Genomic DNA, 461,373 nt, shown 5'->3' with positions numbered 1-461,373 from the left:
GCTTTTCCATCCTTATTCTTAATTGTTGCGTTTTCCATTTGCTGCTCAGTTAATGGTAACCCATCAAAAGATACTGGTATTGATAATTGGTTGTTTACAATATTCCCCTGAGGCATGCTTGGGATGGACATTGAAAATTGTTTATTTACATCATCTAATGTTAATCCGTTTTTCACTAGGTCTTTCATGCGGATAGTTAATACATATCCATCTTTTGCTCCCCCAATTACGGATACATCCGATACACCAGGAACAGATTTTAATTGTTTAACAATTTCCTGCGTAGCGGTCGAGCGAAGTGTTGTTTCATCTAATTTTGAACTTGTCACACTGTAAGTCAAAATTGGGAATGAGCTAGTTGTTAACCGTGTTACCGAAGGAGTGCTTGTTATGGTTGGTGGAAGATCTGCATTTGCCAATGCTTTATTCACTTGATCTTCCGCTTGTTTCATGTCTGTATCCATCGGAAAATACAAACTCATAAATAATCCACCGTCATAAGAAGTGGTTTCAACATTAGATAAACCATCCACAGATTTAACGGCACTTGCCAGACTATCAGTAACCTGTTGTTTCACTTGCGCTGCTTGATACCCAGGTACTCTCATACTAACTGAAAGGGTGGTATTGTTTATTCCAGGCAAATAATCTCGTTGCATCTGGTAAGCAGAAATACCCCCCCAAGCCAAAATAATAACAACACATACTATCATAAGAATGGCTCTTTGCATGGTTGCCTCTACTAATCTTCTCATTTTCGAGCATCCCCAATCACTTATTTAAAATAAACCCAATTGTCTTATCGTTCTCTGCAGCAAATTCAAGAATAATGCTCCTATCAGATTGGGCATGTTAAGTATATAAAATGCACTTGTACGTTCCCTTAATAAAAGATTAATAATCCATTAAAATGAAAAACAAATACAAAATTCGCTCCATAGTATTAGAAATAAAAGTAAAGGAATAGCGTATTTGCGCCAATTTTTATCGCAGATTAACGGGCAGTAAGACCCCCACTTCAAGGTTGCGAGAGAATTAAAGAAACCTAAGTGGGGGATCAACTGCCCGTAAAGGCCCATAAAAGGAACACAGACTAAAAGCGCCACATCGTGTGGCAACGTCTGCGTGACCCACTTCCTGTGGGCCGCAACTAACCATCAGTGGGGGATGAAAGCCGACTAAGAACGCCACGTCCTGTGGCAACGTCGGCACTAGCACGTCCTGTGCGTCGAAAAACCCCCACTGATGGAAGTTTCACTTTATTTAGAATCTTTAAGGATAGAAAGCGAATAAATAGAAATACTATTTAATTGCGGAGGGAAACGTTAGGGGGGAGCTGTCTTGTTTAATCGGATAGTAAAAGTTGTTCCTAATTTATTTACGATTGGAAATTTATTATGCGGTGTAATTTCAATTACCTTTAATATGAGTGGAGTTTTGGAAGTAGCCTCCATTTTTATTTTCTTATCAGCTGTTCTAGATCTTCTTGATGGAAGGATTGCGAGAAAATTAAAAGTGAACAGTGAATTTGGCGTAGAATTAGATTCCTTAGCTGATATTGTTAGTTTCGGAGTTGCTCCAGCACTTCTTTTTCATTCGATAGCATCCCCATCAATTTTAACTTCTTTAGCATTTATCCTTTTTCCAACGATGGGGGCATTAAGATTAGCGAAGTTTAGTGTTAAACCAACTATTGGGTATTTTAAAGGATTACCAATTCCAGCTGCTGGATTGTCATTAGCGGGTATGGGGTTTTTTTCATATAGTAATGCATGGATTACCTTAATTCTCGCACTCTTAATGGTAAGTCCAATTAGGGTTAAAAAACTATAATTATGATTGAAAAAGCTAGTGTACCCTTTGTAAAGGACATTTTAAAAGGGAATAGCTTTTTTATTTTATCCATAAACCTTTTGGTTATCTTAATAAATGATTAAGAATTCATTAAGATGAAAAATGTATTTATGCATTATGCTACATTGTTTTTATTACTAAAGTTGAAGAAGTTTTTCTATTATTAGTTTTTGTGAATAATGAGAAAAGTGTTCTATTGAAAATGGGGAAATTAAATAAAAAATACTTTCAGGCTAGTTAGAAGGGATGAGTTTGAAGTGAAGACACATATTCTTGTTATTGAGGATGAACAACAGATTGCTCGTGTCTTAAAAATGGAATTAGAATATGAGGGATATCAAGTATCAGTGGAGCATGACGGTAGAGAAGGATTATATAAAGCCATACAAAATGAAATGGACTTAATTTTATTGGATGTCATGTTGCCAGGATTAAGCGGAATTGAAGTGTTAAGAAGATTTAGAAAGGAAAATAGGGTTACTCCTGTGATTCTATTAACGGCTCGAAATACAACATTTGATAAAGTCGCTGGATTGGATCATGGAGCGAATGACTATGTAACAAAGCCTTTTGAAATTGAAGAATTATTAGCTCGAATTCGTGTGTGCCTTCGGAATCATCCTAAAAAGGGAATCAAAGTTGAAGAAAACGTATTAACCGTTGAGGATTTAATTATTAATACTGCCACAAGAGAAGTAAACAGAAATGGAAAATCAGTTGCCTTAACTCCTAAGGAATATGATTTACTTGTTTATTTAGTTATAAATAAAAATAAAGTGGTTACGAGAGAAAACATTATTACTAATGTTTGGGGATACGAGTATGAGGGTGAGACTAATGTAATTGATGTTTTTATTAGACATCTAAGAAAAAAAATTGATGAAGGTTTTCCTCTGCAATTGATTACCACCATTAGAGGGATTGGTTTTACCATAAGGGAGAAAACAGATGAAGATCACAACAAAAATTAATCTTTTAACAACTGCATGGATGATTTGCATATTAATACTTATTAACTTCGTGGTCTACTTCTTATTTATGAAAACAACTGTAAATATGGAAGAGGATATCCTATTTCAAAAAGCTTCGGATATATTAGAAGGCATTCATACAAATCAATCATCTAACGACACTGAGGGAATTTTTAAAAAATACTTATCGGAATATTCCTATATTCGTATCATGGAACCAGGAAATAAGATCCTTCACGAAGTAACGAATGATGAGTTACTTTCAAAAAAAATCAAAGGGAAATTTACGATAGAAAAACTGTCACAGACACATTTGATTTCTGCGGAACATGGGGAAGAGGAGGTATTGGTCGTTCATGTACCGATCTATAGTGGTAATAACGTTATAGGAAGTTTGGAAATTGGAGAACGATTACTAGGGCTGGAAACAAGAAAAGAAATTCTTCGGGGCATCCTAATATTCTGTACACTTTTAGCAGCTTTATTGTCCTTGTTAGGAGGAAAATGGTTAGCTAATATGATAATGAGACCGATCTCCAATATGATTAATACGATGGAGGAGATAGAAAAGAGTGGTGTTCCTAAGTCAATATCTATTCAAAATCGAACAAAAGACGAGCTCCAAACAATGGCTCTTACATTTAATCGGATGATTAATAGGCTCCAAGAAAACTTGGAGAAGCAATCACAGTTTGTTTCTGATGCATCACATGAATTAAAAACCCCATTAACAATCATTAAGAGCTATGCAAATTTTTTAAGAAGGCATGGATTAGATAATAAAGATATGGCGAACGAAGCAATTCAATCAATTCACTCAGAGGCAACAAGAATTCAAAAAATGACTGAAACTTTTTTAGAATTAGCTACTTTAGAGAAAGAAAATGTTTTAGAAATGAATGAAGTGAATTTAGTTAATCTTTGCAAGAGCATTCTTAAACAACTTAAAGATGTTTATAGAAGAGACATTACACTACAATTCAATGAATATCCAATTATCATAAAGGCTGATGAACTAAAGATAAAGCAAGTTATCGTTATTTTGCTTGATAATGCGATTAAGTATAGTAGTGACAGAATTGAAGTTTTTTTAGAGAAACATGAAAAACAAGCTATTATTCGTGTTATAGATTATGGTATAGGAATTCCACAGGGAGAAATAGAAAATACATTTGAGCGTTTTTACCGAGTAGACAAGGCGAGGAGCAGAGAAACAGGAGGCTCTGGTTTAGGACTTCATATTGCAAAAAGTATTATGAAATTGCACAAAGGAGAAATTAAAATTACAAGTAAAGAAGGGGTAGGTACAGAAGTAAGGTTATTCTTCCCTGTATAAAAAGCTGACGAGACCTCGTGCTAGAAATGAAATAATACAAATCTGTTTATTAGATTGTTTTTTATGGCTAATAGGCTCATATTTTAGCTGAATTATTTTCAGATGATACATAAGAAAGACTTATGGAAATGTATAGGAATTTTAAATTTTTATTATTATACAAATAAACTTAAAATTGGTTATAGAGGAGTTACATCGATCTGAAACAAGATTGGGTAAGCTTTAGATTTGGAGCTGACCAAATACATATAAGAAATGAAGGTTGAAACAGAATTTTTAGAATGGCAAAAATAATTAAACTTGATTTATCCCGCATTAACGGGCAGTAAGACCCCCACCTCAAGATTGAGAGAGAAGCGAGGAAGATAGGTGGGGGACAACTGCCCGTAAAAGCCCGTAAAATGAACACAGACTAAAAGCGCCACATCGTGTGGCAACGTCTGCGTGACCCACTTCCTGTGGGCCGCAACTAACCATCAGTGGGGGATGAAAAAAAACCCCACTTATGGAAGTTTCACTTTATTTGAATTGTAACTAACTGTTATATCAATGGTGGTGAATGTCCTTATGGTTGGTTTTAAAAATATATTGATTTCCTTCTTTTTATCTGAATTTGGTCGGTCGATGTACTTAGTATCAGTGACTTGGGCGTTATACCAATTAACGAATGAAGCACTCTATACAGGAGTATTAGTAGGACTTGGCTTTTTACCTGGGCTTGTTTTGAATTTATTTTTTGGTGTTATTGTTGATCGATTTAATCGAAAAAAGTTGTCGGTCTTAGCTAATCTCGTATGTACTTTTTCGATGCTGGTCTTACTGTTCTTTTTTACAATCGATAGAATCAATCCTTGGTTAATTATTGTTATTCACATGCTTTTGCAGGTCTCAGGTTCATTATTTCGTCCAGCCATACAAGCCTTTATTGCAGAGTCTTTTGAAAAAGAGCATTTGCCAAAAATATTCTCTCAATCATCGTCTGCTGCTATTATAGGAGGGCTAGTTGGAGCCTCTGTCGGAGGACTTATCATTAGCTTCATATCTGTATCGAGTTCTATGGCTATCGTGACTGGCAGCTTTGCAATCGCATCGATTTCATTATTTCTAGTTAAAAGTAAGGTAAAGGAAAAAAAGGGGGTAGGAAAAAGGAATTCAATTGTTAAGGACATGGCAGATGGGTTTATCTATATTAAAAATAATAAATTATTACTTGGTTTATTTATTATTATGTTGAATGGTCAGCTTGTCTTCCATACAAGCTTAGGTTTTTTATCAGTCTATACGGTTGAATATTTACTTCAATCCGCTGCTGTCTATGGCTTAATGGATGCAACTATTTCGCTAGGGGGAGTGGTTGCAGGATCTTTAGGAACATGGTGGTGGAGAAAAAGTAAAAATAAAATCGCTCTTTATTCACTGTTCATTGTATTAATTGGATTACTTTTTGTCGGTATTGCTCCTATATTACCTATTGCACTTTCAGGAATTTTCTTAATAGGACTGGGGACAACTTGGATTCGTGTTCTTCTTCAATCGGTACAACAAATAGCTACTGATTCAGAGTATCATGGAAGAATGGCAAGTTACCGTATGATAGGGAATCAGGGATCTGTTGTTATCAGTGCTCCGCTAATTGGTTGGATCGCTACTAATTTTGGTGCGAATTACATCTATCTAATCTTAATGATACCTATTAGTTTGTGTATTTTATACGCTATCTTCCATGCAAACCAGGAGCAATTCATGAAAATAACAAATAAAGCTGCATAAGTCTGACTGGCCGTGACTTTGTATCTCATTGCCCGTCAGGCTTTTTTGTATCTCCTCGGCCATTTATGTGGTATAACAAATCTTAAAGAGGGGGACCATCACATACATGGCTAAAATAAGATACGAAAATTACGATAATGTTAGTACTACTAAGAGTTTCGGTGATATGCTTCGCTGGTCAAAGGAAAGGCGAGCCAAAAAGAAGGACTTAACGGTTCAAATTCCTCAACATGATGCAAAGGAAATTAAGAGACTTTACGAAAATCGTTCCGAGCCTTCAATCACTTGGATTGGACATTCGACTTTTCTTATTCAGTTGAATGGTGTCAACATATTGACCGATCCTGTTTGGGCACAACGGATGGGATTTCAAAAACGAATGACAGAGCCTGGTATTCCTATCGATGAGTTGCCTAATATCGATGTAGTATTTATCTCGCATGGTCATTACGATCATCTTGATTTTGGCACGATTAAGAAGTTAAAAGGCAATCCAGTTTTTTATGTTCCGATTGGGTTGAAGTCAGCTTTTACAGAACGCGGATATCTAAATGTAACCGAGGCAAGCTGGTGGGATGAATTTAGTTTTGGTTCATTGAACATAATATTCGTTCCGGCACAACATTGGACAAAAAGAAGCTTAACAGATACAAACACCTCTCATTGGGGTGGCTGGGTACTTGTAGATAGAATGCTAGACCAACGTATTTATTTTGTAGGTGATACGGGATATTTCCGGGGATTTAAAGAGATTGGTGAAAAATTTGATCTTGATATTGTCTTAATGCCAATTGGTGCGTATGAACCTGAGTGGTTTATGAAAGACTCTCATATTAATCCAGAGGATGCGATCAAAGCATTTTTGGAATTGAAAGGAAAAACGTTTATACCGATGCATTATGGGGCTTACCGACTAGCTGATGATACTGGGCCAGAGGCACTTGAACGGATGTATAAAGAATGGGATAGGCTAGAGCTAACAAGAGAAGCATTAACCGTTTTAAAATTGGGTGAAACGTTGCGGTTAAAATAATGCCCCTTCATATTAGGGGTATTTTTGATTTGTGTGACTTGAACAAAAAAATGTTACCATTACCCAATAAACAAAAAGATCAGGAAAAATAAGAATCTCCTGATCTTTTTATTCTACATCATTAATACTTTAAAGTTTAATAAAACAACCTTCCCCATAACTTGAATTTTATTTTTATCTATAATTGTTATGGATCGGTTGGAATAAATCCTCTTCTGTTTTTCTCACTACTGAAAAATGGTCAACATTGTCATGACCATGTAGGATTTTGTTATGATGTTTTATAATTTGTTCAGCTGATAATGTTAAGCTACTAGTTGTTGAATGTCCATCTTCAACAAGTGTAACATCAAATCCACTTACGGTAGCAGCTCTTACAGCCGTATCAATGCAGTACTCTGTTTTGCATCCCATTATGATTAGATGTTCGATTTGGTTATCATGAAGTACCTCTAATAATGGTGTTCCATAGAATGAATTCGTCGCTTTTTTATTAAATATCTTGGCAGAAGTAGGTACTTTGATTTGTGGATGAATTTCAAATCCCTCTCCTTTACCCTCTGCAACATCTAGGTCTCGTATGAATAATATTAAGTGACCCATCTCCGTCGCTTTTTCTATTACTGTATTAATATTGTTGAGAAGATCATCTTTATTGAATACACATGGCTCACCATCTTTACCTTCAATCAGTTCTTGTTGTGCATCAATAATCAATAATGCTTGGTTCAATAAAAAAACTCCTTTACATTAAAATAAAATACCGTACCACCAACTACTTATTTTTATTTGCATAAAAACCGCCCCCTTTATCGCAGATTAACGGGCAGTAAGACCCCCACTTCAAGGATTCGCGTATGCAAAGAAGAGTAAGTGGGGGATCAACTGCCCGTAAATGCCCGACGACGGACACGATGTCCTAGTCAGGCGAAAGCCACAGGATGTGGCGTTTTGAGCGTGATTAGTTCAACTAACCATCAGTGGGGGATGAAGAAAAACCCCCACTGATGGAAGTTTCACTTTATATGTTTCTAATAAAAGGTATTCGCATTTGAATCATAAAGTCCTGCATGCAATAAATTATTTTGAGCATTTTTTCCGTTCCAGCTGAATCAGCGTTAGTACTATCATGAAATGAACCACTTTGGGCACGAAAATCACTTATTCGTTACCGCTAATCGGTTAAATGAACCACTTTGGGCACGAATATCCCTTATTCGTTACCGCTAATCTGTTAAAAAAGTGAGAGGAATTATATTTAAAGTTTCGGGTGTGTTTAGTGTAAGTGATCTCTTTATTAATCGAGAATCTATCACTTTCTGGGTCTATTTAACTTATAATTTTTTTTGACTCACTATTTTTTCTATAAAAAAAAAGCATAAATTGCGGCCTCAATAAACAAGTCTATTAAAAGATACTTAAAGCTAATTCTAAGAGAAGATCAATAAATTTTAGAACTCTTGCCAAGATGTTACTGTGCCATTATTAAAATACAAATAAATGGCGGCACCATCTAATATATCCCCATATATCCACTGTTCCATTGCGATATATTCTGAGTCATAGCTGTTTACATCGTTTGGGTACCCCCAAGATAATAATACTTGATCCTCAGTCATTCCTGTCTGTACTTTTTCATTTTTGATGAGATTCCATATCGTATCGGAAAATTTGTATGTTTTAAACGGATTTGTTGTTAAATAAATTTCATCAATATCCTTACCTACGTATGAATTTGTGAAATATTTTTCTCCGATTTTAATTTTGATATTTAGGGTGGTGAGCAAAGTGTCTTGTTCCTCGCTGATTAAAACAGCCTCTTGTAAATTTTTTAAGTCTACAGTTTCCCCATTATTGTTTGCAAAAAAATCAGGGTTTCTTAGCCAAATTCTTTCTTTTCCAACAAGTTCTTTCTTCTCTTTAGAAGGTGTTTGATAAGTGATAGATTTCGAGTCCTTTACAAATTGACTTGAACCTAGGCCATATAAGAGACCGTGAGTTTCATCAGTTTTTTTAGAATAGACTCCAAACTCTTCGCCCTTTTTTAGGGTGCGTACAGTGGTTAGTTTATTTTCTTTAGTATCAAGTTTATACAATGGAGTATCCTTATTGATTATTACTTTCCCTATATGTCCTTCCTTGAGAGTAATTTTCCCCCATTTAACAATTATTTTTTCCGCATGGGCACTTTCCGGTGGTGAAAATAAAGAGACGATCAAAAGTAGCACTGTCAATAAGCTAACAATCTTTTTCAAAATTGAACCCCCTAATATTTACATATAATAAAAATTTTACTATTAATATTTTAGTATTTCTATATGTAAATTTAGAGAAATTGAAAATTATTTGTATAAATAACAATGATATCAATAAAACATATTAATATTAGTTGGAGTGTAGAAAAGTCGTTTATGCCTTGGGATCTTGGGCGTAATTAAAACCGGCTAACTTCATACCCTTAATTGAATCAGTTTAGTATGTTGGGTCTTTGGAAAATGGAATCGACAAGGTGTTGTGGAAACTCTATAACTCTTTATAAGGAGAAGATAGAAAACAAGGGTTCACCTGCAGGGGCGGGTGGCCTTTCTTTAGCTCCGTCCTAAAATCAGAACGGGGTTATACGTGTTTGAGGTTTTAAAAACGAAATAACTTTTTTGTCGCTATACACATAAGAACGAATAACAGGTAATTTACAAAACATTAGCCTAATTTAAAAACGAGATTAATAAGTTGCTGATACACTATTGTTGGATTAATTAAAAAGGAGGAAACGGTTTATGGGAATGAAAAATGCAATAATAGGTTTATCGATCATTTGTATGATGATTCCAAGTTTTGTTGCACCTGCAGAGGCTTCGGGTTCTGCAACCCAGAAAGAACAGGATAGTATTGTAGCAGATTGGAAATTTTCACTAGAACATGTGAAAGCCGGATCAATTGAAAACGGGAATTTAATTATTGAAGATGCAAGTAAAAATGGGAATGATTTAGAGTTAGTGACGATTGGAGATAAATCATCACTAGAATTAGACAATATAATAAAGTGGTCTGAAGAAGATTATTATGATCAAGAAAATGTTGACAGCTTACAATTTGCTAATTATAAGAATGCTCCTGTAGGAAGATATTTCAAAACAATTAAAGATGCACCTATTAATACGGAACAATTTAAAAATGGATTTACAATAGAAGCTATTTTTAAATTACCAAGTAATTTCGATTATCGTTTACATAGCTGGATGGGAATGCTAACTAGACAAGGGCAGGCTGCTGACCTTGGCAAGATAGAAGGCGAGAAAGAAATACTTACTACATTATCTATATCTAACGCTCAAGAAGTCCAATGGACAAGCCATTCAACTAATCTAAACTATAATGTGACCAACTGGTCTCGTTCTTTAAATAGTGATGAATGGTACCATTTGGCGGTAGTTAATGACGGGCAAACGACGGCTTTAACGGTGAATAGTGTCAGCGATTACGGAAAATCAGAAGTAGTGAAAGGCATTGCATCTGTAGAAGGTAAAGGCTGGAACATTGGTGCTTCTGAGTGGGCAAATGAATTAGATTCACTTTTTGCAGGTAACATCCAAGAAATAAGAATTGCTAATGAGGCATTGAATGAAAAAGAATGGCTTATTCAAGATGCTCGTGATGAACAACAAGTTGAAGGAACAAACGATAAAATTCCATTCCTAACAGATAAAAATAATTATAATTTTCTTTTTGTTCCAGATACGCAGAAATACTCAAATCTCAATCCGGAGATTTTTAACAGCCAAATGAAATGGATTGCTAATAACAGCAAAAAGAATCAAATTGTAATGAACGCATTTGTCGGAGACATTGTTGATTGGGATACAGAAATACAATGGAAAAATTCTCTCGAAGCCATTTCCTATTTAGATAAAAAAGACACTCCCTATATGATAACTGCAGGGAATCATGATTATGCGAGTGGAGACCCTTTCTTAACATATTATGGACCAGAACGATTTAAGAATAAAGAGTACTATAAGGGAAGTTCTCCTTCTGGATATGGGTCTTATGCAATAGTTAAGGCAGGGAGCTACGAATATTTATTCTTAATGGTTGATATGAAAAACTTAGAAAAAGACTTGGATTGGTCAAAAAGTGTTTTGAATCAACATAAAAATAGTCCGACTATTATCGTTTCCCACGATATTATATATCCTGACTATGAAAATAATAAACCTATTGCCGAAGACTCGGATAAGGGCCGCCTGATTTGGGATGAACTTGTAAATGATCACAATCAAGTGTTTATGACAGTTAACGGACATTATACGGGTGCAGTTCACAGAGTTAAACAGAACGCTGCAGGAACCGATGTCATTCAAATGCTTATCGATTACCAGGGAAGTTACAGAGGAGGAAATGGCTGGCTCAGATTTGTGGAATTTGATGAAAAGAAAAACAAAATGTTTTTCCGTACTTACTCTCCATTTATAGATGAAATGTCAAACAAAGAAAGAACGTATGCTGATTTCAAATATTTAACAGATAAACAAAATCTATTTGAATTGGATTTCAATTTTAAACAGAGATTTAACATGAATTAATAAAAAAGATTAAACAGGTTCCACCAGCCTCACTCAGCATTTAATAAAATAGTCGATCGGGCGCAATCGTATTGCTGTACAAGGAGCAGTAGCTTTTTTACTAGGATTGAATGTAAATAATTAAGAAACCCAGCTAATCTTCTTATGTAAAGAAGGTAGCTGGGTTTTTAAAACCTGGATGTGCAAAATAACACTTATAATATACGCAAATTATCGGTCAAAGTAACAACCCGGAACCGTGCATAAGTCGCCACTCGGCGGGTTGGACGGAACTACTCCGTTACGGCATAGTTCACGCGGCCCAGCTCCGGAGCGCTAATAGTGCCCTGTTGGGATATCCAGTCCTGGAAGGCCCAGTAATCCATGTCGCTGCGAACAGGGTCGGTGCCGGACTTCAGCGCCGTGAAGCCGTCCATGCCAAGCGCAATTCGGGACGGAACGGCCACGCGATACGTGACGTTGTCTTTGACATCCTTACCGTTGACCTTCAGATCCGTCACTCGGATACCGTGCAAGAGCCATGGATCCAGCTCCACGTTCACGTTGCTGGAAACTGACAACGGAACATAGGTCTCCTTAGAGTTCTGGTCCAGTTGCCACTGCTGCTCAAAGAGCTCGCGAAGCTGCTTGCCCTTGACCGAAATGGTCACGATCGACGAAGCCGATCCCTGAACCGTCCAGCTTTCTCCAAACAGGATGGTTCCGTTGCTGTCGCTGGGATTCGATCCGGCTTTGTAGGTGAGCGGATTACGAACCTGGCGCGGGTGAGTAATCGCTAGATCAACAGTGCCTTTCTTCTGCTTGAGTCCCTGAGCAATGTCCAGGTAGGCGTCGGCAACCAAGTTCCCGATCTCGGACTCGCCGTCGGCATCCTTAGTGGCCGTGATGTCTTCCGCAATCGTTCCGAGGGGCTGAGCCCAACGCGCGCTGGCCACCGCATTCCAATGGTCGACCATGTGCGAAACGGTCGGGTCAGCAGGAACGTCGCGGGTCACCGGAATGTTCTTTGCCGTGATACTCGTCCGATCAATGTCGGCGTTGGCCGGGTCGATCTGAAAACGAATATCGCCGAAGGTCCTGCCATGATGGCCGGGAGTAATGACCGGTCGCGGATTGCCGTCAGGATCTTGCACAACACAGCTTGCCGCGGAGTGCCAGTGGCCTCCCACCACCACGTCAATAGCCGAGGAAGCCTGTGAGGCAAGACGTTTGAGCGGACCGCCGCTCACGGCGCACTCGTTGTACGTGCTGGAATTCCAGTCCCCCTCATGGGCGAGCAGAACAATGGCTTCGATGCCCTTACCCTTCAGGTCATCAGCCGCCCGGTTGACGGCTGGGAGCATGCTTCCCACCACCATCTGGTCAACCTGGTACGAAGAGAAAATCCGTTCCGAGTCCGGTGCGGTCACGCCGATGAACCCCACCTTGGACCGAGTTCCGTCTGCGCCCGTGACCTCGTGGACGTACGTGGATGGCAGCATGGATGCGGGGTTCTTCTGCGAGCCATTAGCCGGGTAAATGTTGCTGGAAATCACGGGGAAATTCATTCCCGCGAACGCTTCACCATTCGAGGTTTCGAAGCATGAGTCCACGCCAACCTCGCCGATGCACTTGCCCTCCATCATGTGAGACGTCAAAAAGTCCCATGAGATGTCCAGCTCGTGGTTCCCCGCGGAAGAAACATCGATACCTAGGTAGTTTAGGAACTCCACGGTGGGCTCGTCCCGGGAGAACATGGTCTGCCATGGCCATCCGGAGAAATTGTCGCCATTGGAGACGCGGATGGAGTTTTGTTGCCCTTCGGCAGCGTTGTTGAGGTGGGTGGACAGGTATGCGGCACCGCCCACTGTAAGGGTTTGGCCGTCTTGAGTTTTCAGAGCGGCGTCCGCACCGGTGGTCGGCGCGAGGTAGCCATGGAAATCCGTGATGGCGAGAATCTGAACGTCAATAGGTTCGGCCTCAATGATCGTCTGTGACTCATCCTGTTTCGATGATTGTGCCGGAGAGACCATACTAAGTATTAGTGACGTAATTAGAGACAAAGACAGTAAAAATTTCGATTTCATCCACAACACTCCTCCTCAAAAAATTTTTTTTTCACTATTAACCTAGCAATTCTTTTTTAAGGGATTGTGTTGATTTTGTGTGAACTTTGTAAATATAAGGGATATTGTGAAAAATAAGGAAATATACCCACTGGTTATATCGGAAACTTTATCCCGGTTTCTTTAGGCGATTAGGATGATTATTTCTTTCTGTATAAGCATATCCCTTCGCACAAAGCTTTCCCTTTGAATATGGGTGGTGGGTATCACCAGTTAAATGAACAAGTCGATTATTTTCCGTTTCTTGGACAAACTTGTTTAACCAGGTTTACTTTAAAGTCATTCATGTAGTTTAATCCTCCGTTATGTCACCAACGTATTTTGAAAGTTCATCATTTTGTCGTTGGAAGAATACGTCATTTTCTGATTGTTATAATAAAATATTATTTAATAATAGTTTATTATAGCTGGGAGGAGGAGTCTATCTATGACCTCTCAATGGATGTTTTACATTGATCTTAATAAATGTATTAATTGTAAAAGCTGTGAGATGGCCTGCAATGAATATAATGCCCTTAATGGAGTATATCGAAGAAAGGTGATCTCATATGATACAGAGTTATCTGAAACAAACGTTCACTTATCTATCTCCTGTAATCATTGCAGAAATCCAGTGTGTGTCTTGATTTGTCCGGAGAATAATTTTCAAAAGCGCCAAGATGGAATCGTTATACATAATTCAACGAATTGTAAATCGTGTAAAAGATGTATGAAGGCTTGTCCGTTTCATGCTCTGAAATTAAATCCAAAAACAAATAGGGCAGATAAATGCAATTTTTGTGTAGAACGAATTGATAAAGGCTTAAAGCCTGTCTGTATAGAAAACTGTCTTACAGGAGCCCTGAGTATGATAAAGGTAAATACAAATAATATTAAATCTTACACTCTTAATAACTTGAATATTCCCATTGTCAAATATACGAACCCTTCCATATTTATTTTTGAAAAACAAAAGGGACAGATTTTTTTACGAGAAGGATGCAATCCGATATGAAAAATTCTTTACAGGACTTATTAATCTATATTCCGTTGTCTCAACTAACTTATATTACGTCATTGCCAAAGGAGCTGGTTCATTATGAAACGATCCTTGATAACATACCTGGACAATTGCTTGAAAGACCAACATTAATAATCCTCAAAAATTATGACGAGTGGAAAAAGCTTAATGAAACGGAAATAACGATTCGATTGATTCAAGACCCGAATCTTATAGGAATGGTTCTATGTCATCCTGACCCTATCATTATTCAAGAAGAGGTATTTACTCATTTTCTAGAATGTCAGTTACCAATTATTCAAGTGCCTGACCACTCATTAATACACGTGTTTCAGCAAACAAATGAATTTCTATACCCATATAGTCAATTGAGTATCGAACTACAAGGTTTTATGGAAAAAGGATTTATTAGCTTAGCTTCGGAGTTGTCCAAGGGACTAAATACACCTTTACTATACTTTGATCAGAATGAACAGATACTATGGCAAACTGGGGAGAAAGAAGAATTGCAAGAGGCGAATCGATGGTTCAATATTCATCGCCGGAAACTGAAAAATGGGGAATATTCAAATTTGAATACGGATGTAGAGGGCTCCTTTCAAGTGTACACGATACAAATATCTGAATTTATGAATCATAGTTTATTAGCCTCCGCTCAATTATTAAGCTGGCAAAAAAGGATGGTCGATAAATTAGTAGGTTTAACGGCACTTTCGTTACAAACTCAAGGGATTTTTGAAGAGCAGCAAGAAATATTTAAAGAGCATTTTATTTACGACCTTCTTTTTCATAAATTTGAGTCAAAGAAGGTGATGATTAAACAAGGAAAAACATGGGGATGGAACTTGGAAAAGCCTCACCATTTACTAATATTAAATATTGAACTCTCGGATGAATTCATGACAAATATGAATTGGCTAGAGGAGATAATCTTATTTTTAGAGGCTGAAGCAGCTACTATGAAGGAAACGATCATTGTTTTTCCGTTTCAAGATCAAATCATCCTCTTACTCGAAGATGCAGAAGAACGGATCAACAGCGAGAGGAAAAACTATGTGGTAGAGACCATTAGCCATATAGAGAAATCACTATCTAGCAAATGGTCTAATATTCGATTTAAGATTGGCATTGGAAAATGGTATCAAGATACGATTAACTTAAATAAAAGCTATCAAGAAGCAAAACTAGCTTTACAATTTGGTCAAAGTTGGTTTGAAAATAATAAAAATATTTTTCATATAAATAATTTAGGGATTTTTCGTCTACTTATTCATATTCAGCACGAACTTCTTTATGATTTCAGTCTAGAGTACTTATCGACTTTAATTGAAGGAGATCGAGAAAATGGAACAGAGTATATAAAAACATTGCAGGCTTATATTCAGCACCAAGGGAAAATCAGTGAAGTATCTGAAACATTATACGTTCATCCGAATACGTTACGTAATCGTTTAAAAAAAATAGAAGACATAACGGGATTGCAGCTGCAAGATATAAATGATTTATTAATTTTAACCATTGCGGTAGGAATATACTCCTTTGTCCACACTTAATCAAATATTATAAGAAAACCTGGCTTAGAAAAATGATTCTAAGCTGTTTTTTTTGCCAGCAATTGAGAATAGTTAACTCCTAATATTTGAAATTAAGTTGGAATGAATCTAATCTTTCAAAAATCAGTCACCATCATTCCTAAACCCCATCAAAATAACTGTTACACAATCACAAAAGTAGCTATATAGGTATGTATGAATCCACACTCCATATTGTGCACATCTTTATTTAGAATGGAGTTAGAGGAGGAGATTCTCTTAGAAAGGTTCTATGAACCATGTTTTTTTTATTTTATTATGTGAAAAATTTCACATGAATTGGTTTAGGAGGGAAAAACTATCTTGCAATAGAAAGTGGTGACGCGGATGGAGCATTCAGAAAATAGTAATCTCATATCGATGATGAAGGACAGGAAGTCTCAATATGAATTCCTCTGTACAGCATTCAGCAATCCAATATTGAAAGAGGTACTGAACATATGGAAAGAGCAATTATCCTTTAAGTCTATCATTTCAGATGAGCACTTTCGTCTTTTCTTTTCAGAGTTATCTTCACAGAAAGTGGAAGAGATTTTTGAAAAGGAAAAGGAGAACTTTTTACGGTTATTTTTCGGACCTGAACATATTCCTGCTCCACCTTGGGAGTCTGTTTACCGAACGAGAGAAAGACTGCTTTTTGGAGAACCAACCCTTAAGATGAGAGAAAAACTAAAGATATTCAATCTCAATTATGAGGAGGAAAATAAAGAGCCTGAGGATCATATTTCTCTTGAATTAGAATTTATGAGTCATCTAATCGACAAATCACTAAAGTCTATAAACGAAGAGAATGAGAAAGAGTTTAGTAGGGCATTACATTATCAATTTCTGCTTTTAGATGATCATTTAGTTAAATGGGCAGAACCCTTTACAGAAGATATTCTTTCTTTTACTACTAGTGCCTTTTATAAGGGTTTAGCTCAATTCTTAAGAGAATTTATCAAGCAAGATTATCAATATATGAGCGGGATTAAGGAGGTATTAGGCAATGAGTGAGAATTTGTTCAAAAAGATTGCAAATCAAACAATGCCACGCAGAACATTTTTAAAATGGACCGGTGCAGCTACAGCTCCAACTATGTTAGGAGGAGTATATGCTACGAAAAAACTATCCGAAAATGTAAGCGCTGCCGAAAGTGTTGAAGAAGAGGTAGTCATTCCTACATGTGGAACATTGAACTGTGGGGGCCGTTGCTTAGTTAAAGCACACGTTAAAGATGGTACGATTGTTCGTATTTCAACAGATAATGCTAGCGAAGATTCTCTTAGCTGCCCTCAAATTCGTGCTTGCTTACGTGGCCGTAGTTATCGTCAATTCGTATATCATCCTGACCGCTTAAAATATCCAATGAAAAGGGTTGGTAAACGAGGTGAAGGGGAGTTTGAAAGAATAACTTGGGATGAAGCGATTGAAACCATTTATAAAGAAACAGAAAGAATTACAAAAAAATATGGTCGATCAGCCCTTTATAGTAATTATGGTTCCGGAAACTGGGGAGGAATCGCTAGTGGCCGTATGATGTTTAATAAATTAATGGGAATGACAGGCGGTTACCTTGGCTATTTCAACACCTATAGTACAGCTCAAACTTCAAATGCCACACCGTATACCTTTGGAACTGGAAATACTGGAAGCAGCTTGGATTCATTAGTGAATTCACAATTAATTATTTTATGGGGATTTAATCCAGCAGAAACGATTTTCGGATCACCAACTAATTTCTATTTACAGAAAGCAAAAGAGGCAGGGGCGAAAATTTATGTAGTGGATCCTCGTCAATCCGATTCCGCTGTTGCATTGGCAGATGAGTGGTTCCCGATTCGGCCTACAACTGATAATGCTTTGATGGATGCTATGACATATGTCATTCTTACGGAAAACTTACACAATAAGGAGTTTTTGGATAAGTTTTGTGTTGGCCATGATGAAAGCCATATGCCAGAAGGAGTTCCACAAGGTGAATCTCTTCAAAGTTATGTTTTAGGTGAAAAGGATGGAATTCCGAAAACTCCAGAATGGGCCGAAAAAATTTGTGGTTTACCGGCCAATAAAATTCGTCAGTTAGCTCGTGAGTACGCAACAGCTAAGCCTGCAGCGTTGATCCAAGGCTGGGGTCCTCAGCGCCACATGAATGGGGAGCAGATTGTTCGAGGCAGCACGGTTTTAGCATCATTAACAGGTAATATAGGCGTAAATGGAGGGTGGGCTTCTGGTGCAGGATATTTCGGACGAACAAGTGTGGCTGCTGTTCCGAATATACCAAACCCGCTAGGACTTTCAATTCCTTGTTTCCTTTGGACAGATGCTGTCACACGCGGAACGGAAATGTCAGCAGAGGATGGTGTGAAAGGGTTAAAAGAAGGTGCAACTTTACCTAATAACATTAAACTAATCTACAATATGGCAAGCAATGTTTTAATCAATCAACATGGGGATATCAATAAAACGAAGAAAATTCTAGAGGATGAAAACTTGGTTGAATTTATTGTTGTCAGTGATATTTTTATGACACCTTCAGCGAAGTTTGCTGACATTCTTCTGCCATCGAATACATTCTTTGAACGGTATGATGTTGCCGTACCGTGGACATATGGTGATTATGCTATTCTATCTCAAAAGGTAATTGATAACTTATATGAATCAAAGTCTGATTATGAATGGTTAACAATGTTAGCGAAAAAGATGGGCGTTGAGAAGGAATTTACGGAAGGAAAAACGGAAGAGGATTGGGCAAAATGGGTTGTTGAGGAAACACGTAAACAAGATCCATCTTTCCCGACTTGGGAGCAAATGAAAAAGCAAGGAATCCATAAATGGAAGTTTGATAAACCAACAATTGGATTTGAAGCTCAAATTAACGATCCTGCGAATAACCCATTCCTAACACCATCAGGAAAGATAGAAATTTTCTCTAAGCAGCTATGGGATATGGAAAAACATGAAGATATACCAGCTATTCCAAAACACATTGCTGTAAACGAGGGCCCAGAAAGCAGCTTAAGAGAAAAATATCCACTCCAATTAATCGGTTGGCATTACAAAAGGCGTTGCCACTCGACAATGGATAATAACCCTTGGATGGAAGAGGCCGGAAAACAAATTATGTGGATGAATCCAATTGATGCCAATAAGCGGAACATAAAGAATGGAGATCTTGCCAAAGTATTTAATGATAGGGGAATTGTTAAGATTCCGGTTGTCGTAACAAACCGGATTATTCCAGGTGTAATAGCCATCCCTCAAGGCGCTTGGCATACATCTGACAAAGATGGTGTGGATATAAGAGGAGCCATCAACACACTTACAACGCAAGAACCGTCACCGTTAGCAAAAGGGAATCCACAGCATACTAATTTAGCTGAAGTTGAAAAGGCATAAAAAGGAGGGGATAAAACATGGCAATACAGCTTGGTTTCTATATAGATCAATCTCGTTGTATAGGTTGTAAAGCATGTGTAATTGCTTGTAAAGACAAAAATGATAATGAGGTTGGTATAAATTTCAGACGTGTCTACCCATTCGAAAATGGGACATTTACTGTGAATAACAATGGCACTTTTATCAATAATGTTCAATCCTATTATCTATCCATCTCATGTAATCATTGTGATGATCCAGGGTGTGTAAAAGGATGTCCAACAGGAGCTATGTCTAAGCGAGATGAAGATGGAGTAGTCACAGTTGACCATGATAAATGTGTTGGCTGCAAATATTGCGAATGGAATTGTCCATATGGTGCTCCTCAATATAATGATGAATTAGGAAAGATGACGAAGTGTAATTTATGTATTGACCTATTGGAAAAAGGCGATAGACCTGCCTGTGAAGGGGCTTGTCCAGTGAGAGCAATCGAAGTTGGACCAATCGATGATCTGCGCAAGAAATATGGTGATGTTCATGAAGTAAAAGGAATGCCAAGTGCTTCTATTACAAATCCAAATATTATTATTACTCCACACAAACATGCTAACTAAAGGAGGGTTCAATCGTGAATGAATGGGCGTTATTAATATTTACTGTTTGTATGCAGGCTGCGATAGGCGGAACGATCATGCTTGCAATTTTCTATAAAAAGATTTCTGAGACTGGAGAAGAACAGACATTTCTTGTGATGAAGATGCCCCTCGTTGTTTTTGCTGGGCTATCTCTCGTTGGATTAGGTGCTTCCTTTGCTCACTTAGGAGCACCTGAAAATGCATTGAATGCAATTCGTCATTTAGGTTCTTCTTGGATGAGTCGTGAGATTTTAGCGACAGGACTCTTTATAGGGGCGATTAGTGTAACGACGGTTTTAGGTTTTGTTCAGAAAAAGGTCAATCTTTGGCTATTACTTATTGCTTCCATTATCGGTATCGTTGATATATTTTTCATGGGAGCCATTTATGCAAATTCGCTAGTGAGCGGTTGGAATTCTATTAACACCTACACTTCTTTTATTGGAACAGCTATCGTGTTAGGACCAGTATTAGCTGCCAGTTTGATCGTACCAATATTGCGCAAAAAGGAAAATCAAACATTAGCACAGCACTTTGTTAAGTATTCCTTCTCTATTTCAATTTTAGGAATAGCTGTCCAACTAGTTGGACTTGCATTATTTCCAACCGTTGTTCCAGAGGTAAACATGATAGCTGGAACAAATGCTATTGCCACTTTAGAAGGCTATCAAGGAACGGTAGCTCTTCGCTGGATTATTGAAGTGATCGGAGTGGGACTTCTAGGATATTTATCCATCTCAAAAAATAAGAAAGTATCTTTATCTTTTGCATATATCGCATTAGCAGCAATATTTTTGGCGGAAGGCATGAGTAGATATATGTTTTTTGTGTTAGGATCTTAGGTTCGTAAGAAGTAACTTCTGATGAGGAAAAAGGATTCGTTTCAAGGATTTTTTGGAACGAATCCTTTTTTGTTTAGAAAATTGCAGCTAGCTTAATTGGATGAAGTTTTATCAGTCATTTTTTAAAAATTTATTTGTTATATTTGCATTAGGAATGAATCTATTTTGATCAATCTTTTTTGAAGCAACTTAAAGAATATTATTTGTAAGGAGGATTTATTTGAGAACGGTATACGATTTTAATGTAAAAATGACGGATGGTAATGAAAAATCATTGAGGGATTATGAGGGAAAAACTCTGCTCATTGTGAATACAGCCAGCAAGTGCGGGTTTACTCCCCAGTTTGATGGACTGCAGAAACTTTACGAAAAATATTCAGTTCACGGTCTTGAGATCTTAGGTTTTCCTTGCGATCAATTTAAAAAACAGGAATTCGATCATATTGAGGAAACTTTACAGTTTTGCCAAAGCAATTATGGGGTTACCTTTCCGATTTTTGCTAAAATTGATGTAAATGGAGAAAACGCACATCCTTTGTATACCTATTTAAAAGAACAAAAGAGTGGTATTTTGTACAAAAATATAAAATGGAATTTCACAAAATTTCTCGTTGACCGAAATGGACTCGTGGTTGAACGATATTCACCAACAACTGAACCTAGAAAAATGGAAGATGATATAGTAAAAGTTTTGCATACTTAATACTAAAAAACGACTAACCTCATCCTCTAAGATGGCTTTGAAAGTAACGAGAACAAGGTCATTTATAATAAGGGTTGATGATACCATTTTATAAAAAAGATAACCTGAAATTGTGGGAAAAGAAATTTACTTATGTAATGGAAGTTCGTTCACAATGCTATAATGACAGCACACGAGGAGGGATATTTATGTTGCGATCAATTTCTCCCCCAAAAATGTCTGCGCAGTAGAATCTACTGTTTAGGCATTCAATAAAAGCTTGCTAATCCTCAATAGATTCTACTGTACATGTATGTACGACTATTTACATGTAGAAAGTGGGAATTAGAAGTGAGAGGAAAACGTGCTGCAAATCGATATGACATCACTTGCTTTACTCATAACATTGGCCTTTTCCATGCAGGTATTGGATTTTATCTTTTCTTTTTAGGAATGCGTAAACTAAAAGGACAAAGTATAGTTATTTTAAGCTATATTGACCCACTTGCTTCACTGGTGATCTCAATTATGATTATTGGTGAAAAAATGACGGACCTGCAAATTATTGGTGCGATTCTTTTGCTGGGTTCAACCTTTATGAGTGAAATGCACAAAACAAATACCATCTCATTTAAATAAAATAAAAAGGAGCTTTCCAAACGCTTTTAAGCTATTTGGAAGCTCCTTTTTGCCTTTTTTCTTTACATTATTTCAACATGCATGGCTACCGGTAAAGGTTTGTGAGAAAGGAACAATTCGATAATTTTTATGTTTTTTTCTTTATTCATTCTGATTTTGCCATGCAGATATGTAGTTGAAGGATGATTCTTTATTTGTATGTAAAAAAGTTGGTTATGGTAAAGATCCTGCTGTAGTAACTGGATAAAGTTTTCCGTTTAAAGTAAAGGAAACTCTGCCAGTCTCTTCTGAAACAACGAGGACAAGAGCATCGCTTTGCTCCGTCAAACCTAGTGCTGCGCGATGACGCGTGCCAAGTTTCTTTTCTCCTATAACTGCATGTGTGAGAGGAAGAACATTTGCTGCTGAAACGATATGATTATTACGAATCAGTACAGCACCATCATGGAGCGGGTTCCCAGGGTAAAAAATAGCCTCTAATAATGCAGGGGTTATAGTGGCTCCTATAGCCGTTCCTTTTTGGATGAAAGGGTCAAGGGGGTCACTGCGTTCCACCACAATCAATGCACCATGACGTCGATCGGACAGCCGCTGTACACAAATGGATAAATCTGCATATTTATCTGTAAAAGCTGATAAATAACAGTTTAAGTAAAAGGAAGCAGCGACTGATTCCATTTTAATGAATTTTTCCTTTATTTCCTCTAGTTTCCCTAAGAGACACTTGTTTTCGTTTCCTAGTATCTCCAAGCTTTGTTGGAGTTCATTAGTGATTTGCTGTATTTTTTCTGACAATAGCTGTTTCATTGGTGAAAAATCGCAATTTTTAGTAGCGTTCACAAGTCAACAACTCCTTCGTAAATTAGCATCTTGTTGGATAGTATAGGTTATTGACAAAAAAGAATACATGCTAAATTTGACTGTTCTAAATTTAAAAAAAGTTGTTGACTTTCTATAAATACTCAAATATAGTAATAACTAATTCTTGCAACAATCGAATAGCAATACATCACTTTCTTATCCAGAGAGATCGAGGGACAGGCCCTATGACATCTCGGCAGCAGGTTCATGACAAATGAACACTGTGCCAATTCCTGCAAATGCCTTAGGCATTTGGAAGATGAGAACGGAGATGGTTTCATAATGGAGCCCTCTTTTTTTCTTACGGATGAGAAAAGAAGAGGGCTTTTTTTCGTTCAAAAAAAAGGAAGGTAGATGGCTGCGACTTATTGTCTGCATAGAATCAATTTAGCACGAGGAGGACAATACATGATTGAGTTTAAACAAGCCGCTAAGACGTTCCGGCTCGGCAATCGGGAGGTGCAGGCGGTAAAGGAGGTATCACTATCTATTGCTCAAGGAGAAATTTTCGGAATTATTGGTTTTAGTGGCGCGGGAAAAAGTACATTACTTCGTCTTGTCAATATGCTTGAACAGCCAACTGCCGGATCAGTTCAGGTACAGGGGGTGGATATCGCTACCCTTTCCCAAAAAGATCTGAGGAAGCTGCGCCGTCGAATCGGTATGATCTTTCAAAATTTCAACTTGTTTACATCCCGTACAGTGGCAGGTAATGTGGCTTATCCTTTAAAGCTTGCAGGTACTCCGAAAAAGGAAATCAGTGAACGGGTAGAGGAACTTTTACGGTTTGTCGGCCTAAGCGATAAAGCAAATGATTACCCAGAGCAGCTTTCCGGAGGTCAAAAACAGCGTGTCGGAATTGCCCGTGCCCTTGCAACATCGCCCGATATTCTAATTTGTGATGAAGCAACGTCCGCCTTAGATCCGGACACAACAGGAGAAATTCTTCGTCTCTTAAAAAAAGTAAATAAAGAACTTGGTATCACGATTCTGCTAATTACGCATGAGATGCACGTCATCCAATCAATCTGCGACCGGGTAGCAGTCATGGAGGAAGGGGCAGTCATCGAAATGGGCTCTGTCTTTGATACATTTAGCAATCCACAGCATCCGACGACACAGCGGTTCATCCAATCTGTCCAGCAGGATCGTCCGTCTGATACGTTGTTAAAGGAATGGCGTGCAAAAGGAGGACAAAAGCTTTATCGGGTTATTTTTAAAGGAGAAGTGGCAAGTGATCCTATCCTCTCACATATCACGCAGAAGTTTGGCATTCATTTTAACATTGTGTACGGTTCAGTTCGCGAACTTCAGGAGAAATTCTTCGGAAATCTGTTAGTTTCATTTGAAGGGGATGCACAAGCAATCGAATTCGTGATTGCTGAACTGAAAAGCACGGTAGAGATTGAGGAGGTTGAAATTCATGAGAGTTGATTGGAATACATTTTGGCCAAGGATAGTGGAATCGACAGGTGAGACAATCCTTATGGTCATCGCAACACTCATCTTTGGCTCTATCTTAGGGATTAGCATTGGTTTACTACTTTATGTCACAAGAAAAGGAAACATCTTAGAAAACCAGTTGTTATTCCAAACATTAAACATTCTTATCAACATTATAAGGCCAATCCCATTCATTATTTTCCTTGTCGCCATTAGCCCATTAACCCGTGCGATTATCGGTACGACAATTGGAACTTGGGCAGCGATTTTCCCTATGACGATTGCCGCCTCGTTCGGAATTGCAAGGATTGTAGAAAATAATTTAATGAGCATCGACCCGGGTGTCGTTGAGGCAGCTAAAGCGATGGGAGCCAGTCCCTTTCAAATCATCTTTACGGTGCTGATTCCAGAAGCTCTTGGCCCGCTTATCCTTGGTTTGACGTTCGTCACCATCAGTTTGATCGACTTTTCAGCGATGGCTGGTACTGTTGGCGGAGGTGGACTCGGTCACGTGGCCATGACATATGGATATCAGCGGTTTGACGGCAGCGTGATGCTCGTTACGGTAGTCATACTAATCATTCTTGTTCAGTTCGCTCAATGGTTTGGAAATACATTATCAAGAAAAATCATGCGGCGTTAATAAAGATTTCGCAAGTAAACAAATTTTATATTAAAAAGGAGATCACCTCATGAAAAAAATCATCATCTTTTTATTAGCACTAACAGCAGTATGGGCACTAGCTGCTTGCAGCAAGGATACATCAGGAAAAGGTTCTGATACGGTTAAAGTGAAAATCGGTGTTACGGGCACGGACGGTGAAGTATGGCCGATACTAAAGAAAAAAGCAAAAGCTGAAGGCATTGAAATTGAACTTGTTGAGTTTTCTGATTACACTCTTCCAAACCAAGCATTAGCGGATGGGGATATTGACCTCAACTCCTTCCAGCATATTGCGTTCCTTAGCCAATTTACGAAAGAAAACAAAGTGGACTTAGTACCAATAGGGGCTACACTTATCGCACCGATGGGAATCTATTCAGAAAAACTGAAGGACATTAACGATATTGAAGACGGAGCACGTATCGCCATTCCAGACGATCCATCCAACCAAGCACGTGCATTAAAGCTGCTTGAATCCGCAGGGCTTATCAAGTTAGCTGACGATTTTGGATTGTTTGGTGATCCTTCAAAAATTGTTGAAAATCCGAAGAAACTGGATATTTTCCCGATCGTTGCACAGCAAACACCGCGCGTGCTTCCTGACGTGGCTGCATCAGTCATTAATAACGGTGTAGCTGGTCAAGCTGGATTCGATCCAGTCAATGACCCCATTTTCCTTGAAGACGGTAATGATAAAAACGCTTTGCCATATGTAAATGTCTTTGCTGCTCGTGCTGAAGATGTTAACAATGAAACTTTGCTCCGTATTGTTGAGCTATACCATGATGAAGATGTGAAAAAAGCTGTTGAAGCTGATACGAACGGCGGATCATCGATCGTCGATATTTCAAAAAAAGAACTGCTTGAAGTATATAAAGGCTTATAAGGAGGAGTTATAAATGAGTACAACATTATCTGGTATTGACTTAATTACAGAATCCATTGAGTCAAACAGTGAAAACTATATTGAAACAAGCCAGTCTATTCATGCAAATCCCGAAATTGGTAACCAGGAATACTTTGCGAGTAAACTACACATTTCACTTCTAATAAAGGAAGGTTTTGAAGTGACGACAGCTGTTGCAGGGCATGAAACATCCTTTTATGCAGTGAAGGACAGTGGGATACCAGGCCCAACTGTAGCGTTTCTTGCTGAATACGATGCACTGCCAGGGTTAGGTCATGCATGTGGTCATAACATTATTGGAACGACAAGCGTTGCCGCAGGGATAGCCCTTTCCGAAACACTTGCTGAAACAGGAGGGCGTGTCGTCGTTTTAGGGACACCTGCAGAGGAAGGCGGTCCGAATGGCAGTGCAAAAGGCAGCTTCGTCAAACATGGGTTCTTGAAGGATATTGATGCAGCCCTAATGATTCATCCATCAGGAAAAACGTCATTAACAAGTGAGACTCTTGCTGTTGATCCCCTAGATTTTCATTTTTACGGAAAAGCAGCGCATGCTTCAGGTTCACCAGAAAAGGGGGTCAATGCACTCGACGCGGTCATTCAGTTGTTTAATGGTATTAATGCCTTACGGCAGCAGCTTCCTTCCGATGTCCGGATTCACGGGATCATCACCCATGGAGGTGATGCCCCGAACATCATTCCAGATTATGCATCAGCGCGTTTCTTTATCCGCGCTGAAACCTGGAAGAGAACGGAAGAAGTATCAGCAAAAGTGCAGGCAATTGCTGAAGGAGCTGCACTTGCAGCTGGAGCGAAAGTCAAAATCGAACGTTTCCAAAATGAAGTGAAAGATTTTGTCTTAAATTCAGTTTTGGATGCAGTATTACATGAAGAATTAGAAGCAGTTGGCGAAATAGTTAAAACCGAGGAAGGGAGAGGAAAAGGTTCTACTGATGCAGGGAATATTAGTTATGTAGTCCCTACAGCCCACCCTTATATCAAAATTGGGCCAGATGATCTTATCGCCCATACAATCGAATTCAGAGAAGCAGCAAAATCTTCTCTTGGCAATGAAGCATTAATTAAAGGGGCAAAAGTACTCGCATCTACTGGTTATCGCCTATTAACGGACACTGATCTTTTAAATCGTGTAAAAGAGGATTTTGAAAGGGCATTGTCAATAAAACAATAGAGTGAAACTTCCATCAGTGGGGGTTTTCTTTCATCCCCCACTGATGGTTAGTTGAACCAATCGGGCTTTAACGGGCAGTTAATCCCCCACTTAAGTTTCTTTGATTCTCTCGCAACCTTGAAGTGGGGGTCTTACTGCCCGTTAATCTGCGATAAATGCATATGAAAATCCCGAAATTCCTATTGAGGAAATTCGGGATTTTTTTGCTTTTGTTTAGAAAATTACGTCTAACTTAATGGGATGAAATTGTAATTTATATATATCTTTTGTACTATGCAATCTAGTACAAAAGAATCTGTTAAATATAACGTTCGATGAACAGGCAAATAAAGAAATAAGCATTATACTAGTAGTGTAGCTTATTTAGGTAAGCGTACAGCCGGTTATTGGCTAGTGGGTATTTTTCCATTTTGCCAGTGCCGGTTTTTTGTTAGATAATAATAGATGATAGATTCTTTGGAATATTCGAAATAAAAGGAGGTGCCGTTTTGAAAAGGATAGACTCTATTACGATAAGGGAAAAAATTGTAAGTTTTTATCTTTATTCTATTTCTTTTCTTGGTATGTTTGCTGTTATCATTTCTATTTTTAAAAGTGAAATGCCTTCTGAAGTCATCATCCTGTTGTTGTTATCTGTGTTTATGGGAATTGTTGAGTATTTTCCTATCCGCATTGGGAGAGGAGGTGTTACACTCAGCCTTACGCTTATTTATCCAATGAATTGGGAGTTTGGGATACATATAACTGTTGTTGCTTGTGTATGTGTGATGGTGTTAACCCATTCCCTTCGCCGTTTACCAATGCAAAGAACGCTATTTAATTGTTCTCAATTTGCTCTAAGTATCATTTTAGCAGAATGGTTGTCCAACCAAAGTATTTCTTTTTTTATTACGGAAATGAATATGCCTGTTTTATATGAGGAATTAAGTAGCTTGCTTTTATTTACCGTATACTTTTGCCTTATTAACGCCATTTTTTACGATCTTCTAATGGTGATTCTTCCTCAGCCATATCCGCTCGAACAGTGGTACAAGAAAAATATTTTAGTATTTTTGAGTGGAAGCTTTTGTTTGTTCTACGCCTCTCTTATCTATATCTTAGAACACCGATACAGTGGGGAGATGAATAGAATTAATGTTCTGTTCTTCTTTTTCCCTCTTGTAGCAATCTGCATCATCAGCTCGTTCTTTCGGCAAATACGGATTGAAAAAGAACGATTATATAACCTATTTTCCATTACGACAGAGTTAAGTCAAGGGCTTTCTGCAGGAAACTTACATCAGATGAAAAAATCCCTTAAAGGGTTCTTGGGGATACAGGCTTATGCTTTATGGACAAAAGATGAAGGAAACTGGGTACTTCTGCTAAAGGATGGAAAAGTACATTCCGATCGTTTAGGTTCTTCTGAACTTCATCTGAATTTTGAAGAGATATCCCAAACCTTTGTTGTTTCTGATTGGAAAAAAGGTATGGCCCCGGGAGATGAAGTTTTTGAAGATGTCATACGTTCTCTTGTCTACCTGCCTCTTAAAGTAAATCATGAATTGGTAGGAATGTTTGTGGCAGGAAAAAGCAGGGGAGCGAGTTTTATTACCGAGGATATACAGTCCTTATCTACGTTTGCAAATCAATTGGGCAGCTTGCTTAAGACACGGTCACTCATCTCCGAACAGGAGAAACGAATCATTCTGGAAGAAAGAAATCGACTAGCACGTGAAATCCATGACGGAATTGCACAAGTATTAGCTGGGGTCATATTTCAGCTGGAATCAGCTCAGAAGCAGCACGCAGATCAATCAGGAAACATGCAGCAAGTGGTAGACAAAAGCATAAAAAAATTACGGAAGAGTTTAGGTGAAGTTCGCTATTCCATCTATGCTTTAAAGCCATATCCTACACAAAGGCTAGGACTAAAACAAGCGATTGCCAATAAAATTCAATCTATCAAACAAGAATATAATCTAGCGATTAAATATCATGAAAGAGGCCGTACTCGAACACTTAGTTGTACAAAAGAACGAGTTATTTTCGATACTTTACAGGAAAGCTTGCAGAATATTGTAAAGCATGCCAAAGCGGATGAAGTTGACATTCTCTTAAGCTATCAACGTGAACATGTGCTATTAAAGGTGAAAGACAATGGGGTTGGTTTTTCCCTTTTTGAATCCATGATTAAAACAAAACATGAGCCTCATTATGGCATTTTGCATATGAATGAACAAGCTGAAGAGCTGGGTGCGACCCTTCAGATTGATAGTTTACCAGGAAAAGGTACAGAAATTACATTGTTAATTCCAGATGCTGAAACAAGGGAGGGAGTATCATGATTAAAATATTATTAGTTGATGATCATACGGTCTTGCGTGATGGAATTCGGAGTATATTGGATCTCGAATCTGACATCCGAGTCGTAGGAGAAGCCGTTTCCGGGGATGAGGTATTGAAGAAAGTAGAAGAGTATCGACCTGATTGTATTTTGATGGACATCAATCTCCCTGGCAAAAATGGCATTGAGGTCACATCACTCGTGAAAAGTCAGTATCCGAATTGCCGTGTTCTCATTCTGACGATGTATGAACATGATGAATACTTGATGGAGGCGCTTTGGGCCGGTGCGGATGGCTATTTATTGAAAGATTCATCATCTGAACAAGTAGTAGCAGCCATTCGAATGATATCACAAGGAGAGTCTGTGATTCATCCTCGCATGACTAAAAAGTTGATAACCTATCATCACCAGCAAACGATATCAGAACCAAATGAAAAAATGCTGACAGAGCGTGAAAAAGAAATATTGTTTGAATTGGTCAAAGGCCATAGTAACAAAGAAATTGCTGAAACATTATATATCAGTGACAAGACCGTCAAAATTCACATCAACAAGATTTTCAAAAAGCTGAATGTAAAAAGCCGTTCACAGGCAGTCATTTTTGCCGTTCGAAATCAACTTGTGCCGTTTTCTTAAAGAACTATAGCTTGGGGTGCAAATTTAAGATTCATAATTTAAGACGAAAGAGGTGTCAGGAAACTTGGGAAATAAAGAAGTTAAATTGTCTGTTTATGCTTGGGAAAATTCAGAAAGTGTAAAGTTTATCATTACGTTACTAAATAATACTGATTCTGAAAAGATTTTTATCTTTAGAACTAGTCAAAAATACGAAATTCACGTGCTTAATCCAGAGGGTAAAGAAGTGTATCGATACTCTAAAAACAGATTTTTTTCACAAGCTATTGAATATGTAAATTTTGCTCCTGGTGAAGCCCGAAGATGGGAAGAAACTTGGGACTATAAATGTGATGGAAAACGTGTAGAGCCTGGTCAGTATATCGTGTTGGTAAACTTAGTTGGTAAAGCGGAAGGTGTAAAAACACCTATAGCAAAGGATATGTTTACCGTCTACTAAAAAAATATATACTGCATTTAGAAATATATAATCTATTTGGAATCTGTTTACCTCTTTTTTTAACAAAGGGGCCAGATGCGCCAGCAAACAGGAAACCTAAAGAAACCATTGGCAATAAAGGATTGGAATACTTCCTGAGCCTGGTTGGTTTTGAGCCAAAACAATAGAAGTAAAAAGGAGAGGAGCGCAAAGCGTTTCTCTCTTTTTCATCGTTAGGAAATTATAGATTTTCGCATTTGCTTTTCTAATTTGCTTGAACGGCAAGGAATAAGCCTTTAGTTTTATTAGTCTATAACCTTTAGCTCGAAAAATTACATCCTTTGTTTAATTTTCAGAAAAGTCGGAATAGAGGAAAATAAAATAGAATTATAGCTTCATATTGCAAGAACAAATAAGGGGGGATATATGTCTAAGGGTACTAAATATTCGGTGCAAGGCGTTTATTAATATTTTCTGTAGCAATAAGTTGGGAAAAGGAGAGTTATGATGGGGAAAAGCAGAAAGAAAAAAATCATTAACGTAATGGCTGCAGGCTTGACTACTGCAGTGCTTTTGGGAACAAGTTCGGTGGCTTCATTTGCTGATGATACCAACGCCGAAACGCCTACTATTCAGGTACCTCAGCCGAAGGAGAATTCCCGAGACGTCGATACGCACAAGATTACTCTTGTCACCGGTGACGTTGTCACGGTAGAAAAATATAGTGACGGAAATCTAGTGAGCACACTTGTACCTAGTGAGGATGGCACTCCAGTTTCATTTACTCAGAAAACTATTGATGGTGACACTTATTTGATTCCCGATGAAGCGACACCATTTCTGGCGGCTGGCCAAATGGATGAGGAATTGTTTAACATAACGAAATTGATTGAGTATGGCTACGATGACGATCATCAGTCAAGTATTCCTTTGATTGTCACAGAGGAATCTGGACAAGCTAATTTTTCTGTCAGCACTGCATTTGATGAAGCTGTGTCTACTGGGGCAACGAACAAAGTAGATCTTCCTAGTGTGAATGCCGTCGCAGTAAAAACGAATAAAAAACACGCCAAGAAATTCTGGGATGCTGTTGATGGAGAGGCAAATACAAAGCAAGCTCAGCCAGAGCCTGAGCTAACGGAAGGTATTAAAAAGATTTGGCTGGACAAACCAGTTCATGCTTTACTTGACAAAAGTGTTCCGCAGATTGGGGCGCCTGCTGCATGGGAAGCCGGATATGATGGTAAGGGCGTGAAAGTGGCTGTTTTGGACACAGGGATTGATCCAAATCATCCTGATTTTAAAGATTCTAACAATCAATATATCGTCAAAGAAGCAAAGAACTTTACAACGGATCCTGATTGGGTCGATCATCACGGGCATGGTACGCATGTTGCTTCGACGATCGCGGGATCTGGCGCCGCTTCCGGCGGGAAAAATAAGGGGGTAGCTCCAGCTGCAGAGCTTTTAGTCGGGAAGGTGCTTGATAATAATGGTGATGGTACTGAATCGGGAATCATCGCTGGTATGCAATGGGCTGTTCAGGAACAGGCTGATATTGTCAGTATGAGCATTGGTACGAATACACCGAGCGATGGCACGGATCCAATGAGTCAAGCTGTCAACAATTTGAGCGAAACTAGTGACACATTGTTTGTCATTGCTGCAGGAAATGCAGGATCAAGGAAGAGTACTTTAGGATCGCCAGGGGCGGCAGAAAAAGCATTGACGGTTGGGGCAGTTGATAAATCCCAAACTGAATTTTTAGCTGCCTTCTCAAGCCGCGGTCCGGTTATCAATAATTATAGAGTGAAACCGGAGATTACGGCACCAGGAGTAGGGATCATAGCGGCTCGTGCTGCTGGCACTAACATGGGTACCCCAATCGATGATAACTACACTTCGGCCAACGGTACATCAATGGCTACACCACATGTTGCTGGTGCTGCAGCCATTCTAAAACAAAGACACCCGGAATGGACGGGAGATCATATCAAGCAGGTTTTAGCTGGCACAGGTGTAATGAATATTCGCTATACACCATATCAGCAGGGTGGCGGACGTGTAGATGTTGTGAAAGCCTTGGATGCTAACGTCTTTAGCAGTCCTGCAGTCGTCAGTTTGGGACCTGCTATGGTAGATGATAAGCCGGTCGAAAAATCGTATAAATATGTTAACCCATCTGATCAGGATGTGACATTGAATCTTGCTTTGACAGCAAAAGGTGAAAATTTAGTAGAAGCGCCTGCTGAAATGTTCACACTGAATCAGTCAACGGTCACGGTGCCAGCACATGGTAGCAGTGAGGTAAAAGTGACATTTAATCCAGCACTTGGGAATGTTCAGGATTATAAAGTTGTGGTTAACGCTATTTCAAGTGACAACCAAACAATCAACACAACTATTGGTGCAACAAAGACTGAACCATTAGTTAGAGTAAATCTTCAAACGATTGACCGAAACGGAAAACAGACCTATGGTGAAATCATCGCGACCAACTTCGATACGGGGAAAATTACGCAGATTTACCCTACTATTGGTTCAGATACTACCCTCCTTTTGCAGCCAGGGCGTTATTCTGTGATGGGTACCATAAAAACGATTGACGAGACCGGAAGAACCCAGGACTATACCCTTGCTGGTGAGCCTATGGTGGAAGTGAAGTATAAGGAGGAAAAGACCATTACGCTGGATGCCCGATTAGGTAAGGAGGTAAAGATCTCGACGCCTAAGGAGTCTGAGCAGGGTGGATGGCATATCGGCTACCGCAGAGCTATGGGCAAAGGCACAGTTGACTACATGTTGGGAGCGAGTAGCGCTATTTGGGATCACGTTTATGCAGTGCCGACAGAGCCATTGAAGGCTGATGAAGGAACATTTTCGTTTGAATTCGACCAGCGCAGGTATGCCCCTGTCATCAAGGCATCTTATGACGGGTTAGGCGGATCAATCCCACTAGAACCGGTAGGCTTTGTACCTAGATTAGATGGCCCTAGAAACCTAAAAGCGGTAAACGTAGGTAAGGCATTACCGGAGGATCTAAGCGGCAAGGACATCAGTGGTAAGCTTGCGGTTGTCACCCGTGATGCAAATCAGACTACTGCCCAACAGATTAAGGCTTTGCATGCTGCAGGTGCAGAAGCGGTAGTCCTCGTTAACGACAGAACAGGAATATACGCTGCTAGCGTACTAAGAGCTGATAACATCGCCATCCCTGCCTATACACTTGGACAGGAAGATGGAACGGCACTTCTTAACCGAATCGCGAACGGCCCAACCTTAATCAACCTGAGGGGAATCGCTAACAGCCCGTACGTATACAACATCCAGTTGAGTTGGCCAGGTGTAATCCCTGCAGAAGTTGCTGAAGAAGTGACGGCAGAAAACTCTGCCGTGGTAATGAACCATTACCGTGGCACCAAAGGTAAATACGTTGGCGAGACGACATCGCCTATTCGCCCGGACGAGGTTATGGTAACTAATGTAGTGAGATGGATCGACACTCCACTAGATAGGGAAGAGTGGTACTCTACTGGTAGCAAGTTCCCGAGAATGGAGAAAATGAGATGGTTACAAACAGTTTATCCAGTCCTAACTAATATTGGCCAACACGTGAGTGATGCAATGTGGAACTATCTGCCGGGCGATAAACGTGAACAGACTTGGTTGGGTGCTGCAATCGGTCAGTCTCAGTCCATGAATGCGTACCGCGAGGGAGACAAATTTTTCATTCAAAATCATGAGTTTGGTGATAGTGAACCTACCCACTGGGGTGATTTCTACACAATGCCAGGTTATGATGTCTCGAAGGTTCGGATGTTTAAGGACGGAACCCTTATCAATGAAGGTGGTTGGTTCGCGAATTCAAACCCAATTGCTGTTAGCCCTGAAGCTGCGACTTACCGTGTTACGATGGACACACAGCAAACGATGTGGTCACCACTTTCTACAATGACAAGCATGGCTTGGACCTTCAAGTCCGCTCGACCAGCGAACGGGAAGGAAGACCTAGCATTATTGTGGCCGAGATATGACTTTAAGCTTGATGGGGAGAACAAGGCAAAAGGTGGGATCACCGACCATTTCGATCTATCATTCGTACTTCAATCCGGTGCTACTCCAGACATTCGTGGGGTTGAGGCTGAAGTATCCACTGACGATGGCAACACTTGGAGTACTGCAAAGGTGCAGAAAATCGAAGGTGGTCACTACACTGTGACAGTGAAAAATCCAGCATCCGGCTACGTGTCACTGCGCATCAAAGGATGGGATGCAAACGACAGCCAGATCGAACAAACCCTGATCAGGGCATACGCTGTGCGCTGACCTTCAAAATTCACATCAATAAGATTTTTAAAAAGCTGAATGTAAAAAGCCGTTCACAAGCAGTCATTTATCGCAGATTAACGGGCAGTAAGACCCCCACTTCAAGGATTCGCGTATACAAAGAAGAGTAAGTGGGGGATCAACTGCCCGTAAAGGCCCGTAAAATGAACACAGACTAAAAGCGCCACATCGTGTGGCAACGTCTGCGTGACCCACTTCCTGTGGGCCGCAACTAACCATCAGTAGGGGATGAAGAACCCCACTGATGGAAGTTTCACTTTATGCCGTTCGAAATCAACTTGTGCCATTTTCTTATAGAACTATCCTGTACCTTCATAAGGTGCGGATAGTTCTTTTGTTTTATGCTGGTATAGAACCAATAGCAGTAAAAGTTACAACCTTTGATTAATTTTTGGAAAGTTAAAAATACTAGATAATAAAGATAGAATCATAGTTTACTAGTTTCATTATTTTAAAAGATGAGGTGATTTGTGAATGAAAAAAAGAAAAATGAAAGCATGGAAAGTTATGACCACAGCCGCAATGACATCCTTATTATTTACATCACTTACCGTTTTTGCAGAAAGTGATGATATGCCAGCTGAGTCGCAAATGGTTGAAGAAATGGTGGAAGAAGGAGGACCATTATTTTTTGATACGGATAAGATCGAAACAGGTCAAGATGATTCACTTTATAAAGACGTAAAAAAAGAAGGTTTAGTTGAAGCACATAAACCGAATGATACTGTTCGTTTCATCGTTGAAGTTGAACAACCAACAGCAACTGACCTTTCTCCAAAAAACAAAAAATCTTTGTTTAAGGAAAAACAAGACAAAGTAATTGAAGATATTTCGAAGAAAAATAAGTCTAAATCAAATTCTCCTTCTAAAGTAAAACAACGCTTTTTCGAAAGTTTTAATGGTTTTAGTATAGAAACAGAGTTTCAAAATATAAAAGAAATCCAGTCTATTCCTGGGGTTGTGAATGTCCATATTGCTAGAACATTCCAGGAATCAATGGCTGCAAGTAAAGAATTAGTACAAGCTCAAAAAGTATGGGAACAATATGGCTATAAAGGTGAGGGATTAGTAGTAGCAGTCGTAGATTCAGGGATTGATTATACACATCAAGATATGACATTAACTGATAAAGCAAAGGCAAAAGAGAAATTAACTCAGAGTGGAATTAAAAGTAAATTGGATGAAACAGCTGTAAACGATGTTTGGTATTCCGATAAAGTCCCAACAGGCTATGATTGGGCTGACGATGATACTAATGTCATTCCTGCTGGAAATGGAAGTTCGCATGGTACACACGTTGCTGGAACAATTGGAGCAGACGGGGACGAAACGAATGGCGGAGTCGAGGGTATTGCACCAGGTGTTCAACTCTTAGCTGAGAAGGTGTTCTCCGATAAAGGTGGCGGAGCCTATGAGGATGATATTATTGCTGGAATAGAGCATGCAGTAACAATGGGTGCAGATGTGATAAACATGAGCTTAGGTTCTGATGCAGGCTTTGTAGGGGAAGAAAATGATCCGATACAAAAAGCTATTCGAGTTGCGACAGAACAAGGTACACTTGTTGTAGTAGCGGCTGGTAATTCCGCTTATAGTACTAAACATAATTTATTATTTCCATCTGCTTATAGTCCATACGCAGAAAATCCTGATATTGGAACAGTTAGTGAGCCATCTGTAGGTCCATACGCTTTATCAGTTGCTTCTTATGAAAATACACAAATGCATTTAAATACTTTATCAGAAACAAATGGTTTAAAGCTTCCTTTCCAAGATCAAACTCAATTTGGAAAGCCGAACTTTAAACTCTCAAATTTTTTAAATCCGAATGAAGAGTACGAGCTAGTATTTGTAGGCGAAGGTTCCAAGAATGCTGACTTTACTAGTAATGGTAAAAACGTAGCAGGGAAAATTGTCGTAGCAAAATTATTGAATCAATATACTTCTTATTCTTTTATTCAGTTTAACGCAGCAAAATTTGGAGCAAAAGCAGCAATCATCATACCACCAGATAGTATGGCTGATTATCCATATCTAAGATTGAGTGAATCTTCAATTCCAGCAGCTACAACGGGTAAGGCTCCAGGGCAAGAACTAATTAATAAACTAACGAATAATCAAATTGTAAAGATGAAATTAACAGGTGATACTTGGGTCGATAATGCAAACAAAAACACGATGTCCTATTTCTCATCCATTGGTTCACCACATACATTAGATTTTAAACCTGAGATTTCTGCTCCTGGTGGAAATATTTATTCGACTGTACCCGGAAATGATTATGAAATTATGAGCGGTACATCGATGGCAGCTCCTCATGTGGCAGGCGGTTCGGCATTGTTATTGCAGGCACTTTATCAAAAAGGCTTAACACATTCACAAGATACGGTATTAAAGGCAAAACTAGCTTTAATGAATACATCGAATATTGTGATGGATCCTAGAACAAATGGGGAAGTGCCATATTCTCCACGAGTACAAGGGTCAGGTTTAATGCAGATTCAAAATGCAATTAATACACCTGTTATTGTTACTAATAGAAACGCGCCTTTAGAACAAGCAGGATCAGTAGCATTAAAGGAAATTGGTCAAAATACAAGCTTTAAATTACAAATGGAAGCATTAGATGCCCCTAAAGCTAAAAATAATAGTGATAATATTGAATACAATGTTTATGTAGATGTCCTGAAAGATAAGACTGAAATGAAGGAATTTGATTTAGATAATGATGGGAAGCTAGATTCAAAAGAGTATTTAACATTAACAAGTGAACGTATTAATGATGCGACTGTCACTGTCAATGATACTATCGTAACTGACAAAAAAGGAGCATTAGTTAAAATCAAACCAGGTCAAACAAAAATGCTGACTGTTAACGTATCTTTACCAGATTCCTTAAAGAATAATAGTTTTGTAGAAGGATTTGTTCGTCTTGTACCAGTAGCGAAAGACCAGGATAAAGCAGTGCCACTAACTGTTCCTTATATGGGCTTCTATGGAAAATGGGATGAACCGCAAAATATTGATCTTCCAGCATGGGAAAAAGATGCATTTTTAGGTTATACCGCACTTTGGGATGGCACATCAGAACGTTATCCAAAGGGATATAATCCTACTACTGGCACATTTGATCTTAACAAAATTGCCATCTCGCCTAACTTCCATCTAATCGGTATTTATTCTTCCTTTACTGCTATACGTAATTTACAAAAAACAGAAATGTATATCGAAGATCAATCAGGAAATATCGTTAAATATTTAGGTGATTTCAGTGAATTTACAGGTAAGCCTTGGAAATTCAGAAAAAATATTATGTCATTTGGGGACACTTATTACAATGAACTTTACGCTTGGGATATGAAAGATGAGTCTGGACAATTTGTACCCGATGGAAATTATCAATATGTCATTAAAACGACATTAGACTATCCAGGAGCAAGACCACAAGAAGTTAAAATGCCTGTGAAAGTAGATTCCACACTGCCTAATGTTATAGACATTAAGGTAACCCCAGTAGATGGAAAATACGAAATATCCTGGAGTGGTACAGATAATGAAAATGGAAGTGGATATGCTGCTGCAATGGTTTGGGTTAATGGAAATTACTATACACCAGGAAATAAGACTACATTACTCTTAAACTACGAACCAAAAAGTATTGTTGTTGTTGGAGCGGATTACGCATATAATCACTCTTACAACGTTTGGGGAGATCAAGATCCAAAATATATGAGCGAATGGATGGTTCTTTCCAATTCAAGTGTATATCCGACAAAAAATATAAACCAAAACACTCCAGCAGAAATTGATTATTTTGCTCAAAACAGATCAGACTGGACGTTTAATGTAAAAGATATAAATGGAAATATAGTCGATATGTTTGAATTTAATAATGAAAAAGAAGTTCATACAGAATGGACACCTAAACCGGACCTTCCAAATGGAGATTACTTTATCTCAGCTGATGTAGTGTCAAAAGACGGCTTTAAAGTGACAACAACACCTAAAAAAGTAACGGTTCTTCATCAATAAACCGATTGCGGCCCAAGTGAGGATAATTCACTTGGGTTTTTTCATGCCTGGTGCATAGTGCCATTTCTATACGTATAAGATGAATGATTAAATAAAAAGTCGCGGAGTAGTACTTTTGTTTTATAGAGGTATAGAACCAATTGTTTTAATAATTAATCCTTTTGTTTAATATTCAGAAAGTTAAAGATACTAGATAATAAAGATAGAATCATAGTTTACTAGTTTCATTATTTTAAAAGATGAGGTGATATGTGAATGAAAAAAAGAAAAATGAAAGCATGGAAAGTCATGACCACAGCCGCGATGACTTCCTTATTATTTACATCACTTACCGTTTTTGCAGAAAGTGATGATATGTCAGCTGAGTCGCAAATGGTTGAAGAAATGGTGCAGGAAGGAGGACCAATATTTTTTGATAAGGATAAGATCGAAACAGGTCAAGATGATTCACTTTATAAAGATGTAAAAAAAGAAGGTTTGGCTGAAACATATAAACCGAATGAAACTGTTAGATTAATCGTAGAAGTTGAACAACCAACAGAAATGGAGCAAATAACCAAGAGTAAAAAAGCTTTTTATAAACAAAAGCAAAATAAAGTAATCGAACAAATCTCAAAAGAAAAAAATTCTAAATCAAATGATCCTATTAAAGTGAAGCATCGTTTTTTCGAAGGGTTTAACGGATTCAGTATAGAAACAGAGTTTCAAAATATAAAAGAAATCCAGTCTATTCCTGGGGTTGTGAATGTCCATATTGCTAGAACATTCCAGGAATCAATGGCTGCAAGTAAAGAATTAGTACAAGCTCAAAAAGTATGGGAACAATATGGTTATAAAGGTGAGGGATTACTTGTAGCGATTATCGATTCTGGGATTGATTATACGCATGAAGATATGACACTAACTGATCAAGCGAAGGAAAAGGAAAAATGGACTCAAGAAGGGATCCAAAGTAAATTTGCAGAAACAGATGTAAATGAAATTTGGTATTCCGATAAGGTACCAACAGGATATGATTGGGCAGACAATGATTCTAATGTCATTCCTGCTGGAAAAGGTAGCCCCCATGGGACACACGTGGCTGGAACAGTTGGAGCAAGTGGAGACGAAACAAAGGGTGGAGTCGAAGGTGTTGCACCAGGTGTTCAACTATTAGCGGAGAAAGTATTTTCAGATAATGGCGGTGGTGCCTATGAGGATGATATTATCGCAGGAATTGAGCATGCAGTTACTATGGGTGCAGATGTTATCAACATGAGTTTAGGTAATGATGCAGGTTATGTAGACGAAGAATTTGATCCTATTCAAAAAACCATTCGAGTTGCGACAGAACAAGGTACTCTTGTTGTAACGGCAGCCGGTAATTCAGACTATAGTACAAAAAATTATATAATTCCCTCTTCGTTAAGACCATATGCAGAAAATCCTGATATTGGAACAGTTGGTGCACCGGGTGTAAGTCCATATGCGATATCGGTTGCTTCCTATGAAAATACGAAACTTCATTTAAATGCATTGGCAGATGCAAGTGGTTTTTCGGTGCCGTTCAAAGACCAAACGCAATTTCCAGCATCGTATAATTTTAAAGTCTCTAAGGTTCTTTCACCAGATGTACCTTATGACTTGGTATATGTAGGGGAAGGAAAGAATGCAGCAGATTATCCTAAAGGAAAAACTGACTACATTGCAGTAGTTAAACTATTAAACTCATATAGTACTGTTTCATCCATTCAGTGGGAAGCTAAGCGTGCTGGAGCAAAGGCGATTATTATGATACCACCTGCAAATTGGTCAGATTATACTACGCTACCAGTAACGCCAACTGCAGCACCAACGGCGTCAACAAGTAAAGCTGTAGGTGAAGCATTATTAAGTAAAATGAGTAGTCTGCCAAACGGTCAATATTTAAGTATGAAATATACAGGAGATACTTTCGTTGACAACCCAGCGAAAGATAGTATGTCTAGTTTTTCATCGATGGGTACACCACATACACTAGATTTTAAACCAGAAATTTCGGCTCCTGGAGGAAATATTTATTCTACAATACCAGGTAATGATTATGAAGTGATGAGCGGTACATCGATGGCAGCACCTCATGTTGCAGGTGGTTCAGCTTTGTTACTTCAGGCGCTATATCAAAAAGGATTACCTCATTCAGAAGATACTGTTTTAAAAGCAAAACTAGCTTTAATGAATACGGCTAATGTTGAAAAGGATCCAAGAACAAATGGAGAAGTTCCATATTCACCACGTGTACAAGGGTCAGGGTTAATGCAAATTCAAAATGCCATTAATACACCAGTCATTGTAACAAGTAGAAATACGCCTTTAGAACAAGCTGGGGCGGTTGCTTTAAAAGAAATAGGTCAAAATACAAGTTTTAAATTGAATATGGAAGCATTTGACGCTCCAAAAGGTAAAAATAATAGTGATGATATTGAATACAAAGTTTATGTCGATGTATTAAAAGATAAGATAGAAATGAAGGAATTTGATTTAGATAGTGATGGGCAATTGGATTTAAAAGAGTATTTAACATTAACAAGTGAACGAATTGATGGTGCTAAGGTTACTGTAAATGATAAAACAGTTACAGAAACAGAAGGAGCATTAGTTAAAATCAAACCTGGCCAAACAAAAATGCTGACTGTTAATATATCATTACCAGATTCCTTAAATAAAAACAGTTTTGTAGAAGGGTTTGTTCGTCTCGTCCCGGTTGCTAAAGACCAGGATAAAGCAGTTCCTTTAACTATTCCTTATATGGGCTTCTATGGGAAATGGGATGAGCCACGAAATATCGATGCACCTGCATGGGAGAAGGATGCATTTGTAGGATATACAGCCCTTTGGGATGAGAATTCAGAAAGATATCCATTGGGATATAATCCATATACGGGAAGGTTTAGTCTTAATCATATTGCATTTTCGAAAAACTATATACTCGATGGTATTTATCCGTCCTTCCAAGCCTTACGTAATTTAGACAAGACCGAAATGTATATTGAAGATCAATCTGGAAATCTCGTAAAAAATTTAGGCGATTTTAGCGAATATACTGGTACTCCATGGAAATTTAGGAAAAATATCATGTCTTATGGGGATACAAAGTACGGCGGATATAAATGGGATATGAAAGACTCATCCGGACAATATGTACCTGATGGTGTTTATCAATATGTTATCAAAACAACATTAGATTATCCAATGGCAAAACCACAGATAGTCAAAATGCCAATTACGGTAGATTCCGTCGCTCCCACCGTTTCAGATATTAATGTAACGCCAAAGGACGGAAAATATGAAATTACTTTCAATGCCGAAGATAATGCTAGTGACTTTAATTCTGCTATTGTTTATGTAAATGGTCAATATAATGAAGTGCCGCTTGAAAAAAAATCTCTAACTGTCAATACAGAGCCGAAAGGTATGGTCATTTTAGCTATAGATTATGCAGGAAATATATCTTGGACTACGTGGGGAGATCAAAGCTATAATAAACAAAATATGGCCATTCAAACAATCGGTATTACTCCGACTGCTGGTCTTAACCAAAACAAGCCAGCAAGGATTTCTTCGTGGGCTTATAACAGAGTAGACTGGACGATAAATGTTAAAGATGCAAATGGAGAGATAGTTGATACGTTTGAAGTGAAAAATGAACATTCACTGAAAACACAATGGCTTCCTAACGCGGACCTTCCAAATGGAGATTACTTTATCTCAGTTGATGTAGTGTCAAAAGACGGCTTTAAAGTGACAACAACACCTAAAAAAGTAACGGTTCTCCAACAATAAACCGATTGCGGCCCAAGTGAGGATAATTCACTTGGGTTTTTTCATGCCCGGTGCATAGTGCCATTTCTATACGTATAAGATGAATGATTAATTAAAAAGTCGCGGAGTAGTACTTTTGTTTTATGGAGGTATAGAACTAAATGATAGTAACCAATACTTCCAAAGTTTAATATTCAGAAAAATAAAAATGTGAGATGATGTTAAGAGAATCATATTCTACTATTTTTAAATAGTTTCGAAGAGGAAAAAGTAAAAAGTGAAGGAGATGCAGTATGAAGAGTAGAAAAATCAACAAGATTCTTACAGGAACGCTAGCGGTTGGCATGTTATTATCTCAAAGCGCTCCATTTAACGTATTGGCGGAAAGCCCGTATGAGCTGAATCCAGTTGAGAATGCGGAAGAGATCCTGACGAGCCTGTCTGCGGAACAAAGAAAGGCATTAGAGCAATTGAATGCAAGTCCAAACTTTACGATTTCTCCGGATATTGATTTGAATAGCCCGGAATTAGTCAAAATCATTGTGGAATTCACTCAGGCGCCTGCAAAAATTGAAATGATGAAACAAGAAGCGAAAGGAAAAAAACTATCATCTACTGATGCGATAGAGAAAGTGGAAAAAGCTCATGAAGATTTTAAACAGCATGTGCAATCATTAAAAGCACAGAAAAGCTTAAGCAAATATAAAGTGGAAGACATAAATATTACTAGAGAGTATAGAAATGCCATCAACGGTGTAGCGATGACGTTACCTGGTGTGGCAGTGCAGGATTTGCTGGAATCAGGTGTAGTTAATCGTATTTTTAAAGATTACGAGGTAAAGGTGGAACCACCTGTAGAAACAGAAGAAGTCATTGATCCTCAAATGGCGGACAGTATTCCGCAAATTGGCGTGGACAAGCTTCATGCCGAGAACATTACCGGTAAGGGAATAAAAGTCGGTGTTCTTGATACTGGTATTGACTACAATCATCCAGACTTAAAAGATGCTTATAAAGGCGGATATGATTTTATCGATAACGATGCCGATCCGATGGAAACGACCTACGAGGATTGGATCAATGCTGGCAAGCCGGAATATCCTGGCTTAGTGTACTACACAAACCATGGGACACATGTCGCAGGGACGATTGCAGCCCAAAAGAAAAACAATGTTGATTATGCAGTGAAAGGGGTAGCACCTGAAGTAGATTTATATGCTTATAGAGTATTAGGACCTTGGGGAGGGGGAGAATCAGCGGGAATCCTTGCTGGAATCGATCAAGCGATTGAAGATGGCATGGATGTCATCAATATGTCGCTTGGGGCAAGAACGAACGATCCGTTATATGCTACTTCTGTCGCGGTAAATAACGCCATGCTATCAGGAGTTGTGGCAGTTGTTGCCGCAGGCAACAACGGGCCGAACGAAAAAACTCTTGGCTCCCCAGGAACAGCTGCACTCGGTATTTCAGTAGGGGCAAGCGATGTATCTATGACCATTCCTGCATTCAGCGGAAGCGCTTCCACCGAAACATTTGAAAACATCCAGCTTCTAGGAAAGGATTTTTCTGATAGGTTAGAAGATTTAGAAGGACAATCATTACCAATTGTATTTGCAGGACTTGGAAAAGCTGCAGATTTTGAAGGGAAAGATGTTAACGAAAAGCTAGTGTTGATTCAGCGCGGGGAAATCACGTTTGATGAAAAAATCAAAAACGCTAAAAACGCTGGAGCCAAAGCGGTGATCGTGTACAACAATGTCGACGGGCAAATACCTGCTTACTTGGGCGAGGGTGTCGGCTTAATCCCTTCTTTCCGTCTGTCAAAAGTGGATGGTGAGCGATTAGAAGGGCTGGGTGAAGGTTCTTTCACATTTGAAACGTTAAGTAACACAAAAACGGAAGGTGATCATTTAGCAGAATTCAGTTCGCGCGGACCGGTAAATGGAAATTATGATATTAAGCCGGATGTTGTCGCTCCAGGTGTGTCGATTTTCTCTACAGCACCGGAATATATCAATGATTCGCAAGATGGCATTCATTACGGTAATGCCTATGTACGCTTATCGGGCACGTCTATGGCTGCTCCTCACACAGCAGGTACAGCAGCATTAATTCTGCAGGAGCATCCGGAATACACTCCTTTTGATGTAAAAGCGGCACTCATGAATACATCGGACGATTTAAAAGAGGATTATTCTGTATACGAAGTGGGTGCAGGACGAATCGATGCTTATCAAGCGGTTCATACAGATACCTCCATTAAAGTATTGGACAAAACACAAAATGTAGAGAACGGAAATATTGTGGAAATTGCCGAACAAACAGGTTCTATTATGTTCGGCAGACATTTTAAGCAAGATGATAAACCAGTGGAAGCGAGCAAAAAAGTAGTTATTCAAAACAAAGGTAAGGAAGAAAAATCATTTAACGTGGAAGTGGAGTATCACGGCGAGCGTACAGGCATTCAAGATGCAGTGAAGAATGGAATACAAGTTGAGGTACCGGCATCTCTTACAGTGGCAAGCGGACAATCACAGGAACTGCAGCCGAAAATTACGATTCCTTCTAGTTCAGCGAAAGGCAGATATGAAGGATATATTCATGTAACGAATACGAACAATCCGTCCGAAACGTATCAAATTCCATTCGCTGTCATGGTGACAGAAAAGGGATTTGAATATATAAAAACAAATACACCATCTGTAACAAATACAACACCTTTTTGGCAAGGTTTAAGCACTACGGTTCACGGAATAACGAAGTTGAATAGCCCAATGAAAACAATCGATGTGCTTGTTAAGGACAGTAAAACAGGGAAAGCTGTAGGTTTTGTGGGAACAGCGAACACTAGTAAGTTGCTAACGGACAGAGAAACTTATCTTCCAGGAGCATTCAGCGGTACTGTCTATCCATTTACAAACGATCCTTCTAAGCCAATTGGCGATCTTCCTGTGAAGCTTCCAGCAGGCGATTACATACTGGAATTTATTGCGCACGATGAGGAAGGGAAATCATATGTTGCAGATAATCCGCTTATTGTGGACAATACAGCACCGGAAGTAAATATGGATAAAAAACCGGGAGTAATCGAGGTTAATGACTCCATGTTTACAGTAGAGGATGGACAAAAAGCGGTATGGCTGCATGGAACAGCTAAGGATGAGACAGTGGACGTATTACAATCCAAAGGCTTGAACGTTGACCAATCATCCAACAGCATGGGTTACTCTGCAAACTCTGCATTCATAAATGGGTACTTCCCAATCCAAGCGAATGGGGATGTAAAATTTGGAATAGAGGAAAGTGATATTGCAACAAAACCTCTAAAATTGACTTTGACTACGTCTGATATTGCAACGACATTTAATAAGCAAAACTATGTCTTCTTAAAAGAAGGCACGGAATATACGACTTCTAGTTATGATAAGAAAGACGTAAAAATTGACGATACAGTTACGATGACACTTAGTCTCAATAATGTGAAGCAGCTTGTATCCGGGGAATTCCAGGTGGAATTCAAGAACGATTTGTATAAGTTTGAGAATGTAAAACTGAACAATGCAGTAAATCAGTATGCAGAGGAAAAAGGCTTGGAAGTATCGCTGCAAGAACCTGTGGTGACAGAAGGAACTCTCACTAATACGGTGAAAGTCGGTGCATCTATGAAAGGGAATGGATTCAGCGGTATGGAAGGAGATATGCCTTTCCTTGATGTAACGTTCAAATTAGTAAGTGATGCATTTTACGATAATGTTACAAGTTTTAATGTACTACAGGCGTCTTATATGAAAGCGGAACAAACAGCAGCTACTGCTATTCCTTATTTCGGTACAGAAAGCTTTAACATCATTCCAACGCATTCGAGAGTAATGGGTGCCATCTTACCGGAAGCATTTTTGAGAAATGACGGTAGTTTGCTAAAAGGTGATTATACAAAAATTGGTGCCCAAGTATATGTGATGTCCCCAAAAGGTAAAAAATATCAGGGGACAATTAATAGTAGAGGGGAATACACGATTAAGGGTATCCCAGCTTCTACTGAAGCATACACAGTTGTTGTCGATGTTCCGGGACATCTCAAAGCGATGAAGAAATTCATTCCTGGATATTCTGTAAACGGTGAGATGCGAGGGCAACATTTTAGATTAGGTAGTAAAGGCCTTGCGGGGGACGTGAATGGTGACAGCATGATTGATATCCTTGATGTCCAAAGTATCGCGGAGGCATATGGTACGAATGATCCATCGATCGTTCCGCAAGATCTCAATCAAGACGGCGTGGTGAATGAAACCGATATTCGTTTCGTTGAGAAAAACTTCTTAACGAAGGGGCCGGATGCACCTGCTAAAAAGCAGTCAAAAGAATCACTAGGCAATGGGAAGAAAGATTTGGCATACTTCCTGCGTCTTGTCGGTCTAGAGCCGAAGCAATAATAAGGGATTTTGATCAAAAAGGGAGGAATGCGAAGCATTTCTCCCTTTTATATTTTCAAACATAAAGATTGTTTAATATTTATTTTGGTTTCTAGTTTAATAAAATCAACACTGGACAACATATAAAAAACATAATTAAAAAACCTTCTTCTGTCCTGAGAATTAGGCTAGGAAACTTCTTTCCTTTACAACTTGAGAATAAATAAGAAATGTAGGAGTGGGATTAGTGGCTAGAGATAAAGGTACAATTATTCATATTTTTTTACTGCTGATTGTTGCATCAGTTTTTATATGGTCAGTTATTCGGCCAGCAGGATACTTAATATGGACAATGGAAGTACTTCCAGCAGTTGTAGTACTAATCATTGCAATTTGTACTTATAATAAGTTTCGTCTTACCACGCTATCCTATGTCATTATTGCCATACTTTCGATTACGATGTTCATTGGCGGACATTATACCTACTCAAAGGTTCCTCTCTTCAATTGGATAAAAGATTATTTTGATCTAAATCGCAATCACTATGACAGGTTTGGGCATTTCTTGAAGGGATTAATTGCTATTGTGATAAGAGAAATTTTAATAAGGAAATCACCATTAGTAAAAGGCCCATGGTTAGTTGCAGTTGCATTAAGTTTTTCACTTTCCATTGGGGCCTTATATGAAATTATTGAATGGCTAGCTTCAAAAATAACGCAAGGCAAAAAAGCTTCTACAGAATTTTTAGGGACACAGGGTGATGTTTGGGATTCACAGTGGGATATGTCATTAACATTGATTGGTTCTATAATCGCACTCATCATCTTTTCAAAACTCCATAACAAGCTGATAGCCAACTTAAAAAATAGAAAACTCACTGAAAAAAATACTTCCAAATAGATTTTTACACAAAGATTTGAATGAAAGAGCTACACCCTTTTTTGTAATCAAAAAAGGGTGTAGCTCTTTTAAGTCCCATAATTTCTTCAAAATATTTACCCTTTTAAAGGTCAGTATTGATACTGCTATTTTGTCGTTGATTGGAGCGGAAGGCGCGAGATCCTCGAAAATGCATTCGCATTTCCTTCGTGCGTTGTTTATTCGGGGAAGATTATTCAACGTCCTGCGGGAAATGCGTGTCCAGGGGAGACCCCACAGGAGCGTTAGCGACGAGGAGGCTCCCTGACCGCCCGCGATCGCTAAGTGCCTGCAGCGGAAATCAACAGGGAAGTTTACATAGTTTAAGAAAAACACGATATAACAAGGCTACAAACCACTTTCTCAAGATGGCTTTGCGGCCTTTTTGGTCTGTTTTTGTGGATTTTTATGGTTGTTTTGAAAATAAAAGCTAATGAATTGGAAATTAATGCAGTGCTGATTTACAAAACCTTAATATTGGATTAATGCGGGATTAACAGTGTGGAATTATGATTAAAACGTAACAAACAGTAATGAATGTTAAAAAAACCACATCAATTGGAGGTACTTTTAATGAATTCCACATTTAAGAAAAAGGGTTACAAATCTATTCAAGCTATGATGTTAGGTTTAGGAGTAATAGGATTAACTGCTTGTGGTGCTAAAAAAGAGGAAGCTACTCCAGTTGTAAGTGATACAGAATCACTAAGCCTGGAACAAATCGAAACAAAAGCAAAAGAAGAGGGAGAAATTAATAGTGTTGGTATGCCTGATTCATGGGCTAACTGGGGTGAAACGTGGACAGAAGTTACAGATAAATACACATTGAAACACAGTGATACAGATTTATCCAGTGCTGAAGAGATTGCAAAAATGGAATCTGAAAAAGAAAATGCAACTGCTGATATTGGTGATGTAGGGATTGCCTTTGGTCCAATCGCGGAACAAAAAGAATTGACGATTCCTTATAAAACTTCCTATTGGGACGAGGTACCAGAATGGGCAAAAGATGACAACGGAGATTGGGTTGTTGGTTACCAAGGAACGATTGCATTCTTAACGAATAAAGAATTGGTAAAAAATCCGCCAAAATCATGGGATGACATCTTAAATGGAGATTACAAAGTAACAGTTGGAGATGTTCAACGTGGTGCACAGAACCAAATGGCCGTTCTTGCTGCTGCGATGGCATACGGCGGTGATGAATCAAATCTTCAGCCAGGAATTGACTTTTTTGCGAAGCTTGCTAAGCAAGGTCGTCTAAGCTTAACAGATGCTAAACCAGCTAACATCGAAAAAGGGGAAGTAGAAGTTGCTTTAGTATGGGACTTCAATGCCCTTGGTTACGCTGAACAAATTAATCGTGATCAATTTGATGTGTGCATTCCAAGTGAGGGTTCAGTAGTAAGTGGTTATGCAACAATTATTAACAAATATTCGAAACATCCTCATGCAGCGATGGCGACTAGAGAATATATTTTAAGTGATGAAGGACAAATTAACTTAGCTAAAGGATTTGCTCGTCCAATTCGTGATGTAGAGCTTCCAAAAGAAGTAGCTGAGAAAATGGTTCCAGAAGAACAGTACAAAAATGCAAAACCGATCGAAGACCCCAAAGCATGGGAAGAAACAGTGAAAACATTGCCACAGGTTTGGCAAGAAGAGGTGTTAGTAAATGTCAAATAATAAAGTAATCGCCATTGTTGTGGATGGAATGAGATACGATAAAGCATGCGAGGCTTTAGGATTTCTTCAGCATTTAGTTGAAACGAATCAGGCATCACTTTACAAGGTGAAGTCGGAGCTTCCTAGTCTTTCCCGCCCATTATATGAAGTGCTATTAACGGGTACACCGGCATCAGTGAATGGCATTACGTCCAATCAAGCGGTCCGACTATCTGCCGAGAAAAGTCTCTTTCATCTAACGAAAGAGAATGGTTTAAGAAACGCAACGTCATCGTATTTCTGGGTAAGTGAACTTTATAATCGAGCGCCTTTCCATTTCATTGAAGACCGTGAGCAAGAGGATCCATCCAAGCCAATTCAATACGGAAAATTTTATTGGGATGATGACTATCCAGACAGTCATGTGCTAATGGATGCAGAAGCTTTGCGCAGAAAGCATGACCCGCACTTTTTATATATCCATCCAATGGGTGTAGATGTAAAAGGTGAAGCGTTTGGATCGGAATCGAAAGAATATCGTGAACAAATCTTAAAAGTGGGAAGCTTATTGGCTCAGCTTCTACCAATTTGGATCAAAGAAGGCTATCATATTTTAATCACATCTGATCATGGTATGAGTGAAACTGGTAACCATGGTGGCATTACTAATGGTGAGCGTGATGTACCGCTCTTTATCATCAGTCCAAAAGTAGAGCCAGGCGTGTACAGTGAAGAAATTCCACAATTAGCTTTTGCACCACTCGTTTGTGAGCTATTAAATATTGCGCCTTCTAATAAAATGATTTCATATCAATTACCAGGTCTAAAACAGAGTATCTCTATTAATTAAGGCTTTCCCCCCTGTAGAAGGTTTTTATTGGAATTGGTTTAACAAATAGTTAAACCAATTCCATATATGTTAGAAAATAGAGGAGCGAGAAGTCTTGCGAAAAATAAAAAAACAAAAAATTTATTTATTTGCTCTTTTATTGCCATTTATTATTTTTGTTATAGGTTTTGAAATAGGACCATTAGTGGCAATGATTAAAAATAGTTTATATGCTGACGATGGAATCACAGTAACAATTAATCAATATCTCACCATATTTAAAAGTAAATTTTACTTATCAGGCATTAAAAATAGCCTTATCATTTCCTTAATTTCCGCTGTAGTCTCAGTGACTGTAGCAGTCATTGCCGCTTATTCTTTTACAAAGTTTTCGTCAAAAATACAAAATCGACTATTGATGATTGCCAATATGACTTCAAATTTTGAAGGAATTCCGCTTTCATTTTCATATATTATTCTACTTGGAAACAATGGGTTGTTTACGTTACTTTTTGCTAAGCTCGGTTGGGATTTGTTTGCCGATTTTAATTTATATTCCTGGACAGGACTCATTCTCGTATATGTTTATTTTCAAATTCCGCTTGCTGTTATGTTAATCTATCCTTCTTATCAAGGAATTAAGCAACAATGGAAAGATGCCTCCTCATTATTAGGAGGATCAAAAGCATCATTCTGGTTCCGAATCGGGATTCCAGTTCTTTTACCTAGTATTGTAGGGACATTCAGTATTTTGTTTGCTAATGCGATGGGAGCATACGCTACAGCCTATGCATTGGTCGGCAGTAACTATAATTTGATGTCATTGCAAATTGCTTCACTAGTAGCTAGTGACGTTACATTAAAGCCGCAATTAGGCAGTGCGTTGGGAGTTCTTCTAGCATCCACTATGATTCTGGCGATGTGGTTCAACGAGCGCATGATGCGTCGCATTAGGAGGGATTTACGATGAAATCTTCATTGACTTTTCATAAAGTGGTTGTTGGAATTCTAGTTTTATATTTATTAATTCCGCTTATCGGAACGTTTTTATTCTCGATTGCTGGTAAATGGGATCATACGATATTACCTGAGAATTATACAATGAAATGGTATATTGAATTATTTCAGGATGAGAGATTCTATGATGCCTTTAAACGAACGCTGTTCTTAATTGTCATGTCCGTAGGTCTAAGTGTTGTCATCATGCTTCCTACGATCTTTATCATCTCAGTCTATTTCAGTAAATGGGAAAGATTACTGCAGGCAGCAGCGATGCTTCCTTATGGAATTCCTCCTATTGTTGGAGCTGTTGGATTGATTAAATTATATTCAGATGGACCCATTCCGATTGCCGGCACACCTTGGATATTAATTGGTGCTTATTTCATTACGATTCTGCCATTTATGTATCAAGGTATTCGGAACAGTCTTCGCACGGTTAATGCGGTGCAGCTTGTGGATGCAGCTGAATTATTAGGTGCTACAAAATTCCAAGCATTTCGTACAGTGGTGTTTCCAAATATTATTTCTGGTATTTTAGTGTCTACTTTATTATCAGTTGCTCTCTTATTCAGTGAGTTTGCTTTGGCCAATTTACTTGTCGGGGGCCGTTTTGAAACCCTGCAAATCTATCTTTCTGACAAACTAAACAGCAGTGGTCATTTAACAAGCGCAATTGTTATTACTTATTATTCTGTGATTTTACTTTTAACGGGGACCGTATTAAAGCTGACATTTAGAAAGGATAAAGGTCCTATCATGTCAGGAAAAAAACAATTTCTATCATTTTTTAAAAAAATCTTCCGTCAAAAAAATACAGCATTAGAAGGTGAAAACTAATGAGCTATGTAACGATTGATCAAGTAACGAAAAGCTATGATAATCAAGTAGTTTTAGAAAACATTTCATTAACATTAAAAAAAGGAGAATTTGCTACACTCCTTGGACAAAGCGGTTGCGGAAAGAGTACATTATTACGCTCCATTGCGGGACTTGAAGGTGTTAATGTTGGAAGCATTTTAATTGATGGAAAAGATATTACTAATTTATCACCGCGTCAGCGTGAAGTCGGAATGGTGTTTCAGTCTTATGCCCTTTTTCCCAATATGAACGTTTTTGATAATATCGCCTACGGTCTTAAAATGAAGAAGGTAAAGAATATCAAATCTAGAGTTAATAAGATGATTGAACTGGTTGATTTAATTGGCAAAGAGGAATCTTACCCTCATCAATTATCCGGCGGACAACAACAAAGGGTTGCTCTTGCCCGTGCGCTTGTCATGGAGCCAAAAGTGCTGCTATTGGATGAACCTTTAAGCGCATTAGATGCAAAAATTAGAAAAAGCCTGCAAAAAGAATTGAAGAGAATACAGAAAGAATTAGATATTACAACGATTTTTGTTACTCATGATCAAGAAGAGGCCATGACGATGTCTGATCGAATTTTTGTCATGAATAAAGGAAAGGTTGTACAATCTGGTTCCCCATCCGAAATTTATACCACTCCAGCCAATACATTTGTTGCAAAGTTTATCGGCAATTACAATGTGTGTAGTATGGATGTGTTCCATAAACTTGTTCGAAGCTCAGAATTAAAAGGGGATGAAGTCGCTATTCGTCCCGAGGTTTTACAATTAGTTTCTCCAGGAGAAGATTGCCCGGATTTACAAGAAAACTGGGGAATCAAAGGAGTTATTAAAGATGTGACGATGACTGGGAATGTATTAAGATATGAAGTAGAAGCAGATGATTCATATCTCCATGTAGACTATCTTCACCACCGAGGATTAATGTTTGAACAAGGATCACGCGTTCAAATTATTGTACCGAAAAAAGAATGCATAGTTTTATAAATAAATAAATAAATAAAGCGCTTATGGGAGTAAAAAATGACTGTTTTGCCAGAAGAAAGAAAGAATGAAATTTTAAAAGAACTGAATAGAATGGGAAAAGTAAAAGTCATGGAATTGGTTGCCCAATTTCATGTTTCAGAGGAAACAATTCGACGTGACTTGATGATCTTAGAGGAAAAAGGACTTTTAAAAAGGGTTTACGGTGGAGCTATAAAATCTGTCTTTCAATTTGAAGAACCACCATTCACGCATCGTACTACTGTTAACCAAGAAGCAAAAGTGAAAATTGGGAAAAAAGCAGTAGAGCTTATTTCAAACGGTGATGTGATTATCATTGATGTAGGGACAACGATGCTCGAATTTGCGAAGTGTATTGAAAATAAAAAAGACATTACCATTATCACTAATTCCCTGCCGGTTTCTTCTGTGTTAACAGATTCATTAAATCAAAATAAGTTTACAGGTCAGGTTTTATTACTTGGTGGACAAATTGATCCGAAGCAGCAATCTATTAGCGGAAGTTTTACCGAACAACTGTTAGATCAATTTAATCCTGATAAAGCCTTCATTTCAGCAGGTGGAGTTTCTATTAAAAATGGTGTTAGTAATTATCATTTGCATGAATCATTAGTTTCACGGAAAATGGTCGAGGTATCAAAGCAAGTGATCATGCTAACGGATTACTCAAAAATGGGTGTTGATACGTTTTGTAAGGTTTGTCCTCTCGAAAAAGTCGATGTGATTGTTAGTGATCAACCATTTCCAGAGGAATGGAGATCTCATTCCAAATTAGAGGAAATCAATTGGATTGAAGCATAATCGATCCGAATTGGTACCAAAAAAGTGTGAAGAGAGAGTTCTCTCTTTTTTTCATTGGCCATGTTAATCTTCCCTGTTGATTTCCGCTGCAGGCACTTAGCGATCGCGGGCAGTCCGGGAGCCTCCTCGTCGCTATCGCTCCTGCGGGGTCTCCCTTTGACTCGCTTCTCCCGCAGGAGTCTCGCGCCTTCCGCTTCAATCAACAACAAAATAGTATTATCAACACAGAGCTTTAACACAGTCTTTTCATAAGTAAGCAAAAAATAATTAATAGATTGAAAGATAAAGGAGCTAAACACCATGGCGTTCATTGCAATTGATTTAGATGGAACATTATTAAACCACCAGAATGAGATAAGTGAAGAAAATATTAAAGCCATTAAATATGCCCAAGAAAAAGGGATCGAAGTGGTCATTTCAACAGGTAGGGCTCACTTTGATGTTCAAACAATTTGTGAGAAAGCTGGAATCTCTACATTTGTAATCGGTACAAATGGGTCAACGATTCATTCAAAGGATGGAAAGAAAGTTTCTTCTATTACAATAGCAAAAGAGCGTGTTGAAGAAATTGTAAAATGGCTCGATGATAGGAATTATTATTACGAAGTGTTTACGGATAAAGCCATTTATACGATTAAAAAGGGAAGAGAACAATTCCAAAATGAGATCAATCATCTTAAAAGCTTAGATTTAGATGAAGATATGAAAGAATTAGTGGATGTTGCGGAAAGACAATTTGATCAGTTTGGATACGTTTTAGTTGAAAACTATCATGATATTCTAAATCAAGAAGAAGAATTTTTTAATATTTTAACATGTTCATTTGATAAAAAGAAATTAGAGGAAGCATGGAACCAGTTCAAAGAGATTAATGAGTTGATGGTTGTTTCATCTGCTGATCACAATATTGAAATGACGAATAAAAATGCTTCAAAAGGATTAGCCCTTGAAAAATTAGCATTCTTAATGAATGGCTCCTTAGAACAAGCTATGGCTATAGGGGATAGCAATAATGATGTATCGATGCTTCAAAAAGTTCGATACAGTGTGGCAATGGGAAATGCAAATGATGATATAAAAGCTATTTGTACAATGACAACCCTGAGTAATGATAAAAATGGCGTAGCACATGCCATCTATAAATATATGGATAACTTAGCGGTTTCAAAATAAGGATGCGCTTTAGGACTTTTAACAAATCTTCCTAGTATTCTATCGATTAAATACAAAGAGAAGAAAAAGAAAGTCAACGTCGAGGGAGAACAACAGTATGGCTTGGATTTATATAATAATAGCAGGACTTTTAGAAATTGTCTGGGTGATCGGTCTTAAATACTCACACGGATTTACAAAATTGATACCTAGTATCATAACAATACTTATCATACTCTTTAGTTTCTATTTACTTTCAAAAGCCTTACATTCCATACCATTAGGAACTGGTTACGCTATTTTTACTGGTATAGGGACGGTTGGAACAGTTCTAGTTGGAATACTATTTTGGGAAGAATCCATTAATCCACAGAAGTTATTTTTTGTCACTCTAATATTATTTGGAATCATTGGGTTAAAAATTATTCCAGAAGAACCAAAAGAATTAATGGATATGATTCGAAACAGGTTTCACAAGGTTAGGGGATGATTGAATGTCATGGATTTTTCTTCTCATTGCCGGCATTGCCGAAGTTGGCAGTGTGATAAGTCTGAAACAAGCAGACGGATTTAAAAAATTACTCCCCACTATATCATGTGTCATTTTTGGAAGTTTAAGTTTTTATTTCCTTTCCTTGTCCTTAATTTCTCTTCCAGTAGGGACTGCCTATGCAATTTGGACCGGTATCGGTTCTGTTGGAAGTGTTTTAGCAGGAATGATCTTCTTTAAAGAACCAAGAAGTTTAATAAGAATCTTTCTGATTATGTGTATTGTTACAGGTGTTATTGGTATAAAAATGACAGCCTGATACAAATACATGAACAAGCGTTATCAGGAAAACAATCATGGGTCTCCTTGGTCCATGATTGTTTTTTTATAAGGCTCTTTTCGCATATATTGTTGCTTTTGCCATCAAAATTTGCCCGTTGATTTCCGCTGCGGTCACTTGCTTTCCGCGGGGAGAGACGTGAGCCTCCTCGGCGCTTGCGCCTGTGGGGTCTCACGCTTCCCTCCATTCCCGCAGGAGTCAAGTGCCCTCCGCTCCAATCAACTCAGATCGTTAAATGAAAATTGCATTAAAAACAACAAACTTTACGAAAAACACCTTTTATAAACTATAAAAAAGGTTCCGGCTTTTAAAGGCTGTCCTCAAGTCATTTTCCTCTACTTTTGGGACAGCCCTGTCTAACATCCCTCAATAATTTGCTAACTGCCACATCAATACTAGAATGTTTCTCCGTATTCAGCCATTTTTCCGGAATGATGAAATAGAAGCAGTTGTTACTTTTTAAATAAGAATAAATAATTTGTGCTTCATCGATTTCATCTTTGCTCACATCCGTGGATGGAATGGGAGCATGATTGTTGAAGTACGTGATAATATTTGTTTTTATTTTTTCAATTAGCTGTTCTTTGTTTTCGGTATCGAGTGAAAATTTCTGATGATAAAGGACGTTGGTCCGCTTAATGAGAAAAAGTTTAATCGTAGTTTCATTTAATTTTTCTATGATTACGAGATTATGATTTTTTTCTGTGAATTCAATCATCATTTCTTTATTTAAAAGAGCGGATACGGTTTGAATATGATCTCGATATTTAGAGGCAGCTTCAAATTCGAATTTTTCAGAAGCGGTTACCATCATTTGCTTCATATCTTCGAGAATCCTCTTATCATTGCCTTGAAGAAAAGCGATAAATTTGTCTATGATTTCATTGTATTGCTGTACGGCAGGCCCCCCAAGACACATGCCAAGACACAAGCCTAATGAATAATTCAAGCAAGCCGTATTCTTTCTTGTAGGATTACTGCAGCATAATTTAAAACATTCCTTTATCCCTTGGATCGCTCTTTCAACACGACTTTTGCTTGTAAATGGACCAAAATAAAGATTGCCGTCATGTTCAATAGGGTTATGAGCAATCTCAATCTGACGAAACTTTTTGTCCATTTTGATGACAATATAAGTAAAGGACTGTGGATTTTTCATGATTCTATTATATAGTGGCTTATGCTTCTTAATTAATTGACATTCCAGCAGAAAAGCATCGAATTCTGTATCTGTTAGGATATAGTCAAAATCCTTCAAATGCTTTTTAAGCTTATTCACCTTAGGAGAATGATTTTTCGAGTTTTGGAAATACGATTGAACGCGATTCTTTAATTTTTTTGCCTTCCCCACATAAATGATTTGACCATGGGAATCTTTCATAAGATAAACACCTGGCGATAAAGGCAGGTTCTTTACTTTTTCGGTTAATAAAATATGTTTTCATCCCTTTACTGGATATTATGTATCTAGTATTTTATCACGAGATTGAAAGAGCAGTTGTTTTTTTAGCGTGAAAAACGGTTGTTGAATTCAGTAAGGGTATTTCGACGTTGTATATTTAATAATAAATGCACTTGATACAATTAATATCTCTATGAAAAAGAAGGTTTTTTCCACCAGGTACAGAATGATATAAGATAAAAAAATATTTTGTCGGAGGTACCTTTATGGCTGCAAATCAAAGCATTTTAGAATGGACATTAGTTTCAGAATGTCCTATACCAAATGACGTCAATGAAATACTGGTAGAAGGAGAAGAAGCAATTGCTGCATATAAAACATTTCGTGATAGTGCTATTTTTACAAACAAGAGATTAATTGTAAGAGATGCACAAGGTTTATCAGGAAAAAAGGTTGAGATTTATTCTTTGCCTTATTCATCCATTAATATGTGGTCAACTGAGAATGCGGGTAGTTTTTTTGATGTTAATGCAGAGGTTGAATTATGGACGAGAGCAGGCCATATTAAAGTAAATATAAAAAAGGGTGTTGATGTTCGTAAGTTTGACAAATTAATTGCAAATGCTATTTTATGATGCAAGAAAAAATAACATTCTTAGTAACTTAATTAACATAAATATTGACTAGAAAAGTCATGCATGCTTTTTGTCAGCATCAATATTATTTTGATTTATAATAGGGATGAAACCTAATATTGTAATAATGAAAAAATCCGTACGCACATTCATCAATCTGTGCATACGGATTTTTTATTTTTCAACCTCTCACATTAGGAGCTTTTTTTAAATGAATTTTAACCTTTCCACTAACCTCTCTTTAACCTTCAAGGCTTAGGATTGATGATAGGAATGGAAAAAACCGTACAGGCCAAGAAAATTTATATAGGAAGTAGTGGAAAGAATGAAAACTAAAAAGAAGTTTAGATTTTGGAAGATTACTAGAAATATTTTATTGATGATAGCTGCAGTCCTCCTTGTTTGGATCGCTTTCCATCATGTTATGAGTAAATATGAACAAAAAAAGTACCCAGCACCAGGGCAATTAGTTGAAATAGATAATAAGAAAATGCATGTCTATACAAAAGGTGAAGGTGAGCATACGATTGTCTTATTACCGGGACTTGGTACTGCAGCACCTGTGTTGGATTTCGAGCCTCTAATGAATGAAATGGCAAAAAATAATAAGGTTGTCGTTGTAGAGCCTTTTGGATATGGTTGGAGTGACTCAACTGATAAGGAAAGAACCGTTGAAAACATAGTAGAAGAAATAAGAACGGCTTTGAAGAAATCAAACATTGAAGGGCCATACATATTAATGCCTCACTCTGTATCTGGCATATATAGCATGTATTATGCTAATAAATACCCAAATGAAATTGAAGCCATTATAGGGAATGATCTCACCCTGCCTCAAGCGGTGAAGTATTTTAATGAACCTGCGCCAACTTTGCCCAAATATATGAGCCTGCTTGCACCAACTGGAATGGCAAGATTGGTTTCATATATCAACCCAAGTGATGTCTTGCCTATAGCGGATAAAGGAACTTATTCTGATGAGAATATAAAGATGACGAAACACATTTCTGCTTGGAAAGGTATGAATAAAAATGTAGTGAATGAAGCAAGTGAAATGGAAAAAAACATAATGAAAACGAAAGACATGTCATTTTCTCCAGACTTGCCTGTCATGATCTTTGCTAAGGATATGAAAGATAAAGTAAGTGGAAATGGGAAAACCAATATTACTTTTTATCAATCGCAATTAAGTAATGTAACGACAAATAAACTCGTCACTTTAGAAGGACATCATTATCTCCATTGGACGCAGTATAAGGAAATGTCCAAAAAAGTTAATGAATTCATAGAAACTTTTGAGAGAGATTGATAGAATGTACTATCGAACTTTGGGGCAGAAAAACCTTAATCACTCGTGAAAAAACAATAATTAAATTGTTTTCGAATTGGCCTGATTGCGTTGTTATGGAGCTTCAATATATAAACGAATATATAAATAATATCCGCCCAAAAATGGGCGGATACTTGATCCAAACGCTTAATAATAATGGATTTCTATTCCTTTTTTATAGAACTCATGAGCTAAACGAACATTAGACACTGCTAATTGTGCATACGTAACTTTTTGGTCAGGGTTGAAGTTGTTTTTGTTAGCAGATAATAAATTTAATGAGTGTGCTAAGGCAACAAATCCAATGTTTTCAGGTTGTACATCTTTTGCATCTGCAAACTTAAGTTGATAGATGCCTTGATTTTTTGCTGCTTGGTCGAGTTGCAATGCGCGTATATACCAAACTGCTAATTCTTCTCTTGTAAGGTGTTCAGCTGGATTGAAAGTGTCTTTTTCTTTATCAAGAATACCTAGCGTTACTGCACGTTCGATCACTTGATATAAAGGATGCTCAGGAGGAATGTTTTTAAATGATTGACTTTTATTCTTTTGACCTGGGAAGCTGTCATGGATTCGAGTGAGTGACTTCGTAATCATTTCAATGGCGGCACCTTTTGTTATTTGTGCATCTGGATTGAATGTTTTCACATCCCCAATATCTAATATTCCAGCATTGATAAGATAATTTAGCTCTTCCTTTGCCGACGGATGTGAAATGACTTGACGATTCTTCTTAGTAACCACACTATTCCATTCGCCTTTGTTTGCATCTAAAAAGTTAAACGGATTCTTGTTGAATACTGGTGTATACACAAGACGATAGTGATCCTTATTTTGACCCGATCCTTCTTTAACATATTGAAGATTTAAGCTTAGTTGTTCAAAAAATTTAGCTGCTGCTTTCTCTTTTGGGATGACTTTGTCTGTAGACGGCCAGTTTTTAATATCTGAACGATTAACATTCAGACTGTTTAAAGAACCATCAGCATGAACACTAACAAAAATGTGATCACCATTTACGAGAATATTATTTTCTACTCTTGGAAAGATAAAATGATAAATCCCTCTTTCATCTTCAAAATTAGCTTCTCCTAACGGCATTGCATAGTTGTGAAGATAAGATGGTGAATACTGTTTTAAATACTTCACTGCTTGATCAAGAGCCTCTTTACTAGAAATCGTATGACTACCTTTTTTGTTTTCAAGTACGTCACGCTTGAGATCATTGTACTGAATGATATCGCCTGTATGTTTATCTAATTCCAAATTTGTCCCGCTTCCACCATTACGGTATTCGTACATATACTGAATGCTAATGATTTCTTGGCCATTGTGATTTTTTTCTTCATTAATTGATTCAATCCTTAACTTAATATCATTGGAATCAACCTTGAGCAATGTTTCGGCCAATGCCTTCGCTTCTTCTAGAGAAAAATTGGTTTTCTTTGGTCCGATCGGTTGAGCAGAAATGAGCTCAAGCTTTTTTTCCTTTGGAAGCTCGGCAGAAAAACCATTTGCGGTTTGCCATTCACCAGAAAGGGCATGTACACTTAGTACGTCACTTGTTGGGTGATAAACGAGATTCACATGTCTGTCACCTGTTTGATAATCAAAATCTATTTTATACTGTAAATCAATAGAGACATCTTCTTTAATCTTCGAAATAATCTTGTTTTCAGGCAAAGCCTTCGTTACATCATCAAATGATTGAGATCCCATATCCTTTGTACTGCGATTAAAATTACTGACCACTCCATTACCAAGCACTGTTATATGAATCCGTTGGTCTGAAATAGGTACTTTATTTTTTGTTTGAACGAAAGAAAATGGATAGCTGATGGGTTCTGTAAGTATTTGAGTACTTGGGAAGTAGTCGTAGAGGTCAAAATCTTGCAGTTGATATTCACCGCTGTTAGGGAAATTTTTCAGGAACTGTTTAGCCACTTCTTTCGCTTTTTCTTTTGTTACTTTTGCTGGAAATAAAGCATCTACAGCATTAGCTGGTTGATAATTAAAATTTTCAATCTCTAATTGATCACCAACAAAACTAACATATCCATATTCTTGTTTCCCGTTTACTTTTTTGTGAAAGTTTAAGTCATATCGAATCGTATCATCACCAGGAAAATGATGGCCGCTCCCCATATGGAAGTCACTATCATTTAAATAATTAAACTGGGGGAAAAATTCCCTGAATTTCTTTATAAGCTCATTTTTTGTAACAACCTTTTCTGCCTGTGCGATTTGTACGTTAGTATGATTCTTATTTACTAGTGATGTTGCGCTTACTCCTGGGGCTAGAATTCCAATGGACAATCCAGTAGACAATGTTAAAATTCCGAGTTTCCTCAAGTTTCTCAAAAATAACCCTCCTAATATATAGTTGCAATCCCAATTATATACTATATTATGAAAATTGTGGAATTAAAACTTAAATCTTGTTTTAGAACGGATAAATTGATTTCAATAGGGTTTAACTTTTATATTCTATTAGTTGGGTACATTTCTAGAACAACTATGGCTATTTTCTTTATTTTTAGAAGAAGTATTTGTATATTATGATAAAATCTAGTTATTGCAATGGATTTATTTATTTGGAAGCTGAAGAGGGATGGCGGCAAGATAACAGTATTTATTTTCAACAATTAATGTATGACGGAATCGGGGATGAATGGATGTCCATTAAAGAAATAACAGAAAAAATAATATTTCAATTTTCAATAATTTCCAATAAAGATCGTCCTTTTATAGTTGGAATAGATGGATTAAGCGGGGCAGGAAAAACGACATTAGTAAAAGAAATTAAACAAGAATTAAATAAGAATAACGTTGATACAGTCGTTTTCCATATTGATGATCACATTGTTGAAAGAAATAAACGATATGAAACAGGACACGAAGAATGGTATGAATTTTATTATTTGCAATGGGATGTTAATAACTTGACAACTGATTTTTTTGAAAGGCTACATAATCGCTGTCATAATATATCTTTATCTTTTTATGATAAATTTACTGATTCAACTTCAACGAAACAAATGACAGTAGCTGCTGACAGTATTGTTCTTATTGAGGGTGTATTTCTGCAAAGAAAAGAATGGAGAGGGTTCTACGATTTTACTATTTTTATTGATTGCCCTCGTGAATTGAGGTATGAAAGAGTCTTAAATCGTGATTCGTATATTGGGGATCTTCAAGATAGACTGAATAAGTATGAGCGAAGATACTGGCCGGGTGAACAACATTACTTGGATACAGAAAAACCAATTAGTAATGCAGATTTGGTATATGACGTATAACTCTGAATCAATTTATTTCAAAAAAACCATCATGGATCAAGAGTGATCCATGATGGTTTTTTTACCTACATTTGCGAGAGGAGTAACCTACTCCTTAGTTGGAACCTTTCAGCCCCCTTCAATACAGGTGGTTTCCGAGCTTCCGATTGATTCATTTAACTCCTTTAGTAACTCCGTGAGTATTTCCGGATGAATGGAATCTTGCAATAAAATCGTTGTAATTGGAACATTGTGTTTTTCAAATACTTTTCTTGTATTTTCCCAAGCTTCCAAAATGGATAGGGGAGACATGTTTGGTTGGATAACCATGCGAATTCCTCCAGTCAATATATGTACAATAATATTATATTAGCATTCTTTATCAATCACCTTAAATAAAAACTCTGCATCATTCCCTACTCCTAAGAGGAGGGAAGATCCTCTTTTATGCAGCCAAGGCAGCCCTAAAAAATAAAACCCCTTTTTATTAGTGATACCACGAGTATGAATAGGCTGTCCATTTTCATTTAATATTCCTTCGATTTGAATCCAGCTATAATCGGCTTTAAAGCCAGTAGCCCATATTATGTTTTGCACTTCAAGTTTTTGATTATTTTCAAATTCTACTTTCTTATCGGTAATTGTTATCGTTCTAGCGTGTAGGTGAACTTTACGTTCTTCAACTAAATGTTTTAGATCAAAGCCAAAAATGGGGTCTCCTAATTTTTGTATTCTTTTTCCAACGACTGATTGGTTCGTAGCTTTTAGAATTCCTACTTTGTCAAACCACCAAAAAGAGCTTTTTCCGAAAATGGTTAAAGGGAAATATCGAATTTTTTGACCCACTGAAAGGTGAACTTCTCGAGTTTCTGAAAGTTCAGCTGCAATTTGTGCCCCTGAGTTCCCGCCACCAACAATTAGGACATTACCAGGTTGTAATTGATTCGAATTTTTATATTCGGAAGAATGGATATGGTAAATATCAGAACTTGAATTCTTTGAAATGGTCGGAATAAATGGCGTATGAAAAGGACCAGAAGCAACGACCACTTGCTTTGAAAGAATCGTTCCTTTATTTGTGTAAATGCTATAAAAACCTTCTTCTTCTTTAATTTTATTAACATCGGTCTCAAGTTGTAAAGGCAAGCTGAAATGTTTTGCGTAGTTTTCAAGATAATTTGCAATCTCATCCTTCGTAGGAAATTCGTGACCATTTCCTTTCAGTGCTAATCCCGGCAATGAGCTGTAGGCTCTAGGTGTAAATAAAACTAAAGAATCGTATCGCTCTCTCCAAACTTCTCCGACTCTAGCTCTTTTATCAACTATGAGAAATTTATTTTGTTTTTGTGATTTGGATAACCAATATCCCATTGCTAAGCCAGCTTGACCAGCACCAATAATAACGACATCTAACATTTTAGAACACCCTTTTTTATTATTCAAATATTCATTTGATTGTTATTACCAATTATAAATGAATAAACTTTATTATTCAAACAAGTATTTGAATAAAGATTTTTTTCAGGTGCTTTCCGAAGCAAAAAGAGTACTTTAAAAAGATTACAGCCTTTTTTAATAAAGAAGGATGAAATTTGAAATTAAAACCAAAATAATAAGGACATTTTTACAATATTAAAAAGGAGCAGATTAAATGAAAAAACAGTTACTGAAGTTAGCGTTATGTTTAATGACTTTTGCTATAATTTTTTCACCATTATCAACAAATGCGCAAGCAAATGTACCTCAAGGACAGTGTATTAGCCCAGCTGCATGTAAGCTGAAGGGTGACTTAAGGAAGCTTTGGACGGACCATGTCATGTGGACAAGGCTTTATATTGTTGGTGCTTTAGCAGGTCTAGACGATAAAGAAAAAGTATTAGCGAGATTATTACAAAATCAGGAGGATATAGGGAATGCTATCAAGAGTTATTATGGAGAAGAAGCAGGCAATAAACTGACTGAGCTGTTAAAGCAGCATATCCTCTTAGCCGGAAAAGTAGTCGATGCGGCAAAAAGCGGTAACAAAGCTAATTTTGAAAAATTTAATAAAGAGTGGTATAAAAATGCTGATGATTTAGCAGATTTCCTTAGCAAAGCCAATCCAAATTGGTCGAAAGCAGATTTAAAGAGGTTGTTAGAAATGTATTTAGCTTTAATAACAGAGGATGTTACTGCAAGACTGGTAAAAGATTGGGATGCGAGTGTCGCTGCTTTAGACAAAGGGATAGATCATATCATCAAGATTGCAGATACACTATCAAAAGGGATCGTTAAACAATTCCCTAACAAATTTTAAAAAGTGACCAGTTATCGCAGATTAACGGGCAGTAAGACCCCCACTTCAAGGTTGAGAGAGAATTAAAGAAACCTAAGTGGGGGATCAACTGCCCGTAAAGGCCCGATTGGTTCAACTAACCATCAGTGGGGGATGAAAGAAAACCCCCACTGATGGAAGTTTCACTTTATGATCATATTTACTAAAGCAATAAATGAACACCGTTCTATTTCGAACGGTGTTTTGTGTGTTTTGATTCAGGAATTACACTATTATCAACTTGTTAAACTTAGAAAATATTTACTTTTCTTACTTTTTTTACTTACAAAACAATTAATATACTTACAAAACGAGCTCATTTATTTCCAAAAAAACTATTGGGTTAAAAAGTAAGTAGTATTGAATTAGGAAATAAATTATTAACAATTTCGGAATCGGGGGTGCAGCCTGTGATCAGATGATTCTTTTCTAAGGATCGGTCTATAGAAAATCTAATCGTTGCAGATTTTTTTCGGAATGTTTGTGATAAACTTCACAAATTGAAGCAACCTTTTTGAAGTATTTTCATTCGCTCTATTAGGAGGATAAACTATGACTCAAGCAGTAGCAGAATCAAAGTCAAAACCAAAACAATCAAAAAGTTCAAAGTCAGAAAAAGAAGTGAAAATAATTCCTTTATTGATCGTGCTAGCCATTGGTACGGCACTGTGGTTTATTAATGCCCCATCCGGGTTAGATGAAAAAGCATGGCATCTATTTGCTATCTTCGTTGCTACCATTGTTGGTTTAATTATAAAGCCATTGCCAATGGGGGGAGTTGCGATCTTGGCAATTACAGCGACTGTTCTTACAGGAACATTGGAATTACAGGACGCATTAAGTGGTTTTCAAAATACAACCATATGGTTAATTGTTATTGCCTTCTTTATTTCTAGAGGTTTTATAAAAACGGGCTTAGGAACTCGTGTAGCATATATTTTCGTGAAAAAATTTGGTAAAAAGACATTAGGATTATCGTATTCATTACTCGTAAGTGACCTTGTATTAGCACCAGCTATGCCAAGTAATACTGCTCGCGCTGGGGGAATCATATTTCCGATTATTAAATCGCTATCCAGTACATTTGGATCTTCCCCTGAAAATGGAACGGGAAGAAAGATGGGAGCATTCTTAACAAAAGTTGCTTTCCAAGGAGATATGATTACTTCTGCCATGTTTATGACAGCAATGGCTGCAAACCCTTTAGCTGTTTCCATTGCAGCGGATGTAGCAGGCGTTGATATTACTTGGACTGGATGGGCTGTCGCAGCTTTTGTTCCAGGGATAGTTAGCTTAATTATTATCCCATTAGTGATATATAAACTGTATCCACCTGAAATTAAAGAAACTCCTGGTGCGTCCCAAATGGCTACAAAAAAGCTTCAAGAAATGGGAGCACTGAAAAAATCCGAATGGTATATGATTGGTATCTTTTTCTTAATTCTTGCTTTATGGATTTTTGGAGAAAACATTGGAATTGGAGCTACAACAACGGCATTGATTGGTTTATCGGCATTGCTTTTAACAGAGGTATTAACGTGGAATGACATCAAAAAAGAAGAAGGAGCTTGGGATACGCTCATCTGGTTTGCTGCGCTAGTTATGATGGCAACCTACCTTAATGAATTAGGGATGATCCCATGGTTTAGTGCACAGATTGAAGGATTAGTAAGTGGCTGGTCTTGGATAGTTGCTTTAATCGTTCTAGCTCTAGTTTACTTCTATTCACACTATTTCTTTGCTAGTAATACTGCCCACGTAAGTGCGATGTATGGGGCATTTTTAGCAGTAGCAATCACTGCAGGAGCACCAGCGATGTTGGCTGCTTTACTTCTAGCATTTTTTAGTAATTTATTTGCTTGTACTACTCATTACGGATGTGGACCAGCCCCAGTATTTTTTGGATCGGGTTTTGTTTCACAAAATAAATGGTGGTCACTGGGATTAATCATTTCAATTATTCACATTTTAATTTGGGGCCTTGTCGGTGGAGTTTGGTGGAAAGTTCTCGGACTTTGGTAGAAGACTAGAGGAAAATACCTTGTAAAGGAAAGAGGATAATGACAAAATCGCGATGCTGTAATGCTAACTTAGTGAAGGGTGAATATGTTGATTCTTTTCATGGTAGCGATGATGGATATGAGTTAAAGATTCCTTGTTATATATGTGAAAAATGTAAAAAAGTCGAACATGAATTTCAAATTAAAACATCTAACGTTTACGAACCATTCGCTTCATAGAAATAATTTTAACGAGGAGGAATTACTTTGAGAAAAGTATCGGTGAATGAAATTATTAAATCTGTAAGAGAAATGTGCATAAGTGCTGCATGTGATCTTCCTGCAGATGTTGAGAAATTAATTAAGGATGCCGTAAAAGTAGAAGAGTCACATTTCGGTCGATACAGCTTAGAGAAGATTGTAAAGAACGTTGAGTTAGCAAGAAAAGAACATGCACCTATGTGCCAAGACACTGGAATTGTTGTCATATTTGCAGAGATAGGGCAAGAAGTCCAAATTATTGATGGTCATTTTGAAGATGCAATCAATGAAGGAGTAAGGCAGGGGTATGAAGAGGGTTATTTAAGAAAGTCTGTAGTTGAAGATCCTGTATTAAACCGTAAAAATACAGGAGATAATACACCAGCTGTTATTTACACAGAGATTGTTCCAGGGGACAAAATTAAAATTCAAGTCCTACCAAAAGGAGCAGGAAGCGAAAATATGGGTGCCCTAAAAATGCTTAAACCTGCAGAAGGACTAGAAGGAATTAAGGATTTCGTTATTAAATCAGTTACTCAGGCGGGAGGTAATCCTTGTCCACCAGTAATCGTCGGTGTTGGGATTGGAGGAACAATGGACAAGTGTGCATTGCTTGCAAAAAAAGCACTCGCTCGTTCGGCCGGTGAACCACATCCTAACCAAGAGTATGCTGCATTAGAGAAAGAACTATTAGAAAAGATTAATAAGCTTGGAATTGGACCACAAGGATTTGGAGGCAAAGTAACCGCATTAGCAGTTCACATTGAAACTTATCCAACGCATATTGCAACAATGCCAGTATCTGTGAATCTTAATTGCCATGCTGCCAGACATAAAGAGGTTGTACTTTAAGGAGGGAAGAAAATGTCAGAGATTAAAAAGCTAACCACTCCTTTAACGGAGGAGCAAATAAAAGGACTAAAAGCGGGAGATCAAGTTTCAATTACAGGTGTTATTTATACAGCCCGTGATGCAGCTCATAAAATAATGGTTGATGCAATTGCTCAAGGTGAGGATTTGCCCGTCAATCTTGAAAACCAGGTTATCTATTATGCTGGACCAACACCTGCGAAGCCTGGAAAAGTAATTGGATCCTGTGGGCCTACCACGAGTGGAAGAATGGATGCTTATTCGAAAGCAATGATCGAGCAAGGGCTTAAAGGAATGATCGGAAAAGGACCAAGAAGCAAAGAAGTCATTGAGGCTATGAAAGAGTATGGGGTTGTATATTTTGCTGCGATTGGTGGAGCGGCCGCCCTTATTGCCGATTCCGTAAAGGAAGCAGAGGTAATTGCCTTTCCTGAGCTAGGTCCAGAAGCAATTCGTCGGTTAAAGGTTGAGGATTACCCATGCATTGTAGCAATCGACAGTGAAGGAAATAATTTATACGAAATTGGAGTTCAACAATTTAAAGAAGAATAATACACCAATGGCTAGGAGGCATTTAACATGCTTAAATACGATGTTGTAGTAGTAGGGGCAGGCGGGGCTGGAATGATGGCTGCTCTTTACGCTAGTAAAGATCCAAGCTTAAAAGTAGCTGTCCTTAGTAAAATATTCCCAACCCGTTCTCATACAGGTGCAGCTCAAGGCGGAATTAATGCAGCGATGGGCTATCGTGACAATACGGATTCGGTTGAAAAGCATTTTCGGGACACAGTAAAGGGTAGCGATTTCCTTGCAGATCAAGATGCTGTCGAATTTTTCACCTCTCATATGCCGGAACTTATATCTGAGCTTGATTATATGGGTGTTCCGTTTTCTCGCGATGAAAATGGAAAAGTTGCGCAACGTCCATTCGGCGGTGCATCAAGTCCAAGAACTTGCTATTCAGCAGATAAAACAGGGCACGTCATTCTCCATGCCTTATATGAACAATGTTTAAAGAATAATGTTTGCTTTCACAATGACTGGTATTTACTATCACTAGCAGTTGATAATGGTCATTTCGAAGGGTTAGTTGCAATGGATATCCGTACAGGCGAAGTTCATGCGATCCAAGCTAAGGCAGTCGTTATTGCAACAGGTGGTTTTGGTCGTGTGTATTGGAGCAGAACAACCAATGCGATCAATATGACAGGAGATGGGACTGCAGCCTGCTTCGATATTGGGATTCCATTAAAGGATCCTGAATTCATTCAATACCATCCAACAGGCCTTGCCTCCACTGGTGTTCTCTTATCAGAAGCATGTCGAGGTGAAGGTGGATATTTAATTAATAAAGACGGCGAACGATTTATGTCACGCTATGCACCTGACAAAATGGAGCTCGGTCCACGTGATCTCGTTTCACGTTCAATTGAAACAGAAATTAAAGAGGGACGCGGCTTTGGTGATGGAATGGGTTCTTACGTATTAATGGATTTACGGCACTTAGGCGAGGAAAAAATTATGGAGCGTCTTCCGCAAGTTCGTGAACTAGCAATGGACTTTGAAGGTGTCGACCTCATTAAAGAGCCTGTACCAATCAGACCTAGTTGCCACTATACGATGGGTGGTATCCATGTAGTAGATTACAAAACATGTGCTACACCTATCGAAGGAATTCATGCAGCTGGCGAATGTTGTGCAGTATCCATTCACGGTGCTAACCGGTTAGGTGGTAACTCTGTTGCTGACGTCGTATTATTCGGTAAATATGCTGGTTTAGGTGCCCAGCAGTCAGCAAAAAAACGCTCGTTTTCATCTACATTAAAACTGGAGCAAGAGAAAAAAGAGTGGACTGAGAAATTCCATTCCATTCGCAAGAAAAAAACAGGCATCAAAATGTTTGAAATTCGCGACAAGATGGCTGAAGCAATGTGGAATAATGTTGGAATTTTCCGCACAGAAGAAGAAATGAAGCAAGCTTACCATACAATTGAAGAACTGCTCGAGCAATTCAAAGATGCTTATATTGGCGATCCTTCCGAGACCTACAATATGGCATTCATAAACTATGTGGAGATCGGCAATTTGTTAAAACTCGCAAAAGCAATAGCATTGGGGGCCATCAATCGAAAAGAGAGCCGTGGTTCTCATTCAAGAGGAGATTATCCAGCTAGAGATGATGAAAAATTCTTAAAGCATACACTAATTTATAACGAAGGAGAATATTATCGCCTAGATTATAGCCCGGTCACCATTACGAAATATCAACCGGAGGAGCGAAAATACTAATGAGAACGATACATTATAAAATCAAACGATTCGACGGGAACAGAGAATGGTATCAAGACTATCAATTACAATACGAAAAAGGCAAAACAATTCTATGGGCCTTAACAACAATACGTGAACAATTAGATCCAACCCTTGTTTTCACATCAGCTTGTCGCCATGCCATCTGTGGAAGTTGTGCAATTAAAGTCAATGGAAAATCATTTTTGACTTGTAAAACATCACTTGATGATGTCTTAGCGACCTTCCAAACTGATAATCTCGTATTTGAACCATTAAGTAATTTTGAGGTTATTAAAGACCTTGCTATTGCATGGGAGCCTAAGATGGAAAAAATGAAGCAGGTGAAACCATGGTTGATTCCATCAAGCGAAGGTAATGTTGAAAAAGGTTTTACACAGAGTGAGGATGCATTTCACAAAATTTCGTCTCCAACAGACTGTATTCTTTGTGGTGTATGTGCGTCGGAATGTAATCAGCTAGCTGTCAATGACGGAACTTTTTTAGAGCCCTTTATTTTAAATCGTGCTTATCGTTTTGCGGTAGATTCTAGAGACTGTGCTCCAAATGAGCATATTCTCCCAGCGTATGAAAATGAGCTTTGGAAATGCTTGCACTGTATGCAATGCATATCAAGTTGTCCAAAGGGAATACCATTAACCGATCAAATCGCCTTTTTAAGACAAGAATCCATCAAATTGGGGGAAACCAACAATCAAGGAGCAAAACATGCTTTTGCCTTCCATGATGACGTTCGGAATAAAGGTCGTTTAAATGAAACAATGCTTCCAATTAAGACGGACGGATTGATAAAAACAGCTACAACAAAAGTTCCTTTTGCTCTACGTATGATCAGAAAAGGAAAAATCAATCCATTCCATATGCCTAAAGCCGTTGAGGGTATTAGAGGAGTAAAAGAAATTTACAAGTATGCTGAGGAGGTCAAAAACTCATGAGATATGCATTTTTTCCAGGATGTACATTAGAATCAGCTGCTGAGGAACTCATGATTTCAACAATGAAGGTTGCGGAAGCATTAGGAATTGAATTAATCGAGCTAAAAGGTTGGACTTGCTGCGGAGCAAGCCATATTCAAGACGTAGATAATTTTTTGGCTACCTCCATCAATGCTCGTAATATCGCTTTAGGGGAGAAACTAGGTGTTTCAAAAATTCTCACGGTTTGTAATACATGTACATTAATGCTCCGTACTGCAAAGCTTAAGCTTGATAAAAACGAAAAGCTGCGTAATAAGGTGAACGATAGCTTAAAAGGCACTGGTATGCAATATAAAGGGAACGTTGAAATTACCCATTTACTATGGGCACTAATCGAAGATTATGGACTTGACCGCTTAAAGAAAAAAGTAAAGCGTCCACTAACAGGATTAAAGGTTGCTAATTTCTATGGCTGCCATATCATAATGCCACCGAAGATTATGGGTTTTGAGAATCACATGAACCCTCAATCAATGGAAATGGTTGCAGAAGTTTTAGGTGCTGAGAATGTAGAATTTGATCAAAGACTTGGATGTTGTGGCTTCCATGCGGTTTTCCCTGCTGAGAAAGAAGTTATGAATATGACTGGAATTAACTGTTTATCCCCAAAAGCAGCAGGCGCAGACTGTATTGTAACACCGTGTCCATTATGTCAAATGCAGTTAGATGCTTATCAGCCAGATGCACAGAAATCTTTCCGTGAAAATATAACTATGCCAATTCTACATTTGCCACAACTGATCGGTTTAGCTTTAGGCTTCTCTCCAGAAGAATTGGCTATACAAAGACATGTAGTAGATGCTATTCCAATGCTTAAGAATAGTTTAGTATTATCTTAGTAAAAGAGGTAATGGAAATGGAATACATTTATAGCAAAACGGCTAAATTGATCGGATTTATCGAAAATGATGTCATGTGGCTTCAAAATAAAGAGGAAGATTGGATTCATGACGAGTATAGGGAAAGCTATATCCACTATGGGACAATCTATGCTAATAAAAAATTCCATCCATTAGCGATTTCTATTACAGGGTATTTTCAAGATCACGATTCGAAAAAATGGATAAAAGTATCTAACGGAATTGTAAAAAAGAAGGAAGGTGAAGAAATCTATGAATGGGCAGACCATTTAGAAGATTTCTTCCATCTTCGGTTAAAGACAGGTAAATATAAGAAATTCAAATCGATACCAAAATACTAGATTTTGGTGTTGCCTTAAAATAATCAATTGCATTTCTAGAAATTATACTAAAAACCAATTTTAGCAGTGGATCGAAAAAACATCTTAGCTTCAGACATACTTGTCAATCTTACTTTACGTAAGATTGAGGAAATTATTAATATCTTGTGAAAGGTTCTTCTATTTTAGAAAGAACCTTCTTTTTTTATGCTATTATAATTTTACGTGAAATAAATCACAAAGTTTAAGTTGCTGTGTTGGGGGAGAAATATGAATATAAGACGTCCCAAATTAGTTAGTTTAATCGTTATTCTTGTATTTTTTGTTGTTGTCATATCTGTAGCATTTCAAGGTTTTCTTACTGAAAGGAGGGCATCGGCAACCATTAAGGAAAATCAGGAAGAAAATGCTTTTAATGTAGCAAGAATGGTCGCGAATAATCCTTTAATTATAGATGCACTATTAGATAAAGAAAAAGAGCCTTTTATTCAAGAATATACAACTGAGGTATTAAAATTAACAGGGGTAGATTTTATTACAGTCATGGATATGAACAGTATAAGAAAATCCCATCCCGATCCCGAAAAAATAGGAAAAAAATTTGTTGGTGGAGATGAAGAAGAAGTACTAAAGAACGGAAAGGAAAGTTCGTCTGTTTCTACAGGTACACTTGGAAAATCTCAGAGAGTTTTTACGCCAATTATAGATAAAAATAAAGGTCAAATAGGAGCCGTTGCAGTAGGAGTATCATTAGATGAAATAGAAGATGAGATTAGTAAAGGGCGTTCAGATATTGTTTTCGTGACTTATTTAAGTTTGTTATTTGGATTGACTGGAGCGGTTATTTTAGCGAATTATATTAAGAAGATATTATTTAACTTGGAGCCTGCTGAAATAGCAAAGATACTTCAAGAAAGAAACGCATTGTTAGAATCAATTCATGAAGGAATAATTGCCATTGATCATGATCAAAATATTTCAGTTCTAAATAAATCGGCTAGCAAGCTATTTAAAATTAAGGAAAATTCCGTGGGGAAAAAATTAGAAGAGATTATACCACTTTCTAATTTAAGTAAGGTACTTATTAATGAAGAATCAGAATTAAATGAAGAATTACATTTTAATGGATTAAATCTATATGTTAATAGAGTTCCTATTATTGTAAAAGGGAAAGTAGTAGGAGCAGTTGCTACTATCAGAGATCAAACGGAAATTCGACAATTAGCTGAACAATTGACAGATGTAAAGATGTATGCTGAGGCATTACGAGCACAGTCACATGAATTCATGAATCAACTCCACGTCATTCTAGGGATGATCCAATTAGGGTGTTATGATAAATTGAAAAATTACATCCAACATTTAGTAACATATAACGAAAAAGAGGTCATTTCAGTCGCAAAGAAAATCAAAGATGCTACATTAGCTGGATTTATTATGGGGAAAATTAGCTATGCTCATGAGAAAGGAATCCTGTTAAATTTTCATTGTGAAGAGACTATCTATGAAAACGAAAGTGGAGAATATACGTATTCATTAATAAAAATTGTAGGTAATTTAATAAGCAATGCTTTTGATGCTGTAAGTGAGAAAAACGAAAAGGTTGTAGACTTAATCTTTGATTATACAGATGAAACATTGTTAATAGAAGTCTCAGATAATGGTACTGGAATGTCCGAAATAAATAAGCAAAAAATCTTTGAGAAAGGGTTCTCAACTAAAGGAGTTGATAGAGGTTTAGGATTATATTTTGTAAAGAAAGAAATTGACGGTTTAAACGGAGAGTTAAATGTTGTTTCCGAAGAAGGCAATGGAACAAATTTTTATATTAAACTACCCTATATAAAAGCTCATAAATAGGTGGCTCAAGAATATTTTTTAAGCTGATTTTATAAAGAAAAAGTGCTTTAATTTTCGGCAAATATATGTTTGTTAACAAGAAAATTTGTTCGTATTTTTCTAACTGAGGTGATGAAAAATGATTAAAGTATTAATTGTAGAAGATGATCCGATGGTAGCAGAAATTAATAAGCTTTATTTAAAGGATATTCCCGGTTTTTATTTAATAGGAACAGCTTCTTCGGCGAAAGAAGCTATAACGATTATAGAGGAAAATGATATTGATCTGCTATTATTAGATATTTATATGTCTAGCGAAACAGGGATAGATCTATTAAAAAGTCTAAGAAGCAAAGATGTTTGTATCGATGTAATATTAATTACTGCAGCTTCAGATAACGAGACTATTCAAACAGCTTTTAGATATGGATCATTCGATTATCTAATAAAACCTTTTACATTTGATAGGTTTAAGCAAGGACTAGAGCAATATCGAGAACGCACTGAAACTTTAAAGCAACTTAATCAATTGAATCAGCTTGAAATAGATAGACAAGTGTTAAGAATAGATAATGATAAAGAACTGAAAGAATTTCCAAAAGGTTTAACAAAGGCTACATTAAAGCTTATATTTAAGGAAATTATCACTTATGATTGTAAGCCATTTGTAACAGAAGATATTGCCTTAAGTTTAGGAATATCAAGAGTATCAGTCAGGAAATATTTAAGATTTATAACTGATATGGGGATTTTGGAAGAAAATGAACAATATGGATCGATTGGACGACCTATTTTTCAATACCAAATATGCAAAGAAAAAGAAGCTCAAATTGATCATTTTTTCAAACAGGAAACATTCCTCAAATGAATAGTTATTTTTTCAGTTACAGATTTTGGTGATACCTTTCTTTGTTTATTTGGTTAGTATCCTAGTATTAACCAAAGGAATAGATATCTTTTTTTACTTAAGCAATAAATAAACACCGTTCTATTTTCGAACGGTGTTTTGTGTGTTTGAACCCCTATGACAAATCGACTTTAATGATCTTTGCATTTGGACGACGGTAACGAATGATAAGTGTGAATGTGTGTCATTAATGAAGTCGAAGGAAGCCACCAACCATGATTTTTCTTCGAAACTTAAAAAAAGTTGATTAATACTTAGTCTATTCTCATTAAAAATTAAAAGTATATCTTTCAGATGGCTTCTTTAAAAGAAACATCAAAATGATAATCATAGTAAAGGCTGTTAGAGCTAAGAAAGGAATGGTAATAAAGCCAAACCAATTAATATATTGTGCACTGCAAGGAACACCATTCACACAAGGCGTTATTTCGGCAAAACCAGGAACCTTTTGTACGAGATAATGATAAAATGAAATACACCAGCCGATAAACGCCAATGGCAGCACGAACTTCTTAACTGAAAAATCATTTTGGAATGTTCCAATCCCAAGTATTAGAGCTAAGGGATACATAAGAATTCTTTGATACCAGCAAAGCTCACATGGAATAAAACCCCGGATTTCACTAAAATAAAGACTTCCAAGTGTCGCTATTATTGAAACGATCCAAGCGATATATAAATATATTTGATTCCGATTTATCATTTGTCTTTACCTTTTAATGCGTCGTCTATAAGACTTTTTATCTTTTCATAATCAAACGGATCTTCGAGCATTGTACCGTTTACCATAATACTCGGAGTCAACTCAACCTTAAACTCTTCCACTAGCTTTGAGTCTTTATTTACTTCGTCAATCACTGATTGATCCTGCATATCTTTTTCTAACTGTTCTAAATTAATGCCAGGAATGGAACTTGCAATTTCATTAATTAAATCCATTGTTAGCCACAGAGCATCGTGGTCAGCATTTGTTGGCTGTGCTTTAAAAAGTTCTTTATTAAATGTCCAATAGCTTTCCGGACTTTGTTTATAGACTGCCTCTGCAGCTAAAGAGCCCAATTTTGATTCGTCACCATGAAAAAGTACGTGAACGAAGGAAATTTTGACGTCACCTTTATCAACATAGTCCTCCATTAACTGTGGAAAAAACGTCTCACTCCATGATTTACATGCAGGACATTTAAAATCTGCAAATTCCACAACTGTAACAGGAGCATCTGGATCTCCTAGTGTTGGCTGTCCCTCGATAGATGGCTGTTTATCATAGCTTATATCTTTATCTGTTTCCGAGCTTTTATTATTTAAAATGACAGCTGCAGACAGAGCTGCAAAAATAAGCACGGTAATAATCATTACTAATTTAAATGAAGAATTCTTTTTATTCGTCATTTCCTCTTCTCCCTCAAATTTTAATGCTTTTTTATCGATGAACGGGCTGGCTAACAAATGCGCCACATCCTCGAAAAAGAAAAACACTTTTTCTTTATACAGTTATCTCATTTCTTACTCTCCTGTTATTTTACAGTTTAATTTTATAAATTAAATGTTTATTCAAAAGAATATTTGAATATTTTTTGACAATTTAAAGTTTGTGGCATAAGCTAATATTATATATAATCAAATAATCTTTTGAATGAGGTGTGGAAATGAGTCAAAAGAATATAAATATAAATATAAACACGCATGACACATGCGAGACATTTTGTTTTGATGAAGAAAAGGTTAATCGTGTTCAAAAGAGAATAGAGGAAATAAGTGGAGTAGAGTTATTATTTAAAGCCTTGTCTGATTCTACTCGAATAAAAATTGCTTATGCCCTAACAATAGAGAGAGAATTATGTGTTTGTGACGTAGCGAATATAATCGGGTCTTCAACGGCAACAGCAAGCCATCATTTACGTTTATTACGTGATTTGGGCTTAGCCAAGCATCGAAAGGAAGGAAAGCTTGTCTTTTATTCCCTATCAGATGATCATGTTCATCAATTAGTATCGATCGCATTAATTCATTCTAAAGAAGGTGTAGGCAATGGAGAAGGCAATAGAAAATAATAAAGAAACATATCGATTACAAGGCCTTTCCTGTACCAACTGTGCAGCAAAATTCGAAAAGAATATTCGAGAGATACAAACAGTGAATGATGTTCAACTAAATTTTGGTGCATCAAAATTAACTGTCATTGGGGAAGCAACGATTGAACAACTAGAAGAAGCCGGAGCTTTTGATGGTATTAAAGTGCTGCCTGAGAATCAAAGAGTAAAAGAAGTAAAAATCCCTTTCTGGAAGAAAGCTGAAAATAAAAATACAATGGCTTCTCTTATTTTCCTAATCTTTGGATACACCTCCATGTATTCATTTGGAGAGGCACATCTGGCAACCATCTTTATCTTTGCCTTATCTATTTTAATTGGTGGTTTTGACCTATTTAAAGAGGGTTTGAAAAACCTTACGAAACTTCAATTTGATATGAAAACGCTTATGACGATCGCGATAATTGGAGCTGCAGTTATTGGCGAGTGGAGTGAAGGGGCCGTTGTTGTTTTCTTATTCGCAGTAAGCGAAGCCTTAGAAAGCTATTCAATGGATAAAGCGCGTGAATCTATTCGCTCTCTAATGGATATCGCTCCAAAAACTGCATTCATAAGACGTGGTCATCAAGAAATGGAATTGGATGTTGAAGACATAAAATTAGGTGATATTTTAATCATTAAACCAGGTGAAAAGCTGGCAATGGATGGAGAAGTCATTAAAGGGCAATCTTCTATCAATCAAGCAGCTATCACAGGTGAATCCATTCCTGTTTTAAAAACAGTTGGTGATGAAGTATTTGCAGGAACATTAAATGAAGAAGGTTCATTAGAAGTAAAAGTAACTAAGCTAGTTAAAGATACAACAATTTCAAAAATAATCCATTTAGTTGAAGAGGCACAGGCAGAACGTGCTCCTTCCCAAGCATTTGTTGATAAATTCGCGAAATACTATACTCCTGTTATTATTATGATCGCTTTATCAATTGCAGTTGTTCCGCCATTATTTATGGGTGGGGATTGGTCTGAATGGATTTATCGCGGCCTTGCTGTATTAGTTGTTGGATGTCCTTGTGCATTGGTCATTTCCACTCCTGTAGCTATTGTTACAGCGATTGGAAACGCAGCAAAAAAAGGTGTATTAATCAAAGGTGGAATTCATTTAGAAGAGGCTGGGCGATTAAAAGTTATTGCTTTTGATAAAACCGGGACATTAACAAAAGGAACCCCAGAAGTAACAGATATTAAAGTATTAAAAGGACAAGAAGCGAACGATTTATTAGGAATCGCTATGGCCATTGAGAAATTCTCACAGCATCCTTTAGCTTCAGCTATTATTCGAAAAGCTGAAGAAAAAGGGATTTCCTTAAATGATTATAAAGCGGAGGATTTCCAATCGATTACTGGTAAAGGGGCAAGAGCACTTGTAAACAATGAATTATATTATATTGGTAGTCCGAAGCTTTTTGAAGAAATGAGTCATCTTCCTTCTTCCGTTGAAGCGGAAATAAAAGCGTTGCAACTTCAAGGAAAAACCGTCATGTTAGTTGGCACAGACCAAGATATTATCGGGATGATTGCTGTTGCCGACCAAGTGCGAGATAGCAGTTCCAAAGTCATTCGAAAATTGCTTGAAATCGGAATACAAAAAACCATTATGTTGACTGGAGACAATCAAGCAACAGGTCAAGCAATTGCAAAACAGGTTGGATTAAGTGAGGTAAAGGCTGATTTATTGCCGCAAGATAAATTAGAAACCATAAAATCATTAAGAGAACAATATGGAAAAGTTGCCATGGTTGGAGATGGTGTTAATGATGCACCAGCATTAGCAACTGCAACAGTAGGGATCGCAATGGGTGGTGCTGGGACTGATACGGCGATTGAAACAGCTGACATTGCCTTAATGGCGGATGATTTAAATAAACTTCCTTATACAATCGAGTTAAGTCGCAGAGCATTAAGAATTATTAAGGAAAATATGACATTCGCTCTTGGACTCAAATTATTGGCATTAATCTTAATTATCCCAGGATGGCTAACATTATGGATGGCTATCTTTGCAGACATGGGAGCAACACTCATCGTGGTGTTTAATTCATTACGATTGTTGAGGGTTAAAGAATAAAAAAACATGGATGAATAGGAAATAACGAAAAGCAACTCAATTACTAAATGGGGTTGCTTTTTTGTTGAAATAGAAGTTATCACTTTATGTACAATTTCTGAATGAACAACCATTCATTTTATGCTATGATAGCAAAAAAGGGTGGGGGTGCTGAGATGTTGTTTCAAAAAAAGTTGGAGCGAGGTAATGTAGGAGACATTCATTATGCGAACGGTTCGATTCAGTTTCAGTCGGTGAAGCTAAATGTATATAGTTATGCAACAGATGGGATTGTAATTGATGCAGGCTCGAAATCATTAGCGAAACAGTTTCAAGCGTTTTTTGACGAGCAACAGATAGATGCACTGTATTGTACACATATTCACGAAGACCATACAGGTTGTGCGGCTTGGCTTCAGAATCAGCGCAATGTACCAGTCTATATACACAAAAAGTCGATTACAGAAGCACAAAAAAAGGGAAAGTATCCACTTTATAGACAGCTGTTTTGGGGTAAGCGACCACCTTTTCGCCCTTTGCCAGTGCCAGAAACGTTTCATTCGCGTACATATAATTGGAAGAGTATTTTTACACCAGGACATTCGGCAGATCATATTGCCTACTTGAATATGTCGACCGGCCAGCTATTCTCTGGTGATTTGTTCGTTCAGGTAAAAACAAAGGTCATAATGGATAGCGAATCCATTCCGCAAATTATTGAATCAATTGAGCATATCTTATCCTATGATTTTAAAGAAGTATTTTGTAATCACGCAGGATATATCAAGAACGGAAAAGAAAAGCTTCAGGAAAAGCTTGATTATTTGTATCATGTTACTGACGAAGTGAAGAAATTATTTCAACAAGGTATGTCAGTGCAGGAAATTCAGGAGCATTTTTTCCCGCGCAAGTACCAAATTACAACGTTTTCGTTAGGTCAATGGGACTCTAAGCATATTGTGACTTCGATTTTAGGATAGTAGATTGCATTGGTTTGACCGTGGACTTGGTCTTATTTTAGCTAATAAGAAAGTTTAAGTTTATTAACGTACTAAAGTAAAGTGTGAGTTCAATTAAATATCTGCTAATAAGATCGCATAAGAAAAACTAAGGCATTCGCCAAAAAGGACTTGGCGAATGCCGAGTTTTTCTAAATTATTTTTGCAGTTGTCATTGGCATTACTACATTTTCAAGTTAAAGGTAGATGTCAAAATGACAAAAGAATATTTTCCTCATGAAAACACTAGGATTGATATGGACAGTAAATAAGAATCTGAATATTGGTGCACTCCTCTTTTAATATTTCCTGATTAAAAGAGGATGTGCACTTTTTTTATACGTTAAGAAAGTATAAATTGCCAGCGCAGAAGATGATCCGACGTAGTTGCCAATTTTAGGAATTAAGTATAAGTGCAACTACGCCTCTGTCTTCGCCTTTCCAAGGCTCGCCAATCGGCGAGTTTTCTTTATTTACAATAATAAAGCGGTATTTATATCGGTTTTTAGGCAAAAATGGATAAAGCCGATAATGCAAATTGGTTTTTACGGACAATTATCACATGAATTCTGCATATTTTCTGCACTAATGTTTTGTATATTTTAGCTAATAGGAAAGTTTAAGCTAATTAACGTACTAAAGGTAGAGTGTGTTTTCAATTAAATATCTGCTTATAAGATCGCATAAGAAAAACTAAGGCATTCGCCAAAAAGGACTTGGCGAACGCCAAGTTTTTCTAATATGGAAAACTTTGAGGAGGAAAAGTATGAAAAAATGGTGGACTATACTCTTTGTGACTTTATTAGCTCTTGGACTTGTTGCATGTACATCTAATAAACCAGAACAAAAAAACGAAGAAATAACACAAAATGCTTCTAACGTGTTCAGTACTAAAAATGTAACAAGGCTTGATTCGAAAAATTTAATTGATGCAGCCGTTAGTGTTTCGAAAACGATTTGGCCAGCAACGCAAGATGATAATAAGCCAGGCACAGTATTACTTGTTCCTGCAGATAATTGGCAGTATGCTCTTGCTGCAACGGATTTAATTCACCATCCTAATAATGGACCTGTACTATTCTATGAAGATGGGGATATTCCAGAAGAAACAATGAAGGAATTGAAGAGATTATCTCCTGTAGGAAATGATGATGGAACTGAGGTCATGGTAATAGGAGATGCAGATCAAAAAATAATTGATTTGTTAAAAGATTATTCTATTGAGCAAATTACGGGAGATGATTCCGCAGAGTTTGCAAAAAATGTTGATTTAACATATGCAGAAGTAGCAGGAGATATCCCACAGAGTGTCATCATTGTTTCTTCTGAGGAAGAAGCAAAGTTGTATTCTTTACTAGCAGCGAATTGGATCGCTCACATGCCTGAGCCAGTTCTTTACGTAACGAAAGATAGTATTCCAGATGCGACAGTAGATGCTCTTAAGCTTAGAAATAATAGGGCAAATATTTATATTCTTGGACCTGATACAGCTGTTACCTCTGACATTGAAAATAAACTACAAGAGTTTGGTTCTGTAACAAGAATTCAGGGGAAGGATCCTGTAGAGACTTCTATCGCATTTGCAAAGTTTAAAGATGAAAAAACGAAATTTGGGTGGGGACTGACAGAACCAGGTTATGGATTAGAGTTCATATCTACAGAGAATGCTGAGTTTGCGATTGCGGGAGCACCTTTTGCCCACTTAGGAAAGCATGCACCACTAATTTGGCTAGATAAGGGTGAATTATCTGCCGAAACTCATGAGTTTTTAGCACAACTACAGCCTACATTTAAAGATGATCCAACAGTGGGTCCTTACAATCATGCTTTTATCCTTGGATCAAGTGATGCAATATCAATGAAAACACAGGGAATGATTGACCAAATGCTTGAAATTACCTCGGCCAGTGGAGGTGGGCATGGAGGTCATTGAGGGCTAAATTAGTATGATATTTTGAACTGGGCTTTCAATGAAGGCCTAGTTCTTATGGGGATAGATATAAATCAAACGCTAGATGGTACAAAAAATTGGACTCTTCTTGTTCAAGAAGGGAACGTTCAATAGGATATAATAATACTGGAATAAATAGATTCATATTCTAGTTATTGTTTCTTATAAAGCGGAGGTATGGGATGTATGATTTTTTCAGCCAAATTAGCAATTTATTAACTCAACCGTTGGTAAATATCGGGCTAAGTACAACAGGTCTTCCTATTCTATCTGCATTCGTATTAGGAATTGTCGGGGCATTGGCTCCATGCCAATTTACGGGGAATTTAGGTGCGATCACAGTATATGGAAATCAATCCATTCAACAAAAAATTGCTTGGAAAAGTGTTCTGTTCTTCACCTTTGGAAAAATAGCCGTTTTTTCTAGCTTAGGTATTTTAGTATGGTTATTAGGAAGCGAAGTTAAAAACTCTTTAATCTCTTATTTTCCTTGGATTAGAAGAATTGTCGGCCCGATGTTTATCTTTATTGGTCTTTTTATGATAGGTATTATAAAATTTCATAAATCTTTTTCTTTTGGCAGCATCCAAGAAAGATTGCAGCAAAAGGGAAATTTAGGTGCATTTTTTATGGGGGTAAGTTTTACACTAGGATTTTGTCCTACTATGTTTACTTTATTTTTTATGACGCTTATCCCCATGGCCGCTTCAGTAAGCTACGGTGCAGTTCTACCAATTATCTTTGCAATAGGGACCTCTTTGCCATTGATTATTGCCATTTTTTTAATATGGTATTTGGATCTAGGAGGATCATTAATCAAAAAGAAGGGGCGCAAGCTTGGCACAGTGGTTCAAAAACTAGCTGGCGGACTAATGATCATTTTAGGGATTCTCGATACGATAACTTACTGGAGTTTTTGATACTGGAATATATTCTAATCAATGAGTAAGTAGGTACTACAAGATTAATATTTTTTTCAAAAAACTAGGGACAGTAGAAATCCGCTGTTCCTAGTTTTTCTAATCTATTATTATTTTTTTCTTTTGTATTTTCTTTTTATTAGATAATAAGAGTTTGCAAGTATAAAAAGTAAAAGAATGACACCAAGCTGCAATTCGAGTTCCAATGACAGTAATTGGTTAGTAGAATATGCTTCTATAAATAGCGAGGGGATTTTACCTAAAGTACTAGCAATACTAAATGATAGCAGTTTCATTTTGCTGTAAGCTGCAGTTAGTGTAACAGCTCCAGAAGGAATGAAAGGTAAAATCCTGAGGGCAAGTACAAGTAACACAGCTTCTGCTCCAGCTGTATTTTTTAACTTTTGTAAAAGCTTAGACTCTGATTTTTTAAAGTTAGATGAAAGCTTTATTAATCCTTTTCTGTATAGAACAAAACTCACAATCGCACCAGCTGCTTCCCCAGTAATCGAAACCAATAGCCCAGCTTCAAATCCAAAAAAGACAATGTTTCCAGCTGTGATAAATGCACTAGGTAAAATACCAGATATAGCAACAATAATATTTAAAGTTAAACTAAGGAGAACAGCAAGAATTGGATTAGGTGGAAACCAGTTTAGTAAAATAGCTTCCATTCTTTATACCTTCCCAGCCCATTTATACCCTACACCCCACACAGTAACCAGATGTTCATCAGCAGGGAAACCTGCCTTTCTAAGCTTATCCCGTAAATTTCTAACATGGGAATCAATAGTGCGATCTTCTGTTGACACCCCGTACCCCCATATAGAAGTGATGAAGTGTTCTCTTGTAAAGACTTTATTGATATGATTTAAAAATAAATCCATCATCGCAAATTCCTTAGGTGTTAACGAGATTTCCTTTTTATTATATTGAAGGACAAAGGAATTTAAATCCAATACTAGACCTTGAAAGGCTACTCTGCCATTCTTGCTTTTGTTTCTTCGTAAAGTAGCTTCTATTCTTGCAAGCAATTCTTCTTCGTCAAAAGGCTTAGAAATATAATCATCTGCACCAATTTTTAATCCCTTCACAATATCAGGTTTCTCGCTCATCGCAGTAAGCATAATAATGGGGATATCCCAATGTTTTCTAATTTCACGACATGCTTCCCATCCGTCCATTTCTGGCATCATGATATCAAGTAAGACGAGGTCAGTTTGGTAAGATTCTAAATAAACAAGGGCATCTTCTGCTGAAGGGAATTTTATACATTTGTAACCTGCAGGAGTTAAATATAGTGATAGTAAATCAAGCATAAGTGGTTCGTCATCGACTAATAGTATTGTTTTCATTCGTTTTCTACCCCTTAAATATTAATGAAAACTCTGTACCTTTTCCTAACTCACTTTTAACAGTAATTTCGGCTTCGTGCTTATCAACGAGTTCTTTCACAATGGCAAGTCCAAGTCCGGTGCCTCCCAAAGATCTCGTTCGGGACTTATCTACACGATAAAATCGGTTAAAAATAAATGGAATATCGTCTTCAGGTATTCCTTTGCCAGTATCTTTTATGGTTATTTGAACAGATTGTTTGAGCTTTGTCACGCTTATTGCAGTTACTCCACCTTTGGATGAGTATTTCATTGAATTATCTAAAAGATTAAGGATGATTTGTTCTAATCTAGAAGGGTCTGCCTTAATAAAAACATTAGAAGGGCAGATAATCTCCAATCTCATTTTATTTTCCAAAAAAGCCGGGGAAAGTTTTCTTTCAATGGTTAACAGGAATTCATTTAGGTCTATTTGCTCCTTCTCGATGATAAAGGTATTCTTATCAATTTTCGCTAAATCAAATAAATCTTTAATGAGATCCGAAAGTCGATTGGTCTCTTCAAGAATAATATTTAAATATTTTTGCTGTTCATTAATAGGCAGATTTCGTTTTAGGACAATATCCGTATATCCTTTAATATAGGTTAATGGAGTTCTTAGTTCATGCGAAATGCTCGATAAGAATTCATTGCGTTCTTTCTTTAAATAATTTAGATCGTTTGCTAACAATTGGATCGATTTGGCTAGCTCTCCTAGCTCATCGTTTCCTCTTTTCGCCAGAGTAACATCAAAGTTTCCTTTGCTGATTTGGGAAGTGGCATCCTTCATTTTTATTAATGGTTTAGTAAGAGCTTTTGAAAGAAAGAAAATAATAATAACTGTTAAACTAACGGAAATCAATCCGGCAAGTAGAAAATGTTCATTCAAACGATCGATTAAAGCATGAACGGATTGTGTATCTTGGAACATATAAATATACCCTGCAACTTCTCCATTTTGTTCAACTGGACTAACAGTGGCAATAATGGGCTCTTCTCGCCAGTTTCCTTCTACAATTTTTCCTTCCCTTGGAATTTTAGAATTTGTCATTTTTAAGTACTTATAAAATTGGTCAACTTTGTCGGAAGAGTCTAGCACCTTTCCGTTCCGGTTTGTGATAACGACATCAGTGTTCGCTTCTGATTCCATAAGGGTAATATGAGCGATGGTGTTAGCATCAAAATGTTTTTCAAGAATGGCTCTGTGGGAATTCCCTCTTGCTTGTAATGCAGACAGCTCTTCTTCCACTCTTGAATCAACCATTGCGGAGTGCAGAAAGAAAAACATGAACGTTTCTAAGGAAAATATTATTAAAAAAAACAGTGTACCAATCTTTATGGAAAGTTTATTCAATTTTAATCACCTGTGTAAATTGGATGTCTTCATTTTACGTCATTTTTCAAAAACATCATATTAAATAAAATTGTAGAAAGTATGGATAAATGAGAAGAGAATCTAGGATTTAAGTCACTTTTTACAAAAAAGATAAAAATATCTCGAATCCGAGATATTTATCTTGATTTCTCTTCAATTGAGTAGTAAAGTGATATTAAGGTTAACGATGGGGAGGGAAGTGAAATGCGCAATAATACGTTGGGGTCATTAATCTGGTTACGTTTAATGCGTTTTACGAACCATAGTAACCAGCTGTCGAATGATTTTTTAAAGCGCTTTGATTTAACTACAGCACAATTTGATGTACTCGTGCAAATTCATGTATATCAGCCACTCACGCAGATGGAATTAGCTGAAAAAGTAACGGTCACGCAAGGTGGCATTTCTCGTATGCTCGTTCGGCTTGAGAAAGAAGACTATATTGTACGGAAGCAAGATTGGAAAACGAAAACAATTAGCTTAACGGAAAAGGGTGAAGAGATATTACAAGAGGCTTTGCCAGCTCAACTAGCGTTTCAAACGTCATTTTTTAATGATGTATTAAATGAAGAAGAAACAAAAACATTGTACACGCTGATAACTCGTGTACATAAACATAGCCTAAAAAAAGAATTACCGCTTGAGTAATTTTTTTTTACATCATCACTTGATTAATCAAGTTAAAAATAGGGAGGATTCATAATGTATAAAATTCCTGGACATCATCATATTTCAATGATTACAAAAAATGCTCAAATAAATAATCAATTTTATCAAAAAGTATTAGGTTTGAGGCGAGTAAAAAAGACTGTTAACCAAGATAACCCTTCTATGTATCACCTGTTTTACGGAGATTTAACGGGGAGTGCAGGGACAGAGCTATCTTTCTTTGAAATGCCGATGGCGGGAAGAACGATTCGTGGCACAAATGCCATTACTCAAATTGGTTTGCTTGTTCCATCATTTGAAAGTCTGGAATATTGGAAAAAGCGTTTTGAGCAATTCGATGTTAAGCATGGAGAAATCACTACGTATGCTGGCCGGGCTGCACTTCCATTTGAGGATACGGAAGGGCTGCGCCTTGTTTTACTTAATAATAATGGCGAAGAGACACCCGCATACTGGTCGGCATGGGAAGATTCCAGCGTCGATCTGGAGCAACGTATTTTAGGAATGGGGACTGTGGAGATTACTGTACGTTATTTGAATCGAACGGCAAGAACTTTAAGGGATATGCTTGGCTATGAAGAAGTGGCTCGTTCAGATCAAGAGGCTATCTATCAGTCTGTTGCCGGTCAAGCATTTGGTGAAATTGTAGTGAAGGAGCAGGTGGGACCGAGTGAAAAGCCAGGTCGAGGAAGCATTCATCATTTGGCGATTCGTGTGAAGAACGAGGAAGAGCTCGTGTTTTGGGACGAAGTGGTGAAAGAACAAGGCTTCCAATCAACAGGCGTTGTCGATCGCTTTTATTTCAAAAGCTTATATTTCCGTGATTCGAATGGAATTTTATTTGAAATGGCGACAGATGGACCTGGATTTACGGTTGATTCAACGGTTGAAGCATTAGGAAAAAAATTAGATTTACCGCCATTTTTAGAAGATAAACGTGCAGAAATTGAAGCAGGATTAAAACCAATTGATTAAAAGGGGTGGATGACAATGGAACAATATCGCATTGATCCAAATAAAGGACTCGAATTCGGTTTATATTCGATTGGTGATCATATACTAAATCCATTTACAGGAAGTCGTATTAGCGCCGAACAGCGTATTCATGAATTAATCGAAGCAAGTAAGCTTGCAGATGAGGCAGGACTAGACGTATTTGCTGTCGGAGAAAGTCATCAAACGCATTTTACAACCCAAGCACATACGGTCATTTTAGGGGCAATTGCACAAGCAACGAAAAATATTAAAATTGCCAGTTCGGCAACGGTGTTAAGTACGTCAGACCCCGTTCGTGTGTATGAAGATTTTGCGACATTAGATTTAATTTCAAGAGGTCGAGCTGAAATTGTTGCTGGGCGCGGCTCACGAATTGGGGCATATAGCTTGCTTGGCTATGATGTCCGTGATTATGAGGAATTATTTGAAGAAAAAATGGAACTTCTAATGAAGTTAAATAACGAGAATAGAATAACGTGGGAAGGAAAATTTCGTGCGCCACTGGAAAATGCCTATATTCTTCCACAGCCCCCAAATGGCCATATGCCGATTTGGCGTGCTGTAGGTGGCCCACCGGCAAGTGCCATTAAAGCAGGCGATGCAGGTGTACCGATGATGCTGACGACGCTTGGTGGTCCAGCCATTAATTTTAAAATTTCTGTAGATGCGTATCGTGAGGCATTAGAGCGAAGTGGCTTTGACTCAAGCAAACTGCCAATTGCTACAACGAGTCTATTCTACACAGCGGAAAATTCACAGGATGCACTGAGTGAATACTACCCACACATCAATACAGGCATGCGGGCTTTAAGAGGCGGAGGTTATCCAAAGCAACAATTTGAAGAAGCAATTGACTATCGTGATGCGTTAATGGTTGGCAGCCCCCAGCAAATCATTGAAAAAATGCTCTATCAATATGAATTATACGGTCAACAAAGATTTATGGCCCAAATTGACTTTGGTGGCGTACCATTCGATAAAATTGCGAAAAATATTGAACTGATTGCAACAGATATCCTGCCAGCAATCAAGAAACATACAGCAAAAAAATAAGAAAAAGATTCTATGGAGAGTCATCAAACAGGAGTGAAAACCATTGACAGAATTTAAAGCATTAATAAAAGAAAGAAGGTCAGCAAGTAATTTTTTGCCTGATCATCCTATATCAAAAGAAGAATTAAACAAAATATTTGAAATGGTAAAGTTTGCACCGTCCGCTTTTAACCTGCAGCATGCAAATTATCTAGTTGTTACAGATAATGAAGATAAAGAAAAGTTAAGAGCAGCAGCATATGGTCAATATAAAGTATTTTCATCCTCTGCCGTCATAATCGTAACAGGAGATAAATTAGCCTATAAAGACGCGGCAAGAATAAATGAAGGTTTACTCATGTTAGGAATTCTTAATAAACAAGAATATGATCATGAGGTTGAAGATACAACTTCATTATATATAAACAGAGGTGAAATATTTCAAAGAGATGAGGCCATCCGAAATGCTTCCCTCTCTGCGATGATGTTCATGCTGGCTGCAAAGGATAAGGGATGGGATACTTGTCCGATGATTGGATTTGATTCAGAAGCCGTTAAGGATGTTTTAAATATAAGTGATGAGCAAGAAGTTGTTATGATGATAACGATTGGGAAAGAAAAGGTTTCAAGCAGAAGACCTAGGGGATATCGTAAACCAGTTGATGAATTTGTCACTTATATTGATTAACGAGTTTGATTTTCTCATTCAAAAGTTGTAGACGTTTATCATCCCATTTTAGTAACAGTCTTCCTCCGACCTCCCGATGTTACCGTTGCTTTCTTTTTCTAAAATAAAAGTAAGAAAAATAAAGAAAGCGAGAGATTCATATGAACAAAAAAGCGGTTGTCATGATTACTGGAGCATCAAAAGGTCTTGGAAGAGCATTGACATTGGCATTTGCAAAACAAGGGATGCGGCTTGCCATTTGTGCAAGAGGGGAAGGACTGTTGCGTGAGGTAGAACAAGAAGCACGGGAGCTCGGCGCTGAAGTCATCGCAGTAAGTGCTGATAGTACTGACGTAAAGGATGTTAATCGTTTCGTATCGATTGTAGAAGAAGCATTTGGAAGCATAGATGTCCTAATTAATAATGCATCAATATTTGGACCGGGGCCAACGCTGCTGGCTGATTATCCGGATCATGAATTTTCTGAAGTGCTTCGGGTGAATGTGTTGAATCCTTTCCTTGTCACGAAGCGTGTATTACCAGGCATGTTAACACGTAATAAAGGGAGAATCCTTAATGTAACATCGGAAGCAGGAAAAACAGGATTTGCCGAATGGGGAGCGTATGGTATCTCTAAGTTTGCAGTAGAAGGCTTAACACAAACATGGGCTGATGAATTGCAAGATACAGGTGTTAGTATGGGGATGGTGGATCCAGGTGAAATGAATACGGAGATGCATGAGATTGCGGTTCCGGATTGTGATTATGAGCTTGGTGACCCGAATGAGGTTGCAAAAGTATTTGTTCACCTTGCGTTAGATGAAATGATGGAAGTGAATGGGAAGCGGTTTGAAGCACAGACCTTTTTACAAGAGAAGAGGGATGTTCTATGACGGCAACGGTTCATTCCTTCCAAGTACCTGAATATTTAAATGCGAGTGTCCCTGCAGAATATAGAGGGATACAGCGGGATCATGTGCGATTAATGACACTCGATACTGTTACTGGTGACAGCTCCCACCATTATTTTTATCAGCTCGATTCTTGTTTGCGTAAGGGAGACTTGCTTGTACTAAATAATAGTCGAACTCTTCCAGCAGTGTTAAAAGGAAAACAAGGAAAGCAAACGATAGAAATTCGGTTATCCCGAAAAGTTTCTGATGCGGATTGGGAAGCACTTATTGTTGGTGGAGTCGTGACTGTAGGAGAAATAATAAATTTACCTGGAGATTTAACAGCGACGATTACAGGGCTAGGAACAGAGGCACCTTTGATCATTCTCTCCTTTTCAAAGAGCGGATTAGATTTATACGATGCGATTTATCGATTCGGGGAGCCGCTGCACTATGAATATATTGAAACACCTTGGCCGTTAGAAATGTATCAAACAGTCTATGCTTCTGTCCCAGGCTCCGTGGAAATGCCTTCTGCTGGAAGAGCTTTTTCCTGGAAGCTTCTCAATAAGTTGAAGCAAAGTGGTGTGAACATCGCTTATCTTCAGCTTCATGCAGGCTTAAGCTATTACGGAAACGACCGTTGGCCTAATCCAAGTAAGCATTTTGAGCAATTTTGCGTTCCAGAAGAAACAGCAGAACTAGTAAACAAAACGAAAAAAAATGGCGGACGTGTCATTGCAGTAGGAACGACAGTTGTTCGGGCGCTTGAAACGGCTGTCAATGCCACTGGAAATGTTGAAGCACAGAAAGGAATTACAAGTCTTTATATTCAAAAAGGATACCCGCTGAAAGCGGTCGATGGACTTATTACAGGTTTCCATGAACCGGAAGCCAGTCATCTGGATCTGCTGACAGCCTATATAGATAAAGATTTTTTAATGCGGGCATACAGAGAGGCATTAACTGCTGGTTATCTATGGCATGAGTTTGGCGATATGAATTTGATTTTGCCGCTGGATGAGAAAAAATGAAATGGCATCATGCAGGTATTCAGGTTCGAAATTTAGAGGATTCCATCCAGTTTTATAAAAGGATGTTTGATTTTACAATTGAGCAATATCTTACATTACCCGGTGAGAAAATCGCATTTCTGAAAAAAGAAGATATTAGAATCGAATTAATTGAAGCAGAGGAAAGTCTAGTGCCGTTTAGTTCTATACACATTTCGTGGCAAGTGGAAGGATTAGAAATTTGGATGAACAAGCTGAGAAGTAAGGGACTCTATCCATTAGAAGGGCCTATCAAGCTGGAAAATGGCTGGGTTACCGTATTTTATGAGGGGCTTGATCACGAGGTAATCGAATTGATTCAGGAAGAAGGAAAAGGATTTTGCAATACCGTTTAAGGAAGCTACTATATAAACAAAGAGTGAGGGGAGAAAAAATTAAAATTTTTCTTCCTCGCTTTTATTTTTGGGCTAATTGTATAGGTATTCCTAAGATTGATTCCTGTTTCATGGACTATGAGACTATTCTTTGAAGGTAAATCTATTTTTTTGTATAATATGGAGCCATAGGTATTGATTCAGTGGTTTAATAGAAGTAGTAACTTGTATAGGAATGATTGAGAGGCTAAAGATGCCTCAAAGGATCAAATGTTAAACTATTAACAGTATGGTAAAGTCAGAAAAATGGAGAGAGACAATTGAAAAAATACAAAACTTTATTATTTGATATAGATGATACACTGTTGGATTTCGGTGAGGCAGAAAGATTAGCGTTAAGATTACTTTTCGAGGAGCACAGTTTTCCCTTAACCCCTGAAATCGAAGAGCGGTATAAAAAAATTAATCAGGGTCTATGGAGATCCTTTGAAGAAGGAAAACTAAATCGTGATGAGGTTGTAAACACACGCTTTTCTATTTTATTTAAGGAATATGGAAAAGAGGTGGATGGGGCAGTCCTAGATAGAAATTATCGTACCTACTTGGAACAAGGGCATCAGCTTATAAGTGGAGCCTATGAATTAATAACAGACTTGCATAACCATTATGACTTATATATTGTGACAAATGGTGTATCAAAGACTCAGGATAAGCGTCTGCGTGATTCAGGATTATATCCGTTTTTTAAGGATATTTTTGTTTCAGAGGACACCGGTTACCAAAAGCCAATGAAGGAATTTTTTGATTATGTCTTTGCAAGAATTTCTAATTTTGATGTGGAACAAACATTAATTATTGGGGATTCCTTCAGTGCGGATATTAAAGGTGGTCATCAAGCTGGTATAGACACATGTTGGTTTAACCCAGAAATGAAGCCCAATCACACAGACATTATTCCAACCTATCAGATTCAAAAATTAGAGGAGCTTTATCGCATTTTATCAGGAAAAGAAAATAGAGTTGGCATCTGTAATTAAATGTGAATGAAGCAATATTAACTTTGATAAGATGGGCTAAATGTGTTCAGAAAGAAATTAGTTATTATGATAGTAAGCTATCTGAAGTTTGCTAGCACTGAAAAGGGTGAATGATATCTAATTCACCCTTTTAATATTATTTACCTATTAGTCGGCCGTTCTAGCGTTAATATTTCATCTTCAAGTGAAGAAAATTGCTGTTCCACAACATGTTTGACATCTAAGACAGCAGCGTTATAGAAATGTGGAGCAAGTGACTCCTTAACGAACTCTAATACTCTTTCTGCAGCAAATTCAGTTATTTCTTCATCCCTTTCTTGCGAAAAGAAATATTGAATGTCTGATATCATTAATTGATGCTGCTCTTTGGTAAGTTTTAAAAACATAGTGAACACTCCTTCAAGAAATTTATTACTGTAACTATACATGTGGAATTTAGAAAATTACAGGCTATTTTTTCTTGAAATAGTATGTACATGTGTATTGGTCCTATAACAATCGGGTGCATTCACTATGAATGCACCTCGACTATCAGCATAAAGATTTGTTTTAGTCGTTTATACTTTTTTTCAAATTAAGAATTGCTTGTAAATGAATTCCTTCGTGAAAAATAGTGCGAATTAATACTTGTTCAATGGTATGCATCCCCATTTCAGTTGGAGCAAACTCCTCTTCTAATCGTTCACCGTATTTCTTTTTTATTTGAGATGGTTGTTTTTGCAGTAAGCTCTTTAGCTCTTCTAATGAAGGTGTCTCAGGGGTAAAGTTAGCTGGAGAGGTTCCAAACCCAAACCAAGAATGAAATTGTTCAGGTACATCTGCCTTTTCTTTCGTAACTGCTTGGATCCATAAATTTTGGTCCAGATAAATATGGCCCAGGTTCCAACGGATATTATTATTGAAATCCTTTGGAACTATTTCTGCATCCTCTTCTGAAACATTCTCTAATACATGTAGAATCTCGCTTCGATAGCTCTCTAACTGAGTAAATAATACTTCATGACGTTGTTTCATAGTATTCTCTCCTTTTTATTTGTTAGAAATGTATTCTTCTATAAAAACCGTTTTTCCTGCTAAAAATATAGAAAATAAGCAAAATACGAAAATAAAAGGCCCTTCCGAAATTGAATGGAGGGCCTTTGGGTATCTATGAAGTATATGCCTATTATTTGTGTAGTTCTCTTAATTTTGCTTTGGATGGTGTTTTATAATCCACATAGCCTTTGAGATTCGTTATGTAATAGTCCCCTCCAAGGCCATATTGTCCGCCGTGTTTAATATCGTATCTATACACACGATATTGCTCACCAGGCTTTAAAACTCTAACAAATTGCAGTTTATCACCTTGACGTTTCCAAAGGTTAATCGGTTTTGAAATGGATACTTTACCGATCTGACCTTTTTTCATTAATAGGCCATCCCAGTATACTTTCGGTGTTGGCTTTTGTACATCTGGGTTAGTCTCTTCTGGTTTATTGCCTTCTTCGGGCTTAGAATTAATGCTGCCAGTTTTCACCCATTTGGCAATGTCTGAAATGAATTGTTGTGAGACATTGCTAGGTGTCATATACTCTGTTTGTCCATTTGGCTGGCCAGGGAAGTCTGCCAGCATATGATACATATCTGGATATACTTTATACTCTACGTTGTCTCTTTGTTTAAGCTCTGTTTTCCAGCTGTCAAGCTCTGAAGCTGGCACTTGAATATCTTTGCCACCTTGTAAAAGTAGCGTCGGTACAGTCTGCTCCTTAGCAAGCTCAGTTGGAACATAGTCACGGATATCAAACCACCAGTAAGGATTTCCTATTTTGAATACAGCAGGCAGATTTTCTTTTGAATATTTAGGATCATTAAGCAAAGCTAATGACTCTTTCAAAGGTGCAAATTGTTCCATCATTGCTTCTATTTGCTCTTTAGGCATATTCATTTTCTCGGCTCTTTCAACTGCTTGGTCCAATTGCCATAGCAGTAAATCTTGAAACTTCCCTGCTGGTCCTGCTGCTCCGATAACACCTTTAATATCTTGTTTCTTATCATTATTGATTATAAGTGGAAGAGCAAAAGCACCTTGGCTGTGTCCTAGAACAAAGATATTTTTAGAATCGATTTCTGGCAGTGATTTTAATTTTTCCACAGCTAGATTTGCATCGAGTACTGTTTCCTCTTGAATGGAAAACATAGGCTTCAAACTGGATTTGATCGGATGAACTTTTGTTCTTTTATCATAACGAAGAACAGCTATACCCTCATTGGCAAGTCCAACAGCGATATCACGGAAAGGCTTTATCGAGTACATCGTTTCATCCATGTCATGAGCACCAGAACCATGAACGAGTACAACGACAGGAAACGGGCCATTCCCCTTTGGAATTGTTAGTACTCCAGGCAGGGAGAACTCTCCTTCGCCGATGGTTACTTGTTTTTCAGTATAGTTTTCTGGGTGATTGTAAGATGGATTTAAGAAGCTGTTGGGTTGATAGATCATATCAGTATAAAACTCATCTACCTTCCCTTCACTATTAAAAAGGATAACAAGCTCAAAAGGACCTTTTTCAGCCGTCATAGAGAACGTAGCTTTCGTGTGTACCCCATCATTCTTTAAATCTTTGAACTTTGTTTCTGTGATTTTCCCGTATAAGTTTAATAGGTTTGTCCAATAGCTGTTTAAAAGGTCTTTGGATAATACGGATTGAAGGTTTTTACTTAATTGCTGATAGGCCGCATCCCAGTTGTTTACTCTAGCAATCTCAACAAACTCTTTCGCTCTTTTTTCATAATCAATTTCTTTGATAGTTTCTTCAGCAGAAACACGATGTTCGCCTAAAGAAAAACTGCTTACTACACCAGTTAATCCAAGGGAGCTTGCTAACACTAATGAACTAATTGTTTTTGCTACTTTTTTTCCCATTTCATTCTCCTCCTGCTTAGGAGCCAAAAAGACTCCATCTTAATGTTCTAATAGTTATACGAATAAAAAAGGGAAATAGTTCAAATTTTTATAGAAAAATTAAACTTTTTTTAAAATATATGGATGAAACTAGCAGTTCAACGATATTTTTTTTCAATAAAGTATGATCCTGTGTAAATAAAACATTACTTATTTTGGCCACCAGATTAATACTTCTTATCGTTATATAATTAGAAGAATTTTTTTTACAAATAAAAGAAATGCGTAGCTGAAGTTGTTCTCCTAAAGAGGTTTTTTAGTAGAAAGTATATAATGTGTTAAATAAGGATATAAAGGAAAAATCATTATACCGAAAGAGAGTTGTTATAGTATGGACACTCAAGTCATTACAAAATTAAAAATACTTAAGCCAGCTAATGAGGTCTTTGAAGCCATAGTAGACCCTGAAAAAATGGCTAATTATTGGTTTTCATCGGGAACTGCAAGAGTGGAACAAGGTAAGAAAATTATTTGGAGATATGATGAATACAATGCAGAAGTGGTAATAAATGTTTTAGAAGTTGAGAAAAATAGGAAAATCGTTTTTTCTTGGGGGAAAGAGGGTCAAGAAACGGTTGTTACAATTGAACTAAAAGATTTGGATCATACGAGTACCATTATTGAAGTAAATGAATCTGGTTTGAAAGAAGATGACCCCGAAATAGTAAGCAAAATGATAGGACAAAAAGAAGGCTGGGTCTATATGTTAACTTGTTTAAAAGGGTATTTGGAAAATGGCATAAATATTCTAAGAGCCTCATTAATTCATTAATTATATAGCATTATGTTATAAAAAAACCGATTGTCCTTAGGGAGAAAATCGGTTTTTTATTATTTCAGAAAGAAAATCTTCTATTTTAAATACTATTGAAAATTAATTCATATAAACAATGGATAGGTTAAAATAGGGAGAAATAGCACAAATTATCAAAAAAATCTATTGTTCGAACGATATAATTTGAGTATATCAGAGGTGTTGGATAGTGGATTACTTTGAGAGAATACAAAACTCAATTGATTTCATCGAAAATAATCTTCAAGCTGAATGAATATTCATAACATTTCCTCAGAATCATGTTTTTCCGCATTTCATTTTCAGCGGCTTTTTCAAGCGATTACAGGGTTTTCTGTTCAAGAGTATATTAGGAATAGAAGACTGTCTGAGGCTGCGGTTTTACTTAAAGAGACAAGAATGAACATATTAGAAATAGCAATTTCTTATCAATATGGGTCGCAAGAAGCGTTTACTCGTGCATTTACAAATCGTTATGGTATGACTCCGGCTAGATATCGAAGGGGAGAAACGAAGGTAAGCTATCAAAACAAAATGAACTTTTTAGATTATAAGAATAAGATGGAGGGAGATTTGATGATAAACAGGCCTGAAATCATTCAATTAAACAAGATATATATAATTGGTTATGAGTACGAAACGAACTTAAATAATGAGAAGTATTTCGAGGAAATTCCGGGTTTATATTTTGATTTTGGAAGAAATGAATATTATTTAAGGATTCCTAAGAAAATAGCACCTAATATATCATACGGGATCTCTACTAACTTTCATGATGATGGCCGTTTCTCGTTCATTGTTGGAGAAGCAGTACAAGAATTTACTGCAGAATTAGAAAATGGTTTTGTTCATGTTGAAATTCCAGAGGGTAAATATGCTGAATTCAAAATCAACGGTCCAGCTGATTTAGTTCAGAACACAAGAAGATACATCTATGGAACATGGCTGCCAAATTCAAACTATGAAAGAAGAGAGGGACCAGATTTTGAGGTCACGGATGTCTTAAATTCCTCATTTCCAAATGAAATGAAAATGAGGATTTACATACCTATTAAGGAATAAAGGAGAATAACATGAATATTGATCAGGTATTTGCAGCTTTCCCAGTATTGGAGTCTGAAAGTTTAGTATTAAAGAAAATGGAAGAGGCCCACATACAGGAATTATATACGATCTACAGCAATGACAAAGTATTTGAATATTGTGGGATCATTCCAAAAAACAACTTGCAAACGGTAAGTAAAATGATTGGTCATTTTGAAAGGGATTATCATAAGAAAAGCCGAATCAAGTGGGGCATTTTTCAAAAGACTGAAGTGAATAAATTGGTTGGAATTATTGAATTAATGGACTTTAACCAAAAAGTGAACATGGTTACTTTAGGATACTATTTAGCAGAAGACAATTGGGGTAAGGGCATAGCGTCAGAATCTGTTCGTATGGTAGTCAAATTTTTATTTGAAGAAGTGAATATGAATAGAATTCAAGCAGAGGTAATGCCAGCAAATGAGATTTCCAAAAAAGTTCTTTTGAAAAATGGTTTTATGAAGGAAGGATTGCTAAGACAAGCGACGATTTGGTCTGGAAAAGGAGTCGTTGATTTAGAAATATATAGCATACTAAAAGAGGATTATATGAATTGTAATTTTTAATACATATGGATATTTCCATATAATAAGAAAACACTCACGAATTCCTGGCAATCATGTTAGCGTCACTCAACATAACAGGAGGGTTCGTAAGTGTTTTCCATTTCACTAAGATAGTTATTTTCTACATGTTGAAAAAATACATCAGAATAGCGTTGTCCCACGACTGGAGAACAAGGAAATATGTGATTCACCAGTGTTAAACAAACTTAGTCATCCTTCTTCAGTTTTACTGAGGGTAGTTGAAGAAGGAGCTACATTAGATTGGGAACCAATCTAGCTAAATTAATTCTTGGATCGTGTGGTAATCACAGACAGTGGTGAAGAGACATAAAGTGAAACTTCAATCAGTGGGGGTTTTCCTCATCCCCTACTGATTGTTAGTTGAACTTATCGGGCCTTTACGGGCAGTTGATCCCCCACTTACTCTTCTTTGTTTTACTCGAATCATTGAAGTGGGGGTCTTACTACCCGTTAATCTGCGATAAATATAAACTTTTAACTAGCCATTTTAATCGTCCTGTCAGATTCTTTCTTTGATTTGGCTACAATCAAACCAATAAGAAATCCGATAAGACCTGTGGTGATCCAGCCAGCGCCATTTTCAAATAAAGGAATGAAACCGAAGATGTTATTAATGGTTTCCGGTGCAATAATGCCGTCCTTTAAAGCATCAAGAATGGCAACAAATCCCACACCAATCATTGTTCCAATATAAACCGATTGATGACCTTTAAACAAATTATTTGTAAATATTAAAACGATTAAAGCAATGGCCAAAGGATAGAGTAAAAGCAAAATAGGAGATGCTAATGTTAGAATTTTGTTGAGACCAAAGTTTGTAATGATTAAGCTTAAAATGGAAAAGAGAATTAACCACTTTTTATAAGAAATGGAAGGGACAATTCTTTCGAAATATTCGGATACAGCTGCTAAGCAGGCAACATTTGTTGTGATTCCTGTTAAGAATATAATGGTCCCGATGATATAGATTCCGATCTGCCCGAATAGAACTTTGGAGCTTTGTGCTAACACTTCTCCTCCATTTTCCTTAAACCCAATGGCGTCGACACTTGAAGCACCAATCCATGCCATTGAGGTTTGCAGCCCTACCAAGCCGATAATGGTCACGATTCCTGCTTTAATAAATAGCTTTGATACTTCCTTTTCAGACTTTATTCCTAAGGAACTGATCGATTTAATGAAAATTCCTCCAAATACAAACGCGGCAAGAACGTCCATCGTGTAGTAACCTTGTACAAACCCTTTCAAAAAAGCGTCAACGCTTTGAATATACTCTCCTTGAGGCTGTCCAATACTTCCCATTGGTGTAAAAATTGATTTTCCAATTAGCAATAATAATAATATTGCGAATATAGGGGTGATTATTTTTCCAAGCCGATCGACAAATTTTGTTGTATTCCATGAAAGCAGGATCGTTAGAACGATAAATATAGCGGAGAAAATAAACAAATAAAGACTGCCATTTGATTTCGCTTCAATTAACGGATGTATGGCAATTTCATATACGACAGAAGTTGTTCTCGGGATTACATAAATCGGCCCAAGCGCTAAGAATAGTAAAATTGAGAATATGGTAGCGAACAAGGGGTGAACTCTTCCTGAAAGTTTTTCAACTGTTCCTCCTCCGCGTGTTAAAGCTATGATAGCTAGTAAAACTAAACCTACACCTGTAATTAAAAATCCACCCATGGCAATCCAAGTATTTGTTCCTGCCTGTTGGCCTACCATCGGAGCGAATATAACGTTACCAGCGCCTAAGAACATAGCAAAGAGCATGAGACCAATTGCAATCACTTGCGAAAATGATACTTTCTTTTCCATTTATTCTCCTCCTTAAGATGCAAATCGAGGATGACTTTTAATAAAGAGGGATGGATATTCACCATCCGCACTATTATAAATATTATAGTAGTATTATAACATTTCAGTCATCTTAGTTTTTACACTATTCATTTTTTGCTTAATCTTCCTAATATAAAGGCTCCAGCTCCAAGTCCAATGAGTGTATTTGTTTTTTTAGAAAACATTTGTTTGGCAACGAGATTGAGATTTTGTGGACGTTCAGCTAATCGGCGCATGAAATAGCCATACCAATCATTTCCGAATGGGACATATGTGCAGAAATTATAGCCTTCTTTGGCAAGCTTAAGCTGCAAATCTTTTCTAAATCCATACAGCATTTGGAATTCAAATTTTTCTTGCGGAATATTACTCTTTTTCGCAAAATTTTTCACATGATCAATGACATGGTGGTCATGGGTTGCGATTGATGTGAATTTCCCGTTTAACAAGTGATATTCAATTAACTTGATGTAGTTTCGGTCAATATCTTGTTTGTCTTGATAGGCTAAGTTTTCAGGCTCCTTATAAGCACCTTTTACGATTCTTAAGCGATAGTTTTCATATTTTTTTATAATTTCTTCAGATTGATAGAAGTATGCTTGAATAACTGTGCCGAGATTATCATATTCTTTCGAAAGCTCATCAATAATATCAAAAGATGGCTGAAGATGACCGTAATCCTCCATGTCAAAGTTAATAAAAATATTATACTCGTATGCTTTTGCAACGATTTCCCTTAAGTTCTCCAAACAGAAGCCATATTCAATATCCAAGCCGAGCTGGGTAGGCTTCAAGGAAATATGGGCATCCAAATTATTTTTATGAATGGCCTCAATTACGCCAAGAATTTGATTCTTAGCCTCTGTTGCTTCCTTTTTTTCAAAAACAAATTCACCTAGGTTATCGATTGTTGCCGAAATGCCATTTTCATTTAACTTTTTGACGCTTTCGACCATTTCTTCTATATTTGTTCCGGCAACAACAGATTGTGCGCCAAGTTTTAAGCCCCATCTTTTAGCCCCGCTATTAAGAGCTTTATTTTGTGATAGCATCATAAAAAAGTCTCTCGTTAAACCCAAAGTAATTACCTCCATTTTTTGCTCTTTCTACTGCAGCGACAAGCACTTTTCCAATTTATTTATTTGGTTAAATTATTTTAATAGAAATCCTTCTGCATATGGATCTGTCTCGTCTAATAAGAACTTATGAACACCTGTTACCCATGCAGATCCTGTGATTTTTGGGATGATGGCTTTAATTCCTTTTACGTTTGTAAAATCAACGACTTCACCTTTAAACTGAGATCCAATGATGCTTTCTTGAATAATTTGCTCATTTAGTTCAAGCTTCAAGGTTGATAGTTTTGCGCATGTTCCTGTTCCGCAAGGGGATCTATCGATTTGGCCATCTCCAAAAACAACGGTATTTTTATAATGATTTTCATCTAGCTGAAGACTGAATTCAACAAGGTCAATGGTCGTTATTTCCGGAATTTCGGGATGCTCGATAACCAATTGTTCATTGGCTGCTTTCCTGATGGCTATGCCAATTGCCGCAATTTGATCTTGTTCATCAATGTCTAACTTAAGATTGAATTGTTCAGCATCCACTATGGCGAAAAAACTTCCCCCAAACGCAATATCCATCTTAATTGCCCCTAAATCCTCTACTAAAACGCTTACATCCTTTTTAAATAAAAACGCTGGAACATTAATAAAGGAAACTTCCTTCACCTTATCGTTTTCATATGCAACATGGCATTCAACAATTCCGGAAGGTGTATCAAGGAATACCTTGTCCTTTTTAGCGATGAGGCCATTATTTATGGCAACTGTGACAGAGGCAATCGTACCATGACCACACATGTTCAGATAACCGCCGCTATCCATAAATAGGACACCGAGATCACAATTAGGATTACAAGGCGGTGTTAATATGGCACCGAACATATTTAAATGACCTCTTGGTTCATGCATAAGAAGTTTACGAATATGGTCCAATTCGGATTCTAAATATTGTTTCTTCTGCATCATTGTATTCCCTTGAACGTTCGGAAGACCGTCAACAATAATTCTGGCTGCCTCTCCCATCGTATGGGCATCAATTGTTTGAATATAATTTTCCAAAGTTAACATCATATTTGCAACCTCCTGATGATATTAATAGTGACTATGCAGTTAATGTGCAAATTTTATGCCAACTCGAATAATTAGGGATAATCCTAACATTGCAAACGATTTCTAGTCCTTGTACAATAGGGAGTGTTCATTATATTTACACTTTTGTAAATACACCTTTACATTTACAGTAGTGACAGCGGGAGGTGCAAGGAATGAATGATTTGTCATTGGATCATTCCTTTAATTATTTAAATGCTTTAATGGAAACAAGTTCTGATGCTATAACAATTATTAATGCATTAGGGGAAGTGCAATATTGGAGTGCACAGGCTGAGCAAATTTATGGAGTCCCGCTTAAAGATATTAAGCAGAAGAAAATAAGCAAGTTTTTTAAAATAGAAGATTTGAAAATACTCGAGATATTAGAAACAAAGAAAGCCGTTTCGAACGTGTATCATCAGCCAAGACCAGATATGCATGTTTTGATTAGTTCCTCTCCCATTTTTGATGATAAGGGGAATTTAATAGGAGCCATCTCGATCGACCAAGACATAACAAATATTGTGAAATTAAATGAGAAGTTAACTTTAACGACAACCCAATTACAAAAAATAAAGCAACAGTATCATTTGCATGAACAAATAGGTCCATTATCGGAAATTAAAGGGCATAGTGATGCTTTACAAAATGCAAAGGGCTTAGCTATAAAAGTTGCGAAAACGGATGCTACGGTTTTAATTCAAGGTGAAAGTGGAGTAGGGAAAGAACTATTTGCTCAAGGAATCCATGAAGCCAGCCTAAGAAAGAATCAGCCTTTTATTCCGATTAACTGCGGCGCTATTCCTGATGCTCTTTTTGAAAGTGAGTTTTTTGGCTATGAAAAAGGATCTTTTACTGGTGCAGATAAGGAAGGGAAAGCGGGAAAAGTGGAGATGGCAGACGGTGGTACTTTATTTTTAGATGAAATTGGTATGCTTCCACTTGATATGCAAGTGAAATTATTAAGGGTTCTCCAGGAAAGAGAAGTTTGTCGCATTGGCGGAAATACCTCGGTAAAAGTGAATATTAGAATCGTTGCAGCGACGAATAGCGATTTGGAAGAAATGGTCAAACAGGGGACATTCCGAGAAGATTTATATTATCGTTTAAATGTTGTTACATTGAAAATTCCCCCTCTTAGAGAGAGAATTGATGATATTCCGGAATTGGTCAAAAATTTCGCTCAAGAATTTGCTGTCAAATACCAAAAGGAGCTTCCAACGCTTATGAATAGTGCAATGGAAGTGTTTATGAGCTATAAATGGCCAGGAAATATAAGAGAACTAAGAAATGTTGTGGAGAGAATGATCATCTTTATTGATAAATCTGCAATTAATGCAGAAGATGTCATTAATATATTTCCTAGTATTAAACAGGAAAAAATGAACAAGGAAGGATTAGCCCTCGAGAAAGCAACGTTGGAAAAGGATAGAATTATAGAAGCCCTTCACGAAACATATGGAAATAAAAGCGCTGCAGCCAAAAAATTAGGTATTTCCAGGGTAAGCCTCTACAATAAAATAAAACAATTTGATATTAAAGTTTGAAAGTTTTTAATGCTAGAAAAAGAGGATGAGCGTTTAAAATCTCATCCTCTTATTAAATTTGTTTGGAACTAGTTTTGCTTATTCTAAAAAACTGTTAAATTGCAAGTAACTTTTTAGATCCAAGTCCTTCTTACGCTCTCCACTTAAAAAACTTCGCACCAACAGCAAATGTTGCGATCCCCCATAATACAAGTACGCCGATATTAACCCAAAAGCTCGAGTTCATGATCCCAATGCCATACACCATACTATCTCGAATCCCGTTAGCAAAGTAAGTGAGCGGGGAAATGACGGCAATGGGTTTTATATAGCTAGGGAGCATAGATAACTCGAAAAAGATGCCGCTTAAGAACATCATGAGTAAGCTGAAAATATTGGCTAACCCCATATAACCGTCCATTGATTTCGTAAAAGCCGAAATCATAAAGCCGAAAGCAGAGAAGGTAATCGTTCCGACTATAAATACGATTAGAAAAGAAAGAATATTTAAATGTAAGGAAGCTTTAAAAAAGAAGACGCCAATGAATGTGAGGATGATAATTTGAATGATCGAGAGTATGAGGCGAACTAAAGTCTGGCTTAGTCCAAATGTACCCATCGAGATGGGTGTCAGCATTAATCGTTTTAAAAGACCATTTCTGCGCATTTCAATCATACCAACCATCCCAAATAACCCTGCTTGCCCGATGGATAAAGCAATCATCCCGGTGAAAAGGAAATCCACATATTTCAGCTTATCACTTCCAGATGAAATATATTTTGTCTGCAAAGTAAGCTGAGGACTTACATTTGCAATTTGATAGTTCACTTCTTGAAGAACACCGTTAAGAATACCGCCCATTGCTTGATTCAGTATGGAATTTTCTTTTTCTTTATTTAATAGTAGCTCTACACCCTTTGCGTCAAGACTAGTTGGAAGAACAATTGCTGCATCAATCTTTTTTTCTTTTAGCCACTCCGCTGCCTCTGCACGGCTAACGGTCGAATCCTTTTCCCACGTAAGTACTGGTATTTGTTTCAATACTAATTGTATTCTGGATGCAAGTTCATTCGGTTCTTCCATAACTGTTACAATATGAGCCTCAAAGGTAGATTCGCCGTCATTGGATCCACCGAAAATAGTCAGGAAAATAACCATAAGTAAAATGGGAAAAGCGATGGACCAGCCCCATACTGCTTTTTCGCGGAAAGTTGATTTGAAATTCGCCTCAAAGAGCTTACGAAACTGTTTCATTTGTTTAGTCCCTCCACTCTTTCCCTGTAAATGTAATAAAAACATCCTCAAGGCTTAAATCTTTAATCCCAATTTGCTGAACGAGGATTTGATTCTCTGTCGTATATTTAAAAAGATGATAGAGTGATTCTTCTGGGCTTGCTGTTGAAAAAATGAGCTTGTTTTGATCTGTATGCACTTTTGTTACCCCAGGATACGCTTTAACCATCAGAACCATTTTCTGGGCGTCTTTCATACTAGAAGGAAAAGTCAGGTGAATTTCACGTTCTTTTGCTAAAAGCTGTATTAAGTTCTGCGGAGTATCTAAGGCAATGATTTTGCCTTGGTCAACAATACAAACACGATCACTTAACTTTTCGGCTTCTTCCATATAATGCGTTGTTAAAATGGTCGTTTTTCCTAAGCCTTTTAGTTTGAGGATAATATCCCATATGTTTCTGCGTGCTTGCGGGTCTAGTCCTGTTGTCGGTTCATCTAGGAATAGAATATCAGGATCATTGACTAGTGCGATTCCAATCGCCAGCCGCTGCCTTTGCCCGCCAGATAAGGTTTTGACAAATTTTTTTCGATGGTCGGTTAAATTAATAAATTCCAAAACCTCATCGATGGAGCGTGAACGTTCATAGAGCCCTGCAAACACATCTAAACTTTCGTATACGTTAAGTAGGTCAAACAAGGCACTCGTCTGCGGCTGGACACCGATGATTTGCTTAATGCGCGTCGAATCGCCTTTCCAGTTCATTCCCTTCAGTTGGATTTCTCCGCTATCTGGTTTTTGCAGCCCCTCAATCATTTCCAGAGTTGTTGTTTTCCCGGCACCATTAGGACCAATAATCGTAAATATTTCACCAGCTTCTACGGAAAAGCTAATTGAATCCACAGCCACTACCGATTGAAACGACTTTCGAAGCTCCTTTACTTCCAAAATGGGCAATTCAATCCCCCCTTTAATGATCAAAAAAATCATACACAGGTTAATTGTATTCTTTTGGAAAATGGAATTATTCCCTTTTAAGTAACTATTTTTGCATTGGCCTTCTTGATATTTCTTTTGGTAGGGTTCGTTTTTGTTAAGGATATATTTCTCTTTTTTATATTCAAAAAATTAAGACAACCAATAAAAAGTTGGCATAAAATTTGCATTTACTACTTATATAAGAACGAAACTATAATTTTTAGGAGGAACTAAAACATGATAAAAGATGTGAATGTTATTCAAGAATTAATGGACTTAGATAAGAAACATTTTCTGCATCCGACCTCTCCTATTAAACAACAGCAAGATCATGGACCAACCTTTATTTTTACAGAAGGAAAAGGGGTCATGCTGAAAGACATGGCGGGAAATACAGTAATTGATGGGATGTCTTCTCTGTGGAATGTGAATGTAGGGCATGGAAGAGAGGAATTGGGGAAAGTGGCAATGGAACAAATGTCAAAGCTCGCTTTCTCATCCTGCTTTGCTACCTATAGCAATGAGCCTGCTATTCGATTGGCAGCAAAACTTGCCCAAATTGCCCCTGGGGATTTAAGTGCCACATTCTTTACTTCTGGTGGTTCAGAAGCAAATGATACAGCCTATAAATTAGCGCGCCATTATTGGATATTAAAAGGGCAGCCGAATAGAAGAAAGATTATTTCGCGAACAAAGTCCTATCATGGAGTTGCCATGGGATCGACGAGTGCTACCGGTTTGAAGCCTTTTCGTGACTTTATCAACTCTTTTGATCCAGATTTCTGCTATGCAGACCACTTTTCAACTCAGGATTTACGTGAAGTTATTGAATCAGAGGGTCCGGAAACGGTTGCTGCCTTTATTGCAGAGCCAGTACAAGGAGCAGGTGGGCTTCATGTAGCACCGGAAAACTATTTTAAGGAAGTTAGAAGCATTTGTGATGAGTATGGCATTTTATTTATCACGGATGAAGTGATAACAGGGTTTGGCCGAACTGGAAAATATTTTGGAATTGAACATTATGGTGTGACACCAGATATGATGTGCTTTGCAAAGGGAGTAACTAGTGGGTACGCACAATTAGGAGGAGTAATGCTTTCGGAAAAAATTCATCAAGATTTTACTGAGCTTTCGACAGGCACTCTTTTGCATGGCTATACGTACAGCGGACACCCAATGGCTTGCGCAGTTGCGTTAAAAAATATTGAAATTATTGAACGGGAAAATTTGATAGAAAATGCTGAAATAATGGGAAGCGGAATGCTTAAAGGGTTCAGGTGGATTCAAGGCGAGCGGCAGATCGTAGGCAAGGTAAAAGGTCTAGGTTTAATGGGTGGAATTGAAATTGTAAAAGACCGAAAGACAAATGAGAGGTTTCAAACACCTGTAGCTCCTATCATTGTAACGGAAGCGGCTAAGCGAGGACTTATTTGCAGGTCGGTCGTTTTCGATAATCAAGATACTGTTGTATTTTCACCGCCTTTAATCATTAACAAGGAAGAAATGGAAAGAATGATTGATATCCTTCATGATACTATTGCTGCAGTAGAAGCCGAAGTATTAATATAACTGCTTTTTAAACTAGCCAAAATAATAGAAGTTTCGTATGTTAGAAGAATATAATAATGTAGTAAACAATAATAGCAATTAAAGTTAAAGGAGAGACCACAGATGAAGAAGAAATTATTCATTAATGGAGAATGGGTGGAGGCAAGTAAGTATGCACCTCTTAGCTCTCCTTACAGTGGAAAGGTTATAGCAGAGATACCAACATCAACCGTTGAAGAGGTTGATATGGGGCTTGCGGCTGCTTTTCAGGCGAGAAAAACAATGGCTGATATGCCAAGCCATCAACGTGCTCAAATTTTAGAAAAAGTGGCTTCCCTATTAGAAAAGCGGGCAGATGAAGCCGCTGAGATTATTGCCACAGAGGCAGCCAAACCGATTTCAGCCGCACGAGCGGAGGTTGCTCGAACGGTTCAGACATATAAATTCGCTGCAGAGGAAGCGAAACGAATTCATGGAGAAACGATACCGCTTGATGCAGCACCAGGCGGGGAAGGAAGAATTGCTTACACAGTTCGTGAACCAATTGGCGTGATTGGAGCGATCACCCCTTTTAATTTTCCAATGAATTTAGTTGCTCACAAAGTTGGGCCAGCCATTGCGTCAGGTAATTCCGTTATCTTAAAACCAGCAGGCCAAACACCGATATCGGCTTTGTTTATTGCGGAATTATTTCAAGAAGCGGGGCTGCCAGCAGGAGCTTTAAATGTCGTAACAGGAAGCGGTGCGCTAATTGGAGAAAAGCTTGTGAAGGATGATCGAGTAAAAAAGATTTCTTTTACCGGCAGTCCTGAGGTGGGTATCGGAATCCGAAATAAAGCTGGATTAAAGCGTGTTACGCTGGAGCTCGGATCGAATGCAGCGGTTATTATTGATAAGGATACAAATATTGATAAAATCATTTCGCGCTGTGTTTCAGGTGCCTTTGGTTTTCAAGGTCAAGTTTGTATCTCCTTGCAGCGAGTTTATGTCCATGAAGAACAATATGAAGCATTTGTTGAAAAATTTGTTACAGCCACGAAGCAGCTGAAGATCGGTGATCCGCTTGATTCGCAGACGGATGTTTCAGCTTTAATTACGCCAAAGGATGTAGAACGCACCCTTGACTGGATTGAGGAAGCAAAGCAGCAGGGCGCAAAAGTTGCAGTGGGAGGAACAGCGGAAGGCAATATTTTATTACCTACCGTTCTATTAGAAGCAGATTCGTGCTTAAAGGTTTCTTGCCAGGAAGTTTTTGCCCCAATTGTGTTGATTAATAAAGTGAAATCTGTAGACGAGGCAATTGAGCTTGTGAATGATTCCCGATACGGGCTTCAGGCTGGTATTTATACGGATAATGTTCATACCGCCTTAACTGCTGCAGAACAATTGCATGTAGGTGGGGTCATGATTAATGATATTCCTACCTTCCGTGTGGATCATATGCCTTACGGTGGAGTTAAAGAAAGTGGAGTCGGCAGAGAAGGCATTAAGTATGCGATTGAAGAAATGACAGAACTGAAATTAGTTGTGTTTAATAGAAATTAATTAAAAATGACTGCAATATCTCTTTTAAATAAAGGATGTTGCAGTCTTTTTTTCAATTTTTATGGCTACTTCCATAGATATCGGTCAGATTTTAAAATTTTTCGGATACTTTTTTAGTTATATCGGTCACTTTTTAAGATATATCGGTCAGTTAAGTACTTATCCGCTACTTTTGAATAGATATCCGCAAGTTTCCTAATATATCCGCTACTTTTCCAATATATCCGCCACTTCCGAATAGATATCCGCAACTAAATTATTTTTCAGAAAAAAATCCTTCATACACTTTCAATAATGAAACATAAACTTTCAATTTTGAAAGATATTAATGCTTTTATAATGCCACACCAACTAATAATCTGAAAAATCAATAAATATAAAACTGGCATGGAAATTGCAATATTAATAGTTCGAGGGACATGAAGTCCTAGTCGGGCGAATGCCATAGAATGTGGTGTTCATGAGCGCGATAAATACTTATAGTGAGGTGAAGTCCGTTGGCCCGTTATGAATATGGCGGTGACGAGTTTATTTTTGTTGAACTATCTGAGGCAATGAGCCTGGAAACGAATTTTCAGGCAATGGCCATTACAAAGACTTTAAGAGAGGAAAAGCTACCTGGAATACTGGATATTTGCCCCTCAAATGCTTCCTATATGATTCGTTTTAATCCAGATATCATTCACCCTGACGAATTAATTTCAAAATTGAAAGAACTTGAACAAGAGGTGTCCTTAGAGAATTTTGAAATTACAGCCCGTGCAGTTGATGTTCCGATTTTATTCGAAGATCCTTGGACGCATGAAGCGTTGATGCGTTTTAGAGACCGACATCAGGACCCAACAGCGACAGATCTTGAATATGTGGCCCGTACTAACGGCTTTCCATCAAAAGAAGAGCTAATCAAAGCCATTACGGATAGTCCTTATCTCGTCTCAATGATTGGTTTTGTTCCGGGTTTGCCATGGTGCTATCAAATGGTTCCGAATGAGCAGCAAATCGAAGCGCCGAAATATGTTCGTCCTCGAACGTATACGCCTGAGAGAGCATTTGGATTTGGAGGTGCATTTGCTGTTATTTACCCGGTACAAGGTGCAGGGGGGTATCAATTGTTTGGCACTGCAGCAGCACCGATTTTTGAAAAAGAACAGCGTTTGCATGATTTCAAAGAATCGATGACCTTCCCTAGACAAGGGGATGTTTTCAGATATCGAAGCATTTCGATGGAAGAATACGAGGAAATTCGAAGAGAAGTTGAAAATGGAGATTTCCGTTATTTAACAAAGGAAATAACCTTTAAACCGCAAGAGGTACTTGAAAATCCAAAAGCATTTTCAGATTCCGTGCTAAGGAGGCTGTACGCATGATTAAAGTGATTAATCCTGGGCTTCAAACAACTGTTCAAGATCACGGCAGAATTGGTCATTATGAAGTGGGAATGCCTCCATCCGGTGCAATGGATAAATATTCTTACCTGGCAAGTAATTTACTCGTTGGAAACAAGGATCATGCTGCCGTTCTCGAGATCACCTATATGGGACCAGTCTTAGAATTTCAACAAGATGTAAACGTTGCCATTACGGGAGGAGAGATGCCGCCAAAAATCAATGGTCAGTCAGTTCCTATGTGGGAGACACTAGCGGTCAAGGCTGGCGATGTACTGTCATTTGATTTTATTAAACAAGGAGCTCGTGTATATTTAGCCGTTTCTGGCGGGATTGATGTACCGCTGATCATGGAATCACGGTCTACCTACACATTGTGTGGCATTGGTGGCTTTGAAGGACGTGCTCTTCAAGCAGGAGATGAATTGAAAATCGGCGGAGAAAACGAATCAGAGATAGCCGTTGGAACCCGTATTAGTGATGAACTCATTCCGACGTTTTCAAAAACAAATGAGATCCGTGTTGTTTTAGGATTGTGCAGTTATCGTTTAACGGAAGAGAGTAAGGAACGCTTTTTCTCTATTGACTGGACAGTTACTCCAGAAGCGAACCGGGTTGGTTATCGTTTTAAAGGAGAACGCTTGAATTTTGTTGAGCGAGAACAGCCATTTGGAGCAGGCAGCAATCCATCAAATGTTGTTGACCTAGGCTATCCAATTGGGTCCATCCAGGTACCAGATGGCGTCGAACCGATTGCTTTGTTAAACGATGCGGTGACAGGCGGAGGGTATGCGACGATTTGTACCATTATTAGTACGGACTTAGATAAGATGGCCCAAATCAAAACGAATGAAAAGGTTCGGTTTGTGGCTGTGAATATTCACAAAGCTCTTGAGATACGAAAAGAATATCAAGGCAAAATCAATCAAATGAAGCAGCAAGTTTTAGGACATAAAGGAGGAGTAAAAAATGGCTGAGCAAAAAACAGTGCTAACCCCTATTCCAGGAGTATTTTACCGTAAACCAGCTCCTGATAAGGATGTATATGTAAAAGAAGGAGATTCGGTTAAGGCAGGAGACGTAATTGCCCTAGTGGAAGTGATGAAAAATTTTTATGAAATTAAAGCGGAAACAGAGGGAGTCCTTGCACAATTCTTTGTTGAGGACGAAGACCTTCTCGATGCAGGTCAGGAAATAGCTGTCATCATCGAACAGTAAACATATTTGTGGAAGCTGTGATAATGAATATGGCTGAAGGATGCCATAACAGCATTTTGATGTAACAAAGCCTTTGTGATGAGGAGGATAAAGGGAAGATGAGCTATTTTCGAAAGGTGCTAATTGCAAACAGAGGAGAAATTGCGAGGAGAATCATTCGCACCTGCAAAAAGCTTGGTATCGATACAGTCGCTGTTTATTCTGAAGCTGATGCTGAGGCGCCACATGTTAGTGAGGCAACTGAGGCCGTTTGCATCGGTCCAGCTCAAGCGAAAAAGAGCTATCTTAATGTAGAAAAAGTCATTCAGGTAGCAAAGAAAACAAATGCCGATGCCATTCATCCTGGGTATGGCTTCTTATCTGAAAACCCAGAATTTGTACGCCGTTGTGAAGAAGAGAATATTGTCTTCATCGGTCCTTCTGCAGAAACAATACGCCTAATGGGCAGCAAGCTTGAGGCTCGTGTTCAAATGCAAAAAGCAGGTGTGAAGGTAGTACCGGGTACAGATAGAAGCCTTGATTCTGTAGAGGAAGCAGTACTGGTTGCGAATGAGCTTGGCTACCCGTTGATGCTAAAAGCAAGTGCTGGCGGTGGCGGTATCGGAATGCAGCTTGTTCATGATCAAGAAGAGTTAATAAAGGTATTTGATGGGACGAAGCAAAAAGCGAATTCATTTTTTAATGATGGCACTGTTTTTTTAGAAAAATGGATTTTGAATCCCCGCCATATTGAAGTGCAAATCGTCGCGGATACTTATGGAAATGTTTTGCATCTGTTTGAAAGAGAATGTTCAGTGCAACGCCGAAATCAAAAGGTGATTGAGGAAAGCCCATCGCCATTTTTGGATGATGCCCTGAGAAAAGAGCTGTTGGAAGCCGCCGTTCGTGGTGTAGAGCAAATCAATTATACGAATGTAGGAACAATGGAATTTATTTTTGATGAAAACAAAAATTTCTATTTCCTTGAAATGAACACCCGTCTGCAAGTTGAACATCCAGTAACGGAAGAAATAACAGGGCTGGACTTAGTTGAATGGCAGCTGAAGATTGCTGCTAAAAAACCATTAGCTGTTACACAGGAAGAGATCAATCAAACAGGTCACGCGATTGAATGCAGACTTTATGCGGAAGATCCTTATACGTTCTTCCCAAGTCCAGGGGTCATTTCCAGTTTGGAATTGCCAGAAAATGAGGCAAGATTTGACTTTGGCTACATAAACGGCAGTGCGGTTACCCCTTTTTATGACCCGATGATTGGAAAAATTATTGTTCACGGCATATCTCGTGATCATGCTCTTGCAAAAATGCAAAAAGTGCTTGAAGAGATTGATATACATGGAGTGAAAACAAATCTGCTGCTTCTCAAAAAAATAATGAGAAACGATCAGTTTATGGATGGCAGCTATACGACTGCATTTCTGGAGAAAAATAAAGGTCAATTAGTTAAAGAATAAAGTATAACTTTTTCTAGTTTGAGAAATGTCTAGCGCCAGGCGCCATCGGCTCACGGGTCTAAGCCAATCCGTCACGAAGGTTAAAGAACAACCTTCATGCCGGCTCGTCTTATGCTTGAGGTCAACAGGATGTGGGTCATGCAGGCGTTGCCACAGGACAAGGAAAGCTGCGACAGCGACACATCGCAAGACCAAGAGCTCTGCTTTTGGGAGGACGTGGCGTATTTAGCCTGCGTTCCTATATTATCAAGGCGCCTTGCGCTTTTCTAATGAGGTGACACGATGTTTAAAGTTGATTTGAACTGTGATATGGGTGAAAGCTTCGGCCTTTATGAATTGGGCAATGATGAAGAGATGATGAAGTATATTACTTCGGCTAATATTGCATGTGGCTTCCATGCTGGAGATCCGCATGTCATGAGAAAGACGGTGGAGCTTGCTAAGAAATATGATGTAGGAATTGGCGCTCATCCGGGATTTCCCGATCTATTGGGTTTTGGCCGTCGTTATATGACTTGTACGCCATCCGAAATTAAAGATTATGTTATGTATCAAGTAGGTGCATTAAGAGAGTTCTGTTCTGCAGAAAATGTTCGAATTCAGCATTGTAAACCGCACGGAGCCTTATTTATGAAAGCAGCGGAAGATAAAGCATTAGCTCGGGCGATATTAGAAACAATTCATGCGATTGACCCGAAAATGATAATCTTTGCTCTTAACCAGTCTGAGGTAATGGAAGAAGCGATAAAAATGGGAGTGCCAGTTGCTAAAGAAGCCTATGCAGACCGAGAGCATACAGAAAATGGATCTATTGTACTGACGAGGAAAGGTACACAAATCACTGATTATGAAGCGATGGCGCAGAGAGTTGTCCGAATGGTCAAAGAAGAAAGAGTCATCACTTACGATGGAAAAGATGTTTCCATTAAAGCAGAAACCATATGCATTCACGGGGACACACCAGGTGCTCCTATTTTGGCCAAAAAAATCGTAGAAGCTTTAAAAGAGGGCGGCGTCGAGATTGTTTCGATTAAAAGTATGATTTAGTCCTTTCTTACACGTTAAGAAAGTATAAATTGCCAGCGCAGAAAATGATTCGACGTAGTTGCCGATTTTAGGAATTAAGTACGACGGACAGGATGTCCTAGTCGGGAGAATGCCACAGGATAAGGAAAGCTTCGTCAGAGATACATCGCACGACCAAAAGAGAAGCTTTTGGGAGGAAGTGGCATATATGAGCGCGATAAGTGCAAATACGCCTCTGTCTTCGCCTTTTCAAGGCTCGCCAATCGGCGAGTTTTCTTTAAAAAGGAGTGTAGTCATGTCTAAAATGTATCCTATTCATGATCAATTTGCACGGCCGCTTCGGGATTTGCGAATATCGGTAACAGATCGATGTAATTTTAGATGCCAATATTGCATGCCGGAGGAGATTTTTGGACGAGATCATGTTTTTTTACCGAAGCAGCAATTGTTAAACTTTGAAGAAATCGAGCGATTAGCATCAATCTTTACACAACTTGGGGTTAAGAAGCTTCGAATTACAGGCGGAGAGCCCTTAATGAGAAATGACTTACCTCGACTCATCTCTCTTCTATTGTCTTTAAAAGGAATCGAAGATATTTCTTTGACTACAAATGGGGTGCTGCTTAAAGGGTATGCCAAGAAGTTAAAGGATGCAGGTCTTAAGAGGATTAATGTTAGCCTCGATACGTTAGATGATGCCATATTCAATAAGTTGAACAGCCGAGTGTACAAGGTGAAAGATGTGTTAGAGGGGATTGAAGCTGCGGCTTCCGTCGGGATGAAAGTAAAAGTAAACATGGTCGTTCAAAGAGGAATTAATGACCATGATATCATTCCTATGGCTCAACACTTTCGCGGAACTGGCCATGTTTTGCGCTTCATTGAATTTATGGATGTAGGTAATTGCAATGGATGGGATTTAAAAAAGGTTGTTTCAAAAGAGGAAATGATCAAGTTAATCCATGAACAAATGCCACTCGAACCAATAGTTCCTAATTACTTTGGGGAGGTAGCTTCGCGTTATCGATACAAAGGAACAGACGAAGAAATAGGTGTGATCTCTTCTGTGACCGATTCTTTTTGCAGTTCATGTACAAGAGCGCGGTTATCAGCGGATGGTCAACTGTATTTATGCCTATTTGCAACGAAAGGATTTGACCTACGAGAGTTATTACGTTCAGAAGCTAGCGATACTCAAATCAGAGATAGAATAATAGAGATTTGGAAAGGCCGTTATGATCGATATTCTGATGAACGGTTATTACAAACGAATCAAGCGAATCGTAAAAAAATTGAAATGTCGTATATCGGAGGTTAATGCTTCAAATAGCCGAAGCGTTACGAACAAAGTTTGTGATTAATTATTTGAATATTATGATTATGAGAAAAGAATATGAATCAAAACTGTTTTTAAGGAGTGATCGCTTTGAAAATTGAGCATTCATACACTTTCAAGAGTATCCCAAGAGAAGTGTTATGGAGAACTATTCAAGATAAGGAGGTGTTGAAAAGAACATTACCAGGCTGTAAGTCATTTGTTGAAGTGGAGGACAATGTTTTTGAATCGGAGCTAGGTATTAGTATTGGTCCAGTTAAGGGAGTATTTATAGGCGATGTCCGCCAGGTAGATAGGAAGGAGCCTGAGTTTTACCGTCTGCTTGTTACTGGTAAGGGCAAGCCGGGTGAGATTGATGCTGACGCGGAAATGGTTCTATTGGAAACAGAGGAGGGAACCATTCTTCAATGTCTGGCAGATGTGAAGTTAACAGGAATCCTAGCTTCTGTTGGACAGCGAGTTATGAGTGGGGTAGCGAAAGTGGTTATTGGTCAATTTTTTAAAGAGATTGATAAAGAGGCGAAGCAACTGGTCTAGCATAATCAGATATTGATTGGGAGGTGCAGGAGATGGCAATTGAAAATGTAAATGTAAAGGTGAAAATCAACGGAAAAGAAAGATGCGCGAAAGTAGAACCGCGAACGCTGCTTGCGCACTATATTCGTGATGATCTTGGTTTGACAGGAACACATATAGGCTGTGATACGAGCCAGTGTGGCGCATGTTCAGTGATGGTGGATGGTGAAGTGGTGAAATCCTGTACGGTGCTAGCCGTACAAGCGGATGGATCAGAAATTACTACAGTAGAGGGACTTGGGGATGTGAATAATTTGCACCCAATCCAGCAAGGTTTTTGGGAGAAGCACGGATTACAATGCGGCTACTGTACGCCTGGTGTCATGATGGCGATGGTTGGTCTGTTGAAGCAAAACCCAAATCCGAGTGACGAGGAAATTCGCGAAGGACTTGAAGGTGTCATTTGCCGCTGCACAGGCTATCAATTTATTGTGGAAGCTGTCAAACATGCTGCACAGATAATGAGAGAAACGGAAGTTCAATTAGTAGGGGAGGAGCGCTGATCATGACAAAGGTTGTAGGTGCTCGACTGAAGCGAAAAGAAGATCCAAAGCTCATAACAGGTAACGGTTATTTTTCAGATGACATACAATTACCGGGAATGTTGCATGCCGCTATTTTGCGAAGCCCTCATGCTCACGCCATGATTAAGAGCATCAATGTGGAAGAAGCCTTAAAGGCACCAGGAGTTGTCGCGATTTATACTGGAAAAGATTTAGAAGGAAAAATTGGCCCTGTTCCTTCATCATGGCTTGTCCCGGGATGCAATCTGAAAGAAGCCCCGCAATATCCATTGGCGATTGATCGGGTGCGATATGTTGGAGACGGTGTCGCACTTGTCATAGCGGAAGGGCGTTATGCTGTTCGCGACGCAATGTATTTAATTGATGTGGAATACGAAACTCTTTCTCCAGCTGTAGGGCAGAAACAATCCATGCAAAATGATGCACCTCTTGTTCATGATGATATAGAGAATAATATCGCCTTCCATTGGAAAGCTGGAGAAATACCTGAAGAGGTTTGTGAGAATGCAGAAGTAGCTATTCGACAAAGCTTCTATATTCAGCGAGTAGCTCCGAGCCCCATTGAAACACGTGCGGCAATTGGTCAGTACAATCCTGGAAGCGGGGAATTAACACTTTGGTGTACGTCCCAAAATCCTCATATTCATCGCATGGTTTTATCCGGAGTACTCGAGATCTCCGAAGCAAAATTACGCGTGATTGCGCCAGATATGGGTGGTGGTTTTGGAGGGAAAATTGGTGTATATCCTGATGAAGCACTTGTTGGCTATGCAGCTCGTGATTTAGGTCGTCCTGTGAAATGGATTGAAGAAAGAATCGAACACTTTACGGCTTCAAACTATGGACGAGATGAAGTCCTTGACGTGGAGCTATTTGGAAAAAGGGACGGAACCCTAAGTGCGATTCGTGTCAAAAATACACATAATGTTGGTGCGTATTTATCCACAATGGGACCAGGGGTGTCAACCATTGATTTTGGTTTAATGGTAACAGGATGTTATAAAATCCCTTATGCTTCATGCGAAACATTTGGTGTATATACAAATACAACACCAACTGATGCTTATCGTGGGGCAGGAAAGCCGGAAGCAACATATCAGATTGAACGGGCAATCGATTTGTTCGCAAAAGAAATCGGGATGGACCCTCTTGAGCTTAGAAGGAAAAACTTTGTACAAAAAGAAGAGTTTCCTTTTACAAATGCACAAGGCCTATTATATGACAGCGGTGATTATGAAAAACCGCTAACAAAGGCTTTAGAAATGTTTGATTATAACAAATTCCGGGAAACACAGAAGGAATTACGCAAGCAAGGAAAATTAATTGGAATTGGATTCTCTACTTATGTTGAGTTATGCGGTTTTGGCCCCTCAAAGGTGGCTGGTGCAATCGGATTCCAAGGGGGAGTTTGGGAAAACGCAACTGTTCGTGTCCATCCGTCTGGAAAAGTAACTGTTTATTCAGGAACATCTCCACATGGCCAAGGACATGCCACAACCTTTGGTCAAGTCGTTGCAGAAAAACTAGGCATACCTATGGATGACATTGAACTCGTCTTTGGAGATACAAAGGCAATTTCTATGGGGTGGGGGACATATGGTTCCCGTTCAGTAGCTGTAGGGGGGACTGCAGTTTCCATTGCGACTGACCGTGTCATCGAAAAAGCAAAGAAAATTGCCGCTCATGAGCTTGAAGCGCCAGTAGAAGATTTAATATTTGAAAAAGGTATCTTTTCAGTGAAAGGTGCTCCAGGATTTGAACGAACTTTTCAGGAAATCGCAAAATCGGCAAACATGGCTTGGAATTTACCAGAGGGTCTGGAACCATCACTTGAAGCGCAGTCCTTTTTCGATCCAGAAAACTTTGTTTATCCGTTTGGTACACATATTGCGGTTGTTGAAGTTGATAAAGAAACAGGACAAATTGAAATCAAACGCTATATCGCCGTTGATGATGTTGGGCGAGTCATCAATCCATTGACAGCTGAAGGGCAGGTTCATGGTGGTATTGCTCAAGGGATTGGTCAGGCACTTTGGGAGGGAACGGTGTATAACGAAGATGGACAGCTTTTAACAGGTACCTTTATGGATTATGCAATGCCTAAGGCACGTTTCTTCCCGGAAATCGAAACAGCCTTTACAGAAACTCTGTCCCCGGTTAATCCACTTGGTGCAAAAGGTATAGGAGAAACAGGAACGACTGCATCGACTCCTGCGATCATGAATGCAGTCATGGATGCGTTAGAACCATATGGGATTAAAGATATTGAAATGCCGTTGACACCTGAAAAAGTGTGGCGTGCGATTTCTGAAAGTGAGGGCAAGTGAATTGATACCTTCTAAATTTGATTATGTTCGCGTAAATTCAATTGATGAGGCAATCCAACAAATGAAGCAATTTAACGGCGAAGGAAAGCTGATTGCCGGGGGACATAGCCTAGTACCACTATTGAAATTTAGATTATCGGAGCCGGGAGCATTGATTGATATTAGCCGTATCTCAGAGCTTAAAGGCGTGCGCAAGGAAGGGGACCGCATTGTCATTGGTGCTTTGACTACCCATTTCCAAATTGCGAATGATCCGATCGTGAAAGAATACATTCCGGTATTATCCGAAACTGTGCGTCAAATTGGTGATTTGCAGGTGCGAAATCGAGGCACGATTGGCGGAAATATTGCCCATGCTGATCCGGCTGCCGATTTGCCTGCTGCTGCCTTCGTCCTTGATGCTGAAATAGCTATTCATGGAGAAGACGGACCGGAAATGATGAATATTGATAGTTTCATTGTGGGGCCGCTCATTACAATGCTGCCTGAAAACAGTGTATTAACAAGTATCTCTTTTGCCATTCCGCCAGCTCATACGAAGGCAGAATATCTCAAATTCTCCCATCCAGCATCAGGTTACCCAGTAATTGGCGTTGCTGTTGTTGCAGGCGTTGGAGAAAATGATGTCATTGATTACATTCGAATCGCCATTACGGGTGTTGGAAATGTTGCGTATCGGGCAACTTCTGTAGAAGAGAAACTTTTAGGCCAAACATTGTCACAAACCTTGTTAAAAGAAGCTGCCCAATTAGCAGCTGAAGAAGGCGACATGGCAAGTGATCTATTCACTTCTGAGGATTATAGAAGAAACCTGTGTAAGGTTTATACAGAACGTGCATTAAAGAAAGTATTTTTAAAAAGATAAGAAAGTATAACTTTTCCCGAGTTAGAGAAATGTCTAGCTCCAGCGCCTACCCCCTCGAGGTCATAAGCCATTCCGCCAAGAAGGTTAAAGAACAACCTTCCTGTCGGCCCGTCTTATGTTTGTCAGGGGTGAGCACTAAGGAAAGCTCCTTAGAATAATCATCGCAGGAACAATCTGGTTTTTGATTGTTCCGAAGGCGCTTGCGCTTTTCTTGTTGATAGATGAATAGAATAGGGGCGCATCTTCTATAAGAACGCCCCTTTTTAGTTGGACAAAATAGATTCATAGGAGGTATTGATATGTATGAAAATGAATTAATTATTGAAGCGATTGACCGGACACGAAAATCAGGCCGAAAATCTGCACTAGCAACGGTTGTCAGTGTTGGTGGTTCAGCTTATCGACGAGAAGGGGCGAAAATGCTTGTTGATGAGGAAGACAACATGATTGGGATGATTTCAGGTGGCTGTCTAGAGTCAGATGTCGCTGAAGTGGCAAAATCTGTAATAAAGTCTGGTACCCCTATATTAAAAACGTATGATCTGGATGAAGATCTTGTATGGGGGCTTGGGCTTGGCTGTCCCGGTACGGTGAAAATTTACATTGAACCTGTCGAACCTGAAGCAATTTAAGACAAAAAAATAAATAAATGGAGGGATACAATGTTAGAGCTATCACCGTTTGAAGCGTGGTTAAGGAGTTTCAAAGAAGAGGAAGAGTGTGTTCTCGCGACGATACTGCCAATAAATCAAATACAGACTGAAAAGGAACCAGGACGTCTCTTTATTTCTAAAGGAAATATAATCATAGGTGATCTGGGTGATGATGAAATCAACCTGCGTGTGAAAGAAATAGCCTTAAGAAAATTAAATGAAACAAATCCGAAGTCAGAAACACGTACATTCACGCTTCCGGGTGGAATAGAGATTCATGTGTTCATTGATGTATACATTCCTCCTTCTGAACTAATGATTTTTGGGGCTGGCCATGATGCGATGCCAGTGGCAAAATATGCGGTTTCTTTAGGCTTTAAAACTACAGTCGTTGACCAGAGAGAGTTTTATAATAGTGAGGAACGCTTCCCATCTACAAATAGGCTCATTGCTAAAACGAGTGAATTTCAGGAAAAAGTTAAAATTGGCCAGAGAACATATATCGTTGTTATGAATCACCATATTGAGAGGGATCAGGAAACATTGAAATTTGTTTTACGGTCGCCATCGCCATATATCGGTGTTCTTGGTCCGCGCTCTAGGCGTGTTCGCATGCTTAAGGCGCTGGAAGAGGATGGTATCTATTTTGAGAAAGAGGAGCTCGAAAGAATGTACAGCCCGATTGGTCTCGATATTGGTGCTGTTTCACCTGAAGAAATCGCTCTAAGTATTTTAGCGGAAGTCGTTGCGAAAAAGAATGGCTATACAGGCGGATTTTTACAAGACTCTAAATATATTCATAAATCACCGGAGACAAAAGAGCTGGTATGAAAGGAAATAGGATGAGTTCATCAATTTGTGCTATTATTCTTGCGGCTGGTACATCTACAAGAATGGGGCAGCCAAAGCAATTACTATTATTAAAGGAACGGCCACTATTAGAGCATGTGATTCGTGTTGCAGCCTCTGTGGATTTTTCCGAAATTATAACTGTAATCGGCTGTGAAGCAGTCAATATACAGAAAGCGATAACAATAGATGATCCTCGCTTTCGCTGGGTTGTGAATGAAGATTATTTACTTGGGCAAAGTTCCTCTTTAAAAACAGGTATCTCAAACATTGGGAAGCAGCATGCGGGTATTATGGTTTTTCTTGGTGATCTGCCTTTTATTGCGAAAAATACTGTTCAATCCATTTATCAGATAGGTGCCGATATGCTCTTGGAAGGTGAGAAGAGCTTCATTGTTCAACCTGAGTATAAAGGGACACCAGGACATCCTGTTTTTTTTGGACAATTTGATAGAAATCTATTTATGCAGCTGAAGGGTGATCGTGGTGCTAAGGCAATTATGAATCATTTTTCACATCGCAAACTTGTTTCTGTGGAGGATGAAGGTATCGTATTGGATATTGATACTCAGGGAGACTATAAGAAGATAAAAAATCTGAATAAATAGAAATATCTATATTTTCCGATTAATAGGTTCCTATTTGCTACTAGAATAAGTATAATTGGTTCATATGAGGCTTGTTTTTATCAGGAGGGGTCGGATAGGTTGATCATTTGGAAAGATATTTTGCAACCGATTTCAGTCTTTGTTGATATACATAGTTCAATTGGAGATGTCATTCATCATTTCTCTGTACAAAATGTGGATATTATCTTTGTAAAGGATAAGGGGGCTCTAATTGGTTATTGTACAATGGAGCTTCTATTAAATCAAATCGCTCAAACCTCAGATTTAACCCAACGGATTAGCTATAAAAATGATATTTTAAAAGTGCCGCAATTTTCTCCTGTGGAATTTTACCATAATGTTTCATTAATAATTGGAGTAGATGCTAATGAAGAAATTATTGGCTATACGACCATTGATCAGGCAAGACATAATATCAGTGAGCTAAGGCTAAAGGATATCAATCTGCTTTTACACGGTGCTGGTGTAGGGATTGTTCGGACAAATATCGATTACCAAATTGAATTTATTAATGAGACGGCAGAAAATATTTTAGGCATCCCCAGTTCATTTTTATTATTTCGAAACTATAAAACACTTTTAACGAGTGATAAAAATCTGGATAAGGTTATGGATGGAGAAACGCTTGTAAGTATCAACTCTTCGATTAACTTTAAACAAATCAGTGGAAACTTCTATCCTTTAAAAGTCGATGGAAATATAACAGGACTTGTCCATGTTTTTTTCTCAAGAGAAGTTTTCGAAGAGGCCGTACAAGAGTTAGATTTTGTTCGTAATTTGAATTCAGATTTACAAGCTGTATATGCTTCTTCCCAGGAACAAATACTTGTGATCGATGATAGTGGAAAAATCATCCGTGTAGCAGGAATGTTTCTAAGGGACTTTTGGAAAGTGGACAAGCCTGAGAAAATCATCGGGAAAAATATTGATGAATTTTCAAAAAGAAACATTTTTCAGCCGAATGTTTTTGAATTGTGCCAGAAGCAAAGAAAAAAAGTTACTGCAATTCAGGATTCCGTTGGAAACTGTAGAATATGGTCAGTTGCGACCCCGGTTTATCACGAAGGGAGATTAGAAAAAGTAGTTGTCCTTTCTAGGGATATTACGCCTGAAAGTACCTCACTCCCCATTCAATCTGGAGAAGGAACAGGTCAATCACTACATAACCGTAATGAAATAAATAATAAAGAAAAACGACTTGTTTATCGTTCGAAAAAAATAGAACAATTAGTCACAGAGATCAAACGAGTGGCTCAATTTAATTCAACCGTTTTACTCGAAGGCGAATCAGGTGTCGGAAAAGAAGTATTCGCCCAAAAAATCCATACAGCAAGCCCCCGAAGCAAACAGCCATTTGTCAGAATTAACTGCGGTGCGATTCCTGAAAACCTAATCGAAAGTGAATTGTTCGGATATGAGAAAGGTTCTTTTACGGGAGCAGACAAAAATGGGAAAGCGGGTTTATTCGAGATTGCTAATAACGGTACGCTATTTCTTGATGAAATTGGCGAGCTGCCTTTAAATATGCAAGTAAAGCTATTACGCGTGCTGCAGGAGAGAGAAGTGACGCGGATAGGTGGGATACGACCAATATCGATCAATGTCCGGATTATTACGGCAACGAACAAAGATTTACAAGAAATGGTCAATCAAGGGGAGTTTAGGGAGGATTTATACTATCGATTATACGTCATTCCATTTCGTATTCCTTCCTTACGGGAACGGAAAGAAGACATCCTGCCTTTATCCATTTATTTTTTGGAGCAATTCAATCAAATGTATGATATCAAAAAAAGTTTTACCCCAGAAGCCATTGAAGTATTAGAAACATATGCGTGGCCGGGAAATGTAAGGGAACTCCAAAATATAGTAGAGCGATTGATTCTGCTGACCGAGGGAGAATGGATTCAGCGGGAGCATGCATTGAAATATCTATACGGTGAAGTGCAAAAAAAGAAAAAACAACTATTTGTTTTAGAACTGATGCCGCTGAAAGAAGCTGTAGAAGAATTAGAAACTCAGCTAATAGAACGAGGAATGCAAAAATATCGAACGGCCGATAAATTATCAAAAGTATTAGGAGTTAGTCCTGCTACGATCAGCAGACGGATAAAAAAGCTGAAATAATAAGGGGGGCACTTAATGTTTAATTTGCCTGAAACTCACTTTAATTTCGGCGGAGATGAATATATTTATGCTGAAATATCCCGTGATATGAGAATTGAAAGTAATTTTAAAGCACTGGCTGTTACGGATGAGCTGAGAAAAAGGGAAATACCCGGAATTATTGATATTGTTTCATCCAATTCATCCTATTTAGTTCGCTATAATCCGGACATCATCTCAGCAAGAGATCTACTAGACTATTTAAAAGAAATAGATTTAACCAAAAGCGATCCAACAAAGTTACATTTTTCTGTTCGAATAGTAGAGATTCCAGCATGGTACGATGATCCGGTATCGAAAGAATTTTCCTACCGCTTCAAGAATAGACACCCCTCACCAGACTTATCGGACTTTGAGTTTGTCATGAAGGTAAATGGATTTACAGACAAGGAAGCATTTATTAAATGTCATTCAGAGACTCCTTATTTAATTACGATGGTTGGTTTTTTGCCGGGAACGGCTTGGCATTTTCCACTCGGATTACAGCCAAACGAAATCATCCAAGCCCCAAAATATAATAGTCCTCGAACGGAAACACCGGAAAGAGGGATTGGCTTAGGTGGGGCATTCAATGTCATTTACCCAGTAAATGGGCCAGGAAGCTATCAGCTTATAGGCCGGTCTGCTATTCCTGTTGTCGATCAAAACAACCAATTAGAGGCCTTAAAAGAGACTTCTTTTTTAGCTAGACCGGGAGATATTTGGAAATATCGCCCTATAAATGAATCCCAATATAATAAGATTTCAAGTGAAGTAAAAACCGGAAAGTATCGATATAAAATGAAAGAAATTGATCTATCACCACTTGAATATGCCGAAAAAGGCAAACAATATGTCCGAGAGTTAATGGGGGATTTTTAATGATCGAAGTGAAGGATCCGGGGTTATGGACAACAGTTCAAGATATGGGACGAGTGGGAAAGTATCATCTGGGCATTCCTCCATCGGGAGCAGCTGATAAATACTCCTTTTTAATCGGAAACCTTCTTGTCGGAAACCCAGTAGAATTTGCAGCACTTGAAATGACGTTAATAGGCGGAGAGTTTGAGTTTCATAAAAACTTAATCATCGCTTTAACAGGTGCACCAATGGAGGCTTACTTAAATCATCAACCTTTATCCTTATGGGAAACACATTATGTGAAAGAAGGAGATATATTAACAATAAAAGCTTGTCCAATAGGGGTGAAAAGCTATCTATGTATTTCTGGAGGAGTAAATGTCCCGGATGTATTAGGCAGTAAATCGACCTATGAATTAAGTCAAATTGGAGGCTTTTGCGGCAGAAAATTAATTGCAGGAGACAGGATACCAATTAACGAACCATTACCAGGCGCTTCAAAGCAGATTGGTAAATTCACCCCATTGGAATTTGTCCCATCCTTTCATCATTTTCAAGAGTTACGTGTCATGATGGGGATGACAGGTTATTTAATGAATGATCATGCTCTAAAAACCTTCCTCAATTCAGAATGGTCGGTATCGCATGAATCCAATCGAGTTGCTTATCGTTATAAGGGTCCAAAGGTGTCCTTTACGGAGCAGCATCCACCATTCGGTGCAGGAAATAGTTTTTCCAATGTTGTTGATATTGCTTATCCCATTGGCTCTGTTTTGTTTACAAACGAAGAAGAACTCATTGTGCTGCAAAATGATGCAACAACGGGCGGGGGGTTTATTACGATTGGTACCGTCATTAGCCAGGATTTAGATCTAATCGCCCAATCAAGACCATTATCGAAATGCCGTTTCATCGCAGTAACCATTGATCAAGCCATGCAAGCTCGAGCTGAAAGAACAAAAAAGCTGGATGCATTGGTTCATTTGATAAAGTGAAACTTCAATCAGTGGGGGCTTTCCTCATCCCCCACTGATTGTTAGTTGAACTTATCGGGCCTTTACGGGCAGTTGATCCCCCACTTACTCTTCTTTGTTTTACTCGAATCATTGAAGTGGGGGACTTACTGCCCGTTAATCTGCGATAAAAAGATAGGATAAGCAAGGAAGGATTTTATTTCGCTTATTCTATCTCCTTTATACCCACATTTCAAAGTTGTCAGCCATCATTTAATATCAAATTCCACTTTTAATTTAATGTATAGATTGTAGTTTCCTAAGAATTAATTTCTTGAGATTGTGAGATCGAGTTTATGCTCTAAAAAGAAATGTATAAAAGTGTTAAATTGTCTACTTTTTCACCATTATATCCATACTGTAGATGAGGTGGAATTAATGACAATTATACGTCTTGGGTATGTTGCTATGAGCATGGGACTAAAAAGTGCATCCCCATCTAAAACAATGACATTTGCCCAGTTTCAGAAAATAGGGAATCGTGAAGCTGCTATTCAAAAACTGGAAAGTATTACGCTAATAAATTTACAAAATACTCTCAGGCATCTAAAGCATAATGCTGCTTCAGAAATTCATTTTTATCGTTTAACCTCGCGTCTTATTCCTTTAGCAACCCATGAGGTACTTAAAGATTGGGACTATTTATCGCCGCTGCAAGGATCGCTCCGAACAATTGGGGATTTTGCAAAGAGATACAAGATGAGAATTGATTTTCATCCAGATCACTTTGTTCTGATTAACTCAAAGGAAAAACATATCTTAATAAATTCTTTAAATACGTTAAAGCTGCATTATTTATTACTAAAGGGAATGGGGATTGACTCAACTCATCGTTGTGTTATGCATGTGGGCGGCAATTATAAGGAGACTGAAAAATCACTTGAACGTTTTATTGATAATTGGATGGAGGTCCCAAAATCTATTCAAAAAATGATTATGCTTGAAAACGACGATACTTCTTTTACACTTGAAAATACGTTATTTTTATGCGAAAAACTGGGGATACCGCTTGTTTTTGACTATCACCATCACCTTGCCCATCATCAAAATATAAATTGGGAAACAAACTGGGATCGGGTTGTGCACACATGGAGGGATTCTCCACTTCCTATAAAAATGCACATATCTAGTCCAAAAAGCGAGACTTCGTTTCGTTACCATTCAGATTTTATTGACTCTGGAATGTTTTTTAAGTTCCTAAAAGAAATTAAGGGCAGTGTTACGCAAATTGACTGTATGATTGAGGCCAAAAGAAAGGATGAAGCACTGTTCAAATTAATGGATGAAATCAAGACAAGAACGGATGTTGAAATCATTGATGGCTCTTCCTTTCATTTGAAGTAAATGAAAGGAAAGCCTTTTTGCTGGTTAAAAAGTGTCTGCTTTACTGATTTTAAAGTAAGCTCTTGAGATTCTCCGTGTTTATTTAGGATACGGATTATTTCTGGATGTATTTCTAGAAATATATAGTTGGGGTCTTCAGGACCGACGAACCAGCTATTAAAGGATTCATCCCAAAGTTGTTTTTTCAATTCCTGAGAAGTATTCATTTGGCAGGTTCCAGCAATTTCAACATAGGAATCGGACTTTCCTTGTCCTTCATAGCCTAAAAGGACTGAAACAAATGGATTTTTCTCTATATCATCAATTTTCTCAGTATCCATTTTCGTTGGCGAATACAAGATTAAATCATTATTATAAAACGTCATATATCGTGAGTGAGGTTTATTATTTTCAACCGTTGAAAGGACGCCTGTTCTATGATTAGAAATAATCTTAATCGCTTCAGATTTTAAATTTTGATTACTCATGGCTTGCTCCTTTTTAAATAATTTATCGTTCTTTTCCATTTGTTTTTGTAATTAAACAGTCCTAAGCAAAACGGACGAAAATCTTTAAGATTTCGTCCAGAAAGTTATATATAAAAGAATCAAATTCTTACTGCTTTAATTGATTTAATTCCTGAATGCAATCTTGAACAAGTGTAACTGCTTGGCTCATAGCAGCCCCACCGCCAAAAGCTGAAGTCACCCCAACAGCTTCTAGTATTTCTTGCTCACTGCATCCTTGATCAAGACATCCCTTAATATGATACATGATGCAATATTCATCTTGAGCATGAAGACTAATGCCAAGAGCAATAAGTTGTTTTTCCTTTTGGGTTAAGGCCCCATCTTTAAAGCATTCCTCAGTAAAAGAATGATACCTATCTACTAATTCCGGCATTTTTTCAGCGAACATTCCAAGTCCTTCTTTATACCTTAATATTGCCGTTTCGGTAGTGTTTCTTGAATCAAATTGCATGTGTCGTTCAACTCCTCTTTTCAATTTGTTAAGCACATCAAAGATTATTATGAGTAAAATTCAACAACTTAAACGAATTATTTTTATATCTGGATTTAATAATTTCGTTTAAGCTTTTACCATAAACAAGTAAACATATTTTAAGGAATGGAAGGAAAAATTTAAAAAGGAGTTTGTTTACTCTAGTCTACTTTATGTAAGAAAAGGTGATGGAATGGAGCTAAATAACGAAAGCGGAACTTATAAAGCTGGAGATATTGTATATGTTTTTTACCGAAACCCGCACACGCAAAATGTAGCCAATATACAGGAAGCAGCAATTGTAAATGATCCTGAGAATAGAGATCAGTTAGCAGTGTTTCTATATGAAACTTATTATCCGCTTTCAAATGAAATGGCTGTTTATTCTACAGAAGAAGAGGCGGAAGAAGCTTATCATTATTATTTTGGGAATACTTCAGAGGGGCTGTTAGAATGAATCATCCATTTATGCCAAAGCTCGTTTATTTTGAACCAAAAGCATTGGATTATCCATTAGGAAGAGAGCTTAAAGAGAAATTTGAAAAGATGGATGTTGAAATTCACTATACCACTTCCCATAATCAAGTAAGAAATCTTCCAGGAGAAAATGATTTTCAAAGGTATAGAGTTGCCAAGTCTACTTTAGTAGTTGGAGTTAGAAAGACGTTAAAATTTGATACCTCAAAGCCCTCAGCAGAGTATGCTATTCCGTTTGCAACGGGGTGTATGGGTCATTGTCATTATTGTTATTTACAAACAACGATGGGAAGTAAACCGTATATTCGAACATATGTAAATGTGGATGAAATACTAGATGCAGCTGACAGATACATGGAGGAACGTGCTCCTGAACTGACAAGGTTTGAAGCATCTTGTACATCAGATATTGTTGGAATTGATCACATAACCCATTCATTAAAAAGAGCTATTGAACATTTTGGAGAGTCAAAGTATGGAAAGTTAAGGTTTGTCACTAAATTTCATCATGTTGATCACTTACTTGATGCGAAACATAATGGGAAAACAAGATTTCGATTTAGTGTAAACGCTGATTATGTCATTAAGAACTTTGAGCCAGGGACTTCCCCTTTGGAGAAGAGAATTGAGGCAGCAGGTAAAGTGGCGAGAGCGGGTTATCCACTTGGTTTTATTGTAGCCCCGATCTATCTTCACGAAGGGTGGGAGGATGGATATTATCAAATGTTTGAACGTTTAGATGCGGAATTGCCGCCAGAAGCTAAAAAGGATTTAACCTTTGAATTTATCCAACATCGTTTTACAAAGCCTGCTAAGAAAGTGATTGAAAAAAACTACCCTATGACGAAACTAGAATTAGATGAACAAAAAAGAAGGTATAAATGGGGAAAGTATGGAATTGGGAAATACATCTACCAAAAAGAGGAAGAGGAGGATTTGAAAAAGCATTTATTTACCTATATGGAAAAATTCTTTCCAAGCGCTAAATTAGAATATTTCACATAGAAGATACACTTAAGGTGATTCCAAAACATAAATTTGCAATTACATAAATAGCCATGTCATTAAATATTTTCAGTTATATTGATAACACCTATAATAGTGCTTATAAGGATATTGTCTTAAAACATTGATTAAAAAACCCCTTTACATACTGTACGGGGGTATGATATAAATTAATTAAAGGGGGAAGCCAAATGGTATCCGAACTGAATAATGATTCTCTAGAATTCGAAGAAGAAAGCTGCTGCTCAACTCTAAGTGAGAGAAAAGCTCATCATTCTGATAAGGTAAAGAAAAATCTTGTGACAAGATTAAACCGAATTGAAGGCCAAATTCGCGGGATTAAAGGTTTAATTGAAAGAGACACTTATTGTGATGATGTCATTACACAAATTTCGGCTACTCAATCCGCCTTGAACAGTGTAGCAAAGATATTGTTAGAAGGACATTTAAAGGGTTGTGTTGTTGATCGTCTTCAAGAAGGGGATATGGAAGTTTTAGATGAAGTATTAATTACTATACAAAAATTGATGAAAAAATAAGGGAGTTGTTCAATAATGGAAAAAGTAACATTACATGTAGCTGGAATGTCTTGCGGACATTGTGTGAAAGCGGTTGAAGACAGTGTTGGAGAATTAGCTGGAATTGAAAGTGTTAAAGTTCATTTAGACAGCGGAACTGTTGATGTTGAATATATTTCAAACGAAGTGTCTTTAGACAAAATTAAGGAAACAATTGATGATCAAGGCTATGATGTAAAATAGTAATTTGGAAAAAAATACGTGCTAGCAATAGCACGTTCTATTTTTAAAAAAAATATACCCACCATAGGTATAGGGGGATGAGGGAATGAGTGGGAAAATGCAAGAAATGCATGAAAGCCAGTTTCAAGTTACTGGGATGACATGTGCCGCATGTGCCACACGTATTGAAAAAGGTCTAAATAAAATGGATGGCGTTCTTGAAGCAAACGTCAATTTGGCTCTAGAAAAAGCAACTGTAAAGTTTGATGGAGCAACAATGGGTCCAGCCGATATCCAGAATAAAATTAAAGCGCTTGGCTATGATGTCATAACAGAAAAAACAGAATTAGCTCTCACTGGCATGACATGTGCCGCATGTGCGACTAGAATCGAAAAAGGGCTTAATAAAATGGATGGGGTTCTACAGGCAACAGTCAACCTTGCCCTTGAAAAAGCATCAATCGAGTACAATCCAGCGGTTGTTTCAACAAAGGATATGATACAAAAGATTGAAAAATTAGGCTATGGAGCAACTGTCAAAACGGAAGACAATGAAAAAGAAACGGTTGACCAACGGATGAAGGAAATCGAAACCCAGCAGGGAAAGTTTATCTTTTCAGCGATTCTTTCCATCCCGCTGCTTTGGGCAATGGCAGGTCATTTCAGCTTCACTTCTTTTTTATACGTGCCTGATGCGTTTATGAACCCATGGGTACAAATGGCTCTGGCAACACCCGTACAATTTTATATAGGGAAACAGTTTTATGTAGGGGCTTATAAAGCGCTAAGAAATAAAAGTGCAAATATGGATGTTCTCGTTGCATTAGGAACCTCTGCCGCTTATTTTTACAGTGTCTATTTAGCTATTGGAACAATAGGAAATCATGGTCACCCAGTGGGCCTATACTTCGAAACAAGTGCGGTCCTTATCACATTAATTATTTTAGGGAAATTGTTTGAAGCTAAAGCAAAAGGGCGTTCTTCTGAAGCAATCAAGAAATTGATGGGTTTACAAGCGAAGACAGCCCTCGTTATTCGAGAAGATCAAGAATTAGAAATTCTTTTAGAAGAAGTTGTGGCAGGGGATGTTATTTTAGTAAAACCGGGTGAAAAAATTCCGGTCGACGGTGAGATTTTAGAGGGGCAGTCAGCACTCGATGAATCGATGATCACAGGAGAAAGTGTTCCGATTGATAAGACGGTTGGCGATGCAGTTATTGGTGCCACGATTAATAAAAATGGTTTTATAAAAATGAAAGCCACAAAAGTAGGAAAAGATACGGCTCTTGCCCAAATTATTAAAGTGGTTGAAGATGCTCAAGGCTCAAAAGCCCCAATTCAACGTTTGGCTGATACAATTTCAGGTGTTTTTGTTCCGATCGTTGTTGGAATTGCAGTCATTACATTTTTGATTTGGTACTTTGTTGTTGCCCCTGGGGATTTTGCTGAGGCACTTGAAAAATTAATTGCTGTTCTTGTTATCGCATGTCCATGTGCTCTTGGGCTAGCAACTCCCACTTCCATCATGGCAGGTTCAGGCCGTGCCGCTGAATATGGGATTCTTTTTAAAGGTGGAGAGCATCTGGAAATGACTCACCGAATTAAAACAGTCATTCTAGATAAAACAGGAACGATTACAAACGGAGATCCTGTATTGACCGATGTCATCACAGAAATGGGTGAAACAGAATTTCTTACATTCGTTGGTTCAGCTGAGAAGCAGTCTGAACATCCACTTGCCCAAGCAATTGTGAATGGGATTAAAGAAAAGCAGATTGATCTAAAGGAAGTTAAAGACTTTGAGGCCATCCCTGGCTATGGCATTAAAGCAATCGTCGATGATACGGAAATTCTGATTGGTACTCGCCGTTTGTTGAAAAAATTCAGCATAGAAATTGATCATGCTTTAGAAAAGATGATTGCTCTTGAGAAGCAAGGAAAGACAGCCATGTTAACAGCCATAAATGGTGAATATGCAGGGATCGTAGCGGTTGCCGATACCATAAAGGAAACATCTGCTACAGCCATTAGCCGTTTAAAAGATATGGGCCTTGATGTCATTATGATAACTGGTGATAATGAACAAACAGCAAAAGCAATTGCTTCCCAAGCTGGAATTGACCATGTCATTGCAGAAGTGCTGCCTGAGGGGAAAGCAGAGGAAGTGAAGAAGCTGCAGCAACAAGGCAAGAAAGTAGCAATGGTCGGTGATGGTATTAATGATGCTCCAGCATTAGCGATTGCAGATATCGGGATGGCCATTGGCACAGGAACCGATGTCGCAATGGAAGCAGCAGACATTACGTTAATCCGTGGAGATTTAAACAGCATTGCTGATGCCATTTTTATGAGTAAAAAAACGATTCGAAATATAAGACAAAACCTTTTCTGGGCATTAGCTTATAATGCGCTAGGAATTCCAATCGCTGCATTTGGTTTTCTTGCTCCTTGGCTTGCTGGTGCGGCAATGGCGTTCAGTTCGGTGTCAGTTGTTCTTAATGCGCTTCGACTTCAGCGTGTAAAATTATAGGAGGAGATGCTGGATATGAAAAAATGGGCGCTTTCAGCTGCTGTTTATTTGGTTGTTGTAGTGGGAATATACTATGTGGTTATGTAAAGGTTTTAAACAAATAAACATTTTAAAGATACATTGATTTATGTGCTTTTTACTTGCATTCTACATATCTATAATTGATATGTAGAATGCATTAATAATATATGAAAATATATATTGAAAGCAGACATGAGACCAATCATAGCTGCTTTTTTTAAATTGAGTTGTCGTGAAAATGGTTTATGATTATCTGTTCATTAAAATTAATATTTCTACGCTTCTAAGGTATGGCTCTTGGATATATCCATCTCATAGTAATCTCTTTAATACGGTGTTACAGGACGTTATAGGCTATCTAATTTTACATTCAGATCACAAGATTTAAGTAATCCACCTAATAATAATTTAATTCCAATAAGAACAATATCAACTATATTTTCAACTTCAATCATTACAAGATTAGCTGAATAATGGCCACTACTATTAAATAAATATTTCATACTCATTTCCTTTTTGGAAAAAATTACTATGTTGTATCATGAAGTTTAATTTCTATTTTATGAACTTTTATGATTTTTATAATCCTTTATTTTCAAAACAACCCTAGACTGACTATTATCAATGAACATTGCTGGTTCTACACCACAAATCATAGCCAACATTTTTGGTGTTAAATATAAGTTATATTGCTCAGCAATATTAAAAGGAATTTCATGTCCTTTTAATATACCTTCATCTATTAGTAATTCTAAAGATTGTTTAAAAGCTATTGGAACAGTTACCTTTGTCTCAAAATCAAATGGTTCTGGATTTTTCCACTTACGATAATGCATTTGCTTATATAGTTTAACTTCTTGATCTGCATTGATAATTTTTAAATCCCTAGCTCGTTTAATCATGGCAGCCATTGAAACATTCCATTTTCTTTTCAAATTATAGTAAGTGTCGATTTCATCTACAATTTTGCTTGATAGCTCTGCACCAAAAGATTCTTTAGGCATTAAGAAAATAGATGCTAATTTATTCGCCTCATCTTCCATCATCTTATATTCATCTTTATCTAGCTCTTGTGGATTAATATTTTGATGTAGTACCCAATGAGCCATTTCATGTGCGATACTGAATTGTTGTCGGTAAAAAGAACTTCTTTCACCAGTTCCAGTTACAATTACAAAATAATCATTATGTTCACCATTATTTTTTTCAATCCTATTCATACTACTAAAAGCATCGACCTTGCTTTCAGAATAATCCATTGAAATAACAGTAAATCCCATTAATTCAACTACTTCAACAATATCATGAATTGGCCCATCATTTAAACCTACATATTCTCTCATTTTTTTAGCAATCAAATCATATTCTTCATAGTTTTCATAATTTGCTCTATCCTCTAGTATTGGAAACTCAATATATTGTTCTAGAAAATCCCGAACAATAACAGAATATTTCAATGCTATAGATGCAGGATCTTTTGACTTTTGGGTAGCTGTTAATCTCGAACGAAAAAAAGTTCCCTCACTTTTTAATTTGAAAATATCTTTTGTATAAAAAAACTCTCGAGGATATCCTAAAATATTCGGTAACTGCAATGATTTTTCAAAACTTGGTTCACCATTTCCATTTTCATATTTTGAAATCATTTGTTTAGAGACATTTAACTTCTCGGCTAACTCGGTAATCGTTAACTTATTATAAAGTCTCGCTTCCTTTAGTCGTTGTCCATTAAATATCTTATTCATACTACTATCTCCAAACTATCTATTATTTTTCAAGCGCACAATTTGTTTCTTTTTTGATTCTCTTTCTGTGCGACTTTCTTCTTGATCTGCCACAACATCATCTGAATTAAGAACAAATCTATAATCATTTTTAATTAGTGATGTTAAATCTTTAGTCCAAACAATTTCATTTTTGGTGTTAAATACTAAGGCCTCTGCAGTGCTCGTAATTGTTTTATTAAATGCAATGACTATTACCTTACTAGGTGGATTTTCCATCATTTTCACTACTTCTCTTGCATGCATCTGTAAAGTCTCAATATCTTTACATTTATTAGAACAATTATCTCCTAAATTTAATGAAATTTGCCCTTCCACAGGTACTAAATCATCAAGATTTTCATTAAAGAGGTTCAGTAGATTTAAGTAATGATTATCTTTCCCATTACGAATGATTGAACGTAAGTTTTTAGAACTAAAGAATACATAGATTTCATTATTAGGCCCAATTAAATATACTGCTTGCCAAAGGTTTCCACGTTCTAATTTTGAATAGCCTAAATTATATTTCATAGCAATTTTTACGATTGTATTATAACGATAATCCCATTGATATGTGTGACGACTATTCTCTACTCCATTTCCAGATTCATTATTAATCGCAATTAAATACTGCTCACGTGATTCTGGATCATTTAAAACTAACGCATTAACAACTTCGCCAAGAATTGAATCATTTAAACTTATCATACTAAACCTCCTATTCTTAAATATTATTTTAGATTTATTTTTAAAAAAGTCAACTAAAATAGTAAAAAGATACAGAATTTAAATATAATTTTAAAGTCTGTATCTTTTTTATAAATCTTTCTCTTTTATCTTTTAATCTATATGAAATTCCATTTTTTAATTGGGTGAAATTCTCCACTACAATTGCCTGAGCTTTTTTTATATACAGTTAAACTTTAACCAAACGTCGCTTCTCTCTATAGCTGACGTAACTCTATTTATACTCTATAGCTGATATATTAATATTTTCTTAATCACTTTACAGCCGTATATCAGGTATTATTATATTGTAAGGCTTCTGAAATTACTCCAATTAGGTAAGGACCATTATAGTATTAAATATTATTATCTAACTCTTCATTTTCATTTTGTTCATTCGCCTGAGTAAGTATAATCCGACTTTCGACTATTTGTGATAATCTAAGCTCTTTAAGAAGTTCATTAATATGCTCAAGTTTCGAAATAGTAGTATACTCTTTAAATGAACTTTTAAACGCAAATAGCAGTATGATAAGCCCAATTGTCATAATAGTTAAGGTAAGAAATTCAATGTTATCTAGATTTTTTATAAGAAATGTAATGAATAAAGGCAATACTACTGTAATCAATCCTAGATAAATATTTTTCTTAGCTTGTTCTAGCCTTTGAATTTTTTCTAACTTTTCTTTAATTAGACTTTCTACTAAAGTATTTTCATTTTCTATAAGAAGATTAATATTCGATTTATGTAAAACCGATTGACAAAAACGTTGCATTCTTTCATTATCTAAATTTTCGACACTTCCATATAAATTTTCGACAAGCTTGAAATGAAATAAAGAACTAATTCCTACCGTTACTATAAACAAACAAAGCGTTAATAAAGCATATCCATCTTTTTGCGCATGCATAAAATACCAACCCAAAAGGGCTTCAAGTAAAATGAGAATTAATATTCCATATAATTTTTTATTAATTCTAAGAGACTCCATAATTTGTTTATGTGGATCGTACACTTCTGCATGGCACTTTAATATTTTGGTAACTGTGTTCATTTTTTATATTCTCCTTTCATTTAATAACTTTATATACGATAAAAAAGAACGAATGTTTCTTTTTTTGCAAAAAAAAATAATAATCTAGAGGGATCGTTTTTGTAGGTGCACCAAAAAGTACATTAGTCGATGGTCGTGTTCAAATTTGTCTGCTTCATGAAATATATATAGGGAAAAAGAAGAAGTTGAATCTGGTAATAAAAAATGACTCTTTAAAAGAATTTAGTGGTTTAAAAGGGAGTGGATATAGTAGTCTATAAGGAGTCTTAAGTGAAAAATTAATTAATAAGGTTTTGAACAATTTGGAGATAACTTCCTTATTAAAGTCCAATGATATAGAATTATTTATCACTTCGCTCAATTGTAACATCAGGTGACTTTTCATTGTATGAAAAGCTATTTACAGCATTTTAATGAAATATTTGATCATTCAATTTAGAAGCATCTCTTTTAGTGTTTCCAATCGTTTTTTAGCGATTAATATCAACTTTGTACTTTCAAAAAAATGGTCTCAAAATAGATTATGTGAGTATTGGGACAAAAAACGGATTATAATATTGTCAGCATATCTCAACAAACTTTTAATAATAAAGAATTTAAACGATTGGAGTCCTAATGATTATTGACATGATTGTAAAAAAATAGCATACTAAAATTGTTTACATAGGTTTACTAGGTAGGTGTATGCATGTTTAATCGAGAGCTATTGAAAGGAAGCACGTCTTTGCTGCTGCTTCAACTTTTGGAAGAGCGTCCGATGTATGGTTATGAGCTTGTAAAAGTAATGGAAGAAAGAAGCGATAAAACGTTACAAGTTAAAGAAGGTACATTATATCCAGCACTTCATAAACTCGAACAGCAAGGATATATTGAAGCATACTGGAAACCGCAAGAAAAAGGTCCAGATCGCAAGTATTATAAAATTACTTCAGAAGGCGTAAAAATGTTGCAGCATAAAACAAAAGAATGGAATCTATTTGTAAAAATGATGGATCAAATGTTGGGTAAACAATCATGATTAAAGCGAAAAAACAATATTTAGATGAAATTACCCGATTGCTTAGAAATCACCCAGATCATGAAAATATTATAGCTGAACTGTCCATGCATATTGATGAGATGATGGCTGATCTTGAAGAAAAAGAAGTATCTGAATTTGAAGCTATCCCAATAATCATGAGCCAACTAGGTACTCCTCGTCAAATAGCAAAGGAATTTAAGGGTGTCTCAACTAGAACGCCTGGAATTGTTCAAAATGCCTTTATTCTAATAAACTCCTTATTTTTCTTCGCAGGATTATTCCTTGTTTTAGGATCTCAAGTATGGAATATTGCATTTTTACAAACCATTTGGCAGGTATTATCACAGCTTAACTGGCTAATTTTAGGATGCTATACTGGCTTTTGGGCTTGGATGGGCTATGAATATGGGAAAGAATTTGGAGTTCGCGGCAAGGTATTTTTAGCTGGAACAATCAAGATTGCCATTATACCTAATTTGTTATTGATGATATTTACCCTTTTTGGGACTCTTCCATCAGAATGGTTTCATTCAATCTTAAGCTCTTCCTTTATATTAGGTTGTCTTCTAGCGACCGCGCTTTTCTTTCCAATTAGTAAAATGGGGTACTATATTGGAAAACACAAAGCCTTCTAGTAAGGCTGTCTTTTTTAAATATATACATAGAATTACTATGTATTATTAATTATATTAGATAAAGGAGAATAATGAATGACCTTTTTAATGCTATTTGGATTTCTTTTTGTGATTTTTCTCTTGCTAAATAAACAACGGCTTGTCCGTTTGGTTGGAACAAATAATAGATTGGTGCAGAGGTTATCAAACTTAAAATGGTTTCAAAATGAATGGAGTAGCGGCATCTTTTTATTTTTCCTAAATGCTTTATTATTTGCTCTCGCTATTGGAGCCATTTATGTTTTAGGCTTACTAAATATTCCGTATCTACATATATTTATCATGCTTTTGGCAGCATTATTAAGCATCTATTTGTGGATTGTTATTCATAATTCAGGATCTAAGGGCAAAAAGGAGCAATTGATCATGGGTTCAATCGGCAGCAGTTTTTATTTACTTCTTCTGCTTGTGTGCATTTATTTGATTATGACTCTTGAGCCTAGTACACCTGAGCATGATACATTTATGGCATTCATTGGTTTAATTTTTGCTTCGTTTATTTCCTTTATTGCCATGTCAGCGTGTTTCTATATAACTGGTTTTTCAAAGAATCAAATCAATGGGAAAAGATAAAAAACACTGTTACAAACACGAAATGTATGTCATAAATGATCCAAATTATGCAGTGATAGTTAAATGCTGTATAAAATAAAATGTATCCATATTTTGCTACGGTAATGCTCGTGGTAGTAGTGATGAGCATATGTCTATCCTTTATTTAGATTCCATATTTTGGATCATGTTTCACAATATTACATCTGTTAACCTACTAATAAATCATTATCTGAGGCAATAGGAGGCTAACAACCATGAAAAAATGGAAGAAACTATTAATTGTGTCTACTCTATCATTTTCAATTTTTGGATTTACTTCTCGATCTGAAGCAGCAGCGAACACTCATTTTGTACATAATGGGGAAACCTACTGGAATATTGGTAAAAAATACGGGGTTTCAGTCCTAGAGTTAATGAAAGAAAATAATAGGTCTAGTGAAATGCTATATCCTGGGGAAAAGCTCCTTATCCCAACTACGAAAATATCAGAAGCGGATAAAGATTTAATGGCTCGTCTTGTACATGCTGAAGCGAAGGGAGAGCCTTACGCAGGAAAAGTGGCTGTCGCAACAGTAATTTTAAATAGAGTTGACAGTGCAGACTTTCCAAATACAGTGAAAGACGTTATTTATGAAAAAGTTAGCGGTCATTACGCATTTGAACCAGTTCAAAATGGAACGATCAATCAACCTGCGGACAATGCTTCAAAAAAAGCTGTAGTAGAAGCACTAGCGTTTAGAGGGCAAGGAAAAGGCTCCTTATATTTTTATAATCCTAAGACGTCAACAAGTGATTGGATTTTTTCAACACAAACGACCATAACTATTGGTAATCATAGATTTGCAAAATAAGACTTATTACAGAAACACCAATCACATCTTTGTAGAATAATCATTAAAGTAGGCGTTCCTTCAAAAGGTAACGCCTACTTTTTTTGAATTAAATTCTAATTACAAAATAATTCTTTTTAACTTACTTGAAATTATTGCTTGTATTGTGGTTCTTCTTGTTCAACTTCCTGAAGTCGTGTATTTAGTTGGTCAACAATAAGTTGAGTTTGTTGAGATGTACTTTGATATAGTTGCTTTGCCTGTTGATTGTCAGTGTCAAGCGCAAAACCCTCCAAGCTTGCTTGTGCACTTTTTAACCCTGAAATCGTTTGTTTTAAGTTTGTAATGACTGTCATTTAAGACTCCTCCTCATTAATTGGCTTAACAAGATATAGGATGTTGAAAAGTGAATAGAAACATGCAACCAATTTTTGTTATAGAAAAAGTATTATTGTTTCCAATCTGTTCTTAAATGCTAGTTAATATACCAAATGACAATCTGGTTGTTCATTTTCCAGCCTTCTATATTCAGTGTAATTTTTCCACAAATAATTTTTCACACTCCGATAAAAATAATCCTATAGGCAATTTCGACAAAAAACTTTTAACAGAATCAAAAAAAAGCTGTCAAGAAATGATCAGCTTTTCTTAAATTATTGATGCTTTATTATGGGCAACTGCCAATGAAAGCTCGTGTAAAGTAATTTCAGGCCTGCTCCCAACACGGATATTAATACCCGTTTGGCCAAGGCCCTCATTAATATAGAAAGGTTTTCCATCCTGCATATGGAATCCTTTAATAATATTCATTCTTGCAAGCTTTCCCATTTTTGCAAGGTGATACGCTTTTGGATAACAGATTTGTCCACCATGGAAATGGCCAGCAAGCAAATAATCAAAATGATACTTTTTCATATGCAGAACAATATTAGGGTCATGGGTTAATACTAGGTTTGTTCCCGGTTTAATTCCATCGTAAGAAGTCTCAAGATTGCTTCGATTTGTGCTAAAGTCATCGATACCGATAATATTAACGGGATTTCCATTAACATGGATCACTTCATTTTTATTTTGTAGAACCTTGCAGTTATATCGTTCAATTGTATCTGTTAAACATTTTAAGTTTTGATCACGTAGAACATAGTCATGATTGCCAAGAACGGCATACATTCCATATTTTGAATTTAATTGATTCAGTACCTTTAAATATGGAACGAGCTTTGGAATCGTACGTTTACGGTCAAGAAAATCTCCCGTAATCGCAATTAAATCGATAGCTTCTTCTTTCAGCTTTTCATAAAGCTCATTAGGGGAGATAGATATATGTTCAAGATGCAAATCTGAAAGTTGCAGAATATTTAATTTCGGACCATGTCCGTTAATTTTAATTTTATTTATGACGATATCCTTCGTGTTTGTGAAGGCTTTTTTTATTAAAAAATACAAAAGTATGATTAACGCTGTAAATAAGAATATTTTCAAAGTTATCACTCCTTTCATATTAAAAATTATACATGAATTACTTTTCCTTTTTTACAAGTAATAGATGGTATGAGTCCCATGGGTGAATATTCCTAAGAGTCAGGTCTAAAAACAAATCAAGGGTTTTGGGAGAGATGCCATATGAAAAAGAAAGTCCTGTTTTTACCTTTTTTACAAATTCCATCTGGCCATCATCAGGCTGCAAATGCATTACTGGAAGGAATTCTACAAATTAACCCAAATATAAAATGTGATACGGTCGATATTCTTGCATATAGTTATGGGAAAATGGAGTCAATCGTTTCGAAGATTTATTTGAATTGGATCCATTCATACCCCAGTTTATATAATTTTATCTACCGAAACTCAGTCTACAGAAATAGAGAAAAAAATAAGCGGTATTGGACGTATGAATTATTATTTCTTTCTTTTATGAAAAAGCTAATTAAGGAAAAACAGCCGGATCTAATTGTATGCACTCATGCTTTACCAGCTTATATGTTAAATTACTTGAAAGCGAAAAAAGAACTAAGAGTTCCGGTCATGAATGTGTACACAGATTATTTTATCCATCGTTTTTGGGGAGTGGAGCATATTGACTTTCATTTTGTATCATCACAGCCTATGAAAGAGTTTTTGAATAAAAAGGGAGTAAGTGACGATCAGATATTTATGACAGGAATCCCGATACATCCGAAAATTAAAAAGGAGAAATATACAAAAGGAGCTTCAATACAGTCCAAACTTTCTGTTTTAATTTCTGGAGGAAATCTAGGGGTTGGTGCAATCGAGGAATTAGTTCAACAAATCAATGGGGCAGAACCTTGTAAACAAATTCAGTTTTATATACTATGCGGGAAAAATAAGAAATTATTTGAAAAGATTAATGGCCTGCAAAAAAGCTTTCTTATTCCGTTTTCGTATATAGATTGCAGGGAGAAAATGAATGAACTATATGATCAAATCGATGGCATTATAACGAAGCCAGGTGGAGTGACAATAAGCGAAAGCCTTTTTAAACGAAAGCCGATTTTTATCTTTAACGCTTTGCCTGGTCAAGAAGAAATTAACCTTCAGCAGCTAACAGAAATGGGTTTGGTTTATCACCTAAATAAGCAGGAAGTTCAGAGGCAAGTACTAGCCATTCTCCAAGATCAAAATGAAATGAAACAATATCAAATGAAAGTAGAGAGCTTTCACTCTAAAATTCAATCGAAAGAACCATCTGAAATAATAGCGAATCTGTTAAGTACATAAAGTGTATGTATATTACTAAAAGTCCTTATTTTTGCCACTTTACAAAATCCACTAAGTTTTTATTATCAGGTACTAACACCAATTGATATAATGGAAAGCAAGAAGAAATCTAAAGCGACTATACAGATATTTGAAATGGAGGCTTCAATTTGTTCGATACTCAAAAAATAAAAGAAATTATAAGACATCGCTACCCTTTTCTTTTAGTAGATAGGATTCTGGAATTAGAAGAGGGGAAAAGTGCAGTTGGTATAAAAAATGTGACAGCAAATGAAGGTTTTTTTAATGGGCACTTCCCCGATTACCCAGTTATGCCAGGAGTACTAATTGTAGAGGCATTAGCTCAAGTAAGTGCAGTGGTGATGTTAACAAAAGAAGGAAATCAAGGGAGACTAGGGCTTTTAGCAGGCATTGATAAATGTCGTTTTAAACGTCAAGTAAAACCTGGAGACCAACTCCGTCTCGCGGTAGAAATCACTCGTTTAAAAGGACCTGTTGGGAAAGGGAAAGGTATTGCTACTGTTGATGGAGAATTAGTTTGTGAGACAGAACTAATTTTTGCATTTGGTGATTAAGATTCAAAAAAAGGAAGATGAAATCGATATTAATTGTTTTATTATTTTTGTCGAGAACTAATAGTATGATAATAAAATCTATCAAAGTATAATGAAATTTACAAAGGAACAAAATATTAATATTGCCTGTCTTAGCAGAAAGGGAGATGAGAAAATGATTAATAAAGTTGGTCAAATTATGCTCTATGTAAATAACCAAGATGAGACAGTGAAGTTTTGGACAGAAAAGTTTGGTTTTATTGTAGTTTCTGAAGTAGATACTGGCCAAGGAATGAGATGGATTGAAATTGCTCCAACAAAGGATGCAGAAACAAGTATTGTTCTCCACAATAAGGAATTAATTGCTAAGATGTCTCCTGAATTAAATCTTGGTACACCGTCGTTAATGTTTTACTCAGAAAACCTCGATGAATTATATAAAGATTTCACAGATAAAAATATTAAAGTCGGGGAAATTGTCAATATGCCTTCTGGCAGAGTATTTAACTTTGCTGATAATGAGGAAAATTACTTTGCCGTTATGGAAAAAAAATGATCTAAAAATGAAACACCAAAACGACATAATAAACTAGTCGTTTTGGTGTTTTAAGTTTTATTGGGTTTTTATCTTGACACTTAGTGTACGATGTAACTATAATGATTACATCAGGAGGCGAAGGCATATGAAAATCAGCAGCCGGTTTACTGTAGCTGTCCATATTTTATCTCTCGTAAACTTTGAAAAGAGTACACTTTGTACGTCTGAATGGATTGCGGGGAGCGTGAATACAAATCCGGTCGTTATTCGGCGAGTGATGGGTATGCTTAAAAAAGCAGGATTAATTCAAGTTCGCAGAGGAACAGGCGGAGCTGAGATTCAAAAACCTTTAAATGAAATTACCCTTCTTGATGTATATCATGCAGTCGAGGTTGTTGAAGAAGGCGAGTTATTCCAATTCCATGACCACCCAAATCCTAGCTGTCCTGTCGGAGCTAACATTCAATCCGTGCTAGAATTGATTTTAATGAAAGCTCAAGAGGCTATGGAATTAGTACTTAAAGAAGTAACGATGGAGGACATCGTCACGTTTTTAAATAAAAAAATTGGATAAAGCATCTAATTTTTTTTATTTTTGTTGTAATTGTAACTGTTACAATTACAATGGGTGAAAATAAGGAAGTAAAAATGTATGTCATCTCATCATGCCGTGAAAATAAAAACTAGGAGGTTTTTTAAATGAAAATAGGAGTAATCGGAGCAACAGGAAAAGCAGGTAGCTTTATTTTAAAAGAAGCTTTGGATAGAGGTCATGAAGTTACAGGTATTGTGAGAAATGCTTCAAAAGTAACGGATACAACTGTATCTGTTCTTGAAAAAGATGTGTTAGAATTAAAGGCAGAAGATTTAAAACAATTTGATACAGTAGTCAATGCTTTTGGTGCAGCTCCGGGAAAAGAGGATCTTCATGTGGAAGTTGGAAGAACTTTAATTGAAGCTCTAAAGGGTGCTCCTGAAACAAGATTATTCGTCGTCGGAGGAGCGGGAAGCCTATTTGTTGATGAAGGCAAAACAACTCGTTTAATAGATACGCCAGAATTCCCTAAAGAGTATTTTGCAACAGCATTTAATCAAGGTAAAAACCTGCAGGACCTTCAAAAAACGACTGAAATTAAGTGGACCTTCCTTAGCCCAGCGGCCTTCTTTAACCCAGAAGGAAAAAGAACGGGGGCGTATCAAAAAGGAAAAAACAACCTCATTGTAAATGCTAAGGGTAATAGCTATGTTAGCTATGCGGATTATGCTATTGCTGTAGTTGACGAAATTGAAAATTCGAAGCACATTAACGAGCGCTTTACAGTCGTATCTGAGGCAGAGTAATACAAAATAGTGAGGGCGATTATGAAAATAAAAACCTTAATCATTTTAGCTGTCGTCATGCTTATGTTATCAGCATGCGGACCAAAAAAAATCGATGAATCCATTACATTGTTGGACCATAATAACAATGAAGTAACATTCCCACAAGATAAGCCTGTATTATTCTTTTTTATTACAACATACACCTGAGGCACCTGCCACCAGCAACTAGTTGAGTTGCATAGCAAGCTTCAAAAGTTAGATGGCCTGGATATGGAAATGTATGTGATTAGCGGTGATCAACCGGAAGAACAGAAACAATTATACAAAGAACTTGAGGATTTTTTCGGAAAGAGTCTTCCATTTGTCTCTGATCCGGAACTAGAATTAATTGATCAAATAGGAATGAAAAATGGCGATGTCGCCTATAGAGGCTATGCCATTCTTGATTCAAATGGCCAAGTTGTTTTAAAGAAGGTTAATGATAATTGGGGAGTAGAACTAGATAAAACGGTAGAAGACATAAAAAAAGCATATGAAGAAATTCAGAAGTAATAAAAAATCGGGCTAATCCTTCTAATAGGAAGAAGGATTAGCCCGATTTTTTTTGTATGAAATGTTCTTCCTTCAACACAACCCTCTCAAAATAATCATACCGCCTACTTAATACATGTTGACACATCATATTATACGACATATAATATGATCAAAACCAATACTATACGCTATATAATATAGGTGGAAGTATAATACGTATATTAGGAGGTGTAGCTATGTCATTTCAGCTTGGAGCCGCTCTACTTGATGCATGTGTTCTTGCTATATTAGCGAAGGAGGATGCTTACGGATATTCCCTTACTCAGCAAGTACGCGAGGTTATGGATATTTCAGAATCGACACTTTACCCTGTCCTGCGCAGATTGCAAAAGGGAGAGTACTTAACAACCTATGATCAGCCCTTTCAAGGAAGAAACCGGAGATATTATCGAATTACCGAAAGCGGTCGTGCCAAGTATGAAGAACTGCTTGAAGAATGGTTGGAGTATAAACAAAAAATTGATTCAGTCCTATTAGGGGGAATAAATCGTGAGTAAAGAAGAGTATTTAAAGGAGCTTCGGCAAAAACTTAAAAAATTGCCGAATGATGAAGTAGACGCAGCCTTAGATTTTTACGGTGAATACTTCGATGAAGCGGGAGAAGAAAATACAGAACAGATAATAAAAAAATTAGGTTCTCCCTCTCTTGTTGCATCACAAATTTTAGCCGAATATGCTGTAAAAGGATTGGACAACGAAGCAAGTACAACGAAAAAAGGCTTTTCGGCTATTTGGTTTATCATACTTGCCATATTAGCTTCACCTATTGCCCTGCCATTGCTTATTCTTATTATCAGCCTAGTATTTGCTTTAGTTCTCATGTTTGGAGCATTTATTTTTACTTTCTTTACAGTCATTTTTGCCTTAGTCTTTTCAGGCATTATCAGTGCAATAGCTGGGTTCGCTGTTATCACACAGCATTGGCAAACTTCCCTTTTCTTCATAGGAATTGGACTAACCGCTTCTGGAATAGGGATTCTCCTATTCTCTCCGCTTGTACTTGTCACAAAGAGTGCAAGCTTAAGCTTAGCTAAATGGCTGAAAAGGCTTTTTGACAAAATAACGCGCGGACGTAAGGAGGAGAAATAAATGAAATCATCTAGAAAAATAATCACAATTATTGCCAGCTGCATGATTGTGATAGGTATCCTTCTTGCGGTGATCGGCTTATCAGCAGGGGCTAGGTTTTCCATTACGAATACGCTGGATGGTTTTAAGGTCTTAGGGCCTGAAGATAGAAAAATAGAGGAATTTCCTTTATCTGCATTTACAAATATTAAGGGTGATCTCACAGATGCAGATATCGAAATCATTCCCTCTAATGAATACAAATTAAAAATTGAAAGACAGAAGAGTACGAAGATTACACACGAAGTAGAAAATGACACGCTTGTGCTCGAAGATAATGATTCAAAGTCCAGTCCGAAACTATTTTTGAATTTAACCTTTTCATCCATCCCGGAAACAGTTATCAAGATTTATGTTCCAAAAGAGACTAAATTCTCAGATGTCTCTTTAGTAAACAAATTTGGTGATACTCGATTAGATGGAGTGATAACGGATAAATTGAAAATCGACTCGAACGATGGAGATATTGTCCTCAATGATGTTCAAGCCAATGAACTAAATATCGAAAATGGATTTGGCGATATTACAAGCAGCAAAGTGACAACTAAGGTTTTAAACATTGATATGAACGATGGCGATGCGATATTTGATACGATAAACGCAGCTTCAACCGTCTTAAATAATAAGTTTGGCGATATAACCTTCCGAAATTTCACTAGCGAGGGACTCACAATGAAAAGCAATGATGGGGATATCGAAATACAAGGTATGCTTTTAGGAAATTCCACGATTCATTCAAGCTTTGGCGATGTTAATCTTAAGCTATTAAATAAGAAGTCCGATCTAAGCTACAATATTCGAAATAAGTTTGGTGATATTACAGTAAATGATAACCAATTTGAAACAAAAGCTACGAATACGACAAATTCTCAGAATAAGCTAGACATCACTTCGAATGATGGCGATGTTGACGTTACCTTTTAAATAGTTCAAAATCCGAGTCACTTTATTGATGACTCGGATTTTTTTTAGAAATCTGCTCTACCGGACATATTATCAATAGCTGCTTTATTTAAAATGACCGGGGGGAAGGAGTAAATGGATTTTTTTCACAGTCAGGAATCGCTTACAGCCATGCAATGGATCTTAAGAGCCTTAGTTGCTTACTTCTTCTTGATTATCGTTGTAAAAGTTATGGGACAACGATCCATTTCCCAATTAAGTTTACTTGATTTTGCCATCGCTTTAGTCATTGGGAACCTAATTGCCCACCCTTTATCAGATGAACAATTAGGTCTTAAAGGGTCTATGATTACAATGAGCGTGCTTGTTATTTTATATGCTTCAAGTGTTTTTATCACATTAAAGTCAATAAAATTAAGAAGAATTGTTCTTCCTGAGCCTTTCCCATTAATTCGAAATGGGCAAATCATGTCTAGAAGTTTGACCAAAGCCAGAATCTCAGTTGACGATTTATTATCAGCTGCAAGAAAAGAAAAAATAGATGATATCAAAAAAATTTCACTAGCGCTATGGGAACCTGATGGAACCATATCGTTTTTCATGAGTCCTGCCTTTCAAACTATAACTCGAAGTGATTTGAATATCATCTCTGAACCATTTGATTTCCCAAAAACGGTTGTTAGAGAAGGAAGAGTTGATCAAAATGTATTGAAGCAAATAGGCAAGGAGGAGAATTGGCTTTTGTCCACATTAAAAACAAACCATAATGCTGAAATAAGTAATGTTATATTGGCAACTGTGGATAGTAACAATCAATTAAATCTTTTTTTATACAAATAGGCGTCTCTGAGCTAGATAAAGTGAAACTTCCATCAGTGGGGGTTTTTCGACGCACAGGACGTGCTAGTGCCGACGTTGCCACAGGACGTGGCGTTCTTAGTCGGCTTTCATCCCCCACTGATGGTTAGTTGGCGGCCCACAGGAAGTGGGTCACGCAGACGTTGCCACACGATGTGGCGCTTTTAGTCTGTGTTCATTTTACTGCCCGTTAATGCGGGATAAATGTCTACCTACAAGGGATGCTATAACAGCGTATACATTTTCCCTTTAATTTGTATCTTTTTGGGGAGACCCTCCTCGAGCGGACTCTTTAAAAAAGTATTAGAGAGTTATTATTTTGTAGATTTAGATTAGTAATTTCCTAGATGTAATATAATTATGTTTGACAATTAATAAACAAAAATATAATATGTTTGTAATAATCCAAACAAACAAATGGAGTGACTATATAATGAAGCTGTCAGAGCTTTTTTGGAGTGCTTCCTTAGAGGAGCTGAAACGCGGGTATATTCAAGATGAGAATTCTCATATGTGCCTGCTATGCGGAAAGCAAATAGAAAAAGGGATTGTCTATCAAGAAGAAGGTGTTTTTTATGAGTCAGAAAAGTATATGCGACTTCATATTGAAATTACCCATCAATCTGTTTTTTCTTACTTAATTGATCTTGATAAAAAGCTTACAGGCCTTACGGATCATCAGAATCGTCTTCTCCGCCTTTTTTACGAAGGGAAAAGTGATGTAGATATTCAAGAGGAAATGGGAATCGGGAGTGCTTCCACGATTCGAAATCATCGCTTTGTTCTAAAAGAAAAAGAGCGCCAAGCTAAGTTGTTTTTGACAATGATGGAGCTTTTGAAGGAGAAGGATCAGCATGCTCCCACCTTTATTGATATTCATAAAACAGCAAGGATGGTCGATGACCGCTACAATGTGACAGAGGAAGAAAACGAGGAATTATTGTTAAAGTATTTTCCTGATGGGACGAATGGGCAATTGAACACTTTTCCTCTAAAGCAAAAGCATAAGCTGATTGTCCTTCGAGCCATTGCTGATCATTTTGAAGATGGCAGAATCTACACCGAAAAGGAAATGAATCAGATTTTAAAAGAATCGTATCATGACTATGTATTGCTGAGACGATATTTGATTGAATATGGATTTTTAGATCGAAAGCCTGACGGGAGTCAATATTGGCTGAAAAAATAATAAAAGAAAGCAGGTAGAATCATGGATAGAAAAAAAGAACTAAAGCAGCTTTATAAAGAAACGGAAGTGGAAGCTGGCGTCTATCAGATAAAAAACACACAAAATGGAAAATTATTTGTTGGAAGTACGAGAAATACAAGGACATTAAAAGGAAAAAAATTTAGCTTAGAGATGGGTACAGATACAAATAAAAGGCTTCAGGAGGAATGGAACCAATTTGGAAAGGATGCCTTTGTCTTTGAGATTCTAGAAGTGCTGAAAAAGAAAAAAGAAGGCTTTTTTGATGAGAAACGTGAGCTGAAGAAGCTGGAAGAGAAGTGGTTGAATCAGCTGCAGCCTTATGGAGAGCGCGGATATAATTAGGAAAAGTCCCGCTAAAAGGAGAGATAAAACTTGGAATCTACACAAAATAAAGCGAATGAATTTACGAGTTCACTGGGGAAGGGAGGAAGTCAATCGCATGTATTACGACCGATGCTTCTATTTTTAATTCCTCTGCTCCTCAGTAATATTCTGCAATCAATTGGTCAGCTTTTTGGAATGGTCATTGTTGGACGATGGCTTGGTGTAAATGAACTAGCTGCTATTTCGGCATTTTTCCCTTTATTTTTTCTACTAATCTCTTTTGCAATCGGAATTGGATCTGGAAGTTCAATATTAATAGGTCAAGCATTCGGGGCAAGAAATGAAGAGCGGTTAAAGGCAGTTGTGGGGACAACACTGACATTCACTTTTTTACTGGGTATTTTATTGGCAGTGATTGGTGGAATTTTCACGATGGATATCCTTCGCTTAATTGGGACACCTGATAACATTATTGAAGTAAGTGCTCACTACGCTAGAATTTTGTTCTGGTCCTTGCCAGTTTTGTTTTTGTACTCTGTATACACGACTTTTATGCGTGGGACAGGTGATTCAAAAACACCTTTTTATTTTCTTATTGTCAGTACTGTGCTCAACTTAGCTTTTTTACCTCCATTAGTCTTTGGATGGATAGGATTGCCAAAACTCGGTGTCTATGGTGCTGCATATGCATCCATACTCTCGACATTCTTAACATTTATTATCATGATAGTTTACTTGCATAAAGTAAAGCATCCGCTTCAGTTGGATGCGTCGATTCGTCAGTACCTTCGGATGGATAGAGGGTTGCTAAAATTGCTGCTCCGTCTTGGGATTCCAGCGAGTATTAGCATGATTCTTCTTTCGCTATCAGAAATTGCGGTTATTTCATTTGTAAATCGGTATGGTTCTGATGCGACGGCAGCATATGGGGTCGTTAATCAAGTAGCAAGCTATGTGCAAATGCCAGCAATTAGTCTAAGTATTGCTGTCTCTGTCTTTGCTGCACAATCTATTGGTGCCAATCAGCTTGATCGGTTAAAGCAAGTAATAAAGACAGGTGTTTTTCTTAACTATGTTATTAGTGGAATCTTAATTATTGTCATCTATATCTTTTCGAAAAATATATTAGGCTTGTTTATTACAAGTAAGGATACGATTAATATTGCCCAAAGCTTATTAATGATTACGCTTTGGAGCTACTTAATTATTGGGCATTCGTATATCCTAACATCTACTATGCGTGCAAGCGGAACGGTCTTATGGCCAACTATTTTAAGCATTATACCCATCTGGCTTGTTGAAGTACCAGTGGCATACTTGCTTTCAACCTACACAACTCTTGGAATAAAAGGGATATGGATCGGCTACCCTGCTGCCTTTATCGTGACCCTAGCTTTACAATACTCGTATTATCGATGGTCATGGAAGAAGAAGCGGATTGTAAGTCTTATTTAATAATAAGGTTGTGTTAAAGCTCAGTGTTGATAATGCAAATTTGTTGTGATCGGATCGGAAAGCAAGTGCCTGCAGCGGAAATTAACCAGGAAGTTTAACATATTCAATAATAAAAATATCCTCCCTTATTTTGAGAGATTTGAAGAGGGAGGGTTTTTTATTTTTTATTTATTGGGGTAGCACCAACAAAACGCGAATTTCGTACGCTAAGCAACATTTCATAAAGAAAAAGCCGATTTCCTGTACGCTAAGGGAGTAATCGGCTTCTTATTGTTAAGTCATCTGTAGTGGTCGTAGAGAGTCTAATGGTGCAATTTCTTTTTTATTAAATCGGTATTCTCCTAGAAAGTTAATGTGTTCCCATCCTAATGGAGAAATATGTCTTAATAATTCTTCATCAAATTGTTCTTTTTTCTTCAAAACGTTTATTGCTTCACTTAAATAAACAGTATTCCACACACTAATTGTATTAATTAAGAGGTTTACTGCACTACTTCTTTGAAGTTGATCTTGTAGCGCTCTTTCTCGGAATTCACCATGTTTCCCAAAGAAAATAGCTCGAGCAAGTGCATTCATGGCTTCTCCTTTATTCAATCCTCGTTGAATACGTCTACGCATTGTTTTATCTGAAAGATAATCTAAAATGAAAATTGTTTTCTCAATTCTTCCTATTTCTCTTAGTGCCTTGGCTACTTTATTTTGATGGGTATAAGACCCTAAATTCTCCATAATCAATGCACTCAATACTTTACCTTCTCGAATAGAATGAGCTAGCCGTAAAACATCATCATTTCAATAGCTCTTTCAACACTTCTAATTTACATTCTTTAATGTGTATTTCTCTATTGATTTGTTCTTTTTCCCATTTTTCCGTAATCAATCTATGCATGTTAAGAGCGATGATATTCACGTTCACAACTATTGCAAATTAAATCTTCACATATTTAATTTATCTACATTTGCATTCCATATTTCGATAACGGCTGAAACATTCAGAATTTATAATATTTACATATTAGTCACTACGAAATGTGAGGAGGTAAAAAATGAATAATTTCAAATTTATAATATTAATACTCTTAACAACATTTTTAATGGGCTCTTCTTTTGCTGTAGGTAAAATAGGTTTGTCTTATTCATCCCCGTTGTTATTAGCAGCATTGCGTTTCATACTTGCCGGATTCATAATGGCAGCAATCGTTATCATGTTAAAAAGACCTCACCCAACATCTAAAGGACAGTGGATAAAGATGTTTATTATTGGTACTTTCCAAACAGCTGGTGTTATGGGGGGGATTTTCTTGAGTTTACGAACCATTACAGCTAGTGAATCCTCAATTCTTACATTTTCTAATCCTTTACTTGTTGTTGTATTCAGCACCATCTTTTTACAAGCACGCTATAAACTTTATCAATGGATTGGTGTTCTTTTAGGGTTAGTAGGGGTAGTTATTACAATGGGAGCACAAATTGAATTTAATATTGGCATTCTTTTTGGAATTCTTTCAGCTGTTTTTTGGGCAATTTCAACATTATTAGTTAAAAAATGGGGAACGTCTTTCGATACTTGGGTTCTATCCGCTTATCAGATGTTTTTTGGTGGATTACTACTTTTACTTGCTAGCTTTATTCTTGAAAAGCCGTACTTCATTTTGAATGTTAATTCATTGTTCATTTTATTATGGTTAAGTATTATGTCTTCTATTGTTCAATTTGCTGTCTGGTATTACCTTCTACAAAAGGGGGATCCAGGAAAAACAAGTGCTTTTCTGTTTTTGGCACCTTTCTTCGGTGTATTATCTGGTTGGTTATTATTAGGGGAGAAGTTATATCCTTCAATTATAATTGGTGGCTTGTTTATTATTAGTGGTATCTATCTTGTAAATAGAAATTTTCAACAGAAAAATAATCTAGTTAAAAATACTTTACATATAAATAAATCAGTCTAAGCGTGAAATAAAAATTGACTGAAGGAGGTTTATCGCAGATTAACGGGCAGTAAGACCCCCCACTTCAAGGTTGCGAGAGAATTAAAGAAACCTAAGTGGGGGATGAAAAAACCCCCACTGATGGAAGTTTCACTTTATATAGGAAATATAACAACAATCCAATTGATCCTAAGGATTCAGGTGGGAATCTAAAATTTTTTAATTATGATAATTGGAAATATTACGGAATTTATTAAAATCGCCCTTTATTTTCCTATAAGAAACTTTTTAAATCTCTTTTTAGAATTTTTATAAAAAACAACGTTAGGTGTTGGTTTAAAACAAAGTTTGATTAGGAAAGTGTTACGAACGTTGATTTTGTAATAGAATAAGCCCTTTTATTTTGAAAAAAGATTAATCAAAATAAGAGGCTACGTTTTTCTATATAATTCATTTTAACAACAAAGTTTGATTACAATTGTAATCTAAGCTAACAAGAAAGATGCTTTCTTTATAAGAATAATATAGCTACCGGATTGTTGACTAGATACCTAGCAAAAAACTATCATTATCAACGCATAATCAAAAAGTAAATTTAGCGAAAAGGGAATAAAGATGTAAAGACACTTTAAACCACTTAATCCGTCTTTCTCTTATATAAATATGGTAATAATGAAATTACCCCAAGGATAGCTAAACAAGATCCAATCCACAGCGGAGATACAAAACCATATCCTTTACTGATTCCAAGACCACCTAGTGACGAACCAATAACAATACCCAGCGTAATAAAAGAACTATGAACGGTATTTATCATTGTTCCATTACCAGCTGTTTTCATTACCCTCGCAACCATAGCCGGATTCAATGCTACACCAGTTAAACCAATAAAAATCGTAGAAATAACCGCAATGTATCTATTCTCTGCACCTAAAGCAAATAAAGACAACGCTACGATTAATATAATTAATCCACCCATAAGTATTTTCATTGTAAATTTATCAGCGAACTTGCCAATTATTATATTCCCAATTACCGTCGCACTACCATAGAGAGCAAGTAAATATGGAATACTTGCGCTTGAAAAGCCTGTAACGTTTGTAAAGATAGGAGTGAAATAACTAAATGCTGCAAACGTACCTCCAATAATAAACATACTTGTTACGTACGCTGCCCAAAGATGAAAATTTTTAAATCGCTGAAGTTCGTCTTTCCAATTTAATTGCTCTTTATTTGAAGATGATGGTAACAACCATTGGATCATTATTCCTGATACTAGAACAAGAACAGAAACAGCCCCAAAGCTAATACGCCAGCCATAATATTGCGAAATAAAGGTTGTTATAGGTAATCCTAAGACAGTTGCAATCATTAAACCTGCAAGTACAATTGATGCAGCTTTTCCCCTTGAATCAGAGTGAACCAATGCTGCAGAAAAGGAAATCGCAACTCCAAAAGCAGAAGCTGAAGCGATACCAGTTATAATACGTGAAATCATCATAATATCATAGTTCCAAGCAATAGCTCCGAGTGATTGACCAATTAAAAATATAAACATTAAAAACAATAATGCTTGTTTACTGCGCACTCGTAGGAGAGTGAGAGTTGCGGTCACAAGGGGACCTCCTATGACCATTGCTCCTGCATAAGCTGTAATTAAATACCCAATAGACGATATAGAAACCTGAAATACAAAAGCAAGTTCGTTCATCATACCTGCAACCATAAATTCTGATGTAGTCATACAAAAGATTGCTAAAGCTAATAAATAAATAATCGATGGCATAAAAACACTCCTTATCATTATTGTAATGATTGGTACAAAAATAGTGCGAAAAAAGAGCGCACTAAGCGCCAAAAATGGACTCCATTGTTCCTTTGATAACCTGTTCAGCTAACATCTGATTTTGCATCGATACATTAAGAACACGGAATCCGTAATAACTGCTTAAAAACAGACTAGCTAATTCTTCAGCTGATTGATTCTTTGAAATTTCACCTGTTTGCAATCCTTCCTCCATCACAGTTTCAATAGCTTGTTTAAGAAGCTCAACATGTTTTGTGAAAATTTCTTGTACCATTAAATCGTTTTTAGCACGTTCTATACTGGCATTAATCAATAAACATCCTTTTTGATCAATATTCTCAAAGTCTTCTTTCAATGCCCATTCAAAAAAATTACTTAATCGTTCTTTAACTGGAATTGGAGTATCTAACAATTTCCTTTGTTCCCTAATCCCAATTTCATGGTAGCGTTCTAATACTTGTTTATACAGTTCATGTTTACTACCGAAAGTATTGTATAAACTTCCTTTTCCAAGTCCTGTATCACTGCATAAATTTTGTGTAGAACACCCCTCATATCCTCTTATCCAAAATGTTTTCATTGCAACATCTACAATTGAGGAATAATTAAACTCTCTGGGTCTGCCACGATTATTCAATCTTATTCTCCTCTCATTTTAAGATAACATTAGTAGAATACACCTTTTGTACCGACTGGTCAATAAAGGCGTTTTATTGTTTCTTTTAAATAAAATTTGATTATTTTAGATTACGAAGAATTAAAAATAGCCCCTTATTCAAATGTAAGTGTTATTTGAATTTAAAATTTTATCCCGCATTAACGGGCAGTAAGACCCCCACTTCAAGATTGAGAGAGAAGCGAGGAAGATAGGTGGGGGACAACTGCCCGTAAAAGCCCATAAAATGAACACAGACTAAAAGCGCCACATCGTGTGGCAACGTCTGCGTGACCCACTTCCTGTGGGCCGCAACTAACCATCAGTGGGGGATGAAAAAACCCCCCACTGATGGAAGTTTCACTTTATATATTTATGTTGAAATGTTGTTTAAAACCTACTTTTCCTTTATCTGTGACTTTTACAGCTCGAATAGATGGAACTTGAACTATCCAACTTAAATCAAAAAAGCGTTTCATCAGCTCATTTCCTAAAGCACCGGCAAGATGATGATGACGCTCACTCCAGTCTAAACATGCATGAGAAAATGATCGTCGCTTTCTTTTTAATTGATCTAAATCAATGCCGAAATCAGTAAAGAACTGTTCTCCTTTAGGTGTTACTACAAAGTTTCTTTCTTCTTTTTCCAAATAACCAGTATTCAACATTGATTCGGTTAAGCCGACTCCTAATTTTCCTGCTAAGTGGTCATAGCAAGTTCTAGCTTCTCGAAGCAATTTTACTTGACTAGATTGTTTTAACGAACGCACTTCAGGAGGTGGAGAAATCGCAAGAAAAGATTCTAAAATGCGTGCAACTTCTTCATTAGCTAGCTGATAATAGCGATGGCGTCCTTGTTTATCAACGTTAACAAGGCTAGCTTCTATTAATTTAGAAAGATGAAAACTGGCTGTTTGAGGTGTTATTGCAGCCATATAAGCTAATTCACTGGCTGTATGAAACCGGCCATCCATTAAACTTATTAGAATTGTTGCCCGTGACTTTTCTCCAAGGAGAAAGGCGATTTCCGCCACATGTGGATTTATACTCATTTTCGTCAACCTTTCTGCATTCCATATTTCGATTATATTTGAAGTGTTTGTCGCTTACAATGATTTATGACAACTCAAGGAGGTAACACAATGAAGACCTATTATGTAGCTATATTTACTTCTCAAAGAACAGAGCACAATTCAGAAAGATATGAAAGTATGTCAGACAACTTGGTAGAACTAGTAAAAACACAACCTGGATTTATTAGGATTGAGAGCGTAAGAAATAGCGAAGGTTATGGTGTTACAATTTCTTATTGGGAATCTTTAGAAGCAATTCAAAAATGGAAAGCTAATACGACGCATCAAGTAGCACAACAAAAAGGAAAAGAAATGTGGTACAGCCAATATAACATGCAGATTTGTAAGGTGGTAAGAGAGTATTCTTTTAAAGGAATTGACCTGAGTTAGTAATTCACCTAAAGGTAACTTGCGTTTAAGGGAGCTTGTAATTAAGCGACCTTTTTTGCCCTAACAGCACATTTGTACAAACAGTGGAATAGAAAAATAATTAAACTTATTTATAAAAACTAAACTTAAATCTGCTAGGTAAGAATCCATTTTGATCAAACCTTTTCAAAATGGATTCTTTTTATTTGCCCCAGAATGAGTTTTTGCGGAATACTTTTGATTAAGCTTTATTCCAAAGCTACAACAAGAAATCGGCTTTTTCTTTATGAAATGTTGCTTAGCGTACGAAATTCGCGTTTTGTTGGTGCTACCCCTTATTCGTCATTACATACAAATGTGTATTTTTACTTGAAAATTAATTTTGAACATATTAAAATATTAATAATTATTAGGAAATGGAGGTGGGGAAGTGATGAGTCAAGCTGTTTTAATGCGCGGATTTTGGATGGAATTCATTTACATTTACCGTGCGATTTTTGCTGGATTCGCTGTTAACGGGATAAGTATGCCCTTTTTTAGCAATTTCATAGCAAAAATCAAGCAGTGAACTCATCTCTAACCCACATTTTATATGTACGGATTTAGGAGGGCTTTTCATGCTCTCCTATTTTATTGGACAATAATGTGATTGCTATTTGCAGTGGAAGTAAACACCCAATCCGCTGAAATCTGCGTCATAATTATTCATTCGTGCAAGCCATGGGAAGAAGTGTCTTCCTATGGCTTTTTTTAATTTAGGCAGTGTTAAAGCTTAATGTTGATATTTACACTTGTTGATTGTAGCGGAAGGCGCGAGACTCCTGCGGGAAATGCGTGTCCAGGGGAGACCCCGCAGGAGCGTTAGCGACGAGGAGGCTTCCCCGACCGCCCGCGGAAAGCGAGTGCCTGCAGCGGAAATCAACAACAACGTTTAACAGAGCCCTATTTTAAAAAAATTGAATTAGTCATGTTGATAAACAAGGAGGAAAAAATAATGATCGCATGCAGCGTTAATCATATTGGAAAAATGTACGGTGGAAACTTAATTTTTGAAAATATCTCATTTGAAATTCATGAGAAGGATCGTGTTGGTTTGGTCGGTCGAAATGGCGGCGGGAAAACGACTTTGTTTCGATTATTGGCGGGAGCTGAAGAGCCGGACGCTGGGCAGGTTCATTGGAAGAAGGGAACGGAAATCGGGTATCTTGCCCAAATTCCAAACTATTCAAATGAAATCACGACAAAATTGGTATTACAAACAGCGTTCTCAAGCCTTTTAGAAATGGATAAAAAAATGAAGCAATTAGAAGAAGAAATGGGAAGTGAGCAGGATTCCGATCAGCTTCAAATATTGATTGAACAGTATGGGGATTTTCAAGATCAATTTGCTATAAAAGGTGGGTATGAAATAGAGGCTAATATCGAAAGGATTGTGAATGGGCTGCAAATTAGTGATTTACTTGAAAAGCCATTTGGCAAGTTGAGCGGCGGAGAAAAGACAAAGGTAGGTTTAGCTCTTATTTTATTGAAGAACCCTGACTTTTTATTATTAGACGAGCCGACCAATCATTTGGATTTAATGGCCGTTGAATGGCTTGGGGGATTTCTGAAAGATTATAATGGTACGGTTGTTGTTGTTTCTCATGATCGCTACTTTTTAGACGAGGTCGTTAATAAAATATACGATTTAGAGGACGGAGAAATTCAATGCTATCAAACGAACTTTACAGGATTTGTGAAGGAAAAAGAAGAAAGATTGCTTCGTGAGTTTCAGGCTTATGAAGAACAGCAAAAGAAAATTAAAAAAATGAAAGAAGCGATCAAGCGCCTCAGAGAATGGGCGAATCGCGCAAATCCACCGAATGAAGGACTGCACAAACGAGCACGGAACATGGAAAGAGCGTTGGAAAGAATGGAAGAACTAAGCCGACCCAATTTGAATCGCAAGAAAATGGGACTAGAAATGGAATCAACTGATCGCAGCGGTAAGGATGTTGCCCTCTTAAAGGGAGTCTCTATGGCTTTTGGTGATCAGCATTTATTCCATTCTGTTAACATGCATGTTACGTATCAGCAGCGTGTTGCGATCGTCGGGGAGAATGGTTCAGGCAAGTCGACACTGTTAAAAATCCTTCTTCAGCAAATCAGAGCCAATGAGGGAGAAGTAAGGCTAGGGAGCAATGTGAAAATCGGCTACCTTTCCCAGCATATTTTTTCAGATGCTAAAGAAGAAACAGTTATTGAAGCTTTTCGGAATGAAGTGAAGGTAACGGAAGGAGAAGCTAGACATATTTTGGCAAGGTTTTTATTTTACGGCTATATGGTTTTCCGAAAGGTTTCGCAGCTTAGCGGGGGAGAGCGAATGCGGCTTCGCCTGGCTCAGCTCATGCATCAGGATATGAACCTATTAATTTTAGATGAACCAACGAATCATTTGGATATTGAATCAAGGGAAGTGCTGGAGGAAGTACTTGAGGATTATAATGGCACCATTATTGCTGTTTCCCATGATCGCTATTTCCTAAATCGACTATTCGAAAAAATCTATTGGATTGACTCGAAGCAAGTTCACTCCTTTGATGGAAATTACGATTGGGCAAAAGGAAGGATGCAGCAGATTCAGCAGAGAAAATTACCACCACAATCTGTTGAAAAAGTGAAGGCCAAAGTCCTGATAAAAGAGGGTAAAGATAGACCAAAGCTTGATTTGGTACAGTTAGAAACCAGGATAGCAGAGGTTGAATCGAATTTATTCTCCATTGAGAATCGGCTTAACGAGCAACAAGATTTGCAAGAATTGCAGAAGCTATACCACGAAAAAGAAAAATTGGAAGCGGAGCGTGAGGAGCTTTATCACCAGCTAGAGGTATTGACTGAATAAGTGGATTCACTTATTTCGACGATAATGCTGATGAAACTAAGGAACATTACCTAAACCGGACTTACTTATAAGGAGCAGGTCCGGTTTTTTACTCGGCTTTGTTAATAAACCTTGTTGATTTATGCTGAACGATAATCGTTACCGTAAACGAGAAGAAAGAAGGAAAGCGGTCACAGTGAGAGCCTAAAAAGTGGATTTCATCATATGACACCTGTCATAAAAAACTGCTGATAAGTGTGAATTCCGGTCGTTTATTTCCAACGCTAGAATAAAGGTATCTCATATGGAAAGGGAATGGATATTCTATGAAAGGAAACAACGATCGAATTCGCTTGCTTGATATTTTAAGAGGATTTGCCGTCTTAGGGACACTTGGTACAAATATTTGGATATTTGCTCACTTAGGAGATCTGTCATATATCTTCACTTATGATCATTATGCGTGGTGGGAGTCGTTTCAAGATTTCGTCAGGATTTTTGTATTATTCTTAGTGAATGGAAAGCTGCTTGGTTTATTAACAATCATGTTTGGAGTGGGGCTCGAATTAAAATATCAGCAGGCTCTAAGAAAAGGGAATGCTTGGCCAGGGGTTTATTTATGGACTTCCTTTATCTTAATGATGGAAGGCTTTATTCATTTCACCCTAGTCATGGAATACGATATATTAATGAGCTACGGGGTAACGGCGATCATTGTTTCCTTTATTGTAAAAGGCGGAGATCGCGTTATTGCAAGAGCGATGAAGATTATTGGCGGACTTCACGGCGGATTTATGCTCTTGCTTTTAGTGCTAGGAATTGTTCTTGGCTTCTCAGGTGCGAATCTATCATTAGGCGATATGAAAGATGTTGCATTACTTTATCAAAATGGAAGCTGGATTGAGCAGGTACAATATCGTTTATTCAATTTTGTACTATTGCGGACAGAAGTCATTTTTGTAATCCCTATGAATATATTTCTCTTTTTGCTTGGTGTTCGACTCATGAGATCGGGAGTTTTTTCTCCAGATGAAAACGGTAAGAAACAGCGGGAAAAATTGTTTAAATTAGGTTTATTTGTAGGTATTCCATTAAACTTGCTAATTTTTGTGCCAGGGGGCATTTTTGATTTTCCTGTCCGCTACCTATTTGCACCAATATTATCTTTAGGTTATTTAGCATTTATTGCTAAAATAGTAGAGAGAACTCAAAAGTTTTGGCTTTGGAGCAAGCTTGAGAATGTTGGAAAGATGTCACTCAGCTGTTATGTGTTTCAAAATTTTATCTCAACCATCATTTTTTATGGCTGGGGTTTCGGACTTGGCGGCAAAGTAGATTCTGTGATGATTGTTCTTATTTGGTTATCCATTAGTGCATTCCAGATCGTTTTTGCGAATTTTTGGCTGAAGCATTATCAGTTCGGTCCAATGGAAACAGCAAGGAGATATACTTCGAGATTAGTAGGGAATAAATAATGATCTGGAAGTAAGAAAAGCGCAAGAGCTTTTGGAATACTTTCTTTTGAAAAAGGGGTTCATCGTGATGCTAAAAAAGCTTTATCCAACTGATCAGATTCAAAAATATTTGCTGATCGATGTGATTGCTGTTGTTTTCTTAATTTATAAAGTTAGCATTACAGACGGAGTGATCGAGCTTCCATGGCTGCTTCTATTAGTTGTTTTGTATTTACTTTGTTTCTACGTCTGCTTATGGCATAGGGATTGGCGGCTTCCGGCTGCCAGTTTCGTTGGCTGTATAGTTCTCGTGCTATTAGCTGTTTATGTAGATAAATGGATTATACTATACGGCTTTATTTTCGCTGATTTACTGGGAAGAGCAAGGCGGAAGGTATATATCGCGTTTGGGATAATAGGAATTGCAGCAATGCATGTTTTAGTCAGCTTGATAACGGAAGGGAGTCCGTTCTCGTTCGCTAAAACGCTTCATTTTCCTTTTATGATTGTACAAATGTTAGTGCCAATCGTTATTTTTATAAAAGAAAAGGCAAATGTTCTTCAAGAAGAACTTGATATGGCAAACGGTCAGCTCATTTTAGAGAAGGAGAGACAGCGTATTGCCAGGGATTTACATGATACACTCGGGCAAACATTAACCATGATAAAACTGAAAAGCGAGTTAACGAAGAGGTTAATTGAAAAAGATGCAAACAAGGCAATGCAGGAGTTAGATGATATATTAAATACTTCACGCTTTGCGTTAAAACAAGTACGGGAGCTCGTATCAGATATGAAATTTGTCTCACTTGAAGAAGAAATCGAACAATCACAAAAAATTTTACAAACAGCTGGGATTGTGATGATTCATAAGAAGCAGGAGCAGATGCCGTTATTATCGAATGTATCTGAAACAATGCTGGCACTCTCTGTTCGTGAGGCCATAACGAATATTGTTAAGCATAGTAATGCCAAGTGTTGTACCCTTACACAATTTGATGAAAACGGCCTCTACTATATTCAAGTTACGGATGACGGAAATGGGCAAGTAAGGGAAGGACATGGAAATGGGATACAATCCATGAAGGAGCGGATGGAAATGCTTCAAGGGGAGGCTGAAGTTAATGGAAATCCTCAAAGTGGCAGTACGATCACGTTAAGGGCTCCAATTCATTTAAATGGGAGGAGAAAGCTAAGTGATTAGAGTTATGATTGCTGAAGATCAGAAAATGCTTCGTGGGGCACTGACTTCATTATTAAAGTTGGAAGACGATATTGAAGTCGTTGCGGAAGCAGTAGACGGTCAAGCAGCATGGGAAGCCATAGAGAAGTATCAGCCAGATGTGTGTCTATTAGATATTGAAATTCCTTTTATGTCAGGACTTGAAATAGCAGAGAAGCTTAAACAAGTTAAGAATTCGACGACAAAGGTAATCATTGTTACGACATTTGCTCGCCCAGGGTATTTGCAAAAAGCAATTGACGCGAAAGTAGATGGCTATTTATTAAAAGATGAGCCGATTGATTTTTTAATTGAGGCTATTCGAAAAGTAACAAAGGGTGAACGTGTACTAAGTACGGATTTAGCGGCAGCTCTATTCTTAAAAGAAGAAAATCCATTAACAGAGCGGGAAATGGAAGTACTCCGTCTTGCAAAGGAAGGGATGACGACGAGAGAAATTGTTAAAGCGTTGTTTCTAACAGATGGTACTGTAAGAAACTATTTGTCTTCTGCCATCCAAAAGCTAGAGGTTACGACGAGACAGCAAGCAATTGAGAAGGCGAGAAATAAAGGATGGATTTAAAAATAAGCTGTGCAAAATGTTTATTTGACATATAATGGGAATCTAAGTGACTTTTGTTTCCACCTTTTTCGCGAATATCTTTAAATTTGGAATCTAACGAAGCTTTGTTTCCGCTTTCCACGATTTTTTTAAAAAAGTGGAAACTAAGCCGCTCTTGTTTCCATTTTTTCCGCGGATATCTTTAAATGTGGAAACTAACCAAGCTTTGTTTCCACTTTTCCACGATTTTTTTAAAAAATGGGAAACTAAGCCGCTCTTGTTTCCATTTTTACTGCGAATATCTTTAAATTTGGAAACTATCAAAGATTATTTTCCATTTCCATCCACCCCCCCTCCCGTAACCCGGGGTAATTCTCTCTCCCTAAACTACATCTCCCTATAAATCAACAAAATAGGTAGATCGTGACTGCCCAATCACTTTAAAATTGTTCGTAAGAATCCGCCAAATTACTTTTTTAGCTTTAATCACTATACACCAGTCATGGATAGCATTAGTAGTAATATTCTTCTTTGGAAATAGAAGGCGGAATTCATCCACACTCCGTAAAATGACACTTTTCACGTTCTCTTTGTAGCCGCATTCTTTACAAAATGTGAAAGAAGCATAAAGCATAATTTCAGCACTACAAGCCGTAATTTCAGATTTGTAATATTTTCACTGTACAAAGGCATGTAAGTAGAATTTGTGAACTCTATTAAAAGTCCAATTAAGATGCATTATATTACTTGTATAAGTATTTAATAAATATTATTAAATAAAGTATGGTGATAAAAATGCATCCAATTATTGACTATAATGAAAATCCATTTATCGTTATTTGGGAAACGACGAGAGCGTGTCAGCTAAAGTGCGTACACTGTAGAGCTGAGGCGCAAACAACACCACATCCAGATGAATTATCACATGAAGAGGGAATTAAGCTAATTGATCAAATCTACGAAATGAATAATCCAATGCTAGTGTTTACAGGCGGGGATTGTATGATGAGGGAGGATCTTTATAAGCTTGCAGACTATGCTGTGAAAAAAGGGATGCGAGTTTCGATGACTCCAAGTGCTACTCCTAATGTAACTAAGGAAAAAATGATCATGGCTAAAGAAGTAGGATTATCAAGATGGGGATTTAGCCTAGATGGTCCAACACCTGAAATTCATGATTTCTTTCGCGGAACTCCAGGTTCATTTGATTTGACAGTTGAAAAGATAAAGTATTTAAACGAGCTGAATATGTCTCATCAAATCAATACAGTCATTAATCGTTACAATTATGATCATCTTGAAGAAATGGCTGAGTTGGTGAAGGAACTAAAGGCAGTTGTGTGGTATGTTTTCACTCTAGTTCCGACTGGAAGAGGACAAATGAAGGATTGTATTACACCTGCTGAGCATGAAAAAGTTTTCCGCTGGTTGTATCAATTAAGCAAAACATCTCCTTATGATATTAAAACAACTGCTTCTCAGCATTATCGTCGAGTAGTTCTGCAAGAAAAGGTACGTGAAAAGGCTTTAAGCAAAGAAAATATTCGCTACGAGGATACGATTACAAAAGACATGGCATTTATGGTGGATGGCTTAAAACGTGCTCCTCGAGGTGTAAATGATGGAAATGGCTTTGCTTTCGTTTCACATACAGGTGATGTGTACCCAAGTGGGCTCCTTCCAATTAAAGCCGGAAATATTAAAGAAACACCATTAAAAGAAATTTACCGAGAGTCTAAGATTTTCAAAGAATTACGTGATCCGGATAACTATAAAGGTAAGTGCGGAGTTTGTGAGTATCGCTTTGTCTGTGGTGGTTCTCGTTCAAGATCTTATGCAGTAACTGGTGATTATTTAGAAAGTGAACCGTTCTGTGTCTATATTCCTGAAGCATTAAGGAATAAAAAGGAACAGACATCAATTTAAACATTATGCCATTATAAAGAAATACCGTACGAAAAAGTCGTACGGTATTTCTTTATTGCTAGTACTCTTTTTTTTAGCAAATTTGATTAACGTAAAAAGTTGTTCCATTGATATATTTAATACTTTTTCAAATGAATGAGCTCTGATGGCACACCGTAGGCAGCGGAAGCATCGTAAATGGTAGTGGTATTGCTTATATTTTCATATAAAAGTTCGTCAGGGATTAATATTTCAACGGCAAAGATATCTGCCTCAACTTCGATCTTATCTAATGAGAAAAGAGTATTTTTTCTTAAGAAAGGTGTATTCACTCTTGGATGCAGGATCGCGTGTCCTAATTCATGGGCACATATATATTTCTTCATTTCATTGTCTAGATTGTTATTAATGAAAATATACTTGTTTCTTTTATCATATTTATAAAAGCCCAAAATTTCTTCATGTAAGTTCCAAGGAATAATATGTATATTCTTTAAAGATGCAATTTCGAATGGGTCAGAAGTTTTATACTTTTTCTTTATTTCATTCACTGCTTTTTTGATCCATCCCAATGATATCGCCTCGCATCCCTACTTATTCTCTTTTTTGTTTTTATGAGGATCGTATTTCTTGTTAATCCTTTGTGTTTGGCGAACAGCATATTCCATTGCCTCTAAAAGTGATTCAATGGCCTCTGGGCTCATAGGCTCTCCATTGAAACTTAGGCCGTCTTCATTTGTTAAGTCATTTTTTATTTTTTCCATTCGTTTAGCAATGTCTTTCTCGTCCTTTTCAGAAAGTGGAGAGGCATTAGGAGAAACAAACATTTTATCTTCAGATTGACCGATCAGTTCACTCATTGGAATATTGAAAAAATCACAAATTTTATCTAGCATATCAAAACGTGGCTTCGCTATATCATTCTCCCAAGAGTTATAGCGCCCTCTTTTTATACCCAATTTGTCAGCAACCTCATATTGACTCAACCCTTTTTTATTGCGAAGACTTTTTAGACTTTGTCCAAGAGTCATCATTGTCCCACCTCGAATGAAAAATATTTTATCCACTTAGGATTGACGGATAATATAATTATCCAATATAATCATATTACTTAATAGGAAAACTCAATATATGGAAAAAAAGCAACTGCTTTTCTCTTTTTTTAATAAAAGATTATGTTAAAGCTCGGTGTTGATAATGCTATTTTGTTGTTGATTGGAGCGGAAGGCGCGAGATCCTCGAAAATGCATTCGCATTTCCTTCGTGCGGTGTTTATTCGTGGAAGATTATTCAACGTCCTGCGGGAAAAGCGAGTCAAAGGGAGACCCCGCAGGAGCGCTCTTCGACGAGGAGGCTTCCTGACCGCCCGCGATCGCTAAGTGCCTGCAGCGGAAATCAACAGAAAAATTTAACAAGTCTAAAAAAAGATAATTTTATTATCCAATAATTAATTATAGGAATAATAAATTATCTAGTCAACGTAAAAGGTAATTTTTTTTTACCTTTTTGGATAAATAAATTATCAAAAGGAGGTCTATTGATGAGTCATGATGAAATCGAAAAACTAATTTATGATTATCATTGGTTGCGGAAAGAGGTGAATCGGTTAGAAAAAATTATTTTTGGATTCTCTGTCCCTATAAAAAGTTTAGGAGCTGCACAATATGGAATAGAAGCAACATTGCCAAAAGGAAGTCCGATGAAGAGTGCAGCTGAATTAGAAGCATTAGATTTAAGAGAGAAGCGATTATATAAGCGATTAAATTTGTATAGAGTAAAAGTGTTTGCAATTGAAAAGATTACAGAGCTTTATTTAGTAGACGATCAAGAGCTTACTTTAATAGATTGCATGATGGAGGGAATGAGTTATCGAGCAATTGCCGCTCATTTAGGCATTTCAAGAGAAAAGGTACGTATTATAAAAAACGAAATGATCGACCATATCTGCCAAAATTGCCATTTTTTGCATGAGTTGAAACTAGATAAATCAGCAGTGTAAAATGAGGTCAAGGCGATGCAGTAAATTATCCCTTAGTACTAGACAACTAAGAATAAACTATCTAAGAGAAGAAAAAATACTAACTGAATGTAAAGAGCACTTACTTATATAAAAAAGTAGGTGCTTTTTTATTTGCCGTTTTGGTATTGTCGGCGTTAAAGAACAAGACATCACTGGCTGTGACCAGGGTGAATAAATAAACTTGAGGGAGGTGAAATAATGAAAAAACCTGAAAAAATCAACTCATATATTTGAGTTGATGGATGTTTACTCTGAGACATACCCTTTGCATCGCTAAATTAAATATTGTGAAAGGTGGTACAGGATGGATGAGATAAACTTTGTGAAGAATAATGTAGTGTCAATTAAAACATCAGTCGAAGACATGAAGCAGGATATTCGCAAGCTTCAGGATAAGACACTGATTCATGATCGGGAGATTCGTGAAATTAAGTCGGATTTAAAGGAAATAAAAGAGGATACGAAATGGCTACGGAGGGCGATAACGAATGCATTTATTGCGGCGTTAATCGTTGGCGCTGTAGCTATTTTTTATGCGGCAATAAATTTTAATCAGTAAGAGGCGAGATTATTATGATTAAGGATATGGCTACACTAATCGGGGGCTTTCTAACAGCCCTTTTATTATTTTTCGGAACGATCGGTGTTTCGTTTGAATGGTTTACGCAAGACAGTATCAATGCATTTGTCGTATTGATTTCAGCGGCTATTGCTTTGGGCATCAATCTATATGCTGTTTATAAAAATACGTATGTATTGACGAAGAAAGCAAAGCTTCAGAAAGAATTTCTTGAGCGGAACAATCTTAAATAAACATCCTTATTTCGTGATAACGATGCAATTTGTTTGTTAGTGGTTTATTTGTACAAAACTTTAGTTATAAAAATAATATAAGAGGTGATTTATAATGGTAAAAGTATTTATCGATCCAGGTCATGGGGGAACAGATTCGGGTGCAGTTGGAAATGGCATTCAGGAAAAAAATATTACGTTACAAATTTCTACAAGAATTAGAGACATTCTTTTAAATGAATATGACAATGTATCAATTCAAATGAGTCGTACAAGTGATCTAACCGTTTCTTTAACTGAGCGAACGAATGCTGCGAATGCTTGGGGAGCTGATTTTTTATTGTCAGTTCATATTAATTCTGGCGGGGGGACAGGCTATGAAGACTATATTTATCCGGGTGTAGGAACACCGACCACGACCTATCAGAATAATATTCACTCCGAAGTTATGAATCTTGTTAATTTTTCTGATCGAGGTAAAAAGACTGCCAATTTCCATATGCTTCGTGAATCAAATATGCCAGCATTGTTAACGGAAAATGGATTTATCGATAATGCAAATGATGCAACTAAATTAAAAACAAGCTCATTTATCGAAAGTATTGCTCGTGGTCATGTGAATGGCATCGTGAAAAGCTTTAATCTGCCAAAGAAAGCAACCGCTGTCTATCATATTGTTGTACAGGGCGATACCGTCTATTCTTTAAGCCAAAAATATGGCAGCACCATTCAACAGATTAAGGATTGGAATGGACTTGATGCGAATTACACCATTTATATCGGTCAAAAACTTCGAGTAAAATAAAGCAATTAGTGCATCTCAAAAAAGAGATTCATTTTGTCAACAAAAGGGTTTCGGAATGTTTTTATTCCGAAACCCTTTTGAGCTTTTATATGAAAATGGTTCAAAATGAACGATAGTGATCTCTTCAAATCTATTTTGTAGGGCTATTCGTGTTTGATTAAGTTGTTCGTTGACTTTCCATGATTCAACCATTGTGTAAGCCGGTTGATAATAATACATATGATTGCCTCCTCATCCTTCCTCAAATATTCCTCGGACCTGATGTATTATAAGAATGGCCTGGATATTCGATTTTGTCCTTTCAAAAATTCCGCATTTTAACTAAAGCTAGCACTAGGAGAGGATTAATAATTCTAAAAATGGAGCTTGGACATATATTAGAATGTAAATTCATTATAAAAAGGTGATCCTATATTCTTCAGAAACTAATGGTAATTTTTATAGGGAGTTTGTTATTGGGGATTGGAATAAATGGATTTTTAGTTCCTCATCGATTATTGGATGGGGGGATTACAGGGATTGCCCTGATTATTCATTATTATTTAGACTTTCCGACAGGTCTTTGTATGTTCTTAATAAGTCTTCCTCTTAGCTTTTATGCATGGTATCGGGAGCGAGATTACTTTTATAATAGCATTATTGGTTTAATTGTGGCGGCTGCATTTATTGATTGGTTAGCTCCGATTAGAACACAATTCATACTCCCTATTCTTCCTAGTGTCTTATTAGGAGGGACTCTCATTGGGGTAGGTATTGGGATAATGCTTCGATATCAGACAAGCACTGGAGGAACAGACTTGTTGGCGCAGTTTATTTCCAAGGCATTTTCCATCAATATTGGAGTAATCATTTTAATGATTGACGGAATAATTACTGCCGCAGCATATGGGATATTGGGCGTCCAAGTCTTCCTTTTTTCTTGTTTAACCATTGCTGTTATTGGGTTAGTCACTTCTTTGATCACAAGACCTATTGGTCGGGGAACATAGTTATTTGAAAAATCTTTCGTAGATTATTATATGAAATGAATTAAATTTTTTTGAGACTATAACACTCTATTTTTGTTGAAAAAGAAGATGCAATATGAAGTGAATAAGACCACACTCAGTTGTTTTTTAGTAGAGTATTGGTCAGAAAAGCAGAGAATAAGACCACCCTCAGTCGTTTTTTAGTAGAGTAGTGGTCAGAAAAGCAGTGAATAGGACCACCCTCAGTTGTTTTTTAGTAGAGTATTGGTCAGAAAAGCAGAGAATAAGACCACCCTCAGTCGTTTTTTAGTAGAGTAGTGGTCAGAAAAGCAGTGAATAGGACCACCCTCAGTTGTTTTTTAGTAGTGTAGTGGTCAGAAAAGCGGTGAATAAGACCACCCTCAGTCGTTTTTTAGTATAGTAGTGGTCAGAAAAGCGGTGAATAAGACCACCCTCAGTCGTTTTTTAGAAGAGTAGTGGTCAGAAAAGCGGTGAATAAGACCACCCTCAGTTGTTTTTTAGTAGAGTAGTGGTCAGAAAAGCAGAGAATAAGACCACCCTCAGTCGTTTTTTAGAAGAGTAGTGGTCAGAAAAGCGGTGAATAAGACCATACACAGTTGTTTTTTAGTAGTGTAGTGGTCACGAAAGAAGTTTATAAGGCCAGCACAAGTTATATTTCCAAATAAAATGGTCTCAAATCAACAATTGAGACCACTTCACATCTATTAAGCTATATATTTCGATTTTTCTTTCGTTGGCCAAATGAAATTTGAAATGGCAATGACCAAATCAATTCCTAATACTAGTGTCCAAATTTTTAATATGCCACTCAAAGCTTCTGTTCGTGATGAATCATTTATGATATAAATCATTCCAGCTAGTAGACCTGCTCCAATGAGATAAGCAAGGACATGTCTTCCCCATCCCTTTAAATAATGCTTTGCGTAAGCCAACCCAAATCTTTTTTCTGGTTTTGGTCCTTGTTTCGTCACGTAGTATTGAAACCGTTCGTCTGCCCATTGGATCATACTTTTACCAAATGCAATCGATACACCAATATAGATAGCAGCAATCCCGTGTATAGTGGTTGCCTTTGATCCATTGTATAAATCAATGCTAGTTGTGATTAATAATATTAAGTCTATGACTGGGGTTAAAGCTAAGAAAAATAATCCAAGCTTGTTTCGTTTAAACACATAACGTGTGACTAAGCCTAATGCAATAACTACCCAAAAGCCAATTTCACTAGCGACGATCATCCAAGCAAGAAAGTTCATTTTCGCACCTCTTTTTAATACAGATGTATTAATTACCATTTTATTCTATCATGTGATTAGGGACCAGAACAAAAAAAGAAAAGCCGATAATTTGCTGAAAATACAGCTGCTTATCTCTTTGATAGTCTAAACCTAAACAAAATAGAAAGTTTACGAAACGGTAAAATCCTTAACAAGTATTAAAAGTCCAAAGATATTTCCTTTTCTTTAGATTACTCCTTTAAAGAGGTAATGGCTGTAGAGGGAACAGAAAATATTAATGTGAAATTTAAATTGTTTAAGCTTTTTAATTGTTATCAAACGGCCGTTTGTTATAGCAATTCGGAGATCATTTTCAAAGTTAGAATGGAGTATCAATAAGTAAAGCGGGTAAACAACTTCAACTGTTTACCGGCTTTTTTCTATTATACTTATAAAATACTAACTGTAATGATTAAGTTTTTAGTAAATTCCAAAAATGATTGACTGCATAATATGAATTATACGATAATAATACTCGTGAGTAATATATTCTACTGATTGTGGGGTTGTTTTTCGAATGAACCTGAGAGGAAGAAAGAAAGGGGCAAATGGTCAAGAGAGTCGAGCATTGTTATTGAAAATAGCTGCAGATGAATTTGCTCATCATGGCTTTCATGGTACAAAGATCAGCTCCATTGTTAAAAAAGCACAATTGACTCAACCAACCTTCTATCTTTATTTTGAAAGCAAGGAAGCTATCTATCAGGAATTAGTAGATTTATTCCATGAAAAACTATCCTTCCTCACGAAGAAAAGTCGTCTTGAAGAGGGTCTCGACTCCCATTCCTTGCCCATTCAAATCAAACACGGACTAGCAAATATCTTAACCTTTTTCATGGAGAATCAGAGCTTAACACGGATTGGTTTTTTCATTTCTCCTCAATCAGAAGTTATTAAGAAGCAAATGGCTAAACAAATAGAAGAAAATCTTCTATCAGAAGTAGAAAAAGGCTATTTTAATCCTAATATTGATATGAGTATGGTTTCAGAAGGATTGATCGGTGTAATTGAAAGATTAACTTTAACTAAATTATTTCAGGGAGAAAAGGAACCTGAAGCACTTGCTAGAGAAATTGTTTTCCTTTTTCTATATGGAATGAATGTGCCGAGGGAGTGTTAAATGAAAGCGGGAGATGATCAGATGTATTTGGAAAAAAATAAAAGATTCAGTGAATTAGATAATGAATGGCTCGCTTTAATCTTAACAGCAAAGAGACTAGGGTTAACTCCAACGGAAATAAGAGATTTTTTTAGTAAAGATAAGCAGGAGCATGCTCTAGATCCTTTTAAGCATGCCCCACAAAAATGAAGTGTCATTTATCAATTTTGGTTTTCTCGAATGATCTCTAGGAAAACCTTCAATGCTTTTGTCTGAAATGGGGAGCTTAGTACGGTTGAAAATTCGCGTTTAATGACTAGATCTTTTGCTTTGATGATGTGTAGTGTTCCAAGTGACAATTCCTTATGAATGGCCCAATCGGATAGTAAACTTATCCCTAAACCTGCCTCTACTGCTTCCTTAATGAGTTGCGTACTGCCAAATTCCAAGCATTTCTTAGGAGCTATACGATATTGCTTAAACATTTTATCAACTGCTTCTCTCGTTCCAGAACCGTTTTCACGGACAATCCATGTTTCCTTTTCTAGTTCTGCAATCGGCACCACACCATCCGTTTGTGCTAATCTATTTTGAGGAGATGCAACAACACACATAGAATCGTTTGCAAAAGGCTCGATAAGTAATCTTTTATTATCATAATGGCCTTCCACAATTCCAACATCTAATTGTTTCGCTAGAATTAATTCTGCTATTTCCTTTGTGTTCCCGATTGTAATCTTGGGGCTAACTAAAGGATATTTTTTTTGCATTTTTGCAATCAAATGAGGCAGTACATATTCCCCGAAGGTATAGCTTGCTCCGATTGAAAGGGGACCGCTTGCATTGTTTGTAAGATCATCAATTAAATCATTCATTCTCGTATAAAGTCCCAAAATTTCTTTTGCATGATGATAAACGATTTCTCCTGCTTTATTTAAGCGCACATATTTATTGCTTCGTTCTAATAAAGTCGTTCCCATTGTACGTTCTAATGCTTGTATATATTGGCTGACTGCTGGCTGAGTCATATGCAGCTCCTCGGCAGCACGAGAGAAATTTTGTTTTTCAGCTACTTTTACAAAGACAGCTAATTGCTGATCCATTTTCATCCCACCTTTCCTTCTTCTTATTTCTATTATAACCAATTACTTATAATAGTTATTTAAAATTATTATTTTGCTTATCGTATAAAAAGCAGTATGCTGAATATACGATAAAGCTTTGTTCAATAATGATGAACATAGCTTTTGATAATAATTGGTGGTGATTAAATGACATCTCATGCAAAGGCACAATCTTCAGGCAAAGAGCCCATTCAGCCTGAGAAAAAATCAGATTCATTTTGGAAATGGATTGGTGGAATTGCTTTTACCTTTTTCATTGCCTTTCTAGGCTTTTTATTAGCAAAAACACCTGGCTTTGACCATGTTGGGCAACTAGCATCGGCCATTGTGATTGCGGTTTTGTACCGCAATATTTTAGGATATCCAGAACTGCTGCGCGCAGGAATTGGATTTTCCTCGAAAAAGCTTTTACGATTTGCCATTATTCTATATGGAATTAAGCTTAATATTGGAACAGTGTTAACCGACGGTCTTGGATTGCTGATTCGGGATGCTGGCGTCATCGTTTTTGCGATATTACTGACAGTCTGGCTAGCCCGTTTGCTAAAAGCAGATAAAAATATTTCCCTGCTTGTTGGAGTAGGTACTGGTGTATGCGGTGCCGCAGCGATTGCGGCCATTGCCCCTATCATTAAATCGAAGGATGAGGATACGGCCATTGGGGTTGGGATCATTGCCCTTGTTGGGACAATATTTGCCATCGTTTATACCATTTTACGCCCTATTTTACCGATGACAGACATAGAGTATGGCATTTGGTCAGGAATTAGCTTACATGAGATCGCCCATGTAGCCTTGGCAGCTGAGCCTGGGGGCCAAGATGCTCTCGCTATTGGCTTATTAGCAAAATTAGGCCGAGTATTCCTGCTTGTTCCTCTCTGCTTTGTTTTTATGTTTTTGATGAAAAATAAAAGCACTGATGATCAAAAAACGAAAATTGAATTTCCATGGTTCTTAATTGGGTTTATTATCATGAGTGTGATTGGCAGCTATGTACTAGGTCCTGTCATTCCTGTTTCAGAGGGCTTTATGAATGGGATAGCAAATGTGACAACCTGGTGTTTAACAGCTGCAATGGTCGGACTTGGATTAAACGTCAGTCTGCGTGATTTGCGCACGAAGGCATTGAAGCCGTTAATCGCAATGGGAATTACATCGGTTGTACTTTCTGTCTTAACCTATTTTATCGTTTAAAGGATATTATCAATAAACCATGACCATCCCATTAATAAACGAAAGTTTGGAAAATGGGATGGCCATTCCAAGTGAAGATTCCTTCTAGTTTAGAATCCTCAATCTTACCCCCTGTTAAATATTCACTCACTCCCTTTCTATTCAGCCATTAAAAAGTAATGGACTGAAAAATTATTATAGTCATCTTACCAAACTATAAATTACACAAAATTAAAAATTAACTAAAATTAGAAAAAATAGGTTAAATAGCTGTAATATGAAAATTAGGAGTATTTAAGTATTTTAAGAAGAATAATTGATGAAATTAGGAAGTAGAAAGTGAATCGATAAAATTAAATGCACAAAGGGAGAATAGGTTATGCAGCATCGGCTATTACTTGTTGATGATGATCCTTCGATTAGTGAAATGGTTAAAAACTATTTAACGAAGGAAGGCTTTGTTGTTTTAGTAGCGCTTAATGGAGAAGATGGGATATCTATGTTTTTAAAGGAAGAATTTGATCTTATCTTAATTGACATCATGATGCCGAAGTTAGATGGGATAGAAGCAATCAAGATTATTCGTGAAAAAAGTTCGATTCCGATCTTAATTATGTCTGCGAAAGATAGTGATGTTGATAAAGCGATAGGTTTGGGCTTTGGTGCTGACGATTATATTGCGAAACCATTTTCGCTGCTTGAGCTTTCGGCAAGAATAAAAGCGGCTATTCGACGTGCAACGAAGTATGCTGATCACCATGAACAAACAGATCAAAAGAATGTCCTTACGTTTGATCAATTGAAGATCGATTTAAATAGCTACTCTGTTTTCAAAGCAAATCAAGAGATGAAGCTTACATCGAAAGAGTTCGAGCTATTAAAACTATTTATCACAAATCAAAACCGTGTGTTTACAAAAGAGCAGCTTTACAATCTCGTATGGAATGATGATTATTTTGGGGATGAAAACGTAATTAACGTCCATATTCGAAGATTACGAGAAAAAATAGAAGACGATCCGTCCGATCCGAAATATATAAAGACCTTATGGGGGATTGGCTATAAGTGGGTTGGTCATTAATATGGTCACTTTTTTATGCATCATCATTTTGCTATTAATCGGGATTATTTGTTTTCAATATCAATTTAATAGAACGAGAAGTAAGAATTTAAAGTATATCCAAAGAAGGTTAAATGAAATCATTTCCAATCCGACAAATGAGAAATTATTGCTTTTTACAGATGATAAAGATTTGATTTCCATTTTAGTTGAAGTGAATCATTTGTTAGACGTTCATCAAAAAGCATTAGCACAATATATGAATACAGAAACGTCGATGAAAAGAATGCTCTCAAATATTTCGCATGATTTGAAAACCCCGCTTACCGTAATATTAGGTTACATGGAAATGATCCAGCTTGACAGTAATATGAGTCATGAGGAACGAACGGTTTTTCAGTCTAAAGTTTACAATAAAACAACGGAGGTTAAGGAACTTATCCATAAATTTTTTGACTTAGCAAAATTGGAGTCTGGAGATAATGATATTTCGATTACGAGTGTACATATGAATGAGATTTGCAGAAAGAATATCTTAGAATATTACGATGTTTTAACCGTGAAAGGCTTTTCTGTTCAAATCGATATTCCTGATCGTCCAATTCATGCTTTAGGCAATGTAGAAGCGCTTGATCGAATATTAAACAATCTTATTTCAAATGCCATCCAATATGGTGGAGACGGGAAAATGATTGGCATAACATTGAGAAATGATAATGAATTTGTTCATGTGGACGTTTGGGATAAAGGAAAGGGAATTAAGGAGCATCACAAAAATCAAGTGTTTGAAAGACTGTACACACTGGAAGACTCAAGGAATAAATCGTATCAAGGAAGCGGGTTAGGTCTAACGATTACGAAGCGGCTTGTTGAGAAGATGGGAGGAACTATTCTTCTTTTTTCTAGTAAACCTTGGGAGAAAACAGTGTTTTCATTCACATTAAAAAGAATTAATTATTGACAGAGCTTATAAAGGAAATATTTCTTTATAGGCTTTATTTAACACGTTAAGAAAGTCTAAATTGTCAGCGCAGAAGATGATTCGACGTAGTTTCCAATTTTAGGGATTAAGTACGACGGACAGGATGTCCTAGTCGGGCGAATGCCACAGGACGTGGCATGTATGAGCGCGATAAGTGCAACTACGCCTCTGTCATCGCCTTTCCAAGGCTCGCCAATCGGCGAGTTTTCTTTATGATTATCTTAACTTAAGAATTTCTTAAGAATTGTATAAGGAAAAAGCAATTTTTACCCCATAAACTTAGGATAGAAAATAGAAAAATTTGACGTATTGAAGTGTTGAGAGGAGAAGCTGATATGACCTACATTTTAAGGACAACGCAATTAACAAAATCGTATATGGGGAATGAAGTTGTTTCGAACGTTAATATGAAGATTAAAAAAGGTGAAATTTATGGTTTTCTAGGACCAAATGGTGCAGGGAAAACAACGATTATGAAGATGATAACGAACTTGGTGAAACCTACTAGCGGCGAGATTGAATTATTCGGTGAAAAACTTATGAACCAATCCTATCATCTCTTAAGCAGAATGGGTTCAATTATTGAAAATCCTATATTTTATGACAAGCTTACGGCAAGAAAAAATTTAGAGCTGCACTGTGAGTATATGGGATTTCATAATAAGCAAGCGATTGATGAAGCGCTAGGGCTTGTTCATTTGAAAAATATTGATGAAAAGGCAGTGAAGGATTTTTCACTTGGTATGAAACAGAGACTTGGCATTGCAAGGGCAATTGTAACGAAACCAGAGTTTCTTATTTTGGATGAACCGATTAATGGGCTAGATCCAGTCGGAATTAAGGAGATTCGGGACTTATTTAAAATGCTAAGTAAGGAATATGGAATAACGATTTTAGTATCTAGTCATATTTTAGGGGAAATTGAGAAAGTTGCCGATACAATTGCGGTAATCAATAATGGAAAGCTAATTGAAGAAGTGACAATGGAACATGTTCGTGAAAAGAATTCCGATTATATTGAATTAGCGACAAATGATTATAAAAAAACAGCATATCTATTAGAACATCAATTAAAAATTTCAAACTTTAGAGTGATTGATAATTATTTTATTCGAGTATATGAATCGAATATATCTCAGGGTGAGCTATCAAAAATGTTAATTTTGAATGATGTTGTCATTGAATCCATTCATAAGAAAGAAAGTTCGTTAGAAGATTATTTCTTATCTTTATTAAATAGAGGTGGCATAAGTGCTTAAGCTGATAAGATTAGAGTTAGAAAAGTTTAAATTAAGCGGATATGTTTGGAAAGCACTTATTGCAAACTTCGTCATTTTTGGTTTAATATGCGTCATCAGTTTTATTGAAAAAATAGAAGGGGCAGAAGTTTTTCAAGACCGTTATATGGCATTACAAATTATTGAGTCAATGATAAGGGCGACGTTTATCGTATTTGCTGGGGTTCTTTTATCACGAATTGTCATTAGTGAATTTAAAAACAAATCGATCTCAGTTCTCTTTATGTATCCGATTAACCGCAAGAAACTAATTGTAGCCAAATTATTGATTGTTGTAGCCTTTACGTTTATATGTATTATTTTATCTTACTTTCTAGTGGGAAGCTCATTTTACGTGTTCGATCGTTTCGCACATGTCGTTCCAGATTCATTACCGTTTGCAGATGTCTTGAGTTATTTTAGGATTGTCTCAATGAACGCACTAGCAGCAAGCTGTATGAGCCTTATTCCTCTTTATTTTGGCATGAAGAAATTTTCGGGATCGACAACGATTGTAGCTTCAATAATCACTGTTTTAATTGTCTGTCAAAATGTTGGGGGATTTACATTGAATTCTATTATTGTTATACCCATTTCTCTCTCTCTACTTGGAGTTTTCATCGCCTATTCCGCAATAAAAAATATCGAAAATACAGATGTGATGAATTAATAATTATTCGTATTAAAGCCCAAGCATGGGCTTTTTTCCACGTTTAGATAGTATAAATTGTCCGCGCAGAAGACGATCCGACGTAGTTGTCAATTTTAGGAATTAAGTGTAAGTGTAACTACACCTCTGTCTTCGCCTTTCCAAGGCTCGCCAATCGGCGAGTTTTCTTTATATGCAGAAAATCTATCTTACAAAATTGTAAGGCAGGTGTCACCTAGATAGATATGGAGAAAGTTTCATGTCTCATATAATGATATCAGCAGCTGGTTAGTAATAATTTTTTAGGGAGGGAATTGAAAATGAAAAAATTACTAAGTGTTTGCTTAACAGCTATGATTGCTGGTTCAATTATGACGGGATGCAGTGCTTTCAAGGAGGCCTTTGAAAAGGCGAATGGTTTGATCTTATATGGCGAAGAGCAAAAGATAGATGATGCGTTTAATAAAGAGGAAAACGAACTGAAAGAAAAAGATAAATATACAATTAAAGTAGCTGAAGATAATGATCAAAAAATCATGATATTAGATGAAAAAACAGCAAATGCACTTATAGAAAAAAAGCTGTTAAAAGAAGTGAAAAATGGGGATGATACTGAACCGATTACATCTTTACCAGAAGTCACAAAGGGAAAAGGTCTACTGTTTGCAAAACAACAAGTAGAAAAAGTCAGCCTTGATGGACAGCAAGTAGAAGTAACATATGGCGGGAATAAAATTATTGGTGACGGAAGAATTTACGTTGATATGTTCTTAATTGTAGATGATGCTGATTTTTCCGTAATGGAGGGAACAGAAAAAACAATGGGTATTATGAAGTACGACAAAGATCCAGATAAAAAAATTGGAACCTTCGATGTTGAGAGAGATCAACTTGTAAAAATAAAAGAATAAACCCAATAAGGTCTGCCTAAATGGACAGGCCTGTTTTCCTATATAATCAGGATAGAATGATGTTGGGTTATAGTATACTAAAGCTAGTTAAAGTACAGGAAAGCAGGGAGTAAATTGGAGGTTATCCGCTTAGAAAATGTCAGCAAGGTTTTTGGGAAAGGTGATAGAGCTGTTCCCGCCTTGAGATCTATTAATTTGACGATTCATGAAGAGGAGTTTATTGCCATTGTAGGTCCTTCAGGTTCTGGGAAAAGCACACTGCTCCATACGATTGGAGGGTTGGATTCTCCAACAGAAGGAATGGTTGAAGTAGAGGGGGAGCCTATTTATTCTTTATCAGATGAAGCCTTATCGATTTTGCGGCGCAGAAAAATTGGATTTATCTTCCAATCCTTTAATCTTGTTCCTATATTGAATGTTGAAGAAAATATCCAGCTTCCTGTATTGCTTGATCACCAAAAGGTGGATGAAGCTTATTACAACGATATTATTGAATATCTTGGCATAAAACACAAAGTTCATGCGATCCCCTCGGAATTATCGGGCGGACAGCAGCAAAGGGTTGCGATCGCTCGCGCTTTAATACATAAGCCTTCCTATATATTAGCCGATGAGCCGACAGGTAATTTAGATAGCAAGACGAGTAATGACGTGATAAATCTTTTACAATTAACCGCAAAAAGGTATAAACAAACATTAATTATCATAACTCATGATATGAAAATAGCTGAAAAAGCAGGCAGGGTTATTCAAATAGAGGATGGTACGATTCAAAAGGATGTAGCCTACCATTAAAGTGAAACTTCCATCAGTGGGGGGGCTTTTATCCCCCGCTGATGGTTAGTTGCGGCCCACAGGAAGTGGGTCACGCAGACGTTGCCACACGATGTGGCGCTTTTAGTCTGTGTTCATTTTATGGGCCTTTACGGGCAGTTGATCCCCACATAGGTTTCTTTGATTCTCCCGTAACCTTGTATTGGGGGTCTTACTGCCCGTTAATCTGCGATAAAGGAGAACGATCAGGATGTCAATTCATCGGAAATTGACGAAAAAATATTTATTACATAATAAAAAAAGAACGACCTTTACAATATTAGGTATCATGATGTCTATTGCACTCATAACTTCAATCGGAACCTTTTTATTCAGCCTGAATGATCATACAACTGAACAGACAAAAAGTGAGTATGGCTCATATCATTTAAGAATAAAAAATACGAATTCGCAAACAAAAAAACGTCTGGAAGCAAATCCTCAAATTGAAAAGATAGGTGTTTTATCTAAAGAGAAATTCTTTATAGATAGTGGAGGACAGATCGAAATTCATTTTATCGATCAGAACACTTATTCCTTACTGCCTTTTGACCCTTTAAGCAATCGCAAGAAGCAGGGGCTCATAATAGAAAAATGGGTGGCTGATCTTGAAAAAATAGATCAAATAAATCAACCGCTTCAGCTCAAAGATGCCTCTGGAATGAAGCACTCCTTTTATGTGCAAAGAATTGTAGAAAATAACAAAGCCCTTCGTGATGGGTATACATTACAAGCATACCTCGTTCAAAAAGCAGTTAAAAAGGACAGGGATATTGATCTATATATTGAATTAGCTCAGGAAGCAAATTTCCAAGTGGTGTACGACCAAATTCAGGCTTATATACCCAAAGAAAATATCGAAATAAATCACCCATTGGTTGGGATGGAGTATTCGATAAATAATAGTTTATTCACTATCATTTACATTTTTCCCATTTTCATTGTCGTACTGGCGACTGTTGCATTCATATTTAATACCTTTCAAATAAGCATCGCTGAGCGTATCCGAGATATTACATTATTGAGAACAGTCGGCGCAACAAAAAATCAGATCAAAAAAATGATTGCGTATGAAATGTGGATTTTCGGAGGTATTGGTATACCGCTCGGCTTGCTTCTAGGCTTTTTTGGCTATTGGATCGTTTTAGTCTTATACCAATTAATTTTTGAGGAAACAGAATTCTCTTTATTTTATTTCCCAATCATTTTTTCTCCGGTTATTATGCTTCTAAGCTCGTTAATTGGTGTCATTTCTCTTATTATTTCTGGATGGGTTCCACTGAAAATGGCTAATCGAATTGGACCATTAGATTCTATTAGAAGAAGCAATCGTACTGTTTTTAAAGTAAAAGGGTTCTTTCGCTTCATAGAAAGAGTTTTGAGTATCGAAACGATTATGGCACTCCGAAATATACGGAGGAATAAGCTGAAATCTATTATTGTTATTTTTTCCTTATCCATCAGCATTTTTCTATTCACTGCTTTTTCTAATATCGTTTTGATGCTATTTCAATCCGATATGGATAATAGTAATGGAGATTTTAGAATTATTTTTTATCAGTCAGAGGAAATCCCGGCTACATTCTGGAAGGATTTAAACCAAATTCCCGAAATAAGAGAAAAGCAAATTCATTATGCGGGTGAATCAGCTCCATCACAATCATCAATAAGTAATATATCAATTTATTTAAAGGATGAAAATGAAGTGGACAAGGTTCAAAAAAAGCTGGATCAAATAACCGCACACTATCCAAATTTGGAAGTAGTCAATGTGCATGAGAATATGAAAGATCAATCTTCCTTGCAAGTACAAATTCTCATTTACTTATATGGCTTTGCCATCGCGATTGGTATTATTGGCGTTTTAAATATTATTAACACATCCTCAATGAATGTCATTCTGCGTAAAAAGGAATACGCAACCCTTAAAGCCATCGGGATGTCTTTAAAGAACTTGCGAAAAATGATTATTAGAGAGGGTTTGCTGTACGCATTTATTAGTGGATTCATCGGAATATCGTTAGCAGTGTCAATTGAATTCTTACTATATCTCAGTTCCGGAATATCAAATTGGGATAGAAGCTTTGTACAAGATATCGTTGCTTTTATATCACTTGTCATGATTTGCTATCTATCAGCACGAGTTTCTTCACGGATGCTTACACATAGTGATTGGAATGATGCTTTAAAAAATGAGTAGAAATTGGAGGATTAAAGATGGTACGGATATTATTACTCGAAGATGACGCTTCATTAGCGCTGGGTCTTGAGTTTTCCTTAAAAGAGGAAGGGTATGATGTCACTCATGTAAGCTTAGTGGAAGAGTGTAAAGAAGCTTTTCATCAAGAATCATTTGATTTAGCTCTTTTAGATGTAACTCTTCCAGATGGAAATGGCTATGACATGTGTAAATATATTCGAGAAAGCTCAGATATTCCGATCATCTTCTTAACGGCTATGGACGATGAAGTGAATGTAGTGTTAGGCCTAGATATTGGAGCGGATGATTATATGACGAAGCCATTTCGGGTGCGCGAGCTGCTTTCCAGGATTCGGGCTGTCTTAAGGAGAAAGGGGCAAGCGAATTCTGGCCATCTATTAAGGAGTGGTTCTATCATTCTTGATGTCGATCGAGCTGTGTTAAAAAAGGATCGGGAAGAGATTCCTCTTTCTGCCCAAGAATATAAGCTAATGCTGATTTTTATGAATCATCCTGAAAAAATTTTAAGTAGAGATGAAATCTTTGATTTGCTTTTAGAAGGTGGCGGCGGATTTTTTGAGGATAATACTTTATCCGTTTATATAAAACGATTACGGGAAAAAATTGAAACAGATTTTTCAGACCCAGAATATATATTGACACATCGGGGGTTGGGATATAAATGGAACAAACGAGTAGTAAGAGAATAGGTTTCTTCGATTTATGGCAAAACCCTGAGGTGAAAATGACGGGAAGGCTTATCATTCTGTTATTCCTTCTATTCCTTATGATGACTAGCACTGGAATCCATTATTTTGGCGAGCAGTTTAAGAAGGAATATGTTGAATCAAATGCTGCAATGATGGGGGCTTTAGTAAAAGAGCATCCAGAGCTTCAAGATGATTTGGCGGTCCTGCTTTCAAAGGATATTAGTGATGAAGATAAGAAACAGGGGATAGCTATTTTATCGGAGTATGGAATATCCGCTACTATGTCTATGAAATTTTTTCCGGAAATATCAGATTTATTTTCTTCGCTTCTTGTTCTAACTACAGGAAGCTTATTGCTATTTTTCATGAGTTCCTTCAGTTTGAATTTCTTTTTTATAAATAGGATATATAAAAGGATTCGTGAGTTAACAGGCTATGCCGATCAAATATTGGAGGGTGGATCCATTTCCCCTTTAAAAGAAATGAGGGAAGGGGATTTTTCCAAACTAACACATAGCTTTAATCGAATGCGCTTTGTGATCCAAAAAAATATTGAGGAATTGCAAAAGGAAAAACAATTCCTTGCCGATTTAATGTCTGATATTTCGCATCAATTGAAGACACCTTTAGCAGCATTAACGATGTACAACGATATTTTGACAGAGAAGGAGCTTTCGAAAGAGCAGAAATTGATGTTTTTAGATCAGGGCAGGCAACAGCTAGAACGTATGAACTGGCTGATTCAGAGTCTATTAAAGCTGGCAAAGCTGGATGTTGGTGCTATTCAGTTTCAGAAAAAGAATGCCTCACTTTCAAGGACTGTTCAAGGGAGTGTGGAAATATTAAAAGACTTTGCCGTACAAAAAGGTGTAGAAGTGAAGGTAACCACGGATGAGGAGTGTTTTATGAAGCATGACACGGACTGGTTGACTGAGGCACTCCTTAATGTAATCAAAAATGCGATTGAGCATACGCCCTCTAGTGGAATGGTTTCGGTCATGCTGGAGAAGAGTGAAACCTTATATCGAATTCAAATTCGTGATGAAGGGGAAGGAATCGAAGCAGATGAAATCCACAATATCTTCAAACGGTTTTATAAAGGAAAGAAGAACAAAAAGTCAGGCTCTGTTGGTATTGGTCTCTCATTAAGTAAGGCCATCGTTGAGGGGCATAATGGGATGATTCAAGTGGAAAGCAGTATGGGTGAAGGAACGACTTTCTCATTTTTATTTCCGATTGGAGGATGAGGGAGATATAGGAAAGGTTCTTAACCCGTATGAATTGATAAAGTAGTATCCTATTCTAGGAGACGCTATTATTCAAAAAATTTTAACTGCCTACTCTTTGTTTTTGACCGTTTTATATTTTTTTAAAACCAAATCAGCTTGTTGATATGTCTAAAAAGTGAGGAGGTTGGAAATTTAAGAGTTACAATAAAAGGGGGATTTCTACCATTTATGAAGAATATTTAATTGTAATATAAATAAAAAGGGAGAGATTAAATGTTTCCAATTTTAGAGACGGAAAGGCTTATATTGAGAGAAATAACGAAAGAGGATGCTGAAGATATTTTTGCCTGTTTTTCAAACAATGATGTAACTCGCTATTATGGACAAGAGACATTAGATAGTATAGAACAAGCAGAAAAAATTATTGAGTTCTTTTCCAATAATTATAATGAAAAAAGGGGCATTCGGTGGGGGATTGAAAGAAAAGGTTTCAAAGGAATAATTGGAACAATTGGTTTTAATGCCTGGATGCCTAAACATAAACGAGCAGAAATAGGATACGAAATCCATCCAGGGCACTGGAGAAAAGGGTATACTTCAGAAGCATTATCAAAAGTCCTTACATATGGCTTTGAGGTTATGGATTTAACTCGTATAGGGGCTGTTGTCTTTATTGAAAATGAATCATCTAATAATCTATTAACAAAAATGGGTTTTGAAAAAGAGGGTGTATTGAGGAAGTATATGTATCAAAATGGCAAAGCATATGATACAAATGTTTACTCACTACTAAAAGAATAAACTTTCTTCAACTATTGGGAGCAAGAGTTGGAGAAAAAGGTTGTTGAATCAATGGGCTGTTCTTACAGCTCATTTTTTTGGCTAATAGGAGAGTTTAGGTTTATCGCAGATTAACGGGCTGTAAGACCCCCACTTCAAGAAGTTGAGTTAAGAATAAATTTCTAAGTGGGGGATCAACAGCCCGTAAAAGCCCATAAAATGATCACAGACTAAAAGCGCCACATCGTGTGGCAACGTCTGCGTGACCCACTTCCTGTGGGCCGCAACTAACAATCAGTGGGGGATGAAGGCCGACTAAGAACGCCACGTCCTGTGGCAACGTCGGCACTAGCACGTCCTGTGCGTCGAAAAACCCCCAATGATTGAAGTTTCACTTTATTAAAGTGCTAAAGTAAAGTGTGTTTTTAATTAAATACCTGCTAATAAGATCGCATAAGAAGAACTAAGACATTCGCCAAAAAGGACTTGGCGAACGCCAAGTTTTTCTAATCGTTATAAGGAAAAGGGTATATATAAAGCTTTAATTCAAAAAATACCAAGGAAAAAACAAAGAGAAGGTTGTGGAAGCCTTGGGTCAAAAAAATCTTTTTATATTTTTCATTGTTTCTTTTCTCTTTTCATCCATAACAGTTTTTGCAGAGACAAATGATAACACCATATCAGCATTATTAACTGCTAAAGCAAAAAGTACTTTTGATGATGGTGATAGGCCCATTCGTAATGCTCGAATAGTTGTAATCAATTCTTTAGGCGAGATTATTGGAACAGCATTAACAAATTCTAATGGCGAAGTAAAAATACCTGTTTCAGTCCTTAAGGACCCTAGATTTCCGATGAAGAATATGGGGGAAGTTACTGTCCTCGCGTTTGCAAATGGCTATAACGAACTTATTAATTTTAGTGTTCCAGTTAATGAATTTCAAGATCATACTGCAAGTGTTTTTATTCCTCTAAAGAAGATAGATCCCAACAGACGAAATGAACCGCATTTTCTTAACGGCAGTTTTCATCGTTTTACTGTCTTTGAAATGCTTAATTATTTTGCTGGGAAATTAGGATTGCAGAGACAAAATATAAATGATCCAACTATAAGTCCTGCGCCATGGGGACCTGACATAATTAAGCAGTAATTTCATCTTTTTATTAACCCGTCCAAGAGAGCACATTTCTTCAAGAAAAAGTGCTCTTTTTGCTAAACTAAAGTGAAAGATTTATTGAAGAAGGAAAATTTTATTTGCAAATTGAATAGTAAGTATAATATGGGCATTCATTATTTTTTGGGGAATAGGTGGTTAGAAGGTATGTTACCTAAATTGGATGATTCAGGTGCTATAGAAAGTCAATCGTCTGAGTTGCAGATTTATATTGATGATCCGGAAAAGCAGCGACGTTTATATAAACGGACATTGATTATTGTTGTTATTTCACAAATTCTCGGTGGTGCAGGACTTGCAGCAGGAATAACGGTCGGTGCGCTTCTTGCACAAGAAATGTTAGGAACGGATAGCTTTGCTGGTCTTCCTACTGCCTTGTTCACATTAGGTTCTGCCATAGCGGCTTTGCTTGTCGGGAATTTGTCCCAACGTTTCGGGCGCCGCTTTGGACTAGGACTAGGTTTTTTACTTGGTGGTATTGGTGCGATTGGGGTAGTCCTAGCAGCAGTGACGAATAATATTCTATTTCTGTTTGCCTCATTGCTCATTTATGGTTCTGGAACGGCAACAAACTTACAAGCACGCTATGCTGGCACGGACTTAGCCAAGTCAACTCAGCGAGCAACAGCTGTCAGTATTGCGATGGTTTCAACCACATTTGGTGCAGTTGCCGGTCCTAACTTGGTTGAAGTAATGGGGAGCTTTGCTGCCTCAATTGGTGTTCCTGCTCTAGCAGGTCCATTCATTTTAGCTGCTTGTGCTTATATTCTTGCTGGGTTCGTTTTTCTTATTTTTCTTCGTCCAGACCCTTTAGTTGTTGCAAAAGCAATTGCTAGCTCGCAGAAAATGGATGAATCAAATTTTGCAGATAAGAAACGAAAGGACCTTTCCATTAATAAACGAGGAATCGTTGCAGGCGCGACTGTTATGATTGTTTCCCAAATTGTTATGGTCGCGATTATGACGATGACACCCGTACATATGGGACATCATGGACATGGCTTAAATGAGGTTGGAATGGTAATAGGAATTCATGTAGCAGCAATGTATTTTCCGTCCCTAGTTACAGGTATACTGGTTGATAAAATTGGGCGTACGGCGATGGCAATTGCTTCAGGAGTTACTCTGCTTCTTGCGGGTATTTTTGCAGCTTTTACTTCTACAGGTTCCATTCCAATGCTTATCACTGCTCTTACTTTACTTGGTCTGGGCTGGAATTTCGGTCTAATTAGCGGTACCGCACTTATTGTAGATGGAACTTCTTTTTCCAATCGAGCGAAGGTACAAGGGTCTGTGGATGTCTTTATTGCATTAGCTGGTGCAGCGGGAGGAATATTATCAGGAGTCATTGTAGCTTACTTCAGTTACACTACACTTTCGTTTGTAGGGGGAATTCTCTCACTGCTGCTAATCCCAGTCGTATTATGGTCACGTAGTAATCCCCAACAGGAATATCATAGATTAGAGGAATGATAGGGTTTTAATGGATGTGTATAAGATTCGGTTTCCTATTTAAAATAAACGATTTGCTTACTTAGAGAAGGAGGTATGGTTATGGATTTAAAAAGCCTGCTGATTGAACTTAATGACATGACTGAAGAACAGATATTAAATCAAAATTTAGACGAATTAATCAGTGATATGCTTACTGATATAGGAACGATTGATTCCGATTTAAGAGAACTTGTTTATTCTGCTTTTGCAAAATTAATTAGTGAAAATTATTTAGATAAGAGGCAGCTGCAGTATATTATGGAAACTTGCTTAGATCATAATCATTTATTCTACAAAATTGGTGAAATCAATAGCGATTCCGTATTTACGCGTTCTTTTTCTTCATTAGTCATTGCGGTTATTTTGAATAAAGATAAGGATGATCGATTTCTTTCAACTGACATTTTGTTAAGAGCATTTGAAAGCAGTATTTCTTATTTACGACAAGAAAAGGATACAAGGGGTTATGTAGAAGGAAAAGGTTGGGCTCACAGTATAGCACATGGGGCCGATTTATTGGCTTCGGCAATAGACCATCCGAGCTATAATACTGGTATGTCTAAAGATTTTCTTGATACAGTTCATAATTGTTTATTTAAAGGTCCAGTTTACACAGATAATGAAGATGAAAGACTAATATTTGTTATTGAATCCCTGATGGATAAAGATTTGAAGGAAACAGAATTAGTAGAATGGGTTATTAATATATTTTCTGAATTGGAAGCTGTGTTTGAGAAAGAGAGTTCTTATATAAACTTCTATCGGATTAAGACAAATGTAATGAACTTTGTAAAAACACTCTATTTCAGATTAGGGTATAAAAATATAGGCCACCATGCAAGAAATACGATAAAAGAGAATTTAGAAATTTGGTTTAAAAAATATTATATAAAATGACCAATGGAATAGTATTTTTATAGCAAAAGGAAGGATTATCTAATGAGTTTATATAGATTCCTCGCATCAGACAATCCAGTGTATGAAGTCGATCATAGTGGTTTTATCCAAATGAAAGTGAAGGATATTAAGGAAATGATACCAATTCCAAACCCGCCTTTTTCTTATTCTTCTTGGGATGAGCTCGATGAAGATATGGATGTTTTATATGCAAAAAATGAAGAGGATTTAGGGGGATTGCAGATTGCATTATGTGATAATCCACCTTATGGTCTGGAATCTTATATTAATAGTAAATATATTTACTGGCTTGAGGGCAATTTCAGTTCAAAGTTTTTAAATCAACTTACAGAATATTTAAAGACAAACATCCAAAAGGGAGAAACCGTTGAACTTTGGTCCATTTGGTTTGGTGATGAAGTAAAATCGAAAAAAGTGATGAAAGTGTCTTTTGAAACACTTTCTAATACTGATTTGGAAATCCTTCGTAATCATGAATGTTGTTGTGTAATAATAGAACGAAATTAAACTTGCTCCTATTTATAATAGCTTCATAGCACATTGTTATGAAAAGTAGAAAAGATAAAAAAATAATTGAATGAGGGATGTCTTTGATAAAAGAAATTGATATTCGTAATCGAGAACTAGCTGAAGAAGTATTAAAGGTTCAAATACCTTCTTATATGGTAGAAGCAGAAATAATTGGCTTTTCTGACATCCCCCCATTGAAAGATACAGTTGATACATTGCAACAATGTGGAGAAACTTTCTTTGGTTATTATATTGACGAAGAGCTATGTGGAGCCATATCAATAAAAGTAGAAATGGGTGAAATCGATATACATCGGTTAATCGTACATCCAGATCATTTTCGAAATGGAATTGCCCAAAGACTTTTGGATTTCGTTGAATTTAACATTGAATGTAAGGAAGAGATTGAAATAATAAAAGTGTCAACTGGCTTTAAAAATGCTCCAGCCGTTAGTCTTTATATAAAGAACGGATTTCACAAAGTTGATGAAGTCAGAGTAAATGAACAGCTATCTCTTACCTTTTTTGAAAAGAAAAAATTAAATAATGGGGGTGATGAATTATGATTCACAACATTAATGAATATGTAGAGTATTTGGAAAGTGTTCGAAAGCGTACCATGCAATATGTGAAAGCTACTCCAAGTTTTACTTTAGAATGGAAACCAGCAGAAAATAAATTTTCAACGGGAGATTTACTCAGACATTTAGGTTCTTCTCAGCTAATGTTTTTAAGTATATTGGAGCAAAAGGGGTGGACCTATCCTGGGCATGAAAGAAGTAAAGGGGAAACGATAGAGGAAATTACTCATTATTTAGAAGCGTGTCATGTCAAATTCATAAAAGGCTTATTAATTCTAGGCAATGATCTACTAACCAAAAAAATTCCTACTATGCATGGTCATGAGGTAAGTTCATGGAGGATTATGATGGCATTCATAGAACATGAAATACATCACCGTGGGCAGTTATCTTCTTATTTACAAAACAACAATGTTGAACCACCGCAAATTTTCGGATTAAAGATTGAACAAGTTAAAAGACTATAAACTGCAACATTACTTTAAGTCGTTAGGCTTCTTTAATAGCCCATTTATTAAACTGAGGGAGTAGAAGAAGTAATGATGATTTTTTGTTAGCTAATAGGAATGATTAAGTTTATTAACGTACTAAAGTAAAGTGTGTGTTCAATTAAATATCTGCTAATAAGATCGCATAAGAAAAACTAAGGCATTCGCCAAAAAGGACTTGGCAAATGCCAAGTTTTTCTAACATTATCCAATACCCCACAACAATAAGGGGTATTGGATAACCTTAGGATTATCAGCAATCTAATATCCGTTTGAATCTATTATTCGTGATTCTTCCATTAACATTTTTTTATGGCTAAACCACTAAATGAAATTGGCCCGACAATAGCTGCTTCTGTGTCAGAAGTAATATTTTCAGCAGTCACTTTATATCGATGTGATCCCTTTCGCACATTTTTATCTATAGCTTGGAATGTCACAATATAATTTACCTCTGATGTAGGATCCGCTTCTATTCCCTCTTGAGCTCTAAAAATTTCTTTTCCATCACGAAAGATCTTAAATAAAATTTGAGATGTTTCACTTATCCCTCGAAGCCCTGCTGTTGCAATTAATTCTACATGATTTTTCTTTGCATTCTTTGGTATAGTTATACGGATTGAGGCTAGTACAATTTTATCTGGAGATTGAGGAATAGGAGTTTGGTTATTATTGTTAACTTTGCTAATAGGCTGCTTTGCTTGATAATCAATAATACGAACCATTTTGTCACCCCCTTAATTTTTATGTTATAAAGTATGCAGTTAAGTGAAACCAAGTTTGGACAAACATTTAATTTGATCAAAAAGTTTCTATTGCCAAAAGATTTTTTTGTTAGATACAAAGAGTTGGTTCCAAAATTGCGAGATGTAATTGTTTAGCTAACGAGTGCATTAATTATAGAAATTTTAGGTTGCTTCGGCAGCCTTTTTTTTGTTCAACTTAAGAATCGGGTTAATTTAAGTAGTGTACGAGGCGATAATGGGAACAAATATATGACTGTCCAGTGTCAATCAGGTTCTTATTGTACGAACGAGTAGCATTTCTTCAAGAAGGAGAAGTGTATTTTTTGTTGAAGTATATAGCTCAATAAAGTTTTTAAATATGGTTTTGTGTTAGTTGTGTGATCATGAATGATCTGGGGGAAAGTAAGAAAGATGAAAACAAAGTTAGAAAAAAGGCTAAGGTTTGGCATATCCTATATGTCAAATAATACAAAAACGCAATTACCAGCGAGGAATCCTAAATGGAAAATATGAAAGAAATTGTTGCAGAGCGAAGAACTTATACAGCTCATCAAGACACTCATTCACATTCATACGCCCAGTTAATCTTACCTCTACAAGGGGAACTTAATATAAAGGCGGGGGAACAGAACATTAAACTAGGCCATCAAACATTATTTTTTGTTCCTCCAAAATGCAATCATACTTTTTCTTCAGTCGTACGTAACGAGTTTTTGGTTTTAGATATTCCTGATTTTATGCTCACCTGGAATGAGTTAAAGTTTCAAAATAAGGGAGTTTCTTATAAGTTAAACAATCGATGGAGAGGGATTCGAAATCTTATTCTAGATGAGATTAATGAGTCTGTATATCCCTCTGCGCTTAAGGAGCTCTACCCTTACATTTCACATTCTTTACTCCAAAAACAACAACCTAAATCGATTAGCTATATTCATGAACACTATAATCAAAACATTACCGTACAACAATTAGCTTCAATTGAACATTATAATCGATCTTATTATTCAGATTGGTTTATAAAAGAAACCGGTAAATCACCTTCAGCATATATACAAGAAGTACGTTTGAATAAAGCAAAAGAATTACTCCGTAACACGGATTTATCTATTTTACACATTGCTATCCAAGTTGGTTTAGAACATCAATCGTCACTAACACGTTTATTTCAAAAACATGAGGAGCTAACACCTAGTCAATTTAGAAAAAAATACACCCATCAATGAAGAATCATTTAAGTTTCAAATTTGGTTACAAGGAATGATTCTGATGTAAATTGGTGCCGTGAGTATTACTATCATTTTAATTTTGAGATGGTTTAGCGTGTTTTATCATTAAGGCTTTATAGGACCGTTCTAAAAATTAGCTAAATAACGACATTTGGATAAAATAATCTGACTTTCAGTAAAAAACAATAATTCCATATAAGTAAAATTTAAATATAGACTTGGTTAGAACCCAAGTTGCTCAAGATAACTGTGCTCAGCTTTGAACACAATCAAGATAAGTAAAAAACTGGAGGTAATATTAGTGGCAACAATTGATGATTTTTTGAAATTGGATATACGAGTCGGTACAGTGATTAAAGCAGAGCCATTTCCAGAAGCAAGAAAACCAGCAATAAAATTAGAAATTGATTTTGGTGATATCGGTATCAAACAATCTTCAGCCCAAATTACACGTAGATATGAACCAAAACAACTTATTGGAAGTCAAGTGGTTGCAGTAGTAAATTTCCCCCCTAGACGTATCGCAGGTTTTAAATCTGAGGTTTTGGTAATTGGTGGCGTTCCACAAGAAGGTGATGTTATACTCTTAAAACCAGATGAACCTGTTAAAAATGGGACACCGGTTGCTTAAAACACTAATAAGTAATAATTTTTCTTTAGTCCAATAAGATTACGTGTATCTTTTAAATGAAATGGAGGGGGATTATAGGTAATGTATATTCTAGAAACTGATAGGCTAATTTTGAGACAGTTTAAAGATGATGATATGCCTTCTCTTCATTCTATTTTTTCAGATTCTGAAACAATGGAATTTTACCCAGCCCCTTTTAGCTTTGAACAAACTCAAAACTGGATTAAAAGAAATCAAGAAAGATACCAAGAATGTGGCTATGGATTATGGGGAATATGTATAAAGGAATCTAACGAATTAATAGGTGATTGTGGACTTGTTAATCAAAAAGTGGATGGGAAAACTGAGGTGGAAATTGGATACCATATCAATAAAAAGTATTGGTCAAAAGGATATGCATCAGAAGCAGCAAAAGGTTGCAAGGAATATGGCTTTTATCAATTAGGGATCAATAAGTTGATAAGTATAATTGACCAAAGAAACCTTCCATCGATTCGTGTAGCAGAGAAAATTGGTTTCATTAAAGAAAAAGAATCATTTGTTTTTGACAAAAATCATTATATATATTCAGGGTCTAAAAATACATAAGTAACACTTATTAAGCTAAAGGGTGCTATTCTTAAAGAAGGGTTGATGCGGCAACCTTTTTCTAATTTAAATATTGCAGTAGAATGGCTTGGTAATAAAAATTTTTGAATATATCTACCTGGAGGTCAAGGCTATGAAAATTAAAGGTTTCGGTGGGGTTTTTTGGAGATCAAAAGATGTTGTTTCATTAAAAATTTGGTATAAAGAAACACTAGGAATTTCCATGGGAGATTGGAGTGGTACTATCATCAAGCCAGATGCTGACAACGAAACGATCTTTTCTTTCTTTAAGGAAGATAGTGATTATTTTCCAGAAGAACAATCTGTGATGCTAAATTTTCAAGTTGAAAATATCGAAGCTTGGATGGAACATTTCAACAAAATTGGAGTACCGCTTTTAAAAGGGCCTGAAAAAAGTGAGTTTGGAACATTTATTTGGATTTCTGATCCAGAAGGAAGATGGATTGAAATTTGGGAGAAATAATCTTGAATTAACTTCTTATTAAAGAAATGTGGGCGAAAGCTTAAAGGGATCGCGGTAGCGGTCTTTTTTTTCTTATTTTATGAGCCACTATACATCTTTTTAGATGGCCTGATTATTTTTTAGCTTTCTAAAAAAACAAAGCCTCGATCCGAATATCGAGGCCATTCATAAAATATGGGAAGTGATAGCGAGTTTAATAATAGACAGCTTTTATTTTTCCAATTCAAAGTTAGCTTCACCAACGCCAAGTTCAGTATTCACAACGATTTTTACATCTGCATTTTCGAAGGCTTCGTTTACATAGACTCCGTTTCCTTCAGAAATAAATCCATTGAAATTCGAAGAACCAACTCCTTCAGATGATATGATTTTTACCCCTACGTCTTTCGGAAGGATAATCGTAGATTGGCCAACACCCATTTCTAAATCAACATCAAAACTTTCCTGCCAATCCCCACTTAAATCTACAGTAATGTCCCCAACCCCTCCGTCAATATCAAGTTTACTAAGCTTCAATCCTTGTAAATCAAGGTCTGTATCCGTTGTTCCTGTGTTCACTTCCAGATTAATCGGAACATCATTTGTAAGCTGTAGGTCCCAAGTATTTTTTATACTGCCCTTTTTAATACCTAATACTTTTCCATCAGATTGCTCAATTGTCATTTTGCCAGTATTGCCAGTACGTTTGTATTTAACTTTAGGCTTAAGTTCATCGATATTGTATTCAATTACTCCTTCAGCCCAATCCTTCGCTCCACCCGAAACATTTATTTCCCCGATGCCAGCATCCAAGGTGATATCTAATTTTTCCGCTTTATCTTTCTGAACATGAATCTCAAAATCCTTTTCCTTACCAATAACACTGTAGCTGCACCCTGTTATCCATAATAAATTAGCAGCAATTATAATTCCCAATACTAATTTCTTTGTCATTTTAATACTCCTCTGTTTTTTTATGTTAATCAAATTATAAGATAATAACGAAAATGTTAAAATCGACCTTGGAATGGATTTCCACTAAGACTTGAGACTTAGTATAAATAGTAAAAAGGAATTCGAGTCCAAATAGCGAAATAGAAAATATAATTCAAAGGAAGGTGTGAAAAAATGCAGGGAACAACATTGGAAAATATAATGATAAAAGAATTACCAGAATTAAAGTTAGTAGGATTTCGAGTTTTATGTTTAGGTGACCAATTTATAAACGAAATTCCAAAAGCATCAAAACGATTAAGTGAACGCATGAGTGAAATTAAACAAGTAGTAAATCCATTACGACAATTAGGGGCATTTGTTGTCGATAATAAAACGGATGAAGAAGATGGTTATTGGATTTGTGTTGAAGTGAACGAGTACGATGATATTCCTGCTGATATGGTGACTTTAACAGTCCAACCTCAAAGATATGCTGCTTCAAGATATAAAGGTGTTAATAATAAAATAATGGATGCTTATAATGAATTACATATGTGGATTGAAGAGAACAATTATAGAAGATTAAAAGATAAATGGCATTTAGAAATATATTATAGTTGGGAAGACGTTGAAAATATAGATGTAGAGCTATTCGATACTGTTGAATAATATCAAATCCGGATAATGCTTTAGGTTGATACGAAATGAAACCTGCTCCCTATTCAGAAGCAGGCATTTTTTTGGCTAACAGGAAATTTTTAGTTTATTAAAGTGCTAAAGTAAAGTGTGATTTTAATTAAATATCTGCTAAAAAGATCGCATAAGAAAAACTATGACATTCGCCAAAAAGGAATTGACGAATGCCGAGTTTTTCTAATATTCATATTGATTAATTTGTTTTTGGTAGCACGATCCCTTTATATAACTGAACAGTAATAAAGTAATAGATTGCGTAGATCACAATGAAAATGACAATTGGCAGCCAAACTCGGAAGTACGGATCAACGAGAATAAAAGAGAACATCTCCATTCCGATGAGTACATGGGTGATACCGACAATAGCCGGGAATAAGAAAACGAGGAATAGTTCTTTATAAATAGACTTTGTCAGCAGTGAAGTACGCACACCAATTTTGCGGAGCATTTGATAGCGGCTAATGTCCTTAGTTGCACCAGACAGGATTTTGAACATTAAGCAGCTGGCCATCATGGCTAAGAAGGCAATTCCTAAGAAGAAGCCCATGAAAATAGTTCCGCTCGCAATACCATACATATCTTGGTAGGAACGATATTTACTATACATATTGGTGTCATTTCCATATTTCTTTTGCTGCAGCGCATCGATTTTTTTCCATTCCTTCAAATAGGCTTGAAAATCATCTGATTTTCCAATAATGGCAATGCCTTCTTTTCCTTTTACATCCTCAAACATTTTTTGATCGACAATTTTAATTTTGTGATCTGGGTATAAATAATAAGGTTGAATGGTATCCAAGGCAAAAGCCCATTCTTCTGGAACTGCTAATCCACTTTGTTGATCTTCTAATCCTACAATACTGCCTATTGGAAGTTCTCCAGCAACCCTTTCTTTCTTTCTAAAGCTCTTTTCATCCTTAAAAGTTTGGATGATTGGACGCTGTTTCTCTAGCTCTTCTTTTGTATAGTAAACGAATTGGTCATCGACTTTGTAATGATACTCGTACTTTTCGTCAAACTTAATGTCTGCTAATATATTCTTTTCTTCAACGGTAGGATTATGAGTAACGACATCATAGGTGTTGAAGCCTTCCACCATAATCATGACATTATTCTTGAAAGCCATTCCAACTGATATGGCTCCAGCTCCAAGGGCAACTAACATCGCAACAGTTGCTAATACTTTCGTTAAGCTATTTATACGAAAGTTCAACTGAGCAAATGTGAAAGCATTAATTCCTTTTTCAGAGCGCTTTTTATTCGCCTTAAGTTTTTTAATAATAAGTGGCAGGACCGACATAAACAGCAAATACGTTCCAGATGTAGTCGTCACTAGCGAAATAATGATTCCTAGCTGCTGAAGGGTCGTCATATTTACCATTGCAGCATATCCAATGGCTAATAAAATGAGAGAAAGAAAAGCAATGATGAAAGTCTTTTTTCCTTTTACAAAGGAATTTTCTGCTTGTACATCTGAATGAACAAGCTGCAATACGGTCACACGAGATAGCTTCATACTATTTGAAATAGCTGAAAGAATAAACAAAACAAGGAAGAAGATGCAAGTAACGGCTATCGATGGAATATAAAATGCGTGGTATCCGCCTGCAGTAAATTCCAGCTCCTTCATAAGCAGCTGGCCGATCCCTTGTGAAAGCCCTATTCCTAATGCAATTCCGATTACAAGTGAAACGAAGCCGATCACAATGGTCTCAATAAACATAAGCAACGTAATCTTACCCTTTTTCGCACCTAACATCATATACATGCCGAATTCCTTTTGCCTTAGGGATAGTAAAAAGGAGTTGGCATATAAAATATAGAAGAAGGTAATGATGGCTAGCAGAACGGAGCCAGCATGAAAGACGAACTGGATCTGGCTAATAACAGAGTTGGATTCAATAAACGCTCGATTTAGCGCAAGAGTTTGGAACAAATAAAAGATGGATATCGAGATGACAAGTCCAACTAGTAAAACGAGATAGTCTTTCAGTTTACTTTTTAGCCCTGACATAGATAGCTTGAATAACATGTCTTATCCTCCTATGCTTTCTGGGTGCCGAGTCCAGCCAGCACATCTAAAATTTCCTTATAAAAGGCATCTCGGGTACTTGTACGATGAATTTCCTTATACAATTCGCCATCCTGAATAAAAAGAATTCGCCTGCAATAACTTGCACTAAATGGATCATGGGTAACCATCATAATGGATACGCCTTGCTCCTCATTTAAATTTGTCATCGCTTCTAATAAGCTCGCTGCGTTTTTCGAATCAAGCGCTCCAGTTGGTTCATCTCCTAAAATAATTGCTGGTTCATGAACGAGTGCTCGGGCAGCTGCACAACGCTGCTTTTGACCGCCAGAAACCTCTGAAGGATATTTTGAAAGAATAGCTGAAATCCCTAATGTTTTTGCAACTTTTTCAACCTTTGGGCCAATTTTTCGAGAAGGGATGCCCTGCAAGGAAAGTGGTAGAGCAATATTTTCATAAATGGATAAATTATCAAGCAGATTAAAGTCTTGGAAAATAAACCCTAGCTTTTGTGAGCGGAAATCTGATAGCTGCCCCTGCTTCATTTTCGTAATATCGTTACCGGCAATTTGCACGATGCCATCTGTAGCATGATCTAAAGTTGAGATCACATTTAATAGAGTTGTTTTCCCAGAGCCAGATGGCCCCATGATCCCAACAAATTCACCCTCATGAATGGAGAATGAAACGTCATTTAAAGCAATGGATTGGTTTTCACCCTTTTTTCCATAGAATTTTTTTACGTTTTTAACGTCAACAACTGGTGTTTTCATTCCTTATAACCTCCTAAGATTCTTTCTTTATCTTACAAAAGGCCTTAAAGAATACCTATCGAATTCCCTTACAGATTCTCTTACAGTTTTGTAAGATATGAAATCTGGATGTTGTCTCATGAGAGAAATTGAGTGTTTACTTAAGTTGACAATTAATAATTTTGTAAGGTATTATACCCGTAGGGGTAATGGTAATCTATTCATATTATTGGAGGGAACTTTATGACTAAGAAAGTAATCATTGTTGGTGGAGTTGCAGGTGGGGCTACTGCTGCAGCGAAATTAAGAAGAAATAATGAAGAGATAGAAATAATACTAGTAGAACGTGGAGAGCATATTTCATTTGCAAATTGTGGACTGCCTTATTATATTGGGGAGACGATCAAGGATCGAAGCAAATTATTAGTTCAAACTGTAAAAGGAATGTCAGAGCGTTTTAATTTGGATATCCGTAATTTAAGTGAAGTTTTGAGCATAGATCCTGAAAATAAAAAAGTAACGATCAAAAATTTAAAAACCGATGTGGTATATGAAGAAGCGTATGACAAATTATTATTGTCTCCAGGAGCAAGACCAATTGTACCGCCAATCCCTGGTTTGGAAGAAGCTGAAGCTATTTTTACATTAAGAAATATTCCAGATACAGATAAAATCAAAAACTATGTCGATCAGCAAAATCCAAAAAAAGCTATTGTGATTGGTGGGGGATTTATCGGAATTGAAATGGCTGAGAACCTGGTTGATAGAGGGATTGCAGTGACCCTCATCGAAATGGCTAATCAAATAATGGCTCCGATTGATTTTGAAATGGCTAGCATTCTCCACACTCATTTAAAAGAAAAGGGAGTCCAGCTAGTATTAGAAAACGGTGTTCAATTCTTTGCTGATAATGGGAAGACAGTGATTTTATCAGATGGAACAAATATCGAGACTGATATGACCATCCTTTCAATTGGGGTAAGACCTGAAAATGAATTAGCGAAAGCAGCTGGCCTTCACTTAGGAGAGCGCGGAGGAATTATTGTTAATGAATACCTTCAAACTTCGAATCCTGATATTTACGCAGTTGGGGATGCTGTGGAAGTGGTCGATTTTATAAGCGGATCGAAAGCAATGATTCCACTTGCTGGCCCAGCTAATCGACAAGGGAGAATCGCTGCGAATAATATAATGGGAAAACAGGAGAAATATCAAGGGACCCTTGGTACATCCATTGCAAAGGTGTTTGATTTAACCGTAGCTGCTACAGGCAATAATGAAAAAACATTAAACCGATTAGGTGTGCCATATGAGGTTGTTCATATTCATCCAAGCTCACATGCAGGCTACTATCCAGGTGCGTCTTCCATTGCATTAAAACTAATCTTTGACAAAGGAACAGGAAGAATTTTCGGTGCACAGGCAGTTGGAATGGATGGCGTTGATAAGCGAATAGATGTCATTGCAACAGCCATTAAAGGCGGGTTAACAGTAGAAGATTTAACTCATTTAGAATTATCATATGCACCTCCATATTCATCAGCAAAAGATCCTGTAAATATGGCAGGATATGTTGCAACAAACATTATGGAAGGTGAATTGGAGCATGTCCAGTGGCATGAAATTGATGATATTATTGCCAGCGGTGGTCTATTAATTGATGTTCGCGAACCGATGGAAAGAGAATTCGGGTTTATTGAAGGATCCATGAATATCTCACTAAATGAGCTAAGAAATCGATTAGAGGAACTTCCGAAAGATCAGACTATATATGTCAGTTGTCAGGTTGGTTTAAGAGGTTATTTAGCGAGCCGTATATTAAAGCATAATGGATTTAGTGTTAAAAATGTGGATGGCGGCTGGAAAACCTATTCTTCTGTTTTCGGAAGCAATATAAATAAAGGCGTTGAAACAACAACAAATGACCTAGGAGAAACAGTTGTCAAAAATACAAATGAAATAAAAGTAGATTCAATCCTTGATGTAACAGGATTAACTTGCCCAATGCCGATTGTTAAGCTCAAAAAGGGCATCGAGCAGTTAGAAAGCGATCAAATATTAGAGCTCCATGCAACGGATAAAGGTTCACTAAATGATCTTCCAGCATGGGCCAATAATGCCGGTCACACCATCTTAAAAACGGAACAAGAGGGACCTCTTATTAAATTTTGGGTAAAAAAGAAATAATGGCAGTGATCCTCTAATTTCATTTGAATTAGGGGATCTGTTTTTAGTTGACAATATACCTATAAGGGTATAATATAAAGCTTGTCATTCCTCTAAATTACTAATAAACTGGGAAGGTTTTTATAAAATGCTATATTTTATCATCATGCTGCTTGCAATTATCACTGGAACCTTTTTTTTAAGATACTTTCCTGTTGGGAATGTTAAATGTAAAGATTTATATAACATTAATAAAGATTCACTAACGATTCTAGACGTAAGAGATTATAATTTATCATATAACGATCCCATACAAGGTGCTAAGAATATACCCGTAGCCTATTTAAAAAGGAATTACGCTGAGATTCCAAGTTTATCCGTCCATATTATAGCTGCTGATCATTTAGAAAAGAATATTAGCATTCGGTTCTTAAGAAAAAGAGGCTTTAAGATCACAGGGTATACTTTAACTGGTTGTAAATGTAAGGAAAAATTAAGTACAGTGTACTAGAAAGGAGATTAAAGATGGAATACAATGATCAAATGAAAAATAGGGTAAAGCGCATAGAAGGACAGCTGCGCGGAATTTTAAGAATGATGGAAGAAGAAAATGATTGTAAAGATGTGATTACACAGTTATCTGCTGCTAGATCTGCGATTGACCGTACAATCGGTGTGATCGTTAGTTCAAATTTAGTAGAATGTGTGAAGCATGCGGAAGAAAATGGAGAAAAGAATACAGAGGAATTAGTAAAAGAAGCAGTAAACTTGCTGGTAAAAAGTAGATAATAAAAAAGGGTTGACACTCTTTTTTATTTTTCATATTATTATACCCATAGGGGTAACGGTAAAATGATTAACTTGTTGATTGGAGAGGAAGGCGCGAGCTCCTCGAAAATGCTAACGCATTTCCTTCGTGCGGTGATTATTCTAGGAAGCTTATTCAATGTCCTGCGGGAGAAGCGTGTCAAAGGGAGACCCCGCAGGAGCGATAGCGACGAGGAGGCTTCCGGACCGCCCGCGATCGCTAAGTGCCTGCAGCGGAAATCAACAGGAACACTATTTAATAAAGGGGGATTACCTTGGCTAATAAGAAAACAACAAATATTATCCTATTTAGTGGAGATTATGATAAAGCAATGGCAGCGTATATTATTGCAAATGGTGCTGCTGCATATGATCATGAAGTAACCATCTTTCACACGTTTTGGGGATTGAACGCACTGCGTAAGGATGAACAGATCAACGTCCAAAAAGGTTTTATGGAAAAAATGTTTGCCAAAATGATGCCAAGAGGCGCTGATAAAATGGGTCTCTCCAAAATGAATTTTGCTGGATTTGGACCAAAGATGATAAAAGATATTATGAAGAAGCACAATGCGATGACGCTTCCTCAGCTTATTGAAATGGCGCAAGAGCAGGAAATTAACCTAGTTGCATGTACAATGACGATGGACCTTTTAGGATTAAAGGAAGAAGAGCTATTAGAAAACGTTGAATTCGCAGGAGTTGCTGCCTATTTGGCAGATGCTGAAGATGGAAATGTGAATTTGTTTATTTAATTTCTATTCGTTAAAACGAGGTGTCATAGTAAATGGAATATGTTAATTATATTTTACTAGCTCTATTAATCTTATTTATCATCAAGCGCATTTTACCAACAAAAGGAGTTAGACATATATCAACAGCAGAGTTGAAAAATGAATTGCAAGACAAGACGAAGCAATTCATTGATGTCCGAACACCTGGTGAATTTAAGGGAAATTCTATTAGAGGGTTTAAAAATATCCCTTTAAATCAGCTAACAAAAAGGGCAAATGAACTTGTGAAGGAAAAAGAGGTTGTTGTCATTTGTCAAAGCGGAATGCGAAGCCAACAGGCGAGTAAAGTACTAAAAAAGCTAGGTTTCTCAAAAATTGCGAACGTAAAAGGCGGAGTCAGTGCCTGGAGATAAAAAGGAGTGAGTGGAGTGGAACAATTACCTGCAAATGAAATAAAAGATTTATTATCGGAGGGAAAGTCTTTAAATATCATTGATGTTCGCGAAGTGGATGAGGTGGCGATGGGGAAAATTCCAGAGGCTCAACATATTCCATTAGGATTACTCGAATTCAGAATGCATGAATTAGATAAGTCAAAAGAATATATTATGGTATGCCGTTCAGGAGCCAGAAGCGGACGTGCTTGCCAATTTCTTGAAAGCCATGGCTATAAAGTAATGAATATGGCTGGTGGAATGCTTGCTTGGGAAGGAGAAATCGAGTAAATTTTTTTAAATAAATTTATACCCCGGTAGGTAAAAAGGAGGTTTTAATATGATTCAAATAAAAACAGACATTGTATTGGATGCAAAAGGTCTGTCTTGTCCAATGCCTATTGTGAAAACGAAAAAGTCAATGAATGAATTAGAGGCAGGTCAAGTATTAGAAGTTCAAGCAACGGACAAAGGCTCAAAGGCAGATATTCAAGCATGGGCAAAGAGTGCAGGGCATCAATATTTAGGCACATTAGAAGAAGGAGATGTACTAAAGCATTATTTAAGGAAATCACCCGGTGATGAAACAATTGAAAGAAAGCATCCGAATGTAGCTACCAATGAAGAGCTAGAAAAAATGCTGAAAGTAAACGAAAACAATGTTGTCCTTGATGTTAGAGAATCAGCTGAATATGCATTTAGTCATATTTCAAACGCCATTTCAATTCCTTTGGGAGAATTAGACGACCGTATAGATGAGCTTAATAAAGAAGATGAAATTTTTGTTGTGTGCCGTACGGGAAACCGCAGTGATCTTGCCGCACAGAGGCTAGCAGAAAAAGGATTTACAAAAGTAATAAATGTTGTACCGGGGATGAGCGCTTGGACTGGCAAAACAATAAATATCAATAACTAAGAGGTGTATAAAATGAAGGCTACTGTATATTCAACAACGAGATGTCCATATTGTGTTATGCTAAAAAACTTTTTGTTAGAGCAAAATATTTCTTTTAATGAAGTAAATGTTGAAACGAATCCTGAAATCATGCAGAAGCTTATTGCTGCTACAGGGCAAATGGGTGTACCACAAACAGAAATTAACGGAAACTGGGTCATCGGGTATGATCCAGAAACGATTATGAAGGTCATACAAAACTAGAAAAGTGAAAAAATTTTAAATACTATAATACCTTAGGGGGTAGGTTGGGGATGGCTGTAAATGCAATGACGGCAACAGAGGTAACAAAGAGAGTGTTTAATAAAGAGGAGCTATTTATTCTGGATGTCCGTAATACAGTGGATTTTCAAGACTGGAGAATTGAAGGTGAACACTTCGAGCATTTAAATATTCCTTATTTTGAACTGCTTGACGGCGTTGAAGGGATTCTTGATAAGCTGCCAACCGATAAGGATGTTTTAGTTGTATGTGCGAAGGAAGGCTCATCAATTTATGTTGCAGAAGAACTTTCAGAGGCTGGTCTTACTGTTTCTTATTTAAAAGGCGGGATGAAAGCTTGGAGTGAGCACTTGGAGCCTGTCAAAATTGGAGATTTAAAAAATGGCGGCGAAGTGTATCAGTTTGTCCGCATCGGCAAAGGCTGCCTATCTTATATGGTCATCTCAAATGGGGAGGCAGCGATTATTGATGCAACAAGAATGACGGATATCTTTACTGATTTTGCAGATAGCAAGGGAGCAAAGATTACTCATGTATTTGATACCCATCTACATGCGGATCATATTTCCGGTGGTCGAAAAATTGCTGAAAAGACAAATGCAATGTATTGGCTGCCGCCAAAGGATGCCACAGAAGTGACATTTAAATACGAGCCACTTGAAGGCGGTAAGATTGTAACAATCGGTAATACTGCGATCGATATTCATGCTCTATACACACCAGGACATACAATCGGGTCAACATCATTTGTAGTTGATGAAACGTATCTGCTATCAGGTGATATCTTATTTATTGACTCAATTGGACGTCCAGATCTTGCTGGTTTAGCGGAAGACTGGGTTGGAGATTTAAGAGAAAGCCTGTATGAACGCTACAGAGAATTATCGGAAGACCTTTTGGTTCTTCCAGCACACTTTATGGTGATTGAAGAATTAAATGAGGATGGAAGTGTAGGTAAAAAACTTGGAGATTTATTTGCAGAAAACCATGGTTTAACTATCGAAAATGAGGAAGAATTTAGAATGCTTGTGACTGAAAATTTACCGCCACAGCCAAATTCATACCAAGAGATTCGCAAAACTAATATGGGAAAAATCAATCCAGACGAAGAAGAGCAGCGTGAAATGGAAATCGGCCCAAACCGCTGTGCAGTAAGATAGAAAAGCGCGACGTCCTGTCGCGTTGTCGACACTAGTACGTCCTGTACCTCGGGGGTAGGCGCTGGAGCTAGACAGATAGAAAAGCAGAAGTGCCCTAAAAAATTATTGGAGGTAATACAAATGGAAGCTACAAAACTATTAGATGCAAAAGGGTTTGCATGTCCAATGCCCATTGTAAGAACAAAGAAGGCAATGAACGAGCTTAAAGAAGGTCAAGTATTAGAGGTACACACCACAGATAAAGGATCGAAAAATGATATTACTGCTTGGACAAAATCAGGTGGTCATGAATTAGTAAAGCAAGAAGATGAAAATGGAGTATATAAATTTTGGATTAAAAAGGGTGAATAAAAAACTGAAGAGGGAACCAATTTGGTTCGCTAATCGGCAAGCTTAAGTTTATCCCGCATTAACGGGCAGTAAGACCCCCACCTCAAGATGAGAGAGAAGCGAGGATGAAAGGTGGGGACAACTGCCCGTAAAAGCCCATAAAATGAACACAGACTAAAAGCGCCACATCGTGTGGCAACGTCTGCGTGACCCACTTCCTGTGAGCCGCAACTAACCATCAGTGGGGGATGAAAAAAAACCCCACTGATGGAAGTTTCACTTTATTAATGTACTAAAGTATAATTGGAATTTTAATAAATTGTCTGGAAATAACATCGCATAAGAAAAACTAAGCTTTCGCTGGAAGGACTTGGTGAAAGCTAAGTCTTTCTAACCTTTTCTTAAGAGGAAGTGCAAGAAATGGATATGACATTCATAATTACGATCTTTCTAATAGGTTTTATTGGATCATACATTTCCGGAATGGTAGGAATTGGCGGTTCGATAATAAAATATCCAATGCTGCTATACATCCCGCCTTTATTCGGTCTTGCAGCTTTTAGTGCTCATGAAGTATCTGGAATCAGTGCTGTTCAAGTATTTTTTGCTACCATTGGCGGTGTTTGGGCCTATCGCAAAGACGGATATTTAAATAAAGCATTAATCGGCTATATGGGCGTTAGTATATTAATTGGGAGCTTTATCGGTAGTTTTGGTTCAAAAGCAATGTCAGAGGGCGGGATTAATTTAATCTATGGAATTTTAGCTCTAACCGCTGCGGTTATGATGTTTATTCCTAAAAAAGATCTTGATGATATTCCGCTCGATCAAGTGAAATTTAATAAATGGCTTGCTGCAGCACTGGCGTTAATTGTTGGAGTTGGGTCTGGGATAGTAGGGGCTGCAGGTGCATTCTTATTAGTTCCTATCATGCTCGTTATCTTGAAGATACCAACTCGAATGACGATCGCATCTTCATTAGCGATTACATTTATTTCATCTATTGGCGCTACAATTGGTAAAATAACAACAGGACAAGTTGATTATGGACCTGCACTTATTATGGTTGTTGCTAGCTTAATTGCCTCACCATTAGGTGCAATGACAGGGAAAAAAGTAAATACGAAAATACTTCAAGCTATTCTAGCTGTATTAATTGCAGCGACAGCAGTAAAAATTTGGATCGATATCCTGTGAAAGGGATAGATTAAAGGGGGTACTTTTATGGAAAAGAAGCGGATAAATGATTGCCAAACTGGGACTTGAGGCATTAACAGGAAAAACCAGAATGACGGAAAAAAGAAGTTTTCATTTCCGCCAATATGACCTGGGGTTTTCGTTTGGCTCCTGGTAGGAGTCATTTTATTGATATCTAAATTTTTTTAGCTAAGGAGTGGTATTGTGGCTGGACATCGCTTTAATCCTGAAAAGGCGGATAAATTACTTTCGCCTAAGAGAAGAGAATTAATTGATTTAGATAAAGTTATCTCTCTACTTGGTATCCAAGCAAGTGACAAACTCGCAGATTTCGGAGCGGGCAATGGCTTTTTCACGATTCCTTTCGCACAGCAAACGAATGATACGGTTTATGCAATAGACATTGAACCGAAGATGCTAGATTTGTTGAGAAAACGAGCAGAGCAAGAGGAAGTTAGGAACATACATTACATTGAAAGTAATCTTGAAAATATTAAGCTTCCTGACAATACGATAAACAAAGCAATCGTAGCTTTTGTGATGCATGAAATTCCGAATATGGAAAAAGCCCTTAAAGAATTTAAACGTACTATTCGACCGAATGGACGGCTGCTTATTCTTGATTGGGAAGCGGTAGAATCAGAATTGGGTCCCCCTCTCCATGAAAGAATTTCATCAGCTGACATGCAATCGTTTCTCCTGGAAAATGACCTCTATGCAAAAGTCACTATTCTAAATGAAGCGGTGTATGCAATTGAAATAGAAATGACTTGAAACTGATAGACAAAAATACCGGCAAAATGATGCCGGTATTTTTTTAGAGTTCTAAGGCCTTTTTTTCTATTGATTACTTAAACTTCAAAGTTGAAAAAAAGGTGAATTGCTCAATGAGAACAAGTCCCGAAGAAGAAGCCTGGTTGTTGTCTTCTTTCGTGCTCAATGAGGACAAGTTCCAAAGAAAAAGCATGATTGCTGTCTTCTTTCGTGCTCAATGAGGACAAGTTCCGAAGAAGAAGCCTGGTTGTTGTCTTCTTTCGTGCTCAATGAGGACAAGTCCCGAAGAAGAAGCCTGGTTGTTGTCTTCTTTCGTGCTCAATGAGGACGAGTTCCAAAGAAAAAGCTTGGTAGATGCCCTCTTTTGTGATCCATGCGAACCCTACAATTATGAGAAAAAAACTGAGCACCTATCAATATCTAAAATCACCTCTAGGAATGGATTTACTAGTCTCAAAAATAGATCAAAGCTTGCTAGTCATTATTCATTTAAGGAGCTTGTAATACTAATAAAATGTATTAAAAAAAATGCAAAAAAAAATTTTTTTTGATAGATATGCGATTAAATCTTTGTGTGATATTATTTTTATAATAATTCGAATTATTGATTCCTCAGCATTAAATAGGCATTTTAAGAAGTAATACAATTGAATAAGGGAGGATAAAGCAGATGTTACTTGAAGGCAGTAATTTACTCTTTAATTTACTAGTCATCCTCATTACCATGGCTATTCATCAATTCTGGATTGAAAGTAAACCGAATAGTCCATTTGTTAAAAATTACGCAATATTATTCACATCTGCTTTAGCTATTTTTCTATGTATGTCATTCTCAATCGTTGAGGAAGATGGCATCAAATTCGATTTAAGAAGAGTTCCACTTTGGTTAGGAACAATATATGGCGGACCGTTAATAGGCATTCTCCTTTCTTTAGAAACTATGTTAATAAGGTTTTTCCAAGGTGGAATTGGAGGTATTATTTCATTATTCAGTACTCCTCTGTTACTTGCTATAGCACTTTTAGTTAGACCTTATTATTTTCGCTTAAGGACATTAAATAAAGTGATGGTAGCTGCAATTATAAATATTCTTATTTCAATATTTATTCTCATATCTGTTTCAATGGCCAAAAATACATTAGTTGATATCAAATTTTTTACGAGTTACCTAATGACGAATTTTTTTGGGATTATTTTTGTTAGTCTCTCTTTTGAAGCTATTAGGAAAAACTATTTATTCCGTATGAAAATATACCACTCTGCTAAGCTTGATCTGATCGGACATTTAGCTGCAGCAGTCAATCATGAGATCAAAAATCCTCTGACGACTGTTCGTGGAATGATCCATTTACTTAAAGATGATCCGTCTCTTCCTAATGAAAAAAAAGAATCTTTTTTTCAGATTGCAATGGAGGAAATTGATAAAATCGATCGAATTGTATCCGATTACCTCACTTTTGCAAGACCTTACCCAAATAAAATAGAGATGCTTCCAATCGGACAAGTCTTATCTGAATCAATTAGTATAGTAAAGCCATTAGCTGATCAGGCCAGTGTGAAAATAGAAATAAAAGAAATAAGTCATTGTACAATACCTGGAGATCACTCCAAATTCGTTCAAGCTTTAGTAAATATTCTTAAGAATAGTATAGATGCCTTGCCAAATGGCGGCAGCATTGAGATAAAAGCAGTTATAATGAATAATTTATGCAGCATTCATATTTTAGATAATGGGGTTGGCATGAGCAGTGAAATAATCAGCAGATTAGGAGAGCCTTATTTCACTATGACAAGTAATGGAACAGGGCTTGGCATGATGGTTGTGTTTAAAATTATTGAAAGCATGAAGGGGAAAATAAGTATTAATAGTGAGCTAGGAACAGGCACAGAAGTAATTCTTTCTCTACCAAGCTCTTGATATAGAAAGTGTATGCAAAGCTATTGAAACTACAAATTTATCGCAGATTAACGGGCAGTAAGACCCCCACTTCAAGTTTGCGAGAGAATCAAAGAAACTTAAGTGGGTGATCAACTGCCCATAAAGTCTCATAAAAGGAACACAGACTAAAAGCGCCACATCGTGTGGCAACGTCTGCGTGACCCACTTCCTGGGGGCCGCAACTAACCTCTGTGGGGTATGAAAGCCGACTAAGAAAGCCACGTCCTGTGGCAAAGTCGGCACTAGCACGTCCTGTGCTTCGAAAAACCCCCACTGATGGAAGTTTCACTTTATGTCTTATTCATCTATCACGTTAACTGTTTCATTCTGAGGCAGTTAACGTTTTTTTATGCGTATCCAGAATCAATGAAACAAATGAAAAAACCGTGCAAAACCGCTGGTATTTATTACATATTAATAATGTTTAAGTCTTATTGACAATGATTATCATTTTCCTTTACTATAAAAGTAACTTATTTTCCAGATATAATTCACTCTTGGAGGGAACATCGTGAGTATGCTTCATGGCTTGAAAGATATTGATACGGTTATTTCTAATCAACGTAAAATCGGTGGAGCTGCAGAAGCAGCCATTTTACAATTAATATCAGGTGAAACCTTTAACAATCCAGTATTCACTAATATCGACAAGTCTAAAGGACAATACGTTTCCTTATGTTTTATTGATGAGACTGGAATGAATATTTGCATTCATGTTGACCAAATTGCCATTATGAAAGGCTTAGAATATAAATTAATTTGTCAATTAAACAACCAGCATGTTAAACAATTATTGCTTACTGATACATTGCAATACTTACAAAGATTATGCGAAATCAACGATGGCTTTATCACACCTACATTTAAAAAAGAAGCGCTAGTGCTTGTGAGGAATATAAGTGTGAAAGAGCTTGAAAAGAAAAATATTACTTTACCTTTCATAATCGAAGATAATCTTATACATTTCAGTGAACGAAAATTTGCATAATAAATGAAAAAAAACGAGGTCAAGCACCTCGTTTTTTTTTATCTCATTATAGATTGACAAGCTAATCGATACCCATCGTCCAATGTATTTTTTAACTTTTTTTGCTCTATATTATTTGGCGGCAGCAAAAAGGCTGATCCGTGATCAATTTTCAATTTACATAAACCACATGTACCTTTACGGCATTTATATTGCAGCTCTTGCCCTTGTTTTAGGGCTGCATCTAATAATAACTGCCCTTTTACTTGCTGAATTTCATAGGGTTTTCCATTTTGTAAGACAATCATACTTTGTGTATTGTCTGTAATGGAACTTTTATGAATGCTTGAACTTGAATACGGCAGCTTTAATGATTCTGATACAATATTTCTTGGAATGAGCGAGCCAACAGTAAATAATCTGCTATCCAACATACATACTCCCTATTTTTCAGGATTATCAAGAGTGCAAATAGCTGCTGGACGTTTGATTCTGAGTACGACGGTTTCATACACTCGGAATGGATGATTCATTCCTTCATCTCCAAGATATGCTATTTCAAAATCCTCAGAAACGGCCATATCGAGATTATTTCTCCCTGTGTTAATGAGTACGCCTGTTTTTCCTTTTAAAACGGGTGACTGAAATACGCCATCTGTAACAAGCTCATGGACATGCTCAATTTCCAATACATTTGTATCTTTATGTACACGGTGCAACAGTGAATAAAGCTCTGGTGACAAAACGAGTGCGTAAGGACCATTATGGTTCATTTCGAGTAATTTATTTCTTGCATCAACAATATCCTGAAAAGCACTTCCTGACTCATACCAATTTCTAATTAAATGTGTCAGCCTGCCTTTGACATTCATTAATCCAGGAATATCAAATTCCTTTGATCCATGAAAAATCATTTGATCCTCTAAAATGGCGACATCACGAGATGCATTGGCTGCACTTGAAAAATCAATAGGAATATCTAAAACTTTTGCTTGCTCAATATCACGCCAATAAAGAACAAAATCTTTATAAAGCATGGGAATCGTATAATTTACACGTTTGCTTGATTCGATATTCGTATCAAACGAGCCTTGAAAATCAATTTTTGCTTCGTGATTTTCTACATAAATATCATTAAAAATGCTCTGTACTCCTCTGCCGAGCGGCCCATACAATTCGATAAACCTACGCCCAACTAATTGTCTTCGTGCCGTATCAATCACGATTTGCTGCAAATGATTATATTCCGAATCTGAAAACGGTAAATCAGGTGTATAACTCATTTCTTTCTCCTCACTTTTTTAATAAATAAGTTTAAGTTTTTCCAAGTTAGAGAACTGTCTAGCTCCAGCACCTACCCCCGACGTACAGGACGTACTAGTGTCGACAATGCGACAGGAAGTCGCGTTTTTGTCGACCTCGAGGTCACAAGCCAATCCTCCCAGAAAGGTAAAGTACACCTTTCCAGGAGGCTCGTCTTGTGCTTGTCGGGGGTGACTAAGGCGCTTACGCATTTCTTATGTTTTTAAACTGCCAACAGAAAATCCTTTTTTCATTGAACTGACCTTCTTGCCTTGTGCATCATTAGGAAGGGCTAAATGATCATGGTCTTTATCATGATGTGCATGGGGATCTACATAATCATGGTCAAATCGCTTATTAATCTCCATTAGCATTTCTTTTACTTGCTGATAATCTTTATAGGCATCCGTTCTTAATTTTTTTAATAATGTACTCCGTTCTTCATCCGTAAACTGAAAAAGTGCTAAATCAAGGTGCTCAACAAAATTATGTAAACCAAACTTTTCAAGGTTTAACTCTTGTAGAAGTCGATTAAATTCATTATTCGTCGGTGAAAATGCTTGTGCATCCTCCATACTTTCAAATTTTGAAATAAGAGGGATCAATACGTCTAAGCGTGAAAGCCTCTGTTCCTCTTCTTCATAAATATGATGGTAGTAAAGGCGTTCATGGTCGTCTTTTGCAAATTCAATTACCGGATCAAGCATATTCATAAATTTTTCAATGGCTTCCTTTGTAGTTGAAAAAATTTGATTAAAGATTTCTAACTCATCCTTCAATATTTAACACCTCCCACCTACTAATCATTACCATTATGGTCAATAGCTATTGGATTTATTACTTTTTCATTGGCTATGTTGATGATTTTTGTTGAGAAATTGCCTATAAGAGTTTTTTTAAAATTTGCTAAAATTTTAATTGACTATCCAGTCAATCAGATCTACAATGATATTGACTGAACAGTCAATTGGTGGATTATCCGATTAGAGGAGGGTTCATGTATGGCAATTGTAGAATTAAGGAATTTAACAAAATCGTATAGAAAAAACAGGGGTATTATCGATGTTTCTTTTTCAATTGAAGAAGGTGAAGTATTTGGATTTATCGGTCCGAATGGAGCAGGAAAAAGTACAACAATCAGAACTCTATTGAACTTTATCTATCCTACGAGCGGGAGTGCGACGATTTTTGGTAAGGATATTATTAAACATTCACAGGAAATTCGGCAAAATATTGGATACTTGCCGTCAGAAATCCACTATTACGATGATATGAAGGTAGTCGATTTATTGAAATACTCTGCACGGTTTCATAAAAAATTTAGTACGGAAAGAATGAAGGAATTGGCTTCTAGGCTCGATCTCGATGTAAATCGGAAAATCGAGGATCTTTCATTTGGAAACAGGAAAAAGGTTGGGATTGTGCAAGCATTGCTTCATGAGCCTAAGCTAATTATTTTAGATGAACCAACAAGCGGATTAGATCCATTAATACAGAATCACTTTTTTGACCTACTTAAAGAAGAGAGAGACAAGGGGGCGACGATCTTTTTCTCGTCACATATTCTAAGTGAAGTCCAAAAGATGTGTGATCGTGTGGCGATTATTAAGGATGGTAAGCTTGTAACGGTAGAAACAATTGAGCATTTAACAAAAAATAAGGTGAAAAATATTACGCTAACTCTTGAACATCCAGAACAGCTTCATTTTGACCTGAACGGAATGATCAAAAAAGAAGTAAATGGGAATGCAGTTACCTTGCTTTACAGTGGAGATATTAAGGCACTTCTTAAACGATTAAATGATTTGCCGGTTCAAGATGTATTGATTGAAGAGCCGACCTTGGAAGAAGTATTCATGCACTATTATGAATAGTAAGGAGTGAGACAGATGATTTTTATGAGAGAGTTGAAACGAAGCCGGAAATCGTTAATCATTTGGAGCCTTGTACTTGCAGGGTTAATCATATGGCTTTTAAGCATTTTTCCGCAATTTGCTGAAGGTCAAAAATCGATGAATGATCTTTTTGAAGCGTATCCAGAATCAATGAAGCAAATGTTTGGAATGGATAGGATTAACTTAGGGACATTAATTGGCTTTTATGGGATTGAAATCTATATGATGACAACTCTATTAGGAAGTATTTATTCCGCGCTTTTAGCTTCTAATATTCTGGCAAAGGAAGAGAACGAGAAGACGATAGAATTTTTGCTCTCCAAGCCGGTATCAAGAGGCCGAATCGTTTTAGAAAAGCTCCTTGCTGTTGTTGTAAATATCGTGATCTTAAACATTGTTTCAACCATTTCAAGTTTAATAGGTTTTCAGTTTACGAAGGATGCAGATGTACCAGGAAAAACATTTGCCTTGTTAATCATCGCGACACTTTTATTGCATTTAACATTTGCGGCCATTTCCTTCATGCTTTCATCGATAATGAGAAAAACGAGGAATACATTATCGGCATCGCTTGCCATTGTCATCGTTACTTACTTCTTAAATGTGATGTCAGGCCTGTCGGAGGACTTGGATTTCTTAAAATATTTTAGCCCGTTTAAGTATGTAGATGCGGCTAATATTATCAATGAAAATATGCTTGAGCCAATCTATATTACGATTATGGCCGCTATCATCCTGATTAGTATCTCGGCTGCATTTATCATATATAAGAAGAAGGATATTTCAGTTTAAAAGCTAAGGCTGTAGCTTTTAAATGTATCTAAATGGTTATTTTTCTTTATATACTTATAATTAGAAGGGGAAAAGTATGCCTAAAGTAAAAGTAAATGATATAGAAATGAACTATGAAGTTAGAGGAGAAGGTGAACCAATCATCTTTATTCATGGAAGTGGTGCTTCATGGAAAATGTGGAAACCCCAAATAGAACAATTTTCAAAAAAGTATAAGATGATCATGATTGATATGAGAGGGCATGGTGAATCATCAAGACATTTTCCGAATGATGAGTATTCGATGAAGCTGATTGCTCAAGATTTAAAGCTGTTTTTGGATGTGATAGGTATTGATAAGACTCATATCGTAGGACTATCACAAGGTTCTGTGATTGCCCAATTATTTGCCATCAAGCACAGTAGCTACATTAATAGACTTGTCTTATCTAATGGATACAGTGAAATTCCTACAAGGACCTCCAAATGGGTGTTAAATATAAGCAACGCAATTATGAAATTAATTCCATACGATATAATAATCAAATTAATGTTAAAAGTTTATAAAGATGATGAGTTCACAAAGAAAGTATTAAGGGATTCGTTTTCAATTGATAAAGAAATGTTACTGAAAATAAAAACAAGTGAATTTCCTACACATACAGATGAATTATATAATATTACTTGTCCTACCTTAGTTATGGGAGGGGATATGAATATTATGGGTGTAGATGAGAGAAAGGCATCTGAGACTATTTATGAACATATACCCAATGCTACATTAGCATTATTCAAAAACGCTTTTGACCCATTGAGTACAATGAAATGGGAAATTTTTAATGATATGATTTTAGACTTTTTAGAGGGAAAACCCATAAAACAATATGAAGAAGTTAGATTAACCGAAAAGAAGAAATAATTAATTAAACGATTTTCTTGTTGAACTAAATTAAGAGGGTGTATATGATTGTATTCAGCTTTCGAAAAGCAGCCCCAGGAAAAAAAAGACCTAATTATTAAAGTGGCGTTAGAGGAATTCGTGAAGAATGGATATGAGAAGACCACTACAGATATCATTACAAGCAGAGCAGGAATTTCCAAAGGGCTTCTGTTTCATTATTTTAAGAGTAAGAAAAACTTATATCTTTATTTAGTTAATTATGGAATAGAGCTTCTCACTGAAGCAACGATGAAGGAACTAAAGGAAGTTAAATCTGATGATTTCTTTGAAAGGGTAAAAGAAATCTATTTATTAAAACGCAATATTACACAGCAATATTTGCATGAAACGATGCTAATCACAGATGCTTTCATTAATCCACCTGTAGCAGTGAAAACGGAAATGGATAAATTGATGAAGAAGTTTTATGAAACATACCAAAAAGACTTTATGCTTGAACACGTTTATCTAAAGGATCTAATTCAAACGGATAGGCTTAGAGAAAATGTCTCGATTGATACCGTCATCAATATGACGATGTTTATTAGCGAACAGCTAGGTAATAAATATCAAGCGCTTCATAAAAGTAATCAATATAATTTTTTCGAGGAGCCAGACCCTCTCGTACAAGAATTAAATGATTATCTTCAGATCGTGAAAAATGGAGTTTATAAATAGTTGGGGAAATATCGCAAAACCCTGAGCCAATTGGCCTCAGGGTTTTGGCATAAAGGTTTATCGCGGATTAACGGGCAGTAAGACCCCCACTTCAAGATTGCGAGAGAATTAAAGAAACCTAAGTGGGGGATCAACTGCCCGTAAAGGCCCGACGACGGACACGATGTCCTAGTCAGGCGAAAGCCACAGGACGTGGCGTTTTGAGCGTGATTGGTTCAACTAACCATCAGTGAGGGATGAAAGCCGACTAAGAACGCCACGTCCTGTGGCAACGTCGGCACTAGCACGTCGTGTGCGTCGAAAAGCCCCCACTGATGGAAGTTTCACTTTATAGCAATAATAGATTGGAAGATCTCAAGGGAGGTGGACGAAATGAATAAGCAAAGAATAATGACTCTGCTATTATGTTTAGTTTTTTTCACCGTATCTTTAGCTTGCCAATCGGAAAAAATACCCCCTGCAGAAAAAACACAGCTGCAGGAGAATGCCTCACAGCCTAAAGAGGAGAAGCCTGTCCAAGCCGCAAATCTGGATGAAATAATGGAAAGAGCACAAAAAGGGATGACGTCAGATAGCCCGTATAATGTATTGAATAGCTCGATGAAACAAGTTAAAGCAGAGTGGGGAGAACCAGATCATGTCGATAAGGCGGGGTTTGGTTATTATGCAACCTACAAGAACAAGAATGTTGTTCTAGGGTTTAATGAATCAGGACAGGTATTTGATATTCGTTCCTACGCGAAAGATTTAAGATCCGTTACGGTTAAAGAGGCAGAAGAAGTTTTTGGGGAGCCAATGGATATTAGAATGGTAAATGATGAGTATATTTATGTATATAAATTAAATGAAAACATTGAACTGAAACTGATTATCCCAAAAAACAGGAAGGAAATTGATCATATATCTGTTTTCAATTCACAAATGGCAATCGTAAATCAACATACAGGTGACGAGTATACACTAGATATAAAAGGAAAATCGAATCAGCTAACTGCCCAAGCTTGGGAGAAAATGCAAAATTGGCGAGAGCAAATTGTTCAGTTCTCGAATGAGCATGAAAATGTGTACACAAATGGTCCAAATAAAAAAATGGTGGCTTTAACATTTGATGATGGACCAGATGAGGTTGTCACTCCAGCTATAATTGATATATTAAATGAATATAAGGTTAAGGGAAATTTTTTCTTTTTAGGCAGCGAGGTAAAGAAATACCCAGATGTCGTAAAGGAAGCCTATGTTAAAGGTAATTTAGTTTTGAGCCATAGCTACAATCACGTCGATTTAACAAGCTTAAGTAAAGAAAAGATTCAAGAGGAAGTAAACCAGGCAGGAAAAGCCATACAAGCAGTAATAGAGCAAGAACCAGCCATTCTCCGCACGCCATATGGAGAAACGAATGACAAGGTTGCGTCCATCACGGAACAAGAAGGCTATTCCATCGTTCTGTGGTCCATTGACACACTTGACTGGTCACAAAAGGAGTCTAGCAATATTGTAAACAACGTAGTCGAAAATGTTCGAAATGGGGATATTATTCTGATGCATTCTGATTCAGAAAAGACAGAGACGGCAAAAGCACTGCCTCTTATTATCGAAGCATTGCAAGAACAGAATTTTGAGATAGTAGATTTAGAAACATTATTAGGGGTAAAAGCCTATCAATAAGTAACGGAGCCCAATTCTTTTTGTGGTTATCGCTCATGAAAGTGATCCAGTGTTGCCCATACGAGTTTTTTTGTGGGGGGATTTGTCCCTAAACAAGGTCATTTTTTCGGAACCTGGTCATATCCTCCAATTTAGAATTTTGGCTAAGACAATGGGGTTATTCTAAAGGAATTACTGGTCTTGTATTTCCAAAAGAAAACATATATGGAAAATTTATTGCGATATTTAATTTTGCATGTTAAAATAAATTCAACTTACAAAGAACGGAGGGTTCCCTAGTGTCATATTGCAGACTTCGATTCCAAACTTTTAACCAGTAATTTAATACGGTTAAGGCTCTGCCTGCTGTGCAGAGTAAACGGGATTGGTCTGCCTTTTTAAGGGAACCTAATTTTACGGCATACGTGAAAAGAGGGGAGAGACGATTCTCTTCTCTTTTTTGTTGTCTAAAAAAACGGAAAAATTTCATATGACTAATGGGCTATCTTCATAATTGCCCATCATAATGCATGTGAAGACCATTCAACCACCTATTTTGGATGGTTTATTTCATCATCCTTATTAGGTTTATTTTGTTATATTCTTCGTTTACTCAAACACAGGCAGCTAGCCTGTGTTTTTATTATTTTGGCTGTGTTAAAGCTCAGTCTTGAAAAACCTTATTTGTTGTTGATTGGAGCGGAAGGCGCGAGATCCTCAAAAATGCATTCGCATTTTCTTCGTGCGGTGAGTATTCGGGGAAGATTATTCAACGTCCTGCGGGAGAAGCGAGTCAAAGGGAGACCCCGCAGGAGCGATAGCGACGAGGAGGCTTCCGGACCGCCCGCAATCGCTAAGTGCCAGCAGCGGAAATCAACAGGGAAGTTTAACGTAGTCATTATTTTTGAACGGAGTGATGAATATATGGAAAGAAAAGCTATTTTAGTAGGTGTGAATGTAAACAATAATCAAGAAGACTTTGTATACTCGATGCAAGAACTCGGAAATTTAGCTGCTGCGGGCAATGTCATCGTTCTTGGAGATATGACGCAGAATTTGAACCAAATAAATAAAAGCCATTACATTGGTACTGGAAAGATACAAGAACTGCATAATTTTCTAAAAGAGAAGGATGCAGATATGGTCATATGTGATGAAGAACTATCGCCTTCGCAAATTCGAAATTTAGAATCGGAGCTTGAATGCGAGGTAATAGACCGTACAATGTTAATCTTAGACATTTTTGCAAGTCGGGCAAAAACGAGAGAGTCCCAGCTTCAAGTAGAAGTGGCGAGATTAAAATATATGCTTCCTCGACTAATTGGCATGCGTGAATCTTTAGGCCGTCAAGGTGGTGGGGCTGGGTTAAAAAATAGGGGCGCCGGTGAAACAAAATTAGAGCTTGATCGAAGGAAAGTAGAAGAGAAAATTGCTAAATTAACAAAAGAGCTTGAGAAGTTAGTGGCACAACGTAAAACGCAAAGAAAGAAGCGCACCCAAAATGAGATTCCTGTCGTTTCACTCGTGGGCTACACGAATGCTGGAAAGTCTACGATCATGAACGCGATGCTTGAAAAGTTCAGTCGAGGAGCAGATAAACAAGTTTTCGAAAAGAATATGCTGTTCGCAACTTTAGAAACATCTGTCAGGAAAATAAAGCTAAAGAATAATAAAGCTTTTTTATTAACGGACACAGTGGGCTTTATCAATAAGCTTCCTCATCATCTCGTGAAAGCGTTCCGTTCAACATTAGAAGAAGTGATAGAAGCAGATTTGCTCATTCATGTGATTGATTATTCGAATCCTTATCATGAGGAGCAGAAGAAGCTTACGAAACATGTATTAGCAGATATTGGTGTTAAAGATATTCCGATTATCTATGCCTATAATAAGGCTGATTTAATGGAGGGAAGCTTTCCTTCTATTCATCATGATCGCGTATATTTGTCGGCAAAAAATAGGGTTGGATTGGATGAACTAAGTCAATTCATTAGTAATCAAATTTTTGATGATTATATTCATTGTGAATTCCTTATTCCTTACTCAGAAGGAGAAATTGTCTCATATTTTAATGAACAAAGTCATATCCGAGCAACTGAATATGAGTCTAGTGGAACGCTGCTCAAGGTGGAGTGCAGGAAAGCGGATGCCGAGAAATATAATCAGTATATAAGATGAATTATAAAAAAACTAAAAAATAATTAAAAATAGCTGTTGACCTTCACGTTGCGTAAAGGTGTATTGTTGATTTACAAGGAAGTTAGTTTTCTTGAAGTGTATAGCATTACTGATAAGGAGGTGAGCGAATGGAATATACAGTGCAAAAGCTAGCAAGATTAGCAGGTGTCAGCACCCGAACCTTAAGGTATTATGATGAAATTGAAATTCTTAAGCCGGCAAGAATTAATTCATCTGGATACCGGATTTATGGGCAAGAGGAGGTTGACAGATTACAGCAAATCCTTTTTTACAGGGAATTAGGCGTTAGTTTAGAAAGTATAAAAAATATTGTCACTTCGCCTTCGTTTGAGGGAGCGATTGCACTGAAAGAACATCGCGAAAAACTCCTTGAAAAAAGACAACAATTAGATTTGCTTATCGCCAATGTTGAGAAGACAATTGCCTTAACAGAAGGGAGAATTCATATGTCAGATAAAGAGAAATTTGAAGGGTTTAAGAAAAAAATGGTCGAGGACAATGAGAAAAAATACGGGAAAGAAATTCGTGAAAAGTACGGAAACGATATAGTTGATAAATCCAATGCCAAGTTGATGAACATGACTCAGGAACAGAATGAAGAAGTGACGAACTTGGCGAATGAAGTCCAGGAGACATTAGCAAAAGCATTTGCAACAGGGGATCCAGCGGGGGAATTAGCTCAGAAAGCAGCAGATTTGCATAAGCAATGGCTATGCTTCTATTGGAGCAAATACAGCAAGGAAGCACATGCTGGACTTGCACAAATGTATGTAGATGATGAAAGATTTACGGCTTATTATGACAAAGAGCAGCCGGGAACAGCTGAATTTCTAAGAGATGCTATTCTTATTTATACAGGAATGAAACAATAATAGATTTAAAAACTGTGATTTTAAAAAATTAAGCTAGACTAAAGCCCGGTTCTGTTTATCAGGATCGGGTTATTTCTTTTTGTGGTGCCGTATGCTTCCTTTTTTGCCGGAAACACACAATGAGCCTGTTATCCTTCATTTTTTTGGATAGCGGTAACAAAGAATCGGTCAATGAGCCCGTTATCCTTCATTTTTTTGGATAGCGGTAACAAAGAATCGGTCAATGAGCCCGTTATCCTTCATTTTTTTGGATAGCGGTAACAATGAATCGATCAATGAGCCTGTTATCCTTCATTTTTTTGGATAGCGGTAACAATGAATCGATCAATGAGCCCGTTATCCTTCATTTTTTTGGATAGCGGTAACAATGAGTCGTTCAATGAGCCCGTTATCCTTCATTTTTTTGGATAGCGGTAACAATGAATCGATCAATGAACCCGTTATCCTTCATTTTTTTGGATAGCGGTAACAATGAGTCGATCAATGAGCCCGATATCCTTCATTTATCCGTATAACGGTAACAATGAGTCCTTAAACATTAATCAATATATGCCCGCGTGTATTTCTTTTAAGTCCCTAAAACAAGGAATACAATCGGTATTATCCCGAATGTGATATTGACGATGAAATGACAGACGATTAAAGGAAATAGCCTTTTTTGTTTGTGATAGATAATTCCGCTGCCAATACCCCAAAGAAAGAATGCAACAGCATAAACGATAGTTCCTTGCAGAGTAGTCGCTAAGATAATATGTTGCAAGGCAAAACCGATGGATGGAATGACAATGCCGATCCATACTTTTTTATACTCATTGATAAACATTGGCTGGGAATACCCTCGATACATGAGCTCTTCAATAGGTGCATTTAAAAAAGGGAAAACAGCAGATATGCTAGCAGTCGTCCATATGAACCATCTCGGTACAGATAAAGAAATGGATTCTTCATCCGCCACAAAGACTGTTTGAAAGTGCTGGAATAAATCGGTTCCATATAGGAGAAACATTGTTCCTATGACTGCCAAAACAAAAGGGATATATAAAACAAATAACCACAAAAAACCGAATAAAATATCTTTTATTAAAAAATCAGAACGAAACCCGATTAATTTTTTCAATGATAGGCCTTCTTTTTTTAATAAGAGATGCAAAAATATAAAACAACCGATATTGACGATTGTAAAGGAAAGTGTAGATAGAATAGGGAGTAAATAGAAATCAAATTCTCCTCCAATAAAATGAAACAATATATAAAGAACCATTAAAGAGATAAAGAGCAAAGGTAGTCTGATAAATGATACTAGCCATGCTTTTTTCATGGAATTCACCTGCTCATTTAAGTGTAATTTCGTCATTATATTAAGATGGATAGTAGTGATTTGTAAAAAATATTCCTATTCATTGTAAAGGGACAACTGTACAGCAAAAAAGCTGATCCAAAGTTGGGTCAGCTTTATTTAGGATATTTTAACAGAAAAATTTATCGCAGATTAACGGGCAGTAAGACCCCACTTCAAGGATTCGCGTATGCAAAGAAGAGTAACTGGGGATCAACTGCCCGTAAATGCCCGATTGGTTCAACTAACCATCAGTGGGGGATGAAGAAAAACCCCCACTGATGGAAGTTTCACTTTATTTCATTAACAACATGTCAAGGAATTCCTCTGGTACATAGGATTTTCCATTTTTTATTTCAGGAGCTACGTCAAAATATTTTATACTACGGTTGTAACCGTATTCCTTCTTGCCAATTGAGATAAGAAATGAGCGATTTTGCTTACTCACTGAAAAGTTTTTCTGTTTGTTATTCCATTTCACGTTGTAGCCTAGATGCTCTGCTACTTTTCTAATAGGGATCATTTTTGTTTCGTCTTTAAAATAATGGTCTTCATCAATAATCTTTTGCATTTCCACCAACTTTTCGTCAGTATACTCTAGAGCAATGATCTTTACAGGGGTTGTTTGGGCTGGAATGCTTCTCGTTGAAATATTGTAGAATACGATTAATTCCTTGCCTGTTAGGTCAGCTTTCTTAATTGTTTCTCCCTTTTCATTTAAGAGAATAGTGTCTTTAGAAATATTCAATTTAATCTCATTATCAAGGCTTATGAGATTTTTATCATATTTTGATATTTTAACTTGTCCCATCTCTTTACCGTTCACAATCATTACTTCCGGTGTAATGGTAGCAGGATAAATAAGAGGCATTGGCTTATTTTTATCATAGTAGGCTTCGACCTTCATGCCTTTTTCAAGTTTATCTTTTTTAAGTTTTTCGCCTTTGCCGTTGTCGAATAGCAATACTTCATCTGTGATTGGGAAAACCATTTCTAAGGATTCATTTTGATTTTCAACCAGTAACCGAGATGATTTCTTATCTTTCTCGATATTCTGAATGACTCCAGAAAATTTAATGAATTTTGATGTCTCGATTTGTTGAGCAGATTCTACTGTAGAGGTGCCTTTTGTGTCTGCAGGTTTATTGGCAGCATATCCTGAATGATTGCTTAATGCCAATCCAGAAACCAAAACTGCTGTTGCTAGTATTCCAATTCTTTTCAATTTGTCTCCTCCTTGGATCTTTTTCTGGTTCTCCTAGAATAAGACGTTAAGTAAAAGAAAAGGTTACAATTTCTTTTAAATATATTATTTTCCAATTTTAAAAAACGAACAGTGACTGGCACTGTTCGCAAAAAAATCCTAATCTTAGCTTTCATGTTCTGTTCTAATAACTTTCAATTCATCTTTTTCTCCTTTTTCAACAACATGCTTTAAAATCGATAGCTTGTTGTTCCAGAATTGATCGAAATAAGAAAGCCACTGTTTTAGTTCAGAGAAAGTTTCTGGCTGCAATCGATAGCGCTTTTCTCTGCCGACTTTTTCCCCAACGACTAATTCGGCTTCTGATAGAACATGAAGATGCTTTGCAATGGCAGTACGGCTCATTGGAAAGTGGGAGGTGATTTCTGAAATCGGTCGTTCTTTCTTAGCAAGTAATTTCAGAACTTCTCTACGGGTTGGGTCAGCAATCGCTTGATAAATATCGTACTTTTGTAAAGCGGACATTAACCTTCAACAACTTTACGAAGTTTTTCATTAACAATCGCTTCCCAGCCGCCATTCATTCTATCACGAATGACAGTAGCATTTTCACCTGCTTTTGGAACAACTGCATCAGACTGATTCCATCCTCCATGAATGAGTGTAAACTCCGTCTTGTCTCCAATTTCCTTTAGTGTAAATGAAACGATCCAACCATCTGTATCCCAAGAAAAGGATAGGTGATATGGAGCATTGATTTCTAATACTTTACATGGAGATGGACCAAATGGCGATTGTATATGGAACTCATGTCCTACCTCTAGTTGAAAGTCATTTTGCATGAACCATGATGCAATTCCTTCTGAAGTAGATACAACATCCCATACTTTTTGAATAGGAGCTTCAAATATTATTGTTTTTTTAATATCAGGTACATTATTTTCCAAGTCAGTGATCCTTCTTTCCGGTTATTTTATGAAACTAATTGGTTTCGTATTTTTGATTATATCCAACCATTTGGTTTCATGTCAATCAAGTAATTTTTGTAAAAAAATACAAAATAACACTTGAAAATCAACATAAAAAAGTGTAAGATATTTACACTATTACACGAGAGGGTGACCATAGGGCGATGATCAACTAATCCCGTTTTCAAAAGTACATTCGTAAATTTGCGAAGTCATATTTGAATGGGATTAGTCTATACTTTTTTAGAAAAAAGATGATCATTAATAGTACTGTTGTGCTATGTCTTTTTCTATGGTTTTTGACGACTCCCATCCAATATGGCGGATGGGAGTTTATTATTTCTAGCGCAAGCAGCCTGTCAGGAACAATCTGTTCTTTGGTTCCGAAAGCGCTTCTGCTTTTCTAATTTTAAACTAAAATGTTTAGTGTTGAGAAAGAGGTTTCAATCAAGGATTCGGTTCATTCACTGTTCTTTCTCCTATCCTACCTCTCACCTTCAGAAAAGAGGAATGTTATGTCACAATTATTAAAAAATCGTTTTGTTCGGGCCGTTTTTCTATCTGCCTTGTTTCTTCAGGTAGGAATTTGGATTCGAAATTTTGCTGTGCTTTTATTCGTTATGGAAAAAACAAATGGAGATGCCTTTGCGGTTTCGATGATTTCAGTTGCTGAATTTGCGCCTATTTTTATCTTCTCCTTTATTGGAGGAACCTTTGCTGACCGCTGGCGGCCGAAAAGAACAATGATCTGGTGTGATATTCTAAGTGCCATTTCTGTGTTCGCAGTATTAATTACGCTTGTGTTTGGATCATGGAAAATTATCTTCTTTGCTACATTAATTTCAGCTATATTATCACAGTTCTCTCAGCCATCTGGAATGAAATTATTTAAAATGCATTTGGGTGAAGAATTGATTCAATCGGCTATGGCCATTTATCAAACTATTTTTGCTGTTTTTATGGTTTTTGGACCAGTGCTTGGAACTTTTGTATTCCAGCAATTTGGAATCGACGTGTCTATTGCTATTACTGGAGTTGCGTTCCTTCTTTCAGCCGTAATGCTTGCATTTATTCCTGCTGACCATTCCATGGAAAATGAAAAGAAAGAATCAACCTTACTTGAGGAAATGAAAAGCGGAATTCGCTATGTATTGTCCAAAAAGGAATTAAAGCTTCTTGGTCTTTGTTTTATGGCAGCCGGACTTGCAGTTGGTTTAATTCAGCCTCTGAACATTTTCCTTGTTACAGAGCGGTTAGAATTACCGAAAGAAAATTTGCAATGGCTATTAATGGCAAACGGAATTGGAATGATCGTAGGCGGTGCCGCATCTGTCATGTTCTCAAAGTCGGTTCCACCACAAAGGCTGTTAATGCTTGGGATGTTAGCGAATGCCATTGGTATGGCTGTGGTCGGATATTCGACCAATTTGCCTATTACTCTAGGGGCTGAATTCTTTAATGGATTATTCTTCCCATGTATTCAAATTGGGATAAATACAATGATCCTGCAAAATACAAAGTCTGAATTTATTGGAAGAGTAAACGGTACACTAAGTCCACTTTTCACCGGATCCATGGTATTAACGATGAGTATTGCAGGTGTTTTAAAGGAATCATTTTCGATCATTTTCATGTTCGAATTAGCAGCGATTCTATTTGTTTTTGGTCTTCTTGCTATCCTCCCAATATACAATATGAAAGCTCCGAACCATGGAGAAGGAATGTTAGCAAAAGATTAAGGAGTTCAAAGAGATTCAGAATTAACTTTTTCGAATTATTTTATCGCAGATTAAACGGGCAGTAAGACCCCCACTTCAAGGATTCGCGTATGCAAAGAAGAGTAAGTGGGGGATCAACTGTCCGTAAAATGAACACAGACTAAAAACGCCACATCGTGTGGCAACGTCTGTGTGACCCACTTCCTGTGGGCCGCAACTAACCATCAGTGGGGGATGAAAGCCGACTAAGAACGCCACGTCCTGTGGCAACGTCGGCACTAGCACGTCCTGTGCGTCGAAAAACCCCCACTGATGGAAGTTTCACTTTATGTGTAATACAGTTGATTTTAGCTCAGTATCAAGCATATAAATTAATGAGTCTGAAGTTTATCTCCGCCTAAGGGCGGATTTTTTTTCAGCAGATTTTCTTTAGAATGATCCTCAAAAGCGTCTAAATATTTCCTTTAGTATTACCGTACATCAGGGAGAAGGTGGGAATGAAAAATGTTAAGTGAAACAATTATTCAACTGGTGGATCAGTATGGATATTTAATTTTTTTCCTTGCCTTCTGCTTAGGTCCGTTTGGAATACCGGTTCCAAACGAAATTACTATTCTGACTGGTGGAGTATTAGCGAATGAGGGTGTTATGAATCCGTGGATAATCTATATTTGTATTCTTACTGGGTTATTAACAGCTGTTACGATTGGTTATATACTCGGCAAGATGTTTAGTCAACGTATTCTTTTGAGATTAAAAGGGAAAAAAAGTAACCGTCATTTCATAAAAGCTGAAAAGCTATTTAATAAATACGGTAATCTTGCGATATGTATTGGTTTTTTTATTCCGATCGTCCGTTATCTTGTTCCTGTTGCTGCTGGAATAAGTGGAGTGAAATACAAGGTTTTTGCCCTTCTTTCATACTCCACTGCAATAATATGGACATCCGCATTTTTTGGTCTCGGGATGACACTTGGCGATCGATTTTCACAGATACAGTTTTTTTATTGATTATGATTAGGGTCAGTTCCTTACATTTCTGTAGGAGTAGGAACTGACCCGTTTTTTTATTTTTGGATGTTCAAAGGGTTAACTTGAGGGGCGGCGGAAAACCTCCAATGATTTTATATTGAAATGGGAGGCAGGGTGTTTCCTGTTTCAAGAAGGCTTTTCAAGTTGCTTAGAATAGCTGGCCATCCATTGTTAAATCCTTGGAAGGTATCGTCCTTATCCACCAAGTCAGAAGGCAATAGATTTTCATGCTTTAGCGTTAATTTTACAGTTGAATCCATTGGTTTCAATTCAAAAGTAACCTGTGAAGGATGCTCACGAGGGGTTTTATCTAACACATAATTCCATGTAAAGGAAAGTATCCGTTGCAGCTCGCACTTTAGGATGATTCCATGGTCAGTGACCTGTCCATTCCTCGAATACGTAATGCTTGAGCCTTCCTTCCAATCGGATTGAATAGAGCTGCCGAAGAAATATTTTTCAGTAAAATCACTGCTTGTCAAAGCTTCCCACAGCTTTTCGGGTGTCGTTGAGATATACGTAACATAAACAAATACAGTGTCAGTCATTTTTTTTCCTCCTCAAGTAGGTAATGATACTAGTAATTATACCTATTATTAGCGTTAAATTTATTGGAACAATAGGAGCTTTTTGGTATAAACATTTTCTAGTTTGTGGCAGCCGATATTCCTATTTTGATTAAGCAATTGCTTATTGTAAAGCCTTTTTCATACAACAAGCAGTCAGCAGGGGATGAAAAAAACAACGGATAAAAGTTTCACTTCATGTATTCATTCGGAGCCTAGTACTTCCCTCTTATTGTCGAATTTACAGATAATATGGTAAAATTCAATTATGTTGTTAATTTTAAATTGTCACATTATTTGGTCTTTTGAGGAAAGTTGTAGGCAACCTAGAAAAACAGAGAGTGGTGAATCAACATGAAGCAGCAAAATTTGTCAAGAGGTCTAAAAAACAGACATGTACAACTAATCGCTATTGGCGGTGCAATCGGAACAGGTTTATTTCTTGGAGCAGGAAAGTCGATTCATTTAGCAGGACCTTCGATTTTATTTGCTTACATGATTACAGGTGTAATTTGCTTTTTAATTATGCGATCACTCGGAGAACTGCTCTTATCCAATTTGAATTATCATTCTTTTGTTGACTTCGTAAGAGACTATTTAGGTAATATGGCAGCATTTATCACAGGCTGGACCTACTGGTTTTGCTGGATTTCAATCGCAATGGCTGACTTAACAGCTGTTGGTCTCTATACTCAGTTTTGGCTTCCAGATGTACCACAGTGGATGCCAGGGTTAATTGCATTGGTCATTTTGCTAATCATGAACCTTGCAACCGTAAAACTTTTTGGGGAAATGGAGTTCTGGTTCGCATTAATTAAAGTCATTGCGATTCTAGCACTCATTGTAATCGGCATTTTCATGATTATTAAAGGATTTTCTACTAATTCGGGACCATCAAGTTTCACGAATCTATGGAGTCATGGAGGCATGTTTCCGAATGGCATAGAAGGTTTTATCCTTTCATTCCAGATGGTAGTGTTTGCGTTTGTTGGTATTGAACTTGTCGGACTAACAGCAGGTGAAACAGAAGACCCAGAAAGAGTAATCCCAAAAGCTATCAATAATATTCCCATTCGGATTTTAATTTTCTATATTGGTGCACTTATTGTCATTATGAGTATTTATCCATGGAACGCCATCAACCCAATGGAAAGTCCATTTGTACAAGTATTCGTGGCAGTTGGTATCGCAGCAGCTGCTGGTATCGTCAATTTTGTTGTACTAACATCCGCAGCTTCGGCATGTAACAGTGCCGTCTTCAGTACAAGCCGGATGCTATATTCACTTGCAAAAGATAAAGATGCACCTATACCAATGACAAAACTTACTTCACGTAAAGTCCCTTCCAATGCATTGTTCTTTTCAACGGTTGTCATTCTAATTGCTGTTGTTTTGAACTATATAATGCCTGAAGGAGTATTTACTCTGATTACAAGTGTTTCTACAGTATGCTTCATCTTTATTTGGGGAATTACAGTTATCAGTCATTTGAAATACCGAAAAACTAGACCTGATCTAGCGAAAGTGAATAAATTTAAAATGCCGCTTTATCCATTTTCCAATTATCTGATTCTTGTTTTTCTTGCCTTCATTCTTGTTGTTCTTGCACTTGCAGAAGATACTCGAGTTGCCTTATTCATAACACCTGTTTGGTTTATTATGCTGATTGCGATTTATAAGATACGAATAGCCAAGGCCAATCGGTTAGAGGCAGCGGAAAATTAAGATGTAACGGACAATAATCATATCCATGTATTTTTTATAATAAAGTCTAAATCAAGGGGTGTCTCAGAAGTCGTAATTTCGGCTTAGAGACGCCTCTTTTGTTTTTACTCCTGACAATTCATAAATGGAATGATTTATCATACAACAAAAACTTACTTAATATTTGCATCCGAAAATAGCTTGTTGCTCTCTTGAAGAATAAAATCCATATATAGTAGAGCGTCATTTCTTCTTTCGTTTCTAGATGTATAATACGACTGGGTGATTCCTTTACGCAGCCGCATTGATTCATTAATAATTTTATGCCATCTTGGAGGCACTGTTCTTAATGCATATTCTCCAGCTTCAACTTTTGACGTAATATCTTTTTCTAGAAAAGTATAATAGGGACGTGAAACACCGAGAACTCCCCATTCTATCGAACTTAGACTAAAGAATAAACCTGCATAATGGATTGAAGGGAATTTTTCACATTTATTTTTCCAATCTTTCCAATACGTATTAAGGTTATTATGCATTCCATTAAGAAGCTCATCCCAATTTACCGTGTAATTTAATTCTTCAGTAGCTCTTCCTTTAATGGCAATTCCATATTTTTTTAGTTGAAAAGCATCAATGGAATTTCTATTAAATTGTGTATAACCTTGAAATTTCCCCTCTCTAAATTCAAGACATGAATTTTGGTTTCTTAGTGACTCAAAATCACTTTGCATGACATAAATCCCATCTAAGATCATTTTAGGGAATCTTTTCTGAATTTCTTTATGAACTTCTGTTAACTCTACTATTTCTATATTGGTTAGTTTCCTCTGTAAAATGGCGATAAAGTCAATATCGCTAAAACCCTCTGTAAATGCTCCCAATGAAATAGATCCATATATATAATAGGCATCTAAAATATTTGGCAGCTTGGAGTCTAGTAAAACAAAATAAGAATCTATGACTAGTTTAATATTGTTTGGGATATTACTCATTTATTCCTCCTAGAATAAAAAAACTTTTCCTAATTATAACAATTAACTCGCTTTTACTTCCAGATTTGACTAGTTGGTCTGTCTAAATTGGTTAAGAGAAGAAATACATTATTTTCATCTTGACTATGATAAAAAATAGGAGTAAATTTAAAACATTAATTTTTTTAATTGTTCATTTTAGAACTGTTTTGTTGTGAACGGAGTGATGAAAATAATGGAATATGAAAATCAAGCATTCTTGCGTTCGTCGGAGCTATTCCGTACATTGTGGCGTGTGAATTTGAGCATGAGGCGAATCGTTCAGAAGTCAGCAGCGGACAATAACCTTTCTGTCCCTCAATACGCGGTATTAATGACATTGACGCCACGTAAGGAAATGACTCAAAAGCAGCTCGGTACGGTTATGCAATTTCCAAAGAGCACTTTAAGCCAGGCAGTAGAGGGACTTGTTCAAGCGGGGTTGATTATTCGTCACCCTGTAAAAGAGAACAGGAGAGAAATGCAGCTAATTATTAGTGAAAAAGGAAAAACGCTTTATGAAACAATCAAGCGCAAGGAAGGCAGTATACACCATGCTTTTGAATCAGCCATAGATACACTGTCTGTTAAGCAATATGAAGAATTACTTTGTTCACTTCGACAAATTGCCTCATTTTTAGAAGATGAATCTGAAGAGAATGGAGAAGACAAACATGATTAAACTCTTAAAAAATCTTTCATTTTATAAGTGGATTGTATTAGCTGTATTTGGACTTGTTTTTGTACAGTCCATGGCAGATTTATTTTTGCCAACCTTAATGTCAGATATTATTGACAATGGAGTAGTAAAAGAAGATAAGTCATATATTTGGGAAATTGGAGGATTAATGCTTTTAGTTGCTGCAATAGGGGCATGTGCATCGGTAGCTGCAAGCTATTATTCTTCTAAAGCGGCGATGGGGCTGGGAAAAGATATCCGTCGGAAGGTTTTTACACATGTGGAGAATTTTTCGCTCCAGGATTTTGATAAGGTTGGAACAGCTTCACTCATTACAAGAACAACGAATGATATCACCCAAATACAGCAAGTCGTTATCATGATGCTTCGTTTCGTTGTGAGTGCTCCGATTATGTTTATTGGTGGAGTTATGATGGCCGTTTCGAAGGATGCAAAGCTATCATTAATCATTGTAGCAACAATACCAATATTGATTGGTTCAATCCTTCTTATTATGAAAAAAGCCATGCCTCTTTTTAAATTGGTTCAAAAACGACTTGATCAGTTAAATCTTGTTTTACGTGAAAACTTAACAGGTATTCGTGTAATTCGTGCTTTTAATCGGGAGAAACAAGAAAAAGATCGGCTGCAGAAGGCTAATAAGGATTTAACAGATGTATCGATTAAAGTCAATAAAGTCATAGCATTTATGATGCCGATTATGATGCTCGTCATGAATTTAACAGTCGTTGCAGTCATTTGGTTAGGCGGTATTCGTATTGATAATGGCGGGATGCAGATAGGGGATTTGATGGCTTTCATTCAATACGTGATGCAAATCATGTTTGCTCTTGTCATGGCATCAATGATGTTTGTTATGATCCCACGAGCTGCTGTTTCGGCAAAGCGAATTAATGAAGTGCTTGAAATGAAGCCTATAACCTCCAATGAGGGAACGGATAAAGCAGACCGCAGTCGCGGTACGCTTGAATTTGAGCATGTCACCTTTCATTATCCGGGAGCGGAGGAACCTGCCCTATCTGATATAAGTTTTCAAGCTAGATCAGGAGAAGTAACTGCGATTATTGGCGGAACTGGTGCTGGGAAGTCAACTCTTGTGAATTTAGTACCTCGTTTTTATGATATTTCAAGCGGTGTGATTCGCGTAAACGGAATTAATGTACTGGATGCTTCTAAAGAGGAAATTCGTTCAAAAATTGGCTTTGTTCCACAAAAGGCATTACTTTTTACAGGGACAATTGCCGAAAATATTCGTTTTGGGAAGGAAGATGCAACTCAGGACGAAATCGAGCATGCAGCACGAATTGCGCAAGCCGAAGATTTCATTAGCAAAATGGAGAATGGTTATGATTCTATCATCTCACAAGGTGGTTCAAATGTTTCTGGAGGGCAAAAACAGCGCTTATCGATTGCAAGAGCTCTCGTTAGAAAACCGGATATTTACATTTTTGATGACAGCTTTTCAGCTCTTGATTATAAAACAGATGCAAAATTACGCGCAGCATTAAAGGATGAGACCAAGGATGCAACGGTTTTGCTTGTTGCACAACGGGTCAGCACTGTTATCGAAGCAGATCGAATCATTGTGTTAGATAAAGGGGAAATTGCCGGAATCGGAACACACGCAGAATTGCTTGAAAACAATGCTGTCTACCGTGAAATTGTTGAATCCCAGCTCTCAGAGGAGGAAATTGCATGAGTAAAGATAAGAAATCGCAATCTCATGGCGGAGGGCTAATGGGACAGGGAAATATGATGGTGGCTGGTCAGAAGGCGAAAGATTTTAAAGGAACTTTACGTCGTCTTCTCAGTTATTTGAAACCACGACGTAATCAGTTAATAGCTGTGTTTTTTGCAGCTATCATGAGTACTGTTTTTATGATTGCTGGACCGAAGATCATGGGGAATGCGCTGACTGAACTTTTTGAAGGTGCATACGGAAAGCTCACGGGAGTACCAGGCGCAGGAATTGACTTCGATGCAATTGGCAGGTTGTTACTTCTTTTAGCAGGCTTATATGTAACTAGCAGCATCTTTAGCTATATTCAGCAGTACATCATGGCTGGTGTAGCCCAAAAGACGGTCTATACTTTAAGGGAAGATGTAAATGAAAAGCTTGAAAAACTGCCGCTAAAATATTTCGATGGTCGTCCAAATGGGGAAATATTAAGCCGTGTAACAAATGATATTGATACAATCGGCAGTACACTGCAGCAAAGTATGACACAGTTCATTACATCGATCGTAACAATCGTAGGAATTATCATCATGATGCTCACCATCAGTCCGATATTAACGCTGATTTCAATTGTCACACTCCCGCTATCAATTTTTGTGATAAGACCATTTTTGAAAAAGTCACAAAAACACTTTGCTAATCAACAGCGAACACTTGGGGAATTAAATGGACATATTGAAGAAATGTATACCGGTCACCAAGTCGTAAAAGCGTTTGGTCATGAGAAAAAGGCCATTGCTGAATTTGATAAAGTGAATGAAGAGTTATATGATGCAGGCCGTAAAGCTCAATTTATTTCGGGTGTCATCATGCCGATGATGTCTTTTGTCGGTAATTTAGGCTATGTTTTAATTTGTATTGTTGGTGGTATTTTAGTTACAAACCGGGCAATTTCTATCGGTGATATTCAAGCGTTTATTACGTATTCGCGTCAATTTACACAGCCGATTGCACAAACAGCAAACATCGCAAACATCATTCAGGCAACTGTCGCTGCAGCAGAGCGGGTTTTCGAATTGCTAGATGAAGAGGAAGAAGTTCAAGAATCGAATACCGTTACTCTACAGCGTTCAAAGGGTGCAGTTGCATTTGAGCATGTCGATTTTGGGTATGGAGATGAATTATTAATAGAAGATATGAATATTAAAGTTCTCCCAGGACAGACAGTCGCTATTGTTGGGCCAACTGGAGCCGGAAAAACGACGCTCATTAATTTATTAATGCGGTTTTATGAAATAAATGGCGGGAAAATCACGATTGATGGATTCGACACACGTGATATGTCTCGCGAAGATCTGCGTTCTACCTTTGGAATGGTGCTTCAAGACACATGGCTCTTTAATGGAACGATTAAGGCAAACTTAGCTTATGGCAAAAAAGGTGTGACAGACGATGAAATTATCTCAGCTGCAAAGACAGCACGTGCAGATCATTTTATCCGAACGCTACCAGATGGATATGATACTGTCTTAAATGAGGAAGCATCCAATATTTCTCAAGGACAAAAGCAACTTTTGACTATAGCTCGGGCAGTACTTGCTGATCCTCCAATTATGATCCTTGATGAAGCAACCTCAAGTGTCGATACACGAACAGAGGCGCTTATTCAACAAGCAATGAACAGATTAATGGAAGGAAGAACAAGCTTCGTTATTGCCCATCGCCTCTCAACAATTCGGGACGCTGATTTAATCTTAGTCATGGATCAAGGGAAGGTAATTGAACAAGGTACACATGAAGAGCTTTTAGAGGAAAATGGCTTCTATGCTGATCTTTACAACAGCCAATTTGCGAAGAAAGTAGCAGGATAAGTATTGGAGGCTTGATTCCATAACGGAGTCAAACTTCTCATTTTTAAAATGTAAGAGCCGAGCGATGAAAAAAAGCTCGGCTCAAATTTTAACATTAAAGAGACGGGATATTCATTGATTTTTCTGCTGCATCGACCGTATGTTTTAATAACATAGATATAGTTACTGGACCAACTCCTCCAGGAACAGGGGTAATGGCACTGGCATTTTCATAACATGCCTCATAATCAACGTCACCGATGTTTCCTTTGTTATAACCTGCATCTAGGATGACTGCTCCTTTTTTTACCCAATCCCCTTGAATAAAATTAGGTTTTCCTACGGCTGCTACAACAATATCAGCTTGTTTTACGATTTCAGGTAAATTTGTAGTGTGTGAATGACAAGTAGTGACTGTTGCATTTTCATTTAAAAGTAAAGCTGATACAGGCTTGCCTAAAATTGGGCTTCTCCCGATAACGACTGCATGTTTCCCGTCAATGTGAATATTATAATGTTTTATGATTTCCATGATAGCTGCTGGAGTACAGGAAGGATATGTTCCAAAACCAAAAGCAGTTTGTCCATAACCTGTGCTTGTCACTCCATCCACATCTTTCTTTATATCAATAGCTTCGAAAGCTTTGCGTTCGTCAATATGTGAAGGAACTGGATGTTGAAGAAGAATCCCGTGAATGGATGGATCCAGATTTAGTTTTTCAATGGTTTCTAATAGTTTCTTTGTTTCTGTTTCTTTTGGGAGATGAATACGCAAGGATTGAATTCCAATTCTTTCACATGCATTGCCTTTCATTTTTACATAAGTTTCTGATGAGGGATCATCCCCTACCAAAATTGTAGCAAGACAAGGAGTAATTCCTTTTGACTTTAAACTAGTTACTCGTTCTTTCAATGTATCTGTTATTTTTTTTGCAACAAGCTTCCCATCTAGAATAACTTTTTCCATAAAAAATACCTCCTAAAAATAATAAAAGAGATAGGGATATATTATCCCTATCTCTGCCCAGACGACCCGACGATATAAAATGCAGTTTCCATGTGGTCAATTCCACTATTGTCGTCAGTTACTGCATTTCCTAAGTTGTTGGCTTGAGCATATCACACATAAAATAAAAGTTCAATATGGAAAGAGTGGGCTCAAAAACTTTCACACAAGTGAAAACTCTATTATAATCAAATTCTAAATCATCGTTTATGTATTAGGCTGTGTTAAAGACCAGTGTTGATATACTATTTTGTTGTTGATTGGAGCGGAAGGCGCGAGACTCCTACGGGAGAAGCGAGTCTAAGGAAGACCCCACAGGAGCGATAGCGACGAGGAGGCTTTCGGACCGCCCGCGGAAAGCGAGTGCCTGCAGTGGAAATCAACAGGGAAGTTTAACATAGCCATGTATTTAACTATTTTTTCTACATAAAGTACCTTGTTAATTTAAGTAATTTAATTTATCATTACAATTGCTTAATTATTTTAAGTAATAATGCTGGAGGTCATGATTTTGAACAAAGAGATGTTAAAAGGGACAATTGACCTTCTTATTCTTTCTATTCTTAAGGAAAAAGAAAATTATGGATATGAAATATCAAAGGCGATAAAGAAAAGAACAGAAGGAACATTTGAAATTCAAGAAGCTACCCTATATTTATCATTGAAACGATTAGAGAAACAACAAGCAATATCTTCCTCCTGGGGAAATGAAAGTCATGGAGGCCGGCGTAAATACTATACGGTTACAGAAGATGGCTTGAAACTGTTGCAAAGATCCATACTAGACTGGAATAAAACAGTAGATATGGTTGCTCGGTTTATTTAAGGAGAGGCTATGTTAAAGCTCAGTGTTGATAATGGCCTAAGGAGAAAATAAAATTGGAACTCTCGAGGGAAATGTTCAGCTGCACGATTTAAAATACAGCTGGATAAAAATTAGGACTTCTAACTTTTTCAGAAGACTGCATAAATGATATAATAGTGCAGTATGATTGAAAGAAAGCTTCAAAATAGACTTTTAATAGGAGCATATATAATGGAAAACTGGATTACAGATATAATGAACCAATTCGGATATATAGGTATTATGCTATTAATCGCTTTAGAAAATATCTTTCCGCCCATCCCCTCTGAGGTTATACTAACTTTTGGAGGCTTTATGACGACGACAACAGATTTAAGTATAACGGGGGTCGTCGTATTTTCAACCATTGGTTCTGTTGGAGGAGCGGTTATTCTTTACGGCATTGGCCGACTAATTGATGTGGAAAGAATGGAAAGAATCATTGAAAAATGGGGCCATATTCTTCGATTAACTAAAAAAGACATTCATAAGGCAGAAGATTGGTTTAATAAATACGGCGTTTGGACTGTTTTTTTCTGTCGATTAGTTCCTTTAATTAGAAGTCTAATCTCGATCCCTGCTGGAATGTCACATATGAATATATGGTTATTCCTGATTTTCACAACACTCGGAACAACGATTTGGAATGTGATTCTTGTTAATATTGGCGCGGCAGTTGGGGCTTCGTGGGAAGATATTGTTAAATACATGGATGTTTATTCAAATATTGTCTATGCCATTTTGGCACTCCTCGTCGTTATCATTACGATTTTATTTATTAAAAAAAGATTTGCACGTAAATAATTGAAAAAATGGACAGCCCCAGAAAAAGGGAGGCTGTCTTTTTACTTTGTATAGGAAATTATAATTTTCGCTATCTGTTGATAACTTGAGATATAGTTTATCTACGTTCAGCTCCAGCGCCTACCTCCTCGCCGACTAAAGACGCCACGTCCTGTGGCAACGTCGGCACTAGTACGTCCTGTACGTCGGAGGTCACAAGCTTGTCTAGTTACGGCTCCTAGGGACTCGTGTCATAAGCCAATCCCTTCCAGAAGACAAAGAACGTCTTCTTACAGGGCTTGTCTTATGCTGTCGTCCCTAAACAGTCGCCTCCACATTTCGATCAATCCTCCCAGAAAGGTAAAGAACACCTTTCCGTGAGGCTCGTCTTGTGCTTGTCGGAGGTGAGCAAGGCGCTTGCGCATTTGTTCATTTCCTTGGGTAATTCGCTTATTGATTAACTTGCTTCATTTATTTTTATGGTCTTTTTTTCCTTTTTAATGGAAAGAATCGCGATCGTACTTAAAATACATATCGTTCCTAACCATTCAGCATAACCGAAAGTGACATGAAGCCATACAATGGCTAAGAATGCCGCTGTTAGTGGTTCAGCACAAGCTAGTAAACTAGTATCAGATGCACTAATATATTTAAGACTTTCTAAATAGCAATAGAAAGCAATAATGGTTCCAAATACAATGATGAATAGGACGGCAAAGAAAGAAGGAAGGGACCACTGACCTTCGAACAACCAAGGAGGATGTATAAAGCTAAAACTTATTCCGCCTATTAACATCCCCCATCCAACCACAATGGTTGATCCCCATTTTGCGAGCAGATGGAGAGGATGCAGTGTATAAAATGCTAATGCGACTGCAGAAGTAAGACCCCAAAATAATGCCAAGCCTGATATAGAGAGTGTATGGATACTTCCTTGGGTTACAAGCAAGAAAGTGCCTGAAACAGCCAAAAATAATGCCAAACCCTCCATCAAAGTTGGCGACCGTTTTGCACGAAATGCTGAATAGCACATGATTAGGACCGGAGCCAAGTATTGCAGTACGGTAGCAGTTGCTGCATTTCCGTGCTTAATAGCAGCGAAAAATGTATATTGGACAGCTAACATCCCGAGGATGCCGAAGATGATAATATGAACTCTATCATGCTTATCCTTCCAAATTCCCCAAACTTTTTGTTTCTCATTTTTATAGGCAATTCCTAATAACAGAACACCAGCCACCAATAAACGGTTGACTACTAACCACTCTGGGCTGAATCCTTGCTGAAAGAGGTACTGTGCTACAGTTCCTGAAACTCCCCAAAAAATCGCTCCGGCAAGTACTAGAGCAATTCCTTTTTTTCTTGTATTTGACTGAACGCTATTACTAGTACTCATCATATATCCTCGCAATCCAGCAACTGGTCATATTACCTTCCTGCTGTGACCAATTCGTTATAGAATAATAAAGTGAAACTTCCATCAGTGGGGGTCTTACTGCCCGTTAATCTGCGATAAACATTTCTGTTAAAAATTAGTTTGAATTTTTAGAAGTATACAGTGAGTTACATATTAAGTCAATAAGAACTGACAGTATCAATAAAAAAACTTACCTGTCATACGTTGGATATAGCTATCCACTTTTCAATCCTATTTATTGACAACAAAGGATTTGTGCAATAAAGTTAAACACATTAATAGTTTAACGATTTAACAATTAAACAGTAGAATTATTTTGGTTGGAGGCGAATAAACATAAATGTCAGATACAGTGATTCAAGAATTAATCGATCGATATATTGAGTTATCATTTTCTGTTCATCGAAGAGGGGAGGCTCTAGTTAAGTGCCAAATTGGCAGTGATCTTACGAATGATCAGCATTACACGTTACGTTATATTAGCAAGGCGGGCTCTTGTACCTCGACAGAATTAGCAGAAGAATTCGATGTACAAAAAAGTGCCATCACTGCGATCATCAATCGATTATGGGAAAAGGGTTTGATCCAACGAACACGTGATGAGAATGATCGAAGGGTTGTTTATTTGACCTTAACAGATAAAGGAAATGAGCTGTTTTATCAAGCTGAAGAACGGATTCATAAGCTTGTTGAATCTTTTATTTCGAAATTTGATCAAAGTGAAATAAAGCAATTCATCGAAACATATGAAAAGCTAAATCAAGTGTTAAAAGAGAGTAGAGATTTCAGAGTGGGGGAATAAGGCGTGAAATTTATTATAAAAAATAAATGGTTTGTCATCATTGCCTGGATTGTCATGGTAGTTGGACTTTTTTTGACTGCTCCCAATATGCAAGAGCTTGTTCGTGAGAAAGGTCAAATTACGGTTCCAGATGAATATTCTTCTACTTTAGCCGGGAAAATTATGGACGATGTTCGTAAGCAGGAAGGCAGCGGGGATGAGACCCAGGTTGCTCTTGTTTTTTATAATGATAAAAAACTGACCCAAGAGGATATAAAAGAAGCGGAAAGAGCAATTCAGATTCTTGAAGATAAAGAGAAGGAGCTAGGAATAACTGAAATTCTTACTCACTTTAATGAAGAGGGCCTAAAGGATCAGCTTGTTTCAAAAGATGGTAAAGCTATTTTAACATCAGTTACTGTCAGCTGGAATGACAGGGAACCTAAAGAATTAAGTGATGCTTTGTATAAAGCAATTGATGATATTCATGTAGATCACTATTTTACAAGTGAATGGCTTATTAATGAGGATATAATGACCAGCTCTGAGGAAGGGCTGAAGAAGACAGAAGGGATTACAGTTGTTTTTATACTTGTTGTTTTATTACTAGTATTTAGATCAATTGTTTCCCCGATGATTCCTTTATTGACAGTCGGATTTTCGTATTTAGCATCCCAGTCAATCGTAGCGTTTTTAGTGGATAAGTGGGATTTTCCTCTATCAAACTATACACAGATATTCTTAGTTGCCGTATTATTTGGAATCGGAACAGACTATTGTATTTTGTTACTCAGCCGATATAAAGAAGAACTTTCACAAAGAGAGAGTATATCAGAAGCCATTGTCGAGACATACCGCAATGCTGGACGCACCGTGTTTTTTAGCGGAATCGCGGTTATGATTGGATTTGCTGCGATAGGATTCTCTCAATTTATTCTTTATCAATCTGCAGCAGCCGTTGCCATTGGGGTAGCTGTTCTTTTGATTGCTTTATTTACAATAGTTCCATTCTTTATGGCTATGTTAGGACAGAAAATTTTCTGGCCTTCGAAAAGCAAGGCAGATCATGGCGAAAGCAAGCTTTGGGGGATAGTTGGGAGATTCTCTTTGGCTCGTCCGTTCATTGCTTTACTTATTGTTGCTGCAGTATGTGTGCCTTTTCTTGCTACATATGACGGAGAACGATCTTATAATTCCTTGGAGGAAATTAGCGGGGATGTTAATTCTATTAAAGCCTTCAATGCAATTGCTGATAGCTTTGGTCCTGGGGAATCGATGCCAACTCAGATCGTATTGAAAAACGATGAAAGGATGGATTCCACTGAGTACATTGATTTGGCAGAAAAAATTAGCAAGGAATTAGAAAAAGTAGATTTAGTTGATACGGTTCGTTCTGTTACAAGACCTACTGGGGAGCCAATCGAGGATTTCTTCATTGGAAAGCAAGCTGAGACTCTTGAAGAAGGCTTAGGTGAAGGGAAGGAAGGCTTAGATAAAATTAGTGAAGGCCTAAATGAAGCCGGAAGTAAATTATCGAAGTCAGAGCCGCAATTAAAAGAAGCAACAAATGGCATCAATGCCTTGATTTCAGGAACAACCGAAATCCAGTCAGGACTAAAAGAAATTCAAACGAATCTTTCAAAGATAGAAAATGGAATTCGCCAGGGCTCTGCAGGATCTGATCAGGTTAAGGCTGGTCTTAATAAATCAAAAGCAGGAGCAGAAGAGTTATTAACAGTTTATCAACAGCTTCATGGCGGCTATAAAGAATTACAGGGAAATCTGAACAGCCTAACAACCAATTATCAAAAAATTGGTGAGGGCTTAACTGGATTATCCAATGGGATTTCACAAGCAAATGGAGCCATGTATGGTTATTTAGAAAATACCTATACAGGCTTAGCTGCTGACCAGCAATACCAAGCGATGAAACAAACGGTCATTGGTTTACAGCAGCAATTAAGCGGCTTATCTGCAAACGTTAATGAACTTAATGCGGGGCTATCAAAAATTAATAGTGGAATGGCAGGAGCAAACACGGGCTTTGAAAAAGCAATGGCAGGTCAAAATGAGCTTGCATTAGGTCTGCAGCAATTAATTGCAGGTATAGAAGCGCAGCAAAAGGGGTTAAATCAATTAGCGGATGGCCAAGGAAAAATTGTTAAAAATGTTCCAAAGCTTACAAACGGCATAGGGAGCATCAATGATGGCCAAAAGCAGCTTCTTTCTGGCTTTGGTGATTTAGGGGGACAAATTAATCAATTAACAGAAGGGCTCAGTCAAAGTACAGAAGGGTTGAATCAAGTTTCTGTAGGTCTAGGGTCTGCACAGGATTATTTGTCTGGATTATCTAGCTCAGAAAATATGGACGGCTTTTATTTGCCTAAAGAAGTTTTAGAAAGTGAAGAGTTTGCTCAAGTAATGGATGTTTATATGTCAGAGGATCGAAAGGTCATGACAATGGATGTAATCTTTAAGGCAAACCCATATTCAAATAAAGCCATTAATCAAGTAGAGGAAATGAAAGAAGCTGTAAAGAGAGCGACAAAAAATACGAAGCTTGAAAATGCAGTGGTTGCAATTGGAGGAGTTACTAGTACAAATGCGGACTTAAGCAAAATGTCGGATCAAGATTATTCGCGTACAGTTGTCCTCATGTTAATCGGAATATCCATTATTTTAGTCTTTTTATTCAGATCCATTATTATGCCGGTCTATATTATTGCTTCATTAATCTTAACTTATTTTACATCAATGGCGATAAATGAAGCGATTTATGTAAATATTTTAGGATATTCTGGTATTAGCTGGGCAGTTCCGTTTTTCGGATTTGTCATCCTTGTCGCATTAGGAGTAGACTATAGCATTTTCTTAATGGATCGCTTTAATGAATATAGGAATCTATCTGTTGCAGAGGCGATGCTTCTTTCGATGAAGAAGATGGGGACAGTCATCATCTCAGCAGCAATCATCTTAGGTGGAACTTTCGCTGCCATGATGCCATCTGGAATGCTGTCATTACTGCAGATTGCTTCTATTGTAATCGTAGGTTTATTCTTATATGCCATTGTCATGCTGCCGTTGTTTATACCGGTCATGGTTAAAAACTTTGGAGAGGCAAATTGGTGGCCATTTAAAAGAGGTACAAATTAGAAATGGTAAAGCAACCCGTGTATGGGTTGCTTTATTTAATTGGAAAAGAAATAAAAACAACGAAATATCCTATATTTTCATAGTTTGTTAATGGATTTAAAAATAGATCAATATTTTACAATTCCTTGTTGACTAGAATATGAATGCCCAGTAGAATAAAAATGTGTAAGTGAAAATAATTATCATTATCACAGTAATAAAATTGGCTGTGTAAAAGCTCAGTGCTGAAAATGCTATTTTGTTGTTGATTGGAGCGGAAGGCGCGAGACTCCTGCGGGAGAAGCGAGTCAGAGGGAGACCCCGCAGGAGCGATAGCGACGAGGAGGCTTCCGGACCGCCCGCGGAAAGCGAGCGCCTGCAGCGCAAATCAACAGGGAAGTTTAACATAGTCAAAAAATAATAAAGGTGGACATACATATGAATCTTTCAAAATTACTAAAGCCTTTCATTGTAACTACTGCTCTTACAATTGGCTTAGCTGGCTGTGGAGCAAATAACAGCAGCTCAGAGGAAGAAAAACCAGCTTCAAAGCCTGAAAAAGCTGAGAGCCAAGAAGTAAACGTTTATACAGCTAGACATTACGAAGCTGACGAAGAAGTGTTTAAGAAGTTTACAGAAGAAACGGGCATTAAAGTAAATGTTGTAAAAGGTGAAGCAGAAGAACTTATTGAGCGTTTAAAGCGTGAAGGTGAAAGCACACAGGCTGATTTATTTATTACTGTTGATGGTGGAGTTCTTGCAAATGCAAAGAAAAACGATGTCCTTCAGCCAGTTAACTCCGACATCATCAATAAAAATGTTCCTGAGAACCTTCGCGATGCAGATAATAACTGGATTGGATTATCAACAAGAGCACGTGTCATTGTTTACTCAAAAGATCGAGTGTCCCCAGATGAGCTTTCTACATATGAAGCATTAACAGACGAGAAATGGAAAGGGAAAGTGTTAGCCCGTTCTTCAACAAACCTATATAATCAGTCTCTTCTTTCATCATTCATTGAATTGAACGGAAAAGAGCAGGCTGAGCAATGGGCACAAGGAATTGTTAATAACTTTGCTCGCCAACCTGATGGCGGTGACCGTGATCAAGCAAAAGCGATTGTAGCTGGTACTGGTGATGTAGCAATTATGAACACATACTATGTTGGGCTGCTTGTGAACTCTGAAGACCCTGAGGAAAGAAAAGTGGGAGAAAGCATCGGTGTGTTCTTCCCGAACCAAGAAACAAATGGAACGCATGTAAATATTAGTGGAATTGGCTTAACAAAGCATAGTAAAAATCCTGAAAACGCCACAAAACTGATTGAATACATGACAAGTGTAGAGGCTCAGGAATATTTATCGGCAAATAATTACGAATTCCCGGTTAATGCAGATGCAAAAAAAACAGAGATTCTTGAGTCTTGGGGCGACTTCAAAATGCAAGAATTGGATTTTGATACTTTAGGAGAACATAATCAAGAAGCGATTGAAATCTTTAATAAAACAGGCTGGAAGTAAAATGGGAACAAACTTGAAACGTTTCATACAAAAGGATTTTAATAGCTGGTGGATGATCAGTATTATTGGGGCGGCAATTATTTTGCTGCCCATCCTGTTCATCTTCTTTTCTCTATTTCAGGAGCCAAATGAAAACTGGTTTCAAATTCGCGAGTACTTATTAAAAACATATGTAGCTAACACGGTAATCCTTGTGCTATCAACAGGGATTTTTACTGCGTTTTTAGGGGTTTCGCTTGCGTGGCTTATTGCTGCCTATGATTTTCCGCTCAAACGATTCTTTCGCTGGGGATTGCTGTTGCCGCTTGCGATTCCTCCGTATATTGCGGCTTACACTTACCGAACAATGTTTAGTTATACTGGGGTCATCCAAACAACGCTTCGTAATCAATTTAATTATCAAATCGATCCTGAAATCCTTTCGATTTCATCATTGCGCGGAGCTATTTTCATCTTTACGCTATTTCTTTTTCCATATGTTTATATCATGACGAAAGCTTTCCTCGAAAGCCAGAGCTCATCTTTTTTCGAAAATGCGAGACTGCTAGGCAGGAAGCCACTTTCCATTTTTGTAAAGGTTGTGCTGCCGCTTTCAAGGCCAGCTATTGCTGCCGGAGCAGTATTGGTCATATATGAAGTGCTGAGTGATTATGGCGTAACAAGCTATTTTGGTATTCACACCATTTCAACCGCTATTTTTCAAACTTGGTTCGGCATGTATGATATTGATTCTGCCATGAGGCTTGCTGCATGGCTAATGGTTATTATTCTAGGAATGTTTTTCTTAGAAAGGATGCTCAGAAAAAGACGGCGCTATCATTTGAATAATAAGTCAAGGCCTCTCGTTCCGATGCAATTGAAGGGATGGAAGGCTGCAGTAGCATTTACATATTGCAGCATTGTGTTTCTGCTTGGATTTCTTATTCCATTCATTCAGTTAATCGCTTGGGCGAAGCTGACATTTAGTAAAGTTTGGGATGAAACCTTCTTTACATTATTTTTTCAAACAGTATATGTTGCCGTTATTGCAACGGTGCTGATTCTTATTCTATCTGTTGTGGTCGCTAATGTATGCCGTTCACACACGACGGGTTCATATATTTTAGCAAGATTAACGACATCGGGTTATTCGATTCCTGGTGCCATTATTGCGATTGGTGTTCTTGCCATGTTTATCACACTTGATAAGTGGCTTGCTCCTCTATATTCATATATTGGATTGGGCAATGCACCGCTAATCTTAAGCTTATCCTTGGTTATGCTTATTGTTGGCTACGTCATTCGTTTCATGGCTACAGGATTTAATGCGGTCGAGGTTGGTTATGAAAAAATTGGGACAAAATTTTCGGAAGCATCGAGGCTTCTTGGGCATGGAATGACGAAAACATTTTTTAAAGTGGACCTGCCGCTAATTAAAGGTGCGTTAGTGAGCGGCTTCATTCTAACATTTGTTGAAATTTGCAAAGAGCTTCCTTTGGCATTACTTTTAAGACCTTTTAATTTTGATACGTTAGCAACAAAGACTTATCAGTATGCAAAAGATGAACAAATTTATGAAGCCTCTATCTCATCCTTAATGATTATTGGCATTAGTGTTTTGTCTGTTGTCGTGTTTCAAATGATCGATAAGAAGGTGCAACGATGAAAGTAGTTGAAATTGAAAATCTTACTTTTTCCTATTCCCGATCGGCATCACCAACTATTGACGAATTTTCTTTCTCGATGAATACAGGAGAAATCGTTGGTGTATTAGGGCAGAGCGGAAGTGGAAAAAGCACATTACTTCGTTTAATCTCTGGTTTGGAGATGCCAAGAAAAGGATCCATTACGATTGCTGGCAAACTGGTTGTAAACGATCGTTTATTTGTTCAGCCAGAGGATAGAGGAGTAGGCATGGTTTTTCAGGATTATGCCCTATTTCCACATATGACAGTGAAGGAGAATATCCTTTTTGGGTTATCACGAATGGCCAAGAAGGATCGGAAGCCGCGTGTAAAAGAAATGCTTGAGCTTGTACATATGGAGGACTTCGGTGACCGATATCCTCACGAGTTAAGTGGGGGACAGCAGCAAAGGGTTGCTCTGGCAAGAGCACTTGCACCAAAGCCGAAAGTATTATTAATGGATGAGCCATTCAGTAATTTAGATGCTGATCTAAAAGAATCGATTCGGGAAGATTTGCTTTTAATTTTAAAAAAGGCAAATATGACCTGCATGATTGTGACACATGACCGTAATGATGTTGAGGCCATTTGCAACTATAGCATCACCATGTGCCCACTCATTGCCGAACAGGGAGCAGCAGGTGAAAAATTTCAAACACTTTAATTGATATATATATATGTAACGAACTTGCTTATGGGCGAGTTCGTTTTTTTAAATATATTGTGATTATGATGGTATCCGTTGTTTATGAGTGATATAGAAACCTATCTTATATGACATCACATATAAATAAGCAATTGATGGCAAAATATAGATTGAAACCTGTACAAGGGTTTTACTATTTGTAACATTATCATAACGAAGGGAGTTCCAAAATGACGAAAAAATTTAATAAAGGAAGCAAGAACCAGAACTCACCAAGAGCCAATCAGTCAGATATCGTAAGCGGAGATAATAGTAAAGGAAATAAACGGAACAAGGATCGAAGCAATAAAATAGAGTAATAAAATGAAGCTTCCCAATTGAGGGAAGCTTCATTCTGTTGATTAGAGCATAAATTTATTTTTTACAGATCCATTTAAGTCTTAGGTCTTAGAAAGAAATAATTCTTCGGCTCAATGTTATTTGGTTAATTATTCCTGTAAAATAGAGGTAATATTAAATGAAAGAAAGCAGGGATACCCGTTGAAAAGAATTTTATTCATTTTTTTAGTTTTAGTAGGTCTTTATATTTTGATGACTTCCAATGTAACGAGTTTATTAACTTTTGGAAAAAGTGACAGTGAAGTGAAAGTCACGAACAATATTAATTTATTAGAGGTTAATGTTTCATCTGCTCATGCAAACATCATCCCAGAAAAAAGAAATAATGTAAAAGCAGAGCTTAATGGAAAAGGTAATTTATCCATAGATAAAAGTGGAGACACTATCATAGTTGAATATAAGCAAAGCTGGCTTAAAGGCTTTCAATTTTTTAACAAAGCACCGAAGCTAAATATTTATATTCCGGAAGATTATAATCGCAGCATGGATATTGATATTGGCTCTGGCTATTTAACCTTTTCAGGAACCTCTAAAAAACATCCGATCGAGCTAGAAGAAATGACGATTAACATGAGTTCAGGAAAGGTTGATTTAAAAAACATTAAAACAGAAGAATTTAATCATGAAGGATCTTCTGGAGTGATTGATGTCGATAATCTTAATACTGGTTCGGGATCGATTGATATGAGCTCAGGGATAATAAAAATCAGAAATTATCAAGGTAAGCTTGATGCAGAAGTTTCCTCCGGTCTTTTAGACGTTCAAATGGATAAGCTAACAGATAGCATAGATCTTCAGGCTAGTTCAGGGCAAATTAAGCTCGACCTTCCGGATCATGCAGACTTTACATTAAACGGGAAAAAAACAAGCGGCTTTATCGATTGCGAATTCCCTCTTAAAAATAAAATAACTGAGAAAAACAAAATGACAGGTGTGTACGGCACTGGAAAGCATGCCGTTGATGTCTCCATTTCTAGCGGATTAGTTAAGGTTTATTAAAATAAGCGAAAATTAGATGGGATTCATAATAAAAACTATCTATTAAATTGCAAAAAAAATGCCTCCAAATGGAAGCTGAAAAATAAGGGGGATATAAACTTTCTAAGATTAGTATGGACAATTCGTGTGTTAATTATACACATCAATTGACTAATACTTGTTATTAATAAGCTCATTCACATGATAGACTTTTCCACTTTCGATTGGCTCTCTCATTAACAGGTCTACTAATGCACTGGCAACAACTTTTGCAGGTCTTAGTAGCCCTTTTTCTTTATATTCCTTAAATTTTTCAAGGTCATTAAATGCTTCTTTTGATGAGGATCGAATAGTTCCTTGCATATCTGTGTCCATTATTCCTGGGCTAAAGGCGATAATTTTATGAGATGATCCGATAGTTTCCTGTTCGGCTGCAGCAGTTTTTGTGAACATATTTAGCCCTGCCTTTGTACTGCAGTAGGCACTCCAGCCTTGGTATGGATTTTCAGCAGCACCTGAGGATACATTCACAATCTTCATTTTGCTTTTGATATTATTTAAAAGGATATTCGAAATCATAATAGGAGCAATTAGGTTGATATGGACATTTTGGATGAGCGCTTGATGATCAAGATTCCCTGCTGTTGAGATTGGATCGATCACTCCAGCATTATTGATAACATAAACAACTTTAGAATCATATGATTCTAGAGTTGTTAAAACTTTCTTAAATGTCATTTCAATCTCTTCAGGAAGGGAAAGGTTGCAAGAAAAATGTTGATAGAATACTTGATTTTCTGCTGCTAACTCTTTCAGTCCTTTATTCTCAGTTCTTGAAACAGAGATTATTCCTACTTTTTCCATAATCATTCTTTCTGCTATTGAAGCTCCAAGACCTTTTGAGGCGCCAGTTATGATTGCAAAATTCAATCCTATCACTCCTTTTATTTTCTACTTTAATTAAAACAAAAGATGTAAGGTGAATACTAGTTATTTCCCATTTTTTTGGCTAAAAGGGAAGTTTAAGTTTATTAACGTACTAAAGTAAAGAGTGTGTTCAATTTAATATCTGCTAATAAGATCGCATAAGAAAAACTAAGGCATTCGCCAAAAAGGACTTGGCGAACGCCAAGTTTTTCTAATGGTTTTTCCTTCATCCTTCTTATACTTGTAGTAGGAAAAATAGAAAAACAGCATATAGAATACCTATATGCTGTCATTTTCAAGATTTAGCGTCATTTCGTTTAAAAAGCTAGCCGCTTCATGATTAGGGGATTGGAGTACTTCCGCGGTAAAACCGAGTTGTATAATTTCCCCTAATTTCAAAATGGCCAGCCTATCAGTCAAGAATTTCACTTCCGAAATATCATGGCTGACAAATACGGTTGTAGTACTAGTTTCTTTCAGTATGGAACTAAAATCTTTGATTAGCCTTACCTTTGTAGGATAATCAAGAGCAGAAAAAGGTTCATCCAAATAGAGTACTTCAGGTTCGAGGATTAACGCTCTTGCAAGATTAACTCTTTGTGCCTCTCCTCCAGATAATTGATGGGCGTTTTTCTTTGCAAGGTGGGAAATGCCGAATTTTTCGAGCCAGTATTCAACCTTCTCTTTAATAATAGCCTTTTGCACCTTACGAATTTTTAATCCTGCTGCAACATTTTGAAATACAGTTGTGTCAAAAATAAGTGTTTGTTGCAGAACGACTGCCCATTTCCTCCTTTGTTCCAGAGAAACATTACCGGCAGGAACTTCTATGCCGTTATAGAATATCTTTCCAGATGTGGGTGCTTGCAGGCATGATAGGATTTTGACAAGTGTGCTTTTTCCTGCTCCATTTGGCCCCATAATTCCAAGGATTTCCCCTTGGAAAATCGATAATTCAGGAACAGAGAGAATGGTACGCTCTTTGCTTGTATACTGAATATGATCTAAGTGGATGAGCGGTTTCATTGTTTTTTATTCCTTTGCTGTAAAATGGTTAAGAAAAAGGTAATAATAAATGCCAAGCTCATTAGGATAAAAGAGAGGGCTAGTGCCACATCAAAGTTCCCTTTGGAAACTTCCATCACAATGGATGTTGTTAAAATCCTCGTTTCCCCACGAATATTTCCACCAACCATCATCGCTGCTCCGACTTCAGCAATCACTCTCCCGAATCCAGCCATAATGGCAGCCATGATAGCAATTCTCGTTTCTCTTAATAGCAATGAAACGGTTTGAAATCGTGTTGCTCCTAATGACTTGATTTGGATGAGCATGTTTTTATCGATTTGTTGAAAAGCACTGCACGTTAGTCCAATAACAATTGGAAGAGATACAAGGACTTGTGCCATAACAATTGCATATGGGCTATATAATAAAGTGAGCGAACCTAACGGACCTGATCTCCATAAGAGCATCGTAATCCATAAACCGGCTACAACAGGGGGAAGTCCCATTCCAATGTTGACTAAGACAAGCAGCAATCGTCTGCCACGAAATGCAGTAAGTCCTAATATGACCCCGATCGGAATACCGATTAATGTACTGATTAAGATGGCGCTTAATGAAACCTTTAAAGTGAGCCAAGTAATCTCAAATATTTCAGGATTTCCTGAAATCAGCATTTCGATAGCTTCTCTCATTCCTTCAATTAATAAGTCCATGTAAATTCCAGCTTTCTTATTAGAAAAGCGCAAGCGCCTTGCTCACCCCCGACAAGCATAAGACGGGCCGACAGGAAGGTTGTTCTTTAACCTTCTTGGCGGACTGGCTTATGACCACGAGGGGGTAGGCGCTGGAGCTAGACATTTCTTAAATTCAGAAAAATTAAACTCTTTTTTAAAAAAAGAGTAATTACGCATTTCTACTCAGTATATGGAACGAAAAGGGATTGTCCGAAATCTTCTTTTCCGAATTCTTCAATTACCTTTTGTGTTTTATCAGCAATTATAAATTGTACAAATGCTTCTGCACCTTCACTGTTTACTTTGTCATGCTTTTCAGGGTTTACTTGCATAACATGATAAATATTTAATAGATCATCGTCGCCTTCAACCATGATGTCTAAATCGACATTATCTTTTTGAGCTAAATAGGTTGCGCGGTCAGTTAATACATATCCTTGCTTTTCAGCAGCCACTTGGAGAGTATTCCCCATTCCTTGTCCGGTTTCAGCATAGCCTTTATTATCCGCTGGCGTAATTTCTATAGACTTCCAAATTCCAAGTTCTTTTTTATGAGTACCAGAATCATCGCCTCTTGAAATGAAAACGGCACCTTTATCGTGCAATTGCTTGAATGCTGCTTTTACATCCATGTCTTTAATACCTGCTGGATCTGCGGATGGGCCAACAATAATATAATCATTATACATCACACGCTTACGGTTGATTGCATCCCCGCTGTCTACAATTTCTTGTTCAGCTTCAGGAGCGTGGACAAGAAGAACGTCTGCTTCACCTTTCACGCCCATTTCCAATGCTTGTCCTGTTCCAACGGCGATTGTTTTTACATTCGTATTTTTTTGTTCTTCTTCAAACATTGGAATTAACACATCTAGAAGTCCGCTATCCTGCGTACTTGTTGTTGTCGCTAAAATTAAATCCTTTACTTCCTCTGTTTTTGCCTCTTCAGGCTTTGATTGATTTTTTTCATTTGTGTCAGCTGTTGAATTGGAACAAGCAGACATCATAAATAAGAACACAGCTAGTAAGCTGACTGTAAAAAATTTGTTTAGTTTCATTCTAGTTCCTCCATGCTTTTGTGTTATAAGTGATTAAACCAAACTCCCTGACATCATATCCACCGGATTGACCAATGCTCTCTTTAAAATCTGTGAGTTGAATGATATCCATTAATAGCTGTAAGGCTTTCTCATTTTGCGGTGTCCATCTGAATACAAGGTCAAATTTTTCCTTCGCAACAGGAATAAAGTTTAAATCAAGCTTGCTTGCAGCAGAGAGAATCCCAAACGCTGCATCCGCTTCGCCGTTGCTAATATAAGCAGCAGTTGAGAGATGATTCCATTCTTCATTCTCATATCCTCTAATATCTGATGGTACAATTTTTTCATCAGCTAAAATGGTATCAAAAAGAAAGCGGGTGCCTGAGCCTTTTTGCCGGTTAACGAATCGGACATCCTTACGGGCGAGATCTTTAAAGTTATAAATTCCTTTCGGGTTTCCTTGGGCAGTAATAATGCCCTGCTCTCTTTCGGCAAGTCTCAAAACAGTGATCTTTTCATGAGTAAAGAGCTGCTTAATAATAGGAAGATTGTATTCCTTCGTTGAAGGATCTAGCAAATGAATGGCAGCTACATCGCAATTTCCTCTGTAAAGCATCATTAACCCCTCTAAACTTCCTATAAAAGTAGGTTGAACCGATAAACCGCTAGATTGCCTTGTCATGTATTTAATTAATTGTTCGATTAAAAAATCATGACTTCCAGCAAGACGAAGCTGTTCCTCTTGATAAGGTATACTCATCAGCCTTGAAGAGTCTGACGGTTTCTTTCCATCTATAAAGCGATCAATCTCACTTTTTTCGATTCTCATTTTATTTCCTACCTTAAAAGCAAGAAGTTCCCCACGCTTTATAAGTTCATAAACCGTATTCTTAGATATTTTGAACATTTTTGCGACTTCATCAGGTGTATAGGTCTTCTCTTGCAAACGATCACCTTCTTTCTTAACCCTTTCATAAAATACTAGAAAAAGAGAGAGGTTTCTGTGACTTTTGTTAAGTTTCATTTAGTTTTGTTGAGTTTTGTATGATATTGTCACATTTTGTCCATATTTTTTAAATTAAGGGGTAATACTTATAGGCTGTGTTAAGCTCAGTGTTGAAAATGCTATTTTGTTGTTGATTGGAGCGGAAGGCACGAGATCCTCAAAAATGCATTCGCATTTTCTTCGTGCGGTGAGTATTCGGGGAAGATTATTCAACGTCCTGCGGGAGAAGCGTGTCAAAGGGAGACCACGCAGGAGCGCTCTTCGACGAGGAGGCTCCCGGACCACCCGCGATCGCTAAGTGCCTGCAGCGGAAATCAACAGGGAAGTTTAACACAGTCAGCTAATAAGATAGTATAAGTTTATTTGCGTACTATAGAGTATGTGACGTTTCAATAGTAACTTTGCTAAAATGATTGTATAAATAAAACTAAGGTAATCGCCGAAGGATGTAGTGAAAGAGAAGTTTTTCTATTATACGAGGAAATTTCATTTTTTTATCACAATTAAAGTCTATAGTGTTACTATGACGATTTATTTAGAAAGTGGGAATAATTTTGAAAAAATGGATGACGGTTTTATTAATGAGCTCAGTATTATTAGCAGGGTGTGGTAATACGGGGCAAGAAAAAAATAATGGGGATCAAAATGACGCTGAATTACCAGCTATTATTGAAGCCGTGATTGATATTCCTGAAAAAGCAGAAGTTGGTAAGGAAACAGAATTAGCCGTTACGGTTAAGCAAGGGAAAGAATTAGTTGAAGATGCAAGCGAAGTGAAGTTTGAGGTTTGGAAAGAAGGACAAAAGGATTCAAGTGAAAAGATTGAAGCTAAGCATTCTGAAAAAGGGAAGTATATAGCTAAACACACCTTTTCTGAAGATGGAGTCTACAATGTTCAATCCCATGTAACAGCAAGGAATATGCATACAATGCCAACAAAAACCATTCAAGTAGGAAATGTGGAAGCTGCTCAGCATGAACATAATGAACAAGGTGATGAGCATGGTCAGTATCACGGTGACGTGTCTATTCATTTGCAAAAACCAGAGCAAGTAAAAGCATCTCAGCAAATCCCTTTAGCTGTTCACTTACAAAAAGACAATAAACCGCTTACGAAAGCAAATGTTCGACTTGAAATATTCCAGAAGGATTCCAATCCAGCATGGGTCGATATGACAGAGGGAGAGAATGGGGAATACACAACTGATTATCAATTTCCGGCAAGTGGAAATTATACTGTAAGAATTCATGTGGAAAACGATGAAGGACTTCATGAGCATACAGAAGAAGCTGTAACTGTTGAATAGTGACTAATTGCGCATCGATTAAGGTGCGCTTTTTTCTTTGCAAAAAAGAAGGTATTCTCCAGAAGGATTTGGCGAACGCAATAATTTTCTAACAATACATTCCTCTCGCCAATTAGATATTAATTCAATAGAATAAGAGTAGACAGAAGAAAAGCAGGTGGATTTATAATGAGTCAAACTCATCTATTTTTTAATACAGGTATTGGACGAAAAAAACCTAATAGTATTAGAGATAAAGAACAAAGCTGTCCTTTTTGTGAAAGGGAGAAGCTGACAGATATTTTAGCGGTAGATGGGTCTATTATATTATTAAAAAATAAATATCCCGTTTTGGAAAATACGTATCAAACAGTATTAATTGAAACCGATGATTGTCATGGGGAGTTATCTATCTATCCAGAAGATCATCTAATAAAACTGATTCGATTTGGCTTAACCCACTGGCTTGAGATGTCAGAATCCGAGCAATATCAATCCGTTATTTTCTTTAAGAATCATGGTCCGTTATCTGGAGGAACGATTGCCCACCCCCATATGCAAATCATTGGACTCAATGAGATTAAATATGAAGACAAGGTGCAAGCGTCCGATTTTGAAGGGTTAACCATACATGAAAAAAATGGGACGGTTTTTTCCATTTCTACTGCCCCAAGAGTGGGCTTTTATGAGTTTAATGTAAAGCTTAGGGATATCTATGATCTTACATCATTTTCTAAATACATTCAGATTGCTGCACATTATATTTTAAATAATTTCCCGTTTTTTTGTGGTAGCTATAATTTGTTTTTCTACCAGTTGAACGGTGATATTTATGCAAAAATTGTTCCGCGATTTATTACAACGCCATTATTTATTGGGTATTTTATTCCACAAGTACCAAATAATATAGAATGGATGAAGGAAGATATTCGCGAGCACTATTTTGGATAATAGCAATTATCACCAATCACAATCTTGAAGTTGTGAATTGCGTTGATAATTAATATAATGAAGTGTTGATATAATTTAAAAGATACAAGAGATAAATTTTGGTGAGTTTGAGAAATATCTAGCTCTAGCGCCTTCCCATCACAGGAGCAATTGTCCTTTGATTGTTCCAAAGGCGCTTTAAGCTTTTCTGTCGAGGAGATTGATATGACTTCTAATAAAACAACAAACCCTCCTAAGCTAGATTATAGTCTAGTATTGATATTATTTTTATTATTTTTAGTAAGCTGTATTTCTATTTATAGTGCACAGACGACAGGGCAATATAGTGAGAATTTCCTTTTAAAACAAATTGTTTGGTATATAGTTGGTACGGGTATTATTGCGGCAGTTATTACGCTTGATTCAGAGCAGTTAAAGAAGATTTCTTGGTATGCATACGGCTTTGGATTATTCTTGCTTGGTTTCTTAATTGTGGCACCTAGTAGTATCGCTCCTGTTATTAATGGTGCCAAAGCTTGGTTTATAGTCCCAGGGATGGGCTCGTTACAGCCATCAGAGCTTGTAAAGGTCTTTATTATTCTTGTCCTTGCGCGTGTAATTGATGAGCATCATCATAAGAATCCAATTAAAACAATCCAAACCGATTTTTGGCTTCTCATCAAGATAGGCTTTTTTACAGGCTTGCCTCTTTTGCTTGTGATGCAACAGCCTGATCTTGGTACGGGCCTTGTCTTTATTGCGATCATGCTCGGGATGATTTTTATTTCTGGTATTACATGGAAGATTCTTGCGCCTATTTTTGGAACGGGTATAACGCTAATTTCGGGTATTATGTACTTAGTTCTTGCGAAGCCTGAGATTTTAGAGAAATATTTTGGCGTTAAGGAATATCAATTTGGCCGTATTTATTCATGGATCGACCCATATAATTACCAGAGCTCTACAGGATTTCAATTAACGAGGTCTCTTCTTGCGATTGGATCAGGGGAAACAAGTGGAAAAGGCTATGGAACAAGGGAAGTTTATTTGCCGGAGAGCCATACAGACTTCATCTTCAGTATTATAGGCGAAGAGTTTGGTTTTATCGGGGCTAGTCTTGTTGTAAGTTTGTTCTTCCTTCTTATTTATCATATAACGAAGGTGGGGATGGAAACGAAAAATAACTTCTATACTTATATTTGTGTAGGGGTTATTAGTATGATTACCTTCCACGTCTTCCAAAATATTGGTATGACAATTGGTGTACTGCCGATTACAGGGATCCCCTTGCCATTCATTAGCTATGGCGGCAGCTCGCTTATGGGGAATATGCTTGCGATTAGCTTGATTTTTTCTATTCGCTATCACCATAAAAAATATATGTTTTCTAATAGTGATTAATTAAGAAAAGTTCAGGGACAAAGGAGTTGTTCCATAAGGTGTCTGGCATTCACATAATACACTTTATCCAGAAGCTTGTTGGTACTGGATATTGTTCGTGGTGCCAGACACCTTTGCTTTTGGGACAACCTTTATTCAATTACGCCGGTTTCTAAAATTTTGACGTCGGCATTTATTTTAAAAGTAAGATTTTGATAATCTTTTTTCCAATTCTTATCATAATTATACCCTCGGATACTCTTTCGATGTAAATAGCCAAATCCAATTGGATCGATGTCTAGTTTCTGAAAATGTTTCACCAATTTCATACATTCCACTTCTATTTCTTTTTCAAGTTTTTTGTCAATTTGATCTACAATGGCCTGCGTTAGCTTTATTCCGGTATACTCCCGAATTTCTCCTCTTATTTTAATTTGAATATTCACCTGAGAGCGGTCTTCTTTCGAAAGTTTATACTTATGTTTAGACCTTATGCTTCTTACCGCACTTTTCCTTCCTTTTCCTATATTTACATCAAAACTGCCTTCACCACTATGTCTATCTGCCAATAGCTTAAAAAAGAACATTTTTTCTTTAGGCAGGACATAGGCTTCTCTATCCCCTCTAAAAAGGCTTAATCCGCTTATTTCGACCTGTGTTTTATTTAACCTCCTTAGTTCCGGAAGATAAGGATCCTTTCCTTTTATATAAAAGTCTCTTAAAAAAACGTGTAAATTTGTTACTGGCACATCCTTCTGGTTAATATTATGTTCAATGAGTGTATATAAATAATTTGAAACTCCTTGTGGTCCATAATCACCCTTTATTATTTCCAGTGCACTCCCATGGGAGGTTGCAAGAAAGTTTCTTGATCCAATGCTCGCATCTCTTTGATAAGTATCTACGAAATCTACAATCCCTTTATCAGCAAGTTTATCTCCAAAAATCGTGATCAGTAGACCTCCAGTAACAAGATCCCCAGAGGTTTGCTTTTGTATATTCAATAATAAATCCCTTCTTAGACTGCCTTCTGTCGTAAAGACTTTATTTATTATAGTTTTATCAGGAAGATAATCTTGAACAAGGATAGCGCCAATAAACTCATCCTTTTTCAATTGGTCAAATGCTGCCGCTGTTTCAATATCAATTTCATCAATAATTTTCTCTTGCACACAGCCTGTCATAATAAGTAGAAAAAGGACCGTGAATGGAATTTTTTTCATTTTTCTTTCACCTTCTTTGCAATCATGATGCAAATGTATAATAAAGGAATATAAATAAAGGTAAAGCCAAATCCCATTTTTCCAGTAAAATTATTTAATACGTTAATCTTTTCACGAGTATCAATAAAACTGATAATGATTAACATAAAAAGAGCAATAATAACGACACCATTTCTATGCTTGAGGTGAAAAATTCTTTTTATAAGTCTAGAGGCAACCCAGATTGAGACACAAACATTAGGCAGAATGACTAAATTCCAACTGGCAATTCCGATATACTCAAATCGTTCAACAAATGGCAATTGCACTATTTTCCACATTGTTAATGTCGCCCAAATGGACTTTTCAATCTTTAGCTCTGAGAAATAAGCAATGGCCAAGATCATTAATCCCGTATATAAGAGTGTAGATGTTAACAATGCAAAATGTGCCCACTTTTTGGATTTTTGCGGTTCTTTAATAAATGGATAAAAAAATAAGATTATTTCAAAGCCGACAAGAGTCAGTGACATTTGGTATGAGCCTAGTATGATGTTTTTTATCGAAGTGTCAAATATAGGCAATAGGTGACTAAAATCTGCATATTTAATGTTATAGCCAAATGTAAGAAACAAGTATGAGGGGATGACAAGCCCGAAAAAGGCAATACCAACAACGACTCGAAATCCACCATATATAATATAAATACATAGGATCATGAATGCGAATGTGAACCAAAAAGTGCTTACTTCTGGAAACATCCATACTTGGATGACCTCAATATAAGATCGAAGAACAGTTAATGCATAAATGAAAAAGTAGGGGATAAATAGGGAGCTTATTATTTTCCCTACTATTTTCCCCACTACATATTCATGGGCTGTAACGATATCCCCGTTCACCTCTTCGGCAATTTTATAAATCATCCAAACAATAATATGCAAGAGTAGACCAGCTAATAATACAGAAATCCAAGCATCCTGATAGGAATATTTAGTGACACTTCGCTGATATCCAAGAATGCCAATCCCAACTTGCATGGAGGCAACCATAAAATAAACTAAGGAAGGGGAAATCTTAAATTCTTCAGGTATTTGCTCCTGCATAAACTATTAGTCACCTCCAATACTACTCATCGATGTCTTTTTTCATATGAGCCTTTTCTTTATTAAAACGGGTACGATTTTTCGTGTGTAAATAATAGGGACGTAAGGACTGCTCACTAAAAGGAAGCCTAATAATTGAATCCTTTAAATCTTTAATTCTTGGTGGATAAATAGGCTGAAAATACGGACGTCCAAGTGAAGTAAGACGTAATAAATGTGTTAGTAAGAAACAGGTACAAAATACAATTCCAAGTAAACCCCAGAGTTGTGCAAAAAGCAAAAATGGAAAGCGTAATAAGCGAATTGTATTTGCCATCTTGTAAACCGGTGTTGTAAAGGAAGCAAGAGCAGATAAGGCAATGAAAATTAAAAGAATATTACTCGTCAGCCCCGCTTCTACAGAAGCTGTCCCAATAACAATTCCTCCAACGATACCGATTGTTTGCCCAACCTTCGTGGGCAGTCTTGCACCTGCTTCTCTTAAAAGCTCGATCGTCAGTTCAAGAAATAAAGCTTCAAGGATCGGCGGAAGAGGCACCACTCTTCTGGATGCAATTAAGGTTCCAATCAAGTCTCGTGGAATCAATTCGTAATGATAGGTAAGTACGGCCACATAAAGCGGTGTTATTTGAATTGAGAATATAACTGCGAATAGACGGATTAGTCTAAAAAAGGAAGATAATATCCAATTAAGTAAATAGTCTTCGAACGATCCAAAAAATTCTACTAAAGTTGTTGGCGTGATTAATGCATGAGGAGAACCGTCTACCATTATGACAACCTTTCCTTCAGCCAGAACACTAGAAACCCTATCAGGTCTTTCTGTATCCAGTAACTGTGGAAATGGAGAATTTGAGTTATCACAAATGAGCTGAACAACAAAGGAACTATCCGTAATCGCATCAAACTCGATACTTGTAATTCGCTCCCTCACTGTATTAACATTTTCTTCATCTGTGATTCCATCCATATAAAGAATGGCAATTCGTGTTTTGGACAGGCTTCCCAAAGTATATTCCTCAACAATCAGTTCTTTTACTGGCAGTCTTTTCCTCACGAGATTTATGTTTTGACCGATCGATTCAACAAAGGCTTCTTTTGGTCCAATGACTGAAAATTCTATTTCTGGCGTCGTTATTCCACGAACAATTTCCTTTTGTGCTGCAATGAATCCAAACCGATCTTCGTTAGAGTTCAGAGTCAGCATTAAATACCCATTAAGTAATTTTTGTTCAATTTGGGAAGGATCATTCGATATTTCCAAATCTGCCAATGGAAGGATCTTTTTGATATCATCAATGGATTGCAACTCATCTTCTAATAAGTTTGGTAATACACTTTGCTGGATAATCTGTTCATCGACTAATGATGAAACAAAGGTTAGAGAAAAAGGGATATTTGTATTTTTGTTGATATGAAAGGACTTTTTAAAGTCCTTAGATTTTTCTAATGTTTTCTCCCATTCGCTTTGTTTGCGATCATTTTGAGTTTGGTTTTTTTTTATCCACTTTTTCATAAAATCACCATCATATTTGTCATTATGTTTATTGTTACCGTAAGTGGAAGGTTTATGAATAGAATTAGGAGAAGAATTGAAGTTTAAACAAGTGTATGATAAACCTGTTGATTTCCACTGCAGGCACATAGCGATCGCGGGCGGTCTGGAAGCCTCCTCGTCGAAGAGCACTCCTGCGGGGTCTTCCTTTGACTCGCTTCTCCCACAGGACGTTGAATAATCTTCCCAGAATACTCAGCGCACGAAGAAAATGCGAATGCATTTTTGAGGATCTCGCGCCCTCCGTTGCAATCAACAACAAAATAGCATTTTCAACACAGAGCTTTAACACAGCCATAAATAAAAAGAATCCGTATTTTAATACGGATTCTTTAGTAGGGAGGGATCTGGCTCCAAAAGGGGTAAGGAGCACCGAAATATAGAAATTTATCGCAGATTAACGGGCAGTAAGACCCCCACTTCAAGGATTCGCGTATGCAAAGAAGAGTAAGTGGGGGATCAACTGCCCGTAAATGCCCGTAAAATGAACACAGACTAAAAGCGCCACATCGTGTGGCAACGTCTGTGTGACCCACTTCCTGTGGGCCGCAACTAACCATCAGTGGGGGATGAAGGCCGACTAAGAACGCCACGTCCTGTGGCAACGTCGGCACTAGCACGTCCTGTGCGTCGAAAAACCCTCACTGATGGAAGTTTCACTTTATTTAAGGAAAAATTCCTCAATATCATCAAGCATTAAATTTGCAGCAATAACACCGCCTGCTGTATTCCAAATAACGTCATCTACTTTGTGAACATTTCCTTTTTGAGCAACTTCAAGCTTTTGGAATAATGGATCCTCTAACCAGTCTTTTTCAATTTGGGTTGCTTCTCCATCACCCGTTTCATATGTAAAATAGAAGAGTACATCTCCATCCATCAAAGGAATTTGTTCTTTTGTTAAATTTCTAATCGCGAATTCATCTACATTTTGGCTATCAGGTCGTTGGAAACCAAGCTGATCCAATATTACACCAGAAAATGTATCTTTCTGATAAATACGCACATCTCCTGGCATGAAACGTACCATTGAAATTTTTGTATTAACCTTGTCACCTAACATTTCCTTCAAATCATTGATGCGTGCATCATAGGCGGCAATAACTTCTTTTCCTTTTTCTTCTTTATTTACAGCTTTTGCATATAGTTCAAAGTTTTCTTTCCAGTTGCCGCGAAGTGTCTCTGCAAAGACAGTAGGAGCAATAGAGTTCAATTGGTCATAAATTTTTTCATGACGCATTTTGTTACCAATAATTAAGTCTGGCTTTAAAGCTGCTACTGCTTCAACATTTACCTCAAGCTCTGTTCCGACAATCTTCACATCTTTCAGCTTGTCTGCAACATGATCATAGAAAGTATCTTGTGTATTAGGCTTTACAGCACCCACCGGCTTTACTCCTAGTTCTAAAAGAGCTTCCGTACCTTCACTTGTCAAGATCACGACTCTTTCAGGTGTTTTCTCAATCGAAGTTGATCCCATTGCATGCTCAACTGTATAACCAGTACTTTCAGCTTTGCTGTTATCGGTTTCGCTTTTTGATGTTTTTTCTTCTTCGCTATTGCTGCAAGCAGTTAAAGCGAAGATCATCATCATAAATAGGACAGGTAAAAGCTTTTTTAAATTCTTCATTATTTTCCTCCATAAGCTGTTAATGATAATCATTTTCAATTACAAACTAATCATAAAATGGTTTTCACACATTGTCAACAACTAAATGAAAATGATTATCATGATCATTGACAGTTCAAGGTAAATAAGTTTCAATAGAATTAAAAAGATCATTATACTATTCTGTTTGAAAGGTTTTATGCCATGCTACTAAAAAATAATAGTCAAAGAGTATTAGGTCTATTTGTCATTATCATTTTATTACTTTTTTTAATGTGTGCGAGTATTGTATATGGGTACACAGATACGACTTGGAAGATGTTTTTTGATACGTTTCGACATAATGATGGTTCAACGGAGCATCTTGTTATTGAAACAGTGAGATTGCCACGGTCTTTAATTGCTGCAGCAGTTGGAAGCAGCTTAGCCATTGCAGGTGCACTGATGCAAACTTTAACGAAAAATCCGCTTGCTTCACCCGGGTTATTTGGCGTAAATGCGGGAGCAAGCTTTGCTGTTGTCGTTGCTGTTAGTGTTTTTTCAATCGCAAATCTTCAAGCCTTTACTTGGATTGCTTTTTTAGGGGCTACAGTTGCGGGAGTCAGTGTATACATAATTGGTTCTGTTGGCAGAGAAGGACTAACTCCAATGAAATTGACGTTAGCAGGTGCAGCTATTTCTGCTATGTTTGCTTCATTTACACAAGGATTTTTAGTGTTAAATGAGGCAGCATTAGAACAAGTTTTATTTTGGCTTGCAGGATCTGTCCAAGGCAGGAAATTAGAAATTTTAACGAATGTTCTTCCCTATTTAATGGTCGGCTGGATTGGATCATTAATTATTGCTACAAAAATGAATGTTTTATCAATGGGAGAAGATGTAGCAAAGGGATTAGGACTGAATACGGCTATTTTAAAAATCGCTGCTGGTATTTGTATTATCCTTCTAGCAGGCGGTTCTGTTGCGGTTGCCGGGCCAATTGGTTTTATAGGGATCGTCATCCCTCATATTACGAGAAAGATTGTTGGAATTGATCATCGTTGGGTGATTCCTTTTTCCGGTATTCTTGGTGGTATTCTTTTGCTTGCCGCTGATATTTTGGCGCGGTACATTATTATGCCTCAGGAGGTCCCGGTAGGAGTGATGACTGCTATTATTGGAACTCCATTCTTTATTTATATTGCAAGAAAGGGGTTCAATGCGAAATGAGTAAGTATAAAAATATTCGAATTCTAAAAGGAAAAGCTTCTTTTCTTATCGATAAAAGGGCTGCATCCGTTTTTTTTGTGATGCTGGCCGTGACTGGAATTGTATTCGTTTTGAGTACGGGTATAGGAGAAATGAAAATAAGTCCACTGAATGTTGTAAAAGTATTCTTTGGTGGTGGAACAGAGATGGAACAGCTTGTGGTTCAATCGTTCCGTCTGCCAAGAATTTTGATCGCACTAATCGTTGGAATGTCATTAGCTGTTGCTGGTGGTATTCTGCAAGGAATTATACGAAATCCGTTAGCTTCTCCAGATATCCTTGGTATTACTGGTGGAGCATCAGTCGCTGTCGTATCGTTTTTGACATTTTTTAGTGATGATAGCAATGCTTTAACCGTAAGTATTGAGTGGATGCCTCTTGCTGCATTTATCGGTGCAGGAGTTGTTGCCATCGCAGTATATTTTCTTTCATGGAAAAACGGTGTTACACCAATTAGGCTTGTGTTAATTGGGATTGGTATTTCGGCTCTCATGCAAGCTTTAACAACAATCATGATGATTTCAGGTCCTATTTATCGTGCGAGCGAAGCAAATATGTGGATAACAGGAACGGTGTATGGCTCAAATTGGACAAATGTTATGACCTTAGCTCCTTGGGCAGTGATTTTTTTACTTTTAGCGTTTGTGATGGCTAGAAATATTAATATACAGGAGCTTGGAGATGAAATTGCCACTGGAGTTGGAAGCTCTGTTGGAAAACAGCGATTTATATTATTAATGATTAGTACTGCCCTTATTGGAAGCTCAGTAGCATTTGCTGGAGGAATCGGTTTTGTTGGCTTGATGGCACCTCATATGGCAAGAAGATTGGTTGGTTCAGCATTCGGTGCTCTACTTCCGGTATCTGCGCTTATAGGCGCTATCCTAGTCATGCTAGCGGATCTTATTGGGAGAACGGTACTTGCACCTATCGAAATACCTGCTGGTGTCTTTACGGCTGGTATTGGTGCGCCCTACTTCGTTTATTTATTATTTAAAACGCGTAATGCCTAGTGACCATACCTTGCTAAGCTAAACGCTACACTTATCATAAAAGGAGCGGTCGATATGATGGGATCAATAGAAACTCAAAAATTAACCCTTTCATATGGGGATAGCATCATTATTAATGAACTAGATCTTAAAATCCCAAAAGGCGAAATTACGATTTTTATTGGTGGAAATGGGTGCGGGAAATCAACCTTGCTTAGATCGATTGCCAGGTTGTTAAAGCCTAAAGATGGAGCAGTGTTGCTAGAAGGGAAAGCGATTGCGAAAATGCCGACTAAAGAAGTTGCTAAACAAATGGCAATACTTCCACAGTCACCAACTGCCCCAGAGGGATTAACAGTTCTTCAATTGGTAAAGCAAGGACGTTATCCATACCAAACCTGGCTAAAGCAATGGACAGAAGAAGATGAAGAAAAAGTGAATAATGCTTTAAGAGCAACGAGGATAGAAGACCTGAAGGATCGTCCTGTTGATTCGCTTTCTGGTGGTCAACGACAAAGGGCTTGGATTGCGATGACCCTGGCTCAAGATACTGAGATTGTCCTTCTTGATGAACCGACAACCTATTTAGATATGTCTCATCAAATCGAAATTCTTGATTTATTGTTTGAGTTAAATGAAATCGAGAAAAGAACGATTGTGATGGTGCTTCATGATCTAAATTTAGCATGCCGCTATGCGCATAATATTGTAGCAATTAAGGATAAAAAGATATTTGCACAAGGGAAACCTGAACATGTCATGAATTGCAGTCTTGTGAAAAATGTTTTTGACATGGATTGTCAAGTAACGACTGACCCTCTTTTTGGTACACCTCTTTGTATTCCTTATGGAAAGGGCAGGTGTATTTTAAAGAAAGGGGAAGTGTTTATTGGTTAGTTTTTCAAAGTCTCTCGTTCAGGAACTAAAGGAAATGCGGCTAACAACTGAAAAAAATGAATCTCCCCTTTCCCTTCAAGTAATAAATTTGCTAGATGAGAATAGGATGAAGGAATATTTAGATATACTAGGAAGTCATATTGAAGCTGAGAATTATAAGGCAGCAGGCTCTATATTTATAAAAAGATATGCTTTTTTAGCAGTTTTGTATCTATATACAATGACCAGCAGGGATGAAATGCTTTCCATTTCGTTTGAAGATATATCCATTGAGACAGATGTTCAAGCTGAAGTATGGCTTCCACGTTTTTATTTTTCTCGTTTAGAGTCGGTATCGGCAGGACCTAATAGAGATTTGTGGAGAAAAAATTGCATTGAGGCTTTATTTAAAGAGCACGTGTATCCAATCATTACTTGTGTGGCAAAGGTAACAAGGATTTCTAAGCTTATTTTATGGGAGAATATTGCAATATATATTTATTGGTTATATGAGACGTATTTTTTTCAGGCAGAAATAGAAGACGAGCTGCTTGAACGTGCAAAAGAAGATTTTCAATTTATTGTTTTGCAAGCTGAAGGTAAGCTATTTGGTGATTATCACGAAAATCCGCTTAAGCGATTTTATAAAGAAAAAACCTATAATGAAAGAGTTAAAAAAGAAATTAGACAAAGGAATACCTGCTGCTTTGCCTATTTAACGAAAAGCAATAAAAACTGCTCGACCTGTCCACATATCTGTAATAGAAATGGGGAGTGGAAAATTGAAGTTTGATGGATTATTTCAGTTACTTAGCTTATCGCAGATTAACGGGCAGTAAGACCCCTACTTCAAGTTTGCGAGAGAATCAAAGAAACCTAAGTGGTGAATTAACTGCCCGTAAATGCCCATAAAATGAACACAGACTAAAAGCGCCACATCGTGTGGCAACGTCTGCGTGACCCACTTCCTGTGGGCCGCAACTAACCATCAGTGGGGGGATGAAAGAACCCCCCCTCTGATGGAAGTTTCACTTTATGTCAATTTAAAAACTAATTCAAGCCGTTCACTAAATAGAAAACGGCTTTCTTCATCTTTATTGGCTGTATTAAAGCTCAGTGTTGATAATGCTAATTTGTTGTTGATTTCCGCTGCAGGCGAGTGCCTGCAGCGGAAATCAACAGGGGAGATAAACTCCTCTTCCAAGGAATTGCTAAAAGAGACTGAGTTTCAAAATGAAATTTGCAAATATTAACTTTTTTTAAATTGATTATTTTGGCTGTTCACTTTCCCGCCACCGTCAGCTTCTACAGTAGGACCAGCATTGCCCTTTACACTTGCTGCACTAACCCCAGCTTTAGAAGGTTCCTTCTTTCTTCTTGCCATAGTATCTTCACCTCCAGTAGTAGATTGCCCATTCTTCATATTTTCATTAGAAAGACTGAAGAGTAATGTCCGTTAATTAAAAATTTTCTAATATTTAGGATGAAAATTATTGCGTAAATTTTTTAAATATTTTATAGTTATAGATAACAAGACTCATTCAGGGAATTTTTTTTGATAAAAAAATGAATGAGTATTCATTCAAAGGTGAAAAAGGAGGAAATAAAGTTGATCCAACAAATAAAAAAAGCTGCCGTTCTTGGTTCTGGTGTAATGGGCTCAGGTATCGCCGCTCACTTAGCGAATATTGGTATTCCTACTTTGTTGTTAGATATTGTACCTCGAGAATTAACGGATGAAGAAAAGGCAAAAGGATTAACTCTTGACGATAAGGCAGTTCGTAACCGCATTAGTGAAGCCGGCAGACAAAAGCTGTTAAAGCAAAAGCCTGCTCCACTTACTTCTAAAAAGAATCTTGCGTTAATTGAAGCTGGTAATTTTGATGATGATATGGAGCGGCTTAAGGATGTTGATTGGGTGATTGAGGTTGTCGTAGAGAATCTCAATATTAAAAAGCAGGTTTTTGAAAAAGTAGATCAATACCGTAAGCAAGGTAGCGTCGTAAGCTCAAACACTTCCGGTATTTCTGTTGAAGTGATGGCGGAAGGACGCTCTGAAGATTTCAAAAAACATTTTCTTGGCACACACTTTTTTAATCCTCCTCGCTATTTAAAGCTTTTAGAAGTGATTCCAACAAAAAATACAGATGCTGAAGTTTTAGCCTTTATGAAGCAATTTGGCGAGGATGTTTTAGGAAAAGGGGTTGTTGAAGCGAAGGATACCCCAAACTTTATTGCAAATCGAATTGGTACTTACGGCTTATTAGTGACAGTTCAGGAAATGCAAAAAGGCGGTTATAGTGTCGGTGAAGTCGATTCAGTCACTGGTCCGCTAATCGGCAGGCCGAAAAGCGCTACATTTAGAACATTAGATGTTGTCGGTCTTGATACATTTGTTCATGTTGCCAATAACGTATATGAGCTAGTAGATGGGAAAGAAAGAGAAGCCTTTGAGATACCTGCATTTATAAAAGAAATGCTTAATAAGGGCTGGCTAGGCAGCAAATCTGGTCAAGGTTTCTTTTTGAAACAAGGCAAAGAAATCCTCGAGCTTGACCCACAAACATTAGAATACGGACCACGTAAAAAGCTTAGCACCGCTGCGACAGAATTAAGCAAACAGGAGAAGGGTACCGCAAACAAAATGAAAGCGCTTGTTTATGCGGATGACCGTGCTGGTAAGCTTCTTTGGAATATTTTAAGCCCGGTGCTCATATATTCAGCCGAATTGCTCGGGACAATTGCAGATGATGTAGCAGCTATTGATAAGGCTATGAAGTGGGGCTTCGGCTGGGAGCTGGGTCCATTTGAAACATGGGATGCGATAGGTGTAGAAAAATCCGTAAAGAAAATGGAAGAGTCAGGAGGAGAAATTCCTTCTTGGATACATGAAATGCTCGAAAAAGGCTTTACATCCTTCTATAAAGAAGAGGAAGGAAATCTATATTTCTATCAAAACGGCGAGTACAAATTAGTAGAAGAAAACCCAAAAGTTATCAATTTAAAAAGACTAAAACAGCAAAAAGGCGTTATTAAAAAGAATAGTGGTGCTAGCTTAGTGGATCTTGGCGATGGAGTTGCCCTGCTTGAATTCCATTCAAAGAGCAATGCAATTGGTCTAGATATCATTCAAATGATTAACTTTTCAATCGATGAAGTAGAAAAGAATTTTAAAGGACTAGTGATTGGTAACCAAGGCAAGAACTTTAGTGTTGGTGCAAACCTTGCCATGATTTTGATGGAAGCTCAGGACGACAATATATATGAACTTGATATGGTTGTACGTCATTTCCAACAGGCAATGATGAAAATTAAATATAGTTCAAAGCCAGTTGTTTCAGCACCGTTTGGAATGACTTTAGGTGGAGGAACAGAGGTTTGTCTCCCAACGGCCCATATCCAAGCTTCTAGTGAAACCTATATGGGACTAGTTGAAGTTGGAGTAGGTCTCATCCCTGGAGGAGGCGGAAACAAGGAGCTTTATATTAAGCACCTTGAAAGTATGCCAAATGGAATAGAATTCGACCTTCAGAAAGTAGCAAATAAAGTATTTGAATCAATTGCCATGGCGAAGGTTTCTACGTCAGGAGAAGAAGCTAGGGATAACAACTTCTTGAACTTTGCGGATGGCATTAGTGTCAATGGTGATCATCTCCTATATGATGCAAAACAAGCTGTTCTAACTCTGCATGAAAAGGGCTACATGCCGCCTATCCGTAAGAAGGTTCCAGTAACGGGGGAAACAGGATACGCAACATTGCTCTTAGGAGCTAAGGCTATGATGTACTCTGGCTATATCTCTGAACATGATATGAAAATAGCGAAAAAATTAGCTTATGTAATTGCTGGCGGAAAAGTGCCTTTTGGAACAGAAGTTGATGAGCAATACTTGCTGGATTTAGAGAGAGAGGCATTCTTGAGTCTGCTTGCAGAGCCTAAAACACTTCAACGCATGCAGCATATGCTCGTTAAAGGAAAGCCATTACGCAATTAATAGATTGCTAGATTAACGAAATTCGCAAAAACTAAGCACTCGCCGAAAGTACTTGGCGAACGCCAAGTTTTTTTAAAAAGATTCATCACATGGAAAGAGAGGGAACAAAATGAGAGAAGCGGTTATCGTTGCAGGTGCCCGTACCCCGGTCGGAAAGGCAAAGAAAGGAACATTAGCTCATGTAAGACCGGATGACCTAGGTGCCCTTGTAGTTCAAGAAACATTAAAGCGAGCAGGGAATTATGAAGGAAATATAGATGACTTAATTATTGGATGTGCCATGCCGGAAGCAGAGCAGGGCTTAAACATGGCTCGTAATATTGGTGCGCTAGCTGGTCTTCCATATACAGTACCAGCCATTACCATCAATCGATACTGCTCTTCGGGCTTACAGTCAATCGCTTATGCAGCCGAAAAAATTATGATTGGCCACGCTGATACGATTATTGCCGGTGGAGCAGAGTCCATGAGCCTTGTTCCAATGATGGGGCATATCACTAGGCCAAATGCGAAATTGGCTGAAACAGCCCCTGAGTATTATATGGGAATGGGCCATACGGCAGAAGAGGTTGCTAAAAAATTCGGTATTTCCCGTGAAGATCAGGATGCATTTGCTGTACGCAGTCATCAAAAGGCAGCAAAAGCGATTCTTGAAGGTAAATTTGTGGATGAGATTGTTCCTGTTGATGTTACGTTAAGATCCGTTGGGAAAGACAATAAGTTAATCGAAAAGACAATCAAGTTCAGCCAAGACGAAGGCGTTCGTGCGGATTCAACCGTTGAAACTTTATCAAAGCTTCGCCCAGCATTTTCTGTAACAGGAACAGTAACAGCAGGAAACTCGTCCCAGACAAGTGATGGAGCTGCTGCCGTCATGGTTATGGACCGTGAAAAAGCTGAATCAGCAGGCCTTAAACCAATGGCCAAATTCAGATCATTTGCTGTTGGCGGTGTCCCTCCTGAAATCATGGGGATTGGACCGATTGTAGCCATCCCGAAAGCACTGAAGCTTGCAGGACTTGAACTTTCAGATATTGGATTAATTGAGCTAAATGAAGCTTTTGCATCTCAATCCATCCAAATTATTCGAGAGCTTGGTCTAGATGAAGAGAAAGTAAATGTGAATGGCGGAGCTATAGCATTAGGACATCCACTTGGCTGTACAGGTGCTAAATTAACACTTTCTCTTATCCATGAAATGAAGCGCCGCAACCAGCAATTCGGTGTTGTAACGATGTGTATTGGCGGCGGAATGGGTGCAGCTGGAGTATTTGAATTACTTTAATCGCAGATTAATGGGCAGTAAGACCCCACTTCAAGGATTCGCGTATGCAAAGAAGAGTAAGTGGGGGATCAACTGCCCGTAAATGCCCGTAAAATGAACACAGACTAAAAGCGCCACATCGTGTGGCAACGTCTGCGTGACCCACTTCCTGTGGGCCGCAACTAACCATCAGTGGGGGATGAAAGCCGACTAAGAACGCCACGTCCTGTGGCAACGTCGGCACTAGCACGTCCTGTGCGTCGAAAAACCACCACTGATGGAAGTTTCACTTTAATTGATCGTTTTAGAAATAATAGAATGGAGGAAAAGAATATGTCAAACCAAACAGAAAACCTAATCAAGGGTGGAAGTTTTTTAATTGAAGATCTTTCCTATGACCGTGTTTTCACACCTGAGGATTTCTCAGATGAGCATAAAATGATCGCAAAAACAACAGAGGAATTTGTTATTAATGAGGTCCTTCCAGAGGTTGAACATTTGGAAAACCATAAATTCGATCGGTCTGTCAAACTATTAAAGGAAGCAGGGGAATTAGGACTATTAGGTGCTGACGTTCCTGAAGAATACGGTGGTCTAGCATTAGATAAAGTAAGCTCTGCCCTTATTGCCGAAAAAATGGCGCGCGCAGGTGGCTTCTCCATTTCACATGGTGCACATGTAGGAATTGGTTCACTGCCAATCGTATTATTCGGCAACGAAGAACAGAAACAAAAATATTTACCTGCATTAGCCACTGGTGAAAAGCTTGCTGCTTATGCATTAACAGAGCCAGGATCAGGTTCAGATGCACTTGGTGCTAAAACAACTGCAAAACTAAATGCTGAGGGTACACACTATGTGTTAAACGGTGAAAAACAATGGATTACAAATGCTGGATTCGCTGATGTATTTGTCGTTTATGCAAAAATTGATGGAGAGCATTTCTCAGCCTTTATCGTTGAAAGAGAGTTCCCAGGCGTATCTGTCGGACCTGAAGAAAAGAAAATGGGAATTAAAAGCTCTTCTACTCGTACGCTGATACTTGAGGATGCACTTGTTCCAAAAGAAAATCTATTGGGTGAATTTGGAAGAGGTCATATCATTGCCTTTAATATTCTAAACATTGGTCGTTATAAACTAGGTGTTGGTGCTGTCGGCGGTTCAAAGCGTGCTTTCGAACTTGCTGTTCAATATGCTAATCAGCGTCAGCAGTTTAAAACACCGATCGCTCAATTTAATTTAACGAAAGAAAAATTCGGAACAATGGCTTCCAAAATTTATGCTGCTGAAAGCTCTGTATACCGAACTGTTGGCTTATTCGAAGACCGCATGAGCAAGCTATCAGAAGAAGAAGTAAAAGATGGAAAGGAAGTAGCAAAATCCATTGCAGAATATGCGATTGAGTGTTCTTTAAATAAATTTTTCTCTACAGAAGTCCTAGATTATGTAGTAGACGAGGGTGTTCAAATCCATGGCGGATACGGATTCATGGCTGAATATGAGATCGAAAGGGCTTACCGTGACTCGCGTATTAACCGCATCTTTGAAGGAACAAATGAGATTAACCGTTTATTAGTTCCTGGAACTTATATTCGCAAAGCATTCAAGGGCGAGCTGCCATTATTCGAGAAAGCAATGGCATTGCAGGAAGAGCTGATGATGCTAATGCCTGAAGAGCCAGGTGATGAGCCACTTGCTCAGGAAAAATATTTAGTAAAGAATGCGAAGAAAATCGGTCTTCTTGCTGCAGGCTTAGCTGCACAAAAGTACGGAAAAGCACTTGAAAAAGAGCAGGAAGTTTTAGTAAATATTGCTGATATTATTTCAAATGCCTATTCAATGGAATCTGCCGTTCTTCGTACAGAAAAGGCGATTAAAAAAGACGGTGTAGAAAAGAGCAAGCAAAAGCTACTTTATACACAAACCTTCTGCCAAGAAGCGTTTAATAAAATTGAGCAAGATGCAAAAGAAACACTCGTGGCAGTTGAAACAGGTGATGCTTTAAGAATGATGATTTCAGCACTCCGTAAGTTCACACGCCATACACCGATTAATGTGATTGCGAAGAAACGTGAAGCAGCTGATAAAATAATTGAAGCAGAGAAATACATTTTATAATATGCCAATTTACTCCCTTCATCTAAGAAGGGAGTCTTTATTATAGGCTTTGACGTGCTCACGATCATTAATAGATATTGAAAACTTTAAATGATTAATATCTAGAAATAACAATCTCTTAGAAAATAGCCCTATATTAAATTGTTTCCTTTTATGAACGAATAAATGGATATTTGTCGAACTATCCTGTGTATCAAATGTTATGAATAAATGAAAATTTATGATAGTATTTCCTTTAAAGCTGTAAATTTATTTTTTTGATTGGACATGCTAGACAATGGTGGTGAAAAAAATGGCTCTAACTTTTTATTGGTATCCTAAATGTGGTACCTGCAGAAAAGCCAAGAAATGGTTGGATGATCATCATTTAGGTTATGAAGCTGTACATATTGCTGAAAATCCACCTTCCCGCAGCGAACTGGAGGAGCTATACAAAAATAGCGGTTTAGACATTAAGAAATTCTTTAATACTAGTGGGATGAAATACCGGGAGCTTGGGTTAAAGGATAAGGTTAAAACACTATCAGATGATGAACTGCTTGATGTATTGGCTACAGACGGTATGCTTATAAAACGACCAATATTAACAGATGGGCATAAGGTTACAGTTGGCTTTAAGGAAGAGGATTACGAAAAATCATGGATTTCATAAAAAAGATTGAAAAACATCATTCTTTTTGCCATGATGAAGGAAGAGATCGAATTTACGATCATCAAATATCATAAAAATTGGAGGCGTTTAAAAATGAACACACCTAAAGAACTACGTTATTCAGAAGAGCATGAGTGGGTAAAAACAGAAGGCGAGCAAGTTCGTATTGGTATCACTGATTTCGCTCAATCTGAGCTAGGAGATATCGTATTTGTTGAGCTTCCAGAGGTAGGAGACGAAATTAAAGCGGACGAGCCTTTCGGTAGCGTTGAATCCGTTAAAACTGTATCTGAGCTTTATGCACCAGTTAGTGGGAAAGTTGTCGCTATTAATGAAGATTTAAACGATAATCCTGAGTTTGTTAACGAATCACCATATGAAAAAGCTTGGATGATCGTTGTTGAGCTATCTGATGCTAGTGAAGTAGACAAACTGATGACTGCTGAACAATATGAAGAAATGGTAAAAGAAGATTAATTCAATATCTAGTAGCTGGGTAAGAAAGTAGATTTCCCTAGCACATGAGAAGACATGGAAAGGGAGCTATCACAATTATGGTAGCTCCCTTTTCAATAGTTTTAGAACGTTAGATGAGATTTTTCATCCATTGCTTTATAGGTGTGGCTAACATGAGGCAAACTAATTAATAATGGTTAAATGGCAGGATATCCACACCATTATCAAGAATAATGAATATGGTAAGGTAAGAAAATCTCCATATTTGAATGTTTATCCACCCATAGTTGATCGGAAAAATTACAACTCAGTTCAGGTGATTAGGATGAATGATGAGCTAACGGAAAAAGTAATCATTGTAGAGGGAACAACAGATAAGAGAAAAGTTCAGGCGATTGTCAGAGAGCCGGTAGATATTATCTGTACAAATGGTACAATTGGCATCACGAAGCTAGATGAACTAATAGATATGCTATATGATAAAGATGTTTTTATACTAGTGGATGCAGACGCAGCAGGTGAAAAGCTGCGAAAGCAGTTTAAGAAGGAATTCCCAGAGGCAGAGCATCTTTATATAGACCGGATGTATAGGGAGGTTGCTACTGCACCTGAACATCATATAGCATCTGTATTACTTGGAGCTAATATTGATGTTTATACGGAGTTTTTAGATAAAGGATGATATGATTGCAGGAATGGTCTCGGGAAGAAATTGAAGCATTCATTAACGACAAAAAAACTGGCTTACTTTACCTTTACACGCCTCTATGCGGTACTTGTCAGGTAGCTGGTAAAATGTTAATGATCATTAAGGAACTAATGTCAGATTTGTCGATAGGGAAGTCGGATTTGAATTATATATCTGATATCGCTGATCAATGGGAAGTTGAAAGTGTCCCTTGTCTTTTGATTTTTAAGGAAGGCAGGCTTGATGAAAAAATGTATGCCTTTCATTCCGTTCCCTACTTATTAGAAAAAATAAAAAAAACCATCTAAAAAAATGTCAGGTGAAATCGCTTGGCATTTTTTATTTTTTCTAGCTTTAGTGCCTACCCTGACATAAAGGACCAGTAGTGTCGACAATGCGGCAAGATAAGGAAAGCTTTGTAAGACCAAAAGTGAAGGTTTTTTTTCAGAATTCTCTACTTATTTATTTACAAGTGCTTCCAAAAGCAGTTATTATATTTAGGGATGCGAAATAGTTACAAGGAGAAAAACAATGGCATTTTATAAAGAATGGGCAACTCAAATTCGCGGATATAACCATAATATTAAGCAAGCCATTTTTGCAAATATTTTTACACAAATTGGGTTAGGAATCTTTATGGTGATTTATAATTTTTATATTCGGGAGCTTGGCTTTTCTGAGAAGATAAATGGGCAAGTGATCTCTATGACAGCATTAGCAACTGCAATAATCCTAATTCCCGCTGGTATTTTAAGTGATCGAATAGGGAGAAAAAAAGCAATGCTGTTTGGGACAGCAGCTTCAGGACTTGTTCTTTTATTTAGAGGTGTTATCGAGTCCCAATCCCTTTTGCTTCTCTTTGCCTTTTTTACAGGATTGACGATTGCTTTTGTTCAAGTTTCTGGAATACCTTGGCTAGCAGAAAATTCAAAACCGGAGCAAAGAGTCCATTTATTTAGTATCCATTTTGCAGTCATGACTGGGGCAAATGTTATAGGTAACCTGAGCGGAGGTATTTTCACGGATATTTTTTCGATGTTCACAACAACACTAAATAGTATTCGATTTACTCTTCTCATTGGGGGGATTATCTTTCTTATCGGGTTAATACCAGTTATACGATTTAAGGATCCGCCTAAAAAAGCGAAGAAGAACCAAGACATAAATAAAAAATCACCAATAAAGATTTTTAGTAATAATAAAAATATCAAAGTCATTCTTCTATTCGCATTTGCCCAGCTTATGATAGGGATTGGAGCTGGATTAGTCATTCCTTATCTTAATTTATATTTTGCAGATCGTTTTTCTGCAACTAATTCTATGATAGGATTTATCATATCCATGGGGCAAGCTGCAACAGCAGTCGCTATGATTATTGGTCCAATGGTTGTGCGTAAAGTCGGTGAGGTTAAAGCGGTAGTCATTCTTCAATTAACGTCACTTCCTTTTCTTCTCCTAACCGCTTATACAGAAAATTTATGGCTTGCAGCACTTGGGTTTTTATTCCGACAAGCACTCATGAATGCTGGTAATCCAATTCAAATAACACTTATGATGTCTAAAGTTGATGATTCTATGAAAGGGCTGGCCAACTCGGTTAATCAAATGGTTTTTAATTTAGGCTGGGCAGTTATGGGACCTGTATCAACTGGAATTGTAGTTAAATACGGAGCTTATTGGGGATATGCACTTGTGTTTTCTATTACTGCTGCACTATACTTAGTCGGCTCTAGTTATTTTTATATTGTTTTTAGGAACTATAATAAGACAAAAAAGGCTGCAACAGCAGCAAAAACATTTTGAATTTTATGGGAATATGACATATTTCTTGGGAAATGAAGGACAATGCTGAAAATCGTCGAGGCATTGTCTTTTTTTGCTCTGGGGTTGTCGAATGAAAAATGGAGGAGTGATTTCCTTCGATGTAGAAGTATAGAATATGAATATTGATTACTTCTAATAAAGTAAGCTTGTAACAAACTGAGGTGTAAAAATGGTTGAATTAGCAACGGCATTTATAGAAGAGGTAAAATCAAATGGACATATAAATCAATTGCTAAGGGGCAATGCTTTTTCAATCTGTATTAAGTCTGAGATTGAAGAGATACCCTTACTCTTTCGTGATGGTGAAATTACCGTACACTTTCCCGATCCTGATCAAATCTATGATGCAATCATTACAGGACCAAAAGAAAGGATTTATTCGATATTAACAGGACAAGAGAAATTAAGAGATGCGATCACTGGAAGTGGAATCACTGTTAAAGCTACATTTCGAAAAGTACTATTTTTAGAATCACTCTTTTTCTTATGTAAGGTTCGTTAGAAAATATGGTTTTAAAAAAGGTATACCTCCATAAGAAAGGCTTCGACAGTATATTCATCGCACGACTAAAAGTGAGAGCATATGCTATTTATGAGGTTGAATGAGGCGCTTGTGCTTTTTTATCAGAAATTTCAAAATTAATATTGACTGCTTATTGTTCGTATGTTAGTATCTCTTTAATAACTTAAGTGAGTAAGTAAAACTGAATATTCTTATCAAGAGAGGTGGAGGGACTGGCCCTACGAAGCCCGGCAACCGGTACATTACACGGTGCTAATTCCAGCAGAGCATTCATGCTCTGGAAGATAAGAAGAGATGATACCAACCCTCTTCTTGTGAAGAGGGTTTTTTCAACTCTTCTTTTAAGTAGTAAAAGCAGCATAAGCAAAAAAATGATTCAATGCACGAAAAGAAAAGGAGAGATAAATATGACAGAGAAGCAAAAAAACTATCGATTAGAAACACTTGGCGTACATGGCGGTCTGCAGCCAGACCCTGTAACTGGTGCAAGAGCTGTTCCGATTTACCAGAATAATGCTTACCAATTTAAAAACACAGAGCATGCAGCCAATCTATTTGGATTGAAGGAGCCTGGTTATATCTATACTCGTATTCACAATCCAACCGTGACTGTATTTGAGGAAAGGGTTGCATTATTAGAGGGTGGAGTTGGTGCATTAGCGGTAGCCAGTGGTATGGCTGCTATTACATTAGCCATTCTAAATATTGCTCAAGCTGGGGATGAAGTTGTTGCAGCATCAAATCTTTATGGTGGGACGTATAATCTTTTTGCTGTTACACTACCTAAGTACGGCATCCAAGTAAAATTTGTTGACCCAGAAAATCCTGAAAACTTTCGAAAAGCGATTAATGAGAAAACAAAAGCTGTTTTTGCAGAAACAATTGGAAATCCAAGTCTTAAAGTATTAGATATTGAAAAAGTAGCAGAAATAGCACATGAGAATGGTGTACCATTGATTGTTGATAATACTTTTGCAACGCCATATTTATGCAGACCAATTGAACATGGCGCAGATATAGTGATTCATTCTGCTACGAAATGGCTGTTGGGAAATGGAACAGCATTAGGAGGAATCATTGTAGACGGGGGGAAATTTAATTGGAATTCGCCTAAGTTCCCTGGGTTTACAGAGCCTGATCCAAGCTATCATAATCTAGTCTACAGTGAAGCGCTTGGTCCTGTTGCTTATATTATAAAAGCGAGAGTTCAGCTTCTTAGAGATTTAGGGCCTGCATTAAGTCCACAAAATGCATTCCAATTCACACTTGGTCTCGAAACCCTGCATGTAAGAATGAAAGAGCATATTGCCAATACAAAGAAAGTGGTTGAATATTTAGAAGCGCATCCAGCCGTTAATTGGGTCCTATATCCAGGAAGTGATAATCATCCAGATAAAGCATTAGCAGATAAATATTTACCAAAGGGAGCAGGATCTGTTGTCGTATTTGGTATTGCAGGTGGAAGAGAAGCGGGAGCAAAGTTCATTAATAATCTTGAACTTTGGGCGCATGTGGCTAATGTAGGGGATGCTAAAAGCTTAGTAATTCACCCTGCCAGCACGACACATCAGCAATTAGATTCTGAAGGGTTAAAAGCAGCTGGCGTTTCAGAAGACTTAGTTCGACTATCAATTGGAATCGAAAACGCCGATGATCTAATAGAAGATTTAGAACAGGCAATTGAGGCCGCAACTGGTACAGTATCGTTCATAACAACTACATCGTTATAGATAGATAATTTGTGATAAAAGGAATGTAAATTCCAAAAAATTACCGTTGACCCCTCTTCATATCCGTGATACGATATCATTCATAAATGAGAAATGCTTAATTAATGTACAGTGTTAATTGAATATAGATGCTATGCTCTTATCAAGAGAGGTGGAGGGATGTGCCCGATGAAACCCGGCAACCGTCATTTAATGAAATGGTGCCAATTCACACAAAGCTATTTATAGCTTTGGGAGATGAGAGAAAGGATATGATTACCCATGCCTTTCTGCTCATGTCAGAAGGGCATTTTCTTTTTTAAAGAATAAGTACTTATATTCTAAAGGTAAAATACAAAAGTAAAGTTTAATTTCTCATTACCATGAAAAATGGGTTATGAAGAGGGTGAAGCATAAATGATTTCAATCAAAAATGTACAGAAAATTTTTCCTTCTAAGCAGGGCCAAGTAAAGGCAGTCGATGAAGTTAATTTAGACATTAATGAAGGTGAAATATTTGGAATTATCGGCTATAGCGGGGCTGGAAAAAGTACATTAATTCGGATGTTGAATGGACTTGAAATCCCATCAAGTGGGAACGTCGTTGTTGCTAATAATGAAGTATCACTTATAAAGGGAAAAAGCTTAAGAAAAGCTCGCCAGGAAATAAGCATGATCTTCCAGCATTTTAATTTACTTTGGTCACGGACAGTACGTGAGAATATCGCCTTTCCCCTTGAAATTGCTGGTGTGCCGAAAGGGGAAAGATTAAAACGTGTCGATGAATTAATAAAGCTTGTTGGCCTCGAAGGAAGAGAGGATGCCTATCCGTCGCAGCTAAGCGGAGGTCAAAAACAAAGAGTCGGGATTGCAAGAGCATTGGCAAACAATCCAAAAGTATTATTATGTGATGAAGCCACATCGGCATTAGACCCTGAAACGACGAATGCCATCCTTGAATTATTAGTCGATATCAATAAACGATTAGGGTTAACGATTGTCCTTATTACTCATGAGATGCATGTAATCCGCAAGATATGTCATAGAGTTGCGGTAATGGAAAACGGGAAGATTGTTGAAATGGGTCCAGTAATGGAAGTGTTTAAAAACCCTAAAGCACAAATTACTAAGCGCTTCGTCCATCAAGTGACAGAATCTGAGGAAACGAAGGAAACAATACAACAAATTCTTGAATCTTATCCACATGGTCAAATCGTCCAATTGAGCTTTGTCGGCGAAGCAGTTGAACAGCCGCTTATGACCAATCTTATTCGGGATTTCAATATTACAGTAAATATTCTTCATGGGAATATTTCTCATACACAAACTGGTTCATTTGGAACATTGTTTATCCATTTAGATGGTGATGATTCTGAGATTACAAGGGCGATTGATTTCATCCATTCCAAGCAAGTAGGCGTGGAGGTGATTTCGAATGATTAATAGCTGGTTTCCAAATGTTAATTGGGAAAAGATGTGGGAAGCAACAACTGAAACACTTTATATGACAAGCATTTCGGTTATTGCAACATTTATTCTTGGCATCATTTTAGGATTATTATTGTTTTTAACTTCTAAAGGGAATATTTGGGAGAATAACGTCATTAACAAAGTAATAAGTGCTTTTGTTAACATCTTTAGGTCCATTCCCTTCTTAATCTTAATTGTCCTTTTAATTCCTTTTACGATGTTCTTACTAGGAACAATGATAGGAGAAGATGCGGCTCTGCCTGCATTAATTATCGGGGCGGCGCCATTCTATGCACGGATGGTAGAAATCGGATTGAGGGAAATTGATAAAGGTGTAATTGAAGCGGCAAAATCAATGGGGGCAAAGACAAGTACGATTATCTTTAAAGTACTTTTACCTGAATCGATGCCTGCGCTTATTTCAGGGATTACAGTAACAGCAATTGCTTTAGTCGGTTATACAGCTATGGCTGGTGTGATTGGGGCAGGCGGCCTAGGGAATCTCGCCTATCTCGAAGGGTTTCAAAGAACTAGAAATGATGTAACTCTTATGGCGACGATCATCATTCTTATTATTGTATTTATTATTCAATTTATTGGCGATTTTATTACAAATAAATTAGATAAACGATAAGGAGTGTTAGTGGGATGAAGAAGAAATGGCTATTATTCGTATTAACTTTTACAGTAGCACTAGTTCTTGCAGCATGCGGAACAAAAGAGGAAAATAATGGTGGCAGTGCAAGTGATTCAGGTAAAGAAGATACAACATTAAAAGTTGGTGCTTCCAATGTGCCACATGCTGAAATTCTTGAAGAAGCAAAACCATTATTAAAAGAAAAAGGCATTGATTTAGAAATTATCCCATTTCAAGATTATGTTCTTCCAAACAAAGCGTTAGAATCAAAAGAATTAGATGCAAACTTTTTTCAACATATTCCATATCTGGAACTTCAAATCAAGGAAAATGGATATGATTTCGTTAATGCAGGATCCATTCATATTGAGCCAATGGGTGTGTACTCTAAAAAATATAAAAGCTTAAGCGAATTACCGGATGGGGCACATATTATTATTAGTAACTCTGTAGCTGACCATGGTCGTGTATTAGCAATTCTAGAAGCTGAAGGTCTTATCAAGTTAAAAGAAGGTGTAGATAAATCAGCTGCAACTTTAGAGGATATTGCTGAAAATCCAAAAAATATTAAATTTGATACTGAATATGAGCCATCGTTATTACCGCAAATATATAATAACAATGAGGGCGATGCGGTTGTCATTAACTCAAACTATGCTATTGATGCGGGTCTGAATCCATTAAAAGATTCAATTGCTATTGAAGGAAGTGAGTCACCTTACGTTAATATTGTTGCCGTTCGTAAAGGTGATGAAAATAGTGAAAAGATCAAAGCTTTAATAGAAGTACTACACTCTGAAGATATAAAAAACTTTATTCTTGATAAATATAAAGGTGCAGTTGTTCCTGCATTCTAATTTAATGAAAACTCGCCAATAGGCGAGTTTTTTTAAATTTTAGGCATTGTTTAATAACGCTTACCATACAGGAATTATTGCATCAATTTATTTCTTAAAAAAATTTTTATACTTTCTTTCTTACGAATTCTCACAATATTTAAAGCATAATAAAGATGTAAGCGTTTTAATCAGTTTTCATCCACTTATTATGATGTTTTTTTTCCTATTTTCACCTTTGTAATTCATTTCAGTTCGGTGTAAAATCTTAACGTAAAAAAAAAATCCGAACTGATGAAAGGATTGGTTTTTATCAACCAGCTGCAATTAAATTACACACACGATATGGAAAAAGCTATGCGTGGATCCCATGGTGTTGGGTATGCATTGTATAGTCAAAAACACGAAGTAAGAATGAAAGTAGAAAAAAAGCGTCAAGAAGACTATATAAAAAGCAAGCAGATGGTTGCTGATTTCGAGAGAAAAATTCACTCATAAAAAATGAACCTATAATATAAGGAAGAAAAGGGGACTCAGCTAAGTGCTGATCTCCTTTTTTTCAACTAATAAGAAAATTAAAGATTATTAACGTACTAAAGTAAAGTGTGTATTTAAAATATCTGTTTCTTGATAATTCCCTCTTCATACATGATATTAATGGGCAAGGTTAAAATAAATAAGGTGAATTTTATGGGGTTTAATAATCAAAAAAAACTATAAATACATATACCTCTAGTTTCCACTACGAATGACTTGTTAAATAAGTGAAAGAGAGTTGCTAACACTTTTAATTTGTTATAAGATTGTAATGAGAATAAAATGAGAATAGAGGGTTGCGGCTAACTGCCGTAAGATAAAATCTTCTTTTATTGATGGAGGGTATAGTAATGGCAGGTTCAAAATTATCAATTAATGATCTTCATGTTGAAATTGAAGGCAAAGAAATATTAAAAGGTGTTAACCTAGAAATAAAAGGTGGAGAAATCCATGCAATCATGGGACCAAACGGTACAGGTAAATCAACACTTTCATCTTCAATTATGGGTCATCCTAAATATGAAGTAACTAAAGGAAGCGTTACCCTTGATGGTGACGATGTACTGGAAATGGAAGTTGACGAGCGTGCACGTGCAGGTCTATTCCTAGCTATGCAATATCCAAGTGAAATTAGCGGGGTAACAAATGCAGACTTTTTACGTTCAGCGATCAATAGCCGCCAAGAGGAAGGCAATGAGATCTCATTAATGAAGTTTATCCGTAAAATGGACAGCAAAATGGATTTCCTTGAGATGGATCAGGATATGGCACAACGTTATTTAAATGAAGGATTCTCAGGTGGAGAGAAAAAGCGTAATGAAATTCTGCAGCTTATGATGCTTGAACCTAAGATTGCGATTCTTGATGAAATCGATTCGGGTCTTGATATCGATGCATTAAAGGTTGTTTCCAAAGGAATCAATGAAATGCGTGGTGAAGATTTTGGATGCTTAATCATCACTCACTACCAACGTCTTCTAAACTACATCACTCCTGACTTTGTACATGTTATGATGCAAGGACGTATTGTAAAATCAGGCGGCCCTGAGCTTGCACAGCGTCTTGAGTCAGAAGGTTATGACTGGATTAAGAAAGAGCTAGGTATTGAAGACGAAACAGTTGGTCAAGAAGCGTAATTGTTAGGGGGATCATTATGTCAACAGAAACAAAATTACCATTTGACAAGGAATATATTCGTTCCTTTTCAAAAGATATGGGTGAACCGGCTTGGTTGACAGAGTTTCGTTTACAAGCTCTTGAAATCTCTGAAAACTTGCCGATGCCTAAGCCTGATAAAACAAATATCAAAAATTGGAACTTAACACAGTTCAATCAGCATATTGTAGCCAGTGAGGATTTCTCATCATTAAATGAGCTTCCTGAAGAAGTTAAAACATTAATCAATCTTGAGGCTACTGAACAGAATTTATATATTCAGCGCAATAACAGACCAACTTATTTAGCAGTTTCTAAAGAGCTTCAGGAAAATGGAGTTATTTTCACTGATATCTTTACTGCTGCTAGAGAGCACAGCGATTTACTCCAAAAGTATTTTATGACTAGAGGAGTAAAAGCAGATGAACATAAGTTAACGGCATTACATGCTGCTTTAGTAAATGGTGGAGCTTTCTTATATATTCCAAAAAATGTAGAAGTTAGCGAGCCAATTCAAGCTATCTATCTTCATGATAATCAAAACGCAACTCTTTTCAATCATGTGATTGTCGTTGCTGAAGATAATAGTTCAGTCACATACGTAGAGAACTATGTTTCAACAATGGATTCTGCGAACGGAGTTTTTAATATTGTAACGGAAGTATTAGCAGGTCCAGGTTCAAAAGTCCAATATGGAGCAGTTGATACGCTTGCTAAAGGTCTTACTGGTTATGTAAATCGCCGGGGTATTGCTGACAGAGATGCTCGTATTGAATGGGCTCTAGGCTTAATGAACAATAGCAACACGATTTATGAAAATGTGACAAACCTAATGGGTGACGGATCATTTGGAGATTCGAAAACGGTTGTTGTTGGAAATGGCGAGCAAACACAAAATTTCACAACTAGTATTGTACATTTTGGTAAGAGCTCAGAAGGCTATATCCTTAAGCATGGAGTAGTAAAAGACTCAGCAACTTCTATCTTTAACGGAATTGGGAAGATTGAGCATGGGGCATCTAAGTCTAATGCAGAACAAGAATCTCGCGTTCTAATTTTGAATGAAAAAGCACGCGGAGATGCAAATCCAATTCTATTAATTGATGAAGACGATGTGACAGCAGGCCATGCTGCTTCAGTAGGGCGTGTTGATCCGCTTCAACTTTATTATTTAATGAGCCGCGGTATTCCAAAGACAGAAGCAGAGCGACTAGTTATCCACGGTTTCTTAGCACCTGTTGTAAATGCACTTCCAATTGAAGGTGTTAAAAAGCAGCTCGTTGAAGTTATTGAAAGGAAAGTAAGATAATGAATATCCAGGATATTCGCAACCAATTTCCAATTCTTAATCAAGAAGTCAATGGGAATCCGCTCGTATATCTTGACAGTGCTGCAACATCACAAAAGCCTGTTCAGGTCATAGAAGCGGTGGATAGATATTATCGTGAATATAATTCAAATGTACACAGAGGTGTCCATACGCTAGGTACGAAAGCGACGGATGGCTATGAGGGTGCAAGAGAAAAGGTTCGAAAGTTTATTAATGCGAAATCAACCGAAGAAGTTATTTTTACAAGAGGAACAACAACGGCTCTTAATACAGTTGCTGCAAGCTATGCTAGAGCTAACCTTTCAGAGGGCGATGAAATCGTCATCTCATATATGGAGCATCATAGTAACATCATTCCTTGGCAGCAAGTGGCGAAGCAAACGGGTGCCGTTTTAAAATATTTGCCACTTCAAGAGGATGGAACGATTTCCCTTGATGATGTCAAAGCAACAGTAACAGGAAATACGAAGATTGTTTCCATTATGCATGTATCAAATGTACTCGGTGTCGTGAACCCTATTAAGGATATCGCGAAAATTGCTCATGAAAATGGGGCAATCATGGTTGTAGATGGAGCACAAAGTACTCCACATTTAAAAGTGGATGTTCAAGATTTAGACTGTGATTTCTTTGCTTTTTCCGGTCATAAAATGTGCGCTCCAACAGGCATCGGTGTTCTGTATGGGAAGAAAGAGCATCTTGAAAACATGGAACCGATCGAGTTCGGCGGAGAAATGATTGATTTTGTAGGATTACATGAATCAACATGGAAGGAACTTCCTTGGAAGTTTGAAGGAGGTACCCCAATCATTGCTGGTGCGATTGGATTAGGAGCTGCCATCGATTTTTTACAAGAGGTTGGTTTAGAAAATATTGAGGCACATGAGCACAAGCTTGCTGCTTATGCTCTGGAAAGAATGTCACAGGTTGAGGGAATTACGATTTATGGCCCGAAAGAAGCAACAAAACGAGCTGGATTGGTTACCTTTAACCTGGATGATGTTCATCCTCATGATGTAGCAACTGTATTGGATGCTGAAGGAATTGCTATCCGTGCTGGCCATCATTGTGCACAACCATTAATGAAATGGCTGAAAGCTTCTGCGACAGCACGAGCAAGCTTCTACCTGTACAATACAGAAGAAGAGATTGATAAGCTTGTTCAAGGGCTTGTCAAAACAAAGGAGTATTTCAGCGATGTCTTCTAATAATTTAGATACTCTATATAGACAGGTAATCATGGATCATTATAAAAATCCTCGTAACAGAGGGGTTTTAGAAGACGGTAGCTTAACAATCAATATGAATAACCCAACATGTGGAGATCGAATTCAATTGATGTTAAAGCTAGAGGATGGTAAAGTGATTGACGCGAAATTCGATGGTGAAGGCTGCTCCATTTCGATGTCATCCGCTTCCATGATGACCCAAGCAATAAAAGGTTTAAATATTGAAGATGCCTTAAAGCTTTCAGAGGTTTTTTCACATATAATGCAGGGGAAAGAATATGATGCTGACTTAGATCTGGGAGACATTGAAGCCCTTTCAGGTGTTTCAAAATTCCCTGCTAGAATTAAGTGTGCAACATTAGCGTGGAAGGCAATGGAGAAAGGGTTAAAAGAGGATTCTAAGTAGCTTTTTAAAATGGTTGTGTAAATAGGAAGTTGATAACCCAATTTAGTCGTTGATTGGAGCGGAAGGCACTCGATCCTCGAAAATGCTACGCATTTCCATCGTGCGGTGATTTTTCGGGGAAGATTAATCAATGTCCTGCGGGAGAAGCGTGTCACGGGAGACCCCGCAGGAGCGATAGCGATGAGGAGGCTCCCGGACCGCCCGCGGAAAGCGAGTGCCTGCAGCGGAAATCAACTTATGCCAAACAATTATGTAAGTGTCTTGCACGTTCTGGACACTTTTAAGGAGGAATACGACGATGGCAAAAAAAATGCCTGAAATCGGCGATTACAAATATGGATTTGCCGATAAAGACGTTTCCATTTTCCGCTCAAAACGCGGTTTGACGAGAGAAATTGTTGAAGAAATTTCAAAAATGAAGGAAGAGCCACAGTGGATGCTAGACTTCCGTTTGAAATCATTAGAGCATTTCTACAACATGCCAATGCCGCAATGGGGCGGAGATTTAGCGTCATTGAACTTTGATGAAATTACGTATTATGTTAAACCATCTGAGAAAACAGAGCGGTCATGGGATGAAGTACCAGAGGAAATTAAACAAACATTTGATAAGCTTGGAATCCCTGAAGCAGAGCAAAAGTATTTAGCAGGGGTTTCTGCTCAATATGAATCTGAGGTTGTTTACCATAACATGCAGGAAGATTTAGAAGCACAAGGAATCGTATTTAAAGATACGGATTCTGCATTACGTGAAAATGAAGATATTTTCCGTGAGCATTGGGCGAAGGTAATTCCTCCAACAGATAACAAGTTTGCTGCATTAAACTCAGCTGTTTGGTCTGGTGGATCTTTCATTTATGTTCCTAAAGGAATTAAAGTGGAAACACCATTACAGGCATACTTCCGTATTAACTCAGAAAATATGGGTCAGTTTGAACGTACGCTTATTATCGTTGATGAAGGCGCTCATGTTCACTATGTAGAGGGCTGTACAGCTCCTGTTTACACAACAAACTCTCTTCACAGTGCTGTTGTAGAAATCATCATCAAGAAGGATGCTTACTGCCGTTATACAACCATCCAAAACTGGGCAAACAACGTGTATAACCTTGTTACTAAGCGTGCTATTTGTGAAGCGAATGCGACAATGGAATGGATTGATGGTAACATCGGTTCGAAATTAACAATGAAATATCCAGCAGTTATTTTAAAAGGAGAAGGTGCTCGTGGTATGACCCTTTCCATCGCGTTAGCAGGTAAAGGTCAGCACCAGGATGCTGGAGCAAAAATGATTCACCTTGCTCCAAACACTTCTTCTACGATCGTATCAAAATCGATTTCTAAGCAAGGTGGTAAAGTAACATATCGTGGTATCGTTCAATTCGGACGAAAAGCGGATGGTGCCCGTGCTAATATCGAATGTGATACGTTAATTATGGATAATCAGTCAACTTCAGATACAATTCCATATAACGAAATCATGAATGATAACATCTCATTAGAGCATGAAGCGAAGGTTTCAAAGGTTTCTGAAGAGCAATTATTCTATCTCATGAGCCGTGGAATTTCTGAGGAAGAAGCAACGGAAATGATCGTAATGGGCTTCATCGAGCCATTTACGAAAGAACTTCCAATGGAATATGCGGTAGAAATGAACCGTCTGATCAAGTTCGAGATGGAAGGCTCTATTGGTTAATATAATTCAAATGTCCGCTCACCAGTAACGGTGAGCGGATATTTGTTTAGCCTTTATTACAATCACGTTCGATCATACTGGTTCAAGAATGTTTACCCTCAAATTGGAGGTTGGTTTTCATGATATTAATCGGTGTTACGGGTTGGGGGGATCATGATAGCTTATATTCAAATCCAATTTCCCCTCGAGGTAAATTAAAGGAATATGGCGGTTTTTTCCCAACGGTTGAGGTGGATTCAACCTTTTATGCTGTCCAGCCCAAACGGAATTCTGAGAAATGGGTTAAAGATACACCGAATTCTTTTCAATTTATTGTTAAAGCCTACCAAGGAATGACGGGACATGAAAGAGGCGAAATTCCTTTTCAAGATAAGAACGAAATGTTTGCTGCCTTTAAAGATTCACTGCATCCATATATAGAGTCAAACAAACTTGCAATGGTGCTCTTTCAATTTCCACCATGGTTTGATTGTAAAAAACAAAATGTAGACTACTTGCGTTGGTGTAAAGAACAGATGACAGATATACCATGTGCATTAGAATTCCGTCACCAATCATGGTTTAAAAAAGAATATAGGGATAAGACGATCCAATTTATGAAGGATGAGAACTGGATACATAGTATTTGTGATGAACCACAATCTGGAGAGGGCTCGGTTCCTACAGTTTTAGTGCCAACGAATGAAGAAAAGGTTTTAGTCCGTTTTCACGGCAGAAATGTTCATGGATGGCAAAAGAAAAATGCTGAGAACTGGCGGGAAGTCAGATATTTATACCGATATAATCATCAGGAGCTATCAGAGTGGGCTATGCATCTATCGAAACTTGAAAAAACGTGTAAGAATGTTTATGTCGTCTTTAACAATAATTCTGGTGGTGACGCTGCCGACAATGCAAAACAGTTAATCAATATATTAAATATACAATATGAAGACTTAGCACCGAGACAGATGAATTTATTTTAACGCCAGAATGTTTTTGAGTATTAGTGGTTTTCCCTTAATGTTTTCCCGATTCTAGATGAATACACTCTTTTTTATTATTTTGCATACTTTGTAAAGGAAGGGAAAGGAGTGTTCATCTGTTGATTGACTTGAAACCGATAGACATACAAGGACATACCTTTTTAAGTGTTTCCGTACAACTACCCAAAACAACTTTACTTGTTGTTACAAATGATAAAGGATATATAATGTGCGGCGCTCTTGATGTCACATTGTTAAATGAGAAGCTAAAGGATCGCAAAGTGATTGCAGGCAGAGCAGTAGGCGTAAAAACTATTGAACAGCTCCTTGATGCTCCACTTGAATCTGTCACCTATGAAGCTGAAGCTTTAGGTATATACAAAGGAATGATAGGAAAAGAAGCACTTCTAAAGATGCTATAGGTATGATTTAAAGCCTGAATTTATAAAATAAATATTTAAGTTGAAAGAAGTACAGCTTAAGTGATCAGGCTGTACTTCTTTCGATATTACATTTGCTTATTTTTAAGTCTTCGGTTGATAAAGAACAATACTAGAACAGCAACTCCTAATACGCCAATAACAAAATAGAGTATGATACTCTTAAAACTACTGGTGCTTTCGTCACTTCCAGTAATACTGATCCCGCCGCCCATTTCAGGGTTATTATCCTCATTCTTGTATCTTTCGTATATTACTTTTTGAAAATCTTTAACATTCTTTTCCTCATTCATTAGCATTGCAGCTGAAGCTGTTAAAGGTCTTACACTTTTCCCGTTATAGATGTACCAAGCATCTATAGGAGCTTCATAAAGTATCTTTTCATCTTCTTTTAAATTATCCAGTTTCTTAGCCAATTCCAATCCATAACCAAAAGTGGATAACGCAAACACTCCAGCTTCATTTTCGTAAGTCCCGATTACATTTACGGGTTTGCCATCTTGATATACTACAGAAATATATTCTTTTGAACTAATAATTCCTGTTTCAACGGCGATATTGCTCTTAACGAATTCTTCAGACAATGTATACCTGTGATGCAGGGACCCAAAAGTAATATTTTCAGAATTTGGATTTAGGTTAAAGTTACCCGCATGTGCTGCATGTACGTGTTCTTTAACAATATCCAAGAAAAAGCTATCCGCAAATTGCTGAGCGCCTTGCGGGATATCACTTTCGGCACTAGCTGGTGTTACAGTTGAGAAAACCAGCAAACCTATGATTACCATTATTATACTTTTCAAATTACATCATCCTAATTATAAAATTGTCCTCGGCGTGATGTTGTCCATTCCCGATCTTTATTGCTTAAGAAAATAGAATAATTGGTGGAATTATGAAGAAATTATTACTTTCTATTATTGTACCGTCATCAAAAATACTAACATTATTTTTTGTAAAAAAGGACTATTGTAGGTTGAAATTTTAATAGAAAAAAGGTTAATGTAGAATCAATAGGAAAATTGTCGTAAAAAGTAGAAAAATCTTTATAAAATTATTGGAAATGATGGATGATTGTTTCAATTTAAAGATGAAAACTTTGCATATGAAATAGGTGTAATTCATGAGATTAGTGACAACAGCATCGGTGGAAGCAGGTTCAGTCCTTGCTAAAGCGATATACAATGAAAAGGGACAAATATTGCTAAATGTAGGAATGGTATTAAAGGAGGGCATCATTCAGCGTCTTCAAGATCTAGGGATTAGTTATGTTTATATAAAAGATAGCCAGACAGAGGATATTATATGTGAAGGAACACTTTCTGATTCCCTTCGAAGAGAAGCAATTCAGACCATCTTTACAACATTTCATGATATTCAAAAAGAAAAAAAGCTATCCAGCTCCTTTGTTGTTGAAAAAACTTCAAAGCGTTTTTCTCAATTAGTTCGTTCTCTCCTTGAAGAAATAAAAAGTAAAAATGAATTATTAAATTTACTTTCGGATGCATTTACATACGATAATTATATTTTTACTCATTCATTGAATGTCACGTTATATTCCTTAGCAATCGGAATGGAATTGAAACTTTCGCCAAAGGAGCTTGAAATTTTAGGACTTGGTGCAATATTCCATGATATTGGGAAACTTAAGGTTCCTTTAGATGTTTTATTGAAGCCAAATCAATTAACTAAAGATGAGTATGAGTCGATCAAAAAACATGCGGAAGAAGGCTTTGAAATTTTAAGAAAGGTACAGACGATTCCACTACTAGTCGCACATTGTGCCTATCAGCATCATGAGCGGATTAATGGTACTGGTTATCCAAGAGGAATAATGGGAACTGAAATTCATTATTTTGGGAAAATTATTGCTGTTGCTGATGTGTTTGATGCAGTTACATCGAATCGAGTATATAGGAGAGCAATGCTTCCACATGAAGGCTTGGAAATTCTTTACGGAGGATCAGGGACATTATTTGACCAGAAAATAGTTGAAGCCTTTCGCTTAGCTGTTGCGATATATCCAGTTGGTATTACAGTAGAACTTAATGATGGACGTAAAGGGATCGTTTCAGGACAAAATACTGGATATGGTGATAGACCAATAATAAGAATTTTGGAGCAAAATGAAGAGAGAGTTGCTCCGTATGAAGTAGATTTAAAGAAGGAACTAAACCTAATGATTCTAAGCTGTGATACTGCATTTTAATGAGAATATTGTTTGCTATTTTAGCAGGAAATACACATTGAATAAAGTTGTAGTAGGCTTTCTCTATTTAGGGAAAGCTTTTTTAATAGAAAAAATAAATTTGTTAGCATATACTCATTTTTTTATAAATATAGTCATAATAATCCTTTGAAACTCCATTTTTGTAAGAATGATAATTAGTATAATAATAAAATGAGAATAATTTTGAGCCTTTCATTCACATAGCGGTGAGTCTATGATTTTTCTATACTATCCCTTTTTTATTAAGAAGATTTAGAAAAATATTATTTTTCCTAAAATAATGTTTTGACAGACTAATCTAAAAATAATATACTAGCTTTATATTATATTAAATAGTCAGAAAACTTCGAATCCCTAAAAGAATATAGGTAGAAAGTCTGACTGCAAAAGTGGGTATAAGGGAGATTAACCACAAAATAATCGAACAAATACCTTAGTACGTTTCAAATTATTTGAAGAATCAGAAAAGGGGGAATACAAGTGGTTTTCAAGAAAAAAATTACTTCTGTTCTAATGGCTTCAACATTAGTTGCAGGAATATTAGCAGGTTGTGGAGGTAAAGAAACAAGTTCAGGTGGTGGCGACACAATTAAAATTGGAGCCAATCTAGAATTATCTGGAGCAGTTGCGTCGTATGGATCAGGAATTGCTGCTGGAGTCGATCTAGCTGTGGAAGAAATCAATAAAAATGGCGGAGTAGACGGCAAAAAAATAGAAATTATTAAAGTAGATAACAAATCGGATGGTCCTGAAGCAACAAATGCTGCTATTAAATTAACAAGCAAAGATAAAGTAACGGCAATTATTGGTGCAGCTACTAGTGGTAATACAGTTGCACAGGCGCAAATTGCTAATGATACTAAAACAGTACTTATCTCTCCATCTGGAACAAGCCCAACTGTAACAGTAAAAGAGGATGGATCAGTAAATGAGTTCGTATTCCGTACTGCGTTTATTGACCCATTCCAAGGAACAGTTGCAGCTAACTTTGCTCTAAACGATCTAAAGGTAAAAAATGTAGCTATTTATGCAGATAATGCAAGTGATTATGCAAAGGGTCTTGCTGCTTCATTTAAAGAAACTTTCGAAGCTGCAGGCGGTAAAATTGTTGCTGAAGAATCGTATGTTGCTAAGGATACAGACTTCCGTTCAACATTAACTCGTATTAAGGCAGCAAATCCAGAATATATTTTCATTCCTGGATACTATGAAGAAGTAGGTCTAATCGTTAAGCAAGCTAGAGAAATGGGAATCACAGTTCCTTTAATGGGAGCTGACGGCTGGGATTCTCCGAAGCTTGTTGAATTAGCTGGTGCTGATGCTTTAAATAACACTTTCATTATTAACCACTATTCTTCTGAAGATCAAGATGCAACAATTCAAAAGTTTGTTAAAGCTTTCGGAGATAAGTATAACGGCAAATCACCAGATGCCTTTAACGCACTTGGATATGACACAGTTTACCTTTTAGTAGATGCAATGAAACGCGCCGAAACTACATCTGATTCAGTAAAAATTAAGGATGCTCTTGCCGCTACTAAGGATTTATCTTTAATCACTGGTACAATCACTGTTGATAAGAAACACCACTTAATTAAATCAGCCACAGTTCTAGAGTATGTTGATGGAAAACAAAAATTCAACACGAAAGTTAATCCTTAAGATTAACCAAGGAAATGGGGGGATTATCTATCCTCCCGTTTTTTATTCCTAATGGTACGAAATATCAGTTTTTATGTCGAAAAGTCAGCGCTTCCGCTTTTCTTAAAAGGAGTGAGAGTTTATGGAATGGGTACAGCAATTAATCAACGGTATTTCACTCGGCAGTATTTATGCGTTAATCGCATTAGGTTATACGATGGTTTATGGAATTATTAAATTAATTAACTTTGCTCATGGCGATGTTTTTATGATTGGTGCGTTTGTTGGTTTTTATGCTATTACAGGATGGGGACTAGGTTTTTTCCCGGCTTTACTACTGGCCATGACTGTCTGTGCTATATTAGGAGTTCTTATTGAGAGAATCGCTTATAAGCGTCTACGTAATGCTACTCGAATTGCCGCTTTAATTACGGCAATCGGTGTTTCCCTCCTGATCGAATATGGAGTGATCTATGTTCGAGGTGCACAACCAGAAGCTTATCCGAATGTATTGCCAAACAAATCCTTTGAATTATTTGGTGCTCAAATTAGCAGCCAATCTCTATTAATTCTCTCCGTTTCCGTTATTCTAATGCTTATTTTGCAATTTATCGTTCATAAAACAAAAATTGGTAAGGCCATGCGTGCGGTATCTCATGATATGGACGCAGCTCGTTTGATGGGGATTAATGTAAATAATACAATTTCAGCCACTTTTGCTATTGGTTCTGCTATGGCAGGGGCGGCAGGCGTAATATTTGGTGTTTATTATACGAAAATAGACCCTTTAATGGGGATCATTCCAGGTTTGAAGGCTTTCGTAGCCGCTGTTTTAGGCGGAATAGGTATTATTCCAGGAGCCATGGTCGGTGGGCTTGTACTAGGAGTGGTAGAGACGATAGTAAGTGCTTTAGGCTTTTCACTTTGGAGAGATGCAGCAGCATTCATCATTCTTATTTTAATACTATTATTTAGACCGTCGGGCATCTTCGGTAAAAATGCTAGAGAGAAAGTGTAGGTGAGCAATTGTATGAAAAAGGCAAATGGATTTTGGCTATTTTTGATTGTATCAATTGTTATATATGGAACTGTTCAATTTCTAATTAGTGCCGGAATCTTAAATCCATTTTATTCTAATACGCTTATCTTTATCGGCATAAACATCATGTTGGCAGTAAGTCTTCATTTAGTAATAGGTATTACTGGTCAATTCTCAATTGGACATGCTGGATTTTTAGCAGTTGGGGCATATATTTCAGCCATTTTCACGATGAAATTACATCTTCCTTTTCCAGTGGCCATAATAGCCGGTGGGATTGTTGCTGCTTTAGCAGGACTAATAGTTGGGATCCCAAGCCTTCGTTTAAAGGGTGATTATTTAGCAATTGCAACATTGGGCTTTGCTGAAATTATTCGGATCGTATTCCTAAATATTGACTATGTAGGTGGAGCTGCTGGTATGCAGGTTTCCCATCTGACGACTTGGACCTATACTTTCATATGTCTATTTATTACGATTGTAGTTATTATGAATTTTACAAATTCGAGGCATGGACGTGCTTGTATTTCTATTAGGGAAAATGAAATTGCCGCAGATGCAATGGGAATTAACACAACCTATTATAAAGTTATTGCTTTTGCGTTAGGATCCTTCTTTGCTGGTGTTGCTGGAGGATTGTATTCACATAACTTTTACATTATTCAGCCGACAAACTTCGGGTTCTTAAAGTCATTTGACATATTGATTTTCGTTGTTCTAGGGGGACTTGGAAGCTTATCTGGAGCTGTTATTTCAGCTATTCTTTTAACATTAGTTTCTACCTTCCTGCAAGATTATCCAGAAACACGAATGATCATGTATAGTCTTGTGTTAGTTATCGTTATGCTATATCGTCCACAAGGACTGATGGGAACACGCGAAATCACAGATTACTTCGGCAAGTGGAAAAGTGCGAAAGGAGGTAATTAGTATGGAGAATACGCCTTTACTTCAAGTTCAAGATGCTGGCATTCAGTTTGGTGGACTAAAAGCTGTTTCCGGATTTAGTATGGAAATCCACCAAGGCGAGCTTGTTGGGCTAATCGGGCCGAACGGTGCTGGAAAAACAACTAGCTTTAACTTATTAACGGGAGTCTATGTACCTACAGAAGGCGAAATTTTACTAGAAGGAAAGCGTCTAAATGGGCTGCCTCCATACAAAGTTACACGTCTGGGAATTAGTCGTACGTTTCAGAATATAAGGCTTTTCAATGAATTGTCTGTGCTGGACAATGTTAAGGTGGCTTATCATTCATTAGCAAAGCATTCCATTATTAGCTCGATCCTACGTCTTCCTTCTCACTTTTCAGGGGAAAAAGAGATGGAGGAAAAATCGATAGAATTCCTCAAGATTTTCCAATTAGATACATTTAAAGATGAAAAGGCGAAAAATTTACCATATGGTCAACAGCGAAGATTGGAAATTGCAAGAGCACTAGCTGCAGGACCGAAGCTTTTATTACTAGATGAGCCTGCTGCTGGGATGAATCCCCAAGAGACTCATGAGCTTATGGAATTAATTGCATTTATAAGAAAACAATTTAATTTAACAATTTTATTAATTGAGCATGATATGAATTTGGTAATGGGCATTTGTGAAAGGATTTATGTGTTAGATCATGGCCAGCTTATTGCCAAAGGTACACCAGAAGAAATTCGTAATCACCCAAAAGTCATCGAGGCTTACCTAGGAGAGGAGGTTACTATCGATCATGCTTAAAGTAGATCAAATTGATGTTTTCTATGGGAATATACAAGCACTTAAAGGTGTTTCGCTGGAAGTAAATGAAGGAGAAATTGTTACATTAATTGGAGCGAATGGAGCAGGGAAAAGTACTCTTCTGAAAACATTATCAGGGCTAATTAAGCCTAAAAATGGTTTCATCCAATATTTAGGTGATTCAATAGGGGGAAAACCTGCACAAGCGATAGTAAAAGCGGGGATATCCCAGGTACCAGAGGGGCGCCGCGTTTTTGCGAACATGACAGTGGAGGAAAACCTAGAACTGGGAGCGTTTTTAAGAAAGGATTCAAAAGAAATTCACAAGGATATTCAAAAGGTTTATGAGACTTTTCCGCGATTGCTTGAGCGAAGAAAACAGCTATCAGGGACATTATCAGGTGGAGAACAGCAAATGTTAGCGATGGGGAGAGCAGTCATGGCAAGACCTAAGCTCCTTTTATTAGATGAGCCTTCCATGGGGCTAGCTCCACTTATGGTTAAAACCATCTTCCAAATCATTGAGGATATTAACCGTAACGGGACAACCATTCTATTGGTGGAACAAAATGCACATATGGCTTTATCGATTGCCAATCGAGCATATGTGATTGAAACAGGACGTGTAACCGTTTCTGGTACAGCAGCAGAGTTGCAAGCAAGTGAAGAAATTAAAAAAGCATATCTTGGTGGTCATTAATAGAAATAATAAAAGCTGACAGATTTGGTTTTAAACCTATTGTCAGCTTTTATTATTTCAAATTTCCTGTTCTTTATGGGGATTAGGCCAGCCTATATTAACATTGATTCAGCATGGTGAGACGAGCTCACTTCTTTTTATTACGCTCCTGTCTTTCCCACAATTTTAGATGAGGATACGGATCAAAAGACCATTCCGTATAGCCATTGTCTTTATATATTCCATAATGGAGATGTGGCGGGAATTTTCCAGAAGTTCCAGGTGGTCCATAACCAGAACTGCCAACTCCGCCTATAAGCATTCCAGGCTCAACAATTTGTCCGAGCTGTAAATCTTTGGCAAAACCGCTTAAATGTGCGAAATAATGATAATTATTATTTATATCTCGAATACCAATTCGCCAGCCTCCAAATCGGTTCCAACCCTTCATTTCCACGATTCCATAGGCTGTTGCACGTACTGGTAGACCGTAGCTTGCAAAAATATCCGTTCCTTCATGACTCCTTCTTCCACCCCAGCCACGAGCAGCACCCCATGTGTTTCTGTAACTGTAATGACTTCTTACAGGTAATGGAAAGGCATGTTCGTCTAAATTTATTCGTCCAAAATGCTTATAAAGCCTTGCTTTACCTATTATGATCCCAACAGTTTTGTCACGTTTATAATAATCCCACAATCCTATTTTTATATTATCGTGATCCGTCCCATATGATTGAAGATAATGGGCAAAAGTGTAAAGAATATCAACATCATTTTTTAAACTTGCTTTCTTATCTCCATTCCCATCCAGCCCAAAACCATTGAAAAATTGTATGGACAATGGATTTTCGTCGGTTATGTCAGGGTTCAATATACCAGCCCATATTTCTGGTCTTATATATATGCCGGTAATCCCTTCTGCTTTCGGAAGGTCTCTTCTGGCTTGCCGGACATTTCGCTCATATTGGTCAATCCCTGCAAGATAATACCAGGGGATATTCGTTATAGACTCAATCTGTTTATATAAAGTCATTCTTTCAGCGTATATATCAGGCTCCTTTGTCTGAGCATATCCGTTCGATTGAGGTAAGAAGGTAAGAAGCAATATAAAAATAATAATCTGAATGAGCCTCACAATAATCCTCCCTTACTATTTTAAGTTCCATTGTGTGCCTATTTAGTTTGTGAAATTTGTAAAATTTAATCTATATCAATTAATGGTAATCGCGTGCAACTATGGCTTGTCCTTGCTTTTATCATATGTTAAAGTTGCATCATACGAATGAATTATTAGGTTCGCTAGTTGGAAAGGACTTGCCGAACTCCAAGTTTTTCAAATAAGGAGTGGAATACAAATGAGTACCAAAGAAGAATATATACGCAAGCCAGAATGGCTGAAAATAAAACTGAACACAAATGAAAATTATACTGGTTTGAAAAAAATGATGAGGGAAAATAGCCTTCATACTGTATGTGAGGAAGCGAAATGTCCCAATATCCATGAATGCTGGGCAGTAAGAAGAACCGCTACATTCATGATTCTTGGTGATACATGTACAAGAGCATGCCGATTCTGTGCAGTCAAAACAGGATTGCCAACTGAATTGGACTTGCAGGAGCCGGAAAGAGTGGCAGATTCTGTTGCGTTAATGAATTTAAAGCATGTCGTTGTTACAGCAGTAGCACGGGATGATTTAAAGGATGGCGGAGCGGGAGTTTTTGCTGAAACTGTAAGAGCTATACGCAGAAAAAGTCCTTTCACAAGTATTGAGGTTCTCCCATCAGATATGGGTGGAGTATATGAAAATTTAAAAACACTTATGGATGCACGTCCAGATATTTTAAACCATAATATCGAAACAGTTGAGCGGTTGACTCCAAGAGTAAGAGCGCGTGCAAAATATGATCGTTCTTTAGAATTTTTGCGTCGGGCAAAAGAAATGCAGCCAGATATTCCAACTAAATCAAGCTTAATGATTGGCCTTGGAGAAACGAAAGAAGAAATTATCGCTACAATGGATGCTTTAAGAGCAAACAATGTTGATATTATGACAATTGGCCAATACTTACAGCCTTCGAAAAAACATTTAAAGGTCTTAAAATATTATAGTCCAGAGGAATTCCAAGAACTAAAGGAAATTGCTTTAAGCAAAGGCTTCAGCCATTGTGAAGCAGGACCTCTTGTTCGTTCTTCCTATCATGCAGATGAGCAAGTAAATGCTGCAACTAAACGAAAGCAAGAAATGGGAGAGCAGGATTTAAAAAATGCATAATGATGCACATGCAATAGTACTAGACATTTCTTAAACTAAAGAAAATTTATTATATCTTATGAATTACGAAAAGAGTTCAGATTGCTGAACTCTTTTTCTTGGCTAATAGGAAAGTTTAAATTAATTATCAGCTAATAAGATCGCATAAGAAAAACTAAGGCATTCGCCAAAAAGGACTTGGCAAATGCCAAGTTTTTCTAATGGCAATATGTTAATAAGCGATGTCATTTTAAGTTTCGATTATCATTTTTATATTTTTCTCCAACGATCTCGCCATTTTCGTTTTCGCCGCTGCTCATTTTATTACCTTGAGGAGATTTGAGCATTTCTTTAATGACTTTGTCAATGCCATTATTTGCATTTGGGTTATTAGAGGCGAGAGTGGCAAAATTTTCAACATTTTTTCTTAATGCTGTATTATCGCTAACATAAACATGGTAAAATCTAGGGACAAAAGACATGGCCATTTTCTTCACTTGATCTGCTGTTTCATTTCGATTTTGGGAGTCAGTATCATAAATAATTAGTACTTCCTCATCTGTAACGAGTGTTGAAACATCATCAACATTTGAAATATCTGTGCAATTTTGTGAAATGATGTCGGCTAATTGCTCTCTATCCAATGCTGCATACTTATTATTAGAAACATTTTCGCCCATTACATTGCTTTTTTGGTGACGAACATAGCCGAAATCAGCACTTTTATCCGTTTGCCCATTGTCACGATTATATAGCTCGGAACGCTGGTTATTGACATTTATAGTATTGCCGCTACTCTCGTATATTCCGTCTCCAGCCATTTCCTTGTTTTGACAGGCAGTTAACGCGGAAAGACCGCATAACCCTAAGATGATTAGTGATTTTTTTATTTGAAACACCTCCTCATATATAGAATAACCATGCAAATCGTTTTTTCTCTTAGAAATTGATGGAGTATCAGCTATAATTTATAATAGGAAGAATATACTCGTTTTTAACATGAGGTGATAAATATGATTTGGATAAATAATGTTTGCTATGAAGTGATAGAAGATCAGCGAGATGGGTTTAATGAAGAAGCCTTTCGGGGAAGATATAGTGATATATTGACTAGATATGATTATATAGTAGGGGATTGGGGCTACGGGCAGCTTCGTTTGCGCGGCTTCTTTGATGATCAAAATCAAAAGGCGACCTTTGATACGAAAATAAGTACGTTAACAGAATATTTATATGAATTTTGTAATTTTGGCTGTGCGTATTTTGTCGCAAAAAAAGTGGATAAGTAATAGTGAAAAGGCAATCAATCATTAACCGATTGCCTTTTTTAAAAATAAAGTATGGCTTTTTGCAGTTTGAGAAATGTCTAGCTCCACAAGGAAGGCTTCGATAGCGAATGCATCGCACGACTAAAAGCGACAGCTTTTAGGAGGAGCACCTACCCCCTCGAGGTCACAAACCAATTCTTACAGAAAGGTAAAGAGCACCTTTCTGTAAGGCTCGTCTTATGCTTGTCGGACTTGCACAGGATGTGCTGACGTCGATGTTCGCCACAGGACGTGGAGATTTTTAGTCGACGTTCATTTTCAGGTGCTTCCGCTTTTCTATTCATCGTGAGGAGGATGGGCTCCTTCCATTTGACGAGGGAGGTCTTCATGTAAGGTTTTATTTTCATAATTAAAGGCGCTAAGCTTGCGCTGCCCCTCACGCCATGGTGTACTTTTATTTTCAACTGGTTTATCCCTATTGAACTGAGAACCGTAAGCTCCCTCCGGCAATTCTTCGGCTGTAAGATCATTCCTTTGAGATTCCACGTTTGAAAAGTCACTGAATTCACTTTGGTCCTTATCATTCATGATGATCACCTCTCATAATAATCGGTACGTCAAAAAGGAGAACCCTAGTGGATAGAGGTTCTCCTTTATTATTTGTGATTTCGGTTATTATAAACACAATAAAAGACTAAACTAACTCAAAAAGAAAAGAGCGTAATTCTTCAGCATCTTCCTCGGAAAGATTAAATGCGTATTCTAAGTAGCCCTCTTCTTTTAAATCATCTGTTCCAATAATCGCAAAACGGTTGCTTTGAATATCAAGTACGATATGTTTTCCATAGTAACGATCTGATTGAATAATGGCTAAATCAAACCGTTGATTTTCTCCCATAAAGCTAACAAAGCGCGTCTTTGTATCTACCGTATCATCGTATAAAAAAAATCGTTCGGACATATTTGTTTACCCCTTTGATTTGTAATATGAAAGAATTCCCTTTTGAAATTTGAGAAATGTCTAGCTCCAGCGCCTACCCCCTCGAGGTCATAAGCCAATCCTCTCAGAAAGGTAAAGAACACCTTTCAGAGAGGCTCGTCTTATGCTTGTCGGGGGTGATCAAGGCGCTTGCGCTTTTCTATATCTATACTATCAGAACGAAATGAAAATCTCACGGCTTTATCTTTAGATCATAATTTATTGGTTTAATAAATCTTTCAAAGATTGGAAAAAATAATCGAATTTTGTGATAAAATGGTGACATATGCCAATACAAACGCTGCATCTGAGAGGAATGAATTCATGGGCCATCAATATAAAAAGAAAAAGATAAATCTTAAAAAATGGATGAAACTTTTCTTGCCAATAGATAAAATTCGATTTTATCCCCCGCAATTTATTATCCGTGATCCCATCATGAAAGGGGTTAAAAAGGCGTTTGATAGTGGTGAGGAAGTGGCCGTCATTGTTTTCAATATCAAAAATTTACGTGAATTGTCTGAGCAGCTAGGAGAGCAAGGCTATACTCAATTTATTACATTACTAAAGAAAACCTTCCAAGAAATAATTGAGGGAGAAATCGGTAGTAAAGAAATAATTGCTCTCCATGATTATTCAAGTGATGGCTTAACATTATTTATGAAAATAAATCATGAATACCATTGTGTGAATGAAATAGATCAAAAAATGAAAAAGATCTTACGAAATTCAGAGAAAAAGCTTCATGAAGAGATGCCGCTTGCCCGTCCAATATTTGAAACTGGCTATATGTTTATAGAGAAAAAGCATTACTCCATTCAAGAAGCGATCATGAAAGCTCATCAGCAAGCACTTGCGATGGCAGAGAAACGCGTTCAAACAGAGTTTAATGAAATGTTATATTCTGTCAGCAAAATCGTTTCCCAAAAGGAAATTAGTCTGCTTGCCCAGCCGATAATTGATTTAGCAACAGGAGAGGTTCGAGCTTGGGAAATGCTCACACGTGGACCGAAGGGATCTGTTTTGGAAAGTCCCCTACAGCTTTTTTCTGTAGCTAGACAAACAAGCATGCTTTATGATCTAGAGCTCATCGTTTTTGAAAAGACTCTTGAGCAGATAAATAATACAGGCTGCACACAGGATATTTTTATTAATTTTACTCCGATTACATTAGGGAATAATCGATTTATTCGTGATATAAAAAAATTACTTGCAAAAAATAAAAATATTTCTCCACGCCAATTAACACTAGAAATAACAGAACGTGATTCGATTGAAGGGATGGAGAACTTCCTATACAATATAAAGGTATTGAGAATGTTAGGCTTTAGGTTAGCTATCGATGATACAGGTGCGGGCTACGCAAGCTTACATTCTATAAGTGAAATTATGCCTGATATCATTAAGATTGATCGATCTGTTATTCAAGATATTGATAAAAATACTGTTAAAGAGTCTATGTTAAAAGGACTTCTATTAGTTGCAAGGGAAGTAGGCTCATTAGTTGTCGCAGAAGGAATTGAAAATGAAGCGGAAGCGTCAGTCCTTTCTAGAAATAAGGTTGATTTAGCTCAAGGGTATTATTACGCACGCCCGAAAGCTCTTATGAAAGGTTTAATGTCATCGTAAGGAAAGAAAGGTGAAACTTATGTATTTTGTTGATCGTGAAAAAATAGAAACGACACTTGTTTATTTAGAGCAGCAATTTACTCTATTTGAACAAATCGATAATTTGGATTCAGAACTTGAAATAGCAGCCATGGAACGGACTAGCCAAATGATTATCGAAGCGATTCTCGATGTCGGAAATGCGATGATCGATGGGTTTATTATGCGCGATCCAGGCAGCTATGAAGATATTGTCGACATTTTAGACGATGAAAAGGTCATACATGATGAGCTTACGAAGAGCTGTAAGCAAATTATTAAGTACCGGAAAATGCTTGTTCAAAATTATACAGACATTAATCATGAGGAAGTAAAAGCCGTATTTAGTGAGCATTTACCGATCATTAAGGAATTCCCAGAAAAAATAAGGAAATACTTACTTAATGAGCTCGGGCCAGTGTCTGCTTTTCGGAATTAACCATGGAATTAAGGAATGATAAGGAATGAAATATAAAGGATATTTAATCGATTTAGACGGTACGATGTATCGGGGGACAGAGTTGATCAAGGAAGCGGCTGATTTTGTTAATAAACTACGTGAGCTTGATTTGCCGTATCTCTTTGTTACGAATAATTCTTCAAGGACACCTGCCCAAGTAGCAGAGAAACTTAGAAAATTTAAGATATCTGCTGAAGATGAGCAAGTATTTACAACGAGCATGGCAACGGCAAATTACATATTTGAACAAAAGCATGACGCTTCTGTATACGTAATTGGAGAAGAAGGCATTAGAGCTGCTTTGGAAGAAAAGGGATTACGATTTTCGGAGAAGCATGCGGATTATGTTGTGGTTGGAATTGACCGCACAATTAATTATGAGAAGCTTGCAACTGCATGCCTTGCAGTTCGTAATGGAGCTACCTTTATTTCAACAAATGGAGATATCGCGATCCCGACAGAAAGAGGGCTTCTCCCTGGAAACGGATCATTAACTTCCGTGATTACTGTTTCAACGCAAACGAAACCTGTTTTTATCGGTAAGCCTGAATCGATCATTATGGAACAAGCTTTACAAGTACTTGGCACGAAAAAAGAAGAAACGCTCATGGTTGGGGATAATTACGATACCGATATTTTAGCTGGAATGAATGCTGGGATGGACACATTACTCGTTCATACTGGAGTAACGACGAAGGAATTGCTTTCAGGATATGAAAAGAAGCCTACCTATGTTGTTAATTCTCTTGATTATTGGGAGTTTTTGTAGAATAACCAAATTGTAATGATGGTCGAAAGACATTTATCTCAGATATTGGAAGGAATAATATCTGGGCTTCAAGAATACTATTTTTTCTAATAATAATGCCTCTAATAGAAGGGTGGAGATTTTTTCTCGTCCCTTTTATTAGAGGCTTTTGTGTTTTACTTTTAGGAATAAGTTTAAATGCAAATATGCCATTGTTTTACCATTCCGGGGCTCGCAAATTTGGGAGTTTTCTTTTAATAATGGTCATTAATTTTATACATATAAATATAATATGATATCGAGAATACATCAGGCTTATTCAATATCAGTATGTGGAGGTCGTATTGATGGGAGAGAGCATAAGGATCCAAGAAATATTAAGAATCATTCGTAAACGTTTATTACTTGTAGTATCCATTACATTATTGTCAGTTCTAATTAGTGGAATAATAAGCTATCTTTTCTTAACTCCAATTTACGAATCTTCCACTCAATTGTTAATTAACAAAACGAAATCTGAACAACCGACTGGCAGCACGATAAATGTTCAAGAAAACCTAGAATTAATCAATACGTATCGAGTGATAATCAAAAGTCCTGCCATTTTAGATTTAGTAAAGAACGAAATGAATTTAGATAGATCGATAAAAGAACTTAGTGATCAAGTCAGTATCTCAAGTGAACAAAACTCACAAGTAGTGAACCTTACTGTCCAAGACACGGATCAAAAAAATGCTGTAGAAATAGCAAACACGATAGCAAGAGTTTTTCAGAATGAAGTAAAAGTAATCATGAATGTGGATAATGTGACAATTTTATCAACTGCAAATGTAGAAGCTAGTCAAGAGCCAATTAAGCCTCGCCCGATATTAAACATGTTGATTACATTTACGGCTAGTTTATTAGCGATGATTGGAATAGTGTTTCTTTTAGAATATTTTGATGATACCATCAAGTCGGAAAATGATATTAAATCTTTTTTAGAATTACCTATATTGGGATCAATTCCATTGAAAACTATTAAAGATTTTCAGGATGAGGAGAGGAAAAATTCTTTTTAGAAGGGAGCAAAGGGTCTGTGGAAATTCAGAATTTTCTTAACGGAAAAGAAAAAATAAATACAAGAAAACTAGTCACAATTTTTAATCCAAAATCGCCCATATCTGAACAATACCGAACCATTCGGACAAATATTGAATATTCTAATATCGAAAGAGAAAACCGAATCATTATGGTAACATCTTCAACCCCTGGAGAAGGTAAAACCACTACTTCTTCAAACTTAGCTGTTGTGTTTTCACAGCAAGGGAAAAAAGTATTATTAATAGATGCCGACTTTCGAAAACCAATGGTTCATAACGTTTTTGGTAAACAGAATTTTTTTGGTTTAACATCCGTTATTATTAAAAATAAACCTTTAATAGAATCTGTACAATCAACACATATAAAAAATCTTTATGTTTTGACTAGCGGACCTGTAACTCCTAATCCCTCGGAGTTACTTAGTTCACAGTCAATGAGTGATCTATTAGCAGAGATTAGGAGACATTTTGATTTTGTTATTATTGATACACCACCAATCCTTCCAGTAACTGATGCTCAAATACTTGCTAATCAGTGTGATGGAGTCATATTAGTTATTAATTTTGGTAAGACAAAAATTGAACAGGCACAAAAGGCCAAATCTTTATTACTAAATGTAAAAGCCAGAATACTAGGAGCGGTCCTCAACAACACAAAGGGAAAGTATAAAGAGTATTATTATGATCATAATAATTAAACATACCTATCAATCTCAAACACTTGAAAAATTTTGTGGCAGATTAACGGGCTGGCCAACAAAAACGACACGTCTTGAGCGCCGGAAAACCCCCAATGATTGAAGTTTCACTCTATTCCAAGCAGAGGAGGGGAAGATAGTGATTGATATTCATTGTCATATTCTCCCTGGGGTTGATGATGGAGCAAAAGATCTTATTGAAAGCATTGGAATGGCTAAACATGCATTTAGTAAAGGAATAACAACTATTTTTGCAACACCTCATCATAAAACTGAATGGCATAATAATGAGGCTAACAGTATTCTTGAAAAAGTTAATATCCTGAATATGAACTTAAAAAGAAAAAAAATTCCCGTTAACATTTTACCCGGTCAAGAACCTCGAATTTACGGAGAGCTTCTTAAAGATTATAAAGCAGGGAAAATTATGACGTTAAATAATCAACATAAATATTTATTAATTGAATTACCAGACTCACATGTTCCCTCTTATGCTGAACAACTATTATTCAATATTCAATTGGAAGGAATCATACCCATCATCGTGCATCCTGAGAGAAATGATCAGATAAGAGAGAATCCGAATATTTTACATGAATTAGTAAAAAATGGAGCGGTTACTCAAATTACAGCCTCTAATCTGATTGGTCAAAATGGAAAGCAGCTTAAAAATTTCTCTTTACAATTAATCTTTCACAATTTAACTCATTTTATTGCATCTGACTCACATCGTTTATCTAGGAACTCGTTTAAATTGAATGAAGCTTTTGAGGTAATTAATGAAGAGTTAGGATCGGATTATGTCAATTTATTTTTAGAAAATACTAGAGTACTTCTTGATGGAAAAGGAATGTATAGAGAAGAACCTACTACAATGAAAATAAAAAAATGGTTTTATTTTTTTTGAATAATCATAGTTTGTTTAATTACCTCGGAGAGACTGCCATCTCTTCGGGGTATTTTTATTCTCCGCACTCCAGGAAGTATTAGTATCTCTACATTGTCAACATAATTCTCCCTAAATATAGCAACATAAAATTTTCCTAAAACAACTAAAAACACTGCCAATAAAAATGGCAGCGGACATCCTCGTTACGTTACGGTAGATTGATAAGAAACCATCATCCGAAATTGATTTTTTAACAACGTTGATTTCTAATCATTTGAATAGTTTCAGGACCGCAATGAAAAATCATATCTATGATCGAAAGGTTAGGGATAAAATCTCCCCAGCTTTGAGCATACTTTGGGTGTTTAAAGTCTTGATAATTGAGTTGGATTTTATTTTCTTGGAACTCTTTTTCATTATTATATGCCTTTGCACCTGTACCGGATAAGTAAACTTTTCCATTTAGATGCTTAACAATGTTTAAAATCCTAGTATGCCCCTTACCAAAGTTAGTTTGAAAATCGGACTCTAGCATTATAACTGTATTTAAGTTTAGGAGAGCCTTAATATGATTAATTAAAGCAAGATTTAAGTCAATAAGTTTTTCCCAGTGAGTATTATAAATTTGTTCAAAGCCTTCCTTATACTTATTCCAATATATACTCTTTTTATAATTGTTCTGAATGGTCTCCCAATGTTTTTTTTTCCAATTTTGGCTATTATCTATTCTAAGTTCATTTATAGGAATTACTTTTTCTGTTAAAGGCACCGTTAACCATAAAGAGCCTTTAGATGTTTTTATTTTATTCCTATTTGTTTCATTGCTGCTGTTTGAATGATTTGCTTTATCTAATATGACAAATATATCGGCCTGGTCCATTTTATCAAAGTATCCAATCCATGGAAGGAAATTTGGCTGATGAATCGCAATTTTCATGATATGTAACTCCACCTCTCACGATTAAGCTTAATAGCTATGAAAATAGTTTTCAGACCATCTTCATTTAGGCATTAGTACATCTTATGAACCATAAAGGTTAAATTGACTAAAAATTTTAAAAAGCAAATAAAAGAATGGAATAGGAGCAAAAAAATAGTAAGCGATAATGATTGCATTTTGACTAAATGTCATAAAGTCATTTTATATTTTTTTGTGAATATATTGTCATAAGTCCACTGCATTAGTTTGAGATTCAATTATTTTAATAAAAAAAGATAATATTAAATTCTAGAAGGAAAATTGAACTAGGAGGAGACCTAGATGAATCACAGCACTGAAGGAAATTGGATGTACGAATTAATGTCAAGGCTCTATCCAATTTGCCGCAGTATCACAGGAGATGGAGTAAGAGAAACGCTGCAAATCATTCAAAATCATATTCCAATTACCATTCATGAAGTTGCTACCGGTACAAAAGTATTCGATTGGGAAATACCCAAAGAATGGAATATCATAGATGCATATATTCTTGACGAGGAAGGAAATAAAATCATAGATTTCAAAGACAATAACCTTCATGTTGTTAGCTATTCCATTCCTGTTGATAAATATGTCGATTTAGACGAATTGCAACAACACTTATACTCCATAGAAGAACAACCAGATGCAATTCCGTATATTACCTCATACTATAAGGAAAGATGGGGCTTCTGTATTTCTCATAATCAAAGGAAAATCTTGAAAGAAGGTAAATATCGGGTATGTATAGATAGTGAATTAAAGAATGGCCATTTAACATATGGTGAACTAATATTACCTGGAAATACTGAACAAGAAATTTTCCTGTCTACATATATTTGCCACCCTTCTATGGCAAATAATGAATTATCTGGCCCAGTCGTAACAACTTTTCTTGCAAAATGGATATTGAGCAAGCCTAGAAAATATACTTACCGGATCATATTTATTCCAGAAACAATTGGTTCTATTACTTACTTGAGCAAAAACTTAGAAAAAATGAAAGAGAGAGTTATAGCTGGATTTAATTTAACGTGTTCAGGAGATGAAAGAAGTTATTCTTACTTGCCGTCTAGATATGGGAATACACTGGCAGATAAGGTTTCCTTGAATGTGTTAAAGCATAAGCATCCAGATTATAAAAGATACTCTTTTCTTCAAAGGGGAAGCGATGAAAGACAATATTGCAGTCCAGGAATTGATCTGCCAATAGTTAGCATTATGCGGACAAAATATGGGGAATATCCTGAATACCATACTTCTTTAGATAATTTAGACTTGGTTACTCCAAACGGTCTACAGGGAACTTACGATGTATTAAAAGATTGTATTGAATTATTGGAAATAAATGAAAAATATCAAAGTAATTGTTTAGGTGAACCTCAGCTTGGAAAGCGGGGGCTGTATCCAACAATTGGTCTGAAAATAACACCAGAAGAGGTGAAGAATATTGTGAACTTTCTTGCCTACGCTGATGGTACCAATGATTTAATTGATATCAGCAATATTATTAATGTACCAGTAAGTGATCTTTCCCCTATTATAGCTAAGCTTTATGATCTTCAGTTAATTTCTGAATTATGACTGTTGGAAGCTTAGTGTTGATAATACTATTTTGTTGTTGATTCTCGCTGCAGGCGCGAGTTCCTCGAAAATGCTAACGCATTTTCTTCGTGCGGTGATTATTCTAGGAAGCTTATTCAATGTCCTGCGGGAAATGCGAGTCAAAGGAAGACCCCGCAGGAGCGCTCTTCGACGAGGAGGCTTCCGGACCGCCCGCGATCGCTAAGTGCCTGCAGCGGAAATCAACAGGGATGTTTAACACAGCCAAACTTTAAAAAAATATTAAAGAAGCAATATGGATAAAAATTACTTGAGTTAAGGAGTCATTAATTATGAGAGTTTTGGTGATTGCAGCCCATCCGGATGATGAGCTGCTGGGTCTTGGCGGAACGATTGCTAAGCATGCGAGCATAGGAGATGAAGTACATGTCTTAATGATAACAGAAGGTTCTTCAACTCAATATAAAGATCAGCCAGAAATGATTGAGCAAAAAAAAAGGGAAATTACAAATGTTAAAAACATCTTAAGTTTTTCTGAAGTACACTTCGTCAATTTACCTGACATGAAGCTGGATACTCTGGCCCATATTGAGATAAATAGTCCAATAACAAAAGCCGTCAATAAGCTTCAGCCTGAAGTTGTATACACACACTTCTATGGAGATGTTAACAAAGATCACCGTGTTATTTTTGAATCTACGATGGTAGCTGTTCGCCCAGCGGCAGGTTCTTCGATAAAGAAAGTAATCTGCTATAATACTCCTTCTTCAACAGAGTGGAATATTCAACGGGGACATACAGCTTTTATGCCTAATATGTATGTAGACATTACTGATTTCTTGGATAAAAAGCTAGAAGCACTTACTCAATATAAGAGCGAGATGAGAGATTACCCTCATCCGAGATCTCCAGAATCTATTAGATTTCATGCTAATTATTGGGGGAGTCATATTGGAGTGAAAGCTGCAGAAGCGTTTATGATAGTGAGAGAGATTAGATAAAGTGAAAAGATGATATTACTGATTTTAAGATTTCCTCTGCCTATTACATTGGTAGCGGATTTTTTTTTTTTTTTAAGAATGAATGACATGAAATTAAATTTTGAAAGGATTAATTATATGTATTAATTGAAAAAGGTACTATCGTGATTCTTTATAAAGTCCAAACATTCCATTGGTATATATGTGTTTAAGGAATAATTTGGTTTTAAATAATCGAAGATGTTCTTAACAAAGAAGTGTAGTCATATTCTATTATAAACAACAACTACCAATCTTTATGAATGATGTACTACATCATATTCTAAGCAGTAATACTATTTCCTTCATTATATCAACCCTTAAAAAAGAGAAATAGTTATTCGATTGGAGGGCTACAGCATTGTCTTACCGGTATCGCCTTTCTCTTTTTATTTTAGGAGATCTTTTTCTTATTATCGGTTTATTTATCTTTAGTCGTTGGCTATTAAACGATACAGCAACAAATCCTTTTGATTACTTAAGACTGATGGAGAAAGATGAAGTTATACCAATAGTACTTTTCTCATTTATCTATTTCCTCATAGCATTCGGATTTAAGCTGCATAGAAAAGCATGGGAGCATGGAAGTGTAAAAGATGTAACGCAGATTATTCTTGTTACTACTTTATCAATGTTTATTTTTTTTGTCATTCAAACAATAGTAAATGCAGATACCAGTTTTCGCCCGCTTTTATTATTTTGGTTATTATTTTCGATGCTTATTTGTGGATCACGCTTCATTTGGAAAATATTTTTGAATCGGTTAGTAATAGATAATTCTAATAAGAAAAGAACATTAATTGTTGGTGCAGGATCAGCAGGTACGTTGTTAGTCAGGCACTTTATTACCAATAGTTCTGAAAAATTTTATCCTGTAGCCTTTATTGATGATAATCCGCATAAACAAAAACTTGAAATTTACGGTGTTCCGGTTGTTGGTTCAGCGAAAGATATTGAAATGGTTGTACAGAAACTAAAAATTGAACACATAATCATCGCAATTCCCTCTTTAAAGAAACAACATCTAAATGAGATTCTAAACAAATGTGTAAAAACAAACGTAAAAACACAAACAATGCCAATGCTTGAAGATATTGTGGAAGGTAAAAGCACTTTTAATGAAGTACGTGATATTCAAATTAATGATTTATTAGGCAGGGAGCCTGTTATCCTTGATGATTTAAGCATTTCGGATTCAATTACCGACAAAGTAATTTTAGTAACTGGAGCAGGTGGTTCAATTGGATCAGAGGTTTGCAGGCAAATAGCAAATTTTAAACCTTCCAAAATTATCTTATTAGGTCATGGTGAAAACAGTATTTATCATATTGATTTGGAAATGAGAGAAAAGTTCGAGAATGACTTTGAAATTATTCCTGAAATAGCGGATATTCAAGATCGCGAGAAGATATTTGAAATCATTGAAAAATATCAGCCTGATACGATTTATCATGCTGCTGCTCATAAACACGTACATCTTATGGAATGGAATCCAGAAGAAGCTGTCAAGAATAATGTGATTGGAACAAAAAATTTAGCTGAAGCCTCTCATGTTCATCGAGTAAGTAACTTTGTCATGATTTCATCAGATAAAGCTGTAAATCCAACAGGTGTAATGGGTGCAACAAAAAGGCTGGCAGAAATGATTATTCAGGATCTTAATGAAAAAAGCCGAACAAAGTTTGTAGCAGTAAGGTTTGGTAATGTACTAGGCAGTAGAGGAAGTGTCATACCTTTATTCATCAGACAAATTCAAAAAGGTGGTCCAGTAACAGTGACACATCCGGATATGGTTCGATACTTTATGACCATTCCAGAAGCGGCCAGATTAGTTATTCAAGCTGGCGCGTTAGCGAAAGGCGGAGAAATTTTTATACTAGATATGGGAGAACCGGTAAGAATACTAGACCTCGTTCAGAATTTAATTCGATTATCAGGATACAAACTAGATGAAATCAGTATTGTTTTTACAGGAATACGCCCTGGTGAAAAATTGGTTGAAGAACTTCTATCAACAGATGAAATGATTGACAAACAAGTCCATTCAAAAATCTATGTTGGAAAAGCCGGTCCTATTGAAATTGATCTGATTGAAGTATTGATTTCAACTTATAATAATATGCAAAAAGAGGAACTAAGAAAAAAGCTGTTATACATTGCAAGGTCAAAGGTATTAGGAGGTAAAACTTAAAAGCTCTTTAATCAACAACTAGTATTTAATGGAGATGTTTTTATGAAGAAATGCATTGACCTTTTATTAGCGTTCTTTTTACTAATCGTCCTATCCCCCGTATTTATTATCATATCATTCATGATTTATATGAAATTGGGATCTCCCATCATCTTTAAACAACTTCGACCTGGATATAAAGAAAAGCCTTTTTATTTATATAAATTTCGCTCCATGACAGACTTGAGAGATGAAAATGGTCACTTATTACCCGATGAAATGAGGCTTACTCCTTTCGGGCAATGGCTGAGAAATTATAGTATTGATGAACTACCCCAACTCGTTAATGTTTTAAAAGGAGATATCAGTATAGTTGGACCAAGGCCCTTACTAATGGAATACCTCCCTCTATATAATTCTGAACAGGCTAAAAGACATCTTGTCCATCCAGGAATAACAGGCTGGGTCCAAGTGAATGGAAGAAATCAATTAACCTGGGAAGAAAGGTTCAAATTAGATGTTTGGTATGTAGAAAACCAAAGTCTTTGGTTAGACATTAAGATCATGTTCCTAACCTTAAAGAAAGTACTAAAAAAGGAGGGTATTCATCATGAAGGTCATGCTACAATGTACGACTTCACTGGAAATGAACAAAACAAAGAAGGAATCAATAAAATGTTTAAGATAGTAGATACAGCAGAAGAATGGAATGGAATATTAGCAGATTTTAAACATTTAGACGTATTTTATTGTCATGAGTATACCCAGTTGTTCGCGAAGGTTGAGCAAGGAGCGGCAAAAGCAGCTTTTTATGAGAATAATGACACAAAAATTTTATACCCATTTATTTTACGAGATATCTCTATCTTTGGTGAACAACAAAAAGATATAGTGACACCATATGGATATGGTGGTCCATATATCGAAGGAAGTAACGAAGAGATAAAAAAATTTTACTCTGAATTTTCTAAATATTGCAAAGGAAATGACATTATTACCGAAACTATCCGTTTACACCCACTTTATAAAAATAAAGAGTACGTAAAAGAAGTGATGGATATACGATATATTGGAAAATCAATTGCTGTCGATCTTAAACAGCCATACAAAGATATATGGATGGACTATTCAAAAAATAATCAAAGAAATATTAAAAAAGCAAAAGAATCAGGAATGTCTGCTGAAATTGTGCCTAAAACAACGGAAAATATTGCGAAATTCCATCATTTATATGAATCAACAATGAATAGAAAAAACGCTGCTGAAATGTACTTTTTTTCTGAGGATTTTTTTTGTGAATTACTATCTGATGATACATTGTATGAATCATTTCTTCTATTTGTCCAATATCAAAATAAGGTGATTGCAGGATTAATTTTATTAATTGGAAAGGAAATTGCTCATTATCAATTTGGCGGTTCTAATTATGATTACCTGCATTTAAAACCAAATAATTTATTATTTGATTATATGATCAGATTTTGTCAGGAAAAAGGAGCAAAATTTCTTCATCTAGGAGGAGGACACCAATTTAAAAATGATGGCTTATACCGATTTAAATCATCATTTTCAAATTGTCCCGATTATTCATACTACTTAGGGACAAAGATTTATAATCAAGAGATTTTTGATCAAATAAATGAAATGGCTTCAAACCATGAGTCTTTTAATCAAAACTTCTTCCCTCCTTATCGTAGTGTTTTATCAAAATAGAATTGGTTTTACATTTTCTTTAAATACAAACTTTTTAGAGGTGTAAACAGTTGAAAAAAATTTTACTTTCCACACCCCATTTGACTGGAAATGAACAAGAGTATATAAATCATGCAATTGAATCCAATTGGGTTGCCCCGTTAGGACCAAACGTAGACAGCTTTGAAAAAGAAATTGCCGATTACGCAGGGTCTAAAGGTGCAGTAGCATTAAGCTCTGGTACGGCTGCTATTCATTTGGCACTCAATTTACTAGGAGTTGGAAAAGGGGATATCGTTTTTTGCTCAACTTTAACGTTTATTGCAAGTGCAAATCCTATTATTTATCAAGGCGCCACCCCTGTATTTATCGATTCTGAACCAGAAACATGGAATTTATCACCGACTGCGTTAGAAAAAGCTTTAATTGAGGCGAAGAAAAATAATAAATTGCCTAAGGCTGTGATCGTTGTTCATTTATTTGGTCAGCCTGCAAAGTTAGATGAAATTATAAGTATTTGCAGCCATTACAACATTCCTATCATTGAAGATGCAGCTGAATCAATGGGAAGTTTATATAAAGGGAAGCAAACAGGGACCTTTGGAGAATTTGGAATCTATTCTTTTAATGGCAATAAAATCATTACAACATCAGGTGGAGGAGCACTTGTATCTGATGATATTAACGCATTAAACAGGGCAAGATTTTTAGCCTCACAGGCAAGGGAGCCTGAAATTCATTACGAGCATAAATACATTGGTTATAACTATCGTATGAGCAATATATTAGCTGGGATAGGAAGGGCTCAGCTTAAAGGACTAGATGAACGCATCCATTTACGTAGAAATATTTTTGAAAGATACGAAGAAAAGCTTGGAAGTATAAAAGGTATCAAATTTATGCCTGAATTAAAGGATACAAAGTCCAATAGATGGTTAACGGCTTTTACAATCAATAACACAGATAATAGTATGAGTCCATCTAAATTAATAAGGTTTTTAAGTGAGCAAAATATTGAAGCCAGACCAATTTGGAAACCATTGCACTTACAGCCAGTATTTAAGGATTGCCAATGCTATGATCATTTTGAAAAAGAGAACTTTTCTGTTTCATTGTTTAATAGTGGTATTTGTATTCCATCAGGATCGAATCTTTCTTTTGATGATCAAGATAGAGTGATAGAAAACATCAAAAAAGCTATTGTGGAGGATTCCTATGGAAAGAATGATAGGTAAGACAATCTTAGTAACAGGCGGCACAGGATCTTTTGGGAAAAATTTTATACAAAAAGTCCTCGAAAAGAATGTAAAAAAAGTGATTATTTACAGCCGTGATGAGTTAAAACAATACGAAATGGCCCAAGAATTCAAAGATCCAAGACTAAGGTTTTTTATAGGGGATGTTCGTGATAAGGACCGTTTGTATCGTGCATTTGATGGTGTTGATATAGTCATTCATGCTGCTGCCTTAAAGCATGTAGGTGCTTGTGAGTATAACCCTTTTGAGGCTATTAAAACGAATATATATGGCGCTCAAAACATTATAGAAGCTGCCATTGACAAAGGAGTTGAGCGGGTAATTGCGCTTAGCACTGATAAAGCGGCAAATCCGGTTAATCTTTATGGGGCAACGAAGCTAGCGTCAGATAAACTTTTTGTAGCTGGTAATTCATACGTAGGTTTTAAAAATACAAAATTTTCAGTAGTTCGCTATGGAAACGTAGTCGGGAGCAGAGGTAGTGTTGTTCCTTTGTACAAAAAATTAAAAGATACTGGAAAACTGCCGATTACCGACAGAAGGATGACCCGTTTTTGGATTACATTGGACCAAGGGGTTCAATTTGTCCTAGATAGTTTAGAACGAATGCATGGGGGAGAAATATTTATTCCGAAAATCCCAAGTATGAAGGTAGAGGATTTAGCGAAAGCAATAGCACCTGAATGTCAGATAGAAGTGGTAGGAATTCGTCCTGGAGAAAAACTTCATGAAACAATGATTACAGAGGACGATGCGAGACGAACAGTGGAGTTCGAGTCATATTATCTTATTCAGCCAGAATTTCCATGGTGGTCACCTGAATTTGTTAAGGGTGGTACACAGCTCCATGATGGATTTGAATATAGAAGTGATCGAAATACGGAATGGTTGACAGTGGAAGAATTGAATGCACTTGTTAAAGACGTGGGGGCTGATTAAATGGGGGATCATATTCATTTTGGCAATATTAGAGACTCCTATTTGCCGTATGGAAGACAGTGGATTGATGCTGATGATATTCAGGCAGTCGTAAACGTTTTAAAGGGGGATTTTTTAACAACTGGTCCTTATGTACTTGAATTTGAAAGACAAGTAGCGCAATACGTCGACGCAAAATATGCGGTCGCTTTTTCAAATGGTACTGCAGCTTTGCACGCAGCCTGTTTTGCAGCAGGTATCGGAGAAGATGATGAAGTGATCACAACGCCTATGACATTTGCGGCAAGTTCAAATTGCGTTTTGTATCAAAAAGGGAAGGTGATTTTTGCTGATATTGATGAACAAACATACAATATCGATCCAGCCTCTATTAAAGATAGAATAACAAGTAAAACGAAGGCCATTATCCCTGTTGATTTTACCGGTCAGCCTGCATATATGGACCTGATTTTGAATATTGCGATGGAATTTAATCTGATCGTTATTCAAGATGCTGCCCATTCTCTAGGAGCAGCCTATAAGGGAAGAAAAATTGGCGCTCTTAGTGATATGACCATGTTCAGCTTTCATCCAGTTAAGCATATAACATCGGGTGAAGGCGGAATGATTACAACAAATAATAAAGAGTACTTTGATAAACTAATGCAATTTCGGACCCACGGAATAACAAGGGATAAGGAAAAACTCCAAAAGGATGAAGGTCCTTGGTATTACGAAATGCAATTTCTCGGCTACAATTATCGCTTGACTGATATCCAGGCTGCTTTAGGTACTAGTCAATTAACGAAAATTGATCGCTTCATAGAATTGAGAAAGAAATATGTAGATATGTACAATAAAGCGTTCAAAAACATGCCAGAAATCATCCTCCCATTTCAACATGAGCACACTGAATCAAGCTGGCATCTATATATTATCCGACTAAATCTTCACTTACTTTCTGCTGGCAGACGAGAAATTTTCGAGGCACTGCAAAAACAAAATATTGGCGTAAACGTGCATTATATTCCTGTTTATTTAAACCCGTATTACCAGGAGCTTGGCTATGAAAAAGGGTTATGTCCAAAAGCAGAAAAGTTATATAACGAAATGATCACACTCCCATTATTCCCAAGCATGACTGAACAAGATGCAGAAGACGTAATAAGAGCTGTACAGAAGACAATCACCCTTTACAGGAAATAAATGAGTATAAAAGCAAATTCACGTAAGGCGGTAAAAAATGAGATATGTTTTTCGGGTTGATGCTTCCTTCCAAATGGGAACTGGTCATGTCATGCGATGTTTAATAATTGCTGATGAACTTAAAAAACAACACCAGTGCAGTTCAATCATATTTATATGTCGGGAATTTCAAGGAAACATGATTGACTTCATCATGAAAAAAGGCTACCAAGTACGGCTGCTCCCATCTATAAACAGCACAGAAACAGCTAATTCAAAAAAAATAGACAGTTCATGGTTAGGTACATCATGGGAAAACGATGCTAAGCAAACGATTCATATTTTTAAAGAACTTCATGAACCCATTGATTGGATCATTATAGACCATTATGGAATTGATAGTAGATGGCAAAAAGAAGTAAAAGAACATGTAAATAAAATAATGGTAATAGATGATTTGGCAAATCGCTCCCATTTCTGTGATGTTATTTTAGACCAAAATTTTTATCATGACTACAACAGTCGGTATGATTCATTGGTGCCGAAGCGTTGCATAAAATTATTAGGACCAGATTATGTTTTGCTTCGCCCTGAATTTATGATCACAGAAAAGAAGGCTATAGACAAGATTAAAAAGAAAAGGAAAATATTTATTTCCTTTGGTGGAGCAGATCCAACGAACGAGACTGAAAAGGCTCTAAATGCATTAAAAAAAATAAAAACCAATCATGATCTTGAAATTGATGTAGTTGTTGGAAAAGGCAATCCTCATAAAGAAAGAATAAAAAGGATTTGTGACACTGGAAGCTTTCGTTATTTTTGTCAAGTGAATAACATAGCTCAGTTAATGGCTGATGCCGATTTAGCTATTGGTGCTGGAGGGATTTCCATCTATGAAAGATTGTATATGGGGCTACCTTCTATTACCATTTCAACGGCTGATAACCAAACGAAGGCATTAAACGACCTTGCATTAGAAGGTTATGTCTATTATTTGGGTGAGTCAAAGGAAGTATCGGAAATACTCATTGAGAATACAGTCCTACATTTTCTTCTGAATAGATTGGAGCTAAAACGATATGAGTTTAATGAGAGAAGCAATTTTCTTTGGGAGCAACTACAAAATCCTTCAAATAATCAACAGAAAGATACCGATAAAAAAGGTTTTTTGTGAGAGTGAAAATTTTAATTTAGATTTATATAATTTTACAATGCTCCACTCTATTCCAATTGAATTTGTATCTAAAAAGGGTGATATCCAATTTCACACTAATGAAAATTTAGGCATATCTTGCGGGTTTGGGCTCATTTTTAATAAAATGCATATTCAATCATTTAAAAATGGCATTTGGAATATACACTATGGAAAATTGCCTTCAATAAGAAGCCGACATCCTATTTCCTGGGCCTTTCTGCTTGGGGAAAAGGAGCTATGGGTGTCTATACATGAGATTAACGAAAAAATTGATCAAGGCTATCTCCTAGCAAAAGGAAAGGTATACAGAGATTTAAACGATTCTCATAAAGAAATTGAAGAGAAGTTTGAAAGTTTAATTGAGGCTGAATTATTGGAGCAAGCAGTAAAAAACTATTTGAATAATAAGAAAGAATTATTAGTTGGAGAGCTTTATTATGAAAATTTAATCAATAAATTTGTAAGCATTAGTCCAGAAGATTACGATAGTACATTTTTATTTCATCTGTTTAAATCACAAAAAAAATATGGCGGCGTTAAAATTCAAGGAAGAACATATACAACATGCCATTTTTTCAATAGAAATTTTAAAGAATTATACGAAGGGTATAGCATATTTACGTGCAAAGATGGAGTGAAAATCGGCATAAGGTAAATGAGGGAGGACGATTGTGAGAGTTGCCATTATGCAGCCGACTTATTTGCCATGGATGGGATATTTTAATTTGATTAAATCTTCCGATGTATTTGTTTTTCTAGACGATGTTCAATTTGCGAAAAGATCTTGGCAGCAGAGAAATAAGATTTTATTACATGGAAAAGAAAAATATTTGACTGTTCCAGTAAAAACAAAAAATGCAAAAAGCTTGCAACTTTCCGAGGTTATGGTTGACGACCAGCAGGAGTGGAGGAAGGATCATAAGAATACTTTGTTTCACGCCTATTATAATCACCCATTTGGAAAGGAAGTATGGCAAGAAATATCCGAGGTTTTAGATGGTGAAAGCGACCTTTTATGTGAGATTAATATATCTATTATCAATAAAATCTGTCATAAACTTAATATGAATAAAAAAATATTAAGGAGCAATGAAATACCTGTTACTGGAAAAAAATCAGAGTATTTATTGAAGATTTGTCAAAATCTCGAAGCAGAAAAATACTTAAGTGCAATGGGTTCAAAAGAGTATATTGAAAAAGAATCTCTATTTCGAAACAGCAAGATACAGGTAGTATATCAGAACTATTCGCCTAAAACCTACCATCAATTTGGTTGTAGTGGCTTTACTCCTTATTTATCAATAATTGATTTAATTGCCAATATAGGCTGGGAGAAGGTATTAGACCACTTTGATGAAAATTGTTTTGATTAGTAAGGAGATGGAAGATTGAAAACTATTCAAATAGGCAATAAACAGATTGGAAGAGATAGTAAACCATTTATTATTGCAGAAATGTCGGGCAACCATAATCACTCTTTGGAAAGGGCACTTTCTATTGTAGAGGCAGCAGCAAAATCGGGTGCTGATGCACTTAAATTACAAACTTATACTGCTGATACGATGACCTTAAATATTGATGAAGGTGATTTTTTTATTAATGATTCTAATAACCTTTGGAAAGGAAATTCTCTTTACAGCCTATATCAGCAAGCATATACCCCATGGGAATGGCACAAGCCTATTTTTGATAGATGTCTTGAGCTTGGCATGATTCCATTCAGCACGCCCTTCGATGAAACAGCTGTCGATTTTCTAGAAAATCTAAATGTTCCAATGTATAAAATAGCATCCTTTGAAAATAACGATCTCCCATTAATTAAAAAAGTGGCCTCTACAGGTAAAACGATGATTATTTCTACAGGAATGGCTACAGCAGCAGAATTAGATGAAACTGTAAGTGCAGCCCGTAATGCGGGTTGTAAAGACATCATTTTGTTAAAATGCACGAGTACTTATCCAGCCACTTCAGAAAATACGAATATTTTAACGATTCCCCATATGAAAGAGCTGTTTAATTGTCAGGTTGGATTATCTGATCATTCAATGGGAACGGGTGTAGCAGTCGCGAGTGTTGCCTTAGGTGCAACAGTAATAGAAAAACACTTTACTCTATCTCGAGCAGATGGAGGAGTGGATTCCGCCTTTTCGATGGAGCCAGATGAAATGAAAACACTTGTAATTGAAACAGAAAGAGCATGGCAGGCACTTGGAAACGTAACATATGGTCCGACTGAAAAAGAAAAAACATCCTTAAAATATCGCAGATCGATTTATGCTTCAGCTGATATTAAAAAAGGACAGACCTTTACTAAAGATTGTATTAAAGTTATAAGGCCAGGATTGGGACTCCCTCCTAAATATTACGACTTAATAGTAGGAAGAAAAGCAAAAGAGGAAATAAAAAAAGGAACACCAATTTCGTTCGATTTATTTTAAGGCATACGGGAAGAAAGAGGATGATGAATGAAGCTATCGTTAGGTACAGTGCAATTTGGCCTTAACTACGGTATAACGAATCATTCAGGAATGACTCCTGCTGAAGAAGTGAAAGAAATACTGGATTATGCAAAAGAAAATTCGATCAATCATTTAGATACGGCCCCTTCATATGGAAATAGTGAGCAAGTAATCGGTAATCTTATTAATCATGATTTCATCATAAATACGAAAACACCGCATTTTAATTCTTGTGAAATTGGAGAACAGGATATTGATGTCTTGGAAAACACTTTTTTTCAATCATTAAAGAATCTTAAACAAACATGTTTAGAAGGAATTTATATACACAACATCCATGATATGAGGAAGAAAAATGCAGAAAAACTATTTCAAAAATTAGAATCCCTGAAAAAGCAAGGCTATGTAAGGAAGATAGGCTTTTCAGTATACGATGGAGAAGACATTGGTTTTTTATTGAAGTATTATGATTTTGATTTAGTGCAAATACCAATTAATATATTTGATCAAAGATTTTTAGTAAATAATTACTTAGTTGAATTAAAAAATAGAAAAATAGAGATTCATGCTAGATCAATTTTTTTACAAGGGATTCTTTTGTCCCAAATAAAAGAGCTACCTCCGCATTTTACCAATAATACTGCAATATTTAAAAAATATGAGAATTTTTTAAAGGAAAATCAACTTACAAAACTAGATGGAGCCATCCACTTTGTCAATAACATAAAAGAAATCGATTATATGATTGTTGGTGTAAATCATGTTCAACAGCTGAAAGAAATTCTGGAATCTTATAATAAGAAAATAGTGATAGAGGATGATGTTCATTTACTATCAATAAACAACCCCGATTTAATTGATCCAAGGAGATGGTAAGGTGAAAGAATTAAAGCTGGGTGTAATTGGAATGAGTGATGGAAATGGTCATCCGTATTCATGGTCAGCAATATTTAATGGATTCAATGATGCATATATGAAAGATTGTCCCTTTCCTGTTATACCAGACTATTTATCTAAACAGTCATTCCCAGAAGATAGTATATTTGAGGGAAAAGTATCATATATTTGGACTCAGGATAAAGAAATCTCTAAGCATGTGGCCAAGTCAAGCAACATAGAACATATTGTAGAACATTACCCAGATATGATTGGTCAAGTGGATGGGATTCTTCTGGCGCGAGATGATTATGAACATCATCTTGAAATAAGCGAACCTTTTTTGAAAGCAGGTTTACCTATTTATATTGATAAGCCCATTGCCATCAATAAAAAGCAAGCTAATAAAATTTTTTCATTGCAAAAATATAAAGGCCAAATATTTACATGTTCTGCTCTAGGGTACGCAAAAGAGTTCCAATTAACAGACAAAATGAAAACAGAGATCGGCAATTTAGAATATGTCGAAGCATGTATTATGAAAAGTTGGGAAAAATATTCCATTCATATAATTGAACCAGTCTTAAAGATCATTGGAGATCAAGGGGAAATTAAATTAGTGAACAAAACAATAAGTAATAATAAACATATCATTACTTATACCTGGGATAGTCATTTAGTTACAACCATCTCGACATTAGGAGAAAGTCCATCCCCAATTAAAATTAGATTATTTGGCTCAAAAGGTTACAAAGAGCTTGTATTTGAAGACACATTTTACGCTTTTAAGAAAGCATTACAGCACTTTATAAATATTATTAAAAAGGAAGATCCTCCAATTAATCAAGGGTTTGTTATGAAGGTAGTCGATATGATTGAAAGAGGTTTGGAATCATGATGGCTAAAACATTATTAATTACTGGCGGTACAGGAAAAGTGGGGAAGCAGTTCGTTAAGTTTTTTTTATCACAGCAATGTAAAGTAGTCATTACATCGAGAAGTAACCTGAACGTATTGGAGTTTTTGGAGCAACTAGATAAAAAGGAATATCTCGATTCATTCCATTTCATACAGGTAGATTTAGAGGATAAAAGTGCTGCAAATGTAATTATCAAATGGTGTGAGCAGAATGAAACTTGGCCCGACGTTCTTATAAATAATGCTAGAAATATAGATTATTTAAAGATGGAGAACGGATATGTACCATACGAAAACTGGCATGGAGAATTCAATTTAGATGTCATTGTTCCATATAACCTAACAATGAAATTTATTAGTCATACACAATCTATATTAAAGAATGTTATTAATATTTCATCCATGTATGGAATAGTCCCGCCGAATCCATCACTCTATGAAGACTTTCATAATCAGTCCCCTATTCATTATGGTGTTGCCAAAGCAGCATTAATCCACCTTACGAAAGAATTATCAGTCCGGCTTTCTGATAGAAAAATTCAAGTAAATACTATATCCTTTGGCGGTGTTGAAGGCCGTGTTAACGAGGATTTCAAAAAAAAATATGGAAGGCTTTGCCCGATGGGGAGAATGCTAAAAGAAGAAGAAGTGATAGGAGCTGTGCAATTTCTAGCCTCAGATTATTCAGCAGGTATAACTGGACATAATCTTGTTGTTGATGGGGGCTGGTCTGTATGGTAAGTAGGAAGAATATTGCCATCATTCCGGCTAGAGGGGGGTCCAAGCGGTTACCGAAAAAGAATATCATTGATTTTTTTGACAAGCCGATGATTGCTTGGACGATAGAAGCTGCCGTTCAGGCAAATATTTTCGATCGAATCATTGTGAGTACTGATAATGAAGAAATTGCTTCCGTTTCAAAAGCTTTTGGAGCAGAGGTTCCGTTTCTTAGAAATGAGTTTGAAGACGATTATTCCCCAGTAAGTATGGCTACGATTGCAGCACTGAAACAATCGATGAATTATTTCAAAGAGGAGTATGAAAATGTCGTTCAGCTAATGGCTAATTGTCCACTTAGAAATAGCAATGATATTGTTTCAGCATATGAATTTTATATAACTAGTGGGTTAGATTTCCAAATTAGCTGTTTTAAATTTGGGTGGATGAACCCTTGGTGGGCAGTAAAATTAGATGATAACCTCATGCCTGAACGAATTTTTAATGAGGCCTATCATAAAAGATCCCAAGATTTAAGTGATTTGTACTGTCCTACGGGAGCGATTTGGATAGCAAAATGTAATGAGCTGTTGAAAGAAAATACATTCTATGGAAAGAATCATAGCTTTTATCCTTTGTCATGGATTTCAGCAGTTGATATTGATGATATGAAAGATTTCGAAATGGCCAAGGCAGCATATATTATAAGAAGCAATCAGAAATGAAGGGAATGAAATGGAGAACTTTAGTCAAAAAGGAAATGTAAAAACGCTTATTATTTACACATTTTCGAGATATTATAAGCAAGGCATTGTCTTTCTAAGAAGTATGATTTTAGCCTATCTTTTGTCAATTGATGCATTTGGATTATATAGCTGGGTTGCTGTGCTCTTAACATTTTCTATCGTTATAAACTTAGGAACGAATTACTCGTTAGTAAAATATGTATCTATTAAGAAAGATCCACTTGAACAACAAAGGTATATAAATAATACATTTTCAATTTTAGTATATAGCTATATCATTTTTACCATTTTGGCTTTAGCTATAACAAATACGAAAATAAATATCTTTGCTGATTTATGGTTTTTAGTTATTTTTATTCTCTTTCTTTACCAAATAAACATTTATTATGAAAGTCTATTGCGATCCATTGAGAAATTTACTGAAATAGCGATTGGGTATATTCTTGTTGCTTCTCTAGAGGTTATTTTACTATTAGCCTATTTTAAAAGCGTAAATTTAGAAAAAGCTTTATATTTTTATGCGGTTTCACTTTTAGTGGCAAATGTTTATTATTTTATGACATCAAAAAAATATACTAGATTATCATTAAATTCTCCAAAGAATTTGTTCGGCCATGAATTTAATGAATTAATAAAGAGCGGTAGCTTGCTGCTGTTATTTAATTTAGGTTATTTGCTGTATATCAACATAGATAAAATTTTAATTGGAATTTATAGAGGAAATGAAGATTTAGGAATTTATAATTTTTCGACAACACTTATTGCTGGAAGTGCTATTGTATTGCAATCCATATCATATATTTATTATTCGAAGCTTTTAAAATTTTACTCTACGAACAAACCAAACACAATAGAGGTTTTTCGGAAAACATTAATCCTATTAAGTGTTTTGCTCATTCTATTTAATGCAGCTGTTATATTTGTAATGCAATTGTTTATTCAATTTTTCTTTACTCAATATGCTGAATCCTTTGTCATTATTGTCATTCTGATCGTGGGGCAATATTTTAATACCCTTGCTTTATTCTGTAATGTTATTCAAATTGCAAGAGACAAAGAAAAACTAATTGTCATTCAACAAATTATTTCGATAATAGTTAACACTTTATTAAGCGGAATATTTTTAATTTTAAATTATCCCTTATATTTTGTGGCAATCGGTACACTTATTTCCCAATTAGTATTTACTTGCTTAGCTTACAGAAACGCCAAAAGACAAGTGGTGATGAAAGATGAATCAAGTAAGGCTAGGTCGTAATCCATTTAATATGGATTCATTTATATTTAACTTTATTTTGTTTAGTATTTGCTTTTCTCAAATTATTTCAGTTTTTAGGGCAGCTAATATTTATAATACTTCGTATATTGATATAGTAATCAATGCTGTTTTTTTATATATTTTTTTAATTATGATTATTCCTCGATTTATACATCTAAAATTTACCTATAGCCTTGCTTTGATGTTGGTCATAACAGTTGTATCTCTTGCTTTTGGGGTTATTTATAACGATTTTTCTAGATATATAATTTCCGACTTTATAAACGGAATTTCGTTTGTGCTCCTTTTGGTATACATCATTAACAGTGATATCGAAAAGAGAGATTTTCATCCATTAGCTAAGTGGTTAACCATCTCATTATCCGTTTCTCTATTGATTTACTCCTTGTTTCCTCTAATAGGGATAGAAATATTGAGTGTGGGTAAAACATCAATTATGTTTTTATTTCCAATCGTTTTCTATTACACGAAAAAGCGATACTATTTAATGGTTTATAATATTGTATTAATTTTGCTGGCGAGTAAAAGAGCCTTATTATTATCTCTATTAATAACATTTATAATCGTTTTGATTGTAGATAGGAAGAATAATGTTTTCATAAGGATTATTCTTTTAACTGTATTTATTCTTTGTGTCATTTTTTTACTCTTTTATACCATGACCCCAGAAAGAGTCTTTAGCTTACCTCCATTTTTGCATGATCTATTTTATAAGTTTATGATAGTGAATCCTTTTTCAGCGTATAGCGCTATATTTGAAGATTATAGAATTCTAGAAATTAAAAATTCTTTAAATGACGTAAAATATTCGTTTGGGCTATTGTTTTCGGGGATGGGTCCTGGTTATGTTTATGATATTTTTACACCTAGGAATGAACTAATTGAAGTTGGTAAACACAACTCCCATTTTACACCTGTTAGTTTGCTTACAAAATTTGGATTGGTTTATGTAATTATCCTTTATATGAATTTAATAAGGGTCATGTTTAAGTCTTTACAGGCATTATACTCTAAGGTGTTAGACGATAACGAAAAAATTTTTTGCATGTATGTCATTGCAGCATTTATTAATTCCTTTACCGCTTTTACTTTTTTTATCGACTATTTATTTATTCTTTGCTTCGGAATCCTTTTGAAGATGAGTTTTCAATTTAAACGGAAGAACTCATCAGAAAAGTTTTGATGAACTCTTTCAGTTTATTGTTTTCAAAGAAAAATTCACCAGGGGGGATTTCATGCGTGCTGTTATTTACCTAGAAGACGAGATAAATAGTACTTTAATGAGATTTATTAAGAGAATTAACCCAGAAGAATACTGCATTATTGCAGCATCAGAAAACGTTGCAAAAAAAATAGATGCTTATAAGGTGCTCAAAATTGATATTCAACATGAAGCGTATGGAGATATTGAACCTTGTTTTACATTATACAATCAATTAACAGAAGAATTCGAAAAGATTAATCAGGATAGTATGGTTGATCTAATATTGCCATATATGAATGGTTTTTCTAAATTAACTTACCATTTTATTAACCATGTTTTAGTTCAAATTGAAGGTTTGATTAAGAGTGAAAATATTACGAACGTCACTTTTATTAATGGCCACGATAAGCTTCCATTCACTTCTATATTTTTTTCAGAGGGAGAGCGGCCGTTTAGGCTAATGTATACGAGGAGCCGATATTTAAATTATTTTATTAATAAGTTTTTATTGGATAAGGGCATTTCAACAGAATGGGTAGCAAAGGAATCGAAAGTGAAACTTCTTTTTTATAGGTTTGTAAGAAGAGAGTTTATGATTCTAATAAGATTTCTTATTTATTTTAAGATGTGGTTTACCGCAAAGGCAGCGATAAAGAGGAAAAAATTTGTCTACTCATTTAATGATGATAAAAATGACAAAATTACTTTTCTATTGGCTCGAAATATTGTGCAGGTATCTCCATTATTAAATATTTATCATGAATTAAAAAGACAAAAAAAGAGACCTCTTTTTGTAGCTATGGATATGCTTCAAAGGGGAAATTGCACATCCTACTTAAGTAAAAAAGGGATAGATTATTTATCTTTGACAGGCTTATTAACGATTAAAGACTTGTTTTCTATCCTAGGATTGACCATCAACTTACGCAAACATCTTGCATTAATGCCAAACTTTATGATTAACAACGTGTATATAAATGGTGAAGATTTGATGCGTGAAATATCTTCTAGCTGGATAGAAGGCCTTATTCGATATAGGTTGTTAAATAAAGTGTTAGAAAAGATTAATCAAGTAGAAACGATTTTTACAACGGAAACTTTTAACCATAATGCTGCGATTGAAGGGTTGTGGGCAAAAGATAATCGTATTCCCATTTATACTATTCAACATACAACCTATTGGAAAGGCATCGCACCTATAAATGTTTGGACAAATGGAATCTTTTTTATGACTTATGATATTTACCGATTTTTCCTTGAACATTGTCCGAATGAAAGAGAAAAGTTTAATTATGTTGGGCCTATCAGTTATGATTATTACTTTAATTCTAAAAAGAATGTAAAAGGAAAAATTTCTATATTTACTCAACCAGATGATTTTTTAAATGAATATATTAATATTACAAACGATGTTGCTAAATCGGTAAAAAATATTGGTAAGAGTGTAATTGTTAAGCTGCATCCTCGTGAAAAAAGAAAAAAGTTTTTTCAAAAAAAATTCAGTAACATTATTAATGAAACAGGTATTATGGGGTCCATTAGTAATGAGGAGAGTAATGAAATTATTAGGAACTCTGAGGTTAGTATTTCTATCTCTTCTGGAACGATCTATCAATCAATCCTTATCGGTATTCCTCCGATACGAGTAAATTATGAAAAAAAATATAATACAGACGAATCCAAAGTCGACTTTTTATCTCATCCTGTTACATATGAGGTTTGCAATCGCGAGGAACTTCAATATGCCTTGAATAATATCGAAATCATACATGAGAAATTCCAATTTTTTAGAGAAGACTATCTTGATAAAGTTTTGCCGGGATACACAGGAAACTCGACAATGAAGATGCTAGAGGTGGTAGAACGCCTTAGACATAAGTCTTCAAGCTTGGAGAGAAGCACTTAAAAATTCAAGTGAGGGAGCATAGCGTGTGCTTAAAACATAGAAATGAGAAGGAGACATTATGATTACTACATTAAAGATCATGAGACAGATGGGATTAGACTGGACGTTGTTCAGACTTCAATATGAACTGAATAAAAAAATGGGCTTCCTAGAAAAAAAATTTCCTCCTCATCATATGACAGATTATGAATTCTTTGAAAAAACAAATCTAAATTTCCAAACACAGGAGGAGCTTCATTTTTGGTGGAAACAAAATAAAGCTCCTTTCTTTTTTTTATCCGAAGATAAAAAAGGAATACAAGATAGGATGTTTTCGCTTCTGCCTTCTATGGAAAATGACGTTATTAAAATTGCGGATGAGATTTGTGAAAACAATTTTCTTTATTTTAGCAACTGGAATGTAAAATTTGAAAAAATAAACTGGCATATTAATCCGGTGAACAATATAGAAGTGCCGAAAGTACATTGGGTAAACATAAAAGATCTTGAAAATGACTTTGGCGACATTAAATATATTTGGGAATTATCCCGATTTCCCTTTGTCTATACTATTGTCCGTGCTTTTATTCTTACCAATGATGATAAGTATCCAGCGAAATATTGGGAGCTGTTTGAAAATTGGATAGGGGAGAATCCTGCAGAAATTGGTGTTAATTATAAATGCGGCCAAGAAATGACCTTCAGAATAATGGCCTGGATATTTGGTCTGTATGCTTTTATAAGCCATAAAGAAACAACTCCAGATAGAATGACAAAAATGCTGAAAATGATTTATTGTCATGCGGATCATATTGATAGGCATTATGATTTTGCTTTAAAGTCTGTAAGAAATAATCATTCTATTTCAGAAGCTGCAGGAATGTATACGGTAGGATTATTATTTCCCTTTTTTGATAAAGCTTCAAGATGGAAAGAAAAAGGTAAAAAATATCTTGAAGAGGAAGGTCTTAGACAGGTTTATTCAGATGGAACATACCTGCAGCATTCTATGAACTATCAACGACTAGTCGTCCAAGTATACACATGGGTGTTCCAATTGGCGAAAAAAAATAATGACCAGTTCTCAGACGAGTTACATGATCGATTAAAAAAATGTGCGTTATTCCTATATAACAATCAAGATGATCAAACAGGGAAATTACCGAATTACGGGATGAATGATGGCGCCTTAATTCACCCTTTAGCAAGCAATGATTATCTTGATTATCGGCCTCAATTAAACGCACTATGGTACGTATTAACGGGGAAGCGTCTTTATCTTAGTGGAATTCATGAGGAGAATCTCCTTTGGTTATGTGGGATTGATTCTCTAAGTGCACCAATCGATTGTCAAGAGAAAGAGACAAAAAGCTATCCGATTGGAGGTTATTACACAATTCGAGAAAAAGACTCGTTTGGAATGATAAGATGTACAACTTTCAAAGATAGGCCGGCACAAGCAGATATGCTTCACTTGGATCTGTGGTGGAAAGGTCAAAATGTGCTTACTGATGCGGGGACATTCTCATATAATACTGACATAGATCAATTTCTGTTTTTTAATGGCACTTCCTCACATAATACATTGATGATAAATAATAAAGATCAAATGGATAAAGCGCAAAGATTTATTTGGTTAAATTGGATTAAATCTAAATTGTTAAGATTTTATAAGGATGACTCCGTTACTATATTTGAAGGTGAACACAGTAACTATTCCCCGCTTATACACCGTAGATCTATTCTGCACAAGGAAAATTGCTGGATTATTGTTGATGATATGTTTGGTGATTTTCAAAGTAAGAATCAAAACTTTTCACTTAGATGGTTATTTGGAGTCAATCAGGTAGAAAAAATAAATCAAAATACTTGGGGAATTAGATTAGAAGATGAACAATTAAATCTAAAGATATTTTCTTCGCAAAAGACAAACGATCAAATCAGTATAGGGGCAACAAATATAATAAGAGGCTGGAAATCATTATACTATGGAATTAAAGAAGCAGCTCCCCAGCTTGAATTGAATCTCAACAGCAAGCAAAATACACGAATAATAACAGTTATTACAACTCAGGAAAATACAATTAATTATTCATTAGAGAATAATCATGTTCAGATAAATGATTATACTTTACTCCTGTTTGAAATTGGCGATAATCATGTTTTTAAGGTTGATTGAAGGGGTGCGAGGCGGTAAATGAAAATATTACTAATCTGTCAATATTTCCTCGGTCAAAATGATTCAGGAGGCTCCCGATTTAATCAGTTTGTGAAGTATTGGGAAGAGCTGGGGCATGAAATTACGGTTGTTGCAGGAACGGTTCACTATACAACTGGGGAAAAAGAATCAAAATATAAGGGCAAATGGATTGTAAAAGAAAAGTATTCCGACAACGTGACCATTTATCGTACTTATGTTTCTGAGAGCTACAATAAATCGTTTCGTGGACGATTATGGGGATACTTCTCTTTTACTTTTTCTTCATTATATGCAGCGCTTTTTAAAATAAAGAAACATGATGTTATGATGGTTTCTTCACCACCTTTGTTTGTGGGAATTACAGGAATATTATTAAAGCTGTTTAAAAGGACACCGATGATTTTTGAAATTCGGGATTTATGGCCCGAATCTGCCATTGACATAGGAGTTGTAACAAACAAAGCGCTAATTCATGCTGCATACCTTGTTGAAAAACTAAGTTATAAGTTTTCTGACAAAATAAATGTATTAACTCCAGCGTTTAAAAAGGCGTTAATTGAGAAAAAAAATGTACCAGAAAATAAGATAATCTTCATACCGAACGGAGCAGATTTAGATATATTTCAACCTGGTGAAAAAGAGAACTGGGTTCGGGATCAATATAACTTAAAAGGCAAATTTGTCATAACTTATATGGGAGCTCATGGTGTTGCGAATTATTTGGACTCGATCTTGAATACAGCAAAAATATGCAGAGAGTACCCCGATATCGTCTTTTTGTTAATTGGAGATGGGATGGAGAAAAAGCGATTGATGATAAGAGCGGAAGAAGAACAGATTGAAAATGTAGTATTTATACCACCACAACCTAAAAAGGTAATCCCGGACTTCTGCAACGCCTCTGATGTATGTACAGCTGTCTTAAAAAATATAGAGATATATAAAACGGTTTACCCAAATAAAGTTTTTGATTATATGTCATGTAAAAAACCAATTTTATTAGGAATTAATGGGGTAGCAAGAGAACTTATTGAAAAAAGCAACTGTGGTTATTTTGTTGATGTGGACAATCCGGAAGATTTCAAAAATAAAATACTATCAATATATCAAGATTCCAAATTGATAGAAACATTAGGAGAAAATGGCTACGAGTATGTACGAGAGACTTTTAACAGAGAAAATTTATCCAAAACCTATATTGAGGAAATAGAAAAGATTGTGAGGTCAACCTAATGTCAAAAAGTCTTTGTGTGATTGGGCTAGGTTATATAGGACTCCCAACAGCAGCAATATTTGCTAGTGCTGGATGGGATGTAATTGGTGTTGACATTAATCCGATGATTGTTGAGAAACTAAATCAAGGGAAAATCCATATAGAGGAAACAGGCTTAGAGGATGCTGTTCAGAAAGCTGTAGCACAGGGGAAGCTACGTGCTCAATTAGAGCCGACCAATGCCGATTGCTTTATCATAGCTGTTCCAACACCGATTAATAGTGACAATATCGCTAATATTGATTATGTCCTTCAGGCAACGAAAGCCATTTTACCTTTTATTAAACAGGATAATGTCATCATTATAGAATCGACCATTCCGCCTAGAACGATTGATGATAAGATTGTTCCAATTTTTCAAGAGGAAGGATGGAGAGTTGGGGAAAATATATACTTGGCTTATTGTCCTGAGCGAGTACTCCCCGGTCGAATTTTAACTGAATTAGTAGAAAACTCAAGAATTGTAGGAGGTGTTAATGAGCATTCAGCACAGAAAGCAGCGGATGTATATAAAACTTTTGTAAAAGGAACTATTCTAACTACTACTACAGTAAATGCAGAAATGGTCAAGCTAATGGAGAATACTTATCGTGATGTTAATATTGCTCTAGTGAACGAGCTTGTAAAAATCTGTGATCATCTCCACATCGATGCCCTCGAAGTAATTAAATTTGCTAACTTCCATCCAAGAGTGAATCTGCACTTACCAGGCCCTGGTGTAGGTGGACACTGTATTGCCGTTGACCCGTATTTCATTATTGAAAAAGCACCTAATCAATCTGTATTAATTTCAAATGCTAGAGAGATTAATAACTCAATGCCTTCCTTTGTTATCGAAAAAGTAAAAAAATTGGTACCTAATGTTAATACGAAAATAGCCGTATTCGGATTAAGTTATAAAGGTAATAATGATGATGTACGTGAAAGTCCTGCGGTGAGTGTATTGAAACTACTACAGTTAGAAGGATACCATATAGCAGTATATGACCCTCATGTAAATCAAAACCAAATAGAAACCAAGTTAACAAGCTTTGAAGAAGCGATTACGGATGCTGAGTGTATTTTAGTATTGACTGATCATAATGAGTTTAAGGATATTTCGGAAAATAGAATCATTCATTTAATGAAAAAACCAGTAATTTTTGATACTAGAAATTGTATAGAAGTTAAAGATAATCGAATTTCTTATTTTAACTATGGAAAATTACCATAGATAAAGGGCTGAGTATACAAAATATTTTACTGTGGAATGAAAAGGAAAAACAAAAGGATGGAGAATCTCCATCCTTTTTATGATTGCATACCTTTGTTTATCTCTTCCTCAGTTGTTAAAATGGGTTCTCTATCCATATCTCTAATCCAAAGAAGTCCATCTTGAAGTGGATTCAATTTTTTATTAAGGGAAGGGAATTTATTGTATATAACGATGTCTTTGTAAATCTCTGGCATATTCAAACCAGCCTCTGTAAAGAAGTAGCAGGTAGTAAAAAAGCGCATGTTGATTTCTGTTGGATTCGGAAAATCATTCTGATCATATGTCATATCTACACCATAAACACCATGAGGCTTTTTATCAATTGCAAATATGGTATCCGTTGCTACTCTGTTGACATTCTCATTTGAGTACGTTTCTCCCACTCCTGTAATTCCTGTCACACCAGATAAGGTACGATTTGCAAACCCCCAAGATTTTCTTCTCCTCGTCTGAGCAACAACTAGTTCACCTTCATACCAAATAGATAACCATGTTACAGTGTTATTAGGCTGAAGAAATTCCGAGGCAGTGAAATTTCCCCAGCCTTTATAGGAATCAATCCAATTTTTGGCGAAATCATAGTCGCTAGTAGGCAATGAACCTTTTCCTCCTGCTCCAACTGTAGATCTAAGCCAAACTTTCCCTTCCTTATTCCCAAGCTGAGAAAATGCCATCTTTAGGTCGAATTTATTATTAATAACAATTGTTTTAGGAACTTTTATCCCCTCTGCTTGCCATAGCATATAAGATTGATACTTATCTGTACACTTTTCAATCACTTCATGTCTGGGCATAAATAATTGAGTTCCTGTTGCAGTAATTTCCTCTCTAAATTTAGATGCTTCCAAAATTTCTCTATCACTCATAAATACAGCAAGACTAGGTTTCTCTTTTTCTAATATCTTTAAAAATGCCTTTTTATATTCATTACCAAAAGCAAACTCATATGGTATGTGACGTTTAATTTGAACTTTGGAAGTGAAAAGATTTATCGGATTTCTTGACACACCGATTATTTCTTCTTTCACTGACGATTGATTCCATGACTTAATAACATTTTCAGCAGGAGCAGCCCCAACTTCAGTTATCAGGATTTTTTCCATATAAACACCTCAATGTATTGAAAAAACGTATCTATAGGTACTATCTAGAGAATTTTTCGTATTCTTTTCTTATTTTTTGAAGCGTTCCATACTGTAATGATCTCTAGCACTGACTCCTTCTTTTTTTATGACCTTAATAATAGTTAGGGCCATGATTTTTAGGTCAAGTGAAATAGACTGATTGTCTACATACCAAATATCTAATTTGAATTTTTCTTCCCAATTAATGGAGTTTCGACCATTAACTTGAGCCCAACCAGTAATTCCTGGCTTGACCTCATGCCTCCTAGCTTGTTCTTTTGTATATAAAGGAAGATATTCCATTAATAAGGGGCGAGGCCCAACTAAACTAATGTCACCTCTTATTACATTAAACAATTGGGGCAATTCATCTAAACTATAATTTCTTAGCCATTTTCCTAATCTAGTTAATCTTAACTGCCCCGGCAACATATTCCCATCTTCATCTAGCTTTTCGATCATTGTTCTAAATTTATAAATATAAAATGGTTTTCCGCTAAGGCCAGGGCGAAGTTGCTTAAACAAAATGGGAGTGCCCATACTGATAAAAATTATGATGGCAATCGTGACCATAATTGGTGAAAAAATAAGTATTAATAAGAAAGTAACAATCAAATCTATCATTCTTTTCATAATAAATACCTCCTAAAAAAGAGATACGGATCTTGCTTAATTGTAATATTATAGTATTCAATTTTCTGAAATATGGTTAGGTTTTGACGGCATTTGATATTGGAGAACGGTTATCTGAAGAAATACTGCCACTTTTTTCCAATAATTATAGGCTCGGTGACTTTGAAGTCAGTTCCTTCCAAAACATGGATTGTATTTGCCTCAAGAAAATTTCGGTAGTTCGGGGAATAGTACTTTTCAATATATTCATAGGAATGAATTAGTTCAAATTTTCGACGTGAATGATGGTGGGCATCTGAGGCAACAAAATGAACTAGGTTATGATCTAATAAATGAAGCGAGAAATTTTTTAAACGTCTTCCATGGGATCCTGTTATACTGCCTGCTGTAATCTGGACTAATATTCCATGTTGAACCATATCAAAAATTTTTGATGGATTTTTTCTTAATACTTTATTCCTTTCAGGATGAGCAAGGATCGGAACAAACCCTTTTTTTTGTAATTCATAGAGAACCTCTTCTGTATAAGATGGATAATAGTGGCACGGAAGTTCTATTAACAAATATTTTCCTGTATTGTTTAAAGTTAAAAAATGTTCCAAGTTATTTTCGATATCAAATTGAATATTTTCATGTAAGTGAAATTCTATTCCGGGATAAACAGTTAAAGGTATTTCGTTTTCTTTTAATATTTGATTGACTTTCTCTACCATGAATATAATGGTTGATGGATCATTTTCATAAAAATGGTCATTATGAAGATGTTTATGATGAGGGGTTGCGATAACGTGACTGATCCCAGAGGCTACTGCTTGTTTGGCAAGTAAAATCGTTTCATCCTGATTTTGAGGACCATCATCAAGTTCATACAAAATATGGTTATGTATATCTACGATCATTTTTTAACTCCTTTCTATGTCAGCCTAAAACCATATTTTTTATTAAGTTATTATTTTATTCTTAATATAGAACTATTTTTCGTTTTTAACGAAATGACGAATCTTAGTTAATTGTTCAACCAAATGAGGTATGAGAGAAGAAAAGCAAAACAGACAGCGACTTACTAAGTCACTGCCTGTTTTGCTTTATTGCATCGCCGCATATGAAACCGAACCTACGCTGATGAGAGCGGCAGAAGGAATAACCACTTCCTACTCCATAGATCCATTCGCCCTATGTGCCAAACGACTAGATGCTGCAGCAGCAATTGCTCCAACAATGTCATCTAAAAATGTATGACATTTCCCTGAGCTTTTATCATTTAGATCTTTTAAGATCCCAGGCTTTAGCTTATCGATGTAACCAAAGTTTGTAAATCCAATCGATCCATAAACATTCACAATGGATAAAGCTAATACTTCATCAACACCATACAGCCCTTCATCGGTTTCGACTACCTTCTGCAAGGGCTCTAAAAGTTGCTTGTTTTCTGCTAGCATATCAAGTTGAATGCCTGTCAAGATGGCATTTTGAACTTCCCTTTTGGAGAGGACTCGCTCAACATTATCAACACAATCCTCCATTTTTAAATTAGGATGATATTTTTCTTGGAGAAAATAGACTAATTTTGCAATATCCTCAATTTTAACTCCACGATCTTGCAGCCATTTTCGCGCTGTTTGCTCAATCAAGTCTGCCCGTTTTTCCTCGTTCATCGGCTCCACCTATTTTCCTATTAGTTTCAATATATATATATACCCTATTTTTGAAAATTATGCTAATGCCAGGCTTTTGAAGGCTGAACATCATTCATCATTTCCCTACTCACTTCACTTATTCAAGAAAAGAACAAGTTTTGTGATTTCATTTCATATATTTGCGATAAGGAGTTGGATAATGGAGGTGCGAAATGTTAAAGCTGCTTAAAAATTCATACGGGGTTCAAGCGGATGAAGAGATCAGAATAGGTAAATACCGTGCTTGCAGGAAGCAAGGAGAAATATTTATCCTTGTCCCAACCGGAGCGATAAATGATGAGGAGCTTGCTGAATTAGAAATGCTTACTGATCATCTTGTCAAAAACGGTGAAAAATACTGCAGTACTTTCCTGAAAACGAAGGATGGCAAGCAATTTAGTGAGTGGGAAAATAGAAAATATTGTGTGCTGATCAATAAGGAAACGCAAAGCCGAAAAATAAATCATTTTGGCAGGAAGCTTGCAAGGTTTCACGTCAGAGGGAGATCGGTATCCTTTCCAGTAAAAAAGATAACCAGAGTCGGACATTGGAAGCAATTATGGGAAAAAAGGCTAGATCAAATGGAACATGTATGGAATGAAATGTTGTTTCAGCAGCCAGACCAAGAATTTGATCGGATGTTTCTCGAATCCTTTCCATACTACCGGGGGATAGCTGAAAATGCTATTCAGTATCTTGTAGACACAGAAATTGATGATGAGCCATCATTAGTAGATAGCGGCACCATATGTCATGATCGGTTTACCCCAGATACATGGGCAAGCTCCTACTATATGAAAAATCCATTGGACTGGGTTTTTGATCATTCTTCAAGGGATATAGCTGAATGGACGAGAGAAAAGTACTTCCGCAATATTAAAACATATGAGCCAGATCTTCGAAAATTTATTAGGGATTATCAAAGCATTGTTCCGTTATCATCTTTTTCTTGGAGACTGTATTTTTCCCGAATTTTATTTCCGCTTCATTATTTTCATTGCATCGAATCATATTTTGGAACAAGCTCGGAACAGGAGAAAAAAATGCTCGAAGAAAGGCTGCAAAAGTTTCTGCAGCAAACAGATGATCATGAAAGATTTTTAGGTGGATTTTATGAATTTGCCGAAGTGCCAGTCCAAAATATGAAAATTCCATTAATTAGCTGGCTGAAAAAATAGCATCCCATTATTGTTTGAATCCTCCCACAAGCATAACGGAAAAATAAGATTGCGGTTAAGCCCCCACTGATTGAAGTTTCACTTAAAACCAAATTAGTCTGAAAATATCTGTTGTAAAAAAAAGAAATTAACACTATAATGTCTACTATACAAATACAAATGTACATACAGAAGGAACAAGGTGAGAGGGGTAAGAAAGTGGAGGCAATCTCAATCGGCTTATTAGGTCTGGGCACAGTTGGCTCAGGTGTTGTGAAAATTATTGAAAACCATCAAGATAAGCTTATGCACCAAGTAGGCTGTCCAATAAAAGTGAAGAAGATCCTAGTAAAGGATTTAAATAAAGAACGTGCTGTGAAAATAGACAATGAGAAGTTAACAACAGATCCGGATGAAATATTATATGATCCAGAAATCGATGTCATTATTGAGGTTATGGGCGGGATGAAAGAAACGAAAAATTATATGATAAAGGCCTTAAGGAATCGGAAGCATATTGTAACAGCGAACAAGGATTTAATGGCAGTACACGGCTCAGAACTTCTGACGATTGCTTCGGAGAATGAATGTGATCTATTTTACGAGGCTAGTGTAGCGGGTGGAATTCCGATTTTAAGAAGCCTTGTAGATGGTCTTGCATCTGATCGGATTACGAAAATGATGGGGATTGTCAATGGGACGACCAATTTTATTTTAACGAAGATGAGCAAGCATGGCAGTGCCTACGAGGAAGTGTTGAAGGAGGCACAGGTCCTTGGCTACGCGGAAGCAGACCCTACTTCTGATGTTGAAGGGCTTGATGCAGCGAGGAAAATGACAATCTTAGCAACACTTGGATTTTCAATGAAAATCGAGCTTGATGATGTAAAGGTTGAAGGGATTACACGGATAACGGAGGAAGATCTTCGATATGGACGTCAGCTTGGCTATACAATGAAATTAATCGGAATTGCTCATCGAGAAGGGGAAAAGGTCGATGTCAGTGTTCAGCCTACTTTATTAGCCGATACTCATCCTCTAGCATCAGTTCAAGATGAATTTAATGCTGTTTATGTTTATGGAGAGGCCGTCGGTGAAACGATGTTTTATGGCCCAGGGGCAGGCAGTCTGCCGACAGCAACAGCTGTTGTTTCCGATCTTGTTGGTGTGATGAAGAACATGCGTTTAGGTGTAACTGGAAAAAACTCTGTAACACCACAATACAAAAAACAGCTAAAAGAACCTAGTGAAATTTACTCCAAATATTTTCTGAGATTGCATGTGAGGGATGAAGTTGGTGTCTTTGCAAATATCACATCCGTTTTTTCTGAGCATCGTGTAAGCTTCGAAAAGATTCTTCAGATGCCATTGAAAGAAAAAGAGTATGCAGAGATTGTTTTAGTAACACATCAAGCATCGTTACAAGATTATGAGGATATTTTAGTTAAATTAAGAGATTTACAGGCAGTTAAAACAATTGAAAGCTCATATCGGGTAGAAGGGAGTGCAAATGTATGAGATGGGAAGGTCTTCTAAAAACATATAAAGAGTACTTACCTGTTAATGAGCATACACCGTTGCTTACATTAAACGAAGGAAATACGCCATTAATTAGGCTTGATAAGCTATCTGATGAATGGGGCATTGATCTTTATGTCAAAACAGAAGGAGCCAACCCGACTGGTTCGTTTAAAGACCGTGGCATGGTTATGGCTGTAGCGAAGGCGAAGGAAGAAGGCAGCGACGCCATAATCTGTGCATCTACGGGTAATACTTCTGCAGCGGCCGCAGCCTATGCCGCAAGAGCAGGACTCAGGTGCATCGTAGTGATCCCAGAAGGAAAAATAGCCATGGGTAAGCTTGCACAGGCTGTGATGTATGGAGCGGAGATTATCTCAATCGAAGGAAACTTCGACCATGCTTTAGCAATGGTAAGAAAAATTAGTGAGACGGAGCCTATTACTCTCGTAAACTCTGTAAATCCTTACCGCCTTGAAGGTCAGAAAACAGGTGCATTTGAAATTTGTGATGCTCTTGGGGCTGCACCAGATATTCTTGCGCTTCCAGTCGGGAATGCAGGCAATATTAGTGCCTATTGGAAAGGGTTCAAAGAATATCATGAGTCAAAGCAAACTGGACTTCCAAGAATGCATGGGTTTGAAGCTGAAGGAGCAGCAGCCATTGTCCATAATAAGGTATTTGAAAATCCGGAAACGATTGCTACTGCAATCAGGATCGGTAATCCTGCAAGCTGGCATTTAGCGAGTGCAGCAATAGAGGAGTCAAAGGGCGAAATCGATGAAGTCAGTGATGAGGAAATCCTTTGTATGTATCGAAAACTAGCTTCAACAGAAGGAATTTTTGCTGAGCCTGCTTCTTGTGCTTCGTTAGCAGGAATCTATAAGCAGCTTCGAAACGGTAAAATCCCTCTTAAAACAAGAGTAGTTGCCATTTTAACTGGAAATGGACTAAAGGACCCTAATGTAGCAATCGATTGCAGTCCAATTAAGCCAATCGTTTTACCGAATGATGAGCTTACAGTAGCTGAGCATATCAAGGGAGTTGTTCATGTATGAGCGAAGGTGAAATGCTCATCATTCAAGTGCCTGGCAGCTCTGCTAATTTAGGACCAGGCTTTGATTCCGTAGGATTAGCGTTGAATGTTTATTTAACATTAGAGGTAGAAAAAGCTGATAATTGGGAGATGCTCCCATTAACTGACGATTTAAATGTTTTTCCAAAAGATGAATCAAATTATATCTTTCAAATTGCCATGGAAACGGCAAAACAATATCATCATAAGCTGCCAGGCTGTAGAGTAAGGGTTAAGAGTGATATCCCGCTTGCTAGAGGGTTAGGTTCCAGTGCGGCCGCTATTGTTGCTGGGATTGAATTAGCAGACTCGCTTTGCAATCTTCAATTAACGAAGCAGACTAAATTGGAATTGGCTTCGAAGATCGAAGGGCATCCGGATAATGTAGGTGCATCCCTTTTTGGTGGATTAGTGGTCGGCTGCCAATTGGAAGAGGAAGTATGTGCTGAAGTTTTTACTCATTTGAATTTAGATATTATAGTGGTTGTACCAAGAGATGAGCTTTTAACAAAGGAATCAAGAGGCATATTGCCTAGCTCCCTAATATATAATGAGGCTGTACAAGCGGGAGCAATCGGGAATGTACTAATTGCCGCATTATTAAGCAATAATCTGCAGCTTGCTGGAAAAATGATGAAAGCGGACTTATATCATCATCCGTATCGAAAAGAGATTGTGCCACATTTGACAATCATTGAAGACAAAGCAATTCGTCTTGGTGCCTTTGGTGTAGCCTTAAGTGGAGCAGGGCCAACTGTCCTTTGCCTAGCTGAAGAAGGAATGGGAGCTGCTGTTGCTGAAGGATTAGGAAGTGTTCTTCCTCATATGGACTGCCGCTTATTAAAGATTGATCAAGTCGGAAGTAAGGTATATACTAAAACCCCTGATTTTTGTGAAAATTAAGGACGTTTTTTGAAATCTGCTTCAATCAAAAAAGTGATGCCCTCACTTTTTTGATTGAAGCTTCTTTATGTGGAATTTTTTTTAGACCACTGAAAGTAAAATTTGGAAAAAAGCGGTCTATTCGAATGCTAATATGACCATCAAAGTCAACAATTCCAAGAAAGGTGGTCCAATTAGATGCTAATATGACCATCAAAGTTAACAATTCCGAGAAAGGTGGTCTAATTAGATACTAATATGACCATCAAAGTTAACAATTCCAAGAAAGGTGGTCCAATTAGATGCTAATTTGACCATCAAAGTTAACAATTCCGAGAAAGGTGGTCTAATTAGATACTAATATGACCATCAAAGTTAACAATTCCGAGAAAGGTGGTCTAATTAGATGCTAATATGACCATCAAAGTTAACAATTCCAAGAAAGTTGGTCCAATTAGATGCTAATATGACCATCAAAGTTAACAATTCCGAGAAAGGTGGTCTAATTAGATACTAATATGACCATCAAAGTTAACAATTCCAAGAAAGGTGGTCCAATTAGATGCTAATATGACCATCAAAACCAACCTTTCCAAGAGAAGTGGTCTTAATCTCCGCTAATAAGATCTTTAAAAACTTGTCATCAAAAATTTCTTTTCATTAAAATAATGAAAACACAAAATCGAATGTATTTAGAATGCAGAAACAAAAAAGAAATCGGCAACTTCTACCGATTTCCTCAAGTCCAACATTAATAATCCATATCTTTAGAATACTTGTTCTACCTCTACAACACCTGGTACTTCTTCTAATAAAGCACGTTCAATACCAGCTTTTAATGTGATTGTGGAGCTAGGACAAGTTCCGCAAGCGCCAAGGAGGCGAAGTTTCACAATTCCATCCTCTACATCAACTAATTCACAGTCTCCTCCATCGCGTAGAAGGAATGGACGTAATTTATCTAACACTTCTTGAACTTGCTCAAGCATTGTTGTTTGTTCAGCCATTTTTATCTACTCCTTTCTTAATACTTATTATAATCATATTGCAAGTAAAAATCTATTTAAAGAGAGGGAATTCCACTGTAATGAAAAAATTATAAGGCTTCTAAAGACTTTATCGCAGATTAACGGGCTGTAAGACTATCGCAACGTCTGCACTGGCACTTCCTGTACATCGGAAGACCCCCACTGATTGAAGTTTCAATAATATATTGTAAAATAGAGTTAGTTATGTTGTTAATTAAGCTTCTTTCATCGAGTGCTATAAAGGGGGAAAAGGAATTGAATCGAGTAGTTGAAATGACTGTTTATGGAGCAGAACAGTTATGTCCAAGCTGTGTAAACCTTCCATCCTCAAAGGAAACGTATGAATGGTTACAGGCTGCTATCAGCAGGAAATACCCAGATCAGCCATTTAAAATTACGTATGTAGACATTCATAATCCTCCAGAGGATGAAGAAAAAAAAGACTTTGCACAACGTGTTATTGAGGAAGATATGTTTTATCCTGTTGTTCTTTTAGAGAATGAGGTGGTTGGAGAAGGAAATCCAAAGCTAAAAACCATCTATAATGAAATGGAAAAATACGGATATAAACCAGAATAAATGAAAAAGAGCATTTCCAATTGGAAAATGCTCTTTTTTTTTGCTTCTGCTTTTCTTATTGTCTAGCTCAACAGGGAAAGCTTCGACAGCATACACATCGCACGACTAAAAGCGGTAGATTTTAGGAGGAGCGCCTACCCCTGACGTACAGGACGTACTAGTGTTGACAATGCGGCAGGACGTCGCGTTTTTGTCTATCTCGAAGTCATAAGTCAGTCCGCCAAAAAGGTTAAAGAATAACCTTCTCGTCGGCCTGTCTTATGCTATGCCTGAGGGAGATCAAGGCGCTTCCGCTTTTTTTATCCCCTGTGGTTTTTGTACATCCATAGGATTCCTGATTTAAGTATTCGAGCGACTCTGCCTGTAATGGCACGGTCTGCCACAAGTCCGAATCCGTGTTTTTTGCCAAGTGAGCCAAGGACGCCTTTTAGCTTAATAGTCGGCAGCGAATCGGGAAGTTCTTCACCTTTCCACCGTTTCAATAGGATTTGTACAATTTGCTCAGCCTGACCTTCTGCAAGCTGGGCACTAGGTGCATGAGGTAAGCTTGCGCAATCACCGACAACATAAACATGTTCATCATTAGGAAGATTATGATGCTTTGTTAAAACGACACGTCCTTGAGTATCTTTTTCTACTTCCATTTCACGAACGACTTTATTTGGCTGAATTCCTGCTGTCCATACAATAACATCACATGGTATAGGCTCGTCATGGTTAAATAGAACTTTATCCTCTACACGTGTGATGTTCGAATGACTAACAATTTCTACTTCATGGCTGTCAAACCAGTTCTCCACATACAGACTTAATCTTTGCGGAAATGCGGAAAGGATATGACTGCCTCTGTCAAACAATTTTATTTTTAAATCAGGTCGACTTTCATGCAGCTCCGAGGCTATTTCAACTCCGCTAAGTCCAGCACCAACGATTCCTACAATTGAACCAGTTGTTAAATTATTTAATGCCTGATAGGTAGCACGAGATTTTTCAATTGTTTGGATGCTGTATGTATATATATCTGCACCCGGAACATTGTGGTACTTATCTTCACATCCTAAACCAATAATCAAATCATCGTAAGGAACAGGCTGCTCATCTTGTAAGAGAATTTTATTATTATCGAGATCAATTTTCGTAATTTCCCCAAATTTAATTGTAAGTCTAGGGTGCTCTGGGTAGGAAACTCTAACATGTTGATCAGAAATAGTACCAGCTGCTAATGCGTAATATTCTGTTTTTAAGCAATGATAAGGAACACGATCGATCAAAGTAATAGATACATCTTCTGGAAGCTGGTTAGGTAAAAGACGAGCAAGAACCCTCATCCCACCGTATCCTCCGCCAAGTATTACTAGATTTTTCATTTTGTAATCCCCTTTAAGTCCGTTCTAATGTAGTATTTTTTTTCAAAAGAGCGACAAATTTAAATAATCTTAATCCCATAGAAAGTATAACTAAATTGTGACAAAATCACAACCAAATATGGAATGAACTTGACAAAACATATCAAAAGGTGATAAAGAAGCATTTTTAAAATATAGGAAAGAAACATTTTTTATGGCACTTACGGATAGTGTAAAAATATTGCGGAAAATTGTTAAAAAAGGTAGCATAATAAGGGTAAGTTTCAATGAAATTTATATCCTTTTCAAGGCGCTTGCGCTTTTCTAAGGATAAGTAAGTATAAATTTTTTCGAGTTAGAGAATTGTCCAGCTCCAGCGCCTACCCCCGACGTACAGGACGTACTAGTGTCGACAATGCGACAGGACGTCGCACTTTTGTCGACCTCGAGGTCATAAGCCAGTCCGCCAAGAAGGTTAAAGAACAACCTTCTCGTCGGCCCGTCTTATGCTTGTCGGGGGTGACCAAGGCGCTTGCGCTTTTCTAATTGAGGTGATAGAAATGATTAAACCAATCATTGAGTTTTGCGTTAGTAATTTGGCTAGCGGATCTCAAAAAGCACTAGAAGTATTAGAAAAGGATTATGACCTAGATGTGATTGAATATGGCTGTCTCGGCTATTGCGGCAAATGCGCATCTACTTTGTTCGCTTTAGTGAATGGTGATGTAGTTACAGGTGAAACTCCTGAGGAATTAGTTGAGAATATATATCAATACTTAGAGGATAATCCAATGTTTTAATTTAAAAAAATCGGCAATCATAAAATTTTTCTGGCGATTGTTTAGTTTTTCTTATAAGAGATACTTAGCAGTTATTTTATCGAAATTCGATTTTCGCTTTATTATGTTCATAAAATGATCATTTGCTTTAGCACAAAAAGAGGGTGTCCCAAAGCAAAAGTGTCAGGAAACACGAACTTTATCTAGTATCAATAAGCGAGTGAGATTCTAGATAAAGTGTATTATGTGGATGCCAGACACCTTATGGGACAGCCCTTTCTATATTTCTTGCGCTTGTTTTTCAGTCTTTTGGTTTTCTCGAATTTCATACCATCTTTCTCTTGCCATATCAATAATTCCGGATTCGGATGTTTTGCCTTGTTTTTCAATGACTTTTGAAAAAAATTTAACGGCTTGTTCATTTTGATTGGTTCTCCTTGATAATTCACCAATCAAATATAGCATTTTTACTTCTGATACTTGGGTGATATTATAATCATCACCCATATAAGAATCTAAATAAGCCGTCGTTGCAAGCTTTAAAAACCTCTGCTCTTGTTCTTCATTTTTTGTGCTTCTATACAGCCAAGCAAGCCTTACATATATTCCAGCAATAATAATATGCTTTTCTTTTTTCAATAGTCCACTGTATACAGCTAATTTGTAGGCCTTTACGGCGTCAGTTACACTGCGTTTTTGTCCGAAATCACGAGAAACCCACTGGTTACACACTTTATCTTGGATTTCTTCAAGTGTTCCCGGTGGAAAATAAGGTGAAAAATCCTTCGTGGAAGAATAGCCACAGTGCGGGCAAACACTTACATGATATAACAGTGGATTCGTTTCTTCGGAAGTATAAAAGGGACAAAAATCAGTATCATAGCTTGTTACTTTTATAAACCTAGAACGAAGCTTTTTAGTAGTAAAGGATTTTTTACACATTTTACATTCACATGTTTTATCAAAGATTGGTTCAATCTCTGTCATTACGATCACCACCTAGGGGAAAAGTTATATACAATAATTAGATATGCATTTCATTATGACTATAATTATACTCTTTTGTATTATGAAAGCACTATAAAAGTGTTATTAAAAATAACAATTTTGTTAAGACAAATCTTTGATTAAGAAACAAAAATTGTATAATTCGGATTAGTTGAGGACAATGACTGCAGTGTATATACTAGAATGAAGAGATGATTCATAAGATAATGTTATTGTTAAAATTAATGTTGGTATAATTAACATAGCTTAAATATTAGGGAGGTAAGAAATATGAACGATGTTGTTTTTATATCTGAAGCTGCTGCTTTGCAAATAAAGGAAATGATGAAGGCAAATGAAGAAGAGAACGCCTTATTGCGTGTTTCTGTAAAGGGTGGGGGCTGTAGCGGTTTGTCATATGGAATGGGATTTGCACATGAAGTGGAAGAAGCCGATACTCAATTCGAGCAGCATGGGATTCAAATTCTCGTGAACAAAGAGGATGCACCTATTCTTCAAGGAACGAAAATTGATTATAAGCAATCTATGATGGGTGGCGGGTTCACCATCGATAATCCAAATGCCATTGCTTCTTGTGGTTGTGGTTCATCGTTCAGAACAGCTGCAAATACTGGAACGCCTGAGGAATGCTAATTTTCGCATCACTTTATAATTGAAAATTGGTTAATTAACCCCATAACAAATAGTTATAAATTTAATAAGGGGGTACCCATTTATGAATTGGATACCCCCCTCTAATGAATTTCTAGTTAAACATAGAGCTGCTGTGCATAGGTTGGATTTTTGCTTTTGGATCAATGTAAGCCTTTGCATGATTAACTGCTGTTGGTGCTTCTCCAAAGCCGCAAGCAATAAGTTTTACTTTGCCATCATACGTACAAATGTCTCCAGCTGCATAAATTCCTGAAATATTTGTTTCCATTTTGGAATTAACGACGATGGAGTTCTTTTCAATTTCAAGTCCCCATTCTTTAATTGGGCCAAGTGATGAAACGAATCCATAGTTACAAATAACTGCATCTACATCGATTGTTTCTTTTTCCTTGTCATTTACACCTTCTAAAACAACTTGGCTAATGCCTTTTTCGCCACCGATTAATTCTACAGGGACAAAAGGAGTCTTAATATCAACCTTCGAGTTATGAAGATTTTCTACGCTATGTTCGTGGGCACGGAATTTATCGCGTCGGTGAACAATCGTTACCTTTTCAGCAATTGGCTCTAGCATTAATGCCCAGTCAACAGCAGAGTCTCCTCCGCCAAATACAACGACCTTTTGGCCTGCAAATTGATTTAAATCATCAATAAAGTAATGCAGGTTCTTGCCTTCGTATTGTGCTGCACTTTCTAACTCAAGTCGTCTCGGTTGAAATGCACCGTTTCCAGCCGTAATAATGACAGATTTTGTATAATGAATTTCTTTATTCGTTGTTAGTTTGAATGTACCATCTTCTAATTTTTCAAGCTTCTCAACCGATTGCTCAAGAGCAGCAGCAGGTTCGAACTTTGCCATTTGCTCCTTTAGATTATTGATTAAATCTTGTGCACGTACCTTTGGAAAACCAGCTACGTCATATATGTATTTTTCTGGATAAAGGGCCGATAATTGTCCACCAAGTTGTGGCAAGCTTTCAATAATTTTCACTGAGGCTTGTCTCATTCCTCCGTAGAAAGCGGTAAATAATCCAATTGGGCCTCCACCAATAATCGTGATGTCATATACTTTTTGATCTTCTTTCACTCCATATCCCCCCAAATATAATAGTGCAATTCCACCCTATATAATAACATAATTTCTAGTAAAGCTCACATGCTTGAAAAAAGATTGTGAATAGGATAAGTAATCAAAACAAGAGTCATATTGTAAATAATCAAAAAAAATGAATTTTCAAAACGTATTTTCTTCACTTTTTTAGGCTTGAAATCCTAATTGAAAACGCATAATATGAATTGTAGGGTATTATGTTAATATTTTGTGACAAATTTTTTACTTTTTTTTGACATCTTTAGTGAATTTCATCACAAACTCTTTGTATTGACAAATAAATATGAAGAGCGGCGGTTTATAGAGAAATTTGCCAAAATAAGGAAAAATTTTGAAAAGGTGGAAGATATACGTTGAGAAAGCAAAAGATAGTTATCTTAGGAGCAGGCTATGGCGGATTAATGACTGCTACTCGTTTACAAAAAACGGTAGGCGCGAATGAAGCTGATATCGTTTTAGTAAATAAGAATGAGTATCATTACGAAACAACTTGGTTACATGAAGCGTCTGCAGGAACTCTGCACCATGATCGAGTTCGTTATGATATTAAAACTGTTATTGACCAAAATAAAGTTGATTTTATTAAAGATACTGCCGTTGAAGTGAAAACGGATGAGAAAAAGGTAATCCTTGAGAATGGCGAAATTGATTATGACTATTTAGTTGTTGCTCTTGGTGGAGAGTCTGAGACATTCGGGATTAAAGGCTTAAAAGAGTATGCGTTTTCAATTGTGAATGTTAACTCTGCTCGTCAAATTCGCGAGCATATCGAATACCAATTTGCTACTTATAATACAGAAGAAGATAAAAAAGATGAGCGTCTTACTATTGTTGTTGGTGGGGCAGGATTTACTGGTATCGAATTTTTAGGCGAATTAGGAAATCGTATTCCAGAGCTTTGCCGTGAATATGATGTTGATTTTAACAAAGTGAAGATCATTTGTGTAGAAGCTGCACCAATGGTTCTTCCAGGATTTGATCCTGAGCTTGTTGAATACGCGGTTTCCCACCTAGAGAAGAAAGGCGTAGAATTCCGCATTGGTACAGCGATTAAAGAATGTACTACTGAAGGAATTATTGTTGGAAAAGGTGAGGAAGAAGTAGAAGAAATTAAAGCAGGTACTGTAATTTGGGCTGCGGGCGTACGCGGAAACTCTTTAATTGAGAAGTCAGGCTTTGAAGCAATGCGTGGTCGTGTGAAAGTTCAGCCAGATTTAAGAGTACCTGGTCACGACAATATTTTTATTATCGGAGATTGTTCATTAATTATTAATGAGGAAATTAATCGTCCGTATCCTCCAACAGCTCAAATAGCAATGCAGCAAGGGGAAACATGTACGAGAAACCTAGTATCATTAATAAGAAACAAAACAGAGCTAGAAACATTTAAGCCAGATATTAAAGGAACTGTATGTTCTTTAGGTGAAGATGATGCAATTGGAGTAGCATTTGGCAAGAAAATGGTTGGCTCAAAAGCTTCATTCATGAAAAAAATGGTCGACAACCGTGCACTCTATATGATCGGCGGACCATCGTTAGTACTTAAAAAAGGAAAATTTAATATTCTTTAATCAAATTACTAGAAAAACTAAGCGTTCTCGAAGTCAGTGAATGCTTAGTTTTTCTTTTTTTTATCTCTGAACAATAAATGAATAATGATTAATTTTCCATGGTAGCCTGAAACCATGTTTGTTATTTGTTACACTTAAAAAATAGATTCTATAAATATTGGGGGATTATTATGGAGGATAGAAAAAATAGGGGAAAGGTGTGGCTCGCCGTTTCTGGCCTTGTCATCTCCCCAGATAATAAGTGGCTTGTTGTCAAGAAGAAGTACGGGGGACTAAAGGGAAAATGGTCCTTGCCTGCGGGATTTGTCAATCCAGGAGAAACGGCAGATGATGCAGCAATTCGAGAAGTATTGGAGGAAACAGGAATAAAATGTACAGTGAAAGAGATGATTGGCCTCCGTACAGGTGTCATAAAAGAAGAAATTAGCGATAATATGATTCTTTTCCTGTTAGAACCCTTACCAGAACAGAACATTCACGTACAAGATAAAGAATTATATGATGTACAATTTATTGATCCATTTGTATTGGCAGAAGATGAGGAGGCTTCTGTGCTTCTAAAATTTTTAGTTCATAGATCAGATTCATCAGCCAAACCATTAATTGATGGGATCAACCCTGGGGACCAGTTCGGATATACAGCCTACAAACTGTTTTTATAAACTTACTTCATTAAAATGAAACCGCATGATACCCAATATCATAAAACCCGTTTTCCAATTAAATAATTGACTCCATAATTTACATTCAGTACACTAAATATTGATGTGCTGAGGGAGGAACAGAATCAATGCCAATGACTATTTTCGTATTGCCTATTTCCATGCTGCTTTTCTTTGTATTATTTTTTGGAATCGGTTTTATATTAAATATGCTGTTAAGAATGTCTTGGGTTATGGCGATTATTTATCCGATTATCGCGATTTTGATTATTGATAAGGTACGCTTTATAGAATATTTTCAAAACACAGGGGAATCTCTTTCCAGCTTAGGACATGAATTTTCACAGCTTGCAACAGCAGATGTGCTTATTTTAAGCAGCGGGTTGGCAGGTGCAATCCTTGCTGGGGTAGTAATTAAAATTCTTCGTAAAAAAGGATATCAAATGTTCTAAATGTCTTAAAATCTCTGCTTAAAGCAGGGATTTTTTAGCTAAAAGGAAGATTTAAGTTTATTAATGTACTAAAATGAAGTGTGTTTTTTTAATTAAATATCTGCTAATAAAATCGCATAAGAAAAACTAGGCATTCGCCAAAAAGGACTGGGAGAATGCCTAGTTTTTCTTATTTTATGTACATTTTTTTGAAAATTCATTATTAATTTTTCTCCAATCATGAATATTCCTTTGAAAGTTGGGAAATGAATATTCTTGGGAGGAGTGAAATAATAATATGAGTAAAATAAAAAATTGGACAAGACGAATAATAATGTCACTTCTATTTTTGGCTGCATTGTTTACAACCTTTCAATCTATTTCTGGGGTTCAAGCAAAATCTTTTGCAAATTATTTAAATAAAGATGATTTACAGCGAGACAAGAATGAGGATGATGGCTTTTTCGATCATTCCTTTAAGACAGTTGGGATTGCCTTTAAATATTTAAAGGAATTAACTAATTCCGACTTAAAGATTTCATCAAGTCTGGCCGTGACTGGACAGCCCCCTAAATTAGAAGATGCCATTGATTGGACAAAATATCCCGTTAGAAGAGTGACAGCAACAGGATATACTGCCTATTACGAATCGACAGGTAAAAATCCTGGACACCCAGGATTCGGTATTACATATTCAGGTGTAAAGGTGAAAAGAGATTTATATTCAACAGTAGCGGCAGATCTTAATGTGTTCCCGCTTGGTACAATCCTTTTTATACCGGATTATGGCTATGGTGTTGTAGCAGATAAAGGCGGAGCGATTAAAGGGAATAAAGTAGATCTTTATTATGAGACAGTAGATGATGTTTATAATCAATGGGGCAAAAAAACACTCGATGTCTATGTCGTTGAAATGGGAGACGGCTCCATTACAGAAGAAGAATTACTTGCATTAAACGAGGCAGAATCCATGCAAGTATTTCGTCAACAATATATAAATTCAGAACGAAAATAAAAGGACAGGCAAATCCGAAAAATGGATTTGCCTGTCTTTTATTCATGATATTTTACTCACTGAAGAATCTGGTCTCCATCCACTAGAACGAAGCAAAGGCATCAGGGTGGATTTGCTTCGCAAGTCTAACAGCGCCTTCAATTAACCGTGGAGAGGGTCTGCAATAAAGCTCTTCTTCTAGGACAAGAATGTTGTTGTTTTTAACGGCTTTCATTTGATCCCAATTCGGTCTTTTTAGAACAATATCCGGTTTGACTTTTTCCTTTCTTACACCAACCCATGCTAGGCAAATATAATCAGGTTGTCTGGAATATACATCATCCCAATCCGTTTGTACGCTTGCAAGGGCAACATCCTTAAATAAGTTAGTAGCTCCAGCAAGCTCACTAATTTCTGTAAGCCAATTTACTTCTCCTGGAGTAAAGACTGGTTTAGGCCACCATTCCCAATAAAGTGTAGGCTTTTTCTCAATTTTTGCTGCAATTGACTTCAAGCCTTCGATTTTTGAACGGAAATTCACTGCTGCCTTTTTTCCTGCTTCAGGTTGCCCTAATGCATTTGCGGTTTTAATTAAGTCACTTTCGATATCTGTTAGGCTTTGAGGATTTAAGGTGATATGGGGAATATTCCTTTTGACCAATTCTTCGATGTTTTTTTCCATCCCTGGTACACTTAATGAAGCAATTACTAGATCTGGACGCAGTGCCTCTATCTTATCCATATGAATGGATAAATCCGGTCCAAGGCGAGGAAGATGCTTAATTTGTTCAGGCCAATCAGAGTAATCATCCACACCTATAAGAAGGTCAGTAAGTCCCAAATATTCGATTATTTCAGTATTACTAGGACAGATCGATACGATTTTCAATCCATTCCCCCCTTTTTAGTTCCGAAATTATCATGAAACAAGAACATGAAGACCAAGCGTTAAAAGAATTCCTGTTAATCCGCCAAAAAACACTTCGATTGGCTTGTGGCCGAGCAATTCTTTTAACTCCTTCCGTCTTTCTTGTACTGCTTTTTTCTGCCACATCTTTGCTTCTTCAACAAAACGATTAAAGTCAGAGACTAATTGATTTAATACGATTGCTTGTTCTCCTGCTTGTCTTCTTACCCCAGTTGCATCAAACATTGTAATGATGGCAAACACAGCTGATACAGCGAACACTGCCGAATCTAAGCCTGTTTCTAAAGCAACGCCAGTTGAAAGGGCTGTAACTGCTGCCGAGTGAGAGCTTGGCATTCCCCCTGTGCTAGTAAGCAATGACCAATTTAGTTTCTTTGTAGCGATGAAATGGATTGGTACTTTCACAAATTGCGCAAATAAGATAGCTGCAATGGCAGCCCAAAGAGGGAAATTCAATAATAATTGCATGGATTAACCACCTTTATGTATAAGAATCATTCACTACAGCATATCAGCATTAGGTAAAGGAAAATGCCTTTTGCCTTTATGCGATTACAGTATTAAGACCCAAGTCCTTTTGTTAAGATGATAATAATAAATCTGTGATAGTGCAATGTTTTTTAAAGACTTTAACATATAAGAGTTCAATGTGACCGTAAAAAGGAAACCTCCAACAATCCGGTCACAAAGAAGAGTTCAATGTGACCGTAAAAAGGAAACCTCCAACAATCCGGTCACAAAGAAGAGTTCAATGTGACCGTAAAAAGGAAACCTCCAACAATCCGGTCACAAAGAAGAGTTCAATGTGACCGTAAAAAGGAAACCTCCAACAATTCGGTCACAAAGAAGAGTTCAATGTGACTGTAAAATGGAGAACCCCACCAATTCGATCTTCTCAATCATGTTCCCTTTGAAGAAGTTTTATCTCTTCCGAAAATGCCTAAATTATATTTATCGCAGATTAACGGGCTGTAAGACCCCCACTTCAAGAAGTTGAGTTAAGAAAAAATTTCTAAGTGGGGGATCAACAGCCCGTATAAGCCCGACGACGGACAGGATGTCCTAGTCAGGCGAAAGCCACAGGACGTGGCGTTCTGAGCGTGATTGGTTCAACTAACAATCAGTGGGGGATGAAGGTCGACTAAGAACGCCACGTCCTGTGGCAACGTCGGCACTAGCACGTCCTGTGCGTCGAAAAACCCCCACTGATTGAAGTTTCACTTTATATCTTAATGATTAGACCGTCGAAATATTTCCCTTTTTCCGATATAATGAGAACATCTATTATGGGGGTGAAGCAATGTTTAAGGTAATAAAAGATATGAACTACTCGAATGAGCATGATTGTCTGATCCTAGGTATTTTCGAAAAGCCTAATAAATTTGAAGGCACTCTAGCTAATGTGGATAAACAATTTGATGGCCAATTAACAGAGCTTGTAAAAAGCGGGGATCTTTCTGCAAAGAAGAAATCGGTATCAAAAGTACATACCTTTGGAAAAATTGGAGCAAAGAGATTATTTGTTGTCGGGCTTGGCCGTGAGAAGGATTACTCCTTTGAAGTGTTACGTGAAGCTTTAGGAAAAACCTTTAAAGCTGTAAAAGCTGCAAAGATTCAAGATGCAGCCATCTACTTAGATTCTTTTGTAAATGAAGATATTGATGCCTTGGATGCAGCACATGCTGTAAGTGAAGCGTATGCGTTGTCTACCTATTGTTTCGAAGGTTATAAACAAAAGTTCAGTGAACATGAGAAGTCAATTAAATCTATTTCAGTTTATTGTGAATTAACAGAGGAAGAAGATGTAAATGCGGCGTTAACGGTAGGATATGCATATGGAAAAGGAACAAACTCTGCTCGTACACTTGTGAATCTTCCTGGAAATATGCTTACAGCAACCGATATGGCCAACTATGCGAAAGAACTTGCAGCCAAATATAACTTTGAAGCGGAAATTCTTGAAAAGGAAGATATGATTAAGCTTGGCATGGGAGCGTTATTAGCTGTCAATCAAGGATCAACTGAACCGCCAAAAATGATTGTGCTTAAATACCAAGGAAAAAAAGAATGGAAAGACGTCATTGGTTTAGTCGGAAAAGGAATTACATTTGATACAGGCGGCTACTCATTAAAGACGAAAGATGGAATTGTTGGGATGAAAACGGACATGGGTGGTGCGGCAGCAGTTCTTGGCGCAATGGAGATTATTGGTGAGCTAAGACCAGAACAAAACGTCGTTGCGGTTATTCCTTCGACTGATAATATGGTAAGCGGCAATGCTCTTAAGCCTGACGATGTCATTACTTCCATGAGCGGAAAAACAATTGAAGTTTTGAATACGGATGCAGAAGGACGTCTTGCACTAGCGGATGCTGTTACATATGCTAAACATCATGGGGCAAATTATCTGGTTGATGTGGCTACCTTAACTGGTGGTGTCATTGTAGCACTTGGAAACGACACAACAGGTGCCTTAACAAATAATGAGGCATTATGGGAGCAAGTTCTTGAAGCTTCCTATGAAGCTGGAGAACCAATCTGGCGCTTGCCTTTATTTGAGAAAGACAAACAAAGAGTCAGAGGCAGTAAAATTGCTGATCTAAACAATTCCCCAGGACGTGAGGGCCATGCCATTATGGGAGGTGCGTTCGTAGGAGAATTTGCTGAGGTAACTCCATGGGTTCACCTTGACATTGCAGGAACTGCTACAACTCGCAAAGAGCATGATCTAGGACCATCAGGCGCTACAGGTGTCATGGTTCGAACGCTTGCATTACTTGTTGAAAGATTTGATGCTTAAGAAAAATAATAGAAAAGGTCCTGGAATTTTCCAGGGCTTTTTCTTTTGAAAAATATTTGACAGAAAAACATAATATATGATAGTTTTATATCTATGTTTTAGTTCTCTACCAATTTAGCATAATAAAGCAATGAGAAAGAGAGGATTTTCATCATGAATGCTGTTGTTCTAGCAGTTTTCACAATGCTTATACTTAGTCTTCTAAGGGTTAATGTCGTATTTGCATTAATTGTGGGTGCGCTTGTGGGAGGCTTGTCTGGCGGATTAGGTATTCACAAAACAATCGAGGTTTTTTCTAATGGTCTAGGTGGAAGTGCTGAGGTTGCAATGAGCTATGCTTTATTAGGTGGCTATGCCATTGCTTTATCTAGAACAGGGCTTCCTAACTTAATCGTTGAATGGATTCTTCAAAAGGTTAATAAGGATGGAGAAACGAAGGCGAAGGGTCTATCAAAAGCACTTATTATTTTTTCTATTTTAATCATGTCATGTTTTTCTCAAAATGTAATTCCAATTCATATTGCCTTTATTCCAATTCTAATTCCACCATTATTAATAGTGATAAATGAATTTGGTATAGATCGCCGGTTAATAGCTTCGGTATTAACTTTTGGCTTAACAGCTCCTTATATTCTTCTTCCAGCAGGTTTCGGTAAAATATTTCATGAAATCTTAGCTGATAATATGACCAGTAGTGGACTTGTGGTTGATCCTGCCGATATTCCAAGGGCGATGCTTATCCCAACAGCTGGACTAATACTTGGTTTACTATTCGCGATATTTTTCTCATATCGAAAAACAAGAACGTATAAACAGCATAATGTAATAAAAATGGAAAAAACACATTATTCAAAGGTTAGCATCGTTTTTTCACTCATTTCGATTGTTGCTGCACTATATGTACAAATCCAACTGGACTCTATGATTTTTGGTGCAATGACAGGTATTCTTGTGATTTATTTAAGCGGAGCTGTGAAATGGCGGGAAGCTGATCAGCTTTTAACAGATGGTATGAAAATGATGGCCTTTATCGGTTTTGTCATGCTTGCTGCATTCGGATTTGCAGAAGTATTAAAAGCAACCGGTGATGTAGACAAGCTTGTTGAGCAGGTAGCGGGAATTATCGGAGACAATAAGTCGCTTGCTGCACTTCTCATGCTTATCGTTGGACTTTTAGTGACAATGGGAATTGGTTCTTCCTTTTCGACGATACCAATCATTGCTACGATTTTTGTTCCATTATCATTGGAACTTGGCTTTAGTCCAATGGCGACCATTGCTCTAGTAGGAACTGCTGCCGCACTTGGTGATGCGGGTTCACCAGCTTCAGATAGTACCTTAGGGCCAACAGCCGGGCTTAATGTGGACGGGCAGCATAATCATATTTGGGATACATGTGTACCTACTTTTCTTCATTACAATATCCCGCTCATTCTATTTGGCTGGATAGCCGCAATGATTCTATAATAGTAAAAAAGCAGCTTCGGAATCCAATCGAAGCTGCTTTATGTTTTTCTAATTAAAACCCAAACAATGTTGTAATAATATTTTTCTTCTTCATTTTTTTCCTTGGAAGTTCCTTTTCGAAAACAAACAAATTTTCCGCAGGGATGTTTTTCTTAGTAAAGTCATGTCTTGCTTCAAGTTTTTCTATCCGCTCATTTAGCTGGATAAGCTCTGCTTGGAGATCCTCGATTTCCCGTCGGTGCTGCAAAAGCTGATAGGATACAACATCATCCGCTTTTCCATTTATTCTTTGCTCTAATTCTTCCAATTTCTTTAGAATCTTTTCAGTTGCCTGATCGTGTATACTTACAGATGCGTTCATTGTTCCTCTCCTAGCTTTTTTGTCGGTAATGGATACATCCTGCAGGATAATGCCCTTATTAAGCTGCTCCTGAACCTGTTTGAGCAAGTGAATATCTTCCTCTGTGAATAAATAATGGCCAAGTTCATTCCGTTCCATTTGGAGCTCCAGTTGTCGTACCCAACGCTGCACCGTGCTCGGCGAAACCCCTAACAACTTTGCAACAGCACTTGTATTCATACTGATCCCCTCCTTATTAACAGTGGAATTCTCCTTTGAATATCGGATTCCTTCCCATATGACAAAACAAGTTTCTATTCGGCAAAGAAAGTGGATTTATTACAAGTTTTCTTGAATCTGTCGTTTTGAGTATTAATCGTCAAATCATGACAAAGTTCCTTATAGGTTATTTAATTCATGTTGATTATTCCTATTTCAATAATTATACTTAGGATAGCTTTAATTATAATAATAATTAGGAATAGTTTGGAAAGGGGATAATTGGAATGATCATTGGAGTACCTAAGGAAATAAAGAACAATGAAAACCGAGTAGCTGCGACCCCAGCTAGTGTGTATACACTTGTAAAAGCTGGGCATCAAGTTTTAGTTGAATCTGGTGCAGGTATTGGAAGCGGGTTCACAGACGAAAATTATAAAGAGGTTGGAGCAGAAATCGTTCCTACAGCTGCAGAAGCATGGGCAGCAGAAATGGTCATGAAGGTTAAAGAACCTCTTGAGTCTGAATATACATATTTCCGTGATGGATTAGTATTATTCACATACTTGCATTTAGCTGCAGAGCCTGAATTAGCAAAAGCATTAAAGGAGAAGGGTGTTACAGCTATTGCTTACGAAACGGTAGAAGTAAATCGTACATTGCCATTACTTACACCAATGAGTGAAGTAGCAGGCCGAATGGCAACTCAAATTGGCGCGCAATTCTTACAAAAAACAAATGGCGGAAAAGGCATTTTGCTAGCTGGAGTTCCAGGTGTTTCACGCGGAAAAGTAACCATTGTTGGTGGAGGAGTAGTTGGGATCAATGCTGCGAAAATGGCCATCGGTCTTGGTGCAGATGTAACAATCATTGACCTTAGTCCTGAACGTCTTCGTCAATTAGATGATATTTTCGGAAACAGCATTCAAACATTAATGTCAAATCCATTCAATATTGCACAAGCTGTGAAAGAAAGCGATTTAGTCATCGGTGCTGTTCTAATTCCTGGTGCAAAAGCACCGAAATTGGTTACAGAGGAAATGGTAAAGGAAATGGCTCCTGGCTCAGTTGTTATTGATGTGGCTGTCGACCAAGGTGGTATTTTTGAAACGGTTGACCATATTACAACTCATGATAATCCAACTTATGAAAAGCATGGAGTTGTTCATTACGCAGTGGCGAATATGCCTGGTGCTGTTCCAAGAACATCTACAATTGCTCTTACGAATGTAACCATTAATTATGCATTACAAATTGCTAATAAGGGTGTTAAGAAAGCAATTGAAGACAACCCATCCTTAAAGCTTGGCGTAAACGTATTGAATGGTCACATTACATACCAAGCAGTTGCTAGAGACCTTGGTTACGATTATGTTTCTGTTGAACAAGCATTTGAAAACTAATTCTAGAACAGCATGTTTATTTAACAAAAGCAAATAATAATTTCAATAGACGACTCTTTAACCAAATGGTAGAAGAGAAATTTACAAATTGTATTTGACATGACAAATAAATATGTATATAATTTTCCAAAAATAGTTTAAACATTGATGAGGATTAGTAAAGTGAAACTTGTTTATCTTAGAGAGGAGGCCATCTGCTGAAAGGCTTCTATAAACAGCCGCTTGAACCTGCCTCTGAGTTCTGTATCGGATGTTTTACTGAAGATACAAGCGGGTCCATATCCGTTATCATGATTCGAGTGTAAAGCCTTTGCTTTAAATTAGGGTGGTACCGCCATACTTTGGTCCCTAATTTTGAGCAGGGCTTTTTTTATAGCTATTTTTTTAAAAATTTTCATATAAAAATTGGGGTGTGAAAAATGGGAAAAGAATTTGTTAAAGATATTACAGCAATGGATGATGATTTTGCCCAGTGGTATACAGATGTCGTAACAAAGGCAGATTTAATCGATTACTCAAGTGTACGCGGATCGATGATCATCCGTCCATATGGATATGCACTTTGGGAAAACATAAAAACGGCATTGGATAATAGAATAAAAGCAACTGGCCATGAAAATGTTTATATGCCGCTATTTATTCCAGAAAGCCTTTTACAGAAGGAAAAGGATCATATTGAGGGCTTTGCTCCTGAGGTAGCATGGGTTACTCATGGGGGTTCAGAGGAGCTGACAGAGAGGTTATGTGTCAGACCTACTTCTGAAGTGCTTTTCTGTGAGCATTATAAAAATATTATTCACTCTTACCGAGATCTGCCAAAGCTATATAATCAATGGGCAAATGTCGTGAGATGGGAAAAGACAACAAGACCGTTCCTACGCACGCTCGAGTTTTTATGGCAGGAAGGACATACATGCCATGCAACAGATGAGGAAGCACATGAGGAAACGAAGAAAATGCTAGAGGTATATGCTGATGTTTGTGAGAATGTTCTTGCTATCCCTGTTGTAAAAGGACAAAAGACAGACAAAGAAAAGTTTGCTGGTGCAAAGTTTACGTATACAATTGAAAGCTTAATGCATGACGGAAAAGCTTTACAATCAGGAACTTCGCATCATTTAGGAGATGGATTTGCTAAAGCCTTTGGCATTCAATTTACAGATAAAGACGGGCAGCTCCAATATGTACAGCAAACATCATGGGGATTCACAACTCGTATCATTGGAGCCATGATCATGGTTCACGGGGATGATAGAGGTCTTGTCATTCCACCAAAAGCTGCTCCTACTCAAGTGATGATCGTGCCAATTGCTCAGCATAAAGAAGGAGTTTTAGACTTTGCCTATCAATTAAAAGAATCGTTATCCGCGATTGCGCGTGTGGATATCGATGCAAGCGATAAAAAGCCAGGCTGGAAATTCAATGAATATGAAATGAAAGGGGTTCCGCTTCGATTAGAGGTCGGGCCGAAGGATATTGAAAATAAGCAAGTCATTTTAGCAAGACGTGATACTGGGGAGAAGGTCATTGTCAGTATGGACCAATTAGAATCCCAAATTGAAATCATATTAGATGACATTCAACGTAATTTATTTGCTAAAGCGAAGGAGCTTCGTGAACAAAAAACATATTCTGCTACTACTTTTGATGAACTTAAAGATATTTTTACGAATAAAACAGGTTTCGTTAAAGCGATGTGGTGCGGGGACAGAGAGTGCGAGGATCAAATAAAAGAGGAAACAAGTGCAACATCTAGATGTATTCCATTTGAACAAGATTCTATTTCGAGAGAATGTGTTTGCTGTGGCCGCGAAGCAGATCAGCTAGTTTATTGGGCTAAAGCTTACTAAAAAAAGGAAAGTTTAATTTGTTTAAATTGTTTAAGTGATTTTGATATATATAAACATCTTTTAAGAAAAACTAAGGCCATTGAAAAAAGGCCTTAGTTTTTTTGGCTAGTGTATAAATAAACTTGTTTAATCGGTAAAATTATAAAGAACAGAATAAATTTTTTGAAATAAAAATATTAATAAATCATTTTACCCCGTATCTTTTTGGACTTCTGCTTCGTTTTACAAATAGGAAGGTGTTAAAGGAGTGAAGGAAATGTTCAGTAAGCTTAGTAAAGGGAGCAAGCAGAGCGAGGAATCAAATGAGAATGTATTTATTGAATTGTATCCTGGGCTACAGCGATATTGCCGCTTTCTTTCCAAAAATAAATGGGATGGAGAAGATATCGCTCAAGAAACGATTTTAAAAGCAATTCAGCATTATCAAAGTAACAATAAAATAAATGCTGCTTTATTAAATAAAATTGCCTATCATCATTGGATAGATACAGTTCGTAAACGAAAGTATGAAACCATTGAGGAATCTCCTGCTTTAAGCACATTTGAAGATAAGAGCCTTATAGAAACAGTTGAAAAATTAACACAGCAATTCACACCGAAACAAGCAGTAATTTTCACCTTAAAAGAGGCATTTCATTATAAAACGAGTGAAATAGCCGAATTGATAGGCATTTCAGAAACAGCTGTGAAAAGCAACCTGTACCGAGCGAAAAAGAGGCTCATACAAGATGATTCCTTTGATGTAGGACCTTTTTGGAGTGAGGAAGAGCGTGTCTTGTTAACTGAGCTCTTCTACGAATCATTAAGGACACAGGATCCTTCTCGCTTGTTAAAAATGCTCCCGGTTATTAGCTCTCTAGCAAGAAAAGCTCAAGCAATTCAGCTTGATATGCGAACAACAAAAAGTCCATTTACTCCTTCAACCACCTTCTCTATGGCAGCATAGCCTTGTTAAAACGAAGAGGAGGAAATCAGTATGAATACGATACCTTATGTAATTGAACAATCAGGCCGTGGTGAACGTTCGTATGATATTTACTCTCGTCTATTGAAAGATCGTATCATCATGATTGGGGATGAAATTAATGATCATCTGGCAAATAATGTGGTTGCACAATTATTATTTTTAGCTGCTGAAGACCCTGATAAAGATATCTCACTGTATATCAATAGCCCTGGTGGCTCCACTTCGGCTGGATTTGCAATCTTCGATACAATGCAATTTATAAAGCCTGACGTGAGAACAATATGTACGGGGATGGCTGCATCATTTGGAGCAATGCTTCTTCTTGCTGGAACGAAGGGAAAGCGTTATGCGTTACCGAATAGTGAGATTATGATCCACCAGCCCCTTGGAGGAGTGCGCGGGCAAGCAACAGAAATTGAAATCTCCGCACGCCGTATTTTAAAACTTAAAGATCATATTAATCAAATTATCTCTGAACGCACTGGACAGCCTGTAGAAAAAGTATCCAAAGATTCAGACCGCGACTACTTTATGAATGCAGAAGAAGCAAAGGAATACGGAATCATTGACGACATTTTGGTTCCGAAGTGATTTTGGCTATCAATGTAATTTGGTTGGAAATGGTATTTCTACTGTAAGCCCACTCAAAACCTCCCGAAATTGCATATGAAGTAGTGTAGGCAAAATATTAGGAGGTTGCTCATTATGTATTATTACAGAGGAAGACCCCATCCTGGAGATGAGAGATTCTTTTTCGGTGCTCCATTTTTAGGTGGTTTATTTGGCGGCTTACTTGGAGGGGCTGTTGGAAGTGCCCTGTTTGCTCGCCCATTTCCAGTCCCATATCCGTATCCTTATCCGGCTTTTCCACCATATTCTCCATATGGACCCGGGTTTGGTCCATACGGTTATGGACAACCGTTTTATTAAATCTATTGTAGATTTTTGTAGAAGAATAATTTAACAAAGAGCCAACAGATTTTATGACATATTGAGTGATCGTCATAAAATCTGTTGGCTGCTTTTTTATTTGTCTAACTCTAGCACCTAGCCCCTCGAGGTCATAAGTCATGCCGGCAAGAAGGTTAAAGAACAACCTTCTCACCGCCCTGCCTTATGCTTGTCGGGGCTGAACGAGGCGCTTCCGCTTTTCTATTTGTCTAGCTCCAGGCGCCATCGGCTCGAGGTCATAAGCCAATCCGTCACAAAGGTTAAAGAGCAACCTTTATGCCGGCTCGTTTTATGCTTGTCGGACTTGCACAGGATGTGCTGACATCGACGTTCGCCACAGGGATGTGGCGGTATTTAGTCGAGGTTCCACTGTGGAGGCGCTTCCGCTTTTCTTATTGCCATCTTAAATTTAATTTTAAACTACAGCATTCTTGGTATTTATCACCTGATTCAAAAGTTAGGATAAGACCATCAGGAGTATACTTAACGTCAGGGACTAGGACTACTCCTGTTGATTTAATCATATTTTCGATTTTTTTTTGGTCGGCTGCTTGTGCCGAACTCATTAATTCTAATGAAAAGCGTCTTGAACCAGCCATTTTTGCTAATAATAGGCTTGCATCATTCATGAGGTTTTTCATGTTTTTCGCAGAAACCATAAACTTCCCCGGATCAATTGGAGGATATTGCCGATAGCTTAATTGCTGATAATAAGGAAAGTAAGGATCATAAGAATCATTATAATGTTGTTGATAGTTTTGGTAATAATAATGGGGCATCAAGGAAATAATCCCCTTTCTAAATTAATTTCTTTTAACATGATTTTATTGTATGCAAAGTGGGCTTTCTGTGTGTTGGATCTACACTATATTAATGGGTTAGAACTCTGTTATAGTAGGATTAATAACGTAGAAAGGGGAAAACGGAATTGAACTTAAAAAATACACTTATCGAAGCTCTTGGGATGGAGATTATTTCACTTGAAAAAGGTAAGGTCATTGCGACAATGCCTGTAGATGAACAGACTCGGCAGCCATTTGGCCTATTGCACGGAGGAGCATCAGTTGCACTAGCAGAAACAGTTGCAAGTATTGGTGCTTACGAGCTGGTCGATAAAGAAAAGGAATCGGTTGCAGGACTTGAGATAAATGCCAACCATATTAGAGGAAAACGGGATGGCATGGTTACTGCAATTGCAACTGTGCTTCATCAAGGGAGAACAACAATGGTATGGGATATAAAGATTGTGGATGAAGAAGAGAAATTAATCTGTGTATCAAGATGTACGATGGCTGTACTAAAAATTAAATAGGCTGTGCTAAAGCTCAGTGTTGAAAATGCTATTTTGTTGTTGATTGGAGCGGAAGGCGCGAGATCCTCGAAAATGCATTCGCATTTCCTTCGTGCGGTGTTTATTCGTGGAAGATTATTCAACTTCCTGCGGGAAAAGCGAGTCATAGGAAGACCCCGCAGGAGCGATAGCGACGAGGAGGCTTCCGGACCGCCCGCGGAAAGCGAGTGCTTGCAGCGGAAATCAACAAGGAAATTAAACATAGCCTAAATAAAAAATAGGAAGGACTGGTTCTGATTGTAAAAGGGAGCAGTCCTTTTTTGCTATTAGGAAATAATAAGTGTATGAACGAGCAAAAAAATTAAGTATTTGCTAAAAATATCGCAAAAGAAAGATTAATTGTTTCTTTTTAAACGATATATCAGTCACTTTTTCATTATATCGGTCAAAGAGAAAAAGCCTGAGGGGCATGCCAATCAAAAAGTCATTCAATAGAAGGATCAGACTTTTTCTGCATACCTCACAGGCATAGATAATCATTTGATTAATTTTTCTTTTTACTCTTTGCTGCTAATTTCAAATCGTCCTGGACACTTTTATTCCAAAGCTTAACACCAGAGTTGTAGGCAGCGCGGCTAATGAGGTGGCCTGCAACTGGTGAGGTTATAAAGATAAAGACAATTCCGAGTAGAACGCTAGAGTCGAAATGCCCTTTCTCAACATAAAAGTAAAGAAAAGTCCCAAGTAATATCGACATGACCCCTAAGGTGGCTGATTTAGATGCAGCATGGTTTCTTGTATAAACGTCAGGGAATTTAAGGACTCCAAAGGCAGCTACAAGGCTTAAAAATGCTCCAATAATGATAAATAGAACAATGATTATATTAATTATCCCGATCATGATCAAAAATAACCCCCTTTTCCAAATATTTGGAGAAGGCAACTGTGCCGATAAATGAGAGAATTCCGAGAAGCAAAATAATCACTAAAAATGCGTTTGTTTTTAGTAATATCGACGTTAAAGCAACGATAGCAATTAGGTTGATGCCAATAGCATCTAGGGCAACCACTCGATCTGGAATGGAAGGTCCTTTAATGACCCGATATAATAAGGCAAGTATCGCAACCGATATAGCAAATATGGCTATAAGTACGACTGTTTCAATCATTATCGGCTCACCTCCATTATGGCTTTTTCGAATGAATCCTTTATCGCTATTATCGCATCCTCTACATCATCAATATCAATTGCGTGAATATATAGAAGCTTATTATCCTCTGATACATCAACAACAAGTGTTCCTGGTGTCAACGTGATTAAGTTTGCTAAGATCGTTATTTCCCAATCCTTCTCTAGCACAGTTGGCAAAGCAAAAATGCCAGGTCGAATATCGAGCTTTGGTTTCAATACAAGCTTGATTACCGAAATATTCGAGAGGATTAGCTCTTTAATGAAGAGGAGAACGAGATTAATAGCAGCTATCACTCTTAAAAGGTAAAAGCGGGACTGAAAAAATCTTCTGAAAGAAAAAATTATAACTAGCCCGAGAAAATATCCCTTTAAAAATGTAACTGGTTCGTATGACACCGTGAAAAACATCCATAAAAACCCGAGAAATACATTTAACAATATTTGAAATGCCATACTCACTACTCCTTTAAGACTGCTTCAATGTAGATACTTGGGTTACTAAGTGTTTCTGCAGCCTGTGAGATATATGGTAGTACAAATTCTGATCCAGCTCCATAAAGGACAGAAATGATTACGAGGATAACCGGTGCAACTAATAGCTTACGCACTGGAACAGCCTCTTCTTCCTTATAGGCCTGTGGAGTACCCCAAAACCCTTTAATAAATATTTTCATGATGGAAAACAATACGAGAAGGCTCGACATTAAAACAATACCTGCTCCCCAATAATGCTCTTCCTTGAATCCTTCTTGAACAATTAAAAGCTTGCCGATAAATCCACTTAACGGAGGAATTCCCGCTAATGCTAATGCAGCGATAAAAAATGTCCAGCCAAGGCCAGGATAACGTTTGATCAATCCGCTAATTTTCCTTAGGTCACTTGTTCCGGTAATGGCAATAACAATCCCGATTAGCAGGAAGAGTGCAGCCTTTATGATCATGTCATGGATGAGGTAGCTCACGGAACCAGTTAATGATTCAGGGGTCATAATGGCGACACCGAATAAAATAACTCCAACTGCCACAATAATATTATAGATGACAATTTTTTTAATATTTGAATAAGCAATCGCACCAATGACACCAACAATAATGGTTATTATGGCTAGAATACCAAGAAGCTGATGAGTATAGTCTTTATCATCTAAGAAAAATAAAGTGTATGTTCGCATAATGGAATACACACCTACTTTGGTCAGCAACGCTCCAAACAATGCCAAAATTGGAGCAGGTGGGGCATAATAGGAGCCCGGCATCCAAAAATATAATGGAAAAATAGCGCCCTTTAATCCGAATACGATTAAAAATAACACAGCAATAACCGTAACGATGCCTGATTCGCCAATTTCACTTAACCGAACGGAAATATGTGCCATATTCAGAGTTCCAACAACTGAATATAAATAGGCAACTGTAATAACAAAAAGAGCAGAAGAAATAACATTCACTAAAATGTATTTAAGCGACTCCCTTAATTGAATTTTTGATCCTCCATGAACAAGTAAAACATAGGAGGACATGAGTAAAACCTCAAAAAATACAAATAGGTTGAAAATATCACCAGTTGTAAAAGCACCAATAACCCCAACAGCCAGGAAGTTCATTGCTGAATAATAGTAAAATCTCTCTTGCTCTTTTGAAATGGTTTTAAATGAAAAAATGACACAAGTAAAAAGAATGATGCTTGTTGTTAAAACAAGTAAAGCAGAAAGCATGTCCGACACTAAGGTAATCCCAAAAGGAGCTTGCCAGCTGGATACATCAAGTGTTTGGATTCCATCGACTCTAACTTTTTGAACGAGCAATGCAGAAACAATGATCGTAATGAAGCTTGAGATACCAGCAATCCAACGTGAAAGTGAAACGTTTTTGGCAAAGAAGATTAAAAGGATCCCTGTCAGAAAAGGAATAAGTATCGGCAGTATCAAAAAGTTAATCATTTCCTTCAGTCCCTCTCAATCTTTCCATATTGTCTGTTCCTAACTCTTGATAAGCGCGATAGGCAAGCACTAAGAAAAAGGCAGTGACCCCAAAGCTAATAACGATGGCTGTCAGGATTAAAGCTTGCGGAATGGGGTCTGTATAGGCGCTTGCTTTCTCATCAAGTAATGGAACCGTTCCTCTTTTTAATCCACCCATTGTGAGTATAAGAAGATGGGCACCATGGCTAAGTAATCCTGTTCCAACAATGATGCGCAGTAAACTTTTTGAAAGCATTAAATAGGTGGCAGACATAAACAAAATGCCAATGACAAATGCCATAACTATTTCCATTATTCATCTCCTCCTATCGTTTGAATAATGGTCATCGTTACACCGACAACAACTAAGAATACTCCAAGGTCAAATATTGTAGCTGTATGAAGCGAAGTTTCCCCAAGTATCGGTAAATACACATCACCGAAAGCATGAGTAAGGAAAGGCACATTAAAGAATAAAGCTCCTGCTGCTGTTCCTCCGGCAAAAAGGAGTCCAGTGGCAGTCATATAAATATAATTAATCGGCAAAATCTCTGCGACAGTTTTCATGTCAAAAGCTAATAATAGCAAAACAATTGCTCCTGACGTTAATAATCCGCCGACGAATCCTCCACCAGGTGTATAATGCCCTCTGAAAAAAATGAATATAGAGAAAAGAATAATGATGAACAAAACAACTTTAGTCGTTGTTTGCAGGATAATATCATTTGTTTTCATTTTTCCTTCCTCCATTCATTTTTAATTTGATCATCGTGAAAATTCCAAGTGCAGCAATGGATAATACAGTTATTTCAAACAATGTATCAAATCCACGGAAGTCAACAAGGATGACGTTAACCATGTTCTTGCCAGCTGCTTTTTCATAAGTGTTTTCCACATAATACTGAGCAATCGAATCAAACATTTTATTACTGTGTGCAGATAAGGCAATGACAGTCACGATTGCCCCGACACCTATAGAAATTAATAAATTTGTCATTTTGAACCTAATTCGTTCTTCGTTCTTACTGTTTTTAGGCAAGTGATAGAAGCATAGCAGGAACAAAGCGACAGAAATCGTCTCAATGACTAGCTGTGTTAAGGCTAAATCCGGTGCACGGAACAAGACGAAGAATAGCGATACCGTGTACCCTACTGAGCCTAGAAGGATGATAGAAGTCAAACGAGACTTTGCAAACAAGATGCTAATGGATGCAACGACAATGGCAAGTGATAGGAGTATCTCGTAAAAACCGACGGATGAAATATTACTCGTATCCATTTTGAATGCATCTTTTACAGCAATGGTAGACGCAAGTATCACAATGAAAAATGAAAAGATATAAACAAGATACGTACGAATGGATCCATTCATATAGCTGCTTGTAAATTGCTTAGAAATACTCTGTGCAAATTCTAAACTTCCATCATACAAACGGTTTAGCGTCAGTTTTTTAGGGAAAAGATCATACACTTTTCTCCACTTCGGAAGGGAAATAAATAATAAAATTCCTAAAGCAATCACACCGATTGTCATGAATAATTCAGGTGTAAAGCCATGCCAGAAAGAAATATGAACATCGGCAGTATTTCCCGGCATAATCGCATTTATTGCCGGTGCAATCATACGATTAGAGAGAATATTAGGGAAGAGGCCGAAGATAATGACAAGTGAAGCAAGAATAATGGGTGAAATTAACATCCCAATGGGTGCTTCATGTGGCTTTTTCTCCAGCTTCTCTGGCTGGAATTTACCAGTAAATGTTTTAAACACTAAAATCATACTGTAAAGGAATGTGAAAACACTAGCAAGCCAAGCAATGACAGGGAAGAGAAGCCCCCATGTCTCGAAACTAAAGATATCCAAATCAAGAACGTGGAGCATGCCGGCGAAAAACATTTCTTTACTTAAGAAGCCGTTAAACGGCGGCAAACCAGCCATTGAAAATGTTCCAATAATGGCTAAAGTAAAGGTTATTGGCATAAAATTCATTAATCCGCCAAGCTTGCGAATATCTCGAGTACCGGTTTCGTGATCAACAATCCCTACTACCATAAATAGACTTCCTTTAAAGGTAGCATGGTTGATTAAGTGGAAGACGGCTGCTGTTATAGCTGCCGCATATACACTTTTCTCAATACCATCAAAATGAAGGGCAGCAGCACCAATCCCAAGAAGGGACATAATCATCCCAAGCTGACTAATGGTTGAGTATGCAAGTATGGCCTTTAAATCTGTTTGTTTAACAGCATTAAAGGAACCCCAGAAAAGCGTGACAATCCCAAATCCAGCTACAAGCCATAACCAAAGCCCTTCCGCAGCGAACACTGGGCTCATCCTAGCAACTAAATAGATTCCCGCTTTAACCATAGTTGCTGAGTGCAGATAAGCACTAACTGGTGTAGGTGCTTCCATCGCATCTGGCAGCCAGATATGGAAAGGAAATTGCGCAGACTTCGTAAATGCACCTATTAAAAAGCATAATAAGGCAGGTATAAAAAGGGTATGGTCTGAAATAGCTGGCACGATTTCCATGATTTCAGAAATATTGAATGAGCCCGTCATAATATAGAGGAGAATGATTCCTCCAAGCATAGATAATCCACCGAAAACGGTAATAATCATAGATTTTTGAGCACCATATCTTGATTTTTCTTTATGATACCAATACCCAATTAATAGGAATGAAGAAAAACTAGTAAATTCCCAAAACATATACAGGACAATCAAGTTATCTGATAAAACAACTCCAAGCATTGCCCCCATGAATAGTAATAAGTATACATAGAAGGTGTTGAGTTTTTCTTTATCCTTTGACAAATAATAAACGGAATATAAAACTACTAATGAACCAATTCCTGTAATAAGTAGGGCGAATAATAGACTGAGCCCATCTATTTTTGCTATGAAATCAATCCCAAGAAAAGGGATCCATGGAACTGATTTTGTTATTGGCTCCTGTATGGATAAAAATGATAGAAAATAGCTAAATAAGAGGATTGGTAATGGAAGAACGAACCAACCCGTATGAATTTGTCTAAAGGTCTTGTACAAAATAGGTACAAGGATTGCAAGTAAAAATGGTGATATTATTGCCAAGTGAAGCAAAGACAAAACATGACCCCCTTCATTTTCTATAACTCAAATATATGAATAAAAATGAGAGCTACTTTTTATTATGTTCTTTATTGAATTAAGTGTATTCACAATGGAATAAAGCTTCATTATTGGTTTGAATGACAATTGCCTACTAAAGGAGCAGCGATAGTAGAGCGCCAGATTTTAGTTAATGGGAATGTTTAGGTTTATTAGTGAACAAAAGTGGATGTGTAGCTTCAATAATGTTTCTACAAAAAAGAACGCCTAAGTAAAACTTTGGCTTTCGCCGAAAGACCTAGCGAAAGTTGATTTTTTCAAAAATTGAAATAACTTTCTGCTCGGGGTATCTTATTAATAGTGGCGAGGGCTTTCAAAGCCGTAATAAAAGGATGGCGTAATCCTTACCATTTGAATATGGTAAGGGTTTCGTCACCCTTTTTTCCTGTCTATTTATTTTCCTTCGATTTAGCCAATAACAAGAATGACAATAAAATAAGCTACCATTGTAATCAAACCAACTGGAACGCCAAAACGCGCCCACTCTTTGCTTGTAATATTCAATTTTCCAGCAGAAATAATATTAGGAATATTTCCTGGAATAAGCATTCCGCCGCTAATTAGAAGTCCAAGTAAAATAGCCTTTATTGTTGCACTATCCATAGCAGGGCTAATTTCTGCAGCAGCGAGAGTTGCGTTATCCAATATAGCAGAGATCATATTTATCCAATAAAGAACAAGTGGGCTAAGTCCTAATAAATATTCTTCAATAAATGGTTCAAAGCCAGCACCTAATAAAGTTAACCCCATGACAAAAAGATAGATTTTAAATGCGCGGATAATAATTTCTTTATAGCTTTCCTTTTCAAGAGAAGAAGTTAATCCATCAGCGCCTTTTTGCGGATTAATAATGATAGCTGAAAGTATCCCAAAAATAAGTATAGCGATGATAACATCAGCACCAATTAGCCTAAATAAGTAGAAAAAGTCTGCATTTAATTTGCTTATTGCAATAGTTGAAAGCGGTTCCCCAATTGGCGTTAAAGCTGCACCAAGTCCAATTGAAAAACAGGCTAATACAACAAGGCGGACTTCTGATTTACGGTCAAGACGTATGACACTAACAATAACAACAAGAACAATAGCTGCTATGATCGCAGTGATCATGCTAGAAATTAATCCAAGGACGATAACAACAAGTGCCAAAAATAAGCGAAACGGCATCATATTGCTCAATCCAAGAATCCCTTTTTCTATTGGGCTTTGGCACCATCTAAATAATAATCCAGCTATTAAAACGGCAAGAGTAATATGAATGGGGTCTTCGAGAGCTTTAATCATTAAATCGCCAGTCAAAACTTGACTGATTGTCGCTGCAGCTAACCCCATAATAAACAAGAATGCTTCTAAATTGTGTTCCACTGCTTTTACAGTGAACGGCAAAAATAGAACCAATATTAAGACAATTGTTAATCCTAGTATCATGAAAATTTCAGCCCTTTTCCCTAGTAATATCACCGTGTATACGGATAAATGAACCATAGGGTGAGGATAAGAACAGAAAAAAAGCTCATCCATGGTCATTCTCATTTTATATTATATCATGAATATTTAGTTTTTCTGCATAGATTTAGCTTTTATCTATTTTTGAGAAGTAATTATTAAATAGGTAGAAACATGTATAAAAGAGTGAAAAAATTTTTAAAAAAACCCTTTTATTTTGGAATAAAAGGGATGAAATTGAGGGAAAACTGGCATCTTCTTATCTTTACACTGGTGAAATTTTCATATGATATTTATTATTTTCCATTATCTTTTTTATTAGAAAAGGTGAATTTTTATACGATTAGTTGATTATTAACCGGGGCATATTCAGAAGTGATGTTTGAAGGAATGCGATTTAGAAATGTATTGGATCCTGGAGATATGTGAGACTGAAGACAGTCATGTGAAAGAGGATGAGTTTGGCTCATCCTCTTGCCTTATTCTTGTAAATATATATTGATGATAGAACTTCTTCCTTTATTGTGAAAAACCATAATTAAGATTGGTACGGTGATTAGAAAGGAGATGATAAAAAGCAACAATATTTCGGAGAACAGAGAGAGCTTCTTATTGATATCGTCTTTATAAGTATCAAAGAAGGTTTTTACTTCAGGATTAGAAAAAACTTGACTAGATGTCAAAACTTCTTTCTTATCTAGATCATAATAGTAGAAGTCTGCTTTTTTAAATATAAACATGCTATCGCGCTGCTGTTCAAGTTCTATAAATGCCACCGTTATGTTAGAGCTATACTCTTCAATTTTTTCTTCGTTTTCTTCTGTTTTAGGATCATCTGTCTTTAATACCTTCATAACATTTCCTTGAAAATAAATGTCATCAATAATTTTGGCTGAATTTGGATAATAATAGTTTACTGAGCTTTTTAAATGATCCTCTAACGCTTTTAAGAATTCAGACTGCAAAGTAGGATCTAAGGTTTTTCCTTGAAATGAAGCCGGTTTCATCATGAAGAATAATGCTAAAACCATACAGAAAGCTAAAGCAATCAGTTTTTTCATTCGCTTTCCTCTCTTTTCGATTTTATTATCCTGCCAGTTGTGGAAGGATTGAAATTCCCCACTAAAACTCAACTTTACTGTATATTATGACTGCTTCATGCTCATACTCCTTTCTAAAAGAAATGACACAATAAATCTAGTACTAAATCTATGCTATGAAACTTAGAAATATACAAATCATAGACATTTCTAATGTAATGTGCTTTTTCTAAAGTCTTACTTTATCGCAGATTATCGGGCAGTAAGACCCCCACTTCAAGGATTCGCGTATACAAAGAAGAGTAAGTGGGGGTCTTACTGCCCGTAAAGGCCCGTAAAATGAACACAGACTAAAAGCGCCACATCGTGTGGCAACGTCTGCGTGACCCACTTCCTGTGGGCCGCAACTAACCATCAGTGGGGGATGAAGGCCAACTAAGAACGCCACGTCCTGTGGCAACGTCGGCACTAGCACGTCCTGTGCGTCGAAAAACCCCCACTGATGGAAGTTTCACTTTATTCTTGCTATTGTCTAAAAAGATGGAATCCGTGATAATGGAGAAGTTAATATTAGATTTTCCTAATAATTCCTAAGGAAATAAGAAGGCGAATGGGGTATAAATGAAAAACACATATTTTACGAGTTATTTTCCTCTCCTTTCCATTATTTTGTTTAGCTTATCACTCTCTGTTAAGGTTGAAAATCTTTTGCTTGATTTTTTGAAGGAAAATGGGATATATGTCGGTATGCTCGAGTTTTTTTCCGAGGGCGGCATTAAGCTATCATTGCTAGTTCTTCTATTGCTCATATTTTTTATGGTGTTTGCTGCATTAAAGCTGATTGCAAATACGATTAACGAGTTATCCCTTCTTTTCTTTTCAAAGGACTCTGAGGGGGAAATCTTAAAGCAAATTCGAAGTGGGGCTTCTATATATTTTATTGGAAGTGCGCTGTCTTTAATAAGTATGAATAGCTTTATAGGAATTGGAATCATTTTTGCGGCAACGACAGTTGTTTATTTTATGTATTTTGTTCACAAGGTGAGTAATTCCCTTTCCATAAGCGGTCTTATAGGAATTATCTTTTTCCAAGTGCTGATTTGGTCAACTTTAATCACAGGTGTTATTTTTCTTGTTATTAAAGTGTATAACAGTATTATGGCGAGCTTGCCTATATAATTTGGTATTAAAATAGGGAATGGTCTATGACCATTCCCTATTTTAATAGTTTTAACATAATATCCTTCCAAATTAGCTGTTGCGGGGCGGATGACTCAATGGAGGCCATATTTTCTGGTTTATCCTTTCCTACCCAAACTCCTGCCGTATATTGATCGGTGAGTCCGATAAACCAGTAGTCCTTATAATCATTAGTCGTTCCTGTTTTTCCGCCTGCATATCCAGAAGGTAATTGAGCTTTCTGGGCAGTACCAGCTTGAACAGTTTTTCTCATTAAATGATTAATTTTATCGGTCGTTTCTTTGCTCCATATTTGAACAGGCGTATCATTCCAGCTGTAGAGAAGCTCTCCATTTTGATTCGTCACTTTTTGGATTGCTCTTGAGGGCTGATACAGACCATCATTTGCAAACACCGTATAGGCTGATGTTAACTCAAGTGGTGTCATACCACTTGAAAATCCTCCAATTGCAGCAGCAAGTGAATAATCACTTGAAGAAACCTTGCTAAATTGAAAGTTTGATAGATCATGGAACCCATTCTCAATCCCAATTGAATCTAAGATTCGTACTGCTGGTGTGTTATAGGAGTGAATAAATGCTTGTTCGATCGATACCATTCCATAACTTGCTCCACCATAGTTTTGTGGGCAATAGCCGTTCTTGCAAAAGGAATTCGCACTAATTTTTTTTCCTAATGAAGCATGAGTGCGTTCAAGATAAGGAGCATACACAAGCAGCGGCTTGATGGCTGAACCTGGCTGCCTATAGGCTTGATAGGCTCTATTGAAATCATATTTTTTATACTGTTTTCCTCCAACAAGAGCAATAAGCTGATGACTAGAATGATCAATAACGGCTACAGATCCCTCAACTTCTTTATAGGGTAATCTTTGAACAGTTGCTGATTTTGCTACTGTTTGTATGCTTGGTTCAAGAGCGGTTTCGATTATGATCCCTGATGCCATTACCTCTTCAAATCTTTTATCAAGTTCAGCTTCAACCTTTTCTTTTTCTTGCTTTGATTTAGCTGCAAGTCGTTTTTTTTCAAAGCCATCCTGTTGACTAATTAGATCTTTTAGCTCAGCTTCAACATAAGTTGCATAATCAGGAAATAAATCAATCCGTTTATTATTTTTTAAATGAATGGGCTCTTTTTTTATGTTTTCTGCTTCTTCTGGTCCTAGGTATTGTTTCTGTGTTAATTGATCAATAAGCCTTTCCTGCCGTTCCTTTGTATGCTTGAAGTTTTTGAACGGATCATAAAGAGTGGGGTTATTTGGAATTGCAGCCAAGAATGCCAGCTCTGCTTTTGAAAGCTCACTCGTCTGCTTTTGAAAATAAGTTCTTGCAGCAGCCTCAATTCCGTAAGCACCATTTTGAAAATAGATTGTATTAATATATAGCTCAAGAATTTCCTCTTTTGAATAATAGCGTTCAATTTCATAGGCATATAGAAGCTCACTTAGCTTGCGATTATAGGTTTTTTCATTGTTTAAGTATAGGTTTCTTGCAAGCTGCTGGGTTATGGTGCTGGCACCCTGCTCAATACCATTAGATTTCATATTAATAGCAAGCGCCCGGCCGATTGATGACAAGTCAAAACCGGAATGTTCATAAAAATGCTGATCCTCTGAAATAATGAATAATTCTTTTAGAAAGGATGGGATTTGCTCCGATTCAAGATTCACTCTGTTTTGAGGACGGTGGATTTCTGAAACAATGGAGCCATCCCTTGCCTTGATATAGCTCGTTTGTGGCAAAGAAATTTCTTTTAATTGGATCTTTTCTTCTAATACAGAATGAAAGCTTTGTACTTCATTTATTTCTGACCCCGTTTTCAAAATAAGGATCAAAAAGACGGGAAGCAAAGCAGCGATGATGAAATATCCAGCGAATGTACGCAATTGCCCCACTTTCCTTTCTTTTTGAAGATTTAGTTATAGAAATGTCTAGCTCCAATTTACAAGAAGTATTAGTGTCGTCTCGTCTTTCACTTTTCTGCCTATACGTATTTTATCGTAGTTTTTTTCATTGGTTTTAGAACATAAATAAAAATCCATTCAAAAGCAAATTTACACAGAAAAATTAAAATATTCCATGTTATAATAATATAAGTCATTATGTGCGTAAATCATTTTTGAAAGAAGGTGTAATGATGGGGAATGAGCTTCGGTATTTGTTTATCGATTTTGAATTTACGATGCCTGAGAAGGGAAAACGGTCTAAAGGCTTTTATCCAGAGATTATTGAAGCTGGAATCGTTTCTGTGGCAAATGATCGTATATGTGATCAGTTTTCCTCCTATGTTTCTCCGGTTCGTTTCCCGAAATTAACAGAACGCTGCAAAGCATTTCTTCATATATCACAGGAGCAGGTAGATCAAGGAATTTCCTTTCATGAGTTGGTTAATAAAATGAAAGAAATGAGCGGAAATCAATCGTGCTCCATTATTACATGGGGAAATATGGATATGAGGGTATTAAGGAATAATTGTCAACAGGCTGGACTTCCATTTCCATTTAAGGGGAAAGAAGTGGACTTCTCCATGGAGTATAAAAGGTTCTTTGGAGATCAGAATCAAACTGGCTTATGGAAGGCTGTCCAGGAATACGGAAAGGAAGGTACTGGAAAACATCATCGTGCTCTAGATGATGCCATGACCACTTATAATATATTTCGGCTAGTGGAGAAGGATAAAAGATATCTAGAAAGGCCAGAGCCTACGACAATTGGGGACCGAGTTGATTTTTCAAAACTTTTGAATAAATTCGCATAGAAAAGCCAAATCGTATTTCAAGCGATTTGGCTTTCTTTGCATTCACTAAAAAGGATTTAGCGAATGCGTGGGATTCAAAAATAATCCTTTTCAAGTGATGTTATATTTTTTAAGCTTTGTTCTGCCCATGGTGTGCCAGCTTCTTTCAGTTCTTGCTTCATTTTCTCTAATGATGCTCGTAAAGAAGTTGTATAATCAGGTGTTTCATCAGTAAATGGTTTTACCATCTGTTTAGGGACATTGGTTTGCTCTCTATATGCTAACGCCCGGCGTTCATGAAAAAAGAGTACATCGGCTTCCTTTGGGTTATGCAAATCACCCTGCATCGGATGCTTGACTACTGCTAGCACTCTGACTAGATAATGCTGTGGTCGAATATCTGTTACTTCTCCAACATACTTCCCCGTCTTATAGATTGCTGTTACAATGTCTCCGACTTTCATTTCATTCATAATAAAATCTCCTTCCTAAAGTATTTTTCCTCATTCCTTCGTCATGTCCCCATTATGAACTAGAATCGAAGAAAAACAAAGTGCAAAAAAATTTGAAATCATGTAATCTAAAGAAAGATCATTGGAAAATCTGGGCAAGAATTGGAGGAAGAATGGAATGAAGTTAAAATTATTTCTCCCTGCAGTGGCTATTATGTTATTACTAGCTGCATGCGGGACAGGGGCAAGTAAAGAGGAAGGCAGTCAAAACGCTGCAAATAAAAAATCAGAATATCCTCAATTAGTGAAGGAAGTTCAAGAGAATGAAAGACTAGTTGAAATGGAAACTTCAATGGGGACGATAAAGATCAAATTATTCCCAGAGTATGCGCCAAAGGCTGTTGAAAATTTTATTACACATAGTGAGGAAGGCTACTACGACGGATTGACTTTTCACCGAGTTATGCAGGACTTTATGATTCAAGGAGGAGACCCACAAGGAACTGGCATGGGGGGAGAAAGCATATATGGAGGTCCTTTCGAGGATGAGTTTTCTGATAAACTTTTTAATCTTCGTGGTGCTTTATCTATGGCTAATGCTGGTCCAAATACGAATGGCAGTCAATTTTTTATCGTACAAAATAGTACGGTTGACGAAAGTTTAAAGCAAGAAATGGAAAAGGCGGGCTATCCTGAGGAAATTATCAAAGCATATGAAAAGGGTGGTACGCCATGGTTAGATTCTAAACATACCGTTTTTGGACAAGTCATTGATGGGATGGATATTGTGGATAAAATTGCAACCACGGAAACCGGGGCAGGTGATAAGCCAGTTGAGGATGTCGTGATTAAAAAGATTAAAGTAGTAAAGTAAATGAGAAAAGAGTAAGCATCGCAGCCTTCCTTGCGGAGCTAGATCATTTTCTAACTCGAATTTTTTTTGAAACGATATTTCTTTAGAAAGAAATCTAATTGCAAAAAGATTGGATCGTTCCTTTATTGTTGATATAATAACATATTGAACCAGTCACTGCTTTTCAGCAGAAAGGATAGATAATATGTTGGAATCGTATATCATGTCGTTATTTTTATATTTTCCTGAAGATAAAACAGAATATATCCCTGCTGCGATAAGCTTTACGATCTTTTTTATCTTATGTGTTTTAACCTTCCGATTTATTCTTCGTGTATCTAATCGACAAGCGATAAAGGCAAAAGAGCTAGAAGATCAAATTATGAATGAAATTAATAGCAGCGAAAAGAACAGCTAATCCAAAGGCTGTTCTTTTTTTGTTTACTGGAGGATCATATTGGGAATACTATTGGACAAATTGTCTGATGGAGGATTTTACTAATGAAAAAGGCATGGATTCTACTTCCTTTTCTTATTCTTACAGGATGTGCAGAAGAAAATATTAGAAGATTAGATGTTGAAATGTATAATGCTGACGGGGATTCTTTAGGAACGATCAAATTAGAGGAACAAGCAAAGGGAGTAAAGTTGAATGTTGATTTAAAAGGTTTGCCTGCAGGTGAACATGCGATCCATATTCATGATAATGGAAAATGTGAACCACCTGATTTCAAATCGGCAGGCGATCATTTTAATCCTGAAAATAAAGAGCATGGCCTGCTTCATCCAAAAGGCGCACATTCTGGTGATCTTCCTAACCTTATTGTGGGCGATGACGGGAAAGTGAAGGAAGAGTTAATGGCACCACAGGTTACATTACAAGAGGGAAAAAAATCCTTATTTACAAAAGATGGTACATCGATCGTTATTCATGAAGGGAAGGATGATGGAATGTCGCAGCCAGCTGGAGATTCCGGTGATCGGATTGCTTGTGGATCCATTTCTAAGGATAAAAAAGAGGAGTAACTACATAACAAAGGGCTATTTCATGAGTCGAATTTTCGACTATGAGGTAGCCCTTCTCTGTTAGTGATCAAATGCCCTTTTTAATCTTTCCAATCCATCTAGCAGTATTTCTCTTGGGCAGGCAATATTCATTCGGACAAATCCTTCGCCGCCTTGCCCATACTTTGTTCCCGGTTCAAGTGCAAGTTTGCCTTTGTTTAATAATTGATCTCTTATTTGATGATCATTTAATCCAAGATTACGGCAATTAAGCCAAATTAAATAAGTTCCTTCAGGTTCCATCATTTTTATCGATGGTAAATGCTCTTCGATGAAGTTCCTTGTTATTTGAATATTTTCATGTAAATATTCCAGCAGCTCTTCAAGCCATTGTTCTCCATAACGATAGGCAGCTTCCATCCCGATAAAGCCAAACGTCGATAAGGAATGAAAGCCTTGTCTTGCTTGAACCATTTCAAATGCTGTCCGGTGTTGTTTGTTTGGAATGATAACGGCTGAAGCCTGCAATCCAGCAAGGTTAAATGTTTTTGTTGGTGCTATGCAAGTAATAACGAGATCCTTCCATTTTTCATCCAGAGAGGCGATAGGAATATGAGTATTTGGGCTGAAAATAAGGTCAGAGTGAATCTCATCGGAAAGAATTAAACAGTTATATTGATAACAGAGCTCTCCAATCTTTTGTAATTCCTCTTTCCTCCAAACTCTTCCGCTAGGATTATGAGGGTTACATAACAGAAATAACTTCACGCCCATTTTTAACTTTTCTTCAAAGTCAAAGAAATCAATGACATAGCTGTTATTCGTTAATGTTAATGGTGAGTTTATAACTACCCTATTATTTTTCTTAATCATGTCAAAAAATGGAGCATATACAGGTGCTTGAAGTAATACTTTATCTCCTGGTGCTGTGTATGCCTCGATTGCTGCTGCGATGGAAGGAACAACTCCGTGATGATAAAGAATCCAGTCACTTTCAATTTGCCAGCCATGCTTTTTCGCTAGCCACTGCTTGATTGATTCTGGAGTGGAAGTTGGGGCATGGGTATAGCCGAAAATTCCATGCTAAACTCTTTTCTGGACGGCCTCCTTCACTTCAGTTGGAGGTTGAAAGTCCATATCCGCAACCCACATTGGCAGTACGTCATCCGTTCCAAATACCTCCTTGGTTGATCCCCATTTTACTGAGGAAGTGTTTTCCCGATTGACGATCTCATGAAAATCATATTTATTCATTATATCCCCACCTTTTCTTTTAAATGATCTTTACCCTATAATAAGATACGGAAGCAAAAAGTTAAAACAAAAGGTGATTATATGCAAATTCAAGAACTGAATCTTCAGCTGGTGGATCTATTAAATGAATGGGATCCTTTCGGTATTGGTGCAGGAAATTATGATACAGAAATTGCTGATATTGTTCAGGCAGTTCATGATTTAGATGATGAAAAAAATCTAGCAAGGAAAATACAGGCTATCTTTGAGTTTTCCTTTGAAAAGTTACTCCATCTAAATCAGTGCAAAGAGATTGCCGCAAAATTATTAGCGATAAAAGATGGGGGAGCATGCACGTTATAAGCGGCAGTCTAACAAGAGTCTGCCGTCTTATTTGCAAATTGCTTGATATAAAGAAAAACCTCCTCGGGTTTCTCCTCTGGAACGAGATGGCCAGTTTCCTTTAAGATGATGAGCTTCGAATTTTTCAAATCCTTATTTAATTGTTTCCCTACGCTAAGCGGAACGACCTTATCATGCTCTCCCCATATCAATAAGCAAGGAATATCAATTTCATGTAGAATCTCTTTAGATAAATCCCCCTCACGATCCCGAATCATCTTCGTTAAAGCTGGGAATATATCATCTTCCAGAAAGGGAGCTAGATAGCCCTCTTCCATATCTTTATCAATCAATGATTGGTCGTGAACAACTAGCTGCAAGTTTTTCTCTACCCCTGAACGCCCTAGCCAACGCTTCACAAAGATATGGAAAAAGGGAATATAACTAGCGAATATGAGCAATGGCTTTGATTTTTTTAAATATGCAGAGCTGCATAATAGTATTACTTCACTAACAAGATCAGGGCGTAAATACCCGATATGTAAAGCAATTTGCCCACCCATGGAATGGCCAATGAGAGTGATTTTGTTTAGATGCAGTTTTTCTGCAATCTGAATCACTGTTGTTGCTAGATTATGATAAGAGTAAAGAAAACCCCGTGATTTGCCGCTTTTTCCAAAAGGGGGCAGATCAATGGAAATAATATTATATTCATGTGTTAAAAAAGGAATGAGGCGCCGGAAACTAAAACTGGATGAAAGGAATCCGTGTATTAATATTATCGTTTCTTTAGAAGAATCATTTGGGTAGCTTTCATAATAAACATCTGTACCATTCATATTTATTTTTTTACTTAAGCTTGTATGCGTCATTTTGATCCCCCTCATTAGCTAAATATTCAATATTTTCTCCATGAGTGTACATGCTATCCCACAGTTTTTTTCAACAATATTATTTATAAGTATAACCTAAAAAAAGGACAACCCATAAGGATTGTCCACTTCAAAAAGGGGGAATACTAGAAAGCTTTATAAAACAAGCCTGTCCAAGTTGAATAGCTTTTATACATAATTGATAAAAAAATTTCTTTGTCTTAGTAATCCTTTCTTCGCTACATAAATAATAATATGGTTTAAGAGCAGAATAGAGTTATCACCTGCTGAAAAATAATTTTTGAAAGTTTAACTAGACTATGGTATAATTTTAAATTGCGAATAAATAGGATAAATATAATATAAATTAGGAGTGTTTTCATGTCAGAAAAAATCGAAGTAGGCAGTGTAATTACAGGTAAGGTGACAGGAGTTCAAGCATATGGTGCGTTCGTTGCACTAAATGAAACTACTCAAGGGCTTGTTCATATTTCCGAGGTTACTCATGGATTTGTTAAAGATATTAATGAGCACCTTAAAGTTGGAGATGAAGTAGAGGTTAAAGTATTATCTGTTGATGAAGGAGCAGGCAAGATTGGATTATCTATTCGTGCAACACAAGAAGCACCTGCTGCAATGGAGGTTAAGGCGAAAAAGCCTCGCAAACGTCAAGCTGCCCCAATTAAAGTAGAAAGTGATTCTACTCAAGGTTTTAATACATTAAAAGATAAGCTTCAAGAATGGATCGACCAATCTAAAGCGTAATACTTGAAAAGTAATGAGAAAACCGGGCTATGCTCGGTTTTTTTTTCATTATTTTGGATGAATGAATATCGGATATCGTTTTCTTTCCTTTCAAATAATAACTTTGTCTTTGAAAAATAACCAAGGGGGAAAGAAAATGACGGAACAAACACTTTTTGAAAAAGTCGGCGGAGAACAGGCGATTGAAAAAGTGGTCGATTATTTTTATTCTGAATTAGTGTTAAAAGATCCAACCGTCAATCACTTTTTTGAGCATACGGATATGGAGAAACAGCGTCGCCACCAAACAAAGTTTATCAGCTTTGCATTAGGTGGACCTAATCAATATACAGGTACATCAATGTCCAAGGCACATAAAGGCATGAATCTGCAGCCAGAGCATTTTAACGCCATTGCCAAACATCTCCACGATGCACTCGCTCATTTTGGTGTTAGTGAAGAAGATATTGATCAAGCATTAACGAAAGTTAATACACTTCGAGATGATATATTGTATCAATAAGGGAAATTTTTGAAGCTGAAAACTACAAAGGCTAAAAACCTTTTTCAAGGCGAAATGGTTTTTAGCCTTCTTATTTTATAAGTTTATTTAAGTCGAATTTTTCTATTGATTTGATATTTTTTCATTCTGTATTGGAGATTTTGCCGACTCATCCCGAGGGATTTTGCTGCTTGGGTTATATTGTGATCGTGATGGTTTAATACTTTTTGTAAATAATGTCTTTCTGCCTCTTCGATATATTGCTCCAAAGGCTTAAATTGGCTGTTAAGGTCAATAAAATGTTCAATAAACTTAGGTTCATCACTCTTAATTTGCGGTTTATTACGAAATTGAATAGGCAAATGTAAATAGTTTATTCTTTCCTCGTGAACGATTAGATTCATAGCCCCTTCTATCACATGTTCAAGCTCACGAATATTTCCTGGCCAATCGTATTGTTCGAATATGTTTTGAACATCCTCAGCAATCCCTTGAACATGCATCCCAAATAAATGATTATATTTTTCAATAAAAAAATGTACTAATTCCCGAATATCACTTTTTCTGTCACGTAATGGCGGAATAAACAGCGACACTACACTAAGTCGATAATACAAATCTTTTCGGAGTCTGCCTTGAGAAATAGCATCGATAGGATCTTCATTAATGGTCGCAATAATTCGGACATCGATTTTCCGATCGTTTGTATCGCCTATGCGTCTAACAGTTCTTTCTTGTAGAACGCGTAATAGCTTAGCTTGCAGGGATGGATTTAGCGAATTGATTTCATCTAGAAGCAATGTTCCGCCTTCTGCCTGTTCGAAAAGCCCTGGTCTTTCGATTGAACCAGTAAACGCCCCTTTCTTTGTTCCAAATATCAACCCTTCAATAAGACTATCTGGAAGGGCTGCGCAATTTTGTGAAATGAAGGGCTTAGAGGATCTGCTGCTTCCATTGTGGATGCTTTGAGCAAATAATTCCTTTCCTGTACCAGTATCACCGATGATCAGGACAGAAGAGCTTGTTCTAGTTGCTCTTTTGCTTGCTTCAATAAGCTCTTGAATTTGCTCGCTGCTTCCAATAATACTATCGAAGGTGTAGCGGGTATCCCCTTTTTTATTCATATTTTCCCTAATCAGCTTTTCTAATTTTGTTACATCGCGGGCGATTTCCATCGCACCGATACAAACACCATCTTCAATAATTGGGAAAGTATTATTAATCGTCGTAATTTCTTGCCCTTTATTATTAAAATAGGTTTGCTTCGCGTTAATTGTTTTATCCCCCTTTGTGAGGGCCTTTAAGAGTGTGCTATCTTCATTTTTGTGAAAGGTGAATACATCTAATAGATCTTTATCTAGGACGTCTGAGAAATTCATTTCTTCCATTTCAGCCATTTTTTTATTATAAATAAGAGTTTTCCCTTCGTGGTTGACAACGTGGACACCTATATCAATTTCTTTAAGTATTTGTTGAAAAAGTCTATTAAGCAATTGAATATGTTTGATATCCTTTTCATCCATTTACTTCAACTCCTTCATCATTCTTTAAATTAAGTCTGTGTTAAGCTCAGTGTTGATAATGCTATTTTGTTGTTGATTGGAGCGGAAGGCACGAGATCCTCGAAAATGCATTCGCATTTCCTTCGTGCGGTGTTTATTCGTGGAAGATTATTCAACGTCCTGCGGGAAAAGCGAGTCAAAGGGAGACCCCGCAGGAGCGATCTTCGACGAGGAGGCTTCCGGACCGCCCGCGATCGCTAAGTACCTGCAACGGAAATCAACAGGAAAGTTTTACATAGCCAATTAAAGTGTAAACTTGGTGTAGGTTAAGTGCAATTAATTTTTGCATGTTCATATGAAGGATGCAAAGAATATTTGCATATTGAGCTAAAAATGTTGAATAATTCGGCTTTTTTATAATTGGCATAATTCTTGCAAAGATAAATAGTGATAATGAAAATATTATTTCAGGGGGATTGGAATCATGGTACAACCTTACAAACATGAACCATTTACTAATTTTAAATTAGACGAAAATCGTCAAGCCTATTTAGCTGGTTTGAAGACAGTTGAAGGCTATTTAGGACAAGATTATGATTTAGTAATCGGTGGAGAGCGTATCTCAACGGAAGATAAAATCGTCTCTTATAACCCAGCTAATAAAACAGAAGTCATTGGACGTGTATCAAAAGCAAATCGCGACCTTGCTGAAAAAGCGATGCAAGAGGCTGTAGAAGCTTTCAAAACATGGAAAAAAGTGAAGACAGAAACACGTGCTGATGTTTTATTCAAGGCAGCTGCGATCATCCGTCGCCGCAAGCATGAGTTCTCTGCCCTTTTAACAAAAGAAGCAGGGAAGCCATGGAATGAGGCTGATGCAGATACAGCAGAAGCTATTGACTTCTTAGAATTCTACGCACGTCAAATGCTTAAAATAAAAGACGGTGTGCCTGTAAACAGCCGTCCGAATGAATATAACCGTTATGACTATATTCCGTTAGGAGTAGGAATCATCATTTCTCCTTGGAACTTCCCATTAGCGATCATGGCTGGAACAACTGTTGCGGCAATCGTGGCAGGAAATACAGTTCTATTAAAACCAGCGTCTACTACACCAGTTGTAGCAGCGAAATTCGTTGAAGTAATGGAAGAAGCAGGTCTGCCAAAAGGCGTTCTTAACTTCGTACCAGGAAGCGGTGCTGAAGTGGGCGACTATTTAGTTGACCATAAAGATACTCGTTTTATCAGCTTCACAGGTTCTCGTGATGTTGGTCTACGCATTTTCGAACGTTCATCAAAAGTAAACGAAGGTCAAATTTGGATGAAGCGTTTAATCGCAGAAATGGGCGGAAAAGATACAATCGTAGTAGACAAGGAAGCAGATCTTGAATTAGCTGCAACTTCTATTGTTGCTTCTGCATTCGGCTTCTCTGGTCAAAAATGTTCTGCATGTTCTCGTGCTGTAATCGTTGAGGATGTATACGATCAAGTGTTAAATCGTGTTGTTGAATTAACAAAAGAATTAACACAAGGTGATCCTGTAGATCCAAGCAATTACATGGCAACTGTTATTGACCAAAATGCATTTGATAAAATCATGAGCTATATCGAGATTGGTAAGCAAGAAGGAAAGCTTATGACAGGTGGAGAGGGAGACGATTCTAAAGGCTACTTCATTAAACCGACTGTATTCGCTGACCTTTCACCAGATGCTCGCATCATGAAGGAAGAAATCTTCGGCCCTGTTGTCGGTTTCACAAAAGCAAAAGATTTCGATCATGCGATTGAAATTGCGAACGACACAGAATACGGCTTAACAGGTGCCGTTATCACAAATAACCGTGAAAACATCCAAAAAGCACGTGAAGATTTCCATGTCGGAAACCTATACTTCAACCGCGGCTGTACAGGCGCGATCGTAGGCTACCAGCCATTTGGTGGATTTAACATGTCAGGAACAGACTCAAAAGCGGGCGGCCCTGACTACATCATGCTTCATATGCAAGCGAAAACAACTTCTGAAATGTTTTAATTAAGTGGAATTTCGATCAAGGGGGGGAAAGCCCTTAAATCGGCAATAAAACCCTTTTTGGTTTAAATTACAATCACTTAGCGATACAATGTAAAAGATGAACACGCAAATGGGAGGAATGATTGACATGACAGAAGCATTAAAAACGAATTCATTAATTGAACAGACTGAAAAATATGGTGCGAATAATTATCATCCGCTTCCAATCGTCATTTCAAATGCGGAGGGTGTATGGGTTGAGGATCCAGAAGGTAATAAATATATGGATATGCTGAGTGCTTATTCAGCAGTCAACCAAGGACATCGTCATCCAAAAATCATTCAAGCATTAAAAGACCAAGCAGACCGCGTTACCTTAACTTCACGTGCTTTTCATAATGACCAGCTTGGTCCATGGTATGAAAAAGTATGTAAGCTGACGAATAAAGAAATGGCATTACCGATGAACACAGGTGCTGAAGCAGTTGAAACAGCTATTAAGGCTGCTCGCCGCTGGGCATACGATGTCAAAGGGGTTGCTGATAACCAAGCTGAAATCATTGCATGTGTAGGCAACTTCCATGGCCGTACAATGCTAGCAGTTTCTCTTTCTTCTGAGGAAGAATATAAGCGTGGATTTGGTCCAATGCTCCCAGGAATTAAATTAATACCATACGGAGACCTGGACGCGTTGAAAAATGCTATTACTGAAAATACTGCAGCCTTCTTAATAGAGCCGATTCAAGGGGAAGCTGGAATTATCATTCCACAAGAAGGTTTCATGAAACAAGCATACGAAACTTGTAAAGAAAACAATGTATTATTTATTGCTGATGAAATTCAAGCAGGACTTGCTCGATCTGGTAAAATGTTCGCATGTGAATGGGAAGATGTAGACCCAGATATGTATATTCTAGGTAAAGCATTAGGCGGGGGAGTTTTCCCAATTTCTTGCGTGGTTGCTAATAAAGATGTTCTAGGTGTCTTTAACCCAGGATCACACGGATCAACCTTTGGCGGAAATCCTATGGCATGTGCTGTTTCTATAGCGGCTCTAGATGTTCTTGTTGATGAAAAGCTAGCAGATCGTTCTTTTAAGCTAGGAGAGCACTTCGTCAATAAATTAAGAGAAATCAAAAATCCTATGATCAAAGAAGTTCGCGGCCGCGGCTTATTTATTGGAGTAGAACTTACAGAACCTGCACGTAAATATTGTGAAGCATTAAAAGAAGAAGGCTTATTATGCAAAGAAACTCATGATACAGTTATCCGTTTTGCTCCTCCGCTTGTCATTACAGAGGAAGAATTAGATTGGGCAATTGAACGTATAAATAAAGTTTTAGGCTAATGAAAAGGAAAATCCTTGCACGGCTAGTGCAAGGATTTTTTGCGCTTATTGAATAGTGTCTCAAAGAGAGTTTATAAAACACTTTTTCTAAAAAAACGTAATAGTATTTTTTCTAGTAAATTCGTCAATCTTCATTCAGGTATAAAAAACATGTCAATAAGTTTACACTTACATTAAGCAATGTTTCTTGATTATGATTGTGCTTTTCGTTAAAGTGATATAAGAAAAGAAGTAGATTCAAAAGGAAATTGAAAGTATTCAATACATAACTAAAAACTTTATATAAGGGAGGATCAGATATGACGCATGTTCGTTTTGATTACTCAAACGCACTATCATTTTTTGGTGAACACGAACTTACATATTTACAGGATGCTGTTAAGGTTGCACATCATTCTTTACATGAGCAGACAGGGGCGGGAAATGAATTTTTAGGCTGGATCGATCTTCCGGTTAATTATGATAAGGATGAATTTTTCCGGATTCAAAAATCAGCAGATAAAATAAAGAGTGATTCTGATATTCTGCTAGTTATTGGAATAGGCGGCTCTTATTTAGGTGCCCGAGCTGCGATTGAAATGCTTAATCACAGTTTTTATAATGCTCTTTCGAAGAAGAAGCGAGGAACGCCACAAGTAATATTTGTCGGAAATAATATTAGCTCCACTTACATGAGGGACGTCATTGATGTACTTAATGGGAAGGACTTCTCCATTAATGTAATTTCAAAATCAGGTACGACAACAGAACCAGCAATTGCTTTTCGTATTTTCAACAAGATTTTAGAGGATAAGTACGGAAAGGATGAAGCGCGTAGAAGAATTTATGCAACAACTGATAAAAAACGTGGTGCATTAAAAACAGTTGCAGATGAAGAGGGCTATGAATCTTTTGTGATTCCTGATGATATAGGTGGCCGCTATTCTGTTCTAACAGCAGTGGGCTTACTGCCTATAGCAGTGAGTGGTGTAAATATTGCAGAGATTATGAATGGAGCAGAACAGGCACGTGAGGATTTCAGCAGTTCAGAGCTAATGGAAAATGCTGCTTATCAATATGCTTCCATCCGCAATATCCTATATAATAAGGGAAAAACGATTGAAATGCTCATTAACTATGAGCCTTCATTGCAATACTTTGCTGAATGGTGGAAGCAATTATTTGGAGAAAGTGAAGGAAAGGATCAAAAAGGAATTTTTCCTTCATCTGCAAACTTCTCAACAGATCTCCATTCGTTAGGCCAGTATGTACAAGAAGGACGCCGCGATCTATTTGAAACGATTTTGAAGGTAGAACAGCCACGTCATGAACTTGCGATTGAAAAATCCGATAATGATCAAGATGGATTAAATTATCTAGCAGGAAAAACGGTTGATTTTGTCAATAATAAAGCATTCGAAGGAGCAATGCTGGCGCATACCGATGGAGGAGTTCCTAATTTAATTCTCTCCATTCCTGAACTAGATGCATATACATTCGGATACCTTGTTTATTTCTTTGAGAAAGCATGTGCAATGAGCGGCTATTTGCTTGGAGTAAATCCATTTGACCAGCCAGGAGTAGAGGAATATAAGGTAAATATGTTCGCGCTTTTAGGAAAGCCAGGATTTGAAGGGAAAAAAGCAGAACTTGAAAAGCGATTAAAATAAGTAAAAGAAGAGTTCGTCATGTGGCGAGCACCAACTTTTTGGTATCTCATCAACTATATTTGTACTACAATAAAGCACCCTAGAAGGGTGCTTTTATCGGCTTTACTAGTCATTTTATTAATCTTATTACAAGTAGTTCCATCCCAATAGACTTCACGAAGCATAAAGACGGCTCGTTCAATCGCATTTAGTTGTTGTAATAATAGCAAATAGGCGGTAGAGATTGATTCTTGTTGTAAAAATACTTGCGAAGGATCGTTGGGAGAATTCACTATTTTAAGCAATGGTTCCGGATGCCATGGTCCGACATACCTTTCCAACCAGTGATCAGTTCCACTCCATGTTGGATGGAAAGTTCACGAAGTCCTTCAATAAGTGTCCCCCAGCCTCTATCTAGATACAAGACACCTTGTAATGAACGTTGAAGCTGCTTTAAGGCAGGACCTGCCGCCTGTAAATCAGGTAACAAGCACATAGCTGGATGTTCGAAGCAATGAATAGAACAAGTTTCGCAAAATCGGATCATGCAATTAAGTTTCAATCCAATAGCGTATACTGATCTGATTCCAGATACAAGTATCCATTTTTCCGAATTTAATTAACCATTGCATATTCGAGCTTTCCCTCCACCTACAATAACCACTTCATATTTTGTCATCTTTATCATCCTTTTCGATTATTTACTAATAAAACGGATGAGGGAGTGAATCTGTTCTAACAAAATAAATAATTGACATTTAAGGGGAAATTTTAAACAGAATTTAAAAATGACCTCACTTTTATTTAACTTTCAGTAGTTAGTATAAAAGTGGGGTTTATTTCTATGTTGATTAAAAGGGGGCTGTTATAGATGGATGTAAAACCAGTACAGATACTATCTGAAGGGAAATGGAAACGTAGACGAACTTTTAGGCTGTCAAATTGGCTTCGACATGCAGGAGCTGCGGCGGCTGTTTGGTCATTTTTATATGGAATAATAGGTCTTTACTGGGCAATTGGAGGAGCAGGGTTTCCGTTCGGTGAAGGTGATTCTCGAGGAGTGATGATGGGGTCTTTTCTTTCTAATTTGAAAGCAGATGTTGGAGGGCTGGCGTTCGCAATTATCGGATTTACAGGAACGTTCGTAGCTTTGGCAATGAATCATTCTTTGATCCAACAAAAGTGGTGGAGAGTCTTTTTTCTTACTTTCTCATGGACGTTATGTGTGATACTTCTTGTGGTTATTCCGGATACGCGAGTATTGCAGAACTTTGTTTATGCGCTCATGTTCTATTTCGAGTTGTTTGACTGGCCTGTCTTACAGCAACTCTTATGCATAGTTGGGGGAATCCTATGGGGTGCAACGGCTTTGTTTTACCAGCGTCGTTCAGCGGGAGCTTGTGTGGATTGCGGTAGGATTGAAGGTGATACGAACAAAACTAAGCTCACTAAATGGGGGAAGTGGTCTACCTTAATTGCGGTGATAATGGCACTTCCCTACGGAATTGTTCGTTTGGCATGGGCAGCAGGTTTACCATTGGGTACTCCCGAGATCGATATGACACTTACTGGCAGGTTGGTCGAAGCTTTTCTTGGGGGATTACCTATTATGGGTGCCATCCTCACATTAGGTTTAATACAGAAGTGGGGGGAAGTCTTTCCTCGTTGGTGTCTAATTATAGCTGGTAAACGGGTTCCCATTTGGTTTGCGGTCATTCCTGCGGCGATTGCGTCTATTCTTTTGACCATAGCAGGTCTTAAGGTGAGTCCGGTTATCATTATGGGAATTTTAGATGGTTCCATTAATAGTGCCAATTGGGGAGAATTACTGCCTGCTTTATCTTGGTTTTTTTGGGGCGTATCACTAGGTGCTGCAACTCTAAGCTATTATTTACGAAGACGTAGTCAGTGCAGATATTGTGGAATTGGAGGATAAAAAGAATATGAATAATGTAGTAAATAACGAAATTTCAGCTTTTCTGCTCCATTCATTTTCATTTTGAAAATCTGCTGGGTTTATCTTTACCTTTGGCTTTTTCGCGATAACACTTCAGGTCGTTCCGTCTGAGGGGATTGTTTTAAGTAAAATTGGAAGGACAATTGGGCCGATGTTTTCATGGATGCCTTGGGGAATAGCTTTAGGACTTGCAACAGTTTCCTACTATTATCGTAGGCGTGGCCAATGCGAATACTGCTTGAGAGATGACAAAGTTTGAAATAACGGACAATGAAAAATTCAAAATGAAACAAAACTCGCGGGTAAGGATGTTAGAGAAGTTTTTGGATTGAAAATAATCATGAAACCCTTTCATTTGGAGAAACTAAGAAAAAATAAGGAAAGGGAGTGTCGTAATGATTGAAATACCTTCAGAGGTTGAAGGAAAAAGTTACGATTTATATAAGCTGGAACAAGTACTTAAGCCGATTGGATATTCAATCGGCGGAAATTGGGATTATGACAAGGGCTCATTCGATTATAAAATTGATAGTAAAGATGGCTATCAATTTTTACGTCTTCCATTTACTGCAATTGATGGACAGCTGGATGAAAGGGGCTGTACGGTTGCATTAGGAAGGCCGTTCCTGCTCTCTCATCAATATGAAGAGGGATTGGATGACCAAACGAGCACTGCTGTATTTTCAGGATCATTTAATCAGTTCTCTGAGCCTGTTGATAAAGATGCACGTTTTCCTGAAGAGTATGTAAGGGTCGGAAAATCCTTAGTAAAAGAACTAGAGTCTGTATTATTGAACCGCTAATTTTTTATCCCGAATTAACGGGCAGTAAGGTCCCCACTTCAAGACTTTAAGTGAACTAAAGAGGCTAAGTGGGGATCAACACAGGACGTGGTGTTTTGAGCGTGATTGGTTCAACTAACAAGCAGTGGGGGATGGAAAGAACCACCACTGCTTGAAGTTTCACTTTATTACAATTAGCTGATCCTGAGGAATTATTTTAAAAGGGTGCGGCGGATTTAGTAAAGTTTCCTCACCCCTTTTAATTCCTAGTAAAAGAACACTATCTTTGATTAATAATTGACTAAGCTCCAAAAAAGTCATATTAGTAATTTCAGAAGTTGCAGGCTTAAAGGTTAATTTTCTTTTATCAAGCTGGTTTAATAAGTCCAATAAGGAAGTGACAAGCTCGTGTGAAGAAATACTATTAATCATAACGAAGCTCGTTAGAATGTTTGTTTGCACAATTTCATCAGCACCCGCCCTTTTGGCATTAGCGACCTGCTCGGATGTTAAAATTTCAACAATACATTGGACATTAGGATTTAGCCCTTTCACTGTCAGTAATGTTAAAATAGAACCCATATCTGCTTGACGCTCTCCTTTGTTTGGGTCCGCCGTAATGATGACCTTGCTTGCATCAAAAACATTTGCCTTTATAAGAACATGATCTAAATTAGAACAACCTTGAATAAAATGAACATTCATGTTTGGTAAGGGATTCAATCTAAGTGTTTCATCGATTAAAGTAAATGACTGGTCTTTATTGTGATTCCCAAGCGTTTGGAGGATTTCTCTCGACCTTTCGTTCCACCCAATGACAATAATATGCTTTTTTCCTTTGAATACGTTTCTCCCTTTAAGCAAATCATTTTGTTTTGTGACTGCAATAGCAGCTAATGTGACAAAATAAGAGGCTAAAAAACCAGCACCAACCATGATTAAAGCGATTCCAGCTAATCTTCCACCTACTGTTTTCGGTGCATAATCACCATATCCAACCGTAGCAGCTGTAACGATTGCCCACCAGACTCCCTCAAATAAAGTAGGAAATTGGTCAGGCTCTATTATGTGTACAATCCATCCAAATGTAAAAATGAAAATAAGAGAAATAATAAGTATTCTAAAAATAAGCGGTAATCGTGCGAAGCTTGTAAACAAATTGTATGGCAAGAATGACACCCCTAATATTGATTATTAGTTCATTATTAACCAATTTTAGCGGTTTCATAATAATGCTCGAAATAAATCCTCAACGGTTCCTAAATGAAAAATCTCCTATCTTATTTCTAGTAAAATAAAAAAAAGCTAGAATCTCTAGCTCAATTAGGAAAAATGAAGAATATGCAAATAAATTAGCCTATCTAATTTTTGGCTATAAGTTAGTGTTTCTTTACTATTTATCCCTGTTTCGTGTGCTATTCGTATCATTTCTTTTCTCATTTTGTTAATTCTTTTTAGTACTAATTGTTCAATTGACGCCTTATTCATTTTACTCTTCCCCTATTAAAGTTGTCATTAATATTATTATAGGAGATATTTCTAAATACGAAATAGATTCGACAAAGGTTCTGAGAAAAAGACAAAAGTCTGCATTTTTTTATTAATGCTCCAGATGATTTTTATTTAACAGTCTAAATATTTTCAGGGATATTTGGATTCTGAGTAATTCTTCTGAGTTTTTTAGATCGCTATTCAAAATTTCTTTAATTTTTTCTATTCGATAAATAAGGGTGTTTCTGTGCAAAAACATTGCTTTAGCTGTTTCACTAATGTTTTGATTATTAATGAAATAATTTTCTAAAGTAATAATATAACTTGTCCCATGTAAAGAGTCATGTTCATATAAATTTCCAAGACTTTTTAGGAAAAAATCTTCTAATTCCGCATCTTTAATATTTGAGTCTAATAAATGATAGACTGAATGATCATCAAAGTGGGCTATTCCATCTCGATCCTCAAACCTTTGCATTAGCCTTATGGCCTCGTTTGCTTCGGAAAAACTTTTATAAAGAGAACTAATAGGGCTATATTGCCTGCCAATCCCTATAATAAATTCTGTATTAAGAATATGATTTGATAATATTTTTTGAATATCACTAGCAAATTGTTTAGCTTCATTAATGGAAATGGATGGTCTTGTTTCATTTTTTCCAAATAATATTATGATTCGATTATTTCGATGGAAGCACGTTATTTCCCCATCTTCTTTTTTCGAATTTTCATATACTAAATTCACACATTTTTTTAATTTGCCTTCAAGTTTATATTTCCTTGCGACCATATCCTCGTACTTTTCTAGCTCACTTGATTCCATATTAATAACCATACAATGATACATATAATTAGGATTTAATCCATGTAAGCTGCAAAGAGTCTGAATGGTTTCTGTAGATGTTATTTTACCTGTCAGTAAATCATCGAAGAAATCTTGCCTAATCTTTAATTTAACATCCTCAATCTCTTTCTCTTTAATTAATTCGAGGGCAATGATTGTTGAGGCTTGTTCTAAAGTGATATAGTCGAATTCAGTAAGCTCACGAACGGTTTGCCAAACAACAATATATCCCAAAATCTCATTTGTTACGCCGATCGGCAGGATACGGCATTTTACCTCCAAATCTTCTACTCGATAAATACGTTTAATCAGCTTCTTCATTTCACTGATATCCTGAGGAATTAAATCGGTAAATTCCTTATTAAAAGTAGGTCTATTTTTTACGAGATCAAGGCAATAAGCTAAAGGAATTTTATTTTCAACATATTCTTTATAGTGTAATAATTTCCAATCCTTGTCTAAAAGAAGAATTGGATTGTTTACTGTATCAGCCAACATGGAGGAAATTCGTTCAATTCCTCCTCCTTCTAGTGCAATTCGAAAAAGAATATTATGCATGTCTAGTGTTTTTCGATTTAGTAAATCATATCTTCCTGAAGCCTTCTCATTGATAATGGAGATTACCTTAGACAAGGTGTATTCAAAGGGTAATTCTAATAGGGGAAGTCCATACTTGTTTGCTTGATTAATCATATTTTGAGGGATTTTATCAAAATATCGCTTCATCTTGATTACAAGTCCGGAACAATTTATCTCTGATAATTCCTTTATGATTTGATCTTGCAGCTGCTCATTATCCTTAAAAATATACCCTGTAGATAAAAGGAGTTCATTAGAGGATAGCCAGTCGAATGCATCTGGATTTTCCATAATATTAACAATCGAAATGACATTATTAATCCCTTTTTCCCCAGCAACCACTTTGATTCCATCTATCGCTTTAACTTGTAAAAGATCTTTTACTGTAAGCATTTATTCTCAACTCCTATGACATAAATTTAACACAGCTCTTTGTACAAATTGCACAAATGACTTTATATGTTTTTGGTTTCATTAAACGATGACGCTCATAGGCAATTTATATAAAATAATCTCGTAATGCTGGTTCATTGTCAAATAGTTATTTTTATTATGAAAAGGAGGCCTCGTAAAGTTAGACAAATCTGTGAGCATTCCAGACTAAAGAGGTGACTCAAATGAAATTAGCGATATCTGGAGATGATGAATTCATTGAAAGAATAGAGGATTGTAGTTTTCGTGGTTTTGTTCACAGTGTATTCAATTGTACATTTAATATTCGAAACCTAGAAAGTGATGAATTGTTCACGATAGTGTGCAAAAAAACAGACAATGGCCCCAATACATTAGTTGTAGATGTAGAGGACTTTAAAAATACCAGCATTGAAGTAAATGATCCAGTTATGGTTATGAAAAAATCTTTACACATCGGTGATAAGCTTCATATCTCTATTAGAGATTGTGAAAAATGGGAGAGTATTTTACCTGATTTTCCTAAAGAAATAGAAATGGTTAAAAGAAATTTAAATATCGTAAAGGATTATATTGAAGTTCATGGAAAAAGCGGAGGGGTAAAACCAGATTCAGCATCTAATCTCCTATTTTCTAAAGAAGTTTCAAGAATTCTTGATGAACAATCTCGAAAGCTTATACATGAATTGCTAAATGGCAGAATTTCGAATGCATTAAATTATGCGGTTTCACTAATTGGACTTGGTCCTGGCTTAACACCTTCTGGAGATGATTTTCTAGTTGGATTATTTACCATCATGAATATAAAAAATTGCTATTTGTTTTCAAATCAATCATTTTGCGAAGAAGTGGTTAAGAAAGCCAAAGCATTAACGAATGATATTAGCTATATGGCTTTAAAAAAAGCTTCTATTGGTAAAGTAAGAGAATCTATTATTCAGCTCGTCCATGCCATTATGAAAGGGAAAGACGAAGAATTAATTCTCTCTTTAAATAAAGTATTAAACATAGGCTCTTCATCAGGGACAGATATAGCCTTAGGACTTGTCTGCGGATTGGAAGCCAATATAAAAGCTGGAGGTAAATTATGACTGTACAAGCTGTAATCAAGCCAAACACATATTTCGATTCAGTATCATTAATGTCTTTATCAACGAAAGCGAATCAAATCGAAGGCGTTGAGCAAGCCATTATTGCAATGGGTACTGAAATGAATAAAGAGGTAATGAAAAACGTCGGATTATTGACGCCAGAAATTGAAGAAGCAGGAACAAGCGATTTGATCATTGTTGTTAAAGTGGCATCAGATGAATTATGTGAAAACGCTTTCGTTGGTATTGATGAATTATTGACGAAAAAGAAGGGTCCTTCTAAAGGAAAGAGCGAAGTTAAATTTTCTACTATCTCTTCTGCAGCGGAAAATATTCCTGAAGCAAACTTAGCAGTTATTGCTGTAAATGGAATGTATGCAGCTAGAGAAGCAAGAAAAGCGCTTGAAAATGACTTAAACGTTATGCTATTTAGCGATAATGTAAGTGTTGAAGATGAAATTGCGTTAAAGAATTTAGCCCATGAAAAAGGATTATTAATGATGGGTCCTGACTGTGGGACGGCAATTATTGGAAATGTTGCCCTATGTTTTGCGAACGCAGTAAGAAAAGGCAATATTGGTATCGTCGGTGCTTCTGGAACAGGAAGCCAAGAAGTCAGCGTTCGAATTCATGAATTTGGAGGAGGCATTTCACAATTAATCGGCACAGGCGGAAGAGACCTGAAAGAAGAAGTTGGCGGAATTATGATGCTTGATGGAATTCAAGCACTTGAAGATGATGAAGCAACGAAAGTTATTGTTCTCGTATCTAAGCCACCTGCACCAAGTGTAGAAGAGAAGGTTTTAGCGAAAATCAAGCAGTGCAGCAAGCCAGTTGTTGTTTGGTTTATTGGCGGAGACGAAACGAAAGTAACAGAAGCTGGAGGCCATTTTGCAAAAATGTCAAAAGAAGCTGCAATTAAAGCTGTCGTATTAGCTGGTGCAGACGAAAGCAAGCTTAACAAACGTGCCCTAAACATTCCTTTAATCGAGGAAGTTCGTACAAAGTTAAAGCCAGAGCAAAAATATATTCGCGGATTATTTAGTGGCGGTACGCTATGTGATGAGGCAATGCATGCAGCTATGGAAAAGTTTGATAATGTATACAGTAACATTTCAAGAAATCCAGAATATCGCTTAAAAGATAGAAATACTAGCAATGAGCACACTTTCATCGATTTCGGTGATGATGAATTTACACAAGGTAAGCCACATCCAATGATTGACCCATCTACCCGTATTGAGAGATTCATCCAAGAAGCGAAGGATCCATCAGTTGGTGTTATTGTTATGGACTTCGTATTAGGCTTCGGTGCACATGAAGATCCTGTTGGAGCAATGCTTCCAGCTATGATTGAAGCAAAACAAAATGCTGAACAAGAAGGCAGACATTTAGAAATCATCGGATACGTTCTTGGAACAGAATTAGATAGACAAAACCTTGATGATCAAGTGAATAAATTATTAGCTGCTGGTGTAACACATGCAAGCAGCAGTCAGAATGCTGGTCTATTGGCTAGAGAATTCGTTGTGAAAGGGGAATAGTCATGAGCAAAATTAACGAACTTTTTAATAATAAGCTTAATGTTATCAATGTTGGAATTGAGTCTTTTAAAGATGATATGTTAGAGCAAAACGCAGAAGTTACTCATTTAGATTGGACTCCTCCAGGCCGTGGGAACCCAAGCCTAATTGCAGCACTTGATAAGCTTGAAAATCCTGCAATTATGGCGAAAATTGAGGAAGCTAACAAATTGGCAGTTGAAAGAATTATTAACTCTAAGCCAGTTTTAATTGGCTATGACCAAGCGATCAACTGTGTACCAGGTATGACAAAAACAACTATCCTTCATGCAGGTCCTCCTATTACTTGGGATAAAATGAATGGACCTATGAAAGGTGCCGTTACAGGTGCTATCGTATTCGAAGGCTTAGCAAAAACAATTGAAGAAGCAGAGGAAGTTGCAGCTTCTGGTGCTATTACATTTGCACCATGTCATGAGCACAACTGTGTTGGTTCAATGGCAGGAGTAACATCTGCATCTATGTTCATGCACATTGTTGAAAACAAAACATACGGAAACATTGCTTATACAAACTTAAGTGAGCAATTATCAAAAATCCTTCGTATGGGTGCGAACGATGAAAGTGTTATAAATCGTTTAATTTGGATGCGTGATGTATTTGGTCCAATTTTACGAGATGCAATGAAGTTAAATCCAAATGGAATTGACCTTCGTTTAATGCTTGCTCAAGCTCTTCATATGGGTGATGAGTGTCATAACCGTAACGTTGCGGGAACTACTCTATTAATTCAAGCGTTAACGCCATATATTTTACAAACAGATTATACGATTGAGCAGAAGCGTGAAGTATTTGAATTCGTAGCAAGCAGTGATTACTTCTCTGGTCCAACTTGGATGGCTATGAGCAAATGTGCGCTTGATGCTGCTCATGGCATTGAGAACAGTACAGTTGTTACTACAATGGCACGTAATGGTGTTGAATTTGGAATCCGTGTAAGTGGCATGGCTGGAAACACTTGGTTTACAGGCCCAGCTCAAAAGGTAATTGGCCCAATGTTCGCTGGTTATAAGCCAGAAGATTCTGGTCTTGATATTGGTGACAGTGCGATCACTGAGACTTATGGCATCGGTGGATTTGCAATGGCGGCTGCACCTGCAATTGTTGCTCTTGTTGGTGGAACAGTTGAAGAAGCAATTGGCTTTACGACAAAAATGAAGGAAATCACAACAGATGAAAATCCAAATGTAACAATTCCGTTACTAGATTTCATGGGTGTTCCTACAGGAATTGATGTTCGTAAAGTTATTCAAACAGGCATTATGCCAATAATCAATACAGCCATTGCACATAAAGATCCAGGCATTGGAATGATTGGTGCTGGTATTACGTATCCTCCTGTTGAAGCATATGAAAAAGCATTACTTGCTTTAGCAGAAAACATTCAATAATACCAAAGAGGATGACTCAATAATTAAGGACTTGGCGAACGCCAAGTTTTTCTAATAGATAACAACAAAAGGAGAGAATAGTTGTGGAAAATCAATCCTTGAACACCGAACTTCTTCTTGCAAGTGAACAGGGAGATTTATCTGCTATTGAGCATTTATTAAAACAAGGCGCTAGCCTAAATTATAAAGATGCTGAAGGCCGTACAGCCTTAATGGCAGCTACACAAAAAAATCAAGTTGCAGCTGTAAAAATGCTAATTGAAGCGGGAAGTGACGTTAATACCAGAGACATCACGCAATTATCTCCATTTATTTGTTCCGCTGCAAATGGATTTCACGAAATATTGCGTTTAATGATAGCTGGCGGAGCTGATTTACCTAGTGTGAATCGTTTTGGAGGAACAGCTTTATTACCTTCTAGTGAAAAAGGCTATTTAAAAACGGTTCAAATTTGTATTGATGCTGGAGTTCCAGTTAATCATGTAAATAATTTAGGCTGGTCTGCTCTTTTAGAAGCTGTCATTTTAGGAAATGGCGGTCGTCTATACGCTGACATTATTCAAACACTTGTAGATGCAGGAGCAGATGTGAATTTGCCTGATAGAGATGGAAAGTCCTCCAGTCAGCATGCTAAAGAGCTTAATCAGCATAAGGTCGTTAAAATTCTGAATAAAGAATTTAAAGAGACAAATGAATCAATCATGAAGGCTAAGTCACTTGCTAAGAACGATCATTATGAAGAAGCGATTGCTGAAATAAATAAAGCCTTAGAAACAGATGGTCAAAATCTTGATTTGATTTATTATAAAGGCTATTTCTTACAAGAGCTAAAAAAATACGCGGAAGCTATTCAAGAATACGAAAAAGCCTTAGCTCTTGATCCAAAAGATCTTGATTTTTATTTCTACACAGCTAATTGTTATAGATTGTGGAAAAAACCCGAGGAAGCCCTAATGGAATATGAAAAGGCTTGTGGGCTAAATCCTAGTGATACATTCTATCGATATCATAAATCAAATTATTTAAGAGAGCTTGGCAGGCATAAGGAAGCTGTCATTGAAATGGATAAGCTGCTAGCTCTTCAGCATCATCGATATGATTTCTCTTTTCATAAGGCAAACAGCCTAAGATCTTTAGGCAAACATGAAGAAGCTATTGAAGCAATCGAGAATGCGATTGCCAATGATCCAACCAATCCTTTATATCAATTGCACAAGGAGCAATCCATTGAATTACTAGAAAAAGATAAAAGAAGATAATCGTTAATTATAGGAGGTAAACAAGTGGGAGAGGTAATTATTGTTGCTATCGGAGGCAATGCACTAGTTAAAGAAAACGGTCGTGACTCCGTTCAAGACCAATATGAAGCAGTACAAGAAACAGTTGTCAATATCACTGATATGGTAGAAGAGGGCTACAATGTTGTTGTTACGCATGGAAATGGTCCTCAAGTAGGCTTTGGCTTAAGACGATCTGAAATTGCCAATGAAGTTGCGGGTATGCCTATAATGCCTCTAGTAAATTGTGTAGCGGATACACAAGGCGGAATTGGATACCAAATTCAACAATCCTTAACGAGTGAGTTTGCAAAAAGAGGAATTAATAAAAAGGTTGCTACTGTTATTACCCAGGTCGAGGTTAGCAAGGACGACCCTAATTTTAAAAATCCTACAAAACCTGTAGGCTCCTTCTTTTCACTTGAGCAAATGGAAGAAATGAAAAAGGAACATCCAGATTGGATTTTCATTGAAGATTCCGGACGTGGATATCGCAGAGTTGTGCCTTCACCAAGACCAATTGATATCGTTGAAAAAGACGCTATTAAGTCATTAATTGATGCTGGTTTTGTAGTCATTGCTGTTGGCGGCGGCGGCATTCCAGTAGTGAAATCTGAGAACAACACTTACGAAGGTATTGATGCTGTTATTGATAAGGATTTTGCGACAAGCCTTTTAGCAGAACAAGTGAATGCAGAAACATTAATCATTACAACAGGTGTTTCAAGAGTTTGCATCAACTTTGGTAAGCCTAACCAAAAGGCGCTTGAGAAAATTACTGTTGAAGAAACAAAACAATATATGGAGGAAGGCCACTTTCCAGCAGGAAGCATGCTTCCTAAAATCGAAGCAAGTTTAAGCTTCATTGAAAAAAGTGGTTCTAGAGTAATTATTACGGATCCAGAAAGCTTAAAAGATGCTATTAATGAAAAAGCAGGTACACATATTGTTAAATAATGAATAATCACTAATGGCCGACCTTAATTTGGGTCGGCCTAAATGATTAAGAATGCATGAGTGTTTTCTCCATTATTTATGCAAATAGGACTTTGTTCTCATTCACTATAAATCATGGTCTCATTTTGTACAAAATACATTGTATAACTTGCCTAATAATAAACACATTTTTTTGGATTTGATATACAATGACGATTTTGTGCATTTTGTATAAACTTAGCTTGTAAGGTTTAGTGCAAATGCCTAAATTAAGGCATTGAAATAAGCCTTTCCAAAATGTCGAATTAATTAATTCAAAGTATTATTTAGAGACCTATAGGCGCATGGAAATATTGTGCGAAATGAAAACGCTAACAAGCGAATGGATCCTCGCTTTGGAGCAAAATTTAAACAGGCTTTTTAATAAAAAGCAAGGAGTGTAAATCATGGGAAACGTGACTTTTTGGAAAAAGGGAGATTTTGCTGCTTCCTTCGGTTTGTTCGTTAACGTTTTGACAGACTTTTTGGTTATGATTTCATTATTAATTGGTGTAGTAGGTATGCCAAAAGAATTCGTTTATAAACAAATTGTTCCTGGCTTTGGATTTGCTGTATTGCTATCTGGTATTATGTTTGCTTATTTTGCTTATAAATTAGCTAAGAAAACAGGTAGAAATGACATTACCGCTCTACCATCAGGTTCTAGTTCACCTGGTATTTTTCTTATCGTATTTGTGATTATGCTTCCTCTATATCATCAAACACAGGATGCTGCTTTTACTACAACAGTTGCGATCCTTTGGGTCTTCGTTGAGGCTATCATTTTATTAATAGGTGCATTTTTAGGTGAAACTATTCGAAAGCTCGTTCCAAGAACAGTATTGCTAGCAGCCTTGGCAGGTTTGGCATTTGTATTCTTAGGTATGAACCCAATGCTACAATCTTTTGAAATGCCTGTAGTAGCATTTGTTGCATTAATAATTATTTTCATGAACTGGTTAAGTAAGCATCCTCTATTCAAGAAAATACCTACAGGTTTATTATTGATAGTAGTTGGAACTGCAATTGCTTGGATAGCTGGTTATCAAAATCCTGCTGATGTTACTGAAGCTCTAAAATCATTTGGCTTTAATCCTCCTATGTTACATTTAGATGGTTTTGCCGACAGTTTTAACGCTGCTTTACCATATTTATTAACTGCTGTACCTCTAGGGTTATCAAACTACATTTTTAATCTAGAAAACGTTGAAGCTGCTGCTGTTTGTGGAGACGAATACAAAACTAGAGACGTTATGATTACAAACGGTGTTTGTTCTGCAATTGGTGGCCTTTGTGGTAACCCATTCCCAGTAACAGTATATGTAGGACATGCTGGATGGAAAGAAGTTGGTGCTGGATTAGGCTATTCTATTGCTAGCTCTGTTGCAATATTCCTGATATCAATTTTTAGTCTTATGGGTCTTTTACTAGCTGTTGTCCCAATTGCCGCTATTGTTCCGATGCTCGTGTTTATTGCGATTGTAACAGGACATCAAGTTGTTAAAGAAAGTCCGAAATTTGAAGCTCCGGCAATCTTTGTATGTTTCTTCCCATGGGTTGCTACTTGGGCACTTACTGCTGTTAATAATGCAATTTCGGCTACTGGTATGTCGGTAGGGGAGGGTGCCGATCAAGTTTCTTCACTTGCCCTTCACAATGCTGGACTTTTCTACGATGGTTTGCTTGCTCTAGGTAATGGTGCTCCTATTACGAGTGTGCTTTGGGGTTGTATAGCTGTATTTACTATCCGTAACACGCCTATTGGAGGAATAATAGCTGCTGTGCTTGGAGCCGCTTTAACTTTTGTTGGTGCTATTCATACAAGCACTCTCGGACTTGCACAAGATATTGCTATGCCTTTCGTTTGGGGATATCTACTAATTGCAGCATTTTTAGCGTACAAGCTTTATGTAAATAAGAAAGAAAATATTGGTCCTGTTACAGAGTAAAATGGAAGCTCGTGCATACAGTTATCCAAAAAATTTATATAACCAAAATTGCGGAGGATTTTTGATATGGATTACATGAAACTAGCTGTAGATGCTACAATCGAAGGCATGAATAAAAAACATGGAGGACCATTCGGCTCAACTATCGTTCGTAACGGTGAAGTAATTGCTGCTGTTGGAAATACAATGATGAGAGACACTGATGTGTCGGCACATGCAGAAATGGTTGCTATTCGTGAGGCTACTAAAAAATTGGGAACATTCGACTTATCAGATTGCGAAATTTACGCAACTTGTGAGCCTTGCCCAATGTGTGTAGGAGCAATTATCTGGGCTGGTATTAAAAATGTTTACTACTGCAGCACTAATGAAGATGCCGCTAAGCATGGTTTCTCTGACAAACATCTTCGAGCTTATTTAAAAGGTGAAGACGATAGCGTTGTTAACATGATTAAGGTTGAAAACAGAGAAGATTGCGATTACCTATGGGAGCATTTCCACAAGCTAAATGAAGAGAAATAATATTCTCAATAAATGAGTACACTAACGTCACTTATCCGGCACTAATTTCTGGTGCCGGATTTTAGCATTTTTTTATTAGGCTGCTTTCATGGAAGGAATTAAAACAATTAATGAACTCAGAAAATAAATATATAAGTACATTTCAATGGTTTGTTTATTTACTTGCTAATTCAGTTGCTCTTCCCATCGTTATTGGAAATGTGTATCAGCTTTCTGAACAAGAAATATCGTCTCTAATGCAAAGAACATTCTTTATCGTTGGTCTCAGTTCGTTCATTCAGGCGAAATTTGGTCACCGTTATCCAATAGCAGATGGTCCAGCTGGCTCTTGGGTTAGTATATTTGTTATTTATGCAAGTGTAGGGTTGCAGCAAGGTAACACCATGATGGAGACACTGCAAATTCTTGAGGCGGGATTATTAATTGCAGGCTTGGCATTGTTTTTATTAGGAATAACAAAATGGGTTCAGCATCTGCTCTTTCTCTTTACACCAATCGTTACCGGAACCTTTCTATTTATATTAGCGATTCAATTAAGTGGTGTATTTTTTAATGGGATGGTCTCAAGCAGTAATCGTGCTGGTCATTTGGATGTACTGAGCTTTTTACTATCCCTGCTCGTCTTTTTACTTATTATATTCTTAAATACAAAAGGGAAAGGATGGTTAAAGAGTTACGCTATCCTTATCGGAATATTGTTTGGCTGGAGCATATTTGCTGTATTAGGCAAAAGCCAAACAACGTTGACCATTTCATCTGATCTAATAAGATTGCCTGAGGCTTTTGCTTGGGGGCTGCCAAAATTTAATGGTGGTATTATAGTTACAGCCATTTTATTTACATTTCTGCTGCTTTCCAACACATTTGCGGCCATAACCTCAGCAGAGGAAGTGGTCCCTCATAATAAAAAATCTTTACAAGAAAGACTTAATTCAGGAACATGGGCAGGAGGCATATCCCATTTTCTATCAGCTATGTTCTCCACGATTGCTGTTGTTCCTTTGCCTGCCACTGCTGGATTTGTAAAGCTAACAAAGCAATACCGCATTCTGCCGTTCTTGACCGCTTGCGGAATACTAATCACGATCTCAATATTTCCAAGCATTGTAGGCTTATTGTCTTCATTACCTTTGCCTGTTGCCAGTGCTGCTCTATTGGCGACACTCATTGAGATGTTGGGAATTGCACTTCGTTCTCTGACAAAACAATCTTTAAATGAACGAAATTTGACCATTATTGGTGTCGCATTTCTTATTGGTATGGGCATTATGTTTTTACCAGAGGAAACGTTTAGCGGGTTACCAAATATCATCCAGAATATTTTCCATAATGGGTTACTTATCGGGACTTTTGTTGCCATAACCATTGATCAGCTTTGGAAGGATAAATAATTTTTAGCTAACTAATTTGATAATGTTCTCAGTTATACTGATTAGTTTCCATTTCATTACTGAATTTAATAGGGGGCTGTCCCAAAAGCAAAGTTGTCAGGCACCACGAATAATATCTAGTATCAATAAGCGAGTGGAATTCTAGATATATGTATTAAGTGGATACCAGACACCTTATGGGACAACCACTATATTCAATCGAAAAAAATGGGGAATGAAGACAGGCTAAAAACTAGCTGTCCTGTGTAATGGAATCCCGACTAATTAACGTTTAAATTATATTGATAAATGAACCTGAAGAAATTCAATGACCTGCTTCAGGGCGTTTTGAACAACAGGGTTATGGAAATCCTTATCAAAAACATGCTCTCCATTTGGAATTGTAATTAATTTAGCTTCGATTCCTTCTTTTATTAAAGCCCCGCGCATAAAAGCAGATTGTTCGTATGGAACATCCACGTCTTTCGTACCGTGGAGAAATAAGGTAGGGGGATATTCTTTCGAAATATTATACATAGGGCAGAATTTTAGAATTTCTTCTTGATCAAATAATGGATTAATTCCAGTTATGAATGGAATCCATTCACCTGTTTGTCTCACATATAAATATAGAAGAAATCGATCTTCAACAGATCCTTCAGTGATAATTTGATCGGAAACAAGGGTATTTGTTATTTCTTTCGATACTTTATCTTTTTGGCAATAGAATTTGTTTGGACTTGTTGCCCATTTGGCACTAATGTCTCCATATCCATAGAAGGAAACAATGGCACGTGGCTTATTTTTAAATGTTCCTGTACTAAGAGCAAGAAAACCACCTGCGGAACTTCCCACTACTGCTATTCTTTTAGGATCTATAGAAAACTGCTTAGTTCCTTCAGATTCTAACCATAGAAGAGCATCCTGCATGTCCTCAAGGATGTCTGGAAGTTTTGTCTCAGGAGCTAGTCTATAGTCGATAGAAAATACGCAAAAACCATTATTGGTATATAGTTGTATCATTTCTTCGCTAAGCTCTTTTCTTGTTCCCCAAAGTAGACCGCCTCCATGAATATATACAACAACTGGGGCGTTATTATGGTTAGTCTCGTAGAAATCAGCCTTAATTGCAAAGTGTTCATTTTCTTTGTAGATAACGGTATGACTCATTTTTTTCATTCACGTCCAATCCAGTAAGGAAATTATGTTTAGTATTTGTATGTGAATAATACGATATACAGTATATCAAAAAGATAAAAATAGGTCATTATGGGAAAATTGAAAATGAGTAAAAAATCTTATTTCAAGTGAGGGTTGTGAGCATGGCAATTGTACGACTTTCTATCTGGATGATGATACTTATTTTAATAGGATGTCAGAATCCTAATATAACTGAGAAATCAAAGGAAATAAAAGTAGAGAAGAGGGATGATATGAAAAGTCAATTTTTTAAAGCAGCTGATCAAGGAAATATTGCGAAAGTGAATGAGCTGCTAGAGCAGGGGATAGATGTAAATAGCAGAGACAATCAGGGTAGGACCGCGGTTATGATTGCTACGTATGCGAATAATGCTGAAATGGTTAAGGCATTAATTGAAAAGGGTGCAGACGTTAATATTCAAGATAATATGAAAAATAGTCCCTTTCTTTATGCTGGTGCCGAAGGGTATCTTGAGATATTAAAGCTTACGGTTGAAGCGGGAGCGGATCCAAAAATCGTAAACCGATTTGGAGGTACAGCACTTATTCCGGCTTCCGAGCACGGATATATAGAAGTCGTAAAAGTGCTTTTGGAACAGACTGATGTCGATGTGAATCATATCAATAATTTAGGTTGGACAGCCTTAATGGAGGCTATTGTTTTAAGTAACGGCGGGAAAAAACAGCAGGAAACAATAAAAATATTAATTGAGCATGGAGCAGATGTAAACATTCCAGATTCAGGAGGGGTCACACCACTTCAACATGCAGAAGAAAGAGGTTTTAAGGAGATAAAAGAAATTTTACTGAAGGCTGGAGCGAAATAAAAAAATATTCCTTCCTATTATAAATGAAGGGGTTGTCCCAATGCAAAGGTGTCAGGCACCACGAACAATATCTAGTATCAATAAAGCGAGTGAGATTCTAGATTTGTATTATGTGGATGCTAGACACCTTATGGGACAACCCCTTAAATATGTTCTAATTACTTTGTGATTTCTACTGCTTTTGCAAATTGAATAACAACTTCTTCTAAAACATCAATCCCAATCATTATGTCGTCAAGATCGGTGTATTCATCTGGATGATGGCTTAATCCATCTACAGAAGGTACAAAAATTAATCCTGTTGGACCAAGTCTTGTCATATTCATCGCATCATGCCCTGCACCACTCTGCATTACTTCGTAAGATAGTTCCTTGCTCTCACATATGTTTCTTATTCCTTCTATTAGTTCTGAAGAAAGAAGGACAGGTTCTTCTAAACTAATGACCTTGTAATCGATTTCAAGCTGCCTCTTTTCTTTAACTGAAGAAATGGTTTCATAGATGTGTTTTAACACTCGCTCTCTCGAGTCGGTTGAGGTTGATCGGATATCGATTTTTAGCTCTACCTCACCTGGAACGACATTCATTGCACCAGTAGGAATATCTAATACTCCGATAGTACCAACAGTGCCATGAGCTTGTTCTAGTTTTGCCGCCTTTTCAAGTTCTAAAGCAATCTCTGAGGCTCCAAGAAGAGCGTCTTTTCTCATATTCATCGGCGTTGTTCCTGAATGAGAAGCTACCCCAAAGATTTTGAGTAATAATCTGACTGGTGCTGCAATACCAGTAACAATCCCAATTTTATTATTATTATTTATAAGGACAGGGCCTTGTTCGACATGCAATTCGAAATATGCCTTAAATCCTTCATTCGCTCTATTTGCTTCGTCGATACTATTAAAATCAAGCGCACATAAGGCAAATGCCTTTTCCATCGTAATCCCATCACGATCCTTTAAATTTCGGTATTTCTCCTTGTCAATTAATCCAGCCATCGCCTTGCTTCCGACAGTCGATACGCCAAATCTTGATGATTCCTCACAGGCAAATGAAATAACCTCAATTGGGTGATCTGTTTCAATCCCTTTGTCATTCAGTCGTTTGATCACTTCCAGACCCGCTGTTACTCCTACAATTCCATCATATTTTCCCCCTTGGTAAACAGTATCCAAGTGAGACCCCATGACAACTGGTGGAAGCGTATTATTTTTACCCTCTCTTCTAGCAATCAAGTTTCCACAAGGATCAAGACGGATATCTAAATTTTCAGACTTGCAAAACCGCATGAAAGCATGGGTACCAGCTTGTTCTTCATTTGTGTAAGCTACCCTTGTAATACCCCTGTTTCCTGAATTGTATTGATTCATATTATTTAAGAGCATTTCGTATCTTTGTTTGGATTCCATATAAGTATCTCCTATTAATAGTAATATCAATTTATGTTTAATGTTTTAATTAGCATTTTTAATAGAAATAGTATTTAAATTGACGGAGTAGTCGTTTCATGTAGACCTTCATTATATCTATTATTTACAGTTTCTAAAAGAAAAAATGAACTAATGAGATGCGTTTTATGCTTAAGCTAATCTATCGTAGATTAACGGGGGATAAGAACCTTAACCAAAAGAGGTTGAGGGAACAATAAATTCTAAGTGGGTGATCAACTACCCGTAAATGCCCTGTAACGCCGCCACATGTAGTGCGTGAACATTGTAGTTATTCGACTCCTTATTTTTTCATACTTTTTAAGCAATTTGCCTCGGTAAACTTTTTTGTAAGCTTGTTATTTTTATAAACGAATGAAAAAACGTTGCTCTAGACCCACACGCTATCTGGTTGATAAGATAATCAAGAAGTTACAGATGGAGGGTCCAACATGGAACAACAAAGATATGAACAATTAAAAATGGGAGAGCGTGGGGCTATAATAAGCATCGTGGCTTATATTTGTCTATCCGCTCTTAAGTTAATGATTGGCTATATGTCTAACTCAGAAGCTTTAAAGGCAGATGGGATGAACAATATGACAGATATTATTGCCTCTATTGCTGTTCTAATTGGGTTAAAGCTCTCTCAAAAACCTGCAGATAAAGACCATCCATATGGACATTGGAAGGCTGAAAATGTTGCAACACTTGTGGCCTCCTTCATTATGATGGCAGTTGGAATTCAAGTATTATTCGAGGCGATAACCTCTTTCTTTCATTTGGAAAAAGAAGCTCCGGACCTAGTTGCTGCATGGACTGGGATTTTTTGTGCTGTTATTATGTATTTTGTTTATCGATATAATAAAAAGCTTGCAAACAAAATCAATAGTCAATCGGTTATGGCTGCAGCAAAGGATAATTTATCAGATGCTTGGGTAAGTATTGGGGCAGCTGTTGGAATTATTGGCTCACAATTTAATCTCCCGTGGCTCGATCCACTGGCAGCTGTTATTGTAGGCCTGCTCATTTGTAAAACAGCTTGGGATATTTTTAGAGAGGCTTCCCATCATTTGACAGATGGCTTCGATGAAAAATTGTTAGAGGATTTTAAAGAAACCATTCTACATATCAATGGGGTAAAAGGGATTGAGGAATTAAAGGCTAGAAACTATGGAAACAACACGGTTGTAGACGTGGTTATCCTAGTAAATTCAAATTTAAATCTAGAAGATGCACATGATATATCTACAACAGTAGAGAAGGTTTTATATAAAGAGCATGAAGTGTACGCTGTGCATGTGCATGTTGAACCAAACTCTGTAATTAGAACGGAAAAAAATTCGTTAAGAAAAGAAAATAGTCTAACGGAATAAATTGGTTAAAAATAAGGCACCGTTAGACTATATATGAATAATGAATTAAATAGAGCGTGGTTTTACCCCTGTGAGATGTCTTTCGAACATATCAATAATTTCAAGAAATCTTTCAGCCTCTCGGAAAACATGGTCAGCCAGCAGAGGGTGGATGATGCTCTTAATTTTACATTCTTCGATTAATTCTCGTGCTGTTTTCTTAAAGTCCTTAAGAGAAACAACTGACACACGATTTTGATCTAGGAATTGATCTAAAAGTGGTACGGTCTTAGACTGTGGACTCATAGATTCTATATCTCTAGCTTGAAAAACTAATTCATCAAAGTCATTACTGAAATTTCTGGCCAAATCAACCAGCTTTCTTTCTGATGGATCAAGGAGATGTCCGATAAATTTAGCGTGATCAGCCATTATTCTTAAGAAGAAAACATTTTCTTTTATTATCGCGTCTGGAAGTGGTTTCAATTTTCCTTCATTTAATTCGATTAATCGTTTTCGAAAATAATTGGCCTCCCTGCTGGTATGATCAACTAAAAGCGGAAAGTTATTTGCACCAGGCAATTTGCAAGTAAGTATTAATCCTAACACTTTACGCTTAAAAGCAAATATATTTGTTGCAGCTTGTTGAACTTCACTATTAAATTTTCTTATTACTTCTGGTGATGTTTGATTATTAAAAGCATGAGACCGTTGTTCAATTTGTTCAAATACATGATAAAAATTATTCGCTTCCGCTATTAACTGTGTATCCTCGCATCTAAAGCCTAATCTAAGAAATAGCGAATGCTCCTTCATAATCCTAGACCAAAAACGAATTTCGTCTAAAGACCGTGAAACAAACAAGGCTGGATTGATTTGGGTATCACGATCTGAAATTTCTTCATGCCCAGTCATGGCCTAATCTCCTTTCAAAAATGTCGTCTTTAAAAACATATTTTGAAGGTTTGAGAAAATACATTGTCCTAGAGTTTATTAACAAATTTTACAGTAGTTTTCTAAAAAACAATGCTGAAAAATTTATATAGTGAACTATTGTTCTTTAGATTTAGTTTTTATTGGTAGGATTAATTGTTCACCTTTCTCATAAACACCCAACATCTTTTTAGTGATACTTAATTTAGGTACAACTCGATAAACGATTATTGCTATGAATATACTTATAACAGCTCCAACAATAACATCTGCTGGATAATGTACCCCCACCCAAATACGTGAAAGACCTACAAGGAATGCTAATAAAATCCATAAAAATCCCCATCTTCTTCTAAAGAGATAGAAAGTCATACAAAATGAAAAGAACAAAAGGGTATGATCACTTGGAAATGAATTATCTACTGCATGATCGATGAGCTTATTAACATTAGACAGTTCAGCGAACGGCTGGTTATTTGAATGAAGTTTTCCAGCAATTTTACCTGCTATTTCAGCAACTGCAAAAGTAATCGATGCACAAATGACCATAATTCTATTTGTGTTACTTCTTGTAAACCAAAATATTAAGACACTTAATACTAAGAAAAACACCATATATTCAGCAATGAAAGTCATAGTGGGATTTATGTACGTGGAATGTTTACCTAGATTATTAATTATTCTAAACAAATCAATATTCAATTCCGACAAATTCATTATTACTCCTCCATATGTGTTATTAGAGAGAATTATAGTGAATTCGTTCATTATTAAAAATTTGTTTATCTTACAATTTCTCTTACACTTTTGTAAGACTTAAAAGTGTATTGTGAAGAAAGGTTTAATCTTTGTGAATCTTTCTTTATTAGAGGAAAATTGCTGCACAAGGATTTCCCTGTAAGGGAAACAGGGGGGGGGCGAGATTGAGGTCAACAGTTTTATATTGTAATAAATTGAATACCGGGGCGAGTAATTTCCACGCCCCGATTTTACTTATACCTCTAAGTGTTTAAATAGAAAAGCAAAAATATCAGTATGTTCACCAATTATTTTTTCTAAGGGCTTTCCTAACCCATGGCCTGCGCCTTTCTCGATTCTTAATAATATTGGCTTAGTAGCTTGTGGATTTGCATCCTGTAATGCTGCCGTAAACTTACGGGCATGCGCAGGGACGACACGGTCATCTGAATCGGCAGTTGTAATTAATATTGGTGGGTACTGAACTCTATTCTCAATATTATGCAATGGTGAGTATGCATATAAAACTTCGAATTCCTCACGCGTTGCTTCTGGGTCACCAAATTCTGTAACCCAAAACCTTCCAACTGTAAATTTTTGAAAACGGAGCATGTCTAAAACTGGAACATTACAGATTATTGCACCAAAAAGTTCTGGTCTTTGTATCATACAAGCAGCTACAAGCAGTCCACCATTACTGCCCCCCATTATTGCTAATTTTGCTGAATTCGTATATCCCTCTGAAATTAAATATTCCGCTGCAGCAATAAAGTCATCAAACACATTCTGCTTTTTTTCCTTCATACCAGCTTCATGCCAGGAAAGTCCATATTCGCCTCCTCCGCGAATATTCGCAACTGCATATATGCCTCCGTTTTCCAGCCATAATAGATTTGATGCTGAAAATGAAGGGGTTAAGGAGATATGATATCCACCATATCCATACAGAAGAGCTGGATTTTGTCCATCCCGTTTCATTCCCTTTTTATATGTTAAAAACATCGGTATTTTTGTACCGTCTTTTGAATGATAAAAGACTTGTTCAGTTTTGTATTCAGAAGGATCAAGCTGAAAGGAAGACTTGAATACAGCAGTAACTTGTCCAGTTTCAAAACTATATTTGTAAATGGAAGTAGGTGATAAAAAGGATGTAAAACTAAAATAAAGCTCATCGTCCTCTTCTTTCCCATGAAACTCAACAATCGTTCCTAGTTCAGGCATAGGAATTTCTTTTATAAAATTTCCAGACGTAGTGAAGACCTTTAAACAATAGGATGCGTGACGAATATAGGAAACAACTAAGTGATCAGCTATGATTTCTATAGAAGAAATGGACTCGTCCATCTCAGGGATAACGACCTTCCAATTCTCATTTTCTGGCGAATCAATTGAAATACTAATGATCTGGCCATTTGGAGCTTCTTTATCCGTAAAAAAATACAATTGATTTTCTTTTTTGCCAATAAATGAATAAAGGGCATCCCCATCTTTTAAAAGCCACTTAAATTTACTATTTGGAGTTGATAAATCTTTATAAAGATATCTGCTTCTATGTTCTGTCCCCCTGCCTGCATGAAGAATTAAATAAGAATTATCACTTGTAATGGAAGGATAAAACAGCATTTGCTGATCTTCGAGGTACTCAAAGATAACCTCATCCGCACGCTGATCTGTATTCAACGAATGCCAATACACTTTATTAAAGTGATTTTCGTCATTCAATTCATTATGTGCCTCTGGATAGCGATTATAATAAAATCCATTTCCATCTTTTTCCCATGCGATACTCGAAAATTTGCACCACACAATCTTTTCAGAATAATGCTCCAAAGACTTTAAATTTAATATTTGGAATTCCTGCCAGTCACTTCCCTTTTCAGAAAGTGCATAGGCAAGTAACGTACCATTGGAATGAAATGAGAGATTGGTAATAGCGATCGTTCCATCATTACTCAATGAATTGACATCAATGATTACTTCTTCTGTTTCTTCAATGGCTTCTAAATTTTTTGAGCGATAAAGATTAGGCTGATTATTTGAACCGCAATTTTTTAAATAATAATAATAGTCCCCGTGTTTTTTCGGAACAAAATATTTAGGATAATCCCAAAGGTTTTCTAGTCTATCTTTTATGATATCTCTTTGTGGAATTGCCTCAATATACTGTTCTGTTGCCAGCATTTGCTGTGAATCCCATTCTTTCGTTTGAAGTGAATCTGAGTTTTCTAACCAACGAAAGGGGTCATTAACAATGGTACCGTGAAAATTATCTTCTATTTCCGTCTTTAATATTGTCATAAATATGCCTCCTTTTTTAAAGAATCAACAAAATAAACTTGCAACTATCGTGCCAACCGAGATTTTATTTTATGGATCATATGTGTTTAATTTTTTATACATCATTTTTGGAATAATAAAAAAGTGGAGATTTACAATAAAGTGAAATACAGGGTGTATTGCATACATTTTCGAAAATTCAAAATAATTTTACATTATTTGTTCCAATGTATAAAAACATATGCACATTTAAAAATTTTAATATTAATAAATTATTCAATTGCTCTTTTTTACTAGAAGTATTTCATCTTATTCAGGATTATGGTCCTATAAAATAGGATTTTTTTATTTTTTGTATAATTGGCACAATTCGTGCAATACGTTTATAGGGAAATTTTAAGAGAGGTGATTAAAAGAAAAAATAATAATAGGGGGAATTTATAATCATTTCTACAAAACAAAGAAATTAGAAAATTATACAAGGGGGAAAGTTTATGAAAAGGATAATGTTTTTAATGTTAGTAACAGTGATGTTTATTTCTATAGTAGGATGTACGGATTCTTCCTCTAGTAATACTCAAAGTTCAACTAATGAAAGTTCTGAGAAAAAGAATGAGAAGACTGCTGTCATAGCATTAGGTTCCGATCCTGTACATTTTAACCCAAATGTTGGGGATGGAGGTTCAGGTTATGTTACATCAAACGTTTTGAGTTCCTTAATAACTCAAGATGATGGATTTAATATATTACCTGATCTGGCAGAATCATGGGATATCTCAGAAGATGGGAAAATTTATACTTTCCACTTGCAAAAAGATGTGAAGTGGCATGATGGAGAACCATTTAAATCTAAGGATGTTAAGTGGACTATAGATGAAATTATTGAGAAGAAAGGTTTTATCGTTAACCAATTAGGTTCTATTAAAGAGATAACCTGTCCGGATGATCAAACAGTAGTTATAGAATTGAAAGAGCCTAATGCAGCAATTCTAAGTATTTTATCAGGCGCAGTAATCATGCCATCCCATCTTTATGAGGGAACTGACTGGGTGGAGAATTCAGTAAATCAGCATCCAATTGGGACAGGGCCTTTTAAGTTTGTTGAGCATAAACGAGGTATTAGTGTGACATTAGAAGCAAATAAAGATTATTTTAAAGGTGCACCTAAAATTGACAAATTAGTTTTTTCTGTCATTCCTGATGAAAATACGGTTGTTCAATCCTTCTTAAATGGTGAAGTTGATGTCATTGATTATAGCTCTGCAATTACACCAGCTGCTGTTCCTTCATTGGAAAAAACAGAAGGAGTAAAAGTTGTTAAAACTCTTTCGAACTCAAGACAGTATATGATAGCTAATTTAGAGAAAAAGCCTTGGAATGATGTAAGGGTTAGAGAAGCATTAGCATATGCGATCGATCGTGATGAACTCGTTAAGAAGGCACATAAAGGATATGCATGGAGAGCTGAAGGTTTTTATACTCCAGCAGTTGAGTGGGCATACAATGACAAAGATGTAATGCCTGAGAGGGATGTTGAAAAAGCAAAACAGTTGCTTGACGAAGCTGGATTAACACCTGACAAAAATGGTGTGAGGTTAAAAGATATTGAGATATTAATATTCCAGTTCCCGGTATTTACAGATATCGCAAAAGTTGTTCAGTCAAACTTAAAAGAGATTGGAATAGAAACGACAATATCAACTTTAGAATATTCGGCATGGGATGAAAAAGTTAGAAATGGTGATTTTGAACTTACTATACTTGGTGGTAATCATGGAATTGATCCAGAAGGTTTATTTGTAAGGGTTGGTACTGGGGGTGCTATGAACTTAATGCACTATAGCAATCCAGAAATAGATAGACTATTAGCAGAAGGATTGAAGACTGCTGATCAAGATGAGCGTGCAGTCATTTACAAAGAAATTCAAAAGATCATGTCAGAAGAATATCCTGTACTGCCATTAACAGAATGGATGTATATTTTTGTCATGAAAGATTATATCTCTGGACATCCAATTGACGATGGTATCGGTAAGGTTGGAGGAGCAGAGTATTCAATTTTAGATGTAAATAAATAAAACAATAATAGTAATCTATCAAAGGCAATGCAGCATTGTATTGCCTTTGATAAATTATGGAATGTTTAATACTTCGTTTTGTATTTAAAGAGAGGAGGCGAAACGATGAAACAATATATATTAAAACGAGTACTAACAGGAATACTGGCGGTAGTAGTCGTATTAGTGCTCAATTTCTTTGTTATTCATGCAGCGCCAGGTGATCCGATAAGAATTTTAGCGGGAAGAGATAATCCCTCCGAGGAAATGATAGTAGAACTACAAAAAAAATATGGGCTTGATCAACCGATATATTTACAATTAGTTTCCTACTTAAAGAATGTAATCCAAGGTGATTTTGGTCAGTCAATTTTGTACAACGAGCCGGTAATGAGTCTGATTGGTCATACTATGGGTCCATCGTTACTACTTGCTCTTTCTGGAGCAATTTTAGCTTTAATAATAGGAACTTTGCTCGGACTTTATGCTTCTAGGCATCAGGGATCAAAAATAGATACATTTTTTTCAGGTTTAGCTTATTTATTCAATGCGATGCCTTCATTTTGGCTAGGGATTATGTTAATTATGATTTTTGCCTCATGGTTAAAAATCTTACCAACCTCTGGAATGCTTGATTTAAGAGCGAATTATACAGGTCTACCCTATTATATAGATATTTTAAAGCATTTAATTTTGCCAGTAGCAACACTTTCGCTTATCCAAATACCTACTTATTTTAAGCTAGCTCAAACGACGGTTTTACAAGTAACTTCAGAAGATTTTATTACAACCTTTAAGGCAACAGGGATGAGTGAAAAGAAAATTTTTTATAAGTATGTATTAAAAAATGCTTTACTTCCTACAATTACTGTATTTGGTATTTCACTAGCTTATATTGTAACTGGTTCAGCGCTAGTCGAGACTGTTTTTGCATGGCCAGGTACTGGGCGTCTTATGCTGGATGCGATTATGAGAAGAGACTATCCGTTACTTATGGGTATCTATCTAATCATGTCAATTTCAATCGCAGTTATGATGGTCATAACAGATATTGTCTATGCATTTATTGACCCGAGAATAAGATACAAATAATTAAAAGTATTAGCATTAAAATGCTTTATAAAATCTCATTTTTTGAGATTAACAGGGAGGTTATGCTATGAATCCAACCAATAGGAAAAATATTGTTTTTAAAACTCTTATTGAAACATTGAAAACTAATTCACTATTAAAATATGGTTGTTTAATATTAACTTTTATTCTAATAATAGTAGCTTTTGCCCCAATTTTTGCTACACATAATCCCTATGAGCTAGATGGTGAATTATTAACACCTCCTAGTAAAGAGCATTGGTTAGGAACAGACGGACTTGGCAGGGATGTATACAGTATGCTTGTATATGGTGCTAGAACTTCACTTTTGATCGGAATCGTTTCGGCTCTTATTTCCGGAATTATAGGTACTGTAATTGGTGGTATTGCCGGCTATTTTGGGGGTAAAGTGGATCGGATTATATCAGAGATCATAAATATTTTTCTAATGATACCTACTTTCTTTTTAATATTAATCATTGTAGCCTTGTTCGGAAGCAGTCTAGTCAATGTAATGATAGTCATTGGGCTTACTTCATGGCCAAGTAATGCAAGATTAATGAGAGTTCAGGCGATGAGTCTGAAAAAACGAGTATTTGTAAAAAGCGTAGAAGCTATGGGAGAAAGCCATGGAACAATATTATTCAGGTACATTATACCTAATGGAATATTTCCAGTCATTGCGAATACCACATTAAGTGTAGCTGGAGCAATCCTAACGGAAGCGGGATTAAGCTTTTTAGGATTAGGGGATCCAAACTTAATAAGTTGGGGACAGATGATTTTTGAAGGAAAATCCTACATGACATCAGCTTGGTGGATTTCAACATTCTCTGGGCTAGCGACAGTTATTCTTGTTGTAAGTTTTTATTTAATTGGCGATGGGTTGAATACAATTCTTAATCCTAAACTAAAAGTTAGGAAGTAGGAGGTACGGGATGAAGGTCCTGGAAATAAAAAATTTAAATGTGGCGTATAAAAATAAAGAAAAGCAAGTTTTTGCTGTTAATAATGTATCTCTTTCTATAAATGAAGGGGATTCAGTGGGAATTGTCGGAGAGAGCGGATCAGGAAAATCAACATTAGCAATGGCTATATTAAGACTTTTGCCAGAAAGCAGTACTGAAATAACTGGAACGATCGATTATAAAGGTAAAGATTTATTGAAAATGAGTACAGGTGAATTTAATGAGATTAGGTGGAAGGAACTAGCAGTTGTTTTCCAAAAATCAATGAATGGACTTAGTCCAATTCATAAAATTGGGAGTCAGATTGAGGATATATATCGTGTACACGTTCCTAAAATATCTAAACAAAAAGTAAAAGAGAAAATACTTTCTCTTTTTAAATTAGTAAATTTATCGGAAAGAGTCTATAATCTGTATCCACATGAATTATCTGGTGGGATGTTACAAAGGGTTTCAATTGCTCTTAGTCTAATTCATCAACCACCAATACTCATATTGGATGAAGCTACTACAGCCTTAGATGTCGTGACACAAGGTCAAATTTTAAGTGAAATTCAAAAATTAGAAGAAAAAATTAAGATGACTAGAATAATGATTACTCATGATATGTCTGTCGTTGCTACAGCTTGTAAAAAGGTTGTTGTAATGTATGCAGGAAAAGTAATGGAAGTTGGAAAGGTTCAAGATGTATTACTTAAACCTACTCATCCTTACACACAAGGTCTTATGAAGTCTTTCCCATCTTTAAAGGGAGAAAAAACAGAACTTCGTGGAATACCGGGTTTTATGCCAAACTTAGCAGATCAAAATAAAGGTTGTATTTTTGCTCCAAGATGTAGTTTCGCGAAGGAGAAATGTCATAAGGAAGTACCAAAGGAGATTGAAATTACACATGGCCACTTCTCTGCTTGTCATATATATGGGGGTGATTTCAATTGAATGGAAACAATCAAACTGTGTTGGAAGTGAAAAATATTAGCAAATGGTTTCCACAAAGAAATTCATTCTTTAATTTAGGCGAAAAAAAGTGGGTTAAATCTGTTGATGGTGTAACCTTTACATTAAATGAAGGAGAAGTTCTTGGAGTGATTGGAGAGAGTGGGTGTGGGAAATCAACTTTAGGGAAAGTACTCGTTCAATTAGAAAGCCCAACGAGTGGTGAAATATTTCTAAAAGGAGAACCTTCTACAGAATTAATGAAAAGAGATTCTAAAATTTTTAGAAGGAATGCCCAGATGGTATTTCAAAATCCTTTTGATACATTCGCTCCAAGACATACAATTGCAAAAATCATGATGCGGCCATTGGAAATTCACAATGTTGGCTCGTCCCAGGAAGAAAGATATGAAATTTGTAAAAGTACTTTAGAAAAGGCAGGATTAAGACCCGCGGACGATTACTTAGAGAGATATCCCCACGAACTTTCTGGAGGGCAATTACAAAGAATTTCAATATTAAGGTCTATGTTGCTTAAGCCCTCCTTTTTAGTGGCAGATGAACCGGTATCTATGCTAGATGTTTCTGTTAGAGCTGATATTATTAATATGCTCATAAACCTTAAAAAGGAAAACAATACTGCAATGGTATTTATTAGTCATGATATTGCTGCTGCTAGATATATATCTGATAAAATCGCTGTTATGTATTTAGGTAAAATTGTTGAAATGGGAGAAACAGATGAAGTAATTCAAAATCCTCAACATCCTTATACGAAAGCATTAATTTCTAATTGCGCATCTATAGATATTAGTGAGAATGAGGTACCAATAAGAATAGATGGTGAACCGCCAACTCCTATTAATCCGGGTCCAGGATGTTACTTTGCAAAAAGATGTTTTAAAGCAACTGAAAAATGTTTAGAGTCATACCCGGAATATGTACAAAAGGGAAACGACCATACGTATAGCTGTTTTTATTAATGTTTAACCTGAAAAATTAGCAATGCTTATTAATATTTTAGAAAGCTTAGGAGACTGTCATGATACTTATTAAAAATGGTACAGTTCATATTGGAACAGGGGAAGTTTTTGAGAATTGTGACGTGCTTATTGATAATGGAAAAATTAGGAGTGTTAGGGAAAGTATCGATATAGATAATGTGGCTATAATTAATGCAACAGGAAAACATGTATTTCCAGGGTTTATTGACCCTGTATGCGGGCTAGGTTGCTTTGATTTATCTTCTAAAATAAATGATAATGATGAAATTACAAATCCAGTAACGATTGAAATGAATATTAAATATTCATTTAATCCACAGGAAATGGAACTTCAAAAAATATATAAATCTGGTATTACAACTGTGGGAGCATCTCCAGGGAATTCAAATATTATTGGGGGACAAATGGCTGCATTTAAGACAAAAGGCTTAAACTCTAAAAAAATGCTAGTTAAGGAGTTTGTTGGTCTTAAATGCTCCGTAATTAATTTAATTAAAGATGCATATGGAGCCAAAAATATTTTCCCTAAAACTAAGATGGGAATTTTTAATGTTTTAAAAACGCAGTTTGAAGAAGCGAAGGAATATTCTTTGGAGGAAATACCAGAAAGAGTTGACGATAGGAAAGAAATATTGAAGAAAGTTCTAAACAGAGAAATGACTTTGTTTGTTACTGCAAATGATAAAGTAGAAATAGACTCTTTGATTTATGTTTTGAAAGAATATGATCTAAATTTAGTTATTTGTAATGCCTATCAAGCTGATAGATGTTTTGATAGCATAGTAGACTCTGGGGCATCTCTTGTACTAGGAGAACACATCTATTTATCAAGACTTATTTATAACGAAACAGATTTAAGTAGAATAGTAAAATTAGAAGAAGCAGGGGTACCAATGGCAATATCTATGTCTTCAGATACTATGAGTGCAGGAAGAGAACAATTCTTATGGAATGCAATTAATTGGTATCGAGCGGGGATCAATAGTGAGAAAATCATTGAAATGATTACACTAAATCCTGCTAAAATGCTAGGAGTAGCTGATACATTAGGTAGTATTGAGATTGGTAAAGAGGCAGATATAGTCATTTTTGAAAATGACCCAATAAAGTATTATAATGCAAAACTTTCATACACAATCATAAGTGGAGAAATAGCATATTCAGCTTTGGAGGAAGAATCATGCTGTTAATAAAAAATGCAAAAATCTACACGATGGCTGGAAAGGTAATTGAAAATGGAGATATTTTAATAGAGAATGGGAAAATAAAAGATATTGGAGTTGGTCTTAATGACCAACATGAAGCTGTAATTAATGCAGAAGGATTAATTGCGACACCTGGTTTAATTGACGCTCATACACATATAGGCGTTATGAATTTTGAAAAAGATAAATATAGTGATGATGCAAATGAAATGACTAAACATTCAACACCTTCATTGGACATTAGATATAGTATTGATCTAACTTCTAAAGATTTTAGACATACTTATCCAAATGGAATAACATCTGTCGCTATCATTCCCGGAAGCGGAAATGTTATTGGCGGTCTAGGAGTAGCTTCAAAAACTTACGGTGCTAATATTTTTAATATGGTTATAAAAAATCCGATAGCAATGAAAGTTGCTTTAGGCGGAAATCCTATTGGGACATATGGGAGCAAAGGAAATACTCCAATGACTAGGATGGCCGTTGCAAAATTGCTAATGGATACACTTACAGAAGCTAAAGAATATTTTAAGAAAAAAGAGGAATATGCAAATAATCCTAAGAAGCTTCCATTATATAATGAAGAAATGGAATCTTTTATGCCTGTTTTTAATAAGGAAATTCAACTTAAAGTTCACTGTACACAATTTGATATGCTCACAGCAATTGAAATAGCAAATAAATTTGAATTAAAGCTTTCGATTGAACATGCATGGGGTGCCAAGAATTTTATAGATGAAATAGTACAATGTGGATGTGATGTAGTTTTTGGACCTATTGGTGTTATGAGAAGCTTTGGGGAATGTGATCCAATAGATATCGAAAGTGTTTACGAACTTGATAATAGGGGAGTCAATGTAGCTATAATGACTGATTCTCCGATTTTAAGTGTAGACTGTCTTATTCATCAAGCTGGTGAGGCCGTGAGAGAGGGTTGCTCAGTAGACCGTGCCTTAAGAATGATTACTATCAATGCGGCTAAAATTCTAGGTATAGAAGACAGAGTTGGATCATTAAAAGTTGGAAAAGATGCAGATATTGTCTTATTTGAAGGAATGCCATTGTTCGATACAAATGCAAAAGTTAAATATACAATTATTGATGGGGAAATTGTTTATAAGTCTTAAAAATATTAATTACTTAGATGCTTTTAATAATCCCTAATATTTAACTGATTTCATTTAAAGAATCAACATTCTAAAATATTCTAGTAGTTTCCATTTAATCCAGCGGGATAATGCACCTTTATCCCCATAAAAAAACACCTCTATGTCATATAGTTTATCTATATGACATTAAAGGTGTTTTTTCCTTGGTACCACTTTAAGGGTTTAATATATATCCTACGTTTTGTTCTTTTATATTATTTCCCTTCTATATACGTCCACTGATAGCTATAAGTGGAATTCGGATTTGCCACTAATCCTTTTACATATGGCTTTACAAGGTACGCGTCACTTGCTTGATACATCGGGGAAATAACTATATCTTTTTCGATAAGGATCTTTTCGGCCTCTTGTAAATCTGCAAAACGTTGATCAATATTAGAGAAGTCCACTTGTGCTTTTTTTACAAGCCTATCATAATCAGCACTTTGATAGCTTTGCCAGTTGTATGGTCCATCAGAGAGATGAATAGACATAAAGTCAGTTGGATCAGCAATATCACTGCGCCAGCCGGAATGAGTCATGTCATACTCTTGTTTTCCTTCAAGGGCAAGCTTTTGCTTATTCGGCTGCTGGTTGATCTTAACTGTAAGTCCAGGAAGGTTTTTCTCAAGCTGATTTTTAATATATTCAGCAACGGACTTGCGCTGACCGTCATCGTAGCTTAAAAATTCCAGTTCAATTTTGTCGGTACCTAGCTCAGCAAGTCCTTTTTGCCAATATTCATTTGCTTTTTCAACGCCCTCTGCGTTAAATTTTCCATATTTGCTTCTGAAATCCTTTCCGTCAGGTGCAGTTGCCAGTTTCTCAGGAATTAAGTAGTAAGCTGGGAGAGAACCGTTTTTAAGAATCATCTCAGCAGCTTCTTTCTTGTTCCATCCCATATCAATGGCTTTGCGGATATTAGCATTGCTTAAATATTTATTTGCAAGGTTAAAACGGATGAAATACATCTCTCTTTTCAAAGTGGAATGCAGATCTGCGTGTTCATGATACAAATCTACAAATTCTGAAGATAGGGTTGCGACATCAACAGATCCTGATTCATAGAGATTCACACCTGTTGATACATCTTTAACCACTTTAAAATTTATGTTTTCCAATTTTACATTTTGAGAATCCCAATAGGTTGGATTTTTCTTAAGAACCCATCCTTCTTCATGTTTCCATGAATCAAGAAGAAATGGTCCATTATAGATTAAGTTTTCTGGCTCTAATGCATAATTGTCACCTTGTGCTGTTACAAATTCCTCATTTTGTGGATAGAAAACGATATTATTCAGAGTATCAAGGAAATACGGAATTGCATTTTTAAGCTTTACTTCCAGAGTAAAGTCATCAATGGCTTTAACACCTAAAGCATCTACTTTTCCGTATAACTCATGATCTTTATCTTGGATTTCAACTGCATTTACTATGTTATCAAGTTCATAAGCGTGTGGAGAAAGGGTATCTGGATGGAGTGCTCGATGCCATGCGAATACAAAATCCTGTGCGGTTACTGGTGTTCCGTTACTCCATTTTGCATCATTACGCAAATGGAAGGTATAGGTTTTACCATCTTCACTTACTTCATGTTCCTTCGCTATTCCAGGAATAATATTCTGATCTGGATCTTTTCGGTAAAGTCCCTCCAAAATATTCATCATGACGGTTGCTGACAGGCCATCAATGACGCCGTTTGTCTTTAATGTAGGTATTTCATTTGAGGCATACAAATTCAAAGTTTGGGATTCAGTTGGTGTGGAGACTTGGTCTTTATCTTTTCCGTCCGTCTCAGGTGAAGTTGCAGGCTTAGAGGTGTCACTGCTTTTCCCATAACAGCCTGATAAAGCGAAAGCGATTAATAAAGAAAGCAGAAAAGTAAATGCTCTTTTTCGATTAATCAATTAAACTCCTCCTTTATTCGAATATTCAAAATATATCAAGCAAGAATTGTGCCATGCACGCTTATTGATAATAGAAGCAGTTAAGAAACAGCAGTATTATTATTGTTCTTTTAATAATAAATAGAGTGTGTTTAAAAGTCTTTACAACTAATTGTCTAAATATTTTAAAAGTGTATAATATATTGAAAATAACACTCTTAATCTTGCCACTGAAATACAAAAAAGGATATATACATTCATGGCATAAAAATTGCATTATTAATTTATGAAATAATTAACGTGAGGAGGAGAATGATGGAAAAGATTAATAGACTCCGAGAAAGATTCCATGAATTAGGTGTAGATGGGATGATGATTGTTCATCCATGGAACAGACAATACATGTCTGGCTTTACGGGAAGTAATGGGGTTATTCTTATTTCTGAAAACGAAGCTAAACTAATTACTGATTATCGTTATGTAGAGCAGGCCCAAAATCAAGCGAAGGATTACGAGATTGTTTTACATGCTGGTCATACTGGCCATAAGGGAAAAATTTTTGAAGAAGTAGTTGTACAGGCAAATAGAATGAAGATTAGTAAACTTGGTTTTGAGCAAGAACATTTATCATTTGGGTTATTTAGCAGAAATGAAGCCCTCTTTTCTGCAGAATTAATACCTACTCGCGATGTTATAGAAAAACTCCGAATGATTAAATCAAAGGAAGAAATTGAAAAGTTAAGGGTAGCGGCAGAGGTTACGGATCAAGCGTACTTACACATCTTAAACTTTGTCAAAGCCGGTATTTCTGAATTGGATGTAGCTAAAGAACTGGAATCATTTATTCATAAACATGGGTGTACGACTACATCTTTTTCACCAATCGTAGCATCGGGATATCGCTCTTCATTGCCACATGGCCGTGCTAGCGAGAAGATAATTGAAAAAGGCGATATGATTACGATTGATTTTGGTGCAAATTATCAAGGCTACTGGGCTGATATTTCTAGGGTTATTGCTGTTGGAGAACCTTCATCTGAGCTAAGACATATACATGATGTTGTACTTACCTCATTCGAAAATTGCGTATCTGCATTAAGACCAGGACTGACTGATCAAGAGGTCGATGCTTTCATGAGGGAAAATATAATAAAGCATGGCTATAATGAACGTTCAGGTACAGGTACGGGACATGGTATCGGTCTGGAGGTACACGAAGTACCACTTTTCTCTATTCTAAAAGATAAGATTCTAGAAGAGAATATGGTGATTACAGTTGAGCCTGGTATTTACCTTAAAGGTGTAGGCGGTGCAAGGGTAGAGGATGTTATACTGATAACTGAAAATGGTCGTGAGGTATTGACACCATCAACAAAAGAATTATTAATCTTATAACAAGAGAAAAAACTGAAATAAAAGGGAGTAAACATATGCAAGAACAATATCAAAGTAGATTAAATACATTAGTAAATTATTTGGAGAATCTGCATGTGGATTTAGCCATTATTAAAGATCCTAAAAATGTGTTCTATTATACAGGCTTTAATTCTAATCCACATGAGAGATTTATGGCATTAGTAATCGATCTAAAAAAACAAAGCCAATACTTATTCGTGCCTTCCTTAGATTTGGAAATAGCTGAGGGAGATTCGTATGTTAAAAGAATTATACCTGTTTCAGATGAGCTCAATCCATATAAAGTATTAAGGGATACAATTGGTGAAGGTGTTAAAACGATTGGGTTAGAAACAAAGGTGATCTCATTATTCCAACAGGAACAACTGGATTATTTCTTCCAAGATTTCAGCTACGAGAATATTGGAGATTTTATTTCTGGACAGAGAATGAGAAAGTCTCAAGAGGAATGCAAAAAGGTTCAGCATGCCATTCATGTGATTGAAAAAGTAATGGAAGAAGGCATCAAAAAGGTTAAAGAGGGTATGACAGAGCAGGAATTAACAGCAGAACTTGAGTTTTTAATGAGAAAGTTTGGCGCAGAGGGCCCTTCGTTTTCTTCTATTGTCCTTTCTGGAGCGAAAGCTGCACTGCCTCATGGCCGTCCAGATAGTAAAACGATCAATAATGGTGACTTTTTACTAATTGATATGGGCGTAATTGTGGATGGCTATTGTTCAGATATTACAAGAACTTTTGTTATTGGGGAAGAAACGTCAAAGCAGAGAGAAATTTATGATATCGTTCGTAAAGCAACGGAAGAAGGAGTAAATGCTTGTAAAACGGGGATTCCTGTTGGACAAATTGATATTGCGGCTCGTAATGTTATTAAGGAAGCTGGGTATGGGCAATATTTCAATAACCGTGTTGGGCATGGTCTAGGAATTGATGTACATGAAGAACCTTCAGTTCATGAAAACAATGATTTAATAGTAGAAAGCGGCCTCCTATTTACGATTGAGCCAGGTATTTATATTCCAGGCTATGGAGGAGTTCGCATTGAGGAAAATGTATATATTGATGAAGATGGAAATGGAAAGCTTCTTACATCCTTTCCGACTGAATTAATTAGAATTGGAAATTAGATAACGTTAAAAGCAAAAAACCAGCACAGTGCTGGTTTTTTGCTTTTAACTATTAAGCACCTAAGTACGCTTTAATAATTTTATCATCCTCACGCAGAACTTCCGCCGTATCATGCATAACAATATTTCCAATTTCAATTAAATATCCTCTGTTTGCTAGACGAAGGGCGGCTTTAGCATTTTGCTCAATTAAAAGAATTGTAGTCCCCTGTTTATTGATTTCCTGTATGATTCTCATTATTTCTTGGACGATAATAGGCGCAAGTCCCATCGATGGCTCATCAAGCATAAGCAGCTTTGGATTTCCCATCAGACCACGGCTGATCGCAACCATTTGCTGTTCCCCTCCACTTAAAGTACCTGCTAGTTGTTTATTGCGTTCCTTTAAACGTGGAAACAAGTCATATGAGCGTTCGATTCCTTCTTTTATCCATTTTTTATCTTTTCTAAATGTAAAAGCTCCTAACTCTAAATTCTCGGTAACTGTAAGGCCGCCGAAAATGCGTCTTCCTTCTGGAACATGAATGATTCCAGCTTCGACAATTTTATGTGCTGGAACTCCAACAATACTCTCACCATTCCATTCAATAGTACCTGATTTGGGTTTTATTAAACCGGAGATTGTTTTTAGGGTGGTGCTCTTGCCTGCTCCATTACTTCCAAGCAAAGCGACAATTTCTCCTTCGTTTATTTCCAAATTTATATTTTTAAGTGCATGGATTTTTCCGTAGTAAGAATTTACATCCGTCAGTTTTAAAAGAGGCTTCAAACTACTTCCTCCTTGCCTAGGTATGCTTCAATTACCTTTTCGTTTTTCAGCACTTCCTCCGGGGTGCCTTCCGCAATTTTCCATCCATAATCAATGACGGTAATATGTTCAGAGATTTCTTTGATAAGTGCCATGTCATGTTCAATCATTAATACCGTAATATTGAATTCATCACGAATCCGCCGAATAAGCTGAATTAAATATTGTTTTTCTTCAAAATTTAGTCCAGCTGCCGGCTCATCTAAAAGCAATAATTTGGGTTTAGTTGCTAATGCACGGGCAATCTCTAAATAGCGTTGAGCTCCATAAGGGAGATTCTTTGCTGATCTTTTTATATATTTAGTTATTCCTACAAATTCAATGCAATCTAGAGCAACCTTTTCTATTAGTCTTTCTTCCTCTTGTTGACTTTTAGTTCGAAACAATGCTCCCCAGACAGCTTGTTTTGTACGGCAATGCATACCAGACTTAACATTATCTAAAACGGATAAGTTTGGAAACAAACGAAGGTTTTGGAATGTGCGGGCCATCCCTAATTTCGTTATTTGACTTGGCTTTTTATTTATTAAGCTGATTCCATCCAATTGAATTTCTCCGCCAGTTGGCCGATAAAAGCCTGTCATCATATTAAATACAGAAGTTTTCCCCGCACCATTGGGACCGATAATACTAGATATAGAGTTTTTTTCAACAGTAAAGGATAAATCATTTACGGCGAGTAATCCTCCAAACTGAAGTTTTAAGTCTTTTACAGTTAATAGAGACATCCAATTCTCCTCTCTTCCGAAGTAAAAATATACATAGAGATTTAAACAGACATGGATTGATTTGGGTCATTTGATTTTTCGTTCTCGTCCATATCGGCAGCATCTTCGGTTCCGTTTTTAGATGGCCATATTCCTTGAGGCCGGAAAATCATCATAGCTACTAAGGAGACCCCGAATATTAAATAGCGCCAATCATCTGCTCCGCGTAAAAGCTCTGGAAGAACAATGACTAAAACAGCACCAATAACGACCCCTGGAATACTTCCTAGACCACCTAATACAACAGCGAGAAGGATCATAACGGATTGTAAAAAGCTAAAACTTAATGGTGCGATCGCACTCATTTTGACAGCGAAAATGGATCCGGCAATACTGCCGATGACAGCTCCTGAGGCATATGAAAGCAATTTTAGCCGAATACGATTAATTCCCATTGCTTCTGCAGCATCTTCATCTTCACGAATATAAATCCATGCACGTCCAATTCTTGAACGGCCTAACCTGTAAACGGCAATAACGGACAGAATGGCAACAATTAAAATTAAATAGTAAAAATCTTTTTGTGTGGACATGATATAGCTGCCAATAGCCGGTCTGGGAATTCCATAAATTCCAGATGCGGAACCTGTGATTTCTAAATTTGTTGCTAATATTTTGACGATTTCACCAAAACCAAGGGTAACAATCGCTAAATAATCACTTCTTAATCGGAGAGTTGGAGTTCCGATTATAACTCCAGCAATTCCTGCAAATAGAAAGGCGACAGGAAGTGTAAGCCAGAAAGACCAATGAAAAGTTGTCATAAGTATTGCAGTTGTATAGGCCCCAACAGCAAAAAATGCCGCATAGCCAAGGTCGAGCAGGCCTGTATATCCGACTACTATATTTAATCCTTGTGTAAGAACGACATAAAATAGCACAAGAGTTAAAACATCCAGCCAATAGCTATTCAGGAAAAATGGAAGAATGAATAATGCAATGATGAGCAGCAAAAGGGTTTGATTCTTATACTTTTTCATCTTTACATCCTCTCCATTTCTTTTGCTCCGAGTATGCCAGTAGGCTTAAACACTAAAAACAGGATAAGAATTCCGAATGCAAGTACATCCTTCCACGATCCGCCAAGATAAAAGGTGCCAAAAGCCTCTAGGATACCAAGAACTAACCCTCCAAGCATAGCTCCGGTAATATTTCCGATTCCTCCTAAAACAGCTGCGGTAAAAGCTTTCAGACCAATAATAAAGCCCATCATAAAATTAATTGTTCCATAATAAACACCTGACATGATTCCGGCTCCTGCAGCTAAAGATGCACCAATAAAGAATGTAAGTGCAATAATTTTGTGTACATTAACACCCATTAAGCTGCAAGCACTTTGGTCGAGAGCAATTGCTCGCATGGCTTTTCCATAAATGGTTTTATCGATAAAAAGGCGCAGTCCGAGCATTAATAAGGCTGAAAGTAAGATCATTCCTATTTGAGCAAAAGAGATTTGTGTTCCTAATATTTGCAGTCCGTCATTAGGCAGTTTAATAGGGTAAACTTTGTACGAAGCACCCCATCCGATCATGGAAGTATATTCAAGTGATAATGACACACCAATTGCTGTTATGAGGATGGAAAGTCTGGGTGCTAGAAGAAGGGGGCGATAGGCAATTCTTTCTACACCCATCCCAATTAAACCGACAATAACCATCGTTCCAATGAAGACAATTCCAACACCTAATAAGCCAGTATTAACTCCGCCATCTCCTGTAAAAATAGAGAGAAAGGTAAATCCAATGAAGGCACCCATCATATAAAGATCACCATGGGCAAAGTTTAGCAGCTTAATAATCCCGTATACCATCGTGTATCCTAAAGCGACTAAACTATAAAAAGCACCAATAACCAGTCCATCAATCAGTATTTGTAAAATAATTTCCATATTTATTTTGACTCTCCTCTGTGCTAAATTTTAGCGGATAGCATCTTCTAATTTCGGGCTGTCCCACATGGGGGCTGACTCTACGAAATATATCTTATGCTCATACATAAGAGGTCAGTCCCGTTTATGGGACAGCTCCAATATGCATAAAAGAGGAATGTTAAACACAATACATGCTTAGCATGAAAGGTTTAAACGTTCTAACAACGCGAGTTACTTTTCTAAAGTAAATTCACCATTCACTACTTTCATAACATGGAAGTTTGATTGATTTAGAGAGTTTTGGTCATTAAATTCAATCACCTGTCCAATACCTTGGAACCCTTTTGTCTCTTTTAAAGCCTTTTTCAAGTCTTCACTGCTCGTTGAATTAGCTCTTTTTAATGCGTCAGCCAATAGATTCATACCATTGTATGATAGGGCAGAGAATGGACCAGGAGATAAGTTGTTATACTTACTTTTATATTCTTTAACAAATTCATCAGCCCCAGGGATAAAGTTCGCTGTTGGAGTTGCTGTCACTAATAGACCGTCAGCGCTGTCCGCTCCAGCGATTTCGATAATGTCCGGGGAATAGCTGCCATCACCAACCATAAAAAATCCTGAAACGCCTTTCTCTTTAAATTGCTTTAGCATTAGTCCTCCAGCTGCATAATACCCTGTAAAATAAGTTCCATCAGGATTCAGCGATTTTAGCTTAGTCATTAATGAACCAAAATCCTTTTCCTCTGGATTAATGGCTTCAAATCCAATGACTTTACCGCCATTTTCCTCAACAGATTTCTGGGCGAAATCCGCTAAATTTTTAGCATAAGCTGAATTATCATGAATAATTACAATGTTTTTAGCACCTTTGTCCTTGAAATAATCAGCACCTGTTTTTGCCTGATCAGGAACAAGGCCATTAATTAGAAATAGGCTTTCATATCCTTGTGCAGGCAATTCTGATGAATTAGCCGCAGCAACGATCATCGGGATGTTAGCGTTATTGAAAACACCTGAAGCAGGCAATGTGGATCCAGAGCAATAGCCACCTACGACTGCAGTTACCTTCATAGATACAAGTTTATTTGCAGCTGTTGTGGCCGTTTGAGGATCACAGGCATCGTCAGTTACTTCCAGTTTTAATTTTTTTCCAAGAACTCCGCCATTATTATTAATTTTCTCGGCAGCCATTTTCATGGCATTTAACATGTCTTTTCCGTCTGTCGCATTATTACCTGTTACTGGCAAAAGAACGCCAACCAATATTTCATCTGAACTGCTTTTTCCTCCAGAACTTCCCTCACTGGAACAGGCACTTAGAAAAAGAGAAAGGATTAGCAACATACCGATTGCTATAATGGAATACTTTTTCAAATGAAACACCCCTAATTATTTGTTTTTTCTATTACAATACTTCCTACCTAGGTTTCTCCCGGAATACTTTAATAGATTAAAAGGAAAAGGACGATTTATTCACCTCCTTTACTAAAATATCTTTCAGAAAATAAATAATGTTCAGAAAATAAATATCATTAAATTTTATTTATTTGTAACTTTCTTATTACAAAAATTATTTTGAGGATGACCCGGGGATTACACCCGGATCAATCCTATGAAAAATATTTATCGCAGATTAACGGGCAGTAAGACCCCCACTACAAGTTTGCGAGAGAATCAAAGAAACCTAAGTGGGGGATCAACTGCCCGTAAAGGCCCGACGACGGACAGGATGTCCTAGTCAGGCGAAAGCCACAGGACGTGGCGTTTTGAGCGTGATTGGTTCAACTAACCATCAGTGGGGGATGAAGGCCGACTAAGAACGCCACGTCCTGTGGCAACGTCGGCACTAGCACGTCCTGTGCGTCGGAAACCCCCCACTGATGGAAGTTTCACTTTATTAGCCAATTTTTATCTGGGAGTTTTCACGTGTGTTCTTTGAATAAAGGCTTTCCCATAGCTCGGACATCTTTCTTCTCCCGCTATTAATTTCAGGATTAAATTGAATAGCAGCCTGCTCGCGGACAGAGCGTACATTTTGTACTGCTTCCTGCAGCTGTTTATTTATTGCTGCACCGCCTTTACCAGCATGTTTTGCAATTGTGTAGCCAGCTGTTGTTCCTTGGGCCATTGCAATTTTCCCGCTTTCAATCCCGGTAATATTGCCGGCAACAAAGAGACCTTCAAGTGGGGTTTCCATCAATTCTGAATGGATGGGGACATGACCACCAAGTTCAGGTATGTATTGGAATGGACAGCCAGAAACGGCAGCGAGCTCAGCTAGCGGGTATAAACCACCTGCAATACAAACGAAATCAGCTTCATATATCTTCTCTGAGCCCGGAATGATGTTTCCGTTCTCATCGGTATCAGCGACACGTACACCTTCTACCTGTTCTGTGCCAATAATTTCTATAGCTGCTTTGCGAAGAAGCAAAGGTGTACCATTTACTTTTACCCCATTTTTAGGGAAGAATTTCATCCCAATTTTACGGAAGGAGTCATTTTTCATGAAGCGGCTTCCCATCCGTAAAAGCGGTGATGGAGCAAGATGTGCTGCATTTAAAAGTGATTTCATGACTTCTTCTGGTTCGCCTGCTTTCCCGCTGAGCGGGCTTTTTTCAGGCAGTACAATTCGATCAACATGAATGCCAGCCAATTGCAGCTCATTTAAAATAGCAAAGGCTAAAATATTAGCACCAATGATGATCCCTTTTTTACCTACTTCTACACGGTGAACATTTGTCATTACCTGAGCAGCCCCAATGGACATGACCCCAGGAAGAGTCCAGCCTGGAAGAGGAATAGGATACTCTGCTGCTCCCGTTGCTACTAATACATAGGGAGCAGTCAATGTCCCAATGTTAGTATGCACATTCCATAAATCATCGTCTTTTTCTAAGTTATAGACAGATACACCACAGCGAATGTCGACTGATAATTTTTTTGCTTCTTGAAGAAGGCGCTCAGATTCTTTAATACCGTTCCACCATTCACCAGTCGGCTCCTGATGTAGCTGGCCGATTAGTCTGCCTCCAGGTTTTACAAATTCATCAATGACTGTTACTTTCAGGCCAAATGAAGCACTAGCAATAGCTCCTGCTAATCCTGCTGGTCCCGCACCAATTACAATTACATCCATCATTGCTGCTCCACCATCCTTTTCACAATATTAGGATGCTGTTTTCCGCTTTCAATGACCATATCTTTTTCTACAACTGTTAAGCAGGCTCTAACGTTTGCTTGATCATTCACTGTTACACGACACTCCATGCAATGGCCAATATTGCAATAAAATCCACGTGGTGTCCCACTATCCTCATGAACTCGTAATTTTCTTATTCCGTTAGCCAAAAGGGCTGCGGCAATGGTTTCATTTTCAAATGCTTCAAAGGTCCTTCCATCAAAAGTAAATGGGACTGCTTTTTTATCTTCTAATTTACCTAAAATCGGATGATTAATTATTCTAGTCATTTTTTTTCACCTACTGTTCCAAATGTTACCGGTCGAATTGGTGGCTGGTGTTTTAATGGAATAACACCTTGAGATACATTCGAAACAACATCTTCTATGATTCTATCCAATGGAATTCTGCATGTGCGCCCTCCGCAAAAACCCATACCTGCCCTTGTTCGTAATTTTAATTCCCTAGCTGTGCATTGATGTTCTTCTGCCGTAAAACGCAGCTGACCATAGGTAACTTCTTCGCAGCGGCAGACCACAATTGCTTCATTGTTGTTCATTTGGAAACCTCCTCTATTTTCTTGCTATAAAAATACTATGCAAAAAACGTACCAAATATAGAAGGTGGAGGTTTGAATACAATAAGAAAAAACAAACAATCAGTGGGGGATGAGAAAACCCCCACTGATTGTTTGTTTCAATGTATTCCAAGACGCTTTAAACGATTATATAAAGTCGCCCTGGTGATGCCGAGCTTTTTGGCACATTCTAATTTATTGCCATTAGCGATCTGTAGCGCTTTTTCAAGTACTCTTTTCTCATGCTGATCCATTTCTTCTTGCAAAGGTAAAATGTTGTAGTCCATTTCATTCGAGTCATAATGTGAAGTCAGCTTATTATTTTCGTTATCGATAGAATTAGAATGAAAAGGCAAATATTCCTTTCTAATTGCCCCATCTGTCGCAAAGACGACAAGACGTTCGACAACATTGCGAAGCTCCCGAATATTCCCTGGCCAATCATAGCGCAGCATTTCCTGCATTACCTCTTGTGAGAACTGATGAATGGGTCTCTGATACAGCATAGAAAAATCGTTTAAAAAATAATGCGTTAATTCAATAATATCCTCTCGTCTTTCTCTTAACGGGGGAATATGTATACTAACTACATTTAATCGGTAATAAAGATCTTCTCGAAATTGCCCTTCGTTCATTAAATCTTTTAAATTTCTATTTGTGGCAGCAATCACACGAAAATCTGTATCAATTTCTTTTTCGCCGCCAACCCTGTAAAATTTCCGTTCCTGTAGAACTCGCAGCAGCTTAACCTGCATCTCAAGAGGCAATTCACCAATCTCATCTAGAAACAGGGTGCCGCCTTTGGCTAATTCTATTTTTCCTTTCTTTCCTTTCTGATCAGCACCTGAAAAGGCTCCGCGTTCATATCCAAAGAATTCACTTTCAAATAAAGACGCCGGGATTGCTCCGCAGTTTATCGAAATAAAAGGTGCATTTGCCACTTCGCTTGCTTCATGGATTGCTTTGGCAAACACCTCTTTGCCTACACCGCTTTCACCTAGTATTAAAACCGTTGATTTCACTGAGCACACTTTTTTAGCAAGCTGCACCGTTCTTTGTAAGGCCGCACTATTTCCTTTAATTAAATTAAAGGGATCGACGGAAGGTTTATACCGCGCTACTTCCTGCTCTAAACGGTGAACCTCTGTAGACATATTAAATAGTTTCTCGTTTAATACGACTTGATTTGTGATATCGGTCTCCGAAACGACTGCCCCTATAATTTGATCATTAAAATAAACAGGATTTGAGTTAATTAGGACAAATAAATCTGAACGAGGCTGATGATGCTGCCCCGAGATTTTTTTTCCTTTATAAAGAGTTTGCAATATTTCAAGGTCTTTGTGTTCAAAGAAATCAGTAATAGGTTTGCCGATGATTTCATTTTGTTTCACTGAAAAGATTTTTTCAGCCCCTTCAGTCCATGTACGTACACGCTCATTGGCATCAATAACCGTGACAGAAGCATCCATTGTTCGAATGACAGTCTCATAGAATGCCTTTAATTGATGATAAGAATTATGTAGAAAATGAATGATTTGAGCAGCAGTTATACATCCTAAAGGCTTTTTGTTTACATCCAAAACAATAACAGTCGGATATGCCTGAGCTAATTGAACTAATGTATCAAATGAATCATCCATACATACAATCGTGCTAGGAACTTTCGATAATCCTAAAAAATATTCTCCATTTTTTTCTGAGATTTCCTCTTCGCAAGATAACGTGATTAATTTATTTTCAATTATTTTTTTTAATGTCGGCAAAGAAAACATGGTTCTCCTCCTAGAAGTGTAAAAAAAAATAAACACTGTATAAAATATTACACATAAGTTTATCAAATTTTTAAAAAATTCCTAGTGACTTGAAATTTATTTTTCGAAAAAATTTTAATCTCAGAAGAGAATTGTTGTTTTTAGGAAAAATATTTTTTCAGCGTAAAAAAGTAGAAATGAATGATATAAAGTCGCTTTAAAGAAAAACGAAGGCATTCGCCGTAAGGAATTGAAGAAAGTAAATTTTTTCTAAAAAAATATTATTCTGTTGGCACACTATTTGCATTAAAGAAGATAGGCAGCCCAAGAGAAGGGAGATTGGTTATGTGAAACATTGTGATGTGTTAGTCATCGGCGGTGGAATAATAGGCTGTTCAATTGCCTATTATACTTCTAAATCAGGAAAAGACGTAACAATACTTGAAAAAGGTGAATTTGTCAGCGGGACGTCTTCTCGATGTGACGGCAATATCCTCGCCATAGATAAAGATCCGGGCTTTGACAGTCAGATGTCTTTAGTAAGTCAGAAATTAGTAGATGATTTAAGCAAAGAATTAGAGCATAAATTTGAATATCGTGCTCCAGGGAGCATCCTTGTTTGTGAGTCAGAGGAAGAGATGGAGGCAGCACAGAAATGGGTAGATCGTCAAAGAGAAGCTGGTCTGCCATTCCGCATGCTTGACCGTCAGGATATTCGCCAAGAGTCTAAATTTTTTGCAGATGATTTATTAGGTGGATTGGAATGTGCAACAGATTCCACGGTTAATCCTTATCTTCTAGCTTTTTCTATGCTTGATGCAGCAAAGAAATTTGGGGCTAAAGCATATAAGCAAACTGAAGTTAAATCAATGAAAAAAGAAGAAAATGGCACTTTCACTGTTGACACAACAAATGGAGTGTTTACTGCTAATCATGTTGTAAACGCGGGAGGAATTTGGGCTCCTAGATTAGGAGAGATGCTTGATCTTTCGATTCCAATTCTGCCAAGAAAGGGACATATTATCGTTGCGTCAAGGCAGGAGCATGTAGGTTCAAGAAAGGTAATGGAGTTTGGCTACTTAATCTCTAAATTTGGTGGACACCGCCGTGTTGATCCTTTAACTGAAAAGTACGGGGTAGCACTTGTCTTTGAACCAACAGAGAGCCAAAACTTTCTCATAGGGAGCAGCAGGGAGTTCGTCGGATTAAATACAAAAGTAAATAATGAGGTCTTAAAATGCATTGCTAATCGCGCTATCCGCTTTTATCCGAAAATGGCAGATATGATGGTCATTCGATCTTATGCAGGCTTGCGCCCGTGGACAGAGGACCATTTGCCAATCGTTTCTAAAGTGGATCATATTCCAAACTATTACATAGCAGCTGGACATGAGGGCGATGGAATTAGCCTTGCAGCTATTACAGGTAAAGTCATTGAAGAGCTAATTAATGATAGGGAAACAAGTATCCTTGTTGAACCGCTAAGCTTTAACCGCTTTAACTTTATTCCGCATTCATCTCCTGCTTCTTTAAGTGAGAGATAAATGCAAAAAAGATAACCAATTCAACGGGGTTCAAATCCTTGCTGAATAAAGTTAAGTCTCTGGCAGATGCCTCAGATTTTTTAGAGGAAATTATCGGGCTATGCCCGATAAAAATCTGGGCGAAAAATCCGCCAAGGCGGATCTGATAGAAAGGGTGTTGAGCAGATGAGGGCAAATAGAGTCTTTACTACGATAGATACACATACGGGAGGAAATCCAACAAGGACATTGATTAGCGGTCTCCCAGAGCTCAAGGGAGAAACGATGTCGGAAAAAATGCTCCATATGAAAAGAGAGTATGATTGGATTCGCAAATTATTAATGAATGAACCAAGAGGCCATGATGTTATGTCTGGTGCTCTATTAACGGATCCGTGTCATCCTGAAGCCGATATTGGCGTGATCTATATAGAAACAGGCGGTTACTTACCAATGTGCGGGCATGACACAATTGGCGTGTGCACAGCATTAATTGAGTCGGGATTAATTCCCGTTCACGAGCCGATTACTTCGATCAATCTAGATACACCTGCTGGGCTAGTAGAAGTGGATATTACTGTTGAAAACGGTAAAGCAAAAGAGGTGTCCTTTTGTAATATCCCAGCATTCCTGCTAAAAAATGTTTCTGTTGATGTTGAAGGCATCGGTCGAGTTGATGCAGATATTGCCTATGGGGGCAACTTCTATGCCATTATCGATGCAAAATCGGTTGGATTGGAATTAATACCAGACAATGCTTCAAAAATCATTGAAAAAGCGATCAAAATTAGAAATACGATTAACGAAGAAACGGAAATTGTTCATCCAGAGCATCCATTCATTAGAGGCTTAACCCATGTCGAGTTTTTCACCGAACCTACTCATGAAGAGGCACATGTGAAAAATACAGTCGTCGTTCCTCCAGGTGGAATCGATCGCTCTCCATGTGGAACTGGTACATCGGCCAAACTAGCCGTTCTTTTTTCAAAGCAGGAAATTAGTATGGGTGAAGAATTTGTCCATGAAAGCATTGTTGGTTCATTATTCCGCGGGCGTGTCCTTGAAACAACAAATGTTAATGGAGTATCAGCTGTCGTGACTAGAATTGCAGGATCAGCTTGGTTAATGGGAATGCATAAATTCTTTTATAACGAAGAAGATCCACTTAAAGAAGGATTTCTCCTCATTCCCCCAATGGAGGAACATGAAATGGAGGATGTGAAATGAAAATTCAAAAAGCTTATACCGCAACAGATGTCCATGTAGCTGGAGAGGCTTTTCGCATTATTAAAGATACGCCATTCATACATTATCAGAGCTTGAAGCAATTAGATGAGCAGTTTTTTCATACTTATGCTGATGAAATTAAGCTTTTGTTAAATGAGCCTCGCGGATTTGCCGGCTTGAATGGCTGTTTGGTAGTTCCGCCGTTTAGTCGGGAAGCAGATGCTGCAGTTGTATTTTTCAATCATGAAGAAACCGTTTCAATGCATCATGCGGGAGCGGTGGCAGTTATTACCGCCTTATTAGAATGCGGTCATTTGCCAGCAAAAGATTCAAATGAATATACATTAGAAACCGTTAGCGGTGCCATTAAGGTTCATGCTGTAATGATGGACGATGAGGTGGTGTCCGTTCAGTTGGAAACAAAGCCTTGTCAAGCCGTTCAATCAAATGTCTCTTTGAGCGGGAACGGCTTCCAAACAGAGTATTCTCTCGTTCAAGCAGACCAATTATATGCCATTTTTAACAAAAAGGATGTTCCATTCCAGATTCATATAGATGATCTTGCCGATGTACAAAGCTGGGGGCAGGCTGTAAATGAAGCTCTTGCGGCTAACCAATCCATTCAGAAAGTCGTTTTATTAGATGACTCTGATGCAGGATCAGGACGAATTAAAACCGTTACCTTCCGCAGAGATCATTTTATTGACCGTACACCAGGATTCGGAACGACTGCGGCCTGCTATGCAAGCCTGCATTCTAGTGGTGCGCTTTCTAAAGAACAGACTCTCGAAAATGAAAGTATTTTTAATAGCTTACTAACTGCTCAATTAGCGGGTCACTCAGACAGCGGATATAAGTTTGCATTGACAAGCCGCGGTTTTATTACAGGCATGCAAACCTATCTGCTAGACCCAACCGACCCGTTAGCAGCGGGATTTTTATTAAAATAGGGATCATTCAAAAAGGTGTTGCTTTGATTGATTCGCTGACAAATAGGTGAAATTGGCTGAGAAACCAATAAAATTGGCTGACAAATAGCAGAAATTCGCTGACAACCAGCCGAAATTGGCTGACAAACCCACATTATCAATTAGAAATTATTCGAATTTGCTGGAAAGGTGTAATGGTTTTTAACAATTCTAAGGAGGAAAATGAACATGACAACAATTAGAGGTGCTTATCCAGTATTAATCACACCAATGACACAGGCACAGGGAATCGACTGGGGTGGAGTGAAAAATAACGTAAACTACTTTATTGACCAAGGTGTTGCAGGACTTGTAATTAACGGCAGTACTGGAGAATTTGTAAGTCTATCAAAAGAAGAAAAATTCCAAATGGTAGAAACGGTATTAAAAGAAGTAAACGGCCGCATTCCAGTTATTGTTGGAACAGCTGCTGAAACAACGACAGAAACAATCGAATATACAAAGCAGGCTGAAGCACATGGTGCAGACTGTGCATTAATTATTAATCCTTACTACATGAAGCCTAAGGAAAATGAAATTTACTACCATTTCAAGGAAGTCTCAGATGCTGTGAATCTTCCAATTATGCTTTATAATAATCCGTTCACTTCCGGCGTGAATATAAGCACAGATTTAATGCTTCAAATTGGAAGAGAGTGCGAAAACGTTACACACATTAAAGAATCAAGCGGAGAAATTGGCAAAGTAAGAGATCTTGCAAGACAAGCAAAAGGCGATTTTGAAGTGTTCTGCGGTGCAGAGGAGCTTGTCATGGAATCTTATTTTGTCGGTGCCACTGGCTGGATTTCTGTTGCTGGAAACATCGTGCCAAAGCTTGTAACAGACATGTTTAACCATTTCCAGAATGGCGATATCGAAGAAGCATGGGCCATCAATGACCGAATCTTGCCGCTTTGTGCATTTTTAGAAGGATCAGGCAAATATGTGCAAATCGTGAAGAGAGCAATGGAGTTAATGGGTCATGCGGGAGGACCGGCACGTTACCCACGCTTAGGCTTATCGCCAGAGGAAGAGCAAAAGCTAAAAGAACTACTCGCAAGTTTGGAAACAGTAAATAACTAAAATAGTTGAGGAGTGAGAACATGCAAGCGACAAATTACAATTTGAAACCGAAAGTGCAAGAATTTTTGGAAGGCGTAAAAGGACTATATATCAACGGTGCATATGTTCCGACGATCAGTGGTAAAACGTTTGCAGTTGTTAATCCAGCAAGTGAAGAAGTCATTGCGGAAGTAAGTGAAGCACAAGAAGAAGATATTGCTGTTGCGGTAGCTGCTGCAAGAAAGGCATTTGATGAAGGGGAATGGACTAAAATGGATGCGGCTGATCGCTCCCATCTGATCTATAAATTTGCGGATTTCTTAGAAGAGAACCGTGAAGAGCTTGCACAGCTAGAATCATTGGATAATGGAAAACCATACAATGTCGCACTTGCAGATGATGTTGATGGAACAATTCGGCATTTTAGATACTATGCTGGTTGGGCGACGAAACTATTGGGTAAGACAACTCCAATTTCGAAGGATTATGTGACCTATACCGTCCATGAGCCAGTTGGGGTTGTAGGTCAAATTATCCCGTGGAACTTCCCGCTTGCAATGGCAGCTTGGAAGCTCGGAGCCGCACTTGCAGTCGGTTGTACTGTTGTCATTAAGCCAGCAAGCGAAACACCGCTATCCCTTCTTTATGTAGGAAAGCTGTTTAAAGAAGCTGGTTTTCCTGACGGTGTTGTAAACATTGTGCCAGGTTCGGGCCGGATTGCGGGAGAAGCAATCATCACGCATAAAGATGTAGATAAAGTCGCATTTACTGGTTCAACAGCTGTCGGAAAAGAAGTAATGAAAAAGGCTGCTGAACAAATAAAGGGTGTTACACTAGAGCTTGGCGGAAAATCACCAGCCATTATTTTAGAGGATGCTAATCTTGAAGAAGCAATAGAAGGTGCATTTAACGGAACGATGTACAATCATGGGCAAAACTGCAGTGCTTGCACACGTGTATTTGTACAGCGGAGTCAATATGAACGTGTTGTAGAAGCTTTAGCAGAGCGGGCAAACGCCATAAAGATTGGTCCTGGTATGGATCCTGAAACGGATATGGGGCCACTTGTTTCAGCTAAACAGCAGCAAACCGTCCTTCATTATATCGAACAAGGGAAAAAAGAAGGGGCACGACTAGTGGCTGGCGGAGAAAAAGCCTTTGATAAAGGGTATTTTGTACAGCCAACCATTTTCGCCGATGTGGAAGATCATATGGTCATTGCTCGCGAAGAAATCTTCGGTCCTGTCATGTCAATATTCGTATTTGACACGATTGAAGAAGTCATTAAACGTGCAAACGATAGCGATTACGGTTTAGCTGCGAGTATCTGGACTGAAAATATCAAAAAAGGCCACTACATTGCCAGTAAGCTGCAAACAGGTACAGTCTGGATCAATGATTTTGGTCTAGAATGGGAAACAATGCCTTTCGGCGGATACAAACAATCAGGAATCGGCCGTGAAATGGGTGGAGAGTACGGCTTGCAAAATTATACAGAAGTGAAAAGTGTTTTTGTTAATATCAAGCAGAATGACCAGTACTAATTTGAAATAATACATCTGTCACAGTCGTTACTTAAAAGATAATGTTAAAAAAGGAACGGGCAGCTTCATTGAAAAGCTGTCCGTTTTCTTATCGCTAGATTTTATTGTCGGTATAAGCGGTGCGGATTTCTGGGAAGAGAGCGCTTTCAATGTCAATAAACCTGAAGGATAATATGCATTATATACCGAAAAAACTTTAATTTTTTTAAATGGACAGCTCTACTTTAATGGAGTCTGTCCATTTTATTTTTCTAAAAGCTAAACTTGAAAATTTTTTTTACATTTTAAAAAAATTATACATCTCATGTCAAATTATTTCTACACACTAATGAATTATGAAGATTTAATAATTTTTATTTTCTGAATGTTAGTTAAGTTTGTCGAGTTGGAATGAAAATTGCATTACTTTATTTTAATCCTGGCATAATCAAAAATCCCTTAGATGGAGGTGGAAAGAAATGGGCCGATATATTTTCGGAAGAATAGGTTATATGCTAATAACATTTTTCGTCATTGCCACTTTTACATTTTTCCTAATGCAGACACTCCCTGGTTCACCATTCAATGATGAAAGATTATCTGAAACGCAAAAAGAAAGGCTGTATGAAAGATATGGATTGGATGAGCCTGTTCCTATTCAATATGTCAAGTACATGACCAATATATTTAAGGGTGATTTTGGAGTTTCCTTTCAATATGATGGGCGAGCAGTTTCAGATATTATTGGGGAACGGATTGGAGCATCAGCTGTTTTAGGGGCTCAATCCTTAATTGTTGGATGTATTATAGGACTTATTCTCGGAATCATTGCCGCAATAAGGCATAATACAGCGATTGATTATGTAGCGATGATCATTGCGGTTATCGGATTATCCGTTCCGAACTTTGTATTTGCTGGATTATTGCAATATTGGGTTGGAGTTAAGCTGCAATGGCTTCCTGTAGCATTTTGGGAAGGATTTGAATATTCGATTTTACCAACGATTTCTTTATCTGTTTTTGTTATAGCAACAATAGCGAGATTTATACGTACAGAAATGCTTGAAGTATTAGGACAAGACTATATTGTAACAGCGAAGGCAAAGGGTCTAAATCAATTTTCTATTGTCATGAAACATGGAATTCGTAATGCGGCAATCCCGATTATTACTATACTGGGACCAATGACAGTAGCACTTCTAACTGGCACATTGGTGATTGAAAAGATCTTTAGTGTTCCGGGACTCGGAGAGCAATTTGTTAAATCGATTATGACGAATGATTTTCCAGTGATTATGGGTGTGACATTATTCTATAGTATTTTATTTATCGGTGTAGTTTTAATTGTTGATATTTTATATGGCGTAATTGATCCAAGGATAAGATTATCTGGGGGGACAAAATGATGATTATAAACAATAAAGAAATCACAGATGACCTGTTCCAACCAGCAGATTTAGAGAAGGGATCAGAAGCCATTTCTCGTCCGACCATAACCTATTGGCAAGAAGTATGGAAACGCTTTCGAAGGAATAAAGCTGCATTCACGGGGCTCATATTAATTTCTATTATTCTCGTTTTAGCTATTTTTGGCCCATATGCTAACGATCATGGCTACGATGAACAAAATCTAGCAAGGGCTAATTTACCTCCAAAGATCCCTGTGCTTGAACAAGTTCCTTGGTTAGGGCTTGATGGAACTGATATGCAAGGAGTAGACCGCTATAAAGAAAATGGAATTACTGAATACTTCTGGTTTGGTACAGATAATTTAGGAAGAGATTTGTGGACACGTGTTTGGGAAGGAACCCGAATTTCACTATATATTGCCTTTTTAGCGGCGTTCATTGATTTAATTATTGGTGTTGCTTATGGCGGCATTTCCGCTTACTACGGAGGCAGGATTGATAATATTATGCAGAGAATTGTCGAAATATTAGTAGGAATTCCAAATCTAATCGTTATTATTCTGCTCATCCTAGTTTTACAGCCAGGGATTGTTTCTATTACTTTAGCAATGGTTATTACAGGTTGGGTTGGAATGGCTAGAATTGTCCGCGGGCAAATTCTTAAGCTTAAGGAACAAGAATTTGTGTTAGCTTCCCGAACACTTGGAGCTAAGGACAGACGATTAATTTGGAGGCATTTAATTCCTAATACAATGGGGCCAATTATTATTACGACGATGTTTACCATTCCTACGGCCATTTTTACAGAGGCGTTTTTAAGCTTCATTGGTCTAGGGCTACAGCCGCCTATCGCTTCTTTAGGAACCTTAATAAATGATGGCTATAAACTATTGCGGATCTATCCGCATATGCTTGTATTTTCTTCGATCATTATCAGTTTAATCATGATTAGCTTTAATTTGATAGGAGATGGTCTTCGTGATGCCTTAGACCCTAAAATGCGCAAATAGGAGGATGATAACGTGGATAAAATACTAGATGTTAAAGATTTACAAGTATCCTTTGATACGTATGCTGGGGAAGTTAAGGCAGTTAGAGGAGTTTCTTTTCATCTGAATAAAGGTGAAACACTTGCCATCGTTGGAGAATCAGGATCAGGAAAGTCGGTTACTTCTAAAAGCTTGATGAAACTAATTCCGAACCCACCTGGAAGAATAACAGGCGGAGAAATCATATTTGAAGGGAAAGATTTGGTCAAATATACAGAAAAACAAATGCAGAAAATTCGCGGGTCTGATATTTCAATGATCTTCCAGGACCCAATGACATCTCTCAACCCTACCATGACTGTCGGAAAACAAATAATGGAAAGTATAATAAAGCACCAAAAGCTACCAAAGAAGCAGGCTAAGGAAAAAGCAATTGAATTATTAGAAATGGTTGGGATTCCTGATGCAAATAAAAGATTGACAGCATACCCGCACCAATTCTCTGGTGGAATGAGGCAAAGAGTGGTCATTGCGATGGCTATTTCCTGTAACCCAAAGGTTTTAATTGCTGATGAGCCTACCACTGCTCTTGATGTTACGATTCAGGCACAGATCCTCGAGCTACTAAAGAATTTACAGAAAAAAATGGAGACTTCGATTATTTTTATTACCCATGATTTAGGGGTTGTTGCCAATATAGCAGACCGGGTTGCTGTCATGTATGCAGGTAAAATTGTTGAGATTGGAAAGGTGGATGAAATTTTTTATAATCCTCAGCATCCGTATACTTGGGGTCTATTAGGAGCGATGCCAAATCTAAATGAAGAGGCTGAAGAGCTAATAACGATTCCTGGTTCGCCTCCCAATCTCTTAAATCCGCCAATTGGTGATGCGTTTGCCGATCGTAATAAATATGCGATGAAAATTGATTACCAACTAGAGCCACCTATGTTCAAGGTGTCTGACACACATTATGCAGCTACTTGGCTGCTGCATGAAAAATCACCTAAGGTTCTGCCCCCAGATGCCTTAAAAAAACATAGACAAGTTCTTTCAAAGGAAAGGCAAAAAGAGCGTTTATCAAAGAAGAGAGTAAAAAGGGAGAAGCTTCTTGAAATAAAAAATTTGAAGCAATATTTTTCATCTGGATCAAATGTTGTGAAAGCGGTAGACGGCATTAATTTTGAAATATATAAGGGTGAGACCTTCGGACTTGTTGGAGAATCTGGATGTGGAAAATCAACAACCGGTCGAACGATTATCCGACTTTATCATGCTACAGATGGAGAGGTTCTATATAAAAATGTAAATATTCACGATAAAAAATCATCTAGTGAATCTCAAAAACTAAATCAAAAAATCCAGATGATCTTTCAAGATCCGTACTCTTCATTAAATCCGCGGCAGACAGTTGCAGATATTATTGCAGAGGGCATGGATATTCATGGGCTTGCAGCAAGTAAAAAAACAAGATTGGAAAAGGTATATGAATTATTAGAGACGGTAGGCTTAAACCGCGAACACGCGAATCGATATCCACATGAATTTAGTGGCGGACAGCGGCAGAGAATTGGAATTGCCAGGGCATTGGCTGTCGAGCCGGAATTTATTATTGCAGATGAGCCAATTTCTGCTCTTGATGTGTCGATTCAAGCACAAGTAGTTAATTTAATGAAAAAGCTGCAAAAAGAAAAAGGGCTTACTTATCTCTTTATTGCACACGATCTGTCTATGGTGAAATATATTAGCGATCGTATAGGTGTGATGTATAAAGGGAGAATTGTTGAATTAGCTGAAAGTGAAGAACTGTACCAAAATCCATTACATCCTTACACAAGATCACTTCTTTCAGCCATTCCTTTACCCGATCCGGAAACGGAGAAAACTCGGAAGCGAGTAAAATTTGATAAAAAATTTGTCTGGAATGGCAAGGGGGAAGAGCCTGTTTTAAGGGAAGTAAAGGAAGGGCATTGGGTTTCGTGTACAGAGCAGGAGTTCCAGGACTATAAAAAACATTTCGACGCTATCTAAACGTGTGCAGAATAAGGATTCAATAAGGAGGAGATTTCGATTACTAAAATCACACTTAGAATAATTTTTACTTCTCTTCTCATCGCACTTATTGGTTCCTTTTTTTTAGAAAATGGGAAGTGGATTGGCTTTATCAATTTCTTATTTTTTATTGGACTCCTGTTACTAATGATTGGAGGGGCACTATTCGTACTTAAAGGCGGAATGTTTGACGGTATCATCTATAGCTTTCGCCGCTTTTATCAACATACTTCCAAGTTAGAGCAGTATGTTTCTGAACAAACAGGTGAGTCTCGTGATACACCTTTAAAAAATAGCTTCAGAGGTTTATATATCTACCCAATCATTATTTCCGGAGCTGCATTATTCTGTTTTACTTTGCTTGTATCAGTAATTTAATAGGCAATTTTACTAGAGTTACAGGTTGAATTTTTATCACAAAGAATGATTTTACATAACATGGAGGGATAAGCTGTGAAAAGACTTGAAAAATTAAGAGCAGTATTTAATGAATTTGGAATAGACGCGATGCTAATCACGAATGATCAGAATCGCAGATATATGACAGGGTTTACGGGTACAGCAGGTCTCGTATTAATTACAAAGGACGAAGCATTTTTAGTTGTAGATTTCCGTTATGTCGCACAAGCAAGTTTACAGGCGAAAGACTTCTCTATCATCGAGGTAAGTACGAAAGCGGCATTACTTAGCGAAATTGTTCGCCAAACGGATAGATTAAACATTTCAAAAATCGGGTTCGAGCAAAAACATGTAAACTTCTTTACTTATTCCGAATACAAAGAAAAGTTAAATGCTGAAATGATTCCTCTGTCAGGGGTTGTTGAAGAGCTTCGGATGGTTAAGGACGAGGAAGAAATAAAGACAATAAGAGTAGCCGCAGAAATTGCAGACGCTACCTTTACCCATATTCTTAATTTTATTAGACCTGGAGTGTCTGAAATTGAAGTCTCAAATGAATTGGAATTTTATATGCGAAAACAAGGAGCAACATCTTCAGCCTTTGATACGATCGTTGCTTCTGGGCATCGTTCAGCATTTCCTCACGGTGTGGCCAGCAGTAAGTTAATTGAGAAAGGCGATTTTGTGACCCTTGATTTTGGTGCGTATTATCAAGGGTATCGATCTGATATAACTAGAACGCTTGCAGTCGGTGAACCGAATGAAGATTTGAAAGGAATCTACGATATTGTTCACAATGCGCTATCAAGAGCACTATCTGGCATTAAACCTGGGATCACAGGTGAAGAAGCAGATGCTCTCTCAAGAGATTTTATTACCGAGAAAGGCTATGGAAAACAATACGGACATGGCTCGGGACATGGAATTGGATTAGATATTCATGAGGAGCCATTTAAGAATGTGAACTGCGAAATTATACTACAGCCTGACATGGTTCTTACTGTTGAGCCTGGAATATATATTCCTAATCTTGGTGGCGTTCGAATTGAAGACGATATTTTAATTACTCAAGATGGCAATGAAGTGATCACGAAGTCAACGAAGGAACTAATTATTTTGTAATGAGCATGTTGATTGGTTATTCATTATGTCATAAAGCCTTATTCTAGTGAATCGCTAATATAAATAAAAAGAGAAAGATAGAGGGAGAATTTTTATGAAAATGAAAAGTACGATTGTCATTGTTTTGATGCTCCTTGTTAGTACCTTTTTATCAGGCTGTTATGGAGGAGAGAGTAAAAAAACTTCCTCAGATGAAAATTCGAATAAGAATTCAAGCGAAAAATCGACTGAACAAGTATTAAACCTTGTTGAAGGTGGAGAGATTCCGACCCTTAATACACTTGGACTATTTGATGCTCTCTCAAGTAGAACAATGAATAATATTTTTGAAGGCCTGTACAGGCTGGATGAGTCACACGCACCAGTTCCAGGAATGGCAGAGAGTTATGAAGTTAGTGAGGATGGTAAGGTCTATACCTTTCATATTCGTTCTGATGCGAAATGGAGTAATGGAACATCTGTAACAGCAAAGGATTTCGAATATGCATGGAAAAAGGCAATCACCCCTGAAACGCTATCAACTTATTCTTATCTTTTTAATGATATAAAGAATGCTGCTGCTATACAGGATTCTAAAAATAGTTTGTATGGAAAGGTAGAGGAATTTGGTATTAAGTCTGTTGATGATCATACATTCCAAGTGGAATTAGATCATCCAGTACCCTACTTTTTAAGCCTTATTACGTATCCAGTATTTTTCCCGCAAAATAAGGAATTTGTTGAATCTCAAGGAGATAAATATGCGCTTGAAGTAGAAAATCTTGTGTATAACGGACCTTTCGTCCTTGATTCATGGGAGCATGAGGTTGGTTGGGTATATAAGAAAAATCCAAGCTACTGGGATGCAAAAACAGTTAAGCTAGATACAATCAATGTAAAGGTCGTAAAAGAAGCGGCTACAAGAGTTAATTTATATGATACTGGCAAAATTGATGCAACAGAAATCACCTCTGAATTTATTAGCCAATATGCTAGTTCTCCAGAATACAGTACATTGCTTAAACCTGAAGTATTTTTTATCCGTATGAATCAAAATAATAAATATTTGGCTAATGTCAATATTCGTAAAGCAATCGATATGGGTTGGGATAAAAAAGCAGCAGCAGATAGTCTCTTAAATAATGGATCCGTCCCAGCTTACTACTTAGTACCTAAAGAATTTGCTTTTGATGAGAGCGGAAAAGACTTCCGTGCAAAATATCAAGGTTTTAACGAAGAAGGAGTAGAGAAAGCAAAAGAATATTGGGAGAAGGGTTTAGAAGAACTTGGTGTTGATAGCATAGAGTTAGAGTTTTTGAGCTATGATAGCGAGGATAGAAAACGAGTCAGCGAATACTTTAAGAATCAATTAGAGACTAATTTGCCTGGCATTACAATAAAGATTAATCAGCAGCCGAATAAGCAAAAGCTTGAGCTTGAATCAAGCATGCAATATGACCTTACTTATTCTGGGTGGGGACCAGATTTCCAAGATCCCATTACATTTATTGATCTCTATCTTTCGAATGGATCGTATAATTGGTCAAATTATTCTAATGAAGAATTTGATCGTCTCGTAATGGAAGCTAAAACAAATCCGGCCGATATTGCAAAGCGATGGGAAAATATGCAGGAGGCAGAAAGAATTCTAATTGAAGAGGACGCTGTCATTTCTCCAATGTACCAATCTGGCCAAGCCCGACTTATGAAGTCATATGTTAAAGGTTATATCTCACATCCATTCGGTGTATTTGCTTCATATAAGTGGACATATATTGAAGGGAAATAAGTTTTTTTAAACGTTAACGGCTCTGAATCTAGTTAAATAGGAACAGAGCCGGTATAAATAGAAGATTTGTATAATAATTTATCGCAGATTAACGGGCAGTAAGACCCCCACTTCAAGGTTGCGAGAGAATTAAAGAAACCTAAGTGGGGGATCAACTGCCCGTAAAGGCCCGATTGGTTCAACTAACCATCAGTGGGGGATGAAAGAACCCCCCACTGATGGAAGTTTCACTTTATTTGAAAATAGAAAATTATTTAATACGGAGGAGATCATATGAACTTTAGCAAAATGTTTACAACCGTTGATCTGCATGTAGCAGGAGAACCTTTACGCGTCATAACTGGAGGTTTTCCTGAAATAAAAGGAAGTACTCAATTGGAAAGACGTTCCTATTGTATGGAGCACTTGGATCATCTACGTGAAATTTTAATGTATGAACCGCGTGGACATCATGGAATGTACGGCTGTATCATTACACCTCCAGCTAGTCCGCATGCTGATTTCGGTGTGCTGTTTATGCATAATGAAGGATGGAGTACGATGTGCGGGCATGGGATTATTGCTGTTATGACAGTTGGAATTGAGACAGGGATGTTCGATCTTTCGAATGGCAAAGAAAAATTTATTATTGATAGTCCTGCTGGAGAGGTTATCGCCTATGCGAAATATAGTGGGACCCAGGTTGAATCTGTTTCCTTTGAAAATGTTCCTTCTTTCGTTTATAAGAAAGACTTTCCTATCAAAATGGATGGCTTTGAATTTAATGTTGATATTGCTTTTGGAGGAGCTTTTTACGCAGTAGTTGACAGTAAAGAAATGAATTTAAAGGTAAACTTTAAAGATTTACGTGAAATTCAAACATGGGGTAGCAAAATCAAACATTGTATTGAAAGCCAAATAGAGGTTAAACATCCGCTTGAACCAGGATTAAAGGGAATCTATGGAGTGATTTTTTCTGATGAGCCGAATAAAGAAGGAGCGGACTTAAGGAATGTTACTATTTTTGCCGATGAGCAAGTAGACCGTTCTCCTTGTGGTACAGGTACCTCTGCCAGAGCTGCTACACTAGTTGAGCATGGACGTTTAAAAGAGGGTGAGAGCTTTGTTCACGAGTGCATTACAGATGGACAGTTTATTGGTGAAGTATTGTCGCTTACTAAGGTAGGAGCATATAATGCAGTTGTTCCAAAGGTATCAGGTCAAGCATATATCACTGGATTTCATCAATTTGTTGTAGATCCTCGCGATCCTTTAAAGCAAGGCTTTTTATTGGACTAAAGATAGGAATAGAAAAAAACTTTGAGATTCAATCAGCATGAAAAGGCAATCAATGATATTTTTTCTTCACACTGAACCTTTGATATTTAATCAAAGGTTTTTTTGAATGGAGAACAGAAGGCATGAACCCAGGACCTCATAAAAATATATGTTATTGGGAGACTGGCAACCGAAATATGATTAGCTGTTTTTCAAATTAAAAGGGAAAAGATAAAGCTGATGAAAAAAAGTAAAATTCAAAGAGAAAAAGAAAATAGTATTAGTAAAATATCCCTTTTCTGAGATATGATGAAATCATATCCAAAGTCGGGAGGTTCCAATGAAAAGAAATGTATATTTAGTACTTGCTATTATTTGGGGTCTTTATCTTGTGTATGCAATTTTCACATATATTACTCACGTTTGGGAGTATAAAACTATCGCAGATCATATAATTGCTAATGCGTTTTTAAGTTTATTTATTTTATTAGAAATTTATTTAATAAGAAAATTAATGAAACCAAAAAATCGTGATTATGAAACCAAAGAAAAAAAAGCAATTGATTTTGAGGAAAAAAGCTAAAAGACAGGATGATATTACATTGGTAATATTTTATATTTCTTATATGATTAATGTGGCCTCTCATGGGATCAAAAAACATGGTTATTACCAGCGACTTCAAGTTCAATAATCTAGATAATTTAGGCTTTGATAAATCTGTCACTCTTATTAGAAAATCAAACAAGAGCTCCCAATATTAGTAGTAAGGTTAATAAGTGGTAAATAACAATATCTCATCTTTTCATTCAGTTTGTAGTATAATGAAGCCTGAGAATTAAGGGGTGAGAGAAGATGAAAATTATCAAATTTTTAATTATCACTGTCGTTCTGCTTGGTGTCATTGGTTACGGCGTTTATCACTATGGTACTAAGATTGCTTCCGATAAGGTAGTGGAGACTATTTCCGCAGAACTTGAGAACAGCGGAGAATTGGAAGAAATAAAGAAAACAATTGAAAGCGATCCTGAACTAAAATCATTTATTGAAGAGGCTGAAACAGCTGACAGCAGTAAATTGCCGTTTACTACAAAAGAAGAGGCAACAAAAGTGTTAATTCAAAAAGTCGGCATTTCTGAACTTAATGATATTAGGGTACAGGTACAGAATGGATCTATTTCTAAAGAAGAGGTTCTTCAAGAAATCCAAGGGAAATTAACAGAAGAAGAAATCATGGCATTAAAAGTAATTGCTTACAAAGAGCTTAATAAATAGATGGTAGGGGCTGAGAAATTCAGTCCTTTTTTTATCGCAGATTAACGGGCAGTAAGACCCCCACTTCAAGGTTGCGAGAGAATTAAAGAAACCTAAGTGGGGGATCAACTGCCCGTAAAGGCCCGACGACGGACACGATGTCCTAGTCAGGCGAAAGCCACAGGACGTGGCGTTTTGAGCGTGATTGGTTCAACTAACCATCAGTGGGGGATGAAGCCGACTAAGAACGCCACGTCCTGTGGCAACGTCGGCACTAGCACGTCCTGTGCGTCGAAAAACCCCCACTGATGGAAGTTTCACTTTATTATGAGGAAAAGATAATAATGGACGTAGAAAATTAAGGCTTTTTTCACAGGATATAAAATCAGAAAATTGGTAATTATTACTCTAATAGAAAACCCCTCCATAACCTACAATGATTTTAATAGGGAGAGGAGGGTTTTGATGAAAAAGAAAAAGTACTTTCTAGCAACCACTTTTTTAACTACCATTGCTTTAACTCTATCATCTTTGAATCTTACAAGTGCGGAAACAATTAAGCCAAAGGAGTTACAGTCAGTTAATTCTTTAGGTGAAGTAAAATCGCAGCCGAAGTATTCATACAAAGACGCTATTCGTGAAACGGTTTTTGTAGAATCAACCCTAGACACTGACAATAATGGTAAGCCTGACCGGATTGCGGTTGATATCATTCGTCCGAAGGAATCAAATGAAGGGCTTAAAGTTCCTGTTATTATGGATGCCAGTCCCTATTATGAAAGATTAGGAAGAGGAAATGAAAGTGAAGTGAAAGACAAAGATAAGGATGGGGTTAATGAGAAGTTTCCTCTTTTCTATGATAATTATTTTGTTCCAAGAGGGTACGCGGTAGCATTACCAGAAATGGTCGGTACGAATCAATCAGATGGATGTCCAACTACTGGCGGATACGAGGAAATTGAGAGCATAAAGGTTGTTATTGATTGGCTTAACGGAAGAGCTAAGGCATGGGACAAAAATAATCAACAGATAAGTGCTGATTGGTCGACAGGTAATGTTGGCATGATTGGAAAATCATACGACGGCACTTTAGCAAACGGTGTTGCAGCTACGGGAGTAGAAGGGTTAAAAACAATCGTTCCAATTGGTGCGATCAGCAATTGGTATAATTACTATCGTTATGCGGGGGTTACTTACTATAATAATGGGCCTGGCGGGTTAGCCAGCAGAGTAGTAAGCAGTTCTCGCAAAGAAGCATGTCAGCAAGTATTCGACCGGTTAAATAGAGAAGCTGATGACGCAACAGGGGACTATAATGATTTTTGGGATGAAAGAAATTATGTGAAAGATGTCAAAAATGTAAAAGCAAGTGTATTTGCTATCCATGGTTTAAATGATTTAAACGTAAAAATGAACCATTTTGGTGATTGGTGGGAAGCTCTTAATAAGGAAAAAGTTCCTCGTAAACTATGGCTGACCCAAACTGGGCACGTAGATCCTTTTGATTTCCGCAGGGCGGAGTGGGTAGACACACTTCACCGCTGGTTTGATTACTGGCTCTTAGGCATTCAAAATGGCATTATGGATGAACCGGCAGTTGATATTGAAAGAGCGGCAGATGTATGGGAAACTCAAGACTCATGGCCGGAACAAAAGGCAAAAACCTTTAAAATTCGCTTTGCACCTGGAGAAGATCAAGATTCACCTGGAGTATTGACGACAGGTCCAGTAAAAGGGAACTTTACCCAAACCTTTACGGATAATCCACGGCAAACCGAAAGAGAAATGGTTACAAACGAAACAATGGTGAAAGATGATCGTCTTGTGTTCCTAACCGAACCATTAAGCAACGATGTTCGTTTTAGTGGTGCGCCAGAAATTTCGCTTCGAGCAACAGTAGATAAAGAGAAAAGTAATTTAACAGTGCTAATCGTAGATTATGGAACAGATACCCGGGTCAACCATGAAGGCAGAGGAGAGGGCATCCAGACATTAACAAATGAAACCTGCTGGGGAGAAAGCTCCGAGACAGATGACGCCTGCTATAAAGAAACAACGAAAACTACTCATACAGCACCGTATGAGATTGTCACTCGAGGCTGGTTCGATCCGCAAAATTGGAAGTCACTGTTAATAACAGATCCACTTAATCCAGGTAAAAATTATAAATTCGAGTGGCAAGCATTGCCTGACGATTATGTCTTTAAGAAAGGACATCGCATCGGAGTGATTATTACGGGAAGTTCTTATCAGCGCTTCATTCCTTCCACAACAGGAGCTACTTTCAATGTGCATCTAGGGCAAAGCTTTATCAACCTGCCAATCGTTGAGGGTAAAAAAGCGGTTGATTTTTAAAGTATTATATATAAAAACATTAAAACCAGCAGTCTTCACTTTGAGGCTGCTGGTTTTATCATTAAAAAAATGATTTTTGCAATAATTTTTTCATTATAAAGAGGTACTATATGGATGGTATTGGTAAATTTGAAGCCAAAATGCTTTTTTCTTCGTCTATATGTAAGGGGTGTTATGAATGACAAAATTAGTCCCTAAGTTGATTACTTTGTTAATTTGTCTACTATTGGTTGCTTGTTCTAATGGTAATTTACGAAGCTCAAATTCTACCGTATAAGAAAAGAATTTAGAAGAAATCACTATTTATAAGATGGATAAAGAAACAAAACAGATAGTCTTATCTGATAAAGATGTGATTAAAACAATTAAAAAAGCAATTAAAGGTGCAAATAAACAGCCAGGTATTGTTGATGTGGCAGACCCTCAATACAAGATTAACATAGGTGATGAAATTTATTTTCTATGGCTTACAAGGTCAGATGGAACAGTAGGCACTATTATGAATGCAAAAGATACACATACTATTTATACTCTGTCTGAACATTCAACCAAAAAATTAAAGGACATACTACTTGAAAACAATTGAAAATAAGTTTTATTGTATTTGGGATCGGTTTGGTTAATATCGTTATAAGACAAAAAACGCTTAGATAATTGATAAGCTCCCCTTAAGGAGCAGGTTAAAAAATTTAACTTGCTTATCTTAGGGGGAATTCGACAAAATTAAACAATATAAAAACTAAGAAGAACAAATTTTTAATGACTTTGTTCTTCTAAGTTGTAAATTAATATTAATCTTCAATAGATGAGTTTCCGTTTCTTACATCGATGTCAATTTTAATTCTTTGCTCAGATTCAGAATCCTGTTTAGCTTCTACTTCAGCCTCTTGTTTAGCTTCTACTTCAGCCTCTTGTTTAGCTTCAAGTTCAGCTTTTTGCTCAGCTTCCAGTTTAGCTTCAAGTTCAGCTACTAGCTCAGCTTCTAGTTTCTGTCTAACATCCTGAATAGCATTCAACTCAGCTTCCAGCTTAGCAATTAAGACACTAATCTGGTCAATATCTTTATAACTCATATAAAACTCCCCCCTTTCAATTTGAATAATATAAAGTATGAATACAGTTAATTTTTGGTCAGTATAGAATACCTAGGAAAAAAGTACATTTTTAATTATTATGGACTTCCTGTTGTCGATGCCTTATGACAGTATTAATCTAATTTATTTTTCCGTTTGATTATTTCTGCTTCTCTTTTTAAAAAGAAATCTTATTCCTTTTTAAAGTTCGAAATATAATCTTTAAACGTACTTCTATTATCTTCAATCAATTTTTCAAGTTTTTCCAAAAGTCCATTCATATCATCTTTGTTCTCCGTTGTTTTCATAAAATGTTGGTAAAACAAGATAAACGCATAAGCAATTCCAGTGTTGTCCACATAAACAATGCCATTTCCACTTTGTTTTATACTCGCATTGCCATTTTCGTTTGTTAGTTTGGCACTGACAGTGTTTGAAAGATCATTTATGCGTTTATCAATAGAATGCTCTATCATTTTTTCCACTTGTCCTAATATCGCCTGTTCCCGTATATTAAAGTTTTCGCTCATTCAAATCTCTCCACACTAATATTCACAGAATATTTTTCTTTTATATTATGATTGCATCCTGAAAAGTGTGTATTTTCTTTCCAATGAAAAGAGCGATTATGTAAACTAGGCCATTTTCGAAAGGATGCAGCAAACTCCAATTACATAAAATCAAACATAATTTTATCGACCTGCCAATCGTTAAATGTAAAAAAGTGATAGATGTTTCTCAAAAATAAAAGGAGGAAGTACTCTTAAGCACTTCCTCCTTTCAATTATTTATCGCAGATTAACGGGCAGTAAGACCCCCACTGATGGAAGATTCACTTTATTTTCCGTTACCAGGCCCAATGCGTCGAGTCATGTCGGCGCTCTTACCAGAATCTGTTTCAGAAGTAACTGTTAAAGTAAGGTTGGTTGGAACAGGCTGTTTATCGCTGCCTTTTGGAATCTTAACGTACACAGGTACACTTGCTGTTTTTCCAGCTTCTACCTCAATGACATTATGCTGCAGCTGAACATCCCAGCCAGCATCTGTTTTAACATTAAGTCGTACAAGGTCAGTTGCAGTTCCGGTATTTTTTACATTGAAATGATAAACGGCTACTTTTCCTGGCGCAGCAAATTGGGATGTCCCGTTTTCAACCGCGACACCACGTTCGTATGGACCTGAGCCATCCATATGACGAACCGCTACACGGTAGGAAAGGGCACCAATATCGTCATATTTCTTATCTAAAATATAGAAATGAAGACGGTTATACTCGTCTTTATACTCACTGACAACGCCTTCGCCAGTTCCAGCTTTAAACAGGGCGTCCGCAAGCTGTTGGTAGTCTCCCTTGGACAGCATGGCAGTTGAGCCATCTGGTCGTTTGAAGTCTACGAGATTGATATCTTCTTTATTTGAATCAATGACCCAGATGTTTGGTGAAGCTTCACTGTTCTTTGTTTTCGCTAATAAAACACCGGAATCAGGAGCAAAGGAGTCATAGCCAACTCGGTCTACTACTTCTAATGTATAGTTATTGTACCACTTGGCACCACGCTGCATGTCTGCACGCCAATCATCGTTTAGTGAGTTAGGCGGAGTGTTATCTACCATGCTTATATTGATCCCAACTAACTCCTCTCGTCCAAATTGGCTACCGTTTGGCACCTCCCGTGCAAGAATATCCGTAAAGACTGGGCCTGTCTGTGCAAGCTGATCACGGTCTAGGCTTAAATATTGATCCGGTGTTAAGAAGCCTTGTTTGATTTTGTTGCGCAGCATATGGTGTGCAGGAGCAGAAGCACCTAGTGTGGATGGGACCATCCAGCGAGTGTGCGGGCCACCCGGACCATTAAAGCTGCCACGGCTCATTAATTCCCATGGACCGGAGTAAGTTCTGGATACTGGCTTCGCATATGGATTGTTATAGTTATCAGCAAGAGCCATGATATGTCCAAATTCGTGAGCGAAAGTACCCATACCATCATTTTCCCCTTGAATGGAAGTACCGCCACCAGCACTTGACCAAATACTCTTCGCTGCATACCAAGAAGTCCATGGAACGTAACGAGTTACTGCTGAGTTAGGCATACCTGGAATTTTCGGTCCAAAGGCATCTGTCACTTGATCGGGACCTTGGAACATCATTTCGCCTAATTCTTGCCAAACACCTGATTCATCATAGCCTGCATGGACAATAAAATTAAAGTCAAATTTTTCCCCTGAAGCTTCAATGTCAGCTTTTGCTTTCGCAACGGCTTCAGACCTTAGGTTTCTACCCTTGGAACCTGGAGGCATGTTCACTTGCTGTCCAAATTCATTAAGGCCATACTCGTATTCATTTCCATCCATCCGATAAGGACCAAAAGCTTTAAGCTCAATTTTCCATTTACCAAAGGAGTTTTCTCTCCAATATTCATTTACTGTCCGATAGTTATTCAAAGCTGAAGGTTTGTTGAGAAAATCTTCCCACCACTTACCAAGCTGATCGCGCGGAACATTTCCAGTACCGATAGGGTTGCCGGCAATCTCAGAACCCTCAGGCTGGCTTAAGATAAATTCTTGATCAGGGAAATCGACAATGATCAATGTACCTTTAATAACCCTTTCCGGTGTAATTTCTGAAGTATTCCAGTCAATTCCGGGTACTGGACGGTAATCACTCCATGACATGTCCCGTGGCAGGACCCAGGACTGCGGATCCACCGGTTCTGGAAAATCAGATAATCCCGGCTGATCTGCGTAAGCTGTTGAGGAAACGGCCACCGTTAAAAAAGTAGTAAAAGCAATAAAAGTCTTCTTTAGGTTCCTCAAAACACCAACCTCCTATTATATGATCTGTACAGGAAAAGTATATCATTTTCATAATAATCAGAACATATACAAAAGTCTGAAATTTATATAGTGAAAAAGTCATGTAAGGGGGAGGAAAATTTGTTTCTTAAAAAGGGGTATTTGATCTTTTCTGACAAAGTTCCTTGGAGAAATTTTTATGAGTTGTATAATAGGATTGTAGATTATTGGAATCAATACGTTAGGAGAAATGTATGACAATATATGAGCAAATTAAACATATATTAAATGCAAGAATTGGAGAAGCTGTTACAGCAGGTGAAGTAAAGGAGTTGCTCTTAAAGGAATATGGAACAAATCCTAGTAGTATTATTCTTTCTGATTATTGCTATAATCGCTACAATCAGGGGATTGCTTTCACAAAGCATCTTTTTCTATATATTAATCGAAGTACCTATAAGTACATAGGTGAGAATGCACCATATACTGGCTTTGTTTATCATAAACCAAAGGGAGAAGAAGCTGAGCGAATTGTTGGTGAATGGACAAACGGTGTGTTTAATTTTTTTGAGAATCATAGAAATATAGAGCAAGATAATGAGGTAAATCCTGCTTATATAAGCAAAACACTTGTTGCAAAGCTCTTTGAGGAGTACTTCAATATTCTTAAATTTGAAATGTCTACTTTGAATTGTAAGGCAACGGAATTAAGACATTTAATTGGAAGACTCGGTGAATTTTTTTGTGTGCTTCAAACGGGAGGAGAGCTGGCTAGACAAACCAATCAGCATGGGTTTGATGTCTTGAATAACGGAAGAAGAATTAGTGTGAAAACGACAGCTCAGGATAGTGGATTTATCTCTATTAATCAAAATACCTTTAGTCAGTTTGATGATTTTTTTGTTGTACAATACATCCAGGATGACTTTAAGGTGTTGTTCTATGGTCCGAAAGAACAAGTACCGCTTGCAAGGACGTATGGAAGTAAATATGAGGTAGATATCAATGCTTTAAAGAAAATGCAGAAAGGGAGTCTGTATAATTAATCTTGAGAGCAGGAGAATCGGTGCATAATCTTTTTATTAGAAATATTTAAAAAAAAATAAAAGCCTTGGTTACAAGGCTTCTTCTAATGGAGTATAGGGGGCTCGAACCCCTGACCTCTACGCTTTTAGTGCACATGACTACACAAGATGGAAACAAATATTCTTAGGTGGACATTTACTGATAGTGTTCGTTTTAAGTAGGGTGGTTTCAGAAGGCTTCTGACGAAGTTCGTCAACAATTCGTCAACAGAATACTAGATTGTTATTTTGCTTGTGACTTTTTTGCAAAAGAGGGTATCTAACTTATTTACTGCCACTTTTATTCCTTTTCCCTTAGAGTCATATCCTGTTTTTACTACAAGTAAAAAAAAATTATCTCCTCTTTTTTGAAAGCTCGCCATAGTCCTTCCCTCCAAGAGTAAGAATATTCGTTCTGTTTTGTGTCTATAAGAAAAGCCCAAAAAGGCATAGTTAATAACTTAAGATGTATGATTTATTATAGTCCTGTAAACATCTTCAACTTTTTTGGGATTAATTGAAGTAATTTTTATTTTTTCATCAAATGAAATTTTTATTTTATCAAATCCTTTTTCATCATCACCCATGGACCAAACTTCATCAATCTTTTAAACGAGCTTCGTGGTATCTTGGAATTTCCTTTTTGTATACCTTTGATATTAAGTTTAATGATAATTATACTCGTACCCATTGGTTTTGTAATTGGAATAACTTTAGAGATATTTACTACAAGTGATCGGAAAGTTAGAAAGGAAATTTATAGATAAGTATATTTAAATCAGATAGTTGAAGAGTCTTAACGTGGTGAGAAAAGATTTACTTGTTAATGATCTGTATGGAATAATCTGCGATGGATCAGTAAGTGCTGGAAAAACAGTTGTCATGTCTCTTTTTTTGTAATTTGGGCAATGGAAACTTAAAATAAAAAAGCCTTGATATACAAGGCTTTTTCCAATGGAGAATAGGGGGCTCGAACCCCTGACCTCTACGCTGCCAGCGTAGCGCTCTCCCAGCTGAGCTAATCCCCCATGTAGGATATATGAAAAATTATAGCTACAATTGGAGTTTTTTTCAAGAGTGAAATTATTTAAGCTAATTAGAAGGTTTAAAGGTAATAAAGTACCCAAGTGAAAGAGTGGTAAAAATATTATTTTTGCTCATAATATCGCATAATTAAAACTAAGGCCTTCGCCAAAAAGGACTTGACGAAGACCAAGTTTTTCTAACACGTTTAGAAAGTATAAATTGCCAGCGCAGAAGATGATTCGACGTAGATGCCAATTTTAGGAATTATGTATAAGTGTAACTACGCCTCTGTCTTCGCCTTTCCAAGGCTCGCCAATCGGCGAGTTTTCTTTATCAAAAGCCTGTATCTAAAGGCTTTCAATATCTACGCTTTTTACTCCCTCTAGTTCAGATACGCTGTAGTAAACATCAGTAATGCTCTTCTTATTATTAATTGTTACTTTTAGTTGAACAAGATGCTTTTTTTCTTCTAAATCTTTGATTCGGACACGTTTAATGGATATTTTTAAATTTTTTATGGCGGAAAGAATTTCTTCTATGTTTTCCTTATTGGTTACTTTTAGCTGCAGGGTAAATTCCTTCTCTCTTAATTGCTTTGGACCAATAAGTCCTATCAAAAAAGGTATGACCTCGACGCTAATAATTAACAGAGCAACACCTGTCATTGCTTCGAGATAGAAGCCTGCCCCAACAGCGATGCCTATTCCAGCAGCTCCCCATATTAATGCCGCTGTCGTAAGGCCGGATATGCTGTCATTTCCCCTTCTTAAAATAACGCCTGCTCCTAGAAACCCAATGCCCGATACAATTTGTGCGGCTAACCGGAGAGGATCCATTTGAATATTAACTCCCTCTTTTCCAGGGAATATATAGGCTGACTCTATCGATACAATTGTCAAAAGGCAGCTAACAATAGAAATAACGAGACTTGTTTTTAACCCGACCGGTTTTCTTTTTAATTCACGTTCAATCCCTATTACGAGACCGAGTACAGCAGATATCCCGAGTTTCATTAATATTTCTAATTCTAGTTCGCTCATTCTATCCCCACTCCTCATAATATTTTCGATGAAAAGGGACAAGAGCTGGTTCGGCTCCATTTTGAATCAACCTCTATTCTGAATGCATTCTCCATTATGCGAAAGTATTTATGGTAATTTTTTCTATAATATCCTATAATTTTATGGAGAATTTTGAAAAAGTATAGAAATTATCTCTCCATAGGAGGTAATATAGATGTGGTAAAACTTAAAACAACCTAACCTAAAAAATAAGGAGAGTACATTCATGTCAGACACAAAAATAAATCCTTATGTAGCCTTGGCCATTGGTGTTTTTTCAGTATCAACATCTGCCATTCTTGTTAAAGTATCAACGGCTCCATCAGGGGTTATTGCATTTTACAGGCTATTCTTTTCTGTCTTAATTATGTTACCTATATTTCTAATAAAGTATGTTCCGGAGCTTCGACTTATTACTAAAAGGGATTGGCTCTTTTCAACTATTGCTGGTGTATTTCTTGCCTTTCACTTTATTCTTTGGTTTGAGTCACTAAATTACACATCTGTAGCGAGT

The 461,373-nt window shown here is 36.9% G+C and carries 426 protein-coding genes, 1 tRNA gene, 7 pseudogenes, 4 riboswitches and 1 other annotated feature (2 of these 439 running past the window's edge); of the genes and pseudogenes, 313 read left to right on the top strand and 121 right to left on the bottom strand.

The window, feature by feature from the left end:
- Positions 1–755, bottom strand: the 5' end (the start) of a protein-coding gene (locus FSZ17_RS20625) for an efflux RND transporter permease subunit (RefSeq protein ID WP_057773876.1). Its footprint begins 2,371 nt before the window's first position; 755 of the gene's 3,126 nt are visible here — the first part of the coding sequence; the start codon lies at positions 753–755; its stop codon lies off the left edge, out of view.
- A 586-nt stretch (positions 756–1,341) separates the two neighbouring features.
- Here FSZ17_RS20625 and pssA point away from each other — a divergent pair.
- The 5 genes from pssA to FSZ17_RS20600 all read left to right on the top strand — a co-directional run bounded on the left by pssA (position 1,342) and on the right by FSZ17_RS20600 (position 6,964).
- Complete coding sequence (gene pssA / locus FSZ17_RS20620; RefSeq protein WP_057773874.1) at positions 1,342–1,833, top strand: CDP-diacylglycerol--serine O-phosphatidyltransferase; 492 nt, start codon at positions 1,342–1,344, stop codon at positions 1,831–1,833.
- A gap of 278 nt (positions 1,834–2,111) precedes the next feature.
- A complete protein-coding gene (locus tag FSZ17_RS20615; RefSeq protein ID WP_082625308.1) occupies positions 2,112–2,825 on the top strand; it encodes a response regulator transcription factor in 714 nt (237 codons plus the stop codon).
- The gene (locus tag FSZ17_RS20610) at positions 2,803–4,161 is read left to right on the top strand and encodes a HAMP domain-containing sensor histidine kinase (RefSeq protein ID WP_057773872.1); all 1,359 of its coding nucleotides are present in this window, start codon (positions 2,803–2,805) and stop codon (positions 4,159–4,161) included. The genes FSZ17_RS20615 and FSZ17_RS20610 overlap by 23 nt, the downstream gene beginning before the upstream one ends.
- Before the next feature lie 567 nt (positions 4,162–4,728).
- Positions 4,729–5,931 (top strand): MFS transporter, encoded by a 1,203-nt coding sequence (locus FSZ17_RS20605; RefSeq protein WP_057773870.1) that lies wholly within the window; start codon positions 4,729–4,731, stop codon positions 5,929–5,931.
- 106 nt (positions 5,932–6,037) lie between these two features.
- Positions 6,038–6,964, top strand: coding sequence for an MBL fold metallo-hydrolase (locus tag FSZ17_RS20600; RefSeq protein ID WP_057773868.1), 927 nt, complete (start codon positions 6,038–6,040; stop codon positions 6,962–6,964).
- A 174-nt stretch (positions 6,965–7,138) separates the two neighbouring features.
- Here FSZ17_RS20600 and FSZ17_RS20595 read toward each other — a convergent pair whose 3' ends face one another.
- Both FSZ17_RS20595 and FSZ17_RS20590 read right to left on the bottom strand, forming a co-directional pair.
- On the bottom strand, positions 7,139–7,696 hold the full coding sequence (locus tag FSZ17_RS20595) for a cysteine hydrolase family protein (protein WP_057773865.1): 558 nt from the start codon (positions 7,694–7,696) through the stop codon (positions 7,139–7,141).
- A 719-nt stretch (positions 7,697–8,415) separates the two neighbouring features.
- Entirely contained in the window at positions 8,416–9,219 is an 804-nt protein-coding gene (locus FSZ17_RS20590) for a hypothetical protein (RefSeq protein ID WP_057773864.1), read from the bottom strand.
- 522 nt (positions 9,220–9,741) lie between these two features.
- Between FSZ17_RS20590 and FSZ17_RS20585 the strand changes: the two genes are divergently transcribed.
- On the top strand, positions 9,742–11,547 hold the full coding sequence (locus FSZ17_RS20585; protein ID WP_228460245.1) for a LamG-like jellyroll fold domain-containing protein: 1,806 nt from the start codon (positions 9,742–9,744) through the stop codon (positions 11,545–11,547).
- Between the two features lie 272 nt (positions 11,548–11,819).
- Here the strand turns inward: FSZ17_RS20585 and FSZ17_RS20580 are convergent, their stop codons facing one another.
- Complete coding sequence (locus tag FSZ17_RS20580) at positions 11,820–13,613, bottom strand: bifunctional metallophosphatase/5'-nucleotidase (protein ID WP_057773861.1); 1,794 nt, start codon at positions 13,611–13,613, stop codon at positions 11,820–11,822.
- A gap of 148 nt (positions 13,614–13,761) precedes the next feature.
- Positions 13,762–13,884: pseudogene (locus FSZ17_RS24150) on the bottom strand (hypothetical protein); the annotation flags it as partial.
- Positions 13,885–14,079: 195 nt separating this feature from the next.
- Here FSZ17_RS24150 and FSZ17_RS24145 point away from each other — a divergent pair.
- The 8 genes from FSZ17_RS24145 to FSZ17_RS20535 all read left to right on the top strand — a co-directional run bounded on the left by FSZ17_RS24145 (position 14,080) and on the right by FSZ17_RS20535 (position 22,403).
- Positions 14,080–14,646, top strand: coding sequence for a 4Fe-4S dicluster domain-containing protein (locus FSZ17_RS24145; RefSeq protein ID WP_057773860.1), 567 nt, complete (start codon positions 14,080–14,082; stop codon positions 14,644–14,646).
- Positions 14,643–16,205 (top strand): PucR family transcriptional regulator, encoded by a 1,563-nt coding sequence (locus FSZ17_RS20565; protein WP_057773857.1) that lies wholly within the window; start codon positions 14,643–14,645, stop codon positions 16,203–16,205. Before FSZ17_RS24145 ends, FSZ17_RS20565 begins: the two co-directional genes overlap by 4 nt.
- 366 nt (positions 16,206–16,571) lie before the next feature.
- Positions 16,572–17,240, top strand: a complete 669-nt coding sequence (locus FSZ17_RS20560) for a TorD/DmsD family molecular chaperone (RefSeq protein WP_057773855.1) — start codon at positions 16,572–16,574, stop codon at positions 17,238–17,240.
- Positions 17,233–19,623: a DMSO/selenate family reductase complex A subunit gene (locus FSZ17_RS20555; protein WP_057773853.1), complete on the top strand. Its 2,391-nt coding sequence runs from the start codon at positions 17,233–17,235 to the stop codon at positions 19,621–19,623. The genes FSZ17_RS20560 and FSZ17_RS20555 overlap by 8 nt, the downstream gene beginning before the upstream one ends.
- 17 nt (positions 19,624–19,640) lie before the next feature.
- The gene (locus FSZ17_RS20550; protein WP_057773851.1) at positions 19,641–20,219 is read left to right on the top strand and encodes a DMSO/selenate family reductase complex B subunit; all 579 of its coding nucleotides are present in this window, start codon (positions 19,641–19,643) and stop codon (positions 20,217–20,219) included.
- Positions 20,220–20,233: 14 nt separating this feature from the next.
- Positions 20,234–21,082: a dimethyl sulfoxide reductase anchor subunit family protein gene (locus tag FSZ17_RS20545; RefSeq protein ID WP_057773849.1), complete on the top strand. Its 849-nt coding sequence runs from the start codon at positions 20,234–20,236 to the stop codon at positions 21,080–21,082.
- 220 nt (positions 21,083–21,302) lie between these two features.
- A complete protein-coding gene (locus FSZ17_RS20540) occupies positions 21,303–21,785 on the top strand; it encodes a glutathione peroxidase (RefSeq protein WP_057773847.1) in 483 nt (160 codons plus the stop codon).
- A 330-nt stretch (positions 21,786–22,115) separates the two neighbouring features.
- The gene (locus FSZ17_RS20535) at positions 22,116–22,403 is read left to right on the top strand and encodes a DMT family transporter (protein ID WP_057773844.1); all 288 of its coding nucleotides are present in this window, start codon (positions 22,116–22,118) and stop codon (positions 22,401–22,403) included.
- Positions 22,404–22,616: 213 nt separating this feature from the next.
- Here FSZ17_RS20535 and cdaS read toward each other — a convergent pair whose 3' ends face one another.
- Positions 22,617–23,243, bottom strand: a complete 627-nt coding sequence (gene cdaS, locus FSZ17_RS20530) for a sporulation-specific diadenylate cyclase CdaS (RefSeq protein WP_082625304.1) — start codon at positions 23,241–23,243, stop codon at positions 22,617–22,619.
- 174 nt (positions 23,244–23,417) lie between these two features.
- Positions 23,418–23,530: riboswitch (SAM riboswitch) on the top strand.
- 142 nt (positions 23,531–23,672) lie between these two features.
- Between cdaS and FSZ17_RS20525 the strand changes: the two genes are divergently transcribed.
- The 21 genes from FSZ17_RS20525 (at position 23,673) to FSZ17_RS20415 (ending at position 56,472) form a co-directional block, all read left to right on the top strand.
- Positions 23,673–24,698 carry a methionine ABC transporter ATP-binding protein gene (locus FSZ17_RS20525; RefSeq protein ID WP_057773842.1) on the top strand — a complete coding sequence of 342 codons (1,026 nt, stop codon included), beginning with the start codon at positions 23,673–23,675 and terminating at the stop codon, positions 24,696–24,698.
- Complete coding sequence (locus tag FSZ17_RS20520; RefSeq protein ID WP_057773840.1) at positions 24,688–25,350, top strand: methionine ABC transporter permease; 663 nt, start codon at positions 24,688–24,690, stop codon at positions 25,348–25,350. The genes FSZ17_RS20525 and FSZ17_RS20520 overlap by 11 nt, the downstream gene beginning before the upstream one ends.
- Positions 25,351–25,399: 49 nt before the next feature.
- A complete protein-coding gene (locus FSZ17_RS20515; RefSeq protein ID WP_057773838.1) occupies positions 25,400–26,257 on the top strand; it encodes a MetQ/NlpA family ABC transporter substrate-binding protein in 858 nt (285 codons plus the stop codon).
- A 13-nt stretch (positions 26,258–26,270) separates the two neighbouring features.
- On the top strand, positions 26,271–27,470 hold the full coding sequence (locus FSZ17_RS20510; RefSeq protein ID WP_057773836.1) for a M20 family metallopeptidase: 1,200 nt from the start codon (positions 26,271–26,273) through the stop codon (positions 27,468–27,470).
- Between the two features lie 488 nt (positions 27,471–27,958).
- The gene (locus tag FSZ17_RS20505) at positions 27,959–29,797 is read left to right on the top strand and encodes a GAF domain-containing sensor histidine kinase (protein WP_057773834.1); all 1,839 of its coding nucleotides are present in this window, start codon (positions 27,959–27,961) and stop codon (positions 29,795–29,797) included.
- Positions 29,794–30,435: a response regulator gene (locus FSZ17_RS20500; protein ID WP_057773832.1), complete on the top strand. Its 642-nt coding sequence runs from the start codon at positions 29,794–29,796 to the stop codon at positions 30,433–30,435. The genes FSZ17_RS20505 and FSZ17_RS20500 overlap by 4 nt, the downstream gene beginning before the upstream one ends.
- Before the next feature lie 64 nt (positions 30,436–30,499).
- Positions 30,500–30,874: a BsuPI-related putative proteinase inhibitor gene (locus tag FSZ17_RS20495; protein ID WP_057773830.1), complete on the top strand. Its 375-nt coding sequence runs from the start codon at positions 30,500–30,502 to the stop codon at positions 30,872–30,874.
- A 486-nt stretch (positions 30,875–31,360) separates the two neighbouring features.
- On the top strand, positions 31,361–35,179 hold the full coding sequence (locus FSZ17_RS20490) for a S8 family serine peptidase (protein ID WP_057773829.1): 3,819 nt from the start codon (positions 31,361–31,363) through the stop codon (positions 35,177–35,179).
- A gap of 495 nt (positions 35,180–35,674) precedes the next feature.
- Positions 35,675–39,232 carry a S8 family serine peptidase gene (locus FSZ17_RS24030; RefSeq protein ID WP_146846543.1) on the top strand — a complete coding sequence of 1,186 codons (3,558 nt, stop codon included), beginning with the start codon at positions 35,675–35,677 and terminating at the stop codon, positions 39,230–39,232.
- Positions 39,233–39,487: 255 nt separating this feature from the next.
- A complete protein-coding gene (locus tag FSZ17_RS20475; RefSeq protein ID WP_146846541.1) occupies positions 39,488–43,033 on the top strand; it encodes a S8 family serine peptidase in 3,546 nt (1,181 codons plus the stop codon).
- Positions 43,034–43,305: 272 nt separating this feature from the next.
- The gene (locus FSZ17_RS20470; protein WP_057773827.1) at positions 43,306–47,448 is read left to right on the top strand and encodes a S8 family serine peptidase; all 4,143 of its coding nucleotides are present in this window, start codon (positions 43,306–43,308) and stop codon (positions 47,446–47,448) included.
- A gap of 226 nt (positions 47,449–47,674) precedes the next feature.
- Complete coding sequence (locus tag FSZ17_RS20465) at positions 47,675–48,328, top strand: DUF2238 domain-containing protein (RefSeq protein ID WP_057773825.1); 654 nt, start codon at positions 47,675–47,677, stop codon at positions 48,326–48,328.
- Between the two features lie 591 nt (positions 48,329–48,919).
- Positions 48,920–50,032 carry an ABC transporter substrate-binding protein gene (locus FSZ17_RS20460; RefSeq protein ID WP_057773822.1) on the top strand — a complete coding sequence of 371 codons (1,113 nt, stop codon included), beginning with the start codon at positions 48,920–48,922 and terminating at the stop codon, positions 50,030–50,032.
- On the top strand, positions 50,022–50,861 hold the full coding sequence (locus FSZ17_RS20455) for an alkaline phosphatase family protein (RefSeq protein ID WP_057773820.1): 840 nt from the start codon (positions 50,022–50,024) through the stop codon (positions 50,859–50,861). Before FSZ17_RS20460 ends, FSZ17_RS20455 begins: the two co-directional genes overlap by 11 nt.
- Positions 50,862–50,955: 94 nt before the next feature.
- The gene (locus FSZ17_RS20450; protein WP_057773818.1) at positions 50,956–51,810 is read left to right on the top strand and encodes an ABC transporter permease; all 855 of its coding nucleotides are present in this window, start codon (positions 50,956–50,958) and stop codon (positions 51,808–51,810) included.
- A complete protein-coding gene (locus FSZ17_RS20445; protein ID WP_057773816.1) occupies positions 51,807–52,679 on the top strand; it encodes an ABC transporter permease in 873 nt (290 codons plus the stop codon). Before FSZ17_RS20450 ends, FSZ17_RS20445 begins: the two co-directional genes overlap by 4 nt.
- Positions 52,679–53,692: an ABC transporter ATP-binding protein gene (locus tag FSZ17_RS20440; RefSeq protein WP_057773814.1), complete on the top strand. Its 1,014-nt coding sequence runs from the start codon at positions 52,679–52,681 to the stop codon at positions 53,690–53,692. Before FSZ17_RS20445 ends, FSZ17_RS20440 begins: the two co-directional genes overlap by 1 nt.
- Before the next feature lie 36 nt (positions 53,693–53,728).
- Positions 53,729–54,511 (top strand): DeoR/GlpR family DNA-binding transcription regulator, encoded by a 783-nt coding sequence (locus FSZ17_RS20435; protein ID WP_057773812.1) that lies wholly within the window; start codon positions 53,729–53,731, stop codon positions 54,509–54,511.
- A 300-nt stretch (positions 54,512–54,811) separates the two neighbouring features.
- Complete coding sequence (locus FSZ17_RS20425; RefSeq protein ID WP_057773808.1) at positions 54,812–55,684, top strand: Cof-type HAD-IIB family hydrolase; 873 nt, start codon at positions 54,812–54,814, stop codon at positions 55,682–55,684.
- A gap of 97 nt (positions 55,685–55,781) precedes the next feature.
- Positions 55,782–56,153, top strand: a complete 372-nt coding sequence (locus tag FSZ17_RS20420) for a DMT family transporter (protein ID WP_057773806.1) — start codon at positions 55,782–55,784, stop codon at positions 56,151–56,153.
- Positions 56,154–56,157: 4 nt separating this feature from the next.
- A complete protein-coding gene (locus FSZ17_RS20415) occupies positions 56,158–56,472 on the top strand; it encodes a DMT family transporter (RefSeq protein ID WP_057773804.1) in 315 nt (104 codons plus the stop codon).
- Between the two features lie 346 nt (positions 56,473–56,818).
- Here FSZ17_RS20415 and FSZ17_RS20410 read toward each other — a convergent pair whose 3' ends face one another.
- Entirely contained in the window at positions 56,819–57,901 is a 1,083-nt protein-coding gene (locus tag FSZ17_RS20410) for a GIY-YIG nuclease family protein (RefSeq protein WP_407643457.1), read from the bottom strand.
- Between the two features lie 260 nt (positions 57,902–58,161).
- Between FSZ17_RS20410 and FSZ17_RS20405 the strand changes: the two genes are divergently transcribed.
- Together FSZ17_RS20405 and FSZ17_RS20400 are read left to right on the top strand one after the other, a co-directional pair.
- The gene (locus FSZ17_RS20405; protein WP_057773800.1) at positions 58,162–58,530 is read left to right on the top strand and encodes a PH domain-containing protein; all 369 of its coding nucleotides are present in this window, start codon (positions 58,162–58,164) and stop codon (positions 58,528–58,530) included.
- 325 nt (positions 58,531–58,855) lie between these two features.
- The gene (locus tag FSZ17_RS20400; protein ID WP_228460244.1) at positions 58,856–59,839 is read left to right on the top strand and encodes an alpha/beta fold hydrolase; all 984 of its coding nucleotides are present in this window, start codon (positions 58,856–58,858) and stop codon (positions 59,837–59,839) included.
- Between the two features lie 168 nt (positions 59,840–60,007).
- Here FSZ17_RS20400 and FSZ17_RS20395 read toward each other — a convergent pair whose 3' ends face one another.
- A complete protein-coding gene (locus FSZ17_RS20395) occupies positions 60,008–62,221 on the bottom strand; it encodes an S-layer homology domain-containing protein (protein WP_057773797.1) in 2,214 nt (737 codons plus the stop codon).
- 197 nt (positions 62,222–62,418) lie between these two features.
- On the opposite strand from FSZ17_RS20395, the gene FSZ17_RS20390 reads away from it, so the two are divergent.
- The gene (locus FSZ17_RS20390) at positions 62,419–63,159 is read left to right on the top strand and encodes a kinase (RefSeq protein WP_228460243.1); all 741 of its coding nucleotides are present in this window, start codon (positions 62,419–62,421) and stop codon (positions 63,157–63,159) included.
- 108 nt (positions 63,160–63,267) lie between these two features.
- Here FSZ17_RS20390 and FSZ17_RS20385 read toward each other — a convergent pair whose 3' ends face one another.
- Together FSZ17_RS20385 and FSZ17_RS20380 are read right to left on the bottom strand one after the other, a co-directional pair.
- Positions 63,268–63,468 (bottom strand): hypothetical protein, encoded by a 201-nt coding sequence (locus FSZ17_RS20385; RefSeq protein ID WP_057773795.1) that lies wholly within the window; start codon positions 63,466–63,468, stop codon positions 63,268–63,270.
- Positions 63,469–63,507: 39 nt separating this feature from the next.
- The gene (locus FSZ17_RS20380; protein WP_057773794.1) at positions 63,508–64,554 is read right to left on the bottom strand and encodes a flavin-containing monooxygenase; all 1,047 of its coding nucleotides are present in this window, start codon (positions 64,552–64,554) and stop codon (positions 63,508–63,510) included.
- A gap of 235 nt (positions 64,555–64,789) precedes the next feature.
- On the opposite strand from FSZ17_RS20380, the gene FSZ17_RS20375 reads away from it, so the two are divergent.
- From FSZ17_RS20375 to FSZ17_RS20335, 10 genes are all read left to right on the top strand, one after another.
- Entirely contained in the window at positions 64,790–65,434 is a 645-nt protein-coding gene (locus FSZ17_RS20375) for a hypothetical protein (protein WP_057773792.1), read from the top strand.
- 570 nt (positions 65,435–66,004) lie between these two features.
- The gene (locus FSZ17_RS20370; RefSeq protein WP_082625300.1) at positions 66,005–67,474 is read left to right on the top strand and encodes an anion permease; all 1,470 of its coding nucleotides are present in this window, start codon (positions 66,005–66,007) and stop codon (positions 67,472–67,474) included.
- Between the two features lie 245 nt (positions 67,475–67,719).
- Entirely contained in the window at positions 67,720–68,565 is an 846-nt protein-coding gene (locus FSZ17_RS23550) for a fumarate hydratase (RefSeq protein ID WP_057773787.1), read from the top strand.
- Between the two features lie 12 nt (positions 68,566–68,577).
- Positions 68,578–69,135: a Fe-S-containing hydro-lyase gene (locus FSZ17_RS23545; RefSeq protein WP_057773785.1), complete on the top strand. Its 558-nt coding sequence runs from the start codon at positions 68,578–68,580 to the stop codon at positions 69,133–69,135.
- A gap of 27 nt (positions 69,136–69,162) precedes the next feature.
- A complete protein-coding gene (locus FSZ17_RS20360) occupies positions 69,163–70,872 on the top strand; it encodes an FAD-dependent oxidoreductase (protein WP_057773783.1) in 1,710 nt (569 codons plus the stop codon).
- Positions 70,872–71,828, top strand: a complete 957-nt coding sequence (locus FSZ17_RS20355) for a succinate dehydrogenase/fumarate reductase iron-sulfur subunit (protein WP_057773782.1) — start codon at positions 70,872–70,874, stop codon at positions 71,826–71,828. The genes FSZ17_RS20360 and FSZ17_RS20355 overlap by 1 nt, the downstream gene beginning before the upstream one ends.
- On the top strand, positions 71,825–72,709 hold the full coding sequence (locus FSZ17_RS20350; protein WP_057773780.1) for a CoB--CoM heterodisulfide reductase iron-sulfur subunit B family protein: 885 nt from the start codon (positions 71,825–71,827) through the stop codon (positions 72,707–72,709). The genes FSZ17_RS20355 and FSZ17_RS20350 overlap by 4 nt, the downstream gene beginning before the upstream one ends.
- 17 nt (positions 72,710–72,726) lie before the next feature.
- Positions 72,727–73,071 (top strand): hypothetical protein, encoded by a 345-nt coding sequence (locus tag FSZ17_RS20345; protein ID WP_057773778.1) that lies wholly within the window; start codon positions 72,727–72,729, stop codon positions 73,069–73,071.
- Between the two features lie 249 nt (positions 73,072–73,320).
- On the top strand, positions 73,321–74,910 hold the full coding sequence (gene dcuS / locus FSZ17_RS20340; RefSeq protein WP_057773776.1) for a DcuS/MalK family sensor histidine kinase: 1,590 nt from the start codon (positions 73,321–73,323) through the stop codon (positions 74,908–74,910).
- Positions 74,911–75,028: 118 nt separating this feature from the next.
- Positions 75,029–75,757: a response regulator gene (locus tag FSZ17_RS20335; protein WP_057773774.1), complete on the top strand. Its 729-nt coding sequence runs from the start codon at positions 75,029–75,031 to the stop codon at positions 75,755–75,757.
- Between the two features lie 307 nt (positions 75,758–76,064).
- On the opposite strand, the gene FSZ17_RS20330 is transcribed toward FSZ17_RS20335, so the two are convergent.
- Together FSZ17_RS20330 and FSZ17_RS20325 are read right to left on the bottom strand one after the other, a co-directional pair.
- On the bottom strand, positions 76,065–76,499 hold the full coding sequence (locus FSZ17_RS20330) for a disulfide oxidoreductase (RefSeq protein WP_057773772.1): 435 nt from the start codon (positions 76,497–76,499) through the stop codon (positions 76,065–76,067).
- A complete protein-coding gene (locus FSZ17_RS20325) occupies positions 76,496–77,185 on the bottom strand; it encodes a DsbA family protein (protein ID WP_057773953.1) in 690 nt (229 codons plus the stop codon). Before FSZ17_RS20325 ends, FSZ17_RS20330 begins: the two co-directional genes overlap by 4 nt.
- Positions 77,186–77,442: 257 nt before the next feature.
- Here FSZ17_RS20325 and FSZ17_RS20320 point away from each other — a divergent pair, with 257 nt between their 5' ends.
- The 5 genes from FSZ17_RS20320 (at position 77,443) to FSZ17_RS20300 (ending at position 83,799) form a co-directional block, all read left to right on the top strand.
- Positions 77,443–77,847: an ArsR/SmtB family transcription factor gene (locus FSZ17_RS20320; protein WP_057773770.1), complete on the top strand. Its 405-nt coding sequence runs from the start codon at positions 77,443–77,445 to the stop codon at positions 77,845–77,847.
- Positions 77,825–79,951, top strand: coding sequence for a heavy metal translocating P-type ATPase (locus FSZ17_RS20315; RefSeq protein ID WP_057773768.1), 2,127 nt, complete (start codon positions 77,825–77,827; stop codon positions 79,949–79,951). Before FSZ17_RS20320 ends, FSZ17_RS20315 begins: the two co-directional genes overlap by 23 nt.
- A gap of 155 nt (positions 79,952–80,106) precedes the next feature.
- On the top strand, positions 80,107–80,910 hold the full coding sequence (locus FSZ17_RS20310) for an MBL fold metallo-hydrolase (RefSeq protein ID WP_057773766.1): 804 nt from the start codon (positions 80,107–80,109) through the stop codon (positions 80,908–80,910).
- A gap of 784 nt (positions 80,911–81,694) precedes the next feature.
- A complete protein-coding gene (locus tag FSZ17_RS20305; RefSeq protein ID WP_057773764.1) occupies positions 81,695–82,861 on the top strand; it encodes a cell wall-binding repeat-containing protein in 1,167 nt (388 codons plus the stop codon).
- Positions 82,862–83,061: 200 nt separating this feature from the next.
- Positions 83,062–83,799, top strand: a complete 738-nt coding sequence (locus tag FSZ17_RS20300) for an urease accessory protein UreH domain-containing protein (RefSeq protein ID WP_057773762.1) — start codon at positions 83,062–83,064, stop codon at positions 83,797–83,799.
- A 110-nt stretch (positions 83,800–83,909) separates the two neighbouring features.
- On the opposite strand, the gene FSZ17_RS20295 is transcribed toward FSZ17_RS20300, so the two are convergent.
- The 3 genes from FSZ17_RS20295 to FSZ17_RS20285 are packed head-to-tail and all read right to left on the bottom strand — an operon-like array spanning position 83,910 to position 86,526.
- Positions 83,910–84,473: a TVP38/TMEM64 family protein gene (locus FSZ17_RS20295; RefSeq protein WP_057773760.1), complete on the bottom strand. Its 564-nt coding sequence runs from the start codon at positions 84,471–84,473 to the stop codon at positions 83,910–83,912.
- 3 nt (positions 84,474–84,476) lie between these two features.
- Complete coding sequence (locus tag FSZ17_RS20290) at positions 84,477–85,154, bottom strand: response regulator transcription factor (RefSeq protein ID WP_057773759.1); 678 nt, start codon at positions 85,152–85,154, stop codon at positions 84,477–84,479.
- A 7-nt stretch (positions 85,155–85,161) separates the two neighbouring features.
- Positions 85,162–86,526, bottom strand: a complete 1,365-nt coding sequence (locus FSZ17_RS20285; protein ID WP_057773757.1) for a sensor histidine kinase — start codon at positions 86,524–86,526, stop codon at positions 85,162–85,164.
- 225 nt (positions 86,527–86,751) lie between these two features.
- Here FSZ17_RS20285 and FSZ17_RS20280 point away from each other — a divergent pair, with 225 nt between their 5' ends.
- The 8 genes from FSZ17_RS20280 to FSZ17_RS20245 all read left to right on the top strand — a co-directional run bounded on the left by FSZ17_RS20280 (position 86,752) and on the right by FSZ17_RS20245 (position 93,228).
- A complete protein-coding gene (locus FSZ17_RS20280; RefSeq protein WP_057773755.1) occupies positions 86,752–87,195 on the top strand; it encodes a MarR family winged helix-turn-helix transcriptional regulator in 444 nt (147 codons plus the stop codon).
- A gap of 54 nt (positions 87,196–87,249) precedes the next feature.
- Positions 87,250–88,191: a ring-cleaving dioxygenase gene (locus FSZ17_RS20275; protein ID WP_057773753.1), complete on the top strand. Its 942-nt coding sequence runs from the start codon at positions 87,250–87,252 to the stop codon at positions 88,189–88,191.
- A 15-nt stretch (positions 88,192–88,206) separates the two neighbouring features.
- Positions 88,207–89,265 carry an LLM class flavin-dependent oxidoreductase gene (locus FSZ17_RS20270; protein ID WP_057773751.1) on the top strand — a complete coding sequence of 353 codons (1,059 nt, stop codon included), beginning with the start codon at positions 88,207–88,209 and terminating at the stop codon, positions 89,263–89,265.
- A 43-nt stretch (positions 89,266–89,308) separates the two neighbouring features.
- On the top strand, positions 89,309–89,932 hold the full coding sequence (locus tag FSZ17_RS20265) for a nitroreductase family protein (protein WP_057773749.1): 624 nt from the start codon (positions 89,309–89,311) through the stop codon (positions 89,930–89,932).
- Positions 89,933–90,072: 140 nt separating this feature from the next.
- The gene (locus tag FSZ17_RS20260; protein ID WP_057773747.1) at positions 90,073–90,804 is read left to right on the top strand and encodes an SDR family NAD(P)-dependent oxidoreductase; all 732 of its coding nucleotides are present in this window, start codon (positions 90,073–90,075) and stop codon (positions 90,802–90,804) included.
- Positions 90,801–91,838: an S-adenosylmethionine:tRNA ribosyltransferase-isomerase gene (locus FSZ17_RS20255; RefSeq protein ID WP_057773745.1), complete on the top strand. Its 1,038-nt coding sequence runs from the start codon at positions 90,801–90,803 to the stop codon at positions 91,836–91,838. Before FSZ17_RS20260 ends, FSZ17_RS20255 begins: the two co-directional genes overlap by 4 nt.
- The gene (locus FSZ17_RS20250) at positions 91,835–92,212 is read left to right on the top strand and encodes a VOC family protein (protein ID WP_057773743.1); all 378 of its coding nucleotides are present in this window, start codon (positions 91,835–91,837) and stop codon (positions 92,210–92,212) included. The genes FSZ17_RS20255 and FSZ17_RS20250 overlap by 4 nt, the downstream gene beginning before the upstream one ends.
- Before the next feature lie 299 nt (positions 92,213–92,511).
- Positions 92,512–93,228 (top strand): YjjG family noncanonical pyrimidine nucleotidase, encoded by a 717-nt coding sequence (locus FSZ17_RS20245; protein ID WP_057773741.1) that lies wholly within the window; start codon positions 92,512–92,514, stop codon positions 93,226–93,228.
- A 140-nt stretch (positions 93,229–93,368) separates the two neighbouring features.
- Here the strand turns inward: FSZ17_RS20245 and FSZ17_RS20240 are convergent, their stop codons facing one another.
- The 3 genes from FSZ17_RS20240 to FSZ17_RS20230 form a co-directional block, all read right to left on the bottom strand.
- Positions 93,369–93,614: a DUF2164 domain-containing protein gene (locus FSZ17_RS20240; RefSeq protein WP_057773739.1), complete on the bottom strand. Its 246-nt coding sequence runs from the start codon at positions 93,612–93,614 to the stop codon at positions 93,369–93,371.
- A 163-nt stretch (positions 93,615–93,777) separates the two neighbouring features.
- Positions 93,778–94,242: a DinB family protein gene (locus FSZ17_RS20235; protein WP_057773737.1), complete on the bottom strand. Its 465-nt coding sequence runs from the start codon at positions 94,240–94,242 to the stop codon at positions 93,778–93,780.
- Positions 94,243–94,393: 151 nt separating this feature from the next.
- The gene (locus FSZ17_RS20230; protein ID WP_057773735.1) at positions 94,394–96,136 is read right to left on the bottom strand and encodes an alpha/beta hydrolase; all 1,743 of its coding nucleotides are present in this window, start codon (positions 96,134–96,136) and stop codon (positions 94,394–94,396) included.
- 370 nt (positions 96,137–96,506) lie between these two features.
- On the opposite strand from FSZ17_RS20230, the gene FSZ17_RS20225 reads away from it, so the two are divergent.
- The 3 genes and pseudogenes from FSZ17_RS20225 to FSZ17_RS20215 all read left to right on the top strand — a co-directional run bounded on the left by FSZ17_RS20225 (position 96,507) and on the right by FSZ17_RS20215 (position 98,620).
- The gene (locus FSZ17_RS20225; protein ID WP_057773733.1) at positions 96,507–96,947 is read left to right on the top strand and encodes an SRPBCC family protein; all 441 of its coding nucleotides are present in this window, start codon (positions 96,507–96,509) and stop codon (positions 96,945–96,947) included.
- Positions 96,948–97,158: 211 nt separating this feature from the next.
- Positions 97,159–98,030, top strand: a pseudogene (locus tag FSZ17_RS20220) (AraC family transcriptional regulator).
- 11 nt (positions 98,031–98,041) lie between these two features.
- Complete coding sequence (locus FSZ17_RS20215) at positions 98,042–98,620, top strand: GNAT family N-acetyltransferase (protein WP_057773731.1); 579 nt, start codon at positions 98,042–98,044, stop codon at positions 98,618–98,620.
- Positions 98,621–99,115: 495 nt separating this feature from the next.
- On the opposite strand, the gene brnQ is transcribed toward FSZ17_RS20215, so the two are convergent.
- The 3 genes from brnQ to FSZ17_RS20200 all read right to left on the bottom strand — a co-directional run bounded on the left by brnQ (position 99,116) and on the right by FSZ17_RS20200 (position 102,621).
- Positions 99,116–100,462, bottom strand: a complete 1,347-nt coding sequence (brnQ, locus tag FSZ17_RS20210; RefSeq protein WP_057773729.1) for a branched-chain amino acid transport system II carrier protein — start codon at positions 100,460–100,462, stop codon at positions 99,116–99,118.
- A gap of 128 nt (positions 100,463–100,590) precedes the next feature.
- Positions 100,591–101,538, bottom strand: coding sequence for a proline dehydrogenase family protein (locus FSZ17_RS20205; RefSeq protein ID WP_228460368.1), 948 nt, complete (start codon positions 101,536–101,538; stop codon positions 100,591–100,593).
- A gap of 96 nt (positions 101,539–101,634) precedes the next feature.
- Positions 101,635–102,621, bottom strand: coding sequence for a proline racemase family protein (locus tag FSZ17_RS20200; RefSeq protein WP_228460242.1), 987 nt, complete (start codon positions 102,619–102,621; stop codon positions 101,635–101,637).
- A 194-nt stretch (positions 102,622–102,815) separates the two neighbouring features.
- On the opposite strand from FSZ17_RS20200, the gene FSZ17_RS20195 reads away from it, so the two are divergent.
- Entirely contained in the window at positions 102,816–104,189 is a 1,374-nt protein-coding gene (locus tag FSZ17_RS20195) for a sigma-54 interaction domain-containing protein (RefSeq protein WP_057773723.1), read from the top strand.
- 130 nt (positions 104,190–104,319) lie between these two features.
- On the opposite strand, the gene FSZ17_RS20190 is transcribed toward FSZ17_RS20195, so the two are convergent.
- Positions 104,320–105,423, bottom strand: a complete 1,104-nt coding sequence (locus tag FSZ17_RS20190) for an ABC transporter permease (RefSeq protein WP_057773721.1) — start codon at positions 105,421–105,423, stop codon at positions 104,320–104,322.
- Positions 105,424–105,427: 4 nt separating this feature from the next.
- A complete protein-coding gene (locus FSZ17_RS20185; RefSeq protein WP_057773719.1) occupies positions 105,428–106,357 on the bottom strand; it encodes an ABC transporter ATP-binding protein in 930 nt (309 codons plus the stop codon).
- A 258-nt stretch (positions 106,358–106,615) separates the two neighbouring features.
- Between FSZ17_RS20185 and FSZ17_RS20180 the strand changes: the two genes are divergently transcribed.
- From FSZ17_RS20180 to uvsE, 19 genes are all read left to right on the top strand, one after another.
- On the top strand, positions 106,616–107,947 hold the full coding sequence (locus tag FSZ17_RS20180; RefSeq protein WP_057773717.1) for an aminotransferase family protein: 1,332 nt from the start codon (positions 106,616–106,618) through the stop codon (positions 107,945–107,947).
- A gap of 102 nt (positions 107,948–108,049) precedes the next feature.
- The gene (locus FSZ17_RS20175) at positions 108,050–109,471 is read left to right on the top strand and encodes an aldehyde dehydrogenase family protein (protein WP_057773715.1); all 1,422 of its coding nucleotides are present in this window, start codon (positions 108,050–108,052) and stop codon (positions 109,469–109,471) included.
- 497 nt (positions 109,472–109,968) lie between these two features.
- Positions 109,969–110,838: a 5-oxoprolinase subunit B family protein gene (locus FSZ17_RS20170; protein WP_057773712.1), complete on the top strand. Its 870-nt coding sequence runs from the start codon at positions 109,969–109,971 to the stop codon at positions 110,836–110,838.
- A complete protein-coding gene (locus tag FSZ17_RS20165) occupies positions 110,835–111,833 on the top strand; it encodes a 5-oxoprolinase subunit C family protein (RefSeq protein WP_057773710.1) in 999 nt (332 codons plus the stop codon). The genes FSZ17_RS20170 and FSZ17_RS20165 overlap by 4 nt, the downstream gene beginning before the upstream one ends.
- Entirely contained in the window at positions 111,826–112,074 is a 249-nt protein-coding gene (locus FSZ17_RS20160; RefSeq protein WP_057773708.1) for an acetyl-CoA carboxylase, read from the top strand. Before FSZ17_RS20165 ends, FSZ17_RS20160 begins: the two co-directional genes overlap by 8 nt.
- A gap of 98 nt (positions 112,075–112,172) precedes the next feature.
- A complete protein-coding gene (locus FSZ17_RS20155) occupies positions 112,173–113,528 on the top strand; it encodes an acetyl-CoA carboxylase biotin carboxylase subunit (RefSeq protein ID WP_057773705.1) in 1,356 nt (451 codons plus the stop codon).
- Between the two features lie 282 nt (positions 113,529–113,810).
- The gene (locus FSZ17_RS20150) at positions 113,811–114,575 is read left to right on the top strand and encodes a LamB/YcsF family protein (protein ID WP_057773703.1); all 765 of its coding nucleotides are present in this window, start codon (positions 113,811–113,813) and stop codon (positions 114,573–114,575) included.
- Positions 114,576–114,858: 283 nt separating this feature from the next.
- Positions 114,859–115,872 carry a GTP 3',8-cyclase MoaA gene (gene moaA / locus FSZ17_RS20145; RefSeq protein WP_057773949.1) on the top strand — a complete coding sequence of 338 codons (1,014 nt, stop codon included), beginning with the start codon at positions 114,859–114,861 and terminating at the stop codon, positions 115,870–115,872.
- A 99-nt stretch (positions 115,873–115,971) separates the two neighbouring features.
- On the top strand, positions 115,972–116,427 hold the full coding sequence (locus FSZ17_RS20140; protein WP_228460241.1) for an SRPBCC family protein: 456 nt from the start codon (positions 115,972–115,974) through the stop codon (positions 116,425–116,427).
- 32 nt (positions 116,428–116,459) lie between these two features.
- Positions 116,460–116,969, top strand: a complete 510-nt coding sequence (locus FSZ17_RS20135) for a (2Fe-2S)-binding protein (RefSeq protein WP_057773699.1) — start codon at positions 116,460–116,462, stop codon at positions 116,967–116,969.
- Between the two features lie 2 nt (positions 116,970–116,971).
- The gene (locus FSZ17_RS20130; protein ID WP_057773697.1) at positions 116,972–119,317 is read left to right on the top strand and encodes a xanthine dehydrogenase family protein molybdopterin-binding subunit; all 2,346 of its coding nucleotides are present in this window, start codon (positions 116,972–116,974) and stop codon (positions 119,315–119,317) included.
- 1 nt (position 119,318) lies between these two features.
- Positions 119,319–120,182, top strand: a complete 864-nt coding sequence (locus FSZ17_RS20125) for an FAD binding domain-containing protein (protein WP_057773695.1) — start codon at positions 119,319–119,321, stop codon at positions 120,180–120,182.
- 299 nt (positions 120,183–120,481) lie between these two features.
- Entirely contained in the window at positions 120,482–120,814 is a 333-nt protein-coding gene (locus FSZ17_RS23810) for an XdhC family protein (protein ID WP_057773693.1), read from the top strand.
- Between the two features lie 30 nt (positions 120,815–120,844).
- Positions 120,845–121,666 (top strand): XdhC family protein, encoded by an 822-nt coding sequence (locus tag FSZ17_RS20120; RefSeq protein ID WP_057773691.1) that lies wholly within the window; start codon positions 120,845–120,847, stop codon positions 121,664–121,666.
- A gap of 11 nt (positions 121,667–121,677) precedes the next feature.
- Positions 121,678–122,292: a nucleotidyltransferase family protein gene (locus FSZ17_RS20115; RefSeq protein ID WP_185150648.1), complete on the top strand. Its 615-nt coding sequence runs from the start codon at positions 121,678–121,680 to the stop codon at positions 122,290–122,292.
- A gap of 99 nt (positions 122,293–122,391) precedes the next feature.
- Positions 122,392–124,440, top strand: a complete 2,049-nt coding sequence (locus FSZ17_RS20110) for a sigma 54-interacting transcriptional regulator (protein WP_057773687.1) — start codon at positions 122,392–122,394, stop codon at positions 124,438–124,440.
- Between the two features lie 15 nt (positions 124,441–124,455).
- A complete protein-coding gene (locus FSZ17_RS20105; RefSeq protein ID WP_057773685.1) occupies positions 124,456–125,340 on the top strand; it encodes a 5-oxoprolinase subunit B family protein in 885 nt (294 codons plus the stop codon).
- Positions 125,340–126,314, top strand: a complete 975-nt coding sequence (locus FSZ17_RS20100; RefSeq protein WP_057773683.1) for a 5-oxoprolinase subunit C family protein — start codon at positions 125,340–125,342, stop codon at positions 126,312–126,314. Before FSZ17_RS20105 ends, FSZ17_RS20100 begins: the two co-directional genes overlap by 1 nt.
- A 396-nt stretch (positions 126,315–126,710) precedes the next feature.
- Positions 126,711–127,676, top strand: a complete 966-nt coding sequence (gene uvsE / locus FSZ17_RS20095) for a UV DNA damage repair endonuclease UvsE (RefSeq protein WP_057773681.1) — start codon at positions 126,711–126,713, stop codon at positions 127,674–127,676.
- On the opposite strand, the gene FSZ17_RS20090 is transcribed toward uvsE, so the two are convergent.
- Positions 127,664–128,143: a pyridoxamine 5'-phosphate oxidase family protein gene (locus FSZ17_RS20090; RefSeq protein WP_057773680.1), complete on the bottom strand. Its 480-nt coding sequence runs from the start codon at positions 128,141–128,143 to the stop codon at positions 127,664–127,666. The two genes, uvsE and FSZ17_RS20090, sit on opposite strands and share 13 nt — an antisense overlap.
- Positions 128,144–128,270: 127 nt before the next feature.
- Positions 128,271–128,636 carry a carboxymuconolactone decarboxylase family protein gene (locus FSZ17_RS20085; protein ID WP_057773679.1) on the bottom strand — a complete coding sequence of 122 codons (366 nt, stop codon included), beginning with the start codon at positions 128,634–128,636 and terminating at the stop codon, positions 128,271–128,273.
- Between the two features lie 214 nt (positions 128,637–128,850).
- On the opposite strand from FSZ17_RS20085, the gene FSZ17_RS20080 reads away from it, so the two are divergent.
- From FSZ17_RS20080 to FSZ17_RS20060, 5 genes are all read left to right on the top strand, one after another.
- Positions 128,851–129,114, top strand: a complete 264-nt coding sequence (locus tag FSZ17_RS20080) for a transcriptional regulator SplA domain-containing protein (RefSeq protein WP_057773677.1) — start codon at positions 128,851–128,853, stop codon at positions 129,112–129,114.
- The gene (gene splB / locus FSZ17_RS20075; protein ID WP_057773675.1) at positions 129,111–130,139 is read left to right on the top strand and encodes a spore photoproduct lyase; all 1,029 of its coding nucleotides are present in this window, start codon (positions 129,111–129,113) and stop codon (positions 130,137–130,139) included. The genes FSZ17_RS20080 and splB overlap by 4 nt, the downstream gene beginning before the upstream one ends.
- 191 nt (positions 130,140–130,330) lie before the next feature.
- Positions 130,331–130,678, top strand: coding sequence for a metal-sensitive transcriptional regulator (locus FSZ17_RS20070; RefSeq protein WP_057773673.1), 348 nt, complete (start codon positions 130,331–130,333; stop codon positions 130,676–130,678).
- Between the two features lie 15 nt (positions 130,679–130,693).
- The gene (gene copZ, locus FSZ17_RS20065) at positions 130,694–130,900 is read left to right on the top strand and encodes a copper chaperone CopZ (RefSeq protein ID WP_057773671.1); all 207 of its coding nucleotides are present in this window, start codon (positions 130,694–130,696) and stop codon (positions 130,898–130,900) included.
- A gap of 85 nt (positions 130,901–130,985) precedes the next feature.
- Positions 130,986–133,409 (top strand): heavy metal translocating P-type ATPase, encoded by a 2,424-nt coding sequence (locus tag FSZ17_RS20060; protein ID WP_082625298.1) that lies wholly within the window; start codon positions 130,986–130,988, stop codon positions 133,407–133,409.
- A 581-nt stretch (positions 133,410–133,990) separates the two neighbouring features.
- Here the strand turns inward: FSZ17_RS20060 and FSZ17_RS20055 are convergent.
- The 3 genes from FSZ17_RS20055 to FSZ17_RS20045 form a co-directional block, all read right to left on the bottom strand.
- Complete coding sequence (locus tag FSZ17_RS20055; RefSeq protein ID WP_057773669.1) at positions 133,991–135,175, bottom strand: XRE family transcriptional regulator; 1,185 nt, start codon at positions 135,173–135,175, stop codon at positions 133,991–133,993.
- Between the two features lie 15 nt (positions 135,176–135,190).
- Positions 135,191–135,904, bottom strand: a complete 714-nt coding sequence (locus FSZ17_RS20050; protein ID WP_057773667.1) for a DUF5986 family protein — start codon at positions 135,902–135,904, stop codon at positions 135,191–135,193.
- 374 nt (positions 135,905–136,278) lie between these two features.
- Positions 136,279–136,977, bottom strand: coding sequence for a hypothetical protein (locus tag FSZ17_RS20045; RefSeq protein WP_057773665.1), 699 nt, complete (start codon positions 136,975–136,977; stop codon positions 136,279–136,281).
- A 688-nt stretch (positions 136,978–137,665) separates the two neighbouring features.
- Between FSZ17_RS20045 and FSZ17_RS20040 the strand changes: the two genes are divergently transcribed.
- From FSZ17_RS20040 to FSZ17_RS20025, 4 genes are all read left to right on the top strand, one after another.
- Positions 137,666–137,995, top strand: a complete 330-nt coding sequence (locus FSZ17_RS20040) for a PadR family transcriptional regulator (protein ID WP_057773663.1) — start codon at positions 137,666–137,668, stop codon at positions 137,993–137,995.
- A complete protein-coding gene (locus FSZ17_RS20035; RefSeq protein WP_057773661.1) occupies positions 137,992–138,633 on the top strand; it encodes an HAAS signaling domain-containing protein in 642 nt (213 codons plus the stop codon). The genes FSZ17_RS20040 and FSZ17_RS20035 overlap by 4 nt, the downstream gene beginning before the upstream one ends.
- A 75-nt stretch (positions 138,634–138,708) precedes the next feature.
- On the top strand, positions 138,709–139,245 hold the full coding sequence (locus FSZ17_RS20030) for a hypothetical protein (protein WP_057773659.1): 537 nt from the start codon (positions 138,709–138,711) through the stop codon (positions 139,243–139,245).
- A 236-nt stretch (positions 139,246–139,481) separates the two neighbouring features.
- Complete coding sequence (locus FSZ17_RS20025; protein WP_057773657.1) at positions 139,482–140,078, top strand: cell wall hydrolase; 597 nt, start codon at positions 139,482–139,484, stop codon at positions 140,076–140,078.
- A gap of 131 nt (positions 140,079–140,209) precedes the next feature.
- Here the strand turns inward: FSZ17_RS20025 and FSZ17_RS20020 are convergent, their stop codons facing one another.
- Positions 140,210–140,413: a DUF1657 domain-containing protein gene (locus tag FSZ17_RS20020; protein ID WP_057773655.1), complete on the bottom strand. Its 204-nt coding sequence runs from the start codon at positions 140,411–140,413 to the stop codon at positions 140,210–140,212.
- 292 nt (positions 140,414–140,705) lie between these two features.
- Positions 140,706–141,539 (bottom strand): metallophosphoesterase, encoded by an 834-nt coding sequence (locus tag FSZ17_RS20015; RefSeq protein ID WP_057773653.1) that lies wholly within the window; start codon positions 141,537–141,539, stop codon positions 140,706–140,708.
- Between the two features lie 141 nt (positions 141,540–141,680).
- On the opposite strand from FSZ17_RS20015, the gene FSZ17_RS20010 reads away from it, so the two are divergent.
- The 14 genes and pseudogenes from FSZ17_RS20010 to FSZ17_RS19950 all read left to right on the top strand — a co-directional run bounded on the left by FSZ17_RS20010 (position 141,681) and on the right by FSZ17_RS19950 (position 151,683).
- Positions 141,681–142,796 (top strand): MGDG synthase family glycosyltransferase, encoded by a 1,116-nt coding sequence (locus tag FSZ17_RS20010; RefSeq protein WP_057773651.1) that lies wholly within the window; start codon positions 141,681–141,683, stop codon positions 142,794–142,796.
- A gap of 149 nt (positions 142,797–142,945) precedes the next feature.
- Positions 142,946–143,371, top strand: coding sequence for a 3-hydroxyacyl-ACP dehydratase FabZ (gene fabZ / locus FSZ17_RS20005; protein WP_057773649.1), 426 nt, complete (start codon positions 142,946–142,948; stop codon positions 143,369–143,371).
- A 154-nt stretch (positions 143,372–143,525) separates the two neighbouring features.
- Complete coding sequence (locus tag FSZ17_RS20000; protein ID WP_057773648.1) at positions 143,526–143,906, top strand: VOC family protein; 381 nt, start codon at positions 143,526–143,528, stop codon at positions 143,904–143,906.
- A gap of 127 nt (positions 143,907–144,033) precedes the next feature.
- Positions 144,034–144,462: an Rrf2 family transcriptional regulator gene (locus FSZ17_RS19995; protein WP_057773645.1), complete on the top strand. Its 429-nt coding sequence runs from the start codon at positions 144,034–144,036 to the stop codon at positions 144,460–144,462.
- A 125-nt stretch (positions 144,463–144,587) separates the two neighbouring features.
- Positions 144,588–145,229, top strand: a complete 642-nt coding sequence (locus tag FSZ17_RS19990; RefSeq protein ID WP_057773642.1) for an NAD(P)-dependent oxidoreductase — start codon at positions 144,588–144,590, stop codon at positions 145,227–145,229.
- Positions 145,230–145,250: 21 nt separating this feature from the next.
- Positions 145,251–145,418 carry a hypothetical protein gene (locus FSZ17_RS23540; RefSeq protein WP_185150647.1) on the top strand — a complete coding sequence of 56 codons (168 nt, stop codon included), beginning with the start codon at positions 145,251–145,253 and terminating at the stop codon, positions 145,416–145,418.
- Positions 145,419–145,430: 12 nt separating this feature from the next.
- Positions 145,431–145,763: pseudogene (locus FSZ17_RS19985) on the top strand (redoxin domain-containing protein); the annotation flags it as partial.
- A 218-nt stretch (positions 145,764–145,981) separates the two neighbouring features.
- The gene (locus FSZ17_RS19980; RefSeq protein ID WP_057773639.1) at positions 145,982–146,302 is read left to right on the top strand and encodes a PadR family transcriptional regulator; all 321 of its coding nucleotides are present in this window, start codon (positions 145,982–145,984) and stop codon (positions 146,300–146,302) included.
- Positions 146,295–146,894, top strand: coding sequence for a DUF1700 domain-containing protein (locus FSZ17_RS19975; protein ID WP_057773637.1), 600 nt, complete (start codon positions 146,295–146,297; stop codon positions 146,892–146,894). Before FSZ17_RS19980 ends, FSZ17_RS19975 begins: the two co-directional genes overlap by 8 nt.
- Complete coding sequence (locus tag FSZ17_RS19970) at positions 146,895–147,857, top strand: DUF4097 family beta strand repeat-containing protein (protein ID WP_057773635.1); 963 nt, start codon at positions 146,895–146,897, stop codon at positions 147,855–147,857. It abuts the gene before it with no gap.
- 114 nt (positions 147,858–147,971) lie between these two features.
- On the top strand, positions 147,972–148,676 hold the full coding sequence (locus tag FSZ17_RS19965) for a DUF421 domain-containing protein (RefSeq protein WP_057773633.1): 705 nt from the start codon (positions 147,972–147,974) through the stop codon (positions 148,674–148,676).
- Between the two features lie 451 nt (positions 148,677–149,127).
- A complete protein-coding gene (locus tag FSZ17_RS19960; protein ID WP_057773631.1) occupies positions 149,128–149,883 on the top strand; it encodes a DUF2087 domain-containing protein in 756 nt (251 codons plus the stop codon).
- Between the two features lie 21 nt (positions 149,884–149,904).
- Positions 149,905–150,246, top strand: coding sequence for a GIY-YIG nuclease family protein (locus FSZ17_RS19955; RefSeq protein ID WP_057773629.1), 342 nt, complete (start codon positions 149,905–149,907; stop codon positions 150,244–150,246).
- Between the two features lie 111 nt (positions 150,247–150,357).
- Positions 150,358–151,683 (top strand): MATE family efflux transporter, encoded by a 1,326-nt coding sequence (locus tag FSZ17_RS19950; RefSeq protein WP_082625312.1) that lies wholly within the window; start codon positions 150,358–150,360, stop codon positions 151,681–151,683.
- A gap of 273 nt (positions 151,684–151,956) precedes the next feature.
- On the opposite strand, the pseudogene FSZ17_RS19945 reads toward FSZ17_RS19950, so the two are convergent.
- Positions 151,957–152,472, bottom strand: a pseudogene (locus tag FSZ17_RS19945) (Tn3 family transposase); the annotation flags it as partial.
- A gap of 257 nt (positions 152,473–152,729) precedes the next feature.
- Between FSZ17_RS19945 and FSZ17_RS19940 the strand changes: the two are divergent.
- Positions 152,730–153,632, top strand: a complete 903-nt coding sequence (locus FSZ17_RS19940) for a DMT family transporter (RefSeq protein WP_057773625.1) — start codon at positions 152,730–152,732, stop codon at positions 153,630–153,632.
- 616 nt (positions 153,633–154,248) lie between these two features.
- Here the strand turns inward: FSZ17_RS19940 and FSZ17_RS19935 are convergent.
- The 3 genes from FSZ17_RS19935 to FSZ17_RS19925 all read right to left on the bottom strand — a co-directional run bounded on the left by FSZ17_RS19935 (position 154,249) and on the right by FSZ17_RS19925 (position 157,125).
- Positions 154,249–155,397, bottom strand: a complete 1,149-nt coding sequence (locus FSZ17_RS19935; RefSeq protein WP_057773622.1) for an MFS transporter — start codon at positions 155,395–155,397, stop codon at positions 154,249–154,251.
- A 61-nt stretch (positions 155,398–155,458) separates the two neighbouring features.
- On the bottom strand, positions 155,459–156,055 hold the full coding sequence (locus tag FSZ17_RS19930; RefSeq protein WP_057773620.1) for a TetR/AcrR family transcriptional regulator: 597 nt from the start codon (positions 156,053–156,055) through the stop codon (positions 155,459–155,461).
- A gap of 383 nt (positions 156,056–156,438) precedes the next feature.
- Positions 156,439–157,125, bottom strand: coding sequence for an ArsR/SmtB family transcription factor (locus tag FSZ17_RS19925; RefSeq protein ID WP_057773618.1), 687 nt, complete (start codon positions 157,123–157,125; stop codon positions 156,439–156,441).
- A 90-nt stretch (positions 157,126–157,215) separates the two neighbouring features.
- Between FSZ17_RS19925 and FSZ17_RS19920 the strand changes: the two genes are divergently transcribed.
- From FSZ17_RS19920 to FSZ17_RS19895, 7 genes are all read left to right on the top strand, one after another.
- Positions 157,216–157,536: an antibiotic biosynthesis monooxygenase family protein gene (locus tag FSZ17_RS19920; RefSeq protein ID WP_057773616.1), complete on the top strand. Its 321-nt coding sequence runs from the start codon at positions 157,216–157,218 to the stop codon at positions 157,534–157,536.
- A gap of 412 nt (positions 157,537–157,948) precedes the next feature.
- Positions 157,949–158,083: an RAxF-45 family protein gene (locus tag FSZ17_RS23980; protein WP_267128893.1), complete on the top strand. Its 135-nt coding sequence runs from the start codon at positions 157,949–157,951 to the stop codon at positions 158,081–158,083.
- A gap of 426 nt (positions 158,084–158,509) precedes the next feature.
- Complete coding sequence (abc-f, locus tag FSZ17_RS19915; RefSeq protein ID WP_057773614.1) at positions 158,510–160,396, top strand: ribosomal protection-like ABC-F family protein; 1,887 nt, start codon at positions 158,510–158,512, stop codon at positions 160,394–160,396.
- A gap of 305 nt (positions 160,397–160,701) precedes the next feature.
- Positions 160,702–161,850, top strand: coding sequence for a DUF418 domain-containing protein (locus tag FSZ17_RS19910; protein ID WP_057773612.1), 1,149 nt, complete (start codon positions 160,702–160,704; stop codon positions 161,848–161,850).
- A gap of 67 nt (positions 161,851–161,917) precedes the next feature.
- The gene (locus FSZ17_RS19905) at positions 161,918–163,033 is read left to right on the top strand and encodes a sensor histidine kinase (protein ID WP_057773610.1); all 1,116 of its coding nucleotides are present in this window, start codon (positions 161,918–161,920) and stop codon (positions 163,031–163,033) included.
- Entirely contained in the window at positions 163,026–163,634 is a 609-nt protein-coding gene (locus FSZ17_RS19900; RefSeq protein ID WP_057773608.1) for a response regulator transcription factor, read from the top strand. The genes FSZ17_RS19905 and FSZ17_RS19900 overlap by 8 nt, the downstream gene beginning before the upstream one ends.
- 774 nt (positions 163,635–164,408) lie before the next feature.
- Positions 164,409–165,539 carry a TIGR04053 family radical SAM/SPASM domain-containing protein gene (locus FSZ17_RS19895; protein WP_057773604.1) on the top strand — a complete coding sequence of 377 codons (1,131 nt, stop codon included), beginning with the start codon at positions 164,409–164,411 and terminating at the stop codon, positions 165,537–165,539.
- 116 nt (positions 165,540–165,655) lie between these two features.
- Here the strand turns inward: FSZ17_RS19895 and FSZ17_RS19890 are convergent, their stop codons facing one another.
- Positions 165,656–166,090 carry an ImmA/IrrE family metallo-endopeptidase gene (locus FSZ17_RS19890; RefSeq protein ID WP_057773601.1) on the bottom strand — a complete coding sequence of 145 codons (435 nt, stop codon included), beginning with the start codon at positions 166,088–166,090 and terminating at the stop codon, positions 165,656–165,658.
- An 18-nt stretch (positions 166,091–166,108) separates the two neighbouring features.
- Positions 166,109–166,552, bottom strand: coding sequence for a helix-turn-helix domain-containing protein (locus FSZ17_RS19885; RefSeq protein WP_228460240.1), 444 nt, complete (start codon positions 166,550–166,552; stop codon positions 166,109–166,111).
- Positions 166,553–167,058: 506 nt separating this feature from the next.
- On the opposite strand from FSZ17_RS19885, the gene FSZ17_RS19880 reads away from it, so the two are divergent.
- The 5 genes from FSZ17_RS19880 (at position 167,059) to FSZ17_RS19860 (ending at position 170,124) form a co-directional block, all read left to right on the top strand.
- Positions 167,059–167,517 (top strand): helix-turn-helix domain-containing protein, encoded by a 459-nt coding sequence (locus tag FSZ17_RS19880; protein WP_057773598.1) that lies wholly within the window; start codon positions 167,059–167,061, stop codon positions 167,515–167,517.
- A 325-nt stretch (positions 167,518–167,842) separates the two neighbouring features.
- Positions 167,843–168,097, top strand: a complete 255-nt coding sequence (locus tag FSZ17_RS19875) for a hemolysin XhlA family protein (RefSeq protein ID WP_057773595.1) — start codon at positions 167,843–167,845, stop codon at positions 168,095–168,097.
- Between the two features lie 14 nt (positions 168,098–168,111).
- Positions 168,112–168,351: a phage holin gene (locus FSZ17_RS19870; RefSeq protein WP_057773593.1), complete on the top strand. Its 240-nt coding sequence runs from the start codon at positions 168,112–168,114 to the stop codon at positions 168,349–168,351.
- Positions 168,352–168,445: 94 nt separating this feature from the next.
- On the top strand, positions 168,446–169,135 hold the full coding sequence (locus FSZ17_RS19865; RefSeq protein WP_057773591.1) for an N-acetylmuramoyl-L-alanine amidase: 690 nt from the start codon (positions 168,446–168,448) through the stop codon (positions 169,133–169,135).
- Positions 169,136–169,563: 428 nt separating this feature from the next.
- Positions 169,564–170,124 (top strand): YitT family protein, encoded by a 561-nt coding sequence (locus tag FSZ17_RS19860; RefSeq protein ID WP_146846537.1) that lies wholly within the window; start codon positions 169,564–169,566, stop codon positions 170,122–170,124.
- Positions 170,125–170,828: 704 nt separating this feature from the next.
- Here the strand turns inward: FSZ17_RS19860 and FSZ17_RS19855 are convergent.
- Positions 170,829–171,380, bottom strand: coding sequence for a hypothetical protein (locus FSZ17_RS19855; protein WP_057773585.1), 552 nt, complete (start codon positions 171,378–171,380; stop codon positions 170,829–170,831).
- A 538-nt stretch (positions 171,381–171,918) separates the two neighbouring features.
- Here FSZ17_RS19855 and FSZ17_RS19850 point away from each other — a divergent pair.
- Both FSZ17_RS19850 and FSZ17_RS19845 read left to right on the top strand, forming a co-directional pair.
- Positions 171,919–172,521 carry a TetR/AcrR family transcriptional regulator gene (locus FSZ17_RS19850; protein ID WP_057773583.1) on the top strand — a complete coding sequence of 201 codons (603 nt, stop codon included), beginning with the start codon at positions 171,919–171,921 and terminating at the stop codon, positions 172,519–172,521.
- Positions 172,522–172,710, top strand: a complete 189-nt coding sequence (locus FSZ17_RS19845) for an anti-repressor SinI family protein (RefSeq protein WP_057773582.1) — start codon at positions 172,522–172,524, stop codon at positions 172,708–172,710.
- A gap of 11 nt (positions 172,711–172,721) precedes the next feature.
- Here FSZ17_RS19845 and FSZ17_RS19840 read toward each other — a convergent pair whose 3' ends face one another.
- Positions 172,722–173,603: a LysR family transcriptional regulator gene (locus tag FSZ17_RS19840; protein WP_057773579.1), complete on the bottom strand. Its 882-nt coding sequence runs from the start codon at positions 173,601–173,603 to the stop codon at positions 172,722–172,724.
- A 168-nt stretch (positions 173,604–173,771) separates the two neighbouring features.
- Here FSZ17_RS19840 and FSZ17_RS19835 point away from each other — a divergent pair, with 168 nt between their 5' ends.
- The 17 genes from FSZ17_RS19835 (at position 173,772) to FSZ17_RS19755 (ending at position 190,553) form a co-directional block, all read left to right on the top strand.
- Positions 173,772–174,818, top strand: a complete 1,047-nt coding sequence (locus tag FSZ17_RS19835) for a YeiH family protein (RefSeq protein WP_057773577.1) — start codon at positions 173,772–173,774, stop codon at positions 174,816–174,818.
- Positions 174,819–175,176: 358 nt separating this feature from the next.
- Positions 175,177–175,878, top strand: coding sequence for a response regulator transcription factor (locus tag FSZ17_RS19830; protein WP_057773575.1), 702 nt, complete (start codon positions 175,177–175,179; stop codon positions 175,876–175,878).
- Between the two features lies 1 nt (position 175,879).
- A complete protein-coding gene (locus FSZ17_RS19825) occupies positions 175,880–176,818 on the top strand; it encodes a sensor histidine kinase (RefSeq protein WP_057773573.1) in 939 nt (312 codons plus the stop codon).
- A gap of 356 nt (positions 176,819–177,174) precedes the next feature.
- A complete protein-coding gene (locus FSZ17_RS19820) occupies positions 177,175–178,098 on the top strand; it encodes an ABC transporter ATP-binding protein (RefSeq protein WP_057773571.1) in 924 nt (307 codons plus the stop codon).
- A complete protein-coding gene (locus FSZ17_RS19815; RefSeq protein WP_057773569.1) occupies positions 178,091–178,786 on the top strand; it encodes an ABC transporter permease in 696 nt (231 codons plus the stop codon). Before FSZ17_RS19820 ends, FSZ17_RS19815 begins: the two co-directional genes overlap by 8 nt.
- A gap of 299 nt (positions 178,787–179,085) precedes the next feature.
- The gene (locus FSZ17_RS19810) at positions 179,086–179,676 is read left to right on the top strand and encodes a lipoprotein BA_5634 family protein (RefSeq protein WP_057773566.1); all 591 of its coding nucleotides are present in this window, start codon (positions 179,086–179,088) and stop codon (positions 179,674–179,676) included.
- Between the two features lie 114 nt (positions 179,677–179,790).
- Complete coding sequence (locus FSZ17_RS19805) at positions 179,791–180,471, top strand: ABC transporter ATP-binding protein (RefSeq protein WP_057773565.1); 681 nt, start codon at positions 179,791–179,793, stop codon at positions 180,469–180,471.
- 229 nt (positions 180,472–180,700) lie between these two features.
- The gene (locus FSZ17_RS19800; protein ID WP_057773562.1) at positions 180,701–182,689 is read left to right on the top strand and encodes an ABC transporter permease; all 1,989 of its coding nucleotides are present in this window, start codon (positions 180,701–180,703) and stop codon (positions 182,687–182,689) included.
- 17 nt (positions 182,690–182,706) lie between these two features.
- Positions 182,707–183,399: a response regulator transcription factor gene (locus FSZ17_RS19795; RefSeq protein WP_057773561.1), complete on the top strand. Its 693-nt coding sequence runs from the start codon at positions 182,707–182,709 to the stop codon at positions 183,397–183,399.
- Positions 183,372–184,646 (top strand): sensor histidine kinase, encoded by a 1,275-nt coding sequence (locus FSZ17_RS19790; RefSeq protein ID WP_057773560.1) that lies wholly within the window; start codon positions 183,372–183,374, stop codon positions 184,644–184,646. Before FSZ17_RS19795 ends, FSZ17_RS19790 begins: the two co-directional genes overlap by 28 nt.
- Before the next feature lie 255 nt (positions 184,647–184,901).
- A complete protein-coding gene (locus FSZ17_RS19785; RefSeq protein WP_057773558.1) occupies positions 184,902–185,429 on the top strand; it encodes a GNAT family N-acetyltransferase in 528 nt (175 codons plus the stop codon).
- Positions 185,430–185,998: 569 nt separating this feature from the next.
- Positions 185,999–186,559, top strand: coding sequence for a hypothetical protein (locus FSZ17_RS19780; protein WP_146846535.1), 561 nt, complete (start codon positions 185,999–186,001; stop codon positions 186,557–186,559).
- A gap of 171 nt (positions 186,560–186,730) precedes the next feature.
- Positions 186,731–188,056, top strand: a complete 1,326-nt coding sequence (locus tag FSZ17_RS19775; RefSeq protein ID WP_057773553.1) for an MFS transporter — start codon at positions 186,731–186,733, stop codon at positions 188,054–188,056.
- Positions 188,057–188,137: 81 nt separating this feature from the next.
- The gene (locus tag FSZ17_RS19770) at positions 188,138–188,974 is read left to right on the top strand and encodes a DUF2785 domain-containing protein (protein ID WP_057773551.1); all 837 of its coding nucleotides are present in this window, start codon (positions 188,138–188,140) and stop codon (positions 188,972–188,974) included.
- A gap of 42 nt (positions 188,975–189,016) precedes the next feature.
- The gene (locus tag FSZ17_RS19765; protein WP_057773549.1) at positions 189,017–189,502 is read left to right on the top strand and encodes a hypothetical protein; all 486 of its coding nucleotides are present in this window, start codon (positions 189,017–189,019) and stop codon (positions 189,500–189,502) included.
- A 77-nt stretch (positions 189,503–189,579) separates the two neighbouring features.
- Positions 189,580–190,071, top strand: a complete 492-nt coding sequence (locus FSZ17_RS19760; protein ID WP_407643416.1) for a GNAT family N-acetyltransferase — start codon at positions 189,580–189,582, stop codon at positions 190,069–190,071.
- Positions 190,068–190,553, top strand: a complete 486-nt coding sequence (locus FSZ17_RS19755; RefSeq protein WP_057773544.1) for a DinB family protein — start codon at positions 190,068–190,070, stop codon at positions 190,551–190,553. Before FSZ17_RS19760 ends, FSZ17_RS19755 begins: the two co-directional genes overlap by 4 nt.
- 320 nt (positions 190,554–190,873) lie before the next feature.
- Here FSZ17_RS19755 and FSZ17_RS19750 read toward each other — a convergent pair whose 3' ends face one another.
- A complete protein-coding gene (locus FSZ17_RS19750; protein WP_057773542.1) occupies positions 190,874–191,299 on the bottom strand; it encodes a hypothetical protein in 426 nt (141 codons plus the stop codon).
- Between the two features lie 521 nt (positions 191,300–191,820).
- Here FSZ17_RS19750 and FSZ17_RS19745 point away from each other — a divergent pair.
- The 4 genes from FSZ17_RS19745 to FSZ17_RS19730 all read left to right on the top strand — a co-directional run bounded on the left by FSZ17_RS19745 (position 191,821) and on the right by FSZ17_RS19730 (position 194,249).
- Complete coding sequence (locus FSZ17_RS19745; RefSeq protein WP_082625296.1) at positions 191,821–192,543, top strand: AraC family transcriptional regulator; 723 nt, start codon at positions 191,821–191,823, stop codon at positions 192,541–192,543.
- Between the two features lie 304 nt (positions 192,544–192,847).
- Complete coding sequence (csaA, locus tag FSZ17_RS19740; RefSeq protein ID WP_057773541.1) at positions 192,848–193,177, top strand: chaperone CsaA; 330 nt, start codon at positions 192,848–192,850, stop codon at positions 193,175–193,177.
- 81 nt (positions 193,178–193,258) lie between these two features.
- A complete protein-coding gene (locus FSZ17_RS19735; RefSeq protein ID WP_057773539.1) occupies positions 193,259–193,765 on the top strand; it encodes a GNAT family N-acetyltransferase in 507 nt (168 codons plus the stop codon).
- Between the two features lie 133 nt (positions 193,766–193,898).
- A complete protein-coding gene (locus FSZ17_RS19730; protein ID WP_057773537.1) occupies positions 193,899–194,249 on the top strand; it encodes a VOC family protein in 351 nt (116 codons plus the stop codon).
- 210 nt (positions 194,250–194,459) lie between these two features.
- On the opposite strand, the gene FSZ17_RS19725 is transcribed toward FSZ17_RS19730, so the two are convergent.
- A complete protein-coding gene (locus FSZ17_RS19725) occupies positions 194,460–195,182 on the bottom strand; it encodes a toast rack family protein (RefSeq protein ID WP_057773535.1) in 723 nt (240 codons plus the stop codon).
- A 174-nt stretch (positions 195,183–195,356) separates the two neighbouring features.
- On the opposite strand from FSZ17_RS19725, the gene FSZ17_RS19720 reads away from it, so the two are divergent.
- Positions 195,357–195,833 (top strand): GyrI-like domain-containing protein, encoded by a 477-nt coding sequence (locus FSZ17_RS19720; protein ID WP_057773533.1) that lies wholly within the window; start codon positions 195,357–195,359, stop codon positions 195,831–195,833.
- Between the two features lie 220 nt (positions 195,834–196,053).
- Here FSZ17_RS19720 and FSZ17_RS19715 read toward each other — a convergent pair whose 3' ends face one another.
- Together FSZ17_RS19715 and FSZ17_RS19710 are read right to left on the bottom strand one after the other, a co-directional pair.
- Complete coding sequence (locus FSZ17_RS19715; protein ID WP_057773530.1) at positions 196,054–197,892, bottom strand: FtsX-like permease family protein; 1,839 nt, start codon at positions 197,890–197,892, stop codon at positions 196,054–196,056.
- 11 nt (positions 197,893–197,903) lie between these two features.
- Entirely contained in the window at positions 197,904–198,665 is a 762-nt protein-coding gene (locus tag FSZ17_RS19710) for an ABC transporter ATP-binding protein (RefSeq protein WP_057773528.1), read from the bottom strand.
- 222 nt (positions 198,666–198,887) lie between these two features.
- Here FSZ17_RS19710 and FSZ17_RS19705 point away from each other — a divergent pair, with 222 nt between their 5' ends.
- From FSZ17_RS19705 to FSZ17_RS19635, 14 genes are all read left to right on the top strand, one after another.
- Positions 198,888–200,831: a CoA-disulfide reductase gene (locus tag FSZ17_RS19705; RefSeq protein ID WP_057773526.1), complete on the top strand. Its 1,944-nt coding sequence runs from the start codon at positions 198,888–198,890 to the stop codon at positions 200,829–200,831.
- Positions 200,832–200,958: 127 nt separating this feature from the next.
- On the top strand, positions 200,959–201,321 hold the full coding sequence (locus tag FSZ17_RS19700; protein WP_057773523.1) for a rhodanese-like domain-containing protein: 363 nt from the start codon (positions 200,959–200,961) through the stop codon (positions 201,319–201,321).
- 14 nt (positions 201,322–201,335) lie between these two features.
- Entirely contained in the window at positions 201,336–201,599 is a 264-nt protein-coding gene (locus tag FSZ17_RS19695; protein WP_057773521.1) for a metal-sensitive transcriptional regulator, read from the top strand.
- 293 nt (positions 201,600–201,892) lie between these two features.
- The gene (locus FSZ17_RS19685; RefSeq protein WP_057773519.1) at positions 201,893–202,372 is read left to right on the top strand and encodes a DsrE/DsrF/DrsH-like family protein; all 480 of its coding nucleotides are present in this window, start codon (positions 201,893–201,895) and stop codon (positions 202,370–202,372) included.
- A 32-nt stretch (positions 202,373–202,404) separates the two neighbouring features.
- The gene (locus FSZ17_RS19680; RefSeq protein ID WP_057773517.1) at positions 202,405–202,764 is read left to right on the top strand and encodes a rhodanese-like domain-containing protein; all 360 of its coding nucleotides are present in this window, start codon (positions 202,405–202,407) and stop codon (positions 202,762–202,764) included.
- Between the two features lie 15 nt (positions 202,765–202,779).
- On the top strand, positions 202,780–203,076 hold the full coding sequence (locus FSZ17_RS19675; protein WP_057773515.1) for a rhodanese-like domain-containing protein: 297 nt from the start codon (positions 202,780–202,782) through the stop codon (positions 203,074–203,076).
- A 49-nt stretch (positions 203,077–203,125) separates the two neighbouring features.
- The gene (locus tag FSZ17_RS19670; RefSeq protein ID WP_057773513.1) at positions 203,126–203,701 is read left to right on the top strand and encodes a sulfurtransferase TusA family protein; all 576 of its coding nucleotides are present in this window, start codon (positions 203,126–203,128) and stop codon (positions 203,699–203,701) included.
- A gap of 12 nt (positions 203,702–203,713) precedes the next feature.
- Positions 203,714–203,944 (top strand): glutaredoxin family protein, encoded by a 231-nt coding sequence (locus FSZ17_RS19665; protein ID WP_057773511.1) that lies wholly within the window; start codon positions 203,714–203,716, stop codon positions 203,942–203,944.
- Between the two features lie 50 nt (positions 203,945–203,994).
- Entirely contained in the window at positions 203,995–205,122 is a 1,128-nt protein-coding gene (locus FSZ17_RS19660) for an MBL fold metallo-hydrolase (protein ID WP_057773509.1), read from the top strand.
- 120 nt (positions 205,123–205,242) lie between these two features.
- On the top strand, positions 205,243–205,473 hold the full coding sequence (locus tag FSZ17_RS19655; protein WP_057773507.1) for a sulfurtransferase TusA family protein: 231 nt from the start codon (positions 205,243–205,245) through the stop codon (positions 205,471–205,473).
- A 399-nt stretch (positions 205,474–205,872) separates the two neighbouring features.
- Positions 205,873–206,649, top strand: coding sequence for a sulfite exporter TauE/SafE family protein (locus FSZ17_RS19650; protein WP_057773505.1), 777 nt, complete (start codon positions 205,873–205,875; stop codon positions 206,647–206,649).
- 204 nt (positions 206,650–206,853) lie between these two features.
- A complete protein-coding gene (locus FSZ17_RS19645; protein WP_082625295.1) occupies positions 206,854–207,423 on the top strand; it encodes a class I SAM-dependent methyltransferase in 570 nt (189 codons plus the stop codon).
- 670 nt (positions 207,424–208,093) lie between these two features.
- Positions 208,094–209,341 (top strand): ATP-binding protein, encoded by a 1,248-nt coding sequence (locus FSZ17_RS19640; protein WP_057773503.1) that lies wholly within the window; start codon positions 208,094–208,096, stop codon positions 209,339–209,341.
- Between the two features lie 538 nt (positions 209,342–209,879).
- Entirely contained in the window at positions 209,880–210,350 is a 471-nt protein-coding gene (locus FSZ17_RS19635; protein ID WP_228460367.1) for a hypothetical protein, read from the top strand.
- A gap of 38 nt (positions 210,351–210,388) precedes the next feature.
- Here FSZ17_RS19635 and FSZ17_RS19630 read toward each other — a convergent pair whose 3' ends face one another.
- The 3 genes from FSZ17_RS19630 to FSZ17_RS19620 form a co-directional block, all read right to left on the bottom strand.
- Positions 210,389–210,763 carry a 2Fe-2S iron-sulfur cluster-binding protein gene (locus tag FSZ17_RS19630; protein ID WP_082625294.1) on the bottom strand — a complete coding sequence of 125 codons (375 nt, stop codon included), beginning with the start codon at positions 210,761–210,763 and terminating at the stop codon, positions 210,389–210,391.
- A 9-nt stretch (positions 210,764–210,772) separates the two neighbouring features.
- Positions 210,773–211,612 (bottom strand): family 1 encapsulin nanocompartment shell protein, encoded by an 840-nt coding sequence (locus FSZ17_RS19625; RefSeq protein ID WP_057773497.1) that lies wholly within the window; start codon positions 211,610–211,612, stop codon positions 210,773–210,775.
- Positions 211,613–211,846: 234 nt separating this feature from the next.
- Entirely contained in the window at positions 211,847–212,410 is a 564-nt protein-coding gene (locus tag FSZ17_RS19620; RefSeq protein WP_057773495.1) for an IMEF encapsulin system ferritin-like cargo protein, read from the bottom strand.
- 222 nt (positions 212,411–212,632) lie between these two features.
- Between FSZ17_RS19620 and FSZ17_RS19615 the strand changes: the two genes are divergently transcribed.
- The 7 genes from FSZ17_RS19615 to FSZ17_RS19585 all read left to right on the top strand — a co-directional run bounded on the left by FSZ17_RS19615 (position 212,633) and on the right by FSZ17_RS19585 (position 220,630).
- Positions 212,633–213,505, top strand: a complete 873-nt coding sequence (locus FSZ17_RS19615) for an ABC transporter ATP-binding protein (protein ID WP_057773493.1) — start codon at positions 212,633–212,635, stop codon at positions 213,503–213,505.
- Between the two features lie 15 nt (positions 213,506–213,520).
- Positions 213,521–214,318 (top strand): DUF2705 family protein, encoded by a 798-nt coding sequence (locus FSZ17_RS19610; RefSeq protein WP_057773491.1) that lies wholly within the window; start codon positions 213,521–213,523, stop codon positions 214,316–214,318.
- A 76-nt stretch (positions 214,319–214,394) separates the two neighbouring features.
- Complete coding sequence (locus FSZ17_RS19605; protein ID WP_057773489.1) at positions 214,395–215,216, top strand: alpha/beta fold hydrolase; 822 nt, start codon at positions 214,395–214,397, stop codon at positions 215,214–215,216.
- A 48-nt stretch (positions 215,217–215,264) separates the two neighbouring features.
- Entirely contained in the window at positions 215,265–215,915 is a 651-nt protein-coding gene (locus FSZ17_RS19600; protein ID WP_057773487.1) for a TetR/AcrR family transcriptional regulator, read from the top strand.
- Positions 215,916–216,287: 372 nt separating this feature from the next.
- Positions 216,288–217,580: a polysaccharide deacetylase family protein gene (locus FSZ17_RS19595; protein ID WP_057773485.1), complete on the top strand. Its 1,293-nt coding sequence runs from the start codon at positions 216,288–216,290 to the stop codon at positions 217,578–217,580.
- A gap of 903 nt (positions 217,581–218,483) precedes the next feature.
- Positions 218,484–219,737 carry a GTPase HflX gene (gene hflX / locus FSZ17_RS19590; protein WP_057773483.1) on the top strand — a complete coding sequence of 418 codons (1,254 nt, stop codon included), beginning with the start codon at positions 218,484–218,486 and terminating at the stop codon, positions 219,735–219,737.
- Positions 219,738–219,865: 128 nt separating this feature from the next.
- Positions 219,866–220,630: a MerR family transcriptional regulator gene (locus FSZ17_RS19585; RefSeq protein WP_057773480.1), complete on the top strand. Its 765-nt coding sequence runs from the start codon at positions 219,866–219,868 to the stop codon at positions 220,628–220,630.
- A 568-nt stretch (positions 220,631–221,198) separates the two neighbouring features.
- On the opposite strand, the gene FSZ17_RS19580 is transcribed toward FSZ17_RS19585, so the two are convergent.
- From FSZ17_RS19580 to FSZ17_RS19565, 4 genes are all read right to left on the bottom strand, one after another.
- Positions 221,199–221,948, bottom strand: a complete 750-nt coding sequence (locus FSZ17_RS19580; protein ID WP_057773478.1) for a CPBP family intramembrane glutamic endopeptidase — start codon at positions 221,946–221,948, stop codon at positions 221,199–221,201.
- Between the two features lie 313 nt (positions 221,949–222,261).
- Positions 222,262–223,191 (bottom strand): copper amine oxidase N-terminal domain-containing protein, encoded by a 930-nt coding sequence (locus FSZ17_RS19575; protein ID WP_057773476.1) that lies wholly within the window; start codon positions 223,189–223,191, stop codon positions 222,262–222,264.
- A 144-nt stretch (positions 223,192–223,335) separates the two neighbouring features.
- The gene (locus FSZ17_RS19570) at positions 223,336–223,695 is read right to left on the bottom strand and encodes an ArsR/SmtB family transcription factor (protein WP_057773474.1); all 360 of its coding nucleotides are present in this window, start codon (positions 223,693–223,695) and stop codon (positions 223,336–223,338) included.
- Positions 223,695–224,117, bottom strand: a complete 423-nt coding sequence (locus tag FSZ17_RS19565) for an SRPBCC family protein (protein ID WP_228460239.1) — start codon at positions 224,115–224,117, stop codon at positions 223,695–223,697. Before FSZ17_RS19565 ends, FSZ17_RS19570 begins: the two co-directional genes overlap by 1 nt.
- Positions 224,118–224,653: 536 nt before the next feature.
- Between FSZ17_RS19565 and FSZ17_RS19560 the strand changes: the two genes are divergently transcribed.
- On the top strand, positions 224,654–225,877 hold the full coding sequence (locus FSZ17_RS19560) for an MFS transporter (protein ID WP_057773470.1): 1,224 nt from the start codon (positions 224,654–224,656) through the stop codon (positions 225,875–225,877).
- A gap of 483 nt (positions 225,878–226,360) precedes the next feature.
- Positions 226,361–226,867: a DedA family protein gene (locus FSZ17_RS19555; protein ID WP_057773468.1), complete on the top strand. Its 507-nt coding sequence runs from the start codon at positions 226,361–226,363 to the stop codon at positions 226,865–226,867.
- 113 nt (positions 226,868–226,980) lie between these two features.
- Here the strand turns inward: FSZ17_RS19555 and FSZ17_RS19550 are convergent, their stop codons facing one another.
- Entirely contained in the window at positions 226,981–227,436 is a 456-nt protein-coding gene (locus tag FSZ17_RS19550) for an SRPBCC family protein (protein ID WP_057773467.1), read from the bottom strand.
- A 372-nt stretch (positions 227,437–227,808) separates the two neighbouring features.
- On the opposite strand from FSZ17_RS19550, the gene FSZ17_RS19545 reads away from it, so the two are divergent.
- Positions 227,809–229,179: an amino acid permease gene (locus FSZ17_RS19545; protein ID WP_057773464.1), complete on the top strand. Its 1,371-nt coding sequence runs from the start codon at positions 227,809–227,811 to the stop codon at positions 229,177–229,179.
- A gap of 152 nt (positions 229,180–229,331) precedes the next feature.
- Here FSZ17_RS19545 and FSZ17_RS19540 read toward each other — a convergent pair whose 3' ends face one another.
- Positions 229,332–230,153, bottom strand: coding sequence for an aminoglycoside adenylyltransferase domain-containing protein (locus tag FSZ17_RS19540; RefSeq protein WP_057773462.1), 822 nt, complete (start codon positions 230,151–230,153; stop codon positions 229,332–229,334).
- Positions 230,154–230,367: 214 nt separating this feature from the next.
- On the opposite strand from FSZ17_RS19540, the gene FSZ17_RS19535 reads away from it, so the two are divergent.
- From FSZ17_RS19535 to FSZ17_RS19525, 3 genes are read left to right on the top strand one after another with little or no spacing between them, the layout of a single operon-like run.
- A complete protein-coding gene (locus FSZ17_RS19535; protein ID WP_057773461.1) occupies positions 230,368–230,853 on the top strand; it encodes a MarR family winged helix-turn-helix transcriptional regulator in 486 nt (161 codons plus the stop codon).
- The gene (locus FSZ17_RS19530; protein WP_057773458.1) at positions 230,846–232,570 is read left to right on the top strand and encodes an ABC transporter ATP-binding protein; all 1,725 of its coding nucleotides are present in this window, start codon (positions 230,846–230,848) and stop codon (positions 232,568–232,570) included. The genes FSZ17_RS19535 and FSZ17_RS19530 overlap by 8 nt, the downstream gene beginning before the upstream one ends.
- Positions 232,567–234,420: an ABC transporter ATP-binding protein gene (locus FSZ17_RS19525; RefSeq protein ID WP_057773457.1), complete on the top strand. Its 1,854-nt coding sequence runs from the start codon at positions 232,567–232,569 to the stop codon at positions 234,418–234,420. Before FSZ17_RS19530 ends, FSZ17_RS19525 begins: the two co-directional genes overlap by 4 nt.
- Positions 234,421–234,514: 94 nt before the next feature.
- Here FSZ17_RS19525 and FSZ17_RS19520 read toward each other — a convergent pair whose 3' ends face one another.
- On the bottom strand, positions 234,515–235,366 hold the full coding sequence (locus FSZ17_RS19520) for a bifunctional 5,10-methylenetetrahydrofolate dehydrogenase/5,10-methenyltetrahydrofolate cyclohydrolase (protein WP_057773455.1): 852 nt from the start codon (positions 235,364–235,366) through the stop codon (positions 234,515–234,517).
- Positions 235,367–235,414: 48 nt separating this feature from the next.
- A riboswitch (ZMP/ZTP riboswitch) is annotated at positions 235,415–235,498 on the bottom strand.
- A gap of 418 nt (positions 235,499–235,916) precedes the next feature.
- Here FSZ17_RS19520 and FSZ17_RS19515 point away from each other — a divergent pair.
- Together FSZ17_RS19515 and FSZ17_RS19510 are read left to right on the top strand one after the other, a co-directional pair.
- Complete coding sequence (locus FSZ17_RS19515; RefSeq protein WP_057773453.1) at positions 235,917–236,231, top strand: PadR family transcriptional regulator; 315 nt, start codon at positions 235,917–235,919, stop codon at positions 236,229–236,231.
- 210 nt (positions 236,232–236,441) lie between these two features.
- Complete coding sequence (locus tag FSZ17_RS19510; protein ID WP_057773451.1) at positions 236,442–237,053, top strand: DedA family protein; 612 nt, start codon at positions 236,442–236,444, stop codon at positions 237,051–237,053.
- A gap of 436 nt (positions 237,054–237,489) precedes the next feature.
- Here FSZ17_RS19510 and FSZ17_RS19505 read toward each other — a convergent pair whose 3' ends face one another.
- Complete coding sequence (locus FSZ17_RS19505) at positions 237,490–238,428, bottom strand: DMT family transporter (protein ID WP_057773449.1); 939 nt, start codon at positions 238,426–238,428, stop codon at positions 237,490–237,492.
- A 361-nt stretch (positions 238,429–238,789) separates the two neighbouring features.
- On the opposite strand from FSZ17_RS19505, the gene FSZ17_RS19500 reads away from it, so the two are divergent.
- The 7 genes from FSZ17_RS19500 (at position 238,790) to liaG (ending at position 247,591) form a co-directional block, all read left to right on the top strand.
- Complete coding sequence (locus tag FSZ17_RS19500) at positions 238,790–239,251, top strand: MarR family winged helix-turn-helix transcriptional regulator (protein ID WP_057773447.1); 462 nt, start codon at positions 238,790–238,792, stop codon at positions 239,249–239,251.
- A 3-nt stretch (positions 239,252–239,254) separates the two neighbouring features.
- A complete protein-coding gene (locus tag FSZ17_RS19495; RefSeq protein WP_057773444.1) occupies positions 239,255–242,383 on the top strand; it encodes an MMPL family transporter in 3,129 nt (1,042 codons plus the stop codon).
- Positions 242,384–242,800: 417 nt separating this feature from the next.
- Positions 242,801–243,883 (top strand): Fe(3+) ABC transporter substrate-binding protein, encoded by a 1,083-nt coding sequence (locus tag FSZ17_RS19490; RefSeq protein WP_057773442.1) that lies wholly within the window; start codon positions 242,801–242,803, stop codon positions 243,881–243,883.
- Position 243,884: 1 nt separating this feature from the next.
- Positions 243,885–245,528: an ABC transporter permease gene (locus FSZ17_RS19485; protein WP_057773939.1), complete on the top strand. Its 1,644-nt coding sequence runs from the start codon at positions 243,885–243,887 to the stop codon at positions 245,526–245,528.
- Positions 245,525–246,211, top strand: coding sequence for an ABC transporter ATP-binding protein (locus FSZ17_RS19480; protein WP_057773440.1), 687 nt, complete (start codon positions 245,525–245,527; stop codon positions 246,209–246,211). Before FSZ17_RS19485 ends, FSZ17_RS19480 begins: the two co-directional genes overlap by 4 nt.
- Before the next feature lie 212 nt (positions 246,212–246,423).
- The gene (locus FSZ17_RS23975) at positions 246,424–246,552 is read left to right on the top strand and encodes a hypothetical protein (protein WP_267128891.1); all 129 of its coding nucleotides are present in this window, start codon (positions 246,424–246,426) and stop codon (positions 246,550–246,552) included.
- Positions 246,553–246,733: 181 nt separating this feature from the next.
- Positions 246,734–247,591, top strand: a complete 858-nt coding sequence (gene liaG, locus FSZ17_RS19475; protein ID WP_057773438.1) for a LiaG family protein — start codon at positions 246,734–246,736, stop codon at positions 247,589–247,591.
- A 150-nt stretch (positions 247,592–247,741) separates the two neighbouring features.
- On the opposite strand, the gene FSZ17_RS19470 is transcribed toward liaG, so the two are convergent.
- From FSZ17_RS19470 to FSZ17_RS19450, 5 genes are all read right to left on the bottom strand, one after another.
- Complete coding sequence (locus tag FSZ17_RS19470) at positions 247,742–248,509, bottom strand: (S)-benzoin forming benzil reductase (protein WP_228460238.1); 768 nt, start codon at positions 248,507–248,509, stop codon at positions 247,742–247,744.
- A 267-nt stretch (positions 248,510–248,776) separates the two neighbouring features.
- Positions 248,777–249,523 (bottom strand): ABC transporter ATP-binding protein, encoded by a 747-nt coding sequence (locus FSZ17_RS19465; RefSeq protein WP_057773436.1) that lies wholly within the window; start codon positions 249,521–249,523, stop codon positions 248,777–248,779.
- Positions 249,520–250,218, bottom strand: coding sequence for an ABC transporter permease (locus FSZ17_RS19460; protein ID WP_057773935.1), 699 nt, complete (start codon positions 250,216–250,218; stop codon positions 249,520–249,522). Before FSZ17_RS19460 ends, FSZ17_RS19465 begins: the two co-directional genes overlap by 4 nt.
- Positions 250,219–250,418: 200 nt before the next feature.
- Positions 250,419–251,297 (bottom strand): ABC transporter substrate-binding protein, encoded by an 879-nt coding sequence (locus tag FSZ17_RS19455; RefSeq protein WP_057773434.1) that lies wholly within the window; start codon positions 251,295–251,297, stop codon positions 250,419–250,421.
- A 1-nt stretch (position 251,298) separates the two neighbouring features.
- Complete coding sequence (locus tag FSZ17_RS19450; protein WP_057773432.1) at positions 251,299–252,225, bottom strand: substrate-binding domain-containing protein; 927 nt, start codon at positions 252,223–252,225, stop codon at positions 251,299–251,301.
- 614 nt (positions 252,226–252,839) lie between these two features.
- On the opposite strand from FSZ17_RS19450, the gene FSZ17_RS19445 reads away from it, so the two are divergent.
- The 3 genes from FSZ17_RS19445 (at position 252,840) to FSZ17_RS19435 (ending at position 255,902) form a co-directional block, all read left to right on the top strand.
- The gene (locus tag FSZ17_RS19445; protein ID WP_057773430.1) at positions 252,840–253,592 is read left to right on the top strand and encodes a FixH family protein; all 753 of its coding nucleotides are present in this window, start codon (positions 252,840–252,842) and stop codon (positions 253,590–253,592) included.
- 168 nt (positions 253,593–253,760) lie between these two features.
- Positions 253,761–254,522 (top strand): DUF4931 domain-containing protein, encoded by a 762-nt coding sequence (locus FSZ17_RS19440; RefSeq protein ID WP_057773429.1) that lies wholly within the window; start codon positions 253,761–253,763, stop codon positions 254,520–254,522.
- Between the two features lie 204 nt (positions 254,523–254,726).
- Entirely contained in the window at positions 254,727–255,902 is a 1,176-nt protein-coding gene (locus tag FSZ17_RS19435) for an FtsW/RodA/SpoVE family cell cycle protein (RefSeq protein ID WP_057773427.1), read from the top strand.
- Between the two features lie 131 nt (positions 255,903–256,033).
- Here FSZ17_RS19435 and FSZ17_RS19430 read toward each other — a convergent pair whose 3' ends face one another.
- From FSZ17_RS19430 to FSZ17_RS19415, 4 genes are all read right to left on the bottom strand, one after another.
- Complete coding sequence (locus tag FSZ17_RS19430; RefSeq protein ID WP_057773425.1) at positions 256,034–257,104, bottom strand: Ger(x)C family spore germination protein; 1,071 nt, start codon at positions 257,102–257,104, stop codon at positions 256,034–256,036.
- Positions 257,101–258,189 carry a GerAB/ArcD/ProY family transporter gene (locus FSZ17_RS19425; RefSeq protein WP_057773423.1) on the bottom strand — a complete coding sequence of 363 codons (1,089 nt, stop codon included), beginning with the start codon at positions 258,187–258,189 and terminating at the stop codon, positions 257,101–257,103. The genes FSZ17_RS19430 and FSZ17_RS19425 overlap by 4 nt, the downstream gene beginning before the upstream one ends.
- A 22-nt stretch (positions 258,190–258,211) precedes the next feature.
- The gene (locus tag FSZ17_RS19420) at positions 258,212–259,705 is read right to left on the bottom strand and encodes a spore germination protein (RefSeq protein WP_057773421.1); all 1,494 of its coding nucleotides are present in this window, start codon (positions 259,703–259,705) and stop codon (positions 258,212–258,214) included.
- Positions 259,706–260,405: 700 nt separating this feature from the next.
- A complete protein-coding gene (locus FSZ17_RS19415) occupies positions 260,406–261,374 on the bottom strand; it encodes an ABC transporter substrate-binding protein (RefSeq protein ID WP_057773419.1) in 969 nt (322 codons plus the stop codon).
- A gap of 183 nt (positions 261,375–261,557) precedes the next feature.
- Between FSZ17_RS19415 and FSZ17_RS19410 the strand changes: the two genes are divergently transcribed.
- Genes FSZ17_RS19410 through FSZ17_RS19395 form a run of 4 tightly spaced genes read left to right on the top strand, consistent with a single transcriptional unit; the run spans position 261,558 to position 265,262 of the window.
- The gene (locus FSZ17_RS19410) at positions 261,558–262,562 is read left to right on the top strand and encodes a FecCD family ABC transporter permease (RefSeq protein ID WP_057773417.1); all 1,005 of its coding nucleotides are present in this window, start codon (positions 261,558–261,560) and stop codon (positions 262,560–262,562) included.
- Complete coding sequence (locus FSZ17_RS19405) at positions 262,559–263,614, top strand: FecCD family ABC transporter permease (protein WP_057773415.1); 1,056 nt, start codon at positions 262,559–262,561, stop codon at positions 263,612–263,614. The genes FSZ17_RS19410 and FSZ17_RS19405 overlap by 4 nt, the downstream gene beginning before the upstream one ends.
- Positions 263,615–263,668: 54 nt before the next feature.
- A complete protein-coding gene (locus FSZ17_RS19400; RefSeq protein WP_407643415.1) occupies positions 263,669–264,490 on the top strand; it encodes an ABC transporter ATP-binding protein in 822 nt (273 codons plus the stop codon).
- Positions 264,483–265,262: an IucA/IucC family C-terminal-domain containing protein gene (locus tag FSZ17_RS19395; RefSeq protein WP_057773414.1), complete on the top strand. Its 780-nt coding sequence runs from the start codon at positions 264,483–264,485 to the stop codon at positions 265,260–265,262. Before FSZ17_RS19400 ends, FSZ17_RS19395 begins: the two co-directional genes overlap by 8 nt.
- 456 nt (positions 265,263–265,718) lie before the next feature.
- Here FSZ17_RS19395 and FSZ17_RS19390 read toward each other — a convergent pair whose 3' ends face one another.
- The gene (locus FSZ17_RS19390; RefSeq protein WP_082625291.1) at positions 265,719–265,853 is read right to left on the bottom strand and encodes a YuzL family protein; all 135 of its coding nucleotides are present in this window, start codon (positions 265,851–265,853) and stop codon (positions 265,719–265,721) included.
- A gap of 228 nt (positions 265,854–266,081) precedes the next feature.
- On the opposite strand from FSZ17_RS19390, the gene FSZ17_RS19385 reads away from it, so the two are divergent.
- From FSZ17_RS19385 to FSZ17_RS19285, 21 genes are all read left to right on the top strand, one after another.
- The gene (locus FSZ17_RS19385) at positions 266,082–268,463 is read left to right on the top strand and encodes a 3-hydroxyacyl-CoA dehydrogenase/enoyl-CoA hydratase family protein (protein WP_057773931.1); all 2,382 of its coding nucleotides are present in this window, start codon (positions 266,082–266,084) and stop codon (positions 268,461–268,463) included.
- A 109-nt stretch (positions 268,464–268,572) separates the two neighbouring features.
- On the top strand, positions 268,573–269,748 hold the full coding sequence (locus FSZ17_RS19380) for an acetyl-CoA C-acetyltransferase (protein ID WP_057773410.1): 1,176 nt from the start codon (positions 268,573–268,575) through the stop codon (positions 269,746–269,748).
- A gap of 312 nt (positions 269,749–270,060) precedes the next feature.
- Positions 270,061–271,845 carry an acyl-CoA dehydrogenase FadE gene (locus tag FSZ17_RS19375; protein ID WP_057773928.1) on the top strand — a complete coding sequence of 595 codons (1,785 nt, stop codon included), beginning with the start codon at positions 270,061–270,063 and terminating at the stop codon, positions 271,843–271,845.
- A gap of 292 nt (positions 271,846–272,137) precedes the next feature.
- Positions 272,138–272,497, top strand: a complete 360-nt coding sequence (locus FSZ17_RS19370) for an arsenate reductase family protein (RefSeq protein WP_057773408.1) — start codon at positions 272,138–272,140, stop codon at positions 272,495–272,497.
- Between the two features lie 93 nt (positions 272,498–272,590).
- Entirely contained in the window at positions 272,591–272,974 is a 384-nt protein-coding gene (gene gcvH / locus FSZ17_RS19365) for a glycine cleavage system protein GcvH (protein WP_057773926.1), read from the top strand.
- Positions 272,975–273,278: 304 nt separating this feature from the next.
- On the top strand, positions 273,279–273,635 hold the full coding sequence (locus FSZ17_RS19360) for a toprim domain-containing protein (RefSeq protein WP_057773406.1): 357 nt from the start codon (positions 273,279–273,281) through the stop codon (positions 273,633–273,635).
- 5 nt (positions 273,636–273,640) lie between these two features.
- A complete protein-coding gene (locus FSZ17_RS19355) occupies positions 273,641–273,949 on the top strand; it encodes a thioredoxin family protein (protein WP_057773404.1) in 309 nt (102 codons plus the stop codon).
- Between the two features lie 223 nt (positions 273,950–274,172).
- Entirely contained in the window at positions 274,173–275,444 is a 1,272-nt protein-coding gene (locus tag FSZ17_RS19350) for an MFS transporter (protein WP_057773402.1), read from the top strand.
- Between the two features lie 190 nt (positions 275,445–275,634).
- On the top strand, positions 275,635–275,967 hold the full coding sequence (locus FSZ17_RS19345; RefSeq protein WP_057773400.1) for a hypothetical protein: 333 nt from the start codon (positions 275,635–275,637) through the stop codon (positions 275,965–275,967).
- A gap of 209 nt (positions 275,968–276,176) precedes the next feature.
- Positions 276,177–276,279, top strand: a riboswitch (SAM riboswitch).
- Between the two features lie 116 nt (positions 276,280–276,395).
- On the top strand, positions 276,396–277,718 hold the full coding sequence (locus FSZ17_RS19340; protein WP_057773398.1) for an O-acetylhomoserine aminocarboxypropyltransferase/cysteine synthase family protein: 1,323 nt from the start codon (positions 276,396–276,398) through the stop codon (positions 277,716–277,718).
- A 136-nt stretch (positions 277,719–277,854) separates the two neighbouring features.
- A riboswitch (SAM riboswitch) is annotated at positions 277,855–277,962 on the top strand.
- A gap of 152 nt (positions 277,963–278,114) precedes the next feature.
- A complete protein-coding gene (locus FSZ17_RS19335; protein ID WP_057773396.1) occupies positions 278,115–279,140 on the top strand; it encodes a methionine ABC transporter ATP-binding protein in 1,026 nt (341 codons plus the stop codon).
- Positions 279,133–279,801, top strand: coding sequence for a methionine ABC transporter permease (locus tag FSZ17_RS19330; RefSeq protein WP_057773393.1), 669 nt, complete (start codon positions 279,133–279,135; stop codon positions 279,799–279,801). The genes FSZ17_RS19335 and FSZ17_RS19330 overlap by 8 nt, the downstream gene beginning before the upstream one ends.
- Positions 279,802–279,815: 14 nt before the next feature.
- Positions 279,816–280,661: a MetQ/NlpA family ABC transporter substrate-binding protein gene (locus FSZ17_RS19325; protein ID WP_057773388.1), complete on the top strand. Its 846-nt coding sequence runs from the start codon at positions 279,816–279,818 to the stop codon at positions 280,659–280,661.
- A 273-nt stretch (positions 280,662–280,934) separates the two neighbouring features.
- On the top strand, positions 280,935–281,138 hold the full coding sequence (locus tag FSZ17_RS19320; RefSeq protein ID WP_057773386.1) for a YuzK family famiily protein: 204 nt from the start codon (positions 280,935–280,937) through the stop codon (positions 281,136–281,138).
- Between the two features lie 389 nt (positions 281,139–281,527).
- Positions 281,528–282,313, top strand: coding sequence for a Fe-S cluster assembly ATPase SufC (sufC, locus tag FSZ17_RS19315; protein ID WP_057773384.1), 786 nt, complete (start codon positions 281,528–281,530; stop codon positions 282,311–282,313).
- Between the two features lie 17 nt (positions 282,314–282,330).
- Complete coding sequence (sufD, locus tag FSZ17_RS19310; protein ID WP_057773382.1) at positions 282,331–283,641, top strand: Fe-S cluster assembly protein SufD; 1,311 nt, start codon at positions 282,331–282,333, stop codon at positions 283,639–283,641.
- The gene (locus FSZ17_RS19305; RefSeq protein ID WP_057773381.1) at positions 283,641–284,870 is read left to right on the top strand and encodes a cysteine desulfurase; all 1,230 of its coding nucleotides are present in this window, start codon (positions 283,641–283,643) and stop codon (positions 284,868–284,870) included. The genes sufD and FSZ17_RS19305 overlap by 1 nt, the downstream gene beginning before the upstream one ends.
- Positions 284,860–285,297 carry a Fe-S cluster assembly sulfur transfer protein SufU gene (gene sufU, locus FSZ17_RS19300; protein ID WP_057773378.1) on the top strand — a complete coding sequence of 146 codons (438 nt, stop codon included), beginning with the start codon at positions 284,860–284,862 and terminating at the stop codon, positions 285,295–285,297. Before FSZ17_RS19305 ends, sufU begins: the two co-directional genes overlap by 11 nt.
- 298 nt (positions 285,298–285,595) lie before the next feature.
- Positions 285,596–286,993: a Fe-S cluster assembly protein SufB gene (sufB, locus tag FSZ17_RS19295; protein ID WP_057773376.1), complete on the top strand. Its 1,398-nt coding sequence runs from the start codon at positions 285,596–285,598 to the stop codon at positions 286,991–286,993.
- Between the two features lie 119 nt (positions 286,994–287,112).
- Positions 287,113–287,958, top strand: coding sequence for a DUF72 domain-containing protein (locus FSZ17_RS19290; RefSeq protein WP_057773374.1), 846 nt, complete (start codon positions 287,113–287,115; stop codon positions 287,956–287,958).
- Positions 287,959–288,077: 119 nt separating this feature from the next.
- Positions 288,078–288,380: a YunC family protein gene (locus FSZ17_RS19285; protein ID WP_057773372.1), complete on the top strand. Its 303-nt coding sequence runs from the start codon at positions 288,078–288,080 to the stop codon at positions 288,378–288,380.
- A gap of 86 nt (positions 288,381–288,466) precedes the next feature.
- On the opposite strand, the gene FSZ17_RS19280 is transcribed toward FSZ17_RS19285, so the two are convergent.
- Positions 288,467–289,201 carry a hypothetical protein gene (locus FSZ17_RS19280; protein WP_057773370.1) on the bottom strand — a complete coding sequence of 245 codons (735 nt, stop codon included), beginning with the start codon at positions 289,199–289,201 and terminating at the stop codon, positions 288,467–288,469.
- 320 nt (positions 289,202–289,521) lie between these two features.
- Between FSZ17_RS19280 and FSZ17_RS19275 the strand changes: the two genes are divergently transcribed.
- From FSZ17_RS19275 to FSZ17_RS19250, 6 genes are all read left to right on the top strand, one after another.
- Positions 289,522–290,607 (top strand): HD-GYP domain-containing protein, encoded by a 1,086-nt coding sequence (locus tag FSZ17_RS19275; protein WP_057773368.1) that lies wholly within the window; start codon positions 289,522–289,524, stop codon positions 290,605–290,607.
- A 534-nt stretch (positions 290,608–291,141) separates the two neighbouring features.
- Positions 291,142–292,290 carry an ABC transporter substrate-binding protein gene (locus FSZ17_RS19270; RefSeq protein WP_057773924.1) on the top strand — a complete coding sequence of 383 codons (1,149 nt, stop codon included), beginning with the start codon at positions 291,142–291,144 and terminating at the stop codon, positions 292,288–292,290.
- A gap of 121 nt (positions 292,291–292,411) precedes the next feature.
- Positions 292,412–293,287, top strand: coding sequence for a branched-chain amino acid ABC transporter permease (locus FSZ17_RS19265; RefSeq protein ID WP_057773366.1), 876 nt, complete (start codon positions 292,412–292,414; stop codon positions 293,285–293,287).
- 12 nt (positions 293,288–293,299) lie between these two features.
- The gene (locus FSZ17_RS19260) at positions 293,300–294,238 is read left to right on the top strand and encodes a branched-chain amino acid ABC transporter permease (protein WP_057773364.1); all 939 of its coding nucleotides are present in this window, start codon (positions 293,300–293,302) and stop codon (positions 294,236–294,238) included.
- A gap of 1 nt (position 294,239) precedes the next feature.
- Positions 294,240–295,028: an ABC transporter ATP-binding protein gene (locus FSZ17_RS19255; RefSeq protein WP_057773362.1), complete on the top strand. Its 789-nt coding sequence runs from the start codon at positions 294,240–294,242 to the stop codon at positions 295,026–295,028.
- Positions 295,021–295,728, top strand: coding sequence for an ABC transporter ATP-binding protein (locus FSZ17_RS19250; RefSeq protein WP_057773360.1), 708 nt, complete (start codon positions 295,021–295,023; stop codon positions 295,726–295,728). Before FSZ17_RS19255 ends, FSZ17_RS19250 begins: the two co-directional genes overlap by 8 nt.
- Positions 295,729–295,855: 127 nt before the next feature.
- Here FSZ17_RS19250 and FSZ17_RS19245 read toward each other — a convergent pair whose 3' ends face one another.
- Positions 295,856–296,812 (bottom strand): M23 family metallopeptidase, encoded by a 957-nt coding sequence (locus FSZ17_RS19245; protein WP_407643456.1) that lies wholly within the window; start codon positions 296,810–296,812, stop codon positions 295,856–295,858.
- A 250-nt stretch (positions 296,813–297,062) separates the two neighbouring features.
- On the opposite strand from FSZ17_RS19245, the gene lipA reads away from it, so the two are divergent.
- Complete coding sequence (lipA, locus tag FSZ17_RS19240; protein ID WP_057773359.1) at positions 297,063–297,980, top strand: lipoyl synthase; 918 nt, start codon at positions 297,063–297,065, stop codon at positions 297,978–297,980.
- 224 nt (positions 297,981–298,204) lie between these two features.
- On the opposite strand, the gene FSZ17_RS19235 is transcribed toward lipA, so the two are convergent.
- Entirely contained in the window at positions 298,205–298,849 is a 645-nt protein-coding gene (locus FSZ17_RS19235) for a YhcN/YlaJ family sporulation lipoprotein (RefSeq protein WP_057773920.1), read from the bottom strand.
- Between the two features lie 123 nt (positions 298,850–298,972).
- Here FSZ17_RS19235 and FSZ17_RS19230 point away from each other — a divergent pair, with 123 nt between their 5' ends.
- Entirely contained in the window at positions 298,973–299,248 is a 276-nt protein-coding gene (locus tag FSZ17_RS19230) for a YutD family protein (protein ID WP_057773357.1), read from the top strand.
- 315 nt (positions 299,249–299,563) lie between these two features.
- On the opposite strand, the gene FSZ17_RS19225 is transcribed toward FSZ17_RS19230, so the two are convergent.
- A complete protein-coding gene (locus tag FSZ17_RS19225; RefSeq protein WP_057773355.1) occupies positions 299,564–299,815 on the bottom strand; it encodes a hypothetical protein in 252 nt (83 codons plus the stop codon).
- 106 nt (positions 299,816–299,921) lie between these two features.
- Complete coding sequence (locus FSZ17_RS19220) at positions 299,922–300,188, bottom strand: DUF3055 domain-containing protein (RefSeq protein ID WP_057773353.1); 267 nt, start codon at positions 300,186–300,188, stop codon at positions 299,922–299,924.
- 342 nt (positions 300,189–300,530) lie between these two features.
- Between FSZ17_RS19220 and FSZ17_RS19215 the strand changes: the two genes are divergently transcribed.
- The 6 genes from FSZ17_RS19215 (at position 300,531) to FSZ17_RS19190 (ending at position 305,748) form a co-directional block, all read left to right on the top strand.
- Positions 300,531–301,835 (top strand): EAL domain-containing protein, encoded by a 1,305-nt coding sequence (locus tag FSZ17_RS19215; RefSeq protein WP_057773351.1) that lies wholly within the window; start codon positions 300,531–300,533, stop codon positions 301,833–301,835.
- Positions 301,836–301,854: 19 nt separating this feature from the next.
- Positions 301,855–302,292: a type VII toxin-antitoxin system HepT family RNase toxin gene (gene hepT / locus FSZ17_RS19210; RefSeq protein WP_057773348.1), complete on the top strand. Its 438-nt coding sequence runs from the start codon at positions 301,855–301,857 to the stop codon at positions 302,290–302,292.
- Positions 302,293–302,317: 25 nt separating this feature from the next.
- Positions 302,318–303,082 carry a TIGR01457 family HAD-type hydrolase gene (locus FSZ17_RS19205; protein WP_057773346.1) on the top strand — a complete coding sequence of 255 codons (765 nt, stop codon included), beginning with the start codon at positions 302,318–302,320 and terminating at the stop codon, positions 303,080–303,082.
- A 326-nt stretch (positions 303,083–303,408) separates the two neighbouring features.
- Positions 303,409–304,122, top strand: a complete 714-nt coding sequence (locus FSZ17_RS19200; RefSeq protein ID WP_057773344.1) for a YveK family protein — start codon at positions 303,409–303,411, stop codon at positions 304,120–304,122.
- 17 nt (positions 304,123–304,139) lie between these two features.
- Positions 304,140–304,841, top strand: coding sequence for a CpsD/CapB family tyrosine-protein kinase (locus tag FSZ17_RS19195; protein ID WP_407643414.1), 702 nt, complete (start codon positions 304,140–304,142; stop codon positions 304,839–304,841).
- A gap of 139 nt (positions 304,842–304,980) precedes the next feature.
- Entirely contained in the window at positions 304,981–305,748 is a 768-nt protein-coding gene (locus tag FSZ17_RS19190; RefSeq protein ID WP_057773342.1) for a tyrosine-protein phosphatase, read from the top strand.
- A gap of 232 nt (positions 305,749–305,980) precedes the next feature.
- On the opposite strand, the gene FSZ17_RS19185 is transcribed toward FSZ17_RS19190, so the two are convergent.
- Positions 305,981–306,667 carry a WbqC family protein gene (locus FSZ17_RS19185; RefSeq protein WP_057773340.1) on the bottom strand — a complete coding sequence of 229 codons (687 nt, stop codon included), beginning with the start codon at positions 306,665–306,667 and terminating at the stop codon, positions 305,981–305,983.
- 324 nt (positions 306,668–306,991) lie between these two features.
- Between FSZ17_RS19185 and FSZ17_RS19180 the strand changes: the two genes are divergently transcribed.
- The 22 genes and pseudogenes from FSZ17_RS19180 (at position 306,992) to FSZ17_RS19080 (ending at position 332,457) form a co-directional block, all read left to right on the top strand.
- Positions 306,992–308,272: a DUF4910 domain-containing protein gene (locus FSZ17_RS19180; protein WP_057773338.1), complete on the top strand. Its 1,281-nt coding sequence runs from the start codon at positions 306,992–306,994 to the stop codon at positions 308,270–308,272.
- 311 nt (positions 308,273–308,583) lie between these two features.
- Positions 308,584–309,252, top strand: a complete 669-nt coding sequence (locus FSZ17_RS19175) for a PIG-L deacetylase family protein (protein WP_057773336.1) — start codon at positions 308,584–308,586, stop codon at positions 309,250–309,252.
- Between the two features lie 379 nt (positions 309,253–309,631).
- Positions 309,632–311,461, top strand: a complete 1,830-nt coding sequence (locus tag FSZ17_RS19170) for a polysaccharide biosynthesis protein (RefSeq protein WP_057773334.1) — start codon at positions 309,632–309,634, stop codon at positions 311,459–311,461.
- A 42-nt stretch (positions 311,462–311,503) separates the two neighbouring features.
- Positions 311,504–312,103 (top strand): annotated as a pseudogene (locus FSZ17_RS23805) (sugar transferase); the annotation flags it as partial.
- 12 nt (positions 312,104–312,115) lie between these two features.
- The gene (locus FSZ17_RS24025; protein ID WP_322107619.1) at positions 312,116–313,153 is read left to right on the top strand and encodes a lipid II:glycine glycyltransferase FemX; all 1,038 of its coding nucleotides are present in this window, start codon (positions 312,116–312,118) and stop codon (positions 313,151–313,153) included.
- A 50-nt stretch (positions 313,154–313,203) separates the two neighbouring features.
- Positions 313,204–314,367 carry a DegT/DnrJ/EryC1/StrS family aminotransferase gene (locus FSZ17_RS19160; RefSeq protein ID WP_057773332.1) on the top strand — a complete coding sequence of 388 codons (1,164 nt, stop codon included), beginning with the start codon at positions 313,204–313,206 and terminating at the stop codon, positions 314,365–314,367.
- Positions 314,348–315,328, top strand: coding sequence for a UDP-N-acetylglucosamine 4,6-dehydratase (inverting) (pseB, locus tag FSZ17_RS19155; RefSeq protein WP_057773330.1), 981 nt, complete (start codon positions 314,348–314,350; stop codon positions 315,326–315,328). Before FSZ17_RS19160 ends, pseB begins: the two co-directional genes overlap by 20 nt.
- On the top strand, positions 315,329–316,513 hold the full coding sequence (gene pseC, locus FSZ17_RS19150; protein WP_057773328.1) for a UDP-4-amino-4,6-dideoxy-N-acetyl-beta-L-altrosamine transaminase: 1,185 nt from the start codon (positions 315,329–315,331) through the stop codon (positions 316,511–316,513).
- A 37-nt stretch (positions 316,514–316,550) separates the two neighbouring features.
- The gene (gene pseG / locus FSZ17_RS19145; RefSeq protein ID WP_057773327.1) at positions 316,551–317,666 is read left to right on the top strand and encodes a UDP-2,4-diacetamido-2,4,6-trideoxy-beta-L-altropyranose hydrolase; all 1,116 of its coding nucleotides are present in this window, start codon (positions 316,551–316,553) and stop codon (positions 317,664–317,666) included.
- Entirely contained in the window at positions 317,581–318,342 is a 762-nt protein-coding gene (locus FSZ17_RS19140) for a formyltransferase family protein (RefSeq protein WP_185150645.1), read from the top strand. The genes pseG and FSZ17_RS19140 overlap by 86 nt, the downstream gene beginning before the upstream one ends.
- A 16-nt stretch (positions 318,343–318,358) precedes the next feature.
- Positions 318,359–319,060 (top strand): WbqC family protein, encoded by a 702-nt coding sequence (locus FSZ17_RS19135; RefSeq protein ID WP_057773321.1) that lies wholly within the window; start codon positions 318,359–318,361, stop codon positions 319,058–319,060.
- A 15-nt stretch (positions 319,061–319,075) separates the two neighbouring features.
- Complete coding sequence (gene pseI, locus FSZ17_RS19130) at positions 319,076–320,125, top strand: pseudaminic acid synthase (RefSeq protein ID WP_057773319.1); 1,050 nt, start codon at positions 319,076–319,078, stop codon at positions 320,123–320,125.
- Positions 320,126–320,152: 27 nt separating this feature from the next.
- Entirely contained in the window at positions 320,153–321,022 is an 870-nt protein-coding gene (locus FSZ17_RS19125; protein WP_057773317.1) for an aldo/keto reductase, read from the top strand.
- A gap of 1 nt (position 321,023) precedes the next feature.
- Complete coding sequence (locus tag FSZ17_RS19120) at positions 321,024–321,920, top strand: Gfo/Idh/MocA family oxidoreductase (RefSeq protein ID WP_057773315.1); 897 nt, start codon at positions 321,024–321,026, stop codon at positions 321,918–321,920.
- The gene (locus FSZ17_RS19115) at positions 321,917–322,681 is read left to right on the top strand and encodes an SDR family oxidoreductase (RefSeq protein ID WP_057773313.1); all 765 of its coding nucleotides are present in this window, start codon (positions 321,917–321,919) and stop codon (positions 322,679–322,681) included. Before FSZ17_RS19120 ends, FSZ17_RS19115 begins: the two co-directional genes overlap by 4 nt.
- Positions 322,675–323,382: an acylneuraminate cytidylyltransferase family protein gene (locus tag FSZ17_RS19110; RefSeq protein ID WP_057773312.1), complete on the top strand. Its 708-nt coding sequence runs from the start codon at positions 322,675–322,677 to the stop codon at positions 323,380–323,382. The genes FSZ17_RS19115 and FSZ17_RS19110 overlap by 7 nt, the downstream gene beginning before the upstream one ends.
- 10 nt (positions 323,383–323,392) lie before the next feature.
- The gene (locus tag FSZ17_RS19105) at positions 323,393–324,661 is read left to right on the top strand and encodes an oligosaccharide flippase family protein (RefSeq protein WP_057773310.1); all 1,269 of its coding nucleotides are present in this window, start codon (positions 323,393–323,395) and stop codon (positions 324,659–324,661) included.
- Complete coding sequence (locus tag FSZ17_RS19100) at positions 324,636–325,865, top strand: hypothetical protein (RefSeq protein ID WP_057773308.1); 1,230 nt, start codon at positions 324,636–324,638, stop codon at positions 325,863–325,865. Before FSZ17_RS19105 ends, FSZ17_RS19100 begins: the two co-directional genes overlap by 26 nt.
- Positions 325,866–325,917: 52 nt before the next feature.
- A complete protein-coding gene (locus FSZ17_RS19095) occupies positions 325,918–327,792 on the top strand; it encodes a hypothetical protein (RefSeq protein WP_057773305.1) in 1,875 nt (624 codons plus the stop codon).
- A gap of 58 nt (positions 327,793–327,850) precedes the next feature.
- Positions 327,851–329,950 carry an alginate lyase family protein gene (locus tag FSZ17_RS19090; protein WP_057773303.1) on the top strand — a complete coding sequence of 700 codons (2,100 nt, stop codon included), beginning with the start codon at positions 327,851–327,853 and terminating at the stop codon, positions 329,948–329,950.
- An 18-nt stretch (positions 329,951–329,968) separates the two neighbouring features.
- Positions 329,969–331,204 carry a glycosyltransferase family 4 protein gene (locus FSZ17_RS19085; protein WP_057773300.1) on the top strand — a complete coding sequence of 412 codons (1,236 nt, stop codon included), beginning with the start codon at positions 329,969–329,971 and terminating at the stop codon, positions 331,202–331,204.
- Positions 331,204–332,457 carry a nucleotide sugar dehydrogenase gene (locus FSZ17_RS19080; RefSeq protein WP_057773298.1) on the top strand — a complete coding sequence of 418 codons (1,254 nt, stop codon included), beginning with the start codon at positions 331,204–331,206 and terminating at the stop codon, positions 332,455–332,457. The genes FSZ17_RS19085 and FSZ17_RS19080 overlap by 1 nt, the downstream gene beginning before the upstream one ends.
- Positions 332,458–332,534: 77 nt before the next feature.
- Here FSZ17_RS19080 and FSZ17_RS19075 read toward each other — a convergent pair whose 3' ends face one another.
- The 4 genes from FSZ17_RS19075 to FSZ17_RS19060 form a co-directional block, all read right to left on the bottom strand.
- Positions 332,535–333,602, bottom strand: a complete 1,068-nt coding sequence (locus tag FSZ17_RS19075; protein WP_057773296.1) for an ATP-grasp domain-containing protein — start codon at positions 333,600–333,602, stop codon at positions 332,535–332,537.
- 69 nt (positions 333,603–333,671) lie between these two features.
- Positions 333,672–334,256, bottom strand: coding sequence for a sugar transferase (locus FSZ17_RS19070; protein WP_057773294.1), 585 nt, complete (start codon positions 334,254–334,256; stop codon positions 333,672–333,674).
- A gap of 110 nt (positions 334,257–334,366) precedes the next feature.
- Positions 334,367–335,155, bottom strand: coding sequence for a tyrosine-protein phosphatase (locus tag FSZ17_RS19065; protein ID WP_057773292.1), 789 nt, complete (start codon positions 335,153–335,155; stop codon positions 334,367–334,369).
- A 252-nt stretch (positions 335,156–335,407) separates the two neighbouring features.
- Complete coding sequence (locus FSZ17_RS19060) at positions 335,408–335,911, bottom strand: phosphatidylglycerophosphatase A family protein (protein ID WP_057773290.1); 504 nt, start codon at positions 335,909–335,911, stop codon at positions 335,408–335,410.
- A 194-nt stretch (positions 335,912–336,105) separates the two neighbouring features.
- Here FSZ17_RS19060 and yutH point away from each other — a divergent pair, with 194 nt between their 5' ends.
- The 4 genes from yutH to thrB all read left to right on the top strand — a co-directional run bounded on the left by yutH (position 336,106) and on the right by thrB (position 340,585).
- On the top strand, positions 336,106–337,110 hold the full coding sequence (gene yutH, locus FSZ17_RS19055; RefSeq protein WP_057773288.1) for a spore coat putative kinase YutH: 1,005 nt from the start codon (positions 336,106–336,108) through the stop codon (positions 337,108–337,110).
- A 198-nt stretch (positions 337,111–337,308) separates the two neighbouring features.
- Positions 337,309–338,607 carry a homoserine dehydrogenase gene (locus tag FSZ17_RS19050; protein WP_146846528.1) on the top strand — a complete coding sequence of 433 codons (1,299 nt, stop codon included), beginning with the start codon at positions 337,309–337,311 and terminating at the stop codon, positions 338,605–338,607.
- Positions 338,604–339,665, top strand: coding sequence for a threonine synthase (gene thrC / locus FSZ17_RS19045; RefSeq protein WP_057773287.1), 1,062 nt, complete (start codon positions 338,604–338,606; stop codon positions 339,663–339,665). The genes FSZ17_RS19050 and thrC overlap by 4 nt, the downstream gene beginning before the upstream one ends.
- Positions 339,662–340,585: a homoserine kinase gene (thrB, locus tag FSZ17_RS19040; protein ID WP_057773285.1), complete on the top strand. Its 924-nt coding sequence runs from the start codon at positions 339,662–339,664 to the stop codon at positions 340,583–340,585. The genes thrC and thrB overlap by 4 nt, the downstream gene beginning before the upstream one ends.
- Positions 340,586–341,331: 746 nt before the next feature.
- Here thrB and FSZ17_RS19035 read toward each other — a convergent pair.
- The gene (locus FSZ17_RS19035) at positions 341,332–341,571 is read right to left on the bottom strand and encodes a NifU family protein (RefSeq protein WP_057773283.1); all 240 of its coding nucleotides are present in this window, start codon (positions 341,569–341,571) and stop codon (positions 341,332–341,334) included.
- A gap of 294 nt (positions 341,572–341,865) precedes the next feature.
- Between FSZ17_RS19035 and FSZ17_RS19030 the strand changes: the two genes are divergently transcribed.
- Entirely contained in the window at positions 341,866–342,171 is a 306-nt protein-coding gene (locus FSZ17_RS19030) for a YuzD family protein (protein WP_228460365.1), read from the top strand.
- 299 nt (positions 342,172–342,470) lie between these two features.
- Here FSZ17_RS19030 and FSZ17_RS19025 read toward each other — a convergent pair whose 3' ends face one another.
- Positions 342,471–343,538 (bottom strand): NAD(P)/FAD-dependent oxidoreductase, encoded by a 1,068-nt coding sequence (locus FSZ17_RS19025; RefSeq protein ID WP_057773280.1) that lies wholly within the window; start codon positions 343,536–343,538, stop codon positions 342,471–342,473.
- 539 nt (positions 343,539–344,077) lie between these two features.
- On the opposite strand from FSZ17_RS19025, the gene FSZ17_RS19020 reads away from it, so the two are divergent.
- Positions 344,078–344,317 (top strand): YuzB family protein, encoded by a 240-nt coding sequence (locus FSZ17_RS19020; protein WP_057773914.1) that lies wholly within the window; start codon positions 344,078–344,080, stop codon positions 344,315–344,317.
- 258 nt (positions 344,318–344,575) lie between these two features.
- Here FSZ17_RS19020 and FSZ17_RS19015 read toward each other — a convergent pair whose 3' ends face one another.
- On the bottom strand, positions 344,576–345,283 hold the full coding sequence (locus FSZ17_RS19015) for a DUF2225 domain-containing protein (RefSeq protein ID WP_057773278.1): 708 nt from the start codon (positions 345,281–345,283) through the stop codon (positions 344,576–344,578).
- Between the two features lie 291 nt (positions 345,284–345,574).
- Between FSZ17_RS19015 and FSZ17_RS19010 the strand changes: the two genes are divergently transcribed.
- Positions 345,575–345,937 carry a HesB/IscA family protein gene (locus FSZ17_RS19010; RefSeq protein ID WP_057773276.1) on the top strand — a complete coding sequence of 121 codons (363 nt, stop codon included), beginning with the start codon at positions 345,575–345,577 and terminating at the stop codon, positions 345,935–345,937.
- A gap of 112 nt (positions 345,938–346,049) precedes the next feature.
- Here FSZ17_RS19010 and FSZ17_RS19005 read toward each other — a convergent pair whose 3' ends face one another.
- Positions 346,050–347,045 (bottom strand): NAD(P)/FAD-dependent oxidoreductase, encoded by a 996-nt coding sequence (locus tag FSZ17_RS19005; RefSeq protein ID WP_057773274.1) that lies wholly within the window; start codon positions 347,043–347,045, stop codon positions 346,050–346,052.
- 377 nt (positions 347,046–347,422) lie between these two features.
- Here FSZ17_RS19005 and FSZ17_RS19000 point away from each other — a divergent pair, with 377 nt between their 5' ends.
- The 4 genes from FSZ17_RS19000 to FSZ17_RS18985 all read left to right on the top strand — a co-directional run bounded on the left by FSZ17_RS19000 (position 347,423) and on the right by FSZ17_RS18985 (position 350,748).
- On the top strand, positions 347,423–348,640 hold the full coding sequence (locus FSZ17_RS19000) for an NAD(P)/FAD-dependent oxidoreductase (RefSeq protein WP_057773272.1): 1,218 nt from the start codon (positions 347,423–347,425) through the stop codon (positions 348,638–348,640).
- Between the two features lie 170 nt (positions 348,641–348,810).
- On the top strand, positions 348,811–349,302 hold the full coding sequence (locus FSZ17_RS18995) for an NUDIX domain-containing protein (protein ID WP_057773269.1): 492 nt from the start codon (positions 348,811–348,813) through the stop codon (positions 349,300–349,302).
- 128 nt (positions 349,303–349,430) lie between these two features.
- Positions 349,431–349,754 carry a YuiB family protein gene (locus FSZ17_RS18990; RefSeq protein WP_057773267.1) on the top strand — a complete coding sequence of 108 codons (324 nt, stop codon included), beginning with the start codon at positions 349,431–349,433 and terminating at the stop codon, positions 349,752–349,754.
- 277 nt (positions 349,755–350,031) lie between these two features.
- On the top strand, positions 350,032–350,748 hold the full coding sequence (locus FSZ17_RS18985) for a 3D domain-containing protein (RefSeq protein ID WP_057773265.1): 717 nt from the start codon (positions 350,032–350,034) through the stop codon (positions 350,746–350,748).
- A gap of 82 nt (positions 350,749–350,830) precedes the next feature.
- On the opposite strand, the gene FSZ17_RS18980 is transcribed toward FSZ17_RS18985, so the two are convergent.
- Both FSZ17_RS18980 and FSZ17_RS18975 read right to left on the bottom strand, forming a co-directional pair.
- Positions 350,831–351,616 carry a cobalamin-binding protein gene (locus FSZ17_RS18980; protein ID WP_057773264.1) on the bottom strand — a complete coding sequence of 262 codons (786 nt, stop codon included), beginning with the start codon at positions 351,614–351,616 and terminating at the stop codon, positions 350,831–350,833.
- A 30-nt stretch (positions 351,617–351,646) separates the two neighbouring features.
- A complete protein-coding gene (locus FSZ17_RS18975; protein WP_057773263.1) occupies positions 351,647–352,123 on the bottom strand; it encodes a divergent PAP2 family protein in 477 nt (158 codons plus the stop codon).
- Positions 352,124–352,955: 832 nt separating this feature from the next.
- Between FSZ17_RS18975 and FSZ17_RS18970 the strand changes: the two genes are divergently transcribed.
- Both FSZ17_RS18970 and FSZ17_RS18965 read left to right on the top strand, forming a co-directional pair.
- Positions 352,956–354,455: a leucyl aminopeptidase gene (locus FSZ17_RS18970; protein WP_057773261.1), complete on the top strand. Its 1,500-nt coding sequence runs from the start codon at positions 352,956–352,958 to the stop codon at positions 354,453–354,455.
- A 153-nt stretch (positions 354,456–354,608) separates the two neighbouring features.
- A complete protein-coding gene (locus tag FSZ17_RS18965) occupies positions 354,609–355,922 on the top strand; it encodes a Na+/H+ antiporter family protein (RefSeq protein WP_057773260.1) in 1,314 nt (437 codons plus the stop codon).
- Positions 355,923–355,974: 52 nt separating this feature from the next.
- Here FSZ17_RS18965 and FSZ17_RS18960 read toward each other — a convergent pair whose 3' ends face one another.
- The gene (locus FSZ17_RS18960) at positions 355,975–356,502 is read right to left on the bottom strand and encodes a MerR family transcriptional regulator (RefSeq protein ID WP_057773257.1); all 528 of its coding nucleotides are present in this window, start codon (positions 356,500–356,502) and stop codon (positions 355,975–355,977) included.
- A 266-nt stretch (positions 356,503–356,768) separates the two neighbouring features.
- On the opposite strand from FSZ17_RS18960, the gene ald reads away from it, so the two are divergent.
- The 5 genes from ald (at position 356,769) to FSZ17_RS18935 (ending at position 361,631) form a co-directional block, all read left to right on the top strand.
- On the top strand, positions 356,769–357,884 hold the full coding sequence (ald, locus tag FSZ17_RS18955; RefSeq protein ID WP_057773254.1) for an alanine dehydrogenase: 1,116 nt from the start codon (positions 356,769–356,771) through the stop codon (positions 357,882–357,884).
- Positions 357,885–358,019: 135 nt separating this feature from the next.
- Positions 358,020–358,237 (top strand) — a binding site (T-box leader).
- A 66-nt stretch (positions 358,238–358,303) separates the two neighbouring features.
- Positions 358,304–359,734: a proline--tRNA ligase gene (gene proS / locus FSZ17_RS18950; protein WP_057773252.1), complete on the top strand. Its 1,431-nt coding sequence runs from the start codon at positions 358,304–358,306 to the stop codon at positions 359,732–359,734.
- A gap of 256 nt (positions 359,735–359,990) precedes the next feature.
- Positions 359,991–360,680 carry a sigma-70 family RNA polymerase sigma factor gene (locus tag FSZ17_RS18945; RefSeq protein WP_082625288.1) on the top strand — a complete coding sequence of 230 codons (690 nt, stop codon included), beginning with the start codon at positions 359,991–359,993 and terminating at the stop codon, positions 360,678–360,680.
- Positions 360,681–360,704: 24 nt separating this feature from the next.
- A complete protein-coding gene (clpP, locus tag FSZ17_RS18940; protein WP_322107618.1) occupies positions 360,705–361,292 on the top strand; it encodes an ATP-dependent Clp endopeptidase proteolytic subunit ClpP in 588 nt (195 codons plus the stop codon).
- A 114-nt stretch (positions 361,293–361,406) separates the two neighbouring features.
- Positions 361,407–361,631 carry a hypothetical protein gene (locus FSZ17_RS18935; protein ID WP_057773248.1) on the top strand — a complete coding sequence of 75 codons (225 nt, stop codon included), beginning with the start codon at positions 361,407–361,409 and terminating at the stop codon, positions 361,629–361,631.
- Between the two features lie 413 nt (positions 361,632–362,044).
- Here FSZ17_RS18935 and FSZ17_RS18930 read toward each other — a convergent pair whose 3' ends face one another.
- Complete coding sequence (locus tag FSZ17_RS18930; protein ID WP_057773247.1) at positions 362,045–362,434, bottom strand: YuzC family spore coat inner layer protein; 390 nt, start codon at positions 362,432–362,434, stop codon at positions 362,045–362,047.
- 146 nt (positions 362,435–362,580) lie between these two features.
- Between FSZ17_RS18930 and FSZ17_RS18925 the strand changes: the two genes are divergently transcribed.
- Entirely contained in the window at positions 362,581–362,964 is a 384-nt protein-coding gene (locus FSZ17_RS18925) for a hotdog fold thioesterase (RefSeq protein ID WP_057773245.1), read from the top strand.
- Between the two features lie 523 nt (positions 362,965–363,487).
- Here FSZ17_RS18925 and mnhG read toward each other — a convergent pair.
- The 9 genes from mnhG to FSZ17_RS18875 form a co-directional block, all read right to left on the bottom strand.
- Complete coding sequence (gene mnhG, locus FSZ17_RS18915; RefSeq protein ID WP_057773243.1) at positions 363,488–363,844, bottom strand: monovalent cation/H(+) antiporter subunit G; 357 nt, start codon at positions 363,842–363,844, stop codon at positions 363,488–363,490.
- Positions 363,828–364,112, bottom strand: coding sequence for a Na(+)/H(+) antiporter subunit F1 (locus tag FSZ17_RS18910; RefSeq protein WP_057773241.1), 285 nt, complete (start codon positions 364,110–364,112; stop codon positions 363,828–363,830). The genes mnhG and FSZ17_RS18910 overlap by 17 nt, the downstream gene beginning before the upstream one ends.
- The gene (locus FSZ17_RS18905; protein WP_057773239.1) at positions 364,112–364,588 is read right to left on the bottom strand and encodes a Na+/H+ antiporter subunit E; all 477 of its coding nucleotides are present in this window, start codon (positions 364,586–364,588) and stop codon (positions 364,112–364,114) included. Before FSZ17_RS18905 ends, FSZ17_RS18910 begins: the two co-directional genes overlap by 1 nt.
- A gap of 5 nt (positions 364,589–364,593) precedes the next feature.
- Positions 364,594–366,075, bottom strand: coding sequence for a Na+/H+ antiporter subunit D (locus FSZ17_RS18900; RefSeq protein WP_057773237.1), 1,482 nt, complete (start codon positions 366,073–366,075; stop codon positions 364,594–364,596).
- The gene (locus tag FSZ17_RS18895) at positions 366,068–366,409 is read right to left on the bottom strand and encodes a Na(+)/H(+) antiporter subunit C (RefSeq protein WP_057773234.1); all 342 of its coding nucleotides are present in this window, start codon (positions 366,407–366,409) and stop codon (positions 366,068–366,070) included. Before FSZ17_RS18895 ends, FSZ17_RS18900 begins: the two co-directional genes overlap by 8 nt.
- Entirely contained in the window at positions 366,409–366,831 is a 423-nt protein-coding gene (locus tag FSZ17_RS18890) for a Na(+)/H(+) antiporter subunit B (protein ID WP_057773233.1), read from the bottom strand. Before FSZ17_RS18890 ends, FSZ17_RS18895 begins: the two co-directional genes overlap by 1 nt.
- The gene (locus FSZ17_RS18885) at positions 366,818–369,208 is read right to left on the bottom strand and encodes a Na+/H+ antiporter subunit A (RefSeq protein ID WP_057773231.1); all 2,391 of its coding nucleotides are present in this window, start codon (positions 369,206–369,208) and stop codon (positions 366,818–366,820) included. Before FSZ17_RS18885 ends, FSZ17_RS18890 begins: the two co-directional genes overlap by 14 nt.
- 450 nt (positions 369,209–369,658) lie before the next feature.
- The gene (locus FSZ17_RS18880) at positions 369,659–370,675 is read right to left on the bottom strand and encodes a DUF1646 family protein (protein WP_057773912.1); all 1,017 of its coding nucleotides are present in this window, start codon (positions 370,673–370,675) and stop codon (positions 369,659–369,661) included.
- A 497-nt stretch (positions 370,676–371,172) separates the two neighbouring features.
- Positions 371,173–371,754, bottom strand: coding sequence for a hypothetical protein (locus FSZ17_RS18875; RefSeq protein WP_057773229.1), 582 nt, complete (start codon positions 371,752–371,754; stop codon positions 371,173–371,175).
- Positions 371,755–372,354: 600 nt separating this feature from the next.
- Here FSZ17_RS18875 and FSZ17_RS18870 point away from each other — a divergent pair.
- A complete protein-coding gene (locus tag FSZ17_RS18870; protein ID WP_057773227.1) occupies positions 372,355–372,912 on the top strand; it encodes a DUF5366 family protein in 558 nt (185 codons plus the stop codon).
- Positions 372,913–372,949: 37 nt separating this feature from the next.
- Here FSZ17_RS18870 and FSZ17_RS18865 read toward each other — a convergent pair whose 3' ends face one another.
- On the bottom strand, positions 372,950–374,827 hold the full coding sequence (locus tag FSZ17_RS18865) for a transglycosylase domain-containing protein (RefSeq protein WP_322107589.1): 1,878 nt from the start codon (positions 374,825–374,827) through the stop codon (positions 372,950–372,952).
- Between the two features lie 242 nt (positions 374,828–375,069).
- Here FSZ17_RS18865 and kapD point away from each other — a divergent pair, with 242 nt between their 5' ends.
- Positions 375,070–375,690 carry a 3'-5' exonuclease KapD gene (gene kapD / locus FSZ17_RS18860; protein WP_057773222.1) on the top strand — a complete coding sequence of 207 codons (621 nt, stop codon included), beginning with the start codon at positions 375,070–375,072 and terminating at the stop codon, positions 375,688–375,690.
- A gap of 74 nt (positions 375,691–375,764) precedes the next feature.
- On the opposite strand, the gene FSZ17_RS18855 is transcribed toward kapD, so the two are convergent.
- On the bottom strand, positions 375,765–376,142 hold the full coding sequence (locus FSZ17_RS18855; RefSeq protein WP_057773220.1) for a kinase-associated lipoprotein KapB: 378 nt from the start codon (positions 376,140–376,142) through the stop codon (positions 375,765–375,767).
- 157 nt (positions 376,143–376,299) lie between these two features.
- Between FSZ17_RS18855 and FSZ17_RS18850 the strand changes: the two genes are divergently transcribed.
- The 3 genes from FSZ17_RS18850 (at position 376,300) to FSZ17_RS18840 (ending at position 378,000) form a co-directional block, all read left to right on the top strand.
- Positions 376,300–376,995 (top strand): peptidylprolyl isomerase, encoded by a 696-nt coding sequence (locus FSZ17_RS18850; protein WP_057773219.1) that lies wholly within the window; start codon positions 376,300–376,302, stop codon positions 376,993–376,995.
- A 184-nt stretch (positions 376,996–377,179) separates the two neighbouring features.
- On the top strand, positions 377,180–377,392 hold the full coding sequence (locus FSZ17_RS18845) for a hypothetical protein (protein ID WP_057773217.1): 213 nt from the start codon (positions 377,180–377,182) through the stop codon (positions 377,390–377,392).
- A gap of 83 nt (positions 377,393–377,475) precedes the next feature.
- A complete protein-coding gene (locus tag FSZ17_RS18840; protein WP_057773215.1) occupies positions 377,476–378,000 on the top strand; it encodes a superoxide dismutase family protein in 525 nt (174 codons plus the stop codon).
- A 60-nt stretch (positions 378,001–378,060) separates the two neighbouring features.
- Here FSZ17_RS18840 and FSZ17_RS18835 read toward each other — a convergent pair.
- Positions 378,061–379,233, bottom strand: a pseudogene (locus tag FSZ17_RS18835) (MalY/PatB family protein).
- Between the two features lie 81 nt (positions 379,234–379,314).
- Between FSZ17_RS18835 and FSZ17_RS18830 the strand changes: the two are divergent.
- Positions 379,315–379,575 carry a DUF1871 family protein gene (locus tag FSZ17_RS18830; protein ID WP_057773214.1) on the top strand — a complete coding sequence of 87 codons (261 nt, stop codon included), beginning with the start codon at positions 379,315–379,317 and terminating at the stop codon, positions 379,573–379,575.
- An 8-nt stretch (positions 379,576–379,583) separates the two neighbouring features.
- Here the strand turns inward: FSZ17_RS18830 and FSZ17_RS18825 are convergent, their stop codons facing one another.
- Entirely contained in the window at positions 379,584–380,426 is an 843-nt protein-coding gene (locus tag FSZ17_RS18825; protein ID WP_057773212.1) for an alpha/beta fold hydrolase, read from the bottom strand.
- 381 nt (positions 380,427–380,807) lie between these two features.
- Here FSZ17_RS18825 and yugI point away from each other — a divergent pair, with 381 nt between their 5' ends.
- The gene (yugI, locus tag FSZ17_RS18820; RefSeq protein ID WP_057773209.1) at positions 380,808–381,191 is read left to right on the top strand and encodes a S1 domain-containing post-transcriptional regulator GSP13; all 384 of its coding nucleotides are present in this window, start codon (positions 380,808–380,810) and stop codon (positions 381,189–381,191) included.
- A 136-nt stretch (positions 381,192–381,327) separates the two neighbouring features.
- Positions 381,328–381,693, top strand: coding sequence for a group I truncated hemoglobin (locus FSZ17_RS18815; protein WP_057773207.1), 366 nt, complete (start codon positions 381,328–381,330; stop codon positions 381,691–381,693).
- Between the two features lie 83 nt (positions 381,694–381,776).
- On the opposite strand, the gene FSZ17_RS18810 is transcribed toward FSZ17_RS18815, so the two are convergent.
- Complete coding sequence (locus FSZ17_RS18810; protein WP_057773205.1) at positions 381,777–383,195, bottom strand: sigma-54 interaction domain-containing protein; 1,419 nt, start codon at positions 383,193–383,195, stop codon at positions 381,777–381,779.
- 463 nt (positions 383,196–383,658) lie between these two features.
- Here FSZ17_RS18810 and pruA point away from each other — a divergent pair, with 463 nt between their 5' ends.
- From pruA to FSZ17_RS18795, 3 genes are all read left to right on the top strand, one after another.
- Complete coding sequence (gene pruA, locus FSZ17_RS18805; RefSeq protein ID WP_146846524.1) at positions 383,659–385,206, top strand: L-glutamate gamma-semialdehyde dehydrogenase; 1,548 nt, start codon at positions 383,659–383,661, stop codon at positions 385,204–385,206.
- 127 nt (positions 385,207–385,333) lie between these two features.
- Positions 385,334–386,533: an ornithine--oxo-acid transaminase gene (locus tag FSZ17_RS18800; RefSeq protein ID WP_057776749.1), complete on the top strand. Its 1,200-nt coding sequence runs from the start codon at positions 385,334–385,336 to the stop codon at positions 386,531–386,533.
- A 299-nt stretch (positions 386,534–386,832) separates the two neighbouring features.
- Positions 386,833–388,182 (top strand): glucose-6-phosphate isomerase, encoded by a 1,350-nt coding sequence (locus FSZ17_RS18795; protein ID WP_057776748.1) that lies wholly within the window; start codon positions 386,833–386,835, stop codon positions 388,180–388,182.
- 146 nt (positions 388,183–388,328) lie between these two features.
- Here the strand turns inward: FSZ17_RS18795 and FSZ17_RS23795 are convergent.
- A pseudogene (locus FSZ17_RS23795) lies at positions 388,329–388,499 on the bottom strand (RNA polymerase sigma factor SigJ); the annotation flags it as partial.
- A gap of 533 nt (positions 388,500–389,032) precedes the next feature.
- On the opposite strand from FSZ17_RS23795, the gene FSZ17_RS18790 reads away from it, so the two are divergent.
- Complete coding sequence (locus tag FSZ17_RS18790) at positions 389,033–390,097, top strand: hypothetical protein (RefSeq protein ID WP_228460237.1); 1,065 nt, start codon at positions 389,033–389,035, stop codon at positions 390,095–390,097.
- 416 nt (positions 390,098–390,513) lie between these two features.
- Positions 390,514–390,921 carry a YugN-like family protein gene (locus FSZ17_RS18785; protein ID WP_057776746.1) on the top strand — a complete coding sequence of 136 codons (408 nt, stop codon included), beginning with the start codon at positions 390,514–390,516 and terminating at the stop codon, positions 390,919–390,921.
- A 159-nt stretch (positions 390,922–391,080) separates the two neighbouring features.
- Here FSZ17_RS18785 and FSZ17_RS18780 read toward each other — a convergent pair whose 3' ends face one another.
- The 3 genes from FSZ17_RS18780 to FSZ17_RS18770 all read right to left on the bottom strand — a co-directional run bounded on the left by FSZ17_RS18780 (position 391,081) and on the right by FSZ17_RS18770 (position 394,207).
- Complete coding sequence (locus FSZ17_RS18780) at positions 391,081–392,079, bottom strand: potassium channel family protein (RefSeq protein WP_322107588.1); 999 nt, start codon at positions 392,077–392,079, stop codon at positions 391,081–391,083.
- A 144-nt stretch (positions 392,080–392,223) separates the two neighbouring features.
- Positions 392,224–392,388 carry an aspartyl-phosphate phosphatase Spo0E family protein gene (locus tag FSZ17_RS18775; RefSeq protein WP_082625450.1) on the bottom strand — a complete coding sequence of 55 codons (165 nt, stop codon included), beginning with the start codon at positions 392,386–392,388 and terminating at the stop codon, positions 392,224–392,226.
- A 112-nt stretch (positions 392,389–392,500) separates the two neighbouring features.
- On the bottom strand, positions 392,501–394,207 hold the full coding sequence (locus FSZ17_RS18770; RefSeq protein WP_057776744.1) for a PucR family transcriptional regulator: 1,707 nt from the start codon (positions 394,205–394,207) through the stop codon (positions 392,501–392,503).
- A gap of 224 nt (positions 394,208–394,431) precedes the next feature.
- Here FSZ17_RS18770 and FSZ17_RS18765 point away from each other — a divergent pair, with 224 nt between their 5' ends.
- The 8 genes from FSZ17_RS18765 to FSZ17_RS18730 all read left to right on the top strand — a co-directional run bounded on the left by FSZ17_RS18765 (position 394,432) and on the right by FSZ17_RS18730 (position 404,404).
- Entirely contained in the window at positions 394,432–395,316 is an 885-nt protein-coding gene (locus FSZ17_RS18765) for an oxamate carbamoyltransferase subunit AllH family protein (protein WP_057776743.1), read from the top strand.
- Positions 395,313–396,860, top strand: a complete 1,548-nt coding sequence (fdrA, locus tag FSZ17_RS18760) for an acyl-CoA synthetase FdrA (protein ID WP_057776742.1) — start codon at positions 395,313–395,315, stop codon at positions 396,858–396,860. Before FSZ17_RS18765 ends, fdrA begins: the two co-directional genes overlap by 4 nt.
- Positions 396,861–396,862: 2 nt before the next feature.
- On the top strand, positions 396,863–398,290 hold the full coding sequence (locus tag FSZ17_RS18755) for a YlbE family protein (RefSeq protein WP_057776741.1): 1,428 nt from the start codon (positions 396,863–396,865) through the stop codon (positions 398,288–398,290).
- 83 nt (positions 398,291–398,373) lie between these two features.
- Positions 398,374–399,549 (top strand): ankyrin repeat domain-containing protein, encoded by a 1,176-nt coding sequence (locus tag FSZ17_RS18750; protein ID WP_057776740.1) that lies wholly within the window; start codon positions 398,374–398,376, stop codon positions 399,547–399,549.
- Positions 399,550–399,573: 24 nt separating this feature from the next.
- Positions 399,574–400,524 (top strand): carbamate kinase, encoded by a 951-nt coding sequence (gene arcC, locus FSZ17_RS18745; RefSeq protein ID WP_057776739.1) that lies wholly within the window; start codon positions 399,574–399,576, stop codon positions 400,522–400,524.
- 425 nt (positions 400,525–400,949) lie between these two features.
- Positions 400,950–402,491 carry a hypothetical protein gene (locus FSZ17_RS18740; RefSeq protein WP_057776738.1) on the top strand — a complete coding sequence of 514 codons (1,542 nt, stop codon included), beginning with the start codon at positions 400,950–400,952 and terminating at the stop codon, positions 402,489–402,491.
- 66 nt (positions 402,492–402,557) lie between these two features.
- Positions 402,558–403,013: a nucleoside deaminase gene (locus FSZ17_RS18735; RefSeq protein WP_057776737.1), complete on the top strand. Its 456-nt coding sequence runs from the start codon at positions 402,558–402,560 to the stop codon at positions 403,011–403,013.
- A gap of 110 nt (positions 403,014–403,123) precedes the next feature.
- Positions 403,124–404,404, top strand: coding sequence for a purine/pyrimidine permease (locus tag FSZ17_RS18730; protein ID WP_057776736.1), 1,281 nt, complete (start codon positions 403,124–403,126; stop codon positions 404,402–404,404).
- Positions 404,405–404,680: 276 nt separating this feature from the next.
- Here FSZ17_RS18730 and FSZ17_RS18725 read toward each other — a convergent pair whose 3' ends face one another.
- Complete coding sequence (locus FSZ17_RS18725; protein WP_228460236.1) at positions 404,681–405,562, bottom strand: alpha/beta hydrolase; 882 nt, start codon at positions 405,560–405,562, stop codon at positions 404,681–404,683.
- Positions 405,563–405,705: 143 nt separating this feature from the next.
- Here FSZ17_RS18725 and FSZ17_RS18720 point away from each other — a divergent pair, with 143 nt between their 5' ends.
- On the top strand, positions 405,706–406,410 hold the full coding sequence (locus FSZ17_RS18720; RefSeq protein WP_057776735.1) for an ankyrin repeat domain-containing protein: 705 nt from the start codon (positions 405,706–405,708) through the stop codon (positions 406,408–406,410).
- A 158-nt stretch (positions 406,411–406,568) separates the two neighbouring features.
- On the opposite strand, the gene FSZ17_RS18715 is transcribed toward FSZ17_RS18720, so the two are convergent.
- Positions 406,569–407,816, bottom strand: coding sequence for a M20 family metallo-hydrolase (locus FSZ17_RS18715; RefSeq protein ID WP_057776734.1), 1,248 nt, complete (start codon positions 407,814–407,816; stop codon positions 406,569–406,571).
- A 470-nt stretch (positions 407,817–408,286) separates the two neighbouring features.
- Here FSZ17_RS18715 and FSZ17_RS18710 point away from each other — a divergent pair, with 470 nt between their 5' ends.
- On the top strand, positions 408,287–409,210 hold the full coding sequence (locus FSZ17_RS18710; RefSeq protein ID WP_057776733.1) for a cation diffusion facilitator family transporter: 924 nt from the start codon (positions 408,287–408,289) through the stop codon (positions 409,208–409,210).
- A 45-nt stretch (positions 409,211–409,255) separates the two neighbouring features.
- Here the strand turns inward: FSZ17_RS18710 and FSZ17_RS18705 are convergent, their stop codons facing one another.
- The 3 genes from FSZ17_RS18705 to FSZ17_RS18695 all read right to left on the bottom strand — a co-directional run bounded on the left by FSZ17_RS18705 (position 409,256) and on the right by FSZ17_RS18695 (position 413,158).
- Positions 409,256–410,104 (bottom strand): DUF2935 domain-containing protein, encoded by an 849-nt coding sequence (locus FSZ17_RS18705; RefSeq protein WP_057776732.1) that lies wholly within the window; start codon positions 410,102–410,104, stop codon positions 409,256–409,258.
- A gap of 135 nt (positions 410,105–410,239) precedes the next feature.
- Entirely contained in the window at positions 410,240–410,839 is a 600-nt protein-coding gene (locus FSZ17_RS18700; protein ID WP_057776731.1) for an undecaprenyl-diphosphatase, read from the bottom strand.
- Positions 410,840–411,115: 276 nt separating this feature from the next.
- Entirely contained in the window at positions 411,116–413,158 is a 2,043-nt protein-coding gene (locus FSZ17_RS18695; RefSeq protein ID WP_057776730.1) for a prolyl oligopeptidase family serine peptidase, read from the bottom strand.
- Positions 413,159–413,631: 473 nt separating this feature from the next.
- Between FSZ17_RS18695 and FSZ17_RS18690 the strand changes: the two genes are divergently transcribed.
- The 7 genes from FSZ17_RS18690 (at position 413,632) to FSZ17_RS18660 (ending at position 421,529) form a co-directional block, all read left to right on the top strand.
- Positions 413,632–415,215 (top strand): ABC transporter substrate-binding protein, encoded by a 1,584-nt coding sequence (locus FSZ17_RS18690; RefSeq protein WP_057776729.1) that lies wholly within the window; start codon positions 413,632–413,634, stop codon positions 415,213–415,215.
- 105 nt (positions 415,216–415,320) lie between these two features.
- Complete coding sequence (locus FSZ17_RS18685; protein WP_057776728.1) at positions 415,321–416,286, top strand: ABC transporter permease; 966 nt, start codon at positions 415,321–415,323, stop codon at positions 416,284–416,286.
- A gap of 67 nt (positions 416,287–416,353) precedes the next feature.
- Positions 416,354–417,214, top strand: coding sequence for an ABC transporter permease (locus FSZ17_RS18680; protein WP_057776727.1), 861 nt, complete (start codon positions 416,354–416,356; stop codon positions 417,212–417,214).
- 10 nt (positions 417,215–417,224) lie between these two features.
- Complete coding sequence (locus tag FSZ17_RS18675; protein ID WP_057776726.1) at positions 417,225–418,193, top strand: ABC transporter ATP-binding protein; 969 nt, start codon at positions 417,225–417,227, stop codon at positions 418,191–418,193.
- Complete coding sequence (locus FSZ17_RS18670; RefSeq protein WP_146846522.1) at positions 418,190–419,173, top strand: ABC transporter ATP-binding protein; 984 nt, start codon at positions 418,190–418,192, stop codon at positions 419,171–419,173. Before FSZ17_RS18675 ends, FSZ17_RS18670 begins: the two co-directional genes overlap by 4 nt.
- A 59-nt stretch (positions 419,174–419,232) precedes the next feature.
- Positions 419,233–420,384, top strand: a complete 1,152-nt coding sequence (locus FSZ17_RS18665; RefSeq protein ID WP_057776725.1) for an amidohydrolase family protein — start codon at positions 419,233–419,235, stop codon at positions 420,382–420,384.
- Positions 420,375–421,529 carry an amidohydrolase family protein gene (locus FSZ17_RS18660; RefSeq protein ID WP_057776724.1) on the top strand — a complete coding sequence of 385 codons (1,155 nt, stop codon included), beginning with the start codon at positions 420,375–420,377 and terminating at the stop codon, positions 421,527–421,529. Before FSZ17_RS18665 ends, FSZ17_RS18660 begins: the two co-directional genes overlap by 10 nt.
- Positions 421,530–421,765: 236 nt before the next feature.
- On the opposite strand, the gene FSZ17_RS18655 is transcribed toward FSZ17_RS18660, so the two are convergent.
- Positions 421,766–423,457: a peptide ABC transporter substrate-binding protein gene (locus tag FSZ17_RS18655; RefSeq protein WP_057776723.1), complete on the bottom strand. Its 1,692-nt coding sequence runs from the start codon at positions 423,455–423,457 to the stop codon at positions 421,766–421,768.
- 294 nt (positions 423,458–423,751) lie between these two features.
- Here FSZ17_RS18655 and FSZ17_RS18650 point away from each other — a divergent pair, with 294 nt between their 5' ends.
- Positions 423,752–424,831: a M24 family metallopeptidase gene (locus FSZ17_RS18650; protein ID WP_057776722.1), complete on the top strand. Its 1,080-nt coding sequence runs from the start codon at positions 423,752–423,754 to the stop codon at positions 424,829–424,831.
- Between the two features lie 35 nt (positions 424,832–424,866).
- Positions 424,867–425,976: a M24 family metallopeptidase gene (locus tag FSZ17_RS18645; RefSeq protein ID WP_057776721.1), complete on the top strand. Its 1,110-nt coding sequence runs from the start codon at positions 424,867–424,869 to the stop codon at positions 425,974–425,976.
- A gap of 52 nt (positions 425,977–426,028) precedes the next feature.
- On the opposite strand, the gene FSZ17_RS18640 is transcribed toward FSZ17_RS18645, so the two are convergent.
- The 9 genes from FSZ17_RS18640 to FSZ17_RS18600 all read right to left on the bottom strand — a co-directional run bounded on the left by FSZ17_RS18640 (position 426,029) and on the right by FSZ17_RS18600 (position 434,957).
- The gene (locus tag FSZ17_RS18640; protein ID WP_057776720.1) at positions 426,029–426,745 is read right to left on the bottom strand and encodes an ABC transporter ATP-binding protein; all 717 of its coding nucleotides are present in this window, start codon (positions 426,743–426,745) and stop codon (positions 426,029–426,031) included.
- Positions 426,742–427,512, bottom strand: coding sequence for an ABC transporter ATP-binding protein (locus tag FSZ17_RS18635; RefSeq protein WP_057776719.1), 771 nt, complete (start codon positions 427,510–427,512; stop codon positions 426,742–426,744). The genes FSZ17_RS18640 and FSZ17_RS18635 overlap by 4 nt, the downstream gene beginning before the upstream one ends.
- Positions 427,513–427,553: 41 nt before the next feature.
- The gene (locus tag FSZ17_RS18630) at positions 427,554–428,531 is read right to left on the bottom strand and encodes a branched-chain amino acid ABC transporter permease (protein ID WP_057776718.1); all 978 of its coding nucleotides are present in this window, start codon (positions 428,529–428,531) and stop codon (positions 427,554–427,556) included.
- Positions 428,532–428,533: 2 nt separating this feature from the next.
- Positions 428,534–429,439, bottom strand: coding sequence for a branched-chain amino acid ABC transporter permease (locus FSZ17_RS18625; RefSeq protein WP_057776717.1), 906 nt, complete (start codon positions 429,437–429,439; stop codon positions 428,534–428,536).
- Between the two features lie 213 nt (positions 429,440–429,652).
- On the bottom strand, positions 429,653–430,807 hold the full coding sequence (locus FSZ17_RS18620) for a branched-chain amino acid ABC transporter substrate-binding protein (RefSeq protein WP_228460235.1): 1,155 nt from the start codon (positions 430,805–430,807) through the stop codon (positions 429,653–429,655).
- A 514-nt stretch (positions 430,808–431,321) separates the two neighbouring features.
- Positions 431,322–432,566 (bottom strand): NAD(P)/FAD-dependent oxidoreductase, encoded by a 1,245-nt coding sequence (locus tag FSZ17_RS18615; RefSeq protein ID WP_057776715.1) that lies wholly within the window; start codon positions 432,564–432,566, stop codon positions 431,322–431,324.
- Positions 432,563–432,895 (bottom strand): (2Fe-2S)-binding protein, encoded by a 333-nt coding sequence (locus FSZ17_RS18610; protein WP_057776714.1) that lies wholly within the window; start codon positions 432,893–432,895, stop codon positions 432,563–432,565. Before FSZ17_RS18610 ends, FSZ17_RS18615 begins: the two co-directional genes overlap by 4 nt.
- Positions 432,892–433,164: a (2Fe-2S)-binding protein gene (locus tag FSZ17_RS18605; protein WP_057776713.1), complete on the bottom strand. Its 273-nt coding sequence runs from the start codon at positions 433,162–433,164 to the stop codon at positions 432,892–432,894. The genes FSZ17_RS18610 and FSZ17_RS18605 overlap by 4 nt, the downstream gene beginning before the upstream one ends.
- 137 nt (positions 433,165–433,301) lie before the next feature.
- On the bottom strand, positions 433,302–434,957 hold the full coding sequence (locus FSZ17_RS18600; RefSeq protein WP_057776712.1) for a sigma-54 interaction domain-containing protein: 1,656 nt from the start codon (positions 434,955–434,957) through the stop codon (positions 433,302–433,304).
- Positions 434,958–435,283: 326 nt separating this feature from the next.
- On the opposite strand from FSZ17_RS18600, the gene FSZ17_RS18595 reads away from it, so the two are divergent.
- The 16 genes from FSZ17_RS18595 to FSZ17_RS18520 all read left to right on the top strand — a co-directional run bounded on the left by FSZ17_RS18595 (position 435,284) and on the right by FSZ17_RS18520 (position 454,428).
- On the top strand, positions 435,284–436,480 hold the full coding sequence (locus FSZ17_RS18595) for an NAD(P)/FAD-dependent oxidoreductase (protein WP_057776711.1): 1,197 nt from the start codon (positions 435,284–435,286) through the stop codon (positions 436,478–436,480).
- 165 nt (positions 436,481–436,645) lie between these two features.
- Positions 436,646–437,686 carry a proline racemase family protein gene (locus FSZ17_RS18590; RefSeq protein ID WP_057776710.1) on the top strand — a complete coding sequence of 347 codons (1,041 nt, stop codon included), beginning with the start codon at positions 436,646–436,648 and terminating at the stop codon, positions 437,684–437,686.
- Positions 437,683–438,636 carry a proline racemase family protein gene (locus FSZ17_RS18585; protein WP_057776709.1) on the top strand — a complete coding sequence of 318 codons (954 nt, stop codon included), beginning with the start codon at positions 437,683–437,685 and terminating at the stop codon, positions 438,634–438,636. Before FSZ17_RS18590 ends, FSZ17_RS18585 begins: the two co-directional genes overlap by 4 nt.
- A gap of 207 nt (positions 438,637–438,843) precedes the next feature.
- Positions 438,844–439,737 carry a 4-hydroxy-tetrahydrodipicolinate synthase gene (gene dapA / locus FSZ17_RS18580; protein ID WP_057776708.1) on the top strand — a complete coding sequence of 298 codons (894 nt, stop codon included), beginning with the start codon at positions 438,844–438,846 and terminating at the stop codon, positions 439,735–439,737.
- Positions 439,738–439,757: 20 nt separating this feature from the next.
- On the top strand, positions 439,758–441,260 hold the full coding sequence (locus FSZ17_RS18575) for an aldehyde dehydrogenase family protein (protein WP_057776707.1): 1,503 nt from the start codon (positions 439,758–439,760) through the stop codon (positions 441,258–441,260).
- A 458-nt stretch (positions 441,261–441,718) separates the two neighbouring features.
- Positions 441,719–442,645 carry an oligopeptide ABC transporter permease gene (gene opp3b / locus FSZ17_RS18570; RefSeq protein ID WP_057776706.1) on the top strand — a complete coding sequence of 309 codons (927 nt, stop codon included), beginning with the start codon at positions 441,719–441,721 and terminating at the stop codon, positions 442,643–442,645.
- Positions 442,645–443,658 (top strand): oligopeptide ABC transporter permease, encoded by a 1,014-nt coding sequence (gene opp3C, locus FSZ17_RS18565; protein WP_057776705.1) that lies wholly within the window; start codon positions 442,645–442,647, stop codon positions 443,656–443,658. The genes opp3b and opp3C overlap by 1 nt, the downstream gene beginning before the upstream one ends.
- A 12-nt stretch (positions 443,659–443,670) precedes the next feature.
- Positions 443,671–445,668 carry an ABC transporter ATP-binding protein gene (locus FSZ17_RS24020; RefSeq protein WP_082625449.1) on the top strand — a complete coding sequence of 666 codons (1,998 nt, stop codon included), beginning with the start codon at positions 443,671–443,673 and terminating at the stop codon, positions 445,666–445,668.
- Between the two features lie 33 nt (positions 445,669–445,701).
- Complete coding sequence (locus FSZ17_RS18555; RefSeq protein WP_322107617.1) at positions 445,702–446,067, top strand: DUF3899 domain-containing protein; 366 nt, start codon at positions 445,702–445,704, stop codon at positions 446,065–446,067.
- A gap of 75 nt (positions 446,068–446,142) precedes the next feature.
- Complete coding sequence (locus FSZ17_RS18550) at positions 446,143–447,210, top strand: M24 family metallopeptidase (protein ID WP_057776703.1); 1,068 nt, start codon at positions 446,143–446,145, stop codon at positions 447,208–447,210.
- 94 nt (positions 447,211–447,304) lie between these two features.
- Positions 447,305–448,978 (top strand): peptide ABC transporter substrate-binding protein, encoded by a 1,674-nt coding sequence (locus FSZ17_RS18545; RefSeq protein ID WP_057776702.1) that lies wholly within the window; start codon positions 447,305–447,307, stop codon positions 448,976–448,978.
- Between the two features lie 273 nt (positions 448,979–449,251).
- Positions 449,252–450,256 carry a proline racemase family protein gene (locus FSZ17_RS18540; RefSeq protein WP_057776701.1) on the top strand — a complete coding sequence of 335 codons (1,005 nt, stop codon included), beginning with the start codon at positions 449,252–449,254 and terminating at the stop codon, positions 450,254–450,256.
- A 319-nt stretch (positions 450,257–450,575) separates the two neighbouring features.
- Entirely contained in the window at positions 450,576–450,818 is a 243-nt protein-coding gene (locus FSZ17_RS18535; RefSeq protein ID WP_057776700.1) for a hypothetical protein, read from the top strand.
- A 270-nt stretch (positions 450,819–451,088) separates the two neighbouring features.
- Positions 451,089–451,508 carry a hypothetical protein gene (locus tag FSZ17_RS18530; protein WP_057776699.1) on the top strand — a complete coding sequence of 140 codons (420 nt, stop codon included), beginning with the start codon at positions 451,089–451,091 and terminating at the stop codon, positions 451,506–451,508.
- A gap of 444 nt (positions 451,509–451,952) precedes the next feature.
- Positions 451,953–453,842, top strand: a complete 1,890-nt coding sequence (locus FSZ17_RS18525; RefSeq protein WP_057776952.1) for a Xaa-Pro dipeptidyl-peptidase — start codon at positions 451,953–451,955, stop codon at positions 453,840–453,842.
- A 310-nt stretch (positions 453,843–454,152) separates the two neighbouring features.
- Entirely contained in the window at positions 454,153–454,428 is a 276-nt protein-coding gene (locus FSZ17_RS18520; protein WP_057776953.1) for a YhfM domain-containing protein, read from the top strand.
- Positions 454,429–454,633: 205 nt separating this feature from the next.
- Here the strand turns inward: FSZ17_RS18520 and FSZ17_RS23535 are convergent, their stop codons facing one another.
- The 3 genes from FSZ17_RS23535 to FSZ17_RS18510 all read right to left on the bottom strand — a co-directional run bounded on the left by FSZ17_RS23535 (position 454,634) and on the right by FSZ17_RS18510 (position 457,729).
- Entirely contained in the window at positions 454,634–454,915 is a 282-nt protein-coding gene (locus FSZ17_RS23535; RefSeq protein ID WP_057776954.1) for a hypothetical protein, read from the bottom strand.
- Between the two features lie 191 nt (positions 454,916–455,106).
- Complete coding sequence (locus FSZ17_RS18515; protein ID WP_057776955.1) at positions 455,107–455,445, bottom strand: hypothetical protein; 339 nt, start codon at positions 455,443–455,445, stop codon at positions 455,107–455,109.
- A gap of 307 nt (positions 455,446–455,752) precedes the next feature.
- On the bottom strand, positions 455,753–457,729 hold the full coding sequence (locus FSZ17_RS18510; protein ID WP_057776956.1) for a M6 family metalloprotease domain-containing protein: 1,977 nt from the start codon (positions 457,727–457,729) through the stop codon (positions 455,753–455,755).
- Between the two features lie 233 nt (positions 457,730–457,962).
- Here FSZ17_RS18510 and FSZ17_RS18505 point away from each other — a divergent pair, with 233 nt between their 5' ends.
- The gene (locus FSZ17_RS18505; RefSeq protein ID WP_057776957.1) at positions 457,963–458,754 is read left to right on the top strand and encodes a DUF7225 domain-containing protein; all 792 of its coding nucleotides are present in this window, start codon (positions 457,963–457,965) and stop codon (positions 458,752–458,754) included.
- A gap of 254 nt (positions 458,755–459,008) precedes the next feature.
- Here the strand turns inward: FSZ17_RS18505 and FSZ17_RS23530 are convergent, their stop codons facing one another.
- The 4 genes from FSZ17_RS23530 to FSZ17_RS18495 form a co-directional block, all read right to left on the bottom strand.
- Positions 459,009–459,155 (bottom strand): hypothetical protein, encoded by a 147-nt coding sequence (locus FSZ17_RS23530; protein WP_156416307.1) that lies wholly within the window; start codon positions 459,153–459,155, stop codon positions 459,009–459,011.
- Positions 459,156–459,233: 78 nt separating this feature from the next.
- Positions 459,234–459,359 (bottom strand): hypothetical protein, encoded by a 126-nt coding sequence (locus FSZ17_RS23970; RefSeq protein WP_267128890.1) that lies wholly within the window; start codon positions 459,357–459,359, stop codon positions 459,234–459,236.
- A 368-nt stretch (positions 459,360–459,727) separates the two neighbouring features.
- Positions 459,728–459,800: transfer RNA gene (locus FSZ17_RS18500), tRNA-Ala, on the bottom strand.
- A gap of 345 nt (positions 459,801–460,145) precedes the next feature.
- Entirely contained in the window at positions 460,146–460,838 is a 693-nt protein-coding gene (locus FSZ17_RS18495; RefSeq protein ID WP_057776958.1) for an MgtC/SapB family protein, read from the bottom strand.
- 247 nt (positions 460,839–461,085) lie between these two features.
- Here FSZ17_RS18495 and FSZ17_RS18490 point away from each other — a divergent pair, with 247 nt between their 5' ends.
- Positions 461,086–461,373: the beginning of a DMT family transporter gene (locus FSZ17_RS18490; RefSeq protein WP_057776959.1), read on the top strand. Its footprint extends 639 nt past the window's final position; only the first 288 of its 927 coding nucleotides appear in the window; the start codon lies at positions 461,086–461,088; its stop codon lies off the right edge, out of view.

The organism is Cytobacillus dafuensis, assembly GCF_007995155.1.
Lineage (GTDB): Bacteria > Bacillota > Bacilli > Bacillales > Cytobacillaceae > Cytobacillus > Cytobacillus dafuensis.
This window is presented reverse-complemented; position numbering and strand designations above follow the sequence as displayed.

Bases quoted from the DNA above. Each gene is read 5' to 3' on its own strand.
- FSZ17_RS19720 (WP_057773533.1), top strand. From the start codon at position 195,357: ATGCAGGGAACAACATTGGAAAATATAATGATAAAAGAATTACCAGAA.
- FSZ17_RS19715 (WP_057773530.1), bottom strand. From the start codon at position 197,892: ATGTTATTCAAGCTATCTATGTCAGGGCTAAAAAGTAAACTGAAAGAC.
- FSZ17_RS19965 (WP_057773633.1), top strand. From the start codon at position 147,972: ATGGATTTTTTTCACAGTCAGGAATCGCTTACAGCCATGCAATGGATC.
- FSZ17_RS18520 (WP_057776953.1), top strand. From the start codon at position 454,153: ATGGATAAAGAAACAAAACAGATAGTCTTATCTGATAAAGATGTGATT.
- FSZ17_RS19735 (WP_057773539.1), top strand. From the start codon at position 193,259: ATGTATATTCTAGAAACTGATAGGCTAATTTTGAGACAGTTTAAAGAT.
- FSZ17_RS19400 (WP_407643415.1), top strand. From the start codon at position 263,669: ATGATGGGATCAATAGAAACTCAAAAATTAACCCTTTCATATGGGGAT.
- FSZ17_RS19010 (WP_057773276.1), top strand. From the start codon at position 345,575: ATGAACGATGTTGTTTTTATATCTGAAGCTGCTGCTTTGCAAATAAAG.
- FSZ17_RS19655 (WP_057773507.1), top strand. From the start codon at position 205,243: ATGGAAGCTACAAAACTATTAGATGCAAAAGGGTTTGCATGTCCAATG.
- FSZ17_RS20190 (WP_057773721.1), bottom strand. From the start codon at position 105,423: ATGAAACAGTTTCGTAAGCTCTTTGAGGCGAATTTCAAATCAACTTTC.
- FSZ17_RS19290 (WP_057773374.1), top strand. From the start codon at position 287,113: ATGATATTAATCGGTGTTACGGGTTGGGGGGATCATGATAGCTTATAT.
- FSZ17_RS20390 (WP_228460243.1), top strand. From the start codon at position 62,419: ATGATAAAATCTAGTTATTGCAATGGATTTATTTATTTGGAAGCTGAA.
- FSZ17_RS20330 (WP_057773772.1), bottom strand. From the start codon at position 76,499: ATGATAAATCGGAATCAAATATATTTATATATCGCTTGGATCGTTTCA.
- FSZ17_RS18815 (WP_057773207.1), top strand. From the start codon at position 381,328: ATGACGGAACAAACACTTTTTGAAAAAGTCGGCGGAGAACAGGCGATT.
- FSZ17_RS19530 (WP_057773458.1), top strand. From the start codon at position 230,846: ATGATTAAACTCTTAAAAAATCTTTCATTTTATAAGTGGATTGTATTA.
- FSZ17_RS18650 (WP_057776722.1), top strand. From the start codon at position 423,752: ATGGAAAAGATTAATAGACTCCGAGAAAGATTCCATGAATTAGGTGTA.
- FSZ17_RS19060 (WP_057773290.1), bottom strand. From the start codon at position 335,911: ATGAACGAGGAAAAACGGGCAGACTTGATTGAGCAAACAGCGCGAAAA.
- FSZ17_RS19070 (WP_057773294.1), bottom strand. From the start codon at position 334,256: ATGAAAAGAATGATAGATTTGATTGTTACTTTCTTATTAATACTTATT.
- FSZ17_RS18715 (WP_057776734.1), bottom strand. From the start codon at position 407,816: ATGGAATCCAAACAAAGATACGAAATGCTCTTAAATAATATGAATCAA.
- FSZ17_RS20565 (WP_057773857.1), top strand. From the start codon at position 14,643: ATGAAAAATTCTTTACAGGACTTATTAATCTATATTCCGTTGTCTCAA.
- FSZ17_RS20090 (WP_057773680.1), bottom strand. From the start codon at position 128,143: ATGAGTAATCAAAATTTAAAATCTGAAGCGATTAAGATTATTTCTAAT.
- FSZ17_RS20400 (WP_228460244.1), top strand. From the start codon at position 58,856: ATGAAAACTAAAAAGAAGTTTAGATTTTGGAAGATTACTAGAAATATT.
- FSZ17_RS19880 (WP_057773598.1), top strand. From the start codon at position 167,059: ATGAGTCATGATGAAATCGAAAAACTAATTTATGATTATCATTGGTTG.
- FSZ17_RS19125 (WP_057773317.1), top strand. From the start codon at position 320,153: ATGAAGCTATCGTTAGGTACAGTGCAATTTGGCCTTAACTACGGTATA.
- FSZ17_RS20420 (WP_057773806.1), top strand. From the start codon at position 55,782: ATGGCTTGGATTTATATAATAATAGCAGGACTTTTAGAAATTGTCTGG.
- FSZ17_RS20385 (WP_057773795.1), bottom strand. From the start codon at position 63,468: ATGGTTATCCAACCAAACATGTCTCCCCTATCCATTTTGGAAGCTTGG.
- FSZ17_RS18690 (WP_057776729.1), top strand. From the start codon at position 413,632: ATGAAAAGGATAATGTTTTTAATGTTAGTAACAGTGATGTTTATTTCT.
- FSZ17_RS20525 (WP_057773842.1), top strand. From the start codon at position 23,673: ATGATTGAGTTTAAACAAGCCGCTAAGACGTTCCGGCTCGGCAATCGG.
- FSZ17_RS18945 (WP_082625288.1), top strand. From the start codon at position 359,991: ATGTTCAGTAAGCTTAGTAAAGGGAGCAAGCAGAGCGAGGAATCAAAT.
- FSZ17_RS18730 (WP_057776736.1), top strand. From the start codon at position 403,124: ATGAACTCAGAAAATAAATATATAAGTACATTTCAATGGTTTGTTTAT.
- FSZ17_RS19455 (WP_057773434.1), bottom strand. From the start codon at position 251,297: ATGAAACTAAACAAATTTTTTACAGTCAGCTTACTAGCTGTGTTCTTA.
- FSZ17_RS19345 (WP_057773400.1), top strand. From the start codon at position 275,635: ATGGTTGAATTAGCAACGGCATTTATAGAAGAGGTAAAATCAAATGGA.
- FSZ17_RS19695 (WP_057773521.1), top strand. From the start codon at position 201,336: ATGGAATACAATGATCAAATGAAAAATAGGGTAAAGCGCATAGAAGGA.
- FSZ17_RS19230 (WP_057773357.1), top strand. From the start codon at position 298,973: ATGATTTGGATAAATAATGTTTGCTATGAAGTGATAGAAGATCAGCGA.
- FSZ17_RS20255 (WP_057773745.1), top strand. From the start codon at position 90,801: ATGACGGCAACGGTTCATTCCTTCCAAGTACCTGAATATTTAAATGCG.
- FSZ17_RS20510 (WP_057773836.1), top strand. From the start codon at position 26,271: ATGAGTACAACATTATCTGGTATTGACTTAATTACAGAATCCATTGAG.
- FSZ17_RS18700 (WP_057776731.1), bottom strand. From the start codon at position 410,839: ATGAATTTGTCGGAATTGAATATTGATTTGTTTAGAATAATTAATAAT.
- FSZ17_RS18975 (WP_057773263.1), bottom strand. From the start codon at position 352,123: ATGCAATTATTATTGAATTTCCCTCTTTGGGCTGCCATTGCAGCTATC.
- FSZ17_RS18765 (WP_057776743.1), top strand. From the start codon at position 394,432: ATGAAATTAGCGATATCTGGAGATGATGAATTCATTGAAAGAATAGAG.
- FSZ17_RS19330 (WP_057773393.1), top strand. From the start codon at position 279,133: ATGATTAATAGCTGGTTTCCAAATGTTAATTGGGAAAAGATGTGGGAA.
- FSZ17_RS19875 (WP_057773595.1), top strand. From the start codon at position 167,843: ATGGATGAGATAAACTTTGTGAAGAATAATGTAGTGTCAATTAAAACA.
- kapD (WP_057773222.1), top strand. From the start codon at position 375,070: ATGGGGAATGAGCTTCGGTATTTGTTTATCGATTTTGAATTTACGATG.
- FSZ17_RS18890 (WP_057773233.1), bottom strand. From the start codon at position 366,831: ATGAAAACAAATGATATTATCCTGCAAACAACGACTAAAGTTGTTTTG.
- FSZ17_RS18545 (WP_057776702.1), top strand. From the start codon at position 447,305: ATGAAAATGAAAAGTACGATTGTCATTGTTTTGATGCTCCTTGTTAGT.
- FSZ17_RS19750 (WP_057773542.1), bottom strand. From the start codon at position 191,299: ATGGTTCGTATTATTGATTATCAAGCAAAGCAGCCTATTAGCAAAGTT.
- FSZ17_RS20130 (WP_057773697.1), top strand. From the start codon at position 116,972: ATGACAAAGGTTGTAGGTGCTCGACTGAAGCGAAAAGAAGATCCAAAG.
- FSZ17_RS18790 (WP_228460237.1), top strand. From the start codon at position 389,033: ATGGATGTAAAACCAGTACAGATACTATCTGAAGGGAAATGGAAACGT.
- FSZ17_RS18850 (WP_057773219.1), top strand. From the start codon at position 376,300: ATGAAGTTAAAATTATTTCTCCCTGCAGTGGCTATTATGTTATTACTA.
- FSZ17_RS19820 (WP_057773571.1), top strand. From the start codon at position 177,175: ATGACCTACATTTTAAGGACAACGCAATTAACAAAATCGTATATGGGG.
- uvsE (WP_057773681.1), top strand. From the start codon at position 126,711: ATGACAATTATACGTCTTGGGTATGTTGCTATGAGCATGGGACTAAAA.
- FSZ17_RS20290 (WP_057773759.1), bottom strand. From the start codon at position 85,154: ATGAAAACAATACTATTAGTCGATGACGAACCACTTATGCTTGATTTA.
- FSZ17_RS18795 (WP_057776748.1), top strand. From the start codon at position 386,833: ATGACGCATGTTCGTTTTGATTACTCAAACGCACTATCATTTTTTGGT.
- FSZ17_RS18540 (WP_057776701.1), top strand. From the start codon at position 449,252: ATGAACTTTAGCAAAATGTTTACAACCGTTGATCTGCATGTAGCAGGA.
- FSZ17_RS20580 (WP_057773861.1), bottom strand. From the start codon at position 13,613: ATGAAATCGAAATTTTTACTGTCTTTGTCTCTAATTACGTCACTAATA.
- FSZ17_RS18610 (WP_057776714.1), bottom strand. From the start codon at position 432,895: ATGACTAGAATAATTAATCATCCGATTTTAGGTAAATTAGAAGATAAA.
- FSZ17_RS19505 (WP_057773449.1), bottom strand. From the start codon at position 238,428: ATGAGTACTAGTAATAGCGTTCAGTCAAATACAAGAAAAAAAGGAATT.
- FSZ17_RS18810 (WP_057773205.1), bottom strand. From the start codon at position 383,195: ATGGATGAAAAGGATATCAAACATATTCAATTGCTTAATAGACTTTTT.
- FSZ17_RS19970 (WP_057773635.1), top strand. From the start codon at position 146,895: ATGAAATCATCTAGAAAAATAATCACAATTATTGCCAGCTGCATGATT.
- sufB (WP_057773376.1), top strand. From the start codon at position 285,596: ATGGCAAAAAAAATGCCTGAAATCGGCGATTACAAATATGGATTTGCC.
- FSZ17_RS18855 (WP_057773220.1), bottom strand. From the start codon at position 376,142: ATGAATGAAATGAAAGTCGGAGACATTGTAACAGCAATCTATAAGACG.
- splB (WP_057773675.1), top strand. From the start codon at position 129,111: ATGAATCATCCATTTATGCCAAAGCTCGTTTATTTTGAACCAAAAGCA.
- FSZ17_RS20205 (WP_228460368.1), bottom strand. From the start codon at position 101,538: ATGATGCTATCACAAAATAAAGCTCTTAATAGCGGGGCTAAAAGATGG.
- FSZ17_RS18875 (WP_057773229.1), bottom strand. From the start codon at position 371,754: ATGAAAAAACTGATTGCTTTAGCTTTCTGTATGGTTTTAGCATTATTC.
- FSZ17_RS18590 (WP_057776710.1), top strand. From the start codon at position 436,646: ATGAGGGCAAATAGAGTCTTTACTACGATAGATACACATACGGGAGGA.
- FSZ17_RS23540 (WP_185150647.1), top strand. From the start codon at position 145,251: ATGAAAATAAAAACCTTAATCATTTTAGCTGTCGTCATGCTTATGTTA.
- FSZ17_RS19550 (WP_057773467.1), bottom strand. From the start codon at position 227,436: ATGACTGACACTGTATTTGTTTATGTTACGTATATCTCAACGACACCC.
- FSZ17_RS20610 (WP_057773872.1), top strand. From the start codon at position 2,803: ATGAAGATCACAACAAAAATTAATCTTTTAACAACTGCATGGATGATT.
- FSZ17_RS18685 (WP_057776728.1), top strand. From the start codon at position 415,321: ATGAAACAATATATATTAAAACGAGTACTAACAGGAATACTGGCGGTA.
- FSZ17_RS20000 (WP_057773648.1), top strand. From the start codon at position 143,526: ATGATTAATAAAGTTGGTCAAATTATGCTCTATGTAAATAACCAAGAT.
- FSZ17_RS20335 (WP_057773774.1), top strand. From the start codon at position 75,029: ATGATTAAAGTATTAATTGTAGAAGATGATCCGATGGTAGCAGAAATT.
- FSZ17_RS18660 (WP_057776724.1), top strand. From the start codon at position 420,375: ATGCTGTTAATAAAAAATGCAAAAATCTACACGATGGCTGGAAAGGTA.
- moaA (WP_057773949.1), top strand. From the start codon at position 114,859: ATGTATCCTATTCATGATCAATTTGCACGGCCGCTTCGGGATTTGCGA.
- FSZ17_RS23970 (WP_267128890.1), bottom strand. From the start codon at position 459,359: ATGGGTGATGATGAAAAAGGATTTGATAAAATAAAAATTTCATTTGAT.
- FSZ17_RS20240 (WP_057773739.1), bottom strand. From the start codon at position 93,614: ATGTTTTTAAAACTTACCAAAGAGCAGCATCAATTAATGATATCAGAC.
- FSZ17_RS20040 (WP_057773663.1), top strand. From the start codon at position 137,666: ATGTTTAATCGAGAGCTATTGAAAGGAAGCACGTCTTTGCTGCTGCTT.
- FSZ17_RS18740 (WP_057776738.1), top strand. From the start codon at position 400,950: ATGGGAAACGTGACTTTTTGGAAAAAGGGAGATTTTGCTGCTTCCTTC.
- hepT (WP_057773348.1), top strand. From the start codon at position 301,855: ATGTATTTTGTTGATCGTGAAAAAATAGAAACGACACTTGTTTATTTA.
- FSZ17_RS18985 (WP_057773265.1), top strand. From the start codon at position 350,032: ATGAGTAAAATAAAAAATTGGACAAGACGAATAATAATGTCACTTCTA.
- FSZ17_RS19255 (WP_057773362.1), top strand. From the start codon at position 294,240: ATGGAGAATACGCCTTTACTTCAAGTTCAAGATGCTGGCATTCAGTTT.
- FSZ17_RS18935 (WP_057773248.1), top strand. From the start codon at position 361,407: ATGTATTATTACAGAGGAAGACCCCATCCTGGAGATGAGAGATTCTTT.
- FSZ17_RS20460 (WP_057773822.1), top strand. From the start codon at position 48,920: ATGAATTCCACATTTAAGAAAAAGGGTTACAAATCTATTCAAGCTATG.
- FSZ17_RS20380 (WP_057773794.1), bottom strand. From the start codon at position 64,554: ATGTTAGATGTCGTTATTATTGGTGCTGGTCAAGCTGGCTTAGCAATG.
- FSZ17_RS18525 (WP_057776952.1), top strand. From the start codon at position 451,953: ATGAAAAAGAAAAAGTACTTTCTAGCAACCACTTTTTTAACTACCATT.
- yutH (WP_057773288.1), top strand. From the start codon at position 336,106: ATGTTAAAGCTGCTTAAAAATTCATACGGGGTTCAAGCGGATGAAGAG.
- FSZ17_RS19275 (WP_057773368.1), top strand. From the start codon at position 289,522: ATGAGATTAGTGACAACAGCATCGGTGGAAGCAGGTTCAGTCCTTGCT.
- FSZ17_RS18530 (WP_057776699.1), top strand. From the start codon at position 451,089: ATGAAAATTATCAAATTTTTAATTATCACTGTCGTTCTGCTTGGTGTC.
- fdrA (WP_057776742.1), top strand. From the start codon at position 395,313: ATGACTGTACAAGCTGTAATCAAGCCAAACACATATTTCGATTCAGTA.
- opp3C (WP_057776705.1), top strand. From the start codon at position 442,645: ATGATTATAAACAATAAAGAAATCACAGATGACCTGTTCCAACCAGCA.
- FSZ17_RS19615 (WP_057773493.1), top strand. From the start codon at position 212,633: ATGGCAATTGTAGAATTAAGGAATTTAACAAAATCGTATAGAAAAAAC.
- FSZ17_RS20195 (WP_057773723.1), top strand. From the start codon at position 102,816: ATGAATGATTTGTCATTGGATCATTCCTTTAATTATTTAAATGCTTTA.
- FSZ17_RS20030 (WP_057773659.1), top strand. From the start codon at position 138,709: ATGACCTTTTTAATGCTATTTGGATTTCTTTTTGTGATTTTTCTCTTG.
- copZ (WP_057773671.1), top strand. From the start codon at position 130,694: ATGGAAAAAGTAACATTACATGTAGCTGGAATGTCTTGCGGACATTGT.
- FSZ17_RS19490 (WP_057773442.1), top strand. From the start codon at position 242,801: ATGAATCTTTCAAAATTACTAAAGCCTTTCATTGTAACTACTGCTCTT.
- FSZ17_RS18635 (WP_057776719.1), bottom strand. From the start codon at position 427,512: ATGTCTCTATTAACTGTAAAAGACTTAAAACTTCAGTTTGGAGGATTA.
- brnQ (WP_057773729.1), bottom strand. From the start codon at position 100,462: ATGGAAAAGAAAGTATCATTTTCGCAAGTGATTGCAATTGGTCTCATG.
- FSZ17_RS19635 (WP_228460367.1), top strand. From the start codon at position 209,880: ATGCTTCATGGCTTGAAAGATATTGATACGGTTATTTCTAATCAACGT.
- FSZ17_RS19480 (WP_057773440.1), top strand. From the start codon at position 245,525: ATGAAAGTAGTTGAAATTGAAAATCTTACTTTTTCCTATTCCCGATCG.
- FSZ17_RS19335 (WP_057773396.1), top strand. From the start codon at position 278,115: ATGATTTCAATCAAAAATGTACAGAAAATTTTTCCTTCTAAGCAGGGC.
- FSZ17_RS19510 (WP_057773451.1), top strand. From the start codon at position 236,442: ATGGAAAACTGGATTACAGATATAATGAACCAATTCGGATATATAGGT.
- FSZ17_RS19910 (WP_057773612.1), top strand. From the start codon at position 160,702: ATGAAAGGAAACAACGATCGAATTCGCTTGCTTGATATTTTAAGAGGA.
- FSZ17_RS18800 (WP_057776749.1), top strand. From the start codon at position 385,334: ATGACAGAAGCATTAAAAACGAATTCATTAATTGAACAGACTGAAAAA.
- FSZ17_RS19465 (WP_057773436.1), bottom strand. From the start codon at position 249,523: ATGAAACCGCTCATCCACTTAGATCATATTCAGTATACAAGCAAAGAG.
- FSZ17_RS19800 (WP_057773562.1), top strand. From the start codon at position 180,701: ATGTCAATTCATCGGAAATTGACGAAAAAATATTTATTACATAATAAA.
- FSZ17_RS20200 (WP_228460242.1), bottom strand. From the start codon at position 102,621: ATGATGTTAACTTTGGAAAATTATATTCAAACAATTGATGCCCATACG.
- FSZ17_RS19200 (WP_057773344.1), top strand. From the start codon at position 303,409: ATGGGAGAGAGCATAAGGATCCAAGAAATATTAAGAATCATTCGTAAA.
- FSZ17_RS19115 (WP_057773313.1), top strand. From the start codon at position 321,917: ATGATGGCTAAAACATTATTAATTACTGGCGGTACAGGAAAAGTGGGG.
- FSZ17_RS18895 (WP_057773234.1), bottom strand. From the start codon at position 366,409: ATGGAAATAGTTATGGCATTTGTCATTGGCATTTTGTTTATGTCTGCC.
- FSZ17_RS20310 (WP_057773766.1), top strand. From the start codon at position 80,107: ATGTTGTTTCAAAAAAAGTTGGAGCGAGGTAATGTAGGAGACATTCAT.
- FSZ17_RS19785 (WP_057773558.1), top strand. From the start codon at position 184,902: ATGTTTCCAATTTTAGAGACGGAAAGGCTTATATTGAGAGAAATAACG.
- FSZ17_RS18680 (WP_057776727.1), top strand. From the start codon at position 416,354: ATGAATCCAACCAATAGGAAAAATATTGTTTTTAAAACTCTTATTGAA.
- FSZ17_RS19025 (WP_057773280.1), bottom strand. From the start codon at position 343,538: ATGAAAAATCTAGTAATACTTGGCGGAGGATACGGTGGGATGAGGGTT.
- FSZ17_RS19950 (WP_082625312.1), top strand. From the start codon at position 150,358: ATGCTTCTATTTTTAATTCCTCTGCTCCTCAGTAATATTCTGCAATCA.
- FSZ17_RS18605 (WP_057776713.1), bottom strand. From the start codon at position 433,164: ATGAACAACAATGAAGCAATTGTGGTCTGCCGCTGCGAAGAAGTTACC.
- FSZ17_RS20425 (WP_057773808.1), top strand. From the start codon at position 54,812: ATGGCGTTCATTGCAATTGATTTAGATGGAACATTATTAAACCACCAG.
- FSZ17_RS18785 (WP_057776746.1), top strand. From the start codon at position 390,514: ATGATTGAAATACCTTCAGAGGTTGAAGGAAAAAGTTACGATTTATAT.
- FSZ17_RS19140 (WP_185150645.1), top strand. From the start codon at position 317,581: ATGAGAGAAGCAATTTTCTTTGGGAGCAACTACAAAATCCTTCAAATA.
- FSZ17_RS18600 (WP_057776712.1), bottom strand. From the start codon at position 434,957: ATGTTTTCTTTGCCGACATTAAAAAAAATAATTGAAAATAAATTAATC.
- FSZ17_RS20175 (WP_057773715.1), top strand. From the start codon at position 108,050: ATGAAGAAGAAATTATTCATTAATGGAGAATGGGTGGAGGCAAGTAAG.
- FSZ17_RS18515 (WP_057776955.1), bottom strand. From the start codon at position 455,445: ATGAGCGAAAACTTTAATATACGGGAACAGGCGATATTAGGACAAGTG.
- mnhG (WP_057773243.1), bottom strand. From the start codon at position 363,844: ATGATCGGGATAATTAATATAATCATTGTTCTATTTATCATTATTGGA.
- FSZ17_RS20455 (WP_057773820.1), top strand. From the start codon at position 50,022: ATGTCAAATAATAAAGTAATCGCCATTGTTGTGGATGGAATGAGATAC.
- FSZ17_RS18830 (WP_057773214.1), top strand. From the start codon at position 379,315: ATGCAAATTCAAGAACTGAATCTTCAGCTGGTGGATCTATTAAATGAA.
- FSZ17_RS19425 (WP_057773423.1), bottom strand. From the start codon at position 258,189: ATGCAGGAGCAAATACCTGAAGAATTTAAGATTTCCCCTTCCTTAGTT.
- FSZ17_RS20435 (WP_057773812.1), top strand. From the start codon at position 53,729: ATGACTGTTTTGCCAGAAGAAAGAAAGAATGAAATTTTAAAAGAACTG.
- FSZ17_RS19595 (WP_057773485.1), top strand. From the start codon at position 216,288: ATGAATAAGCAAAGAATAATGACTCTGCTATTATGTTTAGTTTTTTTC.
- FSZ17_RS20500 (WP_057773832.1), top strand. From the start codon at position 29,794: ATGATTAAAATATTATTAGTTGATGATCATACGGTCTTGCGTGATGGA.
- FSZ17_RS18505 (WP_057776957.1), top strand. From the start codon at position 457,963: ATGACAATATATGAGCAAATTAAACATATATTAAATGCAAGAATTGGA.
- FSZ17_RS18755 (WP_057776741.1), top strand. From the start codon at position 396,863: ATGAGCAAAATTAACGAACTTTTTAATAATAAGCTTAATGTTATCAAT.
- gcvH (WP_057773926.1), top strand. From the start codon at position 272,591: ATGAACACACCTAAAGAACTACGTTATTCAGAAGAGCATGAGTGGGTA.
- FSZ17_RS19710 (WP_057773528.1), bottom strand. From the start codon at position 198,665: ATGAAAACACCAGTTGTTGACGTTAAAAACGTAAAAAAATTCTATGGA.
- FSZ17_RS20135 (WP_057773699.1), top strand. From the start codon at position 116,460: ATGGCAATTGAAAATGTAAATGTAAAGGTGAAAATCAACGGAAAAGAA.
- FSZ17_RS19580 (WP_057773478.1), bottom strand. From the start codon at position 221,948: ATGAAAAAAGCATGGCTAGTATCATTTATCAGACTACCTTTGCTCTTT.
- FSZ17_RS19175 (WP_057773336.1), top strand. From the start codon at position 308,584: ATGAGAGTTTTGGTGATTGCAGCCCATCCGGATGATGAGCTGCTGGGT.
- FSZ17_RS20440 (WP_057773814.1), top strand. From the start codon at position 52,679: ATGAGCTATGTAACGATTGATCAAGTAACGAAAAGCTATGATAATCAA.
- FSZ17_RS19270 (WP_057773924.1), top strand. From the start codon at position 291,142: ATGGCTTCAACATTAGTTGCAGGAATATTAGCAGGTTGTGGAGGTAAA.
- FSZ17_RS20415 (WP_057773804.1), top strand. From the start codon at position 56,158: ATGTCATGGATTTTTCTTCTCATTGCCGGCATTGCCGAAGTTGGCAGT.
- FSZ17_RS19105 (WP_057773310.1), top strand. From the start codon at position 323,393: ATGGAGAACTTTAGTCAAAAAGGAAATGTAAAAACGCTTATTATTTAC.
- FSZ17_RS20320 (WP_057773770.1), top strand. From the start codon at position 77,443: ATGAGTCAAAAGAATATAAATATAAATATAAACACGCATGACACATGC.
- FSZ17_RS19015 (WP_057773278.1), bottom strand. From the start codon at position 345,283: ATGACAGAGATTGAACCAATCTTTGATAAAACATGTGAATGTAAAATG.
- FSZ17_RS23810 (WP_057773693.1), top strand. From the start codon at position 120,482: ATGTATGAAAATGAATTAATTATTGAAGCGATTGACCGGACACGAAAA.
- FSZ17_RS18615 (WP_057776715.1), bottom strand. From the start codon at position 432,566: ATGATGGATGTAATTGTAATTGGTGCGGGACCAGCAGGATTAGCAGGA.
- FSZ17_RS18645 (WP_057776721.1), top strand. From the start codon at position 424,867: ATGCAAGAACAATATCAAAGTAGATTAAATACATTAGTAAATTATTTG.
- FSZ17_RS19080 (WP_057773298.1), top strand. From the start codon at position 331,204: ATGTCAAAAAGTCTTTGTGTGATTGGGCTAGGTTATATAGGACTCCCA.
- FSZ17_RS20050 (WP_057773667.1), bottom strand. From the start codon at position 135,904: ATGATAAGTTTAAATGATTCAATTCTTGGCGAAGTTGTTAATGCGTTA.
- FSZ17_RS20370 (WP_082625300.1), top strand. From the start codon at position 66,005: ATGACTCAAGCAGTAGCAGAATCAAAGTCAAAACCAAAACAATCAAAA.
- FSZ17_RS20355 (WP_057773782.1), top strand. From the start codon at position 70,872: ATGAGAACGATACATTATAAAATCAAACGATTCGACGGGAACAGAGAA.
- FSZ17_RS20165 (WP_057773710.1), top strand. From the start codon at position 110,835: ATGATTAAAGTGATTAATCCTGGGCTTCAAACAACTGTTCAAGATCAC.
- FSZ17_RS19430 (WP_057773425.1), bottom strand. From the start codon at position 257,104: ATGAAAAAAATTCCATTCACGGTCCTTTTTCTACTTATTATGACAGGC.
- FSZ17_RS20445 (WP_057773816.1), top strand. From the start codon at position 51,807: ATGAAATCTTCATTGACTTTTCATAAAGTGGTTGTTGGAATTCTAGTT.
- sufC (WP_057773384.1), top strand. From the start codon at position 281,528: ATGGCAGGTTCAAAATTATCAATTAATGATCTTCATGTTGAAATTGAA.
- FSZ17_RS23545 (WP_057773785.1), top strand. From the start codon at position 68,578: ATGTCAGAGATTAAAAAGCTAACCACTCCTTTAACGGAGGAGCAAATA.
- FSZ17_RS19585 (WP_057773480.1), top strand. From the start codon at position 219,866: ATGGAATATACAGTGCAAAAGCTAGCAAGATTAGCAGGTGTCAGCACC.
- pseC (WP_057773328.1), top strand. From the start codon at position 315,329: ATGGGGGATCATATTCATTTTGGCAATATTAGAGACTCCTATTTGCCG.
- FSZ17_RS19305 (WP_057773381.1), top strand. From the start codon at position 283,641: ATGAATATCCAGGATATTCGCAACCAATTTCCAATTCTTAATCAAGAA.
- FSZ17_RS19555 (WP_057773468.1), top strand. From the start codon at position 226,361: ATGTTAAGTGAAACAATTATTCAACTGGTGGATCAGTATGGATATTTA.
- FSZ17_RS19035 (WP_057773283.1), bottom strand. From the start codon at position 341,571: ATGGCTGAACAAACAACAATGCTTGAGCAAGTTCAAGAAGTGTTAGAT.
- yugI (WP_057773209.1), top strand. From the start codon at position 380,808: ATGTCAGAAAAAATCGAAGTAGGCAGTGTAATTACAGGTAAGGTGACA.
- FSZ17_RS20225 (WP_057773733.1), top strand. From the start codon at position 96,507: ATGGACACTCAAGTCATTACAAAATTAAAAATACTTAAGCCAGCTAAT.
- FSZ17_RS19680 (WP_057773517.1), top strand. From the start codon at position 202,405: ATGGAATATGTTAATTATATTTTACTAGCTCTATTAATCTTATTTATC.
- FSZ17_RS19460 (WP_057773935.1), bottom strand. From the start codon at position 250,218: ATGGACTTATTAATTGAAGGAATGAGAGAAGCTATCGAAATGCTGATT.
- FSZ17_RS20550 (WP_057773851.1), top strand. From the start codon at position 19,641: ATGGCAATACAGCTTGGTTTCTATATAGATCAATCTCGTTGTATAGGT.
- FSZ17_RS19500 (WP_057773447.1), top strand. From the start codon at position 238,790: ATGTCAGATACAGTGATTCAAGAATTAATCGATCGATATATTGAGTTA.
- FSZ17_RS20305 (WP_057773764.1), top strand. From the start codon at position 81,695: ATGAAAAAATGGTGGACTATACTCTTTGTGACTTTATTAGCTCTTGGA.
- FSZ17_RS19090 (WP_057773303.1), top strand. From the start codon at position 327,851: ATGATTACTACATTAAAGATCATGAGACAGATGGGATTAGACTGGACG.
- FSZ17_RS19435 (WP_057773427.1), top strand. From the start codon at position 254,727: ATGACTTCTAATAAAACAACAAACCCTCCTAAGCTAGATTATAGTCTA.
- FSZ17_RS18495 (WP_057776958.1), bottom strand. From the start codon at position 460,838: ATGAGCGAACTAGAATTAGAAATATTAATGAAACTCGGGATATCTGCT.
- FSZ17_RS20060 (WP_082625298.1), top strand. From the start codon at position 130,986: ATGAGTGGGAAAATGCAAGAAATGCATGAAAGCCAGTTTCAAGTTACT.
- FSZ17_RS19340 (WP_057773398.1), top strand. From the start codon at position 276,396: ATGACAGAGAAGCAAAAAAACTATCGATTAGAAACACTTGGCGTACAT.
- FSZ17_RS19700 (WP_057773523.1), top strand. From the start codon at position 200,959: ATGCTATATTTTATCATCATGCTGCTTGCAATTATCACTGGAACCTTT.
- FSZ17_RS20055 (WP_057773669.1), bottom strand. From the start codon at position 135,175: ATGAATAAGATATTTAATGGACAACGACTAAAGGAAGCGAGACTTTAT.
- FSZ17_RS20160 (WP_057773708.1), top strand. From the start codon at position 111,826: ATGGCTGAGCAAAAAACAGTGCTAACCCCTATTCCAGGAGTATTTTAC.
- FSZ17_RS20345 (WP_057773778.1), top strand. From the start codon at position 72,727: ATGGAATACATTTATAGCAAAACGGCTAAATTGATCGGATTTATCGAA.
- FSZ17_RS19760 (WP_407643416.1), top strand. From the start codon at position 189,580: ATGTCTTTGATAAAAGAAATTGATATTCGTAATCGAGAACTAGCTGAA.
- FSZ17_RS19085 (WP_057773300.1), top strand. From the start codon at position 329,969: ATGAAAATATTACTAATCTGTCAATATTTCCTCGGTCAAAATGATTCA.
- pseB (WP_057773330.1), top strand. From the start codon at position 314,348: ATGGAAAGAATGATAGGTAAGACAATCTTAGTAACAGGCGGCACAGGA.
- FSZ17_RS19670 (WP_057773513.1), top strand. From the start codon at position 203,126: ATGATTCAAATAAAAACAGACATTGTATTGGATGCAAAAGGTCTGTCT.
- FSZ17_RS23530 (WP_156416307.1), bottom strand. From the start codon at position 459,155: ATGGCGAGCTTTCAAAAAAGAGGAGATAATTTTTTTTTACTTGTAGTA.
- FSZ17_RS19220 (WP_057773353.1), bottom strand. From the start codon at position 300,188: ATGTCCGAACGATTTTTTTTATACGATGATACGGTAGATACAAAGACG.
- FSZ17_RS19810 (WP_057773566.1), top strand. From the start codon at position 179,086: ATGAAAAAATTACTAAGTGTTTGCTTAACAGCTATGATTGCTGGTTCA.
- FSZ17_RS18880 (WP_057773912.1), bottom strand. From the start codon at position 370,675: ATGATACTAGGATTAACAATTGTCTTAATATTGGTTCTATTTTTGCCG.
- FSZ17_RS20350 (WP_057773780.1), top strand. From the start codon at position 71,825: ATGAGATATGCATTTTTTCCAGGATGTACATTAGAATCAGCTGCTGAG.
- FSZ17_RS23975 (WP_267128891.1), top strand. From the start codon at position 246,424: ATGACGAAAAAATTTAATAAAGGAAGCAAGAACCAGAACTCACCAAGA.
- FSZ17_RS19940 (WP_057773625.1), top strand. From the start codon at position 152,730: ATGAATAATTTCAAATTTATAATATTAATACTCTTAACAACATTTTTA.
- FSZ17_RS19980 (WP_057773639.1), top strand. From the start codon at position 145,982: ATGTCATTTCAGCTTGGAGCCGCTCTACTTGATGCATGTGTTCTTGCT.
- FSZ17_RS19260 (WP_057773364.1), top strand. From the start codon at position 293,300: ATGAAAAAGGCAAATGGATTTTGGCTATTTTTGATTGTATCAATTGTT.
- proS (WP_057773252.1), top strand. From the start codon at position 358,304: ATGGGAAAAGAATTTGTTAAAGATATTACAGCAATGGATGATGATTTT.
- FSZ17_RS18960 (WP_057773257.1), bottom strand. From the start codon at position 356,502: ATGAATACAAGTGCTGTTGCAAAGTTGTTAGGGGTTTCGCCGAGCACG.
- FSZ17_RS20555 (WP_057773853.1), top strand. From the start codon at position 17,233: ATGAGTGAGAATTTGTTCAAAAAGATTGCAAATCAAACAATGCCACGC.
- FSZ17_RS19535 (WP_057773461.1), top strand. From the start codon at position 230,368: ATGGAATATGAAAATCAAGCATTCTTGCGTTCGTCGGAGCTATTCCGT.
- lipA (WP_057773359.1), top strand. From the start codon at position 297,063: ATGAGTACCAAAGAAGAATATATACGCAAGCCAGAATGGCTGAAAATA.
- FSZ17_RS20600 (WP_057773868.1), top strand. From the start codon at position 6,038: ATGGCTAAAATAAGATACGAAAATTACGATAATGTTAGTACTACTAAG.
- FSZ17_RS19360 (WP_057773406.1), top strand. From the start codon at position 273,279: ATGAATGATGAGCTAACGGAAAAAGTAATCATTGTAGAGGGAACAACA.
- FSZ17_RS19560 (WP_057773470.1), top strand. From the start codon at position 224,654: ATGTCACAATTATTAAAAAATCGTTTTGTTCGGGCCGTTTTTCTATCT.
- FSZ17_RS19920 (WP_057773616.1), top strand. From the start codon at position 157,216: ATGAAGACCTATTATGTAGCTATATTTACTTCTCAAAGAACAGAGCAC.
- FSZ17_RS20560 (WP_057773855.1), top strand. From the start codon at position 16,572: ATGGAGCATTCAGAAAATAGTAATCTCATATCGATGATGAAGGACAGG.
- FSZ17_RS19630 (WP_082625294.1), bottom strand. From the start codon at position 210,763: ATGTTGGATAGCAGATTATTTACTGTTGGCTCGCTCATTCCAAGAAAT.
- abc-f (WP_057773614.1), top strand. From the start codon at position 158,510: ATGATCGCATGCAGCGTTAATCATATTGGAAAAATGTACGGTGGAAAC.
- FSZ17_RS18845 (WP_057773217.1), top strand. From the start codon at position 377,180: ATGTTGGAATCGTATATCATGTCGTTATTTTTATATTTTCCTGAAGAT.
- FSZ17_RS18905 (WP_057773239.1), bottom strand. From the start codon at position 364,588: ATGGCATTTCAAATATTGTTAAATGTATTTCTCGGGTTTTTATGGATG.
- FSZ17_RS23535 (WP_057776954.1), bottom strand. From the start codon at position 454,915: ATGAGTTATAAAGATATTGACCAGATTAGTGTCTTAATTGCTAAGCTG.
- FSZ17_RS19095 (WP_057773305.1), top strand. From the start codon at position 325,918: ATGCGTGCTGTTATTTACCTAGAAGACGAGATAAATAGTACTTTAATG.
- FSZ17_RS20280 (WP_057773755.1), top strand. From the start codon at position 86,752: ATGCGCAATAATACGTTGGGGTCATTAATCTGGTTACGTTTAATGCGT.
- FSZ17_RS19650 (WP_057773505.1), top strand. From the start codon at position 205,873: ATGGATATGACATTCATAATTACGATCTTTCTAATAGGTTTTATTGGA.
- FSZ17_RS19705 (WP_057773526.1), top strand. From the start codon at position 198,888: ATGACTAAGAAAGTAATCATTGTTGGTGGAGTTGCAGGTGGGGCTACT.
- FSZ17_RS20270 (WP_057773751.1), top strand. From the start codon at position 88,207: ATGGAACAATATCGCATTGATCCAAATAAAGGACTCGAATTCGGTTTA.
- FSZ17_RS19625 (WP_057773497.1), bottom strand. From the start codon at position 211,612: ATGAGTTATACACCTGATTTACCGTTTTCAGATTCGGAATATAATCAT.
- FSZ17_RS18575 (WP_057776707.1), top strand. From the start codon at position 439,758: ATGCAAGCGACAAATTACAATTTGAAACCGAAAGTGCAAGAATTTTTG.
- FSZ17_RS19765 (WP_057773549.1), top strand. From the start codon at position 189,017: ATGAGTTTATATAGATTCCTCGCATCAGACAATCCAGTGTATGAAGTC.
- FSZ17_RS20020 (WP_057773655.1), bottom strand. From the start codon at position 140,413: ATGACAGTCATTACAAACTTAAAACAAACGATTTCAGGGTTAAAAAGT.
- FSZ17_RS19855 (WP_057773585.1), bottom strand. From the start codon at position 171,380: ATGAACTTTCTTGCTTGGATGATCGTCGCTAGTGAAATTGGCTTTTGG.
- FSZ17_RS19660 (WP_057773509.1), top strand. From the start codon at position 203,995: ATGGCTGTAAATGCAATGACGGCAACAGAGGTAACAAAGAGAGTGTTT.
- FSZ17_RS20215 (WP_057773731.1), top strand. From the start codon at position 98,042: ATGAATATTGATCAGGTATTTGCAGCTTTCCCAGTATTGGAGTCTGAA.
- FSZ17_RS20230 (WP_057773735.1), bottom strand. From the start codon at position 96,136: ATGGGAAAAAAAGTAGCAAAAACAATTAGTTCATTAGTGTTAGCAAGC.
- FSZ17_RS20325 (WP_057773953.1), bottom strand. From the start codon at position 77,185: ATGACGAATAAAAAGAATTCTTCATTTAAATTAGTAATGATTATTACC.
- FSZ17_RS24145 (WP_057773860.1), top strand. From the start codon at position 14,080: ATGACCTCTCAATGGATGTTTTACATTGATCTTAATAAATGTATTAAT.
- dapA (WP_057776708.1), top strand. From the start codon at position 438,844: ATGACAACAATTAGAGGTGCTTATCCAGTATTAATCACACCAATGACA.
- FSZ17_RS18585 (WP_057776709.1), top strand. From the start codon at position 437,683: ATGAAAATTCAAAAAGCTTATACCGCAACAGATGTCCATGTAGCTGGA.
- FSZ17_RS20235 (WP_057773737.1), bottom strand. From the start codon at position 94,242: ATGAAACAACGTCATGAAGTATTATTTACTCAGTTAGAGAGCTATCGA.
- FSZ17_RS19185 (WP_057773340.1), bottom strand. From the start codon at position 306,667: ATGAAAATTGCGATTCATCAGCCAAATTTCCTTCCATGGATTGGATAC.
- FSZ17_RS19100 (WP_057773308.1), top strand. From the start codon at position 324,636: ATGAATCAAGTAAGGCTAGGTCGTAATCCATTTAATATGGATTCATTT.
- FSZ17_RS19440 (WP_057773429.1), top strand. From the start codon at position 253,761: ATGAGTCAAACTCATCTATTTTTTAATACAGGTATTGGACGAAAAAAA.
- FSZ17_RS19410 (WP_057773417.1), top strand. From the start codon at position 261,558: ATGCTACTAAAAAATAATAGTCAAAGAGTATTAGGTCTATTTGTCATT.
- FSZ17_RS18990 (WP_057773267.1), top strand. From the start codon at position 349,431: ATGCCAATGACTATTTTCGTATTGCCTATTTCCATGCTGCTTTTCTTT.
- FSZ17_RS19570 (WP_057773474.1), bottom strand. From the start codon at position 223,695: ATGTCCGCTTTACAAAAGTACGATATTTATCAAGCGATTGCTGACCCA.
- FSZ17_RS19375 (WP_057773928.1), top strand. From the start codon at position 270,061: ATGTCAAACCAAACAGAAAACCTAATCAAGGGTGGAAGTTTTTTAATT.
- FSZ17_RS19850 (WP_057773583.1), top strand. From the start codon at position 171,919: ATGAACCTGAGAGGAAGAAAGAAAGGGGCAAATGGTCAAGAGAGTCGA.
- FSZ17_RS19860 (WP_146846537.1), top strand. From the start codon at position 169,564: ATGGTAATTTTTATAGGGAGTTTGTTATTGGGGATTGGAATAAATGGA.
- FSZ17_RS18695 (WP_057776730.1), bottom strand. From the start codon at position 413,158: ATGACAATATTAAAGACGGAAATAGAAGATAATTTTCACGGTACCATT.
- FSZ17_RS19905 (WP_057773610.1), top strand. From the start codon at position 161,918: ATGCTAAAAAAGCTTTATCCAACTGATCAGATTCAAAAATATTTGCTG.
- FSZ17_RS18965 (WP_057773260.1), top strand. From the start codon at position 354,609: ATGAATGCTGTTGTTCTAGCAGTTTTCACAATGCTTATACTTAGTCTT.
- FSZ17_RS19665 (WP_057773511.1), top strand. From the start codon at position 203,714: ATGAAGGCTACTGTATATTCAACAACGAGATGTCCATATTGTGTTATG.
- FSZ17_RS19745 (WP_082625296.1), top strand. From the start codon at position 191,821: ATGGAAAATATGAAAGAAATTGTTGCAGAGCGAAGAACTTATACAGCT.
- FSZ17_RS19390 (WP_082625291.1), bottom strand. From the start codon at position 265,853: ATGGCAAGAAGAAAGAAGGAACCTTCTAAAGCTGGGGTTAGTGCAGCA.
- FSZ17_RS18910 (WP_057773241.1), bottom strand. From the start codon at position 364,112: ATGATTGAAACAGTCGTACTTATAGCCATATTTGCTATATCGGTTGCG.
- FSZ17_RS19325 (WP_057773388.1), top strand. From the start codon at position 279,816: ATGAAGAAGAAATGGCTATTATTCGTATTAACTTTTACAGTAGCACTA.
- FSZ17_RS19990 (WP_057773642.1), top strand. From the start codon at position 144,588: ATGAAAATAGGAGTAATCGGAGCAACAGGAAAAGCAGGTAGCTTTATT.
- FSZ17_RS20375 (WP_057773792.1), top strand. From the start codon at position 64,790: ATGAAAAAACAGTTACTGAAGTTAGCGTTATGTTTAATGACTTTTGCT.
- FSZ17_RS18535 (WP_057776700.1), top strand. From the start codon at position 450,576: ATGAAAAGAAATGTATATTTAGTACTTGCTATTATTTGGGGTCTTTAT.
- FSZ17_RS20585 (WP_228460245.1), top strand. From the start codon at position 9,742: ATGGGAATGAAAAATGCAATAATAGGTTTATCGATCATTTGTATGATG.
- FSZ17_RS19520 (WP_057773455.1), bottom strand. From the start codon at position 235,366: ATGGAAAAAGTTATTCTAGATGGGAAGCTTGTTGCAAAAAAAATAACA.
- FSZ17_RS18870 (WP_057773227.1), top strand. From the start codon at position 372,355: ATGAAAAACACATATTTTACGAGTTATTTTCCTCTCCTTTCCATTATT.
- FSZ17_RS19790 (WP_057773560.1), top strand. From the start codon at position 183,372: ATGGAACAAACGAGTAGTAAGAGAATAGGTTTCTTCGATTTATGGCAA.
- FSZ17_RS19180 (WP_057773338.1), top strand. From the start codon at position 306,992: ATGAATCACAGCACTGAAGGAAATTGGATGTACGAATTAATGTCAAGG.
- FSZ17_RS19350 (WP_057773402.1), top strand. From the start codon at position 274,173: ATGGCATTTTATAAAGAATGGGCAACTCAAATTCGCGGATATAACCAT.
- FSZ17_RS20300 (WP_057773762.1), top strand. From the start codon at position 83,062: ATGTATGATTTTTTCAGCCAAATTAGCAATTTATTAACTCAACCGTTG.
- FSZ17_RS19370 (WP_057773408.1), top strand. From the start codon at position 272,138: ATGGCTCTAACTTTTTATTGGTATCCTAAATGTGGTACCTGCAGAAAA.
- FSZ17_RS18720 (WP_057776735.1), top strand. From the start codon at position 405,706: ATGGCAATTGTACGACTTTCTATCTGGATGATGATACTTATTTTAATA.
- FSZ17_RS19925 (WP_057773618.1), bottom strand. From the start codon at position 157,125: ATGAGTATAAATCCACATGTGGCGGAAATCGCCTTTCTCCTTGGAGAA.
- FSZ17_RS20405 (WP_057773800.1), top strand. From the start codon at position 58,162: ATGGCTGCAAATCAAAGCATTTTAGAATGGACATTAGTTTCAGAATGT.
- FSZ17_RS19895 (WP_057773604.1), top strand. From the start codon at position 164,409: ATGCATCCAATTATTGACTATAATGAAAATCCATTTATCGTTATTTGG.
- FSZ17_RS18970 (WP_057773261.1), top strand. From the start codon at position 352,956: ATGTTTAAGGTAATAAAAGATATGAACTACTCGAATGAGCATGATTGT.
- opp3b (WP_057776706.1), top strand. From the start codon at position 441,719: ATGGGCCGATATATTTTCGGAAGAATAGGTTATATGCTAATAACATTT.
- FSZ17_RS19770 (WP_057773551.1), top strand. From the start codon at position 188,138: ATGGATTTAAAAAGCCTGCTGATTGAACTTAATGACATGACTGAAGAA.
- FSZ17_RS20100 (WP_057773683.1), top strand. From the start codon at position 125,340: ATGATCGAAGTGAAGGATCCGGGGTTATGGACAACAGTTCAAGATATG.
- FSZ17_RS19605 (WP_057773489.1), top strand. From the start codon at position 214,395: ATGCCTAAAGTAAAAGTAAATGATATAGAAATGAACTATGAAGTTAGA.
- FSZ17_RS20475 (WP_146846541.1), top strand. From the start codon at position 39,488: ATGAAAAAAAGAAAAATGAAAGCATGGAAAGTCATGACCACAGCCGCG.
- FSZ17_RS19885 (WP_228460240.1), bottom strand. From the start codon at position 166,552: ATGATGACTCTTGGACAAAGTCTAAAAAGTCTTCGCAATAAAAAAGGG.
- FSZ17_RS24030 (WP_146846543.1), top strand. From the start codon at position 35,675: ATGAAAAAAAGAAAAATGAAAGCATGGAAAGTTATGACCACAGCCGCA.
- FSZ17_RS19870 (WP_057773593.1), top strand. From the start codon at position 168,112: ATGATTAAGGATATGGCTACACTAATCGGGGGCTTTCTAACAGCCCTT.
- FSZ17_RS19725 (WP_057773535.1), bottom strand. From the start codon at position 195,182: ATGACAAAGAAATTAGTATTGGGAATTATAATTGCTGCTAATTTATTA.
- FSZ17_RS19825 (WP_057773573.1), top strand. From the start codon at position 175,880: ATGGTCACTTTTTTATGCATCATCATTTTGCTATTAATCGGGATTATT.
- FSZ17_RS20515 (WP_057773838.1), top strand. From the start codon at position 25,400: ATGAAAAAAATCATCATCTTTTTATTAGCACTAACAGCAGTATGGGCA.
- FSZ17_RS18900 (WP_057773237.1), bottom strand. From the start codon at position 366,075: ATGATTAACTTTTTGATACTGCCGATACTTATTCCTTTTCTGACAGGG.
- FSZ17_RS18735 (WP_057776737.1), top strand. From the start codon at position 402,558: ATGGATTACATGAAACTAGCTGTAGATGCTACAATCGAAGGCATGAAT.
- FSZ17_RS18775 (WP_082625450.1), bottom strand. From the start codon at position 392,388: ATGAATAAGGCGTCAATTGAACAATTAGTACTAAAAAGAATTAACAAA.
- FSZ17_RS19215 (WP_057773351.1), top strand. From the start codon at position 300,531: ATGGGCCATCAATATAAAAAGAAAAAGATAAATCTTAAAAAATGGATG.
- FSZ17_RS18665 (WP_057776725.1), top strand. From the start codon at position 419,233: ATGATACTTATTAAAAATGGTACAGTTCATATTGGAACAGGGGAAGTT.
- pruA (WP_146846524.1), top strand. From the start codon at position 383,659: ATGGTACAACCTTACAAACATGAACCATTTACTAATTTTAAATTAGAC.
- FSZ17_RS19250 (WP_057773360.1), top strand. From the start codon at position 295,021: ATGCTTAAAGTAGATCAAATTGATGTTTTCTATGGGAATATACAAGCA.
- FSZ17_RS18675 (WP_057776726.1), top strand. From the start codon at position 417,225: ATGAAGGTCCTGGAAATAAAAAATTTAAATGTGGCGTATAAAAATAAA.
- FSZ17_RS20070 (WP_057773673.1), top strand. From the start codon at position 130,331: ATGGTATCCGAACTGAATAATGATTCTCTAGAATTCGAAGAAGAAAGC.
- FSZ17_RS20180 (WP_057773717.1), top strand. From the start codon at position 106,616: ATGATAAAAGATGTGAATGTTATTCAAGAATTAATGGACTTAGATAAG.
- FSZ17_RS20150 (WP_057773703.1), top strand. From the start codon at position 113,811: ATGTTTAAAGTTGATTTGAACTGTGATATGGGTGAAAGCTTCGGCCTT.
- FSZ17_RS19415 (WP_057773419.1), bottom strand. From the start codon at position 261,374: ATGAAGAATTTAAAAAAGCTTTTACCTGTCCTATTTATGATGATGATC.
- FSZ17_RS19795 (WP_057773561.1), top strand. From the start codon at position 182,707: ATGGTACGGATATTATTACTCGAAGATGACGCTTCATTAGCGCTGGGT.
- FSZ17_RS19405 (WP_057773415.1), top strand. From the start codon at position 262,559: ATGAGTAAGTATAAAAATATTCGAATTCTAAAAGGAAAAGCTTCTTTT.
- FSZ17_RS19840 (WP_057773579.1), bottom strand. From the start codon at position 173,603: ATGGATCAGCAATTAGCTGTCTTTGTAAAAGTAGCTGAAAAACAAAAT.
- FSZ17_RS20315 (WP_057773768.1), top strand. From the start codon at position 77,825: ATGGAGAAGGCAATAGAAAATAATAAAGAAACATATCGATTACAAGGC.
- FSZ17_RS19755 (WP_057773544.1), top strand. From the start codon at position 190,068: ATGATTCACAACATTAATGAATATGTAGAGTATTTGGAAAGTGTTCGA.
- FSZ17_RS20010 (WP_057773651.1), top strand. From the start codon at position 141,681: ATGAAAAAGAAAGTCCTGTTTTTACCTTTTTTACAAATTCCATCTGGC.
- FSZ17_RS20025 (WP_057773657.1), top strand. From the start codon at position 139,482: ATGAAAAAATGGAAGAAACTATTAATTGTGTCTACTCTATCATTTTCA.
- FSZ17_RS19640 (WP_057773503.1), top strand. From the start codon at position 208,094: ATGTTACTTGAAGGCAGTAATTTACTCTTTAATTTACTAGTCATCCTC.
- FSZ17_RS20085 (WP_057773679.1), bottom strand. From the start codon at position 128,636: ATGCAATTTGATTCAAGAAACACTACCGAAACGGCAATATTAAGGTAT.
- FSZ17_RS18625 (WP_057776717.1), bottom strand. From the start codon at position 429,439: ATGGAAATTATTTTACAAATACTGATTGATGGACTGGTTATTGGTGCT.
- FSZ17_RS19205 (WP_057773346.1), top strand. From the start codon at position 302,318: ATGAAATATAAAGGATATTTAATCGATTTAGACGGTACGATGTATCGG.
- FSZ17_RS19540 (WP_057773462.1), bottom strand. From the start codon at position 230,153: ATGAGTAATATCCCAAACAATATTAAACTAGTCATAGATTCTTATTTT.
- FSZ17_RS19545 (WP_057773464.1), top strand. From the start codon at position 227,809: ATGAAGCAGCAAAATTTGTCAAGAGGTCTAAAAAACAGACATGTACAA.
- FSZ17_RS20605 (WP_057773870.1), top strand. From the start codon at position 4,729: ATGGTTGGTTTTAAAAATATATTGATTTCCTTCTTTTTATCTGAATTT.
- FSZ17_RS19110 (WP_057773312.1), top strand. From the start codon at position 322,675: ATGGTAAGTAGGAAGAATATTGCCATCATTCCGGCTAGAGGGGGGTCC.
- FSZ17_RS18770 (WP_057776744.1), bottom strand. From the start codon at position 394,207: ATGCTTACAGTAAAAGATCTTTTACAAGTTAAAGCGATAGATGGAATC.
- FSZ17_RS19835 (WP_057773577.1), top strand. From the start codon at position 173,772: ATGACATCTCATGCAAAGGCACAATCTTCAGGCAAAGAGCCCATTCAG.
- FSZ17_RS20115 (WP_185150648.1), top strand. From the start codon at position 121,678: ATGAGTTCATCAATTTGTGCTATTATTCTTGCGGCTGGTACATCTACA.
- FSZ17_RS20520 (WP_057773840.1), top strand. From the start codon at position 24,688: ATGAGAGTTGATTGGAATACATTTTGGCCAAGGATAGTGGAATCGACA.
- sufD (WP_057773382.1), top strand. From the start codon at position 282,331: ATGTCAACAGAAACAAAATTACCATTTGACAAGGAATATATTCGTTCC.
- FSZ17_RS18825 (WP_057773212.1), bottom strand. From the start codon at position 380,426: ATGACGCATACAAGCTTAAGTAAAAAAATAAATATGAATGGTACAGAT.
- FSZ17_RS19420 (WP_057773421.1), bottom strand. From the start codon at position 259,705: ATGAAAAAGTGGATAAAAAAAAACCAAACTCAAAATGATCGCAAACAA.
- FSZ17_RS18725 (WP_228460236.1), bottom strand. From the start codon at position 405,562: ATGAAAAAAATGAGTCATACCGTTATCTACAAAGAAAATGAACACTTT.
- FSZ17_RS18630 (WP_057776718.1), bottom strand. From the start codon at position 428,531: ATGAAAAAGTATAAGAATCAAACCCTTTTGCTGCTCATCATTGCATTA.
- FSZ17_RS18840 (WP_057773215.1), top strand. From the start codon at position 377,476: ATGAAAAAGGCATGGATTCTACTTCCTTTTCTTATTCTTACAGGATGT.
- FSZ17_RS19730 (WP_057773537.1), top strand. From the start codon at position 193,899: ATGAAAATTAAAGGTTTCGGTGGGGTTTTTTGGAGATCAAAAGATGTT.
- FSZ17_RS20080 (WP_057773677.1), top strand. From the start codon at position 128,851: ATGGAGCTAAATAACGAAAGCGGAACTTATAAAGCTGGAGATATTGTA.
- FSZ17_RS20360 (WP_057773783.1), top strand. From the start codon at position 69,163: ATGCTTAAATACGATGTTGTAGTAGTAGGGGCAGGCGGGGCTGGAATG.
- FSZ17_RS19960 (WP_057773631.1), top strand. From the start codon at position 149,128: ATGAAGCTGTCAGAGCTTTTTTGGAGTGCTTCCTTAGAGGAGCTGAAA.
- FSZ17_RS19485 (WP_057773939.1), top strand. From the start codon at position 243,885: ATGGGAACAAACTTGAAACGTTTCATACAAAAGGATTTTAATAGCTGG.
- FSZ17_RS20120 (WP_057773691.1), top strand. From the start codon at position 120,845: ATGTTAGAGCTATCACCGTTTGAAGCGTGGTTAAGGAGTTTCAAAGAA.
- FSZ17_RS20250 (WP_057773743.1), top strand. From the start codon at position 91,835: ATGAAATGGCATCATGCAGGTATTCAGGTTCGAAATTTAGAGGATTCC.
- FSZ17_RS19525 (WP_057773457.1), top strand. From the start codon at position 232,567: ATGAGTAAAGATAAGAAATCGCAATCTCATGGCGGAGGGCTAATGGGA.
- FSZ17_RS19865 (WP_057773591.1), top strand. From the start codon at position 168,446: ATGGTAAAAGTATTTATCGATCCAGGTCATGGGGGAACAGATTCGGGT.
- FSZ17_RS18995 (WP_057773269.1), top strand. From the start codon at position 348,811: ATGGAGGATAGAAAAAATAGGGGAAAGGTGTGGCTCGCCGTTTCTGGC.
- FSZ17_RS18705 (WP_057776732.1), bottom strand. From the start codon at position 410,104: ATGACTGGGCATGAAGAAATTTCAGATCGTGATACCCAAATCAATCCA.
- FSZ17_RS19020 (WP_057773914.1), top strand. From the start codon at position 344,078: ATGATTAAACCAATCATTGAGTTTTGCGTTAGTAATTTGGCTAGCGGA.
- FSZ17_RS20470 (WP_057773827.1), top strand. From the start codon at position 43,306: ATGAAGAGTAGAAAAATCAACAAGATTCTTACAGGAACGCTAGCGGTT.
- FSZ17_RS19830 (WP_057773575.1), top strand. From the start codon at position 175,177: ATGCAGCATCGGCTATTACTTGTTGATGATGATCCTTCGATTAGTGAA.
- FSZ17_RS19610 (WP_057773491.1), top strand. From the start codon at position 213,521: ATGATTTTTATGAGAGAGTTGAAACGAAGCCGGAAATCGTTAATCATT.
- thrC (WP_057773287.1), top strand. From the start codon at position 338,604: ATGAGATGGGAAGGTCTTCTAAAAACATATAAAGAGTACTTACCTGTT.
- FSZ17_RS19935 (WP_057773622.1), bottom strand. From the start codon at position 155,397: ATGCCATCGATTATTTATTTATTAGCTTTAGCAATCTTTTGTATGACT.
- FSZ17_RS19380 (WP_057773410.1), top strand. From the start codon at position 268,573: ATGAGAGAAGCGGTTATCGTTGCAGGTGCCCGTACCCCGGTCGGAAAG.
- dcuS (WP_057773776.1), top strand. From the start codon at position 73,321: ATGAATATAAGACGTCCCAAATTAGTTAGTTTAATCGTTATTCTTGTA.
- hflX (WP_057773483.1), top strand. From the start codon at position 218,484: ATGGAAAGAAAAGCTATTTTAGTAGGTGTGAATGTAAACAATAATCAA.
- ald (WP_057773254.1), top strand. From the start codon at position 356,769: ATGATCATTGGAGTACCTAAGGAAATAAAGAACAATGAAAACCGAGTA.
- FSZ17_RS19845 (WP_057773582.1), top strand. From the start codon at position 172,522: ATGAAAGCGGGAGATGATCAGATGTATTTGGAAAAAAATAAAAGATTC.
- FSZ17_RS19030 (WP_228460365.1), top strand. From the start codon at position 341,866: ATGACTGTTTATGGAGCAGAACAGTTATGTCCAAGCTGTGTAAACCTT.
- FSZ17_RS19265 (WP_057773366.1), top strand. From the start codon at position 292,412: ATGGAATGGGTACAGCAATTAATCAACGGTATTTCACTCGGCAGTATT.
- FSZ17_RS20275 (WP_057773753.1), top strand. From the start codon at position 87,250: ATGTATAAAATTCCTGGACATCATCATATTTCAATGATTACAAAAAAT.
- FSZ17_RS20105 (WP_057773685.1), top strand. From the start codon at position 124,456: ATGTTTAATTTGCCTGAAACTCACTTTAATTTCGGCGGAGATGAATAT.
- FSZ17_RS19955 (WP_057773629.1), top strand. From the start codon at position 149,905: ATGGATAGAAAAAAAGAACTAAAGCAGCTTTATAAAGAAACGGAAGTG.
- FSZ17_RS20155 (WP_057773705.1), top strand. From the start codon at position 112,173: ATGAGCTATTTTCGAAAGGTGCTAATTGCAAACAGAGGAGAAATTGCG.
- FSZ17_RS20035 (WP_057773661.1), top strand. From the start codon at position 137,992: ATGATTAAAGCGAAAAAACAATATTTAGATGAAATTACCCGATTGCTT.
- FSZ17_RS20260 (WP_057773747.1), top strand. From the start codon at position 90,073: ATGAACAAAAAAGCGGTTGTCATGATTACTGGAGCATCAAAAGGTCTT.
- FSZ17_RS20490 (WP_057773829.1), top strand. From the start codon at position 31,361: ATGGGGAAAAGCAGAAAGAAAAAAATCATTAACGTAATGGCTGCAGGC.
- FSZ17_RS24025 (WP_322107619.1), top strand. From the start codon at position 312,116: ATGTTTAAGATAGTAGATACAGCAGAAGAATGGAATGGAATATTAGCA.
- FSZ17_RS19075 (WP_057773296.1), bottom strand. From the start codon at position 333,602: ATGGAAAAAATCCTGATAACTGAAGTTGGGGCTGCTCCTGCTGAAAAT.
- pseG (WP_057773327.1), top strand. From the start codon at position 316,551: ATGAGATATGTTTTTCGGGTTGATGCTTCCTTCCAAATGGGAACTGGT.
- FSZ17_RS20045 (WP_057773665.1), bottom strand. From the start codon at position 136,977: ATGAACACAGTTACCAAAATATTAAAGTGCCATGCAGAAGTGTACGAT.
- thrB (WP_057773285.1), top strand. From the start codon at position 339,662: ATGAGCGAAGGTGAAATGCTCATCATTCAAGTGCCTGGCAGCTCTGCT.
- sufU (WP_057773378.1), top strand. From the start codon at position 284,860: ATGTCTTCTAATAATTTAGATACTCTATATAGACAGGTAATCATGGAT.
- FSZ17_RS19775 (WP_057773553.1), top strand. From the start codon at position 186,731: ATGTTACCTAAATTGGATGATTCAGGTGCTATAGAAAGTCAATCGTCT.
- FSZ17_RS19320 (WP_057773386.1), top strand. From the start codon at position 280,935: ATGAAAGGATTGGTTTTTATCAACCAGCTGCAATTAAATTACACACAC.
- FSZ17_RS23980 (WP_267128893.1), top strand. From the start codon at position 157,949: ATGAGTCAAGCTGTTTTAATGCGCGGATTTTGGATGGAATTCATTTAC.
- FSZ17_RS19225 (WP_057773355.1), bottom strand. From the start codon at position 299,815: ATGAATGATAAGGACCAAAGTGAATTCAGTGACTTTTCAAACGTGGAA.
- FSZ17_RS18710 (WP_057776733.1), top strand. From the start codon at position 408,287: ATGGAACAACAAAGATATGAACAATTAAAAATGGGAGAGCGTGGGGCT.
- FSZ17_RS19065 (WP_057773292.1), bottom strand. From the start codon at position 335,155: ATGATCGTAGATATACATAACCATATTTTGTATGAACTTGATGATGGT.
- FSZ17_RS20295 (WP_057773760.1), bottom strand. From the start codon at position 84,473: ATGGAAGCTATTTTACTAAACTGGTTTCCACCTAATCCAATTCTTGCT.
- FSZ17_RS19995 (WP_057773645.1), top strand. From the start codon at position 144,034: ATGAAAATCAGCAGCCGGTTTACTGTAGCTGTCCATATTTTATCTCTC.